394 protein-coding genes, 11 tRNA genes, 1 other RNA gene and 48 pseudogenes (2 of these 454 running past the window's edge) are annotated in these 453,866 nt (G+C 73.7%); 244 read left to right on the top strand and 210 right to left on the bottom strand.

Annotation, left to right across the window (positions count from 1 at the left end; translation table 11 throughout):
* A protein-coding gene (locus tag ABEB13_RS20780; protein ID WP_345706701.1) for a helix-turn-helix domain-containing protein crosses the window boundary here: on the bottom strand, positions 1-685 show its 5' portion. 35 nt of this gene lie to the left of the window's left edge; only the first 685 of its 720 coding nucleotides appear in the window; it begins with the start codon at positions 683-685; its stop codon lies off the left edge, out of view.
* A gap of 299 nt (positions 686-984) precedes the next feature.
* On the opposite strand from ABEB13_RS20780, the gene gap reads away from it, so the two are divergent.
* Both gap and ABEB13_RS20770 read left to right on the top strand, forming a co-directional pair.
* Complete coding sequence (gene gap, locus ABEB13_RS20775; protein ID WP_345706700.1) at positions 985-1,992, top strand: type I glyceraldehyde-3-phosphate dehydrogenase; 1,008 nt, start codon at positions 985-987, stop codon at positions 1,990-1,992.
* A gap of 82 nt (positions 1,993-2,074) precedes the next feature.
* Positions 2,075-2,974: a pyridoxamine 5'-phosphate oxidase family protein gene (locus ABEB13_RS20770; protein WP_345706699.1), complete on the top strand. Its 900-nt coding sequence runs from the start codon at positions 2,075-2,077 to the stop codon at positions 2,972-2,974.
* A gap of 70 nt (positions 2,975-3,044) precedes the next feature.
* Here ABEB13_RS20770 and aroA read toward each other — a convergent pair whose 3' ends face one another.
* The 11 genes and pseudogenes from aroA to ABEB13_RS20715 all read right to left on the bottom strand — a co-directional run bounded on the left by aroA (position 3,045) and on the right by ABEB13_RS20715 (position 15,285).
* Complete coding sequence (gene aroA / locus ABEB13_RS20765) at positions 3,045-4,283, bottom strand: 3-phosphoshikimate 1-carboxyvinyltransferase (protein WP_345706698.1); 1,239 nt, start codon at positions 4,281-4,283, stop codon at positions 3,045-3,047.
* Between the two features lie 117 nt (positions 4,284-4,400).
* Complete coding sequence (locus ABEB13_RS20760; RefSeq protein WP_380231301.1) at positions 4,401-5,561, bottom strand: prephenate dehydrogenase; 1,161 nt, start codon at positions 5,559-5,561, stop codon at positions 4,401-4,403.
* Positions 5,561-5,935: a chorismate mutase gene (gene aroH, locus ABEB13_RS20755; protein ID WP_100889330.1), complete on the bottom strand. Its 375-nt coding sequence runs from the start codon at positions 5,933-5,935 to the stop codon at positions 5,561-5,563. Before aroH ends, ABEB13_RS20760 begins: the two co-directional genes overlap by 1 nt.
* Positions 5,935-7,349, bottom strand: a pseudogene (locus tag ABEB13_RS20750) (class II 3-deoxy-7-phosphoheptulonate synthase). Before ABEB13_RS20750 ends, aroH begins: the two are co-directional and overlap by 1 nt.
* Before the next feature lie 178 nt (positions 7,350-7,527).
* The gene (locus ABEB13_RS20745) at positions 7,528-8,784 is read right to left on the bottom strand and encodes a multidrug effflux MFS transporter (RefSeq protein WP_345706696.1); all 1,257 of its coding nucleotides are present in this window, start codon (positions 8,782-8,784) and stop codon (positions 7,528-7,530) included.
* Positions 8,785-8,907: 123 nt separating this feature from the next.
* On the bottom strand, positions 8,908-9,543 hold the full coding sequence (locus ABEB13_RS20740; protein ID WP_345706695.1) for an NAD(P)-dependent oxidoreductase: 636 nt from the start codon (positions 9,541-9,543) through the stop codon (positions 8,908-8,910).
* A 31-nt stretch (positions 9,544-9,574) separates the two neighbouring features.
* Positions 9,575-10,375, bottom strand: coding sequence for a class II aldolase/adducin family protein (locus ABEB13_RS20735; protein WP_345706694.1), 801 nt, complete (start codon positions 10,373-10,375; stop codon positions 9,575-9,577).
* Positions 10,376-10,404: 29 nt separating this feature from the next.
* The gene (locus tag ABEB13_RS20730) at positions 10,405-11,952 is read right to left on the bottom strand and encodes an FAD/NAD(P)-binding protein (RefSeq protein ID WP_345706693.1); all 1,548 of its coding nucleotides are present in this window, start codon (positions 11,950-11,952) and stop codon (positions 10,405-10,407) included.
* A 157-nt stretch (positions 11,953-12,109) separates the two neighbouring features.
* Positions 12,110-13,138, bottom strand: a complete 1,029-nt coding sequence (locus ABEB13_RS20725; protein WP_345706692.1) for a hypothetical protein — start codon at positions 13,136-13,138, stop codon at positions 12,110-12,112.
* 43 nt (positions 13,139-13,181) lie between these two features.
* Positions 13,182-13,682, bottom strand: a complete 501-nt coding sequence (locus ABEB13_RS20720; protein ID WP_100889336.1) for a flavin reductase family protein — start codon at positions 13,680-13,682, stop codon at positions 13,182-13,184.
* 61 nt (positions 13,683-13,743) lie between these two features.
* Positions 13,744-15,285 (bottom strand): 4-hydroxyphenylacetate 3-hydroxylase family protein, encoded by a 1,542-nt coding sequence (locus tag ABEB13_RS20715; RefSeq protein WP_345706691.1) that lies wholly within the window; start codon positions 15,283-15,285, stop codon positions 13,744-13,746.
* Positions 15,286-15,510: 225 nt separating this feature from the next.
* Between ABEB13_RS20715 and ABEB13_RS20710 the strand changes: the two genes are divergently transcribed.
* Positions 15,511-16,170, top strand: a complete 660-nt coding sequence (locus ABEB13_RS20710) for a CGNR zinc finger domain-containing protein (RefSeq protein ID WP_345706690.1) — start codon at positions 15,511-15,513, stop codon at positions 16,168-16,170.
* Positions 16,171-16,254: 84 nt separating this feature from the next.
* Here ABEB13_RS20710 and fbaA read toward each other — a convergent pair whose 3' ends face one another.
* Complete coding sequence (gene fbaA, locus ABEB13_RS20705) at positions 16,255-17,277, bottom strand: class II fructose-bisphosphate aldolase (protein WP_100889339.1); 1,023 nt, start codon at positions 17,275-17,277, stop codon at positions 16,255-16,257.
* A gap of 254 nt (positions 17,278-17,531) precedes the next feature.
* On the opposite strand from fbaA, the gene ABEB13_RS20700 reads away from it, so the two are divergent.
* Complete coding sequence (locus ABEB13_RS20700) at positions 17,532-18,245, top strand: DedA family protein (RefSeq protein ID WP_345706689.1); 714 nt, start codon at positions 17,532-17,534, stop codon at positions 18,243-18,245.
* 81 nt (positions 18,246-18,326) lie between these two features.
* Here the strand turns inward: ABEB13_RS20700 and pyrE are convergent.
* Positions 18,327-18,865: pseudogene (gene pyrE / locus ABEB13_RS20695) on the bottom strand (orotate phosphoribosyltransferase).
* Between the two features lie 136 nt (positions 18,866-19,001).
* Between pyrE and ABEB13_RS20690 the strand changes: the two are divergent.
* Positions 19,002-19,289 (top strand): hypothetical protein, encoded by a 288-nt coding sequence (locus ABEB13_RS20690; RefSeq protein WP_345706688.1) that lies wholly within the window; start codon positions 19,002-19,004, stop codon positions 19,287-19,289.
* On the opposite strand, the gene ABEB13_RS20685 is transcribed toward ABEB13_RS20690, so the two are convergent.
* The 7 genes and pseudogenes from ABEB13_RS20685 to ABEB13_RS20655 form a co-directional block, all read right to left on the bottom strand.
* Positions 19,237-20,061, bottom strand: a complete 825-nt coding sequence (locus ABEB13_RS20685; RefSeq protein ID WP_345706687.1) for an SRPBCC domain-containing protein — start codon at positions 20,059-20,061, stop codon at positions 19,237-19,239. The two genes, ABEB13_RS20690 and ABEB13_RS20685, sit on opposite strands and share 53 nt — an antisense overlap.
* A gap of 63 nt (positions 20,062-20,124) precedes the next feature.
* Positions 20,125-21,637 (bottom strand): annotated as a pseudogene (locus tag ABEB13_RS41125) (spermine/spermidine synthase domain-containing protein).
* 179 nt (positions 21,638-21,816) lie between these two features.
* Positions 21,817-22,428, bottom strand: coding sequence for a DUF2617 family protein (locus tag ABEB13_RS20675; RefSeq protein WP_345706686.1), 612 nt, complete (start codon positions 22,426-22,428; stop codon positions 21,817-21,819).
* A 444-nt stretch (positions 22,429-22,872) separates the two neighbouring features.
* Entirely contained in the window at positions 22,873-24,033 is a 1,161-nt protein-coding gene (locus tag ABEB13_RS20670) for a pyridoxal phosphate-dependent aminotransferase (protein WP_345706685.1), read from the bottom strand.
* 84 nt (positions 24,034-24,117) lie between these two features.
* Complete coding sequence (locus ABEB13_RS20665) at positions 24,118-25,494, bottom strand: aminotransferase class III-fold pyridoxal phosphate-dependent enzyme (protein WP_345706684.1); 1,377 nt, start codon at positions 25,492-25,494, stop codon at positions 24,118-24,120.
* Positions 25,495-25,634: 140 nt separating this feature from the next.
* Entirely contained in the window at positions 25,635-26,192 is a 558-nt protein-coding gene (locus ABEB13_RS20660; protein WP_345706683.1) for a type III secretion system chaperone family protein, read from the bottom strand.
* Positions 26,193-26,322: 130 nt separating this feature from the next.
* Positions 26,323-26,676, bottom strand: a complete 354-nt coding sequence (locus ABEB13_RS20655) for a beta/gamma crystallin domain-containing protein (RefSeq protein WP_345706682.1) — start codon at positions 26,674-26,676, stop codon at positions 26,323-26,325.
* A gap of 291 nt (positions 26,677-26,967) precedes the next feature.
* Between ABEB13_RS20655 and ABEB13_RS20650 the strand changes: the two genes are divergently transcribed.
* Together ABEB13_RS20650 and ABEB13_RS20645 are read left to right on the top strand one after the other, a co-directional pair.
* Positions 26,968-27,255 (top strand): helix-turn-helix domain-containing protein, encoded by a 288-nt coding sequence (locus ABEB13_RS20650; protein ID WP_345706681.1) that lies wholly within the window; start codon positions 26,968-26,970, stop codon positions 27,253-27,255.
* Entirely contained in the window at positions 27,252-28,115 is an 864-nt protein-coding gene (locus tag ABEB13_RS20645) for a hypothetical protein (protein WP_345706680.1), read from the top strand. Before ABEB13_RS20650 ends, ABEB13_RS20645 begins: the two co-directional genes overlap by 4 nt.
* Positions 28,116-28,171: 56 nt before the next feature.
* Here the strand turns inward: ABEB13_RS20645 and clpB are convergent, their stop codons facing one another.
* A complete protein-coding gene (gene clpB, locus ABEB13_RS20640; protein WP_345706679.1) occupies positions 28,172-30,775 on the bottom strand; it encodes an ATP-dependent chaperone ClpB in 2,604 nt (867 codons plus the stop codon).
* Between the two features lie 121 nt (positions 30,776-30,896).
* Positions 30,897-31,810, bottom strand: a pseudogene (locus ABEB13_RS20635) (LysR family transcriptional regulator).
* Positions 31,811-31,880: 70 nt separating this feature from the next.
* On the opposite strand from ABEB13_RS20635, the gene ABEB13_RS20630 reads away from it, so the two are divergent.
* The 3 genes from ABEB13_RS20630 to ABEB13_RS20620 all read left to right on the top strand — a co-directional run bounded on the left by ABEB13_RS20630 (position 31,881) and on the right by ABEB13_RS20620 (position 36,127).
* Complete coding sequence (locus ABEB13_RS20630; RefSeq protein ID WP_345706678.1) at positions 31,881-32,984, top strand: SLAC1 family transporter; 1,104 nt, start codon at positions 31,881-31,883, stop codon at positions 32,982-32,984.
* Positions 32,985-33,972: 988 nt separating this feature from the next.
* Positions 33,973-34,926, top strand: coding sequence for a LuxR C-terminal-related transcriptional regulator (locus ABEB13_RS20625; protein WP_345706677.1), 954 nt, complete (start codon positions 33,973-33,975; stop codon positions 34,924-34,926).
* Positions 34,927-35,161: 235 nt separating this feature from the next.
* Positions 35,162-36,127, top strand: a complete 966-nt coding sequence (locus ABEB13_RS20620; protein ID WP_345706676.1) for a LuxR C-terminal-related transcriptional regulator — start codon at positions 35,162-35,164, stop codon at positions 36,125-36,127.
* A gap of 7 nt (positions 36,128-36,134) precedes the next feature.
* On the opposite strand, the gene ABEB13_RS20615 is transcribed toward ABEB13_RS20620, so the two are convergent.
* From ABEB13_RS20615 to dnaK, 7 genes and pseudogenes are all read right to left on the bottom strand, one after another.
* Positions 36,135-36,518, bottom strand: a complete 384-nt coding sequence (locus tag ABEB13_RS20615; protein WP_345706675.1) for a hypothetical protein — start codon at positions 36,516-36,518, stop codon at positions 36,135-36,137.
* Positions 36,440-36,754, bottom strand: a complete 315-nt coding sequence (locus ABEB13_RS20610) for a hypothetical protein (protein ID WP_345706674.1) — start codon at positions 36,752-36,754, stop codon at positions 36,440-36,442. Before ABEB13_RS20610 ends, ABEB13_RS20615 begins: the two co-directional genes overlap by 79 nt.
* A 538-nt stretch (positions 36,755-37,292) precedes the next feature.
* Positions 37,293-38,405: a helix-turn-helix domain-containing protein gene (locus ABEB13_RS20605; protein ID WP_345706673.1), complete on the bottom strand. Its 1,113-nt coding sequence runs from the start codon at positions 38,403-38,405 to the stop codon at positions 37,293-37,295.
* 203 nt (positions 38,406-38,608) lie between these two features.
* Positions 38,609-39,115 carry a heat shock protein transcriptional repressor HspR gene (locus ABEB13_RS20600; protein WP_345706672.1) on the bottom strand — a complete coding sequence of 169 codons (507 nt, stop codon included), beginning with the start codon at positions 39,113-39,115 and terminating at the stop codon, positions 38,609-38,611.
* 4 nt (positions 39,116-39,119) lie between these two features.
* Positions 39,120-40,270: pseudogene (gene dnaJ, locus ABEB13_RS20595) on the bottom strand (molecular chaperone DnaJ).
* A gap of 89 nt (positions 40,271-40,359) precedes the next feature.
* Complete coding sequence (gene grpE, locus ABEB13_RS20590; protein ID WP_100889357.1) at positions 40,360-40,965, bottom strand: nucleotide exchange factor GrpE; 606 nt, start codon at positions 40,963-40,965, stop codon at positions 40,360-40,362.
* Complete coding sequence (gene dnaK, locus ABEB13_RS20585; protein ID WP_100889358.1) at positions 40,962-42,806, bottom strand: molecular chaperone DnaK; 1,845 nt, start codon at positions 42,804-42,806, stop codon at positions 40,962-40,964. The genes grpE and dnaK overlap by 4 nt, the downstream gene beginning before the upstream one ends.
* Positions 42,807-43,094: 288 nt before the next feature.
* Between dnaK and ABEB13_RS20580 the strand changes: the two genes are divergently transcribed.
* Entirely contained in the window at positions 43,095-45,311 is a 2,217-nt protein-coding gene (locus ABEB13_RS20580) for a (Fe-S)-binding protein (protein WP_345706671.1), read from the top strand.
* Positions 45,312-45,651: 340 nt separating this feature from the next.
* On the opposite strand, the gene ABEB13_RS20575 is transcribed toward ABEB13_RS20580, so the two are convergent.
* Positions 45,652-46,167 (bottom strand): hypothetical protein, encoded by a 516-nt coding sequence (locus ABEB13_RS20575; protein WP_345710013.1) that lies wholly within the window; start codon positions 46,165-46,167, stop codon positions 45,652-45,654.
* A gap of 54 nt (positions 46,168-46,221) precedes the next feature.
* Between ABEB13_RS20575 and ABEB13_RS20570 the strand changes: the two are divergent.
* The 6 genes and pseudogenes from ABEB13_RS20570 to ABEB13_RS20545 all read left to right on the top strand — a co-directional run.
* Positions 46,222-46,638 (top strand): annotated as a pseudogene (locus ABEB13_RS20570) (LamG domain-containing protein); the annotation flags it as partial.
* 230 nt (positions 46,639-46,868) lie between these two features.
* A pseudogene (gene manB / locus ABEB13_RS20565) lies at positions 46,869-47,942 on the top strand (mannose-1-phosphate guanylyltransferase); the annotation flags it as partial.
* A gap of 205 nt (positions 47,943-48,147) precedes the next feature.
* On the top strand, positions 48,148-48,732 hold the full coding sequence (locus ABEB13_RS20560; protein WP_345706670.1) for a hypothetical protein: 585 nt from the start codon (positions 48,148-48,150) through the stop codon (positions 48,730-48,732).
* A complete protein-coding gene (locus tag ABEB13_RS20555) occupies positions 48,687-49,163 on the top strand; it encodes a Yip1 family protein (protein ID WP_345706669.1) in 477 nt (158 codons plus the stop codon). Before ABEB13_RS20560 ends, ABEB13_RS20555 begins: the two co-directional genes overlap by 46 nt.
* Positions 49,164-49,236: 73 nt before the next feature.
* Entirely contained in the window at positions 49,237-50,127 is an 891-nt protein-coding gene (locus tag ABEB13_RS20550; protein WP_345706668.1) for an alanyl-tRNA editing protein, read from the top strand.
* 300 nt (positions 50,128-50,427) lie between these two features.
* Positions 50,428-50,934 (top strand): LppU/SCO3897 family protein, encoded by a 507-nt coding sequence (locus ABEB13_RS20545; protein WP_345706667.1) that lies wholly within the window; start codon positions 50,428-50,430, stop codon positions 50,932-50,934.
* A 106-nt stretch (positions 50,935-51,040) separates the two neighbouring features.
* On the opposite strand, the gene dcd is transcribed toward ABEB13_RS20545, so the two are convergent.
* Positions 51,041-51,616, bottom strand: a complete 576-nt coding sequence (gene dcd / locus ABEB13_RS20540; protein ID WP_100889364.1) for a dCTP deaminase — start codon at positions 51,614-51,616, stop codon at positions 51,041-51,043.
* 72 nt (positions 51,617-51,688) lie between these two features.
* A complete protein-coding gene (locus ABEB13_RS20535; protein ID WP_100889365.1) occupies positions 51,689-51,910 on the bottom strand; it encodes a hypothetical protein in 222 nt (73 codons plus the stop codon).
* A gap of 288 nt (positions 51,911-52,198) precedes the next feature.
* Between ABEB13_RS20535 and ABEB13_RS20530 the strand changes: the two genes are divergently transcribed.
* A tRNA-Gly gene (locus ABEB13_RS20530) sits at positions 52,199-52,272 on the top strand.
* A 130-nt stretch (positions 52,273-52,402) separates the two neighbouring features.
* Here ABEB13_RS20530 and ABEB13_RS20525 read toward each other — a convergent pair.
* Together ABEB13_RS20525 and ABEB13_RS20520 are read right to left on the bottom strand one after the other, a co-directional pair.
* Complete coding sequence (locus ABEB13_RS20525) at positions 52,403-53,080, bottom strand: hypothetical protein (protein WP_345706666.1); 678 nt, start codon at positions 53,078-53,080, stop codon at positions 52,403-52,405.
* Between the two features lie 217 nt (positions 53,081-53,297).
* Positions 53,298-54,808, bottom strand: a pseudogene (locus ABEB13_RS20520) (MFS transporter).
* A 130-nt stretch (positions 54,809-54,938) separates the two neighbouring features.
* Here ABEB13_RS20520 and ABEB13_RS20515 point away from each other — a divergent pair.
* Positions 54,939-55,679: a TetR/AcrR family transcriptional regulator gene (locus ABEB13_RS20515; RefSeq protein WP_345706665.1), complete on the top strand. Its 741-nt coding sequence runs from the start codon at positions 54,939-54,941 to the stop codon at positions 55,677-55,679.
* A 19-nt stretch (positions 55,680-55,698) separates the two neighbouring features.
* On the opposite strand, the gene ABEB13_RS20510 is transcribed toward ABEB13_RS20515, so the two are convergent.
* A complete protein-coding gene (locus ABEB13_RS20510) occupies positions 55,699-56,937 on the bottom strand; it encodes a damage-control phosphatase ARMT1 family protein (RefSeq protein WP_345709749.1) in 1,239 nt (412 codons plus the stop codon).
* Between the two features lie 316 nt (positions 56,938-57,253).
* Here ABEB13_RS20510 and metG point away from each other — a divergent pair, with 316 nt between their 5' ends.
* Positions 57,254-58,993 (top strand): methionine--tRNA ligase, encoded by a 1,740-nt coding sequence (gene metG / locus ABEB13_RS20505; protein ID WP_345706664.1) that lies wholly within the window; start codon positions 57,254-57,256, stop codon positions 58,991-58,993.
* A 37-nt stretch (positions 58,994-59,030) separates the two neighbouring features.
* Here metG and ABEB13_RS20500 read toward each other — a convergent pair whose 3' ends face one another.
* The 6 genes and pseudogenes from ABEB13_RS20500 to ABEB13_RS20475 all read right to left on the bottom strand — a co-directional run bounded on the left by ABEB13_RS20500 (position 59,031) and on the right by ABEB13_RS20475 (position 63,532).
* A complete protein-coding gene (locus ABEB13_RS20500) occupies positions 59,031-59,507 on the bottom strand; it encodes a thiol-disulfide oxidoreductase DCC family protein (protein ID WP_345706663.1) in 477 nt (158 codons plus the stop codon).
* Positions 59,508-59,518: 11 nt separating this feature from the next.
* Positions 59,519-59,925: pseudogene (locus tag ABEB13_RS20495) on the bottom strand (hypothetical protein).
* A 153-nt stretch (positions 59,926-60,078) separates the two neighbouring features.
* Positions 60,079-60,987 (bottom strand): oxidoreductase, encoded by a 909-nt coding sequence (locus ABEB13_RS20490; RefSeq protein ID WP_380230899.1) that lies wholly within the window; start codon positions 60,985-60,987, stop codon positions 60,079-60,081.
* Positions 60,988-61,312: 325 nt separating this feature from the next.
* Positions 61,313-61,777 (bottom strand): DIP1984 family protein, encoded by a 465-nt coding sequence (locus tag ABEB13_RS20485; RefSeq protein WP_345709747.1) that lies wholly within the window; start codon positions 61,775-61,777, stop codon positions 61,313-61,315.
* Positions 61,778-61,870: 93 nt separating this feature from the next.
* Positions 61,871-62,857 (bottom strand): LysR family transcriptional regulator, encoded by a 987-nt coding sequence (locus ABEB13_RS20480; RefSeq protein ID WP_345706662.1) that lies wholly within the window; start codon positions 62,855-62,857, stop codon positions 61,871-61,873.
* 129 nt (positions 62,858-62,986) lie between these two features.
* On the bottom strand, positions 62,987-63,532 hold the full coding sequence (locus ABEB13_RS20475) for a carboxymuconolactone decarboxylase family protein (RefSeq protein WP_345706661.1): 546 nt from the start codon (positions 63,530-63,532) through the stop codon (positions 62,987-62,989).
* Positions 63,533-63,672: 140 nt separating this feature from the next.
* Here ABEB13_RS20475 and ABEB13_RS20470 point away from each other — a divergent pair, with 140 nt between their 5' ends.
* A complete protein-coding gene (locus tag ABEB13_RS20470; RefSeq protein ID WP_345706660.1) occupies positions 63,673-64,251 on the top strand; it encodes a TetR/AcrR family transcriptional regulator in 579 nt (192 codons plus the stop codon).
* A gap of 16 nt (positions 64,252-64,267) precedes the next feature.
* Here the strand turns inward: ABEB13_RS20470 and ABEB13_RS20465 are convergent, their stop codons facing one another.
* From ABEB13_RS20465 to ABEB13_RS20420, 10 genes and pseudogenes are all read right to left on the bottom strand, one after another.
* Positions 64,268-64,717: an AMP-binding enzyme gene (locus tag ABEB13_RS20465; protein ID WP_345709746.1), complete on the bottom strand. Its 450-nt coding sequence runs from the start codon at positions 64,715-64,717 to the stop codon at positions 64,268-64,270.
* A gap of 48 nt (positions 64,718-64,765) precedes the next feature.
* A pseudogene (locus ABEB13_RS20460) lies at positions 64,766-65,047 on the bottom strand (AMP-binding protein); the annotation flags it as partial.
* Positions 64,951-65,679 carry an AMP-binding protein gene (locus tag ABEB13_RS20455; RefSeq protein ID WP_345709745.1) on the bottom strand — a complete coding sequence of 243 codons (729 nt, stop codon included), beginning with the start codon at positions 65,677-65,679 and terminating at the stop codon, positions 64,951-64,953. The gene ABEB13_RS20455 and the pseudogene ABEB13_RS20460, both read right to left, overlap by 97 nt.
* Before the next feature lie 313 nt (positions 65,680-65,992).
* Positions 65,993-68,194, bottom strand: a complete 2,202-nt coding sequence (locus tag ABEB13_RS20450; protein WP_345706659.1) for an FAD/NAD(P)-binding protein — start codon at positions 68,192-68,194, stop codon at positions 65,993-65,995.
* Between the two features lie 184 nt (positions 68,195-68,378).
* Positions 68,379-69,218: a hypothetical protein gene (locus tag ABEB13_RS20445; RefSeq protein ID WP_345706658.1), complete on the bottom strand. Its 840-nt coding sequence runs from the start codon at positions 69,216-69,218 to the stop codon at positions 68,379-68,381.
* Positions 69,215-69,709 carry a cobalamin B12-binding domain-containing protein gene (locus ABEB13_RS20440; protein WP_100889376.1) on the bottom strand — a complete coding sequence of 165 codons (495 nt, stop codon included), beginning with the start codon at positions 69,707-69,709 and terminating at the stop codon, positions 69,215-69,217. Before ABEB13_RS20440 ends, ABEB13_RS20445 begins: the two co-directional genes overlap by 4 nt.
* A 162-nt stretch (positions 69,710-69,871) precedes the next feature.
* The gene (locus tag ABEB13_RS20435; protein ID WP_345706657.1) at positions 69,872-70,327 is read right to left on the bottom strand and encodes a cupin domain-containing protein; all 456 of its coding nucleotides are present in this window, start codon (positions 70,325-70,327) and stop codon (positions 69,872-69,874) included.
* Entirely contained in the window at positions 70,320-71,189 is an 870-nt protein-coding gene (locus ABEB13_RS20430) for a sulfurtransferase (protein WP_345706656.1), read from the bottom strand. The genes ABEB13_RS20435 and ABEB13_RS20430 overlap by 8 nt, the downstream gene beginning before the upstream one ends.
* A gap of 46 nt (positions 71,190-71,235) precedes the next feature.
* Positions 71,236-71,766 carry an HPP family protein gene (locus tag ABEB13_RS20425; RefSeq protein ID WP_100889378.1) on the bottom strand — a complete coding sequence of 177 codons (531 nt, stop codon included), beginning with the start codon at positions 71,764-71,766 and terminating at the stop codon, positions 71,236-71,238.
* Between the two features lie 25 nt (positions 71,767-71,791).
* Entirely contained in the window at positions 71,792-73,282 is a 1,491-nt protein-coding gene (locus ABEB13_RS20420; protein ID WP_345706655.1) for a vanadium-dependent haloperoxidase, read from the bottom strand.
* A 262-nt stretch (positions 73,283-73,544) separates the two neighbouring features.
* Between ABEB13_RS20420 and ABEB13_RS20415 the strand changes: the two genes are divergently transcribed.
* Positions 73,545-74,519 (top strand): AfsR/SARP family transcriptional regulator, encoded by a 975-nt coding sequence (locus ABEB13_RS20415; RefSeq protein ID WP_345706654.1) that lies wholly within the window; start codon positions 73,545-73,547, stop codon positions 74,517-74,519.
* Positions 74,520-74,552: 33 nt separating this feature from the next.
* Positions 74,553-75,080, top strand: coding sequence for a hypothetical protein (locus ABEB13_RS20410; RefSeq protein WP_345706653.1), 528 nt, complete (start codon positions 74,553-74,555; stop codon positions 75,078-75,080).
* A gap of 158 nt (positions 75,081-75,238) precedes the next feature.
* Here ABEB13_RS20410 and ABEB13_RS20405 read toward each other — a convergent pair whose 3' ends face one another.
* Complete coding sequence (locus ABEB13_RS20405) at positions 75,239-75,814, bottom strand: TerD family protein (RefSeq protein ID WP_100889383.1); 576 nt, start codon at positions 75,812-75,814, stop codon at positions 75,239-75,241.
* Positions 75,815-76,064: 250 nt separating this feature from the next.
* Between ABEB13_RS20405 and ABEB13_RS20400 the strand changes: the two genes are divergently transcribed.
* The 3 genes from ABEB13_RS20400 (at position 76,065) to ABEB13_RS20390 (ending at position 78,229) form a co-directional block, all read left to right on the top strand.
* Complete coding sequence (locus ABEB13_RS20400; protein ID WP_345709744.1) at positions 76,065-76,451, top strand: BlaI/MecI/CopY family transcriptional regulator; 387 nt, start codon at positions 76,065-76,067, stop codon at positions 76,449-76,451.
* Between the two features lie 3 nt (positions 76,452-76,454).
* The gene (locus ABEB13_RS20395; protein ID WP_345706652.1) at positions 76,455-77,384 is read left to right on the top strand and encodes a M56 family metallopeptidase; all 930 of its coding nucleotides are present in this window, start codon (positions 76,455-76,457) and stop codon (positions 77,382-77,384) included.
* Positions 77,385-77,464: 80 nt separating this feature from the next.
* Positions 77,465-78,229, top strand: coding sequence for a sporulation protein (locus tag ABEB13_RS20390; RefSeq protein WP_345706651.1), 765 nt, complete (start codon positions 77,465-77,467; stop codon positions 78,227-78,229).
* 118 nt (positions 78,230-78,347) lie between these two features.
* On the opposite strand, the gene ABEB13_RS20385 is transcribed toward ABEB13_RS20390, so the two are convergent.
* Positions 78,348-78,758, bottom strand: coding sequence for an organic hydroperoxide resistance protein (locus tag ABEB13_RS20385; RefSeq protein ID WP_100889387.1), 411 nt, complete (start codon positions 78,756-78,758; stop codon positions 78,348-78,350).
* Positions 78,759-78,876: 118 nt separating this feature from the next.
* On the opposite strand from ABEB13_RS20385, the gene ABEB13_RS20380 reads away from it, so the two are divergent.
* The 9 genes from ABEB13_RS20380 to ABEB13_RS20340 all read left to right on the top strand — a co-directional run bounded on the left by ABEB13_RS20380 (position 78,877) and on the right by ABEB13_RS20340 (position 83,890).
* Positions 78,877-79,344, top strand: coding sequence for a MarR family winged helix-turn-helix transcriptional regulator (locus ABEB13_RS20380; RefSeq protein WP_345706650.1), 468 nt, complete (start codon positions 78,877-78,879; stop codon positions 79,342-79,344).
* Positions 79,345-79,464: 120 nt separating this feature from the next.
* Complete coding sequence (locus tag ABEB13_RS20375; RefSeq protein WP_345706649.1) at positions 79,465-79,923, top strand: hypothetical protein; 459 nt, start codon at positions 79,465-79,467, stop codon at positions 79,921-79,923.
* 125 nt (positions 79,924-80,048) lie between these two features.
* Positions 80,049-80,399 carry a cupin domain-containing protein gene (locus tag ABEB13_RS20370; protein ID WP_345706648.1) on the top strand — a complete coding sequence of 117 codons (351 nt, stop codon included), beginning with the start codon at positions 80,049-80,051 and terminating at the stop codon, positions 80,397-80,399.
* A 49-nt stretch (positions 80,400-80,448) separates the two neighbouring features.
* On the top strand, positions 80,449-80,895 hold the full coding sequence (locus tag ABEB13_RS20365) for a MerR family transcriptional regulator (RefSeq protein WP_345706647.1): 447 nt from the start codon (positions 80,449-80,451) through the stop codon (positions 80,893-80,895).
* A gap of 10 nt (positions 80,896-80,905) precedes the next feature.
* Positions 80,906-81,235 (top strand): thioredoxin, encoded by a 330-nt coding sequence (gene trxA / locus ABEB13_RS20360; RefSeq protein WP_100889390.1) that lies wholly within the window; start codon positions 80,906-80,908, stop codon positions 81,233-81,235.
* Positions 81,236-81,317: 82 nt separating this feature from the next.
* Positions 81,318-82,337: an ABC-2 transporter permease gene (locus tag ABEB13_RS20355; RefSeq protein WP_345706646.1), complete on the top strand. Its 1,020-nt coding sequence runs from the start codon at positions 81,318-81,320 to the stop codon at positions 82,335-82,337.
* Between the two features lie 57 nt (positions 82,338-82,394).
* Complete coding sequence (locus tag ABEB13_RS20350) at positions 82,395-82,817, top strand: MarR family winged helix-turn-helix transcriptional regulator (RefSeq protein WP_345706645.1); 423 nt, start codon at positions 82,395-82,397, stop codon at positions 82,815-82,817.
* 84 nt (positions 82,818-82,901) lie between these two features.
* A complete protein-coding gene (locus ABEB13_RS20345) occupies positions 82,902-83,327 on the top strand; it encodes a PPOX class F420-dependent oxidoreductase (protein ID WP_345706644.1) in 426 nt (141 codons plus the stop codon).
* 32 nt (positions 83,328-83,359) lie between these two features.
* Positions 83,360-83,890, top strand: coding sequence for a GNAT family N-acetyltransferase (locus ABEB13_RS20340; protein ID WP_345706643.1), 531 nt, complete (start codon positions 83,360-83,362; stop codon positions 83,888-83,890).
* A 13-nt stretch (positions 83,891-83,903) separates the two neighbouring features.
* Here ABEB13_RS20340 and ABEB13_RS20335 read toward each other — a convergent pair whose 3' ends face one another.
* Positions 83,904-84,677 (bottom strand): aquaporin, encoded by a 774-nt coding sequence (locus tag ABEB13_RS20335; protein WP_345706642.1) that lies wholly within the window; start codon positions 84,675-84,677, stop codon positions 83,904-83,906.
* A gap of 170 nt (positions 84,678-84,847) precedes the next feature.
* Here ABEB13_RS20335 and ABEB13_RS20330 point away from each other — a divergent pair, with 170 nt between their 5' ends.
* On the top strand, positions 84,848-85,612 hold the full coding sequence (locus tag ABEB13_RS20330; protein WP_345706641.1) for a MerR family transcriptional regulator: 765 nt from the start codon (positions 84,848-84,850) through the stop codon (positions 85,610-85,612).
* A gap of 416 nt (positions 85,613-86,028) precedes the next feature.
* Here the strand turns inward: ABEB13_RS20330 and ABEB13_RS20325 are convergent, their stop codons facing one another.
* Together ABEB13_RS20325 and ABEB13_RS20320 are read right to left on the bottom strand one after the other, a co-directional pair.
* Complete coding sequence (locus ABEB13_RS20325; protein WP_345709743.1) at positions 86,029-87,507, bottom strand: aminopeptidase P family protein; 1,479 nt, start codon at positions 87,505-87,507, stop codon at positions 86,029-86,031.
* A gap of 181 nt (positions 87,508-87,688) precedes the next feature.
* A complete protein-coding gene (locus ABEB13_RS20320; RefSeq protein ID WP_345706640.1) occupies positions 87,689-89,152 on the bottom strand; it encodes a PP2C family protein-serine/threonine phosphatase in 1,464 nt (487 codons plus the stop codon).
* 468 nt (positions 89,153-89,620) lie between these two features.
* Here ABEB13_RS20320 and ABEB13_RS20315 point away from each other — a divergent pair, with 468 nt between their 5' ends.
* The gene (locus ABEB13_RS20315; RefSeq protein ID WP_345706639.1) at positions 89,621-90,271 is read left to right on the top strand and encodes a bifunctional DNA primase/polymerase; all 651 of its coding nucleotides are present in this window, start codon (positions 89,621-89,623) and stop codon (positions 90,269-90,271) included.
* Positions 90,272-90,464: 193 nt separating this feature from the next.
* Here the strand turns inward: ABEB13_RS20315 and ABEB13_RS20310 are convergent, their stop codons facing one another.
* From ABEB13_RS20310 to ABEB13_RS20295, 4 genes are all read right to left on the bottom strand, one after another.
* Positions 90,465-91,445, bottom strand: a complete 981-nt coding sequence (locus ABEB13_RS20310) for a DUF5926 family protein (protein ID WP_100889398.1) — start codon at positions 91,443-91,445, stop codon at positions 90,465-90,467.
* A gap of 157 nt (positions 91,446-91,602) precedes the next feature.
* On the bottom strand, positions 91,603-92,289 hold the full coding sequence (locus ABEB13_RS20305; RefSeq protein WP_417466430.1) for an ATP-binding protein: 687 nt from the start codon (positions 92,287-92,289) through the stop codon (positions 91,603-91,605).
* Positions 92,290-92,450: 161 nt separating this feature from the next.
* Positions 92,451-93,260, bottom strand: a complete 810-nt coding sequence (locus ABEB13_RS20300) for a glycerophosphodiester phosphodiesterase family protein (RefSeq protein WP_345709742.1) — start codon at positions 93,258-93,260, stop codon at positions 92,451-92,453.
* A gap of 88 nt (positions 93,261-93,348) precedes the next feature.
* Complete coding sequence (locus ABEB13_RS20295) at positions 93,349-94,656, bottom strand: purine-cytosine permease family protein (RefSeq protein WP_345706637.1); 1,308 nt, start codon at positions 94,654-94,656, stop codon at positions 93,349-93,351.
* A gap of 457 nt (positions 94,657-95,113) precedes the next feature.
* Here ABEB13_RS20295 and ABEB13_RS20290 point away from each other — a divergent pair, with 457 nt between their 5' ends.
* Both ABEB13_RS20290 and ABEB13_RS20285 read left to right on the top strand, forming a co-directional pair.
* Complete coding sequence (locus tag ABEB13_RS20290) at positions 95,114-96,793, top strand: S1C family serine protease (RefSeq protein WP_345706636.1); 1,680 nt, start codon at positions 95,114-95,116, stop codon at positions 96,791-96,793.
* Between the two features lie 72 nt (positions 96,794-96,865).
* A tRNA-Ser gene (locus ABEB13_RS20285) sits at positions 96,866-96,953 on the top strand.
* 391 nt (positions 96,954-97,344) lie between these two features.
* Here ABEB13_RS20285 and ABEB13_RS20280 read toward each other — a convergent pair.
* Positions 97,345-97,746 (bottom strand): peptidoglycan-binding domain-containing protein, encoded by a 402-nt coding sequence (locus tag ABEB13_RS20280; protein WP_345706635.1) that lies wholly within the window; start codon positions 97,744-97,746, stop codon positions 97,345-97,347.
* A 440-nt stretch (positions 97,747-98,186) separates the two neighbouring features.
* Here ABEB13_RS20280 and ABEB13_RS20275 point away from each other — a divergent pair, with 440 nt between their 5' ends.
* Both ABEB13_RS20275 and ABEB13_RS20270 read left to right on the top strand, forming a co-directional pair.
* Positions 98,187-98,798, top strand: coding sequence for an antibiotic biosynthesis monooxygenase (locus ABEB13_RS20275; protein ID WP_345706634.1), 612 nt, complete (start codon positions 98,187-98,189; stop codon positions 98,796-98,798).
* A gap of 231 nt (positions 98,799-99,029) precedes the next feature.
* Positions 99,030-100,361 carry an FAD-binding oxidoreductase gene (locus ABEB13_RS20270; protein ID WP_345709741.1) on the top strand — a complete coding sequence of 444 codons (1,332 nt, stop codon included), beginning with the start codon at positions 99,030-99,032 and terminating at the stop codon, positions 100,359-100,361.
* 447 nt (positions 100,362-100,808) lie between these two features.
* Here ABEB13_RS20270 and ABEB13_RS20265 read toward each other — a convergent pair whose 3' ends face one another.
* Positions 100,809-101,894 (bottom strand): EamA family transporter, encoded by a 1,086-nt coding sequence (locus ABEB13_RS20265; RefSeq protein WP_345706633.1) that lies wholly within the window; start codon positions 101,892-101,894, stop codon positions 100,809-100,811.
* A gap of 232 nt (positions 101,895-102,126) precedes the next feature.
* On the opposite strand from ABEB13_RS20265, the gene ABEB13_RS20260 reads away from it, so the two are divergent.
* Complete coding sequence (locus ABEB13_RS20260; RefSeq protein WP_345706632.1) at positions 102,127-102,909, top strand: glycoside hydrolase domain-containing protein; 783 nt, start codon at positions 102,127-102,129, stop codon at positions 102,907-102,909.
* 166 nt (positions 102,910-103,075) lie between these two features.
* Positions 103,076-104,734, top strand: coding sequence for a long-chain fatty acid--CoA ligase (locus ABEB13_RS20255; protein ID WP_345706631.1), 1,659 nt, complete (start codon positions 103,076-103,078; stop codon positions 104,732-104,734).
* A gap of 90 nt (positions 104,735-104,824) precedes the next feature.
* On the opposite strand, the gene ABEB13_RS20250 is transcribed toward ABEB13_RS20255, so the two are convergent.
* Entirely contained in the window at positions 104,825-108,145 is a 3,321-nt protein-coding gene (locus ABEB13_RS20250; protein ID WP_345706630.1) for a hybrid sensor histidine kinase/response regulator, read from the bottom strand.
* A 221-nt stretch (positions 108,146-108,366) separates the two neighbouring features.
* Between ABEB13_RS20250 and ABEB13_RS20245 the strand changes: the two genes are divergently transcribed.
* From ABEB13_RS20245 to ABEB13_RS20235, 3 genes are all read left to right on the top strand, one after another.
* Positions 108,367-108,457 (top strand) — tRNA-Ser (locus ABEB13_RS20245).
* 162 nt (positions 108,458-108,619) lie between these two features.
* Positions 108,620-108,695: transfer RNA gene (locus tag ABEB13_RS20240), tRNA-Arg, on the top strand.
* Positions 108,696-108,731: 36 nt separating this feature from the next.
* Positions 108,732-108,807: transfer RNA gene (locus ABEB13_RS20235), tRNA-Arg, on the top strand.
* 69 nt (positions 108,808-108,876) lie between these two features.
* On the opposite strand, the gene ABEB13_RS20230 is transcribed toward ABEB13_RS20235, so the two are convergent.
* Positions 108,877-110,076: a globin domain-containing protein gene (locus ABEB13_RS20230; protein WP_345706629.1), complete on the bottom strand. Its 1,200-nt coding sequence runs from the start codon at positions 110,074-110,076 to the stop codon at positions 108,877-108,879.
* 10 nt (positions 110,077-110,086) lie between these two features.
* Entirely contained in the window at positions 110,087-110,515 is a 429-nt protein-coding gene (locus ABEB13_RS20225) for a globin domain-containing protein (protein ID WP_345706628.1), read from the bottom strand.
* A 287-nt stretch (positions 110,516-110,802) separates the two neighbouring features.
* On the opposite strand from ABEB13_RS20225, the gene ABEB13_RS20220 reads away from it, so the two are divergent.
* The 3 genes and pseudogenes from ABEB13_RS20220 (at position 110,803) to ABEB13_RS20215 (ending at position 114,854) form a co-directional block, all read left to right on the top strand.
* Positions 110,803-112,812, top strand: coding sequence for an Ig-like domain-containing protein (locus tag ABEB13_RS20220; protein WP_345706627.1), 2,010 nt, complete (start codon positions 110,803-110,805; stop codon positions 112,810-112,812).
* Positions 112,803-112,928 (top strand): annotated as a pseudogene (locus tag ABEB13_RS40635) (hypothetical protein); the annotation flags it as partial. The gene ABEB13_RS20220 and the pseudogene ABEB13_RS40635, both read left to right, overlap by 10 nt.
* 606 nt (positions 112,929-113,534) lie before the next feature.
* Complete coding sequence (locus ABEB13_RS20215) at positions 113,535-114,854, top strand: SPFH domain-containing protein (RefSeq protein WP_345706626.1); 1,320 nt, start codon at positions 113,535-113,537, stop codon at positions 114,852-114,854.
* An 86-nt stretch (positions 114,855-114,940) separates the two neighbouring features.
* Here ABEB13_RS20215 and ABEB13_RS20210 read toward each other — a convergent pair whose 3' ends face one another.
* Positions 114,941-115,906: an aldo/keto reductase gene (locus ABEB13_RS20210; RefSeq protein ID WP_345706625.1), complete on the bottom strand. Its 966-nt coding sequence runs from the start codon at positions 115,904-115,906 to the stop codon at positions 114,941-114,943.
* Positions 115,907-116,068: 162 nt separating this feature from the next.
* Between ABEB13_RS20210 and ABEB13_RS20205 the strand changes: the two genes are divergently transcribed.
* Together ABEB13_RS20205 and ABEB13_RS20200 are read left to right on the top strand one after the other, a co-directional pair.
* Complete coding sequence (locus ABEB13_RS20205) at positions 116,069-116,203, top strand: hypothetical protein (protein WP_345706624.1); 135 nt, start codon at positions 116,069-116,071, stop codon at positions 116,201-116,203.
* Between the two features lie 186 nt (positions 116,204-116,389).
* Positions 116,390-117,277 carry a tyrosine-protein phosphatase gene (locus tag ABEB13_RS20200; RefSeq protein WP_345706623.1) on the top strand — a complete coding sequence of 296 codons (888 nt, stop codon included), beginning with the start codon at positions 116,390-116,392 and terminating at the stop codon, positions 117,275-117,277.
* Between the two features lie 50 nt (positions 117,278-117,327).
* Here ABEB13_RS20200 and ABEB13_RS20195 read toward each other — a convergent pair.
* The 9 genes and pseudogenes from ABEB13_RS20195 to ABEB13_RS20155 all read right to left on the bottom strand — a co-directional run.
* Positions 117,328-118,173, bottom strand: a pseudogene (locus tag ABEB13_RS20195) (RNA polymerase sigma factor SigF); the annotation flags it as partial.
* A gap of 204 nt (positions 118,174-118,377) precedes the next feature.
* A complete protein-coding gene (locus ABEB13_RS20190; protein WP_425559896.1) occupies positions 118,378-119,355 on the bottom strand; it encodes an RNA polymerase sigma factor SigF in 978 nt (325 codons plus the stop codon).
* Between the two features lie 156 nt (positions 119,356-119,511).
* Positions 119,512-119,805 carry a Dabb family protein gene (locus tag ABEB13_RS20185; RefSeq protein WP_345706621.1) on the bottom strand — a complete coding sequence of 98 codons (294 nt, stop codon included), beginning with the start codon at positions 119,803-119,805 and terminating at the stop codon, positions 119,512-119,514.
* Between the two features lie 63 nt (positions 119,806-119,868).
* A complete protein-coding gene (locus ABEB13_RS20180) occupies positions 119,869-120,033 on the bottom strand; it encodes a hypothetical protein (protein ID WP_345706620.1) in 165 nt (54 codons plus the stop codon).
* Positions 120,034-120,454: 421 nt separating this feature from the next.
* Positions 120,455-120,667: a hypothetical protein gene (locus ABEB13_RS20175; RefSeq protein WP_345706619.1), complete on the bottom strand. Its 213-nt coding sequence runs from the start codon at positions 120,665-120,667 to the stop codon at positions 120,455-120,457.
* A 145-nt stretch (positions 120,668-120,812) separates the two neighbouring features.
* Positions 120,813-120,954, bottom strand: a tRNA-OTHER gene (locus tag ABEB13_RS20170).
* Positions 120,955-121,034: 80 nt separating this feature from the next.
* On the bottom strand, positions 121,035-122,042 hold the full coding sequence (locus tag ABEB13_RS20165) for a restriction endonuclease (protein WP_345706617.1): 1,008 nt from the start codon (positions 122,040-122,042) through the stop codon (positions 121,035-121,037).
* The gene (locus ABEB13_RS20160) at positions 122,026-122,568 is read right to left on the bottom strand and encodes an HAD family hydrolase (protein WP_345706616.1); all 543 of its coding nucleotides are present in this window, start codon (positions 122,566-122,568) and stop codon (positions 122,026-122,028) included. Before ABEB13_RS20160 ends, ABEB13_RS20165 begins: the two co-directional genes overlap by 17 nt.
* A 170-nt stretch (positions 122,569-122,738) precedes the next feature.
* On the bottom strand, positions 122,739-123,587 hold the full coding sequence (locus tag ABEB13_RS20155; protein WP_345706615.1) for a GntR family transcriptional regulator: 849 nt from the start codon (positions 123,585-123,587) through the stop codon (positions 122,739-122,741).
* Positions 123,588-124,005: 418 nt separating this feature from the next.
* On the opposite strand from ABEB13_RS20155, the gene ABEB13_RS20150 reads away from it, so the two are divergent.
* From ABEB13_RS20150 to ABEB13_RS20080, 15 genes are all read left to right on the top strand, one after another.
* Entirely contained in the window at positions 124,006-124,290 is a 285-nt protein-coding gene (locus tag ABEB13_RS20150) for a hypothetical protein (RefSeq protein ID WP_345706614.1), read from the top strand.
* Positions 124,287-125,195 carry a DUF2637 domain-containing protein gene (locus tag ABEB13_RS20145; RefSeq protein ID WP_345706613.1) on the top strand — a complete coding sequence of 303 codons (909 nt, stop codon included), beginning with the start codon at positions 124,287-124,289 and terminating at the stop codon, positions 125,193-125,195. Before ABEB13_RS20150 ends, ABEB13_RS20145 begins: the two co-directional genes overlap by 4 nt.
* Positions 125,192-125,521, top strand: coding sequence for a hypothetical protein (locus tag ABEB13_RS20140; protein ID WP_345706612.1), 330 nt, complete (start codon positions 125,192-125,194; stop codon positions 125,519-125,521). The genes ABEB13_RS20145 and ABEB13_RS20140 overlap by 4 nt, the downstream gene beginning before the upstream one ends.
* Complete coding sequence (locus ABEB13_RS20135) at positions 125,518-125,892, top strand: RRQRL motif-containing zinc-binding protein (protein WP_345706611.1); 375 nt, start codon at positions 125,518-125,520, stop codon at positions 125,890-125,892. Before ABEB13_RS20140 ends, ABEB13_RS20135 begins: the two co-directional genes overlap by 4 nt.
* A gap of 16 nt (positions 125,893-125,908) precedes the next feature.
* A complete protein-coding gene (locus ABEB13_RS20130; RefSeq protein WP_345706610.1) occupies positions 125,909-126,184 on the top strand; it encodes a hypothetical protein in 276 nt (91 codons plus the stop codon).
* A gap of 64 nt (positions 126,185-126,248) precedes the next feature.
* On the top strand, positions 126,249-127,805 hold the full coding sequence (locus ABEB13_RS20125; protein WP_345706609.1) for a hypothetical protein: 1,557 nt from the start codon (positions 126,249-126,251) through the stop codon (positions 127,803-127,805).
* 107 nt (positions 127,806-127,912) lie between these two features.
* Complete coding sequence (locus tag ABEB13_RS20120) at positions 127,913-128,674, top strand: hypothetical protein (protein WP_345706608.1); 762 nt, start codon at positions 127,913-127,915, stop codon at positions 128,672-128,674.
* A gap of 88 nt (positions 128,675-128,762) precedes the next feature.
* Complete coding sequence (locus tag ABEB13_RS20115; protein WP_345706606.1) at positions 128,763-130,076, top strand: P-loop NTPase family protein; 1,314 nt, start codon at positions 128,763-128,765, stop codon at positions 130,074-130,076.
* 226 nt (positions 130,077-130,302) lie between these two features.
* Entirely contained in the window at positions 130,303-130,512 is a 210-nt protein-coding gene (locus tag ABEB13_RS20110) for a hypothetical protein (protein ID WP_345706605.1), read from the top strand.
* Positions 130,509-130,790 carry a hypothetical protein gene (locus ABEB13_RS20105; protein ID WP_345706604.1) on the top strand — a complete coding sequence of 94 codons (282 nt, stop codon included), beginning with the start codon at positions 130,509-130,511 and terminating at the stop codon, positions 130,788-130,790. Before ABEB13_RS20110 ends, ABEB13_RS20105 begins: the two co-directional genes overlap by 4 nt.
* Positions 130,791-130,916: 126 nt before the next feature.
* On the top strand, positions 130,917-131,945 hold the full coding sequence (locus ABEB13_RS20100; RefSeq protein ID WP_345706603.1) for a bifunctional DNA primase/polymerase: 1,029 nt from the start codon (positions 130,917-130,919) through the stop codon (positions 131,943-131,945).
* 181 nt (positions 131,946-132,126) lie between these two features.
* Positions 132,127-133,446 (top strand): DUF3987 domain-containing protein, encoded by a 1,320-nt coding sequence (locus ABEB13_RS20095; protein ID WP_345706602.1) that lies wholly within the window; start codon positions 132,127-132,129, stop codon positions 133,444-133,446.
* A 255-nt stretch (positions 133,447-133,701) separates the two neighbouring features.
* Positions 133,702-133,944 (top strand): helix-turn-helix domain-containing protein, encoded by a 243-nt coding sequence (locus ABEB13_RS20090; RefSeq protein ID WP_345706601.1) that lies wholly within the window; start codon positions 133,702-133,704, stop codon positions 133,942-133,944.
* 13 nt (positions 133,945-133,957) lie between these two features.
* Positions 133,958-135,184, top strand: coding sequence for a tyrosine-type recombinase/integrase (locus tag ABEB13_RS20085; protein WP_345706600.1), 1,227 nt, complete (start codon positions 133,958-133,960; stop codon positions 135,182-135,184).
* A 72-nt stretch (positions 135,185-135,256) separates the two neighbouring features.
* A complete protein-coding gene (locus ABEB13_RS20080) occupies positions 135,257-135,655 on the top strand; it encodes a hypothetical protein (RefSeq protein ID WP_345706599.1) in 399 nt (132 codons plus the stop codon).
* Between the two features lie 149 nt (positions 135,656-135,804).
* On the opposite strand, the gene ABEB13_RS20075 is transcribed toward ABEB13_RS20080, so the two are convergent.
* From ABEB13_RS20075 to ABEB13_RS20060, 4 genes are all read right to left on the bottom strand, one after another.
* Positions 135,805-135,894, bottom strand: a tRNA-Ser gene (locus tag ABEB13_RS20075).
* 45 nt (positions 135,895-135,939) lie between these two features.
* Entirely contained in the window at positions 135,940-136,371 is a 432-nt protein-coding gene (tadA, locus tag ABEB13_RS20070) for a tRNA adenosine(34) deaminase TadA (RefSeq protein WP_345706598.1), read from the bottom strand.
* Between the two features lie 112 nt (positions 136,372-136,483).
* Positions 136,484-137,002: a tRNA adenosine deaminase-associated protein gene (locus ABEB13_RS20065; protein ID WP_380230883.1), complete on the bottom strand. Its 519-nt coding sequence runs from the start codon at positions 137,000-137,002 to the stop codon at positions 136,484-136,486.
* 255 nt (positions 137,003-137,257) lie between these two features.
* On the bottom strand, positions 137,258-137,464 hold the full coding sequence (locus tag ABEB13_RS20060; protein WP_100889415.1) for a hypothetical protein: 207 nt from the start codon (positions 137,462-137,464) through the stop codon (positions 137,258-137,260).
* A gap of 175 nt (positions 137,465-137,639) precedes the next feature.
* Between ABEB13_RS20060 and upp the strand changes: the two genes are divergently transcribed.
* The gene (gene upp, locus ABEB13_RS20055) at positions 137,640-138,275 is read left to right on the top strand and encodes a uracil phosphoribosyltransferase (RefSeq protein WP_100889416.1); all 636 of its coding nucleotides are present in this window, start codon (positions 137,640-137,642) and stop codon (positions 138,273-138,275) included.
* Positions 138,276-138,361: 86 nt separating this feature from the next.
* Here upp and ABEB13_RS20050 read toward each other — a convergent pair whose 3' ends face one another.
* Positions 138,362-138,967 carry a LytR C-terminal domain-containing protein gene (locus ABEB13_RS20050; protein ID WP_345709740.1) on the bottom strand — a complete coding sequence of 202 codons (606 nt, stop codon included), beginning with the start codon at positions 138,965-138,967 and terminating at the stop codon, positions 138,362-138,364.
* 299 nt (positions 138,968-139,266) lie between these two features.
* Positions 139,267-139,563 carry a type II toxin-antitoxin system VapB family antitoxin gene (locus ABEB13_RS20045; RefSeq protein ID WP_014136828.1) on the bottom strand — a complete coding sequence of 99 codons (297 nt, stop codon included), beginning with the start codon at positions 139,561-139,563 and terminating at the stop codon, positions 139,267-139,269.
* A gap of 85 nt (positions 139,564-139,648) precedes the next feature.
* On the opposite strand from ABEB13_RS20045, the pseudogene ABEB13_RS40630 reads away from it, so the two are divergent.
* Both ABEB13_RS40630 and ABEB13_RS40625 read left to right on the top strand, forming a co-directional pair.
* A pseudogene (locus ABEB13_RS40630) lies at positions 139,649-140,368 on the top strand (helicase HerA-like domain-containing protein); the annotation flags it as partial.
* Positions 140,369-140,439: 71 nt separating this feature from the next.
* Positions 140,440-141,309 (top strand): helicase HerA-like domain-containing protein, encoded by an 870-nt coding sequence (locus tag ABEB13_RS40625; protein WP_425559895.1) that lies wholly within the window; start codon positions 140,440-140,442, stop codon positions 141,307-141,309.
* 26 nt (positions 141,310-141,335) lie between these two features.
* On the opposite strand, the gene ABEB13_RS20035 is transcribed toward ABEB13_RS40625, so the two are convergent.
* Both ABEB13_RS20035 and ABEB13_RS20030 read right to left on the bottom strand, forming a co-directional pair.
* On the bottom strand, positions 141,336-141,830 hold the full coding sequence (locus ABEB13_RS20035) for a hypothetical protein (protein ID WP_345706596.1): 495 nt from the start codon (positions 141,828-141,830) through the stop codon (positions 141,336-141,338).
* A 153-nt stretch (positions 141,831-141,983) separates the two neighbouring features.
* Entirely contained in the window at positions 141,984-142,991 is a 1,008-nt protein-coding gene (locus ABEB13_RS20030; RefSeq protein ID WP_345706595.1) for a hypothetical protein, read from the bottom strand.
* 321 nt (positions 142,992-143,312) lie between these two features.
* Here ABEB13_RS20030 and ABEB13_RS20025 point away from each other — a divergent pair, with 321 nt between their 5' ends.
* Together ABEB13_RS20025 and ABEB13_RS20020 are read left to right on the top strand one after the other, a co-directional pair.
* Complete coding sequence (locus ABEB13_RS20025) at positions 143,313-143,831, top strand: YbhB/YbcL family Raf kinase inhibitor-like protein (protein ID WP_345706594.1); 519 nt, start codon at positions 143,313-143,315, stop codon at positions 143,829-143,831.
* Between the two features lie 65 nt (positions 143,832-143,896).
* The gene (locus ABEB13_RS20020; protein ID WP_345706593.1) at positions 143,897-144,154 is read left to right on the top strand and encodes a KTSC domain-containing protein; all 258 of its coding nucleotides are present in this window, start codon (positions 143,897-143,899) and stop codon (positions 144,152-144,154) included.
* On the opposite strand, the gene ABEB13_RS20015 is transcribed toward ABEB13_RS20020, so the two are convergent.
* Positions 144,102-144,695 carry an HhH-GPD-type base excision DNA repair protein gene (locus ABEB13_RS20015; protein ID WP_345706592.1) on the bottom strand — a complete coding sequence of 198 codons (594 nt, stop codon included), beginning with the start codon at positions 144,693-144,695 and terminating at the stop codon, positions 144,102-144,104. The genes ABEB13_RS20020 and ABEB13_RS20015 overlap by 53 nt on opposite strands.
* A gap of 411 nt (positions 144,696-145,106) precedes the next feature.
* On the opposite strand from ABEB13_RS20015, the gene ABEB13_RS20010 reads away from it, so the two are divergent.
* The 7 genes and pseudogenes from ABEB13_RS20010 (at position 145,107) to ABEB13_RS19980 (ending at position 154,751) form a co-directional block, all read left to right on the top strand.
* Positions 145,107-146,432, top strand: a complete 1,326-nt coding sequence (locus ABEB13_RS20010) for an amino acid permease (protein WP_345709739.1) — start codon at positions 145,107-145,109, stop codon at positions 146,430-146,432.
* Positions 146,433-146,634: 202 nt separating this feature from the next.
* Positions 146,635-148,278 (top strand): GH92 family glycosyl hydrolase, encoded by a 1,644-nt coding sequence (locus ABEB13_RS20005; protein ID WP_345706591.1) that lies wholly within the window; start codon positions 146,635-146,637, stop codon positions 148,276-148,278.
* A pseudogene (locus tag ABEB13_RS20000) lies at positions 148,167-148,889 on the top strand (glycoside hydrolase domain-containing protein); the annotation flags it as partial. The gene ABEB13_RS20005 and the pseudogene ABEB13_RS20000, both read left to right, overlap by 112 nt.
* Before the next feature lie 42 nt (positions 148,890-148,931).
* Positions 148,932-149,423, top strand: a complete 492-nt coding sequence (locus ABEB13_RS19995; protein WP_345709738.1) for a ricin-type beta-trefoil lectin domain protein — start codon at positions 148,932-148,934, stop codon at positions 149,421-149,423.
* A gap of 34 nt (positions 149,424-149,457) precedes the next feature.
* A pseudogene (locus ABEB13_RS19990) lies at positions 149,458-149,972 on the top strand (DinB family protein).
* 42 nt (positions 149,973-150,014) lie between these two features.
* A pseudogene (locus ABEB13_RS19985) lies at positions 150,015-150,810 on the top strand (VOC family protein).
* A gap of 395 nt (positions 150,811-151,205) precedes the next feature.
* Positions 151,206-154,751, top strand: coding sequence for a choice-of-anchor D domain-containing protein (locus ABEB13_RS19980; protein WP_345706590.1), 3,546 nt, complete (start codon positions 151,206-151,208; stop codon positions 154,749-154,751).
* Positions 154,752-154,856: 105 nt separating this feature from the next.
* Here the strand turns inward: ABEB13_RS19980 and ABEB13_RS19975 are convergent, their stop codons facing one another.
* Complete coding sequence (locus ABEB13_RS19975) at positions 154,857-155,984, bottom strand: NADH:flavin oxidoreductase (RefSeq protein WP_345706589.1); 1,128 nt, start codon at positions 155,982-155,984, stop codon at positions 154,857-154,859.
* Between the two features lie 343 nt (positions 155,985-156,327).
* Here ABEB13_RS19975 and ABEB13_RS40620 point away from each other — a divergent pair.
* The 3 genes and pseudogenes from ABEB13_RS40620 to ABEB13_RS19955 all read left to right on the top strand — a co-directional run bounded on the left by ABEB13_RS40620 (position 156,328) and on the right by ABEB13_RS19955 (position 163,974).
* Positions 156,328-157,001 (top strand): annotated as a pseudogene (locus ABEB13_RS40620) (hypothetical protein).
* Positions 157,002-157,088: 87 nt separating this feature from the next.
* Positions 157,089-159,170, top strand: coding sequence for an SPFH domain-containing protein (locus tag ABEB13_RS19960; protein WP_345706586.1), 2,082 nt, complete (start codon positions 157,089-157,091; stop codon positions 159,168-159,170).
* Positions 159,171-159,219: 49 nt separating this feature from the next.
* Positions 159,220-163,974 (top strand): DNA repair ATPase, encoded by a 4,755-nt coding sequence (locus ABEB13_RS19955; protein ID WP_345706585.1) that lies wholly within the window; start codon positions 159,220-159,222, stop codon positions 163,972-163,974.
* Here the strand turns inward: ABEB13_RS19955 and ABEB13_RS19950 are convergent.
* Both ABEB13_RS19950 and ABEB13_RS19945 read right to left on the bottom strand, forming a co-directional pair.
* Positions 163,905-164,972 carry a PucR family transcriptional regulator gene (locus tag ABEB13_RS19950; RefSeq protein WP_345706584.1) on the bottom strand — a complete coding sequence of 356 codons (1,068 nt, stop codon included), beginning with the start codon at positions 164,970-164,972 and terminating at the stop codon, positions 163,905-163,907. The genes ABEB13_RS19955 and ABEB13_RS19950 overlap by 70 nt on opposite strands.
* A gap of 142 nt (positions 164,973-165,114) precedes the next feature.
* Positions 165,115-166,353: a metallophosphoesterase gene (locus ABEB13_RS19945; protein WP_380230905.1), complete on the bottom strand. Its 1,239-nt coding sequence runs from the start codon at positions 166,351-166,353 to the stop codon at positions 165,115-165,117.
* Between the two features lie 209 nt (positions 166,354-166,562).
* On the opposite strand from ABEB13_RS19945, the pseudogene ABEB13_RS19940 reads away from it, so the two are divergent.
* From ABEB13_RS19940 to ABEB13_RS19915, 6 genes and pseudogenes are all read left to right on the top strand, one after another.
* A pseudogene (locus ABEB13_RS19940) lies at positions 166,563-167,205 on the top strand (dihydrofolate reductase family protein).
* 135 nt (positions 167,206-167,340) lie between these two features.
* Positions 167,341-167,802, top strand: a complete 462-nt coding sequence (locus tag ABEB13_RS19935; protein WP_345706582.1) for an SRPBCC family protein — start codon at positions 167,341-167,343, stop codon at positions 167,800-167,802.
* A gap of 299 nt (positions 167,803-168,101) precedes the next feature.
* Positions 168,102-168,656: an RNA polymerase sigma factor gene (locus ABEB13_RS19930; protein ID WP_345706581.1), complete on the top strand. Its 555-nt coding sequence runs from the start codon at positions 168,102-168,104 to the stop codon at positions 168,654-168,656.
* On the top strand, positions 168,653-169,297 hold the full coding sequence (locus ABEB13_RS19925) for a hypothetical protein (protein ID WP_345706580.1): 645 nt from the start codon (positions 168,653-168,655) through the stop codon (positions 169,295-169,297). The genes ABEB13_RS19930 and ABEB13_RS19925 overlap by 4 nt, the downstream gene beginning before the upstream one ends.
* A 153-nt stretch (positions 169,298-169,450) precedes the next feature.
* A complete protein-coding gene (locus tag ABEB13_RS19920) occupies positions 169,451-169,735 on the top strand; it encodes a hypothetical protein (RefSeq protein WP_345706579.1) in 285 nt (94 codons plus the stop codon).
* Complete coding sequence (locus ABEB13_RS19915) at positions 169,717-170,130, top strand: DNA-binding protein (protein ID WP_345706578.1); 414 nt, start codon at positions 169,717-169,719, stop codon at positions 170,128-170,130. The genes ABEB13_RS19920 and ABEB13_RS19915 overlap by 19 nt, the downstream gene beginning before the upstream one ends.
* Before the next feature lie 189 nt (positions 170,131-170,319).
* On the opposite strand, the gene ABEB13_RS19910 is transcribed toward ABEB13_RS19915, so the two are convergent.
* Positions 170,320-171,567 carry a hypothetical protein gene (locus ABEB13_RS19910; protein ID WP_345706577.1) on the bottom strand — a complete coding sequence of 416 codons (1,248 nt, stop codon included), beginning with the start codon at positions 171,565-171,567 and terminating at the stop codon, positions 170,320-170,322.
* 90 nt (positions 171,568-171,657) lie between these two features.
* Here ABEB13_RS19910 and ABEB13_RS19905 point away from each other — a divergent pair, with 90 nt between their 5' ends.
* Entirely contained in the window at positions 171,658-171,933 is a 276-nt protein-coding gene (locus tag ABEB13_RS19905; RefSeq protein ID WP_345710012.1) for a hypothetical protein, read from the top strand.
* A gap of 313 nt (positions 171,934-172,246) precedes the next feature.
* Here ABEB13_RS19905 and ABEB13_RS19900 read toward each other — a convergent pair.
* Positions 172,247-172,537 (bottom strand): annotated as a pseudogene (locus ABEB13_RS19900) (RNA polymerase sigma factor); the annotation flags it as partial.
* Between the two features lie 262 nt (positions 172,538-172,799).
* Positions 172,800-172,884: transfer RNA gene (locus ABEB13_RS19895), tRNA-Ser, on the bottom strand.
* A gap of 131 nt (positions 172,885-173,015) precedes the next feature.
* On the opposite strand from ABEB13_RS19895, the gene ffs reads away from it, so the two are divergent.
* The 8 genes and pseudogenes from ffs to ABEB13_RS19855 all read left to right on the top strand — a co-directional run bounded on the left by ffs (position 173,016) and on the right by ABEB13_RS19855 (position 180,539).
* Positions 173,016-173,106, top strand: an RNA gene (gene ffs, locus ABEB13_RS19890) — signal recognition particle sRNA small type.
* A gap of 81 nt (positions 173,107-173,187) precedes the next feature.
* Positions 173,188-175,376 (top strand): annotated as a pseudogene (locus tag ABEB13_RS19885) (DNA polymerase III subunit gamma and tau).
* A gap of 112 nt (positions 175,377-175,488) precedes the next feature.
* Positions 175,489-175,800 (top strand): YbaB/EbfC family nucleoid-associated protein, encoded by a 312-nt coding sequence (locus ABEB13_RS19880; protein WP_380233124.1) that lies wholly within the window; start codon positions 175,489-175,491, stop codon positions 175,798-175,800.
* A gap of 172 nt (positions 175,801-175,972) precedes the next feature.
* Entirely contained in the window at positions 175,973-176,569 is a 597-nt protein-coding gene (recR, locus tag ABEB13_RS19875) for a recombination mediator RecR (protein ID WP_345709737.1), read from the top strand.
* Positions 176,562-177,203 carry a DUF5063 domain-containing protein gene (locus ABEB13_RS19870; RefSeq protein WP_345706576.1) on the top strand — a complete coding sequence of 214 codons (642 nt, stop codon included), beginning with the start codon at positions 176,562-176,564 and terminating at the stop codon, positions 177,201-177,203. Before recR ends, ABEB13_RS19870 begins: the two co-directional genes overlap by 8 nt.
* Positions 177,204-177,441: 238 nt before the next feature.
* Positions 177,442-178,722, top strand: coding sequence for an aspartate kinase (locus ABEB13_RS19865; RefSeq protein ID WP_345706575.1), 1,281 nt, complete (start codon positions 177,442-177,444; stop codon positions 178,720-178,722).
* 280 nt (positions 178,723-179,002) lie between these two features.
* Positions 179,003-179,524, top strand: coding sequence for a SigE family RNA polymerase sigma factor (locus ABEB13_RS19860; protein WP_100889461.1), 522 nt, complete (start codon positions 179,003-179,005; stop codon positions 179,522-179,524).
* A gap of 112 nt (positions 179,525-179,636) precedes the next feature.
* Complete coding sequence (locus ABEB13_RS19855) at positions 179,637-180,539, top strand: hypothetical protein (protein ID WP_345706574.1); 903 nt, start codon at positions 179,637-179,639, stop codon at positions 180,537-180,539.
* 64 nt (positions 180,540-180,603) lie between these two features.
* On the opposite strand, the gene ABEB13_RS19850 is transcribed toward ABEB13_RS19855, so the two are convergent.
* On the bottom strand, positions 180,604-181,413 hold the full coding sequence (locus ABEB13_RS19850) for an SDR family oxidoreductase (RefSeq protein ID WP_345706573.1): 810 nt from the start codon (positions 181,411-181,413) through the stop codon (positions 180,604-180,606).
* Between the two features lie 97 nt (positions 181,414-181,510).
* On the opposite strand from ABEB13_RS19850, the gene ABEB13_RS19845 reads away from it, so the two are divergent.
* Entirely contained in the window at positions 181,511-182,344 is an 834-nt protein-coding gene (locus ABEB13_RS19845) for a helix-turn-helix transcriptional regulator (protein WP_345706572.1), read from the top strand.
* A gap of 53 nt (positions 182,345-182,397) precedes the next feature.
* On the top strand, positions 182,398-183,186 hold the full coding sequence (locus ABEB13_RS19840) for an SURF1 family protein (RefSeq protein WP_345706571.1): 789 nt from the start codon (positions 182,398-182,400) through the stop codon (positions 183,184-183,186).
* A 28-nt stretch (positions 183,187-183,214) separates the two neighbouring features.
* Here the strand turns inward: ABEB13_RS19840 and ABEB13_RS19835 are convergent, their stop codons facing one another.
* From ABEB13_RS19835 to ABEB13_RS19825, 3 genes are all read right to left on the bottom strand, one after another.
* The gene (locus ABEB13_RS19835; RefSeq protein WP_345706570.1) at positions 183,215-183,634 is read right to left on the bottom strand and encodes a hypothetical protein; all 420 of its coding nucleotides are present in this window, start codon (positions 183,632-183,634) and stop codon (positions 183,215-183,217) included.
* Between the two features lie 14 nt (positions 183,635-183,648).
* Entirely contained in the window at positions 183,649-185,487 is a 1,839-nt protein-coding gene (locus tag ABEB13_RS19830) for a S9 family peptidase (RefSeq protein WP_345706569.1), read from the bottom strand.
* A gap of 106 nt (positions 185,488-185,593) precedes the next feature.
* Positions 185,594-185,956: a nuclear transport factor 2 family protein gene (locus ABEB13_RS19825; RefSeq protein WP_345706568.1), complete on the bottom strand. Its 363-nt coding sequence runs from the start codon at positions 185,954-185,956 to the stop codon at positions 185,594-185,596.
* 136 nt (positions 185,957-186,092) lie between these two features.
* Between ABEB13_RS19825 and ABEB13_RS19820 the strand changes: the two genes are divergently transcribed.
* From ABEB13_RS19820 to ABEB13_RS19805, 4 genes are all read left to right on the top strand, one after another.
* Positions 186,093-187,394, top strand: a complete 1,302-nt coding sequence (locus tag ABEB13_RS19820; protein WP_345706567.1) for an AAA family ATPase — start codon at positions 186,093-186,095, stop codon at positions 187,392-187,394.
* A gap of 8 nt (positions 187,395-187,402) precedes the next feature.
* Positions 187,403-188,788: a LuxR C-terminal-related transcriptional regulator gene (locus ABEB13_RS19815; protein ID WP_345706566.1), complete on the top strand. Its 1,386-nt coding sequence runs from the start codon at positions 187,403-187,405 to the stop codon at positions 188,786-188,788.
* Between the two features lie 202 nt (positions 188,789-188,990).
* The gene (locus tag ABEB13_RS19810; RefSeq protein ID WP_345706565.1) at positions 188,991-189,536 is read left to right on the top strand and encodes a DUF6197 family protein; all 546 of its coding nucleotides are present in this window, start codon (positions 188,991-188,993) and stop codon (positions 189,534-189,536) included.
* Positions 189,537-189,620: 84 nt separating this feature from the next.
* On the top strand, positions 189,621-190,316 hold the full coding sequence (locus ABEB13_RS19805) for an SDR family NAD(P)-dependent oxidoreductase (RefSeq protein ID WP_345706564.1): 696 nt from the start codon (positions 189,621-189,623) through the stop codon (positions 190,314-190,316).
* A gap of 4 nt (positions 190,317-190,320) precedes the next feature.
* Here ABEB13_RS19805 and ABEB13_RS19800 read toward each other — a convergent pair whose 3' ends face one another.
* From ABEB13_RS19800 to ABEB13_RS19790, 3 genes are all read right to left on the bottom strand, one after another.
* On the bottom strand, positions 190,321-191,973 hold the full coding sequence (locus tag ABEB13_RS19800; protein WP_345706563.1) for an alkaline phosphatase family protein: 1,653 nt from the start codon (positions 191,971-191,973) through the stop codon (positions 190,321-190,323).
* Positions 191,974-192,122: 149 nt separating this feature from the next.
* Complete coding sequence (locus ABEB13_RS19795; protein WP_345706562.1) at positions 192,123-192,962, bottom strand: hypothetical protein; 840 nt, start codon at positions 192,960-192,962, stop codon at positions 192,123-192,125.
* 94 nt (positions 192,963-193,056) lie between these two features.
* Positions 193,057-193,638 carry an ArsR/SmtB family transcription factor gene (locus ABEB13_RS19790; protein WP_345706561.1) on the bottom strand — a complete coding sequence of 194 codons (582 nt, stop codon included), beginning with the start codon at positions 193,636-193,638 and terminating at the stop codon, positions 193,057-193,059.
* 316 nt (positions 193,639-193,954) lie between these two features.
* Between ABEB13_RS19790 and ABEB13_RS19785 the strand changes: the two genes are divergently transcribed.
* Together ABEB13_RS19785 and ABEB13_RS19780 are read left to right on the top strand one after the other, a co-directional pair.
* Positions 193,955-194,899: a hypothetical protein gene (locus tag ABEB13_RS19785; protein WP_345706560.1), complete on the top strand. Its 945-nt coding sequence runs from the start codon at positions 193,955-193,957 to the stop codon at positions 194,897-194,899.
* 106 nt (positions 194,900-195,005) lie between these two features.
* Positions 195,006-195,395, top strand: coding sequence for a peptidase inhibitor family I36 protein (locus tag ABEB13_RS19780; protein ID WP_345706559.1), 390 nt, complete (start codon positions 195,006-195,008; stop codon positions 195,393-195,395).
* A gap of 396 nt (positions 195,396-195,791) precedes the next feature.
* Here ABEB13_RS19780 and ABEB13_RS19775 read toward each other — a convergent pair.
* The 3 genes from ABEB13_RS19775 to ABEB13_RS19765 form a co-directional block, all read right to left on the bottom strand.
* Positions 195,792-195,865: transfer RNA gene (locus ABEB13_RS19775), tRNA-Pro, on the bottom strand.
* A gap of 100 nt (positions 195,866-195,965) precedes the next feature.
* Positions 195,966-196,907, bottom strand: coding sequence for a metallophosphoesterase (locus ABEB13_RS19770; RefSeq protein ID WP_100889476.1), 942 nt, complete (start codon positions 196,905-196,907; stop codon positions 195,966-195,968).
* A gap of 24 nt (positions 196,908-196,931) precedes the next feature.
* On the bottom strand, positions 196,932-197,558 hold the full coding sequence (locus tag ABEB13_RS19765) for an O-methyltransferase (protein ID WP_345706558.1): 627 nt from the start codon (positions 197,556-197,558) through the stop codon (positions 196,932-196,934).
* A 91-nt stretch (positions 197,559-197,649) separates the two neighbouring features.
* Between ABEB13_RS19765 and ABEB13_RS19760 the strand changes: the two genes are divergently transcribed.
* On the top strand, positions 197,650-198,105 hold the full coding sequence (locus ABEB13_RS19760) for a GatB/YqeY domain-containing protein (RefSeq protein WP_100889478.1): 456 nt from the start codon (positions 197,650-197,652) through the stop codon (positions 198,103-198,105).
* 215 nt (positions 198,106-198,320) lie between these two features.
* Here ABEB13_RS19760 and ABEB13_RS19755 read toward each other — a convergent pair whose 3' ends face one another.
* Positions 198,321-200,444 carry a transglycosylase domain-containing protein gene (locus ABEB13_RS19755; protein WP_345706557.1) on the bottom strand — a complete coding sequence of 708 codons (2,124 nt, stop codon included), beginning with the start codon at positions 200,442-200,444 and terminating at the stop codon, positions 198,321-198,323.
* A gap of 400 nt (positions 200,445-200,844) precedes the next feature.
* Between ABEB13_RS19755 and ABEB13_RS19750 the strand changes: the two genes are divergently transcribed.
* Complete coding sequence (locus ABEB13_RS19750; protein WP_345706556.1) at positions 200,845-201,168, top strand: WhiB family transcriptional regulator; 324 nt, start codon at positions 200,845-200,847, stop codon at positions 201,166-201,168.
* A gap of 53 nt (positions 201,169-201,221) precedes the next feature.
* Here ABEB13_RS19750 and bagB read toward each other — a convergent pair whose 3' ends face one another.
* Both bagB and bagA read right to left on the bottom strand, forming a co-directional pair.
* Entirely contained in the window at positions 201,222-202,388 is a 1,167-nt protein-coding gene (gene bagB / locus ABEB13_RS19745) for an ATPase BagB (protein WP_100889481.1), read from the bottom strand.
* The gene (gene bagA, locus ABEB13_RS19740) at positions 202,385-203,452 is read right to left on the bottom strand and encodes an ATPase BagA (RefSeq protein ID WP_345706555.1); all 1,068 of its coding nucleotides are present in this window, start codon (positions 203,450-203,452) and stop codon (positions 202,385-202,387) included. Before bagA ends, bagB begins: the two co-directional genes overlap by 4 nt.
* Before the next feature lie 162 nt (positions 203,453-203,614).
* Here bagA and sp36 point away from each other — a divergent pair, with 162 nt between their 5' ends.
* From sp36 to ABEB13_RS19715, 5 genes are all read left to right on the top strand, one after another.
* Entirely contained in the window at positions 203,615-203,773 is a 159-nt protein-coding gene (sp36, locus tag ABEB13_RS19735; protein WP_100889483.1) for a Sp36 family protein, read from the top strand.
* Positions 203,773-204,240, top strand: coding sequence for a RidA family protein (locus ABEB13_RS19730; RefSeq protein ID WP_345706554.1), 468 nt, complete (start codon positions 203,773-203,775; stop codon positions 204,238-204,240). The genes sp36 and ABEB13_RS19730 overlap by 1 nt, the downstream gene beginning before the upstream one ends.
* A 71-nt stretch (positions 204,241-204,311) precedes the next feature.
* Positions 204,312-205,172, top strand: coding sequence for an NUDIX hydrolase (locus ABEB13_RS19725; protein WP_345706553.1), 861 nt, complete (start codon positions 204,312-204,314; stop codon positions 205,170-205,172).
* A 47-nt stretch (positions 205,173-205,219) separates the two neighbouring features.
* Positions 205,220-205,390: a hypothetical protein gene (locus ABEB13_RS19720; protein ID WP_157818803.1), complete on the top strand. Its 171-nt coding sequence runs from the start codon at positions 205,220-205,222 to the stop codon at positions 205,388-205,390.
* Positions 205,387-206,208: an MBL fold metallo-hydrolase gene (locus tag ABEB13_RS19715; protein WP_345706552.1), complete on the top strand. Its 822-nt coding sequence runs from the start codon at positions 205,387-205,389 to the stop codon at positions 206,206-206,208. Before ABEB13_RS19720 ends, ABEB13_RS19715 begins: the two co-directional genes overlap by 4 nt.
* Before the next feature lie 28 nt (positions 206,209-206,236).
* Here the strand turns inward: ABEB13_RS19715 and ABEB13_RS19710 are convergent, their stop codons facing one another.
* From ABEB13_RS19710 to ABEB13_RS19700, 3 genes are all read right to left on the bottom strand, one after another.
* The gene (locus ABEB13_RS19710; RefSeq protein ID WP_030272710.1) at positions 206,237-206,911 is read right to left on the bottom strand and encodes a Crp/Fnr family transcriptional regulator; all 675 of its coding nucleotides are present in this window, start codon (positions 206,909-206,911) and stop codon (positions 206,237-206,239) included.
* A 298-nt stretch (positions 206,912-207,209) separates the two neighbouring features.
* A complete protein-coding gene (locus ABEB13_RS19705) occupies positions 207,210-208,706 on the bottom strand; it encodes a glycoside hydrolase family 10 protein (protein ID WP_345706551.1) in 1,497 nt (498 codons plus the stop codon).
* Positions 208,707-208,788: 82 nt separating this feature from the next.
* The gene (locus tag ABEB13_RS19700; RefSeq protein ID WP_345706550.1) at positions 208,789-209,823 is read right to left on the bottom strand and encodes a LacI family DNA-binding transcriptional regulator; all 1,035 of its coding nucleotides are present in this window, start codon (positions 209,821-209,823) and stop codon (positions 208,789-208,791) included.
* A 128-nt stretch (positions 209,824-209,951) separates the two neighbouring features.
* Between ABEB13_RS19700 and ABEB13_RS19695 the strand changes: the two genes are divergently transcribed.
* The 5 genes and pseudogenes from ABEB13_RS19695 (at position 209,952) to ABEB13_RS19675 (ending at position 216,471) form a co-directional block, all read left to right on the top strand.
* Positions 209,952-211,259 (top strand): ABC transporter substrate-binding protein, encoded by a 1,308-nt coding sequence (locus tag ABEB13_RS19695; protein WP_345706549.1) that lies wholly within the window; start codon positions 209,952-209,954, stop codon positions 211,257-211,259.
* 15 nt (positions 211,260-211,274) lie between these two features.
* Positions 211,275-212,207, top strand: coding sequence for a carbohydrate ABC transporter permease (locus ABEB13_RS19690; RefSeq protein ID WP_100889489.1), 933 nt, complete (start codon positions 211,275-211,277; stop codon positions 212,205-212,207).
* Positions 212,207-213,025 carry a carbohydrate ABC transporter permease gene (locus ABEB13_RS19685; protein ID WP_345706548.1) on the top strand — a complete coding sequence of 273 codons (819 nt, stop codon included), beginning with the start codon at positions 212,207-212,209 and terminating at the stop codon, positions 213,023-213,025. Before ABEB13_RS19690 ends, ABEB13_RS19685 begins: the two co-directional genes overlap by 1 nt.
* Positions 213,022-215,393: pseudogene (locus tag ABEB13_RS19680) on the top strand (beta-xylosidase/alpha-l-arabinosidase). The gene ABEB13_RS19685 and the pseudogene ABEB13_RS19680 overlap by 4 nt, the downstream one beginning before the upstream one ends.
* Before the next feature lie 112 nt (positions 215,394-215,505).
* Positions 215,506-216,471, top strand: a complete 966-nt coding sequence (locus tag ABEB13_RS19675; RefSeq protein WP_345706547.1) for an acetylxylan esterase — start codon at positions 215,506-215,508, stop codon at positions 216,469-216,471.
* Between the two features lie 7 nt (positions 216,472-216,478).
* Here ABEB13_RS19675 and ABEB13_RS19670 read toward each other — a convergent pair whose 3' ends face one another.
* The gene (locus ABEB13_RS19670) at positions 216,479-217,285 is read right to left on the bottom strand and encodes an NRDE family protein (protein ID WP_345706546.1); all 807 of its coding nucleotides are present in this window, start codon (positions 217,283-217,285) and stop codon (positions 216,479-216,481) included.
* A 71-nt stretch (positions 217,286-217,356) separates the two neighbouring features.
* Entirely contained in the window at positions 217,357-218,244 is an 888-nt protein-coding gene (locus tag ABEB13_RS19665) for a prohibitin family protein (protein WP_345706545.1), read from the bottom strand.
* A gap of 315 nt (positions 218,245-218,559) precedes the next feature.
* Between ABEB13_RS19665 and nth the strand changes: the two are divergent.
* The 4 genes and pseudogenes from nth (at position 218,560) to ABEB13_RS19645 (ending at position 222,344) form a co-directional block, all read left to right on the top strand.
* Positions 218,560-219,455, top strand: a pseudogene (gene nth / locus ABEB13_RS19660) (endonuclease III).
* The gene (locus ABEB13_RS19655) at positions 219,452-220,201 is read left to right on the top strand and encodes an NUDIX hydrolase (protein WP_345706544.1); all 750 of its coding nucleotides are present in this window, start codon (positions 219,452-219,454) and stop codon (positions 220,199-220,201) included. The pseudogene nth and the gene ABEB13_RS19655 overlap by 4 nt, the downstream one beginning before the upstream one ends.
* A gap of 66 nt (positions 220,202-220,267) precedes the next feature.
* Positions 220,268-221,452: a MarP family serine protease gene (locus tag ABEB13_RS19650; RefSeq protein WP_100889496.1), complete on the top strand. Its 1,185-nt coding sequence runs from the start codon at positions 220,268-220,270 to the stop codon at positions 221,450-221,452.
* Between the two features lie 190 nt (positions 221,453-221,642).
* Positions 221,643-222,344, top strand: coding sequence for a metal-dependent hydrolase (locus ABEB13_RS19645; RefSeq protein WP_345706543.1), 702 nt, complete (start codon positions 221,643-221,645; stop codon positions 222,342-222,344).
* A 404-nt stretch (positions 222,345-222,748) separates the two neighbouring features.
* Here ABEB13_RS19645 and ABEB13_RS19640 read toward each other — a convergent pair.
* The 4 genes and pseudogenes from ABEB13_RS19640 to acs form a co-directional block, all read right to left on the bottom strand.
* Positions 222,749-223,542: pseudogene (locus ABEB13_RS19640) on the bottom strand (alpha/beta fold hydrolase).
* Between the two features lie 508 nt (positions 223,543-224,050).
* Complete coding sequence (locus ABEB13_RS19635; protein WP_345706542.1) at positions 224,051-224,527, bottom strand: phage holin family protein; 477 nt, start codon at positions 224,525-224,527, stop codon at positions 224,051-224,053.
* A gap of 98 nt (positions 224,528-224,625) precedes the next feature.
* The gene (gene nhaA, locus ABEB13_RS19630) at positions 224,626-225,942 is read right to left on the bottom strand and encodes a Na+/H+ antiporter NhaA (RefSeq protein WP_345706541.1); all 1,317 of its coding nucleotides are present in this window, start codon (positions 225,940-225,942) and stop codon (positions 224,626-224,628) included.
* Between the two features lie 393 nt (positions 225,943-226,335).
* On the bottom strand, positions 226,336-228,291 hold the full coding sequence (gene acs / locus ABEB13_RS19625) for an acetate--CoA ligase (protein WP_345706540.1): 1,956 nt from the start codon (positions 228,289-228,291) through the stop codon (positions 226,336-226,338).
* Between the two features lie 471 nt (positions 228,292-228,762).
* Here acs and ABEB13_RS19620 point away from each other — a divergent pair, with 471 nt between their 5' ends.
* A complete protein-coding gene (locus tag ABEB13_RS19620) occupies positions 228,763-229,302 on the top strand; it encodes a hypothetical protein (protein WP_345706539.1) in 540 nt (179 codons plus the stop codon).
* A 40-nt stretch (positions 229,303-229,342) separates the two neighbouring features.
* Here the strand turns inward: ABEB13_RS19620 and ABEB13_RS19615 are convergent.
* Positions 229,343-231,700: pseudogene (locus ABEB13_RS19615) on the bottom strand (SulP family inorganic anion transporter).
* A gap of 355 nt (positions 231,701-232,055) precedes the next feature.
* Positions 232,056-233,040, bottom strand: a pseudogene (locus ABEB13_RS19610) (ATP-binding protein).
* A 193-nt stretch (positions 233,041-233,233) separates the two neighbouring features.
* Here ABEB13_RS19610 and ABEB13_RS19605 point away from each other — a divergent pair.
* Complete coding sequence (locus ABEB13_RS19605) at positions 233,234-234,115, top strand: Fic family protein (protein WP_345706538.1); 882 nt, start codon at positions 233,234-233,236, stop codon at positions 234,113-234,115.
* Between the two features lie 553 nt (positions 234,116-234,668).
* On the opposite strand, the gene ABEB13_RS19600 is transcribed toward ABEB13_RS19605, so the two are convergent.
* Positions 234,669-235,487, bottom strand: a complete 819-nt coding sequence (locus ABEB13_RS19600) for an HAD family hydrolase (protein ID WP_345709736.1) — start codon at positions 235,485-235,487, stop codon at positions 234,669-234,671.
* Positions 235,488-236,424: 937 nt separating this feature from the next.
* Here ABEB13_RS19600 and ssd point away from each other — a divergent pair.
* From ssd to ABEB13_RS19565, 7 genes and pseudogenes are all read left to right on the top strand, one after another.
* Positions 236,425-237,540, top strand: a complete 1,116-nt coding sequence (gene ssd, locus ABEB13_RS19595; RefSeq protein ID WP_345706537.1) for a septum site-determining protein Ssd — start codon at positions 236,425-236,427, stop codon at positions 237,538-237,540.
* Positions 237,541-237,737: 197 nt separating this feature from the next.
* Entirely contained in the window at positions 237,738-238,928 is a 1,191-nt protein-coding gene (locus ABEB13_RS19590; RefSeq protein WP_345706536.1) for a TadA family conjugal transfer-associated ATPase, read from the top strand.
* A gap of 489 nt (positions 238,929-239,417) precedes the next feature.
* Positions 239,418-240,290 (top strand): type II secretion system F family protein, encoded by an 873-nt coding sequence (locus ABEB13_RS19585; RefSeq protein WP_345706535.1) that lies wholly within the window; start codon positions 239,418-239,420, stop codon positions 240,288-240,290.
* A gap of 530 nt (positions 240,291-240,820) precedes the next feature.
* Complete coding sequence (locus ABEB13_RS19580; protein WP_345706534.1) at positions 240,821-241,357, top strand: type II secretion system F family protein; 537 nt, start codon at positions 240,821-240,823, stop codon at positions 241,355-241,357.
* 201 nt (positions 241,358-241,558) lie between these two features.
* Complete coding sequence (locus ABEB13_RS19575) at positions 241,559-241,750, top strand: DUF4244 domain-containing protein (protein WP_345709735.1); 192 nt, start codon at positions 241,559-241,561, stop codon at positions 241,748-241,750.
* Positions 241,740-242,129: pseudogene (locus ABEB13_RS19570) on the top strand (TadE family type IV pilus minor pilin); the annotation flags it as partial. The gene ABEB13_RS19575 and the pseudogene ABEB13_RS19570, both read left to right, overlap by 11 nt.
* A gap of 40 nt (positions 242,130-242,169) precedes the next feature.
* Positions 242,170-242,532, top strand: a pseudogene (locus ABEB13_RS19565) (Rv3654c family TadE-like protein); the annotation flags it as partial.
* A 131-nt stretch (positions 242,533-242,663) separates the two neighbouring features.
* Here the strand turns inward: ABEB13_RS19565 and ABEB13_RS19560 are convergent.
* Positions 242,664-245,125, bottom strand: a pseudogene (locus tag ABEB13_RS19560) (DEAD/DEAH box helicase).
* Between the two features lie 217 nt (positions 245,126-245,342).
* Here ABEB13_RS19560 and bldG point away from each other — a divergent pair.
* The 4 genes from bldG to ABEB13_RS19540 all read left to right on the top strand — a co-directional run bounded on the left by bldG (position 245,343) and on the right by ABEB13_RS19540 (position 249,114).
* A complete protein-coding gene (gene bldG / locus ABEB13_RS19555) occupies positions 245,343-245,684 on the top strand; it encodes an anti-sigma factor antagonist BldG (protein WP_345706533.1) in 342 nt (113 codons plus the stop codon).
* Positions 245,685-245,823: 139 nt separating this feature from the next.
* Positions 245,824-246,243, top strand: coding sequence for an ATP-binding protein (locus ABEB13_RS19550; RefSeq protein ID WP_100889509.1), 420 nt, complete (start codon positions 245,824-245,826; stop codon positions 246,241-246,243).
* A gap of 453 nt (positions 246,244-246,696) precedes the next feature.
* Positions 246,697-247,455: a hypothetical protein gene (locus tag ABEB13_RS19545; RefSeq protein WP_345706532.1), complete on the top strand. Its 759-nt coding sequence runs from the start codon at positions 246,697-246,699 to the stop codon at positions 247,453-247,455.
* Between the two features lie 123 nt (positions 247,456-247,578).
* A complete protein-coding gene (locus tag ABEB13_RS19540; protein ID WP_345706531.1) occupies positions 247,579-249,114 on the top strand; it encodes a DUF7059 domain-containing protein in 1,536 nt (511 codons plus the stop codon).
* Between the two features lie 42 nt (positions 249,115-249,156).
* On the opposite strand, the gene ABEB13_RS19535 is transcribed toward ABEB13_RS19540, so the two are convergent.
* Positions 249,157-249,786 carry a hypothetical protein gene (locus ABEB13_RS19535; RefSeq protein WP_345706530.1) on the bottom strand — a complete coding sequence of 210 codons (630 nt, stop codon included), beginning with the start codon at positions 249,784-249,786 and terminating at the stop codon, positions 249,157-249,159.
* 369 nt (positions 249,787-250,155) lie between these two features.
* Here ABEB13_RS19535 and ABEB13_RS19530 point away from each other — a divergent pair, with 369 nt between their 5' ends.
* The 10 genes and pseudogenes from ABEB13_RS19530 to ABEB13_RS19485 all read left to right on the top strand — a co-directional run bounded on the left by ABEB13_RS19530 (position 250,156) and on the right by ABEB13_RS19485 (position 264,105).
* Positions 250,156-250,668: a hypothetical protein gene (locus ABEB13_RS19530; RefSeq protein WP_345706529.1), complete on the top strand. Its 513-nt coding sequence runs from the start codon at positions 250,156-250,158 to the stop codon at positions 250,666-250,668.
* A 399-nt stretch (positions 250,669-251,067) separates the two neighbouring features.
* On the top strand, positions 251,068-253,950 hold the full coding sequence (gene topA / locus ABEB13_RS19525; RefSeq protein WP_345706528.1) for a type I DNA topoisomerase: 2,883 nt from the start codon (positions 251,068-251,070) through the stop codon (positions 253,948-253,950).
* Between the two features lie 127 nt (positions 253,951-254,077).
* Positions 254,078-257,365 carry a dTMP kinase gene (tmk, locus tag ABEB13_RS19520; protein WP_345706527.1) on the top strand — a complete coding sequence of 1,096 codons (3,288 nt, stop codon included), beginning with the start codon at positions 254,078-254,080 and terminating at the stop codon, positions 257,363-257,365.
* A gap of 111 nt (positions 257,366-257,476) precedes the next feature.
* Positions 257,477-258,151: an acyltransferase family protein gene (locus ABEB13_RS19515; protein WP_345706526.1), complete on the top strand. Its 675-nt coding sequence runs from the start codon at positions 257,477-257,479 to the stop codon at positions 258,149-258,151.
* Positions 258,103-258,723, top strand: coding sequence for an acyltransferase family protein (locus tag ABEB13_RS19510; protein ID WP_345706525.1), 621 nt, complete (start codon positions 258,103-258,105; stop codon positions 258,721-258,723). The genes ABEB13_RS19515 and ABEB13_RS19510 overlap by 49 nt, the downstream gene beginning before the upstream one ends.
* A gap of 39 nt (positions 258,724-258,762) precedes the next feature.
* Positions 258,763-259,969: pseudogene (locus ABEB13_RS19505) on the top strand (DNA polymerase III subunit delta').
* 182 nt (positions 259,970-260,151) lie between these two features.
* Positions 260,152-261,294, top strand: coding sequence for an alpha/beta hydrolase (locus ABEB13_RS19500; protein WP_345706524.1), 1,143 nt, complete (start codon positions 260,152-260,154; stop codon positions 261,292-261,294).
* A gap of 250 nt (positions 261,295-261,544) precedes the next feature.
* Positions 261,545-263,169, top strand: a pseudogene (locus tag ABEB13_RS19495) (alpha/beta hydrolase).
* A 77-nt stretch (positions 263,170-263,246) separates the two neighbouring features.
* Positions 263,247-263,906 (top strand): leucine efflux protein LeuE, encoded by a 660-nt coding sequence (gene leuE / locus ABEB13_RS19490; protein ID WP_100889520.1) that lies wholly within the window; start codon positions 263,247-263,249, stop codon positions 263,904-263,906.
* 122 nt (positions 263,907-264,028) lie between these two features.
* A tRNA-Thr gene (locus ABEB13_RS19485) sits at positions 264,029-264,105 on the top strand.
* A gap of 66 nt (positions 264,106-264,171) precedes the next feature.
* Here the strand turns inward: ABEB13_RS19485 and ABEB13_RS19480 are convergent.
* Positions 264,172-264,768 carry a TetR/AcrR family transcriptional regulator gene (locus ABEB13_RS19480; protein ID WP_345706523.1) on the bottom strand — a complete coding sequence of 199 codons (597 nt, stop codon included), beginning with the start codon at positions 264,766-264,768 and terminating at the stop codon, positions 264,172-264,174.
* Between the two features lie 113 nt (positions 264,769-264,881).
* Here ABEB13_RS19480 and ABEB13_RS19475 point away from each other — a divergent pair, with 113 nt between their 5' ends.
* Complete coding sequence (locus ABEB13_RS19475) at positions 264,882-265,766, top strand: alpha/beta hydrolase (RefSeq protein WP_345706522.1); 885 nt, start codon at positions 264,882-264,884, stop codon at positions 265,764-265,766.
* A 160-nt stretch (positions 265,767-265,926) separates the two neighbouring features.
* On the top strand, positions 265,927-266,109 hold the full coding sequence (locus ABEB13_RS19470) for a hypothetical protein (protein WP_345706521.1): 183 nt from the start codon (positions 265,927-265,929) through the stop codon (positions 266,107-266,109).
* 85 nt (positions 266,110-266,194) lie between these two features.
* Here the strand turns inward: ABEB13_RS19470 and ABEB13_RS19465 are convergent, their stop codons facing one another.
* The 9 genes and pseudogenes from ABEB13_RS19465 to ABEB13_RS19425 form a co-directional block, all read right to left on the bottom strand.
* Positions 266,195-266,932 carry an rRNA methyltransferase gene (locus ABEB13_RS19465; protein WP_345706520.1) on the bottom strand — a complete coding sequence of 246 codons (738 nt, stop codon included), beginning with the start codon at positions 266,930-266,932 and terminating at the stop codon, positions 266,195-266,197.
* A gap of 98 nt (positions 266,933-267,030) precedes the next feature.
* A complete protein-coding gene (locus tag ABEB13_RS19460; protein ID WP_345706519.1) occupies positions 267,031-267,897 on the bottom strand; it encodes a TrmH family RNA methyltransferase in 867 nt (288 codons plus the stop codon).
* A gap of 78 nt (positions 267,898-267,975) precedes the next feature.
* On the bottom strand, positions 267,976-269,538 hold the full coding sequence (locus ABEB13_RS19455; protein ID WP_345706518.1) for an MFS transporter: 1,563 nt from the start codon (positions 269,536-269,538) through the stop codon (positions 267,976-267,978).
* Positions 269,535-271,310: an IucA/IucC family protein gene (locus ABEB13_RS19450; RefSeq protein WP_345706517.1), complete on the bottom strand. Its 1,776-nt coding sequence runs from the start codon at positions 271,308-271,310 to the stop codon at positions 269,535-269,537. The genes ABEB13_RS19455 and ABEB13_RS19450 overlap by 4 nt, the downstream gene beginning before the upstream one ends.
* Entirely contained in the window at positions 271,307-271,876 is a 570-nt protein-coding gene (locus tag ABEB13_RS19445) for a GNAT family N-acetyltransferase (protein ID WP_345706516.1), read from the bottom strand. The genes ABEB13_RS19450 and ABEB13_RS19445 overlap by 4 nt, the downstream gene beginning before the upstream one ends.
* Positions 271,873-273,165: a lysine N(6)-hydroxylase/L-ornithine N(5)-oxygenase family protein gene (locus tag ABEB13_RS19440; protein ID WP_345706515.1), complete on the bottom strand. Its 1,293-nt coding sequence runs from the start codon at positions 273,163-273,165 to the stop codon at positions 271,873-271,875. Before ABEB13_RS19440 ends, ABEB13_RS19445 begins: the two co-directional genes overlap by 4 nt.
* A gap of 32 nt (positions 273,166-273,197) precedes the next feature.
* Positions 273,198-274,703 (bottom strand): pyridoxal phosphate-dependent decarboxylase family protein, encoded by a 1,506-nt coding sequence (locus tag ABEB13_RS19435; protein ID WP_345706514.1) that lies wholly within the window; start codon positions 274,701-274,703, stop codon positions 273,198-273,200.
* Positions 274,704-274,889: 186 nt separating this feature from the next.
* Positions 274,890-275,755: pseudogene (locus ABEB13_RS19430) on the bottom strand (siderophore-interacting protein).
* Between the two features lie 4 nt (positions 275,756-275,759).
* Entirely contained in the window at positions 275,760-276,764 is a 1,005-nt protein-coding gene (locus tag ABEB13_RS19425; protein ID WP_345709734.1) for an ABC transporter substrate-binding protein, read from the bottom strand.
* A 173-nt stretch (positions 276,765-276,937) separates the two neighbouring features.
* Between ABEB13_RS19425 and ABEB13_RS19420 the strand changes: the two genes are divergently transcribed.
* The 5 genes from ABEB13_RS19420 to ABEB13_RS19400 are packed head-to-tail and all read left to right on the top strand — an operon-like array spanning position 276,938 to position 282,500.
* Entirely contained in the window at positions 276,938-278,002 is a 1,065-nt protein-coding gene (locus tag ABEB13_RS19420; protein WP_345706513.1) for a FecCD family ABC transporter permease, read from the top strand.
* Positions 277,999-279,027 carry a FecCD family ABC transporter permease gene (locus ABEB13_RS19415; protein ID WP_345706512.1) on the top strand — a complete coding sequence of 343 codons (1,029 nt, stop codon included), beginning with the start codon at positions 277,999-278,001 and terminating at the stop codon, positions 279,025-279,027. The genes ABEB13_RS19420 and ABEB13_RS19415 overlap by 4 nt, the downstream gene beginning before the upstream one ends.
* A 35-nt stretch (positions 279,028-279,062) precedes the next feature.
* On the top strand, positions 279,063-279,878 hold the full coding sequence (locus tag ABEB13_RS19410; protein ID WP_345706511.1) for an ABC transporter ATP-binding protein: 816 nt from the start codon (positions 279,063-279,065) through the stop codon (positions 279,876-279,878).
* A complete protein-coding gene (locus ABEB13_RS19405; protein ID WP_345706510.1) occupies positions 279,875-281,935 on the top strand; it encodes a penicillin acylase family protein in 2,061 nt (686 codons plus the stop codon). The genes ABEB13_RS19410 and ABEB13_RS19405 overlap by 4 nt, the downstream gene beginning before the upstream one ends.
* A complete protein-coding gene (locus tag ABEB13_RS19400; protein WP_345706509.1) occupies positions 281,925-282,500 on the top strand; it encodes a GNAT family N-acetyltransferase in 576 nt (191 codons plus the stop codon). Before ABEB13_RS19405 ends, ABEB13_RS19400 begins: the two co-directional genes overlap by 11 nt.
* Positions 282,501-282,523: 23 nt before the next feature.
* On the opposite strand, the gene ABEB13_RS19395 is transcribed toward ABEB13_RS19400, so the two are convergent.
* The gene (locus ABEB13_RS19395; protein WP_345706508.1) at positions 282,524-283,456 is read right to left on the bottom strand and encodes an NADP-dependent oxidoreductase; all 933 of its coding nucleotides are present in this window, start codon (positions 283,454-283,456) and stop codon (positions 282,524-282,526) included.
* 130 nt (positions 283,457-283,586) lie between these two features.
* Between ABEB13_RS19395 and ABEB13_RS19390 the strand changes: the two genes are divergently transcribed.
* The gene (locus ABEB13_RS19390) at positions 283,587-284,513 is read left to right on the top strand and encodes an AraC family transcriptional regulator (RefSeq protein WP_345706507.1); all 927 of its coding nucleotides are present in this window, start codon (positions 283,587-283,589) and stop codon (positions 284,511-284,513) included.
* A 104-nt stretch (positions 284,514-284,617) separates the two neighbouring features.
* Positions 284,618-284,842, top strand: a complete 225-nt coding sequence (locus tag ABEB13_RS19385) for a hypothetical protein (protein WP_100889540.1) — start codon at positions 284,618-284,620, stop codon at positions 284,840-284,842.
* A 34-nt stretch (positions 284,843-284,876) separates the two neighbouring features.
* Here the strand turns inward: ABEB13_RS19385 and ABEB13_RS19380 are convergent, their stop codons facing one another.
* Positions 284,877-287,267, bottom strand: a complete 2,391-nt coding sequence (locus ABEB13_RS19380; RefSeq protein WP_345706506.1) for a lysylphosphatidylglycerol synthase domain-containing protein — start codon at positions 287,265-287,267, stop codon at positions 284,877-284,879.
* Between the two features lie 167 nt (positions 287,268-287,434).
* On the opposite strand from ABEB13_RS19380, the gene ABEB13_RS19375 reads away from it, so the two are divergent.
* Together ABEB13_RS19375 and ABEB13_RS19370 are read left to right on the top strand one after the other, a co-directional pair.
* Positions 287,435-287,713: a hypothetical protein gene (locus tag ABEB13_RS19375; protein ID WP_345706505.1), complete on the top strand. Its 279-nt coding sequence runs from the start codon at positions 287,435-287,437 to the stop codon at positions 287,711-287,713.
* Positions 287,714-287,835: 122 nt separating this feature from the next.
* Positions 287,836-288,330, top strand: coding sequence for an NUDIX domain-containing protein (locus ABEB13_RS19370; RefSeq protein ID WP_345706504.1), 495 nt, complete (start codon positions 287,836-287,838; stop codon positions 288,328-288,330).
* Positions 288,331-288,349: 19 nt separating this feature from the next.
* Here ABEB13_RS19370 and ABEB13_RS19365 read toward each other — a convergent pair whose 3' ends face one another.
* From ABEB13_RS19365 to ABEB13_RS19355, 3 genes are all read right to left on the bottom strand, one after another.
* The gene (locus tag ABEB13_RS19365; protein ID WP_345706503.1) at positions 288,350-289,054 is read right to left on the bottom strand and encodes a class I SAM-dependent DNA methyltransferase; all 705 of its coding nucleotides are present in this window, start codon (positions 289,052-289,054) and stop codon (positions 288,350-288,352) included.
* A gap of 64 nt (positions 289,055-289,118) precedes the next feature.
* Positions 289,119-289,820: a tyrosine-protein phosphatase gene (locus ABEB13_RS19360; RefSeq protein WP_345706502.1), complete on the bottom strand. Its 702-nt coding sequence runs from the start codon at positions 289,818-289,820 to the stop codon at positions 289,119-289,121.
* A 31-nt stretch (positions 289,821-289,851) separates the two neighbouring features.
* Positions 289,852-290,451, bottom strand: a complete 600-nt coding sequence (locus tag ABEB13_RS19355) for a TetR/AcrR family transcriptional regulator (protein ID WP_345709733.1) — start codon at positions 290,449-290,451, stop codon at positions 289,852-289,854.
* Between ABEB13_RS19355 and ABEB13_RS19350 the strand changes: the two genes are divergently transcribed.
* On the top strand, positions 290,366-290,542 hold the full coding sequence (locus ABEB13_RS19350) for a hypothetical protein (RefSeq protein ID WP_345706501.1): 177 nt from the start codon (positions 290,366-290,368) through the stop codon (positions 290,540-290,542). The genes ABEB13_RS19355 and ABEB13_RS19350 overlap by 86 nt on opposite strands.
* A gap of 48 nt (positions 290,543-290,590) precedes the next feature.
* On the opposite strand, the gene ABEB13_RS19345 is transcribed toward ABEB13_RS19350, so the two are convergent.
* Together ABEB13_RS19345 and ABEB13_RS19340 are read right to left on the bottom strand one after the other, a co-directional pair.
* Positions 290,591-290,791: a hypothetical protein gene (locus ABEB13_RS19345; RefSeq protein WP_345706500.1), complete on the bottom strand. Its 201-nt coding sequence runs from the start codon at positions 290,789-290,791 to the stop codon at positions 290,591-290,593.
* Between the two features lie 32 nt (positions 290,792-290,823).
* On the bottom strand, positions 290,824-291,390 hold the full coding sequence (locus ABEB13_RS19340; RefSeq protein WP_345706499.1) for a hypothetical protein: 567 nt from the start codon (positions 291,388-291,390) through the stop codon (positions 290,824-290,826).
* Positions 291,391-291,614: 224 nt separating this feature from the next.
* Here ABEB13_RS19340 and ABEB13_RS19335 point away from each other — a divergent pair.
* The 3 genes and pseudogenes from ABEB13_RS19335 to ABEB13_RS19325 all read left to right on the top strand — a co-directional run.
* Positions 291,615-292,192 (top strand): annotated as a pseudogene (locus ABEB13_RS19335) (RNA polymerase sigma factor); the annotation flags it as partial.
* Between the two features lie 283 nt (positions 292,193-292,475).
* A complete protein-coding gene (locus ABEB13_RS19330; protein ID WP_345706498.1) occupies positions 292,476-293,072 on the top strand; it encodes a hypothetical protein in 597 nt (198 codons plus the stop codon).
* Positions 293,073-293,385: 313 nt separating this feature from the next.
* Positions 293,386-294,891 carry a protein kinase domain-containing protein gene (locus ABEB13_RS19325; protein ID WP_345706497.1) on the top strand — a complete coding sequence of 502 codons (1,506 nt, stop codon included), beginning with the start codon at positions 293,386-293,388 and terminating at the stop codon, positions 294,889-294,891.
* Between the two features lie 42 nt (positions 294,892-294,933).
* On the opposite strand, the gene ABEB13_RS19320 is transcribed toward ABEB13_RS19325, so the two are convergent.
* The 3 genes from ABEB13_RS19320 to ABEB13_RS19310 all read right to left on the bottom strand — a co-directional run bounded on the left by ABEB13_RS19320 (position 294,934) and on the right by ABEB13_RS19310 (position 297,906).
* Positions 294,934-295,476, bottom strand: a complete 543-nt coding sequence (locus tag ABEB13_RS19320) for a potassium channel family protein (RefSeq protein ID WP_345706496.1) — start codon at positions 295,474-295,476, stop codon at positions 294,934-294,936.
* Positions 295,477-295,764: 288 nt separating this feature from the next.
* The gene (gene tatA / locus ABEB13_RS19315) at positions 295,765-296,043 is read right to left on the bottom strand and encodes a Sec-independent protein translocase subunit TatA (protein ID WP_345706495.1); all 279 of its coding nucleotides are present in this window, start codon (positions 296,041-296,043) and stop codon (positions 295,765-295,767) included.
* A 255-nt stretch (positions 296,044-296,298) separates the two neighbouring features.
* Entirely contained in the window at positions 296,299-297,906 is a 1,608-nt protein-coding gene (locus ABEB13_RS19310; RefSeq protein ID WP_345706494.1) for an MFS transporter, read from the bottom strand.
* A 110-nt stretch (positions 297,907-298,016) separates the two neighbouring features.
* Here ABEB13_RS19310 and ABEB13_RS19305 point away from each other — a divergent pair, with 110 nt between their 5' ends.
* Together ABEB13_RS19305 and ABEB13_RS19300 are read left to right on the top strand one after the other, a co-directional pair.
* On the top strand, positions 298,017-298,334 hold the full coding sequence (locus ABEB13_RS19305; protein ID WP_345706493.1) for a TetR/AcrR family transcriptional regulator: 318 nt from the start codon (positions 298,017-298,019) through the stop codon (positions 298,332-298,334).
* Entirely contained in the window at positions 298,217-298,615 is a 399-nt protein-coding gene (locus tag ABEB13_RS19300) for a TetR family transcriptional regulator C-terminal domain-containing protein (RefSeq protein WP_345706492.1), read from the top strand. The genes ABEB13_RS19305 and ABEB13_RS19300 overlap by 118 nt, the downstream gene beginning before the upstream one ends.
* Positions 298,616-298,658: 43 nt before the next feature.
* On the opposite strand, the gene ABEB13_RS19295 is transcribed toward ABEB13_RS19300, so the two are convergent.
* Positions 298,659-298,991, bottom strand: coding sequence for a cupin domain-containing protein (locus ABEB13_RS19295; RefSeq protein ID WP_345706491.1), 333 nt, complete (start codon positions 298,989-298,991; stop codon positions 298,659-298,661).
* A gap of 126 nt (positions 298,992-299,117) precedes the next feature.
* Here ABEB13_RS19295 and ABEB13_RS19290 point away from each other — a divergent pair, with 126 nt between their 5' ends.
* Entirely contained in the window at positions 299,118-299,384 is a 267-nt protein-coding gene (locus ABEB13_RS19290; protein WP_345706490.1) for a hypothetical protein, read from the top strand.
* A 93-nt stretch (positions 299,385-299,477) separates the two neighbouring features.
* Here ABEB13_RS19290 and ABEB13_RS19285 read toward each other — a convergent pair whose 3' ends face one another.
* Positions 299,478-300,635, bottom strand: a complete 1,158-nt coding sequence (locus tag ABEB13_RS19285; RefSeq protein WP_345706489.1) for an acyl-CoA dehydrogenase family protein — start codon at positions 300,633-300,635, stop codon at positions 299,478-299,480.
* A 183-nt stretch (positions 300,636-300,818) separates the two neighbouring features.
* Here ABEB13_RS19285 and ABEB13_RS40615 point away from each other — a divergent pair.
* The 5 genes and pseudogenes from ABEB13_RS40615 to ABEB13_RS19265 all read left to right on the top strand — a co-directional run.
* Positions 300,819-300,992, top strand: a pseudogene (locus tag ABEB13_RS40615) (helix-turn-helix domain-containing protein); the annotation flags it as partial.
* A gap of 251 nt (positions 300,993-301,243) precedes the next feature.
* Positions 301,244-301,534, top strand: a pseudogene (locus tag ABEB13_RS40610) (helix-turn-helix domain-containing protein); the annotation flags it as partial.
* 204 nt (positions 301,535-301,738) lie between these two features.
* Positions 301,739-302,035, top strand: coding sequence for a hypothetical protein (locus tag ABEB13_RS19275; RefSeq protein WP_345706487.1), 297 nt, complete (start codon positions 301,739-301,741; stop codon positions 302,033-302,035).
* Between the two features lie 23 nt (positions 302,036-302,058).
* A complete protein-coding gene (locus tag ABEB13_RS19270) occupies positions 302,059-303,900 on the top strand; it encodes an ATP-binding protein (protein WP_345706486.1) in 1,842 nt (613 codons plus the stop codon).
* A gap of 58 nt (positions 303,901-303,958) precedes the next feature.
* Positions 303,959-306,307 carry a tetratricopeptide repeat protein gene (locus ABEB13_RS19265; RefSeq protein ID WP_345706485.1) on the top strand — a complete coding sequence of 783 codons (2,349 nt, stop codon included), beginning with the start codon at positions 303,959-303,961 and terminating at the stop codon, positions 306,305-306,307.
* Here ABEB13_RS19265 and ABEB13_RS19260 read toward each other — a convergent pair.
* Entirely contained in the window at positions 306,295-307,266 is a 972-nt protein-coding gene (locus ABEB13_RS19260) for a cation diffusion facilitator family transporter (RefSeq protein WP_345709732.1), read from the bottom strand. The two genes, ABEB13_RS19265 and ABEB13_RS19260, sit on opposite strands and share 13 nt — an antisense overlap.
* Positions 307,267-307,540: 274 nt before the next feature.
* Between ABEB13_RS19260 and ABEB13_RS19255 the strand changes: the two genes are divergently transcribed.
* From ABEB13_RS19255 to ABEB13_RS19245, 3 genes are all read left to right on the top strand, one after another.
* Positions 307,541-309,223: a threonine/serine exporter family protein gene (locus tag ABEB13_RS19255; protein WP_345706484.1), complete on the top strand. Its 1,683-nt coding sequence runs from the start codon at positions 307,541-307,543 to the stop codon at positions 309,221-309,223.
* Positions 309,224-309,330: 107 nt separating this feature from the next.
* Positions 309,331-310,470 carry a hypothetical protein gene (locus ABEB13_RS19250; protein WP_345706483.1) on the top strand — a complete coding sequence of 380 codons (1,140 nt, stop codon included), beginning with the start codon at positions 309,331-309,333 and terminating at the stop codon, positions 310,468-310,470.
* An 8-nt stretch (positions 310,471-310,478) separates the two neighbouring features.
* Positions 310,479-311,900, top strand: a complete 1,422-nt coding sequence (locus ABEB13_RS19245) for a GNAT family N-acetyltransferase (RefSeq protein ID WP_345706482.1) — start codon at positions 310,479-310,481, stop codon at positions 311,898-311,900.
* A gap of 91 nt (positions 311,901-311,991) precedes the next feature.
* Here ABEB13_RS19245 and ABEB13_RS19240 read toward each other — a convergent pair whose 3' ends face one another.
* A complete protein-coding gene (locus ABEB13_RS19240; RefSeq protein ID WP_345706481.1) occupies positions 311,992-312,495 on the bottom strand; it encodes a hypothetical protein in 504 nt (167 codons plus the stop codon).
* Positions 312,492-312,770, bottom strand: a complete 279-nt coding sequence (locus tag ABEB13_RS19235; RefSeq protein WP_345706480.1) for a TetR/AcrR family transcriptional regulator — start codon at positions 312,768-312,770, stop codon at positions 312,492-312,494. Before ABEB13_RS19235 ends, ABEB13_RS19240 begins: the two co-directional genes overlap by 4 nt.
* A gap of 211 nt (positions 312,771-312,981) precedes the next feature.
* Here ABEB13_RS19235 and ABEB13_RS19230 point away from each other — a divergent pair, with 211 nt between their 5' ends.
* Entirely contained in the window at positions 312,982-313,509 is a 528-nt protein-coding gene (locus ABEB13_RS19230) for a GNAT family N-acetyltransferase (RefSeq protein WP_345706479.1), read from the top strand.
* Between the two features lie 94 nt (positions 313,510-313,603).
* Here the strand turns inward: ABEB13_RS19230 and ABEB13_RS19225 are convergent, their stop codons facing one another.
* The gene (locus tag ABEB13_RS19225) at positions 313,604-314,899 is read right to left on the bottom strand and encodes an MFS transporter (protein WP_345706478.1); all 1,296 of its coding nucleotides are present in this window, start codon (positions 314,897-314,899) and stop codon (positions 313,604-313,606) included.
* 115 nt (positions 314,900-315,014) lie between these two features.
* Positions 315,015-315,188 (bottom strand): hypothetical protein, encoded by a 174-nt coding sequence (locus ABEB13_RS19220; RefSeq protein ID WP_345710011.1) that lies wholly within the window; start codon positions 315,186-315,188, stop codon positions 315,015-315,017.
* On the opposite strand from ABEB13_RS19220, the gene ABEB13_RS19215 reads away from it, so the two are divergent.
* Both ABEB13_RS19215 and ABEB13_RS19210 read left to right on the top strand, forming a co-directional pair.
* Complete coding sequence (locus ABEB13_RS19215) at positions 315,111-315,524, top strand: helix-turn-helix domain-containing protein (protein WP_345709731.1); 414 nt, start codon at positions 315,111-315,113, stop codon at positions 315,522-315,524. The two genes, ABEB13_RS19220 and ABEB13_RS19215, sit on opposite strands and share 78 nt — an antisense overlap.
* Before the next feature lie 11 nt (positions 315,525-315,535).
* Positions 315,536-315,994 (top strand): type 2 periplasmic-binding domain-containing protein, encoded by a 459-nt coding sequence (locus tag ABEB13_RS19210; RefSeq protein WP_345706477.1) that lies wholly within the window; start codon positions 315,536-315,538, stop codon positions 315,992-315,994.
* A 31-nt stretch (positions 315,995-316,025) separates the two neighbouring features.
* On the opposite strand, the gene dmpI is transcribed toward ABEB13_RS19210, so the two are convergent.
* From dmpI to ABEB13_RS19185, 5 genes are all read right to left on the bottom strand, one after another.
* Complete coding sequence (dmpI, locus tag ABEB13_RS19205) at positions 316,026-316,208, bottom strand: 4-oxalocrotonate tautomerase DmpI (RefSeq protein WP_100889562.1); 183 nt, start codon at positions 316,206-316,208, stop codon at positions 316,026-316,028.
* Between the two features lie 116 nt (positions 316,209-316,324).
* A complete protein-coding gene (locus tag ABEB13_RS19200) occupies positions 316,325-317,101 on the bottom strand; it encodes a LysR family substrate-binding domain-containing protein (RefSeq protein ID WP_345706476.1) in 777 nt (258 codons plus the stop codon).
* Positions 317,098-317,226, bottom strand: coding sequence for a LysR family transcriptional regulator (locus ABEB13_RS19195; protein ID WP_345706475.1), 129 nt, complete (start codon positions 317,224-317,226; stop codon positions 317,098-317,100). The genes ABEB13_RS19200 and ABEB13_RS19195 overlap by 4 nt, the downstream gene beginning before the upstream one ends.
* Before the next feature lie 97 nt (positions 317,227-317,323).
* Complete coding sequence (locus ABEB13_RS19190; RefSeq protein WP_345706474.1) at positions 317,324-317,935, bottom strand: YceI family protein; 612 nt, start codon at positions 317,933-317,935, stop codon at positions 317,324-317,326.
* Between the two features lie 128 nt (positions 317,936-318,063).
* Positions 318,064-319,122, bottom strand: a complete 1,059-nt coding sequence (locus ABEB13_RS19185) for a hypothetical protein (RefSeq protein WP_345706473.1) — start codon at positions 319,120-319,122, stop codon at positions 318,064-318,066.
* Here ABEB13_RS19185 and ABEB13_RS19180 point away from each other — a divergent pair.
* Both ABEB13_RS19180 and ABEB13_RS19175 read left to right on the top strand, forming a co-directional pair.
* On the top strand, positions 319,113-321,203 hold the full coding sequence (locus ABEB13_RS19180; RefSeq protein WP_345706472.1) for a DEAD/DEAH box helicase: 2,091 nt from the start codon (positions 319,113-319,115) through the stop codon (positions 321,201-321,203). The genes ABEB13_RS19185 and ABEB13_RS19180 overlap by 10 nt on opposite strands.
* Before the next feature lies 1 nt (position 321,204).
* Positions 321,205-321,543, top strand: coding sequence for a hypothetical protein (locus tag ABEB13_RS19175; protein ID WP_345706471.1), 339 nt, complete (start codon positions 321,205-321,207; stop codon positions 321,541-321,543).
* A 24-nt stretch (positions 321,544-321,567) separates the two neighbouring features.
* Here the strand turns inward: ABEB13_RS19175 and ABEB13_RS19170 are convergent, their stop codons facing one another.
* Entirely contained in the window at positions 321,568-322,317 is a 750-nt protein-coding gene (locus ABEB13_RS19170; RefSeq protein ID WP_345706470.1) for an alpha/beta fold hydrolase, read from the bottom strand.
* 147 nt (positions 322,318-322,464) lie between these two features.
* Here ABEB13_RS19170 and ABEB13_RS19165 point away from each other — a divergent pair, with 147 nt between their 5' ends.
* The 4 genes from ABEB13_RS19165 (at position 322,465) to ABEB13_RS19150 (ending at position 324,705) form a co-directional block, all read left to right on the top strand.
* Positions 322,465-323,034: a DUF4291 domain-containing protein gene (locus tag ABEB13_RS19165; protein ID WP_345706469.1), complete on the top strand. Its 570-nt coding sequence runs from the start codon at positions 322,465-322,467 to the stop codon at positions 323,032-323,034.
* Between the two features lie 135 nt (positions 323,035-323,169).
* Entirely contained in the window at positions 323,170-323,595 is a 426-nt protein-coding gene (locus ABEB13_RS19160) for a helix-turn-helix domain-containing protein (RefSeq protein WP_345706468.1), read from the top strand.
* Between the two features lie 53 nt (positions 323,596-323,648).
* Complete coding sequence (locus tag ABEB13_RS19155) at positions 323,649-324,203, top strand: hypothetical protein (RefSeq protein WP_345706467.1); 555 nt, start codon at positions 323,649-323,651, stop codon at positions 324,201-324,203.
* A 163-nt stretch (positions 324,204-324,366) separates the two neighbouring features.
* A complete protein-coding gene (locus ABEB13_RS19150; RefSeq protein ID WP_345706466.1) occupies positions 324,367-324,705 on the top strand; it encodes a DUF2516 family protein in 339 nt (112 codons plus the stop codon).
* 130 nt (positions 324,706-324,835) lie between these two features.
* Here ABEB13_RS19150 and ABEB13_RS19145 read toward each other — a convergent pair whose 3' ends face one another.
* Positions 324,836-326,524 carry a PP2C family protein-serine/threonine phosphatase gene (locus ABEB13_RS19145; RefSeq protein WP_345706465.1) on the bottom strand — a complete coding sequence of 563 codons (1,689 nt, stop codon included), beginning with the start codon at positions 326,522-326,524 and terminating at the stop codon, positions 324,836-324,838.
* A 213-nt stretch (positions 326,525-326,737) separates the two neighbouring features.
* On the opposite strand from ABEB13_RS19145, the gene ABEB13_RS19140 reads away from it, so the two are divergent.
* Positions 326,738-327,289 carry an O-acetyl-ADP-ribose deacetylase gene (locus tag ABEB13_RS19140; RefSeq protein WP_345706464.1) on the top strand — a complete coding sequence of 184 codons (552 nt, stop codon included), beginning with the start codon at positions 326,738-326,740 and terminating at the stop codon, positions 327,287-327,289.
* Between the two features lie 201 nt (positions 327,290-327,490).
* Here ABEB13_RS19140 and ABEB13_RS19135 read toward each other — a convergent pair whose 3' ends face one another.
* Positions 327,491-328,213, bottom strand: a complete 723-nt coding sequence (locus ABEB13_RS19135; protein ID WP_345706463.1) for a class I SAM-dependent methyltransferase — start codon at positions 328,211-328,213, stop codon at positions 327,491-327,493.
* A 367-nt stretch (positions 328,214-328,580) separates the two neighbouring features.
* Between ABEB13_RS19135 and mshA the strand changes: the two genes are divergently transcribed.
* Both mshA and ABEB13_RS19125 read left to right on the top strand, forming a co-directional pair.
* Positions 328,581-329,939, top strand: coding sequence for a D-inositol-3-phosphate glycosyltransferase (gene mshA / locus ABEB13_RS19130; protein WP_380230798.1), 1,359 nt, complete (start codon positions 328,581-328,583; stop codon positions 329,937-329,939).
* Between the two features lie 127 nt (positions 329,940-330,066).
* Positions 330,067-330,621 (top strand): type III secretion system chaperone family protein, encoded by a 555-nt coding sequence (locus tag ABEB13_RS19125; RefSeq protein WP_345706462.1) that lies wholly within the window; start codon positions 330,067-330,069, stop codon positions 330,619-330,621.
* On the opposite strand, the gene ABEB13_RS19120 is transcribed toward ABEB13_RS19125, so the two are convergent.
* Positions 330,608-331,969: an MDR family MFS transporter gene (locus ABEB13_RS19120; RefSeq protein WP_345709729.1), complete on the bottom strand. Its 1,362-nt coding sequence runs from the start codon at positions 331,967-331,969 to the stop codon at positions 330,608-330,610. The two genes, ABEB13_RS19125 and ABEB13_RS19120, sit on opposite strands and share 14 nt — an antisense overlap.
* Before the next feature lie 146 nt (positions 331,970-332,115).
* On the opposite strand from ABEB13_RS19120, the gene ABEB13_RS19115 reads away from it, so the two are divergent.
* Together ABEB13_RS19115 and ABEB13_RS19110 are read left to right on the top strand one after the other, a co-directional pair.
* Positions 332,116-332,874, top strand: coding sequence for a phosphoglyceromutase (locus ABEB13_RS19115; protein ID WP_345706461.1), 759 nt, complete (start codon positions 332,116-332,118; stop codon positions 332,872-332,874).
* 260 nt (positions 332,875-333,134) lie between these two features.
* On the top strand, positions 333,135-333,722 hold the full coding sequence (locus ABEB13_RS19110) for a lytic polysaccharide monooxygenase auxiliary activity family 9 protein (RefSeq protein WP_345706460.1): 588 nt from the start codon (positions 333,135-333,137) through the stop codon (positions 333,720-333,722).
* 391 nt (positions 333,723-334,113) lie between these two features.
* Here ABEB13_RS19110 and phoU read toward each other — a convergent pair whose 3' ends face one another.
* Complete coding sequence (gene phoU / locus ABEB13_RS19105) at positions 334,114-334,788, bottom strand: phosphate signaling complex protein PhoU (protein ID WP_345706459.1); 675 nt, start codon at positions 334,786-334,788, stop codon at positions 334,114-334,116.
* 295 nt (positions 334,789-335,083) lie between these two features.
* Here phoU and ABEB13_RS19100 point away from each other — a divergent pair, with 295 nt between their 5' ends.
* Entirely contained in the window at positions 335,084-336,397 is a 1,314-nt protein-coding gene (locus ABEB13_RS19100) for a sensor histidine kinase (protein WP_345706458.1), read from the top strand.
* The gene (phoP, locus tag ABEB13_RS19095; RefSeq protein WP_345706457.1) at positions 336,394-337,089 is read left to right on the top strand and encodes a two-component system response regulator PhoP; all 696 of its coding nucleotides are present in this window, start codon (positions 336,394-336,396) and stop codon (positions 337,087-337,089) included. The genes ABEB13_RS19100 and phoP overlap by 4 nt, the downstream gene beginning before the upstream one ends.
* Positions 337,090-337,205: 116 nt before the next feature.
* Here the strand turns inward: phoP and ABEB13_RS19090 are convergent, their stop codons facing one another.
* Entirely contained in the window at positions 337,206-337,880 is a 675-nt protein-coding gene (locus ABEB13_RS19090; RefSeq protein WP_345706456.1) for a DUF461 domain-containing protein, read from the bottom strand.
* A gap of 448 nt (positions 337,881-338,328) precedes the next feature.
* On the opposite strand from ABEB13_RS19090, the gene ABEB13_RS19085 reads away from it, so the two are divergent.
* The 7 genes from ABEB13_RS19085 (at position 338,329) to ABEB13_RS19055 (ending at position 345,281) form a co-directional block, all read left to right on the top strand.
* Entirely contained in the window at positions 338,329-338,811 is a 483-nt protein-coding gene (locus tag ABEB13_RS19085; protein WP_014136563.1) for a CarD family transcriptional regulator, read from the top strand.
* Positions 338,812-339,065: 254 nt separating this feature from the next.
* Positions 339,066-339,848, top strand: a complete 783-nt coding sequence (ispD, locus tag ABEB13_RS19080) for a 2-C-methyl-D-erythritol 4-phosphate cytidylyltransferase (RefSeq protein WP_100889583.1) — start codon at positions 339,066-339,068, stop codon at positions 339,846-339,848.
* Positions 339,838-340,380, top strand: a complete 543-nt coding sequence (gene ispF, locus ABEB13_RS19075) for a 2-C-methyl-D-erythritol 2,4-cyclodiphosphate synthase (protein WP_345706455.1) — start codon at positions 339,838-339,840, stop codon at positions 340,378-340,380. The genes ispD and ispF overlap by 11 nt, the downstream gene beginning before the upstream one ends.
* Positions 340,381-340,548: 168 nt before the next feature.
* Entirely contained in the window at positions 340,549-340,941 is a 393-nt protein-coding gene (locus ABEB13_RS19070; RefSeq protein WP_100889585.1) for a PPOX class F420-dependent oxidoreductase, read from the top strand.
* A gap of 93 nt (positions 340,942-341,034) precedes the next feature.
* A complete protein-coding gene (gene cysS, locus ABEB13_RS19065) occupies positions 341,035-342,429 on the top strand; it encodes a cysteine--tRNA ligase (protein ID WP_345706454.1) in 1,395 nt (464 codons plus the stop codon).
* A 101-nt stretch (positions 342,430-342,530) separates the two neighbouring features.
* Positions 342,531-343,526, top strand: coding sequence for a 23S rRNA (guanosine(2251)-2'-O)-methyltransferase RlmB (gene rlmB / locus ABEB13_RS19060; RefSeq protein WP_345706453.1), 996 nt, complete (start codon positions 342,531-342,533; stop codon positions 343,524-343,526).
* Between the two features lie 147 nt (positions 343,527-343,673).
* Entirely contained in the window at positions 343,674-345,281 is a 1,608-nt protein-coding gene (locus ABEB13_RS19055; protein ID WP_345706452.1) for a DoxX family membrane protein, read from the top strand.
* Positions 345,282-345,402: 121 nt separating this feature from the next.
* On the opposite strand, the gene ABEB13_RS19050 is transcribed toward ABEB13_RS19055, so the two are convergent.
* From ABEB13_RS19050 to ABEB13_RS19040, 3 genes are all read right to left on the bottom strand, one after another.
* Positions 345,403-346,215, bottom strand: a complete 813-nt coding sequence (locus ABEB13_RS19050; RefSeq protein ID WP_345706451.1) for a nucleotidyltransferase family protein — start codon at positions 346,213-346,215, stop codon at positions 345,403-345,405.
* A gap of 88 nt (positions 346,216-346,303) precedes the next feature.
* A complete protein-coding gene (locus ABEB13_RS19045; RefSeq protein ID WP_345706450.1) occupies positions 346,304-346,741 on the bottom strand; it encodes a hypothetical protein in 438 nt (145 codons plus the stop codon).
* Between the two features lie 183 nt (positions 346,742-346,924).
* Positions 346,925-348,016, bottom strand: a complete 1,092-nt coding sequence (locus tag ABEB13_RS19040) for an ABC transporter ATP-binding protein (RefSeq protein WP_100889591.1) — start codon at positions 348,014-348,016, stop codon at positions 346,925-346,927.
* A gap of 306 nt (positions 348,017-348,322) precedes the next feature.
* Here ABEB13_RS19040 and ABEB13_RS19035 point away from each other — a divergent pair.
* Positions 348,323-348,396, top strand: a tRNA-Thr gene (locus tag ABEB13_RS19035).
* A gap of 83 nt (positions 348,397-348,479) precedes the next feature.
* Here ABEB13_RS19035 and ABEB13_RS19030 read toward each other — a convergent pair.
* Positions 348,480-349,475: an HNH endonuclease gene (locus ABEB13_RS19030; RefSeq protein ID WP_345706449.1), complete on the bottom strand. Its 996-nt coding sequence runs from the start codon at positions 349,473-349,475 to the stop codon at positions 348,480-348,482.
* Positions 349,476-349,581: 106 nt separating this feature from the next.
* Between ABEB13_RS19030 and ABEB13_RS19025 the strand changes: the two genes are divergently transcribed.
* On the top strand, positions 349,582-350,463 hold the full coding sequence (locus ABEB13_RS19025; RefSeq protein ID WP_345706448.1) for a YDG/SRA domain-containing protein: 882 nt from the start codon (positions 349,582-349,584) through the stop codon (positions 350,461-350,463).
* Between the two features lie 59 nt (positions 350,464-350,522).
* Here ABEB13_RS19025 and ABEB13_RS19020 read toward each other — a convergent pair whose 3' ends face one another.
* The 9 genes and pseudogenes from ABEB13_RS19020 to ABEB13_RS18980 all read right to left on the bottom strand — a co-directional run bounded on the left by ABEB13_RS19020 (position 350,523) and on the right by ABEB13_RS18980 (position 362,304).
* Complete coding sequence (locus tag ABEB13_RS19020) at positions 350,523-351,542, bottom strand: endo alpha-1,4 polygalactosaminidase (RefSeq protein WP_345706447.1); 1,020 nt, start codon at positions 351,540-351,542, stop codon at positions 350,523-350,525.
* Positions 351,539-352,246 carry a spherulation-specific family 4 protein gene (locus tag ABEB13_RS19015; RefSeq protein WP_345706446.1) on the bottom strand — a complete coding sequence of 236 codons (708 nt, stop codon included), beginning with the start codon at positions 352,244-352,246 and terminating at the stop codon, positions 351,539-351,541. The genes ABEB13_RS19020 and ABEB13_RS19015 overlap by 4 nt, the downstream gene beginning before the upstream one ends.
* Positions 352,243-353,195, bottom strand: a pseudogene (locus ABEB13_RS19010) (NAD-dependent epimerase/dehydratase family protein). Before ABEB13_RS19010 ends, ABEB13_RS19015 begins: the two are co-directional and overlap by 4 nt.
* 134 nt (positions 353,196-353,329) lie before the next feature.
* Positions 353,330-354,031: pseudogene (locus ABEB13_RS19005) on the bottom strand (nucleotidyltransferase family protein); the annotation flags it as partial.
* A gap of 132 nt (positions 354,032-354,163) precedes the next feature.
* On the bottom strand, positions 354,164-355,156 hold the full coding sequence (locus tag ABEB13_RS19000; protein ID WP_100889597.1) for an SDR family NAD(P)-dependent oxidoreductase: 993 nt from the start codon (positions 355,154-355,156) through the stop codon (positions 354,164-354,166).
* 11 nt (positions 355,157-355,167) lie between these two features.
* The gene (locus ABEB13_RS18995) at positions 355,168-356,667 is read right to left on the bottom strand and encodes a hypothetical protein (RefSeq protein ID WP_345706445.1); all 1,500 of its coding nucleotides are present in this window, start codon (positions 356,665-356,667) and stop codon (positions 355,168-355,170) included.
* A gap of 151 nt (positions 356,668-356,818) precedes the next feature.
* Positions 356,819-358,320: pseudogene (gene pelF, locus ABEB13_RS18990) on the bottom strand (GT4 family glycosyltransferase PelF).
* An 89-nt stretch (positions 358,321-358,409) separates the two neighbouring features.
* Positions 358,410-360,716, bottom strand: a complete 2,307-nt coding sequence (locus ABEB13_RS18985) for a hypothetical protein (protein WP_345706444.1) — start codon at positions 360,714-360,716, stop codon at positions 358,410-358,412.
* A gap of 1,336 nt (positions 360,717-362,052) precedes the next feature.
* Positions 362,053-362,304, bottom strand: coding sequence for a hypothetical protein (locus ABEB13_RS18980; RefSeq protein ID WP_345706443.1), 252 nt, complete (start codon positions 362,302-362,304; stop codon positions 362,053-362,055).
* A gap of 442 nt (positions 362,305-362,746) precedes the next feature.
* Between ABEB13_RS18980 and ABEB13_RS18975 the strand changes: the two genes are divergently transcribed.
* Both ABEB13_RS18975 and ABEB13_RS18970 read left to right on the top strand, forming a co-directional pair.
* A complete protein-coding gene (locus ABEB13_RS18975; RefSeq protein WP_100889601.1) occupies positions 362,747-362,980 on the top strand; it encodes a hypothetical protein in 234 nt (77 codons plus the stop codon).
* Positions 362,981-363,175: 195 nt separating this feature from the next.
* Positions 363,176-363,586 (top strand): annotated as a pseudogene (locus ABEB13_RS18970) (methylated-DNA--[protein]-cysteine S-methyltransferase); the annotation flags it as partial.
* Between the two features lie 242 nt (positions 363,587-363,828).
* Here the strand turns inward: ABEB13_RS18970 and ABEB13_RS18965 are convergent.
* Positions 363,829-364,856 (bottom strand): annotated as a pseudogene (locus ABEB13_RS18965) (ATP-grasp domain-containing protein); the annotation flags it as partial.
* 642 nt (positions 364,857-365,498) lie between these two features.
* On the opposite strand from ABEB13_RS18965, the gene ABEB13_RS18960 reads away from it, so the two are divergent.
* Entirely contained in the window at positions 365,499-366,800 is a 1,302-nt protein-coding gene (locus ABEB13_RS18960) for a family 2B encapsulin nanocompartment shell protein (protein WP_345706442.1), read from the top strand.
* A gap of 79 nt (positions 366,801-366,879) precedes the next feature.
* Positions 366,880-367,928, top strand: a pseudogene (locus ABEB13_RS18955) (family 2 encapsulin nanocompartment cargo protein polyprenyl transferase).
* Positions 367,929-368,453: 525 nt separating this feature from the next.
* Here ABEB13_RS18955 and ABEB13_RS18950 read toward each other — a convergent pair.
* Positions 368,454-369,059, bottom strand: a pseudogene (locus ABEB13_RS18950) (NAD-dependent epimerase/dehydratase family protein); the annotation flags it as partial.
* Between the two features lie 258 nt (positions 369,060-369,317).
* Between ABEB13_RS18950 and ABEB13_RS18945 the strand changes: the two are divergent.
* Positions 369,318-369,863, top strand: coding sequence for a SigE family RNA polymerase sigma factor (locus ABEB13_RS18945; protein WP_345706441.1), 546 nt, complete (start codon positions 369,318-369,320; stop codon positions 369,861-369,863).
* Positions 369,864-370,024: 161 nt separating this feature from the next.
* Positions 370,025-370,837 (top strand): hypothetical protein, encoded by an 813-nt coding sequence (locus ABEB13_RS18940; protein WP_345706440.1) that lies wholly within the window; start codon positions 370,025-370,027, stop codon positions 370,835-370,837.
* Between the two features lie 425 nt (positions 370,838-371,262).
* Here ABEB13_RS18940 and ABEB13_RS40605 read toward each other — a convergent pair.
* Positions 371,263-371,748 (bottom strand): annotated as a pseudogene (locus ABEB13_RS40605) (hypothetical protein); the annotation flags it as partial.
* A gap of 1,258 nt (positions 371,749-373,006) precedes the next feature.
* Here ABEB13_RS40605 and radA point away from each other — a divergent pair.
* Together radA and disA are read left to right on the top strand one after the other, a co-directional pair.
* Complete coding sequence (gene radA, locus ABEB13_RS18930) at positions 373,007-374,542, top strand: DNA repair protein RadA (RefSeq protein WP_345706438.1); 1,536 nt, start codon at positions 373,007-373,009, stop codon at positions 374,540-374,542.
* A 60-nt stretch (positions 374,543-374,602) separates the two neighbouring features.
* Positions 374,603-375,778 carry a DNA integrity scanning diadenylate cyclase DisA gene (disA, locus tag ABEB13_RS18925; RefSeq protein WP_425559893.1) on the top strand — a complete coding sequence of 392 codons (1,176 nt, stop codon included), beginning with the start codon at positions 374,603-374,605 and terminating at the stop codon, positions 375,776-375,778.
* Positions 375,779-375,863: 85 nt separating this feature from the next.
* Here disA and ABEB13_RS18920 read toward each other — a convergent pair whose 3' ends face one another.
* Positions 375,864-376,280: a hypothetical protein gene (locus ABEB13_RS18920; RefSeq protein ID WP_345706437.1), complete on the bottom strand. Its 417-nt coding sequence runs from the start codon at positions 376,278-376,280 to the stop codon at positions 375,864-375,866.
* Positions 376,280-376,702, bottom strand: a complete 423-nt coding sequence (locus ABEB13_RS18915) for a hypothetical protein (protein ID WP_345706436.1) — start codon at positions 376,700-376,702, stop codon at positions 376,280-376,282. The genes ABEB13_RS18920 and ABEB13_RS18915 overlap by 1 nt, the downstream gene beginning before the upstream one ends.
* Before the next feature lie 154 nt (positions 376,703-376,856).
* On the opposite strand from ABEB13_RS18915, the gene ABEB13_RS18910 reads away from it, so the two are divergent.
* Together ABEB13_RS18910 and ABEB13_RS18905 are read left to right on the top strand one after the other, a co-directional pair.
* A complete protein-coding gene (locus tag ABEB13_RS18910) occupies positions 376,857-377,630 on the top strand; it encodes a rhomboid family intramembrane serine protease (RefSeq protein WP_345706435.1) in 774 nt (257 codons plus the stop codon).
* Positions 377,631-377,717: 87 nt separating this feature from the next.
* A complete protein-coding gene (locus tag ABEB13_RS18905; RefSeq protein WP_345706434.1) occupies positions 377,718-378,677 on the top strand; it encodes an HhH-GPD family protein in 960 nt (319 codons plus the stop codon).
* Positions 378,678-378,823: 146 nt separating this feature from the next.
* Here the strand turns inward: ABEB13_RS18905 and ABEB13_RS18900 are convergent, their stop codons facing one another.
* Positions 378,824-380,422, bottom strand: coding sequence for an MDR family MFS transporter (locus ABEB13_RS18900; protein WP_345706433.1), 1,599 nt, complete (start codon positions 380,420-380,422; stop codon positions 378,824-378,826).
* A 225-nt stretch (positions 380,423-380,647) separates the two neighbouring features.
* On the opposite strand from ABEB13_RS18900, the gene ABEB13_RS18895 reads away from it, so the two are divergent.
* Positions 380,648-381,265 carry a TetR/AcrR family transcriptional regulator gene (locus tag ABEB13_RS18895; protein WP_345706432.1) on the top strand — a complete coding sequence of 206 codons (618 nt, stop codon included), beginning with the start codon at positions 380,648-380,650 and terminating at the stop codon, positions 381,263-381,265.
* Positions 381,266-381,327: 62 nt separating this feature from the next.
* Here the strand turns inward: ABEB13_RS18895 and ABEB13_RS18890 are convergent, their stop codons facing one another.
* Complete coding sequence (locus tag ABEB13_RS18890) at positions 381,328-382,215, bottom strand: M23 family metallopeptidase (protein WP_345706431.1); 888 nt, start codon at positions 382,213-382,215, stop codon at positions 381,328-381,330.
* 394 nt (positions 382,216-382,609) lie between these two features.
* On the opposite strand from ABEB13_RS18890, the gene ABEB13_RS18885 reads away from it, so the two are divergent.
* Complete coding sequence (locus ABEB13_RS18885; RefSeq protein WP_345706430.1) at positions 382,610-383,719, top strand: threonine aldolase family protein; 1,110 nt, start codon at positions 382,610-382,612, stop codon at positions 383,717-383,719.
* Between the two features lie 77 nt (positions 383,720-383,796).
* On the opposite strand, the gene ABEB13_RS18880 is transcribed toward ABEB13_RS18885, so the two are convergent.
* The 17 genes and pseudogenes from ABEB13_RS18880 to ABEB13_RS18810 all read right to left on the bottom strand — a co-directional run bounded on the left by ABEB13_RS18880 (position 383,797) and on the right by ABEB13_RS18810 (position 399,727).
* Positions 383,797-386,136 carry an immune inhibitor A domain-containing protein gene (locus tag ABEB13_RS18880; RefSeq protein WP_345706429.1) on the bottom strand — a complete coding sequence of 780 codons (2,340 nt, stop codon included), beginning with the start codon at positions 386,134-386,136 and terminating at the stop codon, positions 383,797-383,799.
* 360 nt (positions 386,137-386,496) lie between these two features.
* Positions 386,497-388,452: an ATP-dependent Clp protease ATP-binding subunit gene (locus ABEB13_RS18875; RefSeq protein WP_486335366.1), complete on the bottom strand. Its 1,956-nt coding sequence runs from the start codon at positions 388,450-388,452 to the stop codon at positions 386,497-386,499.
* Entirely contained in the window at positions 388,370-388,750 is a 381-nt protein-coding gene (locus ABEB13_RS41120) for a Clp protease N-terminal domain-containing protein (protein ID WP_486335371.1), read from the bottom strand. Before ABEB13_RS41120 ends, ABEB13_RS18875 begins: the two co-directional genes overlap by 83 nt.
* Positions 388,675-389,010, bottom strand: a complete 336-nt coding sequence (locus ABEB13_RS41115; protein ID WP_486335365.1) for a Clp protease N-terminal domain-containing protein — start codon at positions 389,008-389,010, stop codon at positions 388,675-388,677. The genes ABEB13_RS41120 and ABEB13_RS41115 overlap by 76 nt, the downstream gene beginning before the upstream one ends.
* Positions 389,011-389,590: 580 nt before the next feature.
* Positions 389,591-389,947, bottom strand: coding sequence for a histone-like nucleoid-structuring protein Lsr2 (locus ABEB13_RS18870; RefSeq protein WP_100889618.1), 357 nt, complete (start codon positions 389,945-389,947; stop codon positions 389,591-389,593).
* A gap of 114 nt (positions 389,948-390,061) precedes the next feature.
* The gene (locus tag ABEB13_RS18865) at positions 390,062-390,589 is read right to left on the bottom strand and encodes an amino-acid N-acetyltransferase (protein WP_100889619.1); all 528 of its coding nucleotides are present in this window, start codon (positions 390,587-390,589) and stop codon (positions 390,062-390,064) included.
* Between the two features lie 9 nt (positions 390,590-390,598).
* Positions 390,599-391,042, bottom strand: coding sequence for a BlaI/MecI/CopY family transcriptional regulator (locus ABEB13_RS18860; protein WP_345706428.1), 444 nt, complete (start codon positions 391,040-391,042; stop codon positions 390,599-390,601).
* Positions 391,043-391,151: 109 nt separating this feature from the next.
* On the bottom strand, positions 391,152-391,307 hold the full coding sequence (locus tag ABEB13_RS18855; RefSeq protein WP_345706427.1) for a hypothetical protein: 156 nt from the start codon (positions 391,305-391,307) through the stop codon (positions 391,152-391,154).
* A gap of 4 nt (positions 391,308-391,311) precedes the next feature.
* Positions 391,312-392,877, bottom strand: a complete 1,566-nt coding sequence (gene lysX / locus ABEB13_RS18850; protein ID WP_380230820.1) for a bifunctional lysylphosphatidylglycerol synthetase/lysine--tRNA ligase LysX — start codon at positions 392,875-392,877, stop codon at positions 391,312-391,314.
* Between the two features lie 121 nt (positions 392,878-392,998).
* The gene (locus tag ABEB13_RS18845) at positions 392,999-393,166 is read right to left on the bottom strand and encodes a hypothetical protein (protein WP_345706426.1); all 168 of its coding nucleotides are present in this window, start codon (positions 393,164-393,166) and stop codon (positions 392,999-393,001) included.
* Positions 393,163-393,705 carry a hypothetical protein gene (locus ABEB13_RS18840; protein ID WP_345706425.1) on the bottom strand — a complete coding sequence of 181 codons (543 nt, stop codon included), beginning with the start codon at positions 393,703-393,705 and terminating at the stop codon, positions 393,163-393,165. The genes ABEB13_RS18845 and ABEB13_RS18840 overlap by 4 nt, the downstream gene beginning before the upstream one ends.
* Before the next feature lie 116 nt (positions 393,706-393,821).
* The gene (locus ABEB13_RS18835; RefSeq protein WP_100889623.1) at positions 393,822-394,607 is read right to left on the bottom strand and encodes a type III pantothenate kinase; all 786 of its coding nucleotides are present in this window, start codon (positions 394,605-394,607) and stop codon (positions 393,822-393,824) included.
* Positions 394,608-394,632: 25 nt separating this feature from the next.
* On the bottom strand, positions 394,633-395,592 hold the full coding sequence (gene nadC, locus ABEB13_RS18830; protein WP_345706424.1) for a carboxylating nicotinate-nucleotide diphosphorylase: 960 nt from the start codon (positions 395,590-395,592) through the stop codon (positions 394,633-394,635).
* 55 nt (positions 395,593-395,647) lie between these two features.
* A complete protein-coding gene (locus ABEB13_RS18825) occupies positions 395,648-397,303 on the bottom strand; it encodes an L-aspartate oxidase (RefSeq protein WP_345709727.1) in 1,656 nt (551 codons plus the stop codon).
* A gap of 198 nt (positions 397,304-397,501) precedes the next feature.
* Positions 397,502-397,783: pseudogene (gene panD / locus ABEB13_RS18820) on the bottom strand (aspartate 1-decarboxylase); the annotation flags it as partial.
* A gap of 86 nt (positions 397,784-397,869) precedes the next feature.
* Complete coding sequence (gene panC, locus ABEB13_RS18815; RefSeq protein ID WP_425559892.1) at positions 397,870-398,661, bottom strand: pantoate--beta-alanine ligase; 792 nt, start codon at positions 398,659-398,661, stop codon at positions 397,870-397,872.
* 103 nt (positions 398,662-398,764) lie between these two features.
* Positions 398,765-399,727: a Rossmann-like and DUF2520 domain-containing protein gene (locus ABEB13_RS18810; RefSeq protein ID WP_425559891.1), complete on the bottom strand. Its 963-nt coding sequence runs from the start codon at positions 399,725-399,727 to the stop codon at positions 398,765-398,767.
* Positions 399,728-399,933: 206 nt separating this feature from the next.
* Here ABEB13_RS18810 and ABEB13_RS18805 point away from each other — a divergent pair, with 206 nt between their 5' ends.
* The 3 genes from ABEB13_RS18805 to ABEB13_RS18795 are packed head-to-tail and all read left to right on the top strand — an operon-like array spanning position 399,934 to position 403,037.
* Positions 399,934-402,186: a sensor histidine kinase gene (locus ABEB13_RS18805; protein WP_345706423.1), complete on the top strand. Its 2,253-nt coding sequence runs from the start codon at positions 399,934-399,936 to the stop codon at positions 402,184-402,186.
* Complete coding sequence (locus tag ABEB13_RS18800; RefSeq protein WP_345706422.1) at positions 402,183-402,605, top strand: roadblock/LC7 domain-containing protein; 423 nt, start codon at positions 402,183-402,185, stop codon at positions 402,603-402,605. The genes ABEB13_RS18805 and ABEB13_RS18800 overlap by 4 nt, the downstream gene beginning before the upstream one ends.
* Before the next feature lie 9 nt (positions 402,606-402,614).
* A complete protein-coding gene (locus ABEB13_RS18795; protein ID WP_345706421.1) occupies positions 402,615-403,037 on the top strand; it encodes a DUF742 domain-containing protein in 423 nt (140 codons plus the stop codon).
* Here ABEB13_RS18795 and ABEB13_RS18790 read toward each other — a convergent pair.
* The gene (locus ABEB13_RS18790) at positions 402,998-403,687 is read right to left on the bottom strand and encodes a response regulator (protein WP_345706420.1); all 690 of its coding nucleotides are present in this window, start codon (positions 403,685-403,687) and stop codon (positions 402,998-403,000) included. The two genes, ABEB13_RS18795 and ABEB13_RS18790, sit on opposite strands and share 40 nt — an antisense overlap.
* Before the next feature lie 31 nt (positions 403,688-403,718).
* A pseudogene (locus ABEB13_RS18785) lies at positions 403,719-404,974 on the bottom strand (sensor histidine kinase).
* 106 nt (positions 404,975-405,080) lie between these two features.
* Here ABEB13_RS18785 and ABEB13_RS18780 point away from each other — a divergent pair.
* Positions 405,081-406,081 (top strand): annotated as a pseudogene (locus ABEB13_RS18780) (SAM-dependent methyltransferase).
* Positions 406,078-407,241 carry an NADH-quinone oxidoreductase subunit D gene (locus tag ABEB13_RS18775; RefSeq protein WP_345706419.1) on the top strand — a complete coding sequence of 388 codons (1,164 nt, stop codon included), beginning with the start codon at positions 406,078-406,080 and terminating at the stop codon, positions 407,239-407,241. Before ABEB13_RS18780 ends, ABEB13_RS18775 begins: the two are co-directional and overlap by 4 nt.
* 25 nt (positions 407,242-407,266) lie before the next feature.
* Here ABEB13_RS18775 and ABEB13_RS18770 read toward each other — a convergent pair whose 3' ends face one another.
* Positions 407,267-408,133, bottom strand: a complete 867-nt coding sequence (locus tag ABEB13_RS18770; RefSeq protein ID WP_380233210.1) for a DUF3109 family protein — start codon at positions 408,131-408,133, stop codon at positions 407,267-407,269.
* Positions 408,134-408,427: 294 nt separating this feature from the next.
* Here ABEB13_RS18770 and ABEB13_RS18765 point away from each other — a divergent pair, with 294 nt between their 5' ends.
* The 9 genes and pseudogenes from ABEB13_RS18765 (at position 408,428) to ABEB13_RS18725 (ending at position 418,998) form a co-directional block, all read left to right on the top strand.
* Positions 408,428-408,772, top strand: coding sequence for a WXG100 family type VII secretion target (locus tag ABEB13_RS18765; protein WP_345706418.1), 345 nt, complete (start codon positions 408,428-408,430; stop codon positions 408,770-408,772).
* A 39-nt stretch (positions 408,773-408,811) separates the two neighbouring features.
* Positions 408,812-411,166, top strand: a complete 2,355-nt coding sequence (locus tag ABEB13_RS18760; protein ID WP_345706417.1) for a WXG100-like domain-containing protein — start codon at positions 408,812-408,814, stop codon at positions 411,164-411,166.
* 68 nt (positions 411,167-411,234) lie between these two features.
* Entirely contained in the window at positions 411,235-411,933 is a 699-nt protein-coding gene (locus tag ABEB13_RS18755; RefSeq protein ID WP_345706416.1) for a toxin glutamine deamidase domain-containing protein, read from the top strand.
* On the top strand, positions 411,930-413,213 hold the full coding sequence (locus ABEB13_RS18750; RefSeq protein WP_345706415.1) for an SUKH-4 family immunity protein: 1,284 nt from the start codon (positions 411,930-411,932) through the stop codon (positions 413,211-413,213). The genes ABEB13_RS18755 and ABEB13_RS18750 overlap by 4 nt, the downstream gene beginning before the upstream one ends.
* Positions 413,214-413,304: 91 nt before the next feature.
* Positions 413,305-414,260: pseudogene (locus ABEB13_RS18745) on the top strand (Ppx/GppA family phosphatase).
* Between the two features lie 508 nt (positions 414,261-414,768).
* Complete coding sequence (locus ABEB13_RS18740; protein WP_345709724.1) at positions 414,769-415,572, top strand: sugar phosphate isomerase/epimerase family protein; 804 nt, start codon at positions 414,769-414,771, stop codon at positions 415,570-415,572.
* 77 nt (positions 415,573-415,649) lie between these two features.
* Complete coding sequence (locus ABEB13_RS18735) at positions 415,650-416,420, top strand: class I SAM-dependent methyltransferase (RefSeq protein ID WP_345706414.1); 771 nt, start codon at positions 415,650-415,652, stop codon at positions 416,418-416,420.
* A gap of 118 nt (positions 416,421-416,538) precedes the next feature.
* Complete coding sequence (gene ilvD / locus ABEB13_RS18730) at positions 416,539-418,383, top strand: dihydroxy-acid dehydratase (protein ID WP_345706413.1); 1,845 nt, start codon at positions 416,539-416,541, stop codon at positions 418,381-418,383.
* Positions 418,384-418,440: 57 nt separating this feature from the next.
* Positions 418,441-418,998, top strand: coding sequence for a hypothetical protein (locus tag ABEB13_RS18725; RefSeq protein ID WP_345706412.1), 558 nt, complete (start codon positions 418,441-418,443; stop codon positions 418,996-418,998).
* Between the two features lie 14 nt (positions 418,999-419,012).
* On the opposite strand, the gene ABEB13_RS18720 is transcribed toward ABEB13_RS18725, so the two are convergent.
* On the bottom strand, positions 419,013-420,197 hold the full coding sequence (locus tag ABEB13_RS18720) for a trans-sulfuration enzyme family protein (protein ID WP_345706411.1): 1,185 nt from the start codon (positions 420,195-420,197) through the stop codon (positions 419,013-419,015).
* A 154-nt stretch (positions 420,198-420,351) separates the two neighbouring features.
* On the opposite strand from ABEB13_RS18720, the gene ABEB13_RS18715 reads away from it, so the two are divergent.
* Positions 420,352-420,831: an Lrp/AsnC family transcriptional regulator gene (locus tag ABEB13_RS18715; protein WP_345706410.1), complete on the top strand. Its 480-nt coding sequence runs from the start codon at positions 420,352-420,354 to the stop codon at positions 420,829-420,831.
* Positions 420,832-420,864: 33 nt separating this feature from the next.
* On the opposite strand, the gene ABEB13_RS18710 is transcribed toward ABEB13_RS18715, so the two are convergent.
* Positions 420,865-422,064 (bottom strand): SCO2583/SCO2584 N-terminal domain-containing protein, encoded by a 1,200-nt coding sequence (locus ABEB13_RS18710; protein WP_345706409.1) that lies wholly within the window; start codon positions 422,062-422,064, stop codon positions 420,865-420,867.
* A 100-nt stretch (positions 422,065-422,164) separates the two neighbouring features.
* The gene (locus tag ABEB13_RS18705; RefSeq protein WP_345706408.1) at positions 422,165-422,614 is read right to left on the bottom strand and encodes a hypothetical protein; all 450 of its coding nucleotides are present in this window, start codon (positions 422,612-422,614) and stop codon (positions 422,165-422,167) included.
* 170 nt (positions 422,615-422,784) lie between these two features.
* On the opposite strand from ABEB13_RS18705, the gene ABEB13_RS18700 reads away from it, so the two are divergent.
* From ABEB13_RS18700 to ABEB13_RS18640, 12 genes and pseudogenes are all read left to right on the top strand, one after another.
* Complete coding sequence (locus tag ABEB13_RS18700) at positions 422,785-424,149, top strand: uracil-xanthine permease family protein (protein WP_345706407.1); 1,365 nt, start codon at positions 422,785-422,787, stop codon at positions 424,147-424,149.
* A 138-nt stretch (positions 424,150-424,287) separates the two neighbouring features.
* On the top strand, positions 424,288-425,073 hold the full coding sequence (locus ABEB13_RS18695) for an HAD family acid phosphatase (protein ID WP_345706406.1): 786 nt from the start codon (positions 424,288-424,290) through the stop codon (positions 425,071-425,073).
* A 92-nt stretch (positions 425,074-425,165) separates the two neighbouring features.
* Positions 425,166-425,747: a hypothetical protein gene (locus tag ABEB13_RS18690; protein WP_345706405.1), complete on the top strand. Its 582-nt coding sequence runs from the start codon at positions 425,166-425,168 to the stop codon at positions 425,745-425,747.
* Positions 425,748-425,920: 173 nt separating this feature from the next.
* Positions 425,921-426,373 (top strand): ATP-binding protein, encoded by a 453-nt coding sequence (locus ABEB13_RS18685; RefSeq protein WP_345706404.1) that lies wholly within the window; start codon positions 425,921-425,923, stop codon positions 426,371-426,373.
* A 751-nt stretch (positions 426,374-427,124) separates the two neighbouring features.
* A complete protein-coding gene (gene proC / locus ABEB13_RS18675; RefSeq protein WP_345706403.1) occupies positions 427,125-427,949 on the top strand; it encodes a pyrroline-5-carboxylate reductase in 825 nt (274 codons plus the stop codon).
* A 9-nt stretch (positions 427,950-427,958) separates the two neighbouring features.
* On the top strand, positions 427,959-428,612 hold the full coding sequence (locus ABEB13_RS18670) for an HAD family hydrolase (protein WP_345706402.1): 654 nt from the start codon (positions 427,959-427,961) through the stop codon (positions 428,610-428,612).
* 85 nt (positions 428,613-428,697) lie between these two features.
* Positions 428,698-429,896 (top strand): annotated as a pseudogene (locus tag ABEB13_RS18665) (MFS transporter).
* A 66-nt stretch (positions 429,897-429,962) separates the two neighbouring features.
* A complete protein-coding gene (locus ABEB13_RS18660; protein ID WP_345706401.1) occupies positions 429,963-431,159 on the top strand; it encodes an acetoin utilization protein AcuC in 1,197 nt (398 codons plus the stop codon).
* Between the two features lie 254 nt (positions 431,160-431,413).
* The gene (locus tag ABEB13_RS18655; protein WP_157818812.1) at positions 431,414-431,629 is read left to right on the top strand and encodes a helix-turn-helix domain-containing protein; all 216 of its coding nucleotides are present in this window, start codon (positions 431,414-431,416) and stop codon (positions 431,627-431,629) included.
* 87 nt (positions 431,630-431,716) lie between these two features.
* Positions 431,717-431,848 carry a 30S ribosomal protein bS22 gene (locus ABEB13_RS18650; RefSeq protein ID WP_425559890.1) on the top strand — a complete coding sequence of 44 codons (132 nt, stop codon included), beginning with the start codon at positions 431,717-431,719 and terminating at the stop codon, positions 431,846-431,848.
* A gap of 205 nt (positions 431,849-432,053) precedes the next feature.
* Positions 432,054-433,113, top strand: a pseudogene (locus ABEB13_RS18645) (NAD-dependent epimerase/dehydratase family protein).
* Complete coding sequence (locus ABEB13_RS18640) at positions 433,110-434,117, top strand: lysophospholipid acyltransferase family protein (RefSeq protein WP_345706400.1); 1,008 nt, start codon at positions 433,110-433,112, stop codon at positions 434,115-434,117. Before ABEB13_RS18645 ends, ABEB13_RS18640 begins: the two are co-directional and overlap by 4 nt.
* Before the next feature lie 68 nt (positions 434,118-434,185).
* Here the strand turns inward: ABEB13_RS18640 and ABEB13_RS18635 are convergent, their stop codons facing one another.
* From ABEB13_RS18635 to ABEB13_RS18625, 3 genes are all read right to left on the bottom strand, one after another.
* Entirely contained in the window at positions 434,186-435,358 is a 1,173-nt protein-coding gene (locus ABEB13_RS18635; protein ID WP_345706399.1) for a DUF5667 domain-containing protein, read from the bottom strand.
* A gap of 256 nt (positions 435,359-435,614) precedes the next feature.
* Positions 435,615-436,340, bottom strand: a complete 726-nt coding sequence (locus ABEB13_RS18630; protein WP_345709723.1) for an ECF subfamily RNA polymerase sigma factor, BldN family — start codon at positions 436,338-436,340, stop codon at positions 435,615-435,617.
* 595 nt (positions 436,341-436,935) lie between these two features.
* Positions 436,936-437,973 carry an HAD family hydrolase gene (locus ABEB13_RS18625; RefSeq protein ID WP_345706398.1) on the bottom strand — a complete coding sequence of 346 codons (1,038 nt, stop codon included), beginning with the start codon at positions 437,971-437,973 and terminating at the stop codon, positions 436,936-436,938.
* Positions 437,974-438,082: 109 nt separating this feature from the next.
* Between ABEB13_RS18625 and ABEB13_RS18620 the strand changes: the two genes are divergently transcribed.
* The 7 genes from ABEB13_RS18620 (at position 438,083) to hemB (ending at position 445,389) form a co-directional block, all read left to right on the top strand.
* Positions 438,083-438,358, top strand: coding sequence for a glutaredoxin family protein (locus ABEB13_RS18620; protein ID WP_345706397.1), 276 nt, complete (start codon positions 438,083-438,085; stop codon positions 438,356-438,358).
* A gap of 181 nt (positions 438,359-438,539) precedes the next feature.
* A complete protein-coding gene (locus tag ABEB13_RS18615; RefSeq protein WP_345706396.1) occupies positions 438,540-439,229 on the top strand; it encodes a 3'-5' exonuclease in 690 nt (229 codons plus the stop codon).
* 107 nt (positions 439,230-439,336) lie between these two features.
* Positions 439,337-440,209, top strand: a complete 873-nt coding sequence (locus ABEB13_RS18610) for a redox-sensing transcriptional repressor Rex (RefSeq protein ID WP_345709722.1) — start codon at positions 439,337-439,339, stop codon at positions 440,207-440,209.
* 7 nt (positions 440,210-440,216) lie between these two features.
* Positions 440,217-441,557, top strand: coding sequence for a glutamyl-tRNA reductase (locus ABEB13_RS18605; RefSeq protein ID WP_345706395.1), 1,341 nt, complete (start codon positions 440,217-440,219; stop codon positions 441,555-441,557).
* 43 nt (positions 441,558-441,600) lie between these two features.
* Positions 441,601-442,599, top strand: a complete 999-nt coding sequence (hemC, locus tag ABEB13_RS18600) for a hydroxymethylbilane synthase (protein WP_345706394.1) — start codon at positions 441,601-441,603, stop codon at positions 442,597-442,599.
* Between the two features lie 100 nt (positions 442,600-442,699).
* Entirely contained in the window at positions 442,700-444,346 is a 1,647-nt protein-coding gene (locus ABEB13_RS18595; RefSeq protein WP_345706393.1) for a bifunctional uroporphyrinogen-III C-methyltransferase/uroporphyrinogen-III synthase, read from the top strand.
* 62 nt (positions 444,347-444,408) lie between these two features.
* The gene (gene hemB, locus ABEB13_RS18590) at positions 444,409-445,389 is read left to right on the top strand and encodes a porphobilinogen synthase (protein ID WP_345706392.1); all 981 of its coding nucleotides are present in this window, start codon (positions 444,409-444,411) and stop codon (positions 445,387-445,389) included.
* Between the two features lie 613 nt (positions 445,390-446,002).
* Here hemB and ABEB13_RS18585 read toward each other — a convergent pair.
* Both ABEB13_RS18585 and ABEB13_RS18580 read right to left on the bottom strand, forming a co-directional pair.
* On the bottom strand, positions 446,003-446,281 hold the full coding sequence (locus tag ABEB13_RS18585; protein WP_345706391.1) for a rodlet layer protein: 279 nt from the start codon (positions 446,279-446,281) through the stop codon (positions 446,003-446,005).
* Between the two features lie 221 nt (positions 446,282-446,502).
* On the bottom strand, positions 446,503-446,847 hold the full coding sequence (locus ABEB13_RS18580; protein ID WP_100889663.1) for a rodlet layer protein: 345 nt from the start codon (positions 446,845-446,847) through the stop codon (positions 446,503-446,505).
* A gap of 295 nt (positions 446,848-447,142) precedes the next feature.
* Here ABEB13_RS18580 and ABEB13_RS18575 point away from each other — a divergent pair, with 295 nt between their 5' ends.
* The gene (locus ABEB13_RS18575; protein WP_345706390.1) at positions 447,143-447,790 is read left to right on the top strand and encodes a hypothetical protein; all 648 of its coding nucleotides are present in this window, start codon (positions 447,143-447,145) and stop codon (positions 447,788-447,790) included.
* A 77-nt stretch (positions 447,791-447,867) separates the two neighbouring features.
* Here ABEB13_RS18575 and ABEB13_RS18570 read toward each other — a convergent pair whose 3' ends face one another.
* From ABEB13_RS18570 to ABEB13_RS18555, 4 genes are all read right to left on the bottom strand, one after another.
* Positions 447,868-448,263: a hypothetical protein gene (locus tag ABEB13_RS18570; protein ID WP_100889665.1), complete on the bottom strand. Its 396-nt coding sequence runs from the start codon at positions 448,261-448,263 to the stop codon at positions 447,868-447,870.
* Positions 448,264-448,407: 144 nt separating this feature from the next.
* Positions 448,408-448,674 carry a chaplin gene (locus ABEB13_RS18565; protein ID WP_345706389.1) on the bottom strand — a complete coding sequence of 89 codons (267 nt, stop codon included), beginning with the start codon at positions 448,672-448,674 and terminating at the stop codon, positions 448,408-448,410.
* An 88-nt stretch (positions 448,675-448,762) separates the two neighbouring features.
* Positions 448,763-449,005, bottom strand: coding sequence for a chaplin (locus ABEB13_RS18560; protein ID WP_100889667.1), 243 nt, complete (start codon positions 449,003-449,005; stop codon positions 448,763-448,765).
* Positions 449,006-449,309: 304 nt separating this feature from the next.
* Positions 449,310-449,552 carry a chaplin gene (locus tag ABEB13_RS18555; RefSeq protein ID WP_345706388.1) on the bottom strand — a complete coding sequence of 81 codons (243 nt, stop codon included), beginning with the start codon at positions 449,550-449,552 and terminating at the stop codon, positions 449,310-449,312.
* A gap of 323 nt (positions 449,553-449,875) precedes the next feature.
* On the opposite strand from ABEB13_RS18555, the gene ABEB13_RS18550 reads away from it, so the two are divergent.
* Positions 449,876-450,115: a chaplin gene (locus ABEB13_RS18550; protein ID WP_100889669.1), complete on the top strand. Its 240-nt coding sequence runs from the start codon at positions 449,876-449,878 to the stop codon at positions 450,113-450,115.
* Positions 450,116-450,502: 387 nt separating this feature from the next.
* On the top strand, positions 450,503-452,161 hold the full coding sequence (locus ABEB13_RS18545; RefSeq protein WP_345706387.1) for an RICIN domain-containing protein: 1,659 nt from the start codon (positions 450,503-450,505) through the stop codon (positions 452,159-452,161).
* Here ABEB13_RS18545 and ABEB13_RS18540 read toward each other — a convergent pair.
* Positions 452,149-452,739, bottom strand: coding sequence for a DUF4291 domain-containing protein (locus tag ABEB13_RS18540; protein WP_345706386.1), 591 nt, complete (start codon positions 452,737-452,739; stop codon positions 452,149-452,151). The two genes, ABEB13_RS18545 and ABEB13_RS18540, sit on opposite strands and share 13 nt — an antisense overlap.
* A 248-nt stretch (positions 452,740-452,987) precedes the next feature.
* Between ABEB13_RS18540 and ABEB13_RS18535 the strand changes: the two genes are divergently transcribed.
* Positions 452,988-453,782: a putative protein N(5)-glutamine methyltransferase gene (locus ABEB13_RS18535; RefSeq protein WP_345706385.1), complete on the top strand. Its 795-nt coding sequence runs from the start codon at positions 452,988-452,990 to the stop codon at positions 453,780-453,782.
* A gap of 12 nt (positions 453,783-453,794) precedes the next feature.
* On the opposite strand, the gene ABEB13_RS18530 is transcribed toward ABEB13_RS18535, so the two are convergent.
* Positions 453,795-453,866, bottom strand: partial view of a hypothetical protein gene (locus ABEB13_RS18530; protein ID WP_345706384.1) — the end only. It continues 672 nt past the right edge of the window; 72 of the gene's 744 nt are visible here — the last part of the coding sequence; its start codon lies beyond the right edge, outside the window — the gene reads right to left on this strand; it ends in the stop codon at positions 453,795-453,797.

Genomic DNA, 453,866 nt, shown 5'->3' with positions numbered 1-453,866 from the left:
GGTAGGTGCGCGGCGAAAGGCCGTAGCGCTCCCGGAACAGCCGGCTGAAGTGCGAGGCGCCGTACAGGCCTGAGCGCTCGCCGATCATGGCGATGGTCAGGTGGGCGAGCCGCGGGTCGCGGAGTTCGGTGCAGCAGTGGTGCAGCCGTTCGTCGCGGATCCAGCTGGCCGGGCTCTGGCCGTGCTCCTGGAAGAGCTTCTGCAGGTAGCGCAGCGAGATGTGGTGCTGCTGGGCGAGCATCTCGGGCTTGAGCTCGGGGTCGGCCAGCCGGCTGCGGGCGAAGTGCTTGATCCGCTGGAGCATGGCGCGGCGGGCCAGGCCGGAGCCGCGGACGGGGCCCGGCGACCTCGGGTCGTGCTCCATGTAGTCGGCGCAGGCCTGGGCGACCAGCCCGGTGATGCCGCGGGCGAGCAACTCCGCCGTACGGCCGGCCGGCAGGGCGCCCTGGTCGGCGAGCCGCCGGAGCAGCTCGGGGACGGCGAGCGGGTCGGAGAGCGGGCACTGCACCCTCAGGTAGGACGCGCCGGCCCGGTCGCGCTGCTGGGTGGTCCGGACGGCGTCGGGGCCGGCGCCCGCCGTCTCGCCCTCGACGACGGAGATCCGGACCTGGCCCAGGTTGACCTCGCTGATGTGGTCCGCGACCGGTGGCGAGGTGTGCCCGGTCTCGGTGCGCAGAACATCCATGGCTCCCCCGCTGGGACGTGAGGCGGTTCACTGACACCCCGGGCCGCCCCGCGGAGAGGCTGACCCTCCATCATGAAAACATACCTTCGGGAAGGTATCTGGATGAAATCGGCACCACTGATGCCGTCGACGGGGGAAGGCTGCGTACCCGATCGTGCACAGGCCGCCAAGAACCCGTGCGCGGATCGACAACTCCGTGTCCTGGCCGCCGCCTAGCGTCGGGCGTACAGACCAGTGCCGGGCGCGCGGACCACCGGCGCTGCGCGCGCCCAGGTGCACCCACCAGAAGGGGCCCACCCGTGGCAATCAAGGTAGGCATCAACGGATTCGGCCGGATCGGCCGGAGCTTCTTCCGCGCCGCACTTGAGCAGAATGCCGACATCGAGGTCGTGGCGATCAACGACCTCACCGACGCGGCGACCCTGGCCCACCTCCTGAAGTACGACAGCACGCTCGGCAAGCTGCCGGTGCCGGTGTCGGCCGGTCAGGGCGAGATCACCGTGGACGGCCGCACGATCCGCGTCACCGCCGAGCGCAACCCCGCCGACCTGCCCTGGGGCGAGCTCGGTGTCGACGTGGTCATCGAGTCCACCGGCGTCTTCACCGACGCCGAGAAGGCCAAGGCCCACCTGGCCGCCGGCGCCCGCAAGGTGATCATCTCGGCCCCGGCCACCAACCAGGACCTCACCATCGCGATCGGCGTCAACGACGCGGTGTACGACGACGGGTCGCACACCATCGTCTCGAACGCCTCCTGCACCACCAACTGTCTCGCCCCGATGGCGAAGGTGCTGAACGACGCGCTGGGCATCGAGCACGGCCTGATGACCACCGTGCACGCCTACACCCAGGACCAGAACCTCCAGGACGGCCCGCACAAGGACCTCCGCCGGGCCCGTGCCGCCGCCGGCAACACCGTGCCCACCAGCACCGGTGCCGCGAAGGCCATCGGCCAGGTGCTGCCGGAGCTCAACGGCCGGCTCGACGGCTACGCGCTGCGCGTGCCGGTGGTCGTCGGCTCGGTCACCGACCTGACCGTCACGGTCGGCCGGGAGACCACCGTCGAGGAGGTCAACGCGCTGTTCGCCCGGGCCGCCGAGGGCGAGCTGGCGGGGATCCTGCGCTACACCGACGAGCCGATCGTCTCCAGCGACATCGTCACCGACCCGGCCTCCTGCATCTTCGACTCCGGGCTGACCAAGGTCATCGGCGGCACCCAGGTCAAGATCGTCGGCTGGTACGACAACGAGTGGGGCTTCTCCAACCGGGTCGTCGACACCGTGCGGCTGGTCGGCCGGCACGCCTGACGCGACCGGAGAACACCGCGGGCCGGGCGGGGGCGGGATCCTCGTCCGGCCCGCGGCACGGATGGCACAGAGAGGATGAGCGATGGTCAAGACCCCGTACCACGAGGGTGAGCAGGCGGTGCAGAAGCAGGCCGGCGAGGGCCATGCCGGCTGGGGCTCGCCGATGTTCGGGGCGGAGATCCCGCCGCCGTTCGACCTCTTCCTGCGGCGCCAGCGGATGCTGGTGATCGGCGGCGTGGACGACTCCGGCGCCGCCTGGTCGACCGTGGTCACCGGGCCGCGCGGATTCGCCGGCGCGACCGGCACCCGTACCATCGCCGTCCACGCGCTGCCGGTGCCGGGCGACCCGCTGGAGGGCGTGTTCGACCAGCAGCGGGACATCGGCATCCTCGCCATCGAGCCGCAGTCCAGCCAGCGCATCCGGATCAACGGAGTCGCCCGCCGCGAGGGCGACGGCCTGCTGGTCACCACCGAACAGGTGCTGGGCAACTGCCCCAAGTACCTGCAGCAGCGGGCGCTGCGGCCGGACGCCCCGGCGGGGCCGGCACCGCAGGTCCGCCGCTCCGCGCTGCTGGACGAGGACCAGCAGCGCTGGATCACCGGGGCGGACACCTTCTTCATCGCCAGCCGGGCGCCCCAGCACGGCGCCGACGCCTCGCACCGGGGCGGCGATCCCGGCTTCGTCCGGGTGACCGCGCCGGACCGGCTGGTCTGGCCCGACTACTTCGGCAACTCCTTCTACATGACCCTGGGCAACCTCCAGCTCGACCCGGCCTGCGGCCTGACCTTCCTCGACTGGGAGTCCGGGCACGCCCTGCACGTCACCGGCAAGGCCCGGATCGACTGGGACGAGGGACGGGCCAAGGCCGTCCAGGGGGCCCTGCGGCTGGTCGAGTTCGAGGTGGAGCAGGTGGTCGAGGTGCGGGACTTCACCACGCTGCGGTGGCGGTTCGCCGCACCGTCGCCGTTCAACCCGCGCTGAGCGCGGGTACCGCCGTCCCGCGGGACGGCGGTGCTCGAGGGCGCGCCCACCGGGCGCGCCCTCGGCCGTCTCACCCGAACAGCCGGGCGAACTCCGTGTGGAACTCCGGGAAGGTCTTGCCCACGCACGCCGGGTCGTCCAGCACGATGCCCGGCACCTGCAGGCCCAGGACGGAGAAGGACATCGCGATCCGGTGGTCCCGGTGGCAGTCCACCACCCCGCCGCGGACGGGGCCGGGGTGGACGGTGAGCCGGTCGGGGCCCTCCACCACGTCGACGCCGAGCCGCCGCAGGTTCCCGGCGACCGCGGCGATCCGGTCGGACTCCTTCCACCGGGCGTGCTCGATGCCGTGCACCGTGATCGGGGCGTCGGCCAGCGGGGCGATCGCCGCCAGCGTCATGAAGGTGTCCGAGATGTCCCCCATGTCGACCGCGAACCCGCCGCGCAGCCGGCCCGTCCCGGTGACCGTGGTGGCTCCCGCCCCGATCTCCACCCGGGCACCGGCCGTGCGCAGCACCTCGACGAACCGCAGGTCGCCCTGCAGGCTGTCGCGACCCAGCCCGGGCACGGTCACCGAGCGTCCGGTCACCGCGGCGGCGGCGAAGACGTACGAGGCGGTGGAGGCGTCCGGCTCGACGGCCAGGTCGGTCGGCCGGTAGCCGCCGTCGACCCGCAGCCGGCCGTCCGGCCCCTGGGCGACCTCGGCGCCGAAGCGCCGCATCAGGGCCACCGTCATGTCGATGTACGGGCGGCTGACCAGGCCCGCCGCATGGACGGTCAGCGGGGTGCGCATCAGCGGGGCGGACAGCAGCAGGCCGGTCAGGTACTGGCTGCTGGTGCTGGAGTCCAGGGCGAGTTCGCCGCCCTGCAGGCCGTTGGTGCGGATCACCAGCGGCAGCCCGCCGTCCGGGCCGGTCGCCACGTCGGCGCCGAGCCGGGCCAGCGCCCGGACGAGCGGGCCGAGCGGGCGGGCCCGCAGCTGGTCCGTGCCGTCGACCTCGAAGCGGCCGGAGCCGGCCGCGGCGAGGACGGGCAGGAAGCGGGCGGCCGTCCCGGCGTCCTCGCACCAGATCCGGGCCCGGCCGTGCGGCCCCCGGCCGGTGCCGTGCACCACCCAGTCGCGGCCGTCGTCGGTGACCCGGACACCGAGGTCCTCCAGGGCGCTGCGGAAAGCCACGGTGTCGGCGCTGACCAGCGGGTCGCCCAGCCGGCTCGGGCCGAGGGCCGCGGCGGCCAGCAGCAGGGCCCGGTTGGTGATGCTCTTGGAGCCGGGGATCCGGGCGGTCGCCGGCCCGACGGTGGTGGTCACGGGGTGCTCCTCTACGGGTTCGCAGGGCGGCCCGCCCCGGCGGTGGGCCGGGGCGGGCCGTGGTGGCGGTGCGGTCGTCGCGATGCGGTGGTGCGGTGGGCCGGGGGAGTGCGGTGGCTACCCGGGCACGGAGATCCGGGCGGGCTGGCCCCACTCGGGGTCGGCCGGGCCGGGCCGGGCCGACGGGTAGACCGGACGGACCCGCTGGACGGTCCAGCTCGCGGCGAGCAGCCGGTCGGCGAGCAGACCGGCCTTGTCGGCCGCCACCACCAGCTCGACCAGGCCGCTGGGCCGCCCGGTGGAGTGGTCGATGGAGACGTCCTCGACGTTCACGCCGGTCTCCTGGACGGCCGCGAACAGCCGGGCGAGTTCGCCGGGCCGGTCCCCGATCACCACCGGCACCAGGGCGCCGCCGACCGCGCCGGCCTTCCCGGGCAGCCGGGCCCGGCCGGCGTTCCCGCGGCCGAGCAGGTCGATCACCCGGGTCATCTCCTCGGCCCGGCGGGCCGCGTCGGCCACGGCGAGGCTGCGCAGCGCGTGCACCGTGGCGGCCAGGTCCTCCGCGAAGTCGGCGAGCACGTCGGCGACGGCCGTCGCGTTGGACTCCAGGATGTCGCCCCACAGGCCCGGGTCGCCGCCGGCGATCCGGGTCATGTCGCGCACCCCCTGGCCGGCCAGCCGGGACGCCTCCTCGGGCGCGTGCTCCAGCCGGGCGGCCATCAGGGCGGCCACCACGTGGGGGGCGTGCGAGACCAGGGCGACCGCGCGGTCGTGCGCGGTGCTCTCCATGACCACCGGCACCGCGCCGCAGAGCGCGACCAGGGCGAGCGCCCGGTTGAGCGTCTCCCGGGTGGTGTGCTCGCAGGTGGTGAGCACCCAGGTGCGGCCCTCGAAGAGGTTGGCGCAGGCGGCCAGCGGCCCGGAGCGTTCGCCGCCGGCCATCGGGTGGCCGCCGACGAAGCTGCCCGGGTCGGGTGCGGCCACCAGCACCGCCTGCTCCGGCTCGCGCTTGACGCTGGCGACGTCGGTGTAGGCGTACGCCAGCCGGCGGTTCTGGTGTTCGGCCAGGACCCGGCCCACCGAGCTCGGCGGGACGGCCATCACGGCGATGTCGACCGGATGCTCGGGTGGGTGGTCGACCCCGCCGCCGAGCGCGACGGCGGTGCGGACGGCGTTCCGGTCGGTGTCGATCAGGTGGACGAGGACGCCGCGCCGGCTGAGCGCGAGCGCCACCGAGGTGCCGATCAGGCCAGCACCGACCACCGCGGCGGTACGGATCATCGGGCGCCCGCCAGCCGGCCCGACAGGTCGGGCCGCAGTGCCCGCGCGCCGCCGAGGTAGACGTGGGTGATCGCGGCCCGGGTCAGCGGGGTCTCCGCGGTGACCAGTACCCGGACGGTCCGGGGCAGGCCGCCCTCCACGTCGAGTTCCTGCGCGCACATCAACGGCACGTCGGTGAGACCGAGTTCGCGGGCGGCCCGGGCGGGGAACCCGCTGCGCAGGTCGGGCGTGGCGGTGAACAGGATGGAGACCAGGTCGTCGGGGACGAGCGAGTTCGCCGCCATGACCTCGGTCAGCAGCAGCCTGGTCGCCTCCAGGACTTCGGCTGGGTCGTCCCGGTCGACCTGGACGGCGCCGCGGACGGCACGCATCAGCGCACCGCCTGCACGGTCGCGACGCCCGGCCCGGCGCCCTGGCTCGTCCCGGTGCCGGAGCCCCGACCGCGGTACATCTCGGCGACCAGGAACGCGAGGTCCAGGGACTGGCTGCGGTTCAGCCGCGGGTCGCAGGCGGACTCGTACCGCTGGTGGAGGTCCTCGGCGACCAGGCCGAAGCCGCCGCCGACGCACTCGGTGACATCGTCGCCGGTGATCTCGACGTGGATCCCGCCGGGGTGGCTGCCGAGCGCGCGGTGCACGTCGAAGAAGCCGGCCACCTCGTCCAGGACCGCGTCGAAGCTGCGGGTCTTGTGGCCGGTGGAGGCGGTGAAGGTGTTGCCGTGCATCGGGTCGCAGACCCAGGCGACCCGGGCGCCCTCGGCGGTGACCTTCTCCACCAGGGCCGGCAGCAGGTCGCGGATCCGCTCCGCCCCCATCCGGGTGATGAAGGTGAGCCGGCCCGGGGTCCGCTTGGGGTCCAGCCGGTCGATCAGCGTGAGGGCCTCGTCGGCGGTGGTGGTCGGGCCCAGCTTCACACCGACCGGGTTGCTCACCTTCGAGGCGAACTCCAGGTGAGCACCGTCGAGTTGGCGTGTCCGCTCGCCGATCCAGATCATGTGCCCGGAGGTGTCGTAGCGGCGCGTGGTGCGGCTGTCGAGCCGGGACATCGCGCACTCGTAGTCCAGGATCAGCGCCTCGTGGCTGGTGTAGAACTCGGTGCGGTGCAGCTCGGTCGGGTCGACCCCGCAGGCGCGCATGAAGGACAGCGCGCAGTCGATCTCCTCGGCGAGCCGCTCGTAGCGCTGGCCGGCGGGCGAGGTGCGCACGAAGTCCTGGTTCCAGGAGTGCACTTCGCGCAGATCGGCGTAGCCGCCGGTGATGAAGGCGCGGACGAGGTTCAGGGTGGCCGCGGAGTGGTTGTACATCCGCAGCAGGCGCTGCGGGTCGGGCACCGGGCCCCGGCGGTGAACTCCAGGCCGTTGACCGAGTCACCGCGGTAGGTCGGCAGGGTGACGCCGTCGCGGGTCTCGGTGGGCTGCGAACGCGGCTTGGAGTACTGGCCGGCGATCCGGCCGACCTTCACCACCGGCACCGAGGCGCCGAAGGTCAGCACCGCGGCCATCTGCAGCATGGTCTTCAGCTTGGAGCGGATCTGGTCGGCGGAGACCCCGTCGAAGGTCTCCGCGCAGTCGCCGCCCTGGAGCAGGAAGGCCTCGCCGCGGGCGACGGCGGCCAGGCGCGCGGTCAGGTTGTCGCACTCGCCGGCGAACACCAGCGGCGGGTAACTGCGCAGTTCGTCGCAGACCCGCTCCAGGGCGGCGGGGTCGGGCCAGTCCGGCTGCTGCGCGGCGGGCATGGACCGCCACGTCTGTTCGTCCAGTGGCGAGGGCAGGGTTCCGTACGGCATGGCGTTCTCCGGCTCGTGACGTGGATGCGGTGCGACGGGGCGTGCCAGGCACCCGGGAGGCGGCGCGACGTCCCGCGGGTGGAGCAGGGGTGGAGCAGGGGTGGAGCACAGGGGGGAGCAGGGGGAGCGGGCCGTCCCGCGGGCCCCGTGGGGCGCGGCGGGACGGCCCGGTGGGTCATCAGGCGTGCGCGGCCTGCTCGGCACGGGAGTCCGTGCCGGACGCGTCCGCGGGGGCGGCCGCGCCGCCGCCGCGGGTCAGCGCCGCGAAGCAGAGCAGCGCACCGGAGCCGAGCACCGCGATGACGATGCCCATGGGCACCGCGGTGCCCTCGCCGGCGAGGCCCACCAGCGGCACCACGGCGGCACCGATGATGTGCTGGGACAGGCCGAGCAGGGCGGCCGCGGAGCCCGCCGAGTCGCCGTGCTCCTGGAGCGCCAGCGCGGTTGCGGTGGGCATCACCAGGCCGACGCTGGAGACCACCACGAACAGCGCGATCAGCAGCGGCACCAGGCCGCCGCCGGCCAGCACGGTGACCAGCAGGCCGAGGCCGCCCACGCAGGAGCCGGTCAGGCCGGTGGCGAGCAGCACCCGCGGGCCCGTCCGGTGCACGATGCGGCCGCAGACCTGGGCGGCGACCACCAGGCCGCCGGCGTTCACCGCGAAGACCGCGCTGAAGCCCTGCGGCGACATCCCGTGGATGTCCTGGAGGACGAAGGGCGACCCCGCGATGTAGGCGAACATCGCGGCGAACGCCAGCCCGCACGCCAGGTTGTAGCCGACGAAGACCCGGTCCGACAGCAGCCGGCGGAAGACCGGGCCGGTGGCCCGCAGGCCGCCGGTGCGCCGGCGCGCGACCGGATGGGTCTCCGGCAGGCCGACGGCGACCACGGCGAGCATCAGCGCGCCGAGGATGCCGAGCAGGGTGAAGATGCCGTGCCAGGAGGTGAAGCGCAGGATCTGGCCGCCGGCCACCGGGGCGAGCACCGGCGCGATGCCGGTGATCAGCATCAGCAGGGCGAAGTACCGCGCGGCGGCGGCGCCCTCGTGCCGGTCGCGGACGACGGCGGCGGCGATCACGATGCCCACCGCGCCGCCCAGGCCCTGGATCGCGCGGAGCGCGACCAGCAGCCAGATGTTCGGCGCGACGGCGCACAGCAGGGCCGCCACGGTGTAGACGGCGAGGCCCCACAGCAGCGGCTTGCGGCGTCCGGCGGCGTCCGAGATCGGACCGGCGAACAGCTGGCCGAGACCGAGGCCGAGCAGGCAGGCGGTGAGGCTGAGCTGACCCGCGGAGGCGCTGGCGTGCAGGTCGTGGGTGAGGTCGGGCAGGCCGGGCAGGTAGGTGTCGTTGGACAGCGGGCCGAGTGCGGTCAGGGCGCCCAGGATGACGACGACCGCTCCGCCGCCCTTGGCCCTGGCGTCGGTGGATGACATGGTTTTCGGTTCCCTCCGGAGTGTCCACCGGCCCGGCCGCCGAACGGCGGCCGGGCGGGCGGTGGTGTTGGTGCGGTGTGCGGGGCGCCGGGTGGGGGACCGGCGCCCGCGGTACGCGGCCGGTCAGTAGGCGACCGAGACCCTGGTTCGCAGGGCGTGCCCGCCGTCGATCAGGTCGGCGAAGGCGACCGCGTAGTCCGGGATGCTGATCCGGGTCCGGCCGTCGGCGTCGACCAGCAGGTCGTCACCGCCGAGCCGGTAGACCCCGGTGCGCTCGCCCGGCTCGATCAGCTTGGCCGGGGAGACGTACGTCCAGTCGAGGTCGTCGACCTCCCGGTAGAGGCCGAGCGCCTCGATCTGGGCGAGGGCGTTGGCCTTCCACAGGTCGGGGAAGTGCGGGTCGTCGACGACCCGGGTGCCGTCGGCGGTGCGCAGGCTGCCGGCGCCGCCGAGCACCACGAGGCGCTTCACCCCGGCGGCCCGCAGCCCCTCGATCAGGCCGCGGGTGGCGCCGACGATGACCTCCCGGTCGTCCTCGGTGCCGATCCGCGGTCCGACGGCGGAGGCCACCAGGTCGTGCCCCTCGGCGAGTTCGGCGACCTGGGCGGGGTCGCCGACATTTCCGGCGACCGCCCGCACGCCGGGCCGCGCGGCGGCGCCGCTGCGGGTCACCCCGGTCACCTCGTGGCCGCGCGCGGTCAGTTCGTCGGCGATGGCGCTGCCGATGTTCCCGGTGGCGCCGAACAGCAGGACCTTCATGGCCTCTCCTCGGTTGGTGTCCGACGGTCTGTCACTCGTCGAGCAGGTCGGGCTGCTCGTGGACGATCTCGTCCCAGAGCAGTTGGAAGCTGAACCGGCCGAGCTGGGCGTCGCCGAAGCCGGCGCCGGCCGCCAGGGCCTGCTCGTGGGAGAAGCTCTTCGGGGTGCCGGCGGCGAGCGCGAGCAGTTGCACCTCGGCGCAGCTGTCGTAGGTGAAGAACCAGTGCACCGCTTCCTCCAGCGACCCGCCGACGGTGATCAGGCCGTGGTGGCGGAGCAGGATCGCCCGGCTGTCGCCGAGCTTCTCGGCGATGTCGCGGCCCTGCTCGACGGCGACCGACGGCCCCTCGTAGTCCTCGTAGAGCACCTGGCTGCCGTAGAAGGCCGCGGACTCCTGGTCGATCGGCTCCAGGAGCCGGCCGAGCGAACCGAGGGCCCGGGAGTGCGCGGTGTGGCCGTGTGCGGCCGCCTCGGCGCCCGGGTTGAGGTCGTGGATCGCGGAGTGGATGACGAAGGCGCTCGGGTTGACCTTGTGCCTGCCCTCCACGACGGCGCCCGTGGAGTCGACCAGGATGAGGTCGCCGACGGTCACCCGCTTGAAGGAGACGCCGAACGGGTTGACCCAGAAGTGGCCCGGCAGTTCGGGGTCACGGACCGATATGTGGCCCGAGATGCCCTCGCCGAAGCCGTACTTGCCGAACAGCCGCAGGGCGGCGGCGAGCCGCTGCTTGCGGTGCCGGCGCTCCTCGGCGGGGCTCGCGAAGGCGGCGTCGCCGGGCAGCGGCAGGCCGGTCGCGGTGTCCGCGAGGTAGCTCGGGGTGGTCGTGGTCACAGGGGTGCTCCTTCGGCGGGGTCTCGGTGTCAGGCGCTCTGCAGGACGCGTTCGGTGCGCAGCCCGGAGATCCGTGCGGAGTGCGCGAGCACGGCGCGGACGATGTCCTGGCTCCGGTCCACCAGCGAGGGGATGCCGAAGGTGAAGAACAGCGTCCCGGCGGCGATGTTGCCGAGCGCGTACCAGCGGGGTTCGGGCCGGCCCTCGACGGCGAGCCGGCTGGTGGCGCGGGCGATGTGCAGGCCGCCGTGCGGGTGGCGGTCGGCGAGCCGGTTGCGGGTCAGCGAGTTGACGAGCGGGGCGGCGGAGATCGGGATCTTGCCCTCGGAGGCGTTGACGGCGTTGATCACCACGTCGGCGCGGAAGGCGTCCTGCTCGGAGGTCTCGACGGTGAAGCCGCCCTCCGGGCCGGCCGAGATGTCCTGCAGGCCGGACAGGATGGCGAGCTGGCCCTCGTCGGCGAGCCGCAGCAGTTCGGTGGCGCTGCTCGGCGGCATCGGGCAGCACAGGCTCATGATCGTGCGGTAGTGGGTGCGCAGCAGCTCGACCTTGTCGCGCTCGGAGAGCAGCGGCCAGATGTCGGGGCCGGTGTCGGGCACGGCGCGCTGGAGGATCCGCAGCCCGAGGTCGGCGGAGTCGACCTCGGAGAGCTGGCGGCGCAGCCGCTCCACCGGGAGTTCGCGGTGCGCGCCGGTGATCTCCGCGATGACGCCGCCGAGATCGGCGCCGGCCTCGGCGAACTCCTTGCCGATCAGGTCCGCGATCTCCTCGATCCGGACGGCGGTCTGACGGCGCGCCAGGCGCTGCATCCGTTCCGGGGTGACGTGCCGGAGGTCGAAGTGGACGGGCTTCTGCCGCACGCCGGGCAGCATGCCGCGCCGGGACAGCAGGCTGATCTTGCCGCGGTGCCCCCGGGCGGCGAGCGAGATGATGATGTCGACGGCGGTCAGTCCGCTGCCGATCACGGCGACGTGCTGGTCCGGTCCGACGGCCTGGAGCTTCTGGGTGATCGGGTACGGGTCGCCGATGAAGCCGGTGGTGCCGGTGAGCCCGTAGATGTCCTTGGGGCTGTCGCCGCCGACGCAGAGCACCGCGTAGTCGAAGGCGCGCACCCGGCCCTCGTTGGTGCGCAGCATGGCGCGTCCGGCGGCCAGGTTGGCCGAGGTGACGGACTCGCTCACCAGGTCGACCCGCCAGCCGCGCAGCCGCAGCCGGGCGAGCGCGGCGTGCGCGGTCTGCTCCAGGTACTCCCCGTACTCGGTGCGCGGGGCGAACCGGGCGCCCGCCCGGGGGTCGAGGCCGGTGGTGCCCTCGGGCAGGCCGAGGATGCGGTCGCGGGTCATCAGCCACCGCTCGAAGTGCCGGACGTCGCCGGCCCGCACCGACATGTCGTCGGGCGTGGCGTTGACCCGCACCGTGGTGGTGTCGGACTGGTACGCGCGGCCGCGCCACAGGTGCGGCGAGGGCTCGAACACCGTGATGCTGCCCGGCACGGTGTCCCGTTGGGCCAGGGCGTCGATGAGGCAGACCGCGGAGGCTCCGCCGCCTATCACTGCGAGTGAGATCGCCGATGACATGTCAGTTTCCTGCCGCTCGTAAATGTCCGGCGCCGTCCATGCGCTGTCTCCTCCGCGTCAGCGAACGGCCTGTGGAGATGGGTCCGGCACCGGGGCGGGGGGACCGCGGTGCCGGACCTCGGGGCAGGGCCGGGGAAGGCCCTGCGTGACCGATGGCTCAGCTGTGCTGGTAGTTCTCCATCGAGACGGTGAAGTCGCCGCGGTTGGCGCGGTACCGCAGGCAGTAGTCCTTCGGGTACCAGCCCGCGATCTGCCAGGACTGCGGCTGGGGTATCGGATAGCAGCCGTTGGTGTTGGTGCCGGCCAGCAGCCCGTCGAACCAGGCCTTGGTGATCATGGGCTCCAGGAAGCTGATCTTGGCGTCGTAGGCGCCGTAGATGAACGTCCGGGTGAAGGGCTGGTTGTGCCACTCCGGGGAGCTCTGGTCGATCAGGTGGTTGCCCATGGCGACCTCGGCCACGCCGTTGTCGATGTAGCCGGCCGGCATGTACTGCGAGGGGACGGGCTTCGTCGCGGTGGCGAAGTCGTCGCAGTTGATGGCGAGTCCGCACGGGCCGGGGCGGATCGCGTCCCGCTCGGCCTTCGGCTGCACGTAGAAGTGGAAGTCGAAGTGCTGGACGTCGTAGATGCCCGTGGGGCCGTGGCCCATCAGGTTGAAGTTCATCAGCGCCCACTTGTACGGGACGCCGGGCGTGTTGGTCAGCGCGGCGGGCAGGTCGAGGGGGAGCTCGTGGCCGCCCATGCACTCGGTGTGCTCGTCGATGGTGCCGTTGCCGTCGATGTCGTAGCAGTGGTGCCGGTCGCTCATGGTGGTCGGCAGGTTCTGCAGCGTCGCCTTCGGGAAGACGAACCCGATCGACAGCGGCTTGCCGGAGTTGTCCTGCTGCGCGTAGGTGCGCACGTTGCCGTTGCCGAGCGCGGTCGGCGTGCCGTACGAGGCGCACGGACCCAGGTACGACGGGGTTGCCTGGAGCACCGGCTCGACCGCCACCTGCGGCAGCTTCACGGTGATCTCGTTGGTGGTGCTGGTGTTCCCGGTGAGACAGACCGCCACCGGGGAGGTGTCGGTGGCGGCATTCGCGGTGCTCGCCGCCGGCGCCATCAGGGCGGCGGTGCCCAGCAGGGCGGCCGCGGCGGAGGAGGCGATCAGCGGTCTCTTGAAGGACTTTCCGGTCGTGCTGCTCATGGTTGTGCGACTCCGGTTCTTGAGTTCTGTGGGACGGTCGAGCTCAGAGGCGCGAGAGCTCGTCGAGGGTGTGGAAGCCGCCCTGCAGGAAGATGAGCGGCGCGGTGGAGTCGGCGGCGCCCAGCGCCACGACCTCGCCGATCACCATCACGTGGTCGCCGATCACCAGCTCGTCGCGGTAGGCGACCTCCATCCAGCCCGCCGCCTGGAGCAGCAGCACGCCGGTGGTGTCCCCGATGCTGTGCGCGGCGCCGGCGAGCGCGGTCTGCCGCGACTCCGGGCCCTTGGCGAACGCCCGGGCGTGGGCCTCCGACTCGCTGTCGAGGATCGACACGCCCCACACCCCGGCCGCCCGGAGGTCCGCCAGGAAGCGCGAGTCGTGCCGGAAGCAGACCGTGATGATCGCCGGGTCCAGCGAGACCGAGGTCAGCGAGTTGACGGTGATGGCGTCGTGCCGACGACCGTCGGCGCCGTCGGCGAAGGTGCTGACGACACAGACACCGGTGGCGAAATGGCGCATGACAGTGCGTAGATCGTGGTTCATTGCCGCCTCCTGTGAGCGGGGGCGGGCGGCCGCACCGGGTGGGCCGCCCGCCGCGCCGGGGTCAGTCGCGCTCGGCCCAGCGGCCGTTGCGCCAGCCGTCCAGGTCGTAGTCGTCCATCGCCTTCTGGACGAACTCGCCGTAGTTGTCGAGCAGTCCGGCCGCCCGGGTCCAGTTCAGGGTGTCCAGCCGGACCTGGTCCGGGCCGCCCGCGTAGTTGAGCTCGTAGAGCTCGTGGCGGGCGCCGAACTCGGTGCCGATCGCGTCCCAGGCCAGCTTGAACAGCTTGGCGCGCTCCTCGGCGGTGGTGCCCGAACCGCGGTAGTAGCGGTCGAACAGCGGCCGCAGCTCCGGGTTCTGGAGGTCGGCGTGGCTGGACGGCGTCATCAGCAGGGCGCCGGCCAGGTGCTCCTCGAAGAACTTGTGGGTGCGGTCCCAGCTGATCGGCGCGAGCGCCCGGTAGCCGGCCGAGTAGTCCATCCGCGGCAGGACGGTGCCGCCCTCGCCGGGCTCCGGGTCCATCGCCATGGCGGTGGTGACCGCCCAGGTCTGGTGCCGCCAGGCGAGCAGCTCGCCGAGGCCGGCCTGCACGCCGCGGAACTTGTCGGTGCCGTTGAGGCGGGTGCCGCGGTCCAGGATGCCCGCCATGAACTCCAGCTTCACGGCCATCCGGATCGCGCCCTGGAAGAAGCCCCGGCTGAGCAGGCCCGAGCGCGGGAAGTACTGGTGGATCTTCTCGGTGTCCCGGTAGATCAGCACGTTCTCCCACGGGATGAACGCCTTGTCGAAGACCAGCACCGCGTCGTTCTCGTCGAACCGGCTGGACAGCGGGTTGTCGAACGGGCTGTTCGCGCGCTTCTCGTACGACGGGCGGCAGATCACCTTCATGCCCGGCGTGTTGAGCGGCGCCATGAAGGCCAGGGCCATGTCCTCGGCCTTGCCCTTTTCCAGGTTGGCGAGGTGGATCTGGCCGACGAACGCCACGTGGGTGAGCGCGGAGGCGGTCGCCATCAGCTTCGCGCCCTCGACGACGATGCCGTCGTCGCGCTCCTCGACGACCTTCAGGTACACGTCCGGGATGTCGTGCGCCGCCTTGTGGCGGTCCACCGGCGGGTTGACGATCGCGTGGCTGATCGACAGCGCCTGCCGGGAGTACTTCTCGTACCAGGCGCGGGCGTTGTCGCCGAACGGCTCGTAGAAGGAGTGCGTCACGGCGAGGCCGGCCATGAACGACGCCTTGTAGTCCGGCGTCCGGTTCATGAAGCCGTAGCTCAGGCGCGCCCAGTGCTCGATCGCGTCGCGGGCCTTGACCAGATCGTCCGCCGAGTGGGCCGGGGTGAAGAACCGGTGCACCCGGGCGCCGGTGTACCGGTCGACCGTGGTCATCATGTCCGCGGTGTCCGGGTGGTGCAGCGCGTCGTACAGGTGCGCCGTGGAGCGGGCGGCGTTGCGGAACGCCGGGTGCTCGGTGACGTCCTTGACCAGCTCCCCGTCGATGTACACCTGGCGCCCGTCGCGCAGGCTCTCCAGGTACGTGTCGCCGTTCAACAGGTCGTTGGGCGCCTCGGCGCCCGGCTGTGCCAGGTCTGATTCGGCCTGAGCCATCGTGCTTCCTCTCCCCATCGGGCGTTCGGATCTGCGGTCCGGGTCTGGCCCTACCGAAGCTAGAAAACATTCCCGTGGGTTTCTTATGAGGCTGCGCACGGCCTCTGGCCACTGCGCGCACACCGGGCGCAGGCCGGTTCCGGGCCGCCTCCCGTCCCCGCCACACTGCAGAGGCACGGCCGGCCGTCACCCGCCGACGGCGGCGCCACAGCCCACGGGAGCCCGATGAGCGCCTACCTCACCCCGCTGACCGGCCCGGCGGACAGCCGGGTCACCCTGCTCGACCTCGCCCTCGGCGGCCCGGGGCCGGACGCGGTCCCGCCGCGCACCCCGCACCCCGCCGACACCCGACCGCTGCTCGGCGAACCCCTCGCCCTGGACCTGCTCAACACCCGGTGGGACACCCCCGACGGCCCCAGGGACCTGCTCGCCGACGCGGACGGCCACCGGATCTGGCTCGCCTCCGCCGGACTCGCCGACCGCTGCACCGCCGACCCGGCGTCCCGCGCCGCCACCCGGCAGGCGCGCGAGGCCCTGCACGCCGCCGCCCGGGCGCCGCGCGACCCGCAGTCGCTGGCCGCGGTCGACCGCCTCCTGGAGCACGGCGCCCTGCGCCACCGGCTCACCCCGACCGGGCCGTCCGCCGCCGTCGAGGTCGACGACCCGGCCTGGCTGGCCGGCTGGCTCGCCCTGGACGACTACCTCCACCTGCTCGCCGCCGCCCCCGAGCGGATCCGCAGCTGCGCCGGCCCGCACCGGCTGCCGCTGTGGTTCTACGACACCTCGCGCAACGGGATGCGCCGCTGGTGCTCCATGGCCGAGTGCGGCAACCGCGCCAAGGCCGCCCGCTACCAGCGGCGTGCCCAGGTGACCGCGGCCCGCTGACCGGACGCGAAAACGGCGGTGCCCCCGGGACGTGTCCCGGGGGCACCGCCGTCAGGCGTCGGGCCCTGCGTCAGGCCGTGGGGCCTACTTCAGGCGGTTGCCCGCCGAGCGCAGCTGCTGCGCGGCCTCCAGCACGCGGGCGGCCATGCCGGCCTCGGCCAGCTTGCCCCAGGTGCGGGGGTCGTAGGTGTTCTTCTTGCCGACCTCGCCGTCGACCTTCAGCACACCGTCGTAGTTGCGGAACATGTGGTCCACGACCGGACGGGTGAAGGCGTACTGGGTGTCGGTGTCGAGGTTCATCTTCACGACGCCGTTCTCCAGCGCGGTGGCGATCTCCTCGGCGGTCGAGCCCGAGCCGCCGTGGAAGACGAAGTCGAACGGGTCGGCCTTGCCGTACTGCTTGCCGATCTCGGCCTGCAGCTCCGCGAGCAGCTCCGGCTTCAGCACGACGTTGCCCGGCTTGTACACGCCGTGCACGTTGCCGAACGAGGCGGCCAGCAGGTAGCGGCCCTTCTCGCCCAGGCCGAGCGCCTCGGCGGTGCGCACGGCGTCGTTGACCGTGGTGTAGAGCTCGTCGTTGATCTCGTGCGAGACACCGTCCTCCTCGCCGCCGGTCGGGGTGATCTCGACCTCAAGGATGATCTTGGCGGCGGCGGCCTGGGCCAGCAGCTCCTGGGCGATCGCCAGGTTGTCGGCCAGGGTCTCGGCGGAGCCGTCCCACATGTGCGACTGGAACAGCGGGTTCTGGCCCTTGGCCACGCGCTCGGCGGAGACCGCGATCAGCGGGCGGACGTAGCCGTCCAGCTTGTCCTTCGGGCAGTGGTCGGTGTGCAGCGCGACGGTGATGTCGTACTTCGCGGCCACGATGTGCGCGAACTCGGCGAGCGCGACGGCGCCGGTCACCATGTCCTTGTTGTGCTGGCCGCCGAGGAACTCCGCGCCACCGGTGGAGATCTGGATGATGCCGTCGCTCTCGGCCTCGGCGAAGCCGCGCAGGGCGGCGTGCAGGGTCTGCGACGAGGTGACGTTGATGGCCGGGTAGGCGAACTTGCCAGCCTTGGCCCGGTCCAGCATCTCGTTGTAGACGTCGGGAGTTGCGATGGGCATGCGAATCCGCTCCTGTCGGTGTGGGGCGATCGGACGACGCTGTCCGATGCTCGATACGCCTCTGGTACTCGGCGTGGATCGCGGTACGAGAAGAGGGTGGGCTCGACCGCGGGCCGGACACCTGTGCCATCTTCCCAGACTCGTCCGCCGGGGTCATCCATGGCCCGCCAGTCGGGACGCCGCAGGCCGGGGCGGCACCGGCGGTGCCCGCTCCGCTTAGCCCCGCCACAACCCGGGAGCGCTATCCTGCGCCCGTGGACTACAACCAGCTCGCCGTCAACCTCCTTGACGCCAAATCGCTGATCGCGTCGGTGGGTGCCTTCGGCCTGCTCGCGATCATCTTCGCCGAGACCGGCCTGCTGGTCGGGTTCTTCTTCCCCGGCGACTCCCTGCTGATCCTGGGCGGTGTGGCCGCCTCCAGCGCGGCCTCCTCGGTGCTCGGCGAGGGCGCCCGGATGCCGATCGCCGTGCTGCTGATCGGCGCCCCGATCTGCGCGATCGCCGGGGCCCAGCTCGGCCACCTGCTCGGCGCCCGGGTCGGCCCCCGGATGTTCGACAAGCCGAACTCGAGGATCTTCCGCCGGGAGCACGTCCTCAAGGCGGAGGAGTACTTCGAGAAGTTCGGCCCGGCCAAGGCCGTGGTGATGGCCCGCTTCATCCCGATCGTCCGGACGTTCCTCAACCCGGTCGCCGGCACCCTGGAGATGCCGGCCCGCACCTTCTTCGTCTGGAACGTGGTCGGCGGCGTGCTGTGGACGGAGTCGATGCTGCTCATCGGCTACTTCTTCGGCGACGCGCTGGCTCCCGTGATCGACAAGTACCTGCTCCCCGCCATGGCGCTGATCATCCTGATCTCGGTCTCCCCGATCATCGTCGAGGTGCTGCGCGAGCGGAAGAAGAAGGCCGCCGGCGGCGACGCCGAGCACCCCGCCGAGCCGGTCACCAGCGGCCGCCACCGCAAGAACTGAGCCGCCCCCACGGCCGACGGCCGGTGTTCCACGGGAGACACGTGGAACACCGGCCGTCGTCGTGTGCGGGCCCTCGGGACCTCAGAGACCCAGGTCGTCCAGGGTGTAGGCGGTGACGTAGGGCAGCCCGGCCTGCTCGATCGCGGGGCCGCGCCGCGCTCCACGATCACGGCGACGCCGACCACCTCGGCGCCGGCCTCGCGCAGCGCCTCCACGGCGGTGAGCACCGACCCGCCGGTGGTGGAGGTGTCCTCGACGGCCAGCACCCGGCGGCCCTTGACGTCCGGGCCCTCGATCCGGCGCTGCAGCCCGTGCGCCTTGCCGGCCTTGCGGACGACGAAGGCGTCCAGCTTGCGGCCGCGTGCGGCAGCCGCGTGCAGCATGGCCGCGGCCACCGGGTCGGCGCCCAGGGTCAGCCCGCCGACGGCGTCGTACTCCAGCTCCGCACTGGCGTCCAGCATCACCCGGCCGACCAGGGGCGCCGCCTCGGCGTCCAGGGTGATCCGGCGCAGGTCGACGTAGTAGTCGGCCTCCCGACCGGAGGAGAGGGTGACCTTGCCGTGCACGACGGCCTTGTCCTTGATCTGCGCCAGCAGGGCGTCGCGGTCCTCAGTGCTCATGAGCAGCCAGTCTACGGGCCGCCGGGTCGGCCGCTAGCGGCGGCGCAGCGCGCGGACCAGCACCACCGCTCCGCCCAGCAGCGCGACCCCGCCGCCGATCATCCACGGCACGGCGCTGCGGTCGCCCGTCCCGCCGGTGAGCAGCTTCGGCTCCGCGCCGCCCCAGCGGCTGGCCGCCCGGGCCCGGGCGCTGCGGGACGGCGGGGTGGGCGCGTACCGGCCGTGCGGCGGCGCGTGGTCGACCTCCTCCGCGGACCGGCCGACGATCGACCGGCGGACGGGGCCGCTCAGCGCCGGGTCCGGCTGGTACTCGAAGGACGCGGCCGGCTCCGGCTCGGGCGAGGGCAGCGGCTCGTCGTCGGTGAAGGCGATCAGGTCGGAGAGGTCGTCGTCGAGATCGGGGGCGGCGTGGTCCTCCAGATAGACGACGTTCCCCCGGGGCCGTCCTCGTCGCCTCCGTCGCCTTCGCCGTCCTCGTCCGCGCCGCCGTCCTCGCCCTCGGCCTCGTCGGCGGGCGCGGCCTCCTCAGCGGGCTCCTCGGCGGTCTCGGCGGACTCCTCCTCGGCGGCGGTGTCCTCCGTGGCGTCGTCCGTGCTGCCCGCCGCGACCGGCTCGGCGGTCCCGTCGGTCCGTGCCTCCTCCGCCGGTGCCTCCTCCGCCTGTGCCTCGTCCGCCGGTGCCTCGTCCGTCGGCGAAGCGTCCGCCCGTGCCTCGTCCGAGGCGGGCTCGGGCTCCTCGGGTGCGGCCGCCTCCGGGGCCCCGGACTCGGCGGCCAAGGCGGCGGCGAACCGGTCGAGCAGCCGGCGGCCGGCCGACTCCAGGGCCTCCGCGTCGAACTCCGCCAGCCGGCCGTCCGCGCTCAGGTCACCCGTGAACGCCAGCGCGCAGCCCTCCGGACGCTCCCGGACGGAGATCCGCAGCGTCGCCTCCGCCTCGCCGGAGCCGCGCGCCTCCTGCCCCTCGGCCAGGGCGGTCAGCACGCCCTCCCGGCCCTCGATCAGGGACAGCGAGCCCTTGAACGTGATGGTGGAGGCGCCGACCCTCAGCTTCAGCCGGCCCTCCGTCGGCCGGCCGGCGGCGCCCGCCGACGCGGCGTCGGTGCTCAGCCCGGGGACGCAGCGCACCAGCAGATCCCGGTCCTGGAGGGCCTGCCGGACGACGGCGGCCGGCAGCTGGACGACAACCTCATGCTCCATACCGGCGAGCCTACCGACCCGGCGGCCCACTGCGGAGGGTCGGCGCACCCGCAGGCCGGTCGCTCAGCCGAGCAGCCGGTACGGCGCGGGCAGTCGGAGCGGCCGCCGGGCCGCCAACCGGGCGGCGGACTCACGCAGCGCGCCGGTCGTGAGCGAGCGCGGCGGCGGAGCGTCCCGGGCCAGTCCCAGGGCCGGGGTCTGGCGCCCGGCCAGGACGAACGCGGCCCCCTCGGCCGGCTCGCCCGGGCAGGCCGGCACGGCGGGCCGGGTGCCCTGGTAGGCGACGGTGCGCAGGCCGTCCGCGCGCAGTCCCGCCTCGACCGCCCAGAGCGGGCCGCCGGGCGCTCCGCCGCGCACCGCGATCCGGCCGCCGGGGGCGAGCCGCCGGGCCGCCAGCCCCAGGAACTCCTCGGTGTGCCCGGTGCGCCCTTCCCGCCCGCGCGGCGCGGGCAGGTCGGAGAGGATCACGTCGTACCCGGCGTCCGGGGCCGGGTCCGTCCGCAGCCACGCCAGCGGTTCGGCGTGCACCGACCGGACCCGGCCGTCCCGGTAGGCGTCCGCGGTGAGCGCGGCCAGCGCGGGGTCGGTGCGGGCCAGTGCGGTCAGCGCCTGGTCCGCCTCGACCACCACGACCGTGCGGACGTCCGCGTGCCGCAGGACCTCGCGCAGGGCCAGGCCGTCGCCGCCGCCGAGGATCAGCACCCGGCCGCGCCGGCCGGCCAGGGCGGGGTGCACGAGGGCCTCGTGCTCGCGGTACTCGTCCGGTCCGCAGACGGCGGGTCGGCCGTCGAGGAACAGCTCCAGGGGGGCCGGGGCGCCCCGGGGCCTCGCCGGACAGCACGATCTCCTGGTGGCGGCTCTGCACCGCGAGGCGGACGTGTGCGCCGTACAGGGCCTGGCGGGCGGCCCGCTCGATCGCGCCGGTGCAGGCGGCGGCCACCGCGAGCACGGCCAGGACGAGCCCGCACACCGCCCACAGCAGCAGTCTGGCGCGGGGCGGCTGCTCCTCGCGGAACAGCCAGAGCACCACGGCCGCGCCGGCCGCCGCGTTGACCGCCCCGGTCAGCAGCGCGCCGGTGGCCGGGCCCAGCGCGGGCAGCAGCAGGAACGGGAAGGCCAGGCCGCCGACCAGGGCGCCGACGTAGTCGGCGGCGGACAGATCGGCCACCGCCCGGCCGGCGTGCTCCCGGCGGACCTGCTGGATCAGCGTCATCAGCAGGGGGATCTCGGCGCCGATCAGCACGCCGATCAGGAACGTGGTGGCGGTGAGCCCGACCGCGGTGGCGTGCAGCCGGTCCAGCCAGGCCCAGCTGGAGTACAGCGCGAGGACCGAGAGTCCGCCGGTCAGCGCCAGCGCGCACTCGACCAGGGCGAAGGAGGTTGCGGGACGGCGGGTCAGCCGCTTGGCGAGCAGCGACCCGACGCCCATCGCGAAGACCATCACCGACAGCACCACCGAGGTCTGGGCGACCGAGTCGCCCAGCAGGTTTCCGGCGACGGCGACCAGTTCGAGCTCGTACACCAGCCCGCAGGCGGCGCAGACGAACGCGGCGAGCAGGACCAGGGGCCTGGCCAGTCTCCGCCGCGGGCCCGGCGGTAACGCGCCGCGGGCCCGGCGGGGGAGGCGGCCCGTACGCGGGGCGGCCCGGTCGCGTCGTCGAGCCCGGGCCGGGTGGGCGGACTCGGAGAACGGTCGATCATGAAAGCACGCTAATGGGCGCGGACGGCCCTTGGCTGCACCCGTCCGGCGGACAGTCACCCGCCCCGGATTGACGTTTCGTCATCCATCCGCCGGGCGGTCGCCCCCGGCACCGGCGGGCCGCCGGCCTCCGTGCCGCGCAGCACCAGCGAGGAGCGGGTGCAGACCAGCCGCCCCTCCTGCGGGTACGCGTGCCAGGTGCGCCAGAGGACCCGGCGCTCCTCGCACTGCGCCACCAGGGCGGTGAAGGCGCACGGATCCCCAGGGAAGATGCCGGCCAGGCCGCGCGGGTGCTCCTCGACCAGGGCGAGCAGCTCCTGCGCCCGGGCCGCGAAGGTGTGCGGGGGCAGCGCCTCGATCCGGGCCGCGAACTCGTACTCCCAGCCCGCGACCTGCTCGGCCACCCGGGCCGGCAGCGGCACCTGCCGTCCGGGCAGGCAGGCCACCGTCTCCAGGCAGTCGCCCGGCCCTGCCGCCAGGACCACCTGGTGGGAGGCGCCGAGCAGCCGCAGCTGCAGGGTGGCGCCCGCGAGGCCGCCGGGGCTGCCGGCCGGCCCGTCGAGACTCAGGTCCCGGACGGCCAGTGCGGGCAGGGGGTCGCCGCCGAGCCGCCAGGCGAGATCGCCGGAACGGGTGTCCGTGTAGGAGGTCTGCAGTGTCGTGAGCATGCTCGGCTCCGCGTTTCAAACTCCGTAGCGCGCCCCGTCGTCGCAGCGCCGACTCCGCCGATGGGCTGTCCGGGGCTGGGCGGGCCGGGACGCGGCCGGCCGTGGAAGGAGGGATTCCGGCTGGAGACTCAGCAGCAGAGAACCACGGATTTGCCGGATGCGTCGGGGATTTACCCTTCTTGGCGCAGCATTCACCGATCCGGGTGCAGTTGTTCCACGGGTCCGATCACAGGTGGTGCGTGCGCTGACCGTCCCTGCGCCATGGGCCCCGCGCATGCGCCGCGAGCGCCGGTCGCGCGCCCCGGTGCGCCGCCGCGCGACGGACGCCCGCTCGGCGTGGCCATCGAAGGACGAAGACCGGTTCGAGCGCGGCCCGGGGTGCCGCCCGGCAGGGCCCCGGCGGAGAGGCCGATCGCCCTGCCGCGGAACCGCGATGACGGCACGTCAGATGCGGCCGAGTCGGCGCACCGCCTCCTGCAGCACGTCGTCCTTCTTGCAGAATGTGAAGCGGACGAGGCTCCGGCCGGCCTCGGCGTCGTCGTAGAAGACGGCGTTCGGGATGGCGACGACCCCGCAGCGTCCGGGGAGCGAACGGCAGAACTCCACGCCGTCCTTCTCGCCGAGCGGGGTGATGTCGGTGGTGATGAAGTACGTGCCCTCGGGGCGGAAGACGCCGAACCCGGCCTCGGCGAGGCCGTCGGCGAGCAGGTCGCGCTTGCGCGCGAGGTCGGCCCGCAGACCGTCGAAGTACGCGTCGGGCAGGCGCAGCGCCTCGGCGACGGCGTACTGGAACGGCCCTGCGGAGACGTAGGTGAGGTACTGCTTCGCGGTGCGGACGGCCGACACCAGGGCCGGCGCGGCCGTCACCCAGCCGACCTTCCAGCCGGTGAAGGAGAAGGTCTTCCCCGCGGAGGAGATCGAGACGGTGCGCTCGCGCATGCCGGGCAGGGCGGCGATCGGGTGGTGGGCGCCATGGAAGACGAGGTGCTCGTAGACCTCGTCGACGACGACCAACAGGTCGTGCTCGACGGCGAGTTCGGCGATGACGGTGAGCTCGTCCGGGGTGAGCACCAGGCCGGTCGGGTTGTGCGGGGTGTTGATCAGCAGCAGCCGGGTGCGCGGGGTGACCTTGGCGCGCAGCTCGTCCAGGTCGGGGCGGAAGGACGGGGTACGCAGGGTCAGCGGCACGCGGGTCGCCCCGGCCATGGCGATGCAGGCGGCGTACGAGTCGTAGAACGGCTCGAAGGCGATCACCTCGTCGCCGGGCTCCAGCAGCGCCAGCAGTGCGGCGGCGATCGCCTCGGTGGCGCCGGCGGTGACCAGGACCTCGGTGTCGGGGTCGTACGTCAGCCCGTGGAAGCGCTGCTGGTGCTCGGCGATCGCCTGCCGGAGCTCGGGGATTCCGGGGCCGGGCGGGTACTGGTTGCCGCGGCCTTCGAGGACGGCGTCGGCAGCGGCCCGGGCGATCGAGCCGGGGCCGTCGGTGTCGGGGAAGCCCTGGCCCAGGTTGATCGAACCGGTGGCGGTGGCCAGGGCCGACATCTCCGCGAAGATCGTCGTCCCCATCCCGTTCAGCCTGCGGTTCAACAGCGGCCTTGCACTCATCGCGGCTCCTCACAGCTCGTGGTCAGGGCCATCCTCCGATGGCCGGCGAACGGTGGACAAGCATCCCGAGGGGCGGGCAGGCCCTCACCCGGCGCACATCTCCGTCAGGAAGTCGTCGAGGACACCGAGGTAGGTCGCGACGTCGGCCTCCTCGTGGGCGAATCCCACGTGCGGACCGGAGGAGGAGATGGCGTCCCACACACCGCGGTTGGCGAAGAACACCCGGCGGGTGTCGGCGAAGAGCGGGTCGGTGCCGAGGTGCGCCTCACGCGCGTTCCGCGGCAGTTCGGGCAGCAGGCAGTAGCCGGAACGGGCGCCGAACCGGTGGGCGCGCCAGTCCAGGCCGCGCGACCGGACGGCGGTCTCGATGCCGTCGGCCAGCAGCCCGCCGAGCCGGGCCGTCCGCTCGTGTTCGGCCGGGGTCATCAGCTCCGTCAGCACGACCTCGGCGCAGGCGAGGGAGAGCGCGTTGGCGAACAGGGTGCCGCCCAGGGCGAGCCCCACCGTGCTGCCGAGTTCGTCCGCGATGTTCGACCCGACCACGTCGGCCACCGCGTCCGTCATGCCGTGGACGCCGATCGGGATGCCGCCCGCGATGCCCTTGCCGCCGGTGACCAGGTCTGGGGTGACGGCGTAGTGGCGGACGGCGCCGCCGTACAGGTCGAACTGGGTGTGCGTCTCGTCCATCACCAGCAGCGTGCCCGTCCTCGTGCAGGCTTCCCGCAGGCCGGGGAGGAAGCCGGCGTCCGGCAGCACCGTCCCGCAGTTGGTCAGCACGCCCTCGATCAGGACGGCGGCCGTCCGTTCCCGCCGCAGCACCCGCTCGGCGGCCGCGAGGTCGTTGAAGTCGACGACCGCGAGGCCGGGCGGTGGTGCCTCCAGCCCGGTCGACTCCGGCACGAGGCGGTCGGCCGGGCCCTCGGCGGACCACAGGGTCTCCTGGAGCTGGCCGTGGTACTTGCCGCCGAACAGCAGCACTCCCTGCCGGCCGGTGGCGAACCGGGCGATGCGCAGCGCCTCGGTGTTGGCGGTCGTCGCCGACAGCGTGAACTGCCACTGCGGGAGTCCGAAGCGCAGCCGCAGCTGCTCGCACACGCCGAACGCGGCCTCCACCGGCAGGAACAGCTGGACGCCGCGGGCGGCCTGCGCGCCGATCACCTCGGTCAGCCGGGGGTGCGCGTAGCCGAGCACGGACGACACGTCGCCGACGTTGAAGTCCAGGTAGGTGTTGCCGTCGACGTCGGTGAAGGACGGTCCGCGGCCGTGCGACACCCACAGCACGGGGGTGCGGTAGAACCCGGCCATCCAGGGCGTCGGGACACCGCCCGGCATGGTCCGCCGGGCCCGGCCGGCCAGGGAGAGCGAGGCCGGGACGCGCTCCCGGAAGGCCGCGTCCTCACGCTGCCGGATCCGCTCCAGGCGGGTGCGGTACTGGTCGCTGAGTCCGGGTGACGCGTCCATCGGCACCCCTCCGCTCCACGGCCGGGGTCGTTCTCGACTCTAGTCCGCGGCCCGCGGTACGGCAGCGCCGGGCGCCGGGCGTGACACGGGCCCGCACCCCCGTCGGCGGGGGTGCGGGCCCGGGCGGGGCGGGCGCCGGATCAGGACTCGTCGCCCTCTTCGGCCGCGCCGTCGCCCTCTTCGTTCTCGATCTCGTCCTGCAGGCCGAGGCGCTCGACCATCCACTGCTCGAAGCCGACCGAGGCCTGCGTCCAGTTCGCGGTGGTGGTGACGAAGTACTCGAGGTTCACGCCGGCGCCGATGATCATCTGCGACTCGCCGATCAGGCGGACCACGCCGTCCTCGTGCGTGTGGGTGTAGACCTTCGGCCAGAGGGTCTCGCGGTTCCACTCGTCGACGAGGTCGAGGATCTCGCCCTTCTTCTCCAGCGGGAACGCCCGGTCGTAGAAGGCGCGGACCGCGAAGAGCTCCTTCTGCTCGCCCCGGAACATGTAGTAGACGCGGAAGCCCTCCCACGGAGCGGTGAGGTCACCCTCCTCGTCCACGACGTGCTTCAGCTGCATCTGGTCGAGCAGCTGCGCCACCAGGTTCTGGTCCGGCACGATCACCGGCGGCGGGCCGGCCGGGGCACCGCCGGGCTGGCCGCCCTGCGGCTGCGGCGCGCCGAACGACGGGATGGACGACGGGTCGATGCTCATTGTGGTCCTCAATCTCACAGCACGGGGTGGTCGGCAATGAGAGGCCGCCCTTCCATGTCCCATCCTGCCTCATCCCGGGCTCACGGCACAGGGGAGCCCGGGCCCGGTCGGCGGGGTGCCGCCGGGGCGCTCAGAAGATCTGCAGCCAGCGCACCGTGCCCTCGGCCCCGTGGTCGTAGTAGTTGTCGTCCTCCCAGGTCCAGGGGTCGAGGTGGCGGGTCACGCCCCCGTTGAGGCTGGTGTAGTAGTACAGCAGGTTGTTGCCGGAGTAGACGTTGTCGACGCTGTAGATCGTCACGTCGGTGTAGCCCGCGTTGGCGAAGCACAGGTGTCCGGAGAATCCGTAGTTGTAGATGTTGACGAAGTCCGTCCGCCCGTTGCAGCCGACCCGGTTGATGGCGCTCGCGTCGGTCGCGGGCAGGGCGAGCGCGAGGGCGGCCGCGGCCGTCGTGATGAGCGCGGCCTGCTTCCAGCGGCGTGTCATGGGGGCACCGTTTCCTGGCTGCGCCGGCCTGGCCGGCGGGGGTCGGTCGTGGTCGACCGGATCCTCGCAAGGGTGTCGGCGCCCGGCCAGGTGGTTGTCAGGACGTTGGGGGCGGAACAACCGGTCGGTACCGGCAAACGCTGACTTTGAGTGATACATGTCACGCGCGGAGTGATCGGAACGCGTTGCCGCCCGTCACCGCGGCGGTTAGTTTGCGGTGCACCCCCGGCGGCTGCCGTGCCACCGCCGGAGGCACGGGCGGGGTGCCGTCGGCTGATGAAGGGGACATCGGTGGGGGTATCCGAGACGGGGCCGTCCCCGGACCGGCTGGGTGCGCTGCTGCGCAGCCTGCGGCTGGACCGGGGGATGACCCAGGAGGAGCTGGGGGCGGCCTCCGGCATGAGCGTGCGGTCCATCCGGGACCTGGAACGCGGGGTCTCCTGCCCGCGGATCTCCACGCTCCGCCTGCTCGCCCACACCTGGCAGCTGTCCGAGGCCCAGGGGGCCGAGCTGCACCGGCTGGCCCGCGCCAAGCGCGACCGGTCCGCTCGCTACCCGGGCCCGGCGGTGCGGTGGTGAGGCGGCCCGTCCGGGTGGCGGCCCTGGTCGCCACCGGTGCGGCCCTGCTGGCCGCCACCGGCTGTTCCGGTGGCGGCGGGCCGGCCGCCCCGGCGCTCACACCGCCCGCCCTCGGCAGCACGACGCCGCCGCCGTCCGGCCGCGCCGGCATGCTGCAGCTCCCGCTGTCGGCGTACGGGCTGAACGGCGAGCAGAGCGCCAGGCAGCAGCAGGCGGTGCGGGCGCTCACCGCCGACTGCATGCACAGGGCCGGCTACGCCGCCTTCACCGGGGACGACGCCTTCGACGGCGGCAGCGGGCGGGTGAGCGACGTCAACGCGATGCCCGGCGGGGCCTTCGGCTACCTGCCGGCATCCGTGGCGGCCGTCCAGGGCTTCCACGCCGTCCGGCTCGCCGCCGCGCCCGATCCGCCCCGGGCGCCGTCGTCGTCGGCGGAGCGGACCGCGGCCGAGAACTGCGTGCGGACGGCGCTGTCGGCGCTCCCGGCCGCGGACGGCGCGGGCGGCGAACTGGTCACCCGGCTCTTCGGGGAGTCCGCGGCGGCCACCGCGAAGGACACCCGGGTGGTGGACGCGACCCGGGCGTGGGAGGCCTGCATGAAGGCCTCCGGCTTCGCCGACGCCACCCCCGACGGCATGGTCGAGCGCTACCGCGGGCCGGGGGCGGCCGGCCGGGACGAGCTGGCGGCCGCCGAGGCGGACGCGGCCTGCACCGGCAGCAGCAACCTGGCGGGCGTCTGGTTCGCCGTGATCGCCGGCTACCAGCGGCAGCAGATCGCCGCCAACCAGGAGCGGTTGGCGGCGTACCAGCACCGGATCGCCGACCAGGCGGCCGGCTTCGCCCGGATCCTGGGCGGCTGACCGGCCGGGCCGGCCGCAGGTCACCGCGGCCGGCCCGGCTCACCGCCCCGCCCGCCTCACTTCGCCAGGGACGTCCGCGGCCGGACGGACAGCCGGTCCGGCTCCTCGTCCCGGTCGACCACCACGGTGTCGCCGTCGCGCACCTGGCCGGAGAGGATCTCCTTGGCCAGCTGGTCGCCGATGGCGGACTGCACCAGGCGCCGCAGCGGCCGCGCCCCGTACGCCGGGTCGTAGCCGGTGAGGGCCAGCCAGTCGCGTGCGGCCGGGGTGACCTCCAGGCCGAGCCGGCGGTCGTGCAGCCGCTGGGCCAGCTTCGCCACCTGGAGGTCGACGATCCGGCCGAGCTCGGCGGTGCCGAGCGGGTCGAAGACCACGATGTCGTCCAGGCGGTTGAGGAACTCGGGCTTGAACGCCGAGCGGACGGTGTCCAGCACCAGCTGCTTCTTGCGCTCCTCCGGTGTCGCCGGGTCCACCAGGAACTGGCTGCCCAGGTTGGAGGTCAGGATCAGGATCGCGTTCCGGAAGTCGACCGTGCGGCCCTGCCCGTCCGTGAGCCTGCCGTCGTCCAGCACCTGGAGCAGCACGTCGAAGACCTCCGGGTGGGCCTTCTCCACCTCGTCCAGCAGCACCACGCTGTACGGGCGGCGCCGGACGGCCTCGGTGAGCTGCCCGCCCTCCTCGTAGCCGACGTACCCGGGCGGGGCGCCGACCAGGCGGGAGACGGAGTGCTTCTCGCCGTACTCGCTCATGTCGATGCGGACCATCGCCCGCTCGTCGTCGAAGAGGAAGTCCGCGAGGGCCTTGGCGAGTTCGGTCTTGCCGACACCGGTCGGGCCGAGGAACAGGAAGGAGCCGGTGGGGCGGTCCGGGTCGGCGATGCCGGAGCGGGTGCGGCGCACCGCGTCGGAGACCGCACGGACGGCCTCGGCCTGGCCGATCAGGCGGCGGCCGAGCTCGTCCTCCATCCGCAGCAGCTTGGCGCTCTCGCCCTCCATCAGCCGCCCGGCCGGGATGCCCGTCCAGGAGGCGACCACGTCGGCGACGTCGTCCGGGCCGACCTGCTCCTTGACCATGGTGGCGTTGGGCTCGTCGGCGGCGCGGTCCTGCGCCTCGGCGAGCTCCTGCTCGGCGGCCGGGATCTCGGCGTACATCAGCTTCGAGGCGCGCTCGAAGTCGCCGTCGCGCTGGGCGCGTTCGAGGGCGCCGCGCAGGTCGTCGAGGCGCTCCTTGAGCTCGCCGACCCGGTTGAGGGACTTCTTCTCCTGCTCCCAGCGGGCGTTGAGGGTGCTCAACTGCTCCTGCTTGTCGGCGAGATCGCGGCGCAGCCGGGAGAGCCGCTCGACCGAGGCCGGGTCGGACTCCTTCTCCAGAGCCAGCTCCTCCATCCGCAACCGGTCGACGACGCGCTGGAGTTCGTCGATCTCGACGGGCGAGGAGTCGATCTCCATGCGGAGCCGGGAGGCCGCTTCGTCGACCAGGTCGATCGCCTTGTCGGGCAGGAAGCGGGCGGTGATGTAGCGGTTGGAGAGGGTCGCGGCGGCGACCAGCGCGGCGTCGGTGATCTCCACCTTGTGGTGCGCCTCGTAGCGTCCCTTGAGGCCGCGCAGGATGGCGATGGTGTCCTCGACGCTCGGCTCGCCGACCATGACCTGCTGGAAGCGCCGCTCCAGGGCCGGGTCCTTCTCGATCCGCTCGCGGTACTCGTCCAGCGTGGTGGCGCCGACCATCCGGAGCTCGCCGCGGGCCAGCATCGGCTTGAGCATGTTTCCGGCGTCCATGGCGGAGTCGCCGCCGGCGCCCGCGCCGACCATGGTGTGCAGCTCGTCGATGAAGGTGACGACCTGGCCGTCGCTGGCCTTGATGTCGTTCAGGACGGCCTTCAGCCGCTCCTCGAACTCGCCGCGGAACTTGGCGCCGGCCACCATCGCGGAGAGGTCCAGGGCGACGAGGCGCTTGCCGCGCAGCGACTCCGGGACGTCGCCGGCCACGATGCGCTGGGCGAGGCCCTCGACGACGGCGGTCTTGCCGACGCCGGGCTCGCCGATCAGCACCGGGTTGTTCTTGGTGCGGCGGGACAGCACCTGGACGACCCGGCGGATCTCCTGGTCGCGGCCGATGACCGGGTCGAGCTTGCCGTCCCGGGCGGCCTGGGTGAGGTCGGTGCCGTACTTCTCCAGGGCCTTGTAGGTGCCCTCCGGGTCGGCGGAGGTCACCCGGGCGCTGCCGCGGACGTCCTTGAACGCGGCCAGCAGGGCCTTGGCGGTGGCACCCTGCTGCTTCAGCACGTCGGCGACGGCGCCGCCCTCGGCGGCGAGGCCGACCAGCAGGTGCTCGGTGGAGACGTGCGAGTCGTCGAGGTCCTCGGCGCGCCGGCCGGCCTCCTCCAGCACGGCCATGGTGTCCCGGGCCAGCTGCGGCGCGGCCACGGTCGAGCCCTGGGCGGCGGGCAGCGCGGCCTGCAGCCGGCCGGCCTCGGCGGTGATGCGGGCGGGGTCGGCGCCGACTGCCTCCAGCAGCGGGCGGGCGAGCCCTTCGGGCTGCTCCAGCAGGGCCAGCAGGATGTGCACCGGCTTGACGTCCGGGTTACCTGCGGCGCTGGCGCGGCGGATCGCGGCGGACAGGGCGTCCTGCGTCCTGCTGGTGAACTTGCTGGCGTCCACTGGTGGCGTGCTCCCTTCGCGGGGGGTCGATGTCTGCCAGGTACAGCATGCACTAAGTTGAGTCTATTCCGCTCAACTTTGACATCGTCCGGATCCGTCGAACAGAGGGCCCGCCCTCGGCTCACCCCCGGCGCTTCGGCTCCCGCGTCAGCCCCAGCAGCAGCCGGGCCGGGCCGGCCGGGCGGCGGCCGACCGGCCAGACCGCACGCAGCGGTCGCTGCAGGTCCAGGTCCGCCAGCGGCACCGCCACCAGCCGCCGGGTGGCCAGCTCCTCGACCACGGCCAGCTCCGACAGGCAGACCGGCCCGGCACCGGTCATCGCCGCCGCCTTGAGCGCCGTCGACGAGGCCAGCTCCAGCCGGGGCGCCGCCGTCCCGCCGTACGGGACCAGCGCCTGGTCGAGCACCTCGCGGGTGCCCGAGCCGGGCTCGCGCAGCACCAGCGGGGTCGCGGCCAGCTCGGCGCCGGTCAGCGGGGCGCGGCGGCGTGCCCAGGGGTGGTCGGGGGCGACCACGACCACCAGCCGGTCCGCGGCCACCACCGCGCCGGAGAGCCCCGGCGGGTGCCGCTGCCCTCCACGAAACCCAGGTCGGCGTCGCCCGCGAGGACGTGCGCCGCCACGTCGGAGGAGTTCGCCGTCCGCAGCGTCACCGCGGTGTCCGGGCTCGCCCGGTGCAGGGCGAGCAGCCAGCCCGGCATCAGGTACTCGGCCACGGTGAGGCTGGCCACCACCACGAGCCGGGCGTCCCGGCGGCCGCGCAGCGCGTCGATCCCGGCGTCCAGGGCCTGGGCCGCCTCGACGACGCTGCGCGCCCACTCGACGACCAGCCGGCCCGCCTCGGTGGGGCGTGAACCCCGTGGGGAGCGCTCCAGCACGGCAACGCCGATCTGCCGCTCCATGCCGCGGATCCGGGCGCTGGCCGCCGGCTGGCTGATGCCCAGTTCGGCGGCGGCCCGGCCGACACTGCCCAGTCGTGCCACCGCCAGCAGCAGCTCCAGGGCGCCGATGTCCGGGACCCGCGAGGAGAGAGGCATACAGGCAGGTTATGCCCTCATAGGTCGCGGGCCGCTACCGGCTCCGGACGGCGGCGGCGACCGTGGTGCCATGGCCACCCTCACCGCGCTCCTCCCGTCCGTACGCCCCGCGCGCCCCGGGCGGCTCCGGCCGGATCCCGGCCGGCTCGGCCCGAACTGGTACGCCGCGGTGATGGGCACCGCGATCGTCGCCAACGGCGCCGCGGCGCTGCCGCTCCAGGTGCCCGGTCGGCTCGCGTTCGCCACGGCGGCCTGGGTGCTCGCGGCCGCCGCGCTGGTGGCGCTGGCCACGGCGCGCGGCCTCCGGGGGCTGCGGCACCGCCCGGCCGCGCGGGCCGGGCTCGACGACCCGGCCGCCGCGGTCTTCTTCGGCTGCCCGCCGATGGCCCTGCTCGCGGTGGGGTACGCCACGCTCGCCGTCGGCGACCGGGTGATCGGCCGCGGCCCGGCGGCCGCCGTCGACCTGGCGCTGTGGACGGTCGGCACGCTGTACGCGGTGGCGGTCGCCGCCGGCGTCCCGTACCTGATGATCACCCGCCACACGGCGGCGGCCCGGCGGGCCGACCCGACCTGGCTGCTGCCGGTGGTGGCGCCGATGGTCGCCGCCTCGACCGGGCCGGCCCTGCTGCCGCACCTGCCGGCGGCCTGGCAGCCGGTGCTGCTGTACGGCTGCGGCGCCCTCTTCGGGGCGAGCCTGCTGGCGGTGCTGGCCATGCTGCCGGTCGTGCTCACCGGGCTGGTGCAGGGCGGGGTCCTGGCTCCGGTGCTCACCCCGACGCTGTTCCTGGTGCTGGGGCCGCTGGGGCAGTCCACCACCGCGGCCGGCGCGATCGCCGACGGGGCGAAGGCCACCGCAGTGGCGCCGGCCGGCCCGGTCGCCGCCCTCGCGGTGCTGTACGGGGTGGCGGTGACGGGCTTCGCGCTGCTCTGGCTGCTGGTGGCCTGCGCCGCCAATGTGCGGGCGCTGCGGGCCGGCATGCCGTTCGCGATGACCTGGTGGGCGTTCACCTTCCCGGTCGGCACGCTGGTCACCGGTGCCGCCTCGCTGGCCCGGCACACCGGCCTCGGCGTGTTCACCGGCCTGGCGGCCGGGCTGTACCTGCTGCTGCTGGGGGCCTGGTCGGCGGCCGCGACGGGTACCGTCCGCGGTGTTCTGGCCGGGCGTCTGCCCTAGCCGGAGCGGGTTTCGGGTCGCTGGTGCGAGGAGTCCCGGCGCGGGCGTCCGGCCGGGATTGTTTGACGTGCTTCGGTCAATGATGGAAAAGGTCGGGGAAACGCGGCGCGGCCGGGATTCCGCAGGGTCGGCGAGCACATCCGGAACGCCCCGGTCGGAATCGGCCCCTTCGCTTCGCGGACGTCCTGATCCGGTGGGCCGGCGGCCTCCGGAGGCCGCCGCGAAAATACGCCGGACCGAGCTGCGGAAACCGGAATTCCGGGCCGGTCGCGGCGGCCGCGGCGGCGGCTGCCCACGTGCGCGTTCCGCCTGCCCGGGCTGCGACGGTGCTGGTCGGGTACGGAGTGGCGGCCCGGCCGGGGCGTGCGCCCGTGCGGGCGGCGTGTCCGCACGGGCCCGCGTGAGGGTATTTCCGAAAGGGGGGATTTATCTGTGGAGATTCGGCGAGCACCGAATGAACGTTTGGTAGGCCTTCCGCTTCGGCGCCCCGCCCGACAGGCTCGCAACCGGAGATTTCCGCTCCGCGCGGCGGGCCGGGGACTGCACGTTCCTGCACTTGCGGAAACCTGCAGCCGATCGCCACTTGTGACACGGCCGTCACGCTGTGAGGGTGGAACCACGCCAGGCCGTCCCGGGCAACCGCAGCCCGATGACGGTGACTTGCTCTTCAGCGGGTGGCGGTGCGTCCGCACTGCCACCGCGGGGGAAGAGCGCCGGCCGGGACGCCATGTGTGGTGATGGCCCCCGATACCGGAGCCGGCGAGGCGTTGCTGCTCCGCCTCGCTGGAATTCACCATCGGTCTCGGCGTGACATGACGGGTCTCCCGGGCCTGGCGCGCATCTGCGCACCGGCTCGGGAGACGCGTCCCGTTTCCGGGCACCGCCCGTGCCGCCGCCCGGGCCTGCTGCGATCATGATCTGATCGAGCGGCAATCGGCAGGGAGTGCGGGACTTGGCTGCGGACCCACGGACCGGACCGGGCGCAGCCATGCCCGACGACGAGGCCAGCCGCCTCTACCTCGACATCCTCGGCCAGGGCGGCCGGATCCCGCTCGACGGCCTTCCGCCCGAACAGCAGGCCGCGGTCGAGCTCCTGGTCGACCTGGGCCTGCTCATGCCCAACCCGCTGGACGGCTGGTTCACCGCCGTCAGCCCGCGCGCCGTCGCCGAACGGTTCAGCGCCGAGATGCGGGCCGAGGCCACCCGGCTGCTCCTGCGGGCCGAGGGACTGCCCCACGAACTCGACGCCCTCACCCGGGCCTACGAGGCGCTGCCCCGGCGGTCCGACCGGCCGGGCGAAGCCACCTACGTCGACGGCAACGAGGCGATCAGGCACCGGATCGCCCAGCTGGTCTCCGAGTGCGAACGGGAGATCCTCACCACCCAGCCCGGACCGCGCAGCCCGTCCGGTCTCGAACTCGCCCGCACCCAGGACAAGCTGCTCCTCAAGCGGGGCGGCACCCTGCGCAGCATCTACCAGCCCGTCACCCTCCGCGAACCGGAGACCGTCGGCTACGCGTCCGCCATCACCGCGCACGGCGGGGCCATCCGGGTGCTCGACGAGCCGTTCCAGCGGATGATCCTCATCGACCGGTCGGTCGCGGTCGTCCCGGTCACCACCGGGGACACGAACCGGGCCGCGTTCGTCACCGACCCGGCGACGCTCTCCTTCCTGGTGGCGGGCTTCGAGCGCGACTGGGCCCGCTCCGACGTCGTGCCGTGGCAGGAGATGGCCGCCCCCACCGCCCCCGCCGCGACCGCCACCGCCGCCGACCGGGTGGGCCGGCTGCTCGCCGCCGGTCTCACCCAGCGGGCCGTGGCCACCCGGCTGGGCCTCAGCGAACGGACGGTGGCCGGCCACATCTCCCGGCTGCGGGAGCGGTACGGGGCGCAGACCCTCTTCCAGCTCGGCTGGCTGATGCGGGGAGGGCGGCGTGGCTGAAGTTCCGCCGGCGGGGGCGTGACGTTTTCGGCTGTGGAGCGCTCTAGTACAGGGGAGGTGGAATGTCCTGGCAGGGCCGACGGCGGGGCGCGGGAGCGCTTCCACGGCGGGCGGGCCCGGCAGCGGCGCCACGGCCCGGGCCGGTGGTCGGGCGCGTCGCGCGGCCGCGGTACGACGCGGGGACACTGGGGCAACTGGGCTGGTCGATGCGGGGTGAGCACGAGTGAGCGAGCAGGTGCCTGACGCACTGCCGACGGCGGACGAGCGCGCGGTCTACCGGGCCGTTCTGGAGGCGGGCGGTCGCGTCCTGTTCCGGGACGTGGCGCAGGCCGACCTGCCCGCGGTGCTGCGCCTGGTGGAGCTCGGCCTGCTGATCCATCAGACCGAGGACGCCTCGCTGACGGCGGTGAACCCGCGGACGGTGAGCGAGCGGCTCAGCGCGGACCTGCGGTCCGTCGGCACCCGGATGCTCCTGCGGGCCGAGGAGGTGCCGACCGAGCTGGACGAACTGGCGGCGGCGTACGACGCCACGGCGCCGAGGTCCGGCCAGGGGAGCGAAGTCCAGCTCATCCACGATTTCGGGCGGATCCGGCACCGCATCCTGCAGATCGAGGCCGACACCCGCGAGGAGGGCCTCGCCGCGCAGCCCGGCGGCGCCCGGCCGGCCGACCATCTGGCCGGGGCGCTGGAGCGCACCCGGCGCTTCCTGGAGCGCGGTGCCACGCTCCGGACGATCTATCACCCCGGCGCCCGCACGGACGAGGCCACGGTGGCCAACGCCAGGATCGTGACCGCCTGGGGAGGCCGGTTCCGGGTGCTGGCGGAGCCGTTCACCCGGATGCTGGTCTTCGACCGCAGGATCGCGGTGATCCCGGCGGCCGCGGACAACTCCACGGCGGCGGTCGTGGAGGACCCTGCGGTGGTGGCGTTCCTGGTCGGGGTCTTCGAGCGGGACTGGGAGCGGGCGGAGCGCGTGCAGTGGGCGACCGTCCACCAGGACGGCGAGGGTCTTCCGGTGCACGAGCAGGTCGGCAGACTGCTGGCGCAGGGGCTGACCCAGCGGACGGTCGCGAGCCGGCTCGGGCTGAGCGAGCGGACGGTGGCCGGACACATTGCGCGGCTGCGCGAGCTGTACGACGCCGAGACGCTCTTCCAGCTGGGCTGGCAGATGCGCGGCAGTGCTGCCGGGAACGGACACTGACGACCGGTCAGCCGGTGGCGATCTCCGGCGACCAGTAGCCGAACGAGTCGCCCTTGGACTGGCGGGGCACCGGGAACTGCTCGCCGGGCGCCGTCCAGAAGCCCTCGCGGAGCGAGAGGGCCATGCCGGCCCAGTCCAGGGCGGTCTCCACAGTGTGCTGGAGGGCGTCCTGCGACCAGGTGTCGTCGAAGACCAGCGGCAGTACCGGCGCGACCTGCTCGATCGTCGCGATCAACGGGTTGTGCGTGATCGCCTCGTCGACCAGCAGCACGATCGGCTTGCGCAGGGCGGAGGCCCAGCCGAGCTCCAGGCTCACGCCGGCCGACAGCGGCGCGCCGACGTAGGCGAAGACCAGGTCCGAGGTCTGCAGGGCCCGGAAGTCGGACGGCACGCGCGGCTCGGGGCCCGGCCGGCCACCGTCCAGGCGTCGCTGTGGTGGGCGCTGTACACGGCGGCGCCGCTGCGCAGCAGCGTGGAGCGCAGGGTGGTGAGCCGGGTGCGGCTGGCCAGCGTGACGACGCTGTCGGCCGGGCCGGTCAGCCGCATCAGCGGCGCGGCCAGGAAGACCCGTGCGCGGCGCCCCTCGGGGGTCTGGGCGGTGCGATGGCGCAGGTAGGGCTCACTCATGACAACTCCGGGGATTGGCCGCTGGCTGGTGTGATGTCCGGCGAGCGATGGTGTCCGGTTCGCCCCGCGCAGGCACCGAGGCGACGACCGCTGTGGTGATCGGGTCCGGCGTTGTGGTGAGTGCTGCTCGACGCCGATGTGGTGCGATCGTGTTGATCGTCCAACGCACGCACCCGATGCGTCCACCGGCACGCGGTGTCATTTGGCTGCCTGGCATCGAGATGACAGACCGGAAGAGGCAGAAGCCGCAGATAGCGGCATGGACATATCACCGGTCACGGTGTGGCGCGTACGAAGCGGATGGCCGCCCTGAACGAGCGTTCTGGCGGGGCACGTGACACATCGGCACTCTATGGGTCATCATATGGTCGGATTGGATGCGGACATCGTCGCGGGGGTCGATGCTCGCAATGACTTTTTTGTCCTGAAAGGAGTGATGTCGTGCTGAAGGCTCGTCGTGTCGTCGTCTCTGCGCTCCTCCTGGGCATCGTGATGCTCTTTGGATCCGGCCCGGCGATCGCGGATGACTCCCACTGGCTCACTGCCAGTGCTGCGGTAAACCTCTCTCTGGATGACAGTCACTGGTAGGCGTCTCCGGGGAATCGAGCGGAAGGGTCGATGCATCCAGGTGCATCGGCCCTTCGGCATTCTGCGCCAATTTCCAGCCGAGCTGGAAAAGCGTCTCGACCTCGTACTCCTCCCGCAGTTCGGCAATGTGTCGGGCAAGAGTGCGCTCGCTCAGGCCCAGCCGGCGCGCAATCGTCCGGTGCCCGACCCCCTGGAGCATCAGCCGGATGATCTGGCGCCGCATGCTCGAAACCACCGCCCGGGGGATCTCGTGGACGCCGGTAAAGGGGATGGCGCGCTCCCACTGGCTGTCGAACACGCCCACGATGTAGCTGAGAACGGCCTCGTCGCGGATGAACGCCGCGCTGTCCCGGTTCTCCTCGCCGCCCACCGTGACCACCGCGACCTCGCGGTCCAGCACGATGAGCTTGTGGAACGCCTCGTCGAGGGTGCGCACCTGGCAGCCCTCCTGCGTCACCTCGCGGACGTATTCGATGGTGGGATTCGAGTACCGGGCGCTCGGCTGGTAAATGGTGCGGATCGTGCCGCCGCGTTGGACGAATTTCATGTCCCGGTCGATCGCGATTTTCAGCGCATCGACCCCGCGGCCCCCACCCGGCTGCGCGGTCAGCATTTCCTTCGTGCAGCCCTCGAGAAGGGTCGCCACGAGCTGGTTGATGTTTCCCCGGCCCTGGACGTATTCGATGGCCCCGCCTTTTTCGGGACCGGTGGTGTGGGCCTGGTACTCCGGGCCCAGATTGTGCAGTGCGGTGTTCAGTGCTATCGATCGCAGTAGCAGATCCGCTGCGCGTGCCTGAAGGTCACCGGAAAGGGATTCCGCCAGCTGGCGCGGGTCCTTGATGGCGAACGTTCCGGGCGGGCCCACCTCCGGGGTGAGCAGCCCGAGCGCCAGCAGCTCCTGGAGCGCGTCGCCGCCCGGGGCCGCCTCGGCGGCGTCGTCGGTGAGGTCGCGCGCGGTGTGGTCGGCCAGCCGGCCGCCGGTGCGCAGCGCGTGCAGGTAGAGCGCCCTGGCTCCGGGGGAGAGGGCGCTGCCCTCCCCGCCGGACTTCCGCTCACTGCTCATCTGCGGCTCCCTCGCCCCCGGACCGGCCCTCGACGGAGTCTCTCCGTCTTGGCGGAATCCTAGGGGCCGGATGCGACGATTCCGAGAGGCGTTCCGACTGTCGGTCGGGAGACCCCTCGGCGAGTAGCCTCTCACCGTCCCCCGTCCGCCGGCACCCCCGGACGGAGGGAGCCGATGGACGGCCCCGGGCCGGCGCCGTGGGGTCAGCGCCTGGGGCGCCAGACGACCAGCGCGCTGGACTGCTGCACCTGCTGGTACGGCACGAGGTCGCGTCGGTAGGAGGCGTGCACGGCGGCCTCGCGCTGCTGGAGGGCGGCGGCCGCGCCGTCGAGCGCGTCGGCCAGCTCGGCGACCCGGGACTGGAGGGCGGCGACCTGGTTCTCCAGCTCGATGATGCGCTTGATCCCGGCGAGGTTGATGCCCTCGTCCTGGGAGAGGCGCTGCACCTCGCGCAGCTGCTGGATGTCCCGCGAGGAGTAGCGGCGGCCGCGTCCGGCGGTGCGGTCGGGGCAGACCAGACCGAGCCGGTCGTACTGGCGCAGGGTCTGCGGGTGCAGCCCGGAGAGCTCGGCGGCGACCGAGATCACGTAGACCGGGGTGTCCTCGGTCAGCTGGTACGGGTTGGCGCGCGCGGCGGCCGGCCGGCGGGGGACACCGCCGGGGAGGCCTTCGCCCAGACCCGGGCCGATCGGGCTGTCGGGGGTCGTCATCTGGTCACGCTCCCTCCGCCGCCTGGAAGAGGGCGGCTCGCGGGTCGTCCGAGGCGGTGGCCTCGCGGTACTGCTCCAGTGCGCTCAGCGCGTCGCCGGTGACGTGCTTGGGAACGACGACCTCCACGGTGACCAGCAGGTCGCCGCGGGTGCCGTCCTTGCGGGTGGCGCCCTTGCCGCGGGCCCGTAGGGTCAGGCCGTTGGCGCTGCCGGGCGGCAGCTTGAGCTTCACCGAGGGGCCGTTGAGGGTGGGCACCTCGATGGTGCCGCCCAGCGCCGCTTCGGGGAAGGTGACCGGCACGGTCACCGTGAGGTTGTCGGCCTTGCGGCCGAAGACGGGGTGGTCGTCGACGTGCACCGAGACGTAGAGGTCGCCGGGCTGCCCGCCGCGCTCGCCCTGGGCGCCCTTGCCCTTGAGCCGGATCCGCTGGCCGTCCTGGACCCCGGCCGGGATCCGGACCTGCATGGTGCGGGCGGAGGAGGCGCGGCCGCTGCCGTGGCAGACGGTGCACGGGTCGTCGACGAGCATGCCGCGGCCCTTGCAGTCGCGGCACGGCTCGGAGAGCGCGAAGGCGCCCTGGCCGCGGCTGACGGTGCCGGCGCCGACGCAGGTCGGGCAGACCCGCGGCGTGGTGCCGGACTTGGCGCCGGTGCCGGCACAGGTGCGGCACGGGGCCTGGCTGGTCATCCGCAGCGGCACGGTCGCGCCGTCGACGGCCTCGACGAAGCTCAGCGTGACCTCGGTCTCGACGTCGGCGCCGCGGCGCGGCTGGGGCTGCCGGCCGCCGCGGTTGAACAGGCCGCCGAACACGTCGCCGAGGCCGCCGCTCCCCCGCCGGTCTGGCTGCCGGAGAACAGGTCGCCGAAGTCGAAGTTGTAGGCGCCCCCGTTGGGGCCGCCGGAACGGAAGCCCCCGGTCCCGAAGAGGCTGCGGGCCTCGTCGTACTCCTTGCGGCGCTTCTCGTCGGAGAGGACGTCGTACGCCTCGGAGATGTCCTTGAACCGCTCCTCGGCCTTGGCGTCACCCTTGTTGGCGTCCGGGTGGAACTCCCGGGCCAGCTTGCGGTAGGTCTTCTTGATCTCGGCCGCGGTGGCGTCCTTCGGCACGCCGAGGACCTTGTAGTAGTCCTTCTCCACGTAGTCCTTGGTGCTCATGGCTGCCGCCACCTCCCGAAATGTGTCCACACGGCGCTGCGGAGTCGTACCCGACGTTGTCGGTGCACGACTCCGCAGCGCACAGATTGTCAGCTGTCAGCCGTGCCGTCACCCTTGTCGGACTCCGCGTTGTCGGCGGCGTCCGGGGCGGACGTGGTCTGGGTGCCCGGCTGGGGCTCCGCGACGGACACCATCGCCGGGCGGATGATCCGCTCGCCGATGCGGTAACCCGGCTGGAGGATCTGCACACAGGTGTCCTCGGTGACGTCCGAGGAGTAGCTGTGCATCAGCGCCTCGTGCAGCGTCGGGTCGAAGGGCTCGCCCTCCTTGCCGAACTGCTGGAGGCCCAGCTTGGCGACGACCGTCTCGAGGTTGTCCGAGACGGACTTGAAGCCGCCGGTCACCTCGCCGTGGTCACGGGCCCGGCCGATGTCGTCCAGGACGGGGATCAGCGCCTCCAGGATGTTGGAGACGGCGATCTCACGGACGGTCAGGCGGTCCCGCTCGACCCGCTTGCGGTAGTTCTGGTACTCGGCCTGGAGCCGCTGCAGATCCGCGGTGCGCTCGCTCGCCTCGCGCTTGGCGGCAGCCAGCTCCTCGGCGCCGGAGCCGGCAACGGCCTCCTCGGCCGCCTTGAGGACGGCCTCCTCGGCGGAGTCGTCGCCGGGCTCGCCGCCCTGCGGCTTCTCCGTCATGCGGCACCGCCCTTGGGCTTCTCGTCGTCGATGATCTCGGCGTCGACGACGTCGTCCTCCTTGGCGCCGGCGCTCTCGCCGGCACCGGCCGCACCCGCGCCCGCGGCGTCGGCCTGCGCGTACAGCGCGGCGCCGAGCTTCTGGGCGGTGGTGGAGACCTTCTCGGTGGCCTCGCGGATCGCGGCGATGTCCTCGCCCTTCAGGGCCTCCTTGAGCTCGCCGATCGCGGTCTCGACCTCGGTCTTGACGTCGGCGGGGAGCTTGTCGGAGTTGTCCGCGATGAACTTCTCGGTCGAGTAGACGAGCTGCTCGCCCTGGTTGCGGGTCTCCACGGCCTCGCGGCGCTTGTGGTCCTCCTCCGCGTACTGCTCGGCCTCGCGGCGCATGCGGTCGACCTCGTCCTTCGGCAGCGAGGAGCCGCCGGTGACGGTCATCCGCTGCTCCTTGCCGGTGCCGAGGTCCTTCGCGCCGACGTGCATGATGCCGTTGGCGTCGATGTCGAAGGTGACCTCGATCTGGGGCAGGCCGCGCGGGGCCGGCGGGAGACCGGTCAGCTCGAACATGCCGAGCTTCTTGTTGTACGCCGCGATCTCGCGCTCGCCCTGGTAGACCTGGATCTGCACGGACGGCTGGTTGTCCTCGGCCGTGGTGAAGATCTCGGAGCGCTTGGTCGGGATCGTGGTGTTGCGCTCGATGAGCTTGGTCATGATGCCGCCCTTGGTCTCGATGCCGAGGGACAGCGGGGTGACGTCGAGCAGCAGGACGTCCTTGACCTCGCCCTTGAGGACACCGGCCTGCAGGGCGGCGCCGATGGCGACGACCTCGTCCGGGTTGACGCCCTTGTTGGCGTCCTGGCCGCCGGTCAGCTCCTTGACGAGCTCGGCGACGGCGGGCATGCGGGTCGAGCCGCCGACCAGGACCACGTGGTCGATCTCGGACAGCGCGATGCCGGCGTCCTTGATGACGTTGTGGAACGGGTGCTTGCAGCGGTCCAGGAGGTCCGCGGTGAGCTGCTGGAACTGGGCGCGCGAGAGCTTCTCGTCCAGGTGCAGCGGGCCCTCGGCGGAGGCCGTGATGTAGGGCAGGTTGATCGAGGTCTCGGAGGACGAGGACAGCTCGATCTTGGCCTTCTCGGCCGCCTCGCGGAGGCGCTGGAGGGCCATCTTGTCCTTGGACAGGTCGACGCCGTGGCCGGCCTGGAAGACCTTCACCAGGTGGTCGACGACGCGCTGGTCCCAGTCGTCGCCGCCGAGGTGGTTGTCGCCGTTGGTCGCCTTCACCTCGACGACGCCGTCGCCGATCTCCAGCAGCGAGACGTCGAAGGTGCCGCCACCGAGGTCGAAGACCAGGATGGTCTGGTCGTCCTTGTCGAGGCCGTAGGCCAGGGCGGCGGCGGTCGGCTCGTTGACGATGCGCAGGACGTTGAGGCCCGCGATCTCACCGGCCTCCTTCGTCGCCTGGCGCTCGGAGTCGTTGAAGTACGCCGGAACGGTGATGACGGCGTCGGTGACCGTCTCGCCCAGGTACGACTCGGCGTCCCGCTTGAGCTTCTGCAGGATGAAGGCCGAGATCTGCTGGGGGTTGAAGTCCTTGCCGTCCAGGTTGATCTTCCAGTCGGTGCCCATGTGGCGCTTGACCGACCGGATCGTCCTGTCGACGTTGGTGACGGCCTGGCGCTTGGCCACCTCGCCCACCAGGACTTCGCCGTTCTTGGCGAAGGCGACGACGGACGGCGTGGTCCGAGCGCCCTCGGCGTTGGTGATGACCGTGGGCTCACCGCCCTCAAGAACGCTGACGACAGAGTTCGTCGTACCGAGGTCGATGCCGACCGCGCGTGCCATCGTAAATACCTCCACGAGAAGTTGAGTGTTACGGGCTCAAGCATGCATGACCGATCGTGGACCGTCAACAGCCATGAGTCCGTGTCGCTCAACTTTGCTGCGCGCATGTCGTGCCACGGCCGGTGCGGCCGAAGGGGTGAGTATGGGCATAGTGACTCCCGCCATACCTTGAGCATCTTCATGTCCGGTGCTACGGAGCGGTAATGTCCGGCGCGTCGGCTCAGTAAGTTACTGACCGGTACACTCGGGGAGACCCACCTCGAACCAGCCGCTGGAGACGGAGAGCCGATGCAGCTAGCAGCGATCGTCATCTCGCTGGTCACGACTGTGATCGGCACCGCGCTCGCCGCCCGTGCGGCCGCGTACATCTACAAGGTGGTGACGACCGGCCAGCCGGACGCCACCCGCACCGGGCAGCCCGCACAGCGGGTCAAGACCGTCGCGGTCGAGTTCCTCGGCCACACCAGGATGAACCGGTGGGGCGTCGTCGGCGTCGCGCACTGGTTCGTCGCGGTCGGCTTCTTCTCGCTCGTGCTGACCCTGGTCAACGCCTTCGGCCAGCTCTTCGACGCCGAGTTCGTGCTGCCGGTGATCGGCGACTGGCTGCCGTTCGAGGTCTTCACCGAGCTCATCGGCACCCTGACCACGCTGGGCATCCTCACCCTGATCGTGATCCGGCTGCTCAGCCTGCCCTCGCGCTCCGGCCGCAAGTCCCGCTTTGCCGGCTCGATCGCCTGGCAGGCCTTCTACGTCGAGTACACCATCCTCGGCATCGGCCTGTGCATCATGATCCTGCGCGGCCTGGAGGGCGCCCTCCAGGGCGTCGACTCGTACGACCCGGCTTACCTGATCTCGTACCCGCTGGTCGCCGCCTTCTCCGGCCTGGCCCACGGCACCCTGGTCAACCTGGTCTACGTCTTCGCGATGCTGAAGATCTGCATCTCGTTCGCGTGGGCGATCACCATCGGCGTCAACCCGTCGATGGGCGTGGCCTGGCACCGCTTCCTCGCCTTCTTCAACATCTTCTTCAAGCGCGAGGAGGACGGCGGCACCGCGCTCGGCGCCCTGCGCCCGATGACCAGCGGCGGCGCCCCGATCGACTTCGAGGACCCGGCCGACGACGCCGTCTTCGGCGCCTCCCAGGTCGAGCACTTCTCCTGGAAGGGCATCCTCGACTTCTCCACCTGCACCGAGTGCGGCCGCTGCCAGTCGCAGTGCCCCGCCTGGAACACCGGCAAGCCGCTCTCGCCGAAGCTGCTCATCATGAGCCTGCGCGAGCACGCCTTCGCCAAGGCCCCGTACCTGCTCGCCGGTGGCGGCAAGGACATGGAGGGCGAGGAGAAGGCCACCGCCGAGCAGCTCGCCGGCGTGCCCGCCGCGGCCCTCGCCGAGGCCGAGCGCCCGCTGATCGGCACCGCCGACGAGGGCGGCGTCATCGACCCGGACGTGCTGTGGTCCTGCACCACCTGCGGCGCCTGCGTCGAGCAGTGCCCGGTCGACATCGAGCACATCGACCACATCGTCGACATGCGCCGCTACCAGGTCATGATCGAGAGCTCCTTCCCGACCGAGGCCGGGACGATGCTCAAGAACCTGGAGAACAAGGGCAACCCGTGGGGCATGGCCACCAAGGCCCGCCTCGACTGGGTCAAGGAGCTCAAGAAGGAGACCGGCATCGAGGTGCCGGTGATCGGGGAGGACATCGACCCCGCCGAGGTCGAGTACCTCTACTGGGTCGGCTGCGCCGGTGCCCTGGAGGACCGTGCGAAGAAGACCACCAAGGCCTTCGCCGAGCTGCTGCACACCGCCGGCGTGCAGTTCGCCATCCTCGGCAAGGAGGAGTCCTGCACCGGTGACTCCGCCCGCCGCCTGGGCAACGAGTTCCTGTTCCAGATGCTCGGCGCGCAGAACGTCGAGACGCTGAACACCGCGCTGGAGGACGCCCCGGTCAAGCGGATCGTGGCCACCTGCCCGCACTGCTTCAACACCATCGCCAACGAGTACCCGCAGCTGGGCGGCCACTTCGAGGTCATCCACCACACCCAGCTGCTGCAGCACCTCATCGACGAGGGCAAGCTCGTCCCGGTCAACCCGGTCGAGGGCCTGATCACCTACCACGACCCCTGCTACCTGGGCCGCCACAACAAGGTCTACAGCCCGCCGCGCGAGATCATGGACAAGGTCCCCGGTCTGCGCCAGCAGGAGATGCACCGCCACAAGGAGCGCGGCTTCTGCTGCGGCGCCGGTGGCGCGCGGATGTGGATGGAGGAGCGGATCGGCAAGCGCATCAACAACGAGCGCGTGGACGAGGCGCTGTCCCTCAACCCGGACATCGTCTCCACCGCCTGCCCGTTCTGCCTGGTCATGCTCTCCGACTCGGTCAACGGCAAGAAGAACGAGGGCGCGGCCAAGGAGCACCTGAAGGTCGTCGACGTGGCCCAGCTGCTGCTCGACTCCGTGAAGGCGCAGCCGGTCGAGCCCGAGCCGGAGACCGTCCAGGCCTGACCCCGGCCCGCTCGGCGGGAGGACCGCGCCGGCCCCGTACGCCCCTCGGCGGACGGGGCCGGCGGCGTTCGTGCGCGGGCCCTCGCACCGCCGTCCCGCAGCCGAACGCCTGCGCGGGTGGTTCCCCCGCATGGCCTAGCATGGCGGCCCATGAGCGATGGCGGGGGCATGGCGCACAACGGGGGAGTCCGGCCGGGCCGGGCTTCCCCGGCGGACCGGGGCAGCCGGGCGGTCGTCCGGCCGGACCCGACGCCCGGGGAGGATTCCCCGGCGGGCCGGGGTGGCAGGGCGGGCATCCCGGCGGGACGGGGGCGCTGTTCCCGCCGCCGCCGATGACCGGTCAGGGCCCGGCGCCCGCGGCGACGCCCGACTGGGCCGCGCTGGCCGAGGCCAACGACCTGCGGCACCGGCGCGGACAGCGGCTGAAGATCGCCGGTGCGGTGGTCGGCGTGCTCGCCGTCGGCGGGATCCTCGCCACCGCCCTGGCGCTGCGCCCCGACCCGCCGGGGCCGCCCGCGCCGACGGCCGCGACCGGCCCGGCCGGCCCCGCGACCTCCGCAGCGGCACCGTCGGCCGCCGGCTCGCCCTCCGCGGCGGCCACCGCCCCCGGGACGGCCGCACCGAGCGCGTCCGGCACCGTCTCCGCCGGACCGTCCGCCGGGTCCGGGCCCGCCCGCCTCGACGACGTCCGCGGCGGCCACCCCGCCGCACCCGCAGGCTCGGCCGTCATCGGCCCCACCGAGGGCCACGACGGGCCGACGCTCGTCCTGCACGGCGACGGCGGCTCGTACGCGGCGACCGCCGGCCCGGTCGTCGACACCTCCCGCAGCTTCACCGTCTCCGCGATGGTCCGCAACAACGCCCCCACCGGGGGCGTGCGGTCGTCACCCAGGGCTCCGGCAGCTACTACTCGTTCTACCTGGGCCGGGACTACTGGGGCACCCACAACCAGTGGGTCTTCAAGGTGCAGACCGCCGCGGGCGGCGAGGACAACACGACCTACCAGGCCTTCTCCACCGGCCAGGCCACCACCGGGCAGTGGACCCTGCTCACCGGCGTGTACGACGCCTCCACCCGCAGGATCCAGCTGTACGTGGACGGCACCCTCGCGCAGACCACCGCCGTCAAGGGCATCTGGCAGACCTCCGGGCCGCTGGAGTTCGGCCGCACCCGCTACAAGGGCGCCTGGAGCGATTTCTGGGACGGTGCGATCGCCGACGTCCAGGTCTGGAACCAGGCCCTCCCGGCCGCCCGGGTGTCACAGCTCCGGAACAGTCGGGGCGCCTCAGCCGGCACCGCTCCGGCCGCGGGCTGGCTGCTGCCCTGAGCCCCACCGGGGGCGGCCTGCGGCGCTGCCGCCATCGTGGCGAAGCCACAACCGCAGGTCGCCGGGACGGGCCCGCTTCGGGAGGAAATACAGTAGGCGCTGGAACCGCGGCCCGCGGGTCTGCTGGGGAACGGCCGGAGCCGTCCGGGAGCCAGCCGCAAGCGTTGCACGAGACAACCCGGCTGCCGTCGCAGGCCGCCCGGACCGGACCTAGGGGAGAAGCTCACACCATGACCGAAGCGATCATGCTGGTCGGTGGCAAGGGCACCCGGCTGCGCCCTCTGACCACCCACACCCCCAAGCCGATGCTGCCGGTCGCCGGCGTGCCGTTCATCGCGCACCAGCTGGCGCGGGCGGCCGCAGCCGGCGTCACCAGGGTCGTGCTGGCCACCTCGTACCTGGCCGAGGTCTTCGAGGACCACTTCAAGGACGGCAGCCCGTACGGGATCGAGCTGGTCTACCTCACCGAGAAGGAGCCGCTCGGCACCGGCGGGGCGATCCGCAACGCCGCCTCCGGCCTGACCTGCGGCCCGGACGAGCCGGTCCTGATCTTCAACGGCGACATCCTCTCCGGCCTCGACATCGCCGCCCTGCGGGACGGCCACGTCGCCGCCGGCGCCGACGTCACCCTGCACCTCACCCGGGTGGAGGACCCGCGGGCCTTCGGCCTGGTGCCCACCGACGAGCACGGCCGGGTGCTGGAGTTCCTGGAGAAGCCGGAGACTCCCGAGCAGATCGTCACGGATCAGATCAACGCGGGCTGCTACGTCTTCACCCGTTCGGTCATCGACCGCATCCCGGCCGGACGCGAGGTGTCCGTCGAGCGCGAGACCTTCCCCGAGCTGCTCGCCACCGGCGCCCTGCTGCGCGGCGTCGTCGACACCTCGTACTGGCTGGACCTCGGCACCCCGGGCGCGTTCGTCCGCGGCTCCGCCGACCTGGTGCTCGGCAAGGTCGACTCCCCGGCCGTCCCCGGGCCGACCGGTGAGGCCCTGCTGCTGCCGGGCGCCCAGGTCGACCCGGGCGCCGTGCTCAGCAACGGCACCGTGGTCTCCGAGGACGCCGAGATCGAGGCCGGCGCCATCGTCGAGGGCAGCGTGGTGCTCCCCGGCGCGGTCATCGGCGCCGACGCGTACGTGAAGGACTCCATCGTCGGCGCGTACGCGGTGATCGGTGCGCGCTGCGCGCTGGACGGCGCGGTCATCGGCGACGGCGCGACCGTCGAGTCCGACAACGAGCTGCCGAGCGGCCTGCGGATCGCCTGCGGCACCCTGCTGCCGGTCGGGGCCGTCCGCACCAGCGCCGGCCCGGGCGGCTGCCCGGCCGGCGAGAGCGCCGCGGTCGCCGTGCACGGTCCCAAGGTCGGCGCCCAGCGCTGACCCTCCCCGGACCTCCCGCCCGCCCCGCAGACCCAGGTCACGGGGCGGGCGCGGTCGTCACAGGACGGCTGCAATCGCCCGCCGGCCCCTTGATCAACCGACGCCCGGTCAGCGCCAGCGGGTACCGTCGATGCGTGGCTGGCAATCGATACGACAACGGGCAGGGCGCCGACCCCCGACAGGGCTGGTCCGCACCCGCAGGGCCGCCGCCGCGGCAGCAGCCCGATGGCGGGCCCACGGGGGCCCCGAGTACTTCACCGCGCCCTACGAGGCGTATCCCGGGCAGCACGCCCCGGGCGGTCCGGCGCAGGCCCGGCAGGACGGCTACGGCGACCCGCAGGGCCGGCCGTACGGCTCCGGTCCGCAGGGTGCCGTGCCGCCGGGCTCCGGTCCGTACGGCGACGAGCCCTACCCCGGCGACCAGCCGGGGCACACCCGGGCCTTCAGCATCGGCGAGGACCCGTACGCCGGGTACGGCACGCCCAGCGGCACCGGGCAGGACGGCTACGGGCAGGACGGCTACGGCCGGGCCCCCTACGGCGACGCCGACGACAACGTGGCCGTCTACCGGGCCGGCGGCCAGGTCGCCCCCGGGTGGCCGGGCCGCGCCCCGACTGGAAGGAGCTGCTCGCCGGCATCTACCGCCGGCCGGCCCGCACCTTCGACCGGATGCGCGACCACCAGGCCTGGCTGCCGGCGGTCGTCGTCTCGCTGATCTACGGCGTGCTGGCGGTGCTCGGCATGGGCTCCACCCACGACGACATCGTCGACTCCACCTTCTCGACCGCGGCCTGGTCGCTGGTCGCCGCGGGGATCGGCTTCACGCTGGCCGGCGCGGTGCTCGGCGGGGTCACCCACGGGCTGGCCCGCCAGCTCGGCGGCGACGGCCCCTGGCAGTCCACGGTGTGCCTGGCGATGCTGATCGGCTGGACGAGCGACGTGCCGCGGCTGCTGCTCGCCCTGTTCCTGCCCACCGGGAACGTGGTGGTGCAGGTCGTCGGCTGGGCGACCTGGCTGGTCTGCGCCGTCCTGCTGACCACCATGGTCCGCCGGGTGCACGACCTGCCCTGGGGCAAGGCGGCCGGCGCCGCCGCGCTGCAGCTGCTGGCCCTGCTGGTGCTGATCAAGCTGCCGACGCTGAGCTGAGGCCCGGCGCCGGGCCCCGGGTAGGGTGGACGGTCTGTCCTCATCTGCCCCACGCAGTGTCCGGAGCACCCTCATGACCCTCTCCACCACCCACGTCAGCTTTCCGTCCGGCGCGCTGACCGGCGAGTCGCCGGTGGTCGCCGTCCACCCGCTGGACGGCGGCCGGTTCGCCGTCGTCACGGAGGCGACGCCGTTCCACCCGCTCGACCACACCTGGCCCGACCAGCCGGCCGACCTCGGCACCCTGACGGTCGGAGGCGTCGCGCACCCCGTGGTGGACTGCCTGACCGGCGCCGTCGGGCCGGACGGCGCCGGCCTGCAGGTGGGCGCCGACATCCCGGTGCGGCGCGGTGACGAGGCGTGGGCGTGGCTGGTCCTGCACGTCGTCGAGCAGGAGCCCGCCGGGGCCGTCGGCGCGGTCGCCTCGCTGGCGGTGGACGCCGACCGCAGGGCCCGGCTCTCCGCCGCCCACAGCGGCTGCCACCTGCTGGCCCTCGCCCTCAACGCCGCGCTGGCCCCGCGCTGGCGCAAGGACCCGGGCCGGGCGGACGCCTTCGGCAACCCGGACTTCGACAGTCTCGCCATGGCGTCGTCGGTGATGGACACCGAGGCCAGCACCGACACCTACCGGCTGGGCAAGTCGCTGCGGAAGAAGGGCTTCTCCACCGAGGCCGCCGAGGGGCTGCCGGCGCTCGCGGACGCCCTGGGCGCCCTCACCGAGATGATCAACGCCCAGCTCGCGGCCTGGGTCGCGGCCGACGCGCCCGTGCACATCGAGGTCCCCGGGCCGGAACTGACCGCGCGTCGCCGCTGGCACTGCGAGCTGCCGGTCGGCACCGCCGAGATCTTCTGCGGTGGCACCCACCTCCACCACCTGGGGGAGCTCGCCGAACTGCGGACCGAGCTGACGCTGTCCGAGGACGGCAGCGAACTCGTCGCCGTCACCCGGCCCAAGCGCGCCTGACCGCCCCTCACCGCCCTTCACCGCTCTGACCGCCCCTCACCGCCCCGACCGCCCTGCGCCGGTGCCGGTGGGGGCGGTCACGGTGGGGGCGTCACGGTGGAGCTGCTCGTCGACTTCTGCGGAAGTCATAGAAGGGCAAAAACGAGTGCGAGTGGGCGAAAGTTCCCCTTTCGCTCAGTCCTATGCGTTGCAAGTTCATAACGCAGTGTGGTTATGCGGCATTTGTTCGATCGGTGGCGGTGGGCTGTCGATAGCGTTCGGGTCACCGTTCAGGTTTCCTGCTCACCGTCGAGGACCACCATGACCACCCCTCAGCCGCCCCAGGGCCAGCCGGGCACCTTCGGCCCCGCCGACGGGTTCGGCCAGCCCGCACCCGGCTACGGCCAGCCGGCCGGCCAGGTGCCGGGCCAGTACCCCGGCCAGATGCCCGGCCCGGTCCCCGGCGGCTACGCCCAGACCGTTCTCGCGCCGAAGAAGAGCCGCGGGAAGAAGATCATCATCGGCCTGGTCACCGTCGTCGTGGTGATCGGCATCAAGGTCGGCATCGGCTTCGCGATCGGCTACGCCGCCGCGGACAAGCCCGTGCACGCCAAGGCCGGCCAGTGCGTCCACGTGACCGGCACCGACACCAACCCGAAGGTCGACACCGTCGACTGCGGCAGCGCCGACGCCAACTACACCGTGGTGTCGGTCGTCGACAACTCCTTCGACACCCACGCCTGCGACAACGTCGACCAGGCCACCGCGAGCCTCGCGCAGCAGCTGCTCAGCGACAAGTTCGTGCTCTGCCTCGCGGAGAAGAAGTAACGGCCCACCGTACGGCCGGTGCCCCCGGTCCGGCGGACGGCGCTCGCACGACAGACGGAGCGGGCCCCCGATCACCGATCGGGGGCCCGCTCCGTCCGCGCCGGGATCAGACCTCGGTGCGGTGGAAGTTCAGGAAGGAGCGCGACGGCGTCGGGCCGCGCTGGCCCTGGTAGCGCGAGCCGTACCGGGCGGAGCCGTACGGGTGCTCGGCCGGCGAGGACAGCCGGAACAGGCACAGCTGCCCGATCTTCATCCCCGGGTACAGCTTGATCGGCAGGGTGGCGACGTTCGACAGCTCCAGCGTCACGTGCCCGCTGAAGCCGGGGTCGATGAAGCCCGCCGTGGAGTGCGTGAGCAGGCCCAGCCGGCCCAGGCTCGACTTGCCCTCCAGTCGCGATGCCACATCGTCCGGCAGGGTGATCACCTCGAACGTCGAGGCGAGCACGAACTCGCCCGGGTGCAGGATGAACGCCTCGTCGCCGGCCGGCTCGACCAGCCGGGTCAGGTCCGGCTGCTCCTCGGAGGGGTCGATGTGCGGGTAGCGGTGGTTCTCGAACACCCGGAAGAAGCGATCCAGCCGGACGTCGATGCTGGAGGGCTGGACCATCACGGGGTCGAAGGGGTCGATGACCACCCGGCCCTTGTCGATCTCGGCCCGGATGTCCTTGTCAGAGAGCAGCACGGGGTCGAGGGTACGTGGCAACGGCGGCCCCGGACGAATCCGCCCGGGGCCGCCGCCGTACCGTGCCCGGCCTCAGGCCAGGAACTCCACGGCCTCCAGCCGCATCGCGCGCGCCAGTTGCGCACCGGACAGCTCACCCACGTCGGCCGGCACCGAGCTGCGCAGCCGTCCGCACTGCGGACAGCGGATCAGCCGCCCCGGCCCCAGCCGGCCGGCGCCGAGATTCTGCATCGGGAACGTGGTGGTGCTGAACAGGTGCCCTTCGGCACAACGAACGACGGTGCGCTGCTCCATCGATCCCCTTCCCAAAACTCCCCGTACTCCCCGTCCGCCTCCCGCCCTGGCGTCTCGACCGCAGTCGGCGCCCCGGGCGACAGCGTCACATTAGGGGATCTTCCGGACATCCATCACGGCGGCTCGCCGCCCCGAACGCCGGGAACGGGCCACACAGTACGCCCCTCGGGCAGCCCTCCGCACCGACCCCGCGACAGGCCCGGCGGCGCGTCCGCACCGGGCCCCGCATCCACCGGAGGATGGGGTACAGTGGTGATCGATCGAGCGGTCGCTGACGGCTCGTCACATGCGGGCGTAGTTTAATGGTAGAACATGAGCTTCCCAAGCTTATAGCGCGAGTTCGATTCTCGTCGCCCGCTCCACCGAGAAACCCCAGGTCAACGACCTGGGGTTTCTGCTGTGTCTAGACCTCTTCCGCCCGCCTCTGCTCCTGTCCTCGCCCCGCGTCGGCCGGCTGCTTGTCGCGATCCGGTCCTGCCCGCCCCGGTGGGGCTACTGCTGCCGGGTGGTCGGCCGGGCGAGGGTGAGTCCGGACCAGCGTGCCAGTTCCTCCGCGTGGCTGCCGGTCTCCGTCGCCAGGGCGACCGTCGTGGTCCCGTCGGGTGCGGGATCGTCCCTGCGGGAGAGCAGGGCCAGCGGCCAGGCCGGACTTCCGGGCCGCTCGCCGTCGACGGGGTGCCAGTCCCAGGCCGCGTCGAATCGCCAGACCCGTCCGTCCTGGTCGACGACCTCGTCGCCCGGTTCGAGGAAGGCGTAGGGGCGGAAGAGCAGTTCGACCCGGATCGGTTCACCGCCGTCGGGGTCGAACGCGTAGCCCTGGTCCTCAAGCTCCGGGTCATGGGTCTCGCCCTGCGGCAGCACTTCGAGGTAGGAGGCGGGCCGCGGCAGCATGCCCGTCACCAGGGGTGGATCGAAGTCGTGGACGGCCAGGACGTGCACCACGGTTGCGGGGATCCCCACCTGGCAGGTGTCACCCGGCTTCAGCGTGGTCGTGTCCGGCTCCGTCCGGAACGCGTCCCACTCGTCGGCCTCGGGCAACGGCAGCGCCCGCTGCCCGTTCCACCCGATGTTCCCGGCCCGCGGGTCCGGCTCCGTCCACGGCCACGTCACGGAGACGTGGAAGCGGGAGACCTCGGTGACCCCCGTCCCGGTGAACGGACACTCCAGCATCAGCACATCACCCGGCCGGAAGCGTGTGCGGCCACTGTCCGTCCCCTGCCGGTCCGACTCGGGCCCCTCTGTACGTCCGTCCACTGCGTCCTCCTCAGAAGTCCGAAGCGATCATCACAGACACGGCGCGTGCGGCACCGGGGCCCGGGGCTCTTTCGGTGCCTCTATGCGTCCGGCAGTTGAGGGATGGTCACGGCCGTGGTGGTGCGGGGCGGGTTCAGGCGGCGAGGGCGGGGTTCTCGGGCGGGGCGGCGGAGGTCTCCGTCCCGGCTGCGGGCCGGGGGTCGCGCATGACCAGGGCGGCCAGGGCGGCGGCGGCCAGGACACCGACCGCGCTGATGGTGAAGGTGGTCGACATCGAGGTGGTGAAGGCCTCCCGGGCGGCGTGGGCCAGGCCGGTGTCGCCCTGGGCGGTGGCCAGCGCGTCGGCGATCGAGTGCCGGGCCCGGGCGGGGGTGCCGGCGGGCAGGGCGCGGCCGAAGCCGCTCGACAGGAGCGAGCCGAGGATCGCGATGCCGAGCGCCGTGCCGGCCTGCTGGATGGTGTCGTTCAGGGCCGAGCCCACGCCCGCCTGTTCGGCCGGGATGGTGCCCATCAGCGCACCGACCGCAGCCGGCATCGCGAGCCCCGCGCCGAGGCCGAGGAGGCCGAGCGCGACGGCCGGGACGGCGAAGCCCGTGGTGGCGGAGACGGTGGCCAGCAGGGCGAAGGACGAGGCCATGACGAGCATGCCGGTCAGGATCAGCAGGCGGTTGCCCATCCTCGCGGCGAGTGCGGCGCCGCCGGAGTTGCCGATCAGCGCGGCGACGGCCAGCGGCACGAACGCCAGGCCCGCCTTGACGGGCGAGTAGCCGAGCACGAACTGCAGGTACTGGGTGAGCACCAGCAGCAGGCCGCCGTTGCCGATCTGCACGAGGGTCAGCGAGAGCGAACCGCCGCTGAAGTTGCGGTGCTTGAACAGGGCCAGCGGCACCATCGGCGCTGCGGTGACGTTCTCCCAGACCACGAACCCGCCGAGGGCGGCGACGGCGACGGCCAGGGTGGCCATCGACTGCCCGCCGAAGGCGCCGTGCTGCGGGAGTTCGATGATCCACCAGATCAGGGCGGTCATGCCGACCGCGGACAGCACCGCACCGAGCGGATCGGCCTTCTGCCGCTTTCCTTCGACTCCGGCATCAGCGCGACGGCCGCCAGGACGGCCAGCACGACGACCGGGACGTTGATGAGGAAGATCGAGTGCCAGGAGAAGTGGTCGATGAGCACGCCGCCGAGGACCGGGCTGCCGACCAGGCCGAGCATCGACACCGAGCCCCAGGCCGCCATCGCCTTGCCGCGCTCGTCCTCGTCGAAGACGGTGATGAGGATCGACAGGGTGGACGGCATGATCAGCGCCCCGCCGACGCCCATGGCGACCCGTGCTGCGATCACCTCGCCGGGGTCGGTGCAGAACGCCGCGGTCAGGGATGCCGCCCCGAACAGCAGCAGGCCGAGGACCATGACCCTCCGGCGGCCGAAGCGGTCGCCGAGGCTGCCCGAGGTCAGCAGGAGCCCGGCGAACACCAGGACGTAGGAGTCGAGGATCCACTGGGTGTCCTGGGCGCTCGCGCCGATGTCGCGGGTCATCGGCGGCACGGCGACGGTCAGCGCCATGCTGTCGATCACCAGGACCAGGGTGCTCAGGCAGAGCACGATCAGGATCCACCAGCGGCGGGGATTGCGGCCTTCCATGGGGTGCTCCTCCGGGGTGCGCACACTGTTCCTTCGATGCGAACACTGTACGCAAGAGCGCACAACGTACGCAAGAGAGCATTCCTGTACGCTCGATGCGAACGGTGTACGCGCGAGTGAGGGAGTGCTCATGGCCGCCACGACGAACCCGATTCCGTCCGTGTGGGCCCGGCAGCCGCGGGAGGCCGACCAGCCCGCGCTCAGCCGGGCCGCGATCGTCCGGGAGGCGGTCGCCGTGCTGGACGCCGACGGCATCGAAGCGCTCAGCATGCGCAAGCTCGGCGCCCGGTTGAACGCCGGCGCCACCTCGCTCTACCGGCACGTCGCCACCAAGGACGAGCTGATGGAGCTGGCGGTGGACGAGGTCTTCGCGGAGATGACCGTCCCGCCCGCCGACGGCCCCGGCTGGCGCGCCGCCGCCGTCGAGGCGGCCGGGTCCTTCCGCGCGACGGCCCTGCGCCACCCCTGGCTGGCCGCCGTCCTCGGCCAGGCGGGCCTCGCCTACCTGGGCCCCAACCTCATGTCGTTCTCCGACCGGCTGGCCGCCCTGTTCGCCGCCGCCGGCTTCGCCGAACCGAGCCGCGCGATCGACACCGTGCTCTCCTACGTCATCGGGATGAGCACCACCGAGGCGGCCTGGCTCACCACCGTCGCCCGCTCCGGTGAGACCGAGGCGGACTTCGTGGCCCGCCTCCTCCCCACCGCCCGGCAGGCCGCGGCCGGTCACAGCCACCTCGCGGACTCCTACGCCGACGCCGACGCCCGCGGCGCCGCGGGGACGCTCGACCCCGTGGCGAGCCGGGACGCCACGTTCGCCTACGGCCTGGACGTCGTCCTCGACGGCCTGGCGCTGCGGCTGCCGCGCGGCTGACCGCCGCGGCCGGCCCCGGTCACCGGCCCGTTGCCCCGCGGTGCAGGGCGACCTGGACGAGGGCGTGCTCGCCGCTCGTCCGCCACGCCGGGCCGGTGGCGTCGAGGCGGGCGGCGGTCGCGGGGGCGAGGCCGACCACGACCTCCGACTTGAGCGTCCGCAGGGCGGTGACCGGGGACGGGAAGTGCCCGGTCGCGTCATCGAAGGCGGTGGTGGCCGGCCAGAGCCGGTCGCCCACCAGCCGGCGGTAGTTGAGGTCGCCCTTGAGGATCGTCATCGCGGCGCCGGCGAACTCCGCCCGGAGGTCGTCGGGCATGTCGTGGTACGGCAGCGGCGCGCAGAAGAACGGGTGGGTGCGGACACCGAGCTTGCCGTCGTTCATCGCCCGCCACAGCCGTCCGCCGATCGCCGCGGCCTGCTCCGACCGGGCCGTCCGCAGGCGGGTGAGGGCGGCCAGGAGGTCGGCGGTGGTCGCGTCGGAGACGAAGAACGGCTGGGGCTTCACGTACAGGTCGACCCGCGCGGCAGTGCCGTCGGCCAGCAGGTGGTCGACGAGGACCAGATCGGGCAGGAGTTCGCGGCCGGCGTTGTCCGCGATCAGGCAGATCCGGCCGCCCCTCGTCCGCTCCAGTTCGGCGCGCAGGACGTCGCCGTCGTCGGCGACGAGTTCCGTGACCGCACCGCCCGGGGCGCCTGCGGTGATCCCGAAGCCGAGGTCGGCGCGGTTGCCCCACAGGGCGGAGGAGAGCAGGGCCCGGGCCCGCTGCCCGCCGGGCAGCCCGGCGAGTCCGTCGAGTGCGGCCAGTTCGTCGTCCACCGCGGCGCCCGCCAGTTCGGCGGCCTTGAACGGGCCGAACGGGTCGATGCCCTGCCAGGCTCCCGGCCGGAAGTAGCCGGTGGCGTCCAGCAGCCGGCGGTAGAACCAGCTCTCCGCCCACAGGAACGGCGCTTCGCCCCAGGGCCGGCCCCACAGCCCGTCGCCCCAGGCCAGCCACTGCTCCCGGTCGTGGGCGTCGGCGCCGAGCGGCTCCAGGACGCCGCCGGTGCTCTCCGTGAGCAGCCGCTCGATCGCCCGCCGCGCGCCGGGCCCGTACGGCAGGGCGTCCAGCACCCGCCGGACGAGCTCCGGGTGGCGCTCGTGGAAGACGGCCCGGGCGAAGGACCCGGGGACGTCGCTGCGGATCACGGGTGCAGTGGGCACGTCGGGGTCGTCCTCGGATGGTCGGGGGCCGGCCCGGGCGGCCGCTCCGGAGGACATCATCGCGGAACCCGCCGCGGCCGGCCCGGTGGACGTGCCGCCGGCGCCGGAGCCGGAGCCGCCCGTCGGGACTCGAGCCCCGGGACCCGGACCCCGGCCGCATGCCGCCGCAGGTGTTGACAGCGGCCGCAAAAGCGTGTGCGGGCCGGGCCCCCGATGTCGGTACGATGGCGACGGCCAGGATTCCGCCCCTCCCCGGGCGGGGACCGCCGCGGAGCAGCGACCTCGGGCGCGCTGCGGCGAAGCGGTCCGGCCACCGACACCCGCCCGCGGGCATCCCAACCGGTGTCCGCCGCAGACATGGGAGCATCCCAGGATGACTCGGCAGTTGATCACCAGCGCGCTTCCCTACATCAACGGGATCAAGCACCTGGGCAACATGGTCGGGTCGATGCTCCCGGCGGACGTCTACTCCCGCTACCTGCGCCAGCGCGGGCACGAGGTCCTCTACATCTGTGCCACCGACGAGCACGGCACCCCGGCCGAGCTGGCCGCGCAGGAGGCCGGGCTGCCGGTCGCGGAGTTCTGCGCGCAGGCGCACGACCAGCAGAAGGCGATCTACGACGGCTTCCAGCTGTCCTTCGACCACTTCGGCCGCAGCTCCTCGCCGCAGAACCGGGAGATCACCCAGGAGATCGCCCGCGAGCTGCACCGCAACGGCTTCATCGAGGAGCGCTCGATCCGCCAGGTGTACTCGATCACCGACGGGCGCTTCCTGCCGGACCGGTACATCGTCGGCACCTGCCCGCACTGCGGCTACGACAAGGCCCGCGGCGACCAGTGCGAGAACTGCACCCGGGTCCTCGACCCGACGGACCTGCTGGAGCCGCGCTCCGCGATCAGCGGCAGCTCCGAGCTGGAGGTCCGCGAGACCACCCACCTGTTCCTGCTCCAGTCGAAGCTGACGGACGAGGTGGAGGCGTGGATCGCCGCGCACGGCGACGACTGGCCGGTGCTGGCGTCCTCGATCGCCCGCAAGTGGCTGACCGAGGGCCTGCAGGACCGGGCGATCACCCGCGACCTGGAGTGGGGCGTGCCCGTCCCGGCCGACGTCTGGCCCGGGCTGGCGGCCGACGGCAAGGTCTTCTACGTCTGGTTCGACGCGCCGATCGAGTACATCGGTGCCACCAAGGAGTGGGCGGACGCCGCCCCGGCCGGTGAGGTCCGGGACTGGAAGTCCTGGTGGTACGAGGCCGACGACACCGTGCGCTACACGGAGTTCATGGCCAAGGACAACGTCCCGTTCCACACGGTGATGTTCCCCGCCACGATCCTCGGCTCGCGCCGGCCGTGGAAGAAGGTCGACTACGTCAAGGCCTTCAACTGGCTGACCTACTACGGGGGCAAGTTCTCCACCAGCCAGAAGCTGGGCATCTTCACCGACGTCGCACTGGAGCTGCTGCCGGCCGACTACTGGCGCTACTTCCTCATGGCGCACGCGCCCGAGTCCGACGACTCCAGCTTCACCTGGGACCTGTTCGCGTCCGTCGTCAACAAGGACCTCGCCGACACCCTCGGCAACTTCGTCAACCGCGTGCTGTCGTTCAGCCGCAAGCGCTTCGGTGACGACGTCCCGGCCGGCGCGGCCGCGGGCGAGGCCGAGGAGCGGCTCGGCGAGCAGATCGCCGAGCTGCTCGCGGAGTACGAGGGCAACCTCGACGCGCTCAACTTCCGCAAGGCCGCGCAGAGCCTGCGGGCGCTCTGGAGCGCGGGCAACGCCTACCTCGACGAGAAGGCGCCCTGGCTGCAGGTCAAGACCGACCCGGAGGCCGCCGCGCTGACCCTGCGGACGGCGATGAACCTGATCCACCTCTACGCGGTGGTCTCGGAGCCGTTCATCCCGGCGGCGGCCAAGGCGATCCGGGAGTCGTTCGGCCTCGCCGAGGGCGCTGCGGCGCGGACGCTGACCTGGGTGAGCGGGGACCAGGCGCGGGCGCTGGACCTGGTGCCCGCCGGTACCCCGTTCACCGTGCCGCCGGTCCTCTTCGCCAAGATCACCGACGACGACCTGGCGGCCTGGACCGAGCGCTTCGGCGGCCGGCCCGAGACGGTCTGACCCGGCCCGCCCCGGCCTGCACCGCCCGGTTCCGCGCTCAGGAAGGAGCGCGGGGCCGGGCGGTGGCGCATGCCCCGTCGGGGCAGTCCGGCACCGGATCACCGGTGGACTCCGGGAGGTCGCCCGGCTTCGGGCGCCCGGCGCCGGTGGCCGCGCGGTACCTGGCGGCGGCGAACGCCGCGGCCCTGGCCAGGGGCAGGCCTGCCGGGGTGCTGAGCCGGTGGGCCAGCGGACGGTGCTCGGCGAGGGCCCACAGACAGGTGACGAACGCCTGCGGGCCGCGCCAGATCTCGCCGGTGTCGGCGACCACCGTGATCTCCCCGAGGGCCGCCTCGTGGTCCACCCCCGGGAACCGGCGCCGCGCCTCGGCGGAGGCCACCGCCACGAACTCCAGGGGGACCAGCTGGGCCTGGGCCCGCAGCCAACGGGTCAGCTGCCGGCAGAGGCCGCAGTCGGGGTCGTGCAGCACGGCCAGCCGGGTGACCGGCGGCGCGGCGGCGGGCGGGTGCGTCATCGCGGCCGCTCTCAGGCCCGCGACGGCTGCTGCGGCCAGGCCTGCGGGGCGACCGGCGGCCGCTGCTGGCGGTCCATCGCCCCGCGGCGGCGGATCCTGTTGAGCACGTACACGTTGCCGAGGTGCATCGCGCCGATCACCAGCAGGACGGAGCCGAGCTTGACCGAGAGTGCGTCGAAGACCCCTGGACGCTGCCGACCTCGTGGTCGGTCTTCATCCAGAGCACGACGAAGCCCAGGTTGAGCAGGTAGAAGCCGACCACCAGGAGGTGGTTCACGGCGTCGGCGAGCTTGTCGTCGCCGGGGAAGACCGCGTTCAGGAACAGCCGGCCGTTGCGGCTGAGGGTCCGGCCCACCCACACCGTCACCCCGATGGCGAAGGGCAGGTAGACGGCGTAGCTGACGACTGTGTAGTCCATGGAACACTCCGTTTCGAACGTGTTCAAAACCTTGGGCATGACAGTAGACCTCTATTTGAACGTGTTCAAGTCCGCCGTCCGGGCCGAGTGCGCGGCCGAGGGCCGGGGCCGGCCCGCCGGTGCCGACTCGGCGGCCCGGCGGCCGGCCGGCGGTTACGCCCTGCCGAGGGCGTCGAGCCGGGCGAGCTCCTCCGGCGAGAGCCGCAGGGCGCCGGCGGCCACGTTCTCCTCCACGTGGTCCGGGTTGCCCGTCCCCGGGATCGCCAGTACGTGCGGGCCGCGCTGCAGCGTCCACGCCAGCCGCACCTGGGCCGGCGAGGCGCCGTGGTCCCGGGCGATCGCGAGCAGCTCCTCGTCGTGGCCCGCGGCGGCGGCACCCTCCTCCCGCCCCTCGCCGGCTATGGCGAAGAACGGCACGAACGCGATGCCCAGCTCACCGCAGAGCCGCAGCAGGTCGTCGGCGTCCGTGCTCCGGGAGTCGATCCCGTACCGGTTCTGGACGCAGACCACCGGGGCGATGCGCCGGGCCTCGGCGAGGTGTTCGGCCCGGACGGCGGAGAGTCCGAGGTGCCGGATCAGCCCGGCCTCGCGCAGCTCGGCCAATGCGCCGACGTAGTCGGAGACGGTGCCGTACTGCGCCATGCCGGGCAGCATCCGCAGGTTCACCAGGTCGAGATGGTCGCGGCCGAGCTGCCGCAGGTTCTCCTCCACCTGGCCGCGCAACTGCTCGGGCCTCGCCGTGGTCCACTCGCCCCACGTGTCACGGCCCGGCCCGACCTTGGTGGCGATCACCAGGTCGTCCGGGTAGGGCGCCAGCGCGCTGTTGACGATCTCGTTGGCGGACCGCAGCGTCGAGAAGTAGAACGCCGCGGTGTCGATGTGGTTCACGCCGAGCTCGACGGCCCGCCGCAGCACGGCGATCGACCGGTCGCGGTCGCGCGGTGTGCCGAGGTCGAAGGCCGCACTGCCGGTCAGGCGCATCGCGCCGAAGCCGATCCGGTGGACGGTCAGGTCGCCGAGCTGCCAGCTGCCCGCGTCCGCCGCGGTGATGTCCTTGTTCATGATCGGCAGTGTGGCACGCGAACTGCCGCTTCCTGTCGGGTTCCTGCCACCGGGTGCAGGTACGGGCGGCCCGAGGGCCGCCCGTACGTGCCGACGGCGGTGCGGAGGCACCCCGATCCCGCCCTCGCCGTTCCGGATCTGCACGCGGTTGTGTGCTGTGACGGATGCACCGTGACCTGTACGCGATGCTGAGCTGCACTGTCGTCGGGGAGTCGAACCCCTGCGCTGCTCTCCGCGCGCCAGAAGTGGGCCGGATGAACCGCCGACCCGCGGTCTGTGCACGCCTCCGTGAACGGCTACCTGCTCCTCCGCACCGCCGGGTCCGTCAGTCCAGCAGGTCGACCTCCCAGTTCGTCCGCTGGATCAGCACGTCCACCTCCCGGATCTCGCGGGCCAGCACGTCGGCCCGGCTGCGCAGTTCGGCGACCGGCAGGGCCGCGATCATCTTCAGCTCGGACCGCAGCTGCCGGGTGGCCCCGGCCCGGCCGGCGGCCGCGTCGGCGGCCGTGGTGACCACCGCGTGCCGCAGCCGCAGCACGTCCCGCCGGGCGAGCGCGTCGGTGAGGGTGCTGCCGCCGTCCACCACCGCGGCGGCGTTCGTCCGGTTGATCCGCCGGATGAGCGACTCCAGGCCGTCGAGCACCTCGTCCGCCTCGGCCAGCAGCTGCGCCGCGTCCTCGGCCGGCTCCTCGCCCTCCTGGTAGCGCGCACCGGCGACCACACGGGCGCGCAACTGCTCCGCCCTGCGCACCGCCTCCGCCCGCAGCGCCAGCGCCTCGGCAAGCTTCATCGTCCGCACCTCCGTCACCCTGTCGACCACGCACGGAGTATGACCGCCGGGCGATCCCGGCCGCACCGGGTTTTCCGCAGGTCGGGACGCCGATCAGGCGGCGTGTTCGAGGGCGAGCCGCAGCGCGGTGGCGAGCCCCTCCCGGTGGGTGTCGCGGATCTCCCGGCTGCGGGCGGCCAGCAGCGAGACCGTCCACTGCATGCGGGGCACGCCGGGCAGCGGGGCCAGCCCGGCGCCGTACGGGGAGCGGGCCAGGCCGGAGGGCAGCATGGCGCAGCCGAGGCCGCCCTGCACGGTGGCGTGCACGCCGTCCATGGAGCCGAGTTCGAGGCTCTCGGGCGGCTCGCCGGCGCGCAGCCGCAGGAATTCGGGCAGCCAGCGCTGGGACGGGCAGTCCGGGTCGGCCACCGCGACCTGCCGGCAGGGTGTGGCGGGCCGGGTCGAGGCGCTGGTACTGGGGATGAACTCCAGCTCCTGGACGAGGACTTCGGTGGGGCGTCCGGGCTGTGCGGCGGTCCCGCAGGCGCGTTCGGCGAGGACGGCGGTGCGGGCGCGGGCCAGCCCGGCGACGGACGTCGGGTCCGGGCCGCCGGCCGTGGCCGGGGTCCGGGACCGGCGGGGCGCGCGGGCGGTGAGCAGGAAGGCGCCGTCGAGATCGCCGTTGCGCAGCGCGGTGTGGATCTCGGCGGTGCACATGACCCGCAGGGCGAGCTGCACTCCGGGCAGCAGTCGCCGGCCGAACCGGGAGATCCGGGCGAGCTGTTCGCCGTACGCGAGGGCGGGGGCGAGGCCGAGGCGCAGGCGCTGCGGGTGGGCCTCGGGGCCGCGCAGCGCCTGTTCCATCTCGCCGACAAGTCCGAGCACCTGGACGGCGTAGCCGCGCACGGTGGAGCCGGCGGGCGTGAGCCGGACGCCGTTCGGCAGCCGGTGGAAGAGCGGCGCGCCGGCCTGCCGTTCCAGGGCGCGCATCTGGGCGGTGACGCTCGACTGCGAGTAGCCGAGGCGGTGGGCGGCCCCGGTGAACGAGCCGGTTCTGATGACCTCGCAGAACGTTCTCAGCGTCTTGACGTCGATGTCCACTTGCTGCTCCCCGTGTGGGCCCGCCGGTGCCGTGTCGCACGGGGCGGCCGTGTGGTGTGGGTGACGGCCGCGGGCCGGCACGGGGCGCCCGGTCCGCGGCCGGGCGCCCCGTGGTGGTGGCGCGGTGTCTCAGTGCGCGGCGTGCGCGTCGACCAGCGGGAAGTCGAGCTCGGGCTCGGCGACGTGGTTGAAGAAGTTGGAGAGCACGTTGAGCGCGACGTGTCCCACGATCTCGGCGATCTCGGCGTCGGTCACGCCGGCCGCCCGCGCCTCGGCGAGGGCCTCGTCGGTGACCCTGCCGCCGGTGTCCATCACGGCGCCGGTCAGCTTGAGCACCTGGTCCATGTGCGGGTCGGTGTCGGTGCCCCGCCGGGTGGCGAGCAGCTGCTCCTCGCTGAGGCCGACCCGGCCGCCGCGCATGGTGTGGGCGGAGACGCAGTAGGTGCAGCTGTTGCGCTGGGCGATGAACAGGGCGAGCTGCTCGCGCTGCTTGGTGCTGAAGGTGCCGCCGACCAGGGCCTCGCGCATGGCCAGGTAACCGCGCAGGGCGGCCGGTCCGTTGGCGAGCGCGGCGTACAGGTTGGGCACCTTGCCGAGCTGCTTGAGGGTGCTCTCCAGCAGCTCGCGCTGCTCCTCGCTGGCGGTCTCCACGGTGAGCTGGGGCAGACGGGACACGGTGTCTCCTCGAAATCGCGGCGGATGTCCAGCCGTCGGATATGGAACCGATCGGTACCAAACAGCTAGAACGGTACTGATCGGTTCCATCTTTCGTCAACGCCCATCGGAAAATCAGAACCGAGTGGTACCGTTTTCGGGTGCCGAGCCGAGCCAGAGAACGTCTCCTCACCGCCGCCGAGCGGTTGTTCTACGAGGAGGGCATCCGCGCGGTCGGAGTCGAGCGGATCCTCGCCGAGTCCGGCGTCGGCCGGGCGTCCTTCTACCGGCATTTCCCCAGCAAGGACGACCTCGTCGTCGAGGTGCTCCGACGCCGCGACACGGCATGGCGCGCCTGGCTGGCCGACACCGTCGAGGTGAGCCCCCGCAGCCCCGAGGACCTGCCGCTCGCCCTCTTCGACGGCCTCGCCGAGCGCTTCCTGGCCGCCGACTTCCGCGGCTGCGCCTTCATCAACACCATGGTCGAGGAGGCCGACCCGGCCAGCCCGGCCCACCGGGTCGCCGCCGAGCACAAGGAACAGGTCATCGCCTACCTGGACGGCCTGCTCGCCGACGGCGGCTACCGCGACCACCAGGTGCTCGCCCGGCAGCTCGCCCTGCTGGGCGACGGCGCGATCGTCGCCGCCCTGCGCGAACGCACGGCCGACGCCGCCCCCAGGGCCCGCGCGGTCGCCGAGGCCCTGCTCGGCGCCGCCGACCGCGCCGCCCCACGGGGCTGACCGGGCCACCGCCCGGTCAGCCCCGCGCCAACCGTGCGGCCAGCTCCGCACGGCGTACCTTGCCCGACCGGGTCCGCGGCAGCCCGGCGGCGAATTCCACCCCGCGCGGCACGAACACCGGCGCCAGCCGGGCCCCGGCCAGCGCCAGCAGCTCGCCGCGCAGCCGGGCCGCTGCCGCACCCGACGGCGGCCCGCCGCGCGGCACCACGACCGCGTACGGGACGAGCCCGGCCAGCCGGTCGGGGCGCGGGACGACAGCGGCGTCCGCCACCTCGGCGTGGCTGCGCAGCACCGCCTCGATCTCGGCCGGTGAGACCCGGTGGCCGGCCGACTTGAACACCTCGTCCAGCCGGCCCAGCAGCCGGACGGAGCCGTCCGCGCACCGCTCGCCCACGTCGCCCGTCCGGTAGAGGCCGTCCGCCACGGCGGCTGCCGTCCGCGCCGGGTCGTCCGCGTAGCCGGCCATCAGCCCGGCCGGACGGTCGGCGAGATCCAGGCACACCTCGCCCGCGTCGCCGAGCGCCCCGGTCGCCGGGTCGCGCAGCACGACCCGCCAGCCCGGCAGCGGGTGCCCCAGCGGGGAGAGCGGCGCGGGGCCGCCCGGGACACGGCCGATCAGCGCGGTCGCCTCGGTCTGCCCGTAGCCGTCCCGCACCTGCACGCCCCAGGCGGCGGCGACCGCGGTCGACACCTCGGCGGTCAGCGGTTCGCCGGCCGCCGTCGCCTCGCGCAGCCGTACTGCCGCCGCACCCGTCCGGTGCAGGTACGGCAGCATCGCCCGCCAGGCGCTCGGCGGGGCGCAGAAGGAGTCGGCGCCCTGCCCGGCGAGCACCCCGGGCAGCACCTCCGGCGGCAGCCCCCGTCCGGCGGGGCGAGCACCGTCGCCTCGGCCGCGAACGGCACGAAGAAACTGCTCCAGGAGTGCTTGGCCCAGCCCGGCGCCGACAGGTTGAGGTGCACGTCGCCGGGGCGCAGCCCGTTCCAGTACAGGCTGGACAGGTGCCCGACCGGGTAGCTCGCATGGGTGTGCTCGACCAGCTTCGGCAGCGAGGTCGTGCCGGAGGTGAAGTAGCAGAACGCCGGGTCGCCGGCCGGTGTCGGCCCGTCCGGCAGGTACGGGTGGTGCACCGAGCGGGTGTCCGGGTACGCGTCCCAGCCGGCCGGCCGGTCCTCGCCCAGGGCGATCCGCCGCCCCGGCACCGGCAGGTCAGCCACCAGCGCGGCCGCGCCGGCGGTCGCCAGCACGTGGCGGATCCGGCCGCGGCCGATCCGGTCGGCCGCCTCCTCGGCGGTCACGTCCTGGTACGTCGGGACGACCACCGCACCGAGCTTGAGGCAGCCCAGCAGGCTCTCCCACAGCTCGGAACGGGCCCCGAGGAGCAGCAGCACGCGGTCCCCGCGCGCCACCCCGAGCCCGGCCAGCGCCACGGCGAGGGTGTCCGACCGGGCGGACAGCTCGGCGTACGAGAGGTCCTCGGCGACCGGGACGGTGCCGTCCGCGGCCGGTTCGCCGAGCAGCCGCAGGGCGGGGCGCGGGCAGTCGGCCGCGACCACGTCGAACCACTCCAGCGCCCAGTTGAAATGCCGCGGGCGCGGCCAGCCGAACCGCGCCCGGGCGGCGGCCGGGTCGTCGCGCAGGCCCAGCAGCAGGTCGCGGGCGGCCCGGTACTCCTGGTGCGCGGCCGTCCGGCGGTGCGTCCAGTACCCGGCCGGGAGCGCGGTCACCGAACGGCCCGCGCGGTCAGGGCGCGCCCGGCGGCGGCCGGTTCCGCCGGCTGCTCGGCAGCGGGGCCGGCGGTGTCCGCGAGCAGCGAGGCGGCGATCGCGTCGGCGTCCCGGGTGAACGCCCCCACGGTCCGGGCCGGCCGCTGCCGACCTGGGTGAACCAGCGGGTGTGCTCGCTCGGGATGCCGATCACGTGCATCGTCCGCTCGACCGAGCCGTCCGCCCGGACGGGGTGGAACGGGCTGTCGGTGGTCGCCATGCCGCCGGTGTCGAACGCGCCGCCCGCCCAGGAGTTGACGAAGGTGCGGATCATCCCGTCGGCGAGCAGCCCGCGGATCAGCGGGTCGCGGTCGGTCCGCAGGTCGGTGCCGGGCACCCGGGCGTCGACGAGGGCGTCCAGCTGCACCCGGGAGTCGCTGACCTGCCCGGACTCGACGGTGAAGCAGCCGAGCCCGGCGTCCGCCCGGAAGCGTGCGGCGGGGCCCACCGGCTGGAGGACACCGGCGGCCAGCAGGGCGAGGAACTGCTCCGAGCGGCGGGTCGGCGGGCCGGTGGAGATCACCGCCGCCACCGGGTTGAACTCGGCGAGGAAGCGCTGGTGCGAGTCCGGGGTGAGGCCGGCGAAGTCCACCACCGACCGGATCGTCGCCCGGACGTCCCGCAACACGTCGCAGGCGGCCTTGACCGGCCCGTCCACGTTGCCGAGGACGGCTTCGGCGAGGTCCTCGCGCAGCCAGTCGGCGAGCGCCGCCCGGTAGTCCTCCGGTGCGTCGAACCGCCGTCCGGCGAACGGTCTCGCCAGTCTGCCGAGTTCCGGCAGCGCCTCGCCGGCCTGCCCGAACTCGGACGCCAGGTCGGTGAGTTCCGCAGGGCTCGGTGCCTCGGTGTGGTAACCGGACTCCGCCCGGTCGGCGAACTCCTCGGCGGCGTCCGCCCCGACCGCATGCCGCAACCGGGTGCCGAGCAGCACCAGGTTGATCTCGGCGAGCAGCCACGGCATCACCTGGGTCCGGAACTCCAGCGGGCCGCCGGCCCGCAGCGCGGCCATCCGGTCCGGGGTGAACAGTCTGGCCCGGTAGCGGAAGTCGGCCGACTTCTGGTTCCGGCCGCGGGTCAGCAGCGGGATGCCGCTGCGCGAGGCCGGCACGATCCGCGGCTCGCGCCCGCTCGGCCGGTAGACCAGACCACCGCCGGCAGCGGGCTCGAAGGTGCCGCCGCGGCCCAGGGTGAGCGCCGACAGCACGTCGTAGAAGGTCAGCCCCATGCCGAGGACGCCGACCGTCGCGCCCGGCGGGATCGCGTCCAGCGGCATCTCGGCCGCCGAGTCCCCGACCACGTACTGCAGCGGCGGCCGCTCCTCGGCGAAGGCCTGCCACTCGCGCTGCTGCTCGTCCAGCTCGTTGGTGGGGTGGCCGGAGGCGAGCACCAGCCGGTCCACGGTGAGGACGTCGCCGCGGTCCAGCCGCAGCCGGTGGACGATGCCGTCCGGCCCGGTCGGCCCGCGGTCGGCGCACAGCACCTTCGCCTTCACCGGAAGGATCGTCAACCCGGGCACCCGGGCCTCCAGCACCAGCCCGAGGACGAACCGCAGGTAGCGGCCGTAGACCACGCGCGGCGCGTAGCCCTCCGGGTCGGCGTGCTCCGGGTCGGTCGCGGCCCACCACTCGGCGAGCGTCGGACCGGCGCCCGGCCGGGCCGGGCCGTCGTCCGCTGGCCCGGAGAACATCGTGACCTCCCGGGCCGGGGTGTTCATCAGGAACCACGGCGACTGCTCCGGCCGCCAGATCCGCCCGGCGCCGATGCAGTACGGGTCGATCGCGGTGACCTCCACCGGGCGCTCCGGCGGCTGCGCCGCGCAGCGGGCGACCAGCCGCTCCAGCACGGACATGCCGCGCGGCCCGCCGCCGACGAGGGCGATCCGCAGCGGCCGCGGCGGCGCCGCGGGGGCCTGCGGCTCCGGGGCGCGGCTGTCCGCCTCGCGGTCGTGCTCCTCGGCGACCCGGCGCAGCATCCGGGCCAGCCGGTCGGAGGTCAGCGTGCCGGAGCGGCCGCCGGTGGGCAGCAGCGGCATGGCGCCGACCTCGGCCCAGCGCAGCCGTCCGTCGTCGCCGACGGCGCCCCGGGCGGCGCCCCGGTTGTCGGGGTGCAGGCAGTACGGGACGTCGAGGACGCCGCGGTGGAAGGCGCGCAGCAGGGCGGTGCCGACGTCGTCGGCCATGGAGAGCACGGCGGTGATCAGCGCCCGGGCCTCCAGGAGGACTTCGCCGCCGTCGACGCGTTCGGCGGGCCCCTGCGCGGTCAGGGCCCGCCGGGTGGTGCGGCCCGCGCGGCGGCCGTGCGCAGTGCGGTGAGGTTCTCCGCGACGGTGGGGATCCGGTGCGCCTCGGTGGTGGTCTTGACGATCAGCCGCTCCGCGCCGCCGCGGACGGCGAGTTCGGCGCTGCGGGCGAGCAGCAGGCCGGCGCCGGGCGCCGACCGGGGAAGACGCCCATGTAGGTGTAGAGCACCAGATGCCGGTCGACGCCGGCCGGCAGCAGTTCGTCGGCGAGCAGCCGCAGCGCCGTCAGCGCCTCGACGTCCTGCTGCGGGCTGGTCTGCTGGGCGTAGCTGAGCGAGACGCTGGTGATGCCGTTCTGGGCGAAGAACAGGCACTCCAGCACCGACATGGCGACCAGCAGCGACGGCGGGCAGAGCTGGCCGAGCAGGCAGCCGCCGAAGGACTCCAGGTGGGCGCGGATCCCGCCGGAACGGCTCTCCTCGGCGAGGAAGCGGGTGGCCTCGCGCCAGGCGGCGACGGACTCGGCGAGCGGCGTCCGCCCGTAGGGCAGGCAGTAGGAGACCGGGCCGCCCTCGCTGGCGCCGAGGCCGGCGGCGGCCATCGTGCGGAAGATCGCCCGCGGGTCGGCGGAGCCGTGCCGGACCTGGACGGGGGTGAGCCGTCCGGCGGCGGCGGCGACCTTGGCGGTGGTGCGGGGGCCGTGTGCGACGAGCGGGAAGCCGTTCAGCGGCTGCCCCGCGCGGACGGCCGCGGCGGCGGCGCCGTGGTCGCCGACCCGGGTGTAGCTGTCCAGGGTGATGGTGGCGACGGTGCGTTCGGGCAGTCCGGCGACGGCGGTCAGGCCGGCGGCCATCACGCTGGGCCGGGCCATCCCCATCCGCGGCTGGACGACGAGTTCACCGGCGTCGGCCGCGGCGCGGACGTAGGAGCCGAGGTCGGGCGGCGAGGCTGGTGAGCGGGTCACGCGGCGGCCCGCTCGGTACAGGTGGCCGGCAGGTCGGCGAGCCGGGCGAGCAGCACGGCCGGGTCGGTGCCGTCCGGGTGGACCTGGTCGAAGCCGGCCGCGAGCAGCTCCGCGGCGCGCTTCTCGGCGCCCTCCGGGGAGATCCCGAGCAGGCCGCCGATGACCATCGGGATGCCGCGGGTGGCCCGCTCGGAGCGCATCGCGCGGGCGGCGCGCAGCCCGTCCAGGTGGCCGTGGCCGTTGACGGAGCTGAACACCACCAGGTCGGGGCGGGTCAGCGTGGCCGTGTCGACGAGCAGTTGCTCGGGCACGCACGGGCCGAGGTTGAGCACCGAGTGGCCGTGCTCCTCCAGCAGCAGCTGGAGGTGGACGAGATTCCAGGTGTGCGCGTCCGAGGAGCCGGTGGTGAGCAGCACACGACGGCTCTCGGCGGCCTTCCGGACGGGCGCGGGGCGCAGCGGGTACGGCGTGACGGTGCGGGTGGGCGACATGGCTCCTCCTCGGATGACGGCGGGCGGCGCGGGGCGCGGGGAGCGCCCCGTGGTGGTGCCGGGCGGCCCCGCGGTGGCGGGTGCCCGTCGTACGGCGGCCGGGCAACGGACCGCGGCACGGTGTGGCCGCGGTCCGTTGCCCGGCCGGGTGCCGGCGGATCGTCAGTGCGTGGTGCCCGCGCCGACGCGCCCGTCCTGCCCGTCGCCGGACAGCAGGGGCCCGGCGGCGATCTCGTCGGGCTGCGGGGTGCGCGCGGCGGCCGGGCGGGCCCGGACGGCGAGTACCGTGCACCCCTCGGCGCTGGACATCTGGTGGCGGGTGCCGGGCTCCTCGACGACCAGGTCGCCGCGGACGAAGCGGCTTCCGTCGCTGTGGTCGAGGACGCCGTCGAGGACGAGCATCAGCTCGTGCCCGAGGTGCTCGTGGAAGTCGCCGTGGGCGCCGGGCGGGAAGCGCAGCAGGAGCGCCGCGGAGTCCTCGCCCTCGGTGGCGTCCGGCCCCCACAGCACCACGAACTCGACGCCGACGCGGCCGGGTTCCGTCCACGGCACCCAGGGCAGGTCGGCCTGGTCGAAGCCGTTGCGGAGCACGTCCCGCAGGATTGTGACATCAGGCACGAGCGGCCTCCTCGGCGGTGCGGACGACGCCCCAGGGGAGCGGCCCGGGGACGATCGGGGCGCCGATCAGCGACCCGAACTCCCGCCATGCGCCGTCGTAGTTGGCCACGGCCGGGCGGTCGAGCAGTTCGGACAGCACGAACCAGCTGTGCGCGGACCGCCAGCCGATCCGGCAGTACACGACGGTCGGCGCGTCCGGGTCGAGCTGGCCGTACAGGTCCTCCAGCTCGGCCTGGTCGCGGAAGGTGCCGTCCGGGCGGACGGTGGCGCTCCACGGGATGTGCTGCGCGGACTCGGCGTGGCCGGGCCGCACGCCCTGGTCGTCGGGGACGCCGGGCGGGGCCGTCCGCTCGCCGAGGTACTCCTCCAGGGAGCGGCAGTCGACGAGGTTGATCCGGCCGATGCCGTCCAGCACGGTGTCACGGTGGGCCCGCAGGCGCTCGTCGCGCGGGCGGACGGGGTGGTCGACCGGCTGCCGGACGGGGGCCTCGACGGTCAGATCGCCGCCGAGCGCCTCCCAGCGGGCCCGCCCGCCGTCGAGCAGTCGCAGCTCCCGGTGGCCGTGCAGCCGGAACTGCCAGAACCCAGCGGCGGCCCACCAGTTGCTGTTGCCGCTGTAGAACACCACGGTGTCGTCCGGGCCGATTCCGTGCCGGCCGAGCAGCGCGGCAAACGCCTCCGGGCCGATCAGGTCGCGGCGGACGCGGTCCTGCAGGTCGGTGCTCCAGTCGAGGCTGACCGCCCCGGGTATCCGGCCGGCCGGGTTCGGGCCGCCGTCGGTGATCTCGACGACGACGACGCCCTCGTCGGTGCGGTGGGCCTGCAGCCAGTCGCAACTGACCAGGGTGGACTCGCGATCCATCGGTTCTCCCTTCCTGTCGGGGGACGGGTGGCCCGGCGGGTGCCGGTCACCACCAGTAGGTGGGGTACTTGCCGATCGCACCGATCCGGGAGGCCAGCAGGCCGACCAGGATCAGCAGGACGCTGCCGGCCGCCAGCAGCAGCAGGAAGCGGCCGGGTGCCGGGTGCTGGACGACCACCAGGACGGCGGTGGCGGCGGCCGGGGCGTGCACCGCGCGCAGGACGCCCATCAGGGCGACGGCGAGTCCGGCCGCGACCGCGGCCGTCCACAGCGACCGGCCGGCGACGGCCGCCGCCGCGTAGCCGATCAGGGCAGAGCCGAGCTGGCCGATCAGCACGCCGCGCGGCTGGGCGGGCGGCAGGGCCGGGCTGGCGCAGATGATCATCGCGGTGGCGGCCAGCGGGGCGACCAGCAGCAGTGAGCCGGTGGCCTTGCCGATCGCGACCAGCACCAGCAGCGAGACGATCGTGGTGAGCGTGCCGGCCACGGTGGCGCGGACGCCGGCGAAGGCGGGGGCCCGGCCGCCCGCCGCAGCCGGGGCGGGCGGGGCGGGCCGGCTGGCGGTCTGGTTGCTCATGGTGTCAGCTCCCGTTCTCGGAACCTCAGTTGGCGCGGCCGTGGAGGAGGTCCATGGCCTTGCGGTGGACAACCCGGCCGATCTTGTGACCCATCTCCAGGCCCGGACCGTTGTCGAAGCTCCAGTGCATGCCGCCGTAGATGCGGGAGATGCCGGCCTGCTCGGCGGCCTCGGTGAAGGTGGGCCAGGTCAGCTGCACGTCGACGGCGGGCGTCATGCCCGGCTCGACGGTCGAGGTGCCGGCCTTGAACAGGTAGCCGTCGCCGAAGGCGTCGGTGCCGGTGAAGCGCCGCAGGAACTCGGCGGCGGCGCCGGAGAAGGTGCTGTGCCCGGACACGGTGGCGGGGAAGCCCGGCACCGCCACGTACGCCCGCCAGTGCACGCCGTCCATGGTGACGGTGCCCTGGCCGGGGCCGCCCCAGGCCCGGATCTGCCGGCCGCGCTGGTCGTACGGGATCAGCGTCGACGGCCGCGCGAAGTCGTAGACCCGCTTGACCGCCCAGGAGCCGATCGCCGCGTCGCACTCGGCCATGTTCAGACCGAAGAACAGCGGCGCGTCCTCGTCCACGCCGTAGCCGTCGCGGGCGGACACGAAGCGGGCCCAGGACTGCTGGGCGCCGGGCGGGGTGACGTCGTTGTCCAGCCAGAACTCGGCGATCGCCTTGTGCTCGTCGGTGAGGCCGGCGCTGATCTCCAGCAGTTCCTCGACGGCGTCCGACAGCCGGCTGGAGGGGTAGGCCGGCGGCGCGGCCACGCCGAATTGGGTCGGGCTGGTCAGTGCGAACGGCGTCGTGACGGAGAACTGCGGGGTGAGGAAGTGCTGCGTCTTGCCGCCCACGATCAGCGGGGTCCAGTGCGCGGGCGAGGTGACCGCACCGGGGTCGAAGGCGGCGACCGCCTGCGGCGTGTTGACCGGCTGGTAGCCGGTGGTGTCCACGTAACCGCCGAGCTGGTTGGCGCCGTCGGCGTGCCGGAAGTCCAGGACGGCCTGGGCGGTGCGCCGGCCTATCCCGGCCGGGCTGTTCGGCCCGGCGGCGGCGTCCGGCTCGTAGCCGAGCGAGCGCAGCATCGAGTCGGCCGCGGCGGCCTGGTTCGGGAAGAGGTCGCGCATCGCGAGGTGCGCGGCGTAGCTGATCGCCTCGTTCTTGTTGGCGAGGGTCCGCTCGCGGCGCGGACGGCGCAGCGAGCCGCCGAAGCGGGTGCCGACCGCGTGCCCGTCGTAGCAGGCCCAGGCGTCGTAGATGCAGTTGTGGATGACGGCCAGCGCACGGGCGTTGACGGTCGCCGGGCCGAAGACCGTGCCGGCGGCCCGGTACTCGGCGAGGATCGCGTCCATGGAGGCCTGGTTCCAGCGGACGACGACGCTGATCCCGGTGGCGCCGGGGGCGCGGCGGCCGGTGCGGGTCTCGGCGGCCCAGGCGCCGGTGGCGGGCAGGGCGAGCGCGCCGGCCGCGCCGAGGCCGGCGGCGATGACCCGGCGGCGGGACGTCTGGCGGTGGGTGAGAGGCAGGGTCATCGGTCGGTTCCTTCTCGCGTGGCGGGTCTGCGCCCGGGGAAGCGGCGTTGCGCGGAAGGTATGTGACGGCTCGTGGCACGAACGTTGCAGCAGCATTGCACCGTGTTGCGCGGGAGCTGACGGTGTCCCGTCAGACGGCTGTTCGGACGGGGATCGGTGCTGCTCAGCCGACAGCGCCCGGCGACACCGCCGATCGGCTTCTTCTATGGCTCCCATGCAATGCGGCGATGGCGCTCGCTGCCGCCGAGCGCCCCTGGTTAGCGTGGGGACGAGGTCAAGGAGCACGGGGGCACGCCATGATCCAAGCACTGCCGGGCGGGGCCGTCACCCGGCCCGTCGCGGTTCCCACCCGGGGGCCGCGGCGCGCCGCGGCGCCGCCGACCACACCGCCGCGGGACGCCGGCGCGCCCTGCGGGCCGCCGACGACCCGGACGACACCCGGGCCGCCGAGCCGCGGATCCGGCTCGACCTGCTGGGCGGCTTCGCCCTGCACCTCGACGGCGAACAGGCCCAGCCGGGCATCGGCGCACGGCGACTGCTGGCGCTGCTCGCCGTCGAACCCGGCGGCCTCACCCGGGCCAGGGCGGCCGCCGTGCTCTGGCCCGGGCTCGACCCGGCCCGGGCCGGCGCCGCCCTGCGCACCGCGCTGCACCGGCTGCCGGGCCACCGCGCGGACCTGCTGAACGACTGCGGGGAGCGGCTGCGGCTCGCCGCCGAGGTCACCGTCGACCTCGGTGAACGCCGGGCGGTCGCCGCCCGGGTGCTCAACCTGGCCCTGCCGCTGGACGCCGAGGAACTCGCCCTCGCCGCCGGCTGCGACTTCGGACTCGACCTGCTGCCCGACTGGGAGGAGGACTGGCTCGACCACCACCGGCTGCGCTGGCGCGAGCAGCGGCTGCACACCCTGGAGGCGCTCTCCTTCCGGCTCGTCCAGGCGGGCTGGGTCGGCGCCGCGGTGGACGCGGCACTGGTCGCCGTGCACGCCGACAGCCTGCGCGAGAGCGCCCACGAGACGCTGGTCGCCGCGTACCTGGCGGCCGGCAACCGGATCGCCGCGCACGCCTACCGCCGGGCGTACCGGGAGCTGCTCCGCCGTGAGCTCGGCGGCGCACCGGACGGCCCCGACGCGGACGTCCGGGCGCCCGCCGACGGAGCGCACGCCGGGATCCGCCCGCCCGTCCGGGGGCTGCACAGCCTGCACCGGCCCGGCCCGAGCCGCCGGGACGAACCGACCTGACCCGACCCGCCGTGTTCTGGAGGGACACCGCCCATGACCGTGATCCCCGAGCTCCGCCCGCCCGGCCCGCCGCCGCCCGCCGTGCCCTCCGGGGCCGCGCCCCGGGCCGCCCGCCGCATCCCCGACCTGCACCGGCTGGTGCCCGACCTGCACCGCCGCGGGCTGGTCCTGCTCAGGCTGGGGCTCGGCGCCGTCTACATCTGGTTCGGCGTCCTGAAGGTCCTCGACCGCAGCCCCGCCGCCGTCCTGGTGACCGGCACCATCCCGGGGCACCCCGGCGGCTGGGTCGTCCCGGTGCTGGGCGGCGTCGAGGTGCTGCTCGGGTTCTGGCTGCTCACCGGCAGGGCCCTGGTGGCGGCGCTGCCGGTGCTGGGGGCGCACCTGTGCGGCACCTTCGGAGTGCTCCTGCTGATGCCGGGCTCCGCGTTCCAGGGCGGCAACCCGCTGATGCTCACCATGGTCGGCGAGTTCGTGGTGAAGAACCTGGTGCTGCTGGCCGCCGTCCTGGTGGTGACCACCGGCACGCGCCGGCGTCCCGCGGCGACCGCCCCGGTGGACTGAGCGCCCGCACCCCGGCACCGGCTGCCGTCCTGGGAGGGCGCCGTCCCCGACGACCCGGTCGACGAGGGCCCGGGGTACCGGCCGGTGCACCGCGTCCGCCACGACCGGCTCGGCCTCGGAGCCCGTCGGACGGGCTCCGAGGCCGAGCCGGCCGGTTGTCAGACGTTGACGCCGTAGTCCAGGGCGATGCCGCGCAGACCGGAGGCGTAACCCTGGCCGATGGCACGGAACTTCCAGTCGGCGCCGTACCGGTAGAGCTCGCCGAAGACCATCGCGGTCTCGGTCGAGGCGTCCTCGGTCAGGTCGTAGCGGGCGACCTCGGCGCCGGTGGCCTGGTCGACGACGCGGATGAAGGCGTTGCGGACCTGGCCGAAGTTCTGCAGCCGGTTCTCGGCGTCGTAGATGGAGACCGGGAAGACGATCTTGGAGACCGTCTCCGGGACGGTCACCAGGCTGACCTTGATCTGCTCGTCGTCGCCGTCGCCGCCACCGGTGAGGTTGTCGCCGCTGTGCTCGACGGAGCCGTCGGGGCTGGTCAGGTTGTTGTAGAAGACGAAGTGCTGGTCGGTGAGCACCCGGCCGGCCTCGCTGCACAGCAGGGCGCTGGCGTCGAGGTCGAAGTCGGCGCCCGTGGTGGCCCGGACGTCCCACCCGAGGCCGATGATGACCGAGGTGAGGCCCGGGGCCTCCTTGCTCAGCGAGACGTTTCCGCCCTTGGCCAGCGAGACTCCCATGACTGCCCCTCCCGGAGTTCCCGACCGGGCGGCGCCCGGTCGTTCCTGATCACTGTGCCGCACGAATCTACAGCAGTGTAGAGACTATGCGCCCTTATCCGGCGGGGCGGGCCCGGCGGCGCGACCGGCCGCGCGCGGGCGCTCAGTAGGATGGCCGGCAGGGGCACGACGAACCGGAAGGGGCCGCCATGGCGCACCAGGGGCAGCCCCCTGCCGGGGGTTCCGGGCCCGCCGCCGCGGCCAGGGCGAGCTGGAGGCCCAGGTGCTCGCCGTGCTGCGGCAGGCGCCCGAGCCGGCCACCGCCGGCTGGGTCCAGGAGCGGCTGGAGGGCGGGCTGGCGTACACCACGGTGGTCACCATCCTCTCCCGGCTGCACACCAAGAACGCCGTCTCGCGCACCCGTTCCGGCCGCTCGTACGTCTGGCGTGCGGCGTCCGACGCGGCGGGGCTGGCCGCGCTGCGGATGCGCCGGGTGCTCGACGGCGAGGCCGACCGGGACGCCGTCCTCGCGAGCTTCGTCTCCGCCCTGCTGCCGCACGACGAGGAGTTGCTGCGGGCCCTGCTCGACGGCGCCCCGGAGGACCAGGCCCGGTCCGGCGCGGCCGGCACCGGTGGCCCGGACGGTCGCGAGGGCTGAGCGATGGGGGTCTTCGTCTTCCTGCCGCTCATCCTGCCGCTGACCGCGCTGCCGATCGCCCGGCTCGCCGAACAGCACCTGCACCCTCGGGCGGCCGCCCGCCTGCTGACGGGCTTCAGCGCGGCCATGGCGGTCTGCAGCGCGCTCTGCCTCGGGCTGCTCGGCGTCGTCGGCACCGCGCAGATCCCCGGCAACCCGCTGCCGGACGGCTGGTCCGACCCGGAGGTCCGGCGCATGGTGCCGTTCCACGTCGAGGTCGGCAGCGCCGCCATCGCCGTGCTGCTGGTCGTGGTGGTGGCCGTCGTCCGCACCCTGGCCGTCCGGCTGCGGGTGGTGTCCCGGGCCCGCCGGGCCGTCCGGCACCTGCCGCCGGGCTCCGACCCCGCGGTGCTGCCCGACGACACCCCGTACGCGTACGCGCTGCCCGGTTCGCCGGGCCGGATCGTGGTCTCCACCGGCATGCTGGTGCACCTGGCGGAGGGCGAGCGGGACGCCCTGCTCGCCCACGAGCGGGCTCATCTGGCGCACCGTCACCACCGCTACCTGCTCGCGACCCGGCTGGCCGCCTGCGTCAATCCGTTCCTGCGCCCGGTGCACCGGGCGGTCGCCTACAGCACCGAGCGCTGGGCCGACGAGGAGGCCGCCGGGGCGGTCGGCGACCGCCGGGTGACCGCCCGCGCGGTGGCCAGGGCCGCCCTGGTGGCCCATCACGCGGCGCCGGGGCTGGCCGCGTTCGCCGCGCCGGGCCCGGTGCCGCGCCGGGTGGCGGCCCTGCTCGGCCCGGTACCGCCGGGCCGGGCCTGGCCGCCCGCGCACAGCCCGGCCGGGCTGGCGGCGATGGTGGCGGCGGCCGGCACCGCGGCCTCGGCGCTCTCCGCCCTGAACGCCGCCGTGGCACTGCTGCTGGTGCTGAAGGCGGTCACCCCGCTGTAGCGGGCCGCCGGCCGGTGGCAAAGCGCAGGCAAAGTACGATCGGTGCGCTCGTGACCCCGACTCTGTGAGGAGTGCCCCGGATGGTGTTCAAGCGGCTTCTCGGCGCCCTGGGCGTCGGCGGACCCACCGTCGACACGGTGCTGTCCACGCCGACCGTGTACCCCGGCGGCACGGTGCACGGCCAGGTCGACCTGGTCGGCGGCGACCGCGACGCGGAGATCAACGGCATCACGCTCTGCCTGGCGGCGCGCGTCGAGGTCGAGTACGAGGACAGCGAGGGCCACACCACCAAGGAGTTCGCCCGGGTGCAGGTCTGCGGCCCGCTGCGGCTGGCGGCCGGCGAGCGGCGCGCCGTGCCGTTCGCCTTCCCGGTGCCGTGGGAGACGCCGGTGACGGCGATCGGGGGCCACCACCTCGCGGGCATGGCGCTCGGGGTCCGCACCGACGTGGACATCGCGGGTCAGCTGGACCGCGGGGACACCGACCCGCTCGCGGTGCAGCCGCTGCCGGTGCAGCAGCGGGTGCTGGAGGCGCTGTCGGCGCTCGGCTTCCACTTCCACCGGGCCGACCTGGAGGCGGGCCGGATCCACGGCACGGGCCAGACGCTGCCGTTCTACCAGGAGATCGAGTACAAGGCGGCGCCGCAGTTCGCCCGGCGCTGCAACGAGATCGAGCTGTCCTTCGTCACCGACCCGCACCGGGTCGAGGTGGTGCTGGAGTTCGACAAGCGCGGCATGTTCCACAGCGGCGACTCGGTGCGCACCTTCGTGCTGGACCACGCGGCCGGGCAGCAGGACCTCACCGGCACGGTGGACGGCTGGATCCGCGGCGTGCTGGGCCACTGACCCGCCCCGTCCCGCCGCGCCCTCTTCGGGCGGCCCGGTGGGCGTGAACGCGTGAACGGCGGCGGGCCGCCGGGGCTGCACCACTGCCCCGGCGGCCCGCCGCCGACCCCTCAGCCCGTCACTCGACGACGAGCTCGACCGGGATGTTGCCGCGGGTGGCCTTGGAGTACGGGCACACCTCGTGGGCCTGCTTGACGAGCAGCTGACCGGGCTCGCCGGCCAGCGCCTCGGGCACCTCGACGCGCAGCACCACGGAGAGGCCGAAGCCGGTCTCGTCCTTGCCGATGTTGACCTCGGCCGTCACGGACACCTCGCTGGTGTCGACCTTGGCCTGCCGGCCGACCAGGCCGAGCGCGCTGGCGAAGCAGGCCGCGTAGCCGGCGGCGAAGAGCTGCTCGGGGTTGGTGCCCTGGCCGTTGCCGCCGAGCGCGGGCGGCATGGCCAGCGCCAGGTCGATCTGCCCGTCCGAGCTCACGGCGCGGCCCTCGCGGCCGTTGGCGGTGGCGACTGCGGTGTAGAGCGCGTCCATCAAGCAAGTCCCTTCTCGCTGCGGCGGCCCCTGTCCCGGGCTGCCCGATGTCCATAAGTAGAGCACACGATTCAATTGTGCACAACTGAAATGCGCGCGGCCGGGCTATCCTGGAGGCATGACCACGACCCCACCGGTGCCGGACGAGGAGCTGCTCCGCCTCGACCGCATGATCTGCTTCTCGCTGCACGCCGCCTCGCGGTCGTTCGACGCGGTCTACCGGGTCGCCCTCAAGGAGCTCGGCCTCACCTACCCCCAGTACCTGGTCATGCTCGTCCTGTGGGAGCACGGCGACCTCCCCGTCAAGCGGATCGGCAGCCACCTGCGCCTGGACTCCGGGACGCTGTCGCCGCTGCTGAAGCGACTGGAGGCGGCCGGGCACGTCCGCCGTGAGCGCAGCGCCGAGGACGAGCGGTCCGTCGTCGTCCGGCTCACCGGCTCCGGTACGGCGCTGCGGGAGCGGGCACTGGAGGTGCCGCGCCGGATCCTGGCGGCCACCGGGGTGGAGCCGGGTGAGATCGCCGAGCTGCGCCGGATGCTCGACCGGGTCACCGTCGCACTGGACGCCGCCGCCCAGGTGGTCTGACCGGTCCGGCCGGGTCGGGCCGCACCGGCCGGCGGTCGCGCGCCCGCCCGGCGTGGCGGGGTGCGGGGGTGCTCCCGGGTCTGCTCGGCTGGGGCACCCGCTGCCCCGGAGGAGACGCCGATGAGGATCCTGCCCGTCGCCCTGGCCCTGGTCGCCGCCCTGGCCTGCCCGGCCGCCCGCTCGGCCGCCGCTCCGGTCGCGGCGCCTGCCCCGCCCGTCCTGCCCGGCCCGGCCGCGGCACCGGGTGTCGGCGTCGTGGCGGACTTCCTCGCCGCCTACCGGGACGCGGTGCTGGGTCTCGGGACCGGCCACACCCCGTCCGAGGTGCGGGCCGACCGGCTCACGCCGCAGCTCAACGCCCGGCTGGACGCCTGGGCGGACGAGCACCGGGCCGATCCGGTGTTCCGGGTGGCCGGCGCCGTACCGGACGGCTGGACGCTGCGCGGCGAGGGCGCGGCCGGCGGGCTGGCGTTCGTCGTGGTCACCGAGGAGTTCCCGGCCGGGCGGCCGGCCGTGCGGGTCCGCTGCGTCGTCCGGGCGGCGGACCGGGCCGTCGTCGACCTTGAGGACGCGCTGTAGCAGTCGGATAACCTGACGGACCAACAGATGCGTCGACCGCCGGGGGAACGGTGACCGTCAGGCATTCCCGCACCGGGCCGGCCGGGGCCGGCGAACGGCCGCCGCCGTCCGCGACCGTTCCCGGCGTGGCGGAGACGGTGCTCGCCGCGGGCACCGCGGAGGGCGGGTTCGCCCTGTGCGGCCGCGGCCGCACGGACGTCACCGTCCAGGAGGTGATTCTCGACCCGGGCGCCGCCACCGGCTGGCACTACCACCGCGGCCCACTGGTCGTGGTGGTCCGCTCCGGCATCCTCACCCGTGTCCTGACCGACGGTTCGCGGCACACCGCGCCCGCCGGCACCGCCTTCGTCGAACCGCCCGGCCGGTGCCGCGTCCACCTCGGGCGCAACCTCGGCCCCGAGCCGGTGGTGCTGCTGGTCACCTACCTGCTGCCCGCGGGCAGCCCGCTCGCGCAGCCCGTCCCGGGCGGCGACTGAGCGAACGGCTCTGGCGTTGACGTCGGCGGCAAGGTCTACCGTCGACGGCATGCGGATCGGCGAACTGGCCCGGCGAGCGGGCACCACCACGCGCACCCTGCGGTACTACGAGTCGCGCGGGCTGCTGCCCGCCCGGCGGGGCGGCAACGGCTACCGCGAGTACGACGAGGAGGACCTGCGGCTGCTGCGGCAGATCCGCACGCTCCAGGACTTCGGTTTCGGGCTGGAGGAGACCCGGCCCTTCGTGGAGTGCCTGCAGGCCGGCCACCCGGCCGGCGACGCCTGCCCGGCCTCCCTGGACGTCTACCGGGCCAAGCTCGCCGAGCTCGACGCCGTGCTGGAGCGGCTGCACGCCGTCCGCGACGAGGTCGCCGGCCAGCTGGCCCGGGCCGAACTGGAGGCCGGGGCCGACCGCCCGGGCGGCCCGGAGCCGCGCTGCGAGCTGGCCCCGCACCCGGAGCCGACCGCCCTCCGTCCACCGACCCACGACAGTTAGGGAGTACGCCATGGTCATCACCGGGATCGACGAGGTCACCGACGCGACGTTCGCCGCCGAGGTGCTCGGTGCCGACGGGCCCGTCCTGGTCGACTTCACCGCCGACTGGTGCCCGCCCTGCCGGATGCTCGCGCCGGTCCTCACCGAGGTGGCCCGCGAGGAGGCCGGCCGGCTGCGCATCGTCCAGCTGAACGTCGACACCAACCCCGAGACCCAGGCCGCGTACGGGGTGCTGTCGATGCCGACCCTGGTGGTCTTCCGCGGCGGCGAGCCGGTGAAGACCATGGTCGGCGCCCGGGCCAAGGCCAAGCTGCTGCGCGAGCTCGCCGACGTGCTCTGAAGCCCGCCGACGCGCTCCGGCCCCATGGGTTGTAAAGTGCAACTGAAAAGATTGCATTTACCAACCATTTGGAGGGTTCGCGATGCCCCGCCAGGCCCTGCGGCACGTCCTCGGCCACCTGCTCACCCCGCTGCTCATGTGCCTCGGGATGGGCATCGCCTACCAGGCCGCCTTCCACGCCCCGCACCCCCACCACCTGGAGGTCGCCGTCGTCGGCACCTCGCCGCAGGCCCACGCCCTCGCCGGCCGCCTGCAGAGCGAGGCCGGCGACGCCCTCCGGGTGTCCACCGCGCCCACCGCCGACGACGCCCGGGCCCGCCTCATGGACCGCGCCCTGGTCGGCGCCTACGTCCCCGATGCCCGGGCGCCGCAGCTGCTCGTCGCCGCCGCCGACTCCGACACCTCCGCCACCGCCGCCGAGCAGGTCTTCACCAAGGTCGCCGCCGCCCAGGGCCACCCGCTGGACGTCCGCAACATCACCCCGCTCGCCTCCGGCGACCCCACCGGCCAGGGCCTGTTCTTCCTGATGGTCGCGCTCAGCATCGGCTCCTACGCCAGTGTCGCGGTGATCGGCGGCGCGGGCGCCGTCCTCGCCCTCCGGTGGCGCGCCCTGCTCGCCCTGGGCGTCTCCGTCGCGGTGAGTGCCATCGGCACCGTGCTCGCCGGGCCGGTCTTCCACATCGCCGACCACTCGCTGGCCGCGCTCTGGGCGATGTCCTGGCTGTACTCGGCCGCGATCGTCGCGATCGGTACCGCGCTGCACACCGTCCTCGGCCGCTGGACCACGCTGACCTTGATGGTGCTGTTCGTGATGCTCAACTTCACCTCCTCCGGCGGGATCTTCCGCCCGGAGCTCCAGAACGGCTTCTTCGGTGGCCTGCACGCCTTCTGGAACGGCGCCGGCTTCGTCGAGGGCGCCCGCAGCCTGCTCTACTTCGACGCCCGGGCCGGCTTCGGCGGCCACCTCGCCACCCTGCTGGTCTGGCTCGCGGCCGGTGCCGCCGCCCTGCTCGCCGCCGCCGCGGCGGAGCGCCGCCGGGCCCGCCCGGCGCTCGCCGGACCCGACGCCGAGGAGGAGATGGCGGAGGCGGTCGGCGTCTGACCGGCCAGGACGCCTACCGTGGACGCCGACACCTCCCGCACCGAAGAAGGAGCACGCATGCCCGACCGCGACGCCGCACTGGAGACCATCCAGCGCGAGCTCACCGCGTTCGCCCGCCGGGCCCGCCACAAGGCCGCGCAGATGCACCCCGACCTCTCGCTGGTCACCTACAGCATGCTCGACCTCGTGAAGGAGCGGGGCGGCTGCCGGGCCGCCGACCTCGCCGCGTACTTCATGCTCGACAAGTCCACGGTCAGCCGGCAGGTGACCGCGCTGGAACGCCTCGGCCTGCTCACCCGCGAGGCCGACCCGGACGACCAGCGCGGCCAGCTGCTGCGCCCCAGCGACGCCGGCCTGCGGGTGCTCGCCGAGGCCGCCGAGCAGCGCCGCCTGGCCTTCACCGCCCGCTTCGACGACTGGCCGGACGAGGACGTCGCCCGGTTCGCGGGCTACCTCGCCCGGTACGGCGCCGCGGACTGAGCCGGGCCGCCGACCGGGCGAGCCGGCCCGGATCCGGCGCGGCGCACCGTACGGCCCGCGCCGGGCCCGGCCAGGATGGGTGCCATGACCCGGATGACCGAACCCGAGTGGCGGGCCTTCCTCGCCCACGGCACCCGCACCGCCAAGCTCGCCACCACCCGCTCCGACGGCCGTCCGCACGTGGCGCCCGTCTGGTTCCTGCTGGACGGCGACGACCTCGTCCTCAACACCAACCGCGCCACCGTCAAGGGCCGCACGCTGGCCCGCGACCCGCGGGTGATGGTCTGCGTCGACGACGAGCGGCCGCCGTTCGCGTTCGTCCTCGTCCAGGGCCGCGCCACCCTCTCCGACGACCTGGCCGAGGTCCGCACCTGGGCCGCCCGGATCGCCGCCCGCTACATGGGCGAGGAGCGGGCCGAGGAGTACGGCGCCCGCAACGGCGTCCCCGGCGAACTGCTCGTCCGGGTGCGGATCGAGAAGGTCACCGCGCAGGGCGGCATCGCGGACTGAAGCGCCGCGCGGCCGCTCGGTACGCTGATCCGATGAGCGAACCGGGCGAACCCCACTGTGTCCTGACCGGCCGCCTCGACCTGCGCGCCGTCACCCAGCAGGACCTCGCCGAGCTGTACCGGATCAACTCCGACCCCCGCACCTGGGCCCACCTCCCCGAGGGCCGGCACGCCCACCCCGTCACCACCCGCGAGTGGATAGCCCGCGCCGCCGCCCGCTGGGAGGAGGACGGCCTCAGCTACTGGACGGCCCGGCTGCGCACCACCGGCGAGGTCATCGGCATCGGCGGCCCGCAGCGCCAGCCGCCCGGCTTCTGGAACCTCTACTACCGCCTCGACCCCGCCCACTGGGGCCGCGGCTACGCCACCGAGCTGTCCCTGGCCGCCCGCGCCGCGGCCGCGCAGCACAGTCCCGACCTCCCGTTCGTCGCCTGGATCCACGCCCACAACACCGCCTCCCGGCGGGTCGCCGAACGCCTCGGCCTGCGCGACTGGGGCCTGCGCCCGGAGCCGTGGCACGGCGAACTCATGCACGCGTACGCCGAACACGACCCGGCCGGCTGACCCGACGGCCCGCTCAGCGGCCCGGCAGCTCCCGCGCGGCGGCCGGCTCCGTCCTGCCCGTCCGGCCCTTCCTGGCGTCGGCGTCGTCCGCGCCGTCCGCGCCGTCGGCCGCCGCGCGGCCGAACAGCAGCGGGACGAGCGCCAGCCCCACCGCCGCGCCCGCGCACTGCGCCAGCACGAACGCCGGCACCGACCCGGGCGCGATCCCGGTGAACCCGTCACTCAGTGAACGCCCCACCGTCAGAGCCGGGTTGGCGAAACTCCCGGACGAGGTGCCCCAGCAGGCCGCGCCGATCCAACCGGCCACCGCCACCGGGGCGAACCGCTCCCGGCCGGCCCGCGCCAGACCGAGGACGAGCAGTACCAGCACCCCCGTCGCCACCGCCTCGCCCAGCCACAGGTGACCCGCCGCGCGCGGCCGCCCGGACAGCTCCAGCGCGGGGCGCCCGTACATGGCGTTCGCCAGCACCGCCCCGGCCACCGCCCCGGCCAGCTGCGCCAGCGCGTAGCAGGCCGCCTCCCGGCCTCCCGGCCCGCCGGTGCGCCGTCCGGCCCACCACGCGCCCGCCGTCACCAGCGGGTTGAGGTGCGCCCCCGAGACCGGCGCCAGCAGGGCGATCAGCACGCCCAGTGCCAGCGCCGAGGCGAGCACGTTGGCCAGCAGCCGGACGGCGTCGTCCCCGCTCAGCGCACTCGCCGAGAAGCCGGAGCCGATCAGCACGGCGGCCAGCACGGCCGTCCCGACGGCCTCCGCGGCCAGCCTCCCCGCCAGGGGTTTCGTCGTCATGCCGCCATCCTGGCCACGGCCCGCGGCGGCGACAATTGTCCGGTGTGCCCAAGCGTCCGGCCCCGCGACCGCCCCGGCTCGGCGACTCGCACGGAGCGCGCCCGGGGCGCGCTTGACCCTCACGCACCGTGAGGCTGCAGGCTGGACGCAACGAGGAGGGAGGTCGGCCGATGGGCGGCTACTCGGTGGGCCAGGTCGCCAAGGCGGCCGGAGTGACGGTCCGCACCCTGCACCACTACGACCGGATCGGCCTGCTGTCGCCGAGCGGACGCACCCCGGCCGGCTACCGCCGGTACGAGGACGCGGACCTCGACCGGCTGCAGCAGGTCCTGTTCTACCGGGAGCTGGGCTTCCCCCTGGAGGAGATCGCGGCCATCCTGGACGACCGGTCCGTCTCGCCCGCGGAGCACCTGCGCCGTCAGCGCAGCCTCATCGGCGACCGGATCCGGCATCTCCAGGGCCTCGCCGCGGCAGTCGAACGAGCCATGGAGGCACAGAAGATGGGCATGCAGCTGACACCCGAGGAGAAGTTCGAGGTGTTCGGGAAGGACTACCAGGAGAGCTGGGAGGGCGAGGCGGAGCAGCGCTGGGGCGGGACCGAGGCCTGGGCGCAGTCCCAGCGCCGCACCGGCGGCTACTCCAAGGCCGACTGGCAGCGCATCAAGGCGGACATGGACGGGCTCGACTCCCGTCTGGGCGAGGCCTTCACGGCCGGCGTCCGGCCGGACTCGGAGCAGGCCGCCGCGCTCGCCGAGGAGCACCGCCGGCACATCACCGACAACTTCTACGAGTGCCACTACGCGATCCACCGCGGCCTCGCCGCGATGTACGTCGCCGATCCGCGCTTCACCGCCACCTACGACCGGATCGCACCCGGCCTCGCCCAGTGGCTGCACGACGCCATCGTGGCCAACGCCGACCGCGCGGAGGGCTGACCCCGGCGGGCGGGTGAGCGGCGGGGCTGCTTGCGGGGCCTGGATTGTCAGTGCCCGGCCCTAATCTGAGGGTGTGTCCGAGGCCGGTGACGGCCGCAGGGCGGTGCGGGCGAAAAAGCAGTGGGAGTCCCCGCGTCCGTCCGGGAGGATGCTGTGTCGTCACGACGAGCGCTCGGGGGAGCGGCCCGGTCCGGCAGAGCCGACCGGTAGGACTCGTCGTATCCGTCCACCGTCGCATCCACGCCCTGTGGGGGGTCATGCCGTGAACACGTCCGATATCACCACATTTGAGAAGATCACTGCCCCGATCCGGCTGTCCGGCTGGGGCCGCCGCGGCTGAGTCGCCGCGCAACTCGGCGCTCAGGCCGACGCCGTGCGGGCGCCCGGGATCGTCCCGGGCGCCCGCAGTGGCGGCGTCAGCCCGTGAGCCCCGCCATCCAGGACTCGACCTCGTCGGAGCGGCGCGGCAGCCCGGCCGAGAGGTTCTCGTTGCCGTCGGCGGTGACCAGGATGTCGTCCTCGATCCGGACACCGATGCCGCGGTACTCCTCCGGCACGGTCAGGTCGTCCAGCTGGAAGTACAGACCCGGCTCGACGGTGAGCACCATGCCGGGCTCCAGCACGGCGTCCACGTAGTTCTCCCGGCGGGCGTGCGCGCAGTCGTGCACGTCGAGGCCGAGCATGTGGCCGGTGCCGTGCAGCGTCCAGCGGCGCTGGAGGCCGAGCTCCAGCACCTTCTCGACGTCGTACACCGAGGCGTCCAGCAGGCCCCAGGCCAGCAGCCGCTCGGCGAGCACGCGCTGCGCGGCGTCGTGGAAGTCGCGGAACAGGCCGCCCGGTCGCACCGCCGCGATGCCCGCCTCCTGGGCGTCGTACACCGCGTCGTAGATCTTGCGCTGGAGCGCGTTGAACCGGCCGTCGATGGGCAGGGTGCGGGTGACGTCGGCGGTGTAGAGGGTGGTGGTCTCCACACCGGCGTCGAGCAGCAGCAGCTCGCCCGGGCGCACGTCGCCGTCGTTGCGGACCCAGTGCAGGGTGGTGGCGTGCGGGCCGGCGGCGCAGATCGAGCCGTAGCCGACGTCGTTGCCCTCGACGCGGGCGCGGCGCCAGAAGGTGCCCTCGATCCAGCGCTCGGAGGTGGCGACGGCCTGGCCGAGCTCGCGGACGACGTCGGTGAAGCCGTTCACGGTCGCGGTGCAGGCGGCGCGGAGCTCGCCCACCTCCCACGCGTCCTTGACCAGGCGCAGCCCGCTGAGGAAGACCTTCAGCTCGTCGTCGTGCTCCTCGTCGAGGACGCCGCTGAGTGCCTCCTCCAGGGCGGCGTCGTAGCCGCGGACGATCCGGGTGGGCACCGCGGTGGCGGCGGCCAGCTCCTCGGCGGCCTTGCGGACGTCGCGGGCCGGCAGCCCGAGCAGCGCCTGCGCCTCCTCCAGGCTGTGCCGGCGGCCGACCCACAGCTCGCCGTTGCCGTCGAGCCAGAACTCGCCGTTCTCGCGGTCGGAGCGGGGCAGCAGGTAGAGGGTGAAGTCGTGGCCGGTGCCGTTCGGCTCGGCGACGAGCACCGCGTCCTCGGTCTGGTCACCGGTGAGGTGGACGTACTCGCTCGCGGCGCGGAACGGGTAGTCGGTGTCGTTGGCGCGCACCCGCAGGTGGCCGGCCGGCACGACCAGCCGCTCGCCGGGGAAGCGGGCGGAGAGCTTCGCGCGTCGCTCGGCCGCGTACGGGGCCTGGGCGACCGGCTGGAGGCCGCGCAGTTCGGTGTCGGCCCAGCCGGTCTTCATGGAGGCCGCGAGCTCGTCGGAGACCTCTCCGTACAGGCCGTTCTTGCGGCCCTTGATCGGCTGGTCGTCCTGCTCGGCGGCCAGTCCCTCGGGGTTGGCGGACACCGCCGGCATGCGGTCCTCGGTCACGTACGTCGCCTCCTTGCGCGTGTGTGCCGCCCGGGACACCTCGGATCGCGAGGTCGTGGGGCGGCCGTGGCTCCCATGGTACGAGCGAGCGCCGGGCGAGTGTCGGGCACCCGTTCGGATCCGTTCGGACCCGGACGGGCCGGGCGGCCCGGGGCGGCCGCCGCGGTCACTCGAAGCGCACGGCCAGCAGCACCACGTCGTCCGTGCCGGTGCCCTCGGCGGGGACGCCGACCGCCTCCAGCAGGTGGGCGCAGAGCCGGTCCGGGTCGAGCCGGACGTCGCGCGGGGCGTCGGCGGCGGCGCGGCGCAGCGCCCCCTGGCCGGCGTGCAGGGTCGGGCCGCAGTGCCGCGCCAGGCCCTCGGTGTAGAGCAGCAGCAGGTCGCCGCGCCCGGCGGTGAGCTCCACGCCGGGCGCCTCCCAGCAGCTGAGCACGCCGAGCGGGGCGGAGAGCGAGGTCTCGACGAACTCCGCGCCGGTGCGGCCGAGCAGGATCGGCGGGCAGTGGCCGGCCCCGGCCAGGGCGATCCGCCGCTCGGCCGGCTGGATCCAGGCGTACGCGGCGGTGGCGGTGCGGGCCGGCTCGGTGGTCTTGAGCAGCAGTTCGAGGTCGCCGAGGACGGAGACCGGGTCCTCGCCCTCCAGGACGGCGTAGGCGCGCAGGGCGGCCCGCACCCGGGCCATCGCGGCGGCCGCACCGGGCGCGGAGGCGGGGCCGGTGCCCGGGCCGTCCCCGAAGACGCTGCCGACGGTGACGGCGAGGGCGCCGTCGGGCAGCTCGATCGCGTCGTACCAGTCGCTCGCGGACGCGTTCTCGAGCCGGGCCGGGAGGATGCGGGCGGCCAGCCTGGCGCCGGGTGCGGTCGGCAGGCGGTCCGGCAGCAGGCTGCGGCGCAGTGCCTCGGCGGCCCGCCCGGAGCGGTCCCGGGCCAGGTGGCCGGCCAGCAGGGGAGCGGCGAAGTCGCAGTAGCGGGAGACGAGCCGCACCGTCCGGGCGGAGGGTTCCGCGGGCTCGTCCCAGAACCACGCGGCGGCGCCCAGCGGGCCGTCCTCGGGCGTGCCGAGCGGCAGCGCGAAGCAGGCGCCCAGCCCGAGCTGGCCCGCGACCTCGCGGAACCGGGGGCCGACCGCCGGGTCCTGGGCGAGATCGCCGACCAGCAGCCGGCCGGGGTCGCCGCCGGGCCGGCCGAGCAGCCCGGCGAACGGACCGTGCTCGACCGGTACGGTCTCCAGCGCGCCGATCCCGGAACGGTCGAGACCCAGGCCGACCGGCCGGCCGGCGCCGCGCGCGGTGACGGCGATCAGCCCGCGGCCGGCACCGAGCAGGGCCGCACCGGACTCGAGGACGGCGGTGAGCACGTCGTCGAGTCCGCGGGCGCGGGCGAGGCGCTCGGTGTGTCCGTGCAGGCAGGTGAGGTCGGACAGCCAGCCGGCCAGCCGGTCCTGCAGGGCGTCCGGGCCCCCGTCGTCGTCGAACAGGTCGAGCAGCTGCGCGGGGATGCCGGCCGGCAGGAGCCCGGTCGGCGCCGGCCCGACCAGTGCCGCTGCACCGGTCGCCGCCGCCCCGGGCAGCGCGGCACCGGACAGGGCGGCACCGGAGAGGGCCAGTCCCCGCGGCTGGGCGTCGGTCATGTCGCAACTCCCCACATACTGGTACATGTCACGCAGGAACCCCGAAGCGGGACGAGGGCGACCGCTACCTCACTAGTCGGCAGCAATCCGTCCCGAGTACACACGCCGATCGGGGTACGTCCGGAACGACGGGTCGGTGGTCGCCGCCGTGGCGGCCCGCTCGGGGGCGCGGCGGGCGGAGCGCGGGCGGCCGCGGACCGCCGACCACCGCCGTTGCTGACGCCGGGTCAACCGGACGTCCGGATCGTATGCTTCCGGCGCCCGGCGGCTCCCCGGCGGGCGGCCCACTCACTCGTACGGTGGAACCGGCGGCTCCCAGGGCGCGTCCATCCGGCCGTATGAGGGATTCTCGTTCCAGGGCCGATCTTCCGGGAGCATCCCGGCGCCCCTCCCTCGTCTCACGCCGGCCGCGCCCTGCCGCCGTCCGGTGGTTCTGAGCCCAGCGGTCGCCGAGAGGAACGAGCAGCCATGCGTCGGATGCAGTTGCGGTGGCCCGGCAGCCGCCGTCGGGAGCAGAGCGCCTTGCTGCTGGCCGCGTTGGAGGCGGTGGACCACGGCTGGCCCGTGCTGCCCGGGGCGCGGGCCGTGCGGGGGCTGTTCGGGCCGTGCTCGTGCGGCGAGCCGCGCTGTCCGCTGGCCGGCGCCCACCCGCACGATCCGCCGCTGGCCGGGGCGACGACCGACGCCCGGATGGTGCAGTGGTGGTGGGAGCACCGGGCGCCCGGTGCTCCGGTCATCGCGGCCACCGGCCGGACATTCTGCGCCGTCAGTCTCCCTGCGGCGTCCGGGGCCCGGGTGCTGACGTACTTCGCCGAGACGGGCGTGGCCGTGGGTCCCGTCCTGGCGACGCCGTCCCGGTACGCGCTGCTGGTGGCCCCGTTCACCCTGGAGGACCTCGGTGCGCTGCTGGCCGAGCGGCCCTGGGTGCCGGGCGCGCTGCGCTACCACGGTCCGGGCGGGTACGTGCTGCTGCCGCCGTCCCAGACCGGTGCGGGCGGGGTGCACTGGGTGTCGGCGCCGGGTGACGGCGAGGTGTGGCTGCCCCAGGTCGGCCCGCTGCTGGAGGGGTTGATCGCGGCGAGCGTCGCGGAGTCGGACGGCAGTCCGCTCTCGTACTGATCCGCTCGGCGGGGCCGGGCCGGCCCGGCCTGTCCGGGCATGGAAAATCCGGTCGCTGGCGACGGGGGATGCACCAGCGACCGGACTGTTTAAACAGTAACAAAGATCCGTCGGCCCGCCAATTTGTCCGGCCATGGCGCGACCTGGCTTTTTCGTCCCACGGCCGGAAATGTGATGCGAGTCACATTTCCCGTCAGTTCAGGGTGATCTGACGGTTCACCAGGTTCGCGCGGGCCCGGCGCTCCTCGGCGCCGAGGGGCGCGTTCTCCTCCAGCGCGCCGGCGAGCCGCTCGGCGAACTCCGCCGCGGGCTTCTCGCAGTCGGCCGCGGAGAACTCCTTGGGGAGGTCCCACACCGGCACCGTCAGGCCGTGCGCCCGGAAGGAGCCGACCAGCTTGGTGCCCTCGCCCAGCGAGGTGTGCCCGGCCGCCGAGAGCCGCGCGAGCGCGTCCAGCAGCTTCTCCTCCGGCACCGTCATCACCCAGCGCAGGTGGTTCTTGTCCGGGGTGCCGCACCAGTACGCGGCGTCGACGGAGGTGACCTTCTCGGTCGGGATCGCCGAGGCGTTGGCCCGCTCCAGGGAGGCGGCGACCTCGCCGGACGCGCTCTCGGCGTCCTCCAGCCAGAACTCGAAGCCGGTGTGCACCTCGGGGACGAACGCCGCCCGGGTGTCCAGCAGCTCCTGCAGGCGGCGGCCGCCGGGGACGGTGCGACGGGACGGCACGGGGCTGCCCGGCTCGGTGGCGAGGGCCAGCTCCAGCGCGTCCGCGAGGTCCCGGCTCAGGTCGCCGGAGGAGGACTGGGTCTGCAGGCCCAGCAGGATCGAGCCGTCCGGGCGGCGCAGCGCCGGCCAGGCCAGCGGCAGCACGGTGGCCAGGGTCACCGACGGCACCTCGCCGACGGCGCTCTCCGCCACCCCGGCGGCCAGCGTCAGCGGGACGGTCGCGGCGGGCACCAGCTCGCGCAGCGCGACCCAGTCCGCCTCGCCGGGCAGACCCTCGAACGGACGGTGCACCAGCTCCTGGACGGCGTGCGCGGCCTCCCGGCCGTGGCAGGCCTTGTAACGGCGGCCGGAGCCGCACGGGCACTTCTCGCGGGCGCCGACGACCGGGACGTCGCCGGTGGCGGCGGTCGGGCTGGGCTGCGACGAGGACTTGGCGGCCTTCTTGGCCATGGTGCGGCTCCCGGGTACGGCGACAGTGCACCGGCAGCCTACTGAGGTTCGCCGGGTGCGCGGCGCAACGCCCGGGCGGCGGGCCGTGCCGCGGACCCGCCCGGCCGGGGCATCACGCCCGGCGGCGCCGGGTGCCGGACGGCTGACGGGAGGTCGGCTACCCGGTGGGCCCGCCCGTCAGGTCGTCTGCCTTGTCCGTCCGCAGCGCCACCGCGGCCCAGACCGTGACCTCGCCGGGCGCGTCCCGGACGCCCCAGGCGCAGGACAGCTTGCCGACGATGCTCAGCCCGCGGCCGCCGCGCGCCGTCAGCGAGGGGGCGGCCGGCATCGGCCGGGTGACCGCGCCGCCGTCGGTGACGGCGAGCGTGAGCGGGCCGTCCTCGCTCGTCCACCAGCGCACCAGGATGCCGCCCGGTTCCGGTTCGCCCGGCCCGCCGTACTGGTCGTGACGGGTGCCGCGGGCGGCCGCGCCGTTGCCGCGGGCGCCGTTGTATCCGCCGCCGCCATCCGTGTCGCCGTCCAGCTCGGTGAGCTTTCCCAACGGGCGGGCGTATCGACAGGAATTGCTGAGCAGTTCGGAAAGGATCAACACCGCGTCGTCCACGACCGCATCCGGTATCCCGCGGTCGCCGAGTTCACGTCGCATGCGGCGCCGGGCGGTTCCGACGCTGGCCGGACCGTGCGGCACTGCCATGGACGACGTAGTCGGCCCGATCTTGTCGGGCACAGCACGCGCCACCATCAACGCCACCCCCGGGACCTCCTTCAGCGTCTGCCGAGGGATGGATGCCCCCTGGGAATGCGTCGGAAACGACCGGCCCGCGATCGTGCGCGGACATTTCATGACGCCGCAACTCACGGTATTCACCGGGCGATTAGCCGCTTACGGTCCGTTGTGAAAGTGACGGGAATTGAGCGTTTTCTGAGCTTCCGGGCGCGCTTTGCACCCCGTTCCGCGCGCCCGCGCACCCCGATCCGCGGCCCGGCCGACCGCCCGCTCCCCGCTCAGCGGCCGAGCTGCGCCAGCACCTCCCGCGGGCGGTTGGTGATGAGCGCCTCCACCCCGAGCCCCAGGCAGAGTTCGACGTCCGCGGGCTCGTCGACCGTCCACACGTGCACCCGGTGCCCGGCCCGGCGCAACGCCGTCACCAGTCCCGGGTCGCGCCGTACCAGCTCGATGCCCGGCCCGGCGATGCCCGCACCGCCGGGCAGCGAGCGCGTCCGGCCCAGCACCGGCAGCCGGCGCTCCAGCAGGTAGACGGTCGGCAGCGCGGGTGCGGCCCGCCGGATGCGGTGCAGCGACAGCTCAGAGAAGCTCATCACCCGTACGGAGGACTCCTCGGGCGTCCGCGGCAGCAGCCCGTAGTGGTCCAGCATCCGCAGCAGCTCCGCCTCCGTCCGGCCGGCGTACCGGGTCGGGTGCTTGGTCTCGATCGCGAGTCCGACCGGCCGCCCGGCGTCGGCGACCAGCTCCAACAGCCCGGCCAGGGTCAGGATCCCGCTCGGCCGCGGCGCCTCGGGGGACTTCCACGACCCGAAGTCCAGCGCCGACAGCTCGGCGAGGGTCATCGCGGACACCGCACCGCGGCCGTCCGAGGTCCGCCGCACCGTCCGGTCGTGCACACAGACCAGCCGGCCGTCGGCGGTCAGCCGGACGTCGCACTCCAGGGCGTCCGCGCCCTCGTCGATCGCCAGCCGGTACGCCTCCAGGGTGTGCTCCGGCAGCGCCGCCGAGGAACCCCGGTGGGCGACGACCTGCACGGCGGTGCGGCCCGGCGCCGGGTCGGCCGGCGCCGACGAGGCGGCCCGGCCCAGATGCTGAGTGTCCACCCGGCCACCCTACGAGCCGCCGGATGTCCGGGCCGCCTCGGCACGGGGAACCCCGGGTGAACAGCTCGCCCGGTCAGTCCTGCGCGCCGCCGCGCACCCGGGCGGTGAACGGGGTCAGCGCCCAGGTCGCCAGCGCCGGCACCAGGAAGCCGAACAGCGAGGCCGACGTCCAGGACTGCGGCGTGAAGCCCACTGCGGACTGCAGGTCCGTCCACATCCCCGTCCACCAGCCGCCGATCGCCGACGGGTTGAGGAACTGGTAGACCGCGAAGCCGAGCGCCCACGGCAACAGCATCAGCGGACGCGACGGCGCGCCCTGCGACAAGTCCCAGCCGCGGCGCCCGGCCCCCAGGAAGTAGTCGACGGCCAGCACCGCGAACAGCGGCACGAACACCGAGCCGATCAGGCCCAGGAAGGCGTAGTAGGAGTCGGTGAACTGCTGGATCCGCAGCGCCAGCACCGTCACCAGCACGCCGATCCCGCCGGTCAGCACCCGACGGTCCACCCGCGGCAGCAGGTTGTGCACCGACATGGCGGTCGAGTACACGTTGGCGAAGGACTGGTCCGTCTCCCGCAGGACGAGCACCAGCAGGAACAGCCAGCCCGCCGCCACCCCGGTGAACGAGGCGAACACCTTGTCCGGGTCGCCGCCCGACTGGAGCAGCGCGATCAGGCCCAGCACGTAGCACCACACCTGGGCCACCGTGTAGCCGGAGAACGTGCCCCAGAAGGCGGCGCCGGAGCTGCGCGCGTGCCGGGTGTAGTCCGCGGCCAGCGGGACGAACGAGATCGACACCGCGATGATCGCGTCCGTCGCGGTCAGGAAGCCGTGCCAGTTGCCCGCCCCCGGGTCGGGGAAGCCCTGCCGGCCCAGCTGGACGGTGAAGTACACCATCGCCACACCCACCGCGACGGCCACGTAGCGGCGCAGCACCGCGATCGAGCCCAGCGGCCAGATGGTCAGCACGGTGGTCAGCACGCCCGCCGCCACCACGAACAGCCAGCGCCAGCCCTCGGTGCCCGCCACCTGCTGCGCACCCCAGGCGATCACGGTGAGCTCGTACACGCCCCAGCCGATGCACTGCAGGATGTTCAGCACCGTCGGCAGGTAGGACAGCCGGGTGCCGAACAGGCCGCGCAGCACGGCCATCGCCGGCGCGCCCGTCCGGGCGCCGATCAGCGCGGCGACGCCCAGCATCGCCGTCCCGATCACGGTGCCGACCAGGATCGCCGTCACGGCGGCCGTGAAGGACAGTTCCGAGCCCTTGGCGCCCAGCACCGTCGCCGCACTGGTGAAGCCGATCAGGCTGACCCCGAGGTTCGCCCAGAGCGCGAACAGCGCCCGGCCGTCGAGGGTGCGCGGAGGTGCGGTGTCCAGCACCAGGGGGCCTCGCGGTGCGCGTCGGCACCCGGCTCGGAAAAACGGGCAGGCGAAACAGCCGTCATGGCCGATACTCCCTACGCCGGCATTACCCGGACAGGTTCAGGCGGTCTGCGCCCCTCGCCCTGCCCCGGTCGGTGCCGGGGCGTACGGTCGATCAGCGCACTCTCAGCCTGGAAGGTCCAAGCTCCCGCGTGTTCAGATGGGAGCAAAGGCTAACGGGCGCGCCGGTCGGAGCCAAGGCCGGTCCGGTACCGGTCCGTATGGCGGACCACCGCCCTCCGGCCGGACGGGGCCGTCGGTGTACCGACCGGTGCGCCGCGAGGAACGCCCGTGACCTGGCTCTGTCAGGGACGCCTAAGGATTCTTAGACGTTCTTCAGGGGGCCGCTTACGGCATCCGAACCGGCTGTACGAAAAACTATGCGCCAAGGTCCTGTCAGCTATGGAGGTCGTCCGTGAGCACCGAGCACGCGAGTGGGTCCACCGGGCCGCAGGAGGGCCAGCCCTCCGGCGAGCCCCAGGCGGTGGCACCGGCTCCTGAGGCGGCGCCGACCGACGTCCGGCCGGTCGTCGAGGCCGCGCCGACGCTCGCCCTCACCAAGCTGAGCGAGCCCGCTCCGCCGGCCGGGGCCCCGGCCCCCGCCGCACCGTCCTACCTGGACGCGCCGCCGCCCACCTACATCGACGCACCGCCGCCGGTCCTGCCGGCCCCGGCCGAACCGCAGCCGGCCAACCCCTACGCGGCGCCGGCCGCCCCCGCCGCCTCCCCGTACGCCGCACAGGCCCCCGCGGCCGACCCGTACGGCACCCCGGCGGCCGCCACCGACCCGTACGGGACCCCGGCCGCGCCGCCCCCGGCCCAGCCCCCGGGCAACGAGGTGCACCACCCGTTCGGCGCCGGCCAGCCGCTCGGCGGCTGGGGCCACCCGACCGGCCCCGTGCCCGGTGCGGGCGGCCCGGGCGAGCCCGGTGACCCGGGGTACCCGTACGCGTCCTCCGGCGGCCCCGGCCCGAAGCGCAAGCGCGGCGGGATGATCGCGCTGATCACCGCCGTCGCCCTGGTCGCCGGCGTGGCCGGCGGGGCGATCGGCGTCGCCGTGGCCGACCGCGACAGCGGCTCCGCGGGTGCCACGCACTCCAGCACCACCGTCAGCGTGAGCGACAGCCGCAAGGTCACCGACCGGGCGCCGGACTCGGTGGCCGGCATCGCCGCCAAGGCCCTGCCCAGCACCGTCACCATCAAGGCCTCCGGCTCGCAGGAGTCCGGCACCGGCACCGGGTTCGTCTTCGACACCCAGGGCCACATCCTCACCAACAACCACGTGGTCGCCCCGGCGGCCAACGGCGGCAAGCTCACCGTCAAGTTCTCCGACGGCTCGTCCTACAGCGCCTCGGTGGTCGGCCGCGCCCAGGGGTACGACGTCGCCGTCATCAAGCTGGACAACCCGCCGAAGGACAAGCTCAACCCGCTGCCGCTCGGCGACTCCGACAAGGTCGCGGTCGGCGACGCCACCATCGCGATCGGTGCCCCGTACGGCCTGGAGGGCACCGTCACCACGGGCATCATCAGCGCCAAGGACCGCCCCGTCGCCTCCGGTGACGAGACCGGCGCCCAGGCCTCCTACATGAACGCCCTGCAGACCGACGCCTCGATCAACCCGGGCAACTCCGGCGGCCCGCTGCTCAACGCCTCCGGTGCGGTCATCGGCATCAACTCGGCGATCCAGTCCAACACCAGCGGATCCGGCCGGGCCGGCTCGATCGGCCTCGGCTTCGCCATCCCGATCAACCAGGCCAAGTGGGTCGCCGAGACGCTGATCACCAGCGGCCAGCCGGTCTACGCCATCCTCGGCGTCCTGCGCAACGACGACTACACGGGTGACGGCGCCCAGATCCAGACCGCCGCCGTCCAGGGCACCCCGGCCGTCACCCCGGGCGGGCCCGCCGACCAGGCCGGCCTCAAGGCCGGCGACGTCATCACCAAGCTCGGCGGCATCCCGATCGACAGCGGCCCGACCCTGGTCTCCGAGATCTGGACGCACAAGCCCGGCGAGAAGGTCGCCGTCGAGTACACCCGCGACGGCAAGGCCGCCAAGACCACCGTCACCCTCGGCGAGCGCAAGGGCGACAACTGACCCCGGCGGCCGCCCCCGCCCGGAAACGGAGTGCACCGAACCGGCTCCGACCCGTTAGGCTGACCCCCGCCAGGAGGGTTGCCCGAGCGGCCTAAGGGAACAGTCTTGAAAACTGTCGTGAGGTGACCCCTCACCGTGGGTTCAAATCCCACACCCTCCGCAGGTGAGGCGAAAGCCCGGCTCAGGGCGGGTACCGACTTCGGTCGGTACCCGCCCTGAGTGCTTTGTGTGTCACGGTGCCCACCCGCATGTCGCCCCTGACCAGTGCGTCGGTGCCGGTCCTGACCTGACCCGCGGGTGATTCCGGGCCGCCGAGTGCCTCATGTCAGGGCAGGCTCGATCTTTTCGTCGGCCCGCCGAACCACCTCGGTCGGGTCAACCCGATCGCAGTCCGTCCACCGACCACGAGGGCTCACAGCGGTCTTCGCCGAACTTCACGGCCGCCACGCAGAACACCCGGCCGGGAAAGCCCGGCCGGGTGCATGCATCGAATTATTCCTACCCGATCGGTCGAGTGGTGCAGCCCGACAGAGACCGTCCCGGTGATCGGTTCAGTTGGTGGTGCGCACGAACGAGTAGCAGTAGCCGGCGTAGTAGGGGTCCCCGTTGGAAAGGAGCGAACTTCCCGTCTGGGGGCCGACGACGCCGTCCGCCTGCAGACCGTGCTGCTGCTGGAATCCGACCAGCGCATTTTTGGTGGCCGGGCCGAACTGGCCGTCCTCAGTCAGCGCCGCCCCCTCGCATAGTTCAGGGCATGCTGGACACACCACACACCGCTCCCGCTGGTGGAGTACCCGTAACCGATGTACGACGCGGATGTGGATGCCTCCGCGCTGGCCAGGCCGCCACCCACTGCCATCAGAGTCGCACCACCCAGGACTGCCAGGCGAGCGAGCTTCCGCTTGAACATGAACCCCCCATTCGACGATCCGGCAATTCCGAAAATCGAACATGCAATGGGGGTGAGCATTCCTGCATCCCCCGCTGCCCTTCGGCATCCTTCCACAGTCGACTCGGCCTCGCACGGGAAATTAAAAATAGTTGAGGGGCAAACTGGTCAATGCTCAACAAGGAAGACCTATTGGGTCCGGTGGGCAGATCGGACCAAAGCGCACAAATTCTTTCTCTTTGAAGCATTGCATACGAAATGCGCTGTTTCAGTGGTCCGCTCCCATTGATCCGAGCGGGCCTTGCGCCACAGTGCCGCGCACGCTTCGGCAGCGCAGCGAAGCCCACTCCCGGCTGCGCTGCTTCTGGCGGACCCCGGCCGGATCCCCCGGACGGACCGTCCTGCCTTGCCCGGTGGGTGGGGCGGGCCTCGGATGGTGGTGGCACACGCCCGGCGCCGGGCGATCGCCGATGGTCGCGGCGCCGGCGAGGGACAGGAGCAGCGATGTACGTCCGCACCGTCTACGCGACCGGTGACCCCGCTCTGATCGACGCGGCTCTCGACGCCACCCGGGAGGCCGCTCCCCGGATGCTGGCGACCCAGGCCGGCTACCGGGGCTACGGGCTGTTCGCCGACCGTGAGCTCGGCAAGATCGTCATGGGCAGCTGGTGGGACACCCAGGAGGACCAGCGGGCCAGCGACGATCATCTGCGGGAGCAGCGGGGCGCGTTGCTGTCCCCGTTCGCCGGGACGGTCACCACCGACGTCTGGGAGGCGCCGGTGTTCACCCCGCCCACGCACGCCGGCCCCGGGGCCGGCTTCCGGATGGTGCAACTGTCCGTCGCGCACGAGGGCGAGCAGCAGCTGGTCGACGCGTTCCGGGAGACCGTGCTGACCCGGCTCCGGGACTTGCCGGGATTCGAGTCCGCCAGTCTGCTGCTGGACCGCCCGGCCGGGCGCTGTGCGGTGGGCGTGCTGTTCTCGGACCGCGCCGCGCTGGTGGCCTCCCGCGGTCCGCAGGCCGCGGTCCGCAGTGCGGGGGTCGGGGCGGCGGGTGTGTCGCTGCGGAGCCTGGAGGAGTTCGAGGTCGTGCTGCTGGACCGCCCCGGCACCTGACACCGTCACCCGCCGCGCCCCGTCGTGCGGGCGCCGTCGCGTCCTCGGTGCCGCGAGGCCCCCGGCCGATCCATCGGTCCTGTCGCAGCGTTCTTGCCGCGCCCCGCCCCCGGCGGCAGAGTTCGGAACGGACAGGACGCGGTCGGTGCCCGTACGACGGGGCCGGGCGCGGCCAGGCATGTGGAGGCGGAGGCTGCCGTGGGTGATCTGGTCGAGCGGTTGGTACAGGGCATGCCGAAGGAGGCCGTTGCCGTCGATCCGGACGTGGTCGCGGCCTACGCGCACGACATGGCCGGGTTCTGCGAGGCGGGCGTCGCCGCGGTGGTGGTCTTCCCGGAGACGGTGGAGCAGGTGCAGCACGTGCTGCGGACGGCGACCGAGTTGCGCGTACCGGTGGTGCCGCAGGGCGCCCGGACGGGCCTGTCCGGTGGCGCGAACGCCGTCGACGGCTGCATCGTCCTGTCGATGGTGAAGATGAACCGGATCCTGGAGGTCGATCCGGTGAACCGGATCGCCGTCGTCCAGCCCGGCGTGGTGAACGCCGAGCTGTCGCGGGCGGCCGCCGGGCACGGCCTGGCCTACCCGCCCGATCCGTCGAGCTGGGAGTCCTGCACCATCGGCGGCAACATCGGGACGGGTGCCGGCGGGTTGTGCTGCGTGAAGTACGGCGTGACCAGCGAGTACGTGCTCGGTCTGGACGTGGTGCTGGCCGACGGGCGGCTGCTGAGCACGGGCCGGCGGACGGCCAAGGGCGTCGCCGGGTACGACCTGACCCGGCTGCTGGTCGGCTCGGAGGGCACCCTGGCCGTGGTGGTGGAGGCGGTGGTCGCGTTGCGGCCGGCGCCCGCGCCGCAGCTGGCACTGGCGGCGGAGTTCCCCAGTACCGCGTCGGCGAGTGAGGCGGTCTGTGCGGTGATGGCCTCCGGCCACGTGCCGTCGCTGATGGAGCTGATGGACACGACGACCGTCCGCGCGGTCAACGCGATGGCCCGGATGGGGTTGCCGGAGGAGACCCGGGCGCTGCTGCTGGTGGCGTTCGACGGCCCGGCCAAGGAGGCGGAGCTGGCGGCGGTGGCCGAGCTCTGCCGGGCGGCCGGGGCGAGCGAGGTGGTGCCGGCCGAGGACGAGGCGGAGTCCGATCTGCTGCTCCAGGCCCGCCGGCTGTCGCTCCCGGCGATGGAGCGCCTCGGCACCACGATGATCGACGACGTGGCGGTGCCCCGCTCGCGGCTCGGCGCGATGCTCGACGGCGTCGAGGAGATCGCCGCACGGCAGCGGCTCACCATCGGGGTCGTCAGCCATGCCGGGGACGGCAACACCCACCCGGTGGTGATCTTCGACGCGGCGGATCCGGACGAGGTGGCCCGGGCCAAGGAGTCCTTCGACGAGATCATGGAACTGGGGCTCTCGCTCGGCGGCACCGTCACCGGCGAGCACGGGATCGGTCTGCTCAAGCGGGAGTGGCTGGCCCGGGAGCTCGGCCCGGTGGCGCTCGGCCTCCAGCGGCAGATCAAGGCGGTCTTCGATCCGCTGGGGATCCTGAACCCGGGCAAGGCGCTCTGACGGGTGCTCGGATCGCGGGGCGCGCGTCCGGTGTCGCGCGCCCCCGGTGGTGACGTTGCGCCGCCGCTGCGGGCATCCACCGCGATCGGTGCCGGGCCGCATCGGACCAGGTAGCGGGGGTTCGGTGGCCGGTGCCGGGGTGGTCGGCGGATCATGCGCGGTCGGTCCGCGGATCACGCCAATGGGCGAAACGGCGGTGCCGATCTGTGCCTTTGTCGATTTGTTGCGCCACTCTTCTCTCGGGGCCGCAACCGGCCCACCGCGGGCGGGGGCGCCACGCGGACACCACGGCAGATCCAGCAGACGGACCAGGAGGAGCGGGGCGGGCGAAGGGGTACCGGGAAGGGCAACCGAGCAGGAAGGGCAGCGGGGCGGTGCATGGCTGCGGCGGGCGGTGCCGGACGGCACCGCCCGCCGGCCGTGGCGGGGGAGAGGGGAGTGCGGGGCTCAGCGCCGCGCTGTCAGGGTGGCCCCGACGCTCGCCGCCACCACGCACCCGATGCCCGCCACCTGCACGGCGCCGAGCAGCTGACCGAACACCAGCAGGCCCACCAGCGCACTGATCGCCGGGTCCAGGCTGACCAGCACGCTGAACACCCGCTGCGGCATCCTGCGCAGCGCGGTCATCTCCAGGGCGTACGGGATCACCGGGAAGAGCAGGGCGACTCCGGCGACCGCGAGCAGCACCAGGGCGGGGGAGCCGGACGCGGCGAGGCCCTGCCAGGCCTGGACGGCGCCGAACGGGGCGAGCGCCAGGGCCGCGATGGTGAACGAGACGGCCAAACCCTCGAAGCCGCGGAAGGCCGCGCCCACCCGGTCGGTGAACAGGATGTACCCGGCGTAGCAGGCGGCGGCGCCGAAGGCGTAGGCCAGTCCGACCGGGTCCAGGCCCCCGCCGGCGCCCCCGCCGAGCAGGGTCAGCAGGGCGACGCCGCCGCCCGCGAGCAGCGCCCACACCAGGTGGGCGGCCCGGCGGGCCAGCGCGAGGGCGACCGCCAGCGGGCCCAGGAACTCGATGGTCGACGCGGTGCCCATCGGCAGCCGGTCGGTGGCGCCGGCGAACAACAGCGTCATCCCGGCCGAGGCGAGGCCCAGCAGGACAGCCGAGAGCAGGTCCCGGCGGCTGCGGCCGCGCAGCCGCGGCCGGGTGGCGGCGAGCAGCACCGCCGCGGCCACCGTCAGCCGCAGGAAGGTCGCCCCGCCGACGCCGAGCACGCCGAACAGCGGCTTGGAGAGGGCGATGCCGAGCTGGACGGTGACCATCGCCCCGACACAGAGCAGCGGCGCCGGAATCGCTCCGAGACGCCGCTGCGACGAGGTGGCCCGGACGGGGCCGCCGGTCGGCGGGTCGGCGGGTGTCCGGTGCCGGTCGGCCCCGGGCGGCGCGGTGGTCGTCGCCGTGCCGCGTCGTCGCCAGCCACCGCGCTCGCCGGCAGGCTCGCCCTTGGGGGAGGGCGGCATGGCAAGGGCGTCGGCGAAGGACTCGCCGGTGACAGCCGTGAACGACGGCTCGCAGGAGTTGGCGACGGACATGGGAGCGAGTCTGACGTAAGGACTCTTCGCGGTGCAAGCTCGTTACCACTCTGTGGACGGTCCACCCGGCCGGGTGAACTCGCAGCTCACGGGTGTGCGCCTCCCGCCGGATTGCGACGATCAGTCAGTAGGACTGGTGAGTGCGCTACTTGGGATCCGCCGCCGTCGGAGCGGCCACACTCGCCCTGCTGCTCGCCACCGGGGGCCCGCCGCGGCCGCCGCTGCCGCCGGGGTGCCCCCGCCGGCCGGCCGGGCGGACCACCACCGGGCCGCCCCGCCGGGCGCAGGACGGTTCGACGACTCCCCGCGGACCTACCGCGGCCCCGGCTTCGACACCTGCACCGCGCCCTCGCTGGACGCCATGCAGGCCTGGTGGGACGACTCCGCGTACGGCGCCGTCGGCATCTACACCAGCGGCCGCCAGCGCGGCTGCAGCCAGCCGCGGCTCACCGCCGACTGGGTCGCCCGGGCGCGGGCCATGGGCTGGTCCTTCATGCCCACCCACGTCGGCCGCCAGGCACCGTGCAGCACCAACGCCAACAAGCCCGCCCACATCGACCCCGGCGACGCCGTGGGCCAGGGCGAGGAGGAGGCCGCCGAGGCGGTCGACGCCCTCCGCTCCCTCGGCATCGCCCAGGGCAGCCCGGTCTACCTCGACATCGAGGCCTACCCGCGCGGCGACGCCGACTGCAGCCGGGCGGTCGTCGACTTCGCCACCGGCTGGACGGACGGCCTGCACGAGGCCGGCTACCTCGCCGGCTTCTACTCCTCCGCCGAGTCCGGCGTCGCGGACCTGGCCGCCGCCGCCCGCGACGGCGCGGGCCCGCTGCCCGACGCCGTCTGGTACGCCCGCTGGGACGACAAGGCCACCACCACCGACGGCGCCGGCGCGCTCAACCCGGACCTCTGGACGGACCACGGCCGCATCCACCAGCACCACGGCAACGTGGCCGAGACGCACGGCGGCGTCTCCCTCACCGTCGACCGCGACGAGCTGGACGCACCCGTGGCGTGACCGGCGCCGGCCGGGGCCCGCGGAGCCCGTCCAGGGCGCCGGAGATGCTGGTCTCAACTGCACCACGATTGCTGACACGGGGGCCCGGACGGGGCAAGAATCGGCACGTCGGCCGTGACTACTTGCGAGTAGCCGGGCAGACCCCACCCGGTCAAGGAGGACCCGCGTGTTCAGCACCATGCAGGACGTACCGCTCACCACCGCCCGGATCCTGGCGCACGGTTCGACCGTCCACGGCGCGGCGACCGTCACCACCTGGGACGGCACCGGCCCGGTGGTCCGCACGTACGCGGAGGTGGGCGCCCGGGCGGCGCAGCTCGCCCACGCCCTGCGCGACGAACTCGGCGTCACCGGCGACCAGCGGGTGGCCACCCTGATGTGGAACAACGCCGAACACCTGGAGGCCTACCTCGCGGTGCCCTCCATGGGCGCCGTGCTGCACACCCTCAACCTGCGGCTCCCGGCCGGCCAGCTGTCCTTCATCGTCAACCACGCCGCCGACCACGTGATCATCGTCAACGGCAGCGTCCTGCCGCTGCTGGCCGGCGTCCTCGGACAGCTGAACGACACCCTGCGGCACATCGTGGTCAGCGGCGAGGGCGACCGCTCGCTGCTGGCCGGCTTCACCGGCACCGTCCACGAGTACGAGGACCTGATCGCCGACCGGCCCACCGCCTACCCGTGGCCCGAGCTCGACGAACGGCAGGCCGCCGCGCTCTGCTACACCTCCGGCACCACCGGCGACCCCAAGGGCGTCGTCTACAGCCACCGCTCGGTCTACCTGCACTGTCTGCAGGTGATGGCCGCCGACAGCTTCGGCCTCACCTCCCGCGACACCGCGCTGCCGGTTGTCCCGATGTTCCACGTCAACGCCTGGGGCGTCCCGCACACCGCCTTCATGGCCGGCGCGAACCTGCTGATGCCCGACCGGCACCTGCAGCCCAAGCCGCTCGCCGAGATGATCGACCGGATCAAGCCCACCGTCAGCGCCGCCGTCCCCACCATCTGGACGGGCCTGCTCGACGAGCTCGACGCCGGCAGCTACGACACCTCCACGCTCCGCATGGTGGTCATCGGCGGCTCGGCCTGCCCACCGGCCCTGATGCAGGCCTTCGAGGAGCGCCACGGGATCAGCGTCGTGCACGCCTGGGGCATGACGGAGACCTCCCCGCTCGGCACATTCTCGCTCCCGCCGGGCGGTCTCACCGCCGAGGAGCAGTGGCCCTACCGGCTCACCCAGGGGCTCTTCCCGGCCTCCGTCGAGGCCCGGCTGATCGGCCCGGGCGGCGAGCGGATGCCGCACGACGGCCACTCCGCCGGCGAACTGGAGGTCCGCGGCCCGTGGATCGCCGGGGCCTACTTCGGCGGCGCGGACCGCGATCCCGAGCGCCCCGACGACAAGTTCAGCGAGGACGGCTGGCTGCGCACCGGCGACGTCGGCACCATCACCCCGAACGGCTACCTGACCCTCACCGACCGCGCCAAGGACGTCATCAAGTCCGGCGGCGAGTGGATCTCGTCGGTCGAGCTCGAGAACGAACTGATGGCCCACCCGGAGGTTGCCGAGGCCGCGGTGGTCGCCGTCCCGGACGAGAAGTGGGGCGAGCGTCCGCTGGCCACGGTGGTGCTGCGTCCCGGCGCCACCGCCGACCTGCGCGCGCTGCGGGCCTTCCTGGCCGGCCGGATCGCGTCCTGGCAGCTCCCGGAGCGCTGGGCACTCGTCGAGGCGGTGCCGAAGACCTCGGTCGGCAAGTTCGACAAGAAGGTGATCCGCTCGGAGTACGCGGCCGACCTGCTGGACGTCACCGTGCTCGGCAAGGACTAGCCGCCGCACCGCACACGACCCCGCACACGCCCGCGGCCCCGGCTCGATGCCGGGGCCGCGGGCGTGTGCGGTGGTGCGCCGGGCCGGGCGTCAGTGGCCCGCCGTGCCGGCTCCGGCCATCGCGCCGATCCGGCCCAGCAGGTCGACGATCCTGCCCTGGACGTCCGCGGTGGTGGAGCGCTCGGCCAGGAACAGCACCGTCTCGCCCGTCCGCAGCCGGGGCAGTTCCTGCGGGTCGAGGTCCACCGAGGTGTAGACGACCAGCGGGGTGCGGTGCAGCCGGTCGTTGGCGCGCAGCCAGTCGAGCAGACCCGTCCGGCCCTGGTCGATCCGGAGCAGGTCCATCACCACCAGGTTGGGCTGCACGCTGCTGGCCCGGGCGACCGCCTCGTTCTCGTCCGAGGCGTGCTCGACGTGCATGCCGCGGCGTTCCAGGCTGCTGATCATGGCCGACGCGATGTCATGGTCGGCCTCCACCAGCAGCACCCGGGGCGCGTGGTTCTCGCTGTCGCGCGGCGCGAGCGCCCGCAGCAGCACGGCCGGGTCCGCCCCGTACGCGGCGTCCCGGGTCGCCTGGCCGAGCCCGGCGGTGACCAGGACGGGCACCCGCTGGTTGAGCGCGGCCGTGCGCAGCGACTCCAGCGCCGTCCGGGTGATCGGCCCGGTCAGCGGGTCGACGAACAGGGCGGCCGGGAAGCCGGAGACCTGGGCGTCGACCTCCTCGCGGGAGCGCACGATCACCGGGCGGTACCCGCGTTCCTGCAGCGCCAGCTTGGTGGACGGGTCGGGCTCGGGCCAGACCAGCAGCCGGCGCGCGCCGTCCTCCGGGCCGCTGGCCGGGGCGGACGGCTCGGCCTGGTCGCCGGCGCCGGCCCGGGCCAGCTCGGCGAGCGGCCGCGGCGGGGTGCGCGGCTCCATCGCGCCCGACGCGCCCGACGCGCCCGACGCGTCCGCCCGGGCGGCCTCTCCGGCCGGGACGAGCGCGGCCAGTTCGGCGCCGGGCCCGGACGGCTGGGCGCCGTCGGCCTGCGGCTGGTGCGGCACCGGCTGGTGCGGCGGGAAAGCGTTCGGTGCGGCCGGGGACGGGAAGGCGCTCTGCAGCGGGCGCGGCGGGCTGAGCCTGAGCTCGCCGAGCCCCGTCCCGACCGGCTGCGGCGGCTGCGGTGCGGCCGACGGCAGTTCCGGGAGCCCCGCCCGGACGGGCGCGGTCTCGGCGACGGGCGCCGCCGGGGCGGGCAGCGCGAGGGCGCTCTGCGACGCCGCGGCCGGCTCGGGCTCGTCCGCCCCCGGCGCGTGCTGCTCGCCGGCCGGCGCGTCCGGGTCGGCGAGTCGCCGCCGGCGGCCGGTGGGCGGGACGGCCGGGGCCGCCGCGGGCGGCCCGACCGGCAGCGCGTGCTCCAGGCCCGGGTACGCCGGGGTGGTCTCGGGCAGGCCGGGGAGCGCCGGGGCGCTCTCCTCGGCGGGGGCGCGTCGGCGCCGCCGGGACGGCCGGGCGGGCTCGTCCGTGCCGGATTCGGGCGACGTGCCGTCAGCGTCGGTGCCGGTCGGCGCTCCTGCGGCGGGCAGGGCGATCGGTGCGGGAGCGGCGTCGGCCACCGGGACGGCCTCGCCCGGGCCGAGCGGGATCGGGCCCAGCGCGATCGGACCGCCGCGCCGCTCGGCGGCCTCGCGGTCCTGCGCCGCGGCCCGCTCCGCCGCCGCCTGCGCGCGCTCCTTGCGCCGCTGCCGCAACGTTCCGCCGGTGCCGGTGCTGACCATCTCGGCGATGCCGGGCTCGCCGGCGCCGTCCTTGACCGGATCCGCAGGCGGCAGCTCCGGGAGGTCCGGCAGCATCGCCGTGTCGGTCTCCTTGGGCACGCTGGGCCGGCCGGCCGACGAGCGCGCCGCCGCCGGGTCGAGCGGCAGCTCCACGACGTACGTGGTGCCGGCGCCGGAGGGCAGTTCGTGGCGCTGGAGGACACCGCCGTGGCGTTCGACGGTGGCGCCGGCGATCGGCAGGTGCACCGGGCTGCTGCGCAGCGCGGGCCCGCGCACCTCGATCCGCGCGACGTCGCCGCGCTGGGCGGCGGCCACCACGACCATCGGGGTGTCGCCGCCGACCGGCGGCAGGGCGGGCACGCCGAGCGACGGGCCGGCACCGGAGCCGGGCGCGTCCAGCGACGGGGTGATGCCGCTGACGTCGGCCACCAGGTGGGCCAGCGCCTGGGCGAGACGCTCCCGGTCGGCGGTGACCTCGACGGCGGCGGCGTGCACGGAGTAGCGGACCCGGCCGGGGCCGACCAGCTCGCCGGCGTGCTCGACGGCGCGCTGCACGACCGTGTCCAGGCCGACCGGCTTGTGGGCCGGCCGCTCGCGGCCGGCCTCGGCCGCCGTCTCGAAGGACTGGTGGGCGAGCACGTCGTCGATCAGGGTGCCGAACCGCCGGCACTCCTCGGCGAGGCGCCGCAGGGTCCAGTTGGCCTCCGGCCACAGCTGCCCGGCCGGGTCGGCGGCGAGCGCGTCGATCCGCCGGTGCAGGGCGGTGAGCGCGTCGCCGAGCTCGGTCTCCAGGACGGCGGTGAGGTGCTCGTTGCGGGCGACGAGCGCGAGCTCCTTCGTCCGGTCGGTGAACGTCATCACGGCGCCGACCAGCTGCTCGCCGTCCCGGACGGGGGCGGTGGTGAGGTCGACGGTGACGGGCTTGCCGTCCTTGCGCCACAGCACGGCCCCGCGGACCCGGTGCTTGCGGCCCGACAGCAGGGTGTCGAGCAGCGCCGAGCCCTCCAGGGCGAGCGGGCTGCCGTCGGGCTGGGAGTGCTGGATCAGCGGGTGCAGTTCGCGCCCGCCGAGTTCACTGGCGCGGTAGTCGAGTATGTGTGCGGCGGCCGGGTTGACCAGGACGACGCGGCCTTCGAGGTCCACGCCGAGCACGCCCTCCGCGGCGGCCCGCAGGATCATCTCGGTCTGCTTGTGCTGGCGGCGGAGCTCGGCCTCCACCCCCAGGCGGCCGGTCAGGTCGCGCACCAGGAGCAGCAGCAGCTCCTGGCCGCCGCCCTCCCGGTAGGGGTCGTACGGCACGTAGCCGCGGCCCTCGGCGGACGCGCCGTCGTCGGCGAAGTCGTTGCCGCTGACCTCGACCGGGAAAGTGCTCCCGTCGGTGCGCCGGGCGGTCATCCGGACGGGCCGGTCGAGCCCCTCGGACTCGGTCGCGGCGGGCCGCATCGAGCCGGGGATCCGGCTGGGGTCGAACTCCGGCAACAGGTCGAGCAGGCCTCGCCCGACCAGGGATGTTCCGGGCGCCTGCAGGCTCTCCACCGCCGCTTTGTTCGCGTCCACCACCGTGCCGTTGCTGTTGACCAGCAGAAGCGCGTCGGGCAGGGCGTCGAGTATTGCGGCGAGGCGAGCAGCGCCTCGGGTGGGCCTGCTGCTCACGTCGACAGGTCTCCTCACGGCATGTCGGCGATCTCGCCGGCTGGGTCACGGCGGCGGCTCGCGGGCGCGCGCTCTCCTCGGGCCCCGGCAGTATCTCATTGTTCTTTGCGTTGTGGACGACCCGCCTAGTAACGTTGTCGGTGGTTGGTGTCGGGCCCCTGGGCTGTGGCATCATCACATGCGCACGGCTCGCGTCCGGAGACGGAAGCGGTTCGCGCGGAGGAGGCTTCGCCTAGTCCGGTCTATGGCGCCGCACTGCTAATGCGGTTTGGGTTTTACCGCCCATCGAGGGTTCAAATCCCTCAGCCTCCGCCTCACAGGAGCCCCGTCGGCATCAGTCGACGGGGCTCCTGCCGTTTCCGGGGAGGTGCCCCGGAGGGCCGGCCGGGCGCCCGGGATCAATCGATTTCACCCCACGTCGACGGTCATGTAATGTTGTCCCCGCACCGCCCCGGAGGCCAGCCGCCAGGGCGAGCGCTCATAGCTCAACGGATAGAGCACTTGACTACGGATCAAGAGGTTGCAGGTTCGAATCCTGCTGAGCGCACCACAATCTGCCGCACGTGGCCCGTCGGGCCGCGTACCGGCGCTCATAGCTCAACGGATAGAGCACTTGACTACGGATCAAGAGGTTGCAGGTTCGAATCCTGCTGAGCGCACCACCCGAAGGCCCCGGACACCGTCCGGGGCCTTCGTCGTCGTACCCGGCCGCCCGCCGGGGGCCGGCGGGCTCAGGCGAGGTCCGTGCGGTTGATCCAGGCGACGTCGCGGTCGGCCAGGAACCACTCGGGTGCGGTGAGCGGGCGCGCGCGGTCGAAGGTGTGCGGGACCGGGTCGTGCCGGATCAGCTCCGGTTCGGCGTGCTGGGCGAGCAGCTGGTCGGTGAGCTCGGGGGCGAGGTCGGGCGGACCGCTGAGCAGGATGTCCCGGCCGGAGCAGTCGCCGAGCCCGTGCAGCCCCTCCTGCAGCAGTTCGACGGCCTCGGCCCGGTCGGCGCGGCCGGCGGGCACGGCGAGCAGGACCTCCAGCCAGGGGTGCCGGTCGGCCAGGTCGTGGAGCGCGGCCAGGTCGTACCGGTCGGCGTCGTCCCGGGCGCCGAGCAGGACGGTGGCGGGCCGGCCGCCGTCCAGGGCGAGCTGCTCGACCAGGGCCTTCGCCTGGGCCCAGCCGGTGCCGCCGGCCACCGCCAGCAGCGGTCGCCGGGACGCCGGGTCCAGCACCGCGTCGCCGATCGGCGGCCCGAGCCGCACCCGCTCCCCGGGCACCACGTCGTTGACCAGCGCGGTGGAGAGCAGCCCGCCGGGCACCCGGCGCACGTGCAGGTCGACGGTGCCGTCCGGGCGGGGCGCGCAGGCGATCGAATAGGGCCGCCACACCCGGTGCACCCGCGGCGAGCAGAGGGTCAGGTACTGGCCGGCGGTGTAGGGGTAGGGGCGGTTCGGCGCCAGGGTCAGCACGGCGACGTCCGGCGCGGCCCGGCGGCGCTGCACGACGTCGGCGTCCCACCAGGCCGGGGTGCCCGGCGGGACGGCGGCCGCCGCACCGATCATCGCCTCGGAGATCACCGTCCAGGCCCCCGTCCAGGACTTCTCGTCCTCGACCGTCCAGGAGTGCCCCATGAAGTGGCGCAGTGCCGCCAGCAGGCTGGCGCCGACGGCGGGGTAGTGCGCGGGGAGGGTGCCGAACTTGCGGTGGTCCCGGCCGAGGGCCGCTAGGTAGTCGGTGAGCCGGTCCGGTTCGTCCAGCCGCGCGACCAGCCGGGTGAGGGCCGCGAAGAGGCGGTCGCGCTGCTCGTCGAGGTCGGCCGGGAAGAGCCTGCGCAGCCCGGGGTTGTGCGCGAAGAGGTGGGTGTAGAAGTACGTGGTCAGCTGGCCGGCCCGGCGTTCGACGACGGCCAGGCCGGCCCGGAGGACCGCGGGATCGTAGGCCACCGGGTGGCCCTCAGCCGGAGGACGGAGCGGGGCCGGCGGCCGCCATGGCCGAGCCCATGGTGTCGGCCACGACGCCGTACACCGCCGCCCAGGAGGCCTCCGCCTCCGGTGTCCACGTGTCGCCGGCGTAGTGCCGCAGGGTGGCGATCAGGCTGTCGCCCACCGCCGGGAAGTGCTCGGGCAGGGCGCCGTAGCCGGCGTGCCGGCTGCCGAGGTCGCGGAGGATGCCGACGAGGGTGTCGGTCGACTCCAGATTCGCCACCAGGGCGCCGAGTGCGGCCCACAGCCGGTCCTGCTGGTCGTCCAGGTGCTCGGCGAACAGGCCGCGGACGCCGGGGTGGTGGTCGAACAGGTGCCGGTAGAAGTACGCGGTCACCTCGGAGCCGTGCGGTTCGACGGCGGCGAAGCTGCGCTTGACGAGAACGGGGTCGATGCTCACGGCGCCCGACTCTACTGAGAGTCCATCAAATCGAACAGAGCGGCGGGTGATTCATCCGGGATTTCGCGGATATTCCAGGTCGTGATGTGCCTGGAATGGCCGAGGGTCGCCAGTTCGGGTGCTGCGGCCCGTCGCCCGGTGCGGCTGCCAATCGGGTGCAATCCGGCGGTGGCTCCTGGTGTCGGATTTTGACCGAGTGTCAGCTGTGATTCGCTTTTGTCGGATGTTATGGCCGCGCCCGGTCCCGTCGGCCGTGTCCGGGCCATCGGTCGGCGAAGGAGCTCCGGATGACCCGACAGTCCGCGGGGGTTCCCGACGCCCGATCCCGGCTGCGCGCCCCGGCCGCCGCCGTGGTCGCGGCCCTGCTGCTGGGCTGGGCCGCCGGGCCGGTGCAGGCCCAGCAGAGCCCCGCCGCGTGGAGTCCGCAACGGCGTGCGGTGCTGCCGTCCGGACTCGCCGTGCAGCTGGATTTCGCCCCGTTGCCCGGAATCGAGAGTGCCGCCGCGCCGGGTGCACTCGGCGGATCCGGGGCGAATCAGCCGTATGCGGACGGAATGCGGCCCGGTGATCCCGCCGAGACCTTCCGGATCGGTGGGACGCGGCCGGCCGCGGACGGATCCTGGCGGGAACTCGGATCACTGCGGATCGGATTCTCGCGGCCCGTCCGAAATCCCCGACTGCACGTCAGCGGGCTCATGGCCCGCACCGCGGGGACGTCCGGGACGACCGTCACCGCGGCCCGGCTGAGCCTCACCGGCGCCACCCCGGCCGCCCCCGTCCTGGTCGGGCGCACCGCGTGGACGGGTTGGACGGTCGACGGCAACACTCTGGCGCCGCCCGCGGACCCGGCCGCGGACACCGCCGCCGACGGTGCAGGCACCCTCGAATTCACCGGCACCGTCAGTACCGTCACCCTCCGGATGGAGCAGCGCTCCACGGCTCGGAACGGCTCGACCGCCCCCGCGCCGGCGCTGCCGGCGGCGTTCACGGTCACCCTCGACGAGTCGCTGGGCAGCGCCCCCGCCGGGTACGGCAACGCCTCGCACCTCCTCTCCGACCTGGCCCTCGGCCGGCACGCCATCGACCCGTCCACCCGGGCCGGGCTGCCCGGTACCGCCACCGCCCGCCCCCTGGTCAGCGGGCCGGCCGACCCCGGCCCGGACGGCGGGGGCGCGGACGGTGACGCCGTCGGCGCGGTGGACGTCCGCCCGCTGGTCGAGGCGGTGCCGCGCGCGCCCGGCCCCTGGGCCGCGCCGTCCCGGCCGCGCAGTGGTCCGGGCCGTGGCGAGTACCAGGGCGCCGATCCCACGCTGTCCTTCCCCTCGGAGGCCGCGGCCGGCCGTGCGTACGGGCTCGACGTCCCGGTGAGCCCCGGGCCCGGGCCGGCGGTGCTGGCCGGCTGGGTCGACTTCGACCGCAACGGGCAGTTCGACCCGACCGAGCGGGTGCAGGCGGAGGTCCCGGCCGGGGCGTCCTCCGCGCATCTGGAGTGGACCGTCCCGGAGCGCGGCGCCGTGGCAGGTGAGACCTGGGCCCGGCTGCGGATCGCCCGCGACGCCGCCCAGTTGGTCTCCTCGGGCGGCTTCGCCGACTCCGGCGAGGTGCTCGACCAGCGGATCGGGCTGGCGGCCGGGTCCGCCCGGCCGGAGATCACCGCCCCGGCGACCGGCACCGCCACAGCCGACGTGCGCCCGCCGGTGACCGGGGCCGGAGGTGTCCCCGGCGCGACCGTCGCGGTGGTCGAGGACGGTGCCGAGCACTGCCGCGACCAGGCGGGCCAGGACGGCGGCTGGAGCTGCCGACCCGACCGCCCGCTCGCCGACGGCCCGCACACCCTCACCCCGGTCGAGACCACCGCGGCGGGCACCGTCCTGTCGGGCGAACCCGTCCGGCTGACCGTCAAGACCGTTCCCCCGACGGCGCCCGTGCTCACCCTGCCCGAGTTCACCAACGACCCCGCGCTGCTGATGACCGGTGTCGGCGAGCCCGGCAGCACGGTCTCGGTCGCGGAACCGCCCGGCTCCGGCCGAGTGGCCGGCGAACTGTGCAGTACCGGTGTCGGCGCGGACGGCGCGTGGTCGTGCCTGCCGGTGGAGAACCTCGCGGACGGCACCCACCGGCTCACCGCCACCGCCGTGGACGCCGCGGGGAACCGGACGGCCGGCCGGGCCGTCCCGCTGACCGTCGACACCGCGCCGCCCGCGCCGCCCGTGCTGGTCTCACCGCGGGAGGGGAGAGCGTCCCCGTCCGCCCGAGGCTCACCGGCCGAGCGGAGCCCGCCACCACCGTGGCCGTGACCGGGCCCGACCCCGGCAGCGACCGGGCCGTCCTGTGCAGCGCCGTCACCGCGCCGGACGGCACGTGGGGCTGCACCCCCGGCCTGGACCTCGCCGCAGGCGACCGGACGCTCCGGGCGACCGCCACCGACCGCGCCGGAAACGCCGCCGCGGGCACGCCGGTGACCGTCCGGGTGGGCGCGCCGCCGTCCCCCGCGAACTCCCCGACCCCGTCGAACTCGCCGACCCCATCGCCCTCCCTCTCGCCGTCGCCCGGTTCCGAGCCGGCGTCGCCGACCGCCGTCGACCCCGCCGTCGACCCCGCCGACCCGTCGGTCGCAGCGTCCACCATTGGGCCGGGGGAGTCGTCGGCCGCGGGCGGAGCCGCCCCGGCCCGGCCGCTGGCGCTGCCGCCGCGGGCCGACGGCCCGAACCGGCCGGGGAAGCGCCGGTGGCGGGCCGCTGGACGGCGGTCCTCGGCGGGCTGCTGCTGGCGGCGGGGGCCGGGCTGCCGCTGTGGAGGCTGCTGGCCCGGGGCCCGGGCAGTCGGCGGCGCTGACGGCCCGGCGGCCACGGGTGGCCCGGTCGCGACGGTGCGCAGGCGTACGGGTTTCTGTCGCAGTACCGACACGCCGAAATGATCAGAAATGTCTCATTTCATGACTTAACACCTAGCCTGGAATCGGACGGTCCGTCAGATCAGGCCCGCCCGTTGCCCGACACACGAACCCGAGGATCGGTGCATGGACGTCACCCGCGACTCAACGAAGCGGCCGGCCCCCGGCCCCGCCGGAGCGCCCCGCCCGCCGGCCGGCGCCGAGATGCCCGGTGCGGCCGGATCCACCGCCGCCACCGGCAACGCCCTGGGCCGGTCGCTCGCCGGCGCCCTCACCAAGCCGCTGATCCGGACCGGTCCGCGGCTGCTCGGCGACGACCTCGACGGCCCGCCGACCCAGCAGCTGACCCCCGTCGCGGCCGCGGGCGGCTCCCGCTCCACGGCGGCCGACGCCGCCCGGGCCGATGCGGGCCGGGTCGATGCGGGACAGGCCGAGGCCCCGGCCGCCCGCCGTCCGCCCCGGGTCGACCAGGCCGTCCGGGAGCGGCACGCGCTGGCCCTGCCCGGCTGGCTCGCGCTGCTGGTGCTGCTGCTCGGCGCGGTCGGGATCGCGGTGATCGTGGCGAGGGCGGGCCTGCTCCCGCAGATCGAGGCGCTGCCGGATCTTCGGCTGGACGCCGTCCGCCGCAGCGGACCGGTCGGCCTGACCGACCCGGAGATCGCCGGTGTCACCGCCGTCGGGCTGCTGCTGGTGCTCGTGCTCGGCGGGCTGCTGTCCAACCCCGGCGGCGAGGCCCGAGTGCTCACCCGGTGGGGCCGCTACCGCGGCACCGTCCGCCGGGCCGGGCTGGTCTGGGTGAACCCGCTGGCCCGGCGGCGCCGGGTGGACGTCCGGCTGCGGCACTGGCGCAGCGATCCGGTCACCGTGACCGACCGCACGGGCACCCCGATCGTCGTCCGGCTGCTGGTCGTCTGGCGGGTCCGGGACACCGCACGGGCGGTGCTGTCGGTCGCCGACTTCGAGGCCTATCTCCGGGAGCAGATCCACGCGGTGCTCACCCGCACCGCGAGCCGGCTGCCCTGCGACTCCAACTCGGCCCCCGGGCCGGCCCTGCGGGACGGCCAGTGGTTCGCCGACGAGCTCAGCCGGGCGCTGGCGGCCGAGGCCCATGCCGCCGGACTGGAGGTGTACTCGGCGCAGCCCGTCGCGCTGGAGTACGCCCCCGAGGTCGCCGAGTCGATGCGCCGCCGCCGCCTTGCCGACCTGGACGCCGGACTGCGCACCGTGCTGGTGGACGACGCGGTGGAGGCCGCCGCCCTGGCGGTGCGCCGCCTGGAGCGCGCCACCGCCCACGAGCTCGACGAAGCCGCCCGCAGCGCCCTGATGGAACAGCTGCTGGTGGCCTTCGTCGCCCCGGCCGGGGTCAGCGCCCCGGTGCCGGCACCGGCCGTGCGGGCCGCACGCCAGGAAGCCGCCGCCGCCCGCCGGGAGGGCCGGCCGGCCTAGCCCGAAGCCGAACGCCGAACGCCCCGGACTGTCCACAGCCTGTGGACAGTCCGGGGCGTTCGGCGTTCGGCACCCCCGTGGGGGCGTCAGGCGGAGGCCTCGTCCAGGAGCGCGGTCTCCTCGGGGCTCAGCCGCAGGCCGACCGAGGCCAGCAGCGGCGGCAGCTGCTCGACGGTGCGCGCGCTGGCGATCGGCGCGGCCACAGTGGGACGGGCGGCCAGCCAGGCCAGCGCGACCGTGGCGGGCTCCACGCCGTGCACCGCGGCGACCTTGTCCAGCGCGTCCAGCACCAGCGGGCCGCGCGGCTGGTCGAGGTAGCGGGCGGCGCCCTGGGCGCGGGCGCTCGCCACCTCGGCGCCACCCGGCCGGTACTTGCCGGTCAGGAAGCCGGAGGCCAGCGCGTAGTAGGGGACGGCGGACAACCCGTTCGCGGCCACCACGTCGGCCGCCTCGCCCTCGTAGGTGTCCCGGGAGACCAGGTTGTAGTGCGGCTGCACGGCCACGTACCGGGCCAGCCCCTCGCGGTCGGCGAACGCCAGCGACTCCGCGAGCCGGTCGGCACCGATGTTGGAAGCGGCGACCTCACGGACCTTGCCCTCCTTCACCAGCTCGTCCAGCGCCGTGACGATCTCCTCGACGGGGGTCTGCGGGTCGTCCCGGTGGGTGTAGAAGAGGTCGATCCGCTCGATGCCGAGGCGGCGCAGCGACTGCTCGGCCACCCGCTTGATCGTCGCGGCCTTCAGCCCCGAGGCCTCCGGGTGCATGCCCGCCTTGGTGGCGATCACGACCTCGTCGCGGTTGCCGCGGCTGCGCAGCCAGGCGCCGATCACGGTCTCGGACTCGCCGCCGGTGTTTCCCGGCACCCACGCCGAGTACACGTCGGCGGTGTCGACGAAGTTGCCGCCGCCGGCGAGGTAGGCGTCGAGCACGGCGAAGGACTGCGCCTCGTCCGCCGTCCAGCCGAACACGTTGCCGCCGAGGGCGAGCGGCGAGACGGCCAGGTCGGAGGTGCCGAGGGTCACCCGGGGGGCGTCGTTGCGGTTTTCGGTCATGCCCGGGGTCAACCGGATCGTCCCGGCCGCCATTCCGCCGCGCGGCGGAGTTCACGGTGCTGTTGCACGCCCGTCGCGGGCGGTGCGGAGAGGTTGCGGAGATCACCCCGGCGAGGGGTCCGGGGTGTCGGCGGGGCCGTCGGGTTGGCTAGAGTCCTCGCCATGGCTGACAACGACTACGACCCTGCCGGCAGCACCCAGATGTTCCGGGCGTTCGTCGACGAGACTCCGGCCCCGCAGGCCCCGGCGCCGTCACCACCTACGGCAGCAGCGGTGGCGGCAGCCGTACCGGTGTGATCGCCGCCGTCGTGGTGGTCGCGCTGATCGTCGTCGGCGCCGTCGTCTGGCTCGCCGTCAAGTAACCCCACCGCCGGTGCGCGGGGCCGTCCGGCCGGGTGCGGACCCGCCCCGGCCGGAGGGTGCCTGCCTGCCGGGCGGCGTGCCCCGTGCCCGCCGTCGTCCCCGTGCCCAGGAGGCCGCGCAGTGACCCAGCCCACCGAGACCGCGCGCAGCCTGGGCCTGGAGGGTGCGGTCAACGCCCGTGACCTGGGCGGCTACCGGACGGCCGACGGCCGGGTCCTGCGGGCCGGGGCCGCGCTGCGGGCCGACGCGCTCAACCGCCTCACCGACGCCGACCTCCGTGCGCTCGCCGACCACGGGCTGCGCCAGATCGTCGACCTCCGCAGTCTGGACGAAGTCCGCGAGGCCGGGCCGGACCGGGTGCCGGGCCTGCCCACCGCGGAAATCTCGGACGCCGAGTACTCGGCCTCCCCGGTCACCGTGGAGCGCACCGCGCCGGACGGCATCACCCTGCACCACCTGCCGGTCTTCGCGGCGGACTTCGACATCTACGTCGCCCTGCGCAACGCCCTCGCCGACCGGGACGCGGCGAAGCAGCGCGCCCTGCTCGGCGGCGGCAAGGCCGAGGCGATGATGGTCGGCCTGTACCGCTGGTTCGTCACCGACGAGGTCGCCCGGGAGCGCTTCGCCACGGTGATCCGGCTGCTCGCCGAACCCGACGGCACACCGCTGCTCTTCCACTGCTCGGCCGGCAAGGACAGAACCGGCTGGACGGCCGCGGTCGTCCTCACCGCCCTCGGGGTGGACAGCGCCACCGTGTACGAGGACTACCTGCTCACCAACGAGCGCTCGGCCGCGATCATCGAGCACGTGGTCGGCAGCTTCGGCACCCGCGGCCTGATGGAGGAGCCGGAGCTGCTGCTGCCGGTGTTCCGGGCCGACCGGCGCTACCTGGACGCCGCGTTCGAGGAAGTGGCCGCGGGATGGGCGTCGTTCGAGGATTTCTGGCGCGAGGGCCTCGGCCTCGGCGACGACGTCCTGGACGGGCTGCGCGCCAACCTGCTCCACTGACGCCCCGGCCCGTCCGCGACCGGTGTCACGGACGGGCCCGCCGTCTCACCCTCCGCGGTCAGACCGGCGCGGAGCTGGGCCAGTGTCCTGGTCAGCAGCCGGGAGACGTGCATCTGCGAGATGCCGATCTCCTCGCCGATCTGCGACTGGGTCAGGTTCCCGAAGAACCTCAGCATGATGATCCGGCGCTCGCGCGGCGGAAGCTTGGCGAGCAGCGGCTTCAGCGACTCGCGGTACTCCACGCCCTCCAGCGCCAGGTCGTCGTACCCGAGCCGGTCGGCGAGCGGGCCCTCGCCGTCCTCCTCGCCGGGGGCGGAGTCCAGCGAGCTGGCGGTGTACGCGTTGCCGACCGCGAGCCCCTCGACCACGTCCTCCTCGCTGACGCCGAGGCAGACGGCGAGCTCGGCGACGGTGGGGGAGCGGTCCAGCTTGTGCGCGAGCTCGTCGCCGGCCTTGGTGAGGGCCAGCCGCAGCTCCTGGAGCCGGCGCGGCACCCGGACGGACCAGCTGGTGTCGCGGAAGAAGCGCTTGATCTCGCCGACCACCGTGGGCATCGCGAAGGTCGGGAACTCCACGCCGCGGTCCGGGTCGAACCGGTCGATCGCCTTGATCAGGCCGATCGTGCCGACCTGGACGATGTCCTCCATCGGCTCGTTGCGGCTGCGGAAGCGCGCGGAGGCGTACCGGACCAGCGGCAGGTTGAGCTCGATCAGGGTGTCCCGGACGTAGGTGTGCTCGGTGCTGCCCGGCTCCAGCGAGATGAGCCGGCGGAACAGCGACCGCGACAGGGTGCGGGTGTCCAGCGGGCGGTCGCCGACCACCGGCTCGGGCACTGCCTCCACCGCCGCGTCCGGGGCGTCGGGCAGCGGCCCGGCGCCGGGCGGCTCAGGGCTCACCCCCGCTGCGCAGGGATCTTCTCGACGACCGCACCGACCGGCTCTCCGGACACGCGCCCACCCCTCGTGACTGACCGTTCAACGGACACCATCACTGCGTGGTTCCCGTCGACTCGTCCCTCCCGTCCATACCGGCGCTCCGGCCCCGGCAAACCCCGCACCGGTGAGATGTCACGTGGCGGAAACGCGGCGCGGTGCCCCGGTTCACTCCTCCCAGGAGTTGCCGGTCCGCAGCCGGGTCAGGATCCGCGCCAGCAGCCGCGAGACGTGCATCTGCGACATGCCCAGCTCGGTGGAGATCTGCGACTGGGTCAGGTTGGCGAAGAACCGCAGCATGATGATCCGCCGCTCCCGCTCGGGCAGCTGGACCAGCAGGTGGCGGACCATGTCGCGGTGTTCGACGTCCGTGAGGGCGGAGTCCTCGTAGCCGAGCCGGTCGAGCAGCGCGAGGCCGCCCTCGTGCTCCTGGGCGGCCTCCAGCGAGGCCGCGTTGTAGGCCCGTCCGGCGTCCAGGCAGGCCCGCACGTCCTCCTCGGGGATGCGCAGGCTCGCGGCGATCTCGGGCACCTTGGGGGCCCGGCCGTGGGTGACCGTCAGCTCCTCCATGGCGCCGCTGACCTGCACCCACAGCTCCTGGAGGCGGCGGGGCACGTGCATGGTGCGGACGTTGTCGCGGAAGTAGCGCTTGATCTCGCCGAGGATGGTCGGCAGGGCGTAGGTGGGGAACTGGACGCCGCGGCCCGGATCGAACCGGTCGATCGCGTTGATCAGGCCGATCGTGCCGACCTGGACGATGTCCTCCATCGGCTCGCTGCGGCTGCGGAAACGGGTGGCCGCGTAGCGGACCAGCGGGATGTTGATCTCGATCAGCGCGGCGCGGACGCGCTCCCGCTCCGGGGCGTCCGGAGGCAGCTCGGAGAGGCGTTCGAACAGCACCCGGGTGAGCGTGCGCACGTCCACGGTCGAGCGGGTGCCCGCCTGGCGGTTCCTCAGCTCGGTGGCCTTCAGCTCCGCGACGAGGCGCTCGGCAGGGGGCGGGGGCGCCTGCTCGCCCGTCCCGCGTGCGCTGTCCTGTGTCCGCACGGACACGTCACCCCTCCCAGAGTCGTCACCTGCGATCCGGGACGCCGCCCGGGGTCCGGTTGCGCTCATCACCTCGCCAGATCCGGCAAAACCGGTCATAGCATCACAAGTCGCGCACATCGGCGGCAAGCACCGGGCCTGGGCGTGTTGGCTGACGCGGAATGGGCCGCCCGGACGTACGGCAGCCCTCCGGCCCGGGGTGGGGTGGAGGGCTGCACGGTTCGTGCGTGTACGGCCTGTAGGCCGTGCGGGTGATCAGACCTCGATGTCGGCGATCACCCAGGTGGCGAACTCCCGCCACTGCCCCGCGGCGGCCTGGTGGGCCGGGTGGTTGAGGTACGCCGCGAGCGTCTCGCGGTCGTCGACGAGGCTGTTGATGGCGAAGTCGTAGGCGATGTCGCGGACGGTGGTGTTCCAGCCGCACTCCCACTCGCGCAGCTCGGGGATGACCGAGCCGAGCTTCGCGAACGCCTCGGCGCCGGCGACGGCCCGCTCGTCGTCCTTGCCGACGCCGTCGTTGAGCTTGAACAGGACCAGGTGCCGGATCACGATGCCGCTCCTAGCTGATGAGGGTGATCGAACCCCGCCACGGTAGCCGCCCGGGCGGGGCGCTCAGCTCACCAGCCCGGTCATGAACGTCCCGACCGCCTTCGCCGCCTCGGAGATCCCGACGAAGCCGGACTGCACCAACTCCGCCGCCCTGGTGGGGGAGGTGATGATCGTGTAGATCACGAAGATGAGCAGGAGATACATGCCGATCTTCTTCGCCTGAGCCATCGGACGGGCCTGCCTCCCTGACATTCGGACGCCGTTGCTCTCCCCGGACGTCCTCATCCGCTGCTCGGCAGCTTATCCACCGGATGGCCGATCGAGTGAGTGCCGCGTTCACCCGCCGGGACGAAGGTCCCCGCGGGTGAGGGCTTTCTACGGGTGCCCGGCGGGCGGCGCTGCCGCACGATGGAGGAGTACCGCGGGGTCTGGCAGGAATCCCCGGTGCATGGACCGGGACTCCCCGCTGTGGGACCGGACGCCGCGACTCCCCCTGACGCGGTGCCCGGTAGTGGGAGGCCCGTGCAGGGGCGCGGCTCCGTCCCCCGGGAGCCGCGCCCCTTTCCGACCTCCGCCGGCCGGAGCCGGTGACGACGAAGGCCCCAGCTGCCGTCACTGCGGATCTCCCGGCGCCACTGCCCGGTGCCCACTACCCGGCGCCCACCCCGCTGCGGGCACGCTTCACGGCCGCTTCCTTCCGCAGGATCCGGACCCAGTGGGACGCCATCCACCCGCCGAAGAACAGCGGGAACGCGGCCGGCCGCGTCCACCCCGGAAGGCCGAGCAGACCGAGAGCGGCGAACCCCGCGAGTACCAGCGCCGCGCAGACCGCGGCCCGTACGCCCCATACCTTCCACGTCATGCGGGCACCCTAGCGACCTGCCGCCCGGCTCCGGTCCGGAGGGCACCGAGGAGGGCCCGTGGCAAGCCAACTGAGACGGCATTCGAGACCGGCACGACGAAGGCCCCCGACCGTCTCCGGTCGGGGGCCTTCGTTCTTGCTGTTCTGGCGGTAGCGGTGGGATTCGAACCCACGGTGGAGTTGCCCCCACACACGCTTTCGAGGTCTGAGATCCACTGTTCAGGGGTGGTCGAGGGCGTTCCGACAGCAGGTGGGAGCGAGTCTCCTGTGGGCTGGCGGACACCGCCGAACGGAGGTGAATGAGACCAAAAATGAGACCACGTGTGGCGTGCGCTCCGGCCCTGTCGACGGCGTCGAGCGTCTCGTCCTACTGATCGCCGCCTTCGGCGTGTGGGGTCCCTGGTGCTGTGCCGGGGCCATGTGCCTGTAGCGGTTCGGGAAGGCTTGGGCCCAGGTGCTGCACGTCCAACGCCTCGACTCTGCCGCCACTGACCAACACAGGCTGAGTGCAGATTACGGCTGTCCCCCGCATGGTCACGGCAAGTTTCTCTGGGTTCTCAACGGGTTCCCAGCGATGGTCGCGATGCATCGGGATTGCGCTGTCAGGTAGATGTGACGCTGTGAACGCTTGTCCATCCAGGTAGTCAACCATCCCTCGGCATTCATCTGGTTGGAATCTCCCGAGCCATGTCTTGGATTCCACGACGTAGGCTACCGCATAGTCTTTCAGGGGCCTTAGTTGGCGATTTCCGGCGGCATCAAAAATAAGTGCCTTCGCGGCCCCCTCGGGCTTCAGATGGTGCAGTACGCCCGGCTGGTTGTTGACTTTCCCGTCGGCCCAGAGGGATGCGAAAGTGGCCATCGGGTCGATGAATGAAATCCCGTCGTCTAGAGTTGCCAAGAGTCCGGCCGGGTGATTGCTGTAAAGACTTTCACCAACTTTTAGATCTAGCGTGCCCATGAGTGCGACATGGGGAGTGAGCTCAGTCCATAGAATTGGAATCGTAAGCTCCAGTGACCACTTTAGGGACTGGGCGTCATGCGCGTTGAAGAGTGAGATTCCGCGATTTCGGGCGTAATCGTAGATAGACTTTGAGAAGCCGCTGCTGCACACTAGAGCCCCGTAGTGAGCTCCCACATCTCCCATCACTCCGGCAAGTGCATCGACTCGGTCGATAGTCGCCGCCCGCGTGTAGTCCTTTGCATCCAAAATTCCCAGGAACTCGGGGTCTTGGCGTCGGATGGACACGTCAATCTGGCGCTTGCGCTTGGATAGGTTGCCCAGGATGTGGTCATTCCATTTGACCGTAGCCGTCGGCTCTAGCTCGGCAATGATCTTAGCTACGAGCTTTTCAAACTCAACGGACTTGCTCATTATCCCCACCTGAAATCATAAGCGCGTCGGCAATCAGCTGCATCGACTCAACTACGACAACCGCCCCGGCTGTCGCCAGCCGCAAGTATTTCCCTGGCTTATTGGCGTACCCAATCGTTCCAACGGTGGCCGCCTCGCCTGCCTCCACGTCTCTCACAGCATCGCCAATGAAAATGCATTCACCTGGCTTCCTGCCTGCCGCGGCCATAGCATCCTGGAGGAGGCGTGGGCTCGGCTTCATGGATGATGGGTCGCCGGGAACTCGCCCAAAGATGCCGGATACGTAGCCGCTAAGCCCGCGGAGAGAGAGATATTCCTCAATTGCCGTGCCAGAATTGTTGCTGACCACTGATACGGAACGGCCCGATTTGCCGCACGCGCGCAGTACGGATTCCCCGCCGAGGTTGGGTCGTCCAACGCGCACCGCCTCAGTCTCCAGGGATGCAAGCGCGTCATCGATTTTTGTAACGAGACCCGGACTCTCCTCCGACGCTCTGCGAAGGAGAGCGAGCGGGTCAGTCTCCACCTCATCGCCAGTCGGGCCCTGCCCGCCGGCAGCGCGCAAGGCTATACGGAGTCGAGCTGCAACTTCGGGCGCTGGCAACCCGGCGAACACCGAACACACGGGCCCATCGAAGTCGAGTAGGACGTGCCTTACGGGGCGGAGCACATCCACCAGGGATGGAGGAACGGCGTTCACGGCTGACGCTCGTAGGCGATCGTGGACCAGACGCTGTCGAACCACATCTGCGCCTGCTGGACGTACTGCGATCCGAGCGAGGCATCGTCCGGGCCCGCGGCGTGATGGAACAGTGTGGTGTCCTTGCCGGTGACGTCGTAGAACGTGTGGTCGTTGCCGTTGATCGCCACCGTCCGCTCGCGGAGAGGGTAGAACCCGAAGAACGCCTCCGAGCGGTTCAGGATGTACAGCTTGAAGAGGCTGGATGCCCGGTGCACCTTCACCTGGACCGTGGCGCTCTGCACGAGACCAAGCTCCGCCAGCACCTCGACCGAGTGAGCGATGCCACCGGCGTTGGTCAGTGCGATGTTCCGGGCCCGCTCTCGGAGTACCGTCTCGTCCTTAAGGCCGTCCACCAGGACCGGCACAGCCATCGGCTCATCGGTGTCCGGCAGCAGAAGACGCACGGTGATGGACTCTGGGGCGAGCCTGCCGGAGCGGACCTTATCCAGCGGTTCCTGTAGGGCGTTGTGAAGGGTTTCGCTGGAGAAGCCGGCGAAGTCCAGCGTCACCTGCTTCTGCTCGAAGGCGGCTTCGAGGTGCGGCCGAAGACCGACGGGCCGTGACGTGCGCTCGCGGACGAAGGACCCGCTGCCTTGCCGGGTCACGATCAGTCCTTCGGTCCTGAGCAGGTCGAGGGCCTTGTCGATCGTGCCACGCGCCACGCCAAAGTGCTTGGCGAGCTCGGGGCCGGACGGGAGCTTGTCGCCAGTCTCGAAGCCAGGCTTCTTCGTGAGAATCGAGGCCCGCAAAGAGCTGCTGACCTGCTGATACGGCGGGCGGGAGTCATCCGGGTCGAGGCTCATGCACTCCATGCTAAGGCAGATGCCCAACACAGGCGAGAAACCCAACCCTCTTGACCTGCCTAGGCAGGTTCTCTATGTTGAGAGTGTCGCAACCGAGAGATGCGGGAGCGGCAGGGAGGGGCCTTCTTTGGGCTGCTCTGACCTGTGCAAATGCGACTGGCGGGTGTCGGGGAAGGCGGCTTGGCCGCACGCCCACGACCCGCCGTGATCGTGACTGTTCCTTGAGAACTCAACAGTGTGCTGATCAACGAACGAGTGTCTTTGGTGACCGGCCCGCCCCATCCGTGGGGTGGGCCGGGATCCATGGCTACTCGTGCGTGACGAGTGGTCTGGGCCCACGAAAACGGGCCGCCGCGCTCCGGGCATGGAACGCGCGGCGGCCCTCGGGCCCACCGCCCCGCTTGGAAGAGGTAGACCCGTGAAGTCGATTGTTGCAGGCCAGCATGCCGTGGACCCGGATGAGTTCGCGGAGCTGGCGTTGGGCGTGGACGAGGAGCTGTTCGCCGGTGTGTCCGGCGAGTCGGCGATCGACCGCGCCGCCCGCATGGACGTGGCGCTGGCGGTGCTGGCGGACCTGCGCCGGGAGGACCCGGAGCTGGCCGCCTACGCCGAGCGTCTGATGGACACCGCCCCGGTCCCGCTCACCACCACCTGCCGCACCACCGCGCGCCCCCGCCCGGCGGTGCTGGGGGTGGCGGCATGAGCCGGCGGGCGAAGTGGTGGATGGTCGCCGCGCTGCTGGTGGTCGTCGCCATGGCGTTCCGCGTGTCGTGGAACGCGTTGAAGGACGTAGCCCGGGCGATCGGTGCCGATCCGCTCGCCGCCGGGCTCTACCCGTTGGTGGTGGACGGGCTGATGGCTCTGGCTCTGGTGGCTGCGCTGATCCTGACCGGAGCCGACCGCAAGTTCGCGCTGCGGGTGCTGGGCGGCTACACCGCCGCCTCCCTGGTGCTCAACTACGTGCACGGCCTGGTGCCCGCGCTGCACGGCGGCGGTCGGGTGCGATTGGCCGACTGGGCGCCCGCGCACTACGCGCTGGTGCTGCTCGCATCCTGCCTGCCGGTCGGCTCGATCTTCTTCGGATCGGACCTGGTGGCGAAGGTGCTGCACCACAAGCCCGAACCGGCAGAAAACGACCAGACCACCGCAAACCGGTCGGGGTCTGACCTGCCGGGATCGGCCGATCCCGACGGTTCCGAATCGGTGTACGAGTCGGCCGATCCCGAGCCGATCGCCGACCCGATCCCGGCCCCTGTGCCGGTGCGGCCTCGTGCGGTTGCCGCGGCGGTGAGTCGGTCGCGTCGGGCGACCGGCAGCGTGCCGAAGTCGGCCCGCACGAAGGTGCCGATCCGCACTGTGGAGGAGCTTCTGGCTGAGGCCCGATCGGTCACGGCCGGCTGGTCCGAGGCGGAGCTGAACGCGGATCGGATCCGCACCGAGCTGCGGACCTCCCCGGCCCGCGCCCGCATGCTGCGGGACACCCTGAAGGCCGACCGTACGGAGGCCGCCCGGCCGGGCCTGCACGCCGTCCCGGATACCGCCGACGACGACTCGACCACCGCCCCGGTGCCGGAGACCGGTGGGGGCAGTGAGGAGCAGGCATCGTGAACACCCTCACCACCTCCGGGCAGGCCCCGGCGGCCCGCGCCGTGCTGGCCCTGCTCACCGAGTTCACCAACCTGCCCGCCACCGGCATCGAGCTGCGCGAGGCCCTGCCCTCGCAGGGCGTGCCCTGGGCGGTGCGGGTGAGCCTGCACAGCGACCTGGCCGACTTCGAGCAGTGGCGTGAAGCCCTCGCGATCCTGCCCGAGGACGTCGACCAGTACGGGAGCGGCACCCTCGCGTGGCTGAAGGCCACCGCCGACTACGCCGGCATCCCCATCGAGGTCATCGCCTACTACGACACCGACGACCCGGCCGAGGACCCGCGGTGAGCCGGCCGCGGTTCTGGGACCCGGACGGGGAGCGGTTCGGCCTCCCCACCTATCCGTGGCGGATGGCCCCGGACGGCTACCTGACCCGCCGACAGCTCCGTACCCGGGGGTTGCGGCCGGGCGGTCAGCCGGTCGCCGCACAGATCCTGTGGCGCTCCCGCCGCACCAAGGATGTGCGGGCCGCCCACCTCTACCGCGCCTGCCTGGCGAAGCCGGTGCGGCCGATGACTCCCGCGAAGACCGCGGCCCTGGCGGCCGCGAACCTCGCCCGCCGGACCTGCCCGCTCTGCGGGCGGGACGCCGGCTATGTGCTGCCCGCCCACCTGGGCACCTGCCTGCCCTGCGCCGACGGCCTTCCGGCCGCCGCCTGAGAGACGAGAGAAGCCGATGTTCACCTTCCTCCACAGGGACCCCGTCACCGGGCTGCCGGTCGGCACCGAGGCCGTGTTCCTCACCCTCGGCTCCGCCCTGGTCGCCCTGGTCAAGCACCCCGAGGCCGCCGCCCACCACGGCCCCGAACTGGCCTTCAAGTGGCTGTGCCTGGGCTGCCGCAGCGACAACGGCCCCGGCTCCACCCAGCGCCACGCCGCCCGCGACGCCGCCAACACCCACGCCGCCACCTGCCGCTCCATCCCGTGGAACGGCCCGGCGGACCGTGACTGACCCGAGCACCGCCCCCACCCGGCCGCACCGCGCGCGGCCCGACCTGCCCGGAGGTAGCCCGGCCATGTCCCAGACCTACGCCCAGCCGCCGGTCACCGCACCGGCACCTACCAACCCGACCGATACCGCGGCCGCCGAGAAGCCCCGGGCCGCCGCGGCCGGGGGAAAGAGCGCTTCTCCGGCCTCGCACGTGCGGGGCGGGCTGCCGGCCGTGCCGCTTGCGATCACCGGCGTCAACACCATGGTCGGCCTGGCGTCGGCCGGCGTGCTGACCGCAGGCCCGCTCGCCGCGCTGGCCGCCGCGGCCGGCACCGCCGCCACCACGGCGATCGCCACTCGCACCGCCCGCAGCGCGGCCGGCCGCCTCGCCCAGCGCGCCGGACGCGCCAACGGCCGGACCGGCCGAGGGAACCTGTCCCTGGTCAAGCCCGCCCCCGGCGGCCGGACCGCCTCCGGCGCGATCCCGCGCCAGAACCGCCCCACCGGCGGCACGGCGGGCCGACCGGGCCGACCGGCCGGGCCGGGCGGGCAGCGCTCGGGCCTCGCCGCTGTCCCGACCGGCAAGAAGACCGGTTCGCCGGTCCGCCGGGCGGCGGACACCGTCGGTGCGGTCCGGTCGATCCGGAAGGCCGAGCGGGCCGCGGCCCCGTCGCGGGCTGAGCGGCGCGAGCGGCAGACCGGCGCGCGGCGGCAGGTCGCCGACTCCCGCCGCGCGGTGAAGGCCGCCGACCGGGAACGGAAGCACGCGGCCAAGAGCCCGATTGGTCGGGCCCTCGCGAAGCCCGGCGGCATGGCGCGCCGCTCGCTCGACAAGGCCCGCGGCACGGCCCGTGCGGGGTCGGAGAAGCGCCTTTCCGCCAAGGTGGGCGACGTGCGGTCCGAGGTCCGCAAGGCCCCGGCCCGGCGCGCGGCCCGGCGGGCGCTGGTGAAGTCCGCCGCCCGGCACCACGGCCGCAGGCTGCTGGCCGCCGCCGTCGCGCTGCCGGTCGGGCTGGTCGGGATGCTGACCACCCCGCTCGGCCGCAAGCTCGGCGCCGCGTGGCTGATGTACCCGGGCCGCCGCCTCTACCGCCGCCTCGCGGGCAAGGCCGCTCAGGCCCGCACCGCCCGTGACCAGCAGATCCGCGCCGACCAGGTCGAGGCCGAGACCGCCGCCGACCAGGCCGCCACCGACACCGCGGTCCCGGTCGGCGAGACCGTGCCGCGGGCCCCGCGCAACCACCACGGCACCACTCCTCTGTCCGCCCTGGGAGGCGACGTGACCAGCCCCACCGACGCCGGCTTCAACTTCTCCGCGGTCGCCTCCGAGATGTACGGCGCCGCCATGAACTACGACCCGGACGGCATGATGCACGTCCTCGCCGCGATCGAGTCCCTGCCCGAGGGCCTGGAGTCCATCGCCAACACCTTCCGCGTCCTCGCCGAGCGCTCCGACGACGAGTTCCCCCTCGACAAGGTCGTCGGCGAGTCCCTGAACGAGGTCTTCCACCTCCTCACCCAGGCCGTCTCCGCCGCCGAGGAGGTCGGCAAGGCCTTCCGCGGCGCCCACGAGAACGACATCGCCCGCCACGACGACCCCCGCAACGGCGAGGAGAAGTGGGACATCACCAACAACCAGTAGCCGCCCCTGCTCGCCTGACGCACCACCACGGGCCGCCCCGCACACCTGCGGGGCGGCCCGCCGCCTGCACCGCTCGCCCCGCACCACCCCTTCTGCCTGGAGTTGCCATGGCCGAGCCACAGCACACCCTGAACCTGACCAACGTCCCCCAGCCGCGCACCCGCGGCCCGAAGAACCCGAAGGCCACGTGGGTGCCGCCGCTGGACTGGGCCGCCGAACACGGCCCCGTCTCCGGCGCCATCTCCGCCGCCACCGGCGCCGGCGCGCTCGCCCTGCTCGGCGCCGCCACCCACATGCCCGACGGCATCCCGCTCGCGATCGGCGCCGCCGGCGCCCTCGGCCACGGCATCGGCGCGTCCGTCCGGCGCCGCCTGACCGGCCGCACCATGGCCACCCGCGCCGCGTCCTGGCTGCTCGCCGGAGGCTGGACCACCTGGGCCATCGCCACCGGCCCCCTGTCCTGGGCCGCCGCCGGGACGCTCGCGGCCCTCGGCGTCGGCATCGGCGCCATGGCCGCCGATGCGGCGATCCGGGAGGAGGCCGTGGAGCTTGAGCGGATGAGCGCCGAGGCCCGGGAGGCCGCCCGGAAGATGAACGGCGAGCGGGAGGCGATCGCCCGCGAGTGGGCGGACCGGATCCGCCGGGTCACCGGCATCGACGTGGCCGTGTTCGCGGTCGAGTTCTGGACGACCGGCGCCGGATTCTCCTCGCGGCGGAGCTGCCGGGCGGCTCGGCGACGTGGGACCGGATCGCCGCCGCGGCCCGCGCGCTGGCGACGGACGCCCGGCTGCCGCTGGGCTGCACGGTCGGAGTGGAAGAGGGCGACCGGCAGGGCCGGGTCATCCTCGACATCGCCACCACCAACGTGATGGCCGGCGCCTACGCCTACCCGGACGACTATGGGCCCCTGTCGATCCTGAGCGGGATCCCTTGGGGCTGCTGCCTAACTCCGAGACAGTGAACGTGTTCCTGCGGGAGGCGTGCGCGCTGATCCTCGGCCCGCCCGGATCCGGGAAGTCCACCTTCCTCGACGCGGTCCTCGCCGGGTTCGCCCGATGCGAGGACGTGCTGACGTTCGTGGTGGACCTGAAGGCGGGCGCGGTCGGCATCCCGTGGGTGCGCCCATACCTGGAGGCCCAGGGGCTGAAGGCGCCGAAGCCCGGCACCGCTGCGGCCCCGGCCGACACCCGGCCGGGCGTGGACTGGGTCGCCTCCACCCCGGCGGAGGCGCTGCGGATGTTCCGTGCGGTCATCGCGATCAACAAGGCCCGGCAGCAGCAGTACCAGGATCTGCTAGATGCCAACGACACCACGCTCCTTCCCGTCTCCGCGCGGCTGCCGCAGATCATGGTGGTGGTGGACGAGGGCGCCGAGTTGCTGTCGGCCCGCTCGTTCGGTGACCCGGTGATGAAGGAGCTTCAGGAGCTGGTCGGCAAGGCCATGCGGACCACCCGCGCCATGGGCATTCGCCTGGTGCTGACCGCGGTGGACGGCAACGTCTCCGCCCTGGGCGACACCAGCGTGCGGAAGTTCTCCCCGGTCGGGGCGGCCCTGACCTCGGGGGAGTCGTCGGGGAACAACCTGCTGAAGCTGTTCCCCTCGGCGCGGGTCGACACCCGGCAGCTCACCGCGAAGGGGTGCGGTGTGATCGGCGCCGCCGGGGCGGACGGCTTCGCCCCGACCGGGTTCAAGGGCTGGAAGACCTCGCCGAGCATGGTCCGTGAGGCGGTCCTCGCCACCAACCAGCGCCGCCCGGTCCTCGACCAGGTCTCGGCGCGGGCTGCGGGCGAGGACTACGCCCGCCGCTGGGAGCCGGACCGGGCCGGATGGCTCTGGGAGGGCACTACCGGTACGGCGGGCACCACCGCCCCGGCGCCGGCCGTGGCGGGCGGGCTGAACCTCGGCGCGCTCCGTACCGGCACCCCGGACGGCGGTGAGGCGGCCGGGACCGGGCTGGCAGACGTGATCGCGTTCCCGAACGCCCGCCCGGCCGGGCTGAACCTGTCCAGCCTCCGCGGCCAGACCTCGGCATCCGCGCAGACACCTGTACCGGCCCCGGCGCCCGTGGTCGGGCCGGAGTGGCTGGCGGAGGCGATCGACGCGATCGAGTCCGCCGGGCACATGGGCCTGAAGGCCTCCGCCGTCGCCGAGTTCGTCAACCGCGATCGCAAGACCGTCCGCAACGGACTCCAGGCCGCCGCCGACCGCGGCGAGCTGGTCTACCGCGAGAACGGTCCGCTCTCGGTGTTCGTCCACCCCAACCACGCCTGACCATCCGTCACTCTCGGTTACAGGGTAGTGGGTAGTGGGGCACGCCCCACTACCCACTAGGACGCCCCCAGGGGTCCGAATCGGTCTCTGTCCTGCGAATTCCCCAGTACCCAGTACCCACTAGGTACCCCAGTACGGCCACGCTCTGCAACCACCGCGGCCCGCCCGCCCTGCCGTGGGCGGGCTGCTCCTCTCGCCCTGCACGGCCCGCGAAAGGGACCCCGTCATGCCCGCTCCCGTCATTCGGCCGCTCGCCGCCGCCCACTTCCGCGAGGCCCTGGCCGCAACCGCCGACCGCGACCCGGCCGGCGCCCTGGCCGCCCCGATGCACATCGACAACGAGTCCTGGCAGGGCATCGAGCACCGCCTCGCCATGCTCGGCACTGACCTGCTCGACGTCCTCGCCCAGACCGCCGCGAACGGAGCCCACACGTGAGCGCCGCTGACCTGATCGCCGCCGCCGTTCTCCTCACCCCCGCCGCCCTCGGCGGCGTTGCGCTCGGCGCTACCTGGCGATCGAGCGCCACGGACGCGGAGGCCGTCCGGACCGTCCTCGCCGAGGGGGCGGCCGAGCGCGCCGCCCGCGCCCAGCAGCAGGACGAGGGCGGCACCCCGCCGCCGGCCCGTGAACCCGCACCCCGACCGGCCACCGCGCCGGCCGCGCCGCGGCTGGCCGCCGTGATCGAGTTCCCCGCTCACCGCCGCGCCGCATAGGGCCGGGCCGTGGTCGCCCTCGACTGGCGCGACGCCCGGCACTACGACCGCACCCGCACCCTCCCGTGTCGTTGGTGCGGCGGCCCAACCCCGCTCCGGGACGAGACTCGCCGTCCCGCTCACAAGGTGTGCGCCGAACAGCACGCCACCACCGCCGCCTCGGCCACGCCAACGCCCGTGGCCGAGGTCGTGGCGGCTGTCCCCGATGACCTGCTGACCGCCCGTGAGGAGAGGCCGTTGACCGACGACTGGCAGCACGCCCGCACCTTCGCTCATCACGCCGCAGCCCGTGACTTCGCGGTGTTTCCGGCCGGGAAGACCAAGCGGCCGGCGATCCCGAGCCCGCACTCGCCCGGCCGTGAGCGCGACACCTGCCGCGCCACCTGCGGTCGGCCCGGTCACGGCGTCCTCGACGCCACCACGGACCACCAGCAGATTGACGTTCTGTTCGCGGCCGCCCCGTGGGCGACCGGCTACGGCATCGCCTGTGGCCGGGGCCCGCACCACCTGGTCGGCCTCGACCTTGACCGGAAGAACGGCCTGGACGGCGTCGCCGACCTCGCCCGCCTCGCCACCGAGCACGCCTTCACCGTCCCGGCCACGGCCACCGTGGCCACCCCGTCCGGCGGGCTGCACGCCTGGCTTAGCGCCCCGCCCGGCGCGGTGTTTCCCAACTCGGTAGGGAAGGTGGCGCCGGGGATCGACGTCCGCGGCCCGGCCGGCTATCTGGTCGGCCCCGGCTCCCTTGGTGCCACCGGCCGGTACGTCTTCATGCCCGGCACCAACCCCAACCGCATCGCCCCGTGCCCACCCGCCCTGCTGGCTCTGCTCAACCCGCCGCCCGCCCCGGCCGCGGTTGCACCGGTGGCTGGGCTGCGGGAGCGGGTCCACCACCAGAAGCCCTACGTGCGGGCCGCCCTCGACCGGGAGGCCGCGACCGTGAAGGCGCAGTCCTACCCGGGCCGGGCGAAGCGGCTGTTCGCCTCCGCCGCCGCCCTCGGCCGACACCTGCCCACCGGGGTCATCCCGGAAGACCTGGCGTTCGACACCCTCCTCGACGCCGGGCTGGCCACCGGCCTGTCCCGTGCCGAGTGCGAGCACACCATCCGCCGCGGCCTCGCCCGAGGCGCCGGCACCCTACGCCCCGCCGCCTGACCCTGCGGCCCGCGGCCGGGCGAGGCCGGAGAAGCGCTTCTCCGACCTCGTCTCTCGCGGTGCCGCACCCGCCCAGCACGCCCCCCACGCCTGTCTGACGAACCGAAAGGAACCGAGCCATGGCACCGACCACCGGCCGCACCCGTACCGCCGACGCGACGGCCGGCCACCGGGAGGCCGCGTGAGCATCCCCGCCCCCGCCTACCCGACCGACCGACCGGCCCCTGCCCCGGCGGTGCAGGACGTGTTCTACGGGCCGCTGCTCGGCATCGAGCGGCCCACCCGGCCCGGCCCGGTCCCGGACATGGCCGTGTTCCAGGGCTGGGCAGGGGAGACCGTGTGCCAGCTGGATCCGAGCACGGAGGCCGACCCGGTCGGAGTGCTGGCCAACCTGCTCTCCGCCGCCGGGGCTATGTTCGGCTCCGGCCCGCACCTGCGGATCGGCAACGACCGCCACCCCGCCCTGATCTGGGCACTCACGGTCGGCGCCACCGCCGCCGGCCGCAAGGGAGCCGCCACCAACACCGCCCGCCTTCTCCTCGCCGCGGCCGAACCGGAGTTCTTCAAGACCAACGCGCTCACCGGTCTGTCCTCCGGTGAGGGCCTGATCCAGGCCGTCCGCGACGGCGACCCCAGCAAGGACGACGACCCGGGGGTGATCGACAAGCGGTGCTGGATCGTGGAGTCCGAGTACGGCGTCACCATGGCTCGCTCCCGCCGCGAGGGGAACTCGCTCGGCGGGATCCTGCGGCAGGCGTGGAACGGCGAGGACCTCGGCCTGATGAATCGCGATGCGGTCCGGGTCACCGCCCCGCACGTGGCGATCATCGGGCACATCAGCCCCCGTGAACTGCGCGCCAAGATGCAGGACACCGAGATGGCCGGCGGCACCTACAACCGCTACCTGCCGGTCTTCGTCCACCGGAACCTGATCCTCGCCGAGTCCCGTGGCGCCTCTCCACAGCTGGTGGACAACCTCGCCTCCGCGTGGCGGACCGTCCTGCGGGACGCCCGGCAGGCGGGCGAGGTCACCATGGACGAGACGGCCCGCGCGCTGTGGCGCGAGGAGGTCTACCCGGCGCTGTGTGGGGACGAGGACGGCGACGGGCCGCTCGCCGAGTTCACCGCCCGCGCCGCCCCCTACACGCTCCGCCTCGCCATGGTCTACGCCCTCTGCGACCACCACCGGCAGATCGGCGAGGAGCACCTGCGGGCCGCGCACGCGCTCGTGAACTACTCCCGGGCGTCCGCCGCGCACGTGCTCGGCCTGGTCGAGCACACCACCGGCGACCGCAAGCTCGACAAGCTCGCCGCCGCCGTCCGTGCCGTCGGGCCCCGCGGCCTGACCGGCGATGAGGTCTACCGGCTGTTCAAGAAGTCCAGCAAGGACGAACGGGACCGCCTGGTCGCCGCCCTCCTCCAGATCGAGGGCTACGGCAGTGCCCAGATCCCCGGCACCGGCCGCCACGCCACCGTCCTGCTCTATGCCCCGCCCACCTGACCTCAGGGGTGGAAAGGGTGGAAAGGGGTGCTAAGCCCTCCCACCTGCGGAAACGCCAGATGCGGCGAGGTGGAAAGGGGTGCTAAGGGGGTGGAAAGGTCCACCCCCAACCCGCCCTCCCGGGGCGCCCAACCCTTTCCACCCCCTTTCCACCCCCTTTCCACCCCCGCCCCGGACCGTAAAAGACCAGGTCACCGGGCTTAGCACCCCTTTCCACCCTTTCCACCCCCTGCCCAGCACCGGGAAGGACCCGCCTTGAGCACGGCCATCGCTCCCGAAACGTCCGCCGAGTTCGACCCCACGCTCGTGGCGCTCACCGTCGAGGAGGCCGCCCGCCGCCTTGGCATCGGCCGCACCACGATGTACGCCCTCATCCGAACGGGTGAGGTCCCGAGCATCCCCATCGGTCGTCTCCGCCGCGTGCCGGCCGAGGCACTTCCCGAGTACATCCGCCGCCGGATGCAGGAGTCCGGCTTCATCCCTGCTAACGCAGCCTGAGGAGGCTTCACCCTTGGCAACCCGTCAGCCCAACGGCGGTTCCAGCATCTACCAGGACAAGGACGGCAAGTGGCACGGCCGCGTGACCGTCGGTGTGAAGGACGACGGCACGCCGGACCGGCGCCACGTTCGGGGCAAGAACCGGGCGGAGGTCACCAAGAAGGTCCGGGAACTGGAGAAGAAGCGGGACGAGGGCAACGTCCCGAAGGCCGGGAAGTCCTGGACCGTCGCGGCCTGGCTCACCCACTGGGTCGAGAACATCGCAGCACTCTCCGTCCGGCCGAACACGCTTTCCGGGTATCGGGTGGCGGTCAACGTCCACCTGATCCCCGGGCTCGGCGCCCACCGGCTGGAGAAGCTGGAGCCGGAGCACCTGGAGCGCTTCTACAAGAAGATGCAGGACAACGGCAGCAAGCCCGCCACCGCACACCAGGCCCACCGGACCATCCGGGCCGCGCTCAACCAGGCGGTGCGGCGCGGCCACCTCACCCGGAACGTTGCCTCGCTCGCCACGGCCCCCCGAGTGGAGGAAGAGGAGGTGACGCCGTACGAGGTCGAGGAGGTGCAGCGGCTCCTTCTGGAGGCGGGGAAGCGCCGGAACAGTGGCCGGTGGGCGGTCGCACTGGCGCTCGGGCTCCGGCAGGGCGAAGCCCTGGGACTCCAGTGGTCGGACCTCGACCTGGAGGAGGGCACCCTCTGGGTCCGCCAGAGCATGCAGCGGCCGAAGTACCGCCACGGGTGCGAGGGGGAGTCGTGCGGGAAGAAGCACGCCGGCCGGTGCCCCGAGCGCGTCCGGACGAACAAGCAGGCCGCTCCCACCAAGTCGAGGGCGGGTAAGCGGCTGATCGGCTTGCCTGATCAGCTCATCAAGATGCTCCGCCTCCACCAGGAGGAACAGGAACGGGAGCGGTTGAACGCGCGCCAGCTCTGGCAGGACGGCGGGTGGGTCTTCGCCACGGAGACCGGCCAGCCGCTCATCCCGCGTACGGACTGGGACGAGTGGAAGCGGTTGCTCCAAGCGGCTGAACTCCGGGACGGCCGTCTCCACGACGCTCGGCACACTGCAGGCACGATCCTCCTGATCCTCGGTGTGCCTGAGCGGATTGTGATGGACATCATGGGCTGGTCGAGCACTGCCATGGCTCATCGGTACCAGCACGTGACGAAGCGGGTTCGGCGGGACGTGGCCCAGCAGATCGGTGGACTCGTCTGGGAAGCGGCCAAAGACCCGCTCGATTGACCCATACAAGTCCCTCTGAGACGCCGCTTCGGACAGACTGTGCTGGCCAGCAGGCGAGACGAGGGGCGGGTAATGGAGACGTACATCATCAGGGGAACCGCCGCGCAGGCAACAGACTGTGATGTGTGTCAGAAGCCGGTACAACGTCCCATCATCCTGGAGATCGCTGACCGTGCCGGTAACCCGTTGGGCCACCACTCACATGTCGGTCCGGACTGCGCTGCCAAGCGCATCGGGAAGGACCGGAGGGTAGTGGAGGTGGAGGCAGAGCGAGCCAATGAGAGACGCCGTGAGGCGGAGCATCGTGCTGCCCAGAAAGCTGCACGACAGCTCCGTCTTGACCGGCTCCTACAGCAGTGGCTTCAGGAGACCTACGGTGTCGATGAAATGTTCGATGCGGCTGAGGGGAGCGGAAAGGACTGGGAGGTCGTCTGGGACGAGTTTTGGGCGTGGGAGGAGACACAGCCGTAGGCGGCGCTACTTCGGAGCTGTGCTGATCCCCACGTGCCTCGCAGTCCGCAGTTGGCTGGGATTCAGGGCCAACTGAGACCACATCTGAGACCAGTACGACTGAGGGCTCCCCGTAAGTTTACGGGGAGCCCTCAGTCGTTGCTGCTCTCTGGCGGTAGCGGTGGGATTCGAACCCACGGTGGAGTTGCCCCCACACACGCTTTCGAGGCGTGCTCCTTTGGCCGCTCGGACACGCTACCGAGAGAGACTCTACCGGACGGTCCGGGCGGTCACGAAATCCGTATTCAGCGCTGGGTGTCGAAGAAGGCGCGCAGCTGGTCACCGCACTCGTCGGCCAGCACGCCGTGCACCACCTCGGGCCGGTGGTTGAGCCGGCGGTCGCGCATCACGTCGAAGAGCGAGCCGGCCGCGCCGGCCTTCTCGTCCAGGGCGCCGAAGACGACGCGGTCGATCCGGGACAGCACGATGGCGCCGGCGCACATCGTGCACGGCTCCAGGGTGACGATCAGCGTGCACCCGGCCAGCCGCCACTCGCCGACGGCCCGGGCCGCCTCGCGGATGGCGACCACCTCGGCGTGCGCGGTCGGGTCGCCGACCGCCTCCCGCTCGTTGTGCCCGCGGCCGATCACCGTGCCGTCGGGCCCGAGCACGAGCGCCCCGACCGGGACGTCCCCGGTGGCGGTGGCCAGGGCGGCCTCGGCGATGGCGAGGCGCATCTGGCCCGTCCACCGGTCGCGGACCGGGTCGGGGCGCACGGGGGCCGGGAGCGGGGCGAGTCGGGGGCCGGTGCGGAGGGCATGCCACCAGTGTCGGGCACGGCCACCGCCGCTACCGAACCGCCTCCAGGACCTCGCCGGCGCCGAGCGCGTCGGCGATCTCGGCGAGGGCGTCGCCGGGCACCGCGCCCGCGGCGGCCAGGGCGAGCAGCTCCCGCGCCGCCAGTCCGAAGTCGGTCAGCAGGTCGGAGTCGCCGAGCGGCCCGGCCTGGGCGCCGAGCGGTCCGTCGGCCTCGTCCTCGTCCGCGTCGTCCGACCCGGCGGCGGCGCCGTCGAACCCGGACTCCTCGTCGTCGTCCTCCACGTCGGCCACCAGCGCGTCGAGGTCGTCGAACTCCTCGGAGTCGATCAGCTCGTCGGTCAGCACCGAGCCGTACGAACTGCGCGCCGCGGCGGCGCCGTCCGAGACGAAGATGCGCGGGTCGTCCTCGCCGTCCACGCGGACGACGGCGAACCAGGCGTCCTCCTGTTCGATGAAGATGAGGACGCTGTCGTCGTCCTGGGCCGACTCGCGGGCCAGGTCGGCCAAGTCGGCCAGGGTTTCGACGGCGTCGAGTTCCGTCTCGCTCACATCCCACCCGCCATCGGTGCGAGCAAGCACTGCAGCGAAGTACGCCACCAGGGACACTCCCAAGATTGGTCTCGGCTGTAGGCGATCTCGGGCGAACGCGGTCTGGCCGCCCCCGCGCCAGAGGCGGTCCGCTGTTCGGACCGTCCCTCCGGCATCGTGACAGAAAGCCCGCCGCTGCGGGGGTGTTCGGCACCGCGTCTTCGCAGGTCGTGTCGGAATGGCTGGCCGACGGCCGACGGAACTGCCGGTTCGGTGTCAGATCCGGAAGGTTCGCATCCGGAGCGCCTCCCGCATCCGCCGCTCCTTGGTGCGCCTGGGCTGCACCCGGGCACGCAGCTCGCGTGCCTCGGCGAGCTCGCGCAGGAAGAGGGCGCGGCGTTTGCGGCGCTGCGCCTCGGTCTCGTGGGCGGCGGGCGGAGACTCGTGTGTCGAGCCAGCCCCGGTGGCCGGGTTGCTCTTCATACGGTCCGAGTTTCCCAGAAGTGTCCGTTTGATACCACGGCGGAGGTCTCGTTCCGGTCTCTGTCCTCGGCGTCGCGCCCGGCGGCCACCCGTCCGGCGGCACCGTGCCCCCGGGCGGGGCGCCCCGGCCCGCGGCGAGTCGTACGCATGTGCCCCGGCCCGTTATGGTCGAGCCATGCGTCTCCACGTCGTCGACCACCCCCTGGTCGCCCACAAGCTCTCCACCCTGCGCGACGAGCGCACCGACTCGCCGACCTTCCGCCGCCTCACCGACGAGCTGGTCACCCTGCTCGCCTACGAGGCCACCCGGGACGTCCGGACGGAGGAGGTGGAGATCACCACCCCGGTCGCCGTCACCACCGGCACCCGGCTGAGCCACCCCCGCCCGCTGGTCGTCCCGATCCTCCGTGCCGGTCTCGGCATGCTCGACGGCATGACCCGGCTGCTGCCGACCGCCGAGGTCGGCTTCCTCGGCATGGTCCGCAACGAGGAGACGCTGGAGGCGTCCACCTACGCGACCCGGATGCCGGACGACCTCTCCGGTCGCCAGGTCTACGTGCTGGACCCGATGCTGGCCACCGGCGGCACCCTGGTCGCCGCGATCCGGATGCTGCTCGAGCGCGGTGCCACCGACGTGACCGCCGTGGTGCTGCTGGCGGCGCCGGAGGGCGTCGAGATCCTGGAGAAGGAGCTGGCGGGCAAGCCGGTCAGGGTGGTGACCGCCGCCCTCGACGAGCGCCTCAACGAGCACGGCTACATCGTGCCGGGCCTGGGCGACGCGGGCGACCGGCTGTACGGCACCGCCGGCTGAGACCGGCGGCCGCCGCTCACGGCGTGACGGCGAAGGGTCCCGCTCCCCCGGGGGAGCGGGACCCTTCGCCGTGCGTGGTGCCGGGGTCAGCAGCTGCCGGCCTGCGAGGGGGTCGGGGAGGGCTTGGTGGCCTCGGCCAGGGCGGCCGCGGCGGCCGTCGGGTCGAGCAGCGCGGCGAAGCTGTCGCCGAGCACGAAGTCCACCGTGGCGTCGCCCCGGGTGTCGGCGGTCTTGGCGGCACTGGCGACCTGGGAGCCGAGCAGCGTCGCCGCACCGAGGCCGGCCGGGCCGCTGATGACCTGGACGGTGCCGGGCACCTTCTTGTCGAGGGCGGCCGGCGCGTTGCCGACCTGGCCGACGGTGAAGCCGCGCTTGCGCAGCTCGTCCGCGGTGCGGGCGGCAAGGCCTGCCTTGTCGGTGGCGTTGTAGACGTTCACGGTGACCGCTTGCGGCTGCGGGACGGCGGTGCTCGTCGCCGCGGGTGCCGAGGGCGCGGCGGAGCCCGGCGGTGCCGAGCCGGGTGCGGCGGAGCCGCCGGAGGCGGCCGGGGCGGGTGCGGCCAGCGGCTTCCCGGAGGTGCTCGGGGTGGCGCAGGCCTGGGCGGAGGCGTGCTTGCCGCGGAAGATGTCCGTCAGCTGCACTCCGCCGAGGGCGATGAGGGCCAGGGCCAGCAGTGAGCCGAGGACGGCCATCACCTTCCGGCTCCGGCGGGGCGGTCGACCCAGGCGCGGGTAGGAGTTGCCGGTGACCCGGTACTGCTTCCCCTTCAGACCCTGGGGGTCAGCATGCTCATGGTCTGTCTCCCCCTCGTGCCAGGACAGGCTCGGTGTCGGGTGCGGCCAAAGGGGCGGATTGCCAGAAATCGGCCGTTGTTCAGCAGATTAGTGCGACAGCTGCTGTGAAGGTACTAAATGATCATCATCTGGAGTACCCCGGCACCCGAAAGGATGTACCGCGACCGTCCGGCCGCCGTCCGGGCCCGCCGGAGCGGTCAGTCCATTTCGAGCACGCGTGCGTGCAGCACCTGGCGCTGCTGCAGCGCGGCCCGCACCGCGCGGTGCAGGCCGTCCTCCAGATAGAGGTCGCCGCGCCACTTCACCACGTGGGCGAAGAGGTCCCCGTAGAAGGTGGAGTCCTCGGCGAGGAGGGTCTCCAGGTCGAGCTGACCCTTGGTGGTGACCAGCTGGTCCAGCCGCACCGGACGCGGCGCGACGTCCGCCCACTGGCGGGTGCTGGTCCGGCCGTGATCCGGGTACGGCCGCCCGTTGCCGATGCGCTTGAAGATCACACGGAAAGCCTACCGTCATGCGCGCAGCGGGCGCAGCAAGCGCGGCGTTACCCGCCGAGGCGCGCGCCGAACGGTTTGATGGGGAATGCCCTCTTTGTCGCACCGTCGGGAGCCCGCAGAGATGACCGCCGACCAGAGCTCCGGCGCAGCCGGGCAGCCCGCCGCCGTGCAGGCGATCGCCGCGGGGTACGCCTTCTCGGGCCCCGCGCTGGACCTGGGAGCCGCGCTCCAGGGCACCACCGCCTACCCGGACGCCCCGGTGCGGATCCCGCTCGGCGTGCTCAACCGGCACGGCCTGGTCGCGGGTGCGACCGGCACCGGCAAGACCAAGACCCTCCAGCTGATCGCGGAGCAGCTCTCCGCCCAGGGTGTCCCGGTCTTCCTCGCCGACATCAAGGGCGACGTCTCGGGCATCGCCGCGCCCGGCCCGGCGAGCGACCGGGTCACGGCCCGCGCCGCCGACGTCGGACAGCACTGGACGCCGCAGGGCTGCCCCGCCGAGTTCTACGCGCTCGGCGGGCAGGGCACCGGGATCCCCGTCCGGGCCACCGTCACCAGCTTCGGCCCGCTGCTGCTGTCCAAGGTGCTCGACCTCAACGAGACCCAGGAGGCCTCGCTCGGCCTGGTCTTCCACTACGCGGACCGCAACGGCCTGGAGCTCTACGACCTGAAGGACCTCACCGCGGTCATCGGCTTCCTCACCTCGCCCGAGGGCAAGGAGGAGCTCAAGGGCATCGGCGGGCTCTCCGCCGCGACCGCCGGGGTCATCCTGCGCTCGCTGACCGTGCTCGACAACGAGGGCGCCGGCGCCTTCTTCGGCGAGCCCGAGTTCGACACCGCGGACCTGCTGCGGACGACCGACGGGGAGGCCGGGGCGTGGTCTCGGTGCTGGAACTGCCTGCCGTGCAGGACCGGCCGCGGCTGTTCTCGACCTTCCTCATGTGGCTGCTCGCCGACCTGTACCAGGAGCTGCCCGAGGTGGGCGACCTCGACAAGCCGAAGCTGGTGTTCTTCTTCGACGAGGCGCACCTGCTCTTCAAGGGGGCCTCGAAGGCGTTCCTGGAGGCGATCACGCAGACCGTCCGGCTGATCCGCTCGAAGGGGATCGGGATCTTCTTCGTGACGCAGACGCCGAGGGACGTCCCGGCGGACGTGCTGGGCCAGCTCGGCAACCGGGTGCAGCACGCGCTGCGGGCCTTCACGCCGGACGACGCCAAGGCGCTGAAGGCGACGGTCTCGACCTTCCCGCGGTCCGGCTACGACCTGAACGAGGTGCTCACCCAGCTGGGCACCGGCGAGGCGGTGGTGACCGTGCTCTCCGAGACGGGGGCGCCGACACCGGTGGCGGCCACCCGGCTGCGGGCGCCGCAGTCCCTGATGGGGCCGCTGGACGCCGCCGCCCTCCGGGCCGCCGTGGACGGTTCGGCGCTGGCCCCGCGCTACCAGGACGCGATCGACCGGGAGTCCGCGTACGAGAAGCTGACCGCCCGTCCGCCGGCGGCCGCCCCGACCGGGCCCGGGGGAGCGGTCGGGTCGGGCGGAGCGGCCGGGGAGACCGGGGAGGCGGAGCGGGAGCGGGGCCCGGCGCCGCGGGCCGGCCGGGCGGGGCAGCAGGAGGACGAGGGCGGGCTGATCGGGTCGCTGCTGCGCAGCCCCGCGCTGAAGTCCTTCGCCCGGTCGGCCGGCACCCAGCTCGGCCGGGAGATCAGCCGGAGCCTGTTCGGCACCTCGCGGCGGGGCCGCTGACCCGGCCGGGGGCGCCGTCCGTCCGGTCAGGCCGCGATCCGGCCGTCCGCGACCAGGGCCCGCAGCGAAGTCCGCTGGGCGAACACCAGCAGGGTGATGGTCAGTCCGGACATCACCAGGGCCAGGGCCAGGTGCACCAGCGGCGAGGAGGCCGCCAGGCCGACCGCGGAGAGCAGCAGGTGGACGCCGACCCGCAGACCCAGCAGGGCGAGGGCGACCTTGCGGGTGCCCTTGCCGCGCCACATCAGCTTGGCCAGCCGGAGCCGGCTGCGCAGCACGGTGAACGAGAGGGCGGCGTTGGCCAGCCCGAGCACCACCAGGCCGGGCCAGGCCGAGGGGAAGACCCGCAGGACGTCGAACGCGCCCGCCAGGACGGCCTCGAAGGCGAAGAACCAGGAGGGGATGCGCAGCTCGGCGACGGTCGGCAGCGGCTCGGGGGCCAAACCGCCGGCGGCCGCGGCGGCCTGGTCGTCGGTGGTGCGGTCGGTGCCGGCCTCGGTCATGGTCGTTGCGGTGTTCATCGGTCCCCCGGTTCGCGTCGCCGGCCTCGCGCTCCCCGCCCCGCCGGTGGTACGAGTCTGCGGCCGGGCACCCGGCGGGCGGCAGGACCGGCCGTCACCGGTCCGGCATGACAGCTGTCATGCCGTCAGCTCGGTGCCGCCGGTCCGGTGCCGTCAGGACCGCAGTGCCGCGCCGATCCGGTCCATCGACGACAGCCGCATCAGGCCGTAGTTGTAGAACTCGACCTCGGGGACGCCCAGCTCGCGGAGCATGCGGATCTTGGCCGCGAGGTTCTCCGGGCCGTCGCAGTCCTGGGCCATCGGGCGCAGGATGACGGCCATGTCCTGCGGCCGGACACCGTGCAGGGCGAAGGCCGCGACCTTCTCGCGGACGGCCTCGGGGGTGCGGGCGTAGCCCAGCGTCTCGATCTGGTGGGCGGCCTTGGCGAGCGTCGGCAGGTCGATCCCGGAGAGCCAGCCCTTGCCGGGACCCGCGCCGTCCATGAAGGTCAGTCGCATGCCGTGGCCGGCGGCGGCCTCGGCGACGTCCGCGGCGAGCGAGGTCACGGTGCGCGCGCCGGAGTCCAGGTAGGCGGCGACCGTGCCGTCGGCGAGGGCGTCCAGGGCGGCCGGTTCGGCGGCCTTCCGCTCGTCGGCGAGCCGGGCCCGCAGTTCGTCCCGGACGGCCTGCTGCACCTCGTCGGCGGGGACTCCGGCCTGTGCGGCGGCGGCCTTGCAGTGGGGGCAGAAGCAGACCCCGAGCAGGGCTTCGGCGACCGCGCCGAGCTCCTCGAAGTACCGCTCGTGGTGGTAGCCGTGGCGCAGTCCGTGGAAGTGCAGCGACTCGGCGCGGATCGCGTCCACGCCGTACCGGGCGAGCTCGTCCACCAGGGTGAGGGCGTACTCGCGGACCTCGGGGTTGGCCGGGCAGAGCTCGGTGAGGTGCCGGTCGCCGAAGGCGTTGGCGGGCGCGCAGTCGGGGTGGGCGAAGCCGAGCCGGTCGTTGTGGCAGAACACCGTCCAGGCGTGCAGCCGCAGGCCGCGGCGCCGGGCCTCGGCGGCGGCCTCGGCGAACGGGTCGCGCTCGCCGATCGCGGTGGACGGCACGGGCGCGAGCCGCCGGCCGGCCCAGCGGGCCGGGTCGGGGCGGAAGTACGCGGCGCCGGGCTCCAGGTAGCGCACGACCCGCCGGGGGTTGTGCGGGAAGACGTCCCGGGCCTCGTGATAGACCGAGGCAAGGGTCAGCCCCCGACGCCGGCCCGGTCGGCGAGGTTCCCGAAGAACGCGTCGGCGCCCTCGTCCAGCAGGTCGGTGGCGAAGGCGAGGACGGACGACTCCACGGGGCGGCTCCGGGGCAGGCGGTGCGGGTGCGGTCCCCACGCTAACCGGGCGGCGCGGCATTGGTCTATACCTTGCCGCGGTGCCGCGCCGGAGCGGCTCCGCTCCCTAGACTCTCATCCGTCCATTCACTCCGCAGCGCGATGAAGAAGAAGGTGCACGGCCATGACGTCCCGTCCGCCCCTGCCGTACGACTTCCTGCCGAAGGTTCCGTCCTTCGAGCTGACCAGCCGCGACCTGACGGACGGCGCGACGATGCCGGACGCGCACGTCCACGCGCTCGGCAACGAGTCGCCGCAGCTGGCCTGGTCCGGCTTCCCGGAGAGCACCCGCGGGTTCGCCGTCACCTGCTACGACCCGGACGCGCCCACCGCGAGCGGCTGGTGGCACTGGCTGGCGCTGGACCTGCCGGTCGGAACGACCGCGCTGGCGCGCGGCGCGGGCGCCTCCGACGGCGGCCTGCCGGGCGGTGCCTTCCACGTCCGCAACGACTTCCCCGGCCACCGGTACGACGGCGCGGCCCCGCCGCCCGGCCCGGCGCACCGCTACGTCTTCGCCGTGCACGCACTGGACGTGCCCACGCTCGGGCTCACCCCCGACACCCCGGCCGCCGCGGTCGGCTTCAACATCACCTTCCACACCGTGGCCAGGGCGCTGCTGACCGTCGAGTACGCCGCGAGCTGAGCCCCGTCCGCCGGGCGGCCGCCGCTCGTTTGCCGCGGCCGCCGGCGGCGCGCACCCTGGGTGTCATGGAGCGCGCGCCGGTCGACTCGACCTGTCTCCGCTCGGTCGGCCACGACGCCGGCCGGCGGGTGCTGGAGGTCGAGTTCGTCGGCGGCACCGTCTACCACTACTTCGGGGTGCCGTCGGCGGTCGTCGCCCGGCTGCTCGCGGCCCCCAGCCTGGGCCGCTACTTCAACCACGAGATCCGCTACCGCTACCGGTTCGTGCGGATCATTCCCGTGCCGCCTTCGCAGCCTTGGCCGCCTTCTTCGCCTCCTGTTTGAAGGCCCGGACCTTCACCAGCGAGTCGGGTCCGGTGATGTCCGCGACGGAGCGGAACGAGCCCTCCTCGCCGTAGGCCCCGGCCGCCTCCCGCCAGCCGTCCGGGGTGACGCCGTACTGCTTGCCCAGCAGGGCGAGGAAGATCTGCGCCTTCTGCTTCCCGAAGCCGGGCAGCTCGCCCAGGCGCTTCAGCAGCTCCCGCCCGCTCGCCGCGTCCCGCCACATCGCCTCGGCGTCGCCGTCGTAGTGCTCCACCAGGTACCGGCAGAGCTGCTGGACCCGGTTGGCCATCGAGCCCGGGTAGCGGTGCACGGCGGGCTTCTCGGAGAAGAGCGCGGCGAACTCCTCGGGATCGGCGGCGGCGATCCGATGGGCGTCCAGGTCCTCGGCGCCGAGCCGCTGCGCGATCGTGTACGGGCCGGTGAACGCCCACTCCATGGGGACCTGCTGGTCCAGCAGCATGCCGGTCAGCGCGGCCAGCGGGCTGCGGCCCAGCAGTTCGTCGGCCTCCGGCTGCTGCGCGAGGTGGACGGTGGTGCTCATTGGGCGGCCCCAGGTGCGGCGGGTCGGGCAGGTCGCTGCTCATGGTGGCAGCCGGGGCCGGGCCGGGCGGCGCGCAACACGCGGCCGCCGTCCGGGACGGGCATCGAACGGAATATCCGATGACCCCCCGGTAGAGATGTCAGCGGGTGTCATAATTCCAATTCCCAGCAAGCTCAGAAAATCCTCAAATCATTGTGGTGAATTCCGCACGAGGGTTACGGAAATCCGATTCCCGGGCTACGTTCCTGCGGGTGTGCGGTCACCCCCGCCGCACCGGAAAGGCAGCGAACACCCATGCGCCCGGACACCACGACGCGCTTGCAGCCGTCGCCGCAGGAGACCTCGGCCACCCATGCCGGGGCGCCTGTGGACGGCCACCTGAAAGCCGGTCTGAAGAACCGCCACCTGTCCATGATCGCCATCGGCGGCGTCATCGGCGCCGGCCTGTTCGTCGGTTCCGGCGCGGGCATCGCCGCCACCGGCCCCGGCATCCTGCTCTCCTACGCCCTGGCCGGCACGCTGGTCGTGATGGTGATGCGGATGCTCGGCGAGATGGCCGCCGCGGACCCGCAGAGCGGCTCCTTCTCGGCCTACGCGGACCGCGCGCTCGGCCGCTGGGCCGGCTTCACCATCGGCTGGCTCTACTGGTTCTTCTGGGTCGTGGTGCTCGCCGTCGAGGCCACCGCCGGTGCGAAGATCCTGCACGGCTGGCTGCCCGGCGTGCCGCAGTGGACGTTCGCCCTGCTGGTGATGGCCGTGCTGACCGCCACCAACCTCTTCTCGGTCGCCTCCTACGGCGAGTTCGAGTTCTGGTTCGCGGGCATCAAGGTGGTCGCCATCGCGGCCTTCATCGTCATCGGCGTGCTGGCCGTGGTGGGAGTCCTGCCCGGCACGCACGCGGTCGGCACGGAGAACCTGCTCGGCCGCGGCGGCTTCCTGCCGCACGGCGTCGGCGCCGTCTTCACCGGCATGCTGACGGTCGTCTTCGCCTTCATGGGCAGCGAGATCGTGACCCTCGCCGCCGGCGAGTCGCCCGACCCGCAGCGTGCCGTCAGCAAGGCCACCAACAGCGTGATCTGGCGCATCGGCATCTTCTACCTCGGCTCGATCGCCATCGTCGTCACCCTGCTCCCGTGGGACTCCAAGGACGTCCTCGGCAGCCCGTACGTGGCGGTGCTCCAGCACGTCGGCATCCCCGGCGCCGCCGGGCTGATGGACGTCATCGTGCTGACCGCGGTGCTGTCCTGCCTGAACTCGGGCCTCTACACGGCGTCCCGGATGGCGTTCTCGCTCGGGCAGCGCGGCGACGCGCCGAAGGCGTTCGCCCGGGTCACCGGGCGGGGTGTGCCGCGCACGGCGATTCTCTGCTCGGTGGTCTTCGGATTCGTCGCGGTGTTCTTCAACTACGAGTTCCCGGACAGCGTCTTCAAGTTCCTGCTGAATTCCTCGGGCGCGGTCGCGCTCTTCGTCTGGCTGGTGATCTGCTTCTCGCAGCTCCGTATGCGGAAGATCATCGAGCGGGAGTCCCCGGAGCGGCTCACCGTCCGGATGTGGCTGTACCCGTACCTGACCTGGGCGACGATCGGCATGATCGGCTTCGTGGTGGCGTACATGTTCACCGACCACGACGGGCGGATGCAGATGGTGCTCTCGCTGGTGGCCGCGGCCGTCGTCCTGGTGGCGGCGCGGGTGGTGCACACCCGCCGCCGCTCGCTGGAGCCGGTCCAGGCCGACTGACGGTACGACAGTACGACTGCATTCTCGGCGGGTTGGTCCGGCCGGGCGAATGCGGCCCTGTCGGCACCGGAGCCGCCCCCGGCGGACCGCACGATGAGCTGACGAGCAGATGACCGGCCCCGTACGGCGCGGCACTCCCGCGCCGTACGGGGCCGGTCCGCTCGTCCGCGCATCCCAGGCCGACCGGATCGCAGGAGGCTCCGTGCACCGTTCCCGATCCACCCTGCCCACGCTCGCCCTCGCCGCCGCCCTCGCCGCCGTCGTGGCGCTGCCGGCCGGAGCCGTCACGGGCCCGGCCCGCGCCGCCACCGCCGGCCGGGTCACCGCCGACGATCCCGCGCAGTACGTCAACGCCTACGTCGGGACGGGGCAGGGGCAGCCCGACTTCGGCAACGGCGGCGGCGCCGGCAACACCTTCCCCGGCGCCACCGCGCCGTTCGGCATGATCCAGTGGAGCCCCGACACCGCCACCTACCAGCACGGCGGCTACAGCTACGACGACCACCGGATCAGCGGCTTCAGCCTCACCCACATCTCCGGCGCGGGCTGCGGCGACTACGGCACCACCCCGTTCATGCCCGTCCTCGACGGCACCCCCGTGGACCACAGCGACTTCTCGCACGCCGACGAGACCATCGCCCCCGGCTCGTACGCCGTGACCTTCGGCAACGGGCTGCGCACCGAACTCGCCGCCACCCCGCGCACCGGCATCGCCCGGTTCACCTACCCGGCCGGCCACACCGCCTCGCTCACCGTCGACGCCGGCAAGGCCTTCAACGACGCCTCCGGCTCGATCACCCTCGGTACCGACAGCCTCGACGGCTGGACCGAGAGCGGCGGCTTCTGCGGCACCGGCAACCGGTACCGGATCTGGTTCCACGCCGTCTTCGACCACCCGTTCAGCAGCGCGGGCATCGTCCGCACCGGCGGGCACGACGGCGTCGACACCGGTCGCCGCTCCGCCACCGGCAGCAGCCCGGGCATCGCCCCGCAGCCCGCCCGCACCGAACAGGCCCGCGAACGCCGCACCGCCGCGCAGCCGCCGCACCCGGACAGCGCCCGCCCGGCTTCCGGCGCCAAGGCCCTGGTCTCCTTCGACACCGGGGCCGACCGCACCGTGACCGCCCGGGTCGGCATCTCCTTCGTCAGCGCCGACGGCGCCCGCGCCAACCTCGCCGCCGAACAGCACGGCGCCGCCGGGATCGACCGGATCAGGACGGACGCCCGGACGGACTGGAACGCCCTGCTCGGCCGGATCGCCGTCGACGGCGGCACCACCGCCCAGCGGCGCGTCCTGTACACCGCGCTCTACCACTCGCTGCTCCACCCCAGCGTGCTCAGTGACACCGACGGCCGGTACCCCGGCTTCGACGGCGCGACCCACACGGCCCGGCCCGGCCATGCCCAGTACGCCGACTTCTCCGGGTGGGACGTCTACCGCTCCCAGGTCCAGCTGCTCGCCCTGCTCGATCCGGAGCGGGCCTCCGACGTCGCCCAGTCCGTCGTCGACCAGGGCGCCGGGGCGGGCTACCTCGACCGCTGGACGCTGGCCAACGGCGGCACCGGCGTCATGGTCGGCGACCCGCTGCCGATCATCGCGGCGAGCATTCACGCCTTCGGCGGCACCGACTTCGACGCGGCAGGCCTGCTGCGGATCGCCGAGGCCGGCCGCAGCGACCCCGGGAGCGCCCGGGACACGACGGCTACGACACGATCGGCTACATCCCGGCCGACGACGCCAGCGTCTGGGGCGCCGCCGCCACCACCCTGGAGTACACAAGCGCGGACTTCGCGCTCGCCCAGCTCGCCGCCCGGCTCGGCGACACCGCCGCGCACGACACCCTGATGCACCGCTCGGCCAACTGGCGCAACCTGGTCCACAGCGGCGGCGGCTACCTCCGCCCCCGCGACCGCGACCACTCCTGGCCCGCCTTCCGGCCCGAGCAGCAGGACCACTTCGTCGAGGGCAGCGCCGCCCAGTACAGCTGGATGGTGCCGTACAACCGGCGCGGCCTCTTCGACGCCACCGGCGGGGACGCGGCCGCCGCCGCCCGACTCGACGACTTCTTCGGGCGGCTCAACGCCGGACCGGACTCCGCCCAGGCCTACCTCGGCAACGAGCCCTCGCTCGGCACCCCGTGGGCCTACACCTACGCGGGTCGCCCGTACCGCACCCAGGACGTGGTGCGTCGGGCGCTGACCACGCTGTTCACCGACGCGCCCGACGGCGAGCCCGGCAACGACGACCTGGGGGAGCTGTCCTCCTGGGTGGTGTGGGCGTCCCTCGGGATGTACCCGGACGTGCCCGGGCGCTCCGAACTCGTCCTGGCCTCACCGCTGTTCCCCGCCACCACGATCCGGCGCGGCAACGGCGCGACGATCGACGTGGCCGCGCCGGCCGCCTCCGCGTCCGCCCGCTACGTGCACGCCCTCACCGTCGACGGCGCCGCTGTCCAGCGCTCCTGGCTCAGTGAGGAGTTCGTCGCCCACGGCGGGACGGTGGCTGTGACCCTCGGCGAGGACCCGGAGCCCGCGTGGGGCAGCGCCCGCGCCGACGCCCCACCGTCCTTCGACGTCGGCCCGGCGGTACCGGCCACCGGCCCGGTCACCGGCCCCGGCGCGAAGTGCCTGGACGTGGCCGGCGGCGCGACCGGCAACGGCACCGCCGTCCAGCTCCGACAGTGCGACGGAGGCGGCCCGCAGCAGTGGACGGCCGCCTCCGACGGCAGCCTGCAGGCACTCGGCAAGTGCCTCGACGTCAGCGGGAGTTCGGACGCGGCCGGGACGGCCGTCCAGCTCTGGGACTGCAACGGCACCGGGGCCCAGCAGTGGTGGCCGCGTACCGACGGCTCCCTGCTCAACCCGCCGTCCGGTCGCTGTCTGGACGCCCCCGGCAGCGCGACCGCGGACGGCACCCGGCTGCAGATCTGGGACTGCAACGGCACCGGCGCCCAGCGGTGGACGCCGCCGCCGGCCGGAGCCCGCCCATGACCACGCCCGCCCACCCCGTTCGGAGGAACGACCGATGACCGACCGCCCCACCGGCGACGCGCTGCCCCGCGAGCACGCCGACCTGCTGGAGACCCTCGCCAAGCACCGCGGCTTCCTGCGGCAGACCTGCCAGGGCCTCACCGACGAGCAGGCCGCGCAGCGCACCACGGTCAGCGCGCTCTGCCTCGGCGGGCTGATCAAGCACGTCAGCGGCGTCGAGCAGCGCTGGCTGCGCTTCGCGACCGGCGGCGCCGACGCCATGCGCAGTGACCCGGTCGACTGGGAGGGCCAGTTCAGGATGGTCGAGGGGAGACCCTGGCCGGTCTGCTGGACGGGTACGCCGAGGTGGCCGCCCGGACGGACGCCTTCGTCGCCGCCGCGCCCGACCTCGACGCGGCCCACCCGCTGCCCGAGGCGCCCTGGTTCGAACCCGGCGCGGCCTGGTCCGTCCGCCGGGTGCTGCTGCACGTCGTCGCCGAGACGGCGCAGCACGCCGGGCACGCCGACATCATCCGCGAATCCCTGGACGGCGCGAAGACCATGGGCTGACCGCCCGCCGCGCGCTCCACCCACCCACCGAGAGGAACCACCATGGCGGTACAGGCCGAAGGCACCCCTGCTGGGCCGATGCGATGTTCACCGATCTGGAGGGCGCCAAGGCCTTCTACGGGGACGTGCTCGGCTGGACGTTCGGCGAGAGCGCCTCCGAGTTCGGCAACTACACCCAGGCGTACAGGGACGGGAAGGCGGTCGCCGCGATCGTCCCGCCGATGCCCGGTGAGCAGGGCACGTCCGCCTGGGTGCTCTACCTCGCCTCCCCGGACGCGGCCGCCACCGCGGCGAGGATCCGGCCGCCGGCGGCGAGATCCTCATGGAGCCCATGAAGGTGGGCGACTTCGGCACGATGCTGATCGCCAAGGAGCCGAGCGGCGCCGTGTTCGGCGTCTGGCAGGGCGACCGGCACGAGGGCTTCGAGAAGGTGGGCGAGCCCGGCGCGTACGCGTGGGCCGAGCTCTGCACCCGGGACGTCGCCGCCTCGGACGCCTTCCTGTCCGCCGCCTTCCCGTACCGGGCCAGGAAGATGGCCGACGAGCACATCGACTACCGGACGTACGACATCGGGCAGGACCCGGTGCTCGGCCGGATGGAGATGGGTTCGGACTTCCCGGCCGGCCTGCCGCCCTTCTTCTGCGTCTACTTCGGCGTCGACGACTGCGATGCCGCGGTCGCGAAGGCGACGGAGCTGGGTGCGACGCTGCGGTTCGGCCCGATGACCAGCCCGTTCGGCCGTTTCGCGGCCCTCACGGACCCGCAGAACGCGTCCTTCGCGGTGATCGACATGGGCCGTACCGAGGGTGCGATGCCGGAGCTGACGGACGTCTCCTGACCCGCGCTGCACCCGCGCTGCACCCGCGCGGCCCCGGCGGCCCCGCCCCCGCTCCTGTCCGGAGCCGGGGCGGGGCCGTTCCGCGGTGCCGGGCCGCCTCGGCCGGGGCCGCATCGGATCTTTTCGGTGAGCAATCAGTGATACGGCAAAGATGCGTACGGATATTGCGCTCATGTAGCCATGAGATTACGGTTCCACGTGCGCCGCCACCGCCCCGCACCGCCCGCACCCGCCGTTCCCGCCCGCCCGGCACGCCCCGTGCGGCGCCGTCGGCCTGCCCGCCCCACGCTCCGCCGGCCCCATGCCCCACCGCTCCATGTCCTGATCCCCCCACGTCACTTGACGACGGCTCGGACACCGAAGGTCCGGCACGTCCTGTCGAAGAGGAGCAGAAGATGGTCCAGCCCGCGCGATATCTGAGGCGAGCGGTCGCCCTCGGAGGTACCGCCGCACTCCTGACCGCCGGCATCGCCACCGTGGCGACCCAGCCCGCCTGGGCGGCCACCGCCACCGGCGGCAGCGGCGCCAGCCTGCCGTACGTCGAGGTGCAGGCCGAGAATTCGGCCACCAACGGCACTGTCATAGGCCCGAGTTACGCAGCGGGTGAGCTTGCGGACGAGGCGTCCTACCGCAAGGCGGTGACCCTGCAGGGCTCCGGGAAGTACGTCACCTTCACCACGCCGGTGGCGACCAACTCGATCGACTTCCGCTACAGCATCCCGGACGGCGCCGGCGGCTCGGTCTACAGCGCGCCGCTCTCGCTGTACGTCAACGGAACCCGGCAGAGCGACTTCACCCTCACCAACGCGTACAGCTGGTACTACGGCAGCTACCCCTTCACCAACTCGCCGGGCAGCAACCCGCACCACTTCTACGACGAGGCCCACCGCCTCTTCCCGACCACCTATCCGGCCGGCACCACGTTCACGCTGCAGGTGGACCCGGGGGACACCGCGGCCTCGTACACCGTCGACTTCGCCGACTTCGAGCAGGTCGGCGCGGCGCTGCCGCAGCCCGCCGGTTCGGTGTCGGTGACCAGCAAGGGCGCGGACGCCAGTGGTGCGGCCGACTCGACGGCCGCGTTCAACGCCGCGGTCGGCGCGGCGGGCGCGGGCGGCACGGTGTGGATCCCGCCGGGCACGTTCAAAGTCCCCGGCCACATCGCGGTCAACAACGTCACGATCGCCGGTGCCGGCATGTGGTACTCCACCGTCACCGGCGCGGCCCCGGGCTTCTACGGCAACTCCGCGCCGTCGCCGAGCACCGGCGTGCACCTGCAGAACTTCGCGATCTTCGGCGACGTGCAGGAGCGCAACGACAGCGCCCAGGTCAACGGCGTCGGCGGCGCGATGAGCAACTCGACCGTCTCCGGCCTCTGGATCGACCACCTGAAGGTCGGCGCCTGGATGGACGGGCCGATGGACCGGCTCACCTTCAGCGGCATGCGCATCCGGGACACCACCGCCGACGGCATCAACTTCCACGGTGGCGTGACCAATTCGACCGTCACCAACAGCGACATCCGCAACACCGGTGACGACGGCATCGCGACCTGGGCGGACTCCGGCCTGGGCGCCGACGCCTACGACACGATCTCCGACAACACCCTCCAGGACCAGATCCTGGCCAACGGCATCGCGATCTACGGCGGCCACGACAACACCGTCAGCGGCAACCTGGTGAAGGACACCGGACTCGCGCAGGGCGGCGGCATCCACGTCGGCCAGCGCTTCACCTCGACCCCGGTCGGCACCACCACCATCTCCGACAACACCCTGATCCGGGCCGGCAGCCTCGACCCGAACTGGCAGTTCGGCGTGGGCGCCCTGTGGTTCGACGGCAGCCAGGGAGCGATCACCGGACCGATCAACGTCAGCAACGCGCTGATCGAACAGAGCCCGTACGAGGCCGTCCAGTGGGTCGAGGGGACGGTCAGCGGGGTCAACCTGAACAACGTGACCATCGCCGGCACCGGCACCTTCGCACTCCAGGAGCAGACCGGCGGCGCCGCCAAGTTCACCAACGTCACCGCGACCGGTGTGGGCGCGCCCTCGCCGGTGTACAGCTGCGAGGGCGGCAACTTCACGGTGACCGACGGCGGCGGCAACTCCGGCATCACCGGCACGCCGGTCTGCGGCCCGTGGCCGGCCCCGGTGTTCCCGCCGTACCCGGCCGAGGGCGTGACGGCCAACCCGAGTGCGCTGAACTTCGGTTCGGTCGCCACCGGTGCGACCAGCGCCGCGCAGACCGTCACGGTCTCCAACCCGACCGGCTCCGCCGCGTCCGTCTCCGGGGTCTCCGTCTCCGGCGACTTCGCCCAGACCAACACCTGCGGCTCCTCGATCCCGGCGCACGGCTCCTGCACCGTCGGCGTGACCTTCAAGCCGACCGCGACGGGCGCCCGGACCGGCACCCTGACCGTCAACGCGGGCGGGATCACCAACTCCGTCGCACTGTCCGGCACCGGTACGGCGCCCGGCCCCGTCCTGAATGCCGCCCCCGCCGCGCTGTCCTTCGCGAGCACCGTGGTCGGCTCCTCGACCGCCGCGCAGACCGTCACGGTGAGCAACTCGGGCACCGCCGCCGCCACCGTCTCCGCGGTCGCGGCCACGGGTGACTTCACGCAGACCAACACCTGCGGCACCGTCGCGGTCGGCGCCTCCTGCACGGTGGCCGTCACCTTCCGGCCCACCGCCGGCGGCGCCCGCACCGGCACCCTGACCGTCACCAGCAGCGCCAACAACAGCCCCACCACCGTCGCCCTCAGCGGCAGCGGCATCGACAGCACCACCAACATCGCGGCCGGCCGCCCGGCCACCGCGAGCTCCGGCAACGGCGTGTACGTCCCGGCGAACCTCACCGACACCGACACCTCCACCTACTGGGAGAGCGCCGCCTCCTTCCCGCAGTGGGCGCAGGTCGACCTCGGCCAGAACTACGGGATCGGCAAGGTCGTCCTCAAGCTCCCGCCGGTCGCGGCGTGGGCGACCCGCACCCAGACCCTGTCCGTGCAGGGCTCGACGGACGGCTCGACCTTCTCGACCCTCGCCGGCCCGGCCGGCTTCACCTTCGACCCGAGCACCGGCAACACGGTGACCGTCACCTTCGCCTCCGCCACCGCGCGGTACGTGCGGGTCAACATCACTGCCAACACCGGGTGGAGCGCCGCCCAGCTGTCGGACTTCGAGGTCTTCCCCGGCGGCGGCTCCTCGGCGGCGATCCTGGCGACCGACCCGGCCTCGCTCACCTTCGCCGCCCAGGCGCCCGGCAGCACCAGCGCCGCGCAGACCGTCACGGTGACCAACACCGGCACGGCCGCCGCGACCCTCTCCGGCATCTCGACCACGGATGACTTCGCGCAGACCAACACCTGCGGGTCGACCCTCGCGGTGAACGCCTCCTGCACGGTGAGCGTGAAGTTCACACCGACCGCCTCGGGGAGCCGGGCGGGCACCCTGACCATCGCCGGCAACGCCTCGAACAGCCCGGTCGCGGTCACGCTGACCGGCACCGGCACCGGCACGGTGAGCACCAACCTGGCGGCCGGCCGGCCCACCACCGAGTCCAGCCACACCGACGTCTACCCCTCGTCGAACGTGACCGACAACAACCAGGGCACCTACTGGGAGAGCGCCAACAACGCCTTCCCGCAGTGGGTGCAGGTGGACCTCGGCTCCGCGCAGAGCGCAAGCCGGGTCGTCCTGCAGCTCCCCGCCGGCTGGGGCGCCCGCAACCAGACGCTGACCGTCCAGGGCAGCTCGGACGGCAGCACCTTCAGCACGCTGAAGTCGTCGGCCGCCTACGCCTTCGACCCAGCCTCGAACAACACGGTCACCATCACCTTCCCCGCGGCCACCCAGCGGTACGTCCGGGTGACCATCACGGCGAACACCGGCTGGCCGGCCGGACAGCTCTCCGAGTTCCAGGTCTGGAACGTCTGACCCGGCCTGCCCGACCCGCACATCCCGCGCGGTGCCGCCGAGTGCTCCCACTCGGCGGCACCGCCGTCGTGCGCACGGCCTGTTGCGAGGCCCCGTGGGCCCCGCTCAGCTCAGCGTCTTCAGCGCCGCCGCGTCGTACGGCCTCAGCTCGCCGAGCCGGCCCGCCAGGACCTTCTGGGCCCACTGCGGATCCTGGAGCAGCGCGCGGCCCACCGCGACCATGTCGAACTCCTCGCGCTCCAGGCGGTCGAGGAGGTTGTCGATGCCCTGGAGCGGCGCGCCCTCGCCCATGAAGGCACCGAGGAAGTCGCCGTCGAGGCCGACCGAGCCCACGGTGATGGTGGGCCGGCCGGTGAGCTTCTTCGTCCAGCCCGCCAGGTTCAGGTCGGAACCCTCGAACTCCGGCAGCCAGTAGCGGCGGGTCGAGGCGTGGAAGGCGTCGACCCCGGCCTCGGCCAGCGGGGTCAGGATCGCCGCCAGTTCCTCCGGGGTGTCGGCGAGCCGCGAACTGTAGGCCTCCTGCTTCCACTGCGAGTAGCGGAAGATCACCGGGAAGGTGGGGGAGACGCGCTCGCGGACGGCGGCCACGAGCTCGGCCGCGAACGTCGTCCGGGCCACCGGGTCGCCGCCGTACGCGTCCGTCCGGCGGTTCGTGCCCGCCCACAGGAACTGGTCGAGGAGGTAGCCGTGGGCGCCGTGCAGCTCCACGCCGTCGAAGCCGATCCGCTCGGCGTCCGCGGCGGCCTCGGCGAAGGCGCCGATGACATCGTCCAGGTCGCCCCGGGTCATCGCCCTGCCGGTGCCCTCGGTGCCGTCGATGCGGATGCCGGAGGGGCCGACCGCGGGGGCGTCGGCGTAGGGCGGCTCGCCCTGCTTGCGCACCATGCCGATGTGCCACAGCTGCGGCACGATCGTGCCGCCGGCCGCGTGCACGGCCTCCGCGACCTTCGCCCACCCGGCCAGCTGCTCCTCGCCGTGGAACCGCGGCACCCGGTCGCTCTGGCCGGCCGACTCGTGGCCGACGTACGTCCCCTCAGTGACGATCAGGCCCACACCCGCGGCGGCGCGCCGGGCGTAGTACGACGCCACGTCCGCACCGGGGACGCCGCCCGGGGAGAACATGCGCGTCATCGGCGCCATCGCGATGCGGTTGGGGACGGTCAGGCCGTTCAGCGCGACGGGCCGGGAGAGGATCTCGGCCGCGCGGGAGGCGGAGGACGCAGTGACGGTCATGGAATTCCTCGCAGGTACCGGTCGGTATGTGCACGTGCATGCATGCGTGCAGATGCCAACCGTTCCGGCGGCCGAGGCATTTCGCCCGCCGGGCGAACGGTCCTGTGATCCCGGACACGCGGCCGGCGTCGGGCGGCCGGAGCGGGGGCGGCCGTCCGGGCCCGGGGCGCCGCCGCTCCTCGGGTCCGGGGCCGCTGCCGCGCTGTGAGCTGAACCAGGACGTCAAGAGGGCGTCAAGACTGCCGGGATCACGCACTGCGTGGGTGCCGGATACGGGGCCACCATGGCGCGAGCGGCTCACGGAGTGTGGCCGCAGGGGGACGCGTGAAGGCGGGCGAGCGCAGTGCGTGGCTTTCTGGGGGCGGTCACGGGGTATCCGACCGCGGTCTTCACCTTCGCGCTGATCGTGGTGGTGGGCTACTGGGTGCTGGTGCTCGTGGGCGGCGTGCACGTCCACGGGGCACGCGGGGGGCACGGGGGCCACAGCGGGGGGCACCACGGTGGGGGGCACCACGGCCACGGTCACGGCCACGGTGGGGGAGGGCTGCGGCACCCCGGGCTGCAGCGCGCGGTGGGCCTGGGCGGGGTGCCGGTCACGGTGGCGGTGTCGCTCGTGGTGGCCTTCGCCTGGTTCACCGCGCTGACCGGAGGGGCCTGGCTCGGCAGCCGGGGGCGTGGTTCCTGCTCCCGCTGGCGCTGGTCGGCGGTTGGGCGGGGGCTCGACTGCTGGTCTGGCCGTTGCGTCGGGTGATGCCCGAGCCGGCCCCGCCGCCCTCGCGCCGGGACTTCGTCGGACTCGGCTGCGTGATCCGCACCGGACGGGTCGGCCCCGACTTCGGGCAGGCCGAGGTCCGTGCCGCCGACGGTTCCTCGGCCGTGGTCCAGGTGCGCCAGAACCGCGCCGACGCGGCCGCCGCGGGAAGCGGTCTGCGGGCCGGGACGTCCGCGCTCATCTACGACTACGACGCCGAGGGCGAGTTCTTCTGGGTCATGCCCGCCCCTCCGTCGACCGGTTGACGCAACGCCGCGTCATCACCTGCGCCGCCGCCAGGGCGCAACCCGGTCACCCATCCATCCACGGCAAGGTCGTCCAAGGGAACAGCCATGTCTGTCGTCACCATCGGAATCGGCGTGCTCGTCGCCGTCCTCCTGCTCATCGGCCTGGGCACGCTGCTGCTCTTCGGCCGGCTGTTCCGCAAGGTGGTCCAGGGCGAGGCGCTGATCGTCTCCCGGCCCAAGAACGTCGACGTGACGTTCACCGGCGCGCTGGTCCTGCCCATGCTGCACCGCGCGGAGGTCATGGACATCTCGGTGAAGACCATCGAGATCTCCCGGACCGGCCGGGAGGGCATGATCTGCAAGGACAACATCCGCGCCGACATCCAGATCACCTTCTTCGTCCGGGTCAACAAGACCGTCGAGGACGTCATCAAGGTCGCCCAGGCGATCGGCACGGAGCGGGCGAGCCACCAGGAGACGCTGCAGAACCTGTTCAACGCGAAGTTCGCCGAGGCGCTGCGGACGGTCGGCAAGCAGCTCGACTTCGCCGACCTCTACACCCACCGCGAGGAGTTCCGGGACCGGATCGTCGCGGCCATCGGCACCGATCTGAACGGCTACCACCTCGAGGACGCCGCGATCGACCACCTCGAACAGACGCCGATGTCCCAGCTCGACCCGACGAACATCCTCGACGTGCAGGGCATCCGCAAGATCACCGAGCTGACCGCGCTGGAGCACATCCGCACCAACGACTTCCAGCGCAACGAGGAGATGGAGATCACCCGCCAGAACGTGGACGCCCGCGAGGCCGTCCTGGAGCTGGAGCGGCGCCGGGCCGAGGCGGAGATCCGCCAGCGCAAGGGGATCGAGACCCTGCGCGCCCAGGAGGAGGCCGCCACCGCCATGGTGCAGGAGGAGGAGCGGCTCAAGTCGCACGGCGCCCTGCTGCGCACCGAGGAACTGCTCGGCGTGCAGCGGGAGAACCAGCAGCGCGAGATCGCGGTCGCGGAGAAGAACCGGGAGCGGGTGCTCGCGGTCGAGACCGAGCGGATCGAGAAGGACCGGATGCTGGAGGTCGTCAACCGCGAGCGAGAGGTCCAGCTGGCCCAGGCGGACGTGGAGAAGGAGGTCGAGGTCAAGCGCCGCGGTGTGGCCGAGGTGGTGCGCGAGCGGATCGCCGTCGAGCGCACGGTCGCCGAGCAGGAGGAGGAGATCAAGCGGGTCCGCGTCGTCCAGGAGGCCGAGCGCACCCGGCAGAGCGTGATCATCAGCGCCGAGGCCGAGGCGCAGGAGCGGCTGGTCAAGGACATCAAGGCGGCCGAGGCGGCCGAGCAGGCCGCGCACCTGCGGGCCAGGGAGCAGGTGGTGCTGGCCGAGGCCGGGCAGAAGACCGCGGAGCTGGAGGCCGCCGCCAGCCTGCGCCGCGCCGAGGGCGAACGGGCCCTGGCCGGGGCCGCCGGGCTGGCCCGGGCCGAGGTGGCGGAGCGTCAGGCCATGGCCGAGGCCGCCGGTGTGCGGGCCCGCCTGGAGGGCGAGGCGGCCGGCCTGAAGGAGAAGGCGGACGCGATCGAGAAGGTCGGTCTCGCCGAGGCCGCCGTGGCGGAGAGCAAGGCGAACGCGGAGGCCGCGGGCATCCGCGAGCGGCTGCTCGGCGAGGCCGTCGGCCTGGAGCGGAAGGCCGCGGCGATGGCCGCGCTCGACGAGGTCTCGCGCTCGCACGAGGAGTTCCGGCTGCGCCTGGCCGCGGACAAGGAGGTGCGGCTGGCCGCGCTGGAGGTCCAGCAGAAGGTCGCCGAGGCGCAGGCCGCGGTACTGGCCGCGGGGCTGGAGAGCGCGGACATCGACATCGTCGGCGGCGACAGCGTGTTCCTGGAGCGACTGGTCGGCGCGGTCTCCTTCGGCAAGGGCATCGACGGCGTCGTGCAGGGCTCGCAGACCGTCCGGACCCTGGGGGCGGACTGGCTGAGCGGCGAGAAGAGCTTCAGCGACGACGCGACGGACGTGCTGCGCGCGCTGGCGGCCGGTGGTCCGTGGAACCTGGCACTGCTGCAGCGCATGCTCGCCGGCACCGGCGCCGAGGGCACCCCGCCGGCGGACCCGGCGCTGCTCGTCGGCCCGGTCGGCCCCGTGAGCGGCAGCAACGGCAGCAGCGGGGTCAACGGCACGGGCAGCACGGGCAAGTAGCGGGCGGGAACGGCAGGAACGCGACCAGGCAAGGGACACGGGAAGAGACATGGGCGTCGAGGACGGCACCTACCAGATCCTGCGGGCGCGGCTCGCCGACCGCGCCGCGGAGCTGGGGCGGCGGGCGGCCGAGCTGAACTCCCTGCGGCAGGGGGCATTCGGCTCCCGCACGCTGGAGCTCGCGGGATCGGCCCGGCCGCGCACCGCCGTGGCGGGCCTGGCGTGCGGCATCGTCGCCGTCCGCCCCGACGTCCTGCTGCTGGGGACGACGGCGCCGGACCTCGACGCCGGCCTGCTCTCCCTGCACGCCCTGGACGGCTCTGCGCTGGACCCGGCGACCCTGCCGGGCCTGCTCGACGACGAGCGCTTCCACCGCGATCTGGCCGAACTGCTCCGCTACTACCGCGGCGCCCGGCTCGCCGACCTGGTGCGCACGACGACCGGACGACTGCTGGCGGTCTTCCGGACGGGCGAGAACGACGGCGACCAGCGCGTCCTGAGCTGGCAGTTGTCCGGCGACCGGGTCGAGTACCTGGGCAACCACGGTGAGCGCGACCTCCCGCAGCCGCCCTCCGGCGAACTGGAGTGGACGGCGGTCGGCCGCGAGCACCACGAGCACGGGCGGATCCGGATCGACGGGGCGGAGGGCGCGGTCTCCGTCGCCACCACCGGCGGCCGGCTCACCGTGCGGACCGTCCCGGGCGACCGGTTGCTGTTCGAGGAGCCGGTCGACGAACCCCTGCAGAGCCTGGCGGACGCCGTGGTCGCCCACGCGTCGACCGGGCCGCTGCTGCTCCTGCGGATCCGCCCCTACAACGAGCCGGCCGACCGCCACCTCGTCGTCAACACCCGCACCGGGTCGGTGCGCCGGCAGGACTCGGTCGGGTTCGGCGCCCGGCTGCTCCCGGCCGAGCAGGGCCTGATCTTCCCGGGCGGCTACGAGCTGGCCGACGGCAGCCACCGCGCCTTCCGGACGGACGGCGCGGGCGCTGCCGACGAACAGGGCTTCGACGCCGTGCTCCCCGCCCCCAACGGGGAGGACCTGCTCTACGTCCTGCGCCGCCCGGCCCGCTCGCAGGTCCTGCTGCTGCCCTGGAACACCGTCCGCCGCGAGGCCGCAGCGGCCCTGAACGGAGTGGCGCACACACTGCTGCCGGACGGCACGCTCGTGCTGGTCAAGCCGGACCGCGAAGCCGTCCGCACGCACGAACTCCAGCTGTGGCGGACGCCGTTCCAGTCCGCCGACTTCGCCGCCGCCCAGCCGGTCGGCGACGGACCGCTGGAGCGGATCGGCAACGCGGACCTCGTCCGCGGCATCGCCGACTGCCTCGACGTCGTCCGGACGGCCACCGCAGCCGGGCAGGACAGCCAGGAGGCCGCCACCCCGGAACTGCTCCTGGACGCCTGCGCCAAGGCGGCGGACCGGCACTACTGGCTCGCCGACACCGGGCTGCTGGAGCCGCTCACCGAACTGAGCGAGGCCGCCAGGCAGGTGGCCGCCGAGCAGGCCCGGATCCGCGGGCTCGCCGCCCGCGCCTCGCAGGCCCTCGACGGCGCCCGGGAGGAGGCCGCCGCCCTCGTCCGCCGCTCCCACGGCGAACCGCCCACCGACGTCGACGGCTGGACGGCGCTCCTCGCCGAACTGCGCCGGGCCCAGGGCCGCACCCGGACACTGCACGAGCTGCCGCACCTCGACCTCGCCGCCCTGGAGCGCGTCGAGGCCGACCTGGCCGCCGAGTTGACGGCGGCGACCGAGCGCGCCTTCGCGTTCTTCGCGGGCCCGGACGCCTTCGCCGGCTCCCTCGCCGCCGCGCAGCAGGCCGCTGAGGACGCCGAGTCGGTCACGGCCGCCGCCGACGCCGCCCGGCTCGCCGACCGGCTCGGCGGGCAGGCGGATGCGCTGGCCACCGTCACCGACCTCGTCACCGGCGCGGTCGCCGCCGACCCGGCCACCGGAACGGCCGTGCTGCTGGCCATCGGAGAAGTCCTGGCCGCCGTCAACCGCGCCCGGGCGGTCCTGGTGAACCGGCGCCGCGCCCTGCTCGACGCCGAGCACCGGGCCGCCCACGCCGCCGAGTCGGCCCTGCTCGCCCAGGCTACCGCCGCCGCCCTGGCCGCCGCCGACACCCCGGCCGCCTGCGACGACCAACTCGCCCGGCTCATGCTGCGGGTCGACGCACTGGAGGCCCGGTTCGCCGAGGCCGAGGGCCTGGCCGCCGACCTGGCACTGCGCCGGGAGGAGATCCGGCAGGCGTTCGCCGCCCGTCGGCAGACCCTGCTGGACGAGGTGGCCGCACGCGCCGACCGGGTGGGCGCCTCCGCGCAGCGCGCCCTGGAGGCCCTGCGCCGAAGGCTCGCCGGGCTGGGTACGGCCGCCGACATCCATGCCGCGCAGGCCGCCGACCCGATGGCGGTGCGCGTCCGTGCGGCGGCCGAGGAGCTGCGCGGACTCGACGACCGGGTGCGCGCCCAGGAGCTGGAGGACGGCCTGCTCGGCGCCGTCCGCAGCGCGTTGCGCGACCTGCGTGATCGCGCCGACCTGTCCGCGGACGGCGGGGCGAGCGTCCGCCTGGGGCGCCACCGGTTCGCCGTCCGCCGCGAACCGGTCGAGCTCACCCTGCAGCCCGACGGCGACGGGCTCGCCTTCCTCGTCACCGGCACCGGCTACCGACGAGCCGCCCGGGTACCGCAGTTGCAGGCCGGGCGCGAGTTCTGGACCCAGCCGCTGGTGAGCGAGTCGCCGGCGCTCTACCGCGCCGAGTACCTGGCGGCCGCGCTCCTTCCCGCGGTCACCGGCGGGGCCGACAGGGCGGCCGATCCGCTGCTCGAACACGTCCGCCGTGCCGCCGAACGCGCCTACGACGAGGGCTACGAGCGCGGCGTCCACGACCACGACGCCGCCCTCATCCTCGGCGCACTGCTACGGCTGCGCACCGGCGCCGGGCTGCTGGAACACCCGGCCGAGGTGCGCGCCGCCGCCCAGCTGTTCTGGGCCCACGGCGCCGCCGAGGAGCAGCAGGCTGCCTGGCGGTTGCGCGCCCGCTCCCTCACCCGGGCCCGCGACCGGTTCGGAGCGGACACCGCAGCCGCCGCGGTGGCCGAACTGGCCGCCGAACTGGACCGTGCCGTCGCCGAGTTCGCCGCCGCCACGGGCCTGCCGGCGGAGCCGCGGGCGGGCAGGTACCTGATCGACGAACTCGCGCAGCCCCGCGAGGGCTTCGCCACCGGCCTGGCAGCCCGCACCCTCCTGGACGGCTTCCGGCAGACCGACGCCGCCGCCGACCTCGCCGCCGACCTCCGGGCGCTCCGCGCCGACCTGCCCGCGCGCCGCCAGCTCGCCGCCGCCTGGCTCGGGTCCCACGCCGCCGCCCACGCCAACGAGGAGGGCCTGGCCGAGGCCGTCGCCGAGCTGTGCGCGCCCGAACTCCCGCGCTACGGGATCGACGCCCCCGTCGGTGAGACCGTCGCCGGCCTGCTGGGCAGCCACCCCCGCGTCCACGACGGCCGGCTGACCGTCCGGATCGACGAACTGCCCCACCGGGCGCAGGTGTTCCGGGAGGAACGGGCCCCGGCCCACCGGGCCTTCCAGCGGCAGCGCGCAGACGCCCTGGACGCCGAACGGGCCCGGCTGCGCCTGGGCGACTTCCGACCCCGCCCGCTGGCCGGATTCGTCCGCAACCAGCTCATCGACCAGGTCTACCTGCCGCTCGTGGGCGACAACCTGGCCAGGCAGCTGGGCACCCTCGACCACGGCGGCAGCACCGATCGCAGCGGTCTGCTGCTGCTCCTCTCCCCGCCCGGCTACGGCAAGACCACGCTGTTGGAGTACGTCGCCGACCGCCTCGGCCTGCTCATGGTCCGGGTCAACGGCCCCGCCCTGGGGGTCGGCACGACCTCGCTCGACCCGGAGCGCGCGCCCGACGCGGCCGCCCGCCGCGAGGTGGAGAAGATCGTGTTCGCGCTGGAAGCGGGCAGCAACGTCATGCTGCACGTGGACGACATCCAGCACGTCTCCGCCGAACTCCTGCAGAAATTCATCCCCCTGTGCGACACCCAACGTCGCGTCGAGGCCGTCAGCGACGGCATCCCGCGCAGCTTCGACCTGCGCGGGCGCCGCTTCGCCGTCTGCCTCGCCGGGAATCCCCACACCGCGAACGGGCAGCGCTTCGAGATCCCCGACATGCTCGCCAACCGCGCCGACGTGTGGAACCTCGGCGAGGTGCTGGCCGGCCACGGGGACGTCTTCGCGCTCTCCTTCCTGGAGAACGCGCTCGTCGCGAACCCGGTGCTCGCGCCCCTCGCCGGCATCGACCCGGCCGACCTGCGCCTGCTCATCGCCCTCGCCGACGGCGACCCGGCCGCCCAGGCCGACCGGCTCACGCACCTCGTGCCCGACCTCGACCGGACGCTGGCCGCGCTGACCCGGCTGCGGCGGGTCCAGCGCACCGTGCTGGCCGTCAACAGCGCCTACATCGCCTCCGCCGCCCAGGAGGAGACCGACCGCCGGGAGCCGCCGTTCCTGCTCCAGGGCTCGTACCGCACCATGGCCCGGCTCGCCGCGCGGATCGACCCCGTCCAGAGCGACGCCGAGGTCGAGGCGCTGCTGGACGACCACTACCTCGCCGAGGCCCGCACCCTGGGCAGCGCCGCCGAGGCCAACCTGCTCGGACTCGCCCTGCTCCGGGGCCGGGCCACCCCCGAGCAGACGGCCCGCTGGACGTCCCTGTGCGCGGGCTACGCCTCCGCCGCCGACCCCGGCCAGCCCAGCAGTCTCGCGCCGAACACCGCGGTCTCCAGGGTGTAGCGCTGCAGCGCATCGTCCGGATCCAGCCCGGTCAACCGGACGATGCGCTCCAGCCGGTACGCCAGCGCCCGCACGCTCAACCCGAGCCGGCGTGCCGCCTCCGCCGTGACGTAGCGGGAGTTCGCGTAGGCGGTCAGGGTCTCCAGCAGTGGTTCGGCACCGCCGCGGGCGGCGAGCAGCGGGCTCAGCACCCCGCGCACCAGTTCCTCCAGGGCGACCCGGTCCCGCAGCAGCACCGGCAGCACCAGGAGGTCGGCCGCGTGCAGCAACTGCCCGGGCAGCTCCAGCTGGTCGGCCTGCTCCAGCGCGGAGCGCGCCTCCTCGTAGGAGTGCACCACCCCGCCCGGCCCGCTGTGCGGGCGGCCGACCACGACCCGGCGCCCCTGGGTCAGTTCGGCGAACGCCGCGACCGCCGCCGTCTCCCCGGGCCCGGACGGCACGATGCAGACCAGCCGGCCGTGCTTCACCGCCAGCAGCACCTCCTGCTCGCCGAAGCGGCCCAGCAACTGCCGTTCCAGCGCACGCACCATCGGATCGTCCAGGTCGTAGCCGTCGCCCTCGGCCACCGCGACGACGTGCGCGCAGGCCAGGTTGATCCCGAAGCGCTCGGCGTGTTCGGCCAGCCGCCCCAGATCGCTGCGGCTGCTCAGCAGGTCCGCCACGAACTCCCGCCGTCCGGCCTCCTCGCGCTGCAGCCGCTCACGGTAGGCCCGGCCGTGCCCCGCCGCGAGGGCGGCCACCGCCGCACGCAACGCCGTCATCGAGGCCGGGTCCACCGGCTGTCCGGCCCAGGCCCTGCCGGTGGCGGCCAGCCGCTCGTCCACGAGTTCGGCCAGGCCCCGGCCGCTCCCGGCGGCCCGGTCGCCGTACTCGCGCAGGGCGTCCAGTTCCGCGCGCCGCAGCCGGCGCCCGCTCCGGGCCACGTCCTCCAGCAGCTGTTGCCACCCCTCGTCCTCGGACGGCACACACGCCTCCGAGGCTGTTCCGACGGTAGCCACGACCGGCTCCTCCCCCGTTCCACGGCGACAGCGACGCGCCAGCGTACTCGCCGCGCCCCGGACGGACGAGACCGCCGCCCCATGTCCCCGATCCCGGCTCCCCGGAACGGAGTTCACGGTGCCCGTGGGGATCCCCGGTGCGTCAGGCGGTCGGCGGCAGGGCGCCCGAACGCAGCGTGAGCAGGGTGATCTCGCTCGGTGCGAAGACCCGGAAGGGCGGCCCCCAGAAGCCGGTGCCCCGGCTGGTGTAGAGCTGGGTCCGCTCCCCGTGCCGGCTCAGGCCGTGCACCACCGGCTGGTCGATCCGGACGAGGAAGTTGAACGGCCAGATCTGGCCGCCGTGGGTGTGCCCGGAGACCTGCAGGTCGATGCCGGCGGCCGCGGCCTGCGGGACGTACTTGGGCTGGTGGGCGACGAGCAGGACGGGGCGTTCCCGGTCCGCCCCGGCCAGCGCGCCGAGCAGGTTCGCGCGGTGCCCGGCCAGGCCGGAGGACTCCGCGGTCACGTCGTCCACGCCGGCGAGGACGAGGGCGTCCCCGCCGCGCTCCACCACGACGTGGCGGTTGTGCAGCGGCTCCCAGCCCAGGTCCGCCATGCGGTCCAGCCAGCCCTGGGCCTCGCTGCCGTACTCGTGGTTCCCCGTGACGTAGACCTTGGCCAGCCGGCCCCGGACCGTCCCGAGCGGCGCGGACTGCTCCCGTCGCTGGGCCGGGGTGCCGTCCGCGATGTCGCCGGCGTGGACCACCACGTCCGCCTCCAGGGCGTTGACCGCCTCGGCGACCCGCGCCGACCAGACCGCCCGGTCGATCGGCCCGTAGTGGGTGTCGGCGAGGACGACGACCCTGGTCCCGTCAAGGCCGTCGCCGAGTCGCGGGAGGTGGACGTCCAGCCGCTTCACCCGCGGCACGCGCATGGCCTCGTAGTGGCCCCAGGCCAGCAGCCCGGCCGAGACCACGGCCACGGTCACGGCGACGGCTCTGGCCCGTTCGACGCCGCCGATGCCGAGCCCGATCAGCACGAGGTCCGCCAGGCCGCCCAGCACCGACCAGGTGAAGAGCACCCAGATCATGCCGAGGGTGGTGTCCGCGACGCGCGCCGCCCGGTCGTCCCGCCGTGCTCCGTGGCCGGCGACCATCAGGAAGGGGAAGGAGACCAGCCAGGCGACCAGGACGGCCGTGCCGGCCAGGAAGACCGGGAACGGCCAGTCGACACCGGAGGCGAACAGCGTCCACCACGGCGGCAGACCCAGGACCACGAGGACGAGGACGACCACGGCCAGCCGTCGGACCAGGGACCGCCGGGGCCGTGCGCCCCCGCCCGGGGCACCGGCACCGGCCACCGGTACCGCCCCGCCCTCGGGCCCGGCCACGACGTTCTCCATCTCGATGGATCCGCTGTCAGTCACTGCGCTGCCCCTCACGTCCGCTGGCCCCATCATCCGCCACGCGGCTCAGCCGTCACGCGCCGGCCTTCCCGCGGCGGAGGAGAGGAGGTCGACGGTCGTTCCTGCGGCGAGTGGTCCGGCCCATGTCGGTGGGTGCGCTTACGCTCGGTTCGACGGCGGAGCCCGAGTCGAGGGACGTGAGCATCATGTCGCGTGTTCGAGTGCACAACTTCAGCGTGTCGCTGGACGGCTTTGCCGCCGGGGAGGGACAGACACTGGAGGCCCCGTTCGGGCATGCCGGGACCCGGCTGGTCGAGTGGTTCTTCCGGACCCGCGCCTTCCACGAGATGCAGGGCCGGGCCGGCGGCGACGGCGGTGTCGACGACGCCCTTGCCTCGGCGTGGGGGCCGGGATCGGGGCGGAGATCATGGGCCGCAACAAGTTCGGGCCGCAGCGCGGCCCGTGGACCGACGAGGAGTGGAAGGGCTGGTGGGGGAGAACCCGCCGTTCCACACCCCGGTGTTCGTGCTGACGCACCATCCGCGCCCGTCCCTGGAGATGGAAGGCGGCACGGTCTTCCACTTCGTCGACGCCTCGCCGCAGGAGGTACTGAAGCAGGCCCGCGAGGCCGCGGGCGACCTCGACGTGCGGATCGGCGGGGGCCCGACCACGGTCAGGCAGTTCCTCGCCGAGGACCTGGTCGACCACCTCCACGTCGCGGTCGTCCCGATCGTCCTGGGCCGCGGCGAGCGGCTCTGGGACGGGCTGGAAGGGCTGGAGCAACGGTTCCGGGTCGAGTCGGTGACGACGCCCGGCGGCACCACCCATCTGACCTTCACCCGGCCGTAGCCCCGCCGCCCGGCCGTGGCCCCGCCGCCTGGCCGTGGGCGCGGTCTGGCGGACCCAGCTGGATGGTGCGACGATCCACCGATCGTTCCCGGTCGACGACCACGGCCGGGCCGGGGTCGGACAAGGGAGTCGGACGTGCCCAGCACTGAGTTGGTCCACAGCCACGACATCGCGGCGACGCCTGCCGCCGTGCTGGCCCATCTGGCGGAGCCCCAGAACTACATCGGGCTGTCCCCGCTGCTCGTGGACGTGCGGGACGTGCGGTGCGAGGGCGGAGTCACGCACTACGTGGCCGTCGAGCGCTTCCGGTTCCTCGGACTGGTCCGGCACGACAACGTCATCCGGGTCAGCCTGCGCACCGAGGACGCCCGGCTGCCGGACGAGGCGACGGTCAGCGGCGAGGTGGTCAGTCCCGGCGGTGTGCGGATGGACTACTGCTTCGCCATCACCGCACGGGGCGCCGGCGGCTCCCGGGTGGTCGACCGGCTGCGGCTGCACGCGCCGTTCGGCCTGCTTCGCTTTGCGGCCGGGAAGGCCGGAACAGTGCAGGCCGAACGCGGGCGGGTGCTGGCCGGGCGGCTGGGCCGCGGCCACTGAGCCCGAAGCAGGGACGGAGACGACGAAGGCCCCGACCGCCGGGTGGTTCCCGGCGGTCGGGGCCTTCGAGCCGGTGCACGCCTGTTCCGACCTGTGGTGGAGCGAAGCACCGGGCCTCGGGGACCGCTGACGCAGCCGCCGGCCCCAAGCCGCGGCAGGCGGCCGAAAGGGCCGCGCGTAACGCTTCGGAGCGCTGGAGCCAAGTAGAGACGTCAGGCAGTGCTCGTCGTTCCGAGGAGTCATCCGTGTCAGCGGACCATCCGATAGCCCCACCCTCACGTGACCCGGCAGTGTTCGCCGTGTTCTACCGTCAGCAGTTCGACACGGTGCTCGGATTCGTCACCCGACGTACCGACAGCGTGCACCTGGCGGCCGATCTGACGGCCGACATCTTCCTGACGGCGCTGGAGCAGGCCGACAGCTACGACGCCCGGCGCGGCGCGCCCGTCGCCTGGCTGTACGGGATCTCCCGCAACGTCCTGGCCTCGCACTTCCGTGGCAGTGTCCGGGAGCTCCACGCGGTGGCCCGGATCGCCGGCCGGCGGATGCTGGACGATCAGGACGTGTCCGCGATCGAGGCACGCATCGACGCGGCCCGCGAGGCCCGTGGACTGGCCGCTCGGCACGCCGCGCTGTCCGAGCCGCTGCGCGCGGTGCTGGACCTGGTGGCCGTCGACGGCCTGACCGTCCCGGAGGCCGCCCACGCACTGGGCATCAGCGCGGCCACCGCCCGGGTGCGGCTGCACCGGGCCCGCAAGGTGCTGCGGACGGCTGCGCCGCAGATCAGCGCAGCCACCACCGGCTCCGTCGCTACCACCGCGTCCGTGAACGCTCTTCTGGAGGTTGCCCCGTGACCACACCCCTGAACTTCCAGCAGCGGCTCGGCGCCGAACTCGCCGCCCGCGCCGCGGACCTGCCCGCCACCGGCACCATGGCCCCGGCCCGGCCGCGCCACGCCCGCAGGCTGGTGGCCACCGGCTTCGGGCTGGCCGCCGCCGTCACCGCGGTCGCCCTGGTGCCGCACACCGGCGCCGGCCGCACTGCCCCCGCGCCCCGGACCGGATCCGCCGCCTCCCATGCGGTCCCCGGCGGCTCGGCCGCGGTGCAGCTCAGTACCGCCTCCTACACGGTGACTCCCCACCAGGACGGCACCGTCTCCTTCCAGCTGATCGGCGCCGACTGGACCGGACTGCAGGGCGCCCTGCGCTCCCTGGGTGTGCCTGCACTGGTCCTCACGCCCTCGGACTCCTGCCACACCCCGGTGGTCACCGACAGCAGCAAGCTGGAGTCGGTGCTGTCGTTCGACCCCGGGAACGGCCGCATCGCGATCCTGCACCCCGCCGCCATCCCGCCCGGCGAGAGCCTGCTGCTGGTCGACACCGCCCTCAAGGGCGCGCTCCGGCCGGCCACCGTCGGGAACATCGACATCTCACTGACCAAGCAGACCCCCAGCTGCTTCCCGGCCGCCCAGAACGACGGGGTCGGCGTGGGCTGAACCGGCCTGCGGAGCTCCTGACCTGTGGTGGAGCGGGTCGCCGTGGCGACTCCGGCCGAGGCCGGACGGGGTGGACGCAACCAGAACTGCAACCACGCCAACCGTGAACCAGATCAGGAATCCTCATTCCTACTTCTTTGATAATCTGGGTTCATGACTGACATGCCCTACAGCATCGGCGAGGGGCCGGCCACCAGGGTCAGCCTCTCCCTGCCCGAAGGTACGGCCGAGGCCATCCGCCGGCGGGTGGGCAAGCGTGAGTTCTCGGCGTTCATCACTGCGGCCGTCGAGCGTGAATTGCGCGGTCAGATCCTGGACGAGTACCTGGCCGACTACGAACGTCGGAAGGGATCGATCTCGCCTGCAGAGCAGGAGCGAGCGCGGCAGGTCTTCGACGAGGTGTTCGCCGAGGAGGGCGGATGGCCCGTCGCAAGCTGACGCACGAGGGCACCCTGGTGCTCGACTCCGAGGGTCTTGCCAAGCTGCTCGGTGACCATGAACCGGCCGTCGCACTGGTCGCGGAGGCACGGAAGCGGGGCATGGAGGTGGTGATCAGTGCTCTGACCATCATCGGAGCTGTTCACAGCCGAACCGATCAGGCCCGGCTCCGGTGGATCCTGTCCGGTGTGCGGATTGTGCAGGTGGGCGACGAGGAGGCGCGGGCGGCTTCCGCGATGCTCATCGCCACGGGCCTGCACGGCCACAAGTACGCGATCGACGCGGCAGTGGCCGAGATGGCACTACGGCAGCAGCGACCGGTCGTTCTGCTGACGTCGGACATCGACGACATGACCAAGCTCTGCGGTGACCGGGTGCGCCTCGTGGCCGTCTGATGGGCTGTCGCGGGCGTGAGCCCTGCCGGGCTGTGCGTTCGCACACGGTCTGCCGGTCGAGGCACTGCGACTGCGGGTGGCCATGCGGCAAGGTGAAGCCGGGCCGGTGGACGACGAAGGCCCGGACCGCGATGCGGTCCGGGCCTTCTGTCGGCGGACCGGGACCAGGGGTCGGCCGTCGGTCGGGGATCAGCCGGAGACGGAGAGGGTGCTCGGTACCTGGGTGAGGCCTGCCGGTCCGGTGGGGGACAAGCCGTTGAACAGGTTGGCGGTGACCTGGCCGCCCGTGCCGATGGTCCACAGGTCCGGAGTGCCGTCCGAGTTGATGTCCGCAGCCTGAAGCTCGACGTCGGCGCCGGTGTTCCAGCCGGTGGCCATGGCGAAGGAGTGGTAGGTCAGGGTGCCGGTGTCGGGGTCGGCGGCCAGGTCCTTCCACAGGTCGAGCTCACCGGTGGACTTCTTCCAGAGGAACAGCGCGGTACCGGTGCCGCCGCCCGGGGTGGCGATCTCGGTGGCGGCGACCGTCCAGTCGTTCCAGTCAGTGCCGCCGTCGGGGGTCCGGACGTTCAATGCCGTCGGCATGTCGAACGAGTCGGTGACCCAGCCCGCGGGGTAGAGAGTGAGCGCGGTTCCGCCGGAGCCGTCCGGTGCGATGCCCAGCAGGTCCGGGAACCCGGTGTTGCGACCCGAGACCGTACCGGCTTCGACGACCTGCGAAGGGTTGTTGCCGAACCAGTCGGTGAGGCTGCCGTTCGGCCCGCCTGCGGGCAGAGCACCGCCGCTGCCGTCGCCGCCGCGTACCCCCGCATAGCCGGCCCGGATGCCGCCCGGGTAGTAGAACAGGACGTCCTGGAAGGAGCCGGCGGTGAACCGTCCGGTGATCGCGACCGCGCTGTCGAAGTCGGACGGGGTGGGTCCGGTGTTGAAGCCGGGGCCGGCCGCGCCGATGTTCACGGCGGGGCCGACGTGCCCGTCGCCCGTGCCGGGGGCCAGCCAGATGCCCGAGGGCAGCCCGTTGCGCCCGCCGACCGTGACCAGGTCGGGCACCCCGTCGCCGGTCAGGTCTGCGGTGGTCAGGTTCGGCGGCGGCGCTGCGGCAGCGAAGGAGAGCTGCGTCGAGCCGCCGAAGTTGCCGCCGACGGACACGCTGGTGACCGTCAGCGAGTTGACGGCCTGACCGGGCTTCAGCGTGATCACCGCGCGCCCGTCGACCGCCGGGACCTGCACCGGGGCACCGACATTCAGCTGGTACGAATAGCGGGCCGGTACCGAACCGTCGGTGGGAGGCGCCACCGTCACGGTGACCGGCTTGCCGATCACCGCGCCGGTCGGCGCCGCAACGACCGGGGTGCCCGGCCGGGTCGGGTCGAAGGAGAACCGGCAGGTCGGCGACCACTTGCTCCTGTGGCCGTCCGCACCGGCGCGGAACTGCCACACGAAGTCGGTGATCCGCCCCCGGCAGCGTCCTCGAAGGCCTCGGCGGGAACGGGCACCACCGCCTCCTGGCCGGAGGGCACCTCCAACCGGATGTCCTTGACCGCTGTCTCCGGCCGGTCGGCCCGGGCGAGCCGGAACTCGGCGCCCAGCGTCGTACCGGCCGGATCGTCCATCCTGGCGCGGAACGTCACCGAGGTGTCGCCGAGGACCGTGCCGCCCGCGCACGCGCTGGAGGGTGAGGTGGTCGGTGCGCTCACGGTGGGGCGGTCGTTCCCGGCAGACTCCGCCGAGGCGGGTTGCGCCGAACCCACAGCGATCAGCACCACTGCGACGGCCGTGGAGGCCGCCGTCGAACGGCCGAGATGACGTGTGGAAGAAGAGTGCACGTACGGCATCGCTCTCTGCCGGGGGCCGGTCGGCCCCGATCGGCCACACCGTAGTGCCAACGAGTCGGTGGCACACGGAATTTCACATCTCGATGAGGTCCGGCTGCTGCCGCGGCCCGGACCGCGATGCGGTCCGGGCCTTCTGCCGGCGGAGCCCGATCGTCATGGCCCCTGGTTGCACCAGGGATGACTCCAGGGCATCTCCGGGTTGCCCTCCGGGGGCTGGACTCGGGCTCCGGCAGGCTCTGGACACGACGTCGAAATCCTTGCCGGCCGACCGCACGACAGTCGGCACGGGCGAGTGCCTTCTGATGACGGCGTGCGGCCCGGCGGGTGTTGCGGATGACGTTGGTGGCGATGCCCAGCAGCCAGGGCCGCAGGCTCTCTCCCTCGGGTTCGACCCGCGCGCGCAAGCGCCATGCCTCCAGGAAGGTCAGTGAGACCACGTCCTCGGCGACGGCCCGGTCCCCGGTCATCCGGACGGCATGCCGGTACACCGCGCGGGCGTGATCCTCGAAGATCTCCCCGAACGCCACCGAATCCCCGGCTCGCACCCGAGCACGTGTCGATTGCTCCACAGCCATGCCTGTCCAGCCGCGTCCCGCCGTTGTCGTGATCCACGTCACACGCTCGGCATTGCAGGCCGGCAGGTTGCTCGCTCCAGTGAAACAGCTGGTGGCACGGCACCCGACCGGGCCCGGCCGCGAGCATAGAGCGGTGCGGGCCTGCCTCGAACTCCATCGCGAGGCTCGTCCGAGGCAACCAAGGCCGCACCGGGGAACGGGAACGACGAAGGCCCCGACCGCTGAGCGGTCGGGGCCTTTCGTTTGCCCTGGCGGGCGGAGGCGGAGGATACGAGATTCGAACTCGTGAGGGGTTGCCCCCAACACGCTTTCCAAGCGTGCGCCCTAGGCCTCTAGGCGAATCCTCCGTGGGAGAGCTTAGTACATGTCGAGGGGTGCTCGCGAACCGCTATCCCGCAGGCGACCGTGCGGGAGCACCTGCGGATCCGAGATCGGGGTGGTGGCCGGAGCCGGGGCCCGGATCCGCTACTCTTGGGGCAGCCCCTCGTGCGGCGTCATCTCTCTGAACTCCCCCAGGGCCGGAAGGCAGCAAGGGTAGGAGGGCTCTGGCGGGTGCACGGGGGTCCTTGCGTTCCCGGGGCCCGTATCCGTGGCGGGCCGTCCGGGCGGGGGCGACGCGTTTGTCGGCCCGTCCCGATATCGTCGGTGGCGTGTCCCTAGCCCTGTACCGCCGCTACCGCCCCGAGACCTTCGCGGAGGTCATCGGGCAGGAGCACGTGACCGCCCCGCTCCAGCAGGCCCTGCGCAACAACAGGGTCAACCACGCCTATCTCTTCAGCGGGCCGCGCGGCTGCGGCAAGACGACGAGCGCGCGCATCCTGGCGCGCTGTCTGAACTGCGAGCAGGGCCCGACCCCCACCCCCTGCGGGGAGTGCCAGTCCTGCCGCGACCTGGCGACCGGCGGCCCCGGGTCGATCGACGTGATCGAGATCGACGCCGCCTCGCACGGTGGTGTCGACGATGCCCGTGAGCTGCGCGAGCGGGCGTTCTTCGCGCCGGTGCACAGCCGGTACAAGATCTTCATCCTGGACGAGGCCCACATGGTGACCTCGGCCGGCTTCAACGCCCTGCTGAAGGTCGTGGAGGAGCCCCCGGAGCACCTCAAGTTCATCTTCGCGACCACCGAGCCGGAGAAGGTCATCGGGACGATCCGGTCCCGCACCCACCACTACCCCTTCCGCCTCGTCCCGCCGGGCACGCTGCGCGACTACCTCGCCGAGGTGTGCGGCCGCGAGGGCATCCAGGTCGAGGACTCCGTCTTCCCGCTGGTCGTCCGGGCCGGCGCCGGCTCCGTGCGCGACTCGATGTCGGTGATGGACCAGCTGCTGGCCGGTGCCGGCGAGGGCGGCGTGACCTACCCGATGGCCACCGCCCTGCTCGGATACACCGACTCGGCCCTGCTGGACGAGGTGGTGGACGCCTTCGCCGCGCACGACGGCGCGACCGTCTTCCAGGTGGTGGACCGCGTGGTCGAGGGCGGCCACGACCCCCGCCGCTTCGTGACGGACCTGCTGGAGCGGCTGCGCGACCTGGTGATCCTCGCCACCGTCCCGGACGCCGGCGAGAAGGGCCTGATCGACGCCCCGGCGGACCGGGTCGCGGTGATGCAGGCGCAGGCCGACCGGTTCGGTTCGGCGGAGCTCAGCCGGGCTGCCGACATCGTGAACACCGGTCTGACGGACATGCGCGGCAACGCCGCCCCCGCCTCCAGCTGGAGCTGATCTGCGCCCGGGTGATGCTGCCCGGCGCGTACAGCGACGAGCTCTCCCTGCAGGCCCGGCTGGACAAGCTGGAGCGCCGGGCCGCGGCCGGCGGCTTCCCGGCGGGCGGCGCGCTCCCGGCGGCGATGCCGGTGCAGGCACCGGCGCATCCGCAGGCCCCCGTGTCCGCCCCGGCCTCCGCGCCGGTCGCCCACGCCCCCGCCCCGGCCGCCGCGCCGCCCGTGCAGCAGCCGGCCCCCGCGCAGGCTCCGGCCGCCCAGCCACCGTCCGTCCCGGCCGCGCCGCAGTCGCCCGCGCCGCAGCCCGCCGCTCCGGCACCCGGAGCTTGGCCGATCCCGCGCAGCTTCTCGGCGCAGGGTGCCGCCGGTGCACCGGCCGAGGCCGCTCCGGCGCCCGCCCCCGTCCAGCCCGCCCCGGTGGAGACCCCGGCGCCGACGCCGGCCCCCGCTCCGGCAGCGGCCCCCGTCCCGGCGGCCCAGCAGCCGTCCGCCGTCGCCCAGCAGGGTGCGCAGCAGATCCGGCAGATGTGGCCGCAGATCCTGGAAGCGGTGAAGAACCGCCGCCGGTTCACCTGGATCCTGCTGAGCCAGAACGGCCAGGTGGCAGGTTTCGACGGCAGTGTCCTGCAGGTGTCGTTCGTCAACGCCGGCGCCCGGGACAGCTTCGTCGGCAGCCACAGCGACGAGGTGCTGCGCCAGGCGCTGGCCGACGCGCTCGGGGTCGACTGGCGGGTCGAGTGCATCATCGATCCCTCCGGCGGGACGGCCGCCCCGGCGGCCCCGCCGCAGGGTGGCGGTGGCGGCTGGGGTGCTGCGGCACCGTCCCGCCCCGCGGCCGCGACTCCGGCCCCGCCCGCCTACCAGGCGCCGCCGGTCCAGCAGCCCGCTGCCCCGGCTCCGCAGCCCGCGGCTCCGCCGGCCCCGACGGCGGCGGCTCCCGTCGGGCAGCCGTCCGCCGCCGCGCCCCACCGGCCGCCGCAGCCGCCGCCGGTCGCGCCGGAGGACGACATCCCCGAGGACGACGACCCGGATCTGACCGAGGAGGCCTTCTCCGGACAGGAGCTGATCATCCGTGAACTCGGGGCGACGGTGCTGGAGGAGATCCACCACCACGGCTGACCAGGGGTCCGCCGCGCCCGGCGCGGCGTCCGACCGGGCCGCGTAGGCTCGGGAACGACGTCGATGTCGCAGAGGCAGGAGAAGGACCGTGTTCCCTGGTGGCCAGCCCAACATGCAGCAGCTGCTCAAGCAGGCGCAGAAGATGCAGGAGGAGCTCGGCCGGGCTCAGAAGGAGCTGGCCGAGACCAAGGTGAGCGGTTCGGCGGGCGGTGGCCTGGTCGAGGCGACGGTGACCGGTGCGGGCGAGCTGGTGGCGCTGACCATCGCGCCGGCCGCGGTCGACCCGGAGGACACCGAGACCCTGGCCGATCTGGTGCTGGCCGCCGTCCGCGACGCGACCGGCGCCGCGCAGAAGCTCCAGGCGGAGCGGATGGGCCCGCTGACCCAGGGGCTCGGCGGCGGGATCCCCGGTCTGCCGTTCTGACCTGCGCGGGGTTGCGCGGCGCCGGTGGTGCCGGTCCGGTGCGACAGGTGTGCGCTGTGTGATTTATGCGGGAGTCGGGCGTCGGACGGTGTGTCCGGCGCCCGATTCGTTGGATGATGGCACCGGAGCGACGGCCACCGGGCCGTGGCCCCGGCCGAAGGAAGGCGTGACGTTGTACGAGGGCGTGGTTCAGGACCTGATCGACGAACTGGGCAGGCTGCCCGGCGTCGGGCCCAAGAGCGCGCAGCGGATCGCCTTCCACGTCCTGCAGGCCGACCCGGTCGACGTGCGCCGGCTGGCGCACGCGCTGTTGCAGGTCAAGGAGAAGGTCCGGTTCTGTGCGGTCTGCGGCAACGTCGCGGAGTCCGAGCAGTGCCGGGTCTGCCTGGACCCGCGCCGGGACCTCACGGTGGTCTGCGTGGTCGAGGAGCCGAAGGACGTGGTGGCGATCGAGCGGACGAGGGAGTTCCGCGGTCGGTACCACGTGCTGGGCGGCGCGATCAGCCCGATCGAGGGTGTCGGCCCGGAGGACCTGCGGATCCGCGAGCTGATGACACGGCTCGCCGACGGCACGGTCACCGAGCTGATCCTGGCCACCGACCCCAACCTGGAGGAGGCGACCGCCACCTACCTGGCCCGGCTGTGCAAGCCGATGGGCCTGAAGGTGACCCGGCTGGCGAGCGGTCTGCCCGTCGGCGGGGACTTGGAGTACGCCGACGAGGTCACCCTCGGCCGGGCCTTCGAAGGGAGACGACTGCTCGATGTCTGACCACAGCGACACCAACCGCACCCAGGCGCCCGACGACTTCGCCGTGCAGATCGCCGACTCGGTGGAGAGCTTCGTGCTCGCCGTGACCGAGGTGGCCAAGGGCGACGAGCCGGGCAGCGCGATCTCGCTGCTGCTGCTGGAGGTCTCGCAGTTGCTGCTGGCGGGCGGGCGCCTCGGTGCGATCGAGGACGTCCTGCCGGAGGACCGTTTCGAGCCCGACACCGGCCCGGAGCCGGACGGCGTGGAGCTGCGCGAGCGGCTCGCCGTGCTGCTCGCGCCGATCGACGTCTACCACGAGGTCTTCGACCCGTACGGGCCGCCGGAGAAGCCGAGTGCCTTCCGGATCTCGGACGATGTCGCCGGGGTGGTCGCGGAGCTGCGGCACGGCCTGGTGCACTACCGCGAGGGCCGGGTCAGCGAGGCGCTGTGGTGGTGGCAGTTCTCGTACCTCTCCAACTGGGGATCGACCTGCACGGCGGTGCTGCGGGCGCTGCAGTCGCTGATCGCGCACGTGCGTCTGGACAGCCCGATCGGTGCGGCGGTGGACGGTGCGGACACCGACGACGACGGGCTCACCGACGAGCAGCTGGAGCAGCAGGCGGGCGATCTGATGGCGGCCGAACTCGGACTGTGACGCAGTCGTCCCCTCCGTCCTCACCACGTGAAATCCGGGACCGGGCCGAGGCCCGGCCCGGATTTTCTTCTGGCCGGTGACGGTCCGCCCGCAGACCTGCCCGTCCGGGCTGTTCATCAGGCGATATCACCGTCTCATCATGCGGAAGCCGCCGGTGGGGGCGTTCCTGCTGGATAGACTGGCCGCGACCGCAGAAGGGGGCCACCACCCCCGAAACGACACAAGTCGAGGAGCGCACGTGGGCCTTGTCGTGCAGAAGTACGGCGGCTCATCCGTTGCGGATGCCGAAGGCATCAAGCGCGTCGCCCGCCGGATCGTCGACACCAGGAAGGCCGGCCATGAGGTCGTCGTCGTGGTGTCCGCGATGGGAGACACGACGGACGAGCTCATCGAACTCGCGGAACAGGTGACCCCTCTTCCGTCCGGCCGTGAGTTCGACATGCTGCTGACCGCAGGAGAGCGCATCTCCATGGCACTGCTGGCCATGGCGATCAAAACGCTGGGCTTCGACGCCCAGTCCTTCACGGGCAGCCAGGCCGGTGTGATCACCGACTCCAGTCACAACCGGGCGCGCATCATCGATGTGACGCCGGGCCGCATCCGCAACGCCCTCGACGAGGGCAACATCGCGATCGTGGCCGGCTTCCAGGGCGTGTCGCAGGTCTCCAAGGACATCACCACCCTGGGCCGCGGCGGCTCGGACACCACCGCCGTCGCCCTGGCCGCGGCGCTCGGCGCCGAGGTCTGCGAGATCTACACCGACGTGGACGGCGTGTTCACCGCCGACCCGCGCGTGGTGAAGAAGGCCCGCAAGATCGACTGGATCGCGTTCGAGGACATGCTGGAGCTGGCCTCGTCCGGTTCCAAGGTGCTCCTCGACCGGTGCGTCGAGTACGCCCGCCGCTACAACATCCCGATCCACGTGCGCTCGTCGTTCTCCGGTCTGCCGGGGACTATCGTGAGCAGCGACAACCCCAACAAGCCCGAAGGGGGCGAGATGGAGCAGGCCATCATCTCCGGAGTCGCCCACGACACGTCCGAGGCCAAGATCACGGTCGTCGGCGTACCGGACAAGCCGGGCGAGGCGGCCCGCATCTTCCGCGCCATCGCGGATGCCGAGGTCAACATCGACATGGTGGTGCAGAACGTCTCCACCGCGTCCACCGGCCTCACCGACATCTCGTTCACCCTGCCGAAGACCGACGGCCAGAAGGCCATCGACGCCCTCGGCCGGGTCAAGGACGGCATCGGCTACGAGTCGCTGCGCTACGACGACGCGATCGGCAAGCTGTCGCTGGTCGGTGCCGGCATGCGGTCCAACCCGGGCGTCACCGCGACGTTCTTCGAGGCGCTCTCGGAGGCCGGGGTCAACATCGAGCTGATCTCCACCTCGGAGATCCGCATCTCCGTGGTCACCCGCGCCGAGGACATCCCGGAGGCCGTGCGCGCCGTGCACACCGCCTTCGGCCTCGACACGGAGACCGACGAGGCCGTGGTCTACGGCGGCACCGGCCGCTGACGCCGGACGGACGGGCCGGGCTCCGCGACGGCGAAGCCCGGCCCGTTCGCCTGCGATCGGGCCGCGTGAACACGAATTCTCCCGATCCTGCCGGGACCATCCGCCGGAATCCCCCACCACCCTGCTGGAGGCCGCGACCTCCGTACGGAAGAATGTCAGGCCGTCCGGGCAACCATGACGGGGGATCGAGTGTCCAACAGGCGTGTCGAACGTGATCGAAGCGGTGCCGGGGGCGGTGCTGCCCCTGAGGCTGCCGGTTCGCCGGTGGGCCGATAGTCGGATGGGCTCGGCCGCGGCGGCGGACGCGACAGGGGCCAGCGTCGATCTGCTGACCGAGACGTACCAGGCCCACTACCGGTCGTTGCTGCGCCTTGCCGCACTGCTGCTGGACGACCTGTCGTCGTGCGAGGACGTCGTCCAGGAGGCGTTCATCCGGGTCCACGCGGCCCGGCGGCGGGTGCGCGAACCGGAGAAGACCTTGGCGTACCTGCGCCAGACGGTCGTCAACCTGTCCCGCTCCACCCTGCGCAGGAGGATCCTGGGGCTGCGGCTGCTGCCGAAGCCGATGCCTGACATGGCCAGTGCAGAAGAAGGGGCCTACGATGCGCTGGAACGCGACGAGTTGAGGATCGCGCTGCGCGGTCTGCAGCGCCGCCAGCGGGAGGTGCTCGTGCTGCGCTACTACGCGGACCTGACGGAGGCCCAGGTCGCCGAGGTGCTGGGCGTCTCCATCGGTTCGGTGAAGGCCTACGGCTCGCGCGGCCTGGCGTCCCTGCGCGTGCTGATGGGGGGCGGCCGGTGAGTGACGACCTGTCGGGCCAGGGGAGTCCGAGTACGAGCTGCGCGCCCGGTTCCTGCGGTCCGTCGCCGACGTCGAGCCGGATCCCGACGCCCTGGGCCTGATCCGGGCCGCCGTGCCGCGCCGCCGGGCCCGGCACCGCTACGCGTGGACGGGTGCCGCGGCCTTCCTGCTCACCGCGGTGGCCGTCCCGGCGATCGGCGCGGTGCAGCCGTTCCCGTTCACCGGCGGCCCCGCCGCCGGTGACGCCGACGCCTATCACGGCAGCACGGCGGCGCCGCCCGTCCCGGGCAGCCCGGAGGGCCACCGGACGACTCCGCACCCGGCGCTGCCCGGCGGCGCAGGCACCGGGGCACCGGCCGACAGCGCGACGCCGAGCGGCAGCCCCGACACCGGGGCGTCCCCCGTCGTCGTCGCCGTCCCGGACTGCGTCCGGGGCGACCTCGGCCGGGCCGAGGCCCACCTGGACGCCGCCGACGCGGCCGGCCACGTGTACGGGTCGTTCACCGTGCGCAACACCTCGGCCCGGCGCTGCGGTGTCACCGGCGCCGGCACCCTCGGCCTCACCGCGGCCAACGGCGCGGACCCGGCCCGGCTCAGGGTCGCCGACCACACCGCCGGCGATCCGGCCACCGCGCTGCCGGCCCCGGCGCCCACCACTGCCCCGCTGGTCATCGGTCCCGGCGAGGGGTACCGGGTCCGGTTCGGCTGGGTCCCCGACGGGACGTGCCCGAGCGAGCAGTCCGGCGGCAAGGCGCCCTCGGCCGCCGCCGGGGCGGGGGCCGGTGCCGGCCAGGGCACCGCGGACCCCGCTCCCGGCGCCGCCGACCCGAGCCCGAGCCCGACCACCACTCCGTCCGCCGCGCCGCCGGCCGTCACGATCGTGCACACCCCGCAGGCGGGCGCCCCCGCAGCGGCCAGCGCGGTGGTCAGCGGGAGCTGCGCCGGTACGGTCTACCGCGCCGCCCCGGAGACCGTGCCCGTCGAGCCCGCGACCCCCGCGCCGACCCCGGGCTGAGCGCCCCGGCCGCCCGTCGCCGCACCCGCGGCCCCGCCCGTGGTTCCGCCCGGCGGACGGGCGGTCAGGCCTGGCGGGTCGGCAGCACCACGATCTGGCGCAGGTTCACCCGGCGGGGACGGCTCGCCACGTAGCCGACCAGGTCGGCGACGTCCTCGGCGGCCAGCGGCCCGATCGCCTCGAACATGGCGCCGAGCTGGCCGTCCGGGCCGAGCTGCGCGTTGTCGACGTGCGTGCCGAGCTCGGTGTCGGTCAGACCGGGCTCGATGTTGGTCACCCGGACGTCGCGCGGGCCGAGTTCGCTGCGCAGCGAGGCGGCGAGGTGCGTGAGAGCGGCCTTGGTGGCGCCGTACACCGCGTAGTTCGGGAAGACCACGTGCGCGCCGATCGAGGAGACGGTCACCAGGTCGGCCGCGGCGCCCTCGGCGGCCGCCGCGACCAGGTCGCCGGTGAACGCCCGTACGGTCCGCAGCACACCGGTCACATTGGTGTCGATCATCCGGGTCCACTCGTCGACGCGGCCGTCGTCGAGCGGGTTGGGCAGCATCACCCCGGCGGCCGCGACCACCAGGTCGACCCGGCCGAGGCGGGCACCGACCAGCGCCGCCGCGGCGTCCACCGACGCCTGGTCGGTGACGTCGGCGGCGACCGGCAGGGCGTGGCCGCCGGCCGCGGCGATCTCGTCCGCGAGTTCCTTCAGCCGGTCCTCGCGGCGGGCCAGCAGGGCCACCGAGGCGCCCTGGGCGGCGAGCAGCCGGGCGGTGGCGGCACCCATGCCGCTGGCGGCTCCGGTGACGACGGCGGTGCGGCCGGCGAGCGGGGGTACGGGGTCATGGCGGGCTCCGGTTCCGTGCTGGTGCGTGCTGACGTCCACCAGCCTCGCGGCGCCGGTCGGCGTTCGGGAGGGCGACGGTTTTCCTGGGTCTGCCGGAACCACCCTGCGGACCGGCCCGGGGCCGTAGGGTCGCGGTATGGCCGAGCGCGCGTTCCATCCGTCGGAGCAGCTGGGGGAGTTCCTGCGGACCCGGCGGGCCCTGGTGCAGCCCGAGGAGGTCGGCCTGCCGGTGCACGGCCGCCGCCGCGTCCCCGGCCTGCGCCGCGAGGAGGTGGCGCAGCTCGCCGGGGTCAGCGTCGACTACTACGTGCGGCTGGAGCAGGGCCGCAGCCGCGGGGTGTCCGACGGCGTGCTGGACGCGGTCGCCCGGGTGCTGCGCCTGGACCGGGTCGAGCGCGCCCACCTGGTCGACCTCGCCCGTCCCGGCCGGCAGCAGGCGCCCGCCGCGGCGCCGTCCGTCCGTCCCGGGGTGCGCCTGCTGCTGGACGGCTTCGCCGGCCCGGCGTTCGTCCTCGGCCGGTGCATGGACGTGCTCGCCTGGAACGCGCCCGCCGACGCGCTGTACGGCCTCGCCGACCGCCCGGAGCACGAGCGCAACATGGCCCGGCACGCCTTCCTCGACCCCGGTGCCCGGACGTTCTACGCGCACTGGGCGGACGTCGCCGCCGACACTGTCGCCCACCTCCGGCTGGAGGCCGCGCGCCACCCCGCGGACGACCGCCTGACCGCCCTGGTCGGGGAGCTGTCCGCCGGCTCGCCCGACTTCGCCGTGCTCTGGGCCGAGCACCGGGTCCGGGAGAAGACCCACGGCCGCAAGGTGCTCCGGCATCCGGAGGCCGGACTGGTCGACCTCGCGTACGAGACGCTGGCCCTGCCGGGCGACCCGGACCAGCTGCTGGTGGCGTTCACCGCTCCGGCCGGCTCGGACGCGGCCCGCCGGCTGGCCGGACTGTCGGCCTCCGCGCTCTGAGCCGCCGCGACCCTGCGGCCGGGGCCGGTGTGTGGAGTGGTTACCGTGGTGGGGTGTACCGGTTCCTCCTGACCCCGCGCTGGATCGCCGCCTGCGCCGCCGGCGTGCTCGCGATCGTGGTCTGCCTGTGGCTCGGCTCCTGGCAGCTCGGCCGGTTCGAGGACAGGGTCGCGACCCAGCACGACACCTCCCGGGCCGCGGCCGGCGCCGCCGCTGCGCCCGCCGAACCGCTCTCCGGGGTGCTCACCGCGGCCCGCCCGGAGGTCGGTACCGACACTGTCGGCCGGGCGGTCTCCGCCGCCGGCCGCTACGACACCGCGCACCAGCTGCTGGTGCCGGGCCGGACACTGGACGGCCGGGCCGGCTACTACGTGCTCACCCCGCTGCGCACCGCCAACGGCCGGGCCGTCGCGGTCGTCCGCGGCTGGGCGCCCGGTTCGCCCGGAGGAGCGGCCGGTGTCCCGGCGGCGCCGTCCGGCGAGGTGACCGTCACCGGCCGCCTCCAGGCGCCGGAGAGCAGCGGCAGCGGCGGCGCCGTCGCGGGCGGCCTGCCGGCCGGCCAGCTCGGCACGATCAGCCCGGCCACCCTGATCAACGTGCTGCCGTACCCGGTGTACGACGGCTGGGTGGCCGCGGACGCGGCGCCGGCCGGGCTGTCCGCGGTGCCGACCGTCCAGCCGCAGGGCGGCGACGGGCTCACCCTGCGGGCGTTCCAGAACCTGGGCTACACCCTGGAGTGGTTCGTCTTCGCGGGCTTCGTGGTGTTCATGTTCTTCCGGCTGGTCCGCCGCGAGGCGGAGGCCGCTCAGGACCGGGCCCTGGGGCTGGAGCCCGCGGCGTAGGGCCCGGCCTGTTCGGCGCCCGGCCGGCTCAGCTCCTGGTCGGCAGCGGGGTGCGCGGCGACGGGACACCGCCCGGGCCGCCCGGGGTCGGCGGGACGGAGAACGTCCGGCTGGGCACCGGCGAGGAGCCGCAGCCGCCGGAGCGGCCGGTGGTGGACCCGGTGCCGCCCGTGGAGCTGTAGTGGTGGACCGTCCGCGTGCTCTTCGACTTCTTGGAGCTCCGCCCGGACTTCGACCTGTCCAGCAGCTGCGCCGAGAGGTCACCGCCGAGGACACCGCCCGCGGCCGCGTCGCCCTCGGCGACCCGGTCGGCCGGCGCGCCCGCCGCGTCGGAGCACGGGCCGTCGCCCGCGTCCGAGCAGGCAGTGGCCGTCAGCAGGACGGCGAGGACGGCCGCGGCCGTCAGCGCGGTGCGTCCCGCGGTGCGTCGTGCGGTGCGCCCGCTCATGCCCTGTCTCCCGCTCATCCCTGGTCGCCCGCGGCGGGCCGGCGGGCCAGGTGCCGCCGGGCGAAGTCGATCTCCAGCCGGAGCTGCCTGATCCGCTCGTCGACCACCAGCGAGCCGTGGCCGGCGTCGTAGCGGTAGACCTCGTGCACCTTGCCGAGCTGCTCCAGGCGCCCGACGTAGTTCTCGATCTGCCGGATCGGGCAGCGCGGGTCGTTCAGACCGGCGCTGATGTACACCGGCGCGCCGACCCGCTCCACGTACGTCAGCGGCGACGAGGCCCGCCAGCGGTCCGGCACCTCCTCCGGCGTGCCGCCGAAGAGCGTGCGGTCCAGCGACTTCAGGGCCTCCATCTCGTCGTCGTACGCGGTGAGGTAGTCCGCGACCGGGACGGCGGCCAGGCCGATCGCCCAGTCGCCGCTCTGCACGCCGAGGCCGAGCAGGGTCAGGTAGCCGCCCCAGGAACCGCCGGAGAGGACGAGCTGCTGCGGGTCGGCCAGCCCGGATTCGACGGCCCAGGCGCGCACCGCGCCGATGTCCTCCAGCTCGATCAGGCCGACCCGCTCGCGCAGGGCGTCCGTCCAGGCCTGGCCGTAGCCGGTGGAGCCGCGGTAGTTGACCCGGACGACCGCGAAGCCGTGGTCGAGCCAGGCGGCCGGGCCGGCGGCGAAGGAGTCGCTGTCGTGGTGGGTCGGGCCGCCGTGGATCTCGAACACCGTCGGGAACGGGCCCTCGCCGGCCGGCCGCTGCACGAGGGCGTGCACCCGGCCGCCGGGGCCGTCCACCCAGACGTCCTCCACCGGGACGGAGCCCGGCGGCACCGGGCCGGGGGCCCGCAGCACCACGGTGCCCGCGGTCGAGCGGACGGCCGACGGCTCGGCCGCGGACGACCAGAGGAACTCCACCGTGCCGTCCGGGCGGGCGGTGGCCCCGGCCACCGTGCCGCGCGGGGTGTCCAGCCGGGTCAGCTCGCCGCTCGCCAGCTCGTACGAGAACAGCTCGCTGCGCGCCTCGTACTCGTGCTCGATGAGCAGGGACTTCGCGTCGGGCCGCCACTGGGCGGACAGGTCGCCGGGGAACTCGCGGCCCTGCTCGTCGCGGATCGTCAGCTCGGTCTCGGTGCCGGCCACGACGTCCCACAGCATCGGCTCCCAGCGGCCGCGGCGCTGGTGGGCGACGAGCAGCCGGGTGTCGCCGTCGCACGGGGCGAAGCCGAGGCAGGCCACGCCGCGCGGGTCCGTCCGTCCGGTGACCTCGTCGAGCTCTCCGAGGGTCGCCCCGTCGGCGAGCCGGAGCACCCGGATCGCCGAGTGCATGGCGTCCCCGTGCTCGGTGTGGTCGACGGCCAGCAGCGCACCGTCGTGGCTGAGGTCGCCGACGCCGCCGTACTCGGCGTGGTGGTACACCGTCTCGACCGCCTCGGCGCCCGGGCGGCGCAGGTAGAGCGTGGTGCCCTCGTCGTCGGTCGAGGTGCCGACCACCACCGTGCCGTCGCGGCCGAGCGCGAGGCCGGCCGAGTACGCGGCGGGCACGCCCGGCACGGCCTCCTCGTCCGGGCCGCCGGCGAACGGCTGCCGGCGCCAGACGCCGAACTCGTCGCCGTCGGTGTCGTCGAACCACCACACCCAGGCGCCGTCCGGGCTGAGCTCCGCGTCGGTCGTGCCGTTCGGGCGGTCGGTCACCCGCCGGTGGGTGTCGCTCGCCCGGTCCCAGGCGTAGACCTCGTACGTGCCGGTGGCGTTCGACACGTACAGCGCCCGCTCCGGGGCGTCATCGGCCCAGTCCGGCAGGGAGACCCTCGCTGCCCGGAACCGCTGCTCCCACGCCGGTGCGGCGTTCTTCTCCTCGCTGCTCATCCCCCCATCCAACCCGATGCCCGGTGCCGGGCGGAACGCCGCGGCGCCGCCGGGCTTGCGGGAGGCCCGGCGGAGCGGGCGCGGGCCGGCCCGGCGGCGGCCGGGGTCAGGCGGACGGGACGCGGTCCAGGAAGCCGGCCACCGAGGCGACCAGGCCGTCCTCGCCGAGGGCCAGCACGTCGAAGCCGGCCACCGGCGCCGCCCCGCCGGCCGGGCCGAGCTCCCAGGTGAAGCGGGCCAGGTGGTGGTGCGCGTCCACCGGGCCGAGGGTGAACACGAAGCCGGGGAACTGCCCCTGGACGGCCTCCACGAGCGCGTCCAGGCCGTCCCGGCCGGCCGCGTCGGCCAGCGGGTCGGTGTACCGGCCGTCCTCCGCCCACAGGGTCGCGATCAGGGCGCGGCGGGCGTCGCCGTCGGTCTCGTTCCAGACGGCGATGTACTGCTCGACGGTCTGCCGGATGTCGCTCATGGTGTGTCCCCTCGCCTGCGCCGCGGGCCGTTCCCGCTGCTGTGAACGCTAAGCGGCGCGGGCCTGCGGCCGCATCGGTCACCGATGGGCAACGACCTACCGGTGCCCGGGAGATGGGGTGGGTAGGGTGGCGGTCATGCTGTACGGCAGGGCGGGGGAGCAGGCGGCGATCGAGGCGCTGCTGACGGGTGCGCGGGAGGGCCGCAGCGGCGCGCTGGTGCTGCGCGGCGAGGCGGGGATCGGCAAGACCGCGCTGCTGGACGCCGCGGCCGAGGCCGCCGCCCCGGACTTCCGGGTGATCCGGGCGGCCGGCACCGAGTACGAGGCCGAACTCCCCTTCGCAGGGCTGCAGCTGCTGCTGGCCCCGGCCCTCGACCGGCTGGACGCGCTGCCGGCGCCGCAGCGCCGCGTGCTGGCCGGCGCGTTCGGGCTCGCCGACCCGGCGCCGGGCGACCGGCTGCTGCTGGGCCTGGCCGCGCAGGGACTGCTCGCCGAATTCGCCTCCGAGCAGCCGCTGCTGGCCTTGGTCGACGACGCCCAGTGGCTCGACGGGGCCTCCGCCGAGGCGCTGCTGATCGCCGCCCGCCGGCTCCAGGCCGAGGGCGTGGTGCTGCTCTTCGCCGCCCGCGACGGCGAAGGGTCCTTCCCGGCGGGCGGGTTGGCGACCCGTACGCTGACCGGGCTGGAGCCCGCAGACGCCGCCCGCCTGGTGCCGGCGGCCCTGGGGCCGGACGCCCGCCGCCGGGTCCTGGCCGAGGCACACGGCAACCCGCTGGCGCTCGTCGAACTCCCGGACGCGTTCGCCGCCCGCCGTGACGCAACGCCCGGCGCCCTCCCGCTCCCCGACCGGCTCCGGTTGGCCTTCCACGGCCGGATCTCCCGGCTGCCCGCGGCCACCCAGACCCTGCTGCTGGTCGCCGCCGCGGAGGGCACCGGCGACCTGGGTACGGTGCTCGCCGCCGCGGCCGCCCTGGGGGCCGGGCCGGCCGACCTGGCACCGGCCGAGCAGAGCGGACTGCTCCGCGGGGGCGGCGAACCGGTCTTCCGCCATCCGCTGTTCCGGACGGCGGTGCTGCAGCGGGCCCCGCTCGACCAGCGGCTCGCCGTGCACCGGGCGCTGGCCGCGGCGCTCGACGGGGCGGGGGAGCGGCCGCGGACCGCCGCAGCTGGCACCTGGCACTGGCCGCGACCGGCCCCGACGCGGCGCTCGCCGACGGCCTGGAGGAGGCGGCCCGCCGGGCGGAGGCCCGCGGCGGCCACGCCGGCGCCGCCGCCGCGTACGAGCGCGCGGCCCGGCTCACCCCGGACGGCGACGCGCGCACCCGGCGGCTCGTACTGGCCGCCGAGGCGGCGGCCGACGCGGGCGGGCTCGACCGGGCCGCCGAACTGGCCGGCGAGGCCCGGGTCCGGACGGACGACCCCTTCGCGCTGGCCCTGATCGACCACGTGCTGGCCACCGCGGCCTTCTTGCACGGCGACCACCCGGCCGCCTACCGGCTGCTGGTGGACGCCGCGGGCCGGGACGTCGCCCCGCCGCACGCGGCGCGGATGCTCTTCCAGGCCTTCCACGCCGCCTGGTACCTCGGGGAGGACGAACTCGCCGTCGTCGTGGACCGGTTGGCGGCCCTGCCGCTGGCGGCCGACGACCCGGTGGCACCGGTCGCCGGCTACCTGCTGGCCGGCACCCTGCCGTTGCTGGGCAGGGCCGCCGAGCCGCTCCCGGCCGCTGCCGCGGTCGTCGAGCGCGTCCGCGGGGCCGGGGCGGACGCGCTGCGCGACCTCGCCCAGCTCAGCGGCAGCACCCTGATCCTCGGCCGCGACGAGGAGACCCACCGGATCACCGGCGAACTGATCGGCGAGGCCCGCCGGGTGGGCGCGATCGGCCCGCTCCCGACCCTGCTGTTCTTCCATGCGGAGGCCCAGCTCTTCCACGGCCGGCACCGCGACGCGGAGGTCACCGCCGCGGAGGGTCTGGCGCTCGCCCGGGACACCGGCCAACTGCAGTGGGTCAGCCAGCTGTCCGCCGTGCTGGCGCAGTTGGCCGCGCTGGCCGGCGACGCGGAGCGCTGCACGGCGCTGGCCGCCGCGGCCCTGGACGTCCCCGGGCCGGCCCGCCCGGCCGGCCGGGCCTGGACCCAGTGGGCGCTGGGTCTGCTGGACCTCGGCCACGGCCGGGCGGCCGAGGCCCTGGACCGCCTCGCCGACCTCACCACCGGGCCGCACCGGCACCACGTCTCGGGCACCCGGGCCGTCCCCGACCTGGTGGAGGCGGCCGTCCGGCTGGGCGTCCCGGACCGCGCCGCGGAGCCGTACCGGCGGTTCGCACGCTGGGCGGAGGCAGGTGGCACGGTGTGGGGCCGCGCCCTGCTGCTGCGCTGCCGGGCCCTGCTCGGCCCGGACGGGCAGGCCGAGGCGTGCTACCGGGAGGCGCTGGAGCTGCACCGCGGCACCGAGCGCCCGTTCGAGCAGGCGCGCACCGCCCTGCTGTACGGGGAGTGGCTGCGACGCGGGCGCCGCCGCACCGAGGCCCGGGTGCAGCTGCGGGCGGCTCTGGAGGTCTTCGAGCTGCGGGGCGCCCGGCCCTGGGCGGACCGGGCCCGGACGGAGCTCGGTGCGACCGGCGCAGGGGTGCCCGAGCGGTCCGCGGCGGGGCCGCTGGCCGGGCTCACCCCGCAGGAGCTGCAGATCGTCCGGCTCGCCGCCCGGGGCCTGACCAACCGCGACATCGCCGCGCAGCTCTTCCTGAGCCCCCGCACCGTGGGCCACCACCTGTACAAGGCGTATCCCAAGCTCGGCGTGGGCGGCCGGCAGGAGCTGGCCGGGCTGGTCTGACGGCCCTCCCCCATGCGGCGCTCCCCGTCCCGGGGGTGACCCGCGGTGGTGACCCGCCGTGGTGACTCCCGGTGGTGATTCCCGGACGGTTGCTCCGCGGCGACGCGCCTGCCGACGTGCGCGGGTCCTTGTCCGGCGCGCCCCGGGGCGCCATCCGGGTTATCAATGAATCCGGATAAAACCGGACAAAAGGATCAGCGCCATGCCTGTCACCAACCTGATCGTCAGCCCGCCGCCGCCCCTGACCGTCACCGCCGACGGCTGCGCCCTGGTCGCCGAGATCGAGGACTACCTGGCCTCGCTCCCGGCCTCCGCGCGCCGGCCCGTCCCGTACGTCTGCCCGCTCGGCCAGGTCGTCCAGCCGTGGAACGCCGACCAGCCGCTGCCCCACCGCACCGTCGTCGACCGGCTCACCCACCGGCCGGCCCGCCCCGTCCCGGTGTCCGTCGCCGGGCACCTCCAGCTCACCTCCCGCTACCTCGCCGCGTTCGGCTGGATCCAGGGGGCGCTCTGGGACAGCCGCGGCCGGGTCTGCCTGCTCGGCGCCCAGGCCGCCGTCCTCGCCCACGGCTACGGCACCCCGCAGATCGTCCGCCGCGCCCGGACCCAGGTGATGGAGGTGCTGCACTCCCGCAGCATCACCGTCAGCTCCCCGGACGTCTACAACGATGCCCCCACCACCCGTCAGGCCGACATCCACCGCCTGCTCGCCGCCTCCGCCGCCCGGGCCCACACCCTCGGCATCTGAACCGCGCCCGCCGGGGCGCGGACCGGTGGCACGATAAGGACGACGGGCCCGCCCGGGGCACGCGCCGGCACAGGAGCGACCGCCATGGACACCACCGCACCGCTCGCCCTGGTCACCGGCGCCAACCGCGGCCTCGGACGGGAGACGGCCCGTCAGCTCGCGGCCCTCGGCCACACCGTGCTGGTCTGCGGCCGCAGCGCCGAGTCCGCCGCCCGGGCCGCCGCCGGGATGCCCGGCACCGCGCTGCCCCGCGTCCTGGACGTCACCGACGAGGACTGCGTCCAGCGCCTCGCCCGCTCCGTGGCCGCCGAGTTCGGACACCTGGACGTACTCGTCAACAACGCGGCGACCGACTACGACACGGCCGCCCGCGCCGTCGACGCCGACCTCGACCGGGTCCGCCGCACCCTGGAGACCAACCTCTTCGGCGCCTGGCGCACCGCCGAGGCGTTCCTGCCGCTGCTGCGCCGCTCCCGGCACCCCCGGCTGGTCAACGTCTCCAGCGAGTCCGGCTCGCTGGCCGGGATGAGCGGCGGGACACCCGCCTACGGCATCTCCAAGGCGGCGCTCAACGCCCTGACCCGCAAGCTCGCGGACGAGCTGCGGGCCGACGGCGTCCTGGTCAACGCCGTCTGCCCGGGCTGGGTCGCCACCGACATGGGCGGGCCCGGCGGCCGGCCCGTCGCGGAGGGCGCGGCCGGAGTCGTCTGGGCGGCCACGCTGCCCGACTCCGGCCCCACCGGCGGCTTCTTCCGCGACGGGCGGCCGCTGCCCTGGTGACGCGTCAGCGCACCGGCAGCACCCGGGTGTGCTCGGCCCGGACGGCCTGCAGGTCCCGCGGGTCCAGACCCAGCAGGCTCAGGATGGTCGGCGCGATCTGCTTGGTCTGCACGGGCGCGGACGAGCGGACACCGCGCGGCGTCCCGGCGCCCGCGACGACCAGCGGTACGTCGAGGTCGTCCGCGGACGCACCGCCGTGCTCGGCGATCTTGGAGGTGCCGCCGGTGTACACGACGCCCTCCTGGGTCACGCCGTACAGGTCCGGGACGCGGGAGTCGCCCGGCCGGGCGCCGAAGTACGCGGCGGCCGCCCGGCCCGCGTAGACCTCCGCCAGGCCGCTGCGGGTGAACGCCTTCGGGCCGCCCGCGATGTTTGTCCCGGTGCCGCTCTGGGCCAGCAGGTAGGCGCGGGCGAACGCGGTGGCCTCGGGGGAGCGGTCGTTCAGCCAGAGCAGCGCGGCGTCGTCGTCGACGGCGTGCGCGACCAGGTCGCCCGCCTGCGGGTGGAGCTTCTTCCAGGCCGCGTTCAGACCGGCCAGCAGCGGGGCGTCGTCGATCCGGGTCAGGGCCGCCGGGTCGGTCGGCGACTGTCCGTGCTTGGCGGAGAGGACGACGGTGGTGCTGTCCGCCAGGTGCTGCCGGCGGAGCTCGGCGGTCAGCGCGCCGACCTCGCCGTCGACGAACTCCAGGTTCTTCGCCACCAGCGGGCCCGGGGTCCGGTCGGCGGCGTAGCCGCCGGTCAGCCCGTTGGAGGCGGGGAGCTTCTGCGCGGTGGAGACGGCCTGGAAGTTGAGGCCGAAGACCGCCGGGGTGCCCACCCGGTGGGTGCGGCCGTGGTCGTAGCCGTCGATCTCGTTGAGGACGGCCTGCACCTTGTAGTGGTCGTACTCCTCGGTGGCCTGGTTGTTCTTCGTCCAGTCCTTGCCGCCGGGGTAGTCGGTGGCCACCGAGTTGATCTCCGGGGTGAAGAGGTCCTGGATGCCGTTGCCCGACGGCCCGTTGAGGATGTCGTAGGCGGCGTGCTTGTCCGACCAGGCGGTGCGCAGGCCCGCGTCGCGGGCCACGTCGAAGACCGTGTTGACGCGCAGGTAGGAGTGCGGCTGGACGGGCAGGCAGGTCCGCGGGTCCACCGGCAGCTTCGCGGCGTCGAGCAGCCCGGCCGGCTTCCCGGTCATCGACAGGATGCTGCCCGGCAGGCCGGCCAGGCCCTGGCCGGCGTCCAGGGCGGCCGGGTCGCGGTCCAGGTCCTCGGTCAGGTCGACCTCCGCGCCCGGACGCGCGCCCGCGCAGGAGGTGGTGCCGGCGGGGAGCAGCGCGGCGTCGTAGCTGTCGTCGTAGTAGACGCCGGTGGTGCCCGGGCCGCCGCCGGTGACCTGCGCGACCATGCCGGGGAAGGAGTCGGACGGGGTGGTCGTCCGGGCCGCGGTGTACTCGACACCGCCGCCGACCAGCCGGGCCAGCGCCGACTCCGGGTGCCGGGCGACGTACCAGGCCAGGTCCGACTGGTGCAGGCCGTCCACCGAGATCAGCAGCACGTGCCGGGCGGCGGGGTGACGGTCGGGGCGGTCGCCGGCCGCGTAGGCCTGGGCGATGCTGCCCGCGGCCAGGGCCCCAGCGGCGCCGAGCACGGCGGCGAGTCGGACGGAACGTCGGTTCACGGTGTCTCCTGTGTGCTGCGCGTGGTCCCCGGGCAGCACAGGATTACCGGCCCGCCGTGTACCCCCGGCAGCCGTCGGCTGAACGGCGCGGGACGGCCGGCCGAGGATCCGCCGGACCTTCCTCCCGCGGCGGTGGCCCGAGGTCGGGGCTACGGCCGTTCGAAGAGCTGGAGCACGCCGCCGACCGAGAAGCACAGGGCGCCGGTCAGCGTGCCCCAGTCGGAGACGTCGGCGTTGACCAGGCTCCCGGTGGCGGGGCGGGTGAAGGCGGCCAGGGCCGACACCATGAACAGCACGGACCCGAGCTGGTTCACCGCGACGATCCACCAGCCGAGGCCGCGCGGGTGCAGGCGGGGGCGGCCGTGGCAGACCTCGACGAACGCCAAGTGGCCCGAGACCAGGAACAGCACGCAGCCGATCACGTCCGGCGCCCAGATCAGCCGGTTGACCTGCTGCGCGGACAGCCCCTGCAGGAACGAGTCCAGCAGGTTCACCCCGAACACCAATGTCCCCGCGAACAGCAGGAAGGCGCTCAGCCAGTCGATCCGCAGCGGCTCGTAGCTCCACCACCGCCAGCGGCCCGTCACCAGGGCTCCGGTGCCGGGCACGTGGCGCGGGGCGTTGACGGTCTGCAACAGGGAGACGTAGCCGCCGGTGTTGAAGCACAGGCCGCCCGCGAAGTAGATCGAGGCGCTCTCGACCGGATCGCCGGACCCGAACAGGGCGACGGCGGCGCCCAGGGCGAACAGGGCTCCGCCGGCGATGAACGCGACCGCGGCGACGGGATTCAGCCGGCGCAGCCGGCCGAGCGCCACGGCGTCGGCGCTCCGGTGCCGGCGGGTCCCGCCCTCGACGGGGCGGACGGCGAGCAGCCCGCGTCTGCGGGCGAGCCGCGACTCCCAGACCGCCGTGCCGCCCTCCGGGAGGCGCCAGGTGACCCGGGTGGTGAACGGTCCTGCGCCTTCGGCGCGCTGCTCGGGCTGCCGCACGTCCCGAGCCTAGACCCGCCGCCCGGCGGCCCCGGGCAGCGAAACGGGCCCATCCGCGCCGCGGGCCGGTCGGCCGGACGGGGCGCGGCGCGCCTCACCCGGCTTCGTCGGGCGCCAGGTCCGGGATGTCGGCCCGGTACAGGCTGACCAGCAGACCGTACGCCTCGCCCCGGGAGCCGTCGCCGCTCTGCGGCACCTCGGCCTCCGCCCGGAGCCGGTCGGCCAGTGCGCGGGCCTCGTCCGCGGTGAGCCAGAGGTGGCGCAGCAGGGTGTGGTCGGCCTGGCCCGGCCGGGCGGGCAGCATCTCCGCGACCGCGGCGTTGAGCAGGAACTCGGCGCCGGTCCCGGCGTCCTCGTGGACCCGGAAGCTCCGGCTGACCAGTGCGAAGTACTGCTCGGTGCCGCCGCGCACCTGCTTGGTCCCGGAGAGCCGGACGAAGCCCGCCTCCCGCAGGATGCGCACGTGGTGGGCGATCGTCCCCTTGGTCAGCCCGAGGGCCTCCGCCAGCTGGCGCAGGGTCGCGGGCCGTTGGCGCAGGACGTTCACCATGCGATGGCGTACCGGATGCCCGAGGGCCTTGAACTGCGCCGGCGACTGCAGCACCAGCGCGTCCGGGTTCCGGTCGGCGGCGGGGGTCTCAGGGGCGGGGGTCTGGTCGGTCCGCTCGTCTGCCACCCGTGGAGTGTCCACGGACGTCGATGCTTCTGACAAGCCGCCCCGGTCCGCCCCCACCCGCGCCCTCGGCCGGGCTCCGCCACCGACCGGCACTCCTCCGCGGTTCGTCCGCGGTTCGTCCGCGGCGGGGATCACTCTCTCGCAGCGGGGGACGATACCGCCGCGATACCTCCGCACACCACGATGGCGTCCAGGGCGAGGGCTCACCCGGCTGCCCACTGCCAACGGACCGGAAGAGGACGCAGGACGAGATGCGGAAGATGTGCAAGTACCCGGCCATGAGGGCAACGGTGACCGCGATCGGGGCCGTCGGCACATGAGTTCCGCCGTGCGTCAGCGATCGACCTGCCGAAGCGTGCGAGCAGGGCTGGCCGGGCTGGCCGGCCTCGTGTGCCTTGTACTGGCCGGTTGTTCGTCATCCGGTCGGCCGGCCGCAGAGGCGGTGCCGAGCACGCATTCTCCGTCCGCACTCCCGGCGAGTGCTGATCTGCACCTGCCGATCGAGCCGTACCTCTTCTCCGAGGCAGAGACGGCGAAGCTGACCAGGGCAGGAGCAGTGCTGCGCAAGGCGTGCATGCAGCGGTTCGGTCTCGACTACACGATCGGCCCCGCCGACGCGCCGACCGGACCGCGCACGTTCATGGACCGCCGGTACGGCGTGACGGACCAGGCCGACGCAGCGGCCAACGGCTACCACCTCGGCGACCGCGACCCGCGCACCCACCCGGTCCGCCCGACGCAGTTCTCCGCCGAGCAGCAGCAGGTGCTCACCGGACAGCTCCCGGGGAAGACCGGTACGGAGGAAACGAACCTCCAGGTCAGGGGCGTACCGGTGCCACCGGGCGGCTGCTACGACGAGGCGAAGCGCGGCCTGGCCGGTTCGGGAGAGCTGGGCCCGAGCAGCGTGGCCCAGCAGGCCAACTTCCAGACCTTCAAGGCCAGCATGTCGATGGCGCAGGTCACGCAGGCATTCGGGGCGTGGTCCGGCTGCATGAAGGCCAGGGGTTATTCCTACCCCAATCCGATGGATGCCATCGGCGACCGCCGCTTCCTGGCGGACTCACCCACGCCGCTGGAGCTCCAGGTGGCGACGGCTGACGTGATCTGCAAGAAGCAAGTGGATCTGATCGACACCTGGTTCGCGGCCGAGGTTTCCCTGCAGAAGGAATTGATTGCACGGCAACAGGCCGGATTCACGGCGGCGCTCGCGGCGAAGACCGAGCAACTCGCCAAGGCGGACGCCGTGCTGCGCAATCAGTGAAGCAGTGGGCTGACACTTTTTCACGTCCGGGCGTCGCCCACCCTTCCCCAGGTACGCCAGGGGATTGCACACGTCTGGAACGCCCCATGAAGAGAGGACCAAAGAAATGAAGCGCACCCCCAAGCTCGCCGCAGCAGCCCTGGGCGCCGCCCTGCTCGTCCCCACCCTCGCCACCTCCGCGCAGGCCGCCGTGAGCGACTGCCCGAGCGGCAAATTCTGCCTCTTCTACAACTCGAACGAGCAGGGCTCCCACTTGGCCGTGTCGACGAGCATTCCCGACCTCGCCGGGTACACCTTCACCAGCTCCGGCAACGGCCAGGGCCAGCACGTCAAGAACAACGCCGCATCGGCTGTCTCCAACGTGTGCGTGACGGTCCGGGTGTACTACAACTCGAACTACAGCGGCCCGGTCGACTTGTTCAACTACCGCAATGCCGCGAACCTGGTCAACACGTACAACGAGAACGCCTCGGTGAGGTTCGCTCAGGACTGCTGATCCTCACCCACCTGGCAACCGGTCGCCGGTACGCGTTCCGGCGACCGGCGCCGGGCTTACGTACCCATGGAATCCGGGGTGGGGGCAAGGCCTGCCGAGCCTGCAAGGAGACCGCCGGGCCTTCCGCGCCGCCATCACCGAGGCGGAGGGCGTCACCGCGGCGGACCGGACTCCGCGGGAGCTCCGGCACGGCTGAGTGTCCCTGCTCTCGGACAGTGGCGTGCCCCTGGAGGAGGTCCACCGGAAGCAGATCCGCCCGGTGATCCGGACCGGGGCGACGGTCATGGACGAACTCTTCAGGCGCGCCCCTGAGGCGGAGTCACGCGGTCGGACACGCAGAACGAGGAAGGGCCCTACCGGATCTCTCCGGCAGGGCCCTTGCCTGCTACTACTGGGTCGGGGTGGCGGGATTTGAACCCACGGCCTCTTCGTCCCGAACGAAGCGCGCTACCAAGCTGCGCCACACCCCGGTCCTGCTCTGTTGCCTTCCGTCTCCGGTGCAACGAGTAGAACTCTAACAGGAGGTGCGCCGAGAGACGAAATCCGATTCGCTGCGGGCGTCGCGGCCGGTCAGCGGCCCGGGGTGAGGGTCAGCAGGGTGGCCTCCGGCGGGCAGGCGAACCGGACCGGGGTGTAGCGGTTGGTGCCGCAGCCGGCCGAGACGTGCAGGTAGGAGCGGTGCCCGCCGGCCTTGTGGCCGGACAGGCCCTTCACCCGGCCGGCGTCCAGGTCGCAGTTGGTGACGAGCGCGCCGTAGAAGGGGATGCAGAGCTGGCCGCCGTGGGTGTGCCCGGCCAGGATCAGCGGGTACCGGTCGGCGGTGAAGGCGTCCAGCACCCGCAGGTAGGGGGCGTGCACGACCGCCAGCGACAGGTCCGCATCCGGGGAGGGGCCGCCGGCCACCTTGGCGTACTTGTCGTGCCGGATGTGCGGGTCGTCCAGGCCGGTGAACTCGACGTCCAGGCCGGCCAGGGTCAGCCGTCCGCGGGCGTTGTTGAGGTTGAGCCAGCCCGCGTCGTCGAACCCGTCGCGGAGCTTCTGCCACGGGTTGTGGACGGCTCCGGAGATGCCGCGGCGGCTGGTGCCGTCCGGGTTGTTGAGCCCGTGGACGCCGCTGCGCAGGGCGCTGAGGTAGCGGGTGGGGCTCTTGCGGGCCGGGCCGTAGTAGTCGTTCGACCCGAAGACGTAGACGCCGGGGAACTCCATCAGCGGGCCGAGGGCGTCCAGCGCGGCGGGGACGCCGAGCGGGTCGGAGAGGTTGTCGCCGGTGTTCACCACCAGGTCGGGGCGCAGGCCGGCGAGGCTCTGCAGCCAGCGCTGCTTCTTCTGCTGCCCGTTCACCATGTGGATGTCGGAGACCTGGAGGACCCGGATCGGCCGAGCCCCGCGGGGCAGGATCGGGACCTCGACCCGGCGCAGCCGGAACGAGCGGACCTCGTAGCCGGCCGAGTAGGCGAGACAGGCGGCGCCGGTGGCGGCGATTCCGAGGGGGACGGAGTACAGCGGTCGCATCGCTCCATGCTCTCAGACCCTCGATCAAGGTGTGAACGGGCAGGTCACTCCTGGTGCTTGCGGACGGCGACCACGGCACTGAGGTCGGCCGCCAGCGGCAGGTCGACCGCCCGCAGCGCGGGGTGCCGCAGCCAGTGCAGCCGGGCGTCGTCGGGCCGCCCCTCGTGCAGGGGCGGCCAGTGGGCGGAGGGCGTGAAGTCGTCCACGACCAGGACGCCACCGGGCGTGAGCAGGCGTTCCGGGTCGGCCGTGCCGCCCCTTGGCCTGCCCGCCGCCGTCGAGCACCAGCAGGTCGTAGGGGCCGTGCGCGTAGAGCTCCGTCCAGTCGGCCGTGAGCACCCGGACGCGGGGCAGGCCGGAGAACAGCCGGGCGGCCGCGGCGGCCCGCTCCGGGGCGCGCTCGACGCTGACCAGCTCCGTCCCCGGCCGGGCTCCCGTGGCCAGCCAGGCCAGCCCGACCCCGTACCCGGTGCCGCTCTCGCCGATCCGCAGCCGGGCGCCGCCGGCGAGCACCTGCAGCAGTCGCCCCTGTTCGGGCCGGCACGAGTTCGGGAAGCCGTTCTCCCGGGCGGCCCGCAGTGCGGCCGCCACCAGCCCGGGCAGGTCCCGCCCGTCCACCGCGTCGTACGCGCCCGTACCGTCCGTCCCCATGCCGGAATCCTGGCACCGCGGGGCGGGCGGCGCCGGGGTTCCGCGCGATATTGGCGGGCATCCACCGCGCCGACCTTGCACAATGAGCGGCATGACAACGCTCAAGGAGCAGCTGCAGGAGGACCTCACGGCTGCCATCAAGGCCAGGGACGAGCTGGTCTCGTCCACGATCCGCCTCACGCTGTCCGCGGTCACCTCCGAGGAGGTGGCGGGCCTGGAGAAGCGCGTCCTTTCGGACGACGAGGTGCTGAAGATCGTGGTCCGCGAGGCGAAGAAGCGGCGGGAGGCCGCGGACGCCTTCGAGAAGGCGGGGCGGGCCGAGTCCGCCGCCCGTGAGAAGGCCGAGGGCGAGGTGCTCGCGCGCTACCTGCCGCAGCAGCTCACCGACGAGGAACTGACCGCGATCGTGGCCGCCGCCGTCGCCGAGAGCGGTGCGTCCGGGCCGCAGGGCATGGGCGCCGTGATGAAGATCGTCCGTCCGCAGGTGGGGGACCGGGCCGACGGCAACCGGGTGGCCGCCGCCGTGAAGGCCGCGCTGGCGGGCTGAGCACGCGCCGGGCGCGGGACGGCACGGTCGCGCGGACGTCGAACGCGCACCGGGAGCGGCCCGGGACGGAATGCGGGCGACGGAATGCAGGAGGGCGGCACCCCGGCCGGGGTGCCGCCCTCCTGCATGCGACGGGTGTCAGTGCCGTCCGGGCCGGGACGGCTTGCCGCTGGGGCCGCCGATGACGCCCGGCGGGAGCGTGAAGCCGCCGTTGATCAGGCCGCCGTTGGCGCCGGTGGTGGGCGGCGGCGCGGGCGAGTCGGTGGGGGACGGGTCCGCCGGGGCCGGGATGTCCACGGTCTGGATCGGAGTGCGGGGAGGTCCTTGACCGCTTCGCGCATGGCCGCCTGCCAGATCGGGCCGGGGCCGTCGGCGCCGTAGACGGCGCCGCGGCGGATGCCGCCGATGGTGACGTTGCGCATCGAGAAGTTGCCCGACGGGCCGCCGAGCCAGACCGCGGCCGCGAGCTCCGGGGTGTAGCCGTCGAACCAGGCGGCGTACCGGTTGTCGGTGGTGCCGGTCTTGCCGGCGAAGGCCCGGCCGTCGAGGCTGATGCCGGCCGCGGTGCCCTTCTCGGTCACCGACCGCAGGAGGGTGTTGACGCCGTCGGCGGTGCTCTCGGACATGGCCTGGGTGCAGTTGGCCTTCGGCACAGCGAGCTTCTTGCCCTCGGCGGAGACCACCGAGGAGATCGCGATCGGGTCGCAGTGCAGGCCGCGGGCGGCGAAGGTCGCGTACACCGCGGCCATCTTGAGCGGGCTGACCTCCAGGGTGCCCAGGATCGCCGAGGGCACCTCGGGGATGGTCGCGCCGCTGGCCCGGGTGGTGATGCCGAGACTGTTGGTCATCTTCCGCATCGGGCAGAGGCCGACGTCCTTGCCGAGCTCGACGAAGTAGGTGTTGACCGACTTCGCCATGGCGGTGTTCATGTCGTACGGGCCGACTTCGCTCGCGCTCTCGTTCTGGACGGTGTCCCCGGTGGCGCGCCAGGTGCCGTCGCAGGTGCTCATCGACGGGTACGGGATCTTGTTCTCGGCCGGGTACGTCTGGGTGATCGGGATCCCGTTCTCCAGCGCGGCGGCGGCCAGGATCGGCTTGAAGGTCGAGCCCGGGGCGAAGCCGTTGCCGCCGCCCATGACGGCGTCGACGTTCAGGTTGAGCACAGTCTGGTTCTTGCCCGCGTCCAGGCCGTAGGGGCGGGTCTGGGCCATCGCCACGATCTCGCCGGTGCCGGGCTTGACCATGCTGATCGCGGCGGAGACCGGGTCGGTCGGGTACACCTTGGTGGTCACCGCGTGGTAGGCGGCGGCCTGCTTGTCCGGGTCGATGGTGGTGTAGATCTTCAGGCCGCCCTGGCTCCAGAGCTTCTGGCGGTCGGCCGCGGTCTTGCCGAAGACCGGGTCCTGCTTCACCACGTGCCGGACGTAGTCGCAGAAGAAGCCCATGCCGGACTGGGCGGTGATGCAGCCGTTCTGCGGCTCCTGGTACTTGATGCCGAGCGGCGCGGCCAGGGCCTCCTTGGCCTGGTCCGGCGAGATGTGCTTGTACTCCAGCATCTTGTTGATCACGGTGTCCCGGCGGGCCTGGGCGGCCTTCGGGTGGAGCACCGGGTCGTACGCCGACGGGTTCTGCACCAGGCCGGCGAGCATGGCGGCCTCGGGCAGCGTGAGGTCCTTGGCGCTCTTGCTGAAGTAGCGGTTGGAGGCTGCCTCGATGCCGTACGCCTGGTGGCCGTAGAAGGTGATGTTGAGGTAGTTGGTGAGGATCTGGTCCTTGCTCAGCTCCTCCTCCAGCTTGATGGCGTACTTCAGCTCCTGGACCTTGCGGCCGAGGCTCTTGCGCGTGGCGTCCAGGAACGCCTGCTGGTCGTCGCCGGCCTGCTCGACGAAGACGTTCTTCACGTACTGCTGGGTCAGCGTCGACGCGCCCTGGGACGCGGAGCCGGACTCGGCGTTCTTGGTGACCGCGCGGAGCACGCCCTTGAGGTCGACGGCGCCGTGCTCGTAGAAGCGGTTGTCCTCGATGTCGACCTGGGCCTGGCGGATGACGGGCGCCATCTGCTCCTGGGTGAGGATCGTCCGGTCGCGGTCGTAGACCTTGGCGATCAGGCCGCCCTGGTTGTCGTAGATCAGCGAGGCCTGGGACAGCGCCGGCGTCTTGAAGTCGGCCGGCATGTTGTCGAAGCTGTCGGCGGTGTCCTTGGCGGTCAGGCCGAGCGCACCGACGGCCGGCAGGGCGACGCCGGCGACGAGGACTCCGGCCAGCACGCTGATGCCGAGGAGCTTGATGCCGAGGCCTGCCTTGTCGAGCGCTGATCCCACCGGTCGCTGAGGTGCCATGGGGAGAAGACTACGTCCCGGATTCCCGTACAGGGGGCAGGTGTTCGCCTACCCTTGTCACAAGACTGCGACAGCTTCTCTCTGTTCATCATCATCACTCTTGTGAGTGATGAGCTTTGCCCGAAATGCACCATTTTGTCACCGACTGTCCGAGTGGGATGCCGGTGATTTGGTGGCACAGCGTGACGATAGTGGTCCGGTGAGTCCTGGCAAGGCCCGCGACCTGCGATCACTCCAACGAGTGAGCTGTCGGGCACCCATAGTCCGATTGGGTCATTCGAGATTGAGCCCATAGGGGCTGTTGCTCCGTGCCGTTCTTCCGTAACGTCCTCAACTGGCAGCGGTGAATATGCCGTTGCCGCCGTGGGGGAGCCCCGATTCGGGAGAGGACGGCGCCGAAATGGGCTGGGTGGACGACTGGAGTGCGCAGGCGGCCTGCCGCACGACTGATCCGGACGAGTTGTTCGTGCAGGGGGCGGCGCAGAACCGCGCCAAGGCCGTGTGCAGCGGGTGTCCGGTACGGACGGAGTGCCTCGCCGACGCGCTCGACAACCGGGTCGAGTTCGGCGTCTGGGGCGGGATGACCGAGCGCGAGCGCCGGGCGCTGCTGCGCCGCAGGCCGACGGTGATGTCGTGGCGCCGGCTGCTGGAGACGGCGCGCACCGAGTACGAGGCCTCGCTGGCCACCGGTGTGGTACTGACGGACTACGCACAGGCGGGCTGATCGGGCGGCGGGCCAGGTCGGCCGCCCGGCGCGCCACCGTCGGTGACGGGTGCTCAGCCCCCGTTGCCGGTGGGGTCGGTGGCGCCGCCCAGCAGGTCCCCGATGGTCCGCAGCCCGTCCAGGTCGTGCACGTCGCCGGCCAGCGCGGCCACCTCGACGATCGGTACGTCCGGGTAGACCGAGACGAACCTGTCCCGGGTGCGCCGCTCCCGGTCCATGACCTGCACCCGTTCCGCGTGCAGCCGCAGCAGCCCGGCCGCCAGTGTCTCGGCGGCCACCGTGGAGCTCTGCGATCCGTTCTCCTCCAGTGCCTCCGCGGCGGCCAGTGCCCGCTCCGCGGTGAGCTGCGGCGCCCCCGTGGTGTGCACCCGGTTGAGGACGAGCCCGGCCAGCGGCATCTCGTCCGCGGCCAGCCGGTCGACGAAGTACGCCGCCTCGCGCAGGGCGTCCCGCTCCGGCGCCGCGACCACCAGGAACGCCGTCCCGGGAGCCTTCAGCAGCTGGTAGGTGCGGTCGGCCCGCTCACGGAAGCCGCCGAACATCGAATCGGTGGCGGAGACGAAGGTCTGGATGTCCGTCAGCAGCTGGGCACCGAAGATCTTGCCCAGGGTGCCGGTCAGCAGGCCCACGCCGACGTTCAGGAACTTCATCGCGGAACGCCCGCCGACCTTGGCCGGCGCGGTCAGCAGCCGGATCACCCGGCCGTCCAGGAAGGACCCGAGCCTGCTCGGCGCATCGAGGAAGTCCAGCGCGGATCGCGACGGCGGCGTGTCCACCACGATCAGGTCCCAGCGGTCCTCGGCCCGCAGCTGGCCGAGCTTCTCCATCGCCATGTACTCCTGCGTCCCGGCGAAGCCGGCGGACAGGGACTGGTAGAAGGGATTGGCCAGGATCGCCTTCGCCCGTTCGGGGTCCGCGTGGGCCAGCACGACCTCGTCGAAGGTCCGCTTCATGTCCAGCATCATGGCCTGCAGCTCACCCCCGCCGTCGGCGCCGTCGACCACGCGCGGGGTGTTGTCCAGCTCGGTCAGGCCCATCGACTGGGCCAGCCGGCGCGCCGGGTCGATGGTCAGCACGACCACCTTCCGGCCGCGCTCCGCGGCCCGCAGCCCGATCGCCGCCGCCGTCGTGGTCTTGCCGACACCGCCGGAGCCGCAGCAGACCACGATCCTGGTCTGCGGGTCGTCGATCAGCGCGTCGATCCCCAGTCGGGCCGTCATGCCGCCCCCTGCCGCTTGAGTTCTCCTGCCAGCCGGTACAGCCCGCCCAGGTCCACGCCTTCGCCGAGCAGCGGCAATTCGTAGGTGGGCAGCTTCAGCTGCTGCAGGTCGGCGCGCTGGGCGCGCTCCAGCTCGACCCGTTCCGCGTGTTCCCGGGCCTGCGCCAGCAGCGGGTCCAGCAGTGGCTCCACCGCGGCCCGGACGGTCTCCGGTTTGCGGGAGCGGCCGCCGAGCCCGGCCTCGCCGAGCGCGAGGGCGACCTCCTCGCGGTGGTCCCCCTCGACCGCGGCCACCGCCGCGGCGTCCAGTATCGGCGGGCGCACCATGTTCACCAGCACCCCGCCGACCGGCAACTGCGCGGCGCTCAGGTCGGCCACGCCGTCGACGGTCTCCTGCACCGGCATCTCCTCCAGCAGCGTCACGAAGTGCACGGCGGTCTCCGGCGACTTGAGCACCCGCATCACCGCCTGTGCCTGGCCGTGGATCGGGCCGAACCTGGCCAGCCCGGCCACCTCCGCGTTGACGTTCAGGAAGCGGGTGAGCCGGCCGGTCGGCGGCGCGTCCATCACGATCGCGTCGTACGTCCGGCGGCCGTCCGGGCCCTTGCGGCGGGCCGCCTCGCAGGCCTTGCCGGTCAGCAGCACGTCGCGCACGCCCGGCGCGATCGTGGTGGCGAAGTCGACGAAGCCGACCTTCTGCAGGGCCTTCCCGGCCCGGCCCAGTTTGTAGAACATCTCCAGGTACTCGAGCAGGGCCTGCTCGGTGTCGATCGCCAACGCGAACAGCTCGCCCTGCCCGTTGCCCGGCAGTCCGAGCCGGGCCTGGCTGACGGTGGCGACCTTGCGCTCCTCGTACGGCAGCGCGGAGATGCCGAACAGCTCGGCGATGCCCTGGCGGCCCTCCACCTCGATCAGCAGGGTGCGTCCGCCCTCGGCGGCCAGCGCCAGCGCCAGCGCCGCGGCCACGGTGGTCTTGCCGGTGCCGCCCTTGCCGCTGACGACGTGCAGCCGGACCCCCTCCCAGTCGGGGTCGGCCGACACCGTCGGCCCGGGGGTGCTCGCCACGCTCCGTCTCCGTCCGTCCGTCGACCCGGCACCGCGCAGGTGCCCTCCTGGCGAGGGTAACCAGCGCGCGGCGCCGATGCCGGGAGCATCCCGACGCACGGCCTGATTCATGCCCCCTTTGTGTCCCACCTCACACCGCGGGCTGCGGCTAGAGTCACCCCCATGACCAAGTGGGAATACGTCACCGTGCCGCTGCTCGTGCACGCCACCAAGCAGATCCTGGACACCTGGGGCGAGGACGGCTGGGAGCTCGTCCAGGTCGTTCCGGGCCCGAACAACCCCGAGCAGCTGGTTGCCTACCTCAAGCGGGAGAAGAACTGATGAGCAAGGTTGAGGAGAAGCTGGCCGAACTCGGCCTGACCCTCCCCGACGTGGCGCCGCCGGTCGCCGCCTACGTCCCGGCCGTGCGGTCCGGTGACCACGTGCTGACCTCCGGCCAGCTCCCGATGGTGGCCGGCAAGCTCGAGTACACCGGCAAGGTCGGTGCCGAGGTCACCCCGGAGCAGGCCAACACGCTGGCCCAGATCTGCGCCCTCAACGCGCTGGCCGCGGTCAAGTCCGTGATCGGCGACCTGGACCGGATCGAGCAGGTCGTCAAGGTGGTCGGCTTCGTCGCCTCCGCCCCCGACTTCACCGGGCAGCCCGGCGTCGTCAACGGCGCCAGCGAGCTGCTCGGCAAGGTGCTCGGTGCGGCCGGCGTGCACGCCCGCAGCGCCGTCGGCGTCGCGGTGCTGCCGCTCGACGCCCCCGTCGAGGTGGAGATCCAGGTCCGCGTCCGCGAGGCCTGACCGGTCCGGGCGGGGCGGCTCCGTGCGAAGGGCTCTGTCCAAGCGCGCCCCCGCACGCTTAGCATCCGGGCATGGATCAACGAGCGCCGTCGCCCGCGATGCCGCCCGGCTGGCCTGCCCGGATCCGGGCGGTCGCGGCCGGCGAGCTCACCCCGCCCGTCCCGAAGCCCTCGGCGACGATCGTCCTGCTGCGTGACGGTGCGGCCGGCCCGGAGGCGTACCTGCTGCGCCGCCGCACCTCGATGGCGTTCGCCGCCGGGATGTACGCCTACCCGGGAGGCGGCGTCGACCCGCGCGACGCCGAGGCGGAGATCGGCTGGGCCGGCCCCACTCCCGAGGAGTGGGCCGCCCGGCTCGGCACGGACCCCCGCACCGCGCAGGCGGTGGTCTGCGCGGCCGTCCGGGAGACCTTCGAAGAGGCCGGCGTGCTGCTGGCCGGACCGGACGCGCACAGCATCGCCGACGGCCGCGACCGCACCGCCGAGCGCGCCGCCCTGGAAGCCCACGAACTGTCCTTCGCCGAGTTCCTCCGCAAGGACGGCCTGGTGCTGCGCAGCGACCTGCTGGCCGCCTGGGCCCGCTGGGTCACCCCCGCCTTCGAGGAGCGCCGCTACGACACCTGGTTCTTCGTGGCGGCGCTGCCGGCCGGCCAGGACGCGGCCCGGACGGTCGGCGAGGCGGACCGGGTCGCCTGGCTGACCCCCGCCGAGGCGGTGGCCGGGCACGCCGAGGGCCGGTACGGCATGCTGCCGCCCACCGTCACGGTGCTGCGCGAACTGCTGCCCGCCCGGTCCGCCGCCGAGGCGCTGGCCGCTGCCGGCGGGCGCACCGTCGCGCCCGTCCTGGGCCGTGCCGAGGTCGCCGGCGACCGTATGACGGTCCGCTGGGACGGGTATGACGAACTGACCATCGATGGAGACTTCCCGGCGTGATCCGCACGCCCGGGCGCACCACACGGAACACGGAAGGACACTGGCCGATGAACCACAACGACGTGGCTCGCCGGACGGCGCACACCCTGCCCGCCCGCAGCCTGAACCCGAGGACCCTCGCCTGCGACACCGAGGTGCCGGACCGCATGGCGGCCCGCGCCCTGTGGCGGCCGCTGCCCGGCCGGGACCTGATCCGCGTGGTCGAGGGCGGCCGGTGAGCGGTCTCCTTCCGGGCGACCCCGCCGCCACCGTCGGCGGCGGGGCCACCGAGCGGGCGCTCTGCGTGCTGGCGCCCAACCCCTCCCCGATGACGCTGGACGGCACCAACACCTGGCTGCTGTCCGAGCCCGGGTCCGCGCTCGCTGCCGTCGTCGACCCCGGCCCCCTCGACGAGGGCCACCTGCGGCGCGTGATCGACCTGGCCGAGCGGCAGGGCAAGCGGATCGCCGTCACCCTGCTCACCCACGGCCACCACGACCACGCGGAGGGCGCGGCGCGGTTCGCCGAACTGACCGGCACCAGGGTCCGGGCGCTCGACCCGGCGTACCGCCTCGGCGACGAGGGGCTGCGGGACGGCGAGGGGATCGACGTCGGCGGCCTGGAGATCCGGGTGGTCGGCACCCCAGGCCACACCGCGGACTCGCTGACCTTCCACCTGCCGGCCGACGGCGCGATCCTGACCGGCGACACCGTGCTGGGCCGCGGCACCACGATGGTCGCCCACCCGGACGGTCGCCTCGGCGACTACCTGGATTCGCTGCGCCGCCTGCACACCATGGCGTCGGCGCACGGGGTCCGCACGGTGCTGCCCGGGCACGGGCCGGTGCTGGCGGACGCGCTGGGCGCGGTGGACTACTACCTCGCGCACCGGGCGCACCGGCTCGCCCAGGTGGAGACGGCCGTGGAGGCGGGCTGCCGGACGCCCGCCGAGGTGGTGGCCCGGGTGTACGCGGACGTGGACCGGGCGCTGTGGCCCGCGGCCGAACTGTCGGTGCGGGCCCAGCTGAGCTACCTGGAGGAGCACGGGCTCATCTGAGCCGTGCTCCTCGCGGGCGGGCGGGCGGTCAGCGCGAGCGGCGCGAGAGGCGCTCGACGTCGAGCAGGACGACGGCGCGGGCCTCCAGCTTCAGCCAGCCGCGGCCGGCGAAGTCGGCGAGCGCCTTGTTGACCGTCTCGCGGGAGGCGCCGACCAGCTGGGCCAGCTCCTCCTGGGTGAGGTCGTGGGAGACGTGGATGCCCTCCTCGGACTGCACGCCGAATCGCCGGGAGAGGTCCAGCAGCGCCTTGGCCACGCGGCCGGGCACGTCCGAGAAGACCAGGTCGGACATGACGTCGTTGGTGCGGCGCAGCCGGCGGGCGATGGCGCGCAGCAGCGCGATCGACACCTCGGGCCGGGCGTGCAGCAGCGGCAGCAGGTCGCCGTGGCCGAGGCCGAGCAGCTTCACCTCGGTGAGCGCGGTGGCGGTCGCGGTGCGCGGTCCGGGGTCGAAGAGGGACAGCTCGCCGATCATCTCGCTGGGGCCGAGCACCGCGAGCATGTTCTCGCGGCCGTCCGGCGAGGCGCGGTGCAGCTTCACCTTGCCCTCGACGACGACGTACAGGCGGTCGCCCGGATCGCCCTCGTGGAACAGCGACTCGCCGCGGGCGAGGGTCACCTCGGTCATGGAAGCGCGGAGCTCGGCAGCCTGGTCGTCATCGAGGGCTGCGAACAGCGCGGCGCGGCGAAGAACGTCGTCCACGTGCTTCCTCCTGCATCGTCCGGTCGGTGTTTCTCACCACCAAGGATGGCGTATGTCACTCCGATCATATGAGGAGGGGTCGGTCACCGAGTGTCGTACGGGGCCATTCGCACCTGTTCGTGCTACCCGCGGAGTGTCCGGTGGACACCCCGGCTCCGCAGGTGGGAGGCGGTTCGGGCGGGTGACGGGGGTGCGCGGAGAAGGCCCGGGATCGGATCGGCCGCGCCCGTGAACGCCGCGGGCCGCACACCCGGCCGGGTGTGCGGCCGGGTGTGCGGCCCGCGGACCGCAGGGCCGGTCAGGAGGCCGTGCAGCTCCCCACGGTGGGGGCCGCGGTGTTGCCGTTGGACTGCACCGTGAAGCCGAAGCTGGTGGAGGCACCCGCCGCCAGGCTCCCGTTGTAGGTCGAGGCGACCGTCATCACGGTGTGCGCGGCGTCCCAGGTCACCGCGCCGCTCCAGAGCCCGGAGAGCTGCTGTCCGGCGGCCAGGGTGAGCGTCACCTTCCAGCTGGTGACCGCCGTGCTGCCCGCGGTCACCGTCACCTTGCCGTTGAAGCCGCCCTGCCACTGCTGGTCGAAGGAGAAGACCGCGTTGCAGGCGCCGGTGGTGCCGCCGCCCGTCCCGCCGCCGCCGGTGCCGCCGCCGCCCGTCCCGGTGCCGCCGAGGGCCTGCTGGGCGGAGGTGAACGCCGGCTTCGGCTGGTAGCTCTGGTCGTACATGGTGGCCGCGCCGTAGCCGGAGAAGGCGCTCGGGATCCACGAGTCGGCGTCGCCGACGCCCCACTGGCTCACCCCGACGCAGCGGGTCACGGCCAGACAGGCCTTCACCACGGCCGCGTACTCGTTGGCCTGGGTGGTCAGGGCCGCGCTGGTGGCGGGCACGGTGGTGCGGTCGTCGAGTTCGGTGACGGCGACGTCCACGCCGAGGTCGGCGAAGCGCTGCATGTTGGCCTGGAGGCTGGAGGGCACCTGGCCCACGATGAAGTGGCTCTCGAAGCCCACGCCGTCGATCGGGACGCCCTGCGCCTTGAGCGACTTCACCAGGTCGTACATGGCGTTGCTCTTGGTGCCGGTGCCCTCGATGTTGTAGTCGTTCAGGTAGAGCTTGGCCGCCGGGTCGGAGGCGTGGGCGGCGGTCAGGGCGGCCGCGATGTAGGCGGGGCCCGAGCCGTACGCCTGGGTGAACGCGTCCTGCCGGTAGCTGCCGTCCTCGTTGAACGGCTCGTTGACGACGTCCCAGGCGTAGAGCTTGCCCTTGTAGTGGGTGACCTCGGCGGTGACGTGGTCCGTCATCGCGGTCGCGACCTGCGCGGTGGGCAGGCTGCTCACCCAGGACGGGAGCTGGCTGTGCCAGACCAGGTTGTGGCCGCGGACCCGCTGGCTGTGGGCCTGGGCGAAGGACAGGATCTTGTCGCCGGGGGCGAAGTTGAAGCTGCCGCGGGACGGCTCGACGGTGTCCCACTTCATCTCGTTGCCCGGGGTGACCATGTCGAACTGCGCCGCGGCGACCGCGGTGAGCGTGGAGTTGTTGAGGTTGTCGGCGGTCAGCGCGGTGCCGAAGTAGCGGTTCTGCGCCTCGGCGAGGCCGCGGAGCGTGGTGTCGGCGGCGCCCGCGGGGAGGCCGTTCCGAGCAGTGCGAGTACGGCCGCGGCCGCGGCGGCCGTGGCAAGGCGGTGCCGTCCTAGCATGCGCATGCCATTCCTCTTTCCGTTGAGCCGGGTGGGGGGCGGTACGGGTGAGGGTGTGTGGGGCCGATGGTGCGACACTGCGGCTGAAACATTCCGGAGTATGCACCGACTGTTTTCGCCGCGGCAAGGCCTACGGACGGGTCACTTCCCGGTGGACCGTCCGCAGGACCCGTCGAGGTGCCGGTGCGTCAGATCCCGGCCGGTGGCGGGGCGGTGCTGCTGCGCACGACCAGGCTGGTGGAGAGTTCGAGCCGGGTGGCGGTGCTCTCCTCGGCGCGCAGCCGGAGCAGCATCTGCGCCGCCTCCTCCGCCATCTTGCGCAGCGGCTGGTGGACGGTGGTCAGGGCCGGGCTCGTCCACCGGGCGAGCGCCACGTCGTCGTAGCCGACCACCGACAGGTCGTCCGGCACCTTGAGCCCGTGCAGCCGGGCGGCCTCCAGAACGCCGAGGGCCTGCAGGTCGCTGCCGGCGAAGATGGCCGTCGGCCGGTCGGGGCGGGAGAGCATCTCCATCGCCCGGAGCCGCCCGCCCTCCACGTGGAAGTCGCCGAACGCGACGAGCGCGGGGTCGACCGCGAGGCCGGCCATGCCCATCGCGGAGCGGAACCCGTCGAGCCGGGCCAGCGAGCAGAGCATGTCCTCGGGGCCGGTGATGATGCCGATCCGGCGGTGTCCGGACTCGATCAGGTGGCGGGTGGCGGCGACGCCGCCCGACCAGTTCGCGGAGCCCACCGACGGGACGTCCGGCTCCGGGTCGCCGGCCGGGTCGATGATCACGAACGGGATTGCCCGCGAACGCAGTTGCTGCTTGACCTCGGGCGGCAGGCTGGAGAAGACCAGCACCACGCCGAGCGGCCGGCGGCGCAGCACGCCCTCGATCCAGCCCGGGTCCGGGGCGTGCCGGGTGCCGCTCTCGGTGAGGACGACGCTGGCATCGTTGTCCTTGGCGACGTTCTCGATGCCGCGGATCAGTTCCATCGCCCAGATGCTGTCGAGCTCGTGGAAGACGATCTCGATCAGCGGCGCCTCCCAGGCCGACTTGGGCGTGCGGCGGTAGCCGTGGATCTCCAGCAGACGCTCGACCTTGCTCCGGGTCGGGCGGGAGACGTCCTGGCGGCCGTTGAGAACTTTCGAAACCGTCGAAATGGAGACCCCGGCCTCTTCGGCCACCTGGGCGAGGGTGACGCGCCCCGCCTCCTCGTCTTCGCGCATGCCGTGCAGCATAAGGCACCGCCCAGGGTCACGCTTTGGTAACCGCACGACCGGGGGTTGACCCCCGCAGTGCCGGGACTTAGCGTCGCAGCGCCAACATATTTCGGCGATGTGGCCGAAAGATTTCGAAAGGCACCGCGATGAGACGACTTTCCCGGCTCCCCCGCACGCTGGCCGGCGGCACCGCCCTGCTCCTCGGAATGACGCTGGCCGCCTGCGGCAGCGGTTCCGGCTCCTCCGACGCGGCCGGCAGCGGCCAGATCCACGTCCTGGTCTACGGCGACGCCACCAACAAGGTCGAGAAGCAGCTGGTCGACACCTTCAACAAGACTTCCAAGGTCAAGGCCGTCCTGGACACCATCCCGGGCGCCGACTACCAGCAGAAGCTCCAGACGATCATCAACACCAAGCAGGCCCCGGACATCTTCTTCAACTGGGGCGGCGGCTCGATCGCCCCGTTCGTCAAGGCCGACCTGCTCATGCCGCTCGACGACATGATCAAGAACGACCCGGGCCTCAAGGACAACTTCCTCCCGTCGGTGTTCAACACCGCGGTGGTCGGCGGCAAGTCGTACGGCATCCCGATGCGCGGCACCCAGCCCGTCCTGCTCTTCAACAACAAGAAGGTCCTCGCCGACGCCGGCCTGACCGAGCCGAAGACCTGGGACGACCTGCTGAACGCCGTGCGCGTCCTCAAGGCCAAGGGCGTCACCCCGATCGCGCTCGGTGGCGGCGACCAGTGGCCGACGCTGATGTGGTTCGAGTACGTCTACGACCGCGTCGCCGGGCCCGGCCTGTTCGAGAAGGCGCTGGGCGGCGACAAGTCCGCCTGGAACAGCGAGGACAGCACCAAGGCGCTCGGCATGCTGAAGCAGCTGATCGACGCCGGTGCGTTCGGCACCAACTTCGACTCGGTGAAGTTCACCGACGGCGGCTCGCCGGCGCTGCTGGCCCGCGGCAAGGCAGGCTTCGAGCTGATGGGCTCCTGGGAGTACTCCACCCAGCAGGACGCCAGCCCGGACTTCACCAAGAAGGACCTCGGCTACGGTTCCTTCCCGACCGTCACCGACGGCAAGGGCGACCCGAAGGACGTCGTCGGCAACACCAACAACTTCTACTCGGTGCTGAAGAAGACCAAGCACCCCGAGGCCGTCGCCGAGTTCCTCAAGCTCCAGTACTCCGACGAGTTCGTGCAGGCGCAGCTCGCCATCGGCAACCTGCCGACCACCACCAACACCTCGAAGTTCCTCGGCACCGCCGCCAACCCGGAGTACTCCACCTTCCAGTTCGACCTGGTGAAGCAGGCCCCCTCGTTCCAGCTCTCCTGGGACCAGGCGTACCCGCCCGCCGCGATCACCCCGATCCACCAGGCCGTGCAGCAGTTCTTCAACGGACAGCTCGACGCAGCCGGTTTCGCCAAGGCCATGCAGGCCCTGTCGACCAGCTGAGACAGGCTCACCCACATGACCACGACCGTAACCGCCGCAGTTGTGGAGAGGCGTCGGGCCGCTCGCCGGCCCGCCGCCACGGTGACCCGCCCGGGCTTCGTCTGGGCGGTTCCCGCCACCCTCTTCTTCGTCCTCTTCGCCATCGTCCCGCTGGTGCTGGTCGCCGTCCTCTCCTTCACCCGCTGGGACGGCCTCGGCGCACCCGAGTTCGCGGGGTTCGACAACTGGGTCGCGCTCTTCCACGACCCGGTGATGCTCAAGAGCCTCTGGCTCAGCCTGCTGCTCACCCTGCTCGGGGTCGCCGTCCAGACGCCGATCTCCCTGCTGCTCGGCGTCTGGGCCGCGGGCCCGCAGCGCAACCGCGCCGTGCTGTCGGCGATCTACTTCGTGCCGCTGCTGCTCTCGGCCACCGCCGTGTCCGTGCTGTGGCGGGCCCTGCTCGACCCGAACTTCGGCGTCCCCTCGCAGGCGACGTGGCTGTTCGGCGACGGCAACCTGTTCGGCTCGCAGACCGGCGCGATCGGCGTGCTGGTCTTCGTGGGGGCCTGGCAGTTCACCCCGTTCCACACACTGATCTACCAGGGCGCCGCCCGGGCCGTCCCGCCGGTGCTCTACCAGGCCGCCGCGATCGACGGCGCCGGCACCGTACGGCAGTTCTTCCACATCACGCTGCCGCAGATGCGCAACGCGGTCATCACCTCGACGATCCTCATGGTCGTCGGTGGCCTGACCACCTTCGACACCGTCCTGATCCTCACCCAGGGCGGGCCCGGCACCGACACCACGATCAGTGCCTACTACATGTACCAGAAGGCCTTCAAGGGCTTCGACTTCGGCGCCGGTTCGGCCATCGCGCTGCTGCTCGTCCTGGTGGCCACCGTCATCTCGCTCCTCGTCGTCCGCCTCTCCGGCTACGACAGGATGCGCAGCACCTCGGAGGGCCTGTGATGAGGCACCGCACCAACCACCTGGCCGGGCTCGGCTCGCTGGTCTGGCTGGTCGTCGTGGGCCTGCCGCTCTACGTGCTGCTGACCGCGACCCTGCAGACCCGTGCCGACTACGCCGCCACCGGCCCGCTGGGCATCCCGACCCACCTGACCCTGCAGAACTACCTCGACGACTTCAGCAACGGATTCGGCCAGTACTTCCTCAACACCGTGATCGTCACGGTGAGCGTGGTCGCCATCGTGCTGCTGGTCGTGCCGCCGCTGGCCTACGCGATCGTGCGCAGCCGCGGCCGGACGACCACCACCGTCTTCCGGCTGTTCCTGCTGGGCCTGGCGATCCCCGCGCAGGCGGTGATCGTGCCGATGTTCTACGTCATCAGCAAGGCCGGCCTGTACGACAACCTGATCGGTGTGATCCTGCCGACCGCCGCGTTCTCGCTGCCGGTCTGCGCCCTGATCCTCACCGGCGTGATGCGCGACATCAGCCCCGAGCTGTACGAGGCCATGGCCATGGACGGCGCCGCCCCCTGGCGGGTGTTCGTCCAGCTCGTCCTGCCGCTGTCCAAGGGCGGCCTGTCGACCATCACGGTCTTCTCGGCCCTCCAGGCCTGGAACGGCTTCCTCTTCCCCCTGGTGCTCACCCAGTCCGACGACACCAAGGTGATCACCCTCGGGCTCTACAACTTCCAGACCCAGTACGGCATCAACGTCCCCGGCCTGCTGGCCGCCGTGGTGCTGTCGATGATCCCGATCCTGCTCGTCTACCTGTTCGCCCGCCGCGCCCTTGTCCAAGGGCTGATGGGGGTCGGAGGAAAGTGACCGACACCGTGAACGTGGCCGTACAGACCGGGACGTCCGTGCCCGCCTGGCAGGACAGCACCCTCGACCCGGGCGCCCGCGCCGACGCGCTGATCGCCGAGATGACCCTGCAGGAGAAGACCGCCCAGCTGTTCGGCGTCTGGGTCGGCGCCGCCGGCGACGGTGGTGAGGTGGCACCGTTCCAGCACGAGATGGACGACGCCGTCGACCTCGACACCCTGCTCCCGCACGGGCTCGGCCAGCTCACCCGGCCGTTCGGCACCGCCCCGGTCGACCCGGCGCTCGGCGCACTGTCCCTGCTGCGCACCCAGCGCCGGATCGCCGCCGCCAACCGCTTCGGCATCCCCGCCCTCGCCCACGAGGAGTGCCTGGCCGGCTTCGCCGCCTGGCGCGCCACCGCCTACCCCGTCCCGCTCTCCTGGGGCGCCGCCTGGAACCCTGCACTCGTCCGCGAGATGGCCGCCGCGATCGGCCGCGACATGCGCGCGGTCGGCGTCCACCAGGGCCTGGCACCCGTCCTGGACGTCGTCCGCGACGCCCGCTGGGGCCGGGTCGAGGAGACCATCGGCGAGGACCCCTACCTGGTCGGCACCATCGCCACCGCCTACGTCCGGGGCCTGCAGTCCGCCGGCATCGTCGCCACGCTCAAGCACTTCGCCGGCTACTCCGCCTCCCGTGCCGGGCGCAACATCGCGCCGGTCGCGATGGGTGCCCGGGAGCGCGCCGACGTCATCCTGCCCCCGTTCGAGATGGCCGTCCGCGAGGGCGGCGTCCGCTCGGTGATGCACGCCTACACCGACACCGACGGCGTGCCGTCCGCGGCCGACGGCGACCTGCTCACCGGGCTGCTCCGCGACACCTGGGGCTTCGAGGGGACGGTCGTCGCCGACTACTTCGGCATCGCCTTCCTGAAGACCCTGCACGGCATCGCCGCGGACTGGGCCGACGCCGCGCGCGCCGCCCTCACCGCCGGCGTCGACGTCGAACTCCCCACCGTCAAGACCTTCGGCCGGCCGCTGCTGGACGCCGTCGCCGACGGCCGGCTCCCGAGCAGCTGATCGACCGCGCCCTGCGCCGGGTGCTCGTCCAGAAGGCCGAACTCGGCCTGCTCGACCCGGACTGGAGCCCCGTCCCGGCCGCACTGGCCGGCCGTGACCTCGACGACGCCGACGCGCTGCGCGGCACCGTCGACCTCGACCCGGCCGGCAACCGGGCCCTCGCCCGCGAACTCGCCGAGCAGGCCGTGGTGCTGCTGCGCAACGACGGCATCCTGCCGCTCGCCCGGCCGGCCCGGATCGCCCTGATCGGGCCGAACGCGCAGGAGGCCCGGGCCGTCCTCGGCTGCTACGCCTTCCCCGTGCACGTCGGCGGGCAGCACCCGGACATGCCGCTCGGCCTCGAACTCCCCACCCTGCACGAGGCGCTGGCCGCCGAGTTCGCCGGGAGCGAGATCGTCACCGCAGCCGGCACCGGCATCGACGACGGCGGCACCGACGGCTTCCCCGAGGCGCTCGCGCTGGCCCGCGGCGCCGACGTCGTGGTGCTCGCCCTCGGCGACCGGGCCGGCCTGTTCGGCCGCGGCACCAGCGGCGAGGGCTGCGACGCCGAGAGTCTCGAACTCCCCGGCGCGCAGCAGCAGCTGCTGGACATGCTGCTGGACAGCGGCACCCCCGTGGTGGTCACCCTGCTGGCCGGCCGGCCGTACGCGCTCGGGCGGGGCGCCGACGAGGCCGCCGCCGTCGTGCAGGCCTTCTTCCCCGGCGAGGAGGGCACCGGCGCCGTCGCCGGCGTGCTCAGCGGCCGGGTCAACCCGTCCGGCCGGCTGCCGGTCAGCGTGCCCCGCCGTCCGGGCGTCCAGCCCTCCGGCTACCTGGCGGCCAGGCTCGCCCAGGCCACCGACGTGTCCAGCACCGACCCCACGGCGGCCTTCGGCTTCGGGCACGGCCTCTCCTACACCGCGTTCGACTGGTCCGACCTCGTGGTGGAGAACGAACAGGCCGACACCGCGGGTGAGTTCCGGATGGAGCTGACCGTGCGCAACAGCGGTCCGCGGGACGGCGCCGAGGTCGTCCAGGTCTACCTGCACGACCCGGTCGCCTCGGTGGTGCAGCCCGTGCAGCGCCTGATCGGGCACCACCGACTGGCGCTGGCGGCGGGCGAGAGCGTCCGCCTCGCGGTCACCGTGCCCGCCGACCTGGCCTCCTTCACCGGCCGCGACGGCCGGCGGATCGTCGAACCGGGCGCCCTGGACGTGCGGTTCGCGGCCTCCAGCACCGACGTACGGCTCACCGCCCGGGTCGCGCTCACCGGCCCCGTCCGCCCGCTCGACCACACCCGCCGGCTGCACACGTCCTTCGACGCCGTGTAGCGGCACCCCGACCCCACCTGCCCCGACCTCCAGCGCCCGGTACCCCGCTTCGCCGGGCGCGGCGGCGGGGGCCGGGGCAGGTGGCCCACCGACCCGACCACAGGAGCGGCCCGTGCACACCGACCTGTCCGAGGAGGCGCTCCGGGCCTACCGGAGCGCCCAGCAGGCACCGGCGGACTTCGACGCCTTCTGGCAGCTCACCCTGCAGGAGGCCAGGGCGGCCGGCGGGACGGTCACCGTCGAGCCCGTCGACACCGGCCTGGCCACCGTGGACGTCCACGACGTCACCTTCCCCGGCTACGGCGGGGAGCCGATCCGCGCCTGGCTGCGGCTGCCGCGCGGTGCGCGCGGCCCGCTGCCCGCCGTCGTCCAGTACGTCGGCTACGGCGGCGGCCGAGGCCACGCCCTGGAGAACCTGCTCTGGGCGTCGGCCGGGTTCGCGCACCTCCAGATGGACACCCGCGGCCAGGGCTCCGGCTGGAGCCGCGGCGACACCCCCGACTCCGGCCCCGCCGGACCGCAGGTGCCCGGGGTGCTGACCCGCGGCATCGGCGCGCCGCACGACTACTACTACCGGCGGCTGTTCACCGATGCCGTCCGGGCCGTCGACGCCGTCCGGGGCCTGCCGCAGGTCGATCCGGCCAGGGTCGCGGTGCTCGGGCAGAGCCAGGGCGGCGGCATCGCGCTCGCGGCGGCCGCGCTCGTCCCGGAACTCACGGCAGCCGTCGCCCACGTGCCGTTCCTCTGCGACTTCCCGCGGGCCGTCGTCGTCACCGACGCCCACCCCTTCCGGGAGATCGCCGACTACCTGGCGGCGCACCGCCGGAGCGAGCAGACGGTGCACCGCACCCTCGCCTACATCGACGGGGTCAACTTCGCGCGCCGCGCCCGCATCCCGGCCCGCTTCTCGGTGGCGCTGATGGACGCGGTCGTGCCCCCGTCGACCGTCTATGCGGCCTACCACGCGTACGCCGGGCCGAAGGAGCTCGACGTGTGGCGGTACAGCGGCCACGAGGCCGGCGGCCCCGACGACGACGAGGCGGCGCTGCGCTTCCTGCGCGAGCGGCTGCGCCCGTGAGCCCGGATCAGCCGGCCGGCCCGGCGGTCTCGACATGGTGCCAGGCGGCGTTGCCCGGGGCGGGGTTGAAGTCGTAGCGCACCCCGGCCGGCCCGAGGGCCACCAGGGAGAGCGAGGTCGTCGCCCAGACCCGGCCGTCGCCGAAGTCGCGGTGCTGGACGAGCGCGGCCGGGTCCGTCCGGTCCAGGCCGTCGCCGTCGGCGATGACGGACCACTCGCCCCATGCCCGGTCGGTCGGGGTGTCCGCGCCGGCCGCGGGCCCGAGCGCGGGCGCGGGCCGGGGCGCGGACGCCAGCCGCGGCCGGAAGTGGGCGAGCCGGGCCGCCATCATCCGGGAGGCGCGCTGGGAGGAGGTGCGGTGCCCGGCGGTTCCCTCCATCCCGTCGTTGATGATGCCGTGCAGCCCGGGGCCGAGCGTCTGCCGGGTCAGCCCGGTGCCGTTCCAGCTCAGCACCGCGACCAGGCCGGGCTCGGCGGTGACCAGGTGGAAGGGGTCGTAGCGCTCCCAGTCGCGGTCGTCGAGGCCGTCGCCCGCGGCGGCCAGCAGCGGCAGTTCCCCGCGGGAGAGCCGGCCGGCCGGGTCGGCGGGCCGGCCGAACCCGTTGAGGATGCAGCCGAGCCGCGGGCCCGCTGCCTCGCTGCCCGGCCGTACGGCGAGCCAGGTGCCGCCCGCCAGCAGGTCCAGGCCGCCCAGCAGCCGGGGCTGCTGCGGCCAGTGCCGGGCCGGCGGCAGCCAGGCCCGGTCGGCGTACTCGTCCCGCGCCGCGAGGACGACCACCGGGGCGGGTGAGACGGGATCGATACTGACGAACACGGTGCACACGGCGCTTCCCCTCACTGCCGGACGCTCTCCGCTGCCGATCCTCGCACAGCGGGCCCGGGCGGCTACCGCTTCGTCCCGTCGACGATCACCGGGCTGCCGTTCGAGCCGCAAGGGCTGGCGTAGACCGGGTTCTTCTCCGCGGCCGCCTTGAACGCCTCGATGCACTGGCTCATCAGCATCCGGTCGGTCAGCGAGTCGGCGATCACCCGGTTCGCCGCCGCGGTGCTCTCCGAGTCGATCTTCCGCTTCTCCGCCTCGGCCTTCGCGGTGAGCACCGCCGCCTCGGCCTGCGCGGTGGCCTGCTCCTGTTGGATCTTCTGGTCGATCGCCTTCTGCAGGTTGTCGCTCGGCCGGACGTTGCGCAGGTTCACCCCGTTGACCAGGATGCCGCGCGGGGCGAGCCGCTCGGTGATGAGCCGGTCGATCTCGGCACTGATCGCCTCGCGCTGCGAGGAGTACCCCTCGACGCCGGTGTGCCTGGCGAACACGTTGCGCACGATCTCGCGGCTGTCCGGGTAGACCAGCCGCTGCTGGACCGCCGAGGCGCTGCCCGCCAGCTTGAACAGCGCGAGGGTGTGCGCCGGGTCGATCGACCACTTCACGGTGAGGTCCGCGTATAGCACGCCGCCCTCGGAGGAGCGCACCTCGACGGTGTCCTTGCCGGTCAGGTCGAGATCGGCCGGCCGGGTCGAGAAGGTCGTGACGTCGGTCAGCGGCGACTTCAGGTGCAGCCCCGACTGCCAGGTGCCACCGACCGAGCCGAGCGTGGTCGGCACCCCCACCTCGTACGGCTCGACGACGTAGGCGAAGGTGCTGAGGGCGAGCAGCAGGCCCACGACGCCGGAGAGCAGGCCGGCGACGGCGGCGGACCGAGACCGGACGACGCGGCGGCGCCGCAGCACGGCCAGCGTGATGCCGAGGGCGAGGAGCAGCAGGGATATGAGGAGCATCGTCACGTCTCTCGGACTCTGATCGGCAGGACGCGCGCAGCGTAGGCGGGCCGTGCGCATCCGTGAGCCGGGTTCGGACGATGTTCACCGGGGGTTGAGCCCCCGTCCGCCGCGGTGGGTGGCCTGCCGCGGTGGGTGGTCTGCCGCGGTCGGGCGTTCGGCCGGTGGTGCGCGAGGGCCTGAGTGAGACGGCGTCAGGCGGGCGCCGTCCCCGGCAGGCGAAGGGGCGGGGGCCGGCGGTGGCTCCGGGACCGGAGGGTGGGAGCGGCCACCGAAAGCGGCCACGCGGTGATCTGTTCGGCGTAGCCTTCGTGCATGGCAGAGAGCAAGGCCCGGAAGACCGCGACCAAGGCCCCGGCCGGGGCGACGGCAAAGCCGGCCGTGAAGTCGAGGAAGCCGGAGAGCCATCTGGCGATGGTGCGTCGCGCCCGGAGGATCAACCGGGCGCTCGCTGAGCTCTACCCGTACGCACATCCGGAGCTGGACTTCGACAACCCCTTCCAGCTGCTGGTGGCCACCGTGCTGTCGGCGCAGACCACCGACCTGCGGGTGAACCAGACCACGCCGGCGCTGTTCGCGAAGTACCCGACGCCGGAGGACATGGCGGCGGCGGTGCCGGAGGAGCTGGAGGAGATCATCCGGCCGACCGGCTTCTTCCGGAACAAGGCGAAGTCGCTGCTGGGGCTGTCCGCCGCGCTGCGGGACGACTTCGGCGGGGAGGTGCCCGGCCGGCTGGCCGACCTGGTCACCCTGCCCGGCGTGGGCCGCAAGACCGCCAACGTCGTGCTCGGCAACGCCTTCGGCGTCCCCGGCATCACCGTGGACACCCACTTCGGCCGCCTCGCCCGCCGCTTCGGCTGGACGCAGGAACAGGACCCGGAGAAGGTCGAGGCGGCGGTCGCCGCGATCTTCCCGAAGTCCGAGTGGACGATGCTCTCCCACCGGGTCGTCTTCCACGGCCGCCGCGTCTGCCATTCCCAGAAGCCCGCCTGCGGCGCCTGCCCGGTCGCCCCCTCTGCCCCTCCTACGGCGAGGGCGAGACCGACCCGGAGAAGGCGGCCAAGCTGCTGAAGTACGAGCTCGGCGGGCAGCCCGGACAGCGGCTGCGGCCGCCGGCCGGCTACCCCGGCCAGCCGGCCGCCCCCGCCGCGGCGCCGGACACCGCCCCGGGCGACCTGCCGGGCGCGGTGGCCGAAGGGGGTGCCGCGTGACGGTCCGCGTCCAGCGGGACGGCCTCCCCGCGTGGCTGCTGCCGGTGCGGGCCGCCGCCGAGACGGTCCGCCCCGAGCAGCTCAGCCGCTTCCTGCCGCCGCCCACCGGCGGCCGCCCGTCGGCCGTACTGATGCTGTTCGGCGACGGCCCGGCCGGGCCCGACCTGCTGCTGATCGAACGGGCCCGCTCCCTGCGCTCGCACGCGGGCCAGCCGTCCTTCCCCGGCGGCGCGCTGGACCCGGAGGACGGCGACCCGGCCGGCCCCGGGCCGATCGCCGCCGCCCTGCGCGAGGCCGAGGAGGAGACCGGGCTCGACCCGGCCGGCGTCCAGGTCTTCGCGACCCTGCCTGCGCTCTACATCCCGGTGAGCGGCTTCGTGGTGACCCCGGTGCTCGGCTGGTGGCGCCGGGAGACCCCGGTCGCGCCGGTCGACCCGGCGGAGACCGGCGCCGTGTTCCGGGTGCCGATCGCCGACCTCACCGACCCGGCCAACCGCGCCCGGCTGCGGCACCCGTCGGGGTTCACCGGTCCGGCCTTCGAGGTCGCCGACCGGTTGGTCTGGGGCTTCACGGCTGGCGTGATCGACCGTGTCCTGCACCACAGCGGACTGGAGCGGCCGTGGGACACCGAGCGGACGCTGGCCCTCTCCGACGAGGCCCTCGACCTGTCCTACCGCGACCGTGACCGGCTGCGGGACGGCCTCACCGGCCGTCCCGGCGACCGGACCCCGCGCGCTGCCGGCTGACCCCGCGGCCGCTGCGGCCGCACCCGTCCGTCCCACCGTCGGCCGAGTCCATGGGAGGGTATCGGGGTGAATGTCCTGGATCTGCTGCTGATCGCCGCCGCGGTGGGCTTCGCCGTCTCCGGCTACCGGCAGGGTTTTGTCGTCGGTGTGCTCTCGGTGCTCGGCTTCCTCGGCGGCGGCCTGATCGCGGTGCAGCTGCTGCCCTTCCTGCTGCGCCACCTCGGTCCCGGCACCACCGCATCGGTGGTGGCGGTCGTCGTGGTGATCGTGTTCGCGGCGGTCGGCCAGGCCGTCACCACCCACTTCGGCTGGAAGCTGCGCGGCCGCATCGGCCGCGGCCGGGCCAAGACCCTGGACGCGATCGGCGGCTCGGTGGTCAACGTCATCTCGATGCTGCTGGTCGCCTGGCTGATCGGCTCGGCGCTCGCGGGCACCTCCCTGCCGACCGTCTCCAAGCAGGTCAGAACGTCGAAGGTGCTCTCCACCGTCCAGGACGCGCTGCCCTCCGACGCCCCGAACTGGTTCTCCGACTTCAGCCGCGAACTCGCCCGCAACGGCTTCCCGCAGGTCTTCAACCCCTTCGAGCGCGAGCCGATCACCGAGGTCGACCCGCCGGACCCGGCCCTCGCCGGGAGCCCGGCCGTGCAGCGCGCCCGGCAGAGCCTGGTCAAGGTGGTCGGCACCGCGACCTCCTGCGGCAAGACCCTGGAGGGCAGCGGCTTCGTCTTCGCCCCGCACCGGGTGATGACCAACGCCCACGTGGTCGGCGGCGTCGACGAGCCGACCGTCCAGATCGGCGGGACGGGACGCCTCTACGACGCCACTGTCGTCCGCTACGACTGGCAGCGCGACATCGCCGTGCTGGACGTACCGAAGCTCGACGCCCCGCCGCTCGCCTTCGCCGGCGACGCCCGCACCAACGACAGCGCCATCGTCGCCGGCTTCCCGGAGAACGGCGCCTTCAACGTGCAGCCCGCCCGCATCCGCGGCCGGATCCAGGCCAACGGGCCCGACATCTACCACCGCGGCCAAGTCGTCCGCGACGTCTACTCCGTCCGCTCGCTGGTCCGCCAGGGCAACAGCGGCGGCCCGCTGCTCACGCCGTCCGGCGACGTGTACGGGGTGGTCTTCGCGAAGTCCCTGGACAGCTCGGACACCGGTTACGTGCTCACGGCGGCCGAGGTGCGCGACGACGCCGCCCAAGGGGCGAACGCCACCGCACGGGTGGACACCGAGGGCTGCGCGCTCTGACCCGGGCCGCGCGCCCGCGCCCGCATCCACATCCGCGCGGGCCTCGGCCGGTCTGAGCGGCGCGATCGCGGGTACCCGGTCCTCCGGCGGCCGGAGCGGCCACGGCCGGTCCACTCCGGGCGGGGTCACGGACGCCGTGCGGGCTGGTAGCGTCTGCGGCGCCCGCCGGAAGGGGAGGTCTCGGACCACGATGATGGGTCATTCGCACGCCGTCAGCGGCGCGATGCTGTACGCGGCCTCGGCGCCGTTCCTGCCCCCGCTCCTGCTCGGCGTGCACCTGGCGCCGGCCGACATCCTCATGGGCACCGTGCTCTGCGCCGGTGCCGCCCTGCTGCCGGACCTCGACCACCACGACGGCACGATCGCGCACTTCCTCGGCCCGATCTCCAAGCTGCTGTGCCGGTTCGTCGCCTGGATCTCCGGCGGTCACCGGCACGCCACGCACTCGCTGCTGTTCGTGGCGCTGACCGGCCTCGGCGCCTGGGCGGGCATCAGCTATCTGGGCCGGAACTTCACCCTGGGCCTGACCTTCGTCCTGCTGGCGCTGGCGATCCGGGCACTGCGGCTGCACCCGCCGGGCGACGGGCCCACGGCGTGGCTGACCATCATGGGCATGGCGGCCCTCGGCACGGCGGGCCTGAACCGCTGGATGCCGAACGCCCCGGGCTGGCTCCCGTACGCGGTCGCGCTCGGCACCCTGGCCCACCTGCTCGGCGACTGCCTCACCAAGCAGGGGGCCCCGCTGCTGTGGCCGCACCGCGAGCGGTACGAGATCGTGCTGATCAAGCGCAGCGGGAACGGTGTCGAGACCAGGTTCCTCGTCCCGGTGATGACCGTGGCGACGTTCGCCCTGCTCTGGTTCACGGCACTGGCGCCGACCGTGTCGTCCTGACCGGCGCGTCGGCGACCAACGCATCCGCGACCCGCGCATCGGCGACCGGCGTCGGCCCCTCTCGGCGTCAGCCCTCCCGGCGCAGCCTCGCGCCGACCCAGCGGGCGCGGCGGCCCAGGATGCGGGGGATGCCGAGCCGGTGTGCCCCGGAGGGTTCCTGCCGTCCTGGATCGGCCTCGTGGGGCCAGGCGGACGACAGGGGCTGAGAGGTCTGGTGGGACTGGTCCTGCGAGGTGCGGCTTCCACGGCGGCGTCGGCGCGGGGCTGCATCGCGATCGGGCATCCAGGTCATACCGGATGGATGCCCGTGGGCCGAGAGGAGTAACCGCCTCCGGACTTCCCATCCGGCCTATGCGATTGTCATATGAACAATCGTCAGGTTTCTGTTCCGGCGGTGCGCGGGCTCAGTCGGCGTGCTGCCGGATCCACGAGATCAGCTCCTCGGTGAACTCCTCCGGGGTCTCCTCATGCGGGAAGTGGCCCACGTCGGGCAGCAGCCGCCACCGGTACGGCGCCTCGACGTACTCGCCCGCGCCGAGCGCGGTGTGCGCCAGGAGGACGGGGTCGGCCGCCCCCTGCACGTGCAGCGTCGGCGCGGTGATCGGCTTCTTCATCCGGCGGGCGAACTGGATGCCGTCCGGACGGGCCAGCGACCGCAGCAGCCACCGGTAGGGCTCGATCGAGCAGTGCGCGGTCGACGGGATCCGGATGGCCTGGCGGTAGGCGTCCACGGCCTCGGCCGGCAGGCCGTTCGGCCCGGCCCAGGCGTTCAGGTACTCGCCGACGAGGGCGCCCTCGTCGGCCACCAGCTGCCGCTCCGGGATCCACGGCCGCTGGAAGCCCAGGACGTGGTCCAGGGCGGCGATCTGGCGCCGGTCGGTCAGCAGCGCGCGGCGCAGGTGCCGGGGGTGGGCCGCGGAGACCACGGTCAGGCTGCGGATCACCGAGGGCCGCATCACCGCGGCGACCCACGCCAGCGAGCCGCCCGCCGCGTGTCCGACCAGGTGCGCGCGGCGCTCGCCGAGCGACCGGATCACACCGGTGATGTCCAGCGCGAGGTTGCCGGGGTCGTAGCCGCGAGGGTGCGGTCGCTGCCGCCGACGCCGCGCAGATCCAGTGCGACGGCCCGGAACCCGGCCTCGGCGAGCGCGGTCAGCTGGTGCCGCCAGGCCCACCAGTACTCGGGCCAGCCGTGCACCAGCAGCACCAGCGGGCCCTCGCCCGCCTCGGCGACGTGGAAGCGGGCGCCGTTGGCGGCCACGTCGCGGTGGGTCCACGGGCCGGTCGAGCGGATGCTCCACGGCGCGCCGGAGCCCGCCGGACCGGCCCCCGACCGGCGACAGGGCCGGTGAGGGGGCGGTGGCGGGTCCGCTCGCGGCGGGCCGTCCGGCACCGGTACGGGGCTCAGCGGGCTTCGCGGGTACGGGCTTGTGGTCCAGCGGCATACCGAGAGCCTGTCATACCCGTGCTACGAATACGTTCCCGGCACTCGCGGCGCCGGGCACGATTGGGCCACGGAGCCGCTGGTGACGCGGTGGTGACGGTGTCGGCGGGGGCGGCGCCGGGGCCCTGGACCGAGGCGGTGGCCCGGGTGCCGTCGGTGGTCGCCGTGGTCCGGGTGCCGTGGGTCGGGGCGCCGTGGTCGGGGTGCCGTGGGTCGGGGCGCCGTGGTCGGGGTGCTGTGATCCGTCCCGGCGGGTGAGAGGTCAGGAGATCCGGCCGAGTGCCCGGTCGATCTCCTCCTTGGTGGCCGGACGCGGGCGGGCGTTCTTCAGCACGTCGGCGGTGGCCTGGGCCCCCTCGATGGTGCGGCGCGGCTTCTCGATCTTCTTGAACGAGCGCATCGCCAGCAGCCCGAGGAGCGCGGCGATCAGCAGGTAGGCGCCGCCCACGATCAGGAACGACCAGCCGAGGGTCAGCCCCAACGCCTGCAGGCCGTACGCCGCGGCGAAGCTGAGCATCGGGATCGCCGCGAGCGCCACGACGCCGGCCACGGTCACCGAGACGCCGCCGGTGACACCGCGCTTCACATCGGCCCGGATCTCCGCCTTGGCCAGCGCGATCTCGTCGTGCACGAGGGCGGACAGGTCCTCGGTCGCTGCGGCGAAGAGCTGGCCGACGGAACGCTCGCCCTCGTACGGGGCCCGGCCGCTGCTGGACGGGTCTGCGACTCCTGCGGGCATCAGCGGTTCTCCTTCGCACGGCTTTCGGTCCATCGACAGCTCAGCATCATGCCCCTACCGGCTGGTCGGACACCACTCCGGGGCCGGACGGCGGCGTGTCAGGTGGACGGGGCGTCAGTCCGCCGGGCGTAGACATCGGGGATCCCGTCGCCGTCGGAGTCCTGGTTCTCCTCCTCGTAGAGCATCCGGTAGTGCCGGTTGCGCAGCTTGAGCAGCACGGTGGCGATCGCGGCGCACACCACCGACCCCACCAGGACGGCAGCCTTGGCCTGCCGCTGGAGGTCCGGATCGGAGGGGTAGGCCAGCTCGCTGATGAGCAGGGAGACGGTGAAGCCGATCCCGGCCAGGACGGAGACTGCGAAAACGTCGCGCCAGACCAGTTGCGGGTTGAGCTCGGCCCGGGTGAAACGGGCCGCGAGCCAGGTGCCGCCGAACACCCCGACGGTCTTGCCGACCAGCAGACCCAGCATCACGCCGAGCGGCGCGGCCTGGGTGAACACCTCGGTGAGCGACTTCCCGGACAGGTTGACGCCGGCGGCGAACAGCGCGAAGAGCGGTACCGCGATGCCCGCCGAGACCGGACGGACCTGGTGCTCGATGTGCTCACCGGGCGAGTGCTCCTCGTCCGCCCTGGTGTGGCAGCGCAGCATCAGGCCCATCGCGACGCCGGCCACCGTGGCGTGCACCCCGCTCTCGTGCATCAGGGCCCAGATCACGAAGGCCAGCGGCAGGTAGAGGTACCAGCCGCGCACTTCGAAGCGGTTGAGGACCCAGAAGAGCACCAGCCCCGCCAGGGCTGCGGCCAGGGCCCAGTAGGTGATCCCGGTGGTGTAGAAGATCGCGATGATCAGAATGGCGATCAGGTCGTCGACGACGGCCAGCGTCAGCAGGAACGCCCGCAGCGCGGAGGGCAGGTGACTGCCCACCACGGCCAGCACTCCCAGGGCGAAGGCGATGTCGGTGGCGGTCGGGATCGCCCAGCCGCCGGGGTGCCCGCCCGCTCCGGAGTTGACGACGGCGAAGATGATCGCCGGCAGCGCCACGCCGGAGAGTGCCGCGGCGACCGGGAGCAGGGCCGCGCTCGGCGTTCGCAGGTCGCCTGCCACGAACTCCCGCTTGAGTTCGATTCCCGCGACGAAGAAGAAGATCGTCAGCAGGCCGTCGGTGGCCCAGGCTTCCAGCGAGAGGTCCAGGTGCAGCGGTGAGCCGGGACCGATCGTGTACTCGCTGACCGTCTCGTACGAGTGCGGCCAGACGTTGGCCCAGACGAGGGCGATCACTGCGGCGACCAGGAGCAGGACGCCGCCGACCGTCTCCGTCCGCAGTGCGTCCAGGACGAAGCGCCGCTCGGGGAGGGAGAGGAGGCCGAGGAATGTGCGGCGCTCGTTCGGTGCGGACGGCTGCGGCGTGGCCACGGCGGAGGACCTCCTGAGGGGCGGCGGCTGACTCCCGACGTCTCCGACCTGCGAAGACACCGGTGGTGCGGTGCCGACCAGACTTCCCGGCGCGCCTCAGTTCTCGTTCGTCGGTGACCATTCTATGGGCGCTGCCGGTCGGTCCGTTCTTGGGACGATCCTCCGGCACCTTGCGGGAGCCCGCGCGCGGGAGGTACCGGAGGTGGGACGGGCAGCGGCCCGCCACGGGCGTCCACGGGTGCGTGATCACGCGCACCGTGAGCGTCCCGTGCCGGGCCGGGGCGTGTGAGTCGGAGGCGGGCCGGGGATGGGCCGGGGGTAGGCGTCCGTGGTGGACCGGGGGCTGCCCGGTCCACCACGGGGGTGCCGTTCGTCCGGTTCGGTTCGTCCGGGTCAGTCCTCGCTGCCTGCGGTGGGGAGCTGGGACTGGATGAGGCTCATGACGGAGGAGTCGGCGAGGGTGGTGGTGTCGCCGACCTCGCGGCCTTCGGCGATGTCGCGGAGCAGGCGTCGCATGATCTTGCCGGAGCGGGTCTTCGGGAGCTCGCTGACGACCTTGATCTGCTTGGGCTTGGCGATCGGGCCGAGCGTCCTGCCGACGTGGTTGCGCAGGTCGGCGACCAGCTCCTCGCTGTCGGTCGCGGTGCCGCGGAGGATGACGAACGCGACGATCGCCTGGCCGGTGGTGGCGTCGGTGGCGCCGACGACGGCGGACTCGGCGACCGCGGGGTGGCCGACGAGGGCCGACTCGACCTCGGTGGTGGAGATGTTGTGGCCGGAGACGAGCATGACGTCGTCGACCCGGCCGAGCAGCCAGATGTCGCCGTCCTCGTCCTTCTTGGCGCCGTCACCGGCGAAGTAGCGGCCGGGGAAGCGGGACCAGTAGGTGTCGATGTAGCGCTGGTCGTCGCCCCAGATCGTGCGGAGCATGGAGGGCCACGGCTCGGTGAGGACGAGGTAGCCGCCGGAGCCGTTGGGCACCTCGTTGGCCTCGTCGTCGACGACGGTGGCGGCGATGCCCGGCAGGGCGCGCTGCGCGGAACCGGGCTTGGTCTCGGTGACACCGGGCAGCGGGCTGATCATGACGGCGCCGGTCTCGGTCTGCCACCAGGTGTCGACGATCGGGCAGCGGCTGCCGCCGATGTGCTCGCGGTACCAGATCCAGGCCTCGGGGTTGATCGGCTCGCCGACGCTGCCCAGCACGCGGAGGCTGGAGAGGTCGAACTTGGCCGGGATGTCGTCGCCCCACTTCATGAAGGTGCGGATCGCGGTCGGCGCGGTGTAGAGGATCGTGACGCCGTACTTCTGGACGATCTCCCAGAAGCGGCCCTGGTGCGGGGTGTCCGGGGTGCCCTCGTAGATGACCTGGGTGGCGCCGTTGGCGAGCGGCCCGTAGACGATGTACGAGTGACCGGTGACCCAGCCGATGTCGGCGGTGCACCAGTAGACGTCCGTGGCCGGCTTGAGGTCGAAGACGGCGTTGTGCGTGTAGGCGGCCTGGGTGAGGTAGCCGCCCGAGGTGTGCAGGATGCCCTTGGGCTTCCCGGTGGTGCCGCTGGTGTAGAGGATGAACAGCGGGTGCTCGGCCTCGTGCGCCTCGGGGGTGTGCTCGGCGGACTGGCGGTCGACGAGCTCGTGCCACCACACGTCGCGGCCCTGCGTCCAGGCGGTCTCCTGGCCGGTGCGGCGGACCACCAGGACGTTCTCCACCTGCGGGCACTTGGCGAGCGCCTCGTCGATGGCGGGCTTGAGGGCGGTCGCCTTGCCGCGGCGGTAGCCGCCGTCCGCGGTGATGACCAGCTTGGCGTCGGCGTCCTGGATGCGGGAGGCGACGGCGTCGGCGGAGAAACCGCCGAACACCACCGAGTGGGTGGCTCCGATCCGGGCGCAGGCGAGCATCGCCACGACGGCCTCGGGGATCATCGGGAGGTAGACCGCGACCCGGTCGCCCTTGTCGACGCCGAGCTCGGTCAGGGCGTTCGCGGCGCGCGAGACCTCGTCCTTGAGCTCGGCGTAGGTGATGGCGCGGCTGTCGCCGGGCTCGCCCTCGAAGTGGATGGCCACCCGGTCGCCGTTGCCGGCCTCCACGTGGCGGTCGACGCAGTTGTACGCGACGTTGAGCCGGCCGTCCGCGAACCACTTGGCGAACGGCGGGTTCGACCAGTCCAGTGTCTCGGTCGGCTCGACGGCCCAGTCCAGGCGGCGCGCCTGCTCGGCCCAGAAGGCGAGCCGGTCCTCGGAGGCCTGCTGGTAGGCGGCCGCGGTCACGTTCGCCGTGGCGGCGAGCTCCGCCGGGGGAGCAAAACGGCGCTCCTCCTTGAGCAGGTTGGCCAGGCTCTCGTTGCTCAACGCGCACTCCTCATCGAGTCTCATCGTGCCGGGTGATCCCGTGCGGAGGGATTGTCCCGTGTGTCCCAGCGCACAGCTCACCAGGCGAACGGGCGTGTTGACAAGAGGCGCCCGTAAATTGGTGTAGACCTTTCATCTCCTGGGGCTGCTCTGTGCGCCTGGTGGCAAGGGGCGCGCTGCTCTTGCCGGCGCGGGGCGGGGCGGGGTGGGCGGGGCGGGGTGGCGCGCGTCGGGGTGGACCGGCGGGGTGCGGCAGTAGGGGAGGTGCGCTTGGTCAAACCCCCGGGCGCGGGCGTACAGGTGGTTCCGGAGGGCGTGTGAAGGCGGCGGAGCCCCGCCATTGTCTGCGCAGGGCCTTGACGACCTGCGATGCGGGTACTCCACTGGTCGGGCGGGCCTGCGGCTCTCGCCGCGGGCCCGACCATCGGCGTTCCATCTCGGTGACACCACCTCGGCGAAAGGGGCCGGGCGATGCCTGGAACCCCTCCACCCTCCTCGGCGAGCGCGCCGGCTTCAGCCCGCCCCGGCGACTTCGCGGTCGCCCGGATGGACGGCAGGATCGGCCGCCTGATCAGATTCGGACAGTGGCTCAACGGCGACGGGTTCGCCGACTACGAACACGCCTTCGTCTACGTCGGCGACGACCGACTGGTGGAGGCCCAGCCCGGCGGGGCACTGCTGCGGCCGTGCTCGGTGTACGAGGGGCGGCCCGCCCTCTGGTCCACTGGGCACTTCGTCCTGACGGCTGAACAGCGAGCCGCCGTCGTGGCTGCCGCCTACGGCTACGTGGGCGTTCCGTACAGCGTCCTCGACTACTTCGCGCTCGCCGCCCACCGCTTCCACCTGCCGATCGGGCCGCTCATCAAGGGATATGTGGCCGACAGCCGTCACATGATCTGCTCCCAACTGGTCGACCAGTGCTACCAGGACGCCGGTGTCAAGCTCTTCGACGACGGACGGTGGCCCGGCTATGTGACCCCGGCCGACCTGGCGGGCCTGCTCCGCGGTTGATCCCGGGCGCAGGCCATGGTCGACCAGGGTCGGGACGGCGTCAGACGGTCGCCGGGGCGCGGGTCACCCGCTGCTCCTCGCGGTACTCGGCGGACACCGGGTGGAAGTGCCCGCTCGGCGCGTCCAGCACGTACGCCTCCGCGGTGGCGAAGTCGAAGTACATGCCGACCAGCCGAAGGCTGCCCTCCGACACCCGTCGCTCCACCGCCGGGTTCGCCAGCAGTTGGTCCAACTGCTGCACCACGTTGGTGATGCACAGCTCCTCGACGGTGTCGGTCGGCTGCCGGTCGGCGAAGCGGGCGGGTGCGCGCTTCAGCCGGGCGAGGGAGCCGCGCCCGTTGCGCAGCCAGCGGGCCAGCGGTGTCGGCGACCCGGGCTGCTCATGGAGGCCGTCCAGAAGAGCCTTCATGGCGCCGCACCCCGAGTGCCCGCAGACCGTGATCGAACGCACCTCCAGTACCTCGACCGCGTACTGCACGGCGGCCGCCACCGAGTCGTCGGCCGCGCCGGGCTCGTACGGGGCCGGGACGAGGTTGCCGACGTTGCGTACCGTGAAGAGGTCGCCGGGGCCGCTACTGGTGATCATGCTGGTGACCATGCGCGAGTCGGCGCAGGTCAGGAACAGCTGGGACGGGGTCTGGCCCTCCTGGCCAGCCGCGCCAGCTCCTCACGGACCAGGGGGCGGTGTGCTCCTGGAAGCCGCGCACGCCGTCGAGCAGCCGGCCGTGCGGATCGTCGCCGGCCTGTTCGATGCAGTGGTGCCCCATCCAGGGAGTCCAGGCGCGGCACCGGTGTGCGGCCGAAGCGGGATCGGCCCCGACGGTGCCGTCCGGGTCCAGTACGGCCGTCCGCTGCTGCTCCGTGACCATGGCGACCCGGCCGCCGCCTGCCTGGTGGACGGCCCGCCAGGTGTGCACGGTCTCGTAGGCGGCGTGGTCCAGGAAGGATCCGTCATGGTGCACGGTGACCGACGCGCCCGGGGGATCTGTGCAAGCGCCCGGGCGAGCTTGGGAACGGCCGCGAAGGTCAGCGGGCCGTGGGTGCGGACGTGGACGACGCCGTCGGGGGCCGGGGTCACGTCGACATGCGCCCGGGTCAGCCGGTAGAGGGCGACCGTCGCGGCCACCGCACCGCCTGCGGCGACGCCCAGCGGCACCCCGAGGACGACCACTCCGACCACGGTCGCGAGGTACACCGGGAACTCCCGGTGCCGGTGCACCCGGCGGATGTGGGCGAAGCTCACCATCTGGATGCCGACCACGAGGACGAGCGCGGCGAGTGCGGCCAGCGGGATCCGGCGCAGCCCGCCCGCCAATGCCAGCGCGGCGAGGACCACCCAGCAGCCGTGCAGCACGGCCGACCAGCGCGAGACCGCCCCCGCCTGCACGTTGGCGGTACTGCGCACGGCGCCGCCGGCGACCGGCAGGCCGCCGCAGAGACCGGAGACCATGTTGGCCAGCCCCTGGCCGCGGAGCTCCCGATCCAGGTCGCTGGAGCTGTGGGACATCCGGTCGACGGCGACGGAGGAGAGCAGCGACTCGACGCCGGCCACCGCTGCCACGGTGAGGACGACGGCGAGCAGTGCGGGCCACTCGTGGGCGAGGACCTCCGTGGACGGCGCGGCGGCGAGGGCGTGCTGACTCCAGCTGGGCAGCTCCACCCGGGCCAGTCGGAGCCCGAGGCCGACCGATAGGGCTGTCCCGGCGGCCACGGCCACCAGGGCTGCCGGCAGGCGCGAGAGCCGGCGCCCGATCAGGCCCGCGTGCCCCGGCAGCCGACCGAGCCGGGGCCAGCAGAAGAGGGTGGCGACGGCGACCGCGCCGACGGCCAGCGCGGGCAGGTGCGGCCCGCTGATCTGGTGCGGCAGGGCGATCAGGTTGTCCAGCGCCGAGCTCTGCGGTGATCCGCCGAGGACGACGTGGAGCTGGGCGATGGCGATGGTGAGCCCGACGCCGGCCAGCATCCCGTGGACGACCGCGGGGAGACCGCGAGCGCGGCCCGGGCGACCCTCAGCGCGCCGAGCAGGAGCTGGACGAGGCCGGCGGCGACGGTCACGGCGCAGGCCACCTGCCAGCCGTAGCGGCCGATCACGCCGGCGATGATCACGGTCAGGGCGGCCGACGGGCCGCTGACCTGGAGGGGTGCCGCCGAGCAGTCCGGCGACGAGACCGCCGGCCGCGGCGGCCACCAGCCCGGCCGTCAGCGGCGCGCCCGTGGCCAGGGCGATGCCGAGGGAGAACGGCACGGCGATCAGGAAGACCGCCAGCGAGGCGGGCAGGTCGTGGAGGAGCACCCGGCGCCCGGGGCCGGTGCCCGTCGGAGGCCGGGGCGCGGCCGGGGGCGGCGCGTGGTCGGTGGTGTCAGAGGCGATGGGTGCGGCGGAAATGTCGAGGGTCATGGCTTCCCGTCTCTCCGGGGAACGAACGCAGTCAGGTCCGGCGATGCTGCGGGCGGATCGGCTGTCGTGGGTTGCGACGGCTGGGCGGGATGGTGTGAGCGCGGCGGGTGCCCGCGGGGCTCATAGACCATCAAGGCTCGGCTGGCCCAAGAATCGGTAAACCGAGAGTAATGAGATCTTTGCACGGTGTGAATCCGAACGACAGGCCGGAGCGGTGGATTCACCTTTATGAGTGGCCGGAATGAGGTGTGGGAACTCGCGGTGCCGCGCACGACGGAAGGGCCGCCGAACGCGCAGGTCAGCGCGGACGGCGGCCCCGGTCGGGCGGCGGAAGCGGGCCGGGCGGCGGGGCCGGTCAGGCCGGCGCGGCGTCCAACTGGGCGGCCCCGAGGACGAAGCCCTCGTCGATCTGGGCGGCCAGGTCGATGCCGACCTTGGCGTTGCCCCAGCTCTCGGCGTTCCGCAGGTGGAAGTGGACGGCCTGGGCGGTGTAGCGCTCCGGGTCGCGCAGCGCGAACGCGCCGTCCGCCTCGGCCTTCAGGGTTTCGAGGACGGCCCGGTTCTCCGGCTCCAGGGTGCGCAGGGCCGGCTCGGCGCCCTGCTCCAGCCGTCGCACCCATTCCGAGTGCCCGAAGGCGGCCAGCAGGTCCTCGCCGACCTCGCGGCGGAGGAATGCGAGGTCGGCCGTGGTCTGCACCTTGTTGCCGACCACGCGGAGGGCGACCCCGAAGTCGCGGGCGTACTCCTTGTACTGGCGGTAGACCGAGATCCCCTTGCGGGTCGGCTCCGCGACCAGGAAGGTCAGGTCGAACCGGGTGAACAGGCCGGAGGCGAACGAGTCGGACCCGGCCGTCATGTCGGTCACCACGTATTCGTTGCGACCGTCCGTCAGGTGGTTGAGCAGGAGCTCCACCGCGCCGACCTTGGAGTGGTAGCAGGCGACGCCGAGGTCCTCCTCGGCGAAGGCGCCGGTGGCCATCAGGCGCACCGAGCCCTCGTCCAGCGCGACGGGACGGGCGCACGCCGTGTAGACCGGGTTGTCCTCCACGATCCGGAGCAGCCGCGAACCACTCCCCGGGGGAGTGGTTTTGATCATCTCGTCGGCCGAGCCGATCCGCGGGTTCCCGCCGCGCAGGTACTCCTTGATGGCGGGCAGGTGCGCGCCCAGCGAGGAGTGCGGCGGCCTGGTCGTCGGTCAGTCCCAGGGAGGGGCCCAGGTGTTGGTTGATGTCCGCGTCGATGGCGATCACCGGTTGGCCGGCGGCGGCCAGATGGCGGATGAACAGTGCGGACAACGTGGTCTTGCCGCTGCCGCCCTTGCCGACGAAGGCGATCTTCATCTGGGACTCCCCGGCTGTCGCGTCGGCACACGGAAGCGCCGCCGACGGGTGTTGGAAATCGTTATCGTCACCGATAGCGGCATGCTATCGGTGGTTTCGGGTGCCGCGTGTGCGGGCAGGGCGGATTGCCTCGATCGAGTGATGCCGGGGTTGCTGTACAGGGGTCGGGCGGGCAGTCATTACCCTCGGGTAGGTGAGCACTGGAACTGATCCCCTCGCCCCGCTGGCCGCGCTGTCCGGAGTACCCGAGGCCGTGGCCGAGGTGCGCAAGGCCGTGGACCGCCTCTACGGGCACCGTGTCATGCGCCGCCGCGCCGCAGAGGTGACCTCGGAGGCCGCCATCCGCGGGGCGCGCGCCTCGGCGGCCCTCGACGGTGCCGACTGGTCCTTGGAGGAGATCCGTCGGAGGAGCGACTTCGGCGGTGACCCGGAAGCCCGGACGGTGGGTGGAGCCCTCCGCATCTCGGCCGATGCCGGCCAGCTGCTGGGTGTGTGGCGGCACTCTCCGCTCCAGGTGCTGGCGCGGCTTCATCTGCTGGCAGCCGGTGACGCGGATCCCGCGGCCGGTCGGCCGCGGCGGGAGGGCGAGCCTGCGGGGCCGCTGTTCCCGGTGGAGATCGCCGCGGCGGAGGGCTTCGAACGGAAGGTCCAGGAGGTCGAGCTCCCGCCCGCGCCCCCTGCGGACGAGGCGGCCGCCAGGCTCGACCAGCTGGCGCAACTCCTCGCAGCCCGTGCGGACGGCGCGGCGAGCGGTACGCCGGCACTGGTCGTGGCCGCGGTGGTGCACGGCGAACTGCTGGCCCTGCGCCCGTTCGGCGCGCACAACGGGGTGGTGGCCCGCGCCGCGCAGCGCATTGTCCTGATCGCGGAGGGCCTCGACCCGAAGGCGATCTGTCCGGCCGAGGTCGGGCTGGCCGAACTCGGTACTGCGGCCTACCGCGAGGCGCTGGCCGGGTATCTGGGCGGGACGGAGGAGGGCATGGCGCGCTGGATCGGCCACTGCGGCGAGGCGCTGCGACTCGGCGTGCGGGAAAGCACCGCGGTCTGCGAGGCGATGCAGCGAGGGATGGTCTGAGGTCGCCGGCCGGCGCGGTCACCGGGCTGTGTCGCCCTGCCGGTGGGAATCGCCCGGGTGGGTGAATGGTGCCCTTCGAAGGGCGACGGACGCAGCTCGGCGGGCTGCGCTTCGGGGTAGGGGCGCGGGTGCGGCGCGGCTTCCCCCAGCATGCAGATGCGGCGGCACCTGAGACTGACCGGTGCCGCCGCTGGCGCAGGTACCGGGTTACCAAGCATGCACCGGAAGTGCCCATCAGGTGGGGATCCTGCCCGTTCACCTGGTGCGGCGGCCCGTCAGCGGGTCGGCTGCATGTGGGTGCCCAATCATCTGCACGCGGTCCGTGGGGCCTTAACTGCGTTGTCGGATTGACCTCTTCGGGTCCTGCCGGGTCTCGCGGGCCGTAAGTCCTTTCTATCGCGGATCGCTGCAAAGCGGAACCCGAAAGAAGAACTTTTTCCCGATTGTCCGATTCGGCGGCAGTGTGCTCCGCCGTCCGGTTTCTGTCCGGCTTCCGGGGCCGGTGAACGGCGTGGCGGAAGCCGGACGGCCCGGCCCGATCCGGGGTGGTCCGTCAGCTTTCCGGGCGTCGGCGTCGCGCCGTGTACCAGAGCAGGCCGGCCGTGACGGCAGCCGTCCCGAGCGCCACCGCCAGCAGTACGGAGCGGCTCGGAGTCGAGAACTCGGGCAGTCTGCGCCGGAGTTCGACCGGCCGGCTGAAGACGAGTACGGGCCACTCGCGGGCCGCCGCCTCCTTGCGCAGGGCACGGTCGGGGTTGACCGCCGACGGATGGCCGACGGCTTCCAGCAGGGGCAGGTCCGTCGAGGAGTCGCTGTAGGCATAGCAGTCGGCGAGGTTGTACCCCTCGACGGCCGCCAGGTCGCGGATCGCGGCGGCCTTGTTCTCCGCGTAGGCGTAGTACTCGATCTCACCCGTGTAGCGGCCTTCCGCGACCTCCAGGCGGGTGGCGATCACGTGGTCGGCGCCCAGCAGTCGGCCGATCGGCTCGACCACCTCGGAGCCGGAACTGCTGACGATCACGACATCGCGCCCGGCGGCATGGTGCTGTTCGATCAGCGACGCGGCCTCGTCGTAGATGATCGGGTCGATGAGCTCGTGGAGCGTCTCCGACACGATCTCCCGCACCTGCTGCACGTTCCAGCCGCGGGTCAGCGCCGACAGGTACTGCCGCATCTTCTCCATCTGGTCGTGGTCCGCGCCGCCGATGAGGAAGACGAACTGGGCGTAGGCGCTCTTCAGTACCGCCCGACGGTTGATCAGGCCGCCCTGGTAGAACGGGCGGCTGAATGCCAGGGCACTCGACTTGGCGATGATCGTCTTGTCCAGGTCGAAGAACGCCGCGGTGCGCGGTACGCCGTACGGGCGGCGCAGGGCGGACTCCGGCGAGGACTCTGCGTCCGCGTCCGAACCTGCGTCCGCGTCCGCGTCTGCATCGGAGTCCGCGGCGGCTCCGGGGCCCTGCTCCGGGGCGGCGTCGTCGGCGTGGGGGCTCGCTGCCCGTCGTCGGCAGGATCCTCGGGCACGGCGTTCGGGAGGGGCGCGGCGCCGGTGTCCGGCACGGCGCCCGGCGGCTGGTCGGACGCCGCCGCGGACTCCCCGGAGGGGGTCGCCCGGGGCTCGTTCGGGGCGGTACCGTTCGTGGCCTCGGGGCCACGGTCGACGAAGTCGGCGTTCTCGGTGGTGTCCACGGGATCCGAGGATAGAGGGCCCGGCAAATGACCCCGCCATTCGGCGTACTCCCGGCCGTGCGGGTTTGTGTTTCTGGCCGCTCGGGTACACCATGGAAGTCACGGATCGTTCGCGACCGTGCTAACCCGGTCCGGCTCCTCCCCCCGAGTCGGGCCGTGGATAGACGACCCCCGCTCTCCCCCCGGCGGGGGTCGTCGCATGTCCGGGCCCGTTCTGCGGGCCCGTTGACGTGTCGGGCCGGAGAGCGCAGCGGAGGCCTGCCGGGGGATGCCGATCGCTTGCGGGTCCGAACGCGCGCGGGATTTTCGTCACTCTTTGTGATCGATTGATCGATGTTCGCCCGCCTTCTTCATAGCCCGACCGAGGCTCTCTGCGTCAATTCTCCGATGCATTGCCCCCTGGCGAGTGAACGAAGTTATCCACATACCCGAGTTGTCCACAGGATTTGACAGGGCGCAGACGGATTGATCGCCAAGCCCCAACGTGGTCCCCGGGCAGCCGTACTTCCCGGACATCGGGGAGCCCTGCGAGCAGCCCTCCGATCGGCGCCGAGGCGCGTGTCCGTGCCCGGGCACCGGTCGGCACCGCACCGGACAACGCCCACGCGGGGGAGACCGTCATGCAGACACCGACCACCGACTCCGAATCCGCCGACAGCACTGCGTCGGCCGGGCCGCTGATCGTCACCGAGGACACCGAACTGGCGGAACACCTCGTGCGGATCTGTGCGGCCGCGGGCGTCGAGCCGCAACTGACCCGGGAGGGGGCCGTCTCCCGGAGCCGTTGGGAGAGTGCGCCCCTCGTGCTCGTCGGGGACGACGTCGCCGAACGCTGCAGCGGGCTCGCGAGACGGCCCGGCGTGCTGCTGCTCGGCCTCGATCTGGACGACGGCGCGGTCTGGGTGCGGGCCGTCCGCCTCGGGGCGGAGCAGGTGATCTTCCTTCCCGACTGCCAGGCCTGGCTGCTGGACCGTATTGCCGACGCGGCCGAGGGCGTCGGTCCGCCGGCGCTCACCGTCGGGGTGCTGGGCGGCCGCGGCGGAGCGGGTGCCTCGACGCTCGCTTGCGCGCTGGCGGTCACCGGCGCCCGGGAGGGCCATCGCACGATGCTCGTCGACGCCGACCCGCTCGGGGGCGGGCTCGACGTCCTGCTCGGCGGTGAGACCTCCGACGGCCTGCGATGGCCCGACCTGGCCGGCTCGCGCGGCCGCCTCAGCAGCGCCGAACTGGCCAAGGCCCTCCCCGAGCTGCACCGGCTCAATGCCCTCTCCTGGGATCGCAGCGACTGCCTGACGATCCCGCCCGAGGCGATGCGGAGCGTGCTGGCAGCCGCCCGGCGGCGCGGCGGCCTGGTGGTGGTCGACCTGCCCCGGCACATCGACCCGGCGGCGGCCGAGGCGCTGGAGCAGATCGACACCTGCCTGCTGGTGGTTCCCGCCGAGCTCCGCGCCTTGGCGGCCACCGGCCGGGTGGCCGCGGCCGCCCGCATGCGGTTGTCCGATCTCCGGGCCGTGGTCCGCGTGCCGGGGCCGATCGGATTGTCCGGTGCGGAGATCGCCCGCAATCTTCGGCTGCCGTGCGCCGGCGAGCTCCCCGCCGAGCCGGGCCTCGACCTGGACGTGGAGCGGGGCACCCCGCCCGGCGTCCGGGAGCACGGACCGCTCGCCCGCTTCTGCGGCAGCTTTCTCAACGAGGTCATGCCGCCCGTGGCCGCCGCCGAGGGAGGGGCGCTGTGAGGAGCCGTCCGAGCAGGGGCACAGAGACCGATCCGGGTGGGTCGGGCATCGGCCTGCGACGCAGGCCGATGGGGTCGGCAACCGGCCCCTCCAGGGCCGTCCAACCGTGCGGAGCTCCGGCGCCGCACGATCGGTCCGGGGGCCGTCAGGCGCAGGCCGGCCCGCCAGGATCGTCCGGGGCTGCGAGGGGAGACCAGGTGCAGTCGTACCCAGCCGCCCTGCTCGACGTCGTTCGACTGCACCTGGCGGAGGCCGGGGCGCTGCCCACCACCGGGTCGGTCGCCGCCGTTTTGCGGGCCCACCATCCGTCGCTCGGCGGGAGCGATGTGCTCGACACCGTCCGGCAGATCCAGGCGGAGCTCATCGGGGCGGGGCCGCTGGACGGCCTGCTGATGCGCCCCGACGTCACCGATGTCCTGGTCAACGGGCCCGACGAGGTCTGGATCGACCGCGGAGGGGGTCTGGAGCGGGCCGAGGGAGTGCGGTTCCCGGACGCCCAGGCCGTCCGCCGCCTCGCCCACCGCCTTGCCACGGCGGCCGGCCGTCGTCTCGACGACGCCATGCCGTGGGTCGACGCACGACTGCCCGACGGCACCCGGCTGCACGCGGTCATCCCGCCCATCGCCGGCAACTGCACCCACATCTCCCTCCGGACGAGTCGCTCCCGCCCGTTCACCATGGACGGGCTCGTGGCAGGGCGGATGCTGCCCCGGGCCGGTGCCGACCTCCTGGCCCGGATCGTCGAGGCCCGCCTCGCCCTGCTGATCAGCGGGGGTACGGGTTCGGGCAAGACGACCTTGTTGTGCGCTCTGCTCGGCCTGGTCGATCCGGGGGCACGCATCGTCCTCGCCGAGGACTCGGCCGAACTCCGCCCGGCCCACCCGCACGTCGTACGGCTCCAGAGCCGTCCGCCCAACCAGGAGGGCCTGGGCGAGCTCACCCTGCGCGATCTGGTCCGCCAGGCCCTGCGGATGCGCCCGGACCGCCTGGTGGTGGGGGAGGTCAGGGGCGCCGAGGTGGTTGACCTGCTCGCTGCCCTCAACACGGGGCACGAAGGTGGCTTCAGCACCGTCCACGCGAACGCGGCGGCCGATGTCCCGGTCAGGTTGGAGGCCCTCGGCGCGCTCGCCGGGCTCGACCGCTTCCTGCTGCACAGCCAGCTGCGGGCAGCTCTGGATGTGGTCATCCACCTCGTCCGCGACCCGCAGAACGGTGCACGACGCGTCGCCGAACTGCACACGGTCGTCGACAGGGGCAACGGCCTGGCCGACACGCTGCCGGCCGTGCTGTTCAGGGCGGACGGCGCATGCGATCTCGGCCCGGGCTGGACCAACCTGCAACGCGCCTGCGAGGAACGCGGCGTCTTCCTGCCCGGGAGTCTCCTGTGACGATCCGCCAGATGGATCTGGTCTGGGGGCTGGCGCTCTGCGCGGTCGCCGCGACGGCTTGGCGCCTGCTGGATTCGGCAGTGCGCGGCATCCCGCCACGAGACGCCGCTCCACCGCGGGGCTCGGCAGCCGGAGCCAGGACACCCGATGCCAGGACGCCGGAAGCCAGGACACCCGGCGCCGGGGAAGCCGGCAGGGGGACACCCGACAGCGCGGCATCCGCCGCCGGAGCGGCCGGCGGCGCCGGACCATCCGGCACTGCGACACCCGGAATCACGGCCGTCGGACGGAGACCATGATGAGCACGGACAGGGCCACGACAGCCGTCATTCTGGGCGGCGCCGTCCTCCTTCTCCTCCTTCTCGCCCTCCCTCTTGCCGCGGTGCGTGGCCGAGTGCGGTCCTCCCGTCGGGCCCACAGCGTCTGCCCTCCGGCCACCCGAGCGGGCAGAGTCGGCCCGCTCGGCCGGGTGCGCCGCCGCCTGACAGGGTGGCGACCGCCCCCTGGGCATGTCCCGAACTGCTGCTCCTGCCGGCGGGCCTCGCGGCAACCGGGGCCACCGACTCGGTGATTCCGGGGCTCCTCCTCGCGGTGGGGATCGTGCCCCTGCGGCGGCTGCGAGTGCGCCGCCGCACAGCAGCCGAAGCCGGTCGCCGCACCGACGCCGTGATCGACCTGTGCGCTGGACTGGTTGCGGAACTTCGCAGCGGCGCGACACCTGAGTACGCCCTGCACACCGTCCTGACCAGGAGTCCGGCCCTCCGGCAGGCCCTCGGTCGCGAGCCGGGCGCACGGCTGGCGGCGGTGCACTACGGCGCCGACGTTCCAGCGGCGTTCAGGCTGGTCGCCGAGATGCCGGGCGGGGCGGGCGGGGCAGCGGTCGCCGCGTGCTGGCAGGTCAGCGCCGACAGCGGCACCGGCCTTGTGCTCGGCCTCGACCGGATCGCGGACGCCCTTCGCGCGGAACGCGCACTGGCCGAGGAGGTGGCAGGGGAGCTCGCCGGTGCCCGCGCCACCATCACCCTGCTCGCGATGCTGCCCGTGTTCGGTCTGGGACTCGGAGCCGCCCTGGGCGCGCGTCCGGTGCCGGTCCTGCTCCACACACCGACGGGCCTGGCCTGCCTTACCGCGGGTGCGTTGCTGGAGGTCTCCGGGCTGGCGTGGACGGCGCGGATCGTCCGTGCCGCCGAGGACTCGCCCGAACGGAGCCGAATCAGCGCCGGATCCGTTCCGCAGAGGGTCGGCAGTACCTCGTCACCGGGCGGCGCCTGCGGAGTGTCCCGGAGAGGCTCCGGCCGACGCCCTCCACCGGAGCGCGGACGGTACCCGGCGTATCAGGGCCTGGCAGAGGAGCTGTGGTGAACACCGTTTGCGCCGTCCTGGCCGCCGCCACCGCGGCCATGGGAATGACCACCCGTAATCCGGCCGCGTCCGGTCCGCTCCGCAGGGCGATCGCCCGGCGAAAGGTCGGCCGACGACTTGCCGCACCGAACCCCGGCCGGACCGGGCATCCCGGGGCAGGCACTCACCGGAGCAGCGCTCCGCGGAGTGGTGACCAGCGGGGCCGGGTCCCGTGGCGCGGCACTCAGCGCGGCGGCACCCACCACGTCAGCGCCCGCCCGGCCGGCGACCACCAGGCCGACCGCCACCCGAGTCGGCACGATCAGGTGCGACGTGACCGGCGTCGAACCGGCCCGGCGCCGCTCGGCGGGTCTCGGCCCGGCCCGGTGAGCCCGGGAATGGCAGGGGAGGGTCGAGCCCATTCCGGGCCCCGCCGGGACAGACGAACCGCCTCGGGTACCTCGGCCGCCAGGGCGCCTGCACGACGCTGGCTGCTGCCGCTGTCGGTCGGCCTTGCCACAGCAGCCCTTCTCGGTGGCGCGGTCGGCCTGGTGGCCGGCGCGGTATCCGCTGCGGCCGCGTACCGGTGGCTGCCGAAGGTGCCGACCCGGGAGTCCCGGCTGGCGGAGGCGGAGCACGGCAGGCTGCTCCGGCAGCTGCCGCTGGCGGCGGAACTCCTGGCCGCTTGCCTGGCGTCGTCGACCTCTCCGGGAGTGGCCGTGGCGGCGGTCGCCCGGAGTGTCGAGTCGCCGATGCGGGAGCGCCTTGGCGTCACGGCTTCCCAGCTGTCGCTCGGCGCCCCGCCGGAGCTCTGCTGGGATCGGCTCGGGATCGAATGCCCGGCGCTGGCCCCGCTCGCGCGCTGCCTGGTGCGAACGAGTCTGAGCGGTGCACCGCCGGCCACTGTTCTGAGCGGTCTGGCGCAGACCCAGCGCGCCGCTGCCGGCCGAGCCGCCCACGCCAGAGTGCGACGGGCCGGCGTCCTGGCCACCGCGCCCCTCGGGCTCTGCTTCCTCCCGGCGTTCGTCCTGATCGGCGTGATCCCCGTGGTGATGGGTCTCACCACTCTCTACTCGCACCGGATCTGACGGCAGGGCATGGCCCCTGAGCGTGCGGTCCGGCCGCCCCACCCACTTGTTCCCCGTCGAGTCCCGCGTCCAACTGCCACAAGGAGTTGTGTGATGTCCCTGCCCGCTGTCCACCGCACCGGCCGCCGTCTTCCCGTTCCGCCCACCCCGCAGACCCCCGACGGCCTCGCCCCGGCTGTTCGGCCGAAGCGTCGGCGGCGCATCTGCGTCGTCGCAGGCTTCCTTCGGCAGCGGATCGCCGGACCGCCGGACGCCGGAATGACGACCGCCGAGTACGCCATCGGCACGATTGCGGCATGCGCGTTCGCGGCAGTCCTCTATCGCGTGGTCACCAGCGACGTGGTGTCCGGGGCGATCGGACAGCTGCTGGACCGAGCTCTCCATGTGGTCTGACCGCCGTCGCGCGGCGCGGGGTGCCCGACCCCCTGCGCCCGGTCGGCCGCCGGGTGCCGATCGGGACGCAGGGATGGTGACGGCCGAGACGGCCGTGGCCCTTCCGGCTCTCGTGATGCTCATGGCGCTGCTGATCTGGGGCGTGGTGGCTGCCGGGTCGCAGATCCGCTGCGTGGACGCGGCCCGCGTCGGTGCCAGAGCCGCCGCCCGCGGGGATGTCGACGCGGCTGCGATCGCAGAAGCTGCTGCACCGCCGGGTGCCACCGTCCGGATCCGGCAGGAGGCCGAAGAAGTCCGAGTGACGGTCGAGGCACCGTGCCCGGGCCCCGGCCGGCTCGGTGCGGTCCTTTCCGTCCGGCTGACCGCTTCGGCGGTGGCCGCACGTGAGGACGTCGCCGGCCCGGGGGAGAGGGTGTCCCATGGCCGTCGTGACGGCAGGGCACCTCGACGTCGAGGGCTCCGGCAGCACGGTGCCGGACGCTTTGCTCCGGAGGGCGCGACCCCTGGACCGAGGTTCGGCGACGATCTGGATGCTGTCGCTCGGTCTGCTCGGCTGCGTGGTCTTCGCAGCCGCCCTGGCGATGGGCAGTGTCGTGGCCTCCCGCCACCGTGCGGAGTCGGCCGCAGACCTGGCCGCGCTGGCGGCGGCCGACCGCCTACTGATCGACGCGGACGGCGGATGCGGACGGGCCGGGCACGTTGCGGCATCGCAGCAGGCCACGCTGGTGTCCTGCTCGCCGGACTGGTCGGCGGACACCGTGGAGGTGTCCGTCGAGGTGCCGATCGATCCGTTGCCCGTGCGGCTCGCTCTCGGCCCGGCAAGGGCCCGCGCCCGCGCAGGGCTGGTCTGGGCCCTGGGGCCGGGCGAAGGGACGGCCGCAGCCCACCCCGGCCCGCTGGGACGGAGCCTCGTTCAGCCGGTTGTCCGCGGCCCGGCCCTGCCATCGTCCTCGCCTCCGCGCCCGCCCTCGCCTTCGCGTTCGCCCACACCGTCGTCCGAGGTGCTGGCACTGCCATCGCCGTCACTGCCACTGCCGTCGTGGCCGCTGCCGTCACGGGCAGACGGTGCACCGGCCAGCAGGGCTCCCAGCAGTCGTACCGCCGCCGCCTTGTCCAACGGGTCGTTGCCGTTGCCGCACTTGGGGGACTGGACGCAGGAGGGGCAGCCCCGTTCGCACTCGCAGGCCGCGATGGCGTCCCGGGTTGCGGTCAACCACTGGACGGCCCGACGGAATCCCCGTTCGGCGAAGCCCGCGCCACCCGAGTGGCCGTCGTACACGAAGACCGTCGGCAGACCGGTATCCGGATGGAGCGGTACCGAGACGCCGCCGATGTCCCATCGGTCGCAGGTGGCGAACAGGGGGAGCAGGCCGATCGAGGCGTGCTCGGCGGCGTGGGCGGCGCCGGGCAGCTGGTCGAACGGGATCTCGGCGTCGAAGAGTTGGTCCTCCGTCACCGACCACCAGACGGCCCGAGTCCGTAGTGTGCGGGGCGGGAGGTCCAGTTTGGTCTCGCCGAGGATCTCGCCGGTGGAGATCCGCTTGCGCAGGTACCCGACCACCTGGTTGACCACCTCGACCGCGCCGAAGCTGAGCCGGGCCTCCCCCAGTCCACCGTGGTGTCCGTGGACAGCACGGAGATGGAGGTGATGTCACGGGCGGCCGTCGTGTACGGCGGGTCAGCAGCCTCGACCAGCGCAACCGAGGTCTCCAGGTCGAGATCCTGCACTAGGTAGCTGCGGCCCTGGTGGATGTGGACGGCCCCGGTGTGCACCGTGGTGTGCGCGGCGGCGGCATCGACGGTGCCGAGCAGCCGGCCCGTGAGCGCTTCGACGATCTGTACGGGACTGCCGCCGCTGCCCCGCAGGTCCACCCGGTCGGCCGCCCGTTCCCTGCGGGTCCAGTACCAGGAGCCGTCGGAGCGGCGTCGCAACAGCCCCCGACGCTCCAGCGCGGGCAGGAGCGGCTGCGTCGACGGTCCGAACAGCTCGATGTCGGCATCGGTGATCGGCAGTTCGGCCGCGGCTGCGCAGAGGTGAGGTGCCAGTACGTGCGGGTTGTCGGGGTCGAGCACCGTGGCCTCGACCGGTGTCCTGAACAGGGCCTCCGGGTGGTGCACCAGATACGTGTCCAGCGGGTCGTCGCGAGCGATCAGGACGGCCAGTGCCCCCTGGGCCTCGCGGCCGGCCCGGCCCGCCTGCTGCCACAGCGAGGCCCGGGTACCGGGGTAGCCCGCCATCAGGACGGCGTCGAGCCCGGACACGTCGACGCCGAGTTCGAGAGCGGAGGTGGAGGCGAGACCCAGTAGCCGGCCGGACTGCAGGTCGCGTTCCAGCGCCCGGCGTTCCTCAGCGAGATAGCCGCCGCGGTATGCGGCGACCCGGCCCGAGAGCGGGGTGCCGAGCAGATCCTGCGCCTGAAGGGCCACGAGTTCGGCAGCACGGCGTGAGCGGACGAACGCGACCGTCCGGGTCCCGGATTCGACGAGGTCGGTCAACAGGTACCCGGCCTCGGCAGTGGCAGTCCGGCGTACGGGGGCGCCCTGCTCGCCGACGTGCTCCGTCAGTGGTGGCTCCCAGAGGGCGAACACCAGTGGACCGCGCGGAGAACTGTCCTCCGTGACGGCCACGGCGGGCAGCCCGGTCAACCGTTCGGCTGTCGCCGCGGGCTCGGCGGTGGTCGCCGACGCCAGCAGGAAGGTGGGCGTGGACCCGTACCGGGCACACAGCCGGCGCAGCCGACGCAGCACTTGGGCGACGTGGGAGCCGAACACGCCGCGGTAACTGTGGCATTCGTCGACGACCACGTACCGCAGTGTCTTGAGGAAGGTGGACCAGCGAGGGTGGGACGGCAGGATGCCCCGGTGCAGCATGTCGGGGTTGGTGAGCACGTAAGAGGCGTACTGGCGGACCCACTCGCGCTCCTCCCCGGGAGTGTCGCCGTCGTACAGGGCGACTCGGACCCGCGGCGGCACCAGTTCGGCGGCACGTCGACGTTGGTCGGCGGCGAGCGCCTTGGTCGGGGCGAGGTAGAGGGCTGTCGCGCCGCGGCCGTTCGGTGCCTCCGTCCCGTCCAGCAGATCGCTGAGCACCGGGGCGAGGTAGCCGAGGGACTTCCCGGAGGCAGTGCCCGTAGCGATCACCACGGAGCGTCCTGCCTTCGCGAGTTCCATCGCCTCGGCCTGGTGGGCCCACGGCTCGCTCACTCCGAGGCCTCGGGCGGCCTCCCGGATTTCCGGACGGATTGCTTCCGGCCAGGAGGCATGCCGGGCGGGACGCGCGGGCAGATGCTCCGTATGGGTGAGGCGGTCCGACCGGCCCCGGTTGGCGGACAGGGTCTCTAGCAGGGCCTCGGGCGAGCTGTGACGGGGCGGCATGGGGACCCAGTGTGTCACCGGCGTGACGGAGAATCGCCGCAAGCCATCGTGCGGGCATGCTCGCAGGTGGTTGAATGAGCCCGTGACGGCCGCATGGCCGAGGGACGCACGCCGACGCCCACGTGCACGGCTTGCCTCGCCCGGCCTGCGACCACGCGGTGGCGGCCACCCGGCCGAGGATCGCAATGACGTAGCAAGGCAAGGTGCTGGAGGTTCCGTGGACCTGTCCCTGCCGACCCGTACGGTTGGCGATCGCACGGTCGTCGAAGTCGGCGGCGAGATCGATGTGTACACCGCCCCCAAGCTGCGCGAGCAGTTGGTCGAGCTCGTCAACGACGGCAACTACCACCTCGTCGTCGACATGGAGGGCGTTGACTTCCTCGACTCCACCGGTCTCGGTGTGCTGGTGGGCGGGCTCAAGAGGGTCCGTGCGCACGAGGGTTCGCTGCGCCTGGTCTGCAACCAGGAGCGCATTCTGAAGATCTTCCGGATCACCGGTCTGACCAAGGTGTTCCCGATCCACACCTCGGTGGACGACGCCGTCGCCGCCACCGACTGACCGTCGTCCGCTGCACCGGCGGGGCCTTCGAGGCTCCGCCGGTGCGGGGGCCGATCCGGTTCCGCACTTCTGCCTGCCGCCCGGCGGCATGGCTGTCAGGGCCGTCAGGGCTGTGAGGGAGTAACCCCGGAGGGGAGGAATGGCAACCGTCGAACTTCGATTCAGCGCGCTTCCCGAGCACGTGCGCACGGCCCGGCTGGTAGCCGCTGCTGTCGCAAGACGGGCAGGCGTCGAGGAGTCGGTGCTCGACGAGGTGCGCCTCGCCGTGGGTGAGGCATGCTCTCGCGCCGTCGGCCTGCACCAGCGCGGTGACGCCCAGGGGGCGATCCGCGTCGCGCTCATCGAGCAGGAGAAGCGTTTCCTCATCGAGGTCGCCGACGAGGCCGGCCCGATCCCGCTGTCCGCCTCGGCCGCGGCCGAAGGGTCCGACCGGGACGACGACGCTCTGGGGCTCGCCGTCATCACCGGCCTGGTCGAGGACGTCGAGGTCAGCAACGGCAACGAGGGCGGGCTCATCCGCATGAGCTGGCCCGTCTCCTCCGCCCCGGTCGCGGTCTGACGGCCGAAACGCCGTCCTGCCCGGGGATGTCCCCAGCCCCCACTGCCTGGCCCGGCGCTCGAATACTTCGGACAGGTCGGGCATGTCGGCCCGGCCTCCACCACCCCGCTGGGCCGAAGGCGGCACACGTCCTGCTGCCCCCGAACCTCCCCGCTGCGCTGCGCACGACGGCCCGCACGGCCGCTGATCCGGCTTGCCCGCCGGTCGCCTCTCGCGGTCGACCCGTGTCGCGCTGCTGCGCCACTCGCCTGCGGCGCCTCGGTCCTGTCCGGTCACTGTTGCGACCGTCGCGGTCGCCCTCCTGTGCCCTCCCCGCGTGCCCCTTTCCCCGGGGACTAAGTGCCTGGTGGCGGGCCACTTCACGGGCCACTGCACGGGCCGCTTCATGGGCTGCTTCATGGGGCGTGTCTGCGGCCGGGGCGGGCCGCCGTGTAGGTTCGCAGCTCGAAGTCCATGACCGAAAGGGCCCACCCGGTGAAGAAGCGACTGCTGACCGTCCCCGCGCTCGGGGCCCTGCTCGCCTTCGGCACCGTCGCCTGCAGCAGCGACAACAGCGCGGCACTGGACTCGTGGGCCAAGGGTGTCTGCGAGGCGGCCAAGGACCCGATAACGCAGTCGCGGGTCGCGCTCGCCGACACGGCCAAGGTGATCCCGGGGGAGGCGCCGGCCGACCTCCAGAAGAGGCTTTCGGGGGACCTCGCCGCCCTCGCGAAGGCCAACCAGGGTCTTGCGGACGCGGTGGACAAGGCAGGAGCGCCCAAGTCCGACGACGGCGCCACGGCGGAGAAGCAGGCCGTGGACGAGCTGCGCAAGGCCTCGCAGGGGTACCTCGACGTCCAGAAGAAGCTGAACGCCCTGGCCACGATGGACCAGGCGAAGTTCGCCGACGGACTCCGAAGCGTCGGGGATCAGGTCCAGCAGTTGGCCCAGCTGTCCACCGAGGGCCTGAACCGGCTCCAGACCGGTCAGGTGGGTGATGCCGTGAAGCGTCAGGCCGGTTGCAAGGCCAACGCTGTGCCGCTGCCGGCCGCGACCGACGCGCCGTCCCCGGATGTCTCCCCGTCCGGTGGCGCCGCTCCCTCGGGCGGTTCGAGCGCATCCGCCTCCAAGGCCGCCCAGTCCGGCAAGGCATCGGCGCCGGGCACGGGCCAGTCGTCCTCGAAGGGGGCGTCGGCCTCCGGTACCGCCGACCCCAGCGCCTCGACCGGCTGACCATCCCCACTCCGGCCCCATCCACCCCGCCCCCGCACACCCCAACCCTCGTCCACTCCGGCGCCTGCCCGCACCCGTTCGCGGCTGCGCTGATGCGGCGGCCGTCCGGGGGACAATGGCTGGGTGACCAACAGCCCTGCCCCAGAACCCGCCCGCCTCGCCCGGTTGCGCGAGGCGCTGCTCGCCGCCCAGTACACCGCCGACGGCTGCCTCGACCTGCTGGGCCCGACCGCGTACGCGGCCCTCGCCCGGAGCGAGACGGTGCCGGCGCTGCGGGCCACGGGCGGCGGGAGCCCGCTGGAGACGCTCGTCCGGCTCTTCCTGCTCCAGCAGCCCGTCCGGTTCGAGGCGGCTGCGGCGGCGCTGCCGGTGGCGGACTGCCTGGCGGACGGCTGGCTGACCCGGGACGGTGACGAGGTCCGCGCCACGGTCGACGTCCGGCCGTACGCCAACGAGGTCGCCGGGTTGCCGAGTGCGGACGCGTGGGTGGTCTCTGACCTGGGGTGTGCCGTCGGCGGCGCCGGCGGTATCGGCGCCGGGGAGTCCTCGGGCGGAGTGGCCCGACGGGACCTGGTGCTCGGTGTGGGCGGCGCGTCCACGACGCTGGCCAATCTGGCGGTGCGACGGCCTGTCCGGAGCGCGTTGGACCTCGGTGCCGGTTCGGGCGTGCAGGCGCTGCACGCAGCGCGGCACGCTCAGCAGGTGACCGCGACGGACCTCAACCCGCGGGCGCTGCACTTCAGCCGGCTCACACTGGCCCTCTCGGGCTTCGACCACACGACGACCGAGCAGGGGAGCCTCTTCGAGCCCGTGGCGGACCGGAAGTTCGACCTGATCGTGTCGAACCCGCCGTTCGTCATCTCGCCCGGCAGCCGGTTCGTGTACCGGGACGGCGGGATGGCCGGCGACGACCTCTGCCGCAGCCTGGTCCGCGGTGCCGCCGCGCACCTCCAGCCCGGCGGATACTGCCAGCTGCTGGCCAACTGGCAGCACGTCAAGGGCGAGGACTGGCACGACCGGCTGGCCGGCTGGGTGGCCGGGACGGGGCTGGACGCCTGGGTCGTCCAGCGGCAGGTGCAGGACGTCGCCGAGTACGCCGAGCTGTGGCTGCGCGACGGCGGCGACCACCTCGGGCGGGGCGCCGACTACCGTGCCCGGTACGGCGAGTGGCTGGACGCCTTCGAGGAGGCCGGGGTCGAGGGCGTGGGGTTCGGCTGGATCACCCTCCGGGCCGGCGGCGCGGCCGAGCCGACCGTGCGGATCGAGGAGTGGCCGCACCCGGTGGAGCAGCCGCTCGGTCCGCACATCGACGAATGGTTCGCCCGGCAGGACTTCCTCCGGGGGCACGACGACGCCGCCCTGCTGGCGTCCCGGTTCCGGCTGGTCGACGAGGTCGTCCAGGAGCAGGTCGGCGCACCGGGTGCGGAGGATCCCGAGCACGTGATCCTGCGTCACAACCGTGGCATGCGACGGGCGACGAAGGTGGACACGGTCGGTGCCGGCTTCGTGGGCGCCTGCGACGGCACGCTGGCCGCGGGCGAGATCGTGGACGCGATCGCGCACCTGCTGGGCGAGGAGCGTGTGGTGCTCCGCGACCGGGTGCCGGACTCCTTGCGCCTGCTGACGGAGCAGGGGTTCATCGAGCCGCTGGTGGACTGAGACGGCCGGGCCCGCGGCGGCCCCCGGCCCCCGGCCCCCGGACTACGGGTGGTAGAGCTCGCTGATCTTGGTGATGTGGCCTGCGGCGTCCACCGTGATGTCGTAGTTGCCGCCGAAGCAGGAGTACGGCTCGGGGACGGGCTGCTGGTGGGCGCAGGCGCCCGCGTGCGTCGCGAACTGGGCGAGGGTGACGCTCTTCGGGCCCATGCCCTCGGTCATCACGAAGAGTTCGGCGCCGGCGCCGGCCGCGAAGGTGTAGGAGACGGCGGCACCGGTCGGCTGGTAGTAGCCGTCGTCGTCGACGGTCGGCCCGCAGACGAAGCGGGTCGGGGTGGCCGTGACCTGGGTCGCGGTGGCGGCGGAGACGTTGATGACCTTGTGGCCGGCCTTCTGGGCGGCGGCGGTGCAGTCGGCGGTCGGCGTGGCCTTCCCGCTCGGCTTGGCGCCGGCGCTGCGGCTCGCGGTGGGCTTCGTGGTGCTCTTGCCGGTGGGCGTGGCGCCGGCCGTGCCGGCGCCGGTCGGCCGGGCCCCGGTGGACGTCGAGGCCGTGGCGGCGGTGGAGGCGTTCGCGGCCGGAGCGTCGGCGCTCGTGCCGGTCGGGTCGCAGGCGGTGAGCGCGAGCGTGGTCGTGGCGAGCAGCGCGCTGACGGCGAGCAGGCGGTGTGCGGACATGGTGTGGTCCCCCCGGGACATCGGTGGTGCGATCTGGTGCTTCGCGGGCGCCGAGGCGGCGGACGCCACCCGCTGCGCGGTGCGGCGGACACGCGATGCGCCGGGCTGTGCGCACCGTGTGCACTACCGGTGTACCGCCGTGCGGCAGGGCGTGGGGGCTCCCGTAGCAGGCCTGTGACACCGCACGCGGAGCCGTTACGCAGGCGGCCGGGCCGTGACCGGGCCGGGTGTGGGCGCTCGGGCCCGGGCTCGTTCACCTCCCCGTCTCCCGGAAGTTTCCCGTCGTACGTCGAACGTCAGTCCAGGGTTGTCCGCCGCCTGTCACGCTCCCGTCCACAGCCTGTGGACAGGTGGAGAGGGGTGGGACGGGTGGAGACACCGACGGCGGTGGCGGCAGGCGGGGTCCTGGCGCTCTTCGGCGGCGCGTTGCTGCTCTGGTGCGCCGCCGAGTTGCGCCTTCGCCACCACCTGCGCCGGTTCGGGATACCCGCGACCGCCCGCGTGGTGGCGGACGGCGACCCGTACGGGGAGCCCTACGGGGACACCTTCGGCGAGCTGGACAGTGCGCCGCTGCTCTCCTACATCCCTGCGCCGGCCGTCGAGCTGGTGCCCGTGCATTCCCCGGCCGCCTGTGACATGCGTTCCGGGCGGGTCGAGCCGGTCCTGGCGCGCCCGCGCGGATCGACCCCGCTGCGGCGCCCGTCGCGCCTGGTGCCCGGCACGGTCGTCCAGGTCATGTACGACGCCCGACGTCCCAGCCGGGTCGTCCTCGCCGGTACCGAGCTGCTGCCCACCCTGCTGAGCGACGTCTTCTGGGCCCTGCTGGGCACCACGGCCCTGGCCGGCGGCCTGACCCTGCTGACAGCGGTCCTGTCCGACTGATCACCCGCGGGCCGGTGGGCCCCGGATCTCCCGAGCTCCGACACTCGCCATCGGCCGCCCGCACCGTCGCATCCTCACCCGCCACCGCCCACCCCCCGCCGCCCCGCACGACCGTTCGTGTGTCGGCCGTGACCCGCCCGGATCAGGCCGCCGAGGGCCTTGTCGACCCCCTCCGCGGGGCGCGCGGGCGTGTCGTCGGGTTACCGTTCGAGTGGCGGCGGTCGGCCTCTCCGGTGAAAAAGCTGGATCCGTCCGTTTGACAAGGGTGGCCAGGGTACGGTCACACTCCGCTGGGGGAACGTCGCGCAGCGGCGGCCTCCGACGGCGGATGCCGGGTGGAGTGCCTCCCCCGCTGCCCGTGCCGCCAGCAGACGTAACGACCGGGAGAGAAGAGCGAAGGTGTCCCCGAGCAGCGAGACCGCGCACGGCAAGCGACTCGTCATTGTCGAGTCGCCGGCCAAGGCGAAGACGATCAAGGGCTACCTGGGCCCCGGCTACATCGTCGAGGCCAGCGTCGGGCACATCCGCGACCTGCCCGGCACCGCCGCCGAGGTACCCGACGAGTACACCGGTGAGGTCCGCCGGCTGGGTGTCGACGTCGACCACGACTTCGCACCGATCTACGTGGTGAACGCCGACAAGAAGTCGCAGGTCACCAAGTTGAAGTCGCTCCTCAAGGAGTCCGACGAACTCTTCCTCGCCACCGATGAGGACCGCGAGGGCGAGGCCATCGCCTGGCACCTGCAGCAGGTGCTGAAGCCGAAGGTCCCGGTGCACCGGATGGTGTTCCACGAGATCACCAAGGACGCCATCCAGGAGGCCGTCCGCAACCCGCGCGACCTGAACCAGCGCCTGGTCGACGCCCAGGAGACCCGCCGCATCCTCGACCGCCTCTACGGCTACGAGGTCTCGCCGGTCCTGTGGAAGAAGGTCATGCCGAAGCTCTCGGCGGGCCGGGTGCAGTCCGTGGCGACCCGCCTGGTGGTGGAGCGCGAGCGCGAGCGGATGGCGTTCACCAGCGCCCACTACTGGGACTTGATCGGCACCTTCTCGACCGGCCGCACCGCGGCCGACGCGGCCAACCCGGAGAACTTCGGCGCCCGGCTGGTCTCCGTCGACGGCAAGCGGGTCGCCACCGGCCGCGACTTCGGTCCGGACGGCCGGCTGCGCGACACCGGCATGGCCGCGAACACGGTCCACCTCGACGAGCAGGCCGCCCGCGCGCTGGCCGCGGCGCTGGAGCAGACGTCGTTCGCCGTCCGCAGCGTCGAGTCCAAGCCGTACCGCCGTTCGCCGTACGCGCCGTTCCGCACCACCACGCTCCAGCAGGAGGCCAGCCGCAAGCTGGGCTTCGGTGCGAAGCGGACGATGCAGGTGGCCCAGAAGCTGTACGAGAACGGCTTCATCACCTATATGCGTACGGACTCCACCACGCTGTCGGAGACCGCGGTGACGGCCGCCCGTGCCCAGGTCACCCAGCTGTACGGGGCCGACTACCTGCCGGACGCGCCGCGCGTCTACGCCTCCAAGGTGAAGAACGCCCAGGAGGCGCACGAGGCGATCCGTCCCTCGGGCGACCGCTTCCGCACCCCGGCCGAGACCGGCCTGGCGGGCGACGACTTCCGGCTGTACGAGCTCATCTGGATGCGCACCGTCGCCTCCCAGATGAAGGACGCGGTCGGCCAGTCGGTGACGGTCAGGGTCGGCGGCCGGGCCGCCGACAACCGGGACACCGAGTTCTCCGCCTCCGGCAAGATCATCACCTTCCACGGCTTCCTCAAGGCCTACGTCGAGGGCGCGGACGACCCCAACGCCGAGCTCGACGACCGCGAGCGCCGCCTTCCGCAGGTGGCCCAGGGCGACCCGCTGGCCGCCGACCGGCTCTCCGCCGAGGGCCACTCCACCAAGCCCCCGGCGCGCTACACCGAGGCCTCGCTGGTCAAGGAGCTGGAGGAGCGGGAGATCGGCCGCCCGTCCACCTACGCGTCGATCATCGACACGATCATCGCGCGCAAGTACGTCTTCAAGAAGGGCACCGCGCTCGTCCCGTCCTTCCTGTCCTTCGCCGTGGTCAACCTGCTGGAGAAGCACTTCGGCCGGCTCGTCGACTACGACTTCACCGCGAAGATGGAGGACGACCTCGACCGGATCGCGGCCGGCCAGGCCGAGTCCGTGCCGTGGCTCAAGCGCTTCTACTTCGGCGAGGGCGGGGGCGCGGCCGTCGCGGGCAGCGCCGCCGAGGCCGGCAACGGCGACGGCGACCACCTCGGCGGCCTCAAGGAGCTCGTCACCGACCTCGGCGCCATCGACGCGCGGGAGATCAGCTCCTTCCCGCTGAGCGACGAGATCACCCTGCGGGTGGGCCGCTACGGCCCGTACGTGGAGAAGGCCTCCGCCGTCGAGGGCGAGCCCGGCCAGCGCGCCGACGTGCCCGACGAGATGCCGCCGGACGAGCTCACCGTCGAGCTCGCCGAGGAGCTCCTCGCCAAGCCCAGCGGCGAGATCGTGCTCGGCACCGACCCGCAGAGCGGCCACCCGCTGATCGCCAAGGACGGCCGGTACGGCCCGTACGTCACCGAGGTGCTGCCCGAGGGCACCCCGAAGACCGGCAAGAACGCGGTCAAGCCGCGGACGGCCTCGCTCTTCCAGTCGATGGCGCTGGACACCGTCACGCTGGAGGACGCGCTGCGCCTGCTCTCGCTGCCGCGGGTGGTCGGCACCGACCCCGAGGGCAACGAGATCACCGCGCAGAACGGCCGCTACGGCCCGTACCTCAAGCGCGGCACCGACTCGCGGTCGCTGACCGCCGAGGACCAGCTGTTCACCATCACCCTGGACGAGGCGCTGGCGATCTACGCCCAGCCCAAGCAGCGCGGCCGGGCGGCCGCCGCCGCCCCGCTCAAGGAGCTGGGCACCGACCCGGTCAGTGAGAAGCCGGTCGTGGTGAAGGACGGCCGCTTCGGCGCCTACGTCACCGACGGCGAGACCAACGCGACGCTCCGCAAGGACGACGACGTCGAGACCCTCACCCCGGAGCGCGCCTACGAGCTGCTCGCCGAGAAGCGCGCCCGCGGACCGGTGAAGAAGACGGCGAAGAAGGCGCCCGCGAAGAAGGCCGCGGCGAAGAAGACGGTGGCCAAGAAGACCGTCGCCAAGAAGACGGCCGCGGCGAAGACGGCCGCCAAGACCACCACGACGGCGACGAAGACCGCCGCCGCGAAGAAGACCACGGTGAAGAAGACCGTGGCCAAGAAGGCCGCGGCCTCCTCCGACGAGGGCTGAGCCGGACACGTTCCGACGGGGCCGCACCCACCGGGTGCGGCCCCGCCGTGCGTCACAACCGTGTCATGGAGGCGCCCGGAAGGGCCGCTCCCCTTGGGCCGCAACGCCCGACCGCTACGCTGACCGTATGACGAGTGAGGAGCAGCCCACCGGTACCAGCCCCGCACCGCCCGACCGGCCGGAACCGGCCCCCGCGGGCACGCCCGGCGAACGGGCGCGGGCCCTGCTCCGCCTCCGGCCCTACCGGCGGTTGTGGACGGCCCAGCTGACCGGTGGCACCGCCGACCGCCTGGCCCTGCTGGTCCTCGTGCCGCTGACGGTGGTCGCCGCCGTGATCGGCGGCCAGTTCGGGCACGGCTACCGGTCGCTCGCCTTCGCCGTGGCCGCGGTCTTCGCCGCCCGGCTGCTGTCCACCGTGCTGTTCGGCGCGGCGCTGCTCGGTCCGGTGCACGCCCTGGTGGGCGGGCGCCTCGACCGGCGCTGGACGCTGATCGCCGCCGACCTGCTGCGCGCCGTGCTGATCGGGCTCGCCGGCTGGTGGACGACCTGGGCACCGGGCTCGGCCACCTGGGTGCTGCTCGGCACGGTCTTCGCGACCGGCGCCGCCGAGCGGATCTGGGCGGTCGCCAAGGCCGCCGCCGTCCCCGGCCTGCTGCCGCCGGCCGACCCGTACGCGCCCGCCGAGCGGCGGCGGCCCTCCGCCGCGAGCCTGGACGCGGTGCGCACGCTGGACCTGCGCACCGGCTGGGTCACCGTCCCGCTGGCCGCCGCGGCCCTGGTCGTGTTCACCCTGCTGAACAACGTGATCGCGGCACTCGGCTCGGACTGGCTGCGCGGCCACCAGACGACCTGTGCCGCCGCCGGCGCCGCGCTGCTCTTCGCCACCTCGGCCGTCCTGGTGTTCCTGCAGGAGCTGCCCGCCGGTGCGGCCGCCGTGCCGCGCTCGCCGCTGCAGGGCCTGCGCGCCCCGACCGACGCCACCCCCGGGCCTGCGCTGGCCAAGGGCCGCACCGGCTCCGCCCCCTACTTCACCTTCGCCGTGGCCGCCGGGTACGCCGCGATGGCGGGCGTCGCCGCCGTCGCTCTGCTGACCGCCGTCGAGCACCGGGCCGGGCCGGTCGGCTACGGCCTGGTGGTGCTCGCCGCCGCACTGGCGCCCGCCATCGGCATCCGGGCCGCCCGATCGGTGCTGCCCGGGCTCTCCCGGCGGCGGCTGCTCGCGGTCGCGCTGCTGGTGCAGGGCGTGTCGCTGATCCTGGCGGGCCTGGTGCTGGACTTCGTCCTGGTGCTGCTGCTCACCGTGCTGGCCGGCCTCGCCGCGGGCGTCACCGTCGCCGTCGGCCGTGGGCTGCTCGTCCAGGAGGTCGAGGAGATCCGGCTGGCCAAGGTCACCGAGCACCTGTACGCGGTGCTGCGGGTGGTCGTCGGTGGCGCACTGGTGGCCGTGCCGCTGATCGCAGCCGCCTACGGCGACGTCGAGCTCGGCCGGGTCGACTCCGGCAGCTTCACCTTCATCCACGGCGGCGCGGCGCTCGCCGTCTCCACCGCCGGGCTGCTCACCCTGGTGCTCGCCGCGGTGGTGCTGCTGCGCACCGACGACCGGCGGGGCGTCGCCCCGTTCGGCAGGGAGTTGGTGCAGGCCGTCCGCGGCGGTGCCGAGCCCGCCCCTCACCGGCTCACCGGGACCGGCTTCTTCATCGCCCTGGAGGGCGGTGACGGTGCCGGCAAGTCCACCCAGGCCCACGCGCTCGCCGAGTGGATCCGCTCCAAGGGCCACGAGGTGGTGCTCACCCGCGAGCCCGGCGGCAGCCCGGTCGGGCAGCGGCTGCGCGGCCTCGTCCTGGACGTCGGCAACACCGGTCTGTCGCACCGCGCCGAGGCGCTGATCTACGCCGCCGACCGTGCCGAGCACGTCGAGAACGTGATCCGGCCCGCGCTCGCCCGCGGCGCCGTGGTGATCACCGACCGCTACATGGACTCCTCGATCGCCTACCAGGGCGCGGGCCGCGACCTGGCGGCGACCGAGATCGCCCGGATCTCCCGCTGGGCCACCGGTGGCCTGGTGCCCGACCTGACGGTGGTGCTGGACGTCGACCCGTCCGCCGCCCGGGAGCGGTTCACCGAGGCCCTGGACCGGCTGGAGCAGGAGCCCACCGAGTTCCACACGCGGGTCCGGTCCGGGTTCCTGGCGCTCGCCGCCGCGGACCCGGCCCGCTACCTGGTGGTCGACGCGGGGCAGCAGCCCGAGCAGGTCACCACCGCCGTCCGGCACCGGCTCGACCGGGAGCTGCCGCTCTCCGGTCAGGAGAAGGCGGCCCAGGCCGAGCAGGAGCGCCTGTCCCGCGAGGCCGCCGAGCGCCGCGCCGCCGAGGAGGCCCGCCGCAAGGCCGAGGAGGCCGAGGCGGAGCGCAAGCGCCAGGAACTGCTGGAGCAGCTGCGCGCGGAGCAGGCCGAGAAGGACCGGCTGGCTGCCGTGGAGGCCGAGCGGGTCGCCGCGGAGGAGGCCCGCAAGGTCACCGAGGCCGCCCGGCTGCGGGCCGAGGAGGAGGCGAGGCTGCGCGCCGAGGAGGAGGCCGCCCGCCGTGCGCAGGAGGAGGCCCGGCTGCGGGCCGAGGCCGCCGAGCGGGAGCGGATGGAGGCCGAGGCGGCTGCCCAGGCAGAGGTCCGACGCCAGCTGGAGGTGCAGCGGGCCGAGCAGCGCCGCCGCGCCGAGGAGGCCCTGCAGCGTGCGGAGGAGGCCCGGCTGAAGGCCGAGGCCGCCCGGGCCGAGCAGGCGGCCGCGGCCGCCGTCGCGGTCACCGCCGAGTTGCCGCAGGTCCCCGACGAGGACCCGACCCGGGAGATTCCGGAGCGGGAGCGGCAGGCAGCCGTCCGCGCCGCGGAGCAGGCCGAGCCGCCGGTGGAGCGGACGGCCGTGCTGCCGACTGTGCCGGCGGCCGATGAGACCGCCGTCCTGCCGAAGGCCGTGCCGGACAGGTTCTCGAAGGACCCGAGCGGTCCGGCGGCCCCGAAGGCCGATGAGACGGCTGTCCTCCCGAGGGTCGAGGAGAAGCCGAGGACGTCCCCGGCCGCTCCGGCCGTCGACGAGACGGCGGTACTGCCCACCGTGGACGGTGCGGCGCCCGACGAGACCGCCGTCCTGCCCGCGGTGCCGCCGGCCGTCGGCCGGGTGTCGCCCGGGCTGTGGCGGGAGGAGCCGTCCGCCGAGACGACCCGTGAGCTGACGCCGCCGTCCCGCCCCCGTCCGTCGTGGGCGGAGGAGACCCCGATGGACGATCTGCCGAGCCTGACCGACTCGCTGCTGGGCTCCCGCGAGGAGTGGGCGCGCTGGGAGGCCGTCGACGGCGAGGACGGGGGCGACGCGTCCGGCGAGGGCGGTCAGCGCGGCTGGGGACGCAAGCGCCGCAAGGACTGACGCATGATCGTTCCCCGGGCGGGGGAACCGAACGGATGGACGGGCACCGTGGTCTGAAAGACTGCGGTGCCCGTTTCGTCACCCGCAGCCTGCCGAGGGAAGCCCGTAGCCGTGAGCGTCGCCGCACCCGCACCACCCGTCCTCGCCCCGAGGGCGGCCGTCCCGGGGGCCGCCCCCACCGGCGGCCGGCTCCAGGTCCTGGACGGGCTGCGGTTCGTCGCGGTGCTCATGGTGGTGCTCTACCACTACGTGGCGTACGGCTCGGACTGGGGACGGTCACGGGCCGAGCTCTTCCCGGTGCTGTACCGGCCGGCCGCGTACGGCTGGCTCGGGGTGCAGCTCTTCTTCCTGATCAGCGGCTTCGTGATCTGCCTGAGTTGCTGGGGGCGGTCGCTGTCGGACTTCCTGACCTCGCGGGTGGTGCGGCTGTTCCCGGCGTACTGGTTCGCCGTGCTGCTGACCACGACGGTCGTGGCGCTGATCCCCGGGGGCACCCGGCCCCGGCCGGGCCGGGACATCCTGACCAACCTCACGATGATGGAGTACCCCTTCGGGGCGCCGTACGTGGACGGCGTCTACTGGAGCCTGTGGGTGGAGGGCCGCTTCTACCTGATCTTCGCGGTGGTGGTCGCGTTCGGTCTCACCTACCGCCGGGTGCTGGCCTTCTGCCTGCTGTGGGCGGCCGCCGGGGTGCTGGCCACCGCCGCGCCGGGGAGCAGCTGCTCCAGGTGCTGGCGATGCCGGAGTACTGCTGGTACTTCATCGGCGGGCTGGCCTTCTACCTGATGCGCAGGTTCGGCCAGGACCTGCTGCTCTGGCTGCTGGTCGGGCTCACCTTCCTGCTGGGCTGCCGGGCGGCGCTGCCCACCTACCGCTTCGTCGCCCTGCAGGCCGGCCACCCGATGACGGAGTGGGGCGTGGTGGCGGCGCTCGCCGCGTTCTACCTGTTGATGGCCGGGGTGGCGCTGGACTGGTTCCGGGCCGTCGACTGGCGCTGGCTCACCACGGCCGGCGCGGTCACCTACCCGCTGTACCTGCTGCACGAGTACATCGGCTGGGAGGTGATCACGGCCGTCGGCCGGCGGGTCGACCCGCGGCTGCTGGTGGGCGCGCTGCTGGTCGTCATGGTGGGCGCGTCCTGGCTGGTGCACCGCTGGGTGGAGCGGCCGGCCGCCCGCTGGCTCAAGCCCCGGCTCGCGGCGTCCTTCGCCAAGGTCCGGGGTGTCCACCTGCCGGCCCAGCGGTCCGCCCCGGCTGCCACCGCTTCCCCGGCCGCGACCGCTTCCCCGGCCGTCACGGCGCCGTCGGGGGCGGGCCGGGCAGCCGGACCGGACCGGCCTGTCGGCCCGGCGCGTTAGGCTCGGGGCGCAGACGGTGGGCGTGGCAGGGAGTACGGCGTGAGCGTGTGGGACGACCTGGTCGGCCAGGACCGCGTGGTCGAGCAGCTGTCCGCTGCCGCCCGGGCCGCGCGCGCCGCCGTCCTGGCCGGCCGCGGCGGCGCCCCCGCCGGCGGCAACGCCTCCCTGATGACGCACGCCTGGCTGTTCACCGGCCCGCCCGGCGCCGGCCAGATCACCGCCGCCCGTTCCTTCGCCGCCGCCCTGCAGTGCACCAGCCCCGACCTGGAGCTCGGCGGCACGCCCGGCTGCGGCTTCTGCGACGGCTGCCACACCGTGCTCGCGGGCAGCCACGCCGACGTGAAGTACGTGCGCACGGACGGCCTGTCCATCGGCGTCGGCGACATGCGCGACCTGGTACTGCGCGCGTCGAGCTACCCGACCGGCGGCCGCTGGTCGGTGATCCTCATCGACGCCGCCCACCGGCTCACCGAGGCCGCCGCCAACGCCCTGCTCAAGGGCGTCGAGGAGCCGTCGCCGCGCACCGTCTGGCTGCTCTGCGCGCCGTCCGTGCAGGACGTCCTGCCGACCATCCGCTCCCGCTCCCGGCTGCTGGTGCTGCGCACCCTCCTCGGAGGCCGTCGCCGACATGCTGGTGCGCCGCGACGGCGTCGAACCGGGGCCCGCCCACCTCGCGGCGCTGGCCGGCCAGGGCGACGTCGAGCGCGCCCGCCGCCTCGCCGTCGACGAGGAGGCCCGCGCCCGCCGCGCCGACGTGCTGCGGATCCCGCTGGAGGTCGCCGACATTGGCGGCTGCCTGGCCGCGGCCCAGCGGCTGGTCGACACGGCGAAGGCCGACGCCGACGCCCTCGCCGAGACCCAGGACGCCAAGGAGACCGGCGACCTGCGGGCCGCGTACGGCGCCGCGGAGGGCAGCCGGGCCCCGCGCGGCATGGCCGGTGCGGTGAAGGACCTGGAGAAGCGCCAGAAGAGCCGGGCGACCCGCACCCGTCGGGAGACCCTGAACACCGCTCTGCTGGACCTGCTCGGCTTCTACCGGGACGTCCTCGCCCTGCAGTTCGGCTCCACCGGTCGCCTCGCCAACGAGGACCAGCGTCCCGCGCTGGACCGGGTCGCCTCGTCCGGTCCCGCCGAGTCCACCCTGCGCCGGATCGAGGCGGTGCTGGCCTGCCGGGAGGCGCTCGACCGCAACGTCGACCCGCTGCTCGCGGTCGAGGCCATGACGGTCGCGCTGCGCGCAGGCTGACGACCCGTCCGATCTGCCCCGCCCCTCTCTTCGGGCCGGGTGACCGCACGTCACCTCCTTCGTTCGAGTGAACGTCGGACGGTCCCCGTGCGGCCCCCGGGGCCCCGCCCGGCGGGTTGTGCACCCTGAGGACCGACCGCGCCGTGGTCCGGCGGCCGGTACCCTCCCGAGGTGGTGCGCCCATGCTCCGTCCGCTCCTCGCCGTTCCCCTGCTGACGGCCGCGGCCGGTCTCTGGCTGGGCCGCTCCGCGCTCGGCCAGTGGCGTGACCTGCGGGTCGCCCGCACCTACGAGCTGGTCTTCGAGCAGCGCCCCCTGCTGATCCGGTCGGTGGCCGCCGGGCTCTGCCTCGCGGGGTCCGCGGCGCTGGCCGGGGTACTCGTCCTGGGCCCCGGCGGCCCGGGCCGCGGGCACCCGGCCGACGGCGGCGGGACGGCGGGGGCCCGGGCGGCCGTCGCCGCTGCCCCGGCCGCCGCGCAGGCCCCCGCGCCCGCCGCCGCCCCGCCCGGTGCGTCGCCCTCGGCCGACGCGTCCCCGACCGGTTCGCGCCCGCTGCCGCCGGTCGTCACCGCCTTCACCGCCGTCGCCCACCCCGCCGACGGCGACCTGATGGAGGCCCAGGTCGCCGGCCCGGACGGCCACCCGCGCACCGTACGGGTCTGGCTCCCCGCGCAGTACCGGGCGGACCAGCAGGCGCGCTTCCCGGTGATCGTGCTGCACTCCGGCACCGCACGGAAGACCGCCGACGCGGAGCTGCCCGACGTCTTCGACGGGGTCGCGTCCGCCGTGGCGCTCGGCCGGTCCCGCCCGTTCGTCGTGGTCGCCCCGGAGGCCCCCACCGGCACCGAACACCCCTGCGACCTGGTCGCCGCCGCCCCGCAGGCCGTCTCCGACGACGCCGCGCTGCGGACCGCCGTCACCGCCGCCTTCCGCACCCTGCCGGCCGGGCCCGGCAACTGGGCCGTCCTCGGCATCGAATCGGGCGCGCCGTGCGCGGCCGCCGCCGGCCTCGCCCGGCCGGACCTCTACGGCGCGGCGGCCGCGGTCTCCGGCCGTTACGACGCCGCCGCCCTCGCCCAGACCGGCGCGGACGCCCCGGACACCGCCACCACCCGGCTGCTGCTCGCCGCGGCCAAGGCGGACGGTGCGGGCCTCACGGCCGCCCGCGGCCTGCAGTCCGCGCTGAAGGGCGGCAAGGGCGCCGCGGCCAGGGCGGACGTCCGGATCTCCGACATCGTGCAGGACTACACCCCCGAACGGGAACGGCTGCGGCTCGTCCGGGTCGCCGTCCAGTACCTCGCCGAGAGCCTGGCCAAGCCCAACTGACCGCCGACCGCTGTCCCCCGCCCGCGCCCGTCCCCCGCCCGATCGTGGCCGCCCGTCCCGTACCCGCCCGTCCCGTCTCCTCGCCGGGCGGCCTCACCGGTGCGGGAGGACCGGACCGTTAGGCTGGGTCCGGCCGGGGTCGCCGGGTCGCCGGGGCAGACCGCTCCGACCGCTGCGGGCCGTCCTGGGCCCGAGGGGTGCCGCCGCCTGCCGTCCGCCGTCCGCGCCGCGTCCGAGGGAGATCCACACCATGCGAGCCATCCGGCGGACCAGAACAGGCGCGCCCGTCCCGTCCAGGCGTCGAGCCGGGGGAGGAGCGGTCGCCGCCGCCCTTGCCGCGGCGCTTCTGCTGGCCGGCTGCTCCTCCGGCAGCCCGGCCGACGGCACCTCCGCCTCCGGGCCGTCCGCCGACGGCGGCGCGACCGGCTCCTCCTCCGCCACCCCGCTCCAGCCGCTGCCCCCGCAGGTCCCGACCTCGCTCAGCGCCTACTACGGCCAGAAGCTCGACTGGAAGGCCTGCGACAGCGGCTTCGAGTGCGCCGGGTTCAAGGTGCCGCTGGACTACGGCCGCCCCGAGGCGGGCGACATCACGCTGGCCGTCGCCCGCAAGACCGCCACCGGCGGCACCCGGCACCTCGGCTCCCTGCTGCTCAACCCGGGCGGGCCGGGCGGCTCCGCCGTCGAGTACCTGGAGGGGTGGCCGCCGGCTACGACCCCGGGGTGCGCGCCGCCTACGACCTGGTCGGCCTCGACCCCCGCGGCGTCGGCCGCTCCGCCCCGGTCGGCTGCCTGACCGGGCCCCGGATGGACGCCTTCACCGCCACCGACATCACCCCGGACAACCAGGCCGAGACCGACGCCCTGGTGGCGGCCGACAAGGAGTTCGCCGCGGCCTGCAAGGACCGCTCCGGCGCCGTGCTGGCCCACGTCTCCACCGTGGAGGCCGCCCGCGACATGGACGTCCTGCGCGCCCTGCTCGGCGACGACAAACTCCACTACCTGGGCAAGTCCTACGGCACCTACCTGGGTGCCACCTACGCCGGGCTGTTCCCGTCCCGGGTCGGCCGGATGGTGCTGGACGGTGCGATGGACCCGTCCCTCGACGCCCGGGCCGGCAACCGGACCCAGGCCGGCGGCTTCGAGACCGCCTGGACGGCCTTCGCCAAGGACTGCGCCGGCCGCGACGACTGCCCGCTCGGCCGCACACCGCAGCAGGTCGGCCGGGGCCTCACCGACCTCTTCGCCAAGCTCGACGCCAAGCCGCTGCCGACCACCGACGCGGGACGCCCGCTCACCGAGGCCCAGGCCACCACCGGAGTGATCGAGGCCATGTACGCCGAGTTCCTCTGGCCGCAGCTGCGCACGGCCCTGCACAGCGCCGAGGCCGGGGACGGCACCGCGCTGCTCCAGCTCTCCGACGACTACTACGAGCGGGCGGCGGACGGCAGCTACCCGAATCTGATGGCCGCCAACACCGCCGTGAACTGCCTCGACCTCCCCGCGCCCTTCGCGAACCCGGCCGAGGCCGCCGCCGCGGTCGGCGACTTCGAACAGGCCTCCCCGCACTTCGGCCGCGACATGGCCTGGATGGCGCTCGCCTGCGCCTACTGGCCGGAGCGGCCGACCGGGGCCCCGCACACCGTCCGGGCCGCCGGGGCGGCGCCGATCGTCGTCGTCGGCACCACCCGCGACCCGGCCACCCCGTACGCCTGGGCGCAGTCGCTGGCCGGTCAGCTGGAGTCGGGCCGGCTGCTCACCTACAACGGCGACGGGCACACCGCGTACGGGCGGCGCAACGCCTGCGTCGACGGGGCGGTCAACCGCTACCTGCTCGGCGGGGACGCGCCGGCGAAGGGCGCCAGCTGCGCGAAGTAAGACCCGTATCTGCCGGACGGTACTGGCGGCTACGATGGGGCGCCCCCTTCGTCACCCGTCCCGACAGGAGCGCCCCCGTGCTCGGAGTCAACGACCTGACGACGTACATCCTCGGCGCCCTGGTCATCGTCCTGCTGCCCGGGCCCAACTCGCTGTACGTCCTGTCCGTCGCCGCCCGCAAGGGCGTCCGCACCGGCTACCGGGCCGCCGCGGGCGTCTTCGTCGGTGACTTCACCCTGATCAGCCTCACCTCGCTCGGCGCGTCCTCGCTGCTCGCGGCCAACCCCGCGGTGTACGCCGTGGTGAAGTTCGGCGGCGCGGCCTACCTGCTGTGGATCGGCTTCGGCATGCTCCGCTCCGCCCGCCAGCTCTGGCGGGAGCGCCGCGCCGCGGCGGCCGGTCCGGGCGCTGCCGCCGAGGAGGCACCGGAGAGCACCGAGAACCCGTTCCGCCGGGCGCTGGTGATCAGCCTGCTCAACCCGAAGGCCATCCTCTTCCTGCTGTCCTTCTTCACCCAGTTCGTCGACCCCTCGTACGGGAAGCCGGTCCTCTCGTTCGCGCTGCTCGGCGGCGTCCTGCAGACCTTCAGCGTGCTCTACCTCTCCCTGCTGATCTTCGCGGGCACCACCCTGGCCACCGCCTTCCACCGCCGCAAGCGCCTCTCCGCCGGTCTGACCAGCGGCGTCGCCCTGCTCTTCGCCGGCTTCGCCGCCAAACTCGCCGTCTCCTCCGCCTGATCGCCGGGCCTCGGTCCGCCCCCGAGGGTGCGGTGCGGACCACCCCGGAAACTGTGTAGACTTGCCCGCGTTGCTGATGCGATCCTCGACCCCACCGGTCGGGTGTCCACCCCGGCAACGGTGCCGCCTTAGCTCAGTTGGCCAGAGCAACGCACTCGTAATGCGTAGGTCTCGGGTTCGAATCCCGAAGGCGGCTCCATGAAGAACCCCAGGTCAGTAGCCACTGACCTGGGGTTCTTTGCGTTCCCGTGGCCGGGCGACTGGCTCACGTTGTGTCCGTTGCCGCACCTTCGGGGCCGAGCAGGCGGTTGACGAGGGTTTCGGGATAGCCGGTGGCGGGTGGGTCGATGCCGAAGATGACGCGGACGTAGAACGGGGCGAGGAGCTGGTCGAAGATGTCCTCCAGCGGCGGGGGGACCTCGCCGCGGGCGGTGGCCCGTTCGCGGATGCGCTCGATGGAGCTCATGCGGCGCCGGAAGTGCTGGCCGCGCTCGCTCTGTGCCTCGGGGCTGGTCGGCATGGACAGGGCGACGGCTCGGATGAGGACGCGGCCTTCGGGGGTGCGGATGCTGTCGACGCCGGCCTGGGCCCAGGCGGTGAGGTCGCCGCGCAGGCTGCCGGTGTCGAGCAGTGGTGAGGTGCTTTCCAGTCGGGTGGTGACGACGTCGGCGAGCAGGGCCTCCCGGCTTCCCCAACGGCGGTAGATGCTGGTGTGGTTGACGCCGGCGCGTTGCGCAATGGCGGGGATGGTGGGCTCGGCGCCGTCAGGGGCGGCCAGCAGGTCGATGACTGCTTGGTGGACGGCCGCCCGGACCTGTTCGGGGCTCTTGCGGATGCGTTCGGCGGGCTGTTTCTGGGGCACCCCTCCATCGTAAGCACAGACGTTTGCTTAGTGCCCCCGAGGGGTCTACAGTCGTCCACGCAAGCACAGATCCGTGCTTAGTAGAGAGCGTCGAGCCTCCAGGAGGGCCTCCGATGAAGCAGCTGCTGTTCCCGAACAACATCCAGTTCTGGTACGAGACCCTGCGCTCGATGAGCCACATCGCCTACGGTGGCGCCGACTTCGGCGAGGTCGTCTCGACCGGCGAGCGCATCGTCGAGGGCGACTACGGCAGCTGGTACACCGAGTGGACGGCCACCGCCGACCGGGTCGCCGCCGAGGCGGACAAGGCGCTGAAGGCCGGCCACCGGATCAGCGCCCGCGACGGCTACCTGCGGGCGTCGAACTACTACCGCTCGGCCGAGTTCTTCCTGCACGGCCGGCCCTGCGACCCCCGCCACGACCACGCCTACGACCGCAGCGTGGCCTGCTTCCGGTCCGCGGCCGCCCTGTTCACCCCGCGCATCGAACCGGTCGCCATCCCCTACGAGGACACCACCCTGCCCGGCTACCTGTACCGGGTCGACGACTCCGGCACCCCGCGGCCCACCCTCGTCATGCACAACGGCTTCGACGGCACCGCCGAGGAACTGCACTTCTTCGGCGCGATGGCCGGCGTCGAACGCGGCTACAACGTGCTGGTCTTCGACGGCCCCGGCATGCCCGGCCCGCGCCACCACCAGGACCTGGTCTTCCGCCCCGACTGGGAGAACGTCATCACCCCCGTCGTGGACTTCGCCGAGACCCTCCCCGACGTCGACAACAACCGCATCGCGCTGCTCGGCATCAGCATGGGCGGCATCCTCGCCCCCGCGCCGCCGCCTTCGAGCACCGCCTCGCCGCACTCGTCGCCGTCGACGGCCTCTACGACCTCGGCCAGACCTCCGTCCGCAACATCCCCGGCAGCCGCGAGCAGGCCGAGCAGATGCTGCGCGCCGACTCCGCCCCGGAGCTCGACGCCGCCTTCGAGCGGATCATGAGCGCGGACCCGATCGCCCGCTGGGCGATCAACCACGGCATGTACGTCATGGGCGCCGACACCCCCGCGCGTTCAACGCCTCCTACCTCGACTACACCCTCGCCGGCGGCATCGCCGAACAGATCCGGTGCCCCACCCTGGTCTGCGACGCCGAGGACGACATGTTCTTCAAGGGCCAGCCCGAGCAGCTCTACGACCACCTCACCTGCCCCAGGACCCTCATGCTCTTCAGCACCGAGGAGGGCGCCGGCGCCCACTGCCACCCCGGGGCCATGCGCCTGACCCAGGCCCGCATCTACGACTGGCTCGACAACACCCTCGACACCGCTGACGCCCGGGCCTGAGGTGCCTGGCCCTGAGGAGCCCTGGCCTGAAGTGCCCGGGCCTGAAGTGCCCGGGCCTGAAGTGCCTGCCCGGCGCCCCGGCCGGTCAGCGCAGTTGGTCCGCCGTCAGCAGGGCGACCGCCCGGGTGCCGATCTTGAAGGACTCGCGGGCCCTGATGCCGCCGAGCGGGACACGGCGGCCGCGGACGGTCACCGCGAGCACCGCCCGGTCGGGCAGGGCGGAGGCCACCGCGGTGAGCATCTCGGGCACCCCGGCGTCGTCGTCCGCGCCCAGCCAGTCGGTCTGCTCGCCGTAGGGGACGTCGGTGAGGACGACATCCGGAGCGATGCCTGCCACCGCAGCGGTCAGCTCCGCGCGGTCGAAGGCGTTGGCCCGGCGGGCGGTGGCCGGGAGTGGGCCGCCGTCCTCGGCGAGGGTGCGGCCGAGCCGGCGGGCGGACTCGGCGGCCTCCCGGTACGAGGGCTTGCCGAACTCCTCCGCCCGGGCGTCCAGTTCCGCGGCCCGCTCCCGCAGGGCCCGCGGGTCGAGCAGGGCGAGGTTCCGGCGGGCGAGATCCAGCGCGGGCTCGGCGGCGTCGGTGGCGAGCACGGCTCCGATCGAGCGGCGGTGCAGCAGGCCGAGCACGGTCAGCAGGTAGCCGCTGCCGCAGCACGGGTCCCAGAGCACCGCGGGCCGGTCGCTGCCGCGCAGCGCCATCGCCCGCTGGAAGATTTCCGAGCCGAGTCTGACCGGAAAGGCCGGGAACCCGGGTGCGGACCGCAGCACGGCGCCGCCGGCGAAGTCCGCGTAGTCGGCTCTGTCGGTCACGTGCCGGTAGCTCATGGGCCCAATCCTAGGCAGCCGGGCCGGTCCGGCCGTCCCGGCCGGCCTCGGCGCTCAGGCCCGCTGCCCGCCTCGCTCAGGGCTGCTGCCCGCTTCGCTCAGGGCCGCTTTCCGCCGGGGAACCCGCGCTGCCGGGCGGCCTCGTACAGCATCAGGGTGCCGGCCGAGGCGGCGTTGAGCGAGCTCGCGGCCCCGCCGATCGGGATGCTGACGACCTCGTCGCAGATCTCGCGCCAGGTCTTGCTCATGCCGACGGTCTCGTTGCCGACGACGAGCAGGACGGGACCGGTGAGGTCGCACGCGTCGACCGAGGTCTCGCCGTGCTCGTCGGTGCCGACGATCTTCACCGGCACGCCGCGCTCGCGCTGGGCGACGACCCACTCCAGTACGTCGGACGGCGCCGCGCTGCGGATCACCGGCAGCTTGAAGAGCGAACCCGTACTGGCCCGCACCGACTTCGGGTCGTAGACGTCGGCGGCGTGGCCGGTGACGATCAGGCCGGACGCCCCGAAGGCGTCCGCGGACCGGGTGAGGGTGCCGATATTGCCGGGGTTGGTCGGCCGGTCGAAGGCGACGCCGAGGAAGTCCGGGCCGACGGGCAGTCGTCCGAAGTCGTCCGAGCCGAGCGCGGCGACGGCCACCAGCTCCGGTGCGGTGTCCTCGCGTTCGCCGAGTTCGGCCAGCAGTTCCGGGGCGACCTCGCTCACCGGGATGCCGCTGTCCCGCAGGACGCCCTGGGCCCAGGCCGACAGGCGCTGGCCGGCCGGGTGGAGCAGCCGGTGCAGCGGCCAGCCGTACTCCAGGGCCAGCGTGATCGGCCGGACCCCGTGGATGAGGAACTCGCCCTGCCGCTGCCGCTTGTTCCGGTTGGCCAGCAGCGCCTGCCAGGTCTGGAACTGCGCGTTGCGGGTGGACACCCGGTGGACGGCACCGGCCCGGGCGGGCGCTGCCGCCCCTGTGGGCACCCGGCCCGGCTCCTGGTGCGGTCCGCTTCGTCCCTGGCGCGGTGCCCCGCGGCTTCCCCTGTCCGACATACGGCGATCCTAGGCGGTGCCCGACGGTGCCCGTGCCTGCCGCTCCGCCCGCCGGTCGGCCCGGCGCAGCAGGGCGGCGGCGGTCAGGCCGCCGGCCAGGACGGCGCCCGCGCCCGCGAGCTGTCCGCTTCGGGAGGCGGCCGCGAAGGCGTCCAGGACGGCCGACCGCTCGCCGTCCGTCCCGGCCGTGGCGAGGGCGGCGGGCAGCGAGCCGGCGGCGGCCCCGGCCGGCAGCAGGGCGGCGAACCGGGCGTTCAGCACGGCGCCGAGCACGGCCACGCCGAGGCTGCCGCCGACCTCGGCCATGGTGCCGTCGACGCCCGCGCCGGCCCCCGCCCGCTCCGGCGGGATGGCGTCCAGCACGGCCGCGACGATGGCCGGGTTGGCCAGCGCGCAGCCGGTGCCCATCAGCAGCAGACCCACCAGTAGCGGGCCGTAGCCCCCGCCGGCGAGCGCGGCGACGGCGAAGCCGGCCGCCAGGATCGCCATGCCGGCGGCGATCGAGCGCGGGGTGCCGAGCCGGGCGGTCACCCGGGCGGCCAGACCGGTGAAGTTGAGGGCGACGACGGTGAGGGCGAACGGTGCCATCCGCAGCCCGGCCTCCAAGGGCTCGTACCCGCGGACGAACTGGAGCTGCTGCGTGAGCAGGAACAGCACGCCGGTGCTGCCGAAGGTGATCAGGACGACGCCGGTCACCGCTCCCACGAACCGGCGGTCCCGGAAGAACCCGAGGTCGAGCATGGGGTGCGGGCAGCGCAGCTCCCAGCGGACGAAGGCGGTCAGCGCGAGGAGCCCGGCCGCGGCCGGACCGAGGACCTGCGCGGACGACCAGCCGTGCTCCGGGCCGGAGACGATCGCGCCCACGACGGCGGTCACCCCGACGGTGGAGAGCAGCACGCCGGTCAGGTCGGGCGGCCCGCCGCGGGGGCTGCGGGACTCCGGGACGAGCGCCCGCCCGGCGAGGAGCCCGAGCAGCACCACCGGCAGGTTGACCAGGAAGAGCGAGCCCCAGGCGAAGTGGGCGAGCAGCAGGCCGCCGATCGGCGGCCCGGCCGCGTAGCCGAGCGCGCTGACCGCGCTCCAGACCCCGATCGCCCGGGTGCGCTCCGGTCCGTCGAAGACCTGCAGGACGACGGCGAGGGTGGTGGTGAGCAGCAGTGCCCCGCCGACTCCCATGACGGCGCGGGCGGCGATCAGCCGGCCGGTCGTGTGGGAGAGCCCGGCGGCCAGCGAGCCGAGTCCGAAGACCGCCAGGCCGAGGAGCATCAGCCGGCGGCGGCCGTAGCGGTCGGCGGCGCTGCCCGCGGCGAGCAGCAGCCCGGCCTGGACGAGCGAGTAGGCGTTGACGATCCACTGGAGGTCGGCGGTGCCGGCGCCGAGGTCCCGGGTGAGGGACGGCACGGCGACGCCCAGCACGGTGTTGTCGAGGACGACCGCGAGCTGGACGAGGCAGACCACCGCGAGGACGAGCCACCGGGCGGGCGGCCGTCCGGTGGCAGCTCCCGCCTCGGTGTCCGGCCCGGTGCCCGCGTCGCTTCCCGGCCCGGTGGCCGCCCCGGTGGCGGCGGTCACCGCTCGGGGGCGAACCGGGCGATCGGGTTCACCAGGGTGCCGACGAGCTGGAGGGCGGCGGACGGGTCGGCGAGGTCGACCATCTGCCGGTTGTTGCGCAGCTGGAGCCGGTTGAGGCAGGACAGGGCGAACTCGGGTGCGAACAGGTCGTACCGCTCGAACTTCTCGGCCAGGTGCGGCACGGAGTCGCGGTGGTCGGCGACGCATGCGGCGACGGTGCGCCAGAACGCGTCCTCGTCGAGCACGTCCTCGGCGGCCAGGACGGCATTGAGGTAGCGCAGGAAGCAGTCGAAGACGTCGGTGAAGATCGACAGCAGTTTCATGGACTCGGGGACGTCCGCGCGCACCCGCTGGACGGCGGGCGGCAGCGCCGCGTCCGGGTCCATGACGACGATCTCCTCGGCGATGTCCTTGAAGATCGCCCGCTCCACGACGCCGCCGTTCAGCACCAGGATGGTGTTCTCGCCGTGCGGCATGAACGCCAGGTCGTAGGCGTAGAAGCTGTGCAGCAGCGGGGTGAGGTAGGCGTCCAGGTAGCGCCGCAGCCACTGCTCGGCGGGCAGGCCGGACTGCGCGACCAGGGCGGCGGCGAGCGAGCGGCCGTCGCGGTCGGTGTGCAGCAGGGAGGCCATGGTGGCCAGGCGCCGTCCGGGCTCGAGGCCGGGCACCGGGCTCTCGCGCCAGAGTGCGGCGAGCATCTTGCGGTACGGCGAGTACCGGTCGGTGGCGGCCTCGTACTGGCGGTGCCGGTAGCCGATGGCGGCGTGTTCGCGGATGATCGTCAGGCCGGTGCCGCGCAGCACCTCGTCGTGGTCGATCAGCCGTGCGAGCCAGTCGTTGATCGCCGGGGTGGCCTCCATGTAGGCGGCCGACAGGCCCCGCATGAAGCCCATGTTGAGTACCGAGATGGCCGTCTTCACATAGTGCTTGGACGGGTCCGTGATGTTGAAGAAGGTGCGGATCGACTGCTGGGCGAGGTATTCGTCGTCGCCCTCGCCGAGGTGGACCAGGCGGCGCTGGGCGAGTTCGCCGGCGAAGGTGACGGACAGCTTGTGCTGCCACTGCCAGGGGTGCACCGGGAAGAGGTGGTAGGCGGCCGGGTCGAGGCCGAGATCCGCCAGCGCGGTGCCGAAGCGGGCGAGCTGCGCGGTGCCCAACTCCTGCTGCATCAGGGTGTCGTAGTCGATGTCGGTGCAGGAGGTGAACACCGAGTGGTCGCGGTGCGCGGCCAGCCAGACCAGCCGCAGCGGGGCGGCGGCCTCTGGCGCGTACCGGTGGTACTCCTCGCCGCCGAAGCCGATCCGGCCGTTGTTGGCGACGAAGCCGGGGTGGCCCTCGGTCATGCCGGTCTCGACGGCCTGGAAGTCGGCCCCGGCGAGTTCGGCGGCGGAGAGCGCCGGCTTGTCGAGCTTGTAGGCGGTGCCCGCGAGGGTGGAGCCGATCTCCTCCAGGTAGACCGGCAGCACCTCGTCCGAGAGGCCGAGGGTCTTGCGCAGTTCGATGAAGAAGTCCAGCGCTTCGAGCCGGAGTTCGTCGCCGTCGCGGTGGCGGGTGACGGATTCGGCGGGGATCTCCCAGTGGTCGAGGGCGCGCAGTCGGGCGGCGAACCGGTAGACGGTGGCGCCGTCGTCGCTGCGGACGGTCCAAGAGCCGTCGCTCTGCTGTTCGGGGGTGAGCAGCCGCTCGTGGGAGAACTCGGCGAGGGCCTTGCGGACGAGCAGCCGGTTGGCGGCGGCCCAGGTGTCCGGGCGGAGGTGGGCGACGGGGCTCATCGGGCGGCTCCTGCGGTGGTGGTGCGTTCGAAGGCCGCGCGGGTGCAGACGCTCAGCAGCGCCTGCTTCTCGGGCTTGTCGATCGGGCCGACGACGTCGAAGCCGACGGCCGCGTTGAGGGTGTGCACGGCGGTGTTGCGGACGTCCGGCTCGACCACGACGCGACGGGTGGCCGGGTCGGCGAACAGGAACGCCATGACCGTGGTGATGACGGCCCGCGTGAAGCCGTGCACGGGCGTGTCGCTCGGGGCGCAGAGGAAGTGCATGCCGACGTCGCCGGGTTCGGCGTCGTACAGCCCGACCAGCTCCAGCCGGGCCGGGTCGTAGCGCTCGACCAGGAAGGCGGGCGTGCCGTCGAGCAGGCCCAGCCAGGCGTCGTGGTGGGGGTGTTCGGTGATCCGGCGGTACTCGCTGCGGACGGCGTCGAGGTCGGCGTCCTGCATCATCCAGTACGCGGCCTTGGGGTGGGTGACCCAGGCGTGCAGCAGGGCGGCGTCGGCGTCCGGGTCGAGCGGACGGATCGCGAGGTCGCCGATCCCGGGGGCGGTGCGGGTGAAGCGGTTCACGATGCGACGCCCTCCGGTGCGCCGAACTCCTGGAAGGCGATGCTCTTCTCGATCGGGTAGACCTCGCGGCCGGTGAGCTCGCGCAGGATCCACGAGTTCCGGTACGGGCCCATGCCGAGGTCGGGGGAGGTGAGGCTGTGGGTGTGGGTGCCGCCGTTCTGCAGGAAGACGCCGCGGCCCGTGGTGTCGATGCTGTAGTTGCGGGCGATGTCGAACCGGCCCCGGCCGTCCCAGCGGATCCGGTCGTGGATCGGCTCAAGGAACGCCGGCGGGCGGTAGGTGTACCCGGTGGCCAGCACCAGACCCTGGGTGCGCAGGGTGAAGTCCCTTTCCTGCTCGGCGTGGTGGAGGCCGAGGGTGTAGGTGTGGGCGGTCTCGTCGTACGTGGCGCTGCGCAGGGCGGTGTTGGTCATCAGCCGGGTGGGGACGGGGCCGGTGACGCTCTTCTGGTAGAGCAGGTCGTAGACGGAGTTGATGAGGTCGGCGTCGATGCCCTTGAACAGGCCCTTCTGTTCGGCCTCCAGGCGGTAGCGGGTGGCCTCGGGGAGGGCGTGGAAGTAGTCCACGTACTCGGGGGAGGTCATCTCCAGGGTGAGCTTGGTGTACTCCAGCGGGAAGAACCGCGGCGAGCGGGTCACCCAGTCGAGCCGGTAGCCGTGCACGTCGACCTCGGCGAGCAGGTCGTAGTAGATCTCGGCGGCGCTCTGGCCACTGCCGACGACCGTGATCGACTCCTTGCCCTGGAGCGCGGCCTTGCCCTCCAGGTAGCCGGAGTTGTGCAGGAAGTCGCCGCCGAGCCCCCGGCAGGCGTCGGGCAGGTGCGGCGGCGTGCCGGTGCCGAGCACGAGCCGCGGCGCGCGGTGCACCGCCGTCCCGTCGGCGGTCCCGGAGGTGACGGTGTAGAGGCCGTCCGCGTCGTCCCACTCGACCAGGGTCACCCGGTGGCCGAAGCGGACGGTGCGCAGCCGGGCGGCGGCCCAGCGGCAGTACGCGTTGTACTCGGCACGGACGGGATAGAACATCTCGCGGATGTAGAACGGGTACAGCCGGCCGGACCACTTCAGGTAGTTGAGGAAGGAGTACGGCGAGGTCGGGTCGGCGAGGGTGACCAGGTCGGCCATGAACGGCGTCTGCAGGGTGGCGAAGTCCAGCAGCATCCCGGGGTGCCAGTCGAAGTCTGGCTTGCTCTCCAGGAACACCCCGTCGAGGCCGTCGACGGGCTCGGCGAGGCAGGCGAGGCCGAGGTTGTACGGCCCGAGGCCGATGGCGATGAAGTCGTGGGTGGACATGCGGGTCTCTCCCGGGTGGTCGGCGGGTGCGGTCAGCCGGCGGCGCGGCAGAGTTCGGGGGCGGCCGTCCGGTCGTTGACGTAGCGGCCGGCGTGCTCGGCGAGGAGGTCGAGGACGTGCGCGATGTCGTCCAGCGTGGTCTCCGGGTTGAGCAGGGTGAACTTGAGGTAGTGGTGGCCGTCGACCTTGGTGCCGGCGACGACGGCCTCGCCGGAGGCGGCGAGGGCCTCGCGGGCGTGCAGGTTGGCCTCGTCGGCGAGGGCCCGCAGCGGGCCGGCGGGCGGCAGCCAGCGGAAGACGACGGTGCTGAGTTGGGAGCGGGTGACGACCTCGAAGCGCGGGTCCTCGGCCAGCAGGTCGTAGGCCTCGGTGGCGCGGTCCACGACCTCGTCGAAGAGCGCGCCGATCGCGTCGGCGCCCATGACGCGCAGGGTCAGCCAGAGCTTGAGGGCGTCGAACCGGCGGGTGGTCTGGACGGACTTGTCGACCTGGTTGGGGATCCGGCGCTTCGCCATCCGGGCCGGGTTGAGGTAGTCGGCGTAGTACGTGGCGTGCCGGAGCGCGGCGCCGTCCCGGACCAGCAGGGCGCTGGAACTGACGGGCTGGAAGAAGGACTTGTGGTAGTCGACGGTGACCGAGTGGGCCCGCTCGATGCCGTCGAGCAGGTCGCGGCGGGTGCGCGAGGCGAGCAGGCCGCAGCCGTACGCGGCGTCGACGTGCAGCCACAGGCCCGCGTCGGCGCACAGGTCGGCGATCTGCGGGAGCGGGTCGATGGAGCCGAAGTCGGTGGTGCCGGCGGTGCCGACGACGGCCATCACCCGAAGGTCCTCGCGGCGGCAGCGGTCGATCTCGCGGGCGAGTGCGGCGGGGTTCATCCTGCGGTGCCGGTCGGTGCCGACCGTGATGACGGCGTCCGGGCCGAGGCCGAGCATCTTCGCGGACTTCTGCACGCTGAAGTGGCCGGCCTCGGAGGCGATGATGCGCAGGCGCGGCAGGATGTCCTGCTTGGCGATCGGCACGGGTGAGTCGGCGGAGGCCCGGTCGCAGGCCTCCTCGCGGGCGAGCAGCATGGCCTGGAAGTTGGACTGGCTGCCGCCGCTGGTGAAGACGCCGTCGGCGTCCGGGCCGAGGCCGATCCGCTCGGCCGTCCAGTCGATCAGGCGGCGTTCGATGAGGGTGCCGCCGGCGCTCTGGTCCCAGGTGTCCAGCGAGGAGTTGACGGCGGTGAGGACGGCCTCGCCGAGCAGTGCGGGGATGACCACCGGGCAGTTGAGGTGGGCGAGGTAGCGGGGGTGGTGGAAGTAGACGGCGTCGCGGAGGTAGACGTCCTCCAGCTCGGCGAGGGCTTCGGCCGGGTCGCCGAGCGGGCGGTCCAGGTCGACGGCGGATATCTCGGGGGCGAGCCGGTCGGGGGTGATTCCGGTGAACGGCCGCTCGGTGCCGGCGATCCGGGCGGCGACGCGGTCGATCCCGGCCGTGAGGGACCGTCGGTAGTCCTCCACCGTTGCGCCGTTGAACAGGTGCGCTCTCGCGTCCACCAGGGGGTGGTGCCTGCCGACGGGACCTCGACGGTACGGCCCTGGAAAGTCATGGTCAGCCCTCAACGGTTGCGGACGGGGGATTGAACTTAGGTTAGCCTACCCTAAGTTTTATGAACGAGAGGCGGCCCGCCCTCTTGCGGGGACGGGCCGTCTTCACTCAAGTGCCGCTTCAGCAGCCGGATGTCACTCCTCGTCGGAGGCGTCGCCGGACATCGCCTCCAGCCGCAGCTGCTCCTCGGAGGCACCGCGGCGCCAGTAGCCGGAGAAGGTGACCGCGCGCCGGTCGATGCCGCGTTCGCCGACCAGATGGCGCCGCAGCGCCGCACGCTGCCGGCTTCGCCGGCGATCCACGCGTACGGGGCGCCCGCGGGCAGGTCCGCGCCGCGGACCGCCTCCACCAGCGGTGTCGTACCCGCATCCCTGATCAGCCAGGTGAGTTCGACGTCGGCGCCGATCTCGAAGTCCTGGATGTCCTCGGCGTGCGGCACCTCGATCCACACCCGGGCCGCGGTGCCGGCCGGCAGCTCGTCCAGGATGCCTCCGGCGGCGGGCAGGGCGGTCTCGTCGGCCGCGATCAGCACCCAGTCGGTGCCGGCCGGCGGGCGGAAGCAGACGCTGCGGTTGTCCTCGACAGCGGGCCCGAGCAGGACGACCCGGTCGCCCGGCGCGGCCCCGGCGGCCCACCGGGCGGCCGGCCCCGCAGTGCCGTGGCCGGCAAGGCCGTGCAGCGCGAAGTCCACGTCCACCTCGTCCGGTTCACGGCGCTGCGCGCGGACGGTGTACGAGCGCATCACGGCCCGGACGTCCTCCGGCAGCGCGCGCCAGGCGGTGAACCAGTGTTCGCCCTCCTCGATCGGCAGTACGGGGGCGTCCTGTCCGGGGTGCGGCAGGAAGAGCGAGAAGCTCTGGTCCCGGCCGCCGGAGGCGAAGCCCTTCAACTGCTCGCCGCCGAAGGTCACCCGGACCATGGTCGGACCGAGGCGCCGGCTGCGGACGACCCGCGCCTCGAAGAACCCGTACTGTGCGGCGATCTCGGACTGGCTGCTCATGGCGTCAACCGACCTTCTTCGCGGAGCGGATGGCCTTGGCGAGGTTCTCCAGCAGCGGTGCGGCGCCCGCCCAGGAGAAGCGGGGCACGGAGTCCCACGGGACGACCTGGCCGGCCTTCACGGCGGGCAGCTGGGCCCAGGTCGGCTTGGCGGCGAGGTCCTTGGGCTGCAGCGCGGTGCTGCGCTTGTCCAGGATGATCAGGTCGGCGGCGAACTTGCCCGCGTTCTCCCAGCTGAGCGCCTCGTAGTAGTCACCGGCCTCCAGCTTGGTCGGCACCACGAAGTCCACGCCGAGTTCGGAGAAGTGGAGCAGGTCGGTGGCGATCTTCGGGTTGGAGACGTAGAAGATGTCGGGGCTGCCGGAGGCGGCCATCACCTTGATGCCGCCGGCCGCCTTCGCGGCCTGCCGCAGGTCCTCGGCGGCGGCCTCGAAACGGGCCTTGGCGTCGGTGACCTTCTTGGCCTTCAGGTCCGCACCGAGCGACTCGGCGAGCTGGGCGTAGCGCTGGATCGGCGTGGTCATCGGGACGCGGGCGGTGGTGATCGCCACGCTCGGCGCGAGGCCGAGGATCTTGTCCTTGCTCTCGTCCGGCACGTACCAGAGGGCGTCCGGGTCGTACATGTGGGTCACCAGCAGTTCGGGGCGCAGCGCCGCGTACTTCTCCACGCTGAACTCGCCCCAGACGTTGCCGAGGATCTCGACCTTGCCGATGTCGAGGTCGCCGGCCTGCGGGTCTGCCTTGCCGTCGGCGGCCCTGGTCTCGCCGAAGACGCCGACGATCTGCCTGTCGAGACCGAAGTCCACCAGGGCGGCCGCGGTGCCGGTGAAGGCGACCACCCGGCTGGGTGTGCTCTCGGCAGTGACGGCCTTCTTGCGGTCGTCGGTGAACGACCAGGGGCCGGCCGCGGTGGCCTTGGCCGGGGAGCCGGCGTCGGATCCCGAACTGCCGTTGCTGCCGCAGGCGGCGAGCAGGGCGCCGACGGCGGTGGCGCCTCCGGCAGCGAGCAGGCCGCGACGGGAGAGGGGGCGGCAGTTCTGGAACGGGGCATGACGGTGTCTTCCTCGGGTCGGGGGATGGCGGCGTCGAGCGACGCGACTTAGGTTAACCTAACCTAAGTCTTTGTCCAGGAGGGTCGCCGCCGGGCGCCCCCGACAGCACCCCACAGCACCGGAGCCAGACCGTGCCGCTCACCAAGTCACCGCCAAACCAAGGAGGTTCGGCGGGAGCATCACCGCCCGCCGGGCCGGTCCGGGGCGGCCGGGCCGTCCGGCGGGCAGCCGGGCTCGGTGCCGCCGTGCTCGTCCTGCTCGCCGTCGTCGCGCTCAGCATCGGCGTCGGCGCCCGCGAACTGTCACCCGTCGAGGTCTGGCACGGCCTGTTCGACGCCCACTCCGAGGCCTACACCGTCGTCCACCGGATGCGGCTGCCGCGCACCCTGCTCGGCCTGCTCTGCGGATCCGCTCTCGGCCTCGCCGGCGGTGTGATGCAGGCGCTGACCCGCAATCCGCTCGCCGACCCGGGGCTGCTCGGCATCAACGCCGGGGCCTCCGCCGCCGTCGTCACCGTCGCCTCCTTCCTCGGCGTCGCCACCTTCGACGGCTACGTCTGGTTCGCCCTGGTCGGCACCGCGGCCGTCGCGGTGCTCGTCTACGCCGTCGGCGGCGGTCGCGGCGCCACCCCCGCCCGGCTCGCCCTCGCCGGCTCCGCCCTCAACGCCACCCTCTTCAGCTACGTCAACGCGGTGATGCTGCTGGACGCCGGAGCCCTGGAGAAGATGCGCTTCTGGACGGTCGGTTCGCTGGCCGGGGCCCAGGGCGGCACCGTCCTGAAGGTGCTGCCGTTCGTCGCCGTCGGGCTGGTCGTCGCGCTCGCCCTGGCCCGGCCGCTGAACGTCATGGCGCTCGGCGACGACGCGGCCCGCGCCCTCGGCGCCCGCCCCGAACTGATCCGGGCCGCCGCGATCGTCGCCGTCACGCTGCTGTGCGGCGCCGCCACCGCGGCCTGCGGCCCGATCGTCTTCGTCGGCCTGATGGTGCCGCACTTCGTCCGCGCCCTCACCGGCCCCGACCTGCGCTGGCTCTTCCCGTACTGCGCGGTGCTCGCCCCCGTCCTGCTGCTCGGCGCGGACGTGCTGGGCCGCGTCCTCGGCCGGCCCGGCGAACTCCAGGTCGGCATCGTCACCGCCGTCCTCGGCGGCCCGTTCTTCCTCCACTTCGCACGCCGGGGAAGGGTGGCGCGGGCATGAGCACCCTCCGCATCGGGACGACCCTGTCCGTCCGCTTCCGCCCGCGGGCCCTGATCGTCGGCCTGGCCTGCACCGCGCTGGCGCTCGGCGTCGGCATCCTCGCCCTCGGCAGTGGCGACTACCCGCTCGGTCCGGCCGACGTCGTGCGCACCCTCACCGGCGGCGGCACCCCGGCCGAGGACTTCATCGTCAACCAGCTGCGGCTGCCGCGGGTCGTCACGGCCCTGCTGGTCGGCGCCGCGCTCGGGCTGGCCGGGGCACTCTTCCAGTCCCTCGTCCGCAACCCGCTCGGCAGCCCCGACGTGCTCGGCTTCACCCAGGGCGCGTCGGCCGGCGCCCTGATCGTGGTGATCACCGGCGGCAGCAGCGCGGCCCTGGCCGGCGGCGCCGTGCTCGGCGGCCTGGTCAGCGGCGCCGCCATCTACGCCCTCGCCTGGAAGGGCGGGGTGCACGGCAGCCGGCTCGTCCTCATCGGCATCGGCAGCTCCGCGATCCTCACCGGCGTCAACGGCTACCTGCTGACCCGCACCCAGCTCATGGACGCCGCCCGTGCGGTCCTCTGGCTGACCGGCAGCCTCGACGGCCGCGGCTGGCGCGACGCCGTACCGCTGCTGGTGGCCCTCGCCGTGCTCGGCCCCGCCGTGCTGCTCGGCTGCGGGCGCGCGCTGCGCGTCATCGAGATGGGCGACGACGCGGCGAGCGGCCTCGGCGTGCGGGTCGAACGCGTCCGGCTGGCCCTGCTCGGCTGCGCCGTCCTGCTCGCCGCGCTCGCCGCGGCCGCCGCCGGCCCGGTCTCCTTCGTCGCCCTCACCGCCCCCCAGCTCGCCCGCCGCCTCACCCGGGCGCCCGGCCCCAACCTGCTCGCCGCGATGTGCACCGGCGCCGCCCTGCTGGTCACCGCCGACTACGCGGCGCAGCGGGTCCTCCCCGGCCACCAGCTGCCGGTCGGCGTCGTCACCGGCGTCCTCGGCGGCGGCCACCTGGTCTGGCTGCTCGCCACCGAGCGCAGGGCAGGCCGGATTTGAGCCACCTCACCGATCCCCGAAACGGAGTACCGACCATGGAACCGGGCGGACCGCGCCTGCGCGGAGCGGAGCTCACCCTCCGATACGACCAGCGCACCATCGCCGAGGGGTTGAGCGTCGACATCCCCGACCACTCCTTCACGGTCGTGGTCGGGCCCAACGCCTGCGGCAAGTCGACGCTGCTGCGCGCCCTCTCGCGCACCCTCAGGCCCGCCGCGGGCACCGTCCTGCTGGACGGCCGGGACATCAGCGCCGTACCGGCCCGCCAGGTCGCCCGTACCCTCGGCCTGCTGCCGCAGTCCTCGATCGCCCCGGACGGCATCACCGTCGCCGAACTCGTCGCCCGCGGCCGTCATCCGCACCAGGGCCTGCTGCGGCAGTGGTCGCCGGAGGACGAACGGGTGGTGACCGGGTCGATGGCCGCGACCGGCGTCGGGGAGCTCGCCGACCGGCCGGTCGACGAACTCTCCGGCGGCCAGCGCCAGCGCGTCTGGATCGCCATGGCGCTCGCCCAGCAGACCCCGCTGCTGCTGCTGGACGAACCCACCACCTACCTCGACATCGCCCACCAGATCGAGGTCCTCGACCTCTGCGCCCGGCTCCACGAGGAGCAGGGCCGCACCCTGGTCGCCGTCCTGCACGACCTCAATCAGGCCGCCCGGTACGCCACCCACCTGATCGCCATGCGCGAGGGCACGGTGGTCGCGGCCGGTCCGCCCGCCGAGGTCGTCACCGCCGAACTGGTCGAGCGGGTCTTCGGGTTGCCGTGCCGGGTCGTCGACGACCCGGAGACCGGCACCCCGCTGGTCGTGCCGGCCGCGCGGCGCCGTACGCCGGAGCGCACCGCGTGACGGGCCGGGTCTTCCGCGACGCCTGGGGGATACCCCACCTGCGGGCCGACGGGATGCTCGAACTCGCCCGCCTGCAGGGGCGGAACGCCGCCGCCGACCGCGGCCGGCAGATCGAGGTCGAACGCCACCGGGCGCAGGGCACCTCGGCGGCCTTCCTCGGCGCCGAGGCCCTCGACTGGGACGTCTTCGCCCGCCGCGCCCGCATCGCCGACACCGCCCGGCGCTGCTTCGCCGCCCTCGACCCGGACACTGCCGGCTGGGTCCGCGCCTACGTCGACGGCGTGAACCAGGGTCTCGCCGAAATCCCGGCCTCCGCGCCTGAGTTCGTGGCGGCCGGGGTGGCGCCAGGCCGGTGGGAGCCGTGGACGCCGATCGCGGTCTGGCTCGGCCACCACATCCTCTTCGCAGGATTCCCCACCAAGCTCTGGCGCGACCTGGTCGCCCGGGCGCTCGGCGAGGAGCACACCGAGCTGTTCGCCACCGACGGGCCCGGCACCTCCGGCAGCAACGGATGGCTCGTCGCGGGCGAGCGGACGGCGAGCGGCGCCGCCCTCATCGCCGGTGACCCGCACCGGTTCATCGAGGACCCGGGCATCTACCAGCAGATCCGGCTCGCCTGCCCGGAGTTCGACGTGGTGGGCCTCGCCGTGCCGGGTGTCCCCGGCATCGGCCACTTCGGCCACGCCGGGCCGGTCGCCTGGGCGATCACCAACGCCATGGCCGACTACCAGGACCTCTACCGGGAGCGACTGCGCCGTAGGGGCGACGGCGTGGAGGCACTCGGCCCGGACGGCTGGCGGCCCGCCGCCGTGCACACCGAGACCGTCGAGGTCGCCGGCGCCGAGGCCGTCCGGATCGAGCTGGTGGAGACCGACCGCGGCCCGGTGATCGTCGGCGGCCCGGACCCCGCCCGGGGCGCGCACGAGGTGCTGAGCCTGCGGTACCCGCCCCGGGCCGACGGCGAGTGCGGCTTCGCGGCCCTGCCCGCCCTGCTGCGCGCCCGGACGGTCGCCGACGTGGACGCCGCCCTCGACCACTGGGCCGAGCCGGTCAACGTCGTCCAGGCCGCCGACACCGCCGGTGGCCTGCTGCACCGGGTCGCCGGCATCGTGCCGGTGCGGGCCCGGGCGAACAGCCTGCGGCCCGTCCCCGCCTGGGAGCCCGGCCACGCCTGGCAGGGCCGCCACCGGATGCCGCGCGCCCGGGTCGACGGTACCGCCGTGATGGCCAATCAGCGCGGCCTCGCCGCCCCGCTCGGCGTGGAGTTCGCCCCGCCGCACCGCGCCGACCGGATCGCCGACCTGCTCGCCGGGCCGCGAGCCTGGACGGCGAAGGACATGGCGGACATCCACACCGACACCTTCCTCGCCTCCGCCGCCCCGCTGCTGGCCCTGCTCGAAGGCCTCGACGGGCTCACGCCGCCGGCTGCCCGGCTGCGGGAGCGGCTGCTCGCCTGGGACCGCCGGATGGCCGCCGACTCCGTCGACGCGGCCCGGTACGCGGCACTGCGCTCGGCGGTGGTCCGCCGGTTGGCCGCCGAACCCGCGCTGGCCGCCCTCGCCGACCCGCCGCCCCTGCCCGCGCTGTTCCGGCCCTGGCTGGCCCTGCTGCCCCGGGTCGCCTACGCGCTGGAGACGGTGCTCGGCCACGACCGGCTGCCGGGGGTGGACCGCGCCGCCCTGGTGCGCGCCGCCGCCGAGGAGACCGCGGCGGCCGAGCCGGCCGGGGCCTGGGGCGACGGGCACCGGCTCGCCCCGTGGCAGGCGGTGCCGGAGGACGCGGACGACACCTGGCCGCGGCTCGGCGGCGACCACGACTGCGTGCTCGCCACCTCCAGCGTCCCCGGGCTCACCGACCGCAGTGCCCGCGGGCCGGCCGCCCGCTACGTCTGGGACCTCGCCCGCCGGGAGGACAGCGGCTGGGTCGTGCCGTTCGGGGCGTCCGGGGTGCCCGGGCACCCGCACCGCCGCGACCAGCTGCCGCTCTGGCTGAGCGGCGAACTCGTCCCCGTGACCACCGACTGGAACCAGCTCACCGAGGAGTCCGATGCCCACTGAGCCCGCCGACAGGCCCGCCGCCCACGAGGAGCGGGTGCCCGGCTTCGGACGCGTCCGGATTGTCCCGCTCGACCCGGCCGCCGATGCCGCACTGGTGCACGGCTGGGTCACCCAGGAGCGCGCCCGGTTCTGGGGCATGCTCGACCACAGCCCCGAACAGGTCAGGGAGGTCTACGAGTTCGTCGGCTCGCTGAGCACCCATCACGCCTTCCTGGCGCTGCGCGACGGTACGCCCGTGGCGCTCTTCCAGACCTACGAGCCCGCGCACGACCCGGTCGGCGAGTGCTATCGGGTCCTTCCCGGCGACCACGGCGTCCACCTGCTGATCGGCCCCGCCGAGGGCGCCGCCGAACCCGGCTTCACCGAGCGGCTGATCGGTGTCTTCCTGCGCTTCGTGCTCGCCGATCCGGCCCGCCGGCGGGTGGTGGCCGAGCCCGACGCCCGCAACGACCGGGCGATCGCCCGGCTGCTGCGCAGCGGCTTCGAGCTCGGCCCGGAGATCGACAAGCCGGAGAAGCGCGCCCGGCTGGTCTTCCTCACCCGGGAGGTAGCCGGGGTGAGGTGACGGCCCGCCCGTCGCCCCGGCGGTCAGACGGTGAGCACGATCTTGCCCTGGGTGCGGCCCGACTCGATCAGCTCGTGCGCCTTCGCGGCCTCCTCCAGCGGCAGCACGTGCTGCACGTGGGGTCGCAGCCGGCCGTCGGCGACCAGGCCGGCGAGCGCCTCCAGGCCGACGTGATCGGGTTCGACGGTCAGGCCGGTGAAGCGCCGGCCGGCCGCGGTCGCGGCGTCGGCCAGTTCGGTGCTGGTCCGCTCGACCAGGGTGATCAGCAGGCCGTCCGGGGCCAGGACGGGCAGCGAGCGCTGTCCGTAGCCGCCGCCGATGCCGTCGATCACCACGTCGACGCCGGTCAGGCCGGCGGCGAAGTCGCCCGCGGTGTAGTCGATGACCCGGTCGGCGCCGAGGCTGCGGACGAAGTCGCGCTTGGCCGGGCTCGCGGTCGCCAGCACCTCGGCCCCGCGTGCCTTGGCGATCTGCACAGCGAGGTGGCCGACGCCGCCGCCGGCCCCGTGTATCAGCACCCGGGCGCCGGGTCCGACCTCCGCGGTGTCGACCAGGGCCTGCCACGCGGTCAGCCCGGCCAGCGGCAGCGCGGCCGCGGCGACGTGGTCGAGGCCGGCCGGCTTGGCGGCGAAGTGCCGGGCGGGTGCGGCGACGTACTCGGCATAGGCACCCGCGGGCCGGGGGAAGAACGGCATCCCGAACACCTCGTCGCCGGCCTTGAACCTGGTCACGCCGGGCACCACCTCCTCGACGACGCCGGAGACGTCCCAGCCCACCGTGAACGGCGGGGCGCCGAGCAGCGGGAAGGCACCGGAGCGCGTGTAGGCGTCGATCGGATTGACGGAGGCGGCGCGGACCCGGACGACGATGTCGCCCGGCAGCGGGCCCGGGCGGTCGACCTCGGCCGGGACGAGGACGTCGGGGGTGCCGAAGGACTGCTGGACGATGGCGCGCACGATGCGGCTCCTCTGTTCCGATGTGGTCGGTCGTCATCCACGGTAGACAGCAGGATCGAGACGATGAATAGCCGAAAATCTCGATTCACTGTCCGATCGTCTCGCCCGGCCGGACGAGTAGCCTGTGCGGGTGGACATCCTCACCGACGCCGTCACGTCCATGCGGACGGGCAACCCGGTCTCGGCCCGGACGGACTGCCGGGCGCCCTGGGGCCTGCGCTTCTCCGAACAGACCGGCGCCGGCTTCCACGTGGTGCTGAGCGGCACCTGCTGGCTGATCGACCCGGCCGGCGGCCGCACGGCCCTCGGGCCCGGCGACATCGTGTTCGTCCGCCGCGGCCGCGAGCACGTCCTCGCCGACGATCCCGCCTCCCCGGTGGTCGACTACCGGACGGACCTGAGCTGGCCCGTCTCGCCCCTCCCGTCCGCCCCGGCCACCGGCGACGGCCCGCTCACCTCGCTGCTCTGCGGCGCCTACCACCTGGACCAGGAGCGCCCGCACCCCCTGGTCTCCGCCCTGCCCGACCTGATCCACCTGCGCGCCCGCCGAGGCCACCACCTCGCGCTGACCTCCGCCATCGACATGCTCGGGGCCGAACTGGAGCGGCCGGGCCCCGGCGCGGACGGCATCGTCGCGCAGCTGATCGACCTGCTCCTCCTCTACATCCTGCGGGCCTGGCTCGACGAGCAGCCCGCCGACGCCGCGGCCGGCTGGGCCGCCGCGCTGCGCGACCCCGCGATCGCGCCCGCCCTGAAGTCCATCCACGCCGACCCGGGCCGGCCGTGGACGGTCGAGGGCCTCGGCGACAGCGTCGGACTCTCCCGGGCCGCCTTCGCCCGCCGCTTCACCGCGCTGGTCGGCGAGCCCCCGCTGGCGTACCTGACCCGCTGGCGGATGACGACGGCCGCGGGGCTGCTGCGGCACTCCGGGACGCCGCTCGGGGTGGTCGGAGACCGGGTCGGCTACGGCTCCGAGTTCGCCTTCGCCAAGGCGTTCAAGCGCGCCTACGGCGTCCCGCCCGGCCAGTACCGGCGGGAGGCCAGGCCCGTGGCCTGAGCGGTGCGCCGCGCCCCGGGACGGTACGCCGCCCGGCCGGTCAACACGCCGACGGCCGGGCGACGGGGCGCGCGCCGGGCCGCGCGGCGGCGGATACTGGCGCCATGCGCCAGAACCCTGAGAACCCGGAGTTCCCCGAGGACTACGACGAGGAGTCGCCGGCCGTCATGGAGGCGGACGACGAGGAGCGGGAGGTGGCCGAGCAGCAGGTCGACGAACTGGAGCAGCTGCGCGAGCGCCGGGCCCTCGGCGCCGATCAGGCCGACGACGGAGACGCCGTCGAGCAGTCCCGCGAGGTCGGCCTGGACGAGGACGACTACCGGGACTGACCGCGGTCGCCCGCCGGACGGGGCGCGGGGCGTCTCACAGCGCCCGGCGGCGCTGCAGCCAGCCGAAGGCCAGCCAGCCCGGCAGCACCGGCAGCAGCAGGGTCAGCAGCCGGAACAGCATCACCGCGGCGAACGCCGGGCCCTGGTCCATGCCGCCGGTGTCCTCCAGCCCCGTGGTCAGCAGGCCCTCCACCAGGCCCATGCCGCCCGGCGTCGGGGCGGCCGAACCGGCCGCGTTGCCGGCCAGGAAGACCACGGCGACGGCGCTGAACCCCGGGTGGGCACCGACCGCCAGCGCGCAGCAGTACAGGCAGACGACGAAGCTCACCGACACCAGCAGCTGCCCGGCCACGCCGGCGGCCAGCTTGCCCGGCTGCTGGAGCAGGTCGAGCAGCCGGGGCAGCACCTCGGCGCGCAGCGGCCGCAGCAGGCCGACGATCCGCCGCCGCAGCCACGGCACCGCGAGCGCCGTCGGCACCAGCACCGCGACCACGCCGAGCGCGACGGCCAGCCAGAGCGGCCGCAGCAGCGGTTCGGCCTGCGGCCCGGCCTCCGGGCTGAAGCCCAGCAGGGTGGTGAAGAACGCGAGTTGCAGCATGTGCAGGGCCAGGCCGAGCAGCTGGGAGGCGCCGACACTGGACAGCGCCTGCGCGGTCGGGATCCCGGAGCACTGCAGGAAGCGGGTGTTCAGGGCCACCCCGCCGACCCCGCCCGGGGAGACCAGCTTCACGAAGGAGCCGGCGGTCTGGGCGGCCAGCGCCCGGCCGAACCCGATCCGCTCGGGCACGAAGCCGACGAACCCCAGGGTCGCGGTCAGATAGCTGGCCACCGCGGCGAGCACGGCCATCGCCAGCCAGAACGGGTCGGCCTCGGACACCGCCCGGAAGGACGCCGTCCCGGCGCCGAACAGGGTCTGCAGCAGCACGTACCCACCTGCGACGCCGGCCGCGACGGTGGCCAGCGTCCGCGGCCGGAGCCGCTCCAGCCGGACGGGCTCCACCTCCGCCTGGGGGCGCCAGCGCAGCACCTCCGCCCGTATCGCGGCGGCGAGTTCGGGCTGTGCGCCGAGCGCCTCCCGGGTCTCGCGGGGCAGGGCGATCGGCTGCAGCAGCGGCAGGGCGGTGCCGACGGCGGCCGGGCCGAGCACCGCGACGGCGGTGTCCACCGCCCGCCGCGCCCCGGACCGCAGCCCCAGCACGGTGAGCATCCCGGCGACGTCCAGGCTCAGCAGCAGCTCCCCGGCGGCGATCTCCCCGGCGGCCAGGTCCACCAGCTGCACCCGGCCGTCCGGGCCGACCCGGACGGTGTCCGGGGTGAGCGCCCGGTGCGCGATGCTGCGCCGCTGGAGCAGCCGCAACTGCTCCCAGGCGTCGGTCAGCACCTCGTCGGTGAGGGCGTCCTCGGGGAGCTCGCGCAGCGACCGCCCGGGCAGGTGCCGGTACGCCACCAGCGCGGCGTCCGGCCCGAGTTCGGTGACCACCAGCGGTTCGGGGGTGCGCACCCCGGCTGCCGCGGCGGCGTGCGCGAGCAGCGTCTGGTGCTCCAGACCGGCCCGCAGCGAGCGCAGGCCGGGCGGCCGCGGAGCCGTCCGCAGCCGCAGCAGCTGCCAGAGGTGGTGCGGCAGCCCGGTGGCGCGGGCGCGGCGGTCGAGCAGCCGGACGTCCAGGTCGGGGCGGCCGCCGTCCTGGGTGGCGAGGTAGTGGCAGGGGCCGACCCGGCGGAGCGTATCGGGGCGCGCGCCCGCGCTGTGCAGGGCGGCCCAGAGCTGGAGTTCGGTGGGCTCCCGGGTGGGCTCGCCGACCGTCCAGCCGACGGCGTGCGCGGCCGTCCAGCCGACCAGCAGGGCCAGCGCCACGGACATCGGCGTCGCGTAGCCGGTCAGCAGCCCGGTGAGTCCGGCGGCGGCCACGGTGCCGGTGAGCGCGGTGCGCCAGCGCGGCAGGCCGGCGGTGCCGACCGCGGTCATGAACGCCAGAACCGGGGCCAGGTGCCCGTACACCGGGTCGGTGCGGCCGACGTCGCCGGGCGACGGGTGGGTCAGCGCGCCGACGCCGCCGAACGCCAGGTCCAGGGCGACCGAGAGCGCGTAGGCGACGACGGCGGCGAGCACGCCGTCGGCGACCTGCCGGCCCGCCCGGCGCAGCAGGCGGTCGACGGCGAACGCCAGCGGCACCAGCAGCAGGGCGGTGGCGCTGCAGGCGGCGGCGAGGCGCACCGTCGGGCCGGGCAGGACGGCCGTCCCCCCGGTCACGTCCGCGTCCAGGCCGCCCGCGGTGCCGTGGGCGTACTGCACGAGCAGCAGCAGGAGGACGATCGCGGCGGCGCCGAGTGCGGTGCGCAGCAGTGCGGCGGGGTGGCGCACGCGGCCGTCGCGCGCCACCGCGGGGACGGCGCGCAGATCGTCGGCAGGGGTCAGCGTGGCCACGCGGCATGCTCCCACACGGACCTGTGCCCGAGGGGCGGGCGCGGCGGGGCGGAGCGGTGCCCGGAGGGATGAAGAGGATAAAATCCGGACATAAGACCCCGTGCGGCCGCCGGTCACCGCGCCCCGTCCCCCGGCGGGGCGGCCGGGCCGCCGAAGGGAGGCCGACGATGGCCAAGCGCTCGACGGACAAGATGACCCGACTCCGCCGCGGCACCCAGGAGCTGCTCGAACGCCGCGGCATGACGACCGACCCGGCCCCCCTGGCCCCGCAGCTGCACACCGACGGGCCGGCTGCCGCCGGTCGCCGTTCGTACTTCGGCGACGAGGCCTTCGGCCACGGCGGCCGCCGGATGGCCGCCGCCACCGGACCGCTGGACGGCGTGGCCCACCACGTGGAGCTGCCGGGCCACCGGCACCGCGGCGCCGAGCGGCACTCGGCGCACTGAGGGACGCGTCCGTGCCGGCCGCCGGCCGCGCCCCGCGGTGAACACCGGGCGCGGCCGGCGGCCGATGCGGGAGAGTGGGCGGGCACGCCGCCGCCTGGGCGGCCGCCCATCCGAGGAGCCCCATGTCCGACAGCCCGCTGCTGCAGTCCCGCGAGGAGTGGCTGGCCTCGCTGCCCCGCGTCTACGCCGCCGCCGGATGCCTGATCACCGACCCGCAGGGCCGGGTGCTGATCGTCAAGGCCGGCTACCGCGAGCACTGGCAGTTCGTCGGCGGCACCGTGGACCTCGGTGAGAACCCGCAGCAGTGCGCCGGCCGTGAGCTGCAGGAGGAGACCGGCATCGAGCGGGAGGCCGGCGAGCTGCTGGCCGTCGCCTGGACGAACCCGTCGACCGAACTCGACCACCCCGCCTGCCACTTCCTGTTCGACCTGGGCACCATCGACGCGGACACCCCGATCACCCTGCCGGCCGGGGAGCTGGACGCCCACCGCTGGGCCGAGCCCGGCGAGGCGCTCCGACTCCTCGGGCCCGCCCGCTCGCTGCGCCTGGCCGCAGGTCTGCAGGCCCGGGCCGACGGCAGGGTCCGGATCGTCAGCAGCCCGGTCTCGGGCTTCTGACCGGTCGCGCGCCCCGGTCTCAGCCCTCCGTCCGGCGCCAGACGTACGCGGCGGAGACCGGGTGGCTGCGGTAGCGCTCCCACTTCGGCTTCAGGGCGATCCAGGCGTCGTCCACGACCGCCTCGCGCATCTCGGCGAGCTGCCAGCCGGCCGTGAGACCGGCGGTCAGGTGCTCGCTGACCAGGTGGATGTGGGTGGTGATGGCGACGGGTGCGCCGTCCGCCCCGTCGAAGTGGGTGGGCATCCCGGCGGCCATGATGAAGTACGGGTGCAGCCCGACCAGGACGAACAGCCCGTCGGGCCGGGCCAGCCGGTGCGCCTCGCGGTACAGCGGCCCGAGGTCGGCCAGGTGCTCGTCGACCAGCGAGGAGATCACCAGGTCGTACCCGGCACCGGGCAGGCCGGTGTCGGCCAGGTCGGCCTCCGTCAGGCGGTCGTGGGCGCCGCGGGCCCGGGCGGCCGCGAGCATCTGCGGAGTGACGTCGACGCCGTCGACCGCGGCCGCGCCCTTCCCGCGCAGCCAGGCGCCTGTCCGGCCGGTGCCGCAGCCGAGGTCGGCGGCGCGCCGGACGTCCTCCCAGCGCGGGACGGCGAGCCGGTCGAGGACGGCGATGTCCATCGCGTCCTCGACTGTCTGCTCGTAGCTGTCGACCCACTGTCCGTAGCCCGTCCGGACGTCGACCATCGGGTAGCCGCGGGTGTCGAAGTCTGCGAAATTCACCATGGAGGCAGTATCGGCAGCCGTCGGCCCCGCCGGCGACCGGATAAATCCGGCCGCCGGGGCCGGTTCAGCCCGCCGCCACCAGGCGGCTGCGGACGGCGTCCGCGTCACCGGCGGGCAGGTATCCGGCCGGGTCGAACTCGGCGAGGGTCTCGCGCAGCGCCGTCCCGGCGGTCGTCCCGGCGTCGGCGAGGACGGCCTCGATCGCGGCGGTCTCGTCGGGGCGGCCGAGCATCGCCCAGAGCGGCCGCAGGTTGTCGGCGCTCAGCAGGTAGTCGTCGACGATCGCCTCCGTGGTCACCCCGGCGACGGCGAGCAGCACCAGGGCGGCGAGGCCGGTGCGGTCCCGGCCGGCCCCGCAGTGCACCACGACACCGCCGGGCGGGGCGGCGGCGACGGCGCCCACCACCGCGGCGACCGCCTGCGGGCAGTGGTCGAGGTAGGGGCGGAAGGCCAGCGGTGTGCCGTCCAGCCCGCCGAAGCGGGCCCACCAGTCGGGCCCGGCGAGTTCGTCCAGCGGGACCCGGACGAGTCCGACGCCGGCCGGGCGCTCCAGCAGCGGCCGGTACTCCTCCTCGTTGCGCAGGTCGACGACGGTGCGTATGCCGTACTCCTGGACGTGGGCCCAGCCCTCGGCGGTCAGCCGGTCCAGGTTGTCGGCCCGCACGACCGCGCCGCGCCTGGTCGTCCGCCCGTCGGCGGTGGGCAGCCCGCCGAGTTCGCGCACGTTGAGGCAGCCGTCCCAGACCAGCCGCCGATCCTCCGTCATGTCCCCGTCCCCCTGGTGATCCGAGGGCCGGTCAGCCCTCCTGGTGATCTGACTCCCGGGCCCCCGCAGATGGTTCCCCGGTCGCGAAGCGGGCGGCGGCGGCCTCGGCCGCGGCGAACGTCCGGGCGATCAGGGCGGGGTGGGTGGCGGCGACGGCGTCGGCGCTCTCACCCGCGAGGATGCGGCCGGCCGCCGCGGTGTGGAGGGTGCGCAGCGCGGTGGTGCCGAGTGCGGCGGTGAACCGGGCCTCGACGGGCGGTGCCCCCTCGGCGGCGAGCAGTCCGGCGAGGTGGTCCTCCAGGGACTCGGTGAACTCGCGGACGTGGGCGCGGAGCGCGGGCGACCCCAGCACCGTCCGCCAGAAGGGCGGGAGGTCGTCGCCGATGCCGCCGAGTGCGTGCCGCCGTTCGGCGAGGTCCAGTGCCAGGTCGCGCAGCGCGGCCAGCGGGCCGGTGCCGGCCGGCCGGCCCCGCACGGCGGCGGTGACCAGGCCGAGGGCCTCCGGCGCCCGGTCGAGGAAGAGTTCCTCCTTGTGCGGGAAATAGTTGAAGACCGTCATCTTCGACACCTCGGCGGCCTCGGCGACCTCGGCGACGGAGACGGCGTCGAAGCCGCGCTCGACGAAGAGCAGGGCCGCGGCGGCGGAGATCCTGGCGCGGGTCTGCTGCTTCTTGCGTTCGCGCAGCGAGGTCGGCGGGGCGGCGGCGCCGGGGGCTTCATGAAGAAAGTGTACGGGATAAAAATTTGTATCCAGTCAATGTTTGTCCGGATCAGTCCGGCGCCGGGAACACCCACAGCTCACGCCCCCGGGTGTCCCGGCAGCGGACGGCGGTGAACCGCTCGTCGCCCACCGACAGGAAGCCGCCCGCCGCGCCGCGCAGCACCTCCCGGGCCACCAGGTCGCCGCGCTGCCAGGCGCCGTGCAGCTCCAGGGCCTTGTCGGCGAGCTCGGCGCGCCGGATCCGGGGCACCGCGGCGAGCTCCAGCGCCGCGTTGACGTCCGTCAGCTCGGCGGGGAGAGGTACGGCTCCGCCCCGGCCCGCGCCTCCAGCCGGTGGAGCAGCTCCGGCAGTCCGTAGTGCCGGACAGCCGCGACGGTGTCCTCGACGCCGACCAGCCAGCGCGGGCCGGGGGCCACCTGCCACCAGACGTCCTCGCCGACCGGCATCAGCGCGCCGATCCGGCTGCGCCACGACTCCAGGCCGGTGGCGACGGTGGGATCGGGCCGGACGGCGGGGCCGGGCCAGGCCGCCTTCGGGGTGATCGAGAGGGTGACGGTGTAGCGCACCAGCAGGTCGTCGGCGGCGCCGACCTCGATGCCCAGCAGGGCCCATTGCTCCTCGTCGGGCAGGCTGAAGGAGTGCCGCCAGCCGGTGAGGCCCAGGGCGCGCAGGGCCGGCGCGAGGTGGTCGCGCAGCCCCTCGGTGAAGAGCGTCCGGGCGGTCGTCATCGCATCTTCCTGGTCGCGGCGGCGGGAGGCGCCGACCCGGGGTGCGGACACCGGGCGGGGCGCGGGCAGGCCGGGGTGCGGCCGGAGCCCGGCGGCACTGGTCTGGACCTGTATGTCCACGGTAGGCCGGGGTCCTCCCCGGCGGACGCAGGCGAACGGCAGTCACTGACAGGACTTAGGTCCTCTCCCGGTCCGGTGACCTGCGTCGCGGCCCCTGCGGCGGACCGCCCGGGGGATGGCCCATGATGGGGCGGGTGCACAGTGCAGATCTCCCCGGGCCGGGCGTCGGCGGCCCACCGTGTCGACCACCTGTTCCGGGGCACCCGCCCGATCCGCGGGCCGATCTGGCCCCGGCCGTCCGGGCGGCGCAGGAGGGTGACGAGGCGGCCTTCCGTCACCTGTTCCGCGCCGTCCAGCCGGGTCTGCTCCGGTACCTGGGTGTGCTGGTGGGCGGCCGCCCGGAGGACGCGGAGGACGTCGCGTCGGAGACCTGGCTGCAGGTGGCCCGCGATCTCGGGGGTTCCGCGGCGATTCGGACGGCTTCCGCGGCTGGGTCGCCACGATCGCCCGCAACCGGGCGATGGACCACCTGCGCCGGATGCGGCGGCGTCCGGTGGCGGACCTGCCGGTGGAGCGGCTGGTCGAGCTGGCCGCGGCCGAGGACACGGCAGGCAGTGCGCTGGCGTCGGTGACCACTGCGGACGCGCTGGCGCTGATCGGGCGGCTGCCGCGCGACCAGGCGGAGGCGGTGCTGCTGCGGGTGCTGCTGGGCCTGGACGCGGAGAGCGCGGCGCGGGTGCTGGGCAAGCGGGCGGGCACGGTGCGGATGGCCGCCCACCGCGGGTTGAAGCGGCTCGCGAAGCTGCTGGAGCCGGCCGGCGGCGCGGTGGCCGGGGTGCCACGGCAGGGCGCCGAAAAACGTGCCGCAGGGTGTGACACCCGCGCGGGCCGCGACGCTGAAGGACATGAGATGAGCAAGAACCGATCCCGCCGGATCGACCGCGACACCGCCGAGCGCCTGCTCGGCGGGGAGCGGTCGGCTCGGAGGCCGGTCAGGCCCCCTCACCGGTCACGCGGCCCTCGCTGGGCTGCTCGCCGCCGCGGCAGCACCTGCCGGCGACGGTGAACTGCCCGGGGAGCGGGCGGCGCTGGCCGCCTTCCGGGAGGCTCGTCGCCGACCGGTACCGGAGAGTGGGAGAGCAGCTGTGGCGGACGCCGCGCGCAGGAGGGCCTTCACCGTGAAGGCCCTCGTCGCCGCGCTCGCCGTCACGGCCGTGGGCGGTGTGGCGTTCGCCGCGGGCACCGGCGGTCTGCCGCGCGCCCTCGGCGGCGGTACGTCGGCCGCTCGCACACCGGCCGCCGTGCACGCCACCACGGCCGGCACGGCCGGGCCCGGCCGCCGCTCCGGCGGCGCGCCCTCGGCCGGCACGTCCGGCCGTCCGGACGCCACCGGACGTCCCTCGGCCTCCGCCGGGACGACCACCCCCGGCGCACCGGCCTCCCTCGGCCCGGCCGCGCTGCCCGAGCTCACCGGGCTCTGCCGGGCCTACCTCGACCGCGAGGCCCCCGGCCGGCGCCGCGACCTGCTCACCGACCTCCGGTTCGCCCCGCTGGTCGCGGCAGCCGGCGGGGTCGATCGGGTCGACGCGTACTGCACGGTGCTGGCCACGGTGGCGAGCCCCTCCGCGAGCCGCAGCCCCGGCCGGGAGCCGACCACCGGCCCCGGCAAGGGCGACCGGACGAAGACCCCTCTCCCCTCCGTCACCAGGGGCGGCACCGAGGACGGTGCCGGCCCGGGGTGACCGCACAACTCCGGACGGTCGGCGGGCGAAACCCCCGGGCCCGTCGGCCGTCCGGACCGCTCCGCCCCCTCGACTCCGGGGGTCGGTGGGCTCCCCGTGTCCACCGGCCTCCCGGGAACCGCTCCGGATGGGCGGGGGTACTCCCCGGGTCCCCCGCCCATCCGGATCCGCCCGCCGCTGCGGGCGGTTCGGCCCCGCACGGATGCGGGCGCGCCCCGCCGGCCGACCAGGGCCCGGAAGCCGGGCCGCTAGGGTGCACAGAAGCACGAGGCGGACCGGAGCCCCGGCCGACGGATGTGAGGGGAGCGGTTCGGTGATCGGACGCGCGCTGAACGGGCGCTACGAGCTGGTGGAGATACTCGGCGTCGGCGGCATGGCGACCGTCTACCGGGGCGTGGACCGGCAGCTCGGCCGCCAGGTGGCCGTCAAGGTGCTCAACGGCGGCCTCGCGGACGACCCGCGGTTCGCCGAGCGGTTCGGCCGCGAGGCCCAGCACGCCGCGATGCTGGTGCACCCGCGGATCGTGATGGTCTTCGACTCCGGCGTGGACGAGGGCTCCCCGTACATCGTCATGGAGCTGGTGCAGGGCCGCACGCTCGGCCGGCTGCTGGCGGAGCAGGGGCCGCTGCCGGTGGACCGGGCCGTCGGCGTCGCCGCAGCGGTCTGCGAGGCCCTGGAGGTCGCGCACGGCGCCGGCCTGGTGCACCGCGACGTGAAGCCCGGCAACATCATGATCACCGACGACGGCGGGGTGAAGGTCGTCGACTTCGGCATAGCCCGGGCCGGCTCCTCCGCCGGGCAGCAGCTCACCCAGACGGCCACCGTGCTCGGCACCGCCGCCTACCTCTCGCCGGAGCAGGCCACGGCCGCCCCGCTGGACGGCCGCTCCGACCTGTACGCGGTCGGCTGCGTCCTGGTCGAGATGCTCACCGGCGAGCCGCCGTTCGCCGCCGAGACGCCGGTGGCCATCGCGTTCAAGCACGTCAGTGAGCAGCCGGCACCGGTCTCGGTGCGCCGCGGCGGCATCCCGCCCGCGCTGGACGTCGCGGTGATGCGGCTGCTCGCCAAGCAGCCGGAGGACCGCCCGGCCCACGCGTCCGCCGCCCGGGCCGAGCTGCTGGCCGCCGTCCCGGTGGCGGCCGCCGCCGACCGCACCTCCGAACTGCTCGGCGCGGCCACCCAGGTGCTGCCCGCGGCCGCCGCTTCGCCGGGCTTCCCGGCCGCGGCCGGGTTCGGCGGACACCCGTACTCGGAGCCGAACCGCACCTCGGTGCTGCCGCCGACGGCACCGCCGTCGGCGCTCGGCCGCCCGTACCACGACGAGCCGGAGCCCGGGCCGGAGCAGCCGGCCGGCCGCAGCCCCTGGCTGTTCGCGGGTGCCGGCGTGGCGGTGGTCGCGGCCGCGGTGGTCGCCGGTGTCCTCGCGTTCGGCGGGCCGCCCGCCGGCAGAGCGTCCGCCGCCACCCCCGGCGCCCAGGCGCCCTCTCCGCCGGCCCGTCGACCGCCGCGAGCCCGGCTGCGAGCAGCGCCGACCCGACGCCGACGGCCGAGCCGTCGCCCACCGCCAAGCCGGGCGCCGCGCTCCAGCTGCTGCAGCTGCGCCAGGACGTCGCGGGCACCGACATGCCCAAGGACCGCGACCGGAAGGCCGTCCTGCTCGGGCTGCTCGACAGCGCCTCGACGGCCGTGGCCAACCACCACCCGGACGACGCGGTGCAGCGGCTCCACGCCGCCCAGAAGGTCGTCCGCGACCTGGTCAAGCGGCACGCGGTCGACAGCGCCACCGGGCAGGACTGGCAGTCCCGGCTCGGCACGGTGATCGGCACGCTCGGCCACCAGCAGAACGCCGGTTGAGCGCCGTTCAGTCCCCGTGCGGCGGAGTGCCGACGCGCAGCTGCGACCCGACCCGGCTGCGCAGCCGCCGGCTGACCGAGGCCGCCCCCGTGGTCAGGAAGACCAGGGAGTAGAGGATCTGCAGCATCACCACCACCCGGGCCTCCTGCCCGGTGGGGGCGACGTCGCCGTAGCCGACCGTGGCGAGTGTGACCACGGTGAAGTAGAGCGCGTCGATCTTGGTGTGCAAGCCGTGGAACTGCCCGTCCCGGGAGAGCGCCAGGTAGGTGGTGGCGAAGATGACCACGGACGCGGCGATCAGCTGCACGATCACCAGGGCGGGGTGGCCCGCGCGGCCGCTCAGCTCGGCCCGCACCTGGCGGAGCAGCATGCCGGCCAGCAGGGCCAGCGCCGCCACGAAGGACACCCAGCTGAGGGTCGGATGATGCGGGCCGAACACGCCCAGCGGCAGGACGCCCCAGAGCGCCACCATCAGCGCCGGGCCGCCGATCAGTGCGCCGAGCCCCCAGGCGGGCAGCTCCCGGTACGGGCCCGGGGCGCGCGGGTTCATCGGGCACGGCCCGGTTGCGCCGCACGGGCGTCCGACCGCCCGCCCGGCTGCTCCGGCCGGGTGGCCGGGGCGGTCCGGGCGGTCCGGAACGGCTGCCGGTCCGGACGCCGCCGGAGGGGGTCGGCGCCCGGACCGGGGAGGCCGTCCGGCGTGCTGTCGGCCATCGGCTGCCCTTCGGCTGGTGCGTGCGGTGGATCCCAGCACACACCGGGCCGCGGGCGGCGGCCAGTCGGGGAATGCCGGAGCCGCCGGCACGTCGGGTGACGTACCGGCGGCTCCGGGGAAGGCTCAGGCGCTGGTGGCCGACTTGTTGGTCTCGGCTGCCGTGGTGATGCTGCTCGGGTTCACCGCCGGGCGCGGCTGATCGGCCGGGGTCGAGGAGGCCGTGGAGTTCTGCGCCTCGGCCGGGGCGTCGTCCTCGCGGAGCGCCTTGGTCTCGGCCTTGAGGATGCGCATGGACTTGCCCAGTCCACGGGCCATCTCGGGGAGCTTCTTCGAGCCGAAAAGCAGGACGAGCACTGCCACCATCACGAGGATGTGCCAGGGCTCGAGACCGTTACGGAACATCCCTGACCACCGGTCCTTCCGAGGAGTTCTCGTCATTTCTGGGTGCCGGACGGGGTTGCCCGGCTCCGGCCAGTATGCCTGGCGGAGTCGGCGAACGTATACACCGGCCCGGAAACCGTGGTCAAAAAGCAGGTGATCAGCCGGGGGTGGTCTGGACCACTGGGGGTGCCGGAGGCCCCGCCACGGAAGGCCGGGAGCCCCGGCCGCCGGCCGGGGCTCCACAGGGTGCGCGGGCTGCTCGTCCGCCGGTCCGGCTCAGACGGCCGGGTGGCCGGCCGGCCGGAGCGCCGCCGCGCCCCCGGCGTCCGTGTCCCCGGCACCCGTGTCGCCCGCCGGGGCCTCGGTCGCCGCGCCGGCCGGCAGGTGCCCCGTCATCCGGGCGGCGGCCAGCGCGGTGCCCGCCATCAGGACGACGCCGACCACGGCCGCCAGGTGCATCCCGTCGGCGAACGCCGACCGGGTGACGGCCAGCAGCTGCGCGCCGGCGTCGCCGCCGAGCCGCCCGGCGACCGTGACGGCGCCGCCCAGCGTGTCGTGCGCCGCCCGGGCGGCACCCGCCGGCAGTCCCGCGGGGAGCCGGCCGTCCAGCCGGGCGCCGTAGACCGCGGCACCCGCCGCGCCCAGGATCGCGATGCCCAGGGAACTGCCCAGCTCGGTGGCGGTCTCCGAGGTGGCCGAGGCCGCGCCGGTCTGCTCGGCGGGGGCGGCCGTGAGCACCATCTCCGCGGTGAGCGTCATCGTGCCGACCGAGCCCGCCGCGATCACGCCGGCGGCGGTGAGCACCACCCAGAGCGGCGAGTCCACGCCGGCCTGTGTCATCAGACCGAAGCCGGCCGCGGCGAGCAGGAAACCGCCGGCCATCAGCGGGGCGGGCCGAACCTTGCCGGCGAGCGCGCCGACGGTGCCGACGGCAGCGCCGACGCCGACCGAGGGCAGCAGCGCCCAGAGCGCGGCGGTGAGCGGACTCATGCCCTTCACCAGCTGCAGGTACTGCGAGGTGAAGAGGGTGAAGCCCATCATCGCGAACATCGCGACGGTGTTGACGGTGATCGCCCCGCGGAAGGCCCGGACCCGGAACAGCCGGGGGTCGAGCAGCGGGTGGGCCGCCCGCCGCAGCCGCACCACCAGGGCGGCGCCGAACAGCAGCCCCGCCGCGACACTCACGGCGGGCAGTGGACGCCAGCCGTCCACCGAGAGCGTCTTGATGCCGTAGACGAGGGGCAGCATCGCGGCGATCGACAGGCCGGCCCCCGGCAGGTCGAACCGGCCGGCCGCCGGGGTGCGCTGCTCGGGCAACAGGACGGGGGCGACGGCCGCGACCAGCAGCATCACCGGCACCGCGACCAGGAACACCGAGCCCCACCAGAAGCGGTCCAGCAGCAGTCCGCCGACGACCGGGCCAAGGGTGGCACCGCCGGTGAGCGCGCCGCCCCAGATGCCGAGGGCGGTCTGCCGCTGCCGCGGGTCGTGGAACATGCCGCGGATCAGAGCGAGCGTGGAGGGCATCACGGTCGCTCCGGCGATGCCCAGCGCGGCCCGGGCGGCGATCAGCTGTCCCGCCCCGTCGGCGTGGGCGGCCAGCAGGGAGACCGCCGCGAACGCCGCGGTGCCCGCCGTCAGCAGCCGGCGCCGCCCGATCCGGTCGCCCAGCGCCCCCATCGGGATCAGCAGGGCGGCCAGCAGGAACGAGTACATGTCCATGATCCACAGCTGCTGCGTGCCGCTCGGCCGCAGATCGGTGGAGATGAAGGGGACGGCGAAGAACAGCACGCCCATGTCCATGGTGAGGACGACAGTCGGCAGCAGGAGGACGGCGAGGCCCGCCCAGGCGCGTCGGCCGGCGAGGCCGTGGGTTGCGGTCATGGGGACGACTGTACGGATGTGTCACACGCTCGTCTAGTACAAGCGTCTAAATCATTTGTCTCGCTCGTTCGTGCAAGACATCCGTACAGCCCTGACGTAGCATCGGGGCCATGGGAAATCGCGAGGATCTGCTGGCCGGCGCCAAGCGCTGCCTGTACGAGAAGGGCTACGGGCGCACCACCGCCCGGGACATCGCCTCCGCCGCGGGCGTGAGCCTGGCCGCCATCGGCTACCACTACGGGTCCAAGGAGGCGCTGCTCACCCAGGCGACCATCCAGGCGCTGGGCGAGTGGGGGACGCGGTCGGTCAGGTGCTGGCCGGCCTCGGCGCGCAGACCGACCCCGAGGAGCGCTTCGTCGCGGGCTGGGACGGCGTACTGGCGAGCTTCGCCGAGCACCCGGGGCTGTGGGCCGTCCAGTTCGAGATGATCGCGCAGATCCGGAACGCGCCCGAGCTGGGCGAGGCGCTCACCGCGGTGCAGCGGGAGGGACGGCTCGGCCTGGCGGCCATCTTCCAGGGCGTCGCCGAGGTGCCGGACACCCCCGAGCAACTGACCCGCGGCACCTTCTACCAGGCGCTGCTCGCCGGGCTGGCCGCCCAGTGGCTGGTCTCGCCCGAGCTGGCGCCGGACGGCCGGGAGTTCCTCCGCGGCTTGCGGCTGGTCGGCACCGACGTGCTGGCAGGCTTCAGGGCGGCCCCCGTCGGCTGATGCGGAGCACGGCCGCACGGACGGGCCCGCTCCGCATCGGGCGTCAGGCGGTGACGACGGTGAGCAGGACCACCGAGTCCACGTGGGCGAGCAGGCCGTGGCGTTCCTGCGGGATGCCGTGCAGCTCGCCGGCGGCCACGTCCTGGCGGCGGCCGGCGATGGTGAGCGACACCTTGCCGCGCAGGACCTGGAGGCTGGCGGCGACCGGCGCGTTGTGCTCGTCCAGCGAGCTGCCGGCGGTCAGGGCGATCACGGTCTGCCGCAGGACGCCGTCGTGCAGCAGCAGGTGGGCGCTGCGCCCGTGCGGGCTGGCGGCGGCGAGGGCGGCGTGCTCCTCGGCGATCGCCCCGAGGTCGGCGCGGGCGGGTTCGGGCATCGCGGGCTCCTTGGGTGATCCGTCGGGAACACCCTAGGCACCGCCCGCCGCCCCCGCGCGCCGGGCGGACCCTCCGGATGGGCCAGCCGGGATGCGCGGCCGCCGGGGCCGTCCGATCGTGGATCCATGGCGACCAATCAGCGATTCACCCAGTTCCAAGTCAACCGCAGTCTGCTGGCCACCGGCGCGGTGCTGTCCGGGGTCGGCACGGTCCTCGCCCTGACCGGCACGGCGCTCCTCGTGACCGCCCTCGCCTCGGCGGGGCGGGGGTGGGTCCAGCAGCTGGAGACCCCGCCCTCCGCGATGGCGGCCAAGGCGATGCAGCAGGCCAAGGCCGCCTCCCTGGCCGGGATGGAGGCATGGCGCACCGAGGCCCGGACGTCCAGCAACTGAACCCGGCCACCCCGCCGGCGGCCTGGCCCTGCCACCCCGCCGGCGGTGTGCTGCCCGGCGGCACGCCCGGGCCGGTCGGCCCGCAGCGCGCCCCTACAGGCCGAGCGACTTGGCGATGATCGTCTTCATGACCTCGCTAGTGCCGCCGTAGATCCGGAAGACGCGGTTGTCGGTGTAGAGGCGAGCGATCGGGTACTCCAGGATGTAGCCGTAGCCGCCGTGCAGCTGGAGGCACTTGTCGATCACCTCGGAGGCCGACTCGGTGCAGAACAGCTTGGCCGCCGCGGCGTCCGCGACCGTCAGTCCGCCGACCTGGTAGAGCTCCAGCGCGCGGTCGACCATCGACTGCTGGGCGACCACCTGGGCCTCGCAGTCGGCCAGGGTGAACTTGGTGTTCTGGAACTCGGCGACCGCCTGACCGAAGACCTTGCGGTCCTTCACGTACTGCACCGCGAAGCGCACCGCGGCCGCCGCCGCCGCGTACGCGCCGACCGCGATGGCGAGCCGCTCCTGCACCAGATTGTGGGTGAGGTAGGTGAAGGCCCTGCCCTCCTCGCCGAGCAGGTCGCCGACCGGCACCTTGACGTCGCTGAAGGACAGCTCCGCGGTGTCCGAGGTGCGCAGGCCGATCTTCTGCAGCTTGCGGCCGACGGTGTAGCCCTCGGAGGCGGTGTCCACACAGAGGATCGACAGGCCCGCGCGGCGGTTCGCCGGGTCGTACGGCGCCGTGCGGGCGACGACGAGCACGAGGTCGGCGAGGACGCCGCCGGTGATGAAGGTCTTGGCGCCGTTGAGGACGTAGTGGGTGCCGTCCTCGGAGAGCTTCGCCGTGGTGCTGATGCCCGCCAGGTCGGAGCCGGCACCGGGCTCGGTCATGGCGATCGCCGTCATGATGTCGCCGGAGACGAAGCCGGGCAGCCAGCGCTGCTTCTGCTCCTCGTTCGCGTACTCCAGCAGGTAGGGCAGGACCAGGCCGGTGTGCACGCCGGAGGAGCCGAAGGAGACGCCGGCGCGGGCGACCTCCTCGGTCACCACGGCCTGGTACTTGAAGCCGGACTCGCCCGCGCCGCCGAACTCCTCGGGGACCTCGATGCCGTAGACGCCGAGCGCGCCGAGCTTGCGGTAGAAGTCGCGCGGCGGGTGGCCCGCCTCCTCCCAGCTCTCGTAGACCGGGACGACCTCCTTGGCGATGAAGTCCCGGATGGTCGCCCGGAACGCCTCGTGGTCCTCGTTGAACACCGTCCGGCGCACGTGGCGCTCCTTTCGCTCGGCGACTGATCGCCCCACAAGTTAATCGCGGGTAGCTTGGCCTGTCCAGCGTTCCCGCACCCGCTCCCGTGCAGCTGAGCGGCGTACAAGTGAACGCTTGCTAGCCTCTTCGGGACGGCCTGCGGACGACCTGCGGGACGGGCGGGCGAGGGCGAGGGGAGCGCGGTGGCGGAGCGGACGGTCATCCGGCGGCCTCCCGGGCGGCGGGCGCAGATCCTGGCCGCCGCGTGCGGGCAGTTCCACCGCCACGGCTACCACGGGGTGTCGATGGCCGAGGTCGCGGCCGAGGTCGGCATCACCGCCCCGGCGCTCTACCGGCACTTCCGCAGCAAGCCCGAACTCCTGCTCCGCGCCGTCGAGTCGGAGCTGGCCGTGCTGCACGCCGCCGTCCGCCCGCGGCCCGGCGGTGTCGCCGGACTCTGCGCCGGGCTCGCCGCGGCCGCCGTCGACCACCGCGCGCTGGGCACCCTCTGGCAGCGCGACGCCCGGCTGCTGCCCGCCGCCCAGCGCGCCCGGCTCCGCCGCGACCTGCGCGCCGACGTCCGGACGATGGCCGCCGTCCTGGCCGGTGAGCGCCCCGAACTCGGCTCCTGGGAGGTCGAGTTCCTCTGCTGGTCCGTGCTGTCCGCGTACGGCAGCCTGTCCAACCACACCTTCGCGCCGCCGCGGCGGCGGTTCGAGGACCTGCTGGGCCGGCTCGGCGGCGACCTGCTGGCGTCCAGCCCGGCGGCCGGGCAGGCAGTGCGGCCGGCCGTCCCGGGGCCCCGCCGGGCCCCGCGGCTCCGTCGCGCCGGGAGGCGCTGCTGGCCGCGGCCGTCCGGCTCTTCCACGAGCGCGGCTTCGACAACGTCTCCACCGACCGGATCGGTGCCGCCGTCGGCATCGCCGGGCCGAGCGTCTACAAACACTTCCGCACCAAGGCCGCGCTGCTCGCGGCGGCCCTGGAACGCAGCCGCGTGCAGCTCGGGTCCGAGATCGAGGGCGCCGTCGCGGCCGGCCCGGGCGCGGAGCCCGCGGCGGCCCTGGACGCGGCGCTCGGTGCCTACCTGGACTTCGCCGGCCGCCACAGCCACTACCTCGGGGTGATGCTCAGCGAGACCGAGCGGCTCGACCCGTCCGACCGGCGGGCCGCCGTCGACTTCCGCCGGGACTTCCTGCGGGTCTGGGTCGGGCTGCTCCGGCAGGTCCGGCCCGACTACGACACCGCCGAGGCCAGGATCCGCGTCCACGCGATGTTCGCCCTGGTCAACGACGGCGTCCGGCACCGCCCCGGTCCGGCCGGCGAGGACCCGGCAGGTCTGCTGGAGGCGGCGGCCCGGGCTGTTCTCGGCCTGTCCGCCCCGGCCCGGTCCGCCCACCGAAAAGGGCTGGTCGACGGATAGTCGTACTGGCAGACTCGGGCAGCATGTCCCAAGGTCTGCCACCCGCCGACAATCTGCGTACGACCGAGGTCGACCTCGGCGGTCTGGTGAGCGTTCTCGCCACGCACCTCTACTCCACCCCGCTGGTCGCGCTGCGCGAACTCGTCCAGAACGCCCACGACTCGCACACCCGGCGCCGGCTGGAGGACCCGCAGTCCACCGCCGCGCCGCTCATCCGGGTGCGCGCCGACTCCGCGCGCCGCACCGTCGTCATCGAGGACACCGGCGCCGGACTCACCGAACCCGAGATCCACGCCTACCTCGCCACCGTGGGCACCGGCTACACCCGGATGCTCCGCGACCTGACCGGCAACCAGGAGCTGATCGGCGCCTTCGGCCTCGGCTTCCTGTCCGCGTTCTCGGTCGCCGACCAGGTCACCGTCACCACCACCTCGCACCGCGAACCCGCGCTCGGCCACCGCTACCGCAGCCGCGGCGGCGAGCAGTACAGCGTCGAGCCGTGCGAGCCGAGGCCCGCGCCCGGCACCGCCGTCGAACTCCTGCTCAAGACCGAGCACGGCCACCTCGCCGACGAGGACGCGCTGCGCGAGGTGCTCGGCCGGTACTGCGTCCTGCTGCCCATCCCGGTCTTCGTCGGCGACGCCGAACGGCCCGTCAACGACGTGCCGGTGCCGTGGCGCCAGGACGTGGACGGCGACCTGCACGCCGCCCGGATGCGCTTCGCCTCCGCCTTCGGACGCCGCTTCGAACCGCTCACCGCCTTCCCGGTCACCCCGGCCGAGGGCGGTACCGACGCCGTCGGCCTGCTCTGGGTGCAGGACGGCGGCACGTACGGCTCCACCGACAACCGCGACCTCGCGGTCTACCTGCAGGGCATGCTGCTCGCCGACGACGCCCGCGACCTGCTGCCCGGCTGGGCCGGGTTCATCGGCGGCGTCGTCGAGTCCAGCCGGCTCACCCCGACGGCCAGCCGCGAGGACCTCCAGCGCGACGAGCACTACCGCGCGCTGCAGAAGGCGCTCGCCGACGCCGTCGTCGACGGCCTCTACGAGACCGCCCGGCTGCACCCCGCCGCCTGGCGCCGCATCCTCGCCCGGCACGGCCAGGACCTGCTCGGTGCCGCGCTCTGCGACGACCGGCTGTTCACCCTGCTCGCCGACGACGTCCCGGTGCCCACCTCCCAGGGCGACCTGACGGCCGGTGCCCTGCGCGCCGCCGGCCGCGGCGCGCTGCACGTCGCCCTCGGCAGCGGCGGCGGGTTCGAGGAGATGCTCTACCGGGCCATGCAGGTGCCGATCGCCCGCGGCGACCGGTACGCGGTGCTGCCCTTCCTGCGCCGCTACGCCCAGCTCAAGGACTGCCGGATCGTCGAACTCGGCAGCACGCAGGGCAACCGCGAGCTGTTCCGCGACCCGGCCGAACCGCTGCCCGCCGAGGAGACCGCGTGGCTGGCCGCGGCCCTCGCGGGCGACGGCGAGGAACTGGTGCCCGCCCGCTTCGACCCGCCCGGCCTGCCGCTGGTGCTCGTCCCGGACCGCGAGGCCGAACTCAAGGCCCGCATCGAGGACGACCAGGCGGACGCCCGGATCCCGTCCGCCGCACTGCGGCTGGCCCGCGCCTTCACCGCCCGGACGGACGGCACCGTCAAGGCCCGGCTGTACCTCAACCTCGCCTCGCCCGCCGTCCAGGACCTGCTCACCGCGTACCGGGCCGGGCACACCGGCAGCGCCACCGCGGCCGGCCTGCTGCGCTCGCTCAAGATGATCATGGCCGCCGCGGGCGGCGGTTCCGCCGACGGCGACCTCACCGCGGCCCTGGCCGGCATCGGCACCGCGGTCTCCGCCCTCACCTGGTCCGGCGCGTGACCGCCGGCGCGCCCGTCCCCGTACCCGCATCCCACCGGAACCCGAGAGAGACCACCGCATGAGCACCGACATCTGGGCCTGGGTGCGGGACACCCACGAGCAGCTCGCCGAGGCGGGCCACCACCGGCTGGCCACCGCCCTGGTGGAGATCGCCGGGCACGCCATCGAGGGCCGCAACGAGCAGCTCGACGCGATGTACCCCGAGGCGCTGGCCTCCGCCCGGGCGCTCGGCCTGCCCTGGGTCGAGGTCTTCCTGCGGCACTGGCGGATGCAGAACCTGCTGAACAAGCGCCACCAGGGCGAGGCCGCGATGGCCGAGGCCGTCGACCTGCTGGAGTTCGCCCACCGGGAGGAGACCGCCTCCTGTCCGCAGTCGGTCTGCGTGGTGCAGGACTTCACCATCTGCCACGGCAACATCGACGGCCCCGGCTACGTGCCCGAGCGGCTCGCCGTCCTGGAGGAGACCCTGGAGCGGGTCGACCCGGCCCGCGCCTGCTTCGACTGCCTCTCCCGCGAGTACGCCGACACCCTGGAGGACGACGGCCGCTCCGAGGACGCGCTCGCCCACCTCGACCGCGCCCAGGCCCGCATCCAGGCGGCCGGCGAGAGCGTCTCGCTGGCCTGCGGCCACGGCCGGGCCGGTGCCCTCGTCCGCCTGGGCCGCCACCAGGAGGCCCTCGACGTCTACGACACCGCCGAGCGCGCCTACACCGCCCGGCACGAGCTCGACGACGACGACCGCCGCAAGCTGGCCGCCGGGCGGGCCGTCGCGCTCGCCGCGCTCGGCCGCACCGACGAGGCCCTCGGCCTGCTCCCGGACGCCGACGAGGCCGACCGCTACCCGGACATCCGGATGCGCTGGGCCACCGCCGTGGAGTCCCTCGCCGGCGCGGGGGCGCTGCCGCACGGCGGCCTCGACAACGATGCCGCCCTCGGCGCCCGGCTGGCCCGCTGGGTCGGCTACCTGGACACCGCCGGCTCGCACCGGCCCTGCCTGGACCTGCTGCTGATCGTCGGACGGCTCGCGGTCGCCCGCGGCGCCCGTACCGTGGCCCTCACCCTGGCCGACACCGGCGACCGCAAGCTCGCCGTGCTCCGCCGCACCGACGGCGTCGCCGACCGGCTCGCGGCACTGCGGGCCGCCGCCGAGGCCCTGCCGCCGGCCGAGCCGCCGGTGCCCGCCGACGAACTGCCGGCCTGGCTGGGTGAGCAGCAGGTCAGCTATGAGACCGCGCTCGACCACTTCGCCGCGGCGGGCGCCGCCTCGCCGCAGGCCGCGGCGCTGCTGGCGCTGCACACGGCCCGCGCCCTGGACGCCCTCGGCCACCCGCGCGCCGCCGCCGACCTGCTCCGGGGCCGCCTGGAGGCGGACCCGTCCGACCGGGACACCGCCGGCATGCTGGCCGAGGTCCTCATCGAGGCCGAGGACGGCGACGGCATCCGGCGGCTCACCGAGCTGCTGCTGCCCGCCAACCCCGCCCAGGCGCACTGGATCAGGGCCCGCTGGGCGGCTGCGGAAGGCCGCTGGGAGGAGGTCGGCGAGCACGCCGACGCCGTCCTGGCCCACGACCCGGACGCCCTCAACACCCGTCGGCTCGCCGCCACCGCCGCCACCCGGCTCGGGGACCACGCCCGCGCCCAGCAGCTCTACCAGGACCTGCTGGAGCACGCGCTGCCCGCCGCCGACACCGGCCCCGACGAGCAGCACCGGACGGTCCAGGAGCCCGACCTCTGGCACCTGATCACCGCCGCCACCGCCAACCGCGACTGGGCGGTGGTGCGCAGCACCGGCGCCCGGATCGGGATCGAGTTCGACGAGCCCGACGGCCCGGTGGACGAGGAGTGGCAGATGGTCACCGTCCGCTCCACGCGCAGCAACGGCGCCACCGTCGACCTGCCCGCGGTGCGTACCGGGCCGGCCACCGCGCGGATCCTCCCCGTCCTCGGCGACGACGTCGCGCTCAACCACCGGGATGTCGTCGTCTTCGGCCCCGCCGTGCTCAACGAGCGTCCGGAGGAGGGCGGGGCGGACACCTGGCGGCCGGTCTTCCGGCAGCTCGCCCTGCTCGACCCGGCCGGCTACACCACCCACTGGGTGGACGGCGCCTGGCCCGGTGACGAGGCGTGGGTCGCCCTGCGGGAGGCGCTCGCCGCCGAGGGCTACGGCCTGTGGGCGTACAGCGGCGACCACTACCGGGTCACCGACCCGGCCGGCGGGACGGACGGGCTGCCCGGCATCTACGCGGCGCTGGGCGTGCCGCCGACCGCGGCGACCGCCGAGGCCGACGCCCTGCTGCTGCGGCTCACCGGAGCCTGGACGCACCCGCTCAGCTGGCTCGACCTGGCCGAGGCCGCCGGTGCCGACACCGCCCGGCACCAGGGCATCGTCGAACGCTACGGCCTCTGACCGGCGCCCGGCCCCCGGCGCGTGCCGCCGGGGGTCGGGTCGAGGTAGATCCGGGCGACCGCCGGGAAGGCGGCCCGGATCGCCCCGTCCGCCTCTTCGCAGGCCAGCTCCACGTCGTGGGCGCTCGCCGTCCCGGCGAACGCCACCTTCGCCGCGACCAGCACGTCCTGCGGCCCGTGCACCAGGGTCACCAGATCGATCACCTGGCGGACGGCGGGCTGGGCCCGGAGGGTGTCCGCGATCCGGTCCTCGGCGGCCTGCGGCAGCGCCCGGCCGATCAGCAGCGACGCATTGGCCCGGGCGAGCACGAAGGCGACCCAGGCGAGCAGGGCGCCGATCAGCAGTGAGGCCGTGCCGTCCCAGACCGACGAGCCGGTCAGCTGGGTGCCGAACACCCCGCCGAAGGCGAACAGCAGACCCACGAGCGCCGCCGCGTCCTCCAGGAACACCGCCTTCACCGCGGTGTCCGGGGTGTGCCGGAGATAGCGGCTGCGCGACACCCCCAGCCGGCCCGCGTCGCCCCGGACCTGGCGCACCGTCCGGGCCAGCGACACCGACTCCAGCACGAACGCCACCGCCAGGATCAGGTACGACAGCCCCGGGCTGCCCGGCTCCTCGCCGTTCAGCAGCGTGCGCATCCCGTCGGTGACCGAGAACACCGCGCCGCCCACGAAGGTGGCGAAGGACGCCAGCAGCGCCCAGACGTACCGCTCCCGGCCGTAGCCGAAGGGGTGGGCGTCGTCGGCCGGGCGGGCGCTGCGCTTGAGACTGAAGAACAGCAGGACCTCGGTCACGGTGTCGGCCAGCGAGTGCGCGGCCTCCGACAGCATCGCCCCGGAGCCGCTGACCACGCCGGCGATCGCCTTGGCGATGGCGATCCCGAGGTTGCACAGGCCCGCCACGACGACCGTGGTGGCGCTCTCCGAGGCCTCCGCGGACTCCGGGGTCCCCGCCTCCACGGGCTGAGCGGGGTGCGGGGCGGGGTGCTGGTCGGGCCGCCGGTCGGGGCCCTGAGCGGGGCGCTGCTCGGGTTGCCGGTCGGGGTGCTGCTCGGGGTGAGGGGGCACGGCTCGAAGTATGTCCGACATGACCGCCGTGTGACCCGGATCGTCCCGGACCACGCCCGGAACGCGACGATCCGGACATGTGCGTCCGCGCGTTCGATCGGGCAAGGTGGACGGAGCGGACGAATGTGGCCGGCGCGGCCACCAGGGGCGGCAAGGAGTGGCTGACGTGCCGAAGCGGGGCCGGCCGAGTGGCGGCAAGAAGGTCAGGGGCGGCCGGCAGGTCCCCGCCGCACCCTCCGACGCCGTCCCCGTTCCCGTCACCGTCGCACCGCGCCGGGTGGCGCCCGCCGACGCACCGCCGACCGAGGGCCTGCTCGGCCTGACCCCGGCCGTCCGTTCCGGCGCCGAGGACACCCTCACCCCCGACGAGTGGCGGGCCGCCGGCTACACCCCGGCCGCCGGCATCAACGTCGCCGAGCTGCGGCTCGACGCCCCCGGTGCCGCCCCCTGGCCGGACCGCATGCGGACCCTGCTGCGCACCCCCATGACCGAGCGCCCGGCGTTCGAGAAGACGGCCCGCGAACTGCACCCGTCCGCGGCCCGGCACGTCCCGCGCGTCCTCGACCTCACCCTGCGGATCGGCGAGCTGCTGCTGGCCAGCGGCGAGGCCGCCGAGGACGTCGAGGCCGCCATGCTGGGCATCGCGCACGCCTACCGGCTCGACCACTGCGAGCCGCAGGTCACCTTCACGCTGATCTCCATCACCTACCACCCGTCACTGATCGACCCGCCGGTCAGCGCCGCCCGGACGGTCCGCCGCCGCACCTCGGACTACACCCGGCTCGCCGCGGTCTACCGCCTGGTCGCCGACATCACCGCCGAGCGGATCCCGGTCAACGACGCCTACCGGCGGCTCGCCGTCATCCGCCGCAACCGCCACCCGTACCCGGTCTGGCTGCTCGCCCTCGCCACCGGCCTGCTGGCCGGCGCCGCGACCTTCCTGGTCGGCGGCCGGGTCGACGGCAAGGCCTGGCTGGTGTTCGCCGGCGCGTTCCTCGCCGCCGTGCTCGGCGACCGGCTCGCCTCCCTGATCGCCCGGCGCGGCCTGCCGGAGTTCTACCAGTTCGTGATCGCCGCGATGCCCGCCGCGCTGCTCGGCATCATCCTGTCCTTCAACGAACTGCACCTGCGCGGCTCGGTCGTGATCACCGGTGGTCTCTTCGCCCTGCTGCCCGGCCGCGCCATGGTCGCCGCCGTCCAGGACGGCCTCACCGGCTTCTACATCACCGCCGCCGCCCGGCTGCTGGAAGTGCTCTACCTGATCGCCGGCATCGTCATCGGCGTCCTGCTGGTGCTCTACATCGGCGTCAACTACAACGCCAAGCTCCGGCCCGACGAAGCGCTCGGCGGCTCCGTCGACCCGCCCGTCCAGCTGATCGCCGCGATGGTCCTCGCCCTGGCCTTCGCCATGCTGCTCCAGACCGAGCGGCGGACCCTGCCGCTGGCCGTCCTCAACAGCGGCATCGGCTGGTCCACCTACGGCGTGCTGGCCAACGCGGGGATGTCGCCCATCGCCGCCACCGGGGTCGCGGCCGGCCTGGTCGGCCTCTTCGGCCAGCTGATGGCCCGTTACCGCTACGCCTCGGCGCTGCCGTACGTCACCGCGGCCATCGGCCCGCTGATGCCCGGCTCCGCGATGTACCTCGGGATGCTCGCCTTCGCCCAGGGGCACGCCAGCGCCGGGCTGGTCTCGGTCAGCCGGGCCGCCGCCCTGGCCCTCGCCCTCGCGATCGGCGTGAACCTCGGAGGCGAGATCGCGCGACTCTTCCTCAAGGTGCCGGGCGCGACCGAGCGACTCGCCACCCCACTGGTCCCGCGCCGGGCCGCCAAACGCACCCGAGGCTTCTGAGCGCGCGTTAGACCAGGGACGGACCCTCCGGTCAGCACCCCGGGCATCCGGGACACTCCGGGCATCCGGGACACCCGGGGCACCAACCGACAACGAAGGCACCACCCGTGATCAACCACCTGCTGAACGGCTACCACGAGCACATCGTCGAGGCGCACAAGCAGCCGCTGTTCCTGCTGCTCGTCGGGTTCATCACCGCCTTCGTCGGGATCCGGTTCAGCGTGCGCATGATCCGTGCCGAGGTCCGCTGGTGGCCCGGCAACATCACGCCCGGCGGCCTGCACATCCACCACATGGTGTTCGGGCTGGGCTTCCTGCTGGTCGGCGGCATCGGCGTGTTCGCCACCAACGGCGGACACCCCTGGATCGACGCGTTCGGATTCTGCTTCGGCATCGGCTGCGGCCTGGTGCTGGACGAGTTCGCGCTGATCCTGCACCTCGACGACGTCTACTGGGGCGAGCAGGGCCGCAAGTCCGTCGACGCCGTCATCCTCGGCATCCTGGTCACCGCCCTGCTGCTGACCGGCTACGTCCCGCTCGGTGTCGTGCCCGGCCAGGACACCCGCTGGGGCCTGGTCGCGGTGATCTCCGTGAACGCCGTCGTCTCCATCGTCGCCCTCCTCAAGGGCAAGGTCTGGACGGGCCTGCTCGGCATCATGGTCCCCGGCCTGTCCTGGGTCGGTGCCGTCCGCCTCGCCCGGCCCAGCAGCCCCTGGGCGCGCTGGCGGTACGCCACCCGGCCGCGCCGCCGACGCCGCGCGGTGCGCCGCGAACGGCTGCTGCACGCCCGCGCCGACCGCGCCCGGACGTGGCTCTTCGACCTGATCGCCGGCGCGCCGGACAAGGTGCCCGCCCACCACGCCGCCACCCACCGGGTGGCCGAGCGGATGGCCGCCCGGGCCACCGCCCACCTCGACGTCCAGCACGCCCGGGCGCTCGCCCGCCGCTCCGCCCGGCTCACGGACCGCCGGACCGCGGCCGCGGCTCTTGCCGACCGTCGCCGCGGCGACCAGTGGCCGCGTGACCAGCGGTCGGGTGACCGCCGACCGGGCGAGCAGCGGGCCGGTGCAGCCGGATCCGATCCCGTCCGGCAGGCGCTCGCGCACGCCCGCCGCCGCACCGTGCGGGCCGGCCGGCAGCGTACCTACGCGCTGCGGCCGGGCGGCGCCACCCCGGCGGGCCCGGAGACGCAGGCGGCGTACCGGCACCCACGGATCCCGCACCCGCAGCCCCGTCGGACGGCCTGAGGACTCGTGTGCGGGCCTGTTGCCACTCCGGGCCATTCCGGGCGGCTCCGGGGCGGCCGAAATTCGGATGCCTCCGTCCGGTGACCGCCGTACCGTGGCCGGATGGGCAACAAAGCGCCGATCGGCACGGATCACAGCGACGATGGGCGGGAGGACGCGCGCCGCTCGGGGTCGTCGGGCGCCGAGGTCCGCGCCATCACCGAGGACGAACTCCCCTCTGGGACCGGGCGGTCGCCCGCGGCTTCCTGCGGCCCCACCTGGACCCGGGCCTGGAGTTCCGTCGGCTCGTCTTCGAGCCCGGCCGCATGCTCGGGGCCTTCGACCCGTACGACCCGACCCGCTGCGTGGCCACCTTCCGCAGCTTCGACACCGAGCTCACGCTGCCGGGCGGTGCCCTGCTGCCGGTGGACGCGATCACCGCCGTCACCGTCAACACCACGCACCGCCGCCGCGGCCTGCTCAGCGAGATGATGGGCCGCGACCTGACGGCCGCCCGCGAGCGGGGCAGCGTCGCGGCGATCCTGATCGCCGCCGAGTACGCGATCTACGGCCGGTACGGCTTCGGGCCGGCCACCCGGGGCCAGTCCTGGCGCATCGACCTGCGGCGCGGCACGATCCGCCCCGATCTGCGGGCCGCGCCCGGCCGGACGGACTTCGTCACCATGGCGGAGGCCCGCAAGCTGGGCGCCGAGCTGCACGAGCGCTGGCGGCGCACCCAGCCCGGCGCGATCGGCCGCAACTCGGCCTGGTGGCGTCTGCACACAGGTGACGTGACGCTGCCCGGGTACGACTGGAAGGAGCCGTTCGTCGCCCTGCACCGGGACGAGAGCGGCACCGTGACCGGCCTGATCAGCTACCGGGTCGACGACGTGTGGGACGGCCCGGTGCCGGACTGCACCCTGACCGTCGTCGACTTCCTCGCACTGGACGTGCCGACCGCGGTCGCGCTGTGGCGCCTCGCGTTCTCGGTCGACTGGGTGCGCACGGTGGTCGTTGAGAACACCGGCCCCGACGATCCGCTGCCGCTGCTGCTCACCGACCCGCGCGCGGCCACGACCGGCCGGGACAGCTCGGACTTCGTCTGGCTGCGCCTGCTGGACCTGCCCGCCGCGTTCGCCGCCCGCCGGTACCGGGCGGCCGGGCGCCTGGTGCTGGACGTCGCCGACCGTGCCGGCCACGCCGCCGGACGGTGGCTGCTGGAGACGGCGGCCGACGGCAGCGGACGCTGTACCGCGCTGGACGCCGCGGCCGACGAGCCGGCCGATCTGGCGCTGGACGTCTCCGCGCTCGGCTCGCTGTACCTCGGAGCCGAGTCCGCCGTACGGCTGGCGGCGGCGGGGCTGGTGTCCGAGCTGCGTCCCGGCGCCGTTCAGGAGGCCGACCTGGTGCTGCGCACCGCCGTGCAGGCATGGAACCCGGACGGGTTCTGAGCCTCGCCGCGCCCGGGGACGGGAGCCGGGGCCGACGGCCGGGGCCCTTGTCCCCGGCCCCGGTGCCCCGGCCCTCGGCCGTGCCGTGTGCTCAGGTCGCGGTGCGGCCGATGGTCGGCAGGATGAAGTCCTGGATGAGCCCCTTCGCATCCCGGACCAGCGGGCGGAAGACCCGGTAGCGGGAGAGCCCGACGACGCGGGCGACCAGCGGGGTGGAGCGGCGGACGAACTCGCGGGTCCGTTCCTGCTCCGGGGTGTGGTCGAAGACCCAGTACAGCACGATGATCATCAGGTGCAGCCAGAGCAGGTCGGGCAGCAGTTCGCGCAGCTCCGGGTCGAGCTTGGGGGCCACGTCCGAGCCGGTCAGGACGTCGCGGAAGAGCGTGACGGCGGTGGCCCGTGCCCGGTGCGACTCGTTGGCGAACGGGCTGAGCGAGGAGTTCGGGTCGGCGGCGGTGCGGAAGAACTGGGCCGCGAACTCGTGGTACGGCGCGGCACAGTCCAGCCAGGAGGACAGCGCCAGGTGCAGCCGGTCGGCGAACTCGGTGTGCCCGGCCATGCGTTGCGCCGCGTCGGCGGCGTGCTGGACGGTCATGCCGTCGTAGAACCCCTGGATGAGGAATTCTTTTTCTCGAAGTAGTAGTACGCGTTGCCGACCGAGATCCCGGCCTCGGTGGCGATGGCGCGCATCGTCGTCTTCTCGTAGCCGCGCTCCTGGAACAGCCGCATCGCGGTGTCGAGGATCAGGGTGCGGGTCTGCTCGCTCTTGTCGGTCTTCGGGCGGGCGCGACCGCCCGGGAGCTCCGCGCCGCGTGCGGGTTCCTGGACAGACTGGTCCATGTCGCGGGTGCCGCCCTTCTGCTCGTCCACGGCCCTGAGCCTAACCGGGGTCGACGGACTCCCGGCCCGCCGCGGACGTGATCGGCCCGCGCGGGCGGGCCGCACCGGCCACCCCCTCGACACCCGGTACGGCCGCGACCTGAGCGGCGGCAACATTTCGAACATGTTCAAAACATGCCCCGGGTCGACTCTAGACGGAATTCTGAACGCGTTCAACCCCGTGTTGTGGCAGGCTCGGCCCATGAGCGGACCCATCACCGTACGGACCGGCGGCCGCGACGACGCGACGGCCGTCGCCGACCTGCACGCCGCCAGCCAGCGGACCGCGTACGCCGGGATCGTCCCCGCCGAGGCACTGGGCGACGGCATGCCCGCCGAACGGCGCGCCATCTGGGAGCTCCGGCTGGAGGTCGACTACGGCGGCCCCGAGCACACGCCGACCCTGCTGATCGCCGAGCAGGACGGCGAACCGGTCGGATTCGCCTACCTCGTCCCCGAGCCGGACGGCCGGGCGCTCCTCGACAACCTGCACGTCCGCCCCGGCCGCACCGGCGGCGGCGTCGGCCGGCTGCTGCTGCACGCCGCCCTCGAACGCGCCGCTCCCGCCACGCTCCGGCTGGAGGTGCTGTGCGACAACCGCCGCGCCGTCGCCTTCTACGAGCGCGAGGGCGGCCTGCGCACGGACGAGCGCACCGGGTTCTTCCCCGGCGGTCACGAGCTCCCCGAGTACGAGTACAGCTGGCCCGGCACGGGTGCTCAGCGGTCGTAGACCGTGACCGCCGCACCCCGCTCCGCCGGCCGGGCCGCGTCCGTGACGCGCCCGCCCGCCTCCGGCCGCTCGGACCGGGTGCGGCTCGGCGCGCTCATCCCCGCGACGTCGGTGCCCCGGCGCCGACAGCCGGTCGGTGCATTCCCGGCTCCGCGACGGGCACCGTGCGGGGCCGGCGCAGCACGTGGGCGCCCGCGCCGACGGTCAGCAGGGCGACGGTGGCGGCCCCGGCGGGCACCCAGTAGCCGGTGCCCGGCGCCGCGTGCTGCGCGACCGCGCCGCCGAGCGCGGAACCGGCCGAGATGCCGACCAGGATCGCGGACACGGCCGCGGCCATCCCCTCGTTGAGCCGCCCAGCGGGGCTGAGTTCCTGAACGAGCGTCATCCCGCTCACCATGGTGGGGGCCGTCCCCGACCCGGCCACGAAAAGGGCGGCTCCGAGCACCCACAGCCCCGCTCCGGTCAGCCCGGCCGCCAGCGGCAGCAGGAGCAGCCCGGCCATGGCGGCGGCTCCGCCCAGCAGCCTGGTGACGGGGGAGCGCCGTGGCCGCAGCAGCCCGAACGCCAGCCCGGACAGGCAGGATCCGGCCGCGACCAGGGCCAGCAGCAGGCCTGCCGCCGATCGGTGGCCGAGCGCGTCGGCGTACGCGAGGGTGGTGACCTCCGTCGAGCCGAAGACCACGCCGGTGGCGAGGAAGGCGGGCAGCAGCACGCGCAGTCCGGCGGTGCCGCCGGCCGGGCCGCGCGGACGGGCCGGTTCGCCGGCGGGGGTGGGGGTGGGGCGCGCCACCGGTGGCTCGGTGCCGCGCTGGGCGGCGAACAGCAGCACACCCGTCGTGCAGAGCACGCCGGAGGCCAGCAGGCCGGCCTCCGCGAAGAGGGTGCTGCACAGCAGCATCGCCAGGACCGGCCCGGCCATGAAGCACAGCTCGTCCAGGGCCTGTTCGAGCGAGTTGGCGAGGTGCCGCGCGGCCTCGTCGTCGCGCAGCAGGTGCGCCCAGCGGGCGCGGGCCATGCCGCCGAGGTTGGGGATGCCGGATGCCGCGGCCCAGCAGACGAAGAGCGTCCAGTCGGGTGCGCCGAAGCCGGTGCAGAGCAGCAGCCCGGCGAACGGCACCGCGTTGGCCAGCACCGCGGGGACGGCCACCCGGGCCTGTCCGTGGCGGTCGACGAGCCGTCCGATCAGCGGCATGCCGACCGCGACGGCTGCCAGTCCGGCGGCGGACACGGCGCCGGCCAGGGCATAGGAGCCGCGCCGTTCGGCGATCAGCGCCACGGCGGACACACCGCTCATGGACCCTGCCATGCGGGCGAGCAGTCCGGACAGGGTGAAGGCGAGGGCGCCGGGGCGGGCGAGCAGGCGGCGGTAAGCGGCGAACGCGGTGAACACGGGACTCCAGTTCGGCGGATCGGGACATCCCCACCCTGCGCGGTCCCACGGCGCGCGGTCCAACACCTGTTCGGCCGGATTGACGCACCTGTGTTGTCAATCGGGCCTGCGCTGCCTACTGTGCTGCGTCATGCCCCAGGATCTGCACCCGCGTCTGCTGCGCGGCTTCGTCACGACGGCCGAGACCCTGCACTTCGGCCGGGCCGCCGGGATGCTGCACGTCGCGCAGCAGGCGCTCAGCCGGGACGTCCGGGCGTTGGAGCGGCAACTCGGCGAGGTGTTGTTCCACCGCACCACCCGCAGCGTGGTGCTCACCCCGGCGGGGAGTCGCTGCTGCCGCGCGCCCGGCGCCTGCTCGCCCTGCACGACGAGATCGTCTCCTCCGTGCAGTCCAGGGCCCTGCTGGTGGATCTCAACAGCGACGTGGACGGCGGGGACCTCACCTCGGACCGGGTGCTCGGTGCGGCCCGGTCCGCGGCGCCGGACTGCGATCTGCTGGCCCGTTTCCTCGGCGGACTTGCCGCTGCGGCGGGCGAGTTGCTCGCGCATCGGCTGGACGTGTCGTTCGGCCGGTTCGCCGGGCTGCCGGCCCGGGTGCGCGGTCAACTCGCTCACCAGCCGGTGAGGTTGGAGGCGATGGCGGTGATCCTTCCGGTCGGCCACCCGTTGGCCGGGCGCGAGTCCGTCCCGGTGGTCGCGCTGGCCGGCCATCCGGTCGACATCCTTGCCGGCAACCCGGCGACCACGGAGTGGACGGACCTCGGGCGGCGGCTGCTGGCCGTGCACGGGCTGGTGGCGGCCCCCGGGTACGCCCCGCCGGTGGGTGTCCCGGAGCTGGCCCGCTACCTGACCCGGCACGGGCATCCGGTGCTGACCACCACCGGCGGGCCGGAAGTCCCCGGCAGCGTGACCCGGCCGCTGGTCGACCCGGTGCCGCTCAGCCTGCTCGGGCTGGTCCACCGCCCCGACCTGCGGCATCCCGGGCTGGTGGCGCTTCAGGCCGCGGCCGCCCGACTCGGGCGCTCCGAGGGGTGGTTGCGCCGCCCGCCCGGCAGTTGGCTGCCGGACGAGGACGCGGCGCTGCTGGCCCCGTGATCCGTGGCCCCGTGACACCCCGGTCCGGGGGCTACCGGTCGGCGATCAGGGTGCCCGCGGCGCCCCAGCTGTCGGCGGGCACCTCGTGGATCCACACCTGAACGGTGTCGGCCGGGACCTGGTAGGCGTCCACGAAGGCGTCGGTGATCCGGCGCACCAGCTCGCGCTTGAGCTCGACGGTCCGCGGGCCCTGCTGGACGGTGACGATGGGCATGGTGTGCTCCTCAACTCCGCGCCGCCCGTTCGGTTCTGTCCGTCCGGTCCGGCGTCCTGGGAACAGTCCACACCGCGGGCCGCGCCCGACCCAGACCCGATCGGCTCTCGCAGCGATCACGGATCCTGATCGTCGCAGGCCGGACGGCATGCGGAGAGCAGCAGCCGGGGGAGCGGCGCCGACCGGCGGACGGCCAGCGCGACGGGGAGCGCCAGGCCGGGCGCCCGCAGCGGGCGGAAGGCGACCCGGCGGACCTGCATCATCCGGGCGTTCGCCGCGTACAGCACTGTCCACATCGGCGTGCCGGTGCCGATCGCGGCCAGGGTGTCCTGGAGGGTGCTGGAGGCCGGGCCGGGGACGGGTTCGAAACCGGCGGCCCGGCAGGCGCCGAGGACGAGGTCGACCAGGCTGGGGTGGTTGCGGCGCTCGGTGAGGCGCAGCGGCAGCCCGGCGAGGTCGGCGAGGTCGATGTCGGGCTGTGCGGCGAGCGGGTGGCGGGCCGGCAGTGCGACGGCCAACTCGTCCTGCCAGAGCGGGAGGTAGCGGATCTGGGCCGCGCTGCCGTCGTCGTCGGTGGGGATCGCGCCGCGGACGAAGGCCGCGTCGATCCGGCCGTCGGCGAGCCGCGCGAGGCGCTCGGCCACCGGATGGGCGTGCAGTTCGACGTGGATGCCGGGGGCGTCCCGCTGGTAGGTGTCCAGGATCCGTTCGAGGCGCTCACCGAGGCCCGTGACGGTGCCCAGCCGCAGTCGGTCCGGGGTGCGGAGGGTGGCGGCGGTGGCGTGGGCGGCCCGTTCGGCGGCCAGCACGTCGCGGGCGGCCGGCAGGAAGCGCTGTCCGGCCGGGGTCAGCCGGACGTGCCGTGGTGAACGGTCGAACAGCTCGACCTTCAACTCCTCTCCAGCCGGCGGATCTGCTGGCTGACGGCGGGTTGGCCGAGCATCAGCCGCTCGGCGGCGCGTCCGAAGTGCAGTTCCTCGGCGACCGCGACGAAGCAGTGCAGTTGGCGCAGTTCCATGGCCTCCCCTCGGCGGACCGCTGAACGGCATCGTCGCAGGGCGCGGCGGCGCCCCCGCCGTCAGGGTCGGCGGGGGCGTGGCCGGGTGGGTCGGGGGTCAGGCGGCCTTGACGGCGGAGATGTCGAAGGTGAGCTTGACCTTCTCGCCGATGAGCACGCCGCCGGTCTCCAGCGCGGCGTTGTAGGTCAGGCCCCAGGCCGTGCGGTCGACCGTGGTGCGGCCCTCGAAGCCGACCCGGTTCGCGCCGTACACGTCGGTGGCGTGGCCGGTGAAGTCCAGGTCGAGGACGACCTGCCGGGTGGTGTCCTTGATCGTCAGGTCGCCGGTCATCCGGTAGGTGCCGTCGCCGACCAGTTCGGCGCCGGTGGAGACGAACCGGATCTCCGGGTAGGTGTCGGCGGCGAAGAAGTCGCCGGTGCGCAGGTGCTCGTCGCGCTGGGCCTGGTTGGTGTCGATGCTGGCGACCTTGATGACCAGCTCGGCGCTGGACTTGCCGGGGTCGGTGCCGTCGAGGTGGAGCTTGCCGTCGTACTCGGTGAACTCGCCCCGGACGTTGGTCACCATGGCGTGGCGCACCGCGAAGCCGATCTGGCTGTGGGTGGGGTCGATGGTGTAGGCGCCGGTCAGGTGGTCGAGGCCGGTACCGGTGGCTGTGCTGGTGGTGGCGACGGTGGTGGTGGTGTCGTTCTTGCGGCTGAAGATGCCCATGGCTGCTCCCGGGTTCAGAAGCCGTTTGTTTAGGCTTCAACTTGTTGGCTCCACCATAACCCCATCTCGTTCAAAGTTCAACCAACGGGTTCGGCGACTTTGCCGACGGGCCCTGTCAGCACGCCGGGCTAGGGTGAAAACCGTCCGACGGCGGAGGGAGCACCGTGTACGCGCTCCACGCGCACTGGCTGAGCGGCGGCCGGCTCGCGCTCTGGGCCGAGGACGCCGCCGCGCACGGCAACCACCGCCCCACCGCCCTGCGTACGCCCGGCCGGCCCTCCGCCCACCCGTACGCCTGCCCCGCCGACACCACAGCCCGGCTCCTCGCCGGCCTCGGCCCGGGCCCCGGCTGGCTGGCCGGCCAGGCCGCCGAGCGCTGGGTCACCCTCCATCTCCCCTCGCTGGGCGGAGCGCCCACCCCGTCCCCGCAGCTCCCGGTCGGCGCCGTCCGGCAGGGCACCGTCCTCACCGCCTGGCGGGTGCCCGCGCTCGTCCTCGCCGGACCGCACACCGCGCAACTGCTCGGCGAACTCTTCGACCCGCACGCCGCGGCCGCGCTCAGCCAGCCCGACGGCGGCGGACCGCCCGTCGAGGTCGCCTACGGGGCCGCACTGCGCTGGCTCACCGCCGTCCACGACCTCGCCTGGCGGCTGGCCGGGCGCGGCCGCGTCCTGCCGGTCGTCCGCGAGCAGGACGACGGCGCGTACGCCCGCTGGCAGCCCGCCCCGGAGACCCCCGACCGCTCGGAGGCCGCCGCCCTCGCCGCCGGATGCCCGCCCGCCGCCCTCGCCGCCGAACCGCCCCGCGCCGCGGGCCGCCGCTCCGCCGACGCCCTGCTCGCCGACGCCCTCGACACGCTGACCGACCTCGAAGTGCGGGCCGCCCTCGCCGGGGCGGCGCCACCGGCCGCCGACAGCCCCGTGGGAGCCTGGCTCACCGCTCTGCACACCGGCGACGGCCGGCTCGCCGCCGCTCCGACCGGCCTCGCCGACCGGCTCGCCACCTGGTACGCCGGCGCCCCGGCCGACCCTGCGGCCCGGCTCTGCCTGCGCCTCTCCGAGCCGCTCAGCCCCGCCGCAGGCGACCCGGACGGCCTCCCGGACGAGGACGACTGGCGCCTCGACCTGCTGCTGCAGGCCACCGACCGGCCCTCGCTGCTGGTCGCTGCCGCCGACCTGTGGGAGCACGGCCCTGCCTACGCGGCCCTCGCCCGCACTGTCGACCCGCCCGAAGCGGTCCTGGCTGCCGAACTCGACCGGGCCGCCCTCCTCCACCCCCGCTGCGCGAGCTCGCCCGCCGCGTCCGGCCCACCGGACTGCGCCTGGACCGCTCCGGTGCCCTGGACTTCCTCCGAAGCGGGGCGCCCGCTCTCGCCGACGCGGGCTTCGGGGTCCTGCTGCCCGCCTGGTGGCAGCGCCGCCCCGCGCTGGGCCTGGCCCTCACCGCCACCACCGGCACGCCCGGCGCGGTCGAGCAGCCCGCCCGGATCGACCGGGACGACGTCGTCGCCTTCCACTGGCAGGCCGCGCTCGGGGAGACCCGTCTCGACGCCGACGAACTCGCCGAACTCGCCGCCGCCCAGCAGGGCCTGGTCCGCCTGCGCGGCCGCTGGGTGGAGGTCGACGCAGCCCGCATCGGGTCGGCCCTCGCCTTCCTCACCCGGCACGCCGACGGCGTCATGGCCGCCGCCGATCTGCTGCGCCTCGCCCTCGACGACAGCGCCCGGGTCGCCGGGCTGCCGGTCACCGCGGTGCACGCCGACGGTCCGATCGGCGACCTGCTCGCCGGCCGGGCCGGGGCCGGGGCCGGAGCACAGGGCGCACCCGTGCCGCCGCCCGGATTCACCGGCGCGCTCCGCCCGTACCAGCAGCGCGGCCTGGCCTGGCTGCACGCCCTCGGCCGGCTCGGCCTCGGTGCCGTCCTTGCCGACGACATGGGCCTCGGCAAGACCGTGCAGACCCTGGCCCTGCTCGCCCTGGAGCACGCCGAGGGCGCCACCGGCCCGACCCTGCTGGTCTGTCCGACCTCGCTGGTCGGAAACTGGCAGCGTGAGGCGGCCAGGTTCGTTCCCGGGCTGCGCGTCCACGTCCACCACGGCGCGGAACGGGGGCCGGCGGACACCGCGGCCGCCGACGCCGACCTGGTCATCACCACGTACGGCATCGCCCAGCGGGACGCCGCGCGGCTCGGGGCCGTCCACTGGCGACGGATCGTCGCCGACGAGGCGCAGGCGGTCAAGAACACCGCGACCGAACGCTCCCGGGCGCTGCGGTCACTGCGTTCGGGGCCGCGGATCGCCCTCACCGGCACCCCGGTGGAGAACCGGCTGGCCGAGCTGCATGCCGTCCTCGACTTCACCAACCCCGGACTCTTCGGCAGCGCGGAGGCGTTCCGGGAGCGGTTCGCGGTGCCGGTCGAGCAGAACGCCAACGAGGGCGCCGCTGCCCGACTCCGCCGGCTGGCAGGGCCGTTCGTGCTGCGCCGGCTCAAGAGCGATCCGGCGATCGCCCTCGACCTGCCGGCCAAGCAGGAGTTCACCGTCCGCTGCAACCTCACCGCCGAACAGGCCGGGCTCTACCAGGCGGTGGTGGCCGACCTGCTCGGACGCGTCGCCGGGATCCGCGGGGTGGAGCGCAAGGGGGCGGTGCTCTCCGCCCTCGGCCGGCTCAAGCAGGTCTGCAACCATCCGGCCCAACTGCTGCACGACCGGAGCGGGTTGGCCGGACGGTCCGGGAAGATCGATCGACTGGAGGAGCTGCTCGGCCAGGCCCTCGCCGCCGGCGACCGCACCCTGGTGTTCACCCAGTACGCCGAGTTCGCCGGTCGCCTCGCCCCGTACCTCGCCGGCCGGCTCGGCACCGAGGTGCTCCACCTGCACGGCCGTGTCCCGCGAGCGGCCCGCGAACGGCTCGTCGACCGCTTCCAACAGCCGGACGGGCCGGGGGTGTTCATCCTCTCCCTGCGGGCCGGCGGCACCGGCCTCAACCTGACCGCCGCCAACCAGGTCGTTCACCTCGACCGCTGGTGGAACCCGGCCGTCGAGGACCAGGCCACCGACCGCGCCCACCGGATCGGCCAGCGGCGCGACGTCCAGGTCCGCCGGCTGGTGTGCGTCGGGACGGTCGAGGAGCGGATCGCCGACCTGATCGAGTCCAAGCGCGCCCTGGCCGGCGCCGTGGTCGGTGAGGGCGAGCAGTGGCTCACCGAACTGTCCGCCGACGCCCTGCGGGACCTGCTCACCCTCTCCGCCGACGCGATCGGAGCCTGAGATGCCGCACGTTTTCGGACGGCAGGAGCCACCGCCCCTGCGGCAGACGCCTCTGCCGCAGGCGGCCGGACCGCAGGCCGCTCCCGACGGCTTCTGGGACGGGGACTTCACGCTGCACGCGGACGAGCCGGCTGCCCGCCCCGGCGCCCCGGCGATCGACTCCCTCGGGCCGTCCGGCGTCACCGTTCGCGGGCGGGACCTCGCGGTGCTCCTCGCACCGTCCTACCGGCGCCTCACCGGGACGGGCAGCAGCCCCGCCGCAGACCCGGCCGGGGACGCCGCAGCTGATGCCATCGCTGATCTCGCCGCTGATGCCACCCCTGATGCCACCGGGGGCTGACCGCCCGCCCCGAGGCGGCCTGGATCACCGGGTCAGGAACTCCTCGACCAGCGTCCTGAAGCGGACGGGCTGCTCCACCCACGGCCGGTGACCGGCCGCCTCGACGACCGCCAGCCGGGCGTTCGGGTGGCACGAGGCCGCCAGCCGCGCCGGAGCGGTGCCGATCATCCCGTCCAGCGCGCCGGCGATCACCAGCGTCGGGGCGGTGACCGGTCGCGGTTCCCCCGCCCCTGCGTAGAACGCCGCGCGCAGCCAGTCGGGCGCCGCGGGCAGCGCGCGGCCTGCCTCGGCCCGTGCCCGATCATCCCAACGAGCCCAGAAGAAGGGGGTGATGAGGGCCGTGAGCTCCCGCGTGTCGCTCTCTCCTCGGGCCAGTCTCGCCTCCGCGTCCGCCGCGGCCGGGTACCAGGGCTCGGCGGACCGCCCGGCCCGGAGGGCGGCCAGCTCGGCGGCGTCCGGCTCGCGCGCGGCCCGCCCTACCGGGCACACCAGCACCAACCGGTCCACCAGGGTGGGGAATTCGGCCGCACAGTGCTGGGCGACCAGGGCGCCGGCGGAGTGGCCCAGCAGGTCGATCCGGTCATGGCCGAGATGGCGGGCGAGCGCCGCCACGTCGGCGGCCTGTGCGGTGAACGAGCAACTCGCCCGGTCCGCGGGCACGGTGGACCGGCCCGCCGCACGGCCGTCCAGCCTCACCAGCGTCCGGGCGGTGTCCAGGCCGGCCAGGTCGCCCAGGTAGCGCAGATCCGCCCCCGGCCCGCCGGGCAGCGCCACCAGCGGGGAGCGCCCGCCGTTGCCGGCCCGGTCGCTTCGTACCAGAGGTCCGTTCCGTCGTACGAGGTGAAGATCGGCATGTCGGCATGCTGCCACGGCGGGGAAAACGGGCTGCGGATTTCCGCGCCCGGCTGGCAGGGTGGGGCGATGACCGCGCTGCGTGAGATCCGGGCCGACTACGACGACCGCACGATCGTGGTCTACCAGGCCTACGCGCCGGCGACCGCGGCGAACTCGGTGGCCGCGGGCAGGTTCGTCGAACCGTTCTCGCGTGGACGGATGACCTGGATCAAGCCGTCGTTCCGGTGGCTGATGCACCGCAGCAACTGGGCCAGGAAGCCCGGGCAGGAACGGGTACTCGCCGTCCGGATCACCCGCGAGGGCTGGGAGCGCGCCCTGTCCGAGGCCTGGCTGACCACCGGTGACCCGGAGGCCCGGGAGGTTTCCGCCGTCCACGTCCAGTGGGATCCCGAACGTTCGGCGGCAGGCGCTGCCCTCAACCACTACAGCATCCAGGTCGGCATCGGGCGGCAGCTCGTCGACTCCCTCGTCGACGAGTGGACGGTCTCCCTGACCGACCTCACCCCGCAGGTCCACCGGATCTCCGGCCTGATCAAGGCCGGCCGCAACGCCCAGGCCGTACGGCTGCTGCCCACCGAGCGCCCCTATCCACTGGATCCAGCCCTCGCCCGCAGGCTCGGCATCGGCCGGCGCTGACTGCTGTGCCCGTTCCCGAGGCGGCCGCCTCGGGCACGCTCCGGGTGCCCCCGGCTCGCTCCGGGGCTCGACACGCCGATTGCAGCTGCTAGCACCTTGCTTGCAATTGCAAGCAGCGTGGTGCACGCTGGAGCCATGGCCTCACTGAACGTCGGCTCGCTCGGCGAGTACATCCGCGAGCAGCGGCGGAATGCGCAGTACTCGCTGCGGCAGCTGGCGGAGGCCGCCGGAGTGTCCAACCCCTATCTCAGCCAGATCGAACGCGGGCTGCGCAAGCCGAGCGCGGAGATCCTCCAGCAGATCGCCAAGGCACTGCGGATCTCCGCCGAGACGCTCTACGTGCAGGCCGGGATCCTGGAGGAACGCCGTAACGACGGACTGGAACTGCGGGCCGCGATCCTGGCGGACCCGCTGATCAACGAGCAGCAGAAGCAGGCGCTGCTCGCCGTCTACGACGCCTTCCTCAAGGAGAACCGGGAGGGCGCCGCCGCTGCGGAGCCCGCCGGCTCCACCGCACCGCCCGCCTCCGCCTCCGCGGCCGCCCCGGCCGCCGACGGCTGAGCCGGTCGCGGACAGACCACCGAACGCACCGAACGCCACCGGGAGGACCGGTCATGCCGATCACCGACGACATCAAGAAGACCCTCAGCGACCCGACGCCGCTCTACGCCCTCGCCGGTGCCGGCGACCTCGCGTACGAGAAGCTGCGCGAAGTGCCGGGCAAGGTCGAGGCGCTGGCCGCGGACCGCAAGGGCACCCAGGAGAAGGCCGCCGCCCGTCTGCAGGAGGCCCAGGCCAGGCTGATCGAGGCGCAGGGCAAGGTCGCCGAGACCGTCACCACGCTGCCGACCGACCTCAAGGTGCTGCAGGAGAAGGCGCAGACCTTCGCCCTCCAGCAGGTCGGCCGGGCCGCCGAGTTCGCCGTCAAGGCCAAGGAGGTCTACGACGAGCTGGCCGTGCGCGGCAAGACGGTCGTGGACAAGGGCGCGGGCGAGCCGGCCGCCGACGCCCCGGCCGCGGAGGCCGAGATCATCGACGTCGAGGTCACCGAGGTCGAGGTCGCCGAGGTCGAGATCGACGGTGACGCCGGCTCGGCCGCCGAGGCCCCGGCCGACGACTCCGCCACGGCCAAGAAGGCCCCGCGGGCGCGCAAGAACACCGCGAAGTAGCCGCGAGCGGCTCGAAGGATCCGGCACCGCGCAGGCCGGTGCCGGATTGGCGGGCGCCCGCCCGGGGCACGTCCCCGATGGTCGGGACGTTGTCACCGACGTGGGCGGTGCGCCGTGCCACGATGGGCGGCGGTAGGGCCGAGGCCGCAGTGAGGAGTCCGGAGTGTTCAACTTCCTGGTGTTCGACGTGCTGAACCCGTTCTGGTGGCTCGCCACGGCGATCATCTGCTTCAAGCTGTTCGCCTTCGTGGACGCCGCCGTGCGCCGCGAGGACGCCTACCGGGCCGCCGACAAGAAGACCAAGCCGTTCTGGCTGGTCGTGCTCGGCCTGTCGCTCGGCATCGACCTGCTGCTCGGCGCCAACGTCCTGGGCAACTTCCTGACGCTGATCGGCCTGGTGGCGACGATCGTCTACATGGTGGACGTCCGGCCCGCGATCAAGCAGCTGACCGGCGGCGGGGGCAACAAGCGACGCGACATCGGCCCGTACGGGCCCTGGTGACGTTCGCCGCGCCCAGGACGCGGCGAACGCGCGGCACAGCCAACACGCAACACCTGTGCCGAGGGCGGCACCCCGACCCGGGGGTGCCGCCCTCGGCGCGTCCGCGCACGGTCCGCCCGCGCACGGAGCCTCAGCCCATCAGGGCCGGCACCGGGTTGCGCTCCAGAAGCAGCACTGCGACGTCGTCGGTCAGCGCACCGCCGTTGAGCTCCTCCACCTCGGCCAGCGCGCTGTCGACCAGGCGCCCGCGGGTCAGCCCGGCGGCCTGGTGGTCGGAGATCAGGTCGATCAGTCCGTCCTGGCCGAGCCGGCGGGATCCGGCCCCGACCCGGCCCTCCACCAGCCCGTCGGTGTACAGCAGCACGCTCCAGCCCGGGTGCAGCTCCAGCTCCTGGGCGGGCCAGACGGCCTGGCCGTCGTCGCAGGGCAGCAGCCCGAGCGCCGGGCCCGTGCCGTCCGCGGGCAGCAGCAGCGGCGCTGCGCCCGGACCGAGGAGCAGCGGAGCGGGATGGCCGGCCAGGAACAGCCGGGCGTGCTCGACCTGCTCCGCCCCGGGGTGCCGCCCGCGCTCGCGCTGGTCGTCGGCCGTGCCCAGCGGCGCCGGCCCCGGGGTCAGGACGAGCATGCAGAGCGTCGCGAAGATCTCGTCGCTGCGCCGCTCGTGCTCCAGGACGTGCTGCAGCGTGGTCAGCAGCTCCTGACCGGTCAGGCCCGCGAAGACGAGTGTCCGCCACGCTATCCGCAGCGCAACGCCGAGCGCGGCCTCGTCCGGGCCGTGCCCGCAGACGTCGCCGATCACCACGTGGACGGTGCCGTCGTCCGTCCGGACGGCGTCGTAGAAGTCGCCGCCGAGCAGGGCGCGTCGCCGGCCGGGGCGGTAGCGGCGCGTGAACGCCAGCCCGGCGCCGTCGAGCAGCGGGGTCGGCAGCAGGTGGCGCTGGAGGCGGGCGTTCTCCTGGCCGCGGAGCTCCGCCTCGACGAGCCTGCGGTGGGATTCGTCCGCCCGTTTGCGTTCCACGGCGTACCGCAGGGCACGGGCCAGCAGCGGGCCGTCCGTCTCGTGCTTGACCAGGAAGTCCTGGGCGCCCGCGGCCACCGCGGCCGCGCCCAGTTCGGCTGCCGCGGCGTCGGTGAGGACGATCACGGCGACGTGCGGCGCGCGGCGGCGCAGTTCGCGCAGCCCGTCGAGGCCGTCGGACTCCCCGGGCGGTTCGGTTGCGGTCGACGGGTCGGCCCCGTCGTCACCGGCCGGGCCGTCCAGCGGATGGGCGGGGACGAACGGTGCCGCGAGATCGAGCAGGACGCAGTTGAAGTCCGCGGGGCGCGGGCGGTTGCGGCGGGCGCCCGCGGGCGTCGGGGCGAGCAGCTCCGCGGCGTGCTCGATGCCCTCGGCACGGTGCAGCTCCACCTGGGTGCCGCTGTCGGCGACGAGGGCCTCGATCAGTTCGAGGTCGGAGCCCGCGCCGTCCTCGATGACCAGCAGCCGGTACGGGGCCGGGCCGGAACCCTCGGGCCGTGCGCCCTGGGTCGTCCTCGGGTGCGGTATCGGCGCGGGCCCGCGGGTCGGCTCCGGGCGGCCGGCCCGGCCGGAGCCGCGGGAGTCGGCGGGCCGTCCGTCGGCGTGGTCGGGGCGCGGGTCGACGGTGTGCGGGGCCTTCGAGCGCTGCGCGACCGGGCGGCCGCCGGACGAGTGGCCGGTCTGTGCGGCGCCGGGAGCGGCGCCCTGGCCCGTACCGGGCCGGCGCTCGGTGTCGGCGGTGTCGGCGGTACCGAACCTGCCTGCGGCAGCGGCTGCCCGCCCGTCTCCCTTTGCGGGCATCGGTCGATCCTTCCTTTCCCCGACTGCCCAACGGCTGACGTCCGTGTGCAGTGCCCGCCTGGCACCGCGGGCCGAAGAGCTTCTCGCGACCATAACGTGATCTCCGGGGATTTCTCTGGCTGACCGCGTGGTCTGTGGTTATTGCCACGCGGTCGGTGGCTTGCGCGGCTACGGTGGCCGCCGTATGTGACGGTCCGGCAGGAGGAGCTATCGGTGACGCAGATCACGCTGATCGAGGGTGACATCACGGATCAGCAGGTGGACGTGGTGGTGAACGCAGCCAACTCCTCGCTGCTCGGCGGGGGTGGGGTCGACGGGGCGATCCACCGCCGTGGCGGCCCCGAGATCCTCGAGGACTGCCGACGGTTGCGCGCCTCGCACTACGGCAAGGGTCTGCCGACCGGCCGGGCCGTCGCGACGACGGCCGGGCGGCTGCCGGCCCACTGGGTGGTGCACACCGTGGGTCCGGTGTTCCTGGAGGAGGACCGGCCGGCGCGCGCCGCGCTGCTGGCCTCGTGCTATGCGGAGTCGTTGCGGGTTGCGGTGGACCTGGGTGCGCGGACGGTGGCCTTCCCGGCGGTGTCGGCCGGGGTGTACGGCTGGCCGTTGGAGGACGCGGCGCGGATCGCCCTGACGACCGTGGCTGAGGCGGTGGCTGAGGAAGGTGTGGCTGGTGGTCTGGCGGAGGTACGGTTCGTGCTCTTCGGGGGTGGTGCGTACGCGGCGTTCGAACAGGCCCTGCGGGACTTGGGGCAGAGGAGCTGACGGAGCCCGTTGGGGCGGTCGTCGACTCGTGCGAACGACTCCATGGTGACGTGACGCGGCGTCAACACGCCAGAGGTATTCGATAACTCGTTCGAGTGAATCCGCCGAGCCGCACAGAAGGCTCCGCGCAGCGCCGCGGCCGAGAGCACGGCTGAGACACAGTTGAGAGCGCGGCGGAGCTCTGGCGGAGGACGCGGCAGGCTACGGCGCCAGCGCCTCCCACCGCACGGTGACCTCGCCCTGCCGCCACCGGCCGCGGGCGTCCACCAGCGGCCAGCTCCCGGCCAGTGCGGTGCAGGCCGCCACCCAGCGCTGCCGCGCCCCGAATGCCGCGTACGGCGCCGCGGCCGCCCAGGCACGGTCGAAGTCGGTGAGGAACCGGTGCACCGGCCGCCCCGGGACGTTGTGGTGGATCAGCGCCTTCGGCAGCCTTTCGGCCAGGTCGGAGGGGGTCTGCAGGGAGGCGAGCCGGGCCGCGAAGGTGACCGTGCGCGGCCCTTCCGGGCCGAGGGCCACCCAGACGTGCCGCCGGCCGATCTCGTCGCACGTCCCCTCGACCAGCAGCCCGTCCGGGGCGAGCCGGGCGCAGAGCCGCTCCCAGACCGCGGCGACCGTCTCCTCGTCGTACTGCCGCAGGACGTTCGCGGCCCGGATGAGCTGCGCGGACGCGCCGTCCAGCGGCACCTCGAAGCCGCCGCGCCGGAAGTCGAGCAGCGGCGGATCGGCGTGCGGGAGCGCCGCCGTCACCCTGGCCGGCTCGATCTCGATCCCGACCACGCGGACGTCCGGGCGCACCGCGCGCAACCGGGCGGCGAGCTCGACGGCCGTCCAGGGGGCGGCCCCGTATCCGAGGTCGACGGCGATCGGCGGGGCGTCGGCGGACCGCAGCGCCCGGGCCGCCGTGTGGGTGATCCAGCGGTCCATCCGCCGCAGCCGGTTGGTGTTGGTGGTGCCGCGGGTGACCGTGCCGACCGGGCGGGTCGCGCGCGGCCCGCGGGCGGGGAGGGGTCGAACGCGGCCATGCCCGCAGCGTACGCGGCCCGTGTCGCCCTCAGGCCCGGCGCCCGGGGATCCGCCGGGAGGAGGCCGGGCGGACCGGTCCCGGCGTCCCACCGGTCGGGACGGGAATACCGGTTGGCGACCCTCTGGTTGTCCCCTTGGACGTCTGTCCGCCCGGCCCCCTCCGGGCGGCGTTCGCCGCCGTGAGGACCGTGCCGACGGTCCGCACGCCCCCACCCCAGCAGGGCCGGACACACCCGTCGGCCGGCGAGCACGAGGAGGCTTCGGCCAGGTGACGCAGCACCCCGTACGCACGGCCCGCCGTGACCGGACGGCGCCCGTCGGCGGCCGCGGCCGGCTCCAGGCGCTGGTCAACGGCCGGTCGAGGCGACCGCGCCGGATCGCGATGCTGAGCGTCCATACCTCGCCGCTGCACCAGCCGGGCACCGGCGACGCGGGCGGGATGAACGTCTACATCGTCGAGCTGGCCAAGCGGCTCGCCGACCTGAACATCGAGGTCGAGGTCTTCACCCGGGCGATCAGCTCGGACGACGCACCGACCGTGCAGCTCGCACCCGGCGTGCTGGTGCGGCACGTCACGGCCGGCCCGTTCGAGGGGCTGCTCAAGGAGGACCTGCCGGCCCAGCTGTGCGCCTTCACCCACGGCGTGCTGCGCACCGAGGCCGGTCACCGGCCCGGCCACTACGACCTGGTCCACTCGCACTACTGGCTGTCCGGGCAGGTCGGCTGGCTGGCCGCCGAGCGCTGGGGCGTGCCGCTGGTGCACACCATGCACACCATGGCCAAGGTCAAGAACGCCGCCCTGGCCGAGGGCGACACCCCCGAGCCCGCTGCCCGGGTGATCGGCGAGACCCAGGTGGTCGAGGCCGCCGACCGGCTGATCGCCAACACCGCCGACGAGGCGGCCGAGCTCACCCACCACTACCTCGCCCGGCGGGACCAGCTCGCCGTCGTCCACCCCGGGGTCAACCTGGACGTCTTCCGGCCCGGCGGCCGGGCAGCGGCCCGCGCCGCGCTCGGCCTGCCGCAGGACGCCGCGGTGCTGTTGTTCGCCGGCCGAATACAGCCCCTGAAGGCACCGGACGTGCTGCTCAAGGCCGTGGCGGTGCTGCTGGAGCGCCGCCCGGAGCTGCGCGAGCGGCTGATCGTCCCGGTGGTCGGCGGACCGTCCGGCACCGGCCTGGCCAAGCCGGAGAGCCTCCACAAGCTGGCCGCCCAACTGGGCATCTCGGACGTCGTCCGGTTCCACCCGCCGGTCGGGCAGGCGCGGCTCGCCGAGTGGTACCGCGCCGCGTCGGCCCTGGTGATGCCCTCGTACAGCGAGTCCTTCGGCCTGGTCGCGCTGGAGGCGCAGGCCTGTGGCACCCCCGTGGTGGCGGCCGCGGTCGGCGGCCTCCCGGTGGCCGTCCGGGACGGTCTCACCGGCACCCTCGTGCACGGCCACGACCCGGCCGGCTGGGCGCAGGCCCTGGAGCCGTACGCCACCAGCCCCGACCTGGTGCGCGAGCGCGGCGCCGCGGCGGCCCGGCACGCCGCCGGGTTCGGCTGGGGCGCGGCCGCCGCGGCCACCGCCGAGGTGTACGCGGGTGCGCTGGCCCGCCCGGGTGCGCGCGGGCTGCGACTGGCCTGAGGCCGTCCGAGCGCCGCCGCGCGGTACCGCGAGGTGCCGTGCCGCCGGGCCGTCCCGGTCGGCGGTGGGGCGTACGGCACACCGGCCGGTGGCTGCGATCGGCTCTACCGCCGAGTAGCGTCGCCCCATGGCCAATCGCACCAAGGACGAAGCGCTCTCGCTGCTGCGCACCGCGCTGGACGAGGCCGGGGTCGGCTGGGAGCCGGCCGTCACCGACCCGTACACGGTGGTCGCGACGCTGCCCGGCACCCGGAAGCTGACCACCACCTGCGCCCTGCGGGTCGGCGACCACAGCCTGTCGGTGAACGCCTTCGTGATCCGTCGCCCCGACGAGAACCACGAGGGCGTCTACCGCTGGCTGCTGGAGCGCAACACCCGGCTCTACGGCGTCGCGTACGCCGTCGACGCGCTCGGCGACGTCTATCTGGCCGGCCGGCTGCCGCTGGAGGCGCTCAGCCCGGACACCGTGGACCGCCTGCTCGGCGCCGTGCTGGAGAACGCCGACGAGCCCTTCAACACCCTGCTCGAACTCGGCTTCGCGACCGCGATCCGCCGTGAGTGGGAGTGGCGCCTCAAGCGCGGCGAGTCCACCCGCAACCTGGCGGCGTTCGCCCACCTGGCGGGCCCCGGGGGCGCGGCCGCGGGCGGGGACGCCGACAGCGCGCCGGCTACGGGCGGCTGAGCTCCGCGGCCGCCGCCTCCGGACGGGCGGGCACCCCGGCCGGGGCCGAGGCCTCCGCCCGGGTGCCGGGCGCCGCCGGACGCCGTCCGATCCGCAGGTACGCCGCGGCGGCGACCGTGCCGCAGACCGCGCACGCACCCCACACCGCACGGCCGCCGGCGTGCTCCAGCAGGAAGCCGCCGGCCGCCGGGCCGAGGAACGACGCCAGTGACCAGGAGAGCGAGTAGACACCCTGGTAGCGGCCTCGGGCCCGGGCCGGCGACAGCTCGGCGACCAGGCCCATCATGGTCGGCGCGGCCATGATCTCGCCGATCGTCCACACCGCCACGGTGAACGCGTAGAAGCCCGCCGAACCGCCCGCCAGCGCGGTCAGCCCGAACCCCCAGCCGGTCAGCAGCGCGCTGACCACCAGCAGTCCCGTCCGGTTCCGGCCCTCCATCAGGCGGGTCAGCGGCAGCTGGAGCAGCACGATCAGCAGACCGTTGAGGCCGATCACCAGCCCGTACCCGGTGGCGGAGATGCCCGAGCGGCCCATGTCCACGGCCAGCGTCGTGCTGCCCTGCTGGGCCACCAGCGCCAGCAGCAGGTTCACCGCGACCAGCGCCATGAACCGCCCGTCCCGGAACACCGCGCCCAGGCCGACCTGCAGGCCGCGTCCGTCCTTCGTACCCGCCGCGGCCGTACCCGCCGCGGCCGTGCCCGCCGCGGCGCCGGCCGGCCCGTCCGCACCGGCCGTCTCGGCGGACCGCTCCGGCCGGGTCTCCGGGACCCGGACGAAGACCACCACCGCGCAGAGCAGCGTCGAGAGCGCGTCCAGCAGGAAGAGGGTCAGGTAGCCGTGGGTGGCGATCAGCCCGGCTGCGGCCGCCGAGACGCCGAAACCGATGTTGATCGCCCAGTAGTTCAGCGAGTAGGCGCGGACCCGGTCCTGCGCCGGCACCAGGTCGGCGATGATCGCCGACACGGCGGGCCGGGAGGCATTGCTCGCGAGACCGGTGAGGAAGGCGACCACCGCGATCGCCACCTGCCCGTGGCAGAAGCCGAGCACCGCGGTCGAGAGGGCGGTGCCGAGCTGCGCCGCCAGCAGGGTCGGCCGTCGCCCGAGCCGGTCGGTCAGCACCCCCGCGACCACCGCCGCGATGGCCGAGCCGAGTCCGAACAGCGAGGCGACCAGCCCCGCGTAGGCGGGCGAGAAACCGCGATCGGTGGTCAGGTAGAGGGCGAGGAAGGTCACCACGAACCCGCCCAGCCGGTTCACCAGCGTCGAGGTCCACAGCCACCAGAACTGCGACGGCAGGCCGCCGACGGCCTCGGAGGCGGTGGCGCGCAGTCGGGCGAGGGCGGGCATGGCGGCTCCGGGCAGGAACAACTGCACGTCGTCACGGGCGGGGTGGACCGGCCGACGCGTCAGTAAGTGGCACAAGCGATAGGCGCACATTACCCGGGATGAGACGGCCCGACCAGCCGATAACCGCCTCCTCTAAACTTGCGCCCATGGCTGACACGACCTACCGACTCATCCTGCTCCGCCACGGCGAGAGCCAGTGGAACCAGAAGAACCTCTTCACCGGCTGGGTCGACGTCGACCTCAACGAGAAGGGCGAGAAGGAGGCCGCGCGCGGCGGCGAGCTGCTCGCCTCCGAAGGCTTCCTCCCCGACGTGCTGCACACCTCCCTGCTGCGCCGCGCCATCCGCACCTCGCAGATCGCCCTGGACAAGGCCGACCGGCACTGGATCCCGGTCAGCCGCAGCTGGCGCCTGAACGAGCGCCACTACGGCGCGCTCCAGGGCAAGGACAAGGCCCAGACCCTGGCCGAGTTCGGCGAGGAGCAGTTCCAGCTCTGGCGCCGCTCCTACGACACCCCGCCGCCGCCGCTGTCCGACGACAACGAGTACTCGCAGGCCGGCGACGCCCGCTACGCCGACATCCCCAGCGAGCTGCGCCCGGACACCGAGTGCCTCAAGGACGTCGTCGAGCGGATGCTGCCGTACTGGTACGACGCGATCGTCCCGGACCTCGCCGCGGGCCGCACCGTGCTGGTCACCGCGCACGGCAACAGCCTGCGCGCGCTGGTCAAGCACCTGGACGGCATCTCCGACGCCGACATCGCGGGCCTGAACATCCCCACCGGCATCCCGCTCGTCTACGAGCTCGACGCCGACTTCAAGCCGGTCGTCGCCGGCGGCCGCTACCTGGACGCGGACGCCGCTGCCGCCGCCATCGAGGCGGTCAAGAACCAGGGCAAGAAGTAAGCCCCCAGCACGATCGGGCCCCTCGCCGGCGCGTTGCGCGGGCGGGGGCCTTCGTGCGTCCCGCGCCTCCCGCCGCGCAGGGGAACGGGAGTGACGATGCGTCAAGGTCGTTGTGGTGCAGATTGGTTCAGACCATTGACGGGATGGCGGCCGCGCTCCTAGCGTGGTGGTCCAGACCTGGCGCGAGCACGCCAAATCCCACCATGCACGCCGCCGCGCGCCGGGCGCAGCACTCCATCCACCCCCACGGAGGGAGCACCATGCGCAAGCGTCACATCCTGGCGGCCGTCGCGGCCGCCGTCGCCGTCCCGCTGTCCGTCGCCGTTCCGGCGTACTCGCACGGCTGGGTCTCCACCCCGCCGAGCCGGGCCGCCCTGTGTGCGGCCGGCACGGTCACCGGCTGCGGCGACATCCAGTGGGAACCGCAGAGCGTGGAGGGCCCCAAGGGCTTCCCGTCGCTGGGCCCGGCCGACGGCACCCTGTGCGCCGGCGGCAACAGCAGGTTCGCCCAGCTGGACGACCCGCGGGGCGGCGCCTGGCCGGCGACGAAGGTCACCGCGGGGCAGAAGCTGACCTTCACCTGGAAGTTCACCGCGCGGCACGCCACCACGCAGTTCCGGTACTTCCTCACCAAGGCCGGCTACAACGCGAGCACGCCGCTGACCCGCAGCAGTCTCGACCTCGCGCCCTTCCTGACCGTCCCCTACAACGGGGCCCAGCCGCCCACGACGCTGAGCCACACCGCGACCCTGCCTTCGGGGCGCACCGGCCACCAGGTCGTCCTGGCGGTCTGGGACATCGCCGACACCGGGAACGCCTTCTACCAGTGCCTCGACGTGACATTCTGACCCGCCGCCTCCGGGCGGACCTGCGGATGCCCCGCCCCCTCGGGCGGGGCATCCGTCGTTCAGTGGCCGCCGCAGCAGCCGCCGGTGGCACCGCCGCACTGGCAGGGTGCGCCGGACTGGCAGCCGCAGCCGCAGCCCGGTCCGCAGCCGCAGCCCGCGGCGAGCACCGGCAGCAGCTTCGGGGCGGGGGTCGGACGACGCTCGTCGCCGGGCCGGTCGGGGTCTGGGTAGCCTTCATCGCGCTTGGGCCTCCTCGTCCTCGGCACACGTCGGCGTGCCTGCCACCGAGTGAAGACCGCCCGGAGACGGAGCGTCAACGGGCGCGCGGGGGTACGGGGCCGACCGCCGCCGTGCGCCCCCGAGCGCCCGGCGGCAGGCCCGCCCCGCGGGGTCACTCCGCGGCGACCGGCTCCTGGGTGAAGCCGTCGGCGTGCTCGCCCGTCACCAGGAACACCACGCGCTTGGCGACCGAGACGGCGTGGTCGGCGAAACGCTCGTAGTAGCGGCCGACCAGGGTGACGTCCACCGCGGTCTCGATGCCGTGCTGCCAGCGGTCGTCCAGCAGGTGCGAGAAGAGCTCGCGGTGTAGGGCGTCGATGGCGTCGTCGTCGCGCTCCAGCTCCAGCGCCGCGTCCACGTCCTTGGTGGAGATCACCAGGCCGGCCTTGGCGACCAGCCGCTGGGCGAGCTGCCCCATCTCCAGCACGATCGGGTGGAGGTCGTTCGGCACGGCCGTCTCCGGGTAGCGCAGCCGGGCGACCTTGGCGACGTGCCGGGCGAGGTCGCCGCAGCGCTCCAGGTCGGCGCTCATCCGCAGGCTGGTGACCACGATGCGCAGGTCGGTGGCGACCGGCTGCTGGCGGGCCAGCAGGTCGATGGCGCGGTTCTCCAGCTCGTGGTGGAGGTTGTTCACCTTCTCGTCGGCGGCGATCACGCTCTCCGCCAGCGCAAGGTCGGCGTCGAGCAGCGCGGTGGTCGCCCGGCCCATGGCCGAACCGACCAGCCGGGCGAGCTCGACCAGGCCGTCGCTGATCGAGTCGAGTTCCTCGTGGTAGGCGTCGCGCATGCTCTCTCCTCCTGGCCGCGCGGCCGGAGTCCCTGCCGCGCGGTCCGTCAGTAGCTTTCGTCGGTGGCGGTGCCGACCGGTCCGTCCGGAGGGACGGCCGCTGCTGGTGGCGCGAATGGTAGCCGCGTCACCGCCCGCACGGGCTTGCGATGACCAACATGGGCCGTCCGGGCGACCACCCACGGCCGCACCGGTGAACCGGCAGGGGACTCAAGGTGAATTCTCGGCAACGTCCGGCCGAGCCCTTGATCGCACCCGTGCTGATGGCGCCCGACGTGCGCTTACGCTGAATGCCATGGACGTGAATGTGGCCACCGCCGCTGCCTGCGCCATAGCCGGGCTCGGCGTCGGTCTCACGGCCGCGATCGCCTTCCGCTGGAGCGAGCGGGAGCAGGCCCGCGGAGGCAGCAGGCACAACGGCACCCGGACGAGACCGGGCACCAGGACGGGCGGCACCGGCATCCCGGTGCACGACTCGCCGCTGCCCGCCGGCGTGGACACCGTGCTCTCGGTGCTCCGCTCCTGCGCGATCGTGCTCGGCGAGGGCGACGAGGTGGTCAAGGCCAGCTCCGCCGCCTACGCGATGGGCCTGGTGCGCGGCGGCGCGATGGCCGTCGAGCAGATGCTCTCGCTGGCCCGCGCCACCCGGCGCGACGGCGAGATCCGTCAGGTCGAGCTGGAGGTTCCGCGCCCCGGCGGCGCACGGGCCGCCGATCCGCTCGCGGTGTCCGTCCGGGTCGCCCCGCTCGGATCCCGGCTGGTCCTGGTGCTGGTCGAGGACCTCACCGACCGGCGGCGGATCGAGGCCATCCGGCGGGACTTCGTGGCCAACGTCTCGCACGAGCTCAAGACGCCGGTCGGCGCCCTCTCGCTGCTCTCCGAGGCCGTGGCCGACGCCTCGGACGACCCGGAGGCCGTCCAGCGGTTCGCCGGCCGGATGCAGATCGAGGCGACCCGCCTGGCCAGCCTCGTCCAGGAGATCATCGACCTCTCCCGGGTCCAGGACGACCGGCTGCTGGTCGACGTGGAGCCCGTGCCGGTGGACGAGCTGATCGCCGAGGCGATCGACCGCTGCCGCCAGCCGGCCGCGGCCAAGCAGATCCTGATCGCCGCCGGCGGCACCGGCGACCTCTACCTGCACGGCAACCGCGGCCAGCTCGCCGCCGCGCTCGGCAACCTGGTCGAGAACGCCGTCAACTACAGCCCGCCCCGGACCAGGGTCGCCATCGCCACCCGCCGGATCTCCAGCGCCGCGGTGCTCGGTGAGGCGGACGGCGAACTGATCGAGATCTCGGTGACCGACCAGGGCATCGGGATCTCGGAGAAGGACCGCGAGCGGATCTTCGAACGCTTCTACCGCGTGGACCCGGCCCGTTCCCGGGCCACCGGCGGCACCGGCCTCGGCCTCTCCATCGTCAAGCACGTGGCCGCATCGCACCGCGGCACCGTGGCGGTGTGGAGTGTCGAGGGCCAGGGCTCCACCTTCACCCTGCGGCTCCCGGCCGGGCACGCCCCGGTCGACGAGCTCGGGGACGGTTCGCCGGCGTCGCCGGCGAGCACCACAGAACCAACCGCAACCACCCTTCCTGCCCCGGAGGCCCGATCGTGACCCGAGTACTGGTGGTCGAGGACGAGGAGTCGTTCAGCGACGCCCTCTCGTACATGCTTCGCAAGGAGGGCTTCGAGGTGGCCGTGGCCGCCACCGGGCCCGACGCGCTGGAGCAGTTCGAGCGCAACGGCGCCGACCTGGTGCTGCTCGACCTGATGCTCCCCGGCCTGCCCGGGACGGAGGTCTGCCGACAGCTGCGGGTCCGCTCCAGCGTCCCGGTGATCATGGTCACGGCCAAGGACAGCGAGATCGACAAGGTCGTCGGCCTGGAGATAGGTGCGGACGACTACGTGACCAAGCCGTACTCCACCCGGGAGCTGGTCGCCCGGATCCGCGCGGTGCTGCGCCGCCGCGGCGAGGACGGCAACGGCGCCGGCGACGGCGGCGGCCCCGGCGCGCTCGAGGCCGGCCCCGTCCGGATGGACGTCGACCGGCACGTGGTCACCGTGGACGGCGCCAAGGTCGACCTGCCGCTCAAGGAGTTCGACCTCCTGGAGATGCTGCTCCGCAACGCCGGCCGGGTGCTCACCCGGATGCAGCTGATCGACCGGGTCTGGGGCGCCGACTACGTCGGCGACACCAAGACCCTGGACGTCCACGTGAAGCGGCTGCGCGCCAAGATCGAGCCCGACCCGGGTGCGCCGCGCTACCTGGTCACCGTCCGCGGCCTGGGCTACAAGTTCGAGCCGTAGGCCCCGCACGCAGCACGCGAGGAGGGCCCCCGCCGTCGGCGGGGGCCCTCCTCGTCGCTACGGGCACGGTCGGCGCGGGGGCCGCGGGTGCGGTCCGGCCGGTGCCGCCCGGTCGGTCAGTGCGCGGAGGCGCTGGCCGAGGCCGACCCGGAGGCCGCCGGGGAGGCGCTGCCGCTCGCGGCGGCCGACGTCGAGGCGGAGGCCCCGGCGGACGGCGAGGCGGCGGCGGAGGTGCTCGGCGCGGCCGAGTGCGAGGCGGCGGGCTCGGCCTTCGGGCCGAACGGCGCGTACAGGCCGGTTGCCGGGAGCACACCGGCCGGGACGGTGGCCTTGCCCGCGGTCTGGAAGGCGAAGGTGGTGTCCGCGTAGCCGCCGACCGGCAGCTTGGCGGAGGCGAGGTGCGCCGCCGGCTGGCCCGGGCCGCCGAGCAGCACCGCACCGCCGGCCGGGATGGTGATCTCGGAGAGCGCGCCGCCGCCGGCGTCGGTGAAGGTGGCGGCACCCGCCTCGGCGACCTCGATCGACTTCAGCACCTCGGGCGCGGAACCGGTGTTGCTGATGTTGACCGTGATGTTGGCGGCGGAGGTCACCGCCGAGCCCTCGGCCACGGTCGGCGCGGGAGTCACCACCACGACGTTGTTGAGGCGGAGGGTCTGGCCGATCGACGTCGCGGCGTTGTCCGGCTTGATCTCCAGCGTCGCGGCGTCGTTCCCGGTGGCGCAGGCGGACAGCGGGACGATGGCGGCGAGAACGAGGGCGGCGATGGCGCCGCGTCGAAGGCTCCGGCTCACGGCGGCGACTTCTCCTTGGATGGGATCACGTATCGGGTGGTCAGCGATCAGACTACCGACCGCCCTTGTCCGCTTCTCACGGGGTGGCCCCGTGTCGCGGCCGTCACGGCCGTCCGTACCCGCAGGGTGCGCCCGCGGCGGTCCGGGACGGGTACGAACCGGCGCAGGTCGTCCGGGGTGCCGCCGACCCCGGGTGCGGCCGTGTGGCGGACACGACACGGACGCGGGCAAAAACTCAAGATCCAATCATGGTTTCGGGAGTGTTGCCAGAGGTTTCACCGAGCCGTCGCACCGCCTCCGACCTGCGAGAAGCCCTTGTCGAACACCGGTCGCAGCACGTCATGGGGGTGCTTGTCAAGCCCTGAGACCCGCCCTGACCTGCGCAAACGCCCTTCGGGTGCGCTCCGAAGCGTGTTATTCTGGAAAGCCACGGAAGGGGTCCTGTCACATGACGTTCAAGGTTGGCGACACGGTGGTCTACCCCCATCACGGGGCTGCGCTGATCGAGGCCATCGAAACTCGCCAGATCAAAGGTGTGGACAAGACCTACCTGGTGCTGAAGGTGCAGCAGGGAGATCTGACGCTGCGCGTGCCCGCCGAGAACGCGGAGTTCGTCGGCGTACGCGATGTGGTCGGTCAGGAAGGTCTCGACCGGGTCTTCGAGGTGCTGCGCGCGCCGTACACCGAGGAGCCCACCAACTGGTCCCGGCGGTACAAGGCGAACCTCGAGAAGCTCGCGTCCGGCGATGTGATCAAGGTCGCCGAGGTCGTTCGCGACCTGTGGCGCCGCGAGCGCGAGCGCGGCCTGTCGGCCGGCGAGAAGCGGATGCTCGCCAAGGCCCGGCAGATCCTGGTCAGCGAGCTCGCGCTGGCCGAGAACACCAACGAGGACAAGGCGGAGACGCTGCTCGACGAGGTGCTCGCCTCCTGAGGCCTCACTGAGCAGTCGCCCCGGCGGCTCCTCGCAACGCCCAGCGCCCGATGCCGGCGCACCGCCCCCGGGGGCGGTGTTCGGCACGTCGGGCGCTTCGGCGTGTCCGGATCCACCGCTGCGCGGGTACGCGTGACCACCCGCCCTTCACCGGAAGCACCCCGCGGCGGCGCCGGGGTGTGCGTCCAGGTGCGGACGGGTCAACTAACGTGCAGTCGGAAGGGGGTCGTGCCGTACGCCGCTCGGCGCACGCCATGGCCATACCCACTTCGCCGAAGGAGCGAAACCTGAACGGCTCAGCAGCAGTTGCAGCGGTGGTCCCGGCCGCCGGGCGCGGGGAGCGGTTGGGGCCCGGCGCCCCGAAGGCCCTGCGCGAACTCGGCGGGGTCCCCCTGCTGGTCCACGCCGTCCGGGCGCTCACGCGCAGCCGGGCGGTCGGCCTCGTCGTGGTGGCCGCGCCGCCCGGGGGCGTGGCCGAGGTCGCGGCGCTGCTCGACGGCCACGGGCTGGCCGGCAAGGACGTCCGCGTGGTGCCCGGCGGCGCGACCCGACAGGAGTCCGTCCGGCTCGGCCTGGCGGCCATCCCCGCCGACGTCGGGACGGTGCTGGTGCACGACGCGGCGCGGCCGCTCGTCCCGGTCGAGGTGGTCGACGCCGTCGTCGCCGCCGTCCGGGCCGGCGCCGAGGCCGTCGTGCCGGCCGTGCCGCTGGCCGACACCGTCAAGCGGGTCGAGCCCCGCGAGCCCGGCACCCCCGAGCCGGTGCTGGACACCCCGGACCGGGCCGTGCTGCGCGCGGTGCAGACCCCGCAGGGCTTCCGCCGCTCGGCGCTGCACGACGTGCACGAGCGGGCGCTGGCCGAGGAGTCGGCCGGCGGTCTGCCGCCGGTCACCGACGATGCCGGCCTGATCGAGCGCTTCGGCGGCCGGGTGGTCGTGGTGCCCGGCCACGAAGAGGCGTTCAAGGTCACCCGCCCGCTGGACCTCGTGCTCGCCGAGGCCGTACTCGCCCGCAGGAGGGCCTCCGATGGCTTCTGAGCCGACCCCCGTGCCCACCACTGCGACCACCGCCGGACAGGCCGCCGCCGCCCCGCTGATCCCGCTGGTCGGCATCGGCACCGACGTGCACGCCTTCGAGGCCGGCCGCCCGCTGCGGGTCGCCGGCCTGGACTGGCCCGACTCCGGGTACGGCCTGGCCGGCCACTCGGACGCCGACGTGGCCGCGCACGCCGCCTGCGACGCGCTGTTCTCCGCGGCCGGTGTGGGCGACCTGGGCGCGCACTTCGGCACCGACCGCCCCGAGTGGGCGGGCGCCGCCGGGGTGGCGCTGCTCGCCGAGGCGGCCCGGATCGTCCGCGCCGAGGGCTTCGAGATCGGCAACGTCGCCGTCCAGGTGATCGGCGTCCGCCCGAAGATCGGCAAGCGCCGGGCCGAGGCCCAGGCGGCGCTGTCCACCGCCGTCGGCGCGCCCGTCTCGGTCTCCGGCACGACCACCGACGGGCTCGGTCTCACCGGCCGCGCGGAGGGCCTGGCGGCGATCGCCACCGCCCTGGTCTACCGGGTGCGCTGAGACTCCGGTCCCGGCCGGTCCCGCGGGGTCGTCGCCCGTCCGGGTGACAGTCGGAACAGGTCGCCGCTGACGGTCGTTCATATCCTCCGTACGCGGTGTTCCGGCCCCGCGGTCGCGGGGCCGCGGCCGAGGGCCCCGGGCGCCGACGGTCGAGCGAAGGAGACCCCCATGGCCGCGCCACTCTCCGACCGGGCGAAGAAGCTGCTGGACGGCACGAGCTTCGCGGTGGTGTCCACCGTGCAGCCGGACGGCAGCCCGCAATCTTCGGTCGTCTGGCTGAAACGGGACGGCGACGACATCCTGTTCTCCACCCTGGAGGGCCGCCGCAAGCACCTGAACATGGCGGCCGACCCGCGGATCAGCCTGGTGATCAATCCGCCGGACCACCCGTACGACTACCTGGAGGCCCGCGGCGAGGTCACCATGGAGCGGGCCGGAGGCCGCGAGCTGATCAACGAGCTTTCCCGCAAGTACCGAGGTCAGGAGTACACGGCGGACGGCCCCGAGGACGTCCGGGTGGTCGTCCGGCTCTCCCCGCGCAAGATCGTCGGCAACATCTGACCGCTCGTCCGGGCCGCGGAGGCCGCAGGCTCCGGGGTGTCCTGCCCGCCAAAGGTGGCGGGGCACCCCCGTGCGCCCACTACGCTTGACGCTGTGAGCCTTCGCCTGTACGACACCCACGACCGCCAGGTACGCGACTTCGTCCCGCTTGTACCGGGCTGTGTCTCGATCTACCTGTGTGGCGCGACCGTCCAGGCGCCCCCGCACATCGGGCACATCCGGTCCGGCCTCAACTTCGACATCATGCGGCGGTGGTTCGGCTACCGCGGCTACGACGTCACCTTCGTGCGCAACGTCACCGACATCGACGACAAGGTGATCGACAAGGAGCGCACGACCGGCACGCCGTGGTGGCAGATCGCGTACGCCAACGAGCGCGCCTTCAACGACGGTTACACCGCGCTCGGCTGCCTGCCGCCCACGGTGGAGCCGCGCGCCACCGGCCACGTGCCCGAGATGATCGAGATGATGCGAGGCCTCATCGAGCGCGGCCACGCGTACGAGGCCGACGGCAACGTCTATTTCGCCGTCACCACCTTCCCCGAGTACCTGGAGCTCTCCAACCAGGAGCTGGAGAACCTCCGCCAGCCGGAGAGCGCGGGCGAGACCGGCAAGCGCGACACCCGCGACTTCGCCATGTGGAAGCGCGCCAAGGAGGGGGAGCCCAGCTGGGAGACCCCGTGGGGCCGCGGTCGCCCCGGCTGGCACCTGGAGTGCTCCGCCATGGCGCACAAGTACCTGGGCAGCGCGTTCGACGTGCACGGCGGCGGGCTCGACCTGATCTTCCCGCACCACGAGAACGAGATCGCCCAGTCGAAGGCGTTCGGCGACGAGTTCGCCAACTTCTGGGTGCACAACGCCTGGGTCACCATGAGCGGTGAGAAGATGTCCAAGTCGCTCGGCAACTCGGTGCTGGTCTCCGAGATGGTGCAGCGCTGGCGTCCGATCGTGCTCCGCTACTACCTCGGCGCCCCGCACTACCGCTCGATGATCGAGTACAGCGAGGAGTCGCTGCGCGAGGCGGAGACCGCGTTCGCCCGGATCGAGGGCTTCGTCCAGCGCGTCGTCGAGCGCTGCGGCCTGGTCGACGCGGCGCCCGAGGTGCCGCTGGCCTTCGCCGAGGCGATGGACGACGACCTGGGCGTCCCGCAGGCGCTCGCCATCGTGCACACCGCCGTCCGCCAGGGCAACAGCGCCCTGACCGCGGACGACAAGGAGAACGCGGTGGCGCGTCTGGCCGAGGTCCGTGCGATGCTCGGAGTGCTGGGTCTCGACCCGCTCGACGAGCAGTGGGCCGGCGCCGACCGCGGGGACGACCTGCACGGCGTGGTCGACTCGCTGGTCGGGCTGGTGCTGGAGCAGCGCCAGGCGGCCCGGGCCCGCAAGGACTTCGCGACCGCGGACGCCATCCGCGACCAGCTCGGCATCGCCGGGCTGGCCATCGAGGACACCCCGTCCGGCCCGCGCTGGACGATCAGCAACCAGTAGCCCCGTCCATGACGGGGTGAGGGTGGGCCGCAGCCGCTCGACCGGCTACGGCCCATCCTCATGACGAACCTCAAGACGTAGAAGAGACAGGAAGTTCAGCCATGGCCGGCAACAGTGCACGCAGGAACCGCCGCAACCCCGGGTCGAAGAAGGGCGCGAGTGTCGGTACCGGCGGCCACAGCCGGAAGGCCCTGCAGGGCAAGGGCCCGACCCCGCCCGGTGAGGCCCGCAAGGGGCACCCGAAGCAGCGCGCCGCCAACGCGGCCGTCAAGCGCGAGCGGGACGCCAAGTCCCGGGCCGGCATGCGCCGGGCCGGCGGCGGCGGCCGTGGCGGCCGCGGCGGCGCCGGCGCCGCCGAGCTGGTCGTCGGCCGCAACTCGGTGGTCGAGGCCCTGCAGGGCGGCGTCCCGGCCACCGCGCTCTACGTGATGCAGTTCATCGACACCGACGACCGGGTGCGCGACGCGTTCCAGGCCGCCAACGAGCGCGGCATCCCGCTCATGGAGGCCCCGCGCGCCCAGCTCGACCAGATGACCGGCGGCCTCAACCACCAGGGCCTCGTGCTCCAGGTCCCGCCGTACGAGTACGCGCACCCGGACGACCTGATCGCCGCCGCCGCCGACAACGCCGAGGCGCCGCTGATCATGGCGCTGGACGGGGTCACCGACTCGCGCAACCTCGGCGCCGTCGTCCGCTCCGCCGCCGCCTTCGGCGCGCACGGCGTGGTCATCCCCGAGCGCCGCGCCGCCGGCATGACCGCCGGTGCGTGGAAGACCTCCTCGGGTGCCGCGGCACGGCTGCCCGTCGCCCGGGCCACCAACCTCACCCGGGCCCTGGAGGCCTACCAGAAGGCCGGCCTCATGGTCGTCGGCCTGGCCGCCGACGGCGATGCCGAGATCGGCGACCTCGAGGCGCTGACCGGCCCGGTCGTCGTGGTGGCCGGCTCCGAGGGCAAGGGCCTGTCCCGGCTGGTGTCCGAGACCTGCGACCTGCGGGTGCGGATCCCGATGCCGGGCGCGACCGAGTCGCTGAACGCGGGCGTCGCCGCCGGCATCGTGCTGTACGAGGCCGCCCGGCTGCGCGCCAAGCAGGGCTGATCCCCGGCGGACCGCTAGGGACCGCTTGCTGTGAGGAACCGATCGGGTCCGGCCGGGCCCGATCGGTTCTCTCATGATCACTTCAAATCCCCGGCGGGAATCCACCCGGGAGAGTGTCCTCCGAGGCGGTCACCCGGTTAGAGGGGTGTGGACACCAGAACACCTCGGCGCCCCGGGCAGGGCAGCACGGCGGGGATAGATCCCGGCCCCGGCCTCAACACGGTCAAGGTGCCGTCCGACCCGGCGAAGCTCAGCAGCACCCAGGCCAGCTTCCGCATCCGCCTCGCCGCCCCGGTGGCCCCGATGATCGACGCACCCGGCGCCGCCTTCGGGGATCCGTACGGCACGCAGGGCGGCCCGTACGGCAACGCCTACGGGAATCCGTACGCGGGCGCGCACACCGGCGCGGCCGGCTACGGCACCCGCCACCTGGTCACCCCGCAGGTCGTCGTGCCGAGCACCCAGGTGCCGGCGTTCGCCGGAGCCGGCGCGGCACCCCGCCGCAAGCGGCGGGTCACCACCGTGACCTGGACGGGCCAGGCGGCGCCCGGCGACCTCGCGGCCACCCAGCTGCTGGAGGCCGTCCGGCTCACCACCGTGCCCGCCCCGGCCGGTGCCCCGGTCACCGACGAGACCCAGCCGCTGCACGCCGTGCCGCGGCAGTCCGGCCCGCCGCCCGAGCTCCCGTACGCGACGCCCGTGACGCCCGGCTGGGCGCCCAGCGGCGAACTGCCCGAGGTCTCCGCCACGGCCGCCCCCGGCGACGGACGCCACGCCTGGTACCCGGGCCGCCGGGTCGACCTCGGCCTGGTGCTGCTCCCGCTGCGCGTGGTGCTCGGCTCGCTGTCGGTCTACGCCGGCTTCAGCAAGCTCTGCGACCCGGTGTACTTCGACGGCGGCGACCGCGGCTCGATGATGCGCTGGCTCTCCTCGCTGCACCCGTGGAAGGTCGCCGAACCGCTGCTGGCGTTCGCGATGAACCACCCGGTCGGAGCCGGCCTCGGGGTGGCCTTCACCGAGATCGTGGTCGGTGTCCTCACCGTCCTCGGCCTCTGGCAGCGGGTCGCCTCCGCCGCCGCGATGGCACTCTCCGCGGCGCTGCTCTTCACCGTCAGCTGGCGCTCCGTGCCGGTCTACGACACCCCTGACCTGATCTTCCTCGCGGCCTGGAGCCCGCTGCTGATCGCCGGGGCACCGTTCGGCTCTCTGGACGGCCGGATCGCCCTGGACGCCTGGCGGCAGTACGGGCCGGACGCGCCGCGCGCGGTGCGCCGGCGGGTGCTGCGGCGCGGCTCGGTGGTCACCGCGGTCGTCGTCGGACTCACCCTGCTCATCGGGTCGATGCTCGGGGCCGCCGTCCGCACCGGCGGGCAGACCGGGCCGAGGCCCGAGCGGCAGCCGACCGACTACGGCTCCCCGATGTGGCCGGGCAACGCGACCTCGCCGTCGCCGTCCCCCACGCCCAGCCCCTCCCCGTCGCCGAGCCGGTCTGCCTCGCCGTCGGCGTCCCCCTCGTCCACCGGCAAGGCGTCGAAGTCCAAGTCGGGCAAGACCCCGGGCGGCAGCGGCAGCACCGGCGGCCCGACCAGCGGCCGCTCCGGCAGCGGCGGCGGCCACACCGGCACCGGCAGCACCGGTGGGTCCACCCCGCACCCGGGCAGCAGCTCCGGCCTGATCGGCGGGGTGCTCGGCAGCGGGCCGATCGGCGGCCTGACGCTGGGCATGGAGCGGTCGGGGAGCGGCGCCACCGTCTGACGCCGTCCCACCCCGGATCCACAGCAGGAGGGCCCTTCCACCGACCGGTGGAAGGGCCCTCCTGCTGTGTGCTCGTCCCGGTGGCGGGCACCAAGCGTCCGGTACGCGGCCGTTGAGCCGTTCAGTCGTTGAGGCGGCCGGCGGCGGCCAGTTCCTTCGCGGCCTCGCTGAGGTCCTTGGCGGTGTCGATGGCCCGCCAGTAGCAGCCCTGCGGCAGCTGATAGCCCGCCAGTTGCTTGGCCCGGGCGAGCTGCGGGAAGGTCGTCCGCTCGTGGTCGCCGACGTCCGGCAGCAGGTCGCGGAAGGCGGGCGCGAAGACGTAGAGGCCTGCGTTGATCAGGAACGGCGAGGGCGGCGCCTCGATGAAGTCCAGCACATTGCCGAACTGGTCGGTCTCCACGGCGCCCCACGGGATCCGCGGCCGTGCCAGCGCGAGGGTCGCCATGGCGGCCCGCTCGTGGTGGAAGGCGGCCATCTCGCGCAGGCTGAAGCGCGTCCAGATGTCGCCGTTGGTGGCGTACCAGGGCTCGTCGGGGCGGGGCAGCGCGGCCGAGGCGAACTTCAGGCCGCCGCCGCGGCCGAGCGGCTCGTGCTCCACCACAGTGCTGACACTCAGCGGCAGATCGGCCGAGGCCAGCCAGGACTGCAGGACCTCCGCGAGGTGGCCGCAGGAGATCACCACGTCGGTCACGCCCTCCGCGGCCAGCCAGGCCAGCTGGTGGCCCACGATCGGCATCCCCGTCCCGGGGATCTCGACCAGCGGCTTCGGGCGGTCGTCGGTGTACGGGCGGAGCCGGGAGCCCTGGCCGCCGGCCAGGATCACCGCCTGCGTCACGGCCGGGGTGTGGGGCGAGAGCGCGGCGGCCGCGGTCGCAGGTGCGGACTGCGCCGCGGCCGGTGCGGGTCGCGTGGGCTGCGTGGGGTCAGCGGTCATAGCCAGAACAATAGGGTCCGCACGGTGCGGACCCCAGTGTTCCGGACGGCCTGCCCCCGTGCCGGTCGCCGGTGCGGCGCCGGTGGCGTCAGCCGGTCACGCCCGAGGCGAACGACCCGTCGCAGACCGGGCGGGCGAAGGAGCGGGCCCGCTGGACGTCACCCTGGTACTTGCGGACCGCCGCCCGGCCGAGGTCGGCCGCCAGCGAGCTGCAGAACGGGGTGAGCGACGGCTTCTCGCGCATCGTCCGCTCCAGCAGGTCGAGTGCCGTCCCCGGGTTGTGGGCGCGCAGTTCGTCCAGCAGGTCGGCGCGGAGCGCGTCCTGCGGGGCCATGCCCTGGGTGTCGGCGGCGGCCGAGGTACGGCCGATGCTGCCGTCGCCGCTGGACGCCGCGACCACCTGCTGGTCGAGCCCGGTCGGCGGTGCCCAGGGAACCCGGGTCACGGCGAGGGTGCCGGTGGTCACCAGGATCACGGGCAGGGTGAGGGCCACGGTCTGGCCGATGCGGCGTACGAGCTGTTTCACGCACAGGAGCGTAGCGGTGGGTAGCGGTCGACGAGCACTCCGTTACACCAATGAGTGACGCGTGTCCCGTTTTGTTCCACCACCCGGTTGACGGCGGTGGTGCGGGCCGGGAGCGCGCAGGGCCCCCGCCGCGGTGCGAGCGGAGTGCTCGCGGTGCGGCGGGGGCCCTGCGGTTCGTCGGCCTTACTTGCTCAGACGCTCGCCCGTGCTCTTGGAGAAGACGTGGGTCTCGCCGCCGGTCGGGACGACGTGGATCGTCTCGCCCTTCTGCGGGATCTGACGGCTGTGGACGCGGACGACCAGGTCGGTGTCCTCGCCGCCGATCTTGGTGGTGCCGTAGACGAAGCCGTCCGCGCCGAGCTCCTCGACGACGTTGACGGTGACCGCGACGCCCTCGATGCCGCCGCCCTGGACGATCTCGAAGTGCTCCGGGCGGATGCCGACCGTGACGGTCTTGTCGGTGCCCGAGCCGGCCAGGTCCTCGCGGGAGATGTTGATGACCGAGCCACCGAACTTCACGCCACCGTCGACCAGCGGGACGTCCACCAGGTTCATGGCGGGGGAGCCGATGAAGCCGGCGACGAAGACGTTGGCGGGCTTGTCGTACATCTTGCGCGGGGCGTCGACCTGCTGCAGCAGACCGTCCTTGAGGACCGCGACGCGGTCACCCATGGTCATGGCCTCGGTCTGGTCGTGGGTGACGTAAACGGTGGTGATGCCCAGGCGGCGCTGCAGGCCGGCGATCTGGGTACGGGTGGAGACGCGGAGCTTGGCGTCGAGGTTCGACAGCGGCTCGTCCATGAGGAAGACCTGCGGCTCGCGGACGATCGCGCGGCCCATCGCGACACGCTGGCGCTGACCGCCGGAGAGCGCCTTCGGCTTGCGGTCCAGGTAGTCCGTGAGGTCGAGGATCTTCGCGGCCTCTTCGACCTTGGTGCGGATCTCGGCCTTGTTGACGCCGGCGATCTTCAGGGCGAAGCCCATGTTGTCCGCGACGGTCATGTGGGGGTACAGCGCGTAGTTCTGGAACACCATGGCGATGTCCCGGTCCTTCGGCGGCAGGTGGGTCACGTCGCGGTCGCCGATGCGGATGGCGCCGCCGTTCACGTCCTCCAGGCCCGCCAGCATGCGGAGGCTGGTCGACTTGCCACAGCCGGAGGGGCCGACGAGGACGAGGAACTCGCCGTCCTCGACGTGCAGGTCCAGGGCGTCGACGGCGGGCTTGGTGCCGCCCGGGTACAGACGGGTCGCCTTGTCGAACGTGACAGAAGCCATGGCTGCGCTCTCCTTCACCGGCAGGAACGTGCCGGACGATCCGAGTAAAGGTGGATTGTCGTCGTGCGGCGGTACCGGGCGTGGTCTGCACCGGTGAGCCGACTCCGTGACGGTACCCGTACGTTCATCCGGTTGTCAGCCCCCACCAGTGGCCGAATTCGGCATCGACCCGATCACAACCCGGACACACCGCACCAAACCACATGCCCGGCCGATGATCCGCAGGCGGTCAATCCCCCCGCTGCCCCGCCCTCTCCCGCTAGACTGCCCCTGGTGCCGCCGTGGTCCGCCGCGGACGGTCACCGTGCCTCCTTAGCTCAGCTGGCCAGAGCACCGCTCTTGTAAAGCGGGGGTCGTCGGTTCGAACCCGACAGGGGGCTCAGCGTGCGAAGCGTCGCGAGACGCACTGAGGGCCAGCTCACCGGGGTGATCCCGGGGGACTGGCCCTTCGTCGTTGTGCGGGTCAGGAGGGTTGCGTGGGCATCAGTGCGCGGAGCTCATCAGGAGTGGGCCAGGGGGCGCGGCGGTGGATCATGCGGTGGCAGTTGGCGCAGATCAGCGCGAGATCGGAGAGCTTGGTGCGGCTCTCGCCGGTGACGTGCAGCGGCACGATGTGGTGGCACTCGATGTAGCCGGCACCGCGGTCGCCGTAGGCCCACTGGAAATCGAAAGTGCACACCTCGCACGTGAGGCGCCCGCCCTCCCGGAGCACCGACTCGATCTTCTGCTTCCGCAGACCCCGGTCCCGTTCGCGCGCAAGGTGCTTCCTGAGCAGCAGCCGGCCCTCCGGGGCATCGATCTCCTCGTCGCTGTCGGGGGCGTTGGCCGGAGGAGCCTCAAGGAGCTCGCCGGACTTGATCCCGTGACGAATCAGGTGCGCTGCGGCGGCCATCTCGACAGGGCTGTCGAGGAAGGCCTTGAGGACGGCGAGATCGGCGGCGCCACCCTTGGTGGGTTTGCCTTCGTAATGAGGGTGATGCGTCGCCAAATCGGCGGTCTTTCTGGCCACGCTATTGGCGTTGCGGAACGAGCTGCTCCGGGATGCCTGGTCGTGAAGGGGAAGGAGCTGGAGCACGGCCGACAGGTCTGCCACGCGCGGATCGTTTGGGCGCATGGCCTTCCACCCGTTGTCGGCGGTGATGGCGCACGCGAGGATGAGTTCGTCCTGAGCCCAGTCGGGATTGCGAAGTGACGTGACGCGGAATCCTGCGCTTTCCAACCAGGTCACAGCTCCGCTCCTCCCGCCGCTGAAGTCGTGAGACCCCAACGCAGTCCCGTACTCGTACTTGTGGGCCACTCCGGCGATGGCTTTGGAGTCGTACTCCCGCCCCTCATGCACCAGCAGGTACTCACGGGCCACTCCATAGCCGTACGTGGTGAGGAATGCGTCTTGCCCCAGTGTGTTGAACTCTGCGATGGCGTCGAGGACCGAGGTGCGGCTGATCACTCCCTTGAGCATGTGGCCCAGCTTAGGAGTTGACTGTCACTGCTGAGGGTCGCTCTGGTCGATTCGTCTCGCCAGGGGTGGGTGCTGAGACCGGTGCTGATGTTGGCAGACTGATGGCATGGCGAAGGTCTTTGGGCACATTGAAGGTCACCCCGTAGGGTCGCAGTACCAGTGGCGCAGGGAGCTCAGTGCAGCCGGTGTGCATGCTCCGCTGATGGGCGGTATCCACGGGAACTCCCGGGAAGGCGCCGATTCCATCGTGGTCTCGGGCGGCTATCCGGACGACGAGGATCATGGAGATGTCATCATCTACACCGGTCATGGCGGCCAGCAAGGTGGCCGGCAGGTTCGTGACCAGGACATCACTGACCCGGGGAATGCCGGACTTGTCCGGAGCGAGCTTGAGGGAAACGTCATCCGGGTGGTTCGCGGATCGGGTGGCGATCGCGAACATTCACCCGCGACGGGCTTTCGCTATGACGGGCTCTATCGAGTCGAGTCGCACCACAGCAAGGTCGGTACGGACGGCTACCGCATTTGGCAGTTCCGGCTCGTCGCCGCGGAGCCTACCGATAGCCCGGCCGATCACGTGGCTTTCCATGGCTCCGGCGAGGTGGCGCCAGTGCCCCGGATACCGGTCACGGTGCAGCGCGCCGTCCGCAAGACCCAGGTGACCCAATGGGTCAAGGAACTGCACCAGGACCAGTGTCAGCTGTGCGGCCTGACCCTTGAGGTCCCCGGTGGTTCGCGATACAGCGAGGGCGCACACATTCAGGCCGTCGGACATCCGCACCGTGGCCCTGACGTGGCCGACAACGTGCTGTGCCTCTGCCCGAGTTGCCATGTGCTCTTTGACTACGGGGCTCGGTACCTCACGGATGACCTTCGCGTCATGGACGGGCTGACGCATCAGGAGATTGGCCGGCTCCGTACCCATCGGCGGCACCGGATCGACGTCCGTTACGTGCGGCAACACCGCGGTCGGTGGGTCGCTGAATGACTCGGGCGAGGCGCTGAGCCGGCCCCTCGGAGGTGCTCCGGAGGGCCGGCTCGACGCCGTCAGCAGGGGCGGCGCCAGGGGTCGAGTTCCTTGTGCTTGGCCATGGAGCTGAGGCCGAGGGCCTTGGCCTTGTCGCAGAAGTCGGCGGGGGACACGTTGTACTCGACGTGCAGGACGGCCTTGCCGGCCTTGATGAACGGGGTGAGCGCGGCGCACTCGTCGAACTCCGCGCACTGCTCGTCGACGGAGAAGTCGAACTCGTCCACCAGCGCCGGGATCTGCCCGAGGTCGTTCTTCAGGCCGATGCCGAGCCCCCGCTGGTGGGCGAGGTCGGCGAGCATCCGGTTGAACCTCAACTGGTCGTCTGCGGTGAGCGGGAAGCCGGTCTTGTTGGCGTACCCCTCGACGAGGTCGGGTTCGACCGCGTCGAAGCCCTTGTCGCGGCACATGTCGAAGCGGGCTCCGATCAGCGGCCGCAGGGTGTCCAATTTCCTAATGTCGAACCAGCGTTCACCGTTCCAGCCGTCGCCGGAGCCGCGGACGGACTCCGGGAAGGCCGCGGCGTCGGGCCGGAAGCTCTCCCACGCACCGACGTTGACGTAGCAGATCACCTTGCGCCCCTTGGCGTGCAGCGCGGCTACCACCGATGCGTCGTTCTCGAAGCCGTCGATGTCGTAGACCGGCACGTCCACGGACTGGTCGACCTTGCCGTCGAGTTGCCACTGCCAGGTGACGCCGGCCCGGGGGTACCAGACGCTGCCGTCCCGTCTGCCGGGCCCGGTGGCTCCGGTCGACGAGCCCGGGTCCCCGGGCCGTGTCCCGCCCGCGGACGGGGAGCCTGACGGCCCGGTCGCCCCGCTCGCCGCCGAGCCGCTCGGGACGGGTGACCCGGTGCCGCCCGGCGAGCCGGAGCTGCCCGGTGCCGCGGAGGCAGCGTCCGACGGATCGTCGGCCGCGTCGTCCCCCGACCCGTCGCTGCCCGAACAGCCTGTCACCAGCAGCAGGCCGGCCGCAGCGAGGGCGGCGCAGGCCGCCCTCGCCCCGTGCCGCGACCGCCGGCCGGCCGGGCTGCGGCTCATCGGCCTGCCTCCGCCCCGAGCGGGGCCCGGTCGATCCCGAACGGCAGTGCGGACCAGGGGTTCTCGCCGCCGGCCGGCGAGGCGCAGCCGAGGCCTGCCCCGTGCGCCGCGGCCAGCTTGCCGACCTGGGCGGCGGCCGACTCAGGGACGTCGTACACGAGGTGACAGAACCTGGCCGCGGGGTGGCGCCTCGTCCACACGGGCGGTTCGAGCTCCTGGTAGTCCGTCCAGTCGCCCTCGAAGGTGACCAGGCAGTCCGCGAGGCCGACGTCCGCGTACTGCGGGTCGGGGTGGCTGCCGTGCCCGAGGACCACCACCCCGCAGCCCGCGGCCCGCGCCGCGGTGACCAGCCTGCGGTAGTGCGGCAGGGCGCCGGGGTCGGCGGACACCTGGTCGAAGTACACGCCGTCGACGCCGTACCACTCGCGGTGGTTGAGCAGGTCGGTGACGACCTCGGCGTGTCCCCGGGCGCCGTAGGCGGTGTCGGCGTAGCCGAGCACGGGGATGCCCGACCGGTGGAGCTTCTCCGCGGCGGCGGTGAAGGCGTGGTCGGGCGCCGGGCCGGGGCCGTCCGCGATGTTGAGGACGACGCCGGCCACCCGGTCCGGCCCGGCCGCGGCGACGGCCTGCCAGGCCTCCGGCTCGACGGCCGGGTGCACGTAGAGCGGTATCAGCAGCCGGATGTCCGCGCGGGGGCCGGTCACCGGGCGGTGACCCGTTCGCGGGAGGACACCGCCGGCGTGCCGTCGGCCACCGGCGCCCCTGCCGCCGGTGCGGCCACCGCGGCCCACAGGTCGGTGAGGGTGGTGCCGAACGGCACGGTGGGCCGCCAGCCCAGGGCGTCGGCCGCGGCGGTGATGTCGGCCTGCTGCCAGGAGACGCCGGCGGACCGCTCGGAGCCGGCCGCGGTCTCGTCGATCGCGCCGCGGAAGCCGGCCGCGGCCGCCAGGCCCTCGGCGACGTCCCGGACGGGCCTGGCCCGCCCGCCCGCGATGTTGAGCACGCGCGGGAGCGGGCCGGCGGCCGTGGCGGCCAGGGCCACGGCCCGGGCGACGTCGCGGACGTCGACGAAGTCCCGGTGCGCGGACAGGTCGCCGACCTGCACGGTGCCGTCCGGGCCGGCGCGGTGGAGTTCCCGGGCGAGCCGGCCGGGCAGCGACCCGGCCGGGGCGCCCGGGCCTATCGGGTTGAACACTCGCAGCACGACGGCCTCCAGGGGCTCCCGGCGACGGTCAGGCTGCCGGCGAGCTTGGTGGCGCCGTACGCCCCGACCGGCCGCAGCGCCGCCTGCTCGTCGAGCGAGGTGCCGCTCTCGCAGACGCCGTACTCGCCGGCCGAGCCGAGGTGGACCAGCCGGGCGCCCGGGGTGGCGGCGAGCATGGCGTCGCACAGCAGCGCCGGGCCGCGGGCGTTCACCTCGGCGAGGTGGAGCGCGCTGCCGGACACCGCGCCGGCGCAGTTGACCACCGCGTCCGGCGCGAGTGCGGCCAGGTCGGCCATCAGCGCGGGCAGTTGGGTGCTGCCGAGGTCGAGCGGGACGTCGTGCGCGGCGCGCCGTCCCGCGGTGCGGACGTCGGTGCCGGGCAGTGCCCGCAGCGCTGCCGCCACGTGGCTGCCCAGGTAGCCGTCCGCACCCAGCAGGAGGACCCTCATGCGGCCCGCCCGTCGGACGGGACGGCGGCCAGGTGGGCCTGGTCGCCGGACTCGTCGGCACCGGGCGCGCCGCTGCCGCGCGGTCCGGGCACGGCGGCGGTCGCCGCGGGCACGCCCTGGCCGTCGGCGGTGCCGAGCAGCATCGGGGCGAGCTCGGCGAACTCGGCGTTGGCGCGGTCGTAGTCGTCGGGGCGGCCGATGTCGAGCCAGTAGCCGTCGAACTCGTAGGCGGACGGCGGGGTCTGCGCGGCCAGCAGGTCGAGGACGAGCTCGTCGAAGCCGAGCGGCTGTCCCGGGGTGTAGGCGGCGAGGGCCTTGCGCGAGACCCCGTACACGCCCATGGAGACGCGGTAGCCGATGCTGGGCTTCTCCTCGAAGCCGGTGATGCTGCCCTCCTCGGAGGTCAGCACGCCGAAGTCGATCTTCACCTCGCGGCCGTAGGTGGCGATGGTGAGCGGCGCGCCGGAGTCCTGGTGGTGGCGCAGCACGGCCGCGAAGTCGAGGTCGGTGAGGATGTCGCCGTTCATCACCAGGAAGTGGTCGGGCAGCCGGTCCTGGATGTTGAGCAGCGGGCCCATGGTGCCGAGCGGGCTGTCCTCGGTCGCGTAGCCGACCCGCAGCCCCCACCGCGAGCCGTTGCCGACATAGGCACGGATGATGTGGCCGAGGTGGCCGATGGCGAGGGTGACGGACTCGAAGCCGGACGCGGCGAGCTGCCGCATCACGATCTCCAGGATGGCGTGCTGGTCGCCGATCGGCACCAGCGGCTTCGGCAGGGCGGTGGTGTACGGGCGGAGCCGGACGCCCTTGCCGCCGGCCAGGATCACTGCGTGCATGTTTCCCCCACGGGAGTCGGTACTGCGGGTGCGCTGCTGTTCGGTGGTGCTGCGGCACGGCGGGTGTGTGGTGGTGACCCGTGGTCGTGCCGGTGGGCGGCCGGGCCTCGGAAGGGCCGGCGGCCGCGGCGGTCAGACGTTGTAGAGGTCGGTCTTGTAGCGGGCCAGGTTGGCCGGGTCGCGGAAGAACGCGATGGTCTGCTCCAAGCCGTCCTCCAGGCTGTGGGCGGGCGCCCAGCCGGTGGCGGTGCGCAGCCGGGTGGCGTCCGCGACGAGGCGCATGACCTCGGAGTTGGCGGGCCGGATCCGCTGCTCGTCCTCGCGGACGACGAGGTCGGTGTCCATCAGCTTGCCGACCAGGGTGACCAGGTCGCCGACCGAGATCTCGCCGCCGGTACCGGCGTTGAAGGTGCGGCCGACCACGTCGGCGGCCGGGGCGGTGCCCACGGCGCGGAAGGCGGCGGCGGTGTCCTTGACGAACGTGAAGTCGCGGGTGGGCCGCAGGTCGCCGAGGGTGATCTCGGTCTGCCCGGCCGCGATCTGGGCGATCACGGTGGGGATGACGGCGCGCATGGACTGCCGCGGGCCGAAGGTGTTGAACGGCCGCAGCGTGACCACCGGGGTGTCGAAGCTGGCGTGGTAGCTGTCGGCGAGCCGGTCGCCGCCCGCCTTGGAGGCGGCGTACGGGGACTGGGTGTTGATCGGGTGGTCCTCGGTGATCGGCACGGTCTGCGCGGTGCCGTACGTCTCGCTGGTGGAGGTGTGCACCAGGCGCGGGACGTCCAGGTGGCGGACGGCCTCCAGCACGTTGAGGGTGCCGGTGACGTTGGTGTCGATGTAGGAGTGCGGGGCCCGGTACGAGTACGGGATCGCGATCAGCGCGGCCAGGTGGTAGACCGCCTCGGCGCCCTTGACCAGGCCGTTGACGGAGCCGGGGTCGCGGACGTCGCCGAGCACGATCTCGACGGAGTCGAGCACCTCGCGGTCGAGCGTCTCCAGCCAGCCGAACGACGAGAAGGAGTTGTACTGGACCATCGCGCGGACGGTGTTGCCGTCGGCGACCAGCGTCTCGACCAGGTGGGAGCCGATGAAGCCCTCGGCTCCGGTCACGGCGACAGTGGTCATGTGTCCTCTTTTCAGCGGTGTTTGGTGGTACGGCCGAGCACGGGCACGGCGATGAGGGTGAGCAGGAGGGCGGCGGCGCCGCAGCCGGCGAGCCGGTCGGTGGTCGGTGCGGCGCCGGCGAGCAGCGCGGTGACCTGGTAGCCGGCGCAGGCGGCGCAGGCCAGGGCGGTCGTCCAGCTCAGGCCGAAGGCGTTCAGCAGCAGGGCGAGCCAGAGTGCGGCGCCGAGCAGGACGAGGGCCGTGAGCGAGGCCGTGTCGAGGCCGGCGGCGCTGGGCCACAACAGGGTGGCGGCGGCGTCCAGCAGGGCGACGACGCTGAGGTAGCAGAGCAGGCAGCCCAGCAGGTAGCCGGTGGTGCGGCGGGTGAACTCGGCGGGGCCGTGGCTGGTGCGCAGGGCGCCGACGGCGAGTTCGCGGTACCGGAACAGCAGCCACTCGGCGAGGCCGAGGCTGAGGCTGAGCGCGACCATCTGGGGCCCGGCCGGGCTGTTCCCGACGGCCGGGGCGGTGTGGCCGAGGGCGTGGTGCAGGGTGTCGCCGAGCCCGGCGATCAAGGTCATGGTGCCGGCGGCGAGGCCGAACACGACCTGTGGGACCTCGTCGCGGTAGGGCAGGTAGACGTCGGTGGTCTCGCGCGGGGCGCGCAGGCAGCCGACGAGCTCCCGGCCGGCGAGGCCGAGGGCGAGGACGACGGTGAGCAGCAGGACGGCGGTCCGCACGATCCCGGGCACGGGGACGGCGAGTACGACGCCGGCCCCGACGGTGGACGGCGCGAGGGCGGCGAGCAGCACGGTCTCGCGCCCGAGGACGAGCAGCACGGTGGCCGAGGCGAGGTAGACGGACTGTCCGGCGGCGAACCAGAGGGCGGCGGGCGGGCCGCCGACCGCCCAGGCGCACCCGGTGGCGAGGGCGGCCCCGGCCGAGGCGCCCCAGGTGAGGCAGTGGCCGGCGGAGCGGCGCTGGCCGCGGCCGAGCCAGCCGTAGGCGCGGTGCGCGAGGCCCTGGTTCCAGCCCCAGCCCGCGAGGGTGGCCACGGCGAGCGCGGCGGCGCCGGCCGGCAGGCCGAACTGGAGCTTTCCGGGGGCGAAGAGGTGGGCGCCGAGCAGGTAGCCGAGGCCGGGCAGGGCGAAGACCAGGCCGCGCACCAGGCAGCGCCACGGGTCGGCCCGCCAGGGGTTGGAGAACTCGGCGCCGGTGCCGCGGTAGCGGCGGGGCACCCGGGCGAACAGTTCCTCGGCGAGGGTGAAGGCGTCCGGCCGGCCGTAGACGAGTGCGGCCTGCTGGTCCGTCATGCCGTCGGACTCCAGGAACGCGGCGATCTCGTAGGGGTGGACGGCGTAGGCGCAGAGGTCGGCGAGCCGCTCGGCGAGTTCGTCGATCGGGTCGGCGGACAGCGGGGTCGGCGTCCTCGCCTCGGCCGCGGGCCGCGGGCGCGGCCGGGGCAGGGTGCGCAGCTGGACGGTCTCGTCCCAGTCGACCTCGTCCGCCACCAGGTGCAGGGGCCCGCTCATGCCTCGGTGTTCCTTCCGTGCGTTCGGCACCCGTCCGCCGAGCACCCGTCCGCCAGGCGCCCGTCCGTGTCCGTCCCGTGCGTGTCCGTCCCGTGCGTGCCCGTCCGGTGCGTGCCTGTCCGGTGCGGCCGGCCCGTGCCGCGCCGGGTGTTCACCGGGCCGCCCGGGAGCCGACCGGCACGGGCCAGGAGGCCTGCGGCAGGGTGCGGGCCGGCGAGTAGAGCGCGGCCATCCGGTCGGGGGCGCGCCGGGTGCCGAGCAGTTCGGTGTAGATCTCGCGGAAGCCGTCGATGTTCTGACGGAGGGTGAACTGTTCGATGACCCGCAGGCGGGCCTGCTCGCCGAGCCGGGCGCGGCGTTCGGGGTCGCGCAGCAGTTCCAGGGCGGCCGCGGCCATCGGCCCGGGTTCGCGCGGGGGGACGACCAGGCCGGAGTCGCCGACGGCCTCGCGGACGCCGCCGACGTCGGTGGAGACGGTGGCGCGTCCGCAGGACATCGCCTCGATGAGGGTGAACGGGAAGCCCTCGCTGATGCTGGAGAGCATCACGACGTTGCCGGCGGCGTAGGCGTCGGTGATGTCGGCGACCCGGCCCTCGAAGACCACGGCGTCGCCGATGCCGAGCTGGTCGGCGAGGGCGATGCAGCCGTCCCGGTAGCCCTCGGCGCCGCGGGCGGTGCCGCCGAACAGGCGCAGCCGGGCCTCGGGTATCTCGGCCCGCACGATCGCGAACGCCCGGATCAGGGTCTCCAGGTCCTTGATCGGGTCGACCCGGCCGGCCCAGCTCAGGGTCGGTGTCCCCGGCTCGGGACCGGCCGGCGGGAAGGCCGCCGGGTCGACCCCGTTGTAGACGGTGCGGATGTGGGTGGACGGGGTGCCGCCGCGCTCCTCCCACCGCCGGTTGTAGCGGTTGCCGGGGGTGACCAGGGCGGCCCGCCGGTAGCTCTCCTCGGCGAGCATCCGGTAGAAGCCGAGCAGCAGCGCCTTGACCGGCCAGCGGTACGGGCCGGTGCGGTAGCCGAGGTAGCGCTCGCGCAGGTAGATGCCGTGTTCGGTGAGCAGGAACGGCACGTGGTGCTGCCAGGCGGCGAGCAGGCCGGGCAGGGTGGCGAGGCCGCCGCTGGCGGCGTGCGCGATGCCCTCCCGGGGCGGCCGGACGGCCAGCGGGCGCAGGGCGTGCTCCAGCAGGTCGGTGGCGTTCAGCGCGTCGTACATGGTGGGGCGGGAGGCGGCGGTCGGGTGCTCGTCGCGGGTCCAGACCCGGTGCAGGGTCCGCAGCGACTGCTCGCTGCGCAGGGTGGGGCCGAGCCGTCCGTCGCGGGCGAGGTCGGCGAGCTGGTTGAGCTCGGGGCTGAAGTGGCCGGCGTAGACGGGGGACAGTATCGAGTTGAGGAAGCGCTCGTAGGAGTCCTGGAAGCGCCGCATGGCGGCACCGCGGGGCGGCCGGCCGCCCTCGGGCGGGCCCCAGAGGGGGCGGTGGTGACCGAGCGGACGTTGGCGGGCAGGTCCCAGACCACGGGCTCCAGCCCGGTGCCGGTGACGGCGATGATGTCGAACTCGACGTCCGGCATGCCCTGGACCAGCTGGTCGCACCAGACGCTCACCCCACCGTGCTGATGCGGATACGTCCCCTCGGTGAGCAAGGTGACACGCATGGCTGATCCCCCTGGACTTCTGCCTGCCGTGATCGGGCGGGCGGTACCGGCGCAGGGCCGTTGCGGGCCCTGCGCCGGGTCGTGACGTGCTACTTGTGGCCGGGCCTGGTGGCCTTGCCGGTCTTGGCGGTCCTGCTGTTCTTCACCGCGGCCTTGCCCGGGACGGGCTTGCCGGTGCCGGGGACGAGGCTGGCGGCCTTCGTCCGGCTGGTGTCGCCCGGTCCGGCCGGGACGGCCTTGCGGACGCCGGCCGGCACCGGGAGGGCCTTGGCGGGCGTGGTGATGCCGAGCTTCGTGCCGGCCTTGATGACGGTCGCGACGACGGAGAGGCCGTTGGAGCCGGTGCCGGCGCCGTTCAGCTTCAGCGTGACGGCGCTCTGCAGGGCGCCGCGGGACGCCCAGCCGGAGAGCGACCCGGCGTAGGAGCTGCCGAACGCCGAGGTGCCGATGAGCTGCTGCTGCACGGTCCCGTTGGGCATGGTCGCCTGGATCTGGACGCCGGCCGGGGCGTTCACCGTGACGGAGTCGCCGACCTGGTAGGCCGTCACCTGACCGGAGGTCACCGCAGTGTTCCACGCGGCACGGCGCTGCAGTTCGCCGCCGATGTCGGAGTGCTTGAGGTTGACCAGCGGGGTGTTGTCGTTGTGCAGGTTGCGGTAGGTGCTGAGGATGCTCTCCAGCACCGGGTACGCGATGCGGCCCTCGGCGAAGTTCGACTGGTGCACGAAGTGCGGCCGCGGGTCGTTGGCGAGCACGTGGCCCATGTCGATCCGGGTCTCCAGCGGCACGATGTACGAGCTGTAGCCGGTCGACTCGTCCAACGGGGCGCTCAGGCAGGTGGAGTTGCCGGAGGTCTCGCAGACGCCGCTGCCGCCCTGGGCGGCGCTGGTGTAGATCCAGTTGTACTCGTCGGTCTCCTCCGCGGCCGTGCCGGCGTTGTAGAAGACGTTCATCGGGTAGCGGGGGATGGTCAGCGCGGAGCTGCCGACGGCCCGCTGGTTGTGCTCGCGGGAGGAGTCGCTGGCGATCCACTTCACGTTGTTGGAGGCCAGCGCCGGCGCGAGGTAGGGATTGTCGGTGGGCTGCTCGGGCAGCGTGACCAGGCCGGAGTGCTCACCGGTGATGAGCTCGGTCGGGTCGATCTGCAGGCCCTTCTGGGACGCCCAGGTGACGTTGTCGTGGATCGCGTTGGAGATCGTCGCCTGGCTGACCCACTGGGTCGTCCCGTTCGCGTTGGTGGTGCACTGCCACGGCACCACGGTCACGTTCTGGACGCAGCCCAGGAAGGGGTGGTCGTAGGTGTGGTTGATGAACCGGAACGAACCCTGGTCCGCGACGAACTGGTTGACCAGCGGGTCCGTGGTGGTCTCGTGGTCGGACTTCCAGTCCTCGCTGCCGCCGCCGTTGTACGCCCAGTCGACGGTGAAGCCGTGGTCGGTCTGCCACTGCTTGGCGTAGGCCTCGTCGGCGGTCGTCATGCGGATCGGGTTGGCCGTCTCCGGGGTGCCGGGCGGGCAGGTGACGTCGCCGGGGGTGCACTTGAGGGTGGAGTCCCAGCGGTCGTCGCTCATGAAGAGGTCGTCCGACTGCACCGCGAAGTAGTTGCGGTCGTAGCCGAGGTGGACGCCCTTGGTGACCCAGTCCACGATGCCGCGGGCCAGCAGCCTGTACTGCTGCTGGTACTGGTTGTAGACGAAGGTGATGACCATCTCGGAGCGGCCGTCGTGGTCGTACTGGCCGACCAGCGAGCCGCGGGCGGTGCTGCCCGGGATCGGCGCGTCGACCAGCGGGGTGAAGGTCGCCCCGGCGGCCTGCTGGGCGAGCGGGGTGGCCAGGTAGCCGTAGCTGGTGCTGACGGCCGGGTCCGGCTGCTCGAACGGGACGCTGCCCTTGAGGTAGCCGAACGGACCGGCGGTGCCCTGGGTGGTGACGGCGCCCTGGGTGCCGTCCAGGGAACCGATGTAGCCGGGGTTCTGAGCCCAGTTCAGGCCCACCGCCGGCTGGGCGTAGGTGTAGGCGTCGACCTGGCGGATCCCGAACGCGGCCTCGTAGGCGGCGAGCGCGGTCATCTCGGCCGAGCCCGCGGCGAACGGGTTGTCGTTGGGCATCACGACGCCCTCGAACTTGGCCCGCGGGGTGCCGTTCACGGTGTCGCTGAGGAACGCCGCAGTGATCGTGGGACGGCTCGGGTCCTGCAGGTTGACGACGGTGTACGGGGTGCCCTGGCTCGCCAGCTCCGCGATGATCGCGGCGGTGGCCGGGCCTCCGTCGTCGACGACGAGGACCTTGAGGTCGACTCGGGCCGGAGTGGCGGCGTGGGCTGTCAGTGACTGCAGGCTGGTGGCCAGCAGTCCGGCCGCCGCGAGCGCGGCGGCTCTACGGGTCCGTCGACCCATGGTGGTTCCTCCCCTGGACGGGGTCGGGCCGCTGCTCGGCGCCCCCGCCTCGTTGCTGTTCCTGGCAGCGTGCTGCCTCGCGGCCCGTCCCCGCGCTCGGCAGGGACGGGTGCGTCGTGGTGGAATGCCGCTCCGCCGAACGCGGCGGCCGGCCTACCCGCGACTCCCCCGGCGACATTCTGTCAGCCTCCGGTAACGGAAATGGCTCTCCGGCGGTGGTGGTGACGATCTCGTTATGAAGGCCGCATTGCCGGAGAGGAATCGGGGGCGTGGACGGGTGGGGCCGTCGGGCTTCCGCGGGTCAGCCTTGCACACCGCCATCCCGAAATACGCACATTCCGATGGGGGTCCAGGAAGTTCTCATGAAGCGCCCAGGAAGCTGCCAGAGAGGCTCGGGTGCTGTGCTCCTGACACTCCGTGGGCATAGGTTCCGTGCCTGCCAAGGCATGGTCGCCCGAGTGTGTCCGAGCGGCTGCGCAGCGCGTCGGCCGGGTCGGCCTGTCGCACGTTTCCGCAGGCCGATGGTGGTGCGACGGGCTGTCGGGGGTTGTGCGTGCGCGTGCCGCGCGAGTCGGCCCCGGGGGCGTGCGACCCACCCGGCGGGTTGCGCCGGGGCGGCCGGGCCCCGGGCGCGCGCGCCGGTGCCGCGTGGGCGACGCCGGGCCGCCGGCGGGCGCGAGGAGGCCGCCCGGGCAATGCCCGTCTCATATGCCGGACAAGCCGCGTCTCGACGGAAGAGATCCTTGAAATGCGACCGCAGCCATTCGGGATTCATTTCTTCGGGTTGCTTGCCGGGCTGGGAGAAAATAGGCGCAAAGTTAGCCGTTCGGTAACGGCGGCGTCATCGAAGGGTGGGCCCGGCGGAATTGCGGCGGAATTTCCGGTGCCGCGCCCGACCCTCCGGCGAGGCCTTCCGCGGCCCGTTCCGCCGGCCCGGCCGGGCAGCGGCGCCGACCGCGCCGGGGCCGCCCGCCGGAGGTCTGCGGGAGGTCCGGCCGGTGCGGTCGGTGAGGCGTCCGCGCACGTACCGACCGCGGGCCGGGGTCGTCCCCCGGTCGGTACCGCCGTCCGGACCGGTCGCTGGACGCTCGGTGCAGGCTTCCGTCGCCGTGCGCCCGCCGCACCCTTCCGCACCGAAATCCCGTGCCGGGCAAGGGGGGCGGTTGCGCCGATCCACTTCCCCGAACGAGGGCTACGGTTCGTCTCCGACAGCCGCCGAGCCGCCGTCGAGGAGGCGCCGGGCCACCCGCCGCAGGGGCCGGCCCGGGCGGGTGGCCGTGCCCGCGCACGCCTGCGGCGCCGCCCGGTCGGGACGCGCACCGCAGGCGTGGGCACGTCAGCCGGAGACCCGGAGGTAGTGGCCCCAGTAGCCCTTCAGATCGCCGTACCGGCCGGCCAGCCCGACGAACTCGTCCTCGCCCACGGCCCGGCCGTACACCCGGGCCGCGGCGCGCAGCATCTCCTTGTCGGTGGCCAGGAACGCCAGCGAGCGCTCGAAGTCGAAAGGCGTGCTGGCGGGCAGGTGGACGAGCTTCCGGTCCCCCTGCACCGCCAGGTCCGGCCCGGGTGCGGGCGGGTTGTCGCTCATGTGCGTCCTTCCGTCGACGGGATGCGCCCGACCTGGTCGGGCTGCGCGGCCCTCACCTCCCACGAACCCCGTTCGAGCGGCGGCCGCGTGCGGTCCGCACGGCCGGGTGCGGTCCGGGCGCAGGGGGCTCGCCGGGTGGCGGCTTCTCGACCCCGGGAGGCGAGATGACGGACCGACAGTAACCCTGCGGCGCAACGGTGGTGCGACCGGAGAGCCGGTGCCGGCAGGGGCGCTGCCCCGGGGTGGGCTGCGCCCCGGGTGTCCGCCGGAGCCTCCGGATCTTCGGGCGCCCACGGCCCGTCCGCCGCCTGCGACGACCCCGCTTCGGTGCGGTGCCCGAGCGCCGCACCCGCCGACGGGCGCCGGCCGGGCCGCCGCCGTACGGTGGACGGGGGGCCAGTGCAATGCCCGCGACAAGGCCCGAAGGCCTCGGGAGGCCGCAATGCCCGGTTCCGTCACGATCAGCCACACCGATGCCCTGGTGATGCTCGCCCACGACGACGCGCGGCGACTCTCCGTGATGCTCGGCGAGATGTCCCGCATGCTCGGCGAGTCCGGTGCCGACCGGCTCACCGACATGCAGGTCAGCGCGCTCTGCGAGGGCCAGGCCCACCAGCGCGAGGAGCTCACCGACTGGTGCCGGAAGCTCTCCGGCTACCTGGCGGACCACCTCTGACCGTCGCCCGGGGCCGTCCCGGGCGGTGACATCGGCCGGGTCGGCGGCACTGCCCGCCGACCCGGACTTCGTCCTGCCCGCCCGGAGCACGACGGCCCTGCCTACGACAGCCCTGAGCACGACGGCCCTGCCTACGACAGCCCTGAGCACGACAGCCGTCCCCGGCCGGGCGCGCCGCGCGGTAGGTTCGCAGGCATGGAGGAGCTGTCCTGGGTCACCGTGCCGACGCCGCTGCCGACCGGGCCGATGCGCTTCGCGGTCACCCCGGTGGGGGTGGCGGCGGCCAGTTACGCCGGGGAGTCGGTGGCAGGGTTGCACGCCGGGGCCCCGGAATGCACCGAGGCCCGGGTCGTGGACCTGGTGGAGAACCGGATACGCGGGTACTTCGAGGGCCGGCGCCGGGAGTTGGAGCTCCCGATCGACTGGCGTCTCACCACCGGGCCGCACCGGACGGTGCTCGGCCGGCTGTGGTCGGACGTCGGCTGGGGGAAGACCATCACCTACGGCGAACTCGCCGCGCTCAGCGGAGTCTTCGAGGAGGTCTCCGAGCCCGGGGCGGCAGCCAGGACGGTCGGCCAGATGATGGGTGCCAACCCGCTGGCGCTGCTGGTGCCCTGCCACCGGGTGGTGGCCGCGGCCGGGATCGGCGGCTTCGGCGGCGGACCCCGGGGATGGAGACCAAGCGCTGGCTGCTCACTCTGGAGGGCGTGCTGCCGCCCACCCTGGACTGGGACGGGCCGACCGGCTGAGCGGGCGGCCGGGCCGCCCGCGGTGCCGGACGGCCCGGACCCGCGTCGGCCCGGCCCCGGTCAGACGGCCGCCGCGGCGGTCTGCCGCTCCCAGCCGCGGGCGAGCTGCCGCGGCAGCACCGGCTGCACGCCCGAGACCAGGGTGTACTCGGTGTCGAGCAGGTCGAGCGGGGCGGCGGTGACGGGATGCTCGCCGAGCGCCAGCTGCACCGCCGCCCAGGGCAGGTTCAGCCCGCACAGCCGGAGCTGGTGCAGGCCGCCGGAGGGCCGGGTGTTGACGTCGAGGACCACCGGGCGGCCGTGGTGGTGCCGGTACTGCACGTTCGAGAGGTAGCCGACCCCGAAGGTCTCGATCAGGTGCCGGGTGGGCTCCAGGTAGCGCGGGTCGGTGGTGAAGGTGCGGCGGCGGCGGTCCTTGGTGCGGCCTACGCCGGTGAGCAGCCGGCCGTCGGGTGCGGCGAGGCAGTCCACCGAGACCTCGGGGCCCTCCAGCAGCGGCATCACCAGCAGGTCGGCGGGTTCCGGGGCCGACTCCAGCGCGGCCAGTACCTGGTCGAGTTGCACCCGGGCGTCGGGGAAGCCGGTGAGCCTGCGCAGGCTGAACGGCTCGCGGGTCAGCACCCGGAAGCCCTCGCCGCCCGCGCCGGTGGCCGGCTTCAGGCAGGCCGTCGAGCCGTCCGCCTCGATCTCCTCGACGGCGGCGAGCAGGTCGTCCGCGGTGCGCACGTGCCGCCAGAGCGGGACGGGCAGTCCGGCGGTGGCCATCGCGGCGTACCCGTCGGCCTTGCTCTCGAAGACCGCGATCGCAGGGGCCGGCGGGCACACCAGGGCGGTGCCGACCGCCTCGAAGTCGCGGCGGCGCAGGGATATGGCGAGCTGGCCCAGCCGGGGCAGGAAGACGTCTATGCTGTTGCGCGCGCAGAATTCCAGCGCGAATTCCACGTAGGCCTCGGGGAGAGCCGATCGGGTTCGAGCGAGCCGAAGTCGGCGGCGGCCAGCACCGGGGAGTCCGGATCCACATGGGTGGCATGGATCTCCACCGGCCGCGGCGCAGCGCGCAGCAGGTCGATGAAGAAGACGTTCTCGGCGTAGGTACGGTTCAGCCAGACGCGAACGGGGGCGCTCACGGGGATCTCCCTGGGAAAGGGCGCAACGGTGGGAGGGCGCGGTCGGGGCGGCCTGTCTGCCGGCGTCTCGCCACGCTCTTGAGGTCGCACCTTAGCGCCCTGGCCGGGCCGGATGAACGGGGGTGGGGGTTGCCGGGAGGTCGGGCCAACAGGCCTGGATCCGCAGGGTAGTTGGTGTTCGATGACGGCCCGGTGACAGCGACGGCCGACATGTTGCAGTCAGGTGAAATCCGCGGCACCCGCCCGGTCCGGTCCGGGGCGGCGCCCGCCGTGCCCGGTCGTGTCCATGACGCATCCGGCACGGCTCTTTCCTGCGCCCGCCGCGGACCGGCCGTCGATCGAATGTGGCGCTTTCGGTCGACGCGGTGAAAACGCATCGAGCATGCGATCCATTCGTACGATTTGTTTGGCTCAATGGACCACTCGTACGAGTGATTGCGCGCGGAGCCGAATGGGCGTCAGCATGATTTTGCAGGGTGGCACTTCCGGTGCGCAGCCGATTCATGCGGAGGGTTCTTCGATGTCGACCGAGACCAGCGTCGGTATTCCCGCCCGGGGGACGCTCCGCAGGCACGTGAGCAGTCCAGCCTGAGCACCGCCGGCGCGCGGAATCTGTCCAGCACCACCAAGTCCGCCCCGCAGATGCAGGAGATCTCGTCCCGCTGGCTGCTCCGGATGCTGCCGTGGGTCCAGGTCTCCGGCGGCACGTACCGGGTCAACCGGCGGCTGAGCCACGCGGTCGGCGGCGGTCGGATCGCCTTCGTGCGGACGGGCGCCCGGGTGGAGGTCCTCGCGCCGACCCTGGGCGAGCTGCCCGCACTGCGCGGCATCGAGGACGAGGCCCTGCTGGCCGGGCTCGCCGGGAGCTGCGTCCAGCGCGAGTTCCGGGCCGGCGAGGTGCTCGCCACCGAGGGCACCCCGGTCGACGAGGTGCTGCTGATCGCCCACGGCCGGGTCGAGCGGACGGGCACCGGCCGGTACGGCGCCCCGACGGTGCTCGGCTTCCTCGCCGAGGGGGAGCACCTCGGCGCGGAGGCCCTGGCGGGGCCCGGCACGGCCTGGGGGAGCAGCGCCCAGGCCGTCACGACGGGCACTCTGCTGGCCCTGCCGGTGCAGGCCTTCGAGCAGCTCGCCGCGGGCTCGGCGGCGCTCCGGGCCCAGCGGGCCGCCCTCGGCGACCGGGCCCGCCGGGCGCAGAACACGTACGGCGAGGCCGCGATCGAGCTGTCCGCCGGCCACGTCGGCGAGCACCCACTGCCCGTGACCTTCGTCGACTACGAACTCGCCCCGCGCGAGTACGAGTTGAGCATCGCGCAGACCGTCCTGCGGGTGCACACCCGGGTCGCCGATCTCTACAACAAGCCGATGGACCAGACCGAGCACCAGCTGCGTCTGACCATCGAGGCCCTGCGCGAGCGGCAGGAGCACGAGCTGGTCAACCATCCGGAGTTCGGCCTGTTGCACAACGCCGACCACGGGCAGCGGATCCAGGCCCACTCCGGCCCTCCCACCCCCGACGACATGGACGACCTGTTGAGCCGGCGCCGCGGCACCCGGTTCTTCCTCGCCCACCCCAAGGCGATCGCCGCCTTCGGCCGCGAGTGCAACCGCCGCCGCATCCACCCGGGCACCGTGGAGGTGCACGGCAGCCGGGTGCCGGCCTGGCGGGGCGTGCCGATCCTCAGCTGCAACAAGATCCCGATCAGCGAGGCCGGCAGCAGTTCGGTCCTGGCGCTGCGCGTCGGCGAGGAGGACCAGGGCGTGATCGGCCTGCGCCCGACGGGCATCCCGGACGAGTACGAACCGGGCCTCTCGGTCCGCTTCGCCGGCATCGACGAGACGGCCGTCATCTCGTACCTGGTCACGGCCTACCACTCGGCGGTCGTCCTCGTGCCGGACGCCGTCGGCGTGCTGGAGAACGTCGACGTGGCCCGCCGCGACTGACCGTCCGACGCATTCACCGCGCCGGGGCGGCGGTCGCACACCGCCGGCCCGGCGCCACCACACCGAGGGGGACGACCACATGGGGATCTTCGCGCCCGAGCGCGACCACACCGACGGGCACGAGGCGGCCGACGTCCTCGCCCGCGCCCGCGCCACCGTCGACCCGGCCCTGCACGCCGCGGTCGACACCCTGCCCGACTCGATGCGGCGCGTCGCCGGCTACCACCTCGGCTGGTGGGAGACGGACGGCACGCCCTGCATCGCCGGCTCCGGCAAGGCGATTCGCCCCGCCTTGGTGCTCGCCGCCACCCAGGCGGCCGGCGGCACCCCGGCGACCGCCGTCCGGGCCGCGGCCGCGGTTGAGCTGGTGCACAACTTCACCCTGCTCCACGACGACGTCATCGACCGCGACCGCACCCGTCGGCACCGGCCGACGGCCTGGCGGGTGTTCGGCACCACCGAGGCGATCCTCGCCGGCGACGCCATGCACTCGCTCGCCCTGCGCGTCCTCGCCGAGGACGGCCACCCGGCCGCCCCCGCAGCCGTCCGCCGCCTCGCCGACTGCGTCGTCGAGCTCTGCGCCGGGCAGCAGGCCGACTGCGCCTTCGAGCAGCGCAGCGACGTCACGCTCGCGGAGTGCCTGGCGATGGCCGAGGGCAAGACCGGCGCGCTGCTCGGCTGCGCGTGCGCGCTGGGCGCCCTGTATGCGGGCGCCGGCGAGGCCACCGCCGACGTCCTGGACGCCTTCGGGCGCGAGATCGGTCTGGCCTTCCAGCTGATCGACGACCTCATCGGGATCTGGGGGATCCGACGGTCACCGGCAAGCCGGTCGGCGCCGATCTCGCCGCCCGCAAGAAGTCACTGCCCGTGGTCTACGCGCTGAGCTCCGGGACTCCGGCCGCGGCGGAGCTCGCCGCCCTCTACCGGCTGGACCGCCCGTTGAACGCGGCCGAGCTTCAACAGGCCGCCGCAGCGGTGGAGCGGGCCGGTGGCCGGGCCTGGGCGCAGGGCGAGTCCTGCGAGCGGATGGCGGCGGCGATCGCGCACCTCGCGGATGCCGTCCCCGACCCGGCCGCCGCCGACGACCTGCTCGCCCTCGCGGAGCTGGTCACCCGACGCTCGCACTGAGCCACTGGCACAGAGCCACTCGCGCTGAGCCGCCCGGCCACCCGGTTGCTCGGCCACCCGGCCGGTCGACCGAGCGGCCGAGCGCCTTCCCGGCCACCCGGCCACCGGCCGGGCGGCCACCGGGTCAGCCGGCCCGGCCGTCCAGCAGCATCCGCTCCTCTCCGCCGAGATCCCCAACGGGGTGCCGCCCTGGGTGTAGGGCACCTCGCGGGGGCCGCGTTCCACGATCCAGGCCCAGGTGTCCCGTACGGTCTCGGCGAGCGGCCGGTCGCGCAGACCGGCCGCCCGGGCGCGGGAGCTGTCGGACTGCCAGATTCCGGCCCAGTCCGGCTCGTCGGGCGACCAGAGCGGCAGTTCCGTCCACGGCTGCACCTCCGCGGCGAGCAGGGCCTCGTCGTCCACCCGGACGAGCTCGGCGTCCGACCCGGTCGCCTCGACGCATGCCTGCAACAGCCCCGCCATGGTGGTCTGGCCCACCGGTCCGGTGGTCACGTATCGGCCGGTCAGCCCGTCCTCCAGCAGCCCGATGCCGAAGGCGGCGAAGTCCCGGGCGTCGATCAACTGCATGGGCCGCCCCGGATCGCCGGGCAGGATCACCCGTCCGCCGCGGGCGATCCGCTCCAGCCACCAGGGCAGCCGCCCGACGTTCTCGTACGGGCCGATCAGCAGGCCGCAGTTCAGCAGCGAGGACCGCTCGCCGAAGTGCTCCAGCACGGCGCGCTCGCACCCGGCCTTCAGGGCGTTCGCCGGCGGCTGGTCGGCGGGGGTGTCGGCCGGGCAGTCGTGGGTGGGGGAGTCCTCGTCGACGGCCTCGGCCGGCCAGTCGGCGAAGGCGTGGATCGAGGAGACGAACGAGTAGTGGCCGGCCCGGTCGCGGAGCAGCCGGGCGGTCTGCGCCACCGCGTACGGCTGCTGGCCCGAGGTGTCCACCACGGCGTCCCAGTGCTGTCCCTCGACCAGCCGGGCGAGGTCGTCGGGTGAGTTCCGGTCGCCGTGCACGGCGACCGCGCCGGGCTGGTCGGGGCCGGACACGCCGCGGTTGAAGGTGGTGACCCGGTGGCCGCGGGCGAGTGCATCGGTGACGTAGGCCCGTCCGAGGAAGGACGAGCCGCCGAGGATGAGGATGTCCATGCCCGCCACCCTGCCCCTCCGGCGACGCCACCGGACCCGGCGTTCGCCCCGGGCGGACGGCCGTTCGCCCACGGCGGACCGCCCGGCCCCCGGCCCCGCCGCCCGGCCTCGATGCCCCCGACCATCCGGCGGCGGTCCCCCGGCCGGGCTGGCGGACGTCCGTTCGAAGAAAATCCGGCCCAGCTGTAACGTGCCGTCCCTCCCGTCGCGTCAGAGAGATGCAGGCAGGCGGAACACACGGGGTGACGGGGGCGACGGATGGCCAGGGGAGGCGCGGCACGCGGTGCCCGGGACGACGAGTTCCTGGACTTCGCCGCGACGCGCAGCGGCCATCTGTACCGTTCCGCCTGCCTGCTGACCGGTGGTGACACCCATCTCGCCGAGGATCTCGTCCAGGAGACCCTCGGCCGGATGTACGCCGTCTGGCGCACCGGCGGCGGATGGCGTCCCGGCACTCGCCGGATCGACAACCCCGCCGCGTACGCCCAGGGCGTGCTCTACCGCACCTTCCTCAGCCATGTGCGGCGGCGCAGCAGCACCGAGCGGCCCACGGGCGAGATCCCCGACCTGGCCGGCCCGGACGGCGACTCGACCCTTCGGCTCACCCTGCTCGAAGCGCTCGCCCGGATGTCCCCGCGGGACCGCGCCGTGCTCGTCCTCCGCTACTGGGAGGATGTCAGCGTCGAGGAGACCGCCGAACTGCTCCGCTCCAGCCCGGGGGCGGTACGCACCCAGAGCTCGCGCGCACTGGCCCGGCTGCGCATCCTGCTCGGGGACGCGCTGGGCGACCTCGCACTGCGATGAACCCGCCCGGGGACGTCCCGTCCGCCGCACGACCACCGGCCGGCCGGGCCGCCCACTGCCGCCGCTGCCGGCCGGACCGGGTCCGCCGGCCCGAACGCGGCACCCAGATGCCCCCCGCCCGCCCGTACCACCCGATCCGACCGCAGAGACGGTGAACAGCCATGTCCCAACCGCCCGAGCTCCGTACCGAGGAGGAGCTCGTCCAGCTCTTCCGGGAGACCGGCGACGCCTTCCGTCCCGACCGGCAGTTGATGGTGCTGGGCGCCGTCGCCCACGGCCGGCGGCTGCGGCGGCGCCGGACGGGCGCCGCTGTCGGCGGTGCGCTGGCCCTGGCCCTGGTGGCGTTCGGCGGTGCGGTCGCCGGTGACTTCACGGTCTCCGGCCGGGCTCCCGCGCAGCCTGCGCTCACCGTCTCCTCCGACTCGTCGCCGTCCCCGCGCTCGACCGCCCCGGGCCTGACGGACGAGGAGATGGTCGCTGCGCTGACCGCCCGGCTGCCGGGCTTCAAGGTCGTCGGCTCGCGCGGCATCGGCACCGTCTCCGCCGTGGACGGCGGCGATGCCCGGCCTCTGGCCGAACTCACCCTGAACGACGGGGCCGAGCGGTTCGTCGTGACGGTCGCTCTGCAGCGGATGCCGGTGATGTCCTTGAAGGACCTGCTCCTGGCGGCGATGCCGTGCGACAGCCCGCAGGACGGCGCGGCCGTGAAGTGCAGTACCTCGCCGGTCGGTGACCATGCCCTGCTGCAGGTGCGGCAGCCGATCCCGACGGCCCACAGCGTCGGGTGGAGCTGTCTGCTGCTCAGCGAGGACGGGAAGCGGGTGTCGGTCACGGAGTGGCCCGCTGCCGGGGCACCGCCGGTCTCCGTGGCGAAGCCGACGCTGAGCCTGGGCCGCCTCCGGGAGATCGCCCTCGACCCGGTCTGGGACAGGGCCATGACGGGAATCCCGGTGGTCGGTCGACCGGTGGGGTGAGGGGCGGCTGCGGTGCGAGCGCGGTCAGGGGGCGGGGGCGCCCGTGGCAGCCGGGGAGCCGGACGGGGGCGGCGTGCTCGATGCGGGTGGGTTGCCGGTCGGCCCGCCCTCTGCGGTGGGCGGCCCGCTGCGCTGCGGTGAACCGCCCGGTGCCGGCGTCGTCGGATCGGCCGGGGCCGTCGGCGTACCGGGTGTGCCCGACGGGCCGCCGGTGCCGCCCCCGGTGCCGCCGGTGTCGGAGGGGGCGGGCTCTGCCGGTCGCCGCCCGGAGGTTCCGTCGGGGTCGGACCGTCGCGGTGCACCGGGCCGCCCTCCAGGGTGACCACGGCCTCGGAGGGTGGCAGGGCGATGTGCGCCGTCCAGTGCCCGGCGGGTGCGGCGGTCTCGTCCACCGTGACGGTCACCGTGATCCGCCGGCCGGGTGCGAGCGACCCCTCGTCCCGGCTGAGCCGCAGCCAGGGCGCGTCGAGTACGGCGTGCCACTGGATCGTCGTCCCGCCGGAGTTGGTCAGTGTGATCACCGTGCGGCTGCCGTACTCGCCGGCCTCGACCGTGAGCTGTCCGGGGCCGGCCGGTGCGGGCGGGTCCAGCACCGAGTCGTCGAAGCGTCCGGCACCGTGGGACGGCACGGGGACGGCGGCACCCTGAACGGTCGGCAGCAACGTTTCTGCAGTCGCCGCCCCGGCCAGCTGCAGCGCAGCCGCGCCCGGCGTCCCCGGATAGGCCTCCGTGCCGTCCGGTCCGGATCCCCGGGCCCCGGCCGGATCGGATGCCGGGGCGTCCACCCGCACCGAGGAGACCGCCGCCGCGCCGTGCGCGCCGTCCCCGCCGCGGTGGGCCGCCCACAGGGCGACGACCGGTGCGCTCAGCACCGCGGCCAGCACCCCCGTGGTCACCACCCGCTGCCGCATCGCCGACCGCCCGGCGGACACCGCCCGGTGCCGCGGAAAACCGCGCTGATCGAACCGGATCGTCTCGTCCCCGGCCCACGAGGCGGCCCAGGAACCCGCGCCGCCGGCCTTGGCGGACGCGGCCGGGACGCCCGCTGCCCGGGCCGACCGGAACGGACCCGCGCCCCGCCCCGCTCGTACCACGTCTCCGGCCCGGGCCGCCGCCCGCCGCCCGGCCGCCGCGCCGGCCAGGAACGCGGCCCCCGCCGCGCCGCCCGGCGCCCGGCCCACCTTCGCCCCGGCCCGGACGGCGGCCGGTGCCGGCAGCAGCGGCAGCCCCGGCAGACCGGAGAGCCCGGGCTCCAGTTCGCCCGCGACCCGCTCGGCCGTACCCCGGCAGGTCGGGCACCGGACCACGTGCTGGACCAGCTCGCGGCGGAGCGCCGGCCCGAGCACCCAACCCCGCCAGCTCTCCGCTCCCACCCCGCCCAGCCGGGCGAGCTCGGGGCAGCTGCCGACGCCCAGGACGAGCAGCGCCGTCCTCGTCCGGCCGACCTCCGCCCCGGCGGCCGCCAGCAGGTCCTCGGTGGCCGGCACCGTCAGGCCCAGCACCGCCGCGACCTCCGGCGGCCCGAGCCGGTGACGGACCGCCAGCTCCAGCGCCTCCCGCTGGTCCGGATCGGTTCCCGCCGCCTCCGGCCAGGCCAGCCGGGCCAGCTCCTCCCGGCGCCGGGCGACGACCCCCGGTCGGGTCTCCGCCGTGGCCCCGCCCGTGCCGGCCTCCAGTCGGCGCAGACAGCAGTGCCGGGCCAGCGCGTACAGCCAGGCCCGCCGCAGCTCGGGGTCGGCCAGCCGGTCGCCGTGCCGGAGCGCCAGGTCGCGCACCTCGCCGACGGCCGCGAGGGCCGCGTCGTGCTCGCACAGGACGGAGAGGCAGTAGGTGAACAGCCCGTCCACGTGCCGGCCGTAGGCCTGCCACAGCGGGGAGGCGGCGGTCACCGGGGTCTCAAGCATGCTCGTCACCCTCCCGACGGTAGGCAGCGCACCCGTCCGGCCCCCGGGATTCCGGGCTCTTGTACTTCTTTCGGGTAACAGGACCACCCGATCCGGGGCGCCCGCGCCTCACCGGGAGGCACCCTGGCGCGGTCGTGCGGGAGCCCGTGCGGGAGCCGGTCGGCGGGTCGTGCGGGGGGCGTGCGGGGGCGCCGTCCCCCGACCGGACGGCTCCGGTCGTCCGGTCGGGTCCGCACTGTCGGACCCACCGGCTACGGTTGGCCGCATGGCAGCCCGCACCAAGACCACCGCCAAGCCGCGCCCGGCATACCGTTGCACGGAGTGCGGCAACCAGCTCCCCAAGTGGGTGGGCCGGTGCCCCGAGTGCAATGCCTGGGGCACCGTCGAGGAGTACGGCGCCGTGCCGATCCGGACGACCGCGGCCGGGCCGGTGAGCGCCCCCGCCCGGCCGATCGGCCAGGTCGACGGGCAGGTGGCCACCGCGCGGTCCACCGGCGTGCCCGAGCTCGACCGGGTGCTCGGCGGCGGCCTGGTGCCGGGCGCCGTGGTGCTGCTCGCCGGCGAGCCCGGTGTGGGCAAGTCCACCCTGCTGCTCGACGTGGCCGCCAAGGCCGCCAGCGACCGCCACCGCACGCTGTACGTGACGGGCGAGGAGTCCGCCGGGCAGGTCCGGCTGCGGGCCGACCGGATCAACGCGCTCTCGGACCACCTCTACCTCGCGGCCGAGTCCGACCTCGGCGCGGTGCTCGGCCACATCGACGCGGTCAACCCCGGCCTGCTGATCCTGGACTCCGTCCAGACCATCGCCTCCGCCGAGCTCGACGGCGCGCCGGGCGGTCCCGCCCAGGTCCGCGAGGTGGCGGGCGCGCTGATCCGGGCCTCCAAGGACCGCGGCATGGCCACCCTGCTGGTCGGCCACGTCACCAAGGACGGCCAGATCGCCGGGCCCCGGCTGCTGGAGCACCTGGTCGACGTGGTGCTCAGCTTCGAGGGCGACCGGCATGCCCGGCTGCGGATCATCCGCGGTGTCAAGAACCGCTACGGCGCGACGGACGAGGTCGGCTGCTTCGAGCTGCACGACGAGGGCATCGCCGGGCTGGCCGACCCGTCCGGGCTGTTCCTGACCAGGCGTGACAAGCCCGTGCCGGGCACCTGCCTGACCGTGACCCTGGAGGGCCGCCGCCCGCTGGTCGCCGAGGTCCAGGCGCTGATGGTCGATTCGCAGATCCCGTCGCCCCGTCGGACGACCTCCGGCCTGGAGTCGCCCCGGATCGCGATGATCCTCGCGGTCGTCGAGCGCCACGGCGGGGTGAAGCTGGGCAAGCAGGACATCTACACCGCGACGGTCGGCGGGGTGAAGCTCACCGAGCCCTCCGCCGATCTCGCCATCGCCCTCGCGGTCGCCAGCTCCTCCTCCGACACCCCGCTGCCCAGCAACCTCGTGGCGATCGGTGAGGTCGGTCTCGCCGGTGAGGTCCGGCGGGTGACGGGCGTGCAGCGCCGGCTCGCCGAGGCGCACCGGCTGGGCTTCACCCATGCGCTCGTCCCGCCGGACCCGGGCAAGGTGCCGGCGGGCATGAAGGTGGTCGAGGTGTCCGACATCGGCGAGGCGCTGCGGGCCATTCCGGGCCGCCGCCGATCCCCCGCCAAGCCCCGGGCGGAGCGCGGCGCACCGCCTGCCGAGCCGGTCCGCGGCGGCCCGTCCGACCCGGCCCGGGCGGCCCTGGAACGCTTCGTCCCGGCGCATCCGGAGGAGCTCATGGACGGCTGGGAGCCGGTGGGCGCCGACGAACTCGGGTGACTCCGGCACCGTTATTGCCGCACGCAGTTAGACTTTGGCCTGTCTAATGGGCAATTGCTATTGGGTGCAGTAACAAGCGAGAGACCGTCGGGCGCCGCGCCACGCGGTCCGGCTCGACCGGAGGAGTCACGTGGCAGCCAGCGACCGGGCGGACAGGTCCCCCGCGAGGAGGCCCTGCTGCGGGCTTCTCTCACTGCGATCGCGCCGGGCACGGCACTGCGGGACGGCCTCGAGCGGGTGCTGCGGGCGAACACCGGCGGCCTGATCGTGCTCGGCTTCGACAAGAGCGTCGACTCGCTCTGCACCGGCGGTTTCGTGCTGGACGTGGAGTTCACCGCGACCAGGCTGCGCGAGCTCTGCAAGCTCGACGGTGCGGTCATCCTGGACAAGGACATCACCAAGATCGTCCGGGCTGGTGTGCACCTGATGCCGGACGCCACCATCCCGACCGACGAGACCGGCACCCGGCACCGCACCGCCGAGCGGGTGAACCGGCAGACGGGCTTCCCCGTGGTGGCCGTCTCGCACTCGATGCGGCTGATCGCTATGTACGTCAACGGCAGCCGGCGCGTCCTGGAGGACTCCACCACCGTCCTCTCCCGGGCGAACCAGGCCCTCGCCACCCTGGAGCGCTACAAGCTCCGTCTGGACGAGGTCGCCGGCACGCTCTCCGCGCTGGAGATCGAGGACCTGGTGACCGTCCGTGACGTGGCCGCGGTCGTCCAGCGGCTGGAGATGGTCCGGCTGATTGCCGCCGAGATCGCCGGGTACGTGCTGGAACTCGGCACCGACGGACGTCTGCTCTCGCTCCAGCTCGACGAGCTCATCGCCGGCGTCGAGCCCGAGCGGGAACTCGTCGCCCGCGACTACTTCCCGGAGCGCGCGGCCAAGAAGGGTCGCACCGTGACCGAGGTGCTCGCCGACCTGGAGGCCCTCACCCACGCCGAACTGCTGGACCTGCAGACGGTGGTCAAGGCCCTGGGCTACTCCGGCTCCCTGGAGGCGCTGGACTCCGCGGTCTCGCCCCGCGGGTACCGCCTGCTCGCGAAGGTCCCCCGGCTCCCCAACACCGTCATCGAGCGCCTGGTCGAGCACTTCGGCGGTCTGCAGAAGCTCCTCGCCGCCAGCATCGACGACCTCCAGACGGTCGAGGGCGTCGGCGAGACCCGCGCCCGCTCCGTCCGGGAGGGCCTGTCCCGGCTCGCGGAGTCCTCGATCCTCGAACGCTACGTCTGAGCCCCGGCCCGTTCGTCCGGCCGGGAGCGCTCGGTGGACACCGGCCGCCGGCCCGCCGGCACCCCCGCAGGGGCGTCGGTCGGGCTCAGCCCTCCAGCCGCATGGAGGTCCGGGCGGAGACCTGTCCGCCGGACGGCAGGGCGAGGTCCGCCTGGACGAGGTAGCTGCCCGGCTGGGCGGCGGTGCCGTCGGTGGAGGCGCACGCGGGCTTGCTTCGGCTGCGGTCCCAGCCGAAGGTCTCGGTGAGGCCGGAGCCGGCGGCCAGCTGCACCCAGGTGGCCTGGCGGCCGGACGGGCAGTCGCCGGAGGACCAGACCCGCTCACCGCTGGTGGAGGTGACGGTGAGGGTCGAGACGGTACGGCCCAGGTCCACCCGGCAGTTGGAGCCGGAGGTGTTGCGGACGGTCAGCGCGAGCCGCGGCTTGTCCTTCGCGGTGTACGCGTTGAGGGCACTGGCGAGTTCGAGGGAGACCTGCGAGGCGCTGCACGCGGGCAGGGCCATCACCTCGGAGGTGTTGACCGGGGGCTGGGCGGTGGAGCTGCCCGTGCCGCCGCCCGCACCGGACGAGGAACCCCCGGGTCCGAGCCGCCCGAGGTCGAGCCGCCGGTGGTGCCGCCGCTGCCGCCCGAACCGCCGTTGGCGCCACCGCCGGTGAGGCTGACGTCACCCCCGGTGGAACCGGAGACGCCGCCGGAACCGCTGCCGCTGCCGCCGGTGCCGCCGGGCCGGCTGGTGATCGCCGAACCGCTGGGGCTTGCTCCCGGCGTGATCGACTGCGCGGGGGCGGGGAGTGCGCCCTTCTGCGGTTTCTTCCCGCCGTCGGAGCCCAGGGCCAGCCACGCGACCAGCGCGATGACGACCGCCGTGGCGGCGAGCACGACGACACGCCGTCGCCAGTAGATCGAGGCAGGCAACGGTCCCACGGGTTGACGCAGAGAGGGCACGCGCAAACTCTACGAGACTGTGTGCACCAGTTGATGCATCAACACTGTACGGGGATCACTTCCTTCACATGATCCGCCATTTGCTCCGGTTGGGCGCGGGCCGTTCGGGGCGGTGGCGCCCTATAGTCGCGTCATGACCAGCCCAGCCACGGACGGCGAGCAGCTCCCCTCCGACGACCCCGCACGCATGGTCGCCGAGGCGCGCCGGGCGTTCTTCGTGATGTTCGGCCTGCTCTGTTCGGTGTGGGCGCTGCAGCTCGTCAACTGGATCGACGACTACCGCCTCACGCTCGACTTCGGCATCCGGGCCCAGCGCGTAGACCGGCTGCCGGACGTGCTCTCCGCGCCCTTCCTGCACGTGAACTGGCAGCACCTGGAGGGCAATTCCGGTCCGCTGTTCGTCTTCGGGTTCCTCGCCGCGTACCGCGGGGTCAAGAAGTTCGTCGGGCTGACCCTGCTGGTGGCGCTGACCAGCGGTGCCGCGGTCTGGCTCTTCGAGCGGGACACGGTGGTCACGGTCGGCGCGAGCGGTGTGATCTACGGGTACTTCGGGTACGTCGTGCTGCGCGGCCTGATCGACCGGAATCTGATCGACAGCCTCATCGGCCTCGTGATGGGCGCCTCCTTCGCGTACATCCTCACCACGGCGGTGCCGGGCACTCCCGGGGTCAGCTGGCTGGCGCACCTGGGCGGGCTGGTCGGCGGTCTGGCGGGGGCCTGGCTCTTCCGTGACCGGGGCCGGACCGGTGGCCGCGGCCCGGCTGCCCGGTCGGGGCCGTCGGCGCTGTCCCTCCGGTCGGCCCGCTCCGCCGGTGCCGCGGTGCCCGGTCAGTCGGCGACCCCCGCGACCTCGGCGGACAGCTCCCGGGCGGCCCTGCTCAAGGAGCTCGACGACCTCGGGCTGTGACCCTCGGGGCCCGGACGGCTCCCCGCCGTCCGGTCGCCCGTCGTTCGGCCGCCCGCCGGTCTCCGGCCGTGGGAGGATCGGAGCGTCATGGCTGCCATCACCTCCCCTCCGTCGCCCGCCACCCCCTCGCCCGCCGCACCGCCCGCGGCACCCGGCGCCGCACCGCCGACCACATGGCACGGCGAGCTGCACGCGACGGTCCTCGACTGGTACGGGGCCAACGCCCGCGACCTCCCCTGGCGGACGGCGTCCGCCTCGCCGTGGGCGGTGATGGTCAGCGAGTTCATGCTCCAGCAGACCCCGGTGAAGCGGGTGCTGCCCGCGTACGCCGCCTGGCTGGAGCGCTGGCCCACCCCGGCGGACCTGGCCGCGGACGCTCCCGGCGAGGCCGTCCGGATGTGGGGCCGCCTCGGCTACCCGCGCCGGGCCCTGCGGCTGCACGCCGCGGCCGTGGCGATCACCGAGCAGCACGGCGGCCGGGTGCCGGACGACCACGCCGCCCTGCTCGCCCTGCCCGGGGTCGGGGAGTACACGGCGGCGGCCGTCGCCTCCTTCGCCTTCCGGCAGCGGCACGTCGTGCTGGACACCAACGTCCGCCGGGTCTTCGCCCGCGCGGTGACCGGGGTGGAGTACCCGGCGCAGGCGACCACCGCGGCCGAGCGGCGCACGGCCGCCGAGTACCTGCCGGCCACCCCCGAGACGGCGGCCACCTGGGCGGTCGCGGTGATGGAACTGGGAGCGCTGGTCTGCACGGCCCGTGGCCCGGAGTGCGGGGCCTGCCCGCTGTTCGACCGCTGCGCCTGGCAGCGCGCCGGCCGCCCGCCGTACGAGGGCCCGGCGCGCCGCGGGCAGACGTACGAGGGCACCGACCGGCAGGCCCGCGGGCGGCTGCTCGCGGTGCTGCGGGACGCGCATGGCGAGGTGCCGCAGGCCCGGCTCGACGAGGTCTGGCCGGACGCCGTCCAGCGGGCCCGGGCGTTGGACGGACTCGTCGCCGACGGTCTGGTGGAGCCGGTCGCCCAGGGGGTCTACCGGCTGCCGCGCTGATCGGGTACCGCCTCAGTGGCAGAGGACTCGGGGGCGGAGGCCCCAGGGTCCGATGACGGCGAGGGCCCGCCCGGTCACCACGACCGGGCGGGCCCTCGCCGTTGCACCGGCCCCGGGTTGCCCCGGGGCCGCGGTGATGCTGCGGATCAGACCGCTTCGAGCTGCGGCTCGGCCTTCTCGCCGGAGCCTGAGCCGCGCAGCGCCACCTCGCGCAGGAAGAGCGCGGCGGCGACGGCGACCAGGCTGATCACCGCACCCCACAGGAAGACGGTGTGGATGCCGTTGGAGACCGCGTGGTGGTAGGCGTCCTGGACGCGCGGGTCCAGCTTGCGCAGCGCTTCCGGGCTCATCGAGCTCAGGCTGCCCTTGCCGCCGCCCTTGGCCGCACCGGCCGCGCCGAGGCGGTCCTTCATGGTCGAGGTGACCCGGCTGGTGAAGATCGCGCCGAACAGCGCGACACCGAACGAGCCGCCGATGGTGCGGAACAGGGTCGCGGTGGACGAGGCGACGCCCATGTCCTTCAGCTCGACGCTGTTCTGCGCGACCAGCATGGTGACCTGCATCAGGAAGCCCATGCCGGCGCCGAGCACGATCATGTAGCAGGCCGAGGTGAAGCGGCTGGTGTCGGTGCCGAGGGTGGAGAGCAGCAGCGAGCCGCCCGCCATCACCGCGGTGCCGATGATCGGGTAGATGCGGTACTTGCCGGTCTTGGTGATGGCCTGGCCGACCACCAGCGAGATCACCAGCATGCCGAACATCATCGGCATCAGCAGCAGGCCGGAGTTGGTCGCCGAGGCGCCCTGGACGGTCTGCTGGTACAGCGGGAGGAAGGTGACCGCGCCGAACATCGCGAAACCGACGATGAAGCCGATCACCGAGACGGCCGCGAAGTTGCGGTTCTTGAAGAGGCCGAGCGGGAGCATCGGCTCCTCGACCCGCTGCTCGACGTAGCAGAAGCCGATCAGGGTGGCGGCGGCGAGTGCGCCCAGGCCCAGGATCTCCTTGGAGCCCCAGGCGTACTGCTGGCCGCCCCAGGTGGTGATCAGCACGAGCGAGGTGATGCCGACGGTGAGCAGCAGCGCGCCCAGGTAGTCGATCTTCGCCTTGGTGCGGACCTTCGGCAGGTGCAGGGTCACCACGACGACGGCGAGCGCGACGATGCCGAGCGGCAGGTTGATGTAGAACGTCCAGTGCCAGGACAGGTGGTCGGTGATGAAGCCGCCGATGAGCGGGCCGCCGATGGTCGCGAGCGCCATCACGGCGGCGAACATGCCCTGGTACTTGCCGCGGTCGCGCGGCGGGATGAGCGCACCCATGATCGACATCACGCCGACCATCAGACCGCCGGCGCCGAGGCCCTGGACGGCGCGGAAGGCGATCAGCTGGCCCATGGTCTGGGACAGGCCGGAGAGCGCGGAGCCCACCAGGAAGATCACGATCGAGGTGAGGAAGGTGCCCTTGCGGCCGAGCAGGTCGCCGAGCTTGCCCCAGATCGGGGTGGAGGCGGCGGTCGCCAGGGTGTAGGCGGTGACCACCCACGACAGGTGCTCGGCGCCGCCGAGGTCGCCGACGATGGTGGGCATCGCGGTGCCGACGATCAGGTTGTCGAGCATGGCCAGCAGCATGGTGACCACGAGCCCGACCATCACCAGGCGGATCTCGCGCGGTGAGCGCGGGGCGGGTTCGGTGGGGTCCTGGGCGGCCGCGGGTTCGTCCGCGGCGGCCTCGACCTGCTGTTGTGACATGGTGCGTCTCCCCGGAGAGCAGAGCTCGGCCGCGTGTCCCGCGGCTCACTTACTTGACGACCGGCTAGTGAATCGTCGCTCGGCACGGTAAGTTGTTACCCAGCCGGGCGTCAAGCCGGTTTCGGAGACAGGCCCGCGGGCAGCGACGACGCGCCCCGGGTGCGCCCCCGGGCCGGTGCGCACCCGCCACCCCATCTCGCCAGTCACGAGGCAGGCCAGCCAGCGATGAGTACGACGCAGAGCCCCCGTAGCGACACCCGCGCGCGGATCGTCGAGGTGGCCTTGGAGCTCTTCGCGTCACAGGGCTACGAGAAGACCTCGCTGCGGGAGATCGCGGACCGCCTCGGCGTGACCAAGGCCGCGCTGTACTACCACTTCAAGACCAAGGACGACATCGTCCACGGCATCGTCGAGACGATGTCCGCCCCCATCGACGACACCATCGCCTGGGGCGAGGGCAAGCCGTGGTCCCCCGAACTGCGGGACGAACTGGTCCGCCGGTTCGCGGCCGGCATGGTCGAGCGCGCGCCGCTGCTCCGCTTCTTCCACGAGAACCAGCCGGCGCTCCGCGAGTCGCCCGCCGGCCTGGAGTTCAAGCAGCGGATGCTGGCGATGATCCGCCTCGTCCAGGGCCCGAACGCCGACTTCCGGGACCGGCTGCGCGCCACCATGACGCTCTTCTCGATCCACTCGGCGCTCTTCCTGCTCAAGCAGGACGAGCAGCCCGAGGAGGGCCAGGACCCCTGCGCCGCGGGCCGGGTGGAGAACATCGCCGAGGCCGTCGAGGCCGCCCTGGACGTCGCCCTGGAGATCGCCTCCCGGATCGAGCCGGCTGGCGCCTGAGCCGGCCGCAGGGGCGCCCGGTCGTCCGGACGTCCCTGCCCTGTTGCACTCGGTGGCGCGGCTCAGAAGTTGGTCGCGCCGTGCGCGCTCAGGTACGCGATCGGGTCGATCACGGCGCCGTACCGGTTGGCGGTGCGGATCTCGAAGTGCAGGTGCGGCCCGGTCGAGTTGCCGGTGCTGCCGGACAGGCCGACCCGGTCGCCGGCGTGCACGTGCTGGCCGGCGTGCACGGCGAGCTTCGACATGTGCGCGTACTGGGCGAAGTGGCCGTCCGAGAGCTTCAGCACGACCTGGTTGCCGTAGGCGCCCGCCCAGCCGGCGGAGACCACGGTGGCGTCGCCGACGGAGACCAGCGGGGTGCCGGTGCGCACCGCGAAGTCCACACCGGTGTGGAAACCGGCCGCGTAGCTGTGGTTGATCCGGTGGTACGGGTTGCTGGTCGGCGCGCCGGGCGCCGGCGAGGACCAGCCGGGCGCGGACTGCTGCTGCGGCGCCGGGGCGGCCGGCTGCTGCGGCTGGGCCTGCTGGGGGGCCTGCTGCTGGGGCTGGGCGGCCGGCTGGGCGGGCTGCGGCTGCTCGGCCGGCGCCAGGTTGTGCGCGACCCCCACGGCGTCCTGTGCGGACGCGGAGCGGGGCTGCTTGTAGGTGCTCGGCTCGCCGACCTGGACGAGGCGCTCCTCCTGGTGCGGCGCTGCTGCCGCGGTGAACACCGAGCTGCCGGGGATGGTCGGCCGGACGGTGGTCTGCGCCGCGGCGTGCCCCGGCATCAGCAGCGCGCCCAGCGCCAGCGCGGCGACACCGCCGGAGGCCACCGTGGCCCGGTGCTTGCGCAGTCCGGCCGCGTCCAGGCGGAAGCCGCCGGAGAGCACGGAGGACGTCGCGGAGCGGGACTGAAGGGTGTCGGCGGCGGAACGGGCGAGCCGGCGGGCGGCGTCGGAGAGCGTGCGCATGGGGGAGACCTCGCAGAAGGGGGCAGTGCTCCAGCGGAGCCTCGGGGCTCCCTGAGCGGGGACTCCTCCGGTGTAATCGCTCGCCCGCCGCGCCCCAAACGGTGTGACCTACGACGGCCCGTCGTAACCGCCGCCCGCCCGCGCACCCCCGGCCGCCACCGACTGGCCCCGGGCGCCCGGCCTGCTACTACGCTCGCTCGTACCGGGGGTGGCCCTGTGACCATCGCCACCGGGTTACCCCTGATGCCTCCCGGCCAATCGTGAGCCGGGTCACGCCCGGCTGGGCGGATCGCGCCTGCCGGTCCGCACCGAGCGGCGGCACGGTGCGGGCGGCGCGGGCGGTGCGGCCCGGCCCGTCGGGCGGCCGCCCCGCGGCGTGGGCGAAGATCGTGGGGTGACGAACGACTTCCAGCAACGGCGCTTCGCCGCCTACCGCTCCGCCGGCCGGCTGCTCTCCGGCACTCGGCCGCAGTCTCTCCGGGAAGGACTGGCGGCGCTCGCCGACGGCCCGGATCCCGGCTACGACCTCGACCAGCGGCCCGACGTCTACGGCGACGGCGTGGTGCGCGCCCTGGAGGAGCGGGTCGCCGCCCTGCTCGGCCTGCCGGACGCGGCCTTCTTCCCGACCGGCACGATGGCCCAGCAGGTCGCCCTGCGGTACTGGGCGGACCGGACCGGCAGCCGGGTCGTGGCGATGCACCCGCTCGCCCACCCGGAGGTGCACGAGCGGCGCGCCCTGACCCGGCTCACCGGGCTGCACACCGTCTGGCCGACCGCTGAGCCCCGGCTGCCCACGCCGGACGAACTGCGCTCCTGTGAAGAGCACTTCGGCACGGTGGCGCTGGAACTCCCGCTGCGCGACGCGGGCTTCGTCCTGCCGACCTGGTCCGAACTGACAGCGACGGTCGGCGCGGCTCGCGAACTCGGCGCCCGGGTCCACCTCGACGGTGCGCGGCTGTGGGAGTCCACGCCCCACCTCGGCCACTCCCTGCCGGAGATCTGCGCGCTCGCCGACTCGGTCTACGTGTCCTGCTACAAGACCCTCGGCGGTCTCAGCGGGGCACTGCTCGCCGGTGACGGGGCGTTCGTCCGCGAGGCCCGGGTGTGGCGCCACCGCTACGGCGGCCAGATCTTCCGGCAGTGGCCTGCCGCCCTCAGTGCGCTCGCCGGTCTGGAGCGAGAACTCCCGCTGCTGGAGGGATATGTGACGCACGCGCGGGAGATCGCAGCGGCGCTGGCCACGATCCCCGGCGCACGGGTCAACCCGTCGCCCCCGCACACCCACCAGTTCCAGCTGTGGCTGCCGTACGGTGCCGACGCGCTGGCCGAGGCGGGCCTGCGGCTCGCCGAGGAGCAGGGCCTGGCCCTGTTCGGCCACTGGGCGCCCTCCGCCGTGCCCGGCCGGTCGATGACCGAGGTCACCGTCGCGGGCCCGGCGACGGAGTGGAGCGGCGACGAGGTGGTCGAGGCCGTGACCGCCCTCCTGGCCCTGCTCAAGCCCTAGCCGGACGCGCACCGGCCCGGCTCCCCGCAGGGGAGCCGGGCCGGTGCACCGTCAGATGTGCGTCATCCGATGGAGGGTCAGAAGGTCGGCCTCACCATGAGGATGGCCTCCAGGTTGTTCGAGCTGTTCCACAGCACGTCGATCGCGGTACGGGTGTCCGGGACCTTCACGCTGCTGAACGGGGTCGAAGCGTCCCAGTACGACTTGTTGTGGTCGTCGAAGGTGCTGACGCCACGCGCGGCCGGGATCTTGGTGAGCACGTCGGCCCGGTGCAGGGACAGACCGTCGGTGCGGTCCAGGCCGAACGGCGAGTCGTAGCCCTGCAGGCGCGAGCGCATGAGGGTGCCGTCGGTCCACTTCAGCGGGGTCGGGTGCGAGTCGATCGGGAGGATCAGACCGGCGCCCGGGTGACCGGTGACGTTGTTGTCGGACTGCGAGGTGTCCCACAGCCAGATCAGGATGCCGTTCTGGTTCTGGTAGTGGTCGACCCAGTTCGGACGGGTGGTGGAGCCGAAGACGTACGGACCGGTCTTCAGCGTGGTGTCGTAGGACACGTACTGACGGTTCTCGGCGATGTAGTACTGGGCGTACTCGTTGGAGAACTTGCCCGCGATGCGCGAGAAGCCGGTGGCCGTCCAGCCGTTGTCACCCTGCTCGGCGTCGTCGGAGAACAGCGCGGAGCCGTCGGCGGTGACCGCGATGTTGTCCAGCGCGAGGCCCTTGAGGTGCAGGCCGCCGTCGGTGGTGTAGTGGAAGCGGACCTTGACGGCCTTGCCGGCGTAGGCGTTCAGCGGGTAGGAGACGTCGCCCCACTTGCCGCCCGAGTTGCCGGTGAGGGCCGGCGCGTTGGCGCCGTCCTTCTGCAGCGCGGTGCCGTTGAAGGTGCCGTCGAGCGCGGTCCAGTGGGCGCCGCCGTCGGTGGAGACCTCGGCGTAGCCGTAGTCGTAGTCCTGCTCGATGTCGTACCAGGCCTTGGCGGTCAGCGTGGCCGCCGACTTGCCGGTCAGGTCGACGTCGCGCACCAGCGAGACGTTGAGGTTGTCGGCGCTGCCGCTCCACCACTCGTTGGCACCCGCGTACGGGGTGTTGATCTCGGTGGTGACGGTCTTCTTCGGCAGGTCGACCACGACGGCCTGCGGCCGCTTGGTGTTGTACTCGGCCGGGCCCACCAGGTGGAAGGAGAGCTTGTTGGCGGTGGCCTTGTCGTAGTTGAGCCAGCCGAGCTGCAGCTTGCTCCACGCGTCGAGGTCGCCCGGCTTGTCGCCGATCGAGTTCTTGCCGTCGCCGAGCCAGGAACCGGACGACATCAGCGACCAGAAGCCGACCGAGTTGTCGTCGGCACCGGTGGTGTCGTACAGGTCCGGCAGACCGAGGTCGTGGCCGTACTCGTGGGCGAAGACGCCGAGGCCGCCGTTCTCCGGCTGCATGGTGTAGTCGCCGACCCAGATGCCGCTGGTGCCGACCGGGGTGCCGCCGAGCTTGTTGTTGTCCGGGCCGGTCTTGCCGGCCTGGGCGCCGTACACGTAGCTGCGGTGGGCCCAGAGCGCGTCGGTGCCCTGGACGCCGCCGCCGGCGGACTGGTCCTCACCGGCGTGCACGATCTGGAAGTGGTCGATGTAACCGTCGGGCTCGTTGAAGTTGCCGTCGTGGTCGTAGTCGTACCGGTCCCACTGGTCGTACTGCGCGATGGTGGCCTTGATCTGGGCGTCCGTCTGGCCCTTGGCCTTCTGGTCGGCGACCCAGGCGTTGATGCCGTCGCGGATCAGGTCCTGCGCGTTGTTGCAGACGTGGGCGCCGCAGTAGTCCGAGCCGTAACGGGCCTCGTTCCACGGCACCCGCACCCAGTCGGTGACCTGGCCGTCGACCGAGTAGCGGCCCGAGGACTGCTTCTCGTAGAAGGTCTTCAGCGAGTCGCCGGTCTTCGAGAAGTACAGGTCCTGGTAGTGCTGCTGGTTGTAATCGGCCTGCCAGGCGGTCGAGTTGTTCGTCGCGGCGTCCGGCTTGGCGATCTGGTTGTGCGCCGGGCCGGGCTGGCCGCCGTACTTGACCTTGCCGTCGGGCGTCGTGGTGGTGTTGTCCACCTGGTCGCCGAAGTCGACGAGGATGGTGAAGATCTTGTCCGTGCGCTCGCGGGCGAGCTCCACGTACTTGTCACGGCCGAGCTTCACCGAGGTGCTGCTGCCGTGCTTCTCGATCTTGGCGGTGCCGGCGAGCAGCTGCTCGGTGGCAGCCTTCTGCTCGGCGTCGACCTTCTCGGTCAGCGGGCCCGGCAGGTTGTGCTCGACCTTGCCGGCCTGTACGTCGGCCGGGTCGTGCGAGACGGGGGCCGGCGTGGCGGCGGTGGCCGTCCCGGGCAGCAGACCCGCGCCGAGCGCGGCCGTGACCGCGATGGCAGCAGTGGCCGCAGCGGCCCTCATGGATATCTTCAACGTGGTGACGTCCTCCCCTTACCGGCACGTGCTCTTGGCGCGGCCGGTGAACCAATGAAAGACAGGTGGACGACATTTGATCCAAGAGCGGGTAAAAAAGAAAGACCTTGACCATGCATGATCACGACGCTATCCTCCAGGGCTTCGTGATCAACTGACGGTCGGTCAATAGTAATGGTAGGGCCTGGGGTTGGGCCATCCATCGCATCCGTACAGCCCCGTGCGTCGCACCACGCCTGGGCCATACCCCGGCAGATCACAGGTCATGGATGTCTAAACAGTTTTCAAACTGAAAAGGCCTCGGCCCCGGCGAATCGCCGGGGCCGAGGCCTTTCTGGTTACTGCGGGTTACTTCGTGAGGTCCGGGCCGGGCGAACCGACCGCGGCCGGAGTGTCCGCCACCGGGGACTTCTCCTCGCCCCGGAAGGTGAACTTGGCTTCCTTGCCCTCGCCCTCGGTGCCGACGACCACGATGTGGCCGGCGCGCAGCTCGCCGAAGAGGATCTTCTCGGAGAGGTGGTCCTCGATCTCGCGCTGGATCGTCCGGCGCAGCGGCCGGGCGCCCAGCAGCGGGTCGTAGCCCTTCTTCGCGAGGAGCTTCTTGGCCTCGATGCTGAGCTCCAGGCCCATGTCGCGGTCCTTCAGGCGGCCGTCCACCTTGGCGATCATGAGGTCGACGATCTGGATGATGTCTTCCTCGGACAGCTGGTGGAAGACGACGATGTCGTCGACGCGGTTCAGGAACTCGGGGCGGAAGTGCTGCTTGAGCTCCTCGCTGACCTTGGCCTTCATCCGCTCGTACCCGCTGGCGGCGTCGCCCGTGGCGGCGAAGCCCAGGTTGAAGCCCTTCGAGATGTCCCGGGTGCCGAGGTTGGTGGTCATGATGATGACCGTGTTCTTGAAGTCGACCACGCGGCCCTGGGAGTCGGTCAGGCGACCGTCCTCCAGGATCTGCAGCAGCGAGTTGAAGATGTCCGGGTGGGCCTTCTCGACCTCGTCGAAGAGGACGACCGAGAACGGCTTGCGGCGCACCTTCTCGGTGAGCTGGCCGCCCTCCTCGTAGCCGACGTAGCCGGGCGGGGAGCCGAACAGCCGGGAGACGGTGTGCTTCTCCGAGAACTCCGACATGTCGAGGGCGATCAGCGCGTCCTCGTCGCCGAACAGGAACTCCGCCAGCGTCTTGGACAGCTCGGTCTTACCGACGCCGGACGGGCCGGCGAAGATGAACGAGCCGCCGGGTCGCTTCGGGTCCTTGAGGCCCGCACGGGTGCGCCGGATGGCCTGGGAGAGCGCCTTGATGGCGTCCTTCTGGCCGATGACGCGCTTGTGCAGCTCGTCCTCCATGCGCAGCAGGCGGGAGGACTCCTCCTCGGTCAGCTTGAAGACCGGGATGCCGGTGGCGGTGGCCAGGACCTCGGCGATGAGCTCCTCGTCGACCTCGGCCACGACGTCCATGTCGCCGGCCTTCCACTCCTTCTCCCGCTTGGCCTTCGCGGTGAGCAGCTGCTTCTCGTCGTCGCGCAGCGAGGCGGCCTTCTCGAAGTCCTGCGCGTCGATCGCGCTCTCCTTCTCGCGGCGGACCTCGGCGATCTTCTCGTCGAACTCGCGCAGGTCCGGCGGCGCGGTCATCCGGCGGATGCGCATCCGGGAGCCGGCCTCGTCGATCAGGTCGATCGCCTTGTCCGGCAGGAAGCGGTCCGAGATGTACCGGTCGGCCAGGGTGGCGGCGGCGACCAGGGCGGCGTCGGTGATCGAGACCCGGTGGTGCGCCTCGTACCGGTCGCGCAGGCCCTTGAGGATCTCGATGGTGTGCGGCAGCGACGGCTCGGCGACCTGGATCGGCTGGAAGCGGCGCTCCAGCGCGGCGTCCTTCTCCAGGTGCTTGCGGTACTCGTCGAGCGTGGTGGCACCGATGGTCTGCAGCTCGCCGCGGGCCAGCATCGGCTTGAGGATGCTGGCTGCGTCGATCGCGCCCTCGGCGGCGCCCGCGCCGACCAGGGTGTGCAGCTCGTCGATGAACAGGATGATGTCGCCGCGGGTGCGGATCTCCTTGAGCACCTTCTTCAGGCGCTCCTCGAAGTCACCGCGGTAGCGGGAGCCCGCGACCAGGGCGCCGAGGTCCAGCGTGTAGAGCTGCTTGTCCTTCAGCGTCTCCGGGACCTCGCCCTTGACGATCGCCTGGGCCAGGCCCTCGACGACGGCGGTCTTGCCGACGCCGGGCTCACCGATCAGCACGGGGTTGTTCTTGGTGCGGCGGGACAGCACCTGCATGACCCGCTCGATCTCCTTCTCGCGCCCGATCACCGGGTCGAGCTTGGCCTCGCGGGCGGCCTGGGTGAGGTTCCGGCCGAACTGGTCGAGGACCAGCGAGGTGGAGGGTGCCCTCGGCGGGGCCGCCGGCCGTGGCCGACTCCTTGCCGCCGCCGGAGTACCCGGAGAGCAGCTGGATGACCTGCTGGCGCACCCGGTTCAGATCGGCGCCCAGCTTCACCAGGACCTGGGCGGCGACGCCCTCGCCCTCGCGGATCAGGCCGAGCAGGATGTGCTCGGTGCCGATGTAGTTGTGTCCGAGCTGGAGGGCCTCGCGGAGCGAGAGCTCCAGGACCTTCTTCGCCCGGGGGTGAAGGGGATGTGGCCGGACGGGGCCTGCTGGCCCTGACCGATGATCTCCTCGACCTGCTGCCGGACCGCCTCGAGCGAGATCCCGAGGCTCTCCAGGGCCTTGGCGGCGACACCTTCACCCTCGTGGATCAGGCCCAGGAGGATGTGCTCGGTGCCGATGTAGTTGTGGTTGAGCATCCGGGCTTCTTCCTGAGCCAGGACGACAACCCGCCGCGCGCGGTCGGTGAACCTTTCGAACATCGTTTTCGCTCCTCAGAGCGGTCGGCCAGTTCGGGGTCCGTCCCCGCCCTGTCCTTCCGCATGCTAGTCCCGCTCAGCGGCGCGGCCCACGGACAAGCCCCACTCGCGTGGGGACTTCATGCTGCGCGACCAGCCGACACCAATCCCAACCTGATGCTGGGAGTCGGTGTTCCCACAGGGGGCCCCGATGCACCGGATATCCGCTACGCCAACGGCGAACAAGCACCCGATGCCGGAGGCCCGGCCGCGCGAACTGCCCGGTCGGAGTCCTGCGACCCCGCCCACCTGCATTCATACCCGGTATCACGGGGAGATTCGCGCAGTTTCCGCGGTGGCGCTGTTCGCCTGGCGAGAAGTCGCCCCGGATCGCCGGTCGGCGCGGCCCGGATGACGGCCGGTCAGACCGTCCCGCCGGTCGGGCCCGCGGATACCGCCGGTCGGGCGGGTCCGCGTGACCACTCCGCTTCCTCCAGCGTTGCACAGCCCATGGGCGTTCCGCTGCCCGTCATCGGACCGGCCGATCATGCACCTGCCATGTCGATGGCGGTGCGGAACGGCCGGCCCGGGCCTCCGGTGGTGGTCAGGAGGCGTGTGCCTTGTCGTACGCGGCCTTGATCTCGCCGGGCACGCGGCCGCGGTCGTTGATGTCGAAGCCGTTCTCCTTGGCCCAGTTCCGGATCTTCGCGGTGTCCGGGGCCGGGGCGGCCGCGGCCGGACGGCCGGCGCTGCGCCCGCCGCCACGTCGGGCGCCGGTGATGCGGCCGCTCTGCTTGCGGCCCTTCTCCACGAACGGGGCCAGCAGATCGCGGAGCTTGTCTGCGTTGTCGCTCTTCAGGTCGATCTCGTAGGCAACGCCGTCGAGAGCGAACGTCACCGTCTCGTCCGCGGAGCCGCCGTCGAGATCGTCTTCAAGAATGACCTGCACCCTCTGTGCCACGGGCTTCCTTTCCGAGTTAACGACAGATTGCCTAGGCAAAGGAAACCGCCTTTCCCCGGAAAACACAAACCCCTCTCCCCGGGGAGTACCGCCGACAAGGGGCGCACGCTCGGCTCAGAGGTGCAAGAGCATGCGCGAGTTGCCCAGTGTGTTGGGCTTCACCCGCTTCAGGTCCAGGAACTCCGCGACACCTTCATCGTACGAACGCAGGAGTTCTTCATAGACTTCTGCGGCGACCGCGGCCGGATCCGCACTGCGGTCGTCGCTCTCGCCGATCTCGACGAAACCGTGTTTCGCGAAGAAGGCCACCTCGAACGTCAAGCAGAAAATCCGACGGACGCCGAGCCAGCGGGCGGTCTGCAGCAGCTTCTCCAGCAGGGTGTGCCCGATGCCGTGCCCCTGGCAGGACGGATCGACCGCGAGCGTGCGAACCTCGGCCAGGTCCTCCCACATCACGTGCAGGGCGCCGCAGGCGACCACCGTGCCGGTGTCGTCGCGCTCGGCCACCCAGAACTCCTGCACGGATTCGAAGAGGGTGACGGTGGGCTTGTCGAGCAGAATGCCGTTGCGCGAGTACGCGTCGATGAGACCGCGCACTGCCCGCACATCGGTGGTCCGCGCCCGGCGGATGGTGACCTCCATGCCGGGACGTTATCGCGCCCCGGCGCCGCCGGTCGCCCCGGTGCCGTTCCCGGGCTCCGGATGCGCGCTCTCGGCGCGTTCCGGATCCGCGGGAAGGACGGCGGCCACCCGCAGTGCGTCCCGCAGCGCCTCGCGCTGTTCCGGCGACATCAGACCGAAGAAGTGCACCAGGGCGGCCGCGGGATTGTCACTGGTCGCCCAGGCGTCGTTCATCAGCGCGGCGGTGTACGCCTCGCGGGAGGACACCGGCTCATATCGATAGGCCCGGCCGGCCTGCTCGCGGCGCAGCCATCCCTTTCGGTGGAGCTTGTCCAGCACCGTCATCACGGTGGTGTACGCGATTTCGCGCTCCTCCCGGAGATCCTCCAGCACCTCGCGTACGGTGACCGGGCGGTTCCACTGCCACACCCTGGTCATGATGTCGTTCTCGAGTTCTCCGAGCTGCCGCACCATAGTCCGGCCAGGATAGGAAGTGATTCGGGCAGAGACCGCGATTCACCGGGCAGACCGGCGCGCCGCCACCCTTTGGGGTGACGGCGCGCGGGAGGGGCCTGCGGGCGGCCTATTCGGCCGAGCCGCGGGCGGCGGCCATGGCGTCGGCCGCGGCGTCCTCCTTGGCCTTCTGGGCGCCGCCCTGGCTGCGGATGATGGCCCGCACCAGGAAGCCGAAGCCGATCGCCATGACCAGCGGGGGCACGATCGCGCTGACGTAGTCCATCAGGTCACTCCTCGTCGCTCGTGTCGGCGGCGCTGCCGCCCTTGTCCGCGCCGCCGCGATCCGGCTTCACCAGCGGGAAGAGCACCGTCTCGCGGATGTTCTTGCCGGTGAGCAGCATGATCAGGCGGTCCACGCCGAGGCCGAGGCCGCCGGTGGGCGGCATCGCGTACTCCAGGGCGCGCAGGAAGTCCTCGTCCAGCTGCATCGCCTCGACGTCGCCGCCGGCCGCGAGCAGCGACTGGGCGGTGAGGCGGGCGCGCTGCTCGACCGGGTCGATCAGCTCCGAGTAGGCGGTGCCGATCTCGGTGCCGAAGATCACCAGGTCCCACTTCTCGGCGACGCCCGCGATCGAGCGGTGCTGCCGGGTGAGCGGGGACACCTCGGTCGGGTAGTCCCGGATGAAGGTCGGCGTGATCGCGTTGTGCTCCAGCAGCCGCTCGATCATCTCCAGGACGATCTGGCCGTGGCCCCACTGCTTCTCCCACGGCACGCCCGCCTCGTCGGCGAGCTTGCGCAGCTCCTCGACGGAGGTCTCCGGGGTGATCTCGCTGCCGAGCCGGGCCGAGATGCCCGGGTAGACGGACACCTCGGACCAGGGCTCGGCCAGGTCGATCTCGTGCTCCTGGCCGTCCGGCCCGATGCCGCGGACCACGGTGGTGCCGAGCGCGTCCCGGGCGGCGTTGACGATGATCGCCCGGATCAGCTCGGCCTGGGTGTCGTAGTCGCCGTAGGCCTCGTACGACTCCAGGGCGGTGAACTCCGGGTTGTGGGTCGCGTCGGCGCCCTCGTTGCGGAAGTTCCGGTTGATCTCGAAGACCTTCTCGGCGCCGCCGACCACCAGGCGCTTGAGGTACAGCTCGGTCGCGATCCGCAGGTACAGGTCGACGTCGTACGCGTTGCTGTGGGTGATGAACGGGCGGGCGTTGGCGCCGCCGTGGATCGGCTGCAGCATCGGGGTCTCGACCTCGAGGTAGCCGCGGTCCTCGTAGGTGCGGCGGATCGAGCGGATCACCCGGGTGCGCAGGTGGAGCATCTCGCGCGCCTCGGGGTTCACGATCAGGTCCACGTACCGCTGGCGGACGCGGGCCTCCGGGTCGGTCAGGCCCTTGTGCTTGTCCGGCAGCGGGCGCAGGCACTTGGCGGTGAGCTCCCAGCGGTCCACCATGACGCTCAGCTCGCCGCGCCGCGAGGTGATGACCTCGCCCTCGACGCCGACCTGGTCGCCGAGGTCGATGTCGGTCTTCCAGGCGGCCAGGCGCTCCTCGCCGAGCTTGTCGAGGGAGAGCATCACCTGGAGGTCGCCGGAGCCGTCGCGCAGCGTCGCGAAGCAGAGCTTGCCGCCGGTGCGGGCCAGGATGACGCGGCCGGTGATGCCCGCGCGCTCGCCCGTCGCGGTGTCCGCCGCCAGGTCGGGGTGCTTGGCCCGCAGGTCGGCGATGGTGGAGGTGCGGGGGAAACCGACCGGGTACGGGTCGATGCCGGCGGCCCGGAGCCGGTCCAGCTTCTCGCGCCGGACGCGCATCTGCTCGGGAAGGTCGTCGGTCGCGGGGACGGTGCTCTGATCGCTCACCCCACAAGGGTAGCCAGCCTCACGGGGTGGACCGCCACGGGATTGACGCGGACGGCCCCCGGTGCGCCGCGGGGGCGCGCCGGGGGCCGTGCGGGCCGTGCGGGCCCGTGCCGCCGCAGGCTCAGCCGGTGCCGGTGGCGAGTTCGGGCTCCTCGTCGTCGCTGTCGGCGGGGGAGGGCTCGGACTGCTGCGGCTTGGCCTTGGGGCGGCGGCCGAAGAGTTCCGCGGGAGTGGGCATCCGTCGGGGCTGCTGGCGCTCGGCCGGGGCCGGGGGCTTGGGGTTGCTCATCGGGATCCGTCCTCCAAGGGGGTGGCGGGCAGGGGTTCGGACGCCGGGCTGGGGACCGCCGCCAGGTGGCGCTGCCCCGAGGTGAGGGAGAGCCGCTCGCGGACCTCCGCCTCGGCCAGTGCGTGGCAGCGTCCCGCCAGCCGGGAGCGCCGCGAGCGCTCGGCGGGGCCGCACGGCTGCCGGGAGAGCGAGCGGAGCGCCGACAGGTCGTCCGGGGTGGGGAGGTACCCGTCGGTGACCGCCTCCTCCAGCCGTTCGAGGTAGCCCCGGACGCCGCCGGGCAGGGCCGCCCGGTAGCGGGCCAGGTCGGCGAGCAGGAAGGTGCGCAGCCGGCCGCCCTCCTGGGCGGCCTCGTCGATGGCCTCGGTCAGCCGCAGGGCCTCCTGGACGTCCTCCGCCCACAGCGGGGCGGACGTCCCGGGTGTCTGCAGTCTCTCCGGGAGGGCCGGGTAGAGGGCTTGGGCGAGGGCGCGGCGCAGCACGCGGACTTCGTCGGCGCTGAAGGCCATGCCGCCGCGCGATCCGTGTGGCGTAGGCATGCGTTGACACTACGTGGCGTACGTCCGATTTCTGACGATTGGCGCCGCAGTTGTCCCGATTGGCGTATCTGGTGCTGATCTGACCCGGTGTCAACGCACGTGCCGCGGACGGGCCGTCACGCCTTGTTGCGCTCGTAGACCAGGCGCAGGCCGATCAGGGTGAGCCAGGGCTCGTACACGTCGATGGTCTCGGCCTCGCCGAGGACCAGCGGGGCCAGGCCGCCGGTGGCGATCACCTGGACGTCGTCCGGGTCCTTCGAGAGCTCCCGGGCCATCCGGTTGACCAGGCCGTCGACCTGGCCGGCGAAGCCGTAGAGGATGCCGGACTGCATCCCCTCCACGGTGTTCTTGCCGATCACGTTGCGGGGCTTGGCCAGCTCGATCTTGCGCAGCTGCGCGCCGCGGGCGCCGAGCGCCTCCACCGAGATCTCGATGCCGGGGGCGATCGCACCGCCCACGTAGTCGCCGCGGGCGTTCACCGCGTCGAAGGTGGTCGCCGTCCCGAAGTCGACCACGATGCACGGGCCGCCGTACAGGTGGTTGGCGGCGAGCGCGTTCACGATCCGGTCGGCGCCGACCTCCTTGGGGTTGTCCATCAGGACGTGCACCCCGGTCTTCACCCCCGGCTCCACGATCACCGCGGGCACGTCGCCGTAGTAGCGGCGGGTGACCTCGCGGAGCTCGTGGAGCACGGCGGGCACGGACGAGCAGATCGCCAGCCCCGCCACCCGGTCGTCCGAGGAGACGATGGGGTGGGCTCCCATCAGGCCCTGCATCAGCACGGCCAGTTCGTCGGCGGTGCGCCGGGGATCGGTGGAGATCCGCCAGTGTTCGACGATCTCCTCGCCGTCGAACAGGCCGAGCGTGGTCTGGGTGTTGCCGACGTCGATGGTGAGGAGCACGGGGTGGCTTTCTGGTGAGACGGGATCAGGCGCGGAGGTCCAGGCCGATGTCGAGGACCGGCGACGAGTGCGTGAGCGCCCCGACGGCCAGGTAGTCGACACCAGTCTCGGCGACCTCGCGCGCGGTGGCCAGGGTCAGCCCGCCGGAGGCCTCCAGCCGTGCCCGGCCGGCGACCAGCGCCACCGCCTCCTTGAGCTCGGTGACGGTGAAGTTGTCCAGCAGGATGAGGTCCGCCCCGGCCTCGAGGACGGGCGGGATCTGCTCCAGGGTGTCCACCTCGATCTCCACCGGCAGCTCCGGGTAGGCGGCCCGGACGGCCAGGAAGGCCTCCGCGACGCCGCCGGCCGCCACCACGTGGTTGTCCTTCACCAGGGCGGCGTCGGACAGCGCCATCCGGTGGTTGCTGCCGCCGCCGCAGCGGACGGCGAACTTCTCCAGGGCCCGCAGGCCCGGCGTGGTCTTGCGGGTGTCGCGGACGGTCGCGCCGGTGCCGGCGAGGGCGTCCGCCCAGGCCCGGGTCGCGGTGGCGATGCCGGACAGGTGGCAGAGCAGGTTGAGCGCGCTGCGCTCGGCGGTCAGCAGGTCCCGGGTGCGGCTGCGCACCGACAGCAGCACCTGGCCGGCCTCGACCCGGGCGCCGTCCTCGACGTGCCGCTCGACCTCGAACTCCTCCTCGCAGACCAGCGAGACCACGGCCTCGGCGACCCGCAGGCCCGCCACGGTGCCGGCCTCGCGGGCGGTGAAGTCGGCGGTGGCCACCGCGTCGGCCGGCACGGTCGCCACCGACGTCACGTCCTCGCCGCCGGCCAGGTCCTCGGCGAGCGCCAGCGTCGCGATGTCCTCGACCTCGACCGGGTCCAGTCCGGCCTCCTCCAGCAGGGCGGCGAGCGCCGGGTCCAGCCCGGTCTCGTACGCCTCGCCGTCGCCGCAGGCGCAGCCGTCGCCGCAGCCGCCGGAGGCGAGCGGGAGTTCGTCGTGGGTCATCGGTGGCTCCTTGGAAGGGTCATGAGCAGAGGGTGGAGGGGCGCGGTGCGGACGGTCACCGGGGCTCCGGGGAGCCGTCCGCGCCGAGCGTGGTGACCAGGTGGCGGCGCCAGCCGGCGTCTTCCCGCTCCGGGAAGTCCTCGCGCCAGTGGCAGCCGCGGGTCTCCTCGCGCCGGGCGGCGGCGGCCACCAGCGCGGTCGCCACCAGGTGCAGGTTGGCCGCCTCCCAGGTCTCCACCCGGGGGTCGGCCGGCTTGCCCTCGTCGAGGTAGGCGGCGGCGTCCCGGCCCAGGGCGGCCAGGCCCGCGGCGGTGGCGGCCATCGACGAGGCCGAGCGGAGCACGCCCGCGCCCCGCGACATCAGCCGCTGGATCTCGGCGCGGGCCTCCGGGGCGAGCAGCGGAGCGGGCTCGGCGGCCCGCGCCGCGGCGACGTCGACCGACCGCTCGGGCAGGTCGCCCGCGGCGTCGCGGGCGGTCAGGTCGGCGGCGATCCGCTCGGCGAAGACCAGGCCCTCCAGCAGGGAGTTGGAGGCCAGCCGGTTGGCGCCGTGCACCCCGGTGCAGGCGACCTCGCCGCAGGCGTACAGGCCGGGCACGGTGGTGCGGCCGGACAGGTCGGTGCGCACCCCGCCGGAGGCGTAGTGGGCGGCCGGGGCGATCGGGATCAGGTCGGTGACCGGGTCGATGCCGTGCGAACGGCACGACGCGAGGATGGTCGGGAAGCGTTCCTCCCACATCGCGGCGCCGAAGTGCCGCCCGTCCAGGTACATGTGCTCGGCGTCCCGGGCCTGCATCTGCAGGGTGATCGCCTTGGCGACGATGTCGCGCGGGGCGAGCTCGGCGAGCTCGTGCTGCCCGAGCATGAAACGGGTGCCGTCGGCGTCCACCAGGTGGGCGCCCTCGCCGCGGACGGCCTCGGAGACCAGAGGCTGCTGGCCCTCTGCCTCCGGGCCGAGCCAGAGCACCGTCGGGTGGAACTGCACGAACTCCAGGTCGGTGACCTCGGCGCCGGCGCGCAGCGCCAGCGCGACGCCGTCGCCAGTGGAGACCGGCGGGTTGGTGGTGGCGGAGAAGACCTGGCCCATGCCGCCGGTGGCGAGCACCACCGCGCGGGCCCGGACGGCGCCGACGCCGTCGCGCTGGCCCTCGCCCATGACGTGCAGGGTGAGACCGGCGGCGTGGCCGTCGGCGTCGGTGAGCAGGTCGAGGACGAGGGCGTGCTCGATCAGCTCGATGCCGGGGTCGCTGCGGACGGCGGCGACCAGGGCGCGCGATATCTCGGCGCCGGTCGCGTCGCCGCCGGCGTGCGCGATCCGCCGGCGGTGGTGGCCGCCCTCGCGGGTGAGCAGGATCGCGCCGTCCGCGTCCTGGTCGAAGGCGGCGCCGACGCCGATCAGCCGGCGCACCGCGCCGGGGCCCTCGGTGACCAGGGTGCGCACGGCGTCCTCGTCGCACAGGCCGGCGCCGGCGACCAGGGTGTCGTCGAGGTGCTGGTCGGGGGTGTCCCCGTCGCCCAGGGCGGCGGCGATGCCGCCCTGGGCCCAGCGGGTGGAGCCGTCGTCCAGCATCGCCTTGGTGACCACCATGGCCCGCAGGCCGGCCTTGCGGACGTTGAGTGCGACGGTGAGGCCGGCCACCCCGGAGCCGACCACGACCACGTCGGTGGTCGCGGTCCAGCCGGGGGCGGGGGCGGTCAGACGGTACGACATGGCTTCACTGGCTCCTTCAGTGCGCGGCGGCCGTGGCCGCGCCGTTCGCATCACCGTACGCTCCCCGTGCCTGCGCCGGGGAGCCCCCAGGTCGCCCCGGAGCAGCCCGCTGCCCTCGGGCGCCTCGGCGGCGTCCGCACCGGTGCCGGTGATGCGGTTCTGCCCGTCCACGAAGACCACCTTCGGCAGGTACGCCTTGGCCTCCGCGGTGTCCATCTGGCCGTAGCCGATGAGGATCACCAGATCGCCGGGGTGGACGAGGTGGGCGGCGGCGCCGTTGATGCCGATCACGCCGGAGCCGCGCGGCCCGGCGATGGTGTAGGTCTCCAGCCGGGCGCCGTTGGTGACGTCGACGATGTGGACGAGTTCGCCGGGGAGCAGGTCGGCGGCGTCGAGCAGGTCCTCGTCGACGGTGACGGAGCCGACGTAGTGCAGGTCGGCCTGGGTCACCGTGGCCCGGTGGATCTTGGACTTGAGCATGGTGCGGAGCATCTGGTCACGCCTCCTGTGAGTGCATGCCGGCAACGGGTGCGGGGGTGGGACGTCGGGTGGGGCCGGGGCTCGTCCTAGCGGACGATGATGCGGACGTTGTCGATCAGGCGGGTGGAGCCCACCTTCGCGGCGACGGCCAGCACCGCCTCGCCCCGGAAGTCGTCCGGCGCCTCGGTGAAGGAGTCCGGGTCGATCAGGGCGAGGTAGTCGAGGGTGACACCGGAGGCGCCGTCCAGGGCGTCGGCGGCCGCGGAGCGGACGGCCTTGGCGCCCTGCGCGCCCGCGTCGCGGCCCGCGAACAGCGCCTTCGACAGGGCCAGGGCCTGGCCGCGCTCGGTGTCGGACAGGAAGCGGTTGCGGGAGGACAGCGCCAGGCCGTCCTCCTCGCGGGCGGTCGGGACGCCGACGACCTCCACGTCGAAGTCGAGGTCGGCGACCATCCGTCGGACGATCGCCAGCTGCTGGGCGTCCTTCTCACCGAAGAAGGCGTAGTCCGGGTCGGTGATGTGGAGCAGCTTGGCGACCACGGTCAGCATGCCGTCGAAGTGGCCGGGCCGGGACGCGCCCTCGAAGCCGGCGCCCATCGGGCCGGCCGACAGCCGTACCAGCGGCTCGCCGTTGGGGTACATCTCCTCGGCGGACGGCGCGAACACCACGTCGGCGCCCATCTCGCCGGCCAGCCGCACGTCCTCGTCCAGGCTGCGCGGGTAGCGCTCCAGGTCCTCGCCGGCGCCGAACTGCAGCGGGTTCACGAAGACCGTCACGGCGACCCGGCCGTCCCGGCCGACCTGCTTGCGGGCGGCGCGCACCAGCGCGGCGTGCCCCTCGTGCAGGGCGCCCATGGTCATCACGACGGCGTTGTCCACCGGCTGCTCGTCCGGCCAGAAGGCGGCCTCGAAGTCGCCGACGGTGTGCGTGACGACGGTGGTGCGGGGGCCTTCGCCCGGGCCGGCTGCTTGCCGCGTGCCATCAGTGCTTCTCCTCGTTCAGTACGTCCAGCAGCGCCGCCGCCGCCTCTTCCTTCAGGGTCCCGCCGCGGAGCGCCCGCTGTGCGGTGGCCCGGGCCATCGCACGGTACGCCGGAGCGATGTCCGGGGAGGCGCCCGCCAGCTGCTCCAGGTGGCGCCGGACCGTCCCCGCGTCGCCGCGGGCGACCGGTCCGGTCAGGGCCGCGTCGCCCGAGCGCAGGGCGTTGTCCAGGGCCGCGCCGAGCAGCGGTCCGAGCATGCGCCCCGGCTCGGCGACACCCGCCGTACGGAGCAGTTCGAGGGCCTGGGCGACCAGCGTGACCAGGTGGTTCGCGCCGTGCGCCAGGGCCGTGTGGTAGAGCGGGCGGACATCCTCGGGCACCCACTCGGGCTCGCCGCCCATCTCGACCACCAGCGCCTCGGCGACCGGCCGCAGCTCCTGCGGGGCGGTCACGCCGAACGGGCAGCCGGCCAGCCGGGCCAGGTCGACCGAGGTGCCGGTGAAGGTCATCGCCGGGTGCAGGGCCAGCGGCAGTGCGCCGGCCCGGACGGCGGGTTCCAGCACCGCCACGCCGTGCGCGCCCGAGGTGTGCACCACGATCTGCCCGGGCCGGACGGCCCCGGTGGCGGCCAGCCCGCCGACCAGGTCGGCCAGCGCGTCGTCGGGGACGGTCAGCAGCACCAGGTCGGCCGCGGCCAGCACCTGCGGCGGGGAGACCAGCCGGACGCCGGGCAGCAGCGCATCCGCGCGGCGCCGGGAGGCCGTGGACACCCCGGAGGCGGCCACCACCCGGTGGCCGGCCAGCTGGAGCGCGGCGCCGAGCGCGGGGCCGACCCGGCCGGTGCCGACCACGCCGACGGCGAGCCGCGCGGGGCGGTTCTCCGGGTCCTGCGGATCGCCGGGACGGGGCCCGCCGAACGGGTCGTGGGGCCCGCCGAGCGGGGCATTGTCGGACGCGCTCACGGCTCGGCCCTCGTCATTGCTTCCGTTCCAGTCCTGGGCAGGTACCAGACGTACCGCTCCATCGTACGGTGCGCCGGGCGACGCCCCACCGGGCGGCCCCCGGCGTCCGGATCTGCACCGAAGCTTCACCGACCGAGCGGCGCCGCGCTGCCTACGGGCGGGTAACTTGCTGCCGTCCAGGCGCCAGGAACGTTCCCGGGGAGACCATGCGAAGACACCTCGGCACCCCGTCCATCCGGACCAGGATCACCACCCTCGTCCTGATCCCGCTGCTCGCCCTGGTGGCGCTCTGGTCGTTCGCGGTCGTCTCGACCACCGGCGACCTGCGGGACCTGATCCGCCTGGAGAGCGCCTACCGGACGTTCGGCTCACCGGTGGACACGGTCGTCGGGCAGGTCCAGACGGAGCGGCGGCTCGCCGCCGAGTACCTCGGCTCCGGCGGCGGGGCGACCGAACTGGCCGCCTACTCCGCCCAGCAGCACGCCACCGACGAGAAGGTCCGCGCGATGCGGGCCGTCGCCACCGACCCCGGCCGGCAGGGCGACCTCTCCGCCGACCAGCGGGCCGCGCTCGCCGCCGAACTCGACGCGACCGACGGGCTCACGGTGCTGCGCAGCAACGTGACCTCCCGCGCGATCGGCTGGGGCGACGCCGTCGACGCCTACACCGCCGTGGTGGAACCCGCCTTCACCGTCCAGTCCGCGCTCACCGCCCTCCAGGCCGGGCGGCTCGCCCGCGAGGCGCAGACCGTCATCGAGCTCGTCCGGGTCCGCGAGTTCGCCTCCCGGGAGGACGCCCTCTACTCCGGCGCCCACGCGGCCGGCTCCTTCGATCCGGCGCAGTCCCGGGCGTTCGGCGCCGCGGTGGAGGACCGCCGGATCTTCCAGCGGACGTACGCCGCCGCGCTGCCCGCCGACTCCCGCGCGCTCTTCGACGCCCTCACCGCCGACAGCCGCTACCGCGCTCTGGTCACCGCCGAGGAGGCCGTCCTGGACGGCGGCTCCGGCGCCCACGCCGTCTACGACCGGACGCGCTGGCGCGCCACCATGGACCCGATCGCCCACCGCTACTCCGAGCTGTGCAGCCAGGCCGCGCTCAACTCGGCGGCCCGCGGCCGCGCCTACGCCGACGACCAGCTGCTCCGGTCCGGGATCGCGGGCGGCGCCGGACTCGTCGCCGTCGTCCTGTCGGTCTGGTACTCGGTGCGCACCGGCCGCCGGATCACCCGCCGGCTGCTGCGCCTGCGCGCCTCCGCGGACCGGCTCGCCCACCGCCAGCTGCCCGACCTGGTGCGCCGCCTCGCCGCCGGCGAGAACGTCGACGTGGAACGGGCCGCCCCGCAGCTCACCTTCGGCGACGACGAGATCGGCGACGTGGGCCGCGCCCTCAACCACGCCCGGCGGGCCGCCGTCGAGGCCGCGGTCGAGCAGGCCAGGCTGCGGGCCGGGATCTCCGGGGTCTTCGTCAACATCGCCCGGCGCAGCCAGGCCCTGATCCACCGCCAGCTCAAGCTGCTGGACACGATGGAGCGCCGGGTCACCGACCCCGAGGAGCTGGCCGACCTGTTCCGGGTCGACCACCTGACCACCCGGATGCGCCGCCACGCCGAGGGCCTGATCATCCTCTCCGGCGCCGCCCCCGGCCGGGCCTGGCGCCGGCCCGTCCCGCTGGTGGACGTGGTCGGTTCGGCGGTCGGCGCGGTCGAGGAGTACGAGCGGGTCGTCGTGCCGCCGATGCCGCCGGTCGCGGTGGCCGGGGAGGCCGTCGCCGACCTCGCCCACCTGGTCGCCGAACTCGTCGAGAACGCCACCTCCTTCTCGCCGCCGCACACCCAGGTCACCATGCGGTCCGGCGGGGCCGCCCACGGGCACGTGCTGGAGATCGACGACCGCGGCCTCGGCATGGACGCGGACGAGCTGGCCGCCGCCAACCGCACCCTCGCCGAGCCGCAGGAGTTCGACCCCACCCGGACGGAGCGGCTCGGCCTCTTCGTGGCCGGGCGGCTGGCCCGCCGGCACGGCATCGAGGTCGCCCTGCGCCGCTCGCCGTACGGCGGGACGACGGCGGTCGTCCTGCTGCCGGCCGCGCTGCTGTCGGAGGTCGAGCCGCCGCCCGCCCCGCCACGGCCCGAGCCGTCGCCGCCCGTCCTGGCCGCCGTGCCGGGGCCGTCGGAGGGGCCGGAGGGCGAGCCGCAGCCCGCGGCCGTGCTGCCGATGCGCCGTCCGCTGCCCGTCCGGCCCCGGGCGGCCCTGCCCGCGCCCGCCGCGCCGGAGGCCGGGCCGGCCGCCGCCGGGCCCAGCGCGGAGGAGCTCGGCGCCGTCTTCGGGGCCTTCCAGCGCGGGCTGACCCGCGGCCGGTCCGCGGGCCCGGGCGCCCCGCGCGAGCTGCCCGCACCGCAGGGCCGGGACGCCGCCCAGGAACCGCACGATCCGCCGAACCGCCAGGAGGACCCACGATGACCGCAACCGAGCCGGGCCGGCCGGACACCGGCCTCGACTGGCTGCTCGACGACCTCGTCGCCAGCACCGAGCACGTCCGGCAGGCCGTCCTGCTCTCCGCCGACGGTCTGGCCACTGCCGCTTCGGCCGGTCTGGCCGCTGCCGACATCGAGCACCTGGCCGCCGTCTGCTCGGGCTTCCACAGCCTGGCCGAGGGCGTCGGGACCCGCTTCACGGCAGGCGGCGTGCGGCAGACCATGGTGATGCTGGAGGACGGCTTCCTGTTCGTCACCCCGGCCGGTCTGGGCAGCTGCCTGGCGGTGCTCTGCGGGGTGCAGACCGATGTCGGCCAGCTCGCCTACGAGATGTCCATGCTGGTGCGGCGGGTCGGGCGGCACCTGGTGACGCCCACCCGGACCGCAGAGTCGGTCCGGGGCTGATCGGCGGTCATGGGCGGGCACTGGTACGACGAGGAGGCCGGTCCGATGATCCGGCCGTTCACCCTGACCGGCGGGCGCACCCGGTCCGCCGAGGCGGCGGGCTTCGACCTGCTCGCGCAGGTCGTGGCGGTGCCGGGCACCCGTCCCGCCGTGCCGCTCGACCACGCCCGCAGCGCGCTGCTCGACCGGATCCGCGCCGCGCCGCGCCCGCTGGCCGAACTCGCCGCCGACGCGGACCTGCCGCTGGGCGCCGTGCGCGTCCTGCTCGGCGACCTCGCCGGGCAGGGCCTCGTCCGGGTGGCGGCGCCGGCCACGGCCGAGGGCGGCCCGGACGCCCGGCTGCTGCGCGACGTCATCCGGGGCTGCGCCGGCTCTGACCCGGGCGCCGGGGCTCAGTCCGAGGCGCCGGCCCGGACGAGCCCGTTCTCGTAGGCGAGGACGACGGCCTGGACGCGGTCGCGCAGGCCCAGCTTGGCGAGGATGCGGCCGACGTGGGTCTTCACGGTGGCCTCGGACAGGGCGAGCCGGGCCGCGATCTCGCTGTTCGACAGGCCCTGGGCGACCAGCAGGAAGACCTCGCGCTCACGGTCGGTCAGCGGGTCGAGGATCGGCGAACCGGGGGCCGAGGACCGGGTCGGCAGCACCTCCGCGAAGCGGTCGAGCATCCGGCGGGTGGTGGTCGGGGCGACCACCGCGTCGCCGCCGTGCACCGAGCGGATCGCGGCGACCAGCTCGGTCGGCGGGACGTCCTTGAGCAGGAAGCCGCTGGCCCCGGCCTTCAGCGCGGCGAACGCGTACTCGTCCAGGTCGAAGGTGGTCAGGATCAGCACGTGCGGGGCGCCGGGCACCGGGGCGCCCGACTCGTCCAGGCAGATCCGCCGCGTCGCCTGGACGCCGTCCAGCCGGGGCATCCGGACGTCCATCAGGATCACGTCGACCTCGGTGTCGGCGAGCCGCTCCAGCGCCTGCGCGCCGTCGCCCGCCTCGGCGGCGATCTCGATGTCGCCCTGCGACTGCAGGACCATCCGGAAGCCCGTGCGCAGCAGCTCCTGGTCGTCGACGAGCATCACGCGGATGGTCACGGTCGGTACTCCTTCGGCGGTGGGCAGGGGGTCACGTGGTGGCCTCGGTGCGGTCGGCGGGCGGTGGTGCGGCCCGGTCGGCGGCGGCCCGCAGAGGCAGTACGGCACGGATCCGGAAGCCCCCGCCGGGCCGCGGCCCGATGTCCAGGCTGCCGCTGACCATGCCGACCCGCTCGCGCATGCCGATCAGACCATGGCCGAGGCCGTCGGCACCACCGCCGGCCAGCTGCTCGCCGGTGGTGCCGCGGCCGTCGTCCTCGACGAGGACCTCCAGGGCCCGGTCGCCGAAGTCGACCGAGACCCTGGCCCGGACGTCCGGGCCACCGTGCTTGCGCACGTTGGTGAGCGCCTCCTGGACGATCCGGTACACCGTCAGTTCCAGCCCGCGGGGCAGCTCCCGGGGTCGCCCGAGGTGACGAAGTCGACCGGCAGGCCCGCCGTGCGGACCTGCTCCAGCAGCTCCGGGAGCTCCTCCACGCCCGGCTGCGGTACGTACTCCTCGGCCTGTTCGGTGGTGCGCAGCACGCCGAGCAGGCGGCGCATCTCGACCAGCGCCTGCCGGCCGGTGCCGGCGATGGTGGCGAGGGCGTCCTTCGCCTGCTGGGGCGAGTTGTCCAGCACGTAGGCGGCGCCGTCGGCCTGGACGATCATGACGGAGACGTTGTGCGCGACGACGTCGTGCAGCTCGCGGGCGATCCGGGCGCGTTCGGCGGCGACCGCCACCTTGGCCCGGGCGTCGCGCTCGCGCTCCAGCCGGGCCGCGCGGTCCTCCAGCTCGACCAGGTAGGCGCGCCGGACCCGGGTCAGCCGCCCCCACGCCCAGGACAGCACGAACGGCGTCGACATCAGCACCGAGATGAAGACCATCTGCCACAGCGCGGGCCCGGGCGTCGTGCCGGTGGCAGGGTCCTGGCCGTTGAACCGCCAGAACGTCAGCGGGCCGGCCGCCAGCCCGACCGTGACCGCCAGCCGCGAGGCCCAGGCGGAGCCGAAGGCGGCCGCCGTGTACGCGAACACCAGGTAACCCACGGAGGAGACGCCCGGCTGCACGTAGCAGACGATCTGGGCGAGCCCCAGCAGCGTGCCCGCCAGCGTCACCAGGTCCGGCCAGCGGCGGCGGACGGTCATCAGCACGGCGATCGCCAGCGAGAAGCCGAGCCCGCCCCAGACCTGCAGGTCGCCGTCCTGCGAGGCGTCCGAGAGCAGCCCCAGCAGGAGGACCGGCAGCGCCCAGGCGGAATCGACCACCATCGGGTGGCGGCGGAGCCAGGCGTTGAGTCGATGCACGGTTCAAGCCTAGGCAGTCGCGCGGTGCCCCCAGGTCCGCCGGGAGGGCGATCCGCCATCCCCCGCAGGGTGGAGACGCCCCCGACGGGAGGTAGCGTCCAGCACCATGACCTGGATGCGCTGGCGGCCCGCCGCAGACCGGGCGCTGTACGGCGCCGACGGCTTCTACCGCAGGCCGGAGGGGCCGGCCGGGCACTTCCGGACGTCGGTGCACGCGTCGGGGTTGTACGCCGGCGCGGTGGCCCGGCTCCTCGGGGAGGTGGACGCGGCGCTCGGCCGGCCGGACGAGCTGGCCTTCGTCGACGTCGGGGCGGGCCGCGGCGAGCTGGTGACCGGGGTGCTGGCCGCGCTGCCGCCGGACACCGCGGCGCGGGTGCGCCCGTACGCGGTCGAGCTCGCCGCCCGGCCGGCCGGGCTGCCGGACGCGGTGCTGTGGACGGACACCGTGCCGTCCGGCGCGGTGGGCCTGCTGTTCGCCAACGAGTGGCTGGACAACGTGCCGCTGGACGTCGCCGAGCGGGACGCGGACGGTGCGCTGCGCTACGTCGAGGTGGCGCCGGACGGCGGCGAGCGGCTCGGCGGCGCGCTGGACGCCGCGGACGCGGCCTGGGCGGAGCGCTGGTGGCCGGACGGCGACCGGGTCGAGCTGGGCGGGCCGCGGGACGCCGCCTGGGCGGCCGCCGTCGGCGCGCTGGAGCGCGGCCTGGCCGTCGCCGTCGACTACGCGCACACCGCCGGCGCCCGGCCGCCGTTCGGCACCCTCACCGGCTTCCGGGCCGGCCGCGAGGTGCCGCCGGTGCCGGACGGCAGCTGCGACCTCACCGCGCACGTCGCGCTCGACGCGGCGGCCGTCCCCGGTGTCCACAGCCTGTGGACGACGCAGCGGGACGCCCTGCACGCCCTCGGGGTGCACGGCGGCCGCCCGCCGCTCGCGCTGGCCTCCGACGACCCGGCGGCCTACCTGCGGGCGCTCGGCGGGGCGGGGAGGCCGCCGAGCTGACCGACCGGGGCGGGCTCGGCGCCTTCGGCTGGCTCCTCCAGGCCGTCCGCATGCCGGTACCGCCGCTCCTCGGGGCCCTGCCGGGGTGGCAGACTCTGGTGCCATGAGGGAGACCACGGTCGGGATCGGCGCCGGCGCGCAGCAGCTCACGGGCGAGCTGGGCACCAGTGACATGGTGCTCAACATCGGCCCGCAGCATCCGTCCACGCACGGTGTGCTGCGGCTGAAGCTGGTGCTGGACGGCGAGCGGATCGTCGCGGCCGAGCCGGTGATCGGTTACATGCACCGCGGTGCCGAGAAGCTCTTCGAGGCCCGCGACTACCGGCAGATCGTCATGCTGGCCAACCGGCACGACTGGCTCTCCGCGTTCTCCAACGAGCTCGGTGTGGTGCTCGCCGTCGAGCGGATGCTCGGCATGGAGGTGCCGGAGCGCGCGGTGTGGATCCGCACCCTGCTCGCCGAGCTCAACCGGGTGCTCAACCACCTGATGTTCCTCGGCTCGTACCCGCTGGAGCTGGGCGGCATCACCCCGATCTTCCACGCCTTCACCGGCCGCGAGGAGCTCCAGCACGTGCTGGAGGAGGCCTCCGGCGGCCGCATGCACTACATGTTCAACCGGGTCGGCGGCCTCAAGGAGGACCTGCCGGCCGGCTGGCTCGGCCGGGTCCGCGCGGCGGTCGAGGCCGTCCGTGGGCACCTGCCGGTGTACGAGGACCTCGTGCTCGGCAACGAGATCTTCCGCGGCCGCACCGCGGGCGTCGGCGTGCTCACCCGCGACCAGGTCCACGCCTACGGGGCCAGCGGCCCGATCGCCCGCGCCAGCGGCGTCGACTTCGACCTGCGCCGGGACGAGCCCTACCTGGCGTACGGCGAGCTGCAGGACGTGCTGACCGTGGTCACCCGCGAGGAGGGCGACTGCCTGGCCCGCTTCGAGTGCCTGCTGGAGCAGACCGCCAACTCCCTCGACCTCGCCGACGCCTGCCTGGACCGGCTGGCCGGCCTCGCCCCGGGCCCGGTCAACCTGCGGCTGCCCAAGGTGCTCAAGGCCCCCGAGGGCACCACGTACGCCTGGACGGAGAACCCGCTCGGGATCAACGGCTACTACCTGGTGTCCCGCGGCGACAAGACGCCGTGGCGGCTCAAGCTCCGCTCGGCGTCCTACAACAACATCCAGGTGCTGACCGAGCTGCTGCCGGGCACCCTGGTCGCCGACATGGTCGCGATCCTCGGCTCGATGTTCTTCGTCGTCGGCGACATCGACAAGTAGGGCGGCGCCCCGGCGGTCTGCCGGTCTACTGGTCCGCGGGGTGGGGCGCGAGCTTCTTGTGGCCCTTGGTGGCGATCCGCTGCTCGCACAGCTCCACCAGCACCGCGTACGCCTCGGGTCCCATCAGCTCGGTGAGCTCGGCGCGGTAGCCGACGTACACCGGGTCGGGCGCGTTGTGCGCCTCCGGGCTGCCGGTGCACCACCAGTGCAGGTCGTGGCCGCCCGGGCCCCAGCCGCGCCGGTCGTACTCGCCGATCGTCACCTGCAGGTAGCGGGTGTCGTCGGGGCGGTCGATCCAGTCGTAGGTGCGGCGGATCGGAAGCTGCCAGCAGACGTCCGGCTTGGTCTCCAGCGGCTCCCGGCCCTCCTTCAGGGCGAGGATGTGCAGTGCGCAGCCGCCGCCGCCCGGGAAGCCCGGGCTGTTGCGGAACAGGCAGGCGCCGTCGATCCGCCGGGTCTGCCGGTCGCCGTCCTCGTCGAACATCGTGATGCCGCCGTCGAGCCGGATCCGGCCCTTGGCGTCGGTGCCGTGCCCGATGTTCTCCCAGATGTCCGGGGTCAGCCGGGCCGCGTGGCCGGCCACCCGCTGCTCGTCGTCCTCGTCGGAGTAGTGCGCGCCGAGCGTGCAGCAGCCGTCCGACTCGCCCCGCCCGGGGCGGATCCCGTGGCAGCCCTGGCCGAAGATGCACCCCCAGCGGGAGGTCAGCCAGGTGAGGTCGCAGCGGAACACCTGCTCGTCGTCGGCCGGGTCGGTGAACTCCGCCCAGGCGCGCGCGAAGTCGAGCGGGACTTCGGGACGGATGGTCGGCATCGCCAGGTCGACGACCGCCGGGGCCGTCCCCGGGCCGTTCTTGCCGGACTTCTTGCGCTTCGCGGTCTCTGCTGCTGCCACCCTGCAAGGGTATGGCCTCGCCGCGGTGGACCGGCCGACACCGCCGCACCCCGCGCCGCCGTCGGGTCGCGTGCGGGCTCCGCTCGGGCGGTGCGCGGGCGGTGCGCGGGCGCCGCGAGCCTCGTGAAGGCAGGGTGAAGAGCGTCCCCGGACGATCGGCGCCCGCACCCCCGGGGCCTAGGGTTTGTCCCACCGTTCGCGGCGCGGCGGGAATTGTGGGGCAAGCCCTAGGATGGCGGCCGCCGCAGACGGATGCGCAGGGGAACGCACCACCAGCAAGCACGGGGGACGGAAATGGCCGACAAGGTCCTGCTCAAGCCTTGGGAACTGCACGGCGAGGGCCGCGAGTTCGAAGGTGTCTCGAACGAGTTCGCGCACGCCGCGCTCGACCTGGAGAACGGGCTCGCCGCCCTCGGCACCCCCTGGGGCCGGGACGAGCCGGGCCAGGGCTTCGGCACCGCCTACGAGGGCGCCCGCGAGGGCGTGCTGGCCGGCCTGCACGGCCTCGCCACCCGCCTCGGCGGCATCGGCGGCGGCCTGCACACCATGGCCGACAACGCCGAGCAGAACGACCAGGGCAACCGCGACGCGTTCCGCGCGCTCACCCCGGGAACCGGACCCGCCCCCTCGGCGCTCTGAACCGACGGACCGTCAAGCCGCCCAACCGAAGGGGAGCACGTGCCCAGGAACCTGCCCGCGGAGCTGGCCCCGGTCATGGCCCGGCTCGACCGCGCGTGGCCCGAGGCCGACGAGGACGCGCTGCGCCGCGCGGCCGGACTCTGGCGCGACTTCGGCGGCGAGGCCGAGCGGCTCGGCCGCCGTGGCGCGGCCGCCGCGCAGCGCATCACCGGTGAGAACACCGGCCCTGCCGTCGACGCCTTCGCCGACCACTGGCGCGGGTTCAGCGGCGCGGGCCGTGGCCACCTCGACGACGCGCACACCGCGGCCGAGGCGATCGCCGGCGCGTTCGAGAAGGCCGCCGCCGCCACCGACAGCTGCAAGGCCGAGCTGGTCGCCGTCCTGACCGAGCTCGCCGAGGAGATCAAGAAGGCGGACGCCGCCGAGGCCGCCGCCAAGGCCCAGGTGCAGACCGCGAGGACGGAGGGCCTGGCCGGGCTGCTCGGCCAGGTCGCCGGCACCGTCAAGGGCGCCGTCGCCGAGACCGGCGAGGCGGTCGCCGTCGAGGCGGCCCGGCTCAAGGTCACCGGCCTGCTGGACGAACTCCGCCGCGCCATGGGGGACGGCCTGAAGGCCGCCCTCAAGGAACCCGCGGTCACCGCCCTGGAACGCATCGCCCAGGCCGACGGCGCCGGCCGGCACGGCGAGATGCGCACCCTGAGCGCGGCCCGCTCGGGCGGCGAGCTCACCGGTGCGCTCGCCGACACGGCCGTCGGCGGCGCCGCCGCGGTGGCCGGCGTCCGCGGCCTGTCCGCCGCCGTCGGCCCGGACGGCAAGGTGCTCACCGACGCCCAGGGCCACCCGGTGGTGCTCGGGCCCGACGGCAAGCCGCTGACCGGCCTGGACGGCGTGACCGTCGCGGTCGACGCGCACGGCCGTCCGGTGCTCGGCGAGGACGGCAGGCCGGTGGTGGTCGACGCCGGGGGCAACGCGGTGGCCGGTCTGGCGCTCGGCGCCGACGGCCGCCCGCTCACCGACGCCCAGGGGCGGCCGCTGGTGGTCGGCGCGGACGGCGCGGTCGGCGACACCGGGCTCAGCCTGGCCGTCGGCAAGGACGGGCAGCCCGTGCTCGGCAAGGACGGCCGGCCGGTGATGCTCGACGCCGAGGGCCGGCCCGCCGCCGGACTCGCGGTCGGCACCGACGGGCAGCTGCTCACCGACGGCAAGGGCCACGCCCTGGTCGCCGGCCTCGGCCGGGACGGCCGGCCACTGGTGGACGCGGGCGGCCCGGACGGCCTGCGGATCGGCCCGGACGGCCTGCGCCTGGGCCCCGACGGCCGCCCGGTCGCGGCCGTCGACCTCGGCCAGGGAACCCTCCCCGGTGGTCAGACCGGCCCCGGCGGCCGGATACCCGCCGACGGTCCCGGCACCGGGCCCCTCGCCGGCCCGGCCGTCGTCGTGTCCGCCGCAGCGGGACCGACCGCGGTCGTCGTCCAGGCGACGGCCCCGCAGACACCGGGCTCCTTCGGCGAGAGCAGCCACCGCGGCGGCTACGGCTCGAACTACGGCTCGGGCGGCAGCGGCTACGGCAGCGGCTACGGCGGCGGTTCGGGCGGCGGTTCGGGCGGCGGGCACCCGGCCGCGGCCCAGGCCGGCCCCGCGCCCGACTACGACCTGCCGCCCGCGCGCCCGGCCGGCCCGGTCACCGTCCACACCGACTCGGTGGCCGTCGCACCGCCCGCCGCACCGCCCTCCGGCGGCCTCTTCGACGACCCGCCGGTGCATTCCGGCCCGGGCCGCGGCGCGGACGCCTACCTGCCCGGCGGTCCGGCCGGCGGCGGCTCGGCCCCCGGCTTCCCGCTCGGCCCGGTCGGCGGCGCCCCCGCGGGCGGCTCCGCCCCGATCGGTGCCCCGGTCGGCGGCGTGGTCGGCGCGGGCCCCGGCGGCACTGCCGGTGCCCCGGTCACCGGGGGGCCGGTCGGCACCCCCGTCGGCGGCCCGGTGGGCGGTGCGCCCGGTGGCGCGCCGGCCGGCGCGGCAGGCACCGCCGGACCGGGCACCCCCGGGGCGCCCGGCGCCCCGGGCGGCGGCGTGGTCGGCGCGGTGGTCGGCACGCCCGGCGGCGCCCGTACCCCGACCGGCGGCGCCACGCCCGGGACACCCGGCGCGGCGACCGCGGCCCCGCTGCCCTTCCGGCTCGGCGAGCAGGCCGGCGAGGGCGGCCGCCGCCGCCCCGACACGCTCTTCACGGAGACCGCCCGCACCGAGGAGGGCGTCCTGCCCGCGGTGCAGCCCGGCCTGGTGGTCGCGGGCTACCTCGCGACCCGCGGCGCGGCCCCGGCGGGCCCGGCGCCGAACCGGCCGCCCCGCGCAGCACCGCCGACAGCCGTCCGTACGGGCTGCCCGGCGGGCTAGGGACGGTCGACCCGGCCCACCAGGCAGCCCTGGAGCAGCGGATCCCCCGGCAGCCGGACGGCGCGCCGGTGCCGCACCCGGACCCGGCGGGGCGGTGGCCGGAGGCGCTCAACGGCGGCGGCCCCCGCGAGGCCGGCCGGGCCAACAACGGCGTCGACGTGGCGCTGTCCGCCGTCGACACGCTCGCCGGCCTGCCGGTCTGCGCCGCCCCGCGGCTGCCGGACGGCCCCGCGGGCGAGCGCGGTGGCCGGGACCGCGCCGAACGCGAGCTCGGCACCCGCTTCTGCGACCTCGGCGACGGCCCGGGCGCCCTCGCCCGGCTCGCCGAGGCGCTGCTGCGCTCCGGCCCGGGCGCGCAGGCGGTGCTGCTCACCCTGGACGGCTTCGGGCGGTCGCACACCTGGAACGCGGTCAACCACGGCGACCGGGTGACCTACCTCGACCACCAGAGCGGCCGCAGCGCCGCCGAACCGCTGTACGCCGCGGACCACGGCCTCTGGGCGATCGCCCTGGACGACCGGTGCCACCCGCTCGACCTGGACGCGCTCCCCGGCGCGGCGGCCCGTACGGCGGCCGATCCGGCGCCCGCGTCCACGGAGCCGACAGGCCCGGAGGCCGCAGCCCCGGAGGCCGCAGCCCCGGCGGCCACGGCCCCGGTGCGCCCGGCCCCGGAGCGCCCGGCCCCGGAGCCGGCCGCGCCGGAGCCCGCGCCGCCGCGGTCCCGCCTCACCGTCCACCGCACCACTGCCGGGAGCCCCCGCCGATGACCACCCGCGAGCAGGCCCTGGCCACCGCGCACCGCTGGATCCACGGCGACCTGCCGGCCGAAGCGGCGGGCCCCGTCCACAGCCACGAGTTCGAGCACGGCTGGGTGGTGTGGCCCGAACCCGCGCCCGTCCGGGTCGACCCGTTGACCGGCCGGCGGCGGGCCCCGGAGGAGATCGGTGCGGCCTGCGCCGTCGTCGACCGGCTGACCGGCGGGCTCACCGTCTGGCCGTCCGTCCCCGTGCCCGAGGTCGTCCGGCGCTACCGGGACTTCCTCGGCGCGGGCGGCTACGATCCGGCGCTGCCCCCGGCCACCGGCCCCGGCACCCGGGCGACCCTCCGCTACCGCGACGCGCAGGGGACGGAGCAGTCCCTGGCGGTGCCCGCCACGACCGGCCTCCCGCATCCGGCACTGCGGGCCTGGGAGCAGCTGCGCGGGCAGGGCGTCCGGCCGGAGGACCTGACCGGCGTGCACACCGACCTGCAGCCCGCCGCGCTGCCCGGCGGCTACACCGCGCACGCGGTGGCCGCCGCCCTGCCCGGCGTGCCGGTCACCTGCGACCTCGCCTACGGGCCGTGGTTCGACGGACGTGCCGAGGCCGTCCGGGCGCTGCCCGCCACGCCGGGGGTGCGGCCCAACCGGGTGCCGTTCCCGCGGACGGTCCCGCCGGCCGCGCCGGAGGGCGAGGCGGCGCTGGCCGCGCGGCTGGCCGGGGTGTTCGGGCCCGAGGGGGTGCGGCGCTTCGATGCCGGCGCGGTGCTGGCCGCGGACCTGCCGGAGGCGGTCGCCCGGCCGCTGCAGCAGGTCGGGCTGCCGGTCGTGGTGGCGGGCCTGTTCGCACTCCACCACCCCGAGCCGGACGGCATCGCCGACGGCACCCGCACCGGTGCACCGCTGCCGGACGCGGCCGGGCACCTCGCCGCGCTCGGCCGCGGGGCGGCGGCCACCGCCGACGCCCGGCAGGGGCTGCTCGGCCAGGTCGTGCTCGGCGGCGACGGCCACGCCCTGGTCACCGTCGACACGCTGCAGGGCCGGGTCCGCGCGATCGACCCGGACACCGCGACCGCCCGCTACTGCAACGCCGATCTCACCGCCTTCACCCGCTCGCTGACCCTCGCCGCCGAACGGCTGCCCGCCCTGCGCGGCCTGCACCCGTACGCGGCGGGCCCGGCCGTCGCCGAGTTCCAGTGGGCGCTGGCGGCGCTCGACGGCACCGTCTTCGGCGATCCCGAGAACTGGTGGTCGGTGATCGTCGAGCAGCTCTGGCACGGCCTGCTCTGAGCGGTCCGCCGCCGTGCGCCACGGGCGGGGCGGGCCGCAAGACGGGGGATTCGGGCAGGTGAGCGGGCCGGATCGCGTAGCGTGGACCGCTATGCGACTGGGTGTTCTCGACGTAGGCTCCAACACCGTCCACTTCCTCGTGGTCGACGCGCACCCCGGTGCGGCCCCCTCCCCGCGTACTCGCACAAGGCCGAGCTGCGGCTCGCCGAGCTGCTCGACGACACAGGGGCGATCAGCCCGGCGGGTGTGGACCGCCTGGTGGCCATGGTGTCCTCGTCCATCGCGGTCGCCGAGGACAAGGGCGCCGTCGACATACTGCCGTTCGCCACCTCCGCGGTGCGCGAGGCGGCCAACGGCGAGGCGGTGCTCGCCCGGATCGCCGCCGAGACCGGCATCACGCTGCGCGTGCTGTCCGGGCAGGACGAGGCCCGGCTGACCTTCCTCGCCGTCCGCCGCTGGTTCGGCTGGTCCTCCGGCCGGCTGCTGAACCTGGACATCGGCGGCGGCTCGCTGGAGATCGCCTGCGGCCTGGACGAACAGCCCGACGTCGCGATCTCCCTGCCGCTCGGCGCGGGCCGGCTGACCGCTCGGCTGCCCGGCGACATCGCCGACCCGGACGACGTCCGCGAGCTGCGCCGGCACATCCGGGCGGAGATCGCGCAGATCGCCGGCGAGTTCGCGAGACAGGGCGCGCCGGACCACGCCGTCGCCACCTCCAAGACCTTCAAGCAGCTGGCCCGGATGACCGGCGCCGCCCCCGCCGACGCCGGCCCGCGGGTCGCCCGCCGGCTCACCCGCAGCGGCCTCGCCGCCTGGCTGCCCCGGCTCGCCGGGATGACCGTCGCCGAGCGGGCCCGCATCCCCGGCGTCTCCGAGGGCCGTGCCAAGCAGCTGCTGGCCGGCGCCCTGGTCGCCGACGCCGCCATGGACCTGTTCGGTCTGGACACGCTGGACATCTGCCCCTGGGCCCTGCGCGAGGGCATCATCCTGCGCCGCCTGGACGCGCTGGACGGCTCCTCCGAACGCCGGGCCGCGCTCACCTCCTGACCCTTGGCCGCGGCCCCTTCCGGTACCGCGGCGAGGGGCTCCGGCGGGGTGAGACGTGGGCCACGCTTCTCCCGGTCCGCCCCATTCGTCCGCACCGGCGCATACCCTGTGTCCCGTGGCGGATGCAGCGGACGACGACGCGGCGCCGGCCGGCCGCGCCTCTGAGGGCGGTGCGCGGCGGGCCGTCGGAGCGCGCCGGGCCAAGGCCGGCACCCAGCCGCAACGACGTTCCGCCGACCGGGCCGCCGGCCCCGGCACCGACCCGCAGGGCATCGGCGACCGGGCCGCCGCCGCGTCCCGCACGGCCCGTGGGGCCGCCTCCCGCACCGCCAAGGGCGCAGCCGCCCGGACGGCGAAGTCCGCGAAGTCCGTCCAGTCGGTGACCGCGGCCAGGACGGCCAAGGTGGCCAAGGTCGCCCGCGCCGTGAAGGAGGCCCGCCGCAAGCTGCCGCAGGCCGCCCCGCTGCTGCGCACCACCGACCGCCTCGTGCTGCCCCCGCACCCCGGCCTGCACGTCCCCGACACCAAGGTGGCGCTCTCCACCGCCTCGGTGTACCCGTCGAGCACCGCGACCGCCTTCGAACTCGCCGCCAGGCTCGGCTACGACGGCGTCGAGGTGATGGTCTGGAACGACCCGATCAGCCAGGACCTGGAGGCGCTGCGCCGGCTCTCCGACGCGCACCGGATGCCGATCCTGGCCGTGCACGCGCCGTGCCTGCTGATCACCCAGCGGGTGTGGACCACCGATCCCTGGACGAAGCTCGTCCGGGCCCGGGCCGCTGCCGAGAAGCTCGGCGCGGACACCGTCGTGGTGCACCCGCCGTTCCGCTGGCAGCGCCAGTACGCGCGCGACTTCGTCCAGGGCATCGGCCGGATGGCGGGGGAGACGGACGTCCGCTTCGCCGTCGAGAACATGTACCCGTGGCGCTACAAGGACCGCGAGATGCTGGCCTACGCGCCCGGCTGGGACGTCACCGACGAGGACTACCGGCACTTCACCATCGACCTGTCGCACGCCGCGACCTCCCGGATCGACGCCCTGGAGATGGCCGACCGGATGGGGCACCGGCTGGCCCACGTCCACCTGGCCGACGGCTCCGGCTCCGGCAAGGACGAGCACCTGATCCCCGGCCGGGGCCGGCAGCCCTGTGCGCCGCTGCTGGAGCGCCTGGCCCGCGACGGCTTCGACGGCCACGTCGTGCTGGAGGTCAACACCCGCCGCTCGGCCACCCCCGCCGAACGCGAGGCCGACCTCGCCGAGGCCCTCGCCTTCACCCGGCTCCACCTGGCCGCCCCGGCCCGCCGGGTCTGACGGGCCCGGGCCCGCCGCCCGGCGCCCGCGGGGCCCGGCGTAGGCTGGCGGCAGCCCGGTCGCACACGGAGGGGATCATGACGGATCTTCAGCTCCAGGCCCATGCCATGTCGTTCGGCCCGGTCGCCGCACAGTACGACGCCGCCCGGCCGTCCTACCCGGACGAGCTGTTCGACGAGCTGGAGCGCCTCGCGGCGCGCCCGCTGGCCGGTGCCGACGTGCTCGACGTGGGCGCCGGGACGGGCATCGCCACCCGGCTGCTGGCCGCCCGGGGAGCCCGGGTGATCGCCGTCGAGCCCAGTGCCGGGATGGCCGCCCGGCTGCACGAGGTCACCCCGCAGATCCCGGTGGTGAAAGGGACGGGCGACGAGCTGCCCTGCCACGAGGACTCCGCGGACCTCGTCACCTATGCCCAGGCCTTCCACTGGACGGACCCGGCCCGCTCCGTCCCGGAGGCCCTGCGGGTGCTGCGCCCCGGGGGCGCGCTCGCGCTGTGGTGGAACGTCAAGGACCGTGCCGCCGACTGGATCTCCGCCCAGGAGCAGCGGCTGGCGGCCGCGCTCCCCTCGTACCACTACTACGGCGGGGTGATCGACGGCGCCGAGGCCCTGGTCGAGTACGGCCTGGAGGTGGAGACCGTGCGGCTGCACTGGGAGCGGCAGGTCACCCTCGACAGCCACCTGACGGACCTGACGTCGCGGTCGTACTTCGCCGTGCTGTCCGCGGAGCAGCAGGCCCCGGTGCTGGCGGCGGAGCGGGCGGCGCTGCTGGCCGACTTCCCCGACGGGCTGATCGCCGAGCCGTACGTGCTCGACCTCTTCGTGGCCCGCGCACCCGGGACGCGCTGACCGCATCGCGGACAGCGCGTCCGTCGCCCGGACGGGGAGGCGTAATCTCGGTAGGACAGCGGCCGTGCACCCTCCCACCAGCGCAGCGGCCGTCGCAGGCCCCGAAGGAGTGGAGCGCATGCCCGAGCTGAGGTCCCGTACCGTCACCCACGGCCGCAACATGGCGGGTGCCCGTGCCCTTCTCAGGGCGGCGGGTGTAGCCCGGGAGGACTTCGGCAAGCCGATCATCGCGGTGGCCAACTCCTTCACCGAGTTCGTGCCCGGCCACACCCACCTGCAGCCGGTGGGCCGGATCGTCTCCGAGGCGATCAAGGAGGCCGGCGGCATCCCGCGCGAGTTCAACACCATCGCGGTGGACGACGGCATCGCGATGGGCCACGCCGGCATGCTGTACTCGCTGCCCTCGCGCGACCTGATCGCCGACTCGGTCGAGTACATGGTGAACGCGCACTGCGCGGACGCGCTGATCTGCATCTCCAACTGCGACAAGATCACCCCCGGCATGCTGATGGCCGCGCTGCGCCTCAACATCCCGACGGTCTTCGTCTCCGGCGGCCCGATGGAGGCCGGCCAGGCCGTCCTGGTCGACGGCACCGTCCGCAAGCTCGACCTGGTCAACGCGATCTCCGACGCCGTCAACGAGAACGTCTCGGACGCGGACATCGCGATCATCGAGGAGAACGCGTGTCCGACCTGCGGGTCGTGCTCGGGCATGTTCACCGCCAACTCGATGAACTGCCTCACCGAGGCGATCGGCCTCTCGCTGCCCGCCAACGGCTCGGTGCTGGCCACCCACACCGCCCGCAAGGCGCTGTACGAGGACGCCGGCCGCACCGTCGTCGAGATCACCAAGCGGCACTACCACCAGGACGACGACTCCGTCCTGCCGCGCAACGTGGCCACCCGCGCCGCGTTCGAGAACGCCATGGCACTGGACATCGCGATGGGCGGCTCCACCAACACCATCCTGCACCTGCTCGCCGCGGCCCAGGAGGCGGAGGTGGACTTCGACATGCGGGCCATCGACGCCATCTCGCGCCGGGTGCCGTGCCTGTCCAAGGTCGCGCCCAACGGCTCGTACTACATGGAGGACGTGCACCGGGCCGGTGGCGTCCCCGCGATCCTCGGCGAGCTCTACCGCGGCGGGCTGCTCAACGAGGACGTGCACACCGTGCACTCCGGCTCGCTCGACGAGTGGCTGAAGACCTGGGACATCCGTGGCGGTTCGCCGTCCCCGGAGGCCGTCGAGCTGTTCCACGCCGCCCCCGGCTGCGTCCGCTCGGCCACCGCCTTCTCGCAGTCCGAGCGCTGGGACACCCTGGACACCGACGCGGCGAACGGCTGCATCCGCAGCGTCGAGCACGCGTACTCGGTCGAGGGCGGCCTCGCCGTGCTGTACGGCAACCTCGCCGAGGACGGCTGCATCGTGAAGACGGCCGGCGTCGACGAGTCGATCTGGACCTTCTCCGGCCCGGCCGTGGTGCTGGAGTCCCAGGAGGACGCGGTCGACGCGATCCTCACCAAGCGGGTCAAGGAGGGCGACGTCGTCGTCATCCGCTACGAAGGCCCCAAGGGCGGACCGGGCATGCAGGAGATGCTCTACCCGACCTCGTTCCTCAAGGGCCGGGGCCTGGGCAAGGCCTGCGCGCTGATCACCGACGGCCGGTTCTCCGGCGGCACCTCGGGCCTGTCGATCGGTCACGCCTCGCCCGAGGCTGCCTCCGGCGGCACCATCGCCCTGGTCGAGGACGGCGACATCATCGCGATCGACATCCCGGCCCGGAAGGTCGACCTCCAGGTCTCCTTCGAGGAGCTGCACGAGCGCCGGCTCAAGCTGGAGTCCGAGGGCGGCTACCGGCCGAAGAACCGCGAGCGCGAGGTCAGCCAGGCGCTGAAGGCGTACGCGGCGATGGCGACCTCGGCCGACAAGGGCGCCGTCCGGGACGTCAGCAAGCTCGGCTGAGCCCGGCAGGCCGCCACCGGCAGCGCAGCGCTTCGCAGGAGCCGCACCCCGCACGGGGTGCGGCTCCTGCGCCGTTCCCCTCCGGCATCGGGCGATAATCGGACCTGTGGACGAGCAGAGCACCCCCGCAAGCAGCCCGCCGCCGCCCCCGCGCCGGAGCCGATCCGCTGGTTCGGCACGACCTGGGTCGAGCACGACGGCGGCTACCGGCTGCGCCGGGTGCTGGTGCCGCTCGGGGCGCTGATCTGCACCGCCGCCGGCGCCCTCCTGCTGCGTTTCGCGGTCGGCGGGGTCGGCATGTCGCACGCCGGCGGCCTGGTGAACGTGCTGCTGGTCGCCGCCATCGCGGTGTGCACCGCGCTGGCCGCGATGCGCACCTGGAAGGTCCTCACCGAGGGCCGCGACGCGCTGACCGGCTGGATGGCCGAGGACCGCTCGCTCGGTGCGGTCTGGCTGATCGGCGGGGTCGGCGCCCTCGCCGTCTACTTCTTCCGCAGCCTCGTCGAGGCCCCCGGCGAGTCCGTCCACCGGGCCGCGTACGAGCAGGCCCTGCAGCGCCACGAGCGGCGGCGGGCCGAGCGCGGTGGCCGTCCCGGGACCAAGCGGCGGCGCTGAGCGCAGGCGGCCGGTCAGCCCGCGGCGAGGGCCCGCGCCAGGTCGGCGCAGAGGTCGTCCGGCTCCTCCAGCCCGACCGACAGCCGCAGCAGCCCGGGGTGCGGCCGCGCCTCGGCGGCGACCGGCCGGTGGGTCAGCGAGGCCGGGTGCTGGATCAGCGAGTCCACCCCGCCCAGCGACACCGCGTGGGTGATCAGCCCGCAGCCCGCGGCGACCCGCGCCGCCGCCTCGTAGCCGTCCCGCAGCGAGAACGCCAGCACCGATCCGGCGCCCGCCAGCTGGCGCCCGACCAGCCCCTGCGGGTCGCAGTCCGGCAGCCCCGGGTAGTACACCCGCTCGACCTCCGGCCGGCCGCCCAGCCAGGCGGCCAGCTTCCCGGCGCCCGCGGTCTGGTGGCGCACCCGCAGCGGCAGCGTCTGCAGGCCGCGGTGCAGCAGGTACGCGGCCAGCGGGTGCAGGATGCCGCCGGTCACGGCCCGGACGCGGCGCAGCCGCTCGGCCCAGGCGGCGTCGGTGGCGACCACGCCGGCCAGCACGTCGCCGTGCCCGCCGAGGTACTTGGTGGCGCTGTGCAGCACGATCGTCGCGCCGTGCCGGACGGGCTGCTGGAGGACGGGCGTGGCGAAGGTGTTGTCGACCAGCAGCGGCACCTCGCCGCAGCGCGCGGCGAGGGCGGCCAGGTCGGTCAGCTCCAGCGTCGGGTTGGCCGGGGTCTCCACCACGACCAGTCCGGTGTCCGGCCGCAGCGCGTCCGCGACGTCCTCGGCGCGGGCCCAGGTCACCTCGGTGCCGAGCAGGCCGGTGGCCAGCACGTGGTCGGTGCCGCCGTAGAGCGGGCGGACGGCCACCACGTGCCCGCGGCCCTCGGCCCGGGCGGCGAGCAGGCAGGCGCTGAGCGCGGCCATGCCGGAGGCGAAGGCGACCGCCTGCGGGCAGCCCTCCAGCTCGGCCAGGGCCTGCTCGAACCGGGCGGTGGTGGGGTTCCACAGCCGCTGGTAGACGGCGCTGCCGCCGTCCGGGAGCAGCCCGCCGGTGGCGAGTGCCTCGTAGCTGTCGCCGCCGGCCTCGACCCCGGGCAGCGGGTTGGTGGTCGACAGGTCGATCGGCGGGACGTGCACGCCGAGACCGCGCAGGTCGGCGCGGCCGGCGTGCACCGCCCGGGTGTCCGGGTGGGCGGTGAGGGTGTCGGGGTGCGGCATGGGTGGCCTCCTCAACGGGCGGTGCCCCGAAGGGCGGTGGGGGTGCGCCCATGGTCGAAGAGGCGGCGGCCGGAGGGCCAGGCTTCGGAAGAACATTCGGATACCGGTCGGTAGGTCTTGCGGATGTTCGGGTCGGCGGCCGAAGGTGGCCCCCGTGCCGAAGAATCCGCAACCCGCCCTCGCACCGGTCGACCGCGCCATCCTGCGGCTGCTGGTGGCGGACGCGCGGATGCCGAACAATGCGATCGCCGAGGCCGTCGGCATCGCCCCGTCGACCTGCCTGGGCCGGATCCGCGCGCTGCGCGAGCGCGGGGTGATCCGCGGCTTCCACGCCGAGGTGGACCCGGCCGCCACCGGCCTCGGCATCCAGGCGATGATCGCGGTACGGCTGCACGCCCACACCAGCGAGCAGATCCGCAGCTTCGCCGGGGGCATCCCGCGGCTGCCGGGCGTGGTGGCCGCCTATCACCTGGCCGGCGCGGACGACTACCTGCTGCACGTGGCCGTCGCCGACACGGACGCGCTGCGCGACTTCGTCCTGGAGCACCTGACGGCCCACCCGGCCGTCCAGCACACCGAGACCAGCCTGATCTTCGGTCACGTCCGCGGTGCGGCCCCGACCGCGCCGGACTGACCGCCCCGGCCGCCGCGGCGGCCCGGGACGGGGTCAGCTGCGCGAGAGGGTGCCGCAGCCGCCGCCCTGCTCCATCGGCTTGCTGCGGTCGTACGGGTCGATGGTGGCCCCGCCGGTCGGGCCGACGCTCTCCCGGGTCTGCGGGAAGCTCGTCACCAGGTAGCCGCCCGAGGTGTCGCAGACGTTGTTGCCGAAGTCCGCCTGCATGTGCGTGAGGACGGGCTTGCCGCGCTGCACGATGTAGTGCGCCGGGTCGTAGAAGGTGAAGTCCAGCTCCCGGCGGACGATCTCCCGCTCCACCACGGGGGAGTCGGTCCCGTCCTGCCACAGCACCGGCCTGGCCGTGCTGCCGGGGGCGGGTGAGGCGGGCTCCTTGCCGACGTCCGGCCCCGGGCGCAGCGCGTACACGTAGGTGTAGTCGGTGTGCACCACCAGGCCGTGCTTGCCGTCGCCCTCGAAGGTCGTCCGGCCCTGGACCTTGACCACGTCGGTGACCGGGACGGCTAGCCGGGGGTCGAAGCGGCTCAGCCAGACGGTCGGGTCGTCCGCCTCGGTGGGGTGCGCGACGGCCTTGCCCAGCCGGGCCTTCTCCTGCCGGTCCAGCAGGTCGAGCGCGGCCTGCGGGGTGTCGCCGGCGAGCGTCTTCGGGTCGACGGCGGTGAGGACGAGGAAGCTGCGGACGGCCGCGAGCTGCGCGGCGACCTCCTTGCGGGAGTACACCCCGACCGCGGTGGCGTCCGGGACGGTGATCCCGTCGGCCCCGGCCGGCCAGGCCTCGGCGGGCGAGCCCGCCCACGGGTGCTCGACGGTGGGCGTGTCGGGGGCGACGCTGGGCGGCGCGGCCGTCGGCGAGGCCGTCTCCGGGCCGACCGGCGGGAGCGCCGCCGGGCCCGGCTGCCGGTCCGCGGCGCCGGCCAGGGCGATCAGGCCGAGGACGACACAGACGGACAGGGCCACGCCCAGCCCGCTCCACCAGCCGCTGCGGCCGGCGCGCGCGGCCGGCCGGTCGACCCGCTTCGCGCGCCGCCCGAACAGGCCCCGGCGGATCCGCGGCACGTCGGCGGACGCCCGCCACGACTCCGCCTGCGGCGGGGTGTGCCGCCACCGGGCGGCGAGCATCCGGGCCCGTCCGGACTGTTCCTTGACGGCGGCGGCGCGGACGAACTCGTCGTCGAGGACGAGCCCCTCGAAGGGGTCGTCGGAACGCGGTTCGGGATCTTCGACTGTCGGCACGCGCGAAAGTATGCAGACGGCCTTCGGCGGCTCTGCGGGCGGGTGCGCGGCCGGTGCCCGCACGGCTGCCCTTCCGTGCGGGTTTCGGCCTTTTCGTCCGTCAGCCGCGCTTCCTGGCCTGCTTCACCGACCCGACCACGCCCGCGATCGCGAGCAGCAGACCGGCCGGCAGCAGGGAGGTGAACAGGGCGCCGATCAGCCCGGAGCTGCCCAGCAGCGTCATCGCCAGGGTGTTCAGCACCCAGAGCGCGCCGGCCGCGGGCAGTGCCGACTGCCAGGGGTGCGCGTCGGCCCAGCGCTGCAGCCGGCGGTCCCCGTCGTCCTTGCGCAGCCGCCCGCCGACCGTGCCGACCAGGAAGAAGAAGAACAGCCCGAGGCCGACCGGGCCGGCCAGGATGTCCAACGACCAGTGGCCCGTGACGACGTCCACGCCCAGGGCGGCGCCACCGACCACGGTGCCGACGGCCGCGGCCGTCCGCCAGGGGCCCAGAGTCGCCGCCGCGACGGCGACCTGGCGGTTCTCACTTCGCGACATATCTCCGTGTCCCATGGCTCCACGGTGCGCCCGGTCACCCCTGGAAAGCCATAGGGGCAAACCCGGAGATTCCCCGAGCGCGAGCCGTGGGACGGGCCGTGCCGCGTGCCGTCCGCGGGCTCCCGGGCGCCCGGGCCGTGCCGTGGCAGCATGGCCGACGATCACACCGGACCAGGGAGTACGACATGGGCCTCGGCTGGACAGTGCACGGGGACGGCCGGACACCGGCACCCGGGGAGGTCGTCCGCCCCGGGGAGCGGCTCTCCTGGCCCAGGACGGCGGGGCTCGGCGCCCAGCACGTGGTCGCGATGTTCGGTGCGACCTTCGTGGCCCCGGTGCTGATGGGCCTGGACCCGAACCTCGCGGTGATGCTGAGCGGCGTGGCCACGATGCTGTTCCTGCTGGTCACCCGCGGCCGGATCCCCAGCTACCTGGGCAGCAGCCTGGCCTTCGTCGGGGTGGCCGCCTCGATCCGGTCGGCGGGCGGCGGGACCGCCGCGGTCACCGGGGCGATGCTGGTCGTCGGTGCGGTGCTGTTCGCCGTGGGGATCGCCGTGCACGCGCTGGGCGCGCGGATCGTGCACGCGGTGCTGCCGCCGGTGGTCACCGGCGCGGTGGTGATGATCATCGGCTTCAACCTGGCCCCGGTGGTGGCCCGCACCTACTGGCCGCAGGACCAGTGGATCGCCCTGCTGACGATGGCGTTCACCGTCACGGCGATGGTGGTCGCGCGGGGCTTCGCGTCCCGGATCGCGGTCTTCCTCGGCCTGATCTTCGGGTACGTCGCCTCCTGGGTGGCGGACCGCCTGTTCGGGCGGATCCACTCCGCGGACGCGTCGGGGCAGGTCACCGACCACTGGCGGGTCGACCTGTCCGGGGTGCGGCACGCGGACTGGTTCGGCCTGCCGTCGCTGCACGGGCCGCACTTCGAGGCCTCCGCGGTGCTGCTCGCGCTGCCCGTGGTCATCGCGCTGATCGCGGAGAACGCGGGCCACGTCAAGGCGGTCGCCGAGATGACCGGCGACGACCTCGACCCGGACCTCGGCCGGGCGATCGCGGCGGACGGCGCCGCGAGCGTGCTCGCCACCGCGGCCGGCGGCCCGGCGACCACCACCTACGCGGAGAACATCGGCGTCATGGCGGCCACCCGGGTCTACTCCACGGCCGCGTACCTGTGCGCGGCGGTGTTCGCGGTGCTGTTCGGCCTCAGCCCCAAGTTCGGCGCCGTGGTGGCGGCGGTGCCGGGCGGGGTGCTCGGCGGGATCACCGTGGTGCTGTACGGGATGATCGGCCTGCTCGGCGCGAAGATCTGGAACGAGAACCGGGTGGACCTCGGCAACCCGCTCAACCTGGTGCCGACCGCGGCCGGGATCATCATCGGCATCGGCGGGGTCTCGCTCAGGTTCACCTCGGACTTCGCCCTCGACGGCATCCCGCTGGGCACCCTCGTCACCATCGTCGGCTACCACGGCCTGCGGTTCTTCGCCCCGGCGCACCTCACCGGCAGAACTTCCGGCGACGGCCCGTCAGACCCCGTGCGGCGCGCGTAGACTCCGCGCGTAGACGACGCGCATAGAGTTTGCTTGACCGGCATGGTTACCCGCCCGTACCTTCGTCCAGCATCGTGCGCGCCGGTACGGCGGCGGGCGAACCGCGCCCTCCTCCCGGCGGCAGAAGGGGGCACACACATGCTCGGGAAGACCCTCGGGAACCGCTCGAAGACCCTCGTCACCCTCGCGGTCGGCGTGGTCGTCGGCGGCGCCGTGGCCGGCGGCGGCTTCGCGGTCGCCGACACCAAGGCGCCGCGCAGCGACCGCCAGATCACCAACATGACCCTTGAGGTCAACGACATCAAGGCCTACTACGGCGACACCGTCGACGCCCAGGGCGAGCACTGGCCCTCCGCCACCGGCAACTACGCCAAGCAGGTCGCCGGCATCGAGAAGGACGCCAAGCAGTACCTGCAGGGCAAGGCCCGGCACGACCACGGGAAGAAGAAGGCCATCGTGCTCGACGTCGACGACACCTCGCTGTCGACGTACAACTACGAGCTGGAGACGACCTTCGTCTACAACCCCGTCAGCAACGCCCAGTACATCGCCACCAAGACCATGCCGGCCGTCTTCGGGATGAACACCCTGGCGTCCTGGGCCGAGCAGCAGGGCTACACCGTCTTCTACGTCACCGGCCGGCCGGAGGCGCAGCGCTCGTACACCGCCGCGAACCTCGCCGCCGTGGGCTTCCCGACGGCCGACGCCTCGCACCTGTACCTGAAGAACAAGGAGAACCCGCCGGCGTACCTGGCCTGCGGCGCCGCCTGCACCACCATCGAGTACAAGTCCGGCACCCGCGCCCACATCGAGAGCCTCGGCTACCAGATCGTGGCGGACTTCGGCGACCAGTACAGCGACCTGTCCGGCGGCCACGCCGGCAAGACCTACAAGATCCCGAACCCGATGTACTACCTGCCCTGACGTGCCGCGCCGGGCGGCGGGCCCCACCCGTCGCCCGCCGCCGGCCCCGGTCTACGATGCACTTTTGCCCGACCGACGTACGGAGCAGGGCGTTGACCTCGGACCAGCAGGGCGCCATCGCCCGTCGGATCACCGATCTGGCCGACCCCAAGAACACGATCATCGCCGTAAGCCTGATCATCGGCTGCGGCCTCTACGGCCTGCGGGGAGCCGGCTGGGCGGCGATCGCCATCGCGTTCGCCGCGGTGCTCCCGATCCTCCTCATCGTCCACACCGCCGCCGAAGGCCGTTGGGCCGACCGGCACCTGACCGACCGCCAGAAGCGGATGACCGTCCTGCCCGCGATCAGCGCCTCCGTCGCGGCGGGCATCTGCCTCCAGGTGCTCACCTCCGCACCCCGGCCGATGGTCGGCCTCACCGCGGCGATGTGGGCCACCATCACCGCGATCTGGCCCATCACGCGCTGGTGGAAGATCAGCGTGCACACCGCCGTGCTCTCCGGCGCCCTCGCCATGCTGGCGCAGGCCTTCGACCCCTGGTGGCTGGCCGGGGCGGCCGGGGTCGCCGTCGTCGCCTGGTCCCGGGTGCGCCTGCGCGACCACACACCCGCCCAGACCCTGGCCGGTGCCGCGCTCGGCGCGGTCGTCGCCGGCCTGGTCTTCGCCGCCTTCTGAGCCGCCCCGCGCCCGGCGCGCGGGGGTGCGGATCTGTCGATGACCCGTCACGGTACCGCCCTGCGGCCGGGATCGGCAGCGGAACGGAGCAAGCCGCTCGCGGACGGTGACCGATCGCCGACCATGCTCATGCCCGTGATCGCGCACCGCCCCCGGCCCCGAGGAGCTCCGCCATGCCCGAGACGCTGCCGACGACGACCACCCCGGTGGGTGCCCGGGAGTGCTGGCTGCCCCGCCACCGCAGGTCGGCCGGGATCGCGCGGCGGCTGCTCCGGGAGTACCTGAGCGGCCTCCCGGACGGTGCGCGCTATGCCGACGACGGCGAACTGCTGCTGGGCGAGCTGGTGGCCAACGCGGTCGCGCACGCCGCGGCGCCGCGCGGCCGCCTGGTGCTGGCCAGGTTCGCCCTCGGTGAGGGCGGGCTGGAGATCGAGGTGCACGACGCCTCGCCGGACGGCGGCTCGCTCGCCGGCACCGCGCCGGCCGACCCCGAGGCCGAGGACGAGTCGGGCCGCGGGCTCTGGCTGGTCGCGCGGCTGGCCGCGGCCTGGGGTGTGCGGCCGCGGCCGGGCGGGGTCGGCAAGATCGTGTGGTGCGTCTGTACGGCCGGGGCGGCAAAGTTCTGACACCCGGCCCGGACGCGCGGCACCGGCCGCACCCGCGTGGGGCGGGTACGGCCGGGGTGCGTCAGAGCGTGTAGTCGACGGTGAGCGTGGCGCCCGTGCCGCGCTGCAGGAAGACGTAGGCCGTGGTGGCGGGCGCCTGGTCGAGGCGCAGCCGCAGTTGCGGGCGACCATCTGCCGGATCGACAGCGCCTCGCCCTGGTCGCGGGTGAAGTCGCCCGGCTGGAACCAGCCGAAGCACGAGGAGGAGTTGTTGGCGCCCTGCTGCTGCGGCAGCACCAGGGCGAAGCCCCGGGCGTCCGCCCAGTGCGTCCAGCCGACCGGGTCGCCGTACGACGCCGACTGGGTGCAGCCGTGCAGGGCGACCACGACCGACCCCGCCCGGCCGGCCCGGCCGGCGTGCAGCGGTACGTCAGCAGGTTGCCGGGGTCCGAGCCGAACCCGGCACCTGCACGGTGCCGGCGGCGCGGGCCGTGCCGCGGCCGAGGCCGAGCACCGCCGCGGCCGTCACGGCGAGCAGCGTCAGCGCCGCCCATCACCGTCTCCTCATCGCGTACGTCATGTCGTGCGGCTCCTTGCCGGGTGGGGGAGAGCCGACCGTTCGAGCGGCCGCCGCCCGGCCGGCACGGTACGGACGGACACCGCCGCGCCCGCCGGGTGGCTGCGGCCCGCATTGCCCACGCTGCGGACGCCTCCGCCCGGGCCGCGCCGCCGGTGGAAGGATGGCGGCAGCACCGTACGAAGGAGCGGCTCCATGGACACCAGTGCATCCGGACAGAAGATCGCCTTCCTCGGCACCGGCAAGATCGGCGAGGCCCTGCTCTCGGGGCTGCTGCGGGCCGGCACGCACCCGGCGGACGTCCTGGTGACCGCCCGGCGGCCGGAACGCGCCGTCGAGCTCGCCGCCGCCTACGGGGTCACCGCGGTGTCCAACGCTGAGGCCGCCAAGCTGGCCGACACCCTGATCCTCGCCGTCAAGCCGCAGGACATGGGCAGTCTGCTGGACGAGCTCGCGCCGCACGTCGCCGCCGACCGGCTGGTGATCTCGGCGGCGGCCGGCATCCCGACCGCCTGGTTCGAGGAGCGGCTGGCGACCGGTACCCCGGTCGTCCGGGTGATGCCCAACACGCCCGTCCTGGTCGACGAGGGCATGAGCGTCATCTCCGGCGGCTCGCACGCCACCGAGCTCCACCTGGCGCGCACCGAGGAGATCTTCCGCTCGGTCGGCAAGGCGATCCGGCTGCCGGAGAGCCAGCAGGACGCCGCGACCGCGCTGTCCGGCTCCGGCCCGGCCTACTTCTACTTCCTGGTCGAGGCGATGACGGACGCCGGCATCCTGCTCGGCCTGCCGCGCAGCGTCGCCCATGACCTGATCGTGCAGTCCGCGATCGGCGCCTCGGTGATGCTGCGGGACTCCGGCGAGCACCCGGTGAAGCTGCGGGAGGCGGTCACCTCGCCGGCCGGCACCACCATCGCCGCCATCCGCGAGCTGGAGAACCACGGGGTGCGCGCCGCCCTGCTGGGCGCCCTGGAGGCGGCCCGCGACCGCTCCCGCGAGCTCGCCGCCGGCGGCAAGTAGGCTCGGCCGGTGACCTACGACCTGGTGATCTTCGACAATGACGGCGTGCTCGTGGACAGCGAGCCGATCTCCAACCGGGTGCTCGCCGGGTACCTGACCGAGCTCGGGTACCCGACCACCGTCGAGGACTCCTACCGGGACTACATGGGCACCGCCGCGCACCACGTGCACGACGTGATCCGGGCGCGGTACGGCGCGTCGCTGCCGGACGGCTTCGACGATCTCTTCCACGCCCGGGTGTTCGCCGCCTTCGAGGCCGAGCTGACCGCCGTCCGCGGCGCCGAGGAGCTGCTCAAGACCCTGCAGCAGAGCGGCGTCCGCTACTGCCTGGCCTCCTCCGCGCACCACGCGTGGATCCGGACGGCCCTCGACCTCACCGGCCTGCGCGGCCACGTCGCCGAGGAGCTGATCTTCAGCGCGCAGGACGTCGGGATCGGCAAGCCCGCCCCCGACCTCTTCCAGCACGCCGCCCGGACGATGGGCGTCGCGCCCGAGCGCTGCCTCGTGCTGGAGGACAGCCCGAACGGCGTGCTGGCCGCCCGCGCGGCCGGCATGGACGTGTACGGCCACGCCGCACTCACGGACCCGGCCAGGCTCACCGCCGCCGGTGCGACCGGGCTGTTCACCGCCCTCGCCGAGGTCCCTGCCCTGCTGGGGCGCTGAACCCGCCGGCCCGCCCCCTCCCGGAATCCCTCCGCAGGATCTACGCTCACGCCACACACCGATACCGGCGAGTAGCGAGGGCCCGATGCAGGCTGACACCACCGGACGGCTCCGGCAGGCCCGGGCGGCCCTCGCCGTGAGCTTCCTGCTCCAGGGCGCCACCTTCGCGCTGCTGGTCACCTGCATCCCGGAGATCCAGCGGCAGTACGGCCTCGGGGACGGCCTGCTGCCGGTCTTCCTGGCGGCCGTGCCGATCCTCGCCGGAGTCGGCTCGATCACCTCCGAGCAGCTGGTGAAGCGCACCAGCGCCCGTACCGTGCTGCGGATCGTCCAGCCGGCCGTCTGCCTGGCGCTGGCCGGCGTCGGGCTCGGCGGCACGCTCTGGCAGCTCGCCCTGGCCCTCGGTGCGTTCGGCCTGCTGGTCGGCGCGCTGGACGCCTCGATGAACATGCTCGGTGTCGGCCTCCAGCACCGCTACGGCCGCAGTATCATGCTCGGCTTCCACGCCGCGTTCAGCCTCGGCGGGATCGTCGGCGCCGCCGTCGCCGGCCTCGGCGCCCACGGCGGCGTCTCGCTGACCGTCCTGTTCGGCGGCGCCGCCGCCGTGCTCGTCCCGCTGTCCCTGCTGGTCGGGACGGGCTTCGCCGGGCCCGCCGAACTCGGCGACGCCGTCCGCGAGGCCGCCGAGGCGGCCGGGCGCTCGATCCCCTGGCGGCCGCTGCTGCCGCTGTGCCTGGCCATGGCCGTCGCCTACATCGCCGACGCCTCCGTCTCCAACTACAGCGTCAAGTACCTGGCCGACACCCTGCACAGCCCCGACGACGTCGCCAAGCTCTCCTACCTCGGCTACATGGTCGCGATGCTGCTCGGCCGGACCCTCGGCGACCGCGGCGTGCAGCGCTGGGGGCCGTCCGGGTCGTCCGGGCGGGCGCCGCGACCGCCGCGCTGGGCTTCGCCATCGCCGCCGTCGCGCCCGCGCCGTGGGCGGCGATCGCGGGCTTCACCGTGCTCGGCTTCGGCATCTGCGCGATCATCCCGCAGGTCTTCGCCGCCGGCGGCCGGCTCTTCCCGGCCGACTCGGACGCCGCCGTCGCCCGGCTCAACCTGTTCAACTACGTCGGCTTCCTGGTCGGCTCCCCACTGGTCGGCGCGGTCGGCGACGCGACCTCCTACCGGGCGGCGCTGATCGCCCCGATGCTCCTGGTGCTGCTGATCATCCCGCTCGGCGCCCACTTCGCCCCCGCCCCGGTCGGCGCCGTGCCCACCCCGCAGGAGGTGCACTGAGCCCGCGGCACCGGGGCACCCCGCCCGTCCGACGGTGCCACCGGGGGCACCCACTACGGTGGGAGCATGCCCGACGCCGAGCATGACACCCCCTGCGGCCTGCACCTCTTCTGGGACGATGCGGTCACCGACTACGACTTCGGCCCCGGCCACCCGATGGACCCGACCAGGCTGGCGCTCACCAAGCACCTGGTCGACGCCTACGGGTTGAGCAGCGGCCCCGGGGTGACGGTGCGCGCCGCGCCGTCGGCGGGCGACTCCACGCTGCGCCTGGTGCACACCGCCGAGTACATCGACGCCGTCCGAAGGGTCGCCGCCGATCCGTCGAGCAGCGACCCGCGGCACGGCCTGGGCACCGAGGACAACTGGGCGTTCGCGGCGGTGCACCGCGCCTCGGCGCTGATCGCCGGGCAGTCGGTGGCCGCCGCGGAGGCGGTGTGGCGCGGCGAGTCCCCGCACGCGGTGAACTTCACCGGCGGCCTGCACCACGCGATGCCGGACCGGGCCTCCGGCTTCTGCGTGTACAACGACCCCGCGCTCGCGATCGCCAGGCTGCTGGAGCTCGGCGCCGAACGGGTCGCCTACGTGGACGTGGACGTGCACCACGGCGACGGCGTCCAGCAGGCCTTCTGGAACGACCCGCGGGTGCTCACGGTCTCGCTCCACGAGAGCCCGGCCACGCTCTTCCCGGAGACCGGCTGGTCCACCGAGACCGGCGGCCCGGACGCCCCCGGCAGTGCCGCCAACCTGCCGCTGCCGGCCGGCACCGGCGACAGCGGCTGGCTGCGGGCCTTCCACGCCCTGGTGCCCGAACTGCTGGCCGCGTTCCGGCCGCAGGTCCTGGTCACCCAGCACGGTGCGGACACCCACGTGGAGGACCCGCTGGCGCACCTCGCGGTCAGCCTCGACGCGCAGCGGATCGTCGCGCAGTCGCTGCACCGCCTCGCCCACGAGACCGCCGGCGGCCGCTGGGTGGCGCTCGGCGGAGGCGGCTACGCGGTGGTCGACGTCGTCCCGCGGACCTGGACCCACCTGGTGGCCACCGCCGCCGGGCGGCCGGTCGACCCGGCCGCCGAGACCCCGGAGGAGTGGCGCGCCGAGGTGTACCGCCGCACCCGGCAGCGGGCCCCGCTGCGGATGACCGACGGCGTCGGCCCCGACTGGCGGGACTTCCACGACGGCTACGACCCGGCCGACCGCCTGGACCAGGCCGTGCTCGCCGCCCGCCGGGCCGTCCTGCCCCACCACGGCCTGCTGCCCTGACCGCCGGGGCGGCGGCGCACTCCCCGTGTGCGCCGTCCGTGCCCCGGTGCGCCCCGCATGCCGTCCGGAGGCGTTCCTCCTGTGCCCGGCGGGCGGACGGCTACCTACTGCAACGGGGGGATGGCGCACCGTACAAGGTTTCGCCATCCCCCTCTTCCCACTGGTACCACCCATAACTACTCTGGGGATACACGTGTGCCGGTGGAGTCACCGGAGGGGAAGCCGGTGCCTTGCACACGGGTAAGGGTCGGGTGATGGGCATGGGTTCCGGCGAACGCCCCCTCCAGGAAGTCGTCTTCCTGACCGTGGCCGAGGTGGCCTCGGTGATGAGGGTGTCCAAGATGACGGTGTACCGGCTCGTGCACAGCGGTGAGTTGCCGGCCATCAGGGTCGGCCGCTCCTTCCGCGTGCCGGAGCAGGCCGTCCACGCGTACCTGAAGGAGTCCTACGTGCACCTCGAGAGCGCGTAGGCCGGACACGGGCAGGCCTGGATTACGGCTTACCCCGGGCGGACGGTAGGCTAGGGCCTCCGTCAGTCGTATGGACTCCCGTCTCCCATGGACGAGAGTCCGAGTGAGCGAGGGTTTTCCGTGGGCTCTGTCATCAAGAAGCGTCGCAAGCGTATGGCCAAGAAGAAGCACCGCAAGCTTCTGAAGCGCACTCGCGTGCAGCGTCGCAACAAGAAGTAACCGCGGCCGAACCCGCTCACGCGGGGGGCCTGTCGCCACACCCAAGGCCGCCTCGCGCGCGCACCAGGTGTTCACCCTGCCCGCCCGGGCCCTGCCCGGGCGGGCAGGCGTGTTTCGGGAGGCCCGCGGCCGGTGGCGCCTTTTCGGCCCCGAAACACCGGCGCGGTACCGTGCACCCAGGCAACACCGAGGAGGGCTCAGCAGCGTGGGCAAGGTCGTGCTCGTGACCGGCGTGGCACGGCATCTCGGTGCCCGCTTCGCCGCGGAGATCGCCCGGCACCGCGACGTCGACCGCGTGGTCGGTGTGGATGTCCGCCCGCCCCGCGAGGAGCTGCCGCCCGGCGTCGCCTTCGCCAGGGTCGACCTGCGCCGCCCGGCCGTCGCCCGGGTCATCGCCGAGCACGGCGTCGACACCGTGGTGCACCTCAGCGTCTCCGCGATGGGCTCCGGCGGCCGCGCCGTGGTCAAGGAGACCAACGTCATCGGCACCATGCAGCTGCTCGGCGCCTGCCAGAAGGCCGACGGCCTGCGCCGGCTGGTGGTGAAGTCCACCACCGGCGTGTACGGCTCCGCGCCCCGCGACCCGGCGGTCTTCGGCGAGCGGATGCAGCCGAAGCAGCTGCCACCCGGGGTTTCGCCCGGGACGCGGCCGAGGTCGAGGGGTACGTCCGGGGTTCGCCCGGCGCCGCCCCGACGTCGCCGTCTCGGTGCTGCGCTTCGCCAACATCGTCGGCCCGGCCGGCGACACCCCGCTCTGCGCGTACTTCGCGCTGCCGGTGCTGCCGACCGTGCTCGGCCACGACCCGCGCCTGCAGTTCGTGCACGAGGACGACGCCATCGAGGTGTTGCGGCTCGCCGCCCTGGAGGCCCGCCGGGGCACCACCAACACCGGCACCTTCAACGTGGCGGGCGAGGGCGTGCTGCTGCTCTCCCAGTGCGCGCGCCGGCTCGGCCGGCCGACCGTGCCGCTGCTCGGGCCCGCGCTCGGGCTGGTCGCCGGCCTCGTCCGGCAGACCCGGCTCGCCGACTTCTCGCCCGAGCAGCTGCAACTGCTCACCCACGGCCGGGTCGTGGACACCACCCAGTTGCGCGAGACCTTCGGCTACCGGCCCCGGTACACCACGTCCGAGGCCTTCGCCGACTTCGCCGCCGCCCAGCGCGCCGGCCTGCTGCCACCCGAACGCCTCACCGCCGTCACCGACCGGCTGGCCGGCCTGCTCGGCCAGGGCGGTGGCCGACACCCCGAGGAGCCGATGCCGCGATGACCGCCGCCCGCAAGACCGAACCGCCCGAGGCCAAGGTCATTCCGATCGAGACGGCGCCGAGCTGGCACGGCGGCGCCCGGCCCGGGGTCGCCGACCGGTTGGCGGAGGCCGTGGGCGAGGCGTTGTCCGGCCGGCTCGGGGTCACGGCCACCAGGGTCCTCGGCAAGGGCTGGGAGGGCCGGGCCGCCGACGGGCTGGCCTTCCTGCGCCGCCGGATCACCGGCGACTACGAGGTCGACGAGTTCGGCTTCGACCGCGAGCTGACCGAGGAGGTCTTCCTCGCGCTGCTTCGGCCGCTCGCCGAGAAGTACTTCCGGATCGAGGTGCGCGGCGCCGAGAACATCCCGGCCGAGGGCGGTGCGCTGATCGTCGCCAACCACTCCGGGACCATCCCGCTCGACGCGCTGATGACCCAGGTCGCCATCCACGACCACCACCCGCACCGCCGGCACCTGCGGATGCTCGCCGCGGACCTGGTCTTCGTGCTGCCGATCGTGAACGAGCTGGCCCGCAAGGCCGGGCACACCCTGGCCTGCAACGAGGACGCCCAGGCCCTGCTGGAGCGCGGCGAGGTGGTCGGCGTCTGGCCGGAGGGCTTCAAGGGCATCGGCAAGCCGTTCGCCGAGCGCTACAAGCTGCAGCGGTTCGGCCGCGGCGGCTTCGTCGCCTCCGCGCTGCGCGCCGGGGTGCCGATCGTGCCCTGCTCGATCGTCGGTGCCGAGGAGACGTACCCGATGATCGGCAACGCCAGGACGCTGGCCAGACTGCTCGGCCTGCCGTACGTGCCGATCACGCCGACGTTCCCGTGGCTGGGCCCGCTCGGGGCCGTCCCGCTGCCGACCAAGTGGACGATCCAGTTCGGCGAGCCGATCCCGACCGACGGCTACCCGAAGGAGGCCGCCGACGACCCGATGCTGGTGTTCAACCTGGCCGACCAGGTCCGGGAGACGATCCAGCACACCCTGTACAAGCTGCTCGTCCAGCGGCGCTCGGTCTTCTTCTGACCTTCCGCGCCCACGACGCGGCGGAGCGTGCACCCCGGCGAGGGGTGCACGCTCCGCCGCGTCGTGCGTCAGCCGCCGAGGGTGAGACCCGGCAGCAGGCCGGGGATCAACGGCGGGATGGTGAGGCCCTGGCCGTCCGGCGCGGGCGAGGCGGCACCGGACGGCGCCGGGGAGGCCCCGTCGCCGGCGCCGGGGGCGGGGGTGCTCTGGCCGCCGCCGGTGAGACCACCGGTCAGGCCGTCGATGAGGCCGCCCACACCCTTGGGGGCGCCACTCGGTGCGCCGCCGTCGCCGACCGTTCCGGTGCCGTGCGAGGTGGGTGCGCTCGCACCGTCCTGCGCCCGGCCCTGCCCGGTGCCGTCCGTGCTCTGCCCGCCGGCCGCCCCCTGGCCGCTCTGGCCGCCCTTGCCGGGCTCCAGGTGGAGGGGCGCGACGTCCTCGCTTATGTCGTCGAAGAGCGCGTCGACCTTGTCGGCCTGGGTGCTGAGCTGCCCGGGCAGCCGGCTGTGCAGCTTGGCCCAGCGCTCGTCCTGGCCCTCGGCGAACCCGGCCAGCTGCCGCATCGGCGCCAGCGAGCCGTTGCTGCGGTAGACCGCCCGGAGCAGGTCGCGGCCGCGGAGCGCCTCGGCGTGCATGTCGTCCAGCGCGTGCCGGACCTGGTCCACGGTGTCGGGGCTGAGCGGGCCCGCGTCGCCGGAGCGCTGGAGCAGGCTCTGTGCCTCGTCCAGGCGGGTGGTGGCCTGCTGGAGTAGCAGGGCGCCGCGCTCCGAGTCGGAGCCGGCCCAGTCCAGCCGGAGGCCCTCCAGGCCGCGCTTCATGCCGTACAGCGCGTCCCCCGGCAGGGCGCCGTTGCTGGCTGCCGCCGCGCCGGCGAAGCTGCCGACCGCCACCCCGGCGACCAGGCCGCCGATGGCCAGCCGCCGGCCCCAGCGGCCGCGGACGGCCCGGGCCGCCCGGTGCCTGCGCTGCGCCGGTGCGGCCGCAGTGCCGCCGCCCGCGAAGGCCTGCTCGAAGGCGGCCATCAGCTGGGCGCGCTGCACCGCCCGGGTCTCCGCGGCGAGCTCGGGCCTGGGCAGCGCGTCGAGTGCGTCCGCCAGGGTGAGCAGCTCCGTCATCGCGGTGGAACCTGCGCGGTGGGCGCCGCCGGGGTCGCTGCCGCCGGGACCGTTCTCCGTCCGGTGGGCCTCCAGCGCCTCGGCGAAGGCCTTCGCCCGCCGGTGCTCCAGCACGTTTGCCGTCACGGGCCACACCTCCCTTCGTCGTTGTCGACACCGTGGCCAGCCGGATGGTTGTCTCGGCGGGCCGAAACCACACCATCGGGTGACGCATCCGGATCCCTCTTGACCGCGGGCCCGACGGGTGTTTCCAGCCTGGCCAACGAGTGATGCCGGGAGTCGGTTACGCACGGCTGATCATGTGACCGCCCATTCACCCGCCCGTGTCCGCGGACGGGGGCCGATGACGGTCCGCCGTCCGCGGGCCCGTCGCAGCCCCCGGTCACCTGGCATCCGGCGGGAGCAGGCGCGCCAGCGTCCGCACCGCGCGGTACTGGAGGGTCTTGATGGCGCCCTCGTTCTTGCCCATGATGCGGGCCGTCTCGGCCACCGAAAGGCCTTGCAGGAAGCGGAGGTTGACGCACTCCTGCTGCTGCGGGTTCAGCCGCCGCACGGCGTCCCGCAGCGCCGCGTTGGCGAGCGACTCCAGCACCGACTCCTCGGGGCTGCGCTCGCACTCGTTGGAGTCGAGCATCTCGCCGGTGGTGACCTCCAGCCGGAACCGGCTGGACTTGAAGTGGTCCGCCACCAGGTTGCGGGCGATGGTGACCAGCCAGGCGCCGAAGTCCCGCCCCTGCCAGGTGAAGGTGCCGATCCGGCGCAGCGCGCGCAGGAAGGTCTCGCTGGTGAGGTCCTCGGCCGTGGCGCGGCTGCCGACCCGGTAGTAGATGTACCGGTAGACGGTGTCCGCGTAGTGGTCGTAGAGCCGGCCGAAGGCCTCGCTCTCGCCCGCCTGGGCCCGCTCGACCAGCTCCATGACCGGGTTGTGCTCGGTCTCCGTGCCGGTGCCCGGCGCGGACCTGGCCGCCCGGCTGCGGGCGGGGGAGCCGACGGTGCCGGTGCGGCCCCGGGGGCCGGCCGTCCCGGTCGTGCCCGCCCCGCCCGCGGCGGTCGAGCGCAGCAGCAGGCCCGGGGTCGCGGGCCGCGCGGCCGGGAGCCCCCGCCGCAGAAGGCGGCACCGGCCACGGCGGGCTGCGGGAGGGCCGGTTGGAACTCGCGGATCGCGGCCCACAGCCGGTCCAGTCGCGCGCCGGTGCGCAGGGTGGCGTTCGACGGGCGGGGGAGGTGGCGGGCGCGTCGTTCCGGACGGGTGGGTACACGGGACTCCCAGAGGCAGAACTGTGGACGGGTCACCTCCGCCTGTGCGGAGCGCACGCCCGCTGACCCCCGGGACGGGGGACGCGCAGGTGCCGTGCATTCAGGAGAGAATAACGCTTTGTGCAATGACGGCTACACCCAGTGGTGGAACTGGTCGTTTGAGATCCGGATGGCGCGTATATTCAGCCGGTACTGATCGCCGGTCGGCCGTCTGTGCTGGCTCAGCGTGATCGAATGCGGCCGTGGTGTGACCGGTTGTGGGGGCGGCGGGCGGTTTCCCAGTCTCGGGACGCGGTAACCCACAACTTTCCCGAGTCGTCGAACGATCGGTTCCGGTCACATCCGGACGACTGTCGGCAGATCGCGCCGCACCGCCCGTTCCCCCGTAGGTGTGAGCCCGCCCCACTCGTGCGGGGGACGCTCCGCGCCGCCGCCCTGACGTGCCCTCAGGCCGCCAGCCGGCGCCGCCGGGCGGCCACCGCGTACGCGGCGGCGCCGGCCGCCACGCCCAGGGCGGCGGCGGCGGGCAGCCCGACCCGGGCCGCCCTGCGTCCGGTGCGGAAGTCCCTGACCCGCCACCCCTCGGCGCGGGCGTGACGGCGCAGCGCCCCGTCCGGGTTCACCACGTACGGGTGGCCGACCAGGCTCAGCATCGGGATGTCGTTGGCCGAGTCGCTGAACGCGGCGCAGCGGGCGAGGTCCAGCCGCTCGCGGCGGGCCAGGGCCCGTACCGCGGCCGCCTTGGCCTGTCCGTGCAGCAGGCCGCCGACCAGCCGGCCGGTGTACTCGCCGTCCACGGTCTCGGCGACCGTGGCGAGCGCGCCGGTCATACCGAGCCGGCGCGCGATGATCCGCGCGATCTCCTGGGGCGCCGCGGTCACCAGCCAGACCCGCTGGCCGGCGTCGAGGTGCATCTGCACCAGGGCCCGGGTGCCGGGCCAGACCTTCTCGGCGATGACCTCCTCGAAGATCTCCTCGCAGATCTGCTCCAGCTCCGCCGTCCGCTTGCCGGCGACCAGGCCGAGCGCGCGGTCCTGGGCGTCGGCGATGTGCGCCGGGTCCTCCGAGCCGTGCAGCCGGAACCACGCCTGCTGCCAGGCGAACCGGGCGACGTCGCGCCGGGAGAAGAAGCGCCGCCGGTAGAGGCCGACGCCGAGGTAGAAGATGGCCGCGCCGCGCAGGATGGTGTTGTCGCAGTCGAAGAATGCCGCGGCCTGGACGTCGTCCGGGGTCGGCGTGTGGTCCTCGGCGGGCGCCTTCGGCCGGCCGGCCCTCTCGGCCTTGGCCGGCTTCTCGCCCCGTCGCTGCTCCGCGGTCGCGGGCGTCCCGGCTGCGGGCGGCTCCGTGGTCGGCCCGGGGTGGACGAGCAGGTCGGCCGGGGCCGACAGCCCCGCCTCGGCCGCGTCGGCGGCGGCCTCGCCCGCCAGGGCGGTCCGCTCGTTGGGGGAACGCCATGCCTGGTGGAGCCTTCGCAGCGCTGCCATGCCCCGAGCATAGCCAGCCGGGAGCGGTGTTCCCGTGACGGTGGCGTGCTGCCCCGGTTAACGGACCGCATCCGCCGGACCACCCGGGCGGCGGGCGCACAATGGGCCGGTGAGCCTGTTGCGACGAGACAAGAACAAGAACCCCGCCGACCGGGTCGTCACCCTGATCGGCAAGCCCGGCTGCCACCTGTGCGACGACGCCCGCGCGATCCTGCTGCGGGTGACCGCCGAGCTCGGCGCGGCCTTCGAGGAGAAGGACATCACCCAGGACGAGGCGCTGCACCACACCTACGCCGAGCAGATCCCGGTGACCTTGATCGACGGCCGGCAGCACGACTTCTGGCGGGTCGACGAGCGCCGGCTGCGGGCTGCGCTCGGGGCCTGACCGCGCGCCGCGCCGGGCCTCGGCGACGGACGGACCAGGGGTACCACCCCCGCCGAACGGGGGTGGTACCCCAAATCGTTGCCGAGAAAATGAAGATCACCTGATCTCCCGGTGATTTTGTCGGCTTACGATCGAGTCTGTTTCGTGTCCGCCGGGGGCCTGCAGGCGAAGGAGAAGACCGATGGGCGGCTATGCCGTCGTCGACGTCGAGGCCACCGGCCGCAGCCCCTGGCGTCACCGGGTGGTCGAGGTCGCCGTCGTCCTGCTGGACGGCGCTCTGCGCACCGAGCAGGCCTTCAGCACGCTGGTCGACCCGGTCGGCCCGGTCGGGCCCACCCACGTGCACCGGATCGCCCAGGAGGACGTGGTCGGCGCCCCGCGGTTCCGCGAGATCGCCCCCCACCTGCTGGAACTGCTCGCCGGGCGGGTCATGGTCGGCCACCACGTCAGCTGTGACCAGGCGTTCCTGGAGCGCGAGTTCGCCCGGATCGGGGTCCCGCTGCCGGACGTCCCGCTGCTCTGCACCATGCGCCTGGCCCGCAGCCACCTGCCCGGGGCCGTCGGTCACGGCCTCTCCGCCTGCGTCGCGGCGGCCGGACTCGGCCGGTACGCGGCGCACACCGCGCTGGGCGACGCCCGGGCCGCGGCCGACCTGCTCCGTCACTACGTGCGCGCGGACGCGCTGACCGGTGCCGAGCGCGGCGGGCCGCTGCGCGAGGCCGCCCTGATCCCCTGGCCGCGGCTCGGCCGGGCCCGATCGCTCGGGCCCGAGGGGGCCGTGCCCCAGCTGCGCCGGCAGGCCCCGCCCGGCCCCCGGCTGCCGGACACCGTCGGTGTGCGATCGGTTCCGATCGCCCGGAGCGGTGAGTGATGCGCATCACTGTGCAGGGACAAATCGGACACCATCTTTGTGCACACGTTCACAAACGCATAGCCTGGCTGCCTAAGCCCAGCTTCACCCTCGGGAGCACCGTGGCAATCGGCCGACCCACCCAGAGCAGTTCGCAGGCGCCCGACACCGGCGCCGCGCGCCGACCGTCGCGTGCCCGCGGCATCCCGGAGGCGACGGTCGCCCGCCTGCCCCTGTACCTGCGCGCGCTGACCGCGCTCTCCGAGCGCTCCGTACCGACGGTCTCCTCCGAGGAGCTCGCCGCCGCCGCCGGGGTCAACTCGGCGAAGCTCCGCAAGGACTTCTCCTACCTCGGGTCCTACGGCACCCGGGGCGTCGGCTACGACGTCGAGTACCTGGTCTACCAGATCTCCCGTGAGCTGGGTCTCACCCAGGACTGGCCGGTCGTCATCGTCGGCATCGGCAACCTCGGCCACGCGCTCGCCAACTACGGCGGCTTCGCCTCGCGGGGCTTCCGGGTGGCCGCCCTGCTCGACGCCGACCCCGGCGTCGTCGGCTCCACCGCGGCCGGGCTGCCGGTGCGCCACATGGACGAACTGGAATCCATCGTGGAGACCCAGCAGGTCTCCATCGGCGTCATCACCACCCCGCCGGGCGCCGCCCAGCAGGTCTGCGACCGCCTCGTCGAGTCCGGCGTCACCAGCATCCTCAACTTCGCGCCGACCGTGCTGACCGTGCCGGACGGCGTCGACGTGCGCAAGGTCGACCTCTCCATAGAGCTTCAGATCCTCGCCTTCCACGAGCAGCGCAAGGCCGGCGAGGAGCCCGACCGCACCGACTCCGTCCTGGACCGCGCGCCCGGCCCCGTCCGCGCCGCGGCGGCCAAGCTGCGCCGGGCGGCCGGCGGCACCGCCAAGGCCGAGCCGGCCAAGAGCACCGCCGCCAAGACGGCCAAGGCCACCCAGCCCCCGCCGGCGGCGAGGGCGACCTCTCGGCGGTGATGCCGGCATGAGCCTGCTCGTCGTCGGACTGAGCCACCGCACCGCCCCGGTCGGCGTGCTGGAGCGCGCCGCCCTCACCGGCGAGGTCCCCACCCGCCTGCTGCACGACGCGGCCGCCTCCTCGGCGGTCGCCGAGGCCGCCCTGGTCAACACCTGCAACCGGATCGAGCTCTACGCCGACGTGGACAAGTTCCACGCCGGGGTCGCCGAGCTGTCGCTGCTGCTCGCCCACCACAGCGGTGTCGACCTGGAGGAGCTCACCTCCCACCTGTACGTCCACTACGAGGACCGCGCCGTCCACCACCTGTTCTCGGTGGCCTGCGGCCTGGACTCGATGGTCGTCGGCGAGGGCCAGATCCTCGGCCAGCTGCGCGACGCGCTTGCCCGCGCCCAGGAGGAGCACACCGCCGGCCGGGGCCTCAACGAGCTCTTCCAGCAGGCGCTGCGGGTCGGCAAGCGCGCGCACAGCGAGACCGGCATCGACAAGGCCGGCCAGTCCCTGGTCACCTTCGGCCTGGAGCAGATCGCGGCGGCGACCGGCGAGATCGCCGGCAAGCGCGCCCTGGTCGTCGGCGCAGGCTCGATGAGCTCGCTCGCCGCCGCCACCCTGGCCCGGGCCGGCGTCACCGACCTGCTGATCGCCAACCGCACCCCCGAGCGGGCCGAGCGGCTCGCCACCGTCCTGGGCGGCGCGGCCCGCACCGTCGACTTCGCCAAGGTCCCGCAGGCGCTCGCCGACGTCGACCTGGTGATCTCCTGTACCGGCGCGGCCGGCGTGGTGATCGGCGCCGGGGACGTCGCCGCCGCCGTCGCCGAGCGGTCCGCGGCCGCCCCGCTGGCCTTCCTCGACCTCGCCATGCCGCGGGACGTCGACCACGACGTGCACGAGGTGGCCGGCGCGCTGCTGGTCGACCTGGAGAGCCTGTCCCACGCGCACGCCGCCACCCCCGGCGCCGGCGACGTGGACGCCGTCACGGGGATCGTCTCCGACGAGGTCGCCGCCTTCGGCGCCGCCCAGCGCGCGGCCCGGATCGCCCCCACCGTGGTCGCGCTCCGCTCGATGGCCTCCGACGTGGTCATCGGCGAGCTCGCCCGGCTCGAATCCAGGCTCCCCGACCTCGACGACCGCACCCGCGCCGAGGTCGGCCAGACCGTGCGCCGCGTCGTCGACAAGCTCCTGCACGCCCCGACCGTGCGGGTCAAGCAGCTCGCGGCCGAGCCCGGCGGCGCCTCGTACGCCGACGCGCTGCGCGAGCTCTTCGATCTCGACCCGGCGGCGGTGCAGGCCGTCTCGGGCACGCCGGCAGCGTCGCCGGCCGGCCACACCGCCCCCGGCGGAGCGGCCTGATGAACCCCACCACCCCCACCGGCACGACCTGGACGAGCACCTCATGAATGGTCAACTGAGCAGCACTCGGGGCGACTCCGAGCCCCCGCTGCGTCTCGGCACCCGTCGCAGCGCCCTCGCCATGGCGCAGTCCGGCATGGTCGCCCGCGAGGTCACCCGGGTCACCGGCCGCCCGGTCGAACTGGTCGAGATCACGACGTACGGCGACACCTCCCGCGAGGCCCTCGCGCAGATCGGCGGCACCGGGGTCTTCGTCTCCGCGCTGCGCGACGCGCTGCTGGAGGGCCGGATCGACCTCGCCGTGCACTCCCTCAAGGACCTCCCCACCGCCGCCCCGGCGGGCCTGCTGCTGGCGGCCGTCCCCGAGCGCGAGGACGTCCGCGACGCCCTGGTCGCGGCCGAGGGCCTCGCCCTCGGCGAACTCGTGGAGAAGGTCGCCGGCGCCGGCCGCACCACCCGGGTCGGCACCGGCTCCCCGCGCCGGATGGCCCAGCTCAACGCCTGGGCCGCGGCCCGCGGCGCCGCGCTGGAGACCGTCGCGATACGCGGCAACGTCGACACCCGGATCGGCTACGTCGCCGCCGGCGAACTCGACGCGGTGGTGCTCGCCGCAGCCGGTCTCAACCGGCTCGGACGGCACGCCGAGATCAGTGAGCACCTCGACCCCGAGCTGATGCTCCCGGCCCCCGGCCAGGGCGCGCTCGCCGTCGAGTGCGTCGACGCCGGCCTGGCCGCGCAGCTGGCCGCCCTCGACCACCGGCCCACCCGGGCCGCCGTGGTCGCCGAGCGCGCCCTGCTCGCCGCCCTGGAGGCCGGCTGCTCCGCCCCCGTCGCGGCCCTCGCGACCTGGCAGGGCACCGAACTGCGGCTGGAGGGCGTGGTCGGCACCGTCGACGGCGCCACCCTGCTGAGGACGACCGCCGCCGGTCCGATCGTCCCCGACGGGACGGCCGAGGAGCAGGCCGCGGCCCTGGGCCGCGCGCTCGCCGCCCGGCTGCTCGAACAGGGAGCGGCCGGCCTGATGGGGGAGCGCGCCCTGTGAACGAGCGGACCACCGGGGCTTCCCCGGCCGACGGCAGGGGAGAACCGATGAGGAAGGCGCCTGGCACAGCCACGGCCCGAGCGAAGCGAAGGGCGGGAGCATGAGCCCCACCGCCGCCACCAGCCCGTCCCCCGGCCCGGTCCCGTCGACCGGCCGCTGCACCTTCCTGGGCGCGGGCCCGGGTGACCCGGGCCTGCTGACCCTGCGGGCGGTCGACGTGCTGGCCTCGGCCGACATCCTGATCGCCGACCCGCTCACCGCCGCGGCCGTGCGGACGCACTGCCCGGCCGGCGTCCAGGTGCACAGCCCCGCCGAGGAGCGCGACCTCGACGTCGCCAAGCTCGTCGCGGACGCCGTGCGGGCCGGCCGCCACGTGGTGCGCACCGTCGACGGCGACCCCGGCCTCGACGGCTGCGCCGCCGAGGAGATGCTCTGCTGCGCGAGCGCCGAGATCCCCTTCGAGGTGATCCCGGGCGTCGCCCAGTCGGTCGGCGTGCCGGCCTACGCGGGCGTGCCGCTGCGCGGCAGCCAGGGCGCCGACGTGCGCTTCGTGGACGCCGCCGCACTGCTCGGCGGCGGTCCGGTCGACCTCGGCGCCGCGGAGACCACCCTGGTCGTCCGGACGACGCTGGGCCAGCTGCCGGCCACCGCCTCCGCGCTGGTCGCCAACGGCCGCAAGCCGGACGCCCCGCTGTCGGCGACGCTCTCCGGCACCACCACCCGCCAGCGGACGTTCACCGCCACGCTGGCCACGATCGCCGCGGACCTGAAGGCGGCCCGGGTGCTGCCCTCGCCGGTGTCGGCGCCGGTCGACCCGGCGACCTCGGTGATAGCCGTGGTGGGCCAGCAGGTCGCCCACCGGGCCTCGCACTCGTGGTTCGAGACCAAGCCGCTGTTCGGCTGGAACGTCCTCGTCCCGCGCACCAAGGAGCAGGCGCACGGCCTCTCCGACCAGCTGCGCGGCTACGGCGCCGTCCCGCAGGAGGTGCCGACCATCGCGGTGGAGCCCCCGCGCACCCCGCAGCAGATGGAGCGCGCCATCAAGGGCCTGGTGACGGGCCGCTACGAGTGGATCGCGTTCACCTCGGTCAACGCCGTGAAGGCCGTCCGGGAGAAGTTCGAGGAGTACGGGCTGGACGCCCGGGCGTTCGCCGGCATCAAGGTCGCGGCGGTCGGCGAGACCACCGCCCAGGCGCTGGTCGACTTCGGCGTGAAGCCCGACCTGGTGCCCTCCGGCGAGCAGTCCGCGGCCGGCCTGCTGGAGGACTGGCCGCCGTACGACCCGGTGTTCGACCCGATCGACCGGGTGCTGCTGCCGCGGGCCGACATCGCCACCGAGACGCTGGTGGCGGGTCTGGTCGAGCTCGGCTGGGAGGTGGACGACGTGACGGCGTACCGCACCGTGCGCGCCTCGCCGCCGCCGGCCGAGACCCGTGAGGCGATCAAGGGCGGCGGCTTCGACGCGGTGCTGTTCACCTCGTCGTCCACGGTGCGGAACCTGGTCGGCATCGCCGGCAAGCCGCACAACGTGACGGTCATCGCCTGCATCGGCCCGGCCACCGCCAAGACCGCCGAGGAGCACGGCCTGCGGGTCGACGTGATGGCGCCCGCGCCGTCCGCCGCCGCGCTGGCGCAGGCCCTCGCGGACTTCGGCGCCAAGCGCCGGGACACCGCGGTCGCCGCCGGCGAGCCGGTCTACCGGCCCAGCGAGCGCCGTCCCGGGTCGCGCCGCAAGGCCGCCCGCTGACCACCCGCAGGGGAGGCCCAGGAGCCTCCCCTGCGGTCGCATCAGTCAGGAGAGAGAAGCACGTGTCCGCCCAATTCCCGGTCGTACGCCCGCGCCGCCTCCGCTCGACCCCGGCCATGCGCCGCCTGGTCGCCGAGACCCGCCTGCACCCGGCCGAGCTGATCCTTCCCGCTTTCGTCCGCGAGGGCATCGCCGAGCCGAAGCCGATCACCTCGATGCCCGGTGTCGTCCAGCACACCCGCGACACCCTGCGCAGGGCCGCCGTCGAGGCCGCCGAGGCGGGCCTGGGCGGCATCATGCTGTTCGGCGTACCCGAGGAGCAGGACGCGGTCGGCAGCGAGGGCACCAACCCGGACGGCATCCTGCAGCTGGCGATCCGCGACGTGGTCGCGGAGGTCGGTGACGCGCTGGTGGTGATGTCCGACCTGTGCCTGGACGAGTACACCGACCACGGCCACTGCGGGGTGCTCGCCGCGGACGGCTCGGTCGACAACGACGCCACCCTGGAGCGCTACGCCGAGATGGCCGTGGTGCAGGCCGACGCGGGCGTCCACCTGGTCGGCCCGTCCGGCATGATGGACGGTCAGATCGGCGTCGTCCGCCGGGCACTGGACGCGGCGGGCCACCAGGACACCGGCATCCTCGCCTACACCGCCAAGTACGCCTCCGCCTTCTTCGGCCCGTTCCGGGAGGCCGTGGGCTCGTCGCTGCAGGGCGACCGCAAGACCTACCAGCAGGACCCGGCCAACGCCCGCGAGTCGCTGCGCGAGCTGGCGCAGGACGTGGCCGAGGGCGCCGACATGGTGATGGTGAAGCCCGCCATGGCGTACCTGGACGTGCTGCGGCAGGTCGCCGATGCCTCGCCGGTGCCGGTCTCCGCCTACCAGGTCTCCGGCGAGTACGCGATGGTCGAGGCCGCCGCCGCCAACGGCTGGGTGGACCGCGAGCGCATGATCCTGGAGACGCTCACCTCGATCCGCCGGGCCGGGGCCGAGCAGATCCTCACCTACTGGGCCGTCGAGGCCGCCCGGATGATCGGGTAGCCCCACCCCGCGCAACGCAGGAGGCCGGGCCGCGGAACACCCCGCGGCCCGGCCTCCTGCGTGTCGGCGTCAGCCGATGTGGGCCTCGCCGTCGGCGCCGCCGCCGACCGCCGTGCTGGTCGCCCAGCCCCACTTCTGACCGGCCACCGCGATGTGGCTGGTCTCCGCCCAGCCGTGCTGCTCGCCCGCGACGAAGGGCTCGTCCGCGGTGGCGATCAGCGTGCCGCCACCGCCCGCGTCGACGTGGGCGTACGCGGGGCCGCGACCCCGGCGACGGCGATCGCGCCGACGGTGGTCAGCAGGGCCTTGGCCAGCATGCTCTTCATGGAGACGTCCTCTCTTCGGCAGTGGCCGAGGGCTCCGGACCGGGCCCGGCGCACTGCGTGGCAGTGACTCATGGTGATCACATCGGGGTGTCCGGCCCCCGCCGTACGCGCCGCGGTGGCGCGGCGTCACCCGATTGCGTCGGCGGGCCCGCTGTGCGGTGCGGGCCGGCCACCGGGGTCGGCGCGCGCCACCGGCGGCGGCGTACGGCCGGGGTCGGACGGACACAGCAGACCGCCGGGCCCGAGGAGCTGTTCCCCCGGACCCGGCGGCAGTTCGACCGGCAGGATCAGCCGATCAGGTGGGACACGCCGCCGTCGCCGCTGCCCACGGTGTTCTGACCCACGACGCAGGTCTGCTTGGGCTGGTTGTTGAGGACCGGGACCTCGATCGGAACGGCGAGGCCGATGACCGCGCCGACCGCGATGTTGTGGACCTCGGGCAGGCAGAGGTTCGGGTTGTCCAGCGTGTGGTAGTTCGGGCTGTGGTCGCCCTCGGTGCCGGTGGCGTTGGTGCCACCGTTGCCCTGGAGGGAGGTGGCGGCACCGTCGGCGTCGCCGATGGCCATCGCGGGGAGGCGACCATGGCGACACCGGCGGCGGCGACGCCGGCGGCGGCGAGAGCCTTCTTGATCATTTCAGGTTCCTTCTTCGGATCTTCTGATGGAGTGGAGCCTCGGCCCGGTGCGTGGCTCGTACCGGGCCTGGGGAGCGGCCGGCCGGGGGAGCGGCCGGACCGGGGTATCAGGGGGCGGGAGCGGGACTCCCGGGCGGAGCGGTGGGGCCGGCGTCAGCCGATCAGGTGGGACACGCCGCCGTCGCCGCTGCCGATGGTGCCGTCGCCGACCACGCAGGTCTGCTTCGGCTGGTTGTTCAGGGCGTCGACCTCGACCGGGACGGCCACACCGAGGACGGCCACACCGACGTTGTGGATCTCGGGGAGGCAGACGTTCGGGTTGTCGGCGAAGTGGAAGTTGGGGCTGTGGTTGCCCCATGTCCCGGTGGCGTTGGTGCCGCCGTTGCCCTGGATCGAGGCGGTGGAGCCGTCCGCGTCGCCGATCGCGCTCGCCGGGGCGGCGGCGGTGGCCAGGGCGGCCGCGGCCAGTCCGAGGCCCGCGAAGGTCTTCTTCAGCATGGGGAGATACCTCTCTGAAAAGCTCGGGTGCGCCGGCTCGGCGGCCGTGCCCGGTATTCGTTGGATTCCGGTCGCACCGCAACGAGCTGCGACATCCGGTTCAAAGAATGACGGGCGGGAAAGTTACGCAGATTCTTCGCAGACGTCTGATGGATCATCACCTCGGCGGTATTCCAGTCGGACTATTACTCCGTACCGGTTAACCGTCGCAATCCTGCCGTGCGTCGGTCGTTGCGCAGATTGCTTTTCCGCACAGCTCTCGTACGCACAGCTCTCGGACAGAACGGTGAATAGCATGAAGCTCTCCAAGCGGGCGACCGGCGCCCTGCTGATCGCGGTCGGCGCCGGCGTCGTCGGTGCCCAGGGCGCGGCCCAGGCGCGGCCGATGACCCCGGGCGAGGTGGCGTCCGTCGAGGACGGCCTGGCCGGCCGGGAGGTGCCGTTCACCGTGCCGCTGCCGCTGCTCACCCAGGACGGCCGGGTCACCGGCGGCCTCCCCGCCTCGCCGCTCCAGCCGCCGGTGCCGGTGGAGCACCCCGGCCAGCAGCTCGTCCCGGACCGCATCGTCCCCGCCCTCAACACCGGCCGGGTCGGCCCGGAGCTCGACGCCGTCGTGCCGCTGCCGGTGGCCGACCGGGGCGCCGACCTCGGCCAGGCCGTACTGGCGATGCCGGCCGCCCCGCTGCACACCGCCGGGCCGGCCCTGGAGCTGGGCCAGCCCGTCCGCTACGCGGCCGACCACAGCGGGGAGTTCGCCGACGGCGCGCTCTCCTTCGGCGAGCTCGACCCGCAGGTGGTGACCGCCCCGGTGCAGGCGGTTCCGGGTGCCAAGGCCTCGCTCGGCGGGAACGACCAGAAGGTCTCCGCCACCGAGGTGCTCGGCAACCTCGGTGCCGCCGCCACCCAGGTCGCCACCGACGCCTTCGCGCAGCCGGGCGCCTGACGGTTCGTCCGTCCGAGCCACGCGCAGGAGCCCGGCACCCCGAGGGGGCCGGGCTCCTGCACGTGCGGGCGGGGCGGTCAGCCGGGCAGGACGCCCAGCAGCGGGCCGACGGCGGGCAGGCTCTGCGCCCCGCCGCCGCCGCTGAGCGGATCGGTCAGCGTGGAGGTGGCGACCGGGCCGACACCGTTGTCGGGCTCCACCGAGACGCCGTTGTTGAACACGTCGGCCGATGACTGCGCCCACGGGTCGAGCCGGAGGTTCTTCACCGGTGCCACCGCGTAGCCGAGCGCTCCGGTGGTGCCGTCGACCAGCCGGCCGGGGTCGGTGGACTGCAGGTGGGCGGTGGGCTGCGGCAGGCCGGGCCGGGCCTCGGCCGTCGAGACGTCGGCGGAGGCGGGTGCGGCCGCGGCGCCCACCGCGACGGCGGCGCCGAGGGCGGCCAACAGGCCGGCACCGGTGGTCTTCAGCACCATGGGAGGTGGATCCTTCGGTCGGGACGGGCGGTGGTTCGCGCAGGCCGGCGCGGGGCGGTCGTGCGGGCCGCCCGCGGCCTACGCCGACGGCCCCCGGCCGCGGGGCCGGGGGCGGCACGGGTGAGGTGCGCGGATCGCGGCGGATCAGCAGTCCGCGTCGTCGACCTGCGGGGCGTCCACGTTGGCGCAGGAGTTGCCGAACGCCGGGTTCAGCAGGCCGATCACGTTGACGGAGTTGCCGCAGACGTTGACCGGGACGTGCACCGGGACCTGGAGCTGGTTGCCGGAGAGCACGCCGGGCGAGCCCGCCGCGACGCCCTCGGCACCGGAGCTGGCGCTGGCGGCGCCCGCGCCGGCCAGCACGATGCCGGCGGCGGCGGAGAGGACGGCGGCCTTCTTCACGTTCTGCATGGGAGTCGATCTCCTAGATCAGGGAGGGTGCGCCGCGCCCCGCAGAGCGGGACGCGGCGCGGGCACTGCCGGATCAGCTACCGCTGATTCAGCCGACGTTGGCGCAGGAGTTGCCGAACGCCGGGTTCAGGGCGCCGATGACGTCGACGGTGTTGCCGCACAGGTTGACCGGGACGTGCACCGGGACCTGGATCAGGTTGCCGGAGAGCACGCCGGGCGAGCCCGCCGCGACACCCTCGGCACCGGAGCTGGCGGCAGCCACGCCGGCGCCGGAGGCGACCAGGCCGGCGGCGGCGATGGTGAGGACAGCGGCCTTCTTGATGTTGCGCATGGGAATTCTTCCTCCGAGTTTCTGCCCGACAGTCGGAAGGTCGGGAGCCGGGCGAATCAGTATCATCACCCGATGTTTCGTCAATTCACCGTGATTGTCACTCACGCGGCCCAACTGGCGCGTGTCGCCCGTGGCTTGGGCGAGTCTGCGGACCGCATTCGACGCTGCGCCCGCCACCATTCCCCGCACGGTCGGGAATTGGTCGCACCGCGGCGCGTCCGGCGGGTCGGAGCACCGCTCCGCCGGGAGTTCTGGGCCGGTTGTGGACCGGCCTGCCGCGGCCGCTCGCACGGCGGCCGCGGGGTCAGGCGTTGACGCAGGCGTTGCCGAACGCCGGGTTGAGCAGACCGATCACGTTCACGGTGTTGCCGCAGACGTTCACCGGGACGTGCACCGGGATCTGGATCAGGTTGCCGGAGAGCACGCCGGGGGAGTTGGTGGCGACACCCTCGGCCGACGCGCCGTGGGCGGACGCGGCGGCGGCGCCGCCGAGCAGCATGGCCGCAGCGGCCACCGTGCCGAACGCGCCGTGGGCGATCTTGCGCATGGTGCAGTCTCTTTCTGTTCGCGAGGCCCGGCCCCGCCGGAGCGGTCGCAGGTGCGGACCGCGGGGAGCGGGTGGGCCGATCCGGCGGGGCCGGGTCGGTGGTGCCGTGTTCGTGAGGAAGAACGAGCCGGCGGCCCCGGGGAAACGGGCTGATTTCGCGATCACCCGAATGCCTTCACTGCTGCGAACGGGTGAATGTGACGGCTCGTTCGGTACCCGCTCCGCAGGGGCTCGTTGGGCCCGGTGCACGCCCTGTGCGCTTCCCTGCCGAGTCCGCTCGGCAGCTGGAGGCTGTGAAGACAGTGAAGAACGAGGAGACTCTTATGAGCGTCAAGAAGGTCGCCGCCGTCGGCGCCGCCGTTGTGGGCATCGTGGCTGCCGGTGCCGGCTCCGCCATGGCGAGCAGCGGTGCCGAGGGCGTCGCGGCCGGTTCCCCGGGTGTCGCCTCGGGCAACAGCATCCAGGTGCCGGTGCACATCCCGGTCAACGTCTGCGGCAACTCGATCGACGTGATCGGCCTGCTGAACCCGGCGTTCGGCAACTCCTGCGCCAACGTCGGCTGACCGGGCAACCCGCCTGACCGACCGTCCGACGGTCGATTCCGCGACATCCGGGCCGCCGCCCCGTTCCCTCCTCCTGGAACGCGGGCGGCGGCCCTGTCGTGTGCCCGGAGGGCGCCCGAGCGGGTCGGAGTGCCGCTGTCGCGAGCCTTGTTGCGTTACTTGTCAGTACCTAACATGTGAGCCGGGCTCACATTTGGCGAACCGGTCCCCGCACCGGCGACCGACCCTGCCCGGGCCCGGCACGTCGCACCCCCGCACCGCGCACGTCCGCACCGCGCACTCCCCGGAACAGCGCACTCCCCGGTACAGCGCAGCCCCGCACCGCACGCACCCCCTCCGTTCCGCCGGCCCCGCCGTGCGGTCCCCCACCCTCCTGAGGAGCCACGCGTGATCAGGTCATCCATACCCGGTCTCCGGCGATGTCGGCCGGCCGCCCTGCTGGCCTCCGCCGCGCTCGCCGCGGCACTGGGCCTCGGCGGCGTCCAGGCCGCACCGCCCGCCCGGGCCGCCGACGGCGCGGCCGCCGCCGACCGGCCGGCCGCGGTGGTCGCCCTCGGCGACAGCGCCATCTCGGGCGAAGGCGCCGGCACGGACACCGGCGACGACTACCTGCCCGGCACGGACACCCCCGGCAACTACTGCCACCGCTCGGCCAGGTCGGAGATCTTCGTGACCGGCCTCGCCGGTGTGACCCCGGTCGACCTGGCCTGCTCCGGCGCCCAGACCGGCGACCTGGTCAGCGACCCCGAACTGGCGAAGATCACCGGAGGTGGCAGCGGCGACTTCGGCGAGCCCAAGCAGGACGTCCAACTCGCCAAGGCCGCAGCCCAGTACGACATCAAGATGGTGGTCGTCACGATCGGCGCCAACGACGACTTCGACTTCTCCGGCATCATGCTCGGCTGCCTCGGCCAGTACTTCCCGATCCCCAAGTCCCAGGGCTGCCGCGACACCATCGGCACTCCGGAGATCGTCCAGCGGGCGGAGCGCGTCAAGCCCAAGGTGGTGGCCGCGCTGACGAACATCCGCGCCACCATGCGCCGGGCCGGCTACGACGACGGCTCCTACCAGCTCGTCTACCAGTCGTACTTCACCCCGATCACGCCCGACATCAGGCGCAACGACTACCTCGGCAAGATCGCCGACGGCTGTCCGGCCCTCCCCGAGGACCTCGCCTGGGGCCACAACCTGGTCGTCCCGACGTTCAGCGACGCGCTGCGCCAGGCCGCCTCGCAGGTCCCCGGGGTGCGCTACCTCGACCAGCGGCGGGTCAGCTACGGCCACGAGGTGTGCGCGGAGTGGACCAGTTCGCCGTACGAGTACACCAACGGCGACGTCATCGACACCTCGGAGCGCACCCGCAACGGCTGCGACCAGGAGATCGGCATCCCGGGCGTGTGCATGAACATGGTCCGGCAGTCCTACCACCTCCGGGTGGCCGGCTACCGCGGTGAGGCGGTCTGCCTGGCGCAGTTCTACGGGCAGCCGGCGCTCAAGGAGGCGTTCTGCTCGCTGGACGACCGGAACACCACCTCCATCACCGCGCTCACCCCCGGCCGCCCCTTCCCGGACACCCCGGAGGACGGCTCCTGGTACCAGTTCACCAACGCGGCGAACGGCAAGGTGCTGGACTTCGCGGGCGGCGGCACCTACGGCGACGCGACCAACGGCCGGCCGGCCATCACCTATCCGGCCACCGGCGGGCTCAACCAGTCGTTCGTGCTGGAGGCCAAGGCCGGCGGCACCTTCGAGGTCGACTTCAGCGGCAACCGCGCCATGTGCCTGGACGCCACCGGGGGTTCCACCGCGGTCGGCACGCGCATCGAGCAGTGGCGCTGCAACGGGGGCGGGAACCAGCATTGGGCCCTCGTCCCGGCCGGCGACGGGCTCTACACGATCGCCGACTCGCAGGACCGCGGCAAGGTCCTGGCCGCCACCGGCGACCTCGACGGCCAGGGCAACCCGCTGGTGGCGCTCGCCGCCGCCACCGGGGCGCCCGCCCAGCTCTGGCGGCCGACCAGGCTCGGCATCGTCTACCTGCCCTGACCCCCGTCCGCACCCAGGTGTGCGGCGATCGACTCCGGCAGCGGGTAGGGCCGCTCTGCGGGCAGCAGAGCGGCCTCCCGCTCCCGGTGCAGGCGGCGGGCCAGCGCCGTCACGTCCTCGATCGCGGTGATCCACTCGTCCGCGTACCGGGCCACCGCCTCGCCGCGCAGACCCAGCTGCAGGGACCGCCAGGGCAGTGCCTGCAGCCGCAGGTCGCGCTCCGGGTCCCACTGCACCCGGACGGCGCCCCGGCGCACCTCGCGCCGCCAGGCGTCCCGCGAGCGGTACCGTTCGGCGTCGTACGAGCTCGGCACCGCCCGGGCCAGCGCCCACTCGAAGCCCTCGCGGCGCACGGTGACCGCCAGCACCCGCTCCTGCCCGGCGGTGCGGGCCCAGTCGCTGCGGTGCATCATCCACAGGAACGACGGCTTCACCCAGGTCATCCGGCCGCGGTCGAACGCGGCGGGGAACCGCCCGTCGGCCGCCGCGGGCCCGGCGATCTCCGGCGCGAAGGCCTGGTAGAGCGTGACCGTGTCGTCGGTGTAGGCGGCCCGGATCTGCCGCAGCGGTGTTCTCACCCCGCCATGCTGCCGCCCGGCGACCCCCGGGCCCAGCCGATTTCCCCCGCGTGCCCGGATCGGCCGCGGCAGGATCGGGTAGGGTGGCCAACCCGCGACGGACGCACCATGCGCATCGCACGGATCGAGGAGGTGGGACCCATCACCGCTCCAGCAGGCCGGGTGCTCTCCTCGACCGACCCGGCGGCCTCCCAGGGCTTCTGAAGAGCCCGGCCGCGAGAGCACCCTTCGGTGTCCGAAAGGCTCTCATGTCCGTACGTCCCACCCCGCTCTCCCCGTCCGCCGTCGTCAGCGCGCTGCGCGCGGCCGGCTGCGTCTTCGCCGAGGACGAGGCCGAGTTGATCCTCGCCAACGCCCGCACACCCGAAGGGCTCGCCGCCATGGTGCAGCGCCGGGTGGACGGCCTTCCGCTCGAACACGTCCTCGGCTGGGCCGAGTTCTGCGGCCTGCGGGTCGCCGTGGACGTGGGCGTGTTCGTCCCCCGCCGGCGTACCGAGTTCCTCGTGCGCCGGGCGGTGGCGCTGGCGCCACCGCACCCCGTCGTGGTCGATCTCTGCTGCGGCAGCGGCGCTCTGGGGGCCGCCCTGGCCGCCGCGCTGGACCCGGCCGAACTGCACGCCGCCGACATCGAACCGGCCGCCGTCCGCTGCGCCCGGCGCAACATCGCCCGCTGGCGCGGCGTCGCCCACGAGGGCGACCTCTACGCGGCGCTGCCCGCCGCGCTGCGCGGGCGGGTCGACCTCCTGGTCGCCAACACGCCGTACGTGCCCACGGATTCGGTCGCCCTGCTGCCCGCCGAGGCGCGGCTGCACGAACCGCTGGTGGCCCTCGACGGCGGCGCGGACGGCCTGGACGTGCAGCGGCGGGTGGCGGCCGGCGCCCACGACTGGCTGGCCCCGGGCGGGCACCTTCTGGTGGAGGCCTCCGAGGCCCAGGCGCCCGCCGCCGCAGCGGTGTTCGAGGCGTCCGGGCTGGCGGCGCAGGTGCTCTCCTGCGACGAGCTGTACGCCACCGTGGTGATCGGCACCCGGCCGGCCGGCTGAGCCCCGGGGCGGTCACCGCGGCGGCAGGTGCCCGGTGACCGCCTTCCAGCGCTTGCGGACGGCCTCCAGCTCCTCCCGGGCGAG

This window comes from Kitasatospora paranensis (assembly GCF_039544005.1).
Taxonomy (GTDB): Bacteria; Actinomycetota; Actinomycetes; order Streptomycetales; family Streptomycetaceae; genus Kitasatospora; species Kitasatospora paranensis.
This window is presented reverse-complemented; position numbering and strand designations above follow the sequence as displayed.

Coding starts and splice junctions, on each gene's coding strand:
- ABEB13_RS20770 (WP_345706699.1), top strand. CDS start 2,075: ATGGTCAAGACCCCGTACCACGAGGGTGAGCAGGCGGTGCAGAAGCAG.
- aroH (WP_100889330.1), bottom strand. CDS start 5,935: ATGCGTGCCGTCCGCGGCGCCGTCCAGGTCGACCGGGACGACCCAGCC.
- ABEB13_RS20745 (WP_345706696.1), bottom strand. CDS start 8,784: ATGTCATCCACCGACGCCAGGGCCAAGGGCGGCGGAGCGGTCGTCGTC.
- ABEB13_RS20740 (WP_345706695.1), bottom strand. CDS start 9,543: ATGAAGGTCCTGCTGTTCGGCGCCACCGGGAACATCGGCAGCGCCATC.
- ABEB13_RS20730 (WP_345706693.1), bottom strand. CDS start 11,952: ATGTCATCGGCGATCTCACTCGCAGTGATAGGCGGCGGAGCCTCCGCG.
- ABEB13_RS20725 (WP_345706692.1), bottom strand. CDS start 13,138: ATGAGCAGCACGACCGGAAAGTCCTTCAAGAGACCGCTGATCGCCTCC.
- ABEB13_RS20720 (WP_100889336.1), bottom strand. CDS start 13,682: ATGAACCACGATCTACGCACTGTCATGCGCCATTTCGCCACCGGTGTC.
- ABEB13_RS20715 (WP_345706691.1), bottom strand. CDS start 15,285: ATGGCTCAGGCCGAATCAGACCTGGCACAGCCGGGCGCCGAGGCGCCC.
- ABEB13_RS20710 (WP_345706690.1), top strand. CDS start 15,511: ATGAGCGCCTACCTCACCCCGCTGACCGGCCCGGCGGACAGCCGGGTC.
- fbaA (WP_100889339.1), bottom strand. CDS start 17,277: ATGCCCATCGCAACTCCCGACGTCTACAACGAGATGCTGGACCGGGCC.
- ABEB13_RS20685 (WP_345706687.1), bottom strand. CDS start 20,061: ATGGAGCATGAGGTTGTCGTCCAGCTGCCGGCCGCCGTCGTCCGGCAG.
- ABEB13_RS20675 (WP_345706686.1), bottom strand. CDS start 22,428: ATGCTCACGACACTGCAGACCTCCTACACGGACACCCGTTCCGGCGAT.
- ABEB13_RS20670 (WP_345706685.1), bottom strand. CDS start 24,033: ATGAGTGCAAGGCCGCTGTTGAACCGCAGGCTGAACGGGATGGGGACG.
- ABEB13_RS20665 (WP_345706684.1), bottom strand. CDS start 25,494: ATGGACGCGTCACCCGGACTCAGCGACCAGTACCGCACCCGCCTGGAG.
- ABEB13_RS20660 (WP_345706683.1), bottom strand. CDS start 26,192: ATGAGCATCGACCCGTCGTCCATCCCGTCGTTCGGCGCGCCGCAGCCG.
- ABEB13_RS20655 (WP_345706682.1), bottom strand. CDS start 26,676: ATGACACGCCGCTGGAAGCAGGCCGCGCTCATCACGACGGCCGCGGCC.
- ABEB13_RS20630 (WP_345706678.1), top strand. CDS start 31,881: ATGGCCACCCTCACCGCGCTCCTCCCGTCCGTACGCCCCGCGCGCCCC.
- ABEB13_RS20625 (WP_345706677.1), top strand. CDS start 33,973: ATGCCCGACGACGAGGCCAGCCGCCTCTACCTCGACATCCTCGGCCAG.
- ABEB13_RS20610 (WP_345706674.1), bottom strand. CDS start 36,754: ATGAGTGAGCCCTACCTGCGCCATCGCACCGCCCAGACCCCCGAGGGG.
- ABEB13_RS20605 (WP_345706673.1), bottom strand. CDS start 38,405: ATGAGCAGTGAGCGGAAGTCCGGCGGGGAGGGCAGCGCCCTCTCCCCC.
- ABEB13_RS20600 (WP_345706672.1), bottom strand. CDS start 39,115: ATGACGACCCCCGACAGCCCGATCGGCCCGGGTCTGGGCGAAGGCCTC.
- grpE (WP_100889357.1), bottom strand. CDS start 40,965: ATGACGGAGAAGCCGCAGGGCGGCGAGCCCGGCGACGACTCCGCCGAG.
- dnaK (WP_100889358.1), bottom strand. CDS start 42,806: ATGGCACGCGCGGTCGGCATCGACCTCGGTACGACGAACTCTGTCGTC.
- ABEB13_RS20580 (WP_345706671.1), top strand. CDS start 43,095: ATGCAGCTAGCAGCGATCGTCATCTCGCTGGTCACGACTGTGATCGGC.
- ABEB13_RS20560 (WP_345706670.1), top strand. CDS start 48,148: ATGCGTGGCTGGCAATCGATACGACAACGGGCAGGGCGCCGACCCCCG.
- ABEB13_RS20555 (WP_345706669.1), top strand. CDS start 48,687: ATGCGCGACCACCAGGCCTGGCTGCCGGCGGTCGTCGTCTCGCTGATC.
- ABEB13_RS20550 (WP_345706668.1), top strand. CDS start 49,237: ATGACCCTCTCCACCACCCACGTCAGCTTTCCGTCCGGCGCGCTGACC.
- ABEB13_RS20545 (WP_345706667.1), top strand. CDS start 50,428: ATGACCACCCCTCAGCCGCCCCAGGGCCAGCCGGGCACCTTCGGCCCC.
- ABEB13_RS20535 (WP_100889365.1), bottom strand. CDS start 51,910: ATGGAGCAGCGCACCGTCGTTCGTTGTGCCGAAGGGCACCTGTTCAGC.
- ABEB13_RS20525 (WP_345706666.1), bottom strand. CDS start 53,080: ATGCTGGAGTGTCCGTTCACCGGGACGGGGGTCACCGAGGTCTCCCGC.
- ABEB13_RS20515 (WP_345706665.1), top strand. CDS start 54,939: ATGGCCGCCACGACGAACCCGATTCCGTCCGTGTGGGCCCGGCAGCCG.
- ABEB13_RS20510 (WP_345709749.1), bottom strand. CDS start 56,937: ATGTCCTCCGGAGCGGCCGCCCGGGCCGGCCCCCGACCATCCGAGGAC.
- metG (WP_345706664.1), top strand. CDS start 57,254: ATGACTCGGCAGTTGATCACCAGCGCGCTTCCCTACATCAACGGGATC.
- ABEB13_RS20500 (WP_345706663.1), bottom strand. CDS start 59,507: ATGACGCACCCGCCCGCCGCCGCGCCGCCGGTCACCCGGCTGGCCGTG.
- ABEB13_RS20490 (WP_380230899.1), bottom strand. CDS start 60,987: ATGAACAAGGACATCACCGCGGCGGACGCGGGCAGCTGGCAGCTCGGC.
- ABEB13_RS20485 (WP_345709747.1), bottom strand. CDS start 61,777: ATGAAGCTTGCCGAGGCGCTGGCGCTGCGGGCGGAGGCGGTGCGCAGG.
- ABEB13_RS20465 (WP_345709746.1), bottom strand. CDS start 64,717: ATGGCCGGCTACGCGGACGACCCGGCGCGGACGGCAGCCGCCGTGGCG.
- ABEB13_RS20450 (WP_345706659.1), bottom strand. CDS start 68,194: ATGGCCGACGACGTCGGCACCGCCCTGCTGCGCGCCTTCCACCGCGGC.
- ABEB13_RS20440 (WP_100889376.1), bottom strand. CDS start 69,709: ATGTCGCCCACCCGCACCGTCACGCCGTACCCGCTGCGCCCCGCGCCC.
- ABEB13_RS20430 (WP_345706656.1), bottom strand. CDS start 71,189: ATGGATCGCGAGTCCACCCTGGTCAGTTGCGACTGGCTGCAGGCCCAC.
- ABEB13_RS20425 (WP_100889378.1), bottom strand. CDS start 71,766: ATGAGCAACCAGACCGCCAGCCGGCCCGCCCCGCCCGCCCCGGCTGCG.
- ABEB13_RS20420 (WP_345706655.1), bottom strand. CDS start 73,282: ATGACCCTGCCTCTCACCCACCGCCAGACGTCCCGCCGCCGGGTCATC.
- ABEB13_RS20410 (WP_345706653.1), top strand. CDS start 74,553: ATGACCGTGATCCCCGAGCTCCGCCCGCCCGGCCCGCCGCCGCCCGCC.
- ABEB13_RS20405 (WP_100889383.1), bottom strand. CDS start 75,814: ATGGGAGTCTCGCTGGCCAAGGGCGGAAACGTCTCGCTGAGCAAGGAG.
- ABEB13_RS20395 (WP_345706652.1), top strand. CDS start 76,455: ATGGGGGTCTTCGTCTTCCTGCCGCTCATCCTGCCGCTGACCGCGCTG.
- ABEB13_RS20390 (WP_345706651.1), top strand. CDS start 77,465: ATGGTGTTCAAGCGGCTTCTCGGCGCCCTGGGCGTCGGCGGACCCACC.
- ABEB13_RS20385 (WP_100889387.1), bottom strand. CDS start 78,758: ATGGACGCGCTCTACACCGCAGTCGCCACCGCCAACGGCCGCGAGGGC.
- ABEB13_RS20380 (WP_345706650.1), top strand. CDS start 78,877: ATGACCACGACCCCACCGGTGCCGGACGAGGAGCTGCTCCGCCTCGAC.
- ABEB13_RS20375 (WP_345706649.1), top strand. CDS start 79,465: ATGAGGATCCTGCCCGTCGCCCTGGCCCTGGTCGCCGCCCTGGCCTGC.
- ABEB13_RS20365 (WP_345706647.1), top strand. CDS start 80,449: ATGCGGATCGGCGAACTGGCCCGGCGAGCGGGCACCACCACGCGCACC.
- trxA (WP_100889390.1), top strand. CDS start 80,906: ATGGTCATCACCGGGATCGACGAGGTCACCGACGCGACGTTCGCCGCC.
- ABEB13_RS20355 (WP_345706646.1), top strand. CDS start 81,318: ATGCCCCGCCAGGCCCTGCGGCACGTCCTCGGCCACCTGCTCACCCCG.
- ABEB13_RS20350 (WP_345706645.1), top strand. CDS start 82,395: ATGCCCGACCGCGACGCCGCACTGGAGACCATCCAGCGCGAGCTCACC.
- ABEB13_RS20345 (WP_345706644.1), top strand. CDS start 82,902: ATGACCCGGATGACCGAACCCGAGTGGCGGGCCTTCCTCGCCCACGGC.
- ABEB13_RS20340 (WP_345706643.1), top strand. CDS start 83,360: ATGAGCGAACCGGGCGAACCCCACTGTGTCCTGACCGGCCGCCTCGAC.
- ABEB13_RS20335 (WP_345706642.1), bottom strand. CDS start 84,677: ATGACGACGAAACCCCTGGCGGGGAGGCTGGCCGCGGAGGCCGTCGGG.
- ABEB13_RS20330 (WP_345706641.1), top strand. CDS start 84,848: ATGGGCGGCTACTCGGTGGGCCAGGTCGCCAAGGCGGCCGGAGTGACG.
- ABEB13_RS20325 (WP_345709743.1), bottom strand. CDS start 87,507: ATGCCGGCGGTGTCCGCCAACCCCGAGGGACTGGCCGCCGAGCAGGAC.
- ABEB13_RS20320 (WP_345706640.1), bottom strand. CDS start 89,152: ATGACCGACGCCCAGCCGCGGGGACTGGCCCTCTCCGGTGCCGCCCTG.
- ABEB13_RS20315 (WP_345706639.1), top strand. CDS start 89,621: ATGCGTCGGATGCAGTTGCGGTGGCCCGGCAGCCGCCGTCGGGAGCAG.
- ABEB13_RS20310 (WP_100889398.1), bottom strand. CDS start 91,445: ATGGCCAAGAAGGCCGCCAAGTCCTCGTCGCAGCCCAGCCCGACCGCC.
- ABEB13_RS20305 (WP_417466430.1), bottom strand. CDS start 92,289: ATGAAATGTCCGCGCACGATCGCGGGCCGGTCGTTTCCGACGCATTCC.
- ABEB13_RS20280 (WP_345706635.1), bottom strand. CDS start 97,746: ATGTTCGATTTTCGGAATTGCCGGATCGTCGAATGGGGGGTTCATGTT.
- ABEB13_RS20275 (WP_345706634.1), top strand. CDS start 98,187: ATGTACGTCCGCACCGTCTACGCGACCGGTGACCCCGCTCTGATCGAC.
- ABEB13_RS20270 (WP_345709741.1), top strand. CDS start 99,030: ATGCCGAAGGAGGCCGTTGCCGTCGATCCGGACGTGGTCGCGGCCTAC.
- ABEB13_RS20265 (WP_345706633.1), bottom strand. CDS start 101,894: ATGTCCGTCGCCAACTCCTGCGAGCCGTCGTTCACGGCTGTCACCGGC.
- ABEB13_RS20220 (WP_345706627.1), top strand. CDS start 110,803: ATGACCCGACAGTCCGCGGGGGTTCCCGACGCCCGATCCCGGCTGCGC.
- ABEB13_RS20215 (WP_345706626.1), top strand. CDS start 113,535: ATGGACGTCACCCGCGACTCAACGAAGCGGCCGGCCCCCGGCCCCGCC.
- ABEB13_RS20210 (WP_345706625.1), bottom strand. CDS start 115,906: ATGACCGAAAACCGCAACGACGCCCCCCGGGTGACCCTCGGCACCTCC.
- ABEB13_RS20205 (WP_345706624.1), top strand. CDS start 116,069: ATGGCTGACAACGACTACGACCCTGCCGGCAGCACCCAGATGTTCCGG.
- ABEB13_RS20190 (WP_425559896.1), bottom strand. CDS start 119,355: ATGACCGGTTTTGCCGGATCTGGCGAGGTGATGAGCGCAACCGGACCC.
- ABEB13_RS20180 (WP_345706620.1), bottom strand. CDS start 120,033: ATGGCTCAGGCGAAGAAGATCGGCATGTATCTCCTGCTCATCTTCGTG.
- ABEB13_RS20175 (WP_345706619.1), bottom strand. CDS start 120,667: ATGACGTGGAAGGTATGGGGCGTACGGGCCGCGGTCTGCGCGGCGCTG.
- ABEB13_RS20165 (WP_345706617.1), bottom strand. CDS start 122,042: ATGAGCAAGTCCGTTGAGTTTGAAAAGCTCGTAGCTAAGATCATTGCC.
- ABEB13_RS20155 (WP_345706615.1), bottom strand. CDS start 123,587: ATGAGCCTCGACCCGGATGACTCCCGCCCGCCGTATCAGCAGGTCAGC.
- ABEB13_RS20145 (WP_345706613.1), top strand. CDS start 124,287: ATGAGCCGGCGGGCGAAGTGGTGGATGGTCGCCGCGCTGCTGGTGGTC.
- ABEB13_RS20130 (WP_345706610.1), top strand. CDS start 125,909: ATGTTCACCTTCCTCCACAGGGACCCCGTCACCGGGCTGCCGGTCGGC.
- ABEB13_RS20125 (WP_345706609.1), top strand. CDS start 126,249: ATGTCCCAGACCTACGCCCAGCCGCCGGTCACCGCACCGGCACCTACC.
- ABEB13_RS20120 (WP_345706608.1), top strand. CDS start 127,913: ATGGCCGAGCCACAGCACACCCTGAACCTGACCAACGTCCCCCAGCCG.
- ABEB13_RS20110 (WP_345706605.1), top strand. CDS start 130,303: ATGCCCGCTCCCGTCATTCGGCCGCTCGCCGCCGCCCACTTCCGCGAG.
- ABEB13_RS20080 (WP_345706599.1), top strand. CDS start 135,257: ATGGAGACGTACATCATCAGGGGAACCGCCGCGCAGGCAACAGACTGT.
- tadA (WP_345706598.1), bottom strand. CDS start 136,371: ATGCGCCTCGCCATCGCCGAGGCCGCCCTGGCCACCGCCACCGGGGAC.
- ABEB13_RS20060 (WP_100889415.1), bottom strand. CDS start 137,464: ATGAAGAGCAACCCGGCCACCGGGGCTGGCTCGACACACGAGTCTCCG.
- upp (WP_100889416.1), top strand. CDS start 137,640: ATGCGTCTCCACGTCGTCGACCACCCCCTGGTCGCCCACAAGCTCTCC.
- ABEB13_RS20050 (WP_345709740.1), bottom strand. CDS start 138,967: ATGGCCGTCCTCGGCTCACTGCTGGCCCTGGCCCTCATCGCCCTCGGC.
- ABEB13_RS20035 (WP_345706596.1), bottom strand. CDS start 141,830: ATGAACACCGCAACGACCATGACCGAGGCCGGCACCGACCGCACCACC.
- ABEB13_RS20025 (WP_345706594.1), top strand. CDS start 143,313: ATGACGTCCCGTCCGCCCCTGCCGTACGACTTCCTGCCGAAGGTTCCG.
- ABEB13_RS20020 (WP_345706593.1), top strand. CDS start 143,897: ATGGAGCGCGCGCCGGTCGACTCGACCTGTCTCCGCTCGGTCGGCCAC.
- ABEB13_RS20015 (WP_345706592.1), bottom strand. CDS start 144,695: ATGAGCACCACCGTCCACCTCGCGCAGCAGCCGGAGGCCGACGAACTG.
- ABEB13_RS20010 (WP_345709739.1), top strand. CDS start 145,107: ATGATCGCCATCGGCGGCGTCATCGGCGCCGGCCTGTTCGTCGGTTCC.
- ABEB13_RS19980 (WP_345706590.1), top strand. CDS start 151,206: ATGGTCCAGCCCGCGCGATATCTGAGGCGAGCGGTCGCCCTCGGAGGT.
- ABEB13_RS19975 (WP_345706589.1), bottom strand. CDS start 155,984: ATGACCGTCACTGCGTCCTCCGCCTCCCGCGCGGCCGAGATCCTCTCC.
- ABEB13_RS19960 (WP_345706586.1), top strand. CDS start 157,089: ATGTCTGTCGTCACCATCGGAATCGGCGTGCTCGTCGCCGTCCTCCTG.
- ABEB13_RS19955 (WP_345706585.1), top strand. CDS start 159,220: ATGGGCGTCGAGGACGGCACCTACCAGATCCTGCGGGCGCGGCTCGCC.
- ABEB13_RS19945 (WP_380230905.1), bottom strand. CDS start 166,353: ATGGAGAACGTCGTGGCCGGGCCCGAGGGCGGGGCGGTACCGGTGGCC.
- ABEB13_RS19920 (WP_345706579.1), top strand. CDS start 169,451: ATGACTGACATGCCCTACAGCATCGGCGAGGGGCCGGCCACCAGGGTC.
- ABEB13_RS19915 (WP_345706578.1), top strand. CDS start 169,717: ATGGCCCGTCGCAAGCTGACGCACGAGGGCACCCTGGTGCTCGACTCC.
- ABEB13_RS19905 (WP_345710012.1), top strand. CDS start 171,658: ATGTCCTTGACCGCTGTCTCCGGCCGGTCGGCCCGGGCGAGCCGGAAC.
- ABEB13_RS19880 (WP_380233124.1), top strand. CDS start 175,489: ATGCAGCAGCTGCTCAAGCAGGCGCAGAAGATGCAGGAGGAGCTCGGC.
- ABEB13_RS19870 (WP_345706576.1), top strand. CDS start 176,562: ATGTCTGACCACAGCGACACCAACCGCACCCAGGCGCCCGACGACTTC.
- ABEB13_RS19860 (WP_100889461.1), top strand. CDS start 179,003: ATGGGCTCGGCCGCGGCGGCGGACGCGACAGGGGCCAGCGTCGATCTG.
- ABEB13_RS19845 (WP_345706572.1), top strand. CDS start 181,511: ATGGCCGAGCGCGCGTTCCATCCGTCGGAGCAGCTGGGGGAGTTCCTG.
- ABEB13_RS19835 (WP_345706570.1), bottom strand. CDS start 183,634: ATGAGCGGGCGCACCGCACGACGCACCGCGGGACGCACCGCGCTGACG.
- ABEB13_RS19830 (WP_345706569.1), bottom strand. CDS start 185,487: ATGAGCAGCGAGGAGAAGAACGCCGCACCGGCGTGGGAGCAGCGGTTC.
- ABEB13_RS19825 (WP_345706568.1), bottom strand. CDS start 185,956: ATGAGCGACATCCGGCAGACCGTCGAGCAGTACATCGCCGTCTGGAAC.
- ABEB13_RS19820 (WP_345706567.1), top strand. CDS start 186,093: ATGCTGTACGGCAGGGCGGGGGAGCAGGCGGCGATCGAGGCGCTGCTG.
- ABEB13_RS19810 (WP_345706565.1), top strand. CDS start 188,991: ATGCCTGTCACCAACCTGATCGTCAGCCCGCCGCCGCCCCTGACCGTC.
- ABEB13_RS19805 (WP_345706564.1), top strand. CDS start 189,621: ATGGACACCACCGCACCGCTCGCCCTGGTCACCGGCGCCAACCGCGGC.
- ABEB13_RS19785 (WP_345706560.1), top strand. CDS start 193,955: ATGAGTTCCGCCGTGCGTCAGCGATCGACCTGCCGAAGCGTGCGAGCA.
- ABEB13_RS19780 (WP_345706559.1), top strand. CDS start 195,006: ATGAAGCGCACCCCCAAGCTCGCCGCAGCAGCCCTGGGCGCCGCCCTG.
- ABEB13_RS19770 (WP_100889476.1), bottom strand. CDS start 196,907: ATGCGACCGCTGTACTCCGTCCCCCTCGGAATCGCCGCCACCGGCGCC.
- ABEB13_RS19765 (WP_345706558.1), bottom strand. CDS start 197,558: ATGGGGACGGACGGTACGGGCGCGTACGACGCGGTGGACGGGCGGGAC.
- ABEB13_RS19760 (WP_100889478.1), top strand. CDS start 197,650: ATGACAACGCTCAAGGAGCAGCTGCAGGAGGACCTCACGGCTGCCATC.
- ABEB13_RS19755 (WP_345706557.1), bottom strand. CDS start 200,444: ATGGCACCTCAGCGACCGGTGGGATCAGCGCTCGACAAGGCAGGCCTC.
- ABEB13_RS19750 (WP_345706556.1), top strand. CDS start 200,845: ATGGGCTGGGTGGACGACTGGAGTGCGCAGGCGGCCTGCCGCACGACT.
- bagB (WP_100889481.1), bottom strand. CDS start 202,388: ATGACGGCCCGACTGGGGATCGACGCGCTGATCGACGACCCGCAGACC.
- sp36 (WP_100889483.1), top strand. CDS start 203,615: ATGACCAAGTGGGAATACGTCACCGTGCCGCTGCTCGTGCACGCCACC.
- ABEB13_RS19730 (WP_345706554.1), top strand. CDS start 203,773: ATGAGCAAGGTTGAGGAGAAGCTGGCCGAACTCGGCCTGACCCTCCCC.
- ABEB13_RS19725 (WP_345706553.1), top strand. CDS start 204,312: ATGGATCAACGAGCGCCGTCGCCCGCGATGCCGCCCGGCTGGCCTGCC.
- ABEB13_RS19720 (WP_157818803.1), top strand. CDS start 205,220: ATGAACCACAACGACGTGGCTCGCCGGACGGCGCACACCCTGCCCGCC.
- ABEB13_RS19700 (WP_345706550.1), bottom strand. CDS start 209,823: ATGCTGCACGGCATGCGCGAAGACGAGGAGGCGGGGCGCGTCACCCTC.
- ABEB13_RS19695 (WP_345706549.1), top strand. CDS start 209,952: ATGAGACGACTTTCCCGGCTCCCCCGCACGCTGGCCGGCGGCACCGCC.
- ABEB13_RS19690 (WP_100889489.1), top strand. CDS start 211,275: ATGACCACGACCGTAACCGCCGCAGTTGTGGAGAGGCGTCGGGCCGCT.
- ABEB13_RS19685 (WP_345706548.1), top strand. CDS start 212,207: ATGAGGCACCGCACCAACCACCTGGCCGGGCTCGGCTCGCTGGTCTGG.
- ABEB13_RS19665 (WP_345706545.1), bottom strand. CDS start 218,244: ATGCTCCTCATATCCCTGCTGCTCCTCGCCCTCGGCATCACGCTGGCC.
- ABEB13_RS19645 (WP_345706543.1), top strand. CDS start 221,643: ATGATGGGTCATTCGCACGCCGTCAGCGGCGCGATGCTGTACGCGGCC.
- ABEB13_RS19635 (WP_345706542.1), bottom strand. CDS start 224,527: ATGCCCGCAGGAGTCGCAGACCCGTCCAGCAGCGGCCGGGCCCCGTAC.
- ABEB13_RS19620 (WP_345706539.1), top strand. CDS start 228,763: ATGCCTGGAACCCCTCCACCCTCCTCGGCGAGCGCGCCGGCTTCAGCC.
- ssd (WP_345706537.1), top strand. CDS start 236,425: ATGCAGACACCGACCACCGACTCCGAATCCGCCGACAGCACTGCGTCG.
- ABEB13_RS19550 (WP_100889509.1), top strand. CDS start 245,824: ATGGCAACCGTCGAACTTCGATTCAGCGCGCTTCCCGAGCACGTGCGC.
- ABEB13_RS19545 (WP_345706532.1), top strand. CDS start 246,697: ATGACCGAAAGGGCCCACCCGGTGAAGAAGCGACTGCTGACCGTCCCC.
- ABEB13_RS19535 (WP_345706530.1), bottom strand. CDS start 249,786: ATGTCCGCACACCGCCTGCTCGCCGTCAGCGCGCTGCTCGCCACGACC.
- tmk (WP_345706527.1), top strand. CDS start 254,078: ATGACGAGTGAGGAGCAGCCCACCGGTACCAGCCCCGCACCGCCCGAC.
- ABEB13_RS19510 (WP_345706525.1), top strand. CDS start 258,103: ATGCCGGAGTACTGCTGGTACTTCATCGGCGGGCTGGCCTTCTACCTG.
- ABEB13_RS19500 (WP_345706524.1), top strand. CDS start 260,152: ATGCTCCGTCCGCTCCTCGCCGTTCCCCTGCTGACGGCCGCGGCCGGT.
- ABEB13_RS19475 (WP_345706522.1), top strand. CDS start 264,882: ATGAAGCAGCTGCTGTTCCCGAACAACATCCAGTTCTGGTACGAGACC.
- ABEB13_RS19470 (WP_345706521.1), top strand. CDS start 265,927: ATGTTCTTCAAGGGCCAGCCCGAGCAGCTCTACGACCACCTCACCTGC.
- ABEB13_RS19465 (WP_345706520.1), bottom strand. CDS start 266,932: ATGAGCTACCGGCACGTGACCGACAGAGCCGACTACGCGGACTTCGCC.
- ABEB13_RS19450 (WP_345706517.1), bottom strand. CDS start 271,310: ATGAGCCCCGTCGCCCACCTCCGCCCGGACACCTGGGCCGCCGCCAAC.
- ABEB13_RS19440 (WP_345706515.1), bottom strand. CDS start 273,165: ATGTCCACCCACGACTTCATCGCCATCGGCCTCGGGCCGTACAACCTC.
- ABEB13_RS19415 (WP_345706512.1), top strand. CDS start 277,999: ATGAGCACCCTCCGCATCGGGACGACCCTGTCCGTCCGCTTCCGCCCG.
- ABEB13_RS19410 (WP_345706511.1), top strand. CDS start 279,063: ATGGAACCGGGCGGACCGCGCCTGCGCGGAGCGGAGCTCACCCTCCGA.
- ABEB13_RS19400 (WP_345706509.1), top strand. CDS start 281,925: ATGCCCACTGAGCCCGCCGACAGGCCCGCCGCCCACGAGGAGCGGGTG.
- ABEB13_RS19385 (WP_100889540.1), top strand. CDS start 284,618: ATGCGCCAGAACCCTGAGAACCCGGAGTTCCCCGAGGACTACGACGAG.
- ABEB13_RS19375 (WP_345706505.1), top strand. CDS start 287,435: ATGGCCAAGCGCTCGACGGACAAGATGACCCGACTCCGCCGCGGCACC.
- ABEB13_RS19370 (WP_345706504.1), top strand. CDS start 287,836: ATGTCCGACAGCCCGCTGCTGCAGTCCCGCGAGGAGTGGCTGGCCTCG.
- ABEB13_RS19365 (WP_345706503.1), bottom strand. CDS start 289,054: ATGGTGAATTTCGCAGACTTCGACACCCGCGGCTACCCGATGGTCGAC.
- ABEB13_RS19360 (WP_345706502.1), bottom strand. CDS start 289,820: ATGACGGAGGATCGGCGGCTGGTCTGGGACGGCTGCCTCAACGTGCGC.
- ABEB13_RS19320 (WP_345706496.1), bottom strand. CDS start 295,476: ATGAACCCGCGCGCCCCGGGCCCGTACCGGGAGCTGCCCGCCTGGGGG.
- tatA (WP_345706495.1), bottom strand. CDS start 296,043: ATGTTCCGTAACGGTCTCGAGCCCTGGCACATCCTCGTGATGGTGGCA.
- ABEB13_RS19310 (WP_345706494.1), bottom strand. CDS start 297,906: ATGACCGCAACCCACGGCCTCGCCGGCCGACGCGCCTGGGCGGGCCTC.
- ABEB13_RS19305 (WP_345706493.1), top strand. CDS start 298,017: ATGGGAAATCGCGAGGATCTGCTGGCCGGCGCCAAGCGCTGCCTGTAC.
- ABEB13_RS19295 (WP_345706491.1), bottom strand. CDS start 298,991: ATGCCCGAACCCGCCCGCGCCGACCTCGGGGCGATCGCCGAGGAGCAC.
- ABEB13_RS19290 (WP_345706490.1), top strand. CDS start 299,118: ATGGCGACCAATCAGCGATTCACCCAGTTCCAAGTCAACCGCAGTCTG.
- ABEB13_RS19275 (WP_345706487.1), top strand. CDS start 301,739: ATGCTCAGCGAGACCGAGCGGCTCGACCCGTCCGACCGGCGGGCCGCC.
- ABEB13_RS19270 (WP_345706486.1), top strand. CDS start 302,059: ATGTCCCAAGGTCTGCCACCCGCCGACAATCTGCGTACGACCGAGGTC.
- ABEB13_RS19265 (WP_345706485.1), top strand. CDS start 303,959: ATGAGCACCGACATCTGGGCCTGGGTGCGGGACACCCACGAGCAGCTC.
- ABEB13_RS19240 (WP_345706481.1), bottom strand. CDS start 312,495: ATGACCGTCCAGCACGCCGCCGACGCGGCGCAACGCATGGCCGGGCAC.
- ABEB13_RS19230 (WP_345706479.1), top strand. CDS start 312,982: ATGAGCGGACCCATCACCGTACGGACCGGCGGCCGCGACGACGCGACG.
- ABEB13_RS19215 (WP_345709731.1), top strand. CDS start 315,111: ATGCTGCACGTCGCGCAGCAGGCGCTCAGCCGGGACGTCCGGGCGTTG.
- ABEB13_RS19210 (WP_345706477.1), top strand. CDS start 315,536: ATGGCGGTGATCCTTCCGGTCGGCCACCCGTTGGCCGGGCGCGAGTCC.
- dmpI (WP_100889562.1), bottom strand. CDS start 316,208: ATGCCCATCGTCACCGTCCAGCAGGGCCCGCGGACCGTCGAGCTCAAG.
- ABEB13_RS19195 (WP_345706475.1), bottom strand. CDS start 317,226: ATGGAACTGCGCCAACTGCACTGCTTCGTCGCGGTCGCCGAGGAACTG.
- ABEB13_RS19190 (WP_345706474.1), bottom strand. CDS start 317,935: ATGGGCATCTTCAGCCGCAAGAACGACACCACCACCACCGTCGCCACC.
- ABEB13_RS19175 (WP_345706471.1), top strand. CDS start 321,205: ATGCCGCACGTTTTCGGACGGCAGGAGCCACCGCCCCTGCGGCAGACG.
- ABEB13_RS19165 (WP_345706469.1), top strand. CDS start 322,465: ATGACCGCGCTGCGTGAGATCCGGGCCGACTACGACGACCGCACGATC.
- ABEB13_RS19160 (WP_345706468.1), top strand. CDS start 323,170: ATGGCCTCACTGAACGTCGGCTCGCTCGGCGAGTACATCCGCGAGCAG.
- ABEB13_RS19155 (WP_345706467.1), top strand. CDS start 323,649: ATGCCGATCACCGACGACATCAAGAAGACCCTCAGCGACCCGACGCCG.
- ABEB13_RS19145 (WP_345706465.1), bottom strand. CDS start 326,524: ATGCCCGCAAAGGGAGACGGGCGGGCAGCCGCTGCCGCAGGCAGGTTC.
- ABEB13_RS19135 (WP_345706463.1), bottom strand. CDS start 328,213: ATGGACCGCTGGATCACCCACACGGCGGCCCGGGCGCTGCGGTCCGCC.
- ABEB13_RS19125 (WP_345706462.1), top strand. CDS start 330,067: ATGGCCAATCGCACCAAGGACGAAGCGCTCTCGCTGCTGCGCACCGCG.
- ABEB13_RS19120 (WP_345709729.1), bottom strand. CDS start 331,969: ATGCCCGCCCTCGCCCGACTGCGCGCCACCGCCTCCGAGGCCGTCGGC.
- ABEB13_RS19115 (WP_345706461.1), top strand. CDS start 332,116: ATGGCTGACACGACCTACCGACTCATCCTGCTCCGCCACGGCGAGAGC.
- ABEB13_RS19110 (WP_345706460.1), top strand. CDS start 333,135: ATGCGCAAGCGTCACATCCTGGCGGCCGTCGCGGCCGCCGTCGCCGTC.
- phoU (WP_345706459.1), bottom strand. CDS start 334,788: ATGCGCGACGCCTACCACGAGGAACTCGACTCGATCAGCGACGGCCTG.
- ABEB13_RS19100 (WP_345706458.1), top strand. CDS start 335,084: ATGGACGTGAATGTGGCCACCGCCGCTGCCTGCGCCATAGCCGGGCTC.
- ABEB13_RS19085 (WP_014136563.1), top strand. CDS start 338,329: ATGACGTTCAAGGTTGGCGACACGGTGGTCTACCCCCATCACGGGGCT.
- ispD (WP_100889583.1), top strand. CDS start 339,066: ATGGCCATACCCACTTCGCCGAAGGAGCGAAACCTGAACGGCTCAGCA.
- ispF (WP_345706455.1), top strand. CDS start 339,838: ATGGCTTCTGAGCCGACCCCCGTGCCCACCACTGCGACCACCGCCGGA.
- ABEB13_RS19070 (WP_100889585.1), top strand. CDS start 340,549: ATGGCCGCGCCACTCTCCGACCGGGCGAAGAAGCTGCTGGACGGCACG.
- rlmB (WP_345706453.1), top strand. CDS start 342,531: ATGGCCGGCAACAGTGCACGCAGGAACCGCCGCAACCCCGGGTCGAAG.
- ABEB13_RS19050 (WP_345706451.1), bottom strand. CDS start 346,215: ATGACCGCTGACCCCACGCAGCCCACGCGACCCGCACCGGCCGCGGCG.
- ABEB13_RS19040 (WP_100889591.1), bottom strand. CDS start 348,016: ATGGCTTCTGTCACGTTCGACAAGGCGACCCGTCTGTACCCGGGCGGC.
- ABEB13_RS19030 (WP_345706449.1), bottom strand. CDS start 349,475: ATGCTCAAGGGAGTGATCAGCCGCACCTCGGTCCTCGACGCCATCGCA.
- ABEB13_RS19025 (WP_345706448.1), top strand. CDS start 349,582: ATGGCGAAGGTCTTTGGGCACATTGAAGGTCACCCCGTAGGGTCGCAG.
- ABEB13_RS19020 (WP_345706447.1), bottom strand. CDS start 351,542: ATGAGCCGCAGCCCGGCCGGCCGGCGGTCGCGGCACGGGGCGAGGGCG.
- ABEB13_RS19000 (WP_100889597.1), bottom strand. CDS start 355,156: ATGACCACTGTCGCCGTGACCGGAGCCGAGGGCTTCATCGGCTCCCAC.
- ABEB13_RS18995 (WP_345706445.1), bottom strand. CDS start 356,667: ATGAGCGGGCCCCTGCACCTGGTGGCGGACGAGGTCGACTGGGACGAG.
- ABEB13_RS18985 (WP_345706444.1), bottom strand. CDS start 360,716: ATGGGTCGACGGACCCGTAGAGCCGCCGCGCTCGCGGCGGCCGGACTG.
- ABEB13_RS18980 (WP_345706443.1), bottom strand. CDS start 362,304: ATGAGCGACAACCCGCCCGCACCCGGGCCGGACCTGGCGGTGCAGGGG.
- ABEB13_RS18975 (WP_100889601.1), top strand. CDS start 362,747: ATGCCCGGTTCCGTCACGATCAGCCACACCGATGCCCTGGTGATGCTC.
- ABEB13_RS18960 (WP_345706442.1), top strand. CDS start 365,499: ATGCAGGAGATCTCGTCCCGCTGGCTGCTCCGGATGCTGCCGTGGGTC.
- ABEB13_RS18945 (WP_345706441.1), top strand. CDS start 369,318: ATGGCCAGGGGAGGCGCGGCACGCGGTGCCCGGGACGACGAGTTCCTG.
- ABEB13_RS18940 (WP_345706440.1), top strand. CDS start 370,025: ATGTCCCAACCGCCCGAGCTCCGTACCGAGGAGGAGCTCGTCCAGCTC.
- radA (WP_345706438.1), top strand. CDS start 373,007: ATGGCAGCCCGCACCAAGACCACCGCCAAGCCGCGCCCGGCATACCGT.
- ABEB13_RS18920 (WP_345706437.1), bottom strand. CDS start 376,280: ATGGCCCTGCCCGCGTGCAGCGCCTCGCAGGTCTCCCTCGAACTCGCC.
- ABEB13_RS18910 (WP_345706435.1), top strand. CDS start 376,857: ATGACCAGCCCAGCCACGGACGGCGAGCAGCTCCCCTCCGACGACCCC.
- ABEB13_RS18905 (WP_345706434.1), top strand. CDS start 377,718: ATGGCTGCCATCACCTCCCCTCCGTCGCCCGCCACCCCCTCGCCCGCC.
- ABEB13_RS18900 (WP_345706433.1), bottom strand. CDS start 380,422: ATGTCACAACAGCAGGTCGAGGCCGCCGCGGACGAACCCGCGGCCGCC.
- ABEB13_RS18895 (WP_345706432.1), top strand. CDS start 380,648: ATGAGTACGACGCAGAGCCCCCGTAGCGACACCCGCGCGCGGATCGTC.
- ABEB13_RS18890 (WP_345706431.1), bottom strand. CDS start 382,215: ATGCGCACGCTCTCCGACGCCGCCCGCCGGCTCGCCCGTTCCGCCGCC.
- ABEB13_RS18880 (WP_345706429.1), bottom strand. CDS start 386,136: ATGAGGGCCGCTGCGGCCACTGCTGCCATCGCGGTCACGGCCGCGCTC.
- ABEB13_RS41115 (WP_486335365.1), bottom strand. CDS start 389,010: ATGTTCGAAAGGTTCACCGACCGCGCGCGGCGGGTTGTCGTCCTGGCT.
- ABEB13_RS18865 (WP_100889619.1), bottom strand. CDS start 390,589: ATGGAGGTCACCATCCGCCGGGCGCGGACCACCGATGTGCGGGCAGTG.
- ABEB13_RS18860 (WP_345706428.1), bottom strand. CDS start 391,042: ATGGTGCGGCAGCTCGGAGAACTCGAGAACGACATCATGACCAGGGTG.
- ABEB13_RS18855 (WP_345706427.1), bottom strand. CDS start 391,307: ATGGACTACGTCAGCGCGATCGTGCCCCCGCTGGTCATGGCGATCGGC.
- ABEB13_RS18845 (WP_345706426.1), bottom strand. CDS start 393,166: ATGAGCAACCCCAAGCCCCCGGCCCCGGCCGAGCGCCAGCAGCCCCGA.
- ABEB13_RS18840 (WP_345706425.1), bottom strand. CDS start 393,705: ATGCCTACGCCACACGGATCGCGCGGCGGCATGGCCTTCAGCGCCGAC.
- nadC (WP_345706424.1), bottom strand. CDS start 395,592: ATGACCCACGACGAACTCCCGCTCGCCTCCGGCGGCTGCGGCGACGGC.
- ABEB13_RS18825 (WP_345709727.1), bottom strand. CDS start 397,303: ATGTCGTACCGTCTGACCGCCCCCGCCCCCGGCTGGACCGCGACCACC.
- ABEB13_RS18805 (WP_345706423.1), top strand. CDS start 399,934: ATGCGAAGACACCTCGGCACCCCGTCCATCCGGACCAGGATCACCACC.
- ABEB13_RS18800 (WP_345706422.1), top strand. CDS start 402,183: ATGACCGCAACCGAGCCGGGCCGGCCGGACACCGGCCTCGACTGGCTG.
- ABEB13_RS18795 (WP_345706421.1), top strand. CDS start 402,615: ATGGGCGGGCACTGGTACGACGAGGAGGCCGGTCCGATGATCCGGCCG.
- ABEB13_RS18775 (WP_345706419.1), top strand. CDS start 406,078: ATGAGGGAGACCACGGTCGGGATCGGCGCCGGCGCGCAGCAGCTCACG.
- ABEB13_RS18765 (WP_345706418.1), top strand. CDS start 408,428: ATGGCCGACAAGGTCCTGCTCAAGCCTTGGGAACTGCACGGCGAGGGC.
- ABEB13_RS18750 (WP_345706415.1), top strand. CDS start 411,930: ATGACCACCCGCGAGCAGGCCCTGGCCACCGCGCACCGCTGGATCCAC.
- ABEB13_RS18735 (WP_345706414.1), top strand. CDS start 415,650: ATGACGGATCTTCAGCTCCAGGCCCATGCCATGTCGTTCGGCCCGGTC.
- ilvD (WP_345706413.1), top strand. CDS start 416,539: ATGCCCGAGCTGAGGTCCCGTACCGTCACCCACGGCCGCAACATGGCG.
- ABEB13_RS18720 (WP_345706411.1), bottom strand. CDS start 420,197: ATGCCGCACCCCGACACCCTCACCGCCCACCCGGACACCCGGGCGGTG.
- ABEB13_RS18705 (WP_345706408.1), bottom strand. CDS start 422,614: ATGGGACACGGAGATATGTCGCGAAGTGAGAACCGCCAGGTCGCCGTC.
- ABEB13_RS18700 (WP_345706407.1), top strand. CDS start 422,785: ATGGGCCTCGGCTGGACAGTGCACGGGGACGGCCGGACACCGGCACCC.
- ABEB13_RS18695 (WP_345706406.1), top strand. CDS start 424,288: ATGCTCGGGAAGACCCTCGGGAACCGCTCGAAGACCCTCGTCACCCTC.
- ABEB13_RS18685 (WP_345706404.1), top strand. CDS start 425,921: ATGCCCGAGACGCTGCCGACGACGACCACCCCGGTGGGTGCCCGGGAG.
- proC (WP_345706403.1), top strand. CDS start 427,125: ATGGACACCAGTGCATCCGGACAGAAGATCGCCTTCCTCGGCACCGGC.
- ABEB13_RS18660 (WP_345706401.1), top strand. CDS start 429,963: ATGCCCGACGCCGAGCATGACACCCCCTGCGGCCTGCACCTCTTCTGG.
- ABEB13_RS18655 (WP_157818812.1), top strand. CDS start 431,414: ATGGGCATGGGTTCCGGCGAACGCCCCCTCCAGGAAGTCGTCTTCCTG.
- ABEB13_RS18650 (WP_425559890.1), top strand. CDS start 431,717: ATGGACGAGAGTCCGAGTGAGCGAGGGTTTTCCGTGGGCTCTGTCATC.
- ABEB13_RS18640 (WP_345706400.1), top strand. CDS start 433,110: ATGACCGCCGCCCGCAAGACCGAACCGCCCGAGGCCAAGGTCATTCCG.
- ABEB13_RS18625 (WP_345706398.1), bottom strand. CDS start 437,973: ATGGCAGCGCTGCGAAGGCTCCACCAGGCATGGCGTTCCCCCAACGAG.
- ABEB13_RS18615 (WP_345706396.1), top strand. CDS start 438,540: ATGGGCGGCTATGCCGTCGTCGACGTCGAGGCCACCGGCCGCAGCCCC.
- ABEB13_RS18605 (WP_345706395.1), top strand. CDS start 440,217: ATGAGCCTGCTCGTCGTCGGACTGAGCCACCGCACCGCCCCGGTCGGC.
- hemC (WP_345706394.1), top strand. CDS start 441,601: ATGAATGGTCAACTGAGCAGCACTCGGGGCGACTCCGAGCCCCCGCTG.
- ABEB13_RS18595 (WP_345706393.1), top strand. CDS start 442,700: ATGAGCCCCACCGCCGCCACCAGCCCGTCCCCCGGCCCGGTCCCGTCG.
- ABEB13_RS18585 (WP_345706391.1), bottom strand. CDS start 446,281: ATGGCCATCGGCGACGCCGACGGTGCCGCCACCTCCCTCCAGGGCAAC.
- ABEB13_RS18580 (WP_100889663.1), bottom strand. CDS start 446,847: ATGCTGAAGAAGACCTTCGCGGGCCTCGGACTGGCCGCGGCCGCCCTG.
- ABEB13_RS18575 (WP_345706390.1), top strand. CDS start 447,143: ATGAAGCTCTCCAAGCGGGCGACCGGCGCCCTGCTGATCGCGGTCGGC.
- ABEB13_RS18570 (WP_100889665.1), bottom strand. CDS start 448,263: ATGGTGCTGAAGACCACCGGTGCCGGCCTGTTGGCCGCCCTCGGCGCC.
- ABEB13_RS18565 (WP_345706389.1), bottom strand. CDS start 448,674: ATGCAGAACGTGAAGAAGGCCGCCGTCCTCTCCGCCGCCGCCGGCATC.
- ABEB13_RS18560 (WP_100889667.1), bottom strand. CDS start 449,005: ATGCGCAACATCAAGAAGGCCGCTGTCCTCACCATCGCCGCCGCCGGC.
- ABEB13_RS18555 (WP_345706388.1), bottom strand. CDS start 449,552: ATGCGCAAGATCGCCCACGGCGCGTTCGGCACGGTGGCCGCTGCGGCC.
- ABEB13_RS18550 (WP_100889669.1), top strand. CDS start 449,876: ATGAGCGTCAAGAAGGTCGCCGCCGTCGGCGCCGCCGTTGTGGGCATC.
- ABEB13_RS18535 (WP_345706385.1), top strand. CDS start 452,988: ATGTCCGTACGTCCCACCCCGCTCTCCCCGTCCGCCGTCGTCAGCGCG.